Source organism: Pseudoalteromonas sp. T1lg10 (assembly GCF_002964545.1).
In the GTDB taxonomy this organism is placed as follows: Bacteria; Pseudomonadota; Gammaproteobacteria; order Enterobacterales; family Alteromonadaceae; genus Pseudoalteromonas.
The window spans coordinates 1-461,373 of sequence record NZ_PQBV01000004.1 but is presented as its reverse complement, the minus strand read 5'-3'; the positions used below and the strand labels follow the sequence as shown (position 1 = coordinate 461,373).

Annotated in this window: 410 protein-coding genes, 4 tRNA genes, 1 other RNA gene, 10 pseudogenes and 2 riboswitches (1 of these 427 only partly in view); of the genes and pseudogenes, 182 read left to right on the top strand and 243 right to left on the bottom strand. The window is 49.8% G+C overall.

Translation table 11 applies throughout. The annotated features are described in order from the left end of the window. Both guaA and guaB read right to left on the bottom strand, forming a co-directional pair. Window positions 1-497 carry the start of a glutamine-hydrolyzing GMP synthase gene (gene guaA, locus C2M17_RS04485; protein WP_105199654.1) on the bottom strand. The gene continues 1,081 nt to the left of window position 1, outside the view, so only the first 497 of its 1,578 coding nucleotides appear in the window; the start codon lies at window positions 495-497; its stop codon lies beyond the left edge, outside the window. A 111-nt stretch (window positions 498-608) separates the two neighbouring features. Next, a complete protein-coding gene (gene guaB, locus C2M17_RS04480; RefSeq protein WP_105199653.1) occupies window positions 609-2,078 on the bottom strand; it encodes an IMP dehydrogenase in 1,470 nt (489 codons plus the stop codon). A gap of 134 nt (window positions 2,079-2,212) precedes the next feature. Here guaB and xseA point away from each other — a divergent pair. Then, window positions 2,213-3,570: pseudogene (xseA, locus tag C2M17_RS04475) on the top strand (exodeoxyribonuclease VII large subunit). On the opposite strand, the gene C2M17_RS04470 reads toward xseA, so the two are convergent. From C2M17_RS04470 to C2M17_RS04460, 3 genes are all read right to left on the bottom strand, one after another. After that, window positions 3,533-4,243, bottom strand: a complete 711-nt coding sequence (locus C2M17_RS04470; RefSeq protein ID WP_105199652.1) for a hypothetical protein — start codon at window positions 4,241-4,243, stop codon at window positions 3,533-3,535. The pseudogene xseA and the gene C2M17_RS04470 overlap by 38 nt on opposite strands. 20 nt (window positions 4,244-4,263) lie before the next feature. Then, complete coding sequence (gene cysE / locus C2M17_RS04465; protein ID WP_105199651.1) at window positions 4,264-5,079, bottom strand: serine O-acetyltransferase; 816 nt, start codon at window positions 5,077-5,079, stop codon at window positions 4,264-4,266. Between the two features lie 107 nt (window positions 5,080-5,186). Next, on the bottom strand, window positions 5,187-6,209 hold the full coding sequence (locus C2M17_RS04460) for an AraC family transcriptional regulator (RefSeq protein WP_158683974.1): 1,023 nt from the start codon (window positions 6,207-6,209) through the stop codon (window positions 5,187-5,189). A 164-nt stretch (window positions 6,210-6,373) separates the two neighbouring features. Here C2M17_RS04460 and C2M17_RS04455 point away from each other — a divergent pair, with 164 nt between their 5' ends. Both C2M17_RS04455 and C2M17_RS04450 read left to right on the top strand, forming a co-directional pair. Further along, window positions 6,374-6,694: a DUF962 domain-containing protein gene (locus C2M17_RS04455; protein ID WP_105199649.1), complete on the top strand. Its 321-nt coding sequence runs from the start codon at window positions 6,374-6,376 to the stop codon at window positions 6,692-6,694. 25 nt (window positions 6,695-6,719) lie between these two features. Beyond that, a complete protein-coding gene (locus C2M17_RS04450) occupies window positions 6,720-7,463 on the top strand; it encodes a class II aldolase/adducin family protein (protein ID WP_105199648.1) in 744 nt (247 codons plus the stop codon). 76 nt (window positions 7,464-7,539) lie between these two features. On the opposite strand, the gene C2M17_RS04445 is transcribed toward C2M17_RS04450, so the two are convergent. The 3 genes from C2M17_RS04445 to C2M17_RS04435 form a co-directional block, all read right to left on the bottom strand. Further along, window positions 7,540-9,105, bottom strand: a complete 1,566-nt coding sequence (locus tag C2M17_RS04445; RefSeq protein WP_105199647.1) for an AMP-binding protein — start codon at window positions 9,103-9,105, stop codon at window positions 7,540-7,542. A gap of 24 nt (window positions 9,106-9,129) precedes the next feature. Further along, window positions 9,130-9,636, bottom strand: a complete 507-nt coding sequence (locus C2M17_RS04440; protein WP_105199646.1) for a 2,4'-dihydroxyacetophenone dioxygenase family protein — start codon at window positions 9,634-9,636, stop codon at window positions 9,130-9,132. A 78-nt stretch (window positions 9,637-9,714) separates the two neighbouring features. Then, complete coding sequence (locus C2M17_RS04435) at window positions 9,715-10,782, bottom strand: zinc-binding dehydrogenase (RefSeq protein ID WP_105199645.1); 1,068 nt, start codon at window positions 10,780-10,782, stop codon at window positions 9,715-9,717. 171 nt (window positions 10,783-10,953) lie between these two features. Between C2M17_RS04435 and C2M17_RS04430 the strand changes: the two genes are divergently transcribed. The 5 genes from C2M17_RS04430 to C2M17_RS04410 all read left to right on the top strand — a co-directional run bounded on the left by C2M17_RS04430 (window position 10,954) and on the right by C2M17_RS04410 (window position 18,785). Then, a complete protein-coding gene (locus C2M17_RS04430) occupies window positions 10,954-11,970 on the top strand; it encodes an AraC family transcriptional regulator (RefSeq protein ID WP_105199644.1) in 1,017 nt (338 codons plus the stop codon). Window positions 11,971-12,231: 261 nt separating this feature from the next. Continuing rightward, window positions 12,232-15,981, top strand: coding sequence for a S8 family serine peptidase (locus tag C2M17_RS04425; protein WP_105199643.1), 3,750 nt, complete (start codon window positions 12,232-12,234; stop codon window positions 15,979-15,981). 158 nt (window positions 15,982-16,139) lie between these two features. Continuing rightward, the gene (locus C2M17_RS04420) at window positions 16,140-16,856 is read left to right on the top strand and encodes an HNH endonuclease family protein (protein ID WP_105199642.1); all 717 of its coding nucleotides are present in this window, start codon (window positions 16,140-16,142) and stop codon (window positions 16,854-16,856) included. A gap of 269 nt (window positions 16,857-17,125) precedes the next feature. Further along, complete coding sequence (locus tag C2M17_RS04415) at window positions 17,126-17,815, top strand: phage tail protein (RefSeq protein ID WP_105199641.1); 690 nt, start codon at window positions 17,126-17,128, stop codon at window positions 17,813-17,815. 250 nt (window positions 17,816-18,065) lie between these two features. Then, window positions 18,066-18,785 carry a tetratricopeptide repeat protein gene (locus C2M17_RS04410; RefSeq protein WP_199775992.1) on the top strand — a complete coding sequence of 240 codons (720 nt, stop codon included), beginning with the start codon at window positions 18,066-18,068 and terminating at the stop codon, window positions 18,783-18,785. 71 nt (window positions 18,786-18,856) lie between these two features. On the opposite strand, the gene C2M17_RS04405 is transcribed toward C2M17_RS04410, so the two are convergent. Both C2M17_RS04405 and C2M17_RS04400 read right to left on the bottom strand, forming a co-directional pair. After that, window positions 18,857-19,468 carry a LysE family translocator gene (locus C2M17_RS04405; RefSeq protein ID WP_105199639.1) on the bottom strand — a complete coding sequence of 204 codons (612 nt, stop codon included), beginning with the start codon at window positions 19,466-19,468 and terminating at the stop codon, window positions 18,857-18,859. Between the two features lie 452 nt (window positions 19,469-19,920). Then, window positions 19,921-20,005, bottom strand: a tRNA-Leu gene (locus C2M17_RS04400). 292 nt (window positions 20,006-20,297) lie between these two features. On the opposite strand from C2M17_RS04400, the gene C2M17_RS04390 reads away from it, so the two are divergent. Next, window positions 20,298-20,798 (top strand): RDD family protein, encoded by a 501-nt coding sequence (locus tag C2M17_RS04390; protein WP_105199637.1) that lies wholly within the window; start codon window positions 20,298-20,300, stop codon window positions 20,796-20,798. Between the two features lie 565 nt (window positions 20,799-21,363). On the opposite strand, the gene lptG is transcribed toward C2M17_RS04390, so the two are convergent. Continuing rightward, window positions 21,364-22,428 (bottom strand): LPS export ABC transporter permease LptG, encoded by a 1,065-nt coding sequence (gene lptG, locus C2M17_RS04385; RefSeq protein WP_105199636.1) that lies wholly within the window; start codon window positions 22,426-22,428, stop codon window positions 21,364-21,366. Then, window positions 22,425-23,538: pseudogene (gene lptF, locus C2M17_RS04380) on the bottom strand (LPS export ABC transporter permease LptF). The gene lptG and the pseudogene lptF overlap by 4 nt, the downstream one beginning before the upstream one ends. A gap of 247 nt (window positions 23,539-23,785) precedes the next feature. Between lptF and pepA the strand changes: the two are divergent. From pepA to C2M17_RS04360, 4 genes are all read left to right on the top strand, one after another. Then, window positions 23,786-25,300: a leucyl aminopeptidase gene (gene pepA / locus C2M17_RS04375; protein WP_105199635.1), complete on the top strand. Its 1,515-nt coding sequence runs from the start codon at window positions 23,786-23,788 to the stop codon at window positions 25,298-25,300. A gap of 116 nt (window positions 25,301-25,416) precedes the next feature. Next, window positions 25,417-25,851 carry a DNA polymerase III subunit chi gene (locus C2M17_RS04370; protein WP_105199768.1) on the top strand — a complete coding sequence of 145 codons (435 nt, stop codon included), beginning with the start codon at window positions 25,417-25,419 and terminating at the stop codon, window positions 25,849-25,851. A 23-nt stretch (window positions 25,852-25,874) separates the two neighbouring features. Continuing rightward, window positions 25,875-28,721: a valine--tRNA ligase gene (locus C2M17_RS04365; RefSeq protein ID WP_105199634.1), complete on the top strand. Its 2,847-nt coding sequence runs from the start codon at window positions 25,875-25,877 to the stop codon at window positions 28,719-28,721. A 205-nt stretch (window positions 28,722-28,926) separates the two neighbouring features. Continuing rightward, window positions 28,927-30,255, top strand: a complete 1,329-nt coding sequence (locus tag C2M17_RS04360) for a mechanosensitive ion channel family protein (RefSeq protein WP_105199767.1) — start codon at window positions 28,927-28,929, stop codon at window positions 30,253-30,255. Window positions 30,256-30,279: 24 nt separating this feature from the next. Here C2M17_RS04360 and C2M17_RS04355 read toward each other — a convergent pair whose 3' ends face one another. The 5 genes from C2M17_RS04355 to C2M17_RS04330 form a co-directional block, all read right to left on the bottom strand. Beyond that, a complete protein-coding gene (locus C2M17_RS04355; protein WP_158683973.1) occupies window positions 30,280-31,077 on the bottom strand; it encodes a hypothetical protein in 798 nt (265 codons plus the stop codon). A 115-nt stretch (window positions 31,078-31,192) separates the two neighbouring features. Then, window positions 31,193-31,513 carry a hypothetical protein gene (locus tag C2M17_RS04350; protein WP_105199632.1) on the bottom strand — a complete coding sequence of 107 codons (321 nt, stop codon included), beginning with the start codon at window positions 31,511-31,513 and terminating at the stop codon, window positions 31,193-31,195. Between the two features lie 135 nt (window positions 31,514-31,648). Next, window positions 31,649-32,908, bottom strand: coding sequence for an outer membrane protein transport protein (locus C2M17_RS04345; protein WP_105199631.1), 1,260 nt, complete (start codon window positions 32,906-32,908; stop codon window positions 31,649-31,651). An 836-nt stretch (window positions 32,909-33,744) separates the two neighbouring features. Continuing rightward, complete coding sequence (rraB, locus tag C2M17_RS04335) at window positions 33,745-34,080, bottom strand: ribonuclease E inhibitor RraB (protein WP_105199630.1); 336 nt, start codon at window positions 34,078-34,080, stop codon at window positions 33,745-33,747. Then, window positions 34,081-34,785, bottom strand: a complete 705-nt coding sequence (locus tag C2M17_RS04330) for a 1-acylglycerol-3-phosphate O-acyltransferase (protein ID WP_105199766.1) — start codon at window positions 34,783-34,785, stop codon at window positions 34,081-34,083. 316 nt (window positions 34,786-35,101) lie between these two features. Here C2M17_RS04330 and katG point away from each other — a divergent pair. Then, window positions 35,102-37,263 (top strand): annotated as a pseudogene (katG, locus tag C2M17_RS04325) (catalase/peroxidase HPI). Window positions 37,264-37,345: 82 nt separating this feature from the next. Here katG and C2M17_RS04320 read toward each other — a convergent pair. From C2M17_RS04320 to nudF, 8 genes are all read right to left on the bottom strand, one after another. After that, window positions 37,346-38,068 (bottom strand): NYN domain-containing protein, encoded by a 723-nt coding sequence (locus tag C2M17_RS04320; protein WP_105199629.1) that lies wholly within the window; start codon window positions 38,066-38,068, stop codon window positions 37,346-37,348. A gap of 198 nt (window positions 38,069-38,266) precedes the next feature. Beyond that, window positions 38,267-40,564 carry a DNA topoisomerase IV subunit A gene (parC, locus tag C2M17_RS04315; RefSeq protein ID WP_105199628.1) on the bottom strand — a complete coding sequence of 766 codons (2,298 nt, stop codon included), beginning with the start codon at window positions 40,562-40,564 and terminating at the stop codon, window positions 38,267-38,269. Window positions 40,565-40,580: 16 nt separating this feature from the next. Next, complete coding sequence (locus tag C2M17_RS04310; protein ID WP_105199627.1) at window positions 40,581-41,675, bottom strand: PQQ-dependent sugar dehydrogenase; 1,095 nt, start codon at window positions 41,673-41,675, stop codon at window positions 40,581-40,583. Between the two features lie 84 nt (window positions 41,676-41,759). After that, a complete protein-coding gene (parE, locus tag C2M17_RS04305) occupies window positions 41,760-43,655 on the bottom strand; it encodes a DNA topoisomerase IV subunit B (RefSeq protein WP_105199626.1) in 1,896 nt (631 codons plus the stop codon). A 19-nt stretch (window positions 43,656-43,674) separates the two neighbouring features. Then, window positions 43,675-44,244: a YqiA/YcfP family alpha/beta fold hydrolase gene (locus C2M17_RS04300; protein ID WP_105199625.1), complete on the bottom strand. Its 570-nt coding sequence runs from the start codon at window positions 44,242-44,244 to the stop codon at window positions 43,675-43,677. Then, entirely contained in the window at window positions 44,229-45,005 is a 777-nt protein-coding gene (locus C2M17_RS04295; RefSeq protein WP_105199624.1) for a metallophosphoesterase, read from the bottom strand. The genes C2M17_RS04300 and C2M17_RS04295 overlap by 16 nt, the downstream gene beginning before the upstream one ends. Continuing rightward, entirely contained in the window at window positions 44,992-45,447 is a 456-nt protein-coding gene (locus tag C2M17_RS04290; protein ID WP_105199623.1) for a DUF1249 domain-containing protein, read from the bottom strand. The genes C2M17_RS04295 and C2M17_RS04290 overlap by 14 nt, the downstream gene beginning before the upstream one ends. Next, a complete protein-coding gene (gene nudF / locus C2M17_RS04285; RefSeq protein WP_105199622.1) occupies window positions 45,444-46,067 on the bottom strand; it encodes an ADP-ribose diphosphatase in 624 nt (207 codons plus the stop codon). Before nudF ends, C2M17_RS04290 begins: the two co-directional genes overlap by 4 nt. A gap of 183 nt (window positions 46,068-46,250) precedes the next feature. On the opposite strand from nudF, the gene tolC reads away from it, so the two are divergent. After that, window positions 46,251-47,612, top strand: coding sequence for an outer membrane channel protein TolC (gene tolC, locus C2M17_RS04280; protein WP_105199621.1), 1,362 nt, complete (start codon window positions 46,251-46,253; stop codon window positions 47,610-47,612). Between the two features lie 90 nt (window positions 47,613-47,702). Further along, window positions 47,703-48,629 carry an LpxL/LpxP family Kdo(2)-lipid IV(A) lauroyl/palmitoleoyl acyltransferase gene (lpxL, locus tag C2M17_RS04275; protein ID WP_105199620.1) on the top strand — a complete coding sequence of 309 codons (927 nt, stop codon included), beginning with the start codon at window positions 47,703-47,705 and terminating at the stop codon, window positions 48,627-48,629. 129 nt (window positions 48,630-48,758) lie between these two features. Here the strand turns inward: lpxL and glnE are convergent, their stop codons facing one another. Beyond that, the gene (glnE, locus tag C2M17_RS04270) at window positions 48,759-51,602 is read right to left on the bottom strand and encodes a bifunctional [glutamate--ammonia ligase]-adenylyl-L-tyrosine phosphorylase/[glutamate--ammonia-ligase] adenylyltransferase (protein ID WP_105199619.1); all 2,844 of its coding nucleotides are present in this window, start codon (window positions 51,600-51,602) and stop codon (window positions 48,759-48,761) included. 71 nt (window positions 51,603-51,673) lie between these two features. Between glnE and C2M17_RS04265 the strand changes: the two genes are divergently transcribed. From C2M17_RS04265 to ruvX, 6 genes are read left to right on the top strand one after another with little or no spacing between them, the layout of a single operon-like run. Further along, on the top strand, window positions 51,674-52,564 hold the full coding sequence (locus C2M17_RS04265) for a DUF350 domain-containing protein (protein WP_105199618.1): 891 nt from the start codon (window positions 51,674-51,676) through the stop codon (window positions 52,562-52,564). 15 nt (window positions 52,565-52,579) lie between these two features. After that, window positions 52,580-53,002 carry a hypothetical protein gene (locus C2M17_RS04260; protein WP_105199617.1) on the top strand — a complete coding sequence of 141 codons (423 nt, stop codon included), beginning with the start codon at window positions 52,580-52,582 and terminating at the stop codon, window positions 53,000-53,002. Between the two features lie 37 nt (window positions 53,003-53,039). Continuing rightward, window positions 53,040-53,774, top strand: a complete 735-nt coding sequence (gene rsmE, locus C2M17_RS04255) for a 16S rRNA (uracil(1498)-N(3))-methyltransferase (protein WP_105199616.1) — start codon at window positions 53,040-53,042, stop codon at window positions 53,772-53,774. A 56-nt stretch (window positions 53,775-53,830) separates the two neighbouring features. Continuing rightward, window positions 53,831-54,784, top strand: coding sequence for a glutathione synthase (gshB, locus tag C2M17_RS04250; protein WP_105199615.1), 954 nt, complete (start codon window positions 53,831-53,833; stop codon window positions 54,782-54,784). Window positions 54,785-54,797: 13 nt separating this feature from the next. Continuing rightward, window positions 54,798-55,355 (top strand): YqgE/AlgH family protein, encoded by a 558-nt coding sequence (locus C2M17_RS04245; RefSeq protein WP_105199614.1) that lies wholly within the window; start codon window positions 54,798-54,800, stop codon window positions 55,353-55,355. Continuing rightward, window positions 55,352-55,801, top strand: a complete 450-nt coding sequence (gene ruvX / locus C2M17_RS04240; protein ID WP_105199613.1) for a Holliday junction resolvase RuvX — start codon at window positions 55,352-55,354, stop codon at window positions 55,799-55,801. The genes C2M17_RS04245 and ruvX overlap by 4 nt, the downstream gene beginning before the upstream one ends. Before the next feature lie 137 nt (window positions 55,802-55,938). On the opposite strand, the gene C2M17_RS04235 is transcribed toward ruvX, so the two are convergent. Then, window positions 55,939-57,075 (bottom strand): PilT/PilU family type 4a pilus ATPase, encoded by a 1,137-nt coding sequence (locus tag C2M17_RS04235; RefSeq protein ID WP_105199612.1) that lies wholly within the window; start codon window positions 57,073-57,075, stop codon window positions 55,939-55,941. A gap of 14 nt (window positions 57,076-57,089) precedes the next feature. Continuing rightward, window positions 57,090-58,142, bottom strand: a complete 1,053-nt coding sequence (locus tag C2M17_RS04230) for a type IV pilus twitching motility protein PilT (RefSeq protein WP_105199611.1) — start codon at window positions 58,140-58,142, stop codon at window positions 57,090-57,092. A 31-nt stretch (window positions 58,143-58,173) separates the two neighbouring features. Here C2M17_RS04230 and C2M17_RS04225 point away from each other — a divergent pair, with 31 nt between their 5' ends. The 8 genes from C2M17_RS04225 to C2M17_RS04190 all read left to right on the top strand — a co-directional run bounded on the left by C2M17_RS04225 (window position 58,174) and on the right by C2M17_RS04190 (window position 65,033). After that, window positions 58,174-58,863: a YggS family pyridoxal phosphate-dependent enzyme gene (locus C2M17_RS04225; protein ID WP_105199610.1), complete on the top strand. Its 690-nt coding sequence runs from the start codon at window positions 58,174-58,176 to the stop codon at window positions 58,861-58,863. Window positions 58,864-58,907: 44 nt separating this feature from the next. Next, complete coding sequence (proC, locus tag C2M17_RS04220) at window positions 58,908-59,729, top strand: pyrroline-5-carboxylate reductase (protein WP_105199609.1); 822 nt, start codon at window positions 58,908-58,910, stop codon at window positions 59,727-59,729. A 21-nt stretch (window positions 59,730-59,750) separates the two neighbouring features. After that, window positions 59,751-60,284, top strand: a complete 534-nt coding sequence (locus C2M17_RS04215; protein WP_105199608.1) for a YggT family protein — start codon at window positions 59,751-59,753, stop codon at window positions 60,282-60,284. Between the two features lie 87 nt (window positions 60,285-60,371). Continuing rightward, window positions 60,372-60,809, top strand: a complete 438-nt coding sequence (locus tag C2M17_RS04210; RefSeq protein WP_105199607.1) for a DUF4426 domain-containing protein — start codon at window positions 60,372-60,374, stop codon at window positions 60,807-60,809. Between the two features lie 10 nt (window positions 60,810-60,819). Further along, window positions 60,820-61,404 (top strand): RdgB/HAM1 family non-canonical purine NTP pyrophosphatase, encoded by a 585-nt coding sequence (gene rdgB, locus C2M17_RS04205; protein WP_105199606.1) that lies wholly within the window; start codon window positions 60,820-60,822, stop codon window positions 61,402-61,404. 3 nt (window positions 61,405-61,407) lie between these two features. After that, the gene (gene hemW, locus C2M17_RS04200) at window positions 61,408-62,544 is read left to right on the top strand and encodes a radical SAM family heme chaperone HemW (protein ID WP_105199605.1); all 1,137 of its coding nucleotides are present in this window, start codon (window positions 61,408-61,410) and stop codon (window positions 62,542-62,544) included. A gap of 23 nt (window positions 62,545-62,567) precedes the next feature. After that, window positions 62,568-63,092: a DsrE family protein gene (locus C2M17_RS04195; protein WP_105199604.1), complete on the top strand. Its 525-nt coding sequence runs from the start codon at window positions 62,568-62,570 to the stop codon at window positions 63,090-63,092. Between the two features lie 99 nt (window positions 63,093-63,191). After that, on the top strand, window positions 63,192-65,033 hold the full coding sequence (locus C2M17_RS04190) for a DUF885 domain-containing protein (protein ID WP_105199603.1): 1,842 nt from the start codon (window positions 63,192-63,194) through the stop codon (window positions 65,031-65,033). A gap of 50 nt (window positions 65,034-65,083) precedes the next feature. On the opposite strand, the gene C2M17_RS04185 is transcribed toward C2M17_RS04190, so the two are convergent. Both C2M17_RS04185 and C2M17_RS04180 read right to left on the bottom strand, forming a co-directional pair. Continuing rightward, window positions 65,084-66,139 (bottom strand): PepSY-associated TM helix domain-containing protein, encoded by a 1,056-nt coding sequence (locus C2M17_RS04185; protein ID WP_105199602.1) that lies wholly within the window; start codon window positions 66,137-66,139, stop codon window positions 65,084-65,086. 238 nt (window positions 66,140-66,377) lie between these two features. After that, window positions 66,378-66,929, bottom strand: coding sequence for a cytochrome P460 family protein (locus tag C2M17_RS04180; RefSeq protein ID WP_105199601.1), 552 nt, complete (start codon window positions 66,927-66,929; stop codon window positions 66,378-66,380). A gap of 357 nt (window positions 66,930-67,286) precedes the next feature. Between C2M17_RS04180 and C2M17_RS04175 the strand changes: the two genes are divergently transcribed. Further along, entirely contained in the window at window positions 67,287-67,637 is a 351-nt protein-coding gene (locus C2M17_RS04175) for a hypothetical protein (protein WP_105199600.1), read from the top strand. Window positions 67,638-67,800: 163 nt separating this feature from the next. Further along, complete coding sequence (locus C2M17_RS04170) at window positions 67,801-68,040, top strand: hypothetical protein (protein WP_105199599.1); 240 nt, start codon at window positions 67,801-67,803, stop codon at window positions 68,038-68,040. Window positions 68,041-68,380: 340 nt separating this feature from the next. Here C2M17_RS04170 and C2M17_RS04165 read toward each other — a convergent pair whose 3' ends face one another. Continuing rightward, window positions 68,381-69,097, bottom strand: coding sequence for an SIMPL domain-containing protein (locus tag C2M17_RS04165; protein WP_105199598.1), 717 nt, complete (start codon window positions 69,095-69,097; stop codon window positions 68,381-68,383). A gap of 68 nt (window positions 69,098-69,165) precedes the next feature. Between C2M17_RS04165 and C2M17_RS04160 the strand changes: the two genes are divergently transcribed. Continuing rightward, window positions 69,166-71,853, top strand: a complete 2,688-nt coding sequence (locus C2M17_RS04160; RefSeq protein WP_105199597.1) for a bifunctional acetate--CoA ligase family protein/GNAT family N-acetyltransferase — start codon at window positions 69,166-69,168, stop codon at window positions 71,851-71,853. Next, window positions 71,846-72,799 (top strand): ion transporter, encoded by a 954-nt coding sequence (locus C2M17_RS04155; RefSeq protein ID WP_199775991.1) that lies wholly within the window; start codon window positions 71,846-71,848, stop codon window positions 72,797-72,799. The genes C2M17_RS04160 and C2M17_RS04155 overlap by 8 nt, the downstream gene beginning before the upstream one ends. Here the strand turns inward: C2M17_RS04155 and C2M17_RS04150 are convergent. The 3 genes from C2M17_RS04150 to C2M17_RS04140 are packed head-to-tail and all read right to left on the bottom strand — an operon-like array spanning window position 72,759 to window position 77,894. Then, window positions 72,759-77,267, bottom strand: coding sequence for an EAL domain-containing protein (locus tag C2M17_RS04150; protein WP_158683972.1), 4,509 nt, complete (start codon window positions 77,265-77,267; stop codon window positions 72,759-72,761). The two genes, C2M17_RS04155 and C2M17_RS04150, sit on opposite strands and share 41 nt — an antisense overlap. Next, window positions 77,260-77,688, bottom strand: a complete 429-nt coding sequence (locus tag C2M17_RS04145) for a GNAT family N-acetyltransferase (RefSeq protein WP_105199595.1) — start codon at window positions 77,686-77,688, stop codon at window positions 77,260-77,262. The genes C2M17_RS04150 and C2M17_RS04145 overlap by 8 nt, the downstream gene beginning before the upstream one ends. Next, window positions 77,685-77,894 carry a DUF3283 family protein gene (locus tag C2M17_RS04140; RefSeq protein ID WP_105199594.1) on the bottom strand — a complete coding sequence of 70 codons (210 nt, stop codon included), beginning with the start codon at window positions 77,892-77,894 and terminating at the stop codon, window positions 77,685-77,687. The genes C2M17_RS04145 and C2M17_RS04140 overlap by 4 nt, the downstream gene beginning before the upstream one ends. Window positions 77,895-78,122: 228 nt before the next feature. Between C2M17_RS04140 and C2M17_RS04135 the strand changes: the two genes are divergently transcribed. Next, on the top strand, window positions 78,123-78,833 hold the full coding sequence (locus C2M17_RS04135) for a substrate-binding periplasmic protein (RefSeq protein WP_105199593.1): 711 nt from the start codon (window positions 78,123-78,125) through the stop codon (window positions 78,831-78,833). On the opposite strand, the gene C2M17_RS04130 is transcribed toward C2M17_RS04135, so the two are convergent. From C2M17_RS04130 to zntR, 4 genes are all read right to left on the bottom strand, one after another. Continuing rightward, a complete protein-coding gene (locus C2M17_RS04130) occupies window positions 78,828-79,073 on the bottom strand; it encodes a DUF1289 domain-containing protein (protein WP_105199592.1) in 246 nt (81 codons plus the stop codon). The two genes, C2M17_RS04135 and C2M17_RS04130, sit on opposite strands and share 6 nt — an antisense overlap. Window positions 79,074-79,139: 66 nt before the next feature. Next, window positions 79,140-80,258 carry a 1-acyl-sn-glycerol-3-phosphate acyltransferase gene (locus tag C2M17_RS04125; protein WP_105199591.1) on the bottom strand — a complete coding sequence of 373 codons (1,119 nt, stop codon included), beginning with the start codon at window positions 80,256-80,258 and terminating at the stop codon, window positions 79,140-79,142. Between the two features lie 99 nt (window positions 80,259-80,357). After that, complete coding sequence (locus C2M17_RS04120; protein ID WP_105199590.1) at window positions 80,358-81,533, bottom strand: SO_0444 family Cu/Zn efflux transporter; 1,176 nt, start codon at window positions 81,531-81,533, stop codon at window positions 80,358-80,360. After that, window positions 81,517-81,930: a Zn(2+)-responsive transcriptional regulator gene (gene zntR / locus C2M17_RS04115; RefSeq protein ID WP_105199589.1), complete on the bottom strand. Its 414-nt coding sequence runs from the start codon at window positions 81,928-81,930 to the stop codon at window positions 81,517-81,519. Before zntR ends, C2M17_RS04120 begins: the two co-directional genes overlap by 17 nt. Window positions 81,931-82,066: 136 nt before the next feature. Between zntR and C2M17_RS04110 the strand changes: the two genes are divergently transcribed. Beyond that, a complete protein-coding gene (locus C2M17_RS04110; protein ID WP_105199588.1) occupies window positions 82,067-83,011 on the top strand; it encodes a D-2-hydroxyacid dehydrogenase in 945 nt (314 codons plus the stop codon). Window positions 83,012-83,147: 136 nt separating this feature from the next. Further along, window positions 83,148-83,525 (top strand): DUF3192 domain-containing protein, encoded by a 378-nt coding sequence (locus tag C2M17_RS04105; RefSeq protein ID WP_105199587.1) that lies wholly within the window; start codon window positions 83,148-83,150, stop codon window positions 83,523-83,525. 42 nt (window positions 83,526-83,567) lie between these two features. On the opposite strand, the gene C2M17_RS04100 is transcribed toward C2M17_RS04105, so the two are convergent. The 3 genes from C2M17_RS04100 to C2M17_RS15835 all read right to left on the bottom strand — a co-directional run bounded on the left by C2M17_RS04100 (window position 83,568) and on the right by C2M17_RS15835 (window position 86,440). Continuing rightward, window positions 83,568-84,470 (bottom strand): diguanylate cyclase, encoded by a 903-nt coding sequence (locus C2M17_RS04100; protein ID WP_105199586.1) that lies wholly within the window; start codon window positions 84,468-84,470, stop codon window positions 83,568-83,570. Between the two features lie 288 nt (window positions 84,471-84,758). Then, window positions 84,759-86,159, bottom strand: coding sequence for a PhoH family protein (locus tag C2M17_RS04095; RefSeq protein ID WP_105199585.1), 1,401 nt, complete (start codon window positions 86,157-86,159; stop codon window positions 84,759-84,761). A gap of 113 nt (window positions 86,160-86,272) precedes the next feature. After that, window positions 86,273-86,440, bottom strand: coding sequence for a hypothetical protein (locus C2M17_RS15835; RefSeq protein WP_158677920.1), 168 nt, complete (start codon window positions 86,438-86,440; stop codon window positions 86,273-86,275). Window positions 86,441-86,481: 41 nt separating this feature from the next. On the opposite strand from C2M17_RS15835, the gene rapA reads away from it, so the two are divergent. Together rapA and rluA are read left to right on the top strand one after the other, a co-directional pair. Further along, window positions 86,482-89,373 (top strand): RNA polymerase-associated protein RapA, encoded by a 2,892-nt coding sequence (gene rapA, locus C2M17_RS04090; RefSeq protein WP_105199584.1) that lies wholly within the window; start codon window positions 86,482-86,484, stop codon window positions 89,371-89,373. Window positions 89,374-89,415: 42 nt separating this feature from the next. Continuing rightward, a complete protein-coding gene (rluA, locus tag C2M17_RS04085; RefSeq protein WP_105199764.1) occupies window positions 89,416-90,069 on the top strand; it encodes a bifunctional tRNA pseudouridine(32) synthase/23S rRNA pseudouridine(746) synthase RluA in 654 nt (217 codons plus the stop codon). A gap of 63 nt (window positions 90,070-90,132) precedes the next feature. On the opposite strand, the gene djlA is transcribed toward rluA, so the two are convergent. Beyond that, a complete protein-coding gene (djlA, locus tag C2M17_RS04080; RefSeq protein ID WP_105199583.1) occupies window positions 90,133-90,969 on the bottom strand; it encodes a co-chaperone DjlA in 837 nt (278 codons plus the stop codon). A gap of 207 nt (window positions 90,970-91,176) precedes the next feature. Here djlA and lptD point away from each other — a divergent pair, with 207 nt between their 5' ends. The 8 genes from lptD (at window position 91,177) to C2M17_RS04040 (ending at window position 100,533) form a co-directional block, all read left to right on the top strand. After that, window positions 91,177-93,495, top strand: coding sequence for an LPS assembly protein LptD (gene lptD, locus C2M17_RS04075; protein ID WP_233997911.1), 2,319 nt, complete (start codon window positions 91,177-91,179; stop codon window positions 93,493-93,495). Window positions 93,496-93,508: 13 nt separating this feature from the next. Continuing rightward, the gene (gene surA / locus C2M17_RS04070; protein WP_105199582.1) at window positions 93,509-94,801 is read left to right on the top strand and encodes a peptidylprolyl isomerase SurA; all 1,293 of its coding nucleotides are present in this window, start codon (window positions 93,509-93,511) and stop codon (window positions 94,799-94,801) included. Between the two features lie 5 nt (window positions 94,802-94,806). Then, entirely contained in the window at window positions 94,807-95,799 is a 993-nt protein-coding gene (gene pdxA / locus C2M17_RS04065; protein WP_105199581.1) for a 4-hydroxythreonine-4-phosphate dehydrogenase PdxA, read from the top strand. Then, the gene (gene rsmA, locus C2M17_RS04060) at window positions 95,796-96,602 is read left to right on the top strand and encodes a 16S rRNA (adenine(1518)-N(6)/adenine(1519)-N(6))-dimethyltransferase RsmA (RefSeq protein ID WP_105199580.1); all 807 of its coding nucleotides are present in this window, start codon (window positions 95,796-95,798) and stop codon (window positions 96,600-96,602) included. The genes pdxA and rsmA overlap by 4 nt, the downstream gene beginning before the upstream one ends. Continuing rightward, on the top strand, window positions 96,586-96,975 hold the full coding sequence (gene apaG / locus C2M17_RS04055; protein WP_105199579.1) for a Co2+/Mg2+ efflux protein ApaG: 390 nt from the start codon (window positions 96,586-96,588) through the stop codon (window positions 96,973-96,975). The genes rsmA and apaG overlap by 17 nt, the downstream gene beginning before the upstream one ends. Before the next feature lie 3 nt (window positions 96,976-96,978). Next, complete coding sequence (locus tag C2M17_RS04050) at window positions 96,979-97,788, top strand: symmetrical bis(5'-nucleosyl)-tetraphosphatase (protein ID WP_105199578.1); 810 nt, start codon at window positions 96,979-96,981, stop codon at window positions 97,786-97,788. A gap of 107 nt (window positions 97,789-97,895) precedes the next feature. Next, window positions 97,896-99,545, top strand: a complete 1,650-nt coding sequence (locus C2M17_RS04045) for an amidohydrolase (RefSeq protein WP_105199577.1) — start codon at window positions 97,896-97,898, stop codon at window positions 99,543-99,545. A gap of 337 nt (window positions 99,546-99,882) precedes the next feature. Beyond that, window positions 99,883-100,533, top strand: a complete 651-nt coding sequence (locus C2M17_RS04040) for a Crp/Fnr family transcriptional regulator (protein ID WP_105199576.1) — start codon at window positions 99,883-99,885, stop codon at window positions 100,531-100,533. A gap of 118 nt (window positions 100,534-100,651) precedes the next feature. On the opposite strand, the pseudogene C2M17_RS04035 reads toward C2M17_RS04040, so the two are convergent. The 8 genes and pseudogenes from C2M17_RS04035 to rplU form a co-directional block, all read right to left on the bottom strand. Then, window positions 100,652-101,211, bottom strand: a pseudogene (locus tag C2M17_RS04035) (phosphoribosyltransferase). Window positions 101,212-101,330: 119 nt separating this feature from the next. Further along, complete coding sequence (locus C2M17_RS04030; RefSeq protein ID WP_105199575.1) at window positions 101,331-102,581, bottom strand: uracil-xanthine permease family protein; 1,251 nt, start codon at window positions 102,579-102,581, stop codon at window positions 101,331-101,333. Further along, complete coding sequence (upp, locus tag C2M17_RS04025; protein WP_105199574.1) at window positions 102,581-103,210, bottom strand: uracil phosphoribosyltransferase; 630 nt, start codon at window positions 103,208-103,210, stop codon at window positions 102,581-102,583. The genes C2M17_RS04030 and upp overlap by 1 nt, the downstream gene beginning before the upstream one ends. 154 nt (window positions 103,211-103,364) lie before the next feature. Continuing rightward, complete coding sequence (locus C2M17_RS04020) at window positions 103,365-103,712, bottom strand: DUF3718 domain-containing protein (RefSeq protein ID WP_105199762.1); 348 nt, start codon at window positions 103,710-103,712, stop codon at window positions 103,365-103,367. A 103-nt stretch (window positions 103,713-103,815) separates the two neighbouring features. After that, window positions 103,816-104,307, bottom strand: a complete 492-nt coding sequence (gene folA / locus C2M17_RS04015; protein WP_442792596.1) for a type 3 dihydrofolate reductase — start codon at window positions 104,305-104,307, stop codon at window positions 103,816-103,818. Between the two features lie 57 nt (window positions 104,308-104,364). Continuing rightward, the gene (cgtA, locus tag C2M17_RS04010; protein ID WP_105199573.1) at window positions 104,365-105,537 is read right to left on the bottom strand and encodes an Obg family GTPase CgtA; all 1,173 of its coding nucleotides are present in this window, start codon (window positions 105,535-105,537) and stop codon (window positions 104,365-104,367) included. A gap of 163 nt (window positions 105,538-105,700) precedes the next feature. Continuing rightward, window positions 105,701-105,958 (bottom strand): 50S ribosomal protein L27, encoded by a 258-nt coding sequence (gene rpmA / locus C2M17_RS04005; RefSeq protein WP_105199572.1) that lies wholly within the window; start codon window positions 105,956-105,958, stop codon window positions 105,701-105,703. A 17-nt stretch (window positions 105,959-105,975) separates the two neighbouring features. Then, window positions 105,976-106,287 (bottom strand): 50S ribosomal protein L21, encoded by a 312-nt coding sequence (gene rplU / locus C2M17_RS04000; protein WP_105199571.1) that lies wholly within the window; start codon window positions 106,285-106,287, stop codon window positions 105,976-105,978. 343 nt (window positions 106,288-106,630) lie between these two features. Here rplU and ispB point away from each other — a divergent pair, with 343 nt between their 5' ends. Further along, window positions 106,631-107,602, top strand: a complete 972-nt coding sequence (ispB, locus tag C2M17_RS03995) for an octaprenyl diphosphate synthase (RefSeq protein WP_105199570.1) — start codon at window positions 106,631-106,633, stop codon at window positions 107,600-107,602. Between the two features lie 75 nt (window positions 107,603-107,677). Here ispB and rpoH read toward each other — a convergent pair whose 3' ends face one another. The 4 genes from rpoH to ftsY form a co-directional block, all read right to left on the bottom strand. After that, a complete protein-coding gene (gene rpoH, locus C2M17_RS03990; protein WP_105199569.1) occupies window positions 107,678-108,541 on the bottom strand; it encodes an RNA polymerase sigma factor RpoH in 864 nt (287 codons plus the stop codon). Window positions 108,542-108,835: 294 nt separating this feature from the next. Then, the gene (gene ftsX, locus C2M17_RS03985; RefSeq protein WP_105199568.1) at window positions 108,836-109,822 is read right to left on the bottom strand and encodes a permease-like cell division protein FtsX; all 987 of its coding nucleotides are present in this window, start codon (window positions 109,820-109,822) and stop codon (window positions 108,836-108,838) included. Next, complete coding sequence (ftsE, locus tag C2M17_RS03980) at window positions 109,819-110,499, bottom strand: cell division ATP-binding protein FtsE (protein WP_105199567.1); 681 nt, start codon at window positions 110,497-110,499, stop codon at window positions 109,819-109,821. The genes ftsX and ftsE overlap by 4 nt, the downstream gene beginning before the upstream one ends. Before the next feature lie 42 nt (window positions 110,500-110,541). Then, window positions 110,542-112,290, bottom strand: coding sequence for a signal recognition particle-docking protein FtsY (ftsY, locus tag C2M17_RS03975; RefSeq protein ID WP_105199566.1), 1,749 nt, complete (start codon window positions 112,288-112,290; stop codon window positions 110,542-110,544). 178 nt (window positions 112,291-112,468) lie between these two features. Here ftsY and rsmD point away from each other — a divergent pair, with 178 nt between their 5' ends. Further along, entirely contained in the window at window positions 112,469-113,080 is a 612-nt protein-coding gene (gene rsmD / locus C2M17_RS03970) for a 16S rRNA (guanine(966)-N(2))-methyltransferase RsmD (RefSeq protein ID WP_105199565.1), read from the top strand. A gap of 25 nt (window positions 113,081-113,105) precedes the next feature. Here rsmD and C2M17_RS03965 read toward each other — a convergent pair whose 3' ends face one another. From C2M17_RS03965 to C2M17_RS03955, 3 genes are read right to left on the bottom strand one after another with little or no spacing between them, the layout of a single operon-like run. Then, window positions 113,106-113,696, bottom strand: coding sequence for a YjaG family protein (locus C2M17_RS03965; protein ID WP_105199564.1), 591 nt, complete (start codon window positions 113,694-113,696; stop codon window positions 113,106-113,108). Then, a complete protein-coding gene (locus tag C2M17_RS03960; protein ID WP_105199563.1) occupies window positions 113,683-114,009 on the bottom strand; it encodes a putative signal transducing protein in 327 nt (108 codons plus the stop codon). The genes C2M17_RS03965 and C2M17_RS03960 overlap by 14 nt, the downstream gene beginning before the upstream one ends. 14 nt (window positions 114,010-114,023) lie before the next feature. Beyond that, the gene (locus C2M17_RS03955) at window positions 114,024-115,469 is read right to left on the bottom strand and encodes a hypothetical protein (protein WP_105199562.1); all 1,446 of its coding nucleotides are present in this window, start codon (window positions 115,467-115,469) and stop codon (window positions 114,024-114,026) included. Between the two features lie 202 nt (window positions 115,470-115,671). On the opposite strand from C2M17_RS03955, the gene C2M17_RS03950 reads away from it, so the two are divergent. The 3 genes from C2M17_RS03950 to C2M17_RS03940 all read left to right on the top strand — a co-directional run bounded on the left by C2M17_RS03950 (window position 115,672) and on the right by C2M17_RS03940 (window position 117,891). Further along, the gene (locus C2M17_RS03950; protein ID WP_105199561.1) at window positions 115,672-116,061 is read left to right on the top strand and encodes a DUF2721 domain-containing protein; all 390 of its coding nucleotides are present in this window, start codon (window positions 115,672-115,674) and stop codon (window positions 116,059-116,061) included. A 237-nt stretch (window positions 116,062-116,298) separates the two neighbouring features. Beyond that, a complete protein-coding gene (locus C2M17_RS03945; protein ID WP_105199560.1) occupies window positions 116,299-117,189 on the top strand; it encodes a LysR family transcriptional regulator in 891 nt (296 codons plus the stop codon). An 81-nt stretch (window positions 117,190-117,270) separates the two neighbouring features. After that, window positions 117,271-117,891 carry a 2OG-Fe(II) oxygenase gene (locus tag C2M17_RS03940; protein ID WP_105199559.1) on the top strand — a complete coding sequence of 207 codons (621 nt, stop codon included), beginning with the start codon at window positions 117,271-117,273 and terminating at the stop codon, window positions 117,889-117,891. 41 nt (window positions 117,892-117,932) lie between these two features. Here C2M17_RS03940 and ubiA read toward each other — a convergent pair whose 3' ends face one another. The 8 genes from ubiA to C2M17_RS03900 all read right to left on the bottom strand — a co-directional run bounded on the left by ubiA (window position 117,933) and on the right by C2M17_RS03900 (window position 124,876). After that, window positions 117,933-118,808 (bottom strand): 4-hydroxybenzoate octaprenyltransferase, encoded by an 876-nt coding sequence (ubiA, locus tag C2M17_RS03935; RefSeq protein ID WP_105199558.1) that lies wholly within the window; start codon window positions 118,806-118,808, stop codon window positions 117,933-117,935. Continuing rightward, the gene (locus tag C2M17_RS03930; RefSeq protein ID WP_105199557.1) at window positions 118,805-119,371 is read right to left on the bottom strand and encodes a chorismate--pyruvate lyase family protein; all 567 of its coding nucleotides are present in this window, start codon (window positions 119,369-119,371) and stop codon (window positions 118,805-118,807) included. Before C2M17_RS03930 ends, ubiA begins: the two co-directional genes overlap by 4 nt. A gap of 263 nt (window positions 119,372-119,634) precedes the next feature. Beyond that, window positions 119,635-120,459: a rhomboid family intramembrane serine protease GlpG gene (glpG, locus tag C2M17_RS03925; RefSeq protein WP_105199556.1), complete on the bottom strand. Its 825-nt coding sequence runs from the start codon at window positions 120,457-120,459 to the stop codon at window positions 119,635-119,637. Beyond that, the gene (gene glpE / locus C2M17_RS03920; protein ID WP_105188307.1) at window positions 120,456-120,773 is read right to left on the bottom strand and encodes a thiosulfate sulfurtransferase GlpE; all 318 of its coding nucleotides are present in this window, start codon (window positions 120,771-120,773) and stop codon (window positions 120,456-120,458) included. Before glpE ends, glpG begins: the two co-directional genes overlap by 4 nt. Before the next feature lie 58 nt (window positions 120,774-120,831). Next, window positions 120,832-121,857 (bottom strand): L-threonine 3-dehydrogenase, encoded by a 1,026-nt coding sequence (tdh, locus tag C2M17_RS03915; RefSeq protein ID WP_105199555.1) that lies wholly within the window; start codon window positions 121,855-121,857, stop codon window positions 120,832-120,834. Between the two features lie 11 nt (window positions 121,858-121,868). After that, window positions 121,869-123,065 (bottom strand): glycine C-acetyltransferase, encoded by a 1,197-nt coding sequence (locus tag C2M17_RS03910; RefSeq protein WP_105199554.1) that lies wholly within the window; start codon window positions 123,063-123,065, stop codon window positions 121,869-121,871. 162 nt (window positions 123,066-123,227) lie between these two features. Continuing rightward, window positions 123,228-123,779 carry a D-glycero-beta-D-manno-heptose 1,7-bisphosphate 7-phosphatase gene (gmhB, locus tag C2M17_RS03905; protein WP_105199553.1) on the bottom strand — a complete coding sequence of 184 codons (552 nt, stop codon included), beginning with the start codon at window positions 123,777-123,779 and terminating at the stop codon, window positions 123,228-123,230. Further along, window positions 123,776-124,876, bottom strand: coding sequence for a glycosyltransferase family 9 protein (locus C2M17_RS03900; protein ID WP_105199552.1), 1,101 nt, complete (start codon window positions 124,874-124,876; stop codon window positions 123,776-123,778). Before C2M17_RS03900 ends, gmhB begins: the two co-directional genes overlap by 4 nt. 76 nt (window positions 124,877-124,952) lie before the next feature. On the opposite strand from C2M17_RS03900, the gene C2M17_RS03895 reads away from it, so the two are divergent. Beyond that, window positions 124,953-125,675 carry a 3-deoxy-D-manno-octulosonic acid kinase gene (locus C2M17_RS03895; protein WP_105199760.1) on the top strand — a complete coding sequence of 241 codons (723 nt, stop codon included), beginning with the start codon at window positions 124,953-124,955 and terminating at the stop codon, window positions 125,673-125,675. A gap of 29 nt (window positions 125,676-125,704) precedes the next feature. Here C2M17_RS03895 and hldE read toward each other — a convergent pair whose 3' ends face one another. Together hldE and C2M17_RS03885 are read right to left on the bottom strand one after the other, a co-directional pair. After that, entirely contained in the window at window positions 125,705-127,144 is a 1,440-nt protein-coding gene (gene hldE, locus C2M17_RS03890) for a bifunctional D-glycero-beta-D-manno-heptose-7-phosphate kinase/D-glycero-beta-D-manno-heptose 1-phosphate adenylyltransferase HldE (protein ID WP_105199551.1), read from the bottom strand. A gap of 2 nt (window positions 127,145-127,146) precedes the next feature. Continuing rightward, complete coding sequence (locus C2M17_RS03885) at window positions 127,147-127,731, bottom strand: D-sedoheptulose-7-phosphate isomerase (protein WP_105199550.1); 585 nt, start codon at window positions 127,729-127,731, stop codon at window positions 127,147-127,149. Between the two features lie 238 nt (window positions 127,732-127,969). On the opposite strand from C2M17_RS03885, the gene C2M17_RS03880 reads away from it, so the two are divergent. Beyond that, entirely contained in the window at window positions 127,970-129,055 is a 1,086-nt protein-coding gene (locus C2M17_RS03880; RefSeq protein WP_105199549.1) for a glycosyltransferase family 9 protein, read from the top strand. Between the two features lie 23 nt (window positions 129,056-129,078). Here C2M17_RS03880 and C2M17_RS03875 read toward each other — a convergent pair whose 3' ends face one another. Beyond that, window positions 129,079-130,506, bottom strand: coding sequence for a capsule assembly Wzi family protein (locus C2M17_RS03875; RefSeq protein ID WP_105199548.1), 1,428 nt, complete (start codon window positions 130,504-130,506; stop codon window positions 129,079-129,081). Window positions 130,507-130,640: 134 nt separating this feature from the next. On the opposite strand from C2M17_RS03875, the gene waaA reads away from it, so the two are divergent. The 3 genes from waaA (at window position 130,641) to C2M17_RS03860 (ending at window position 133,788) form a co-directional block, all read left to right on the top strand. Further along, window positions 130,641-131,915 (top strand): lipid IV(A) 3-deoxy-D-manno-octulosonic acid transferase, encoded by a 1,275-nt coding sequence (gene waaA / locus C2M17_RS03870; RefSeq protein WP_267894402.1) that lies wholly within the window; start codon window positions 130,641-130,643, stop codon window positions 131,913-131,915. Next, window positions 131,908-132,456: a DUF1415 domain-containing protein gene (locus C2M17_RS03865; RefSeq protein ID WP_105199546.1), complete on the top strand. Its 549-nt coding sequence runs from the start codon at window positions 131,908-131,910 to the stop codon at window positions 132,454-132,456. The genes waaA and C2M17_RS03865 overlap by 8 nt, the downstream gene beginning before the upstream one ends. A 678-nt stretch (window positions 132,457-133,134) precedes the next feature. Then, the gene (locus C2M17_RS03860) at window positions 133,135-133,788 is read left to right on the top strand and encodes a uracil-DNA glycosylase family protein (RefSeq protein ID WP_105199545.1); all 654 of its coding nucleotides are present in this window, start codon (window positions 133,135-133,137) and stop codon (window positions 133,786-133,788) included. 576 nt (window positions 133,789-134,364) lie between these two features. Here C2M17_RS03860 and C2M17_RS03855 read toward each other — a convergent pair. From C2M17_RS03855 to proB (C2M17_RS03840), 4 genes are all read right to left on the bottom strand, one after another. Further along, on the bottom strand, window positions 134,365-135,066 hold the full coding sequence (locus C2M17_RS03855) for a DUF3581 family protein (protein ID WP_105199544.1): 702 nt from the start codon (window positions 135,064-135,066) through the stop codon (window positions 134,365-134,367). Between the two features lie 144 nt (window positions 135,067-135,210). Beyond that, complete coding sequence (gene gltX / locus C2M17_RS03850; RefSeq protein WP_105199543.1) at window positions 135,211-136,701, bottom strand: glutamate--tRNA ligase; 1,491 nt, start codon at window positions 136,699-136,701, stop codon at window positions 135,211-135,213. Between the two features lie 141 nt (window positions 136,702-136,842). Next, a complete protein-coding gene (locus C2M17_RS03845) occupies window positions 136,843-137,202 on the bottom strand; it encodes a glutaredoxin family protein (RefSeq protein ID WP_105199542.1) in 360 nt (119 codons plus the stop codon). Between the two features lie 359 nt (window positions 137,203-137,561). Beyond that, window positions 137,562-138,653, bottom strand: coding sequence for a glutamate 5-kinase (proB, locus tag C2M17_RS03840; RefSeq protein ID WP_442792595.1), 1,092 nt, complete (start codon window positions 138,651-138,653; stop codon window positions 137,562-137,564). A 134-nt stretch (window positions 138,654-138,787) separates the two neighbouring features. Between proB (C2M17_RS03840) and C2M17_RS03835 the strand changes: the two genes are divergently transcribed. Further along, window positions 138,788-139,732 carry a DMT family transporter gene (locus C2M17_RS03835; protein ID WP_105199540.1) on the top strand — a complete coding sequence of 315 codons (945 nt, stop codon included), beginning with the start codon at window positions 138,788-138,790 and terminating at the stop codon, window positions 139,730-139,732. On the opposite strand, the gene C2M17_RS03830 is transcribed toward C2M17_RS03835, so the two are convergent. From C2M17_RS03830 to murI, 4 genes are all read right to left on the bottom strand, one after another. Beyond that, window positions 139,636-140,253 carry a class GN sortase gene (locus C2M17_RS03830; RefSeq protein ID WP_105199539.1) on the bottom strand — a complete coding sequence of 206 codons (618 nt, stop codon included), beginning with the start codon at window positions 140,251-140,253 and terminating at the stop codon, window positions 139,636-139,638. The genes C2M17_RS03835 and C2M17_RS03830 overlap by 97 nt on opposite strands. After that, the gene (locus tag C2M17_RS03825) at window positions 140,246-142,243 is read right to left on the bottom strand and encodes a marine proteobacterial sortase target protein (RefSeq protein WP_325050658.1); all 1,998 of its coding nucleotides are present in this window, start codon (window positions 142,241-142,243) and stop codon (window positions 140,246-140,248) included. Before C2M17_RS03825 ends, C2M17_RS03830 begins: the two co-directional genes overlap by 8 nt. A 64-nt stretch (window positions 142,244-142,307) precedes the next feature. Continuing rightward, a complete protein-coding gene (gene pdsO, locus C2M17_RS03820; protein ID WP_105199537.1) occupies window positions 142,308-143,024 on the bottom strand; it encodes a sortase-associated OmpA-like protein PdsO in 717 nt (238 codons plus the stop codon). Window positions 143,025-143,298: 274 nt separating this feature from the next. After that, complete coding sequence (murI, locus tag C2M17_RS03815; RefSeq protein WP_199775990.1) at window positions 143,299-144,129, bottom strand: glutamate racemase; 831 nt, start codon at window positions 144,127-144,129, stop codon at window positions 143,299-143,301. A gap of 244 nt (window positions 144,130-144,373) precedes the next feature. Between murI and C2M17_RS03810 the strand changes: the two genes are divergently transcribed. Beyond that, window positions 144,374-144,928 (top strand): hypothetical protein, encoded by a 555-nt coding sequence (locus C2M17_RS03810; protein ID WP_105199535.1) that lies wholly within the window; start codon window positions 144,374-144,376, stop codon window positions 144,926-144,928. 73 nt (window positions 144,929-145,001) lie between these two features. On the opposite strand, the gene C2M17_RS03805 is transcribed toward C2M17_RS03810, so the two are convergent. Then, a complete protein-coding gene (locus C2M17_RS03805) occupies window positions 145,002-146,186 on the bottom strand; it encodes an NAD(P)/FAD-dependent oxidoreductase (protein WP_105199534.1) in 1,185 nt (394 codons plus the stop codon). A gap of 352 nt (window positions 146,187-146,538) precedes the next feature. On the opposite strand from C2M17_RS03805, the gene C2M17_RS03800 reads away from it, so the two are divergent. Then, window positions 146,539-148,656 (top strand): S8 family peptidase, encoded by a 2,118-nt coding sequence (locus C2M17_RS03800; RefSeq protein WP_199775989.1) that lies wholly within the window; start codon window positions 146,539-146,541, stop codon window positions 148,654-148,656. Window positions 148,657-148,724: 68 nt separating this feature from the next. On the opposite strand, the gene C2M17_RS03795 is transcribed toward C2M17_RS03800, so the two are convergent. The 3 genes from C2M17_RS03795 to prlC form a co-directional block, all read right to left on the bottom strand. After that, window positions 148,725-149,198 carry a peroxiredoxin gene (locus C2M17_RS03795; protein WP_105188331.1) on the bottom strand — a complete coding sequence of 158 codons (474 nt, stop codon included), beginning with the start codon at window positions 149,196-149,198 and terminating at the stop codon, window positions 148,725-148,727. Window positions 149,199-149,426: 228 nt separating this feature from the next. Beyond that, the gene (locus C2M17_RS03790) at window positions 149,427-150,188 is read right to left on the bottom strand and encodes a class I SAM-dependent methyltransferase (protein WP_105199532.1); all 762 of its coding nucleotides are present in this window, start codon (window positions 150,186-150,188) and stop codon (window positions 149,427-149,429) included. A 130-nt stretch (window positions 150,189-150,318) separates the two neighbouring features. Beyond that, window positions 150,319-152,358, bottom strand: coding sequence for an oligopeptidase A (gene prlC, locus C2M17_RS03785; RefSeq protein WP_105199531.1), 2,040 nt, complete (start codon window positions 152,356-152,358; stop codon window positions 150,319-150,321). Between the two features lie 136 nt (window positions 152,359-152,494). On the opposite strand from prlC, the gene gorA reads away from it, so the two are divergent. Further along, a complete protein-coding gene (gorA, locus tag C2M17_RS03780) occupies window positions 152,495-153,856 on the top strand; it encodes a glutathione-disulfide reductase (protein WP_105199530.1) in 1,362 nt (453 codons plus the stop codon). An 87-nt stretch (window positions 153,857-153,943) separates the two neighbouring features. Here gorA and C2M17_RS03775 read toward each other — a convergent pair whose 3' ends face one another. Next, complete coding sequence (locus C2M17_RS03775) at window positions 153,944-154,486, bottom strand: TetR/AcrR family transcriptional regulator (protein ID WP_233997917.1); 543 nt, start codon at window positions 154,484-154,486, stop codon at window positions 153,944-153,946. A 221-nt stretch (window positions 154,487-154,707) separates the two neighbouring features. Between C2M17_RS03775 and C2M17_RS03770 the strand changes: the two genes are divergently transcribed. The 10 genes from C2M17_RS03770 to C2M17_RS03725 all read left to right on the top strand — a co-directional run bounded on the left by C2M17_RS03770 (window position 154,708) and on the right by C2M17_RS03725 (window position 162,771). Next, window positions 154,708-155,994 (top strand): cation:proton antiporter, encoded by a 1,287-nt coding sequence (locus C2M17_RS03770; RefSeq protein WP_105199528.1) that lies wholly within the window; start codon window positions 154,708-154,710, stop codon window positions 155,992-155,994. Between the two features lie 188 nt (window positions 155,995-156,182). Further along, window positions 156,183-156,608 carry a DoxX family protein gene (locus C2M17_RS03765; protein ID WP_105199527.1) on the top strand — a complete coding sequence of 142 codons (426 nt, stop codon included), beginning with the start codon at window positions 156,183-156,185 and terminating at the stop codon, window positions 156,606-156,608. Between the two features lie 122 nt (window positions 156,609-156,730). Then, window positions 156,731-157,603: a LysR family transcriptional regulator gene (locus tag C2M17_RS03760; protein ID WP_105199526.1), complete on the top strand. Its 873-nt coding sequence runs from the start codon at window positions 156,731-156,733 to the stop codon at window positions 157,601-157,603. A gap of 117 nt (window positions 157,604-157,720) precedes the next feature. Beyond that, entirely contained in the window at window positions 157,721-158,404 is a 684-nt protein-coding gene (locus C2M17_RS03755; RefSeq protein ID WP_105199525.1) for a pirin family protein, read from the top strand. Then, window positions 158,404-159,144 carry a sulfite exporter TauE/SafE family protein gene (locus C2M17_RS03750; protein WP_105199524.1) on the top strand — a complete coding sequence of 247 codons (741 nt, stop codon included), beginning with the start codon at window positions 158,404-158,406 and terminating at the stop codon, window positions 159,142-159,144. Before C2M17_RS03755 ends, C2M17_RS03750 begins: the two co-directional genes overlap by 1 nt. 109 nt (window positions 159,145-159,253) lie before the next feature. Further along, window positions 159,254-159,817, top strand: a complete 564-nt coding sequence (locus C2M17_RS03745) for an NADPH-dependent FMN reductase (RefSeq protein WP_105188342.1) — start codon at window positions 159,254-159,256, stop codon at window positions 159,815-159,817. A 39-nt stretch (window positions 159,818-159,856) separates the two neighbouring features. Then, on the top strand, window positions 159,857-160,252 hold the full coding sequence (locus C2M17_RS03740) for an OsmC family protein (protein WP_105199523.1): 396 nt from the start codon (window positions 159,857-159,859) through the stop codon (window positions 160,250-160,252). Window positions 160,253-160,260: 8 nt separating this feature from the next. Next, window positions 160,261-161,184: a pirin family protein gene (locus tag C2M17_RS03735; protein ID WP_105199522.1), complete on the top strand. Its 924-nt coding sequence runs from the start codon at window positions 160,261-160,263 to the stop codon at window positions 161,182-161,184. A 94-nt stretch (window positions 161,185-161,278) separates the two neighbouring features. Further along, window positions 161,279-161,716, top strand: a complete 438-nt coding sequence (locus C2M17_RS03730) for an acyl-CoA thioesterase (protein WP_105199521.1) — start codon at window positions 161,279-161,281, stop codon at window positions 161,714-161,716. Between the two features lie 2 nt (window positions 161,717-161,718). Beyond that, complete coding sequence (locus tag C2M17_RS03725) at window positions 161,719-162,771, top strand: aldo/keto reductase (protein ID WP_105199520.1); 1,053 nt, start codon at window positions 161,719-161,721, stop codon at window positions 162,769-162,771. Between the two features lie 62 nt (window positions 162,772-162,833). Here C2M17_RS03725 and C2M17_RS03720 read toward each other — a convergent pair whose 3' ends face one another. The 3 genes from C2M17_RS03720 to C2M17_RS03710 all read right to left on the bottom strand — a co-directional run bounded on the left by C2M17_RS03720 (window position 162,834) and on the right by C2M17_RS03710 (window position 166,267). Further along, entirely contained in the window at window positions 162,834-163,451 is a 618-nt protein-coding gene (locus C2M17_RS03720) for a LysE family translocator (RefSeq protein ID WP_105199519.1), read from the bottom strand. Further along, on the bottom strand, window positions 163,451-165,595 hold the full coding sequence (locus C2M17_RS03715) for an exonuclease domain-containing protein (protein ID WP_105199518.1): 2,145 nt from the start codon (window positions 165,593-165,595) through the stop codon (window positions 163,451-163,453). Before C2M17_RS03715 ends, C2M17_RS03720 begins: the two co-directional genes overlap by 1 nt. 78 nt (window positions 165,596-165,673) lie before the next feature. Next, entirely contained in the window at window positions 165,674-166,267 is a 594-nt protein-coding gene (locus C2M17_RS03710) for a fumarylacetoacetate hydrolase family protein (RefSeq protein WP_105199517.1), read from the bottom strand. A 172-nt stretch (window positions 166,268-166,439) separates the two neighbouring features. Here C2M17_RS03710 and C2M17_RS16115 point away from each other — a divergent pair, with 172 nt between their 5' ends. Beyond that, the gene (locus C2M17_RS16115; protein ID WP_267894399.1) at window positions 166,440-166,568 is read left to right on the top strand and encodes a hypothetical protein; all 129 of its coding nucleotides are present in this window, start codon (window positions 166,440-166,442) and stop codon (window positions 166,566-166,568) included. A gap of 142 nt (window positions 166,569-166,710) precedes the next feature. Here the strand turns inward: C2M17_RS16115 and pepB are convergent. Beyond that, a pseudogene (gene pepB, locus C2M17_RS03700) lies at window positions 166,711-168,007 on the bottom strand (aminopeptidase PepB). 78 nt (window positions 168,008-168,085) lie between these two features. Between pepB and sfsA the strand changes: the two are divergent. Beyond that, window positions 168,086-168,808, top strand: a complete 723-nt coding sequence (gene sfsA, locus C2M17_RS03695) for a DNA/RNA nuclease SfsA (RefSeq protein WP_105199516.1) — start codon at window positions 168,086-168,088, stop codon at window positions 168,806-168,808. A gap of 90 nt (window positions 168,809-168,898) precedes the next feature. Here sfsA and C2M17_RS03690 read toward each other — a convergent pair whose 3' ends face one another. Beyond that, on the bottom strand, window positions 168,899-171,445 hold the full coding sequence (locus C2M17_RS03690; RefSeq protein ID WP_105199759.1) for a penicillin acylase family protein: 2,547 nt from the start codon (window positions 171,443-171,445) through the stop codon (window positions 168,899-168,901). Window positions 171,446-171,613: 168 nt separating this feature from the next. On the opposite strand from C2M17_RS03690, the gene C2M17_RS03685 reads away from it, so the two are divergent. The 8 genes from C2M17_RS03685 (at window position 171,614) to C2M17_RS03650 (ending at window position 178,164) form a co-directional block, all read left to right on the top strand. Beyond that, window positions 171,614-172,672 carry an AraC family transcriptional regulator gene (locus tag C2M17_RS03685; RefSeq protein ID WP_105199515.1) on the top strand — a complete coding sequence of 353 codons (1,059 nt, stop codon included), beginning with the start codon at window positions 171,614-171,616 and terminating at the stop codon, window positions 172,670-172,672. A 141-nt stretch (window positions 172,673-172,813) separates the two neighbouring features. Beyond that, window positions 172,814-173,257, top strand: coding sequence for an RNA polymerase-binding protein DksA (gene dksA, locus C2M17_RS03680; protein WP_105199514.1), 444 nt, complete (start codon window positions 172,814-172,816; stop codon window positions 173,255-173,257). Window positions 173,258-173,263: 6 nt separating this feature from the next. Further along, complete coding sequence (gluQRS, locus tag C2M17_RS03675) at window positions 173,264-174,199, top strand: tRNA glutamyl-Q(34) synthetase GluQRS (RefSeq protein WP_105199513.1); 936 nt, start codon at window positions 173,264-173,266, stop codon at window positions 174,197-174,199. 216 nt (window positions 174,200-174,415) lie between these two features. After that, the gene (pcnB, locus tag C2M17_RS03670; protein ID WP_105199758.1) at window positions 174,416-175,741 is read left to right on the top strand and encodes a polynucleotide adenylyltransferase PcnB; all 1,326 of its coding nucleotides are present in this window, start codon (window positions 174,416-174,418) and stop codon (window positions 175,739-175,741) included. Next, the gene (gene folK, locus C2M17_RS03665; protein WP_105199512.1) at window positions 175,738-176,226 is read left to right on the top strand and encodes a 2-amino-4-hydroxy-6-hydroxymethyldihydropteridine diphosphokinase; all 489 of its coding nucleotides are present in this window, start codon (window positions 175,738-175,740) and stop codon (window positions 176,224-176,226) included. The genes pcnB and folK (C2M17_RS03665) overlap by 4 nt, the downstream gene beginning before the upstream one ends. Before the next feature lie 9 nt (window positions 176,227-176,235). Further along, a complete protein-coding gene (gene panB / locus C2M17_RS03660) occupies window positions 176,236-177,030 on the top strand; it encodes a 3-methyl-2-oxobutanoate hydroxymethyltransferase (protein WP_105199511.1) in 795 nt (264 codons plus the stop codon). A gap of 13 nt (window positions 177,031-177,043) precedes the next feature. Continuing rightward, entirely contained in the window at window positions 177,044-177,895 is an 852-nt protein-coding gene (gene panC / locus C2M17_RS03655; protein ID WP_105199510.1) for a pantoate--beta-alanine ligase, read from the top strand. A gap of 26 nt (window positions 177,896-177,921) precedes the next feature. Continuing rightward, window positions 177,922-178,164, top strand: coding sequence for a hypothetical protein (locus C2M17_RS03650; RefSeq protein ID WP_105199509.1), 243 nt, complete (start codon window positions 177,922-177,924; stop codon window positions 178,162-178,164). Between the two features lie 43 nt (window positions 178,165-178,207). Here the strand turns inward: C2M17_RS03650 and C2M17_RS03645 are convergent, their stop codons facing one another. Then, window positions 178,208-178,603: an HIT domain-containing protein gene (locus C2M17_RS03645; RefSeq protein WP_105199508.1), complete on the bottom strand. Its 396-nt coding sequence runs from the start codon at window positions 178,601-178,603 to the stop codon at window positions 178,208-178,210. Window positions 178,604-178,711: 108 nt separating this feature from the next. Here C2M17_RS03645 and C2M17_RS03640 point away from each other — a divergent pair, with 108 nt between their 5' ends. Then, window positions 178,712-180,943, top strand: a complete 2,232-nt coding sequence (locus C2M17_RS03640; RefSeq protein WP_105199507.1) for a S9 family peptidase — start codon at window positions 178,712-178,714, stop codon at window positions 180,941-180,943. A 244-nt stretch (window positions 180,944-181,187) separates the two neighbouring features. Here the strand turns inward: C2M17_RS03640 and C2M17_RS03635 are convergent, their stop codons facing one another. From C2M17_RS03635 to C2M17_RS03620, 4 genes and pseudogenes are all read right to left on the bottom strand, one after another. After that, a complete protein-coding gene (locus tag C2M17_RS03635) occupies window positions 181,188-182,729 on the bottom strand; it encodes a M17 family metallopeptidase (protein WP_105199506.1) in 1,542 nt (513 codons plus the stop codon). Between the two features lie 115 nt (window positions 182,730-182,844). Next, entirely contained in the window at window positions 182,845-184,530 is a 1,686-nt protein-coding gene (locus C2M17_RS03630; RefSeq protein WP_105199505.1) for a carbon starvation CstA family protein, read from the bottom strand. A 108-nt stretch (window positions 184,531-184,638) separates the two neighbouring features. Next, window positions 184,639-185,693: pseudogene (gene dinB, locus C2M17_RS03625) on the bottom strand (DNA polymerase IV). A 173-nt stretch (window positions 185,694-185,866) separates the two neighbouring features. Then, complete coding sequence (locus tag C2M17_RS03620; RefSeq protein WP_105199503.1) at window positions 185,867-186,532, bottom strand: hypothetical protein; 666 nt, start codon at window positions 186,530-186,532, stop codon at window positions 185,867-185,869. Window positions 186,533-186,877: 345 nt separating this feature from the next. Here C2M17_RS03620 and C2M17_RS03615 point away from each other — a divergent pair, with 345 nt between their 5' ends. Further along, window positions 186,878-188,200 carry a hypothetical protein gene (locus C2M17_RS03615; protein ID WP_105199502.1) on the top strand — a complete coding sequence of 441 codons (1,323 nt, stop codon included), beginning with the start codon at window positions 186,878-186,880 and terminating at the stop codon, window positions 188,198-188,200. Here the strand turns inward: C2M17_RS03615 and C2M17_RS15905 are convergent. Both C2M17_RS15905 and C2M17_RS03610 read right to left on the bottom strand, forming a co-directional pair. After that, on the bottom strand, window positions 188,197-188,367 hold the full coding sequence (locus C2M17_RS15905; protein WP_199774390.1) for a hypothetical protein: 171 nt from the start codon (window positions 188,365-188,367) through the stop codon (window positions 188,197-188,199). The two genes, C2M17_RS03615 and C2M17_RS15905, sit on opposite strands and share 4 nt — an antisense overlap. A gap of 158 nt (window positions 188,368-188,525) precedes the next feature. Beyond that, window positions 188,526-189,302 (bottom strand): DUF2982 domain-containing protein, encoded by a 777-nt coding sequence (locus C2M17_RS03610; protein ID WP_105199501.1) that lies wholly within the window; start codon window positions 189,300-189,302, stop codon window positions 188,526-188,528. A 382-nt stretch (window positions 189,303-189,684) separates the two neighbouring features. Between C2M17_RS03610 and C2M17_RS03605 the strand changes: the two genes are divergently transcribed. The 4 genes from C2M17_RS03605 (at window position 189,685) to C2M17_RS03590 (ending at window position 195,438) form a co-directional block, all read left to right on the top strand. Next, the gene (locus C2M17_RS03605; RefSeq protein ID WP_105199500.1) at window positions 189,685-190,749 is read left to right on the top strand and encodes an efflux RND transporter periplasmic adaptor subunit; all 1,065 of its coding nucleotides are present in this window, start codon (window positions 189,685-189,687) and stop codon (window positions 190,747-190,749) included. Beyond that, complete coding sequence (locus C2M17_RS03600; protein WP_105199499.1) at window positions 190,746-193,844, top strand: efflux RND transporter permease subunit; 3,099 nt, start codon at window positions 190,746-190,748, stop codon at window positions 193,842-193,844. The genes C2M17_RS03605 and C2M17_RS03600 overlap by 4 nt, the downstream gene beginning before the upstream one ends. Before the next feature lie 93 nt (window positions 193,845-193,937). Next, window positions 193,938-194,468 (top strand): peptide-methionine (S)-S-oxide reductase MsrA, encoded by a 531-nt coding sequence (msrA, locus tag C2M17_RS03595; protein ID WP_105199498.1) that lies wholly within the window; start codon window positions 193,938-193,940, stop codon window positions 194,466-194,468. A gap of 523 nt (window positions 194,469-194,991) precedes the next feature. Then, on the top strand, window positions 194,992-195,438 hold the full coding sequence (locus tag C2M17_RS03590) for a hypothetical protein (protein WP_105199497.1): 447 nt from the start codon (window positions 194,992-194,994) through the stop codon (window positions 195,436-195,438). 847 nt (window positions 195,439-196,285) lie between these two features. Here C2M17_RS03590 and C2M17_RS03585 read toward each other — a convergent pair. Together C2M17_RS03585 and C2M17_RS03580 are read right to left on the bottom strand one after the other, a co-directional pair. Next, the gene (locus C2M17_RS03585; RefSeq protein ID WP_105199496.1) at window positions 196,286-198,130 is read right to left on the bottom strand and encodes a TonB-dependent receptor domain-containing protein; all 1,845 of its coding nucleotides are present in this window, start codon (window positions 198,128-198,130) and stop codon (window positions 196,286-196,288) included. Between the two features lie 41 nt (window positions 198,131-198,171). After that, window positions 198,172-198,327: riboswitch (cobalamin riboswitch) on the bottom strand. 81 nt (window positions 198,328-198,408) lie between these two features. After that, a complete protein-coding gene (locus tag C2M17_RS03580; RefSeq protein ID WP_105199495.1) occupies window positions 198,409-198,891 on the bottom strand; it encodes a YajQ family cyclic di-GMP-binding protein in 483 nt (160 codons plus the stop codon). 130 nt (window positions 198,892-199,021) lie between these two features. On the opposite strand from C2M17_RS03580, the pseudogene C2M17_RS15900 reads away from it, so the two are divergent. Both C2M17_RS15900 and C2M17_RS03570 read left to right on the top strand, forming a co-directional pair. After that, window positions 199,022-199,374 (top strand): annotated as a pseudogene (locus C2M17_RS15900) (VanZ family protein). Then, complete coding sequence (locus C2M17_RS03570; RefSeq protein WP_105199494.1) at window positions 199,353-200,273, top strand: ketopantoate reductase family protein; 921 nt, start codon at window positions 199,353-199,355, stop codon at window positions 200,271-200,273. Before C2M17_RS15900 ends, C2M17_RS03570 begins: the two are co-directional and overlap by 22 nt. Here the strand turns inward: C2M17_RS03570 and thiI are convergent. Together thiI and C2M17_RS03560 are read right to left on the bottom strand one after the other, a co-directional pair. Beyond that, window positions 200,254-201,711 carry a tRNA uracil 4-sulfurtransferase ThiI gene (gene thiI / locus C2M17_RS03565; RefSeq protein WP_105199493.1) on the bottom strand — a complete coding sequence of 486 codons (1,458 nt, stop codon included), beginning with the start codon at window positions 201,709-201,711 and terminating at the stop codon, window positions 200,254-200,256. The genes C2M17_RS03570 and thiI overlap by 20 nt on opposite strands. A 149-nt stretch (window positions 201,712-201,860) precedes the next feature. After that, window positions 201,861-202,502, bottom strand: a complete 642-nt coding sequence (locus C2M17_RS03560) for a TetR/AcrR family transcriptional regulator (protein ID WP_105199492.1) — start codon at window positions 202,500-202,502, stop codon at window positions 201,861-201,863. A gap of 150 nt (window positions 202,503-202,652) precedes the next feature. Here C2M17_RS03560 and coaD point away from each other — a divergent pair, with 150 nt between their 5' ends. Then, window positions 202,653-203,135, top strand: coding sequence for a pantetheine-phosphate adenylyltransferase (gene coaD, locus C2M17_RS03555; protein ID WP_105199491.1), 483 nt, complete (start codon window positions 202,653-202,655; stop codon window positions 203,133-203,135). Beyond that, a complete protein-coding gene (locus C2M17_RS03550; RefSeq protein WP_105199490.1) occupies window positions 203,132-204,529 on the top strand; it encodes a capsule assembly Wzi family protein in 1,398 nt (465 codons plus the stop codon). Before coaD ends, C2M17_RS03550 begins: the two co-directional genes overlap by 4 nt. Here the strand turns inward: C2M17_RS03550 and C2M17_RS03545 are convergent. The 7 genes from C2M17_RS03545 to argC all read right to left on the bottom strand — a co-directional run bounded on the left by C2M17_RS03545 (window position 204,494) and on the right by argC (window position 212,052). Then, complete coding sequence (locus C2M17_RS03545) at window positions 204,494-205,000, bottom strand: hypothetical protein (protein ID WP_105199489.1); 507 nt, start codon at window positions 204,998-205,000, stop codon at window positions 204,494-204,496. The genes C2M17_RS03550 and C2M17_RS03545 overlap by 36 nt on opposite strands. 438 nt (window positions 205,001-205,438) lie before the next feature. Next, on the bottom strand, window positions 205,439-205,969 hold the full coding sequence (locus C2M17_RS03540; protein WP_105199488.1) for a hypothetical protein: 531 nt from the start codon (window positions 205,967-205,969) through the stop codon (window positions 205,439-205,441). Window positions 205,970-206,248: 279 nt separating this feature from the next. Further along, entirely contained in the window at window positions 206,249-208,114 is a 1,866-nt protein-coding gene (gene argH / locus C2M17_RS03535) for an argininosuccinate lyase (protein WP_105199487.1), read from the bottom strand. 14 nt (window positions 208,115-208,128) lie between these two features. Then, window positions 208,129-209,328 (bottom strand): argininosuccinate synthase, encoded by a 1,200-nt coding sequence (locus C2M17_RS03530; protein ID WP_105199486.1) that lies wholly within the window; start codon window positions 209,326-209,328, stop codon window positions 208,129-208,131. Between the two features lie 9 nt (window positions 209,329-209,337). Further along, window positions 209,338-210,255 (bottom strand): ornithine carbamoyltransferase, encoded by a 918-nt coding sequence (locus tag C2M17_RS03525; protein ID WP_105199485.1) that lies wholly within the window; start codon window positions 210,253-210,255, stop codon window positions 209,338-209,340. An 8-nt stretch (window positions 210,256-210,263) separates the two neighbouring features. Then, window positions 210,264-211,034 (bottom strand): acetylglutamate kinase, encoded by a 771-nt coding sequence (gene argB, locus C2M17_RS03520; RefSeq protein ID WP_105199484.1) that lies wholly within the window; start codon window positions 211,032-211,034, stop codon window positions 210,264-210,266. Between the two features lie 10 nt (window positions 211,035-211,044). Next, a complete protein-coding gene (gene argC / locus C2M17_RS03515; protein ID WP_105199483.1) occupies window positions 211,045-212,052 on the bottom strand; it encodes an N-acetyl-gamma-glutamyl-phosphate reductase in 1,008 nt (335 codons plus the stop codon). 226 nt (window positions 212,053-212,278) lie between these two features. On the opposite strand from argC, the gene argE reads away from it, so the two are divergent. Continuing rightward, window positions 212,279-213,424, top strand: coding sequence for an acetylornithine deacetylase (gene argE / locus C2M17_RS03510; protein ID WP_105199482.1), 1,146 nt, complete (start codon window positions 212,279-212,281; stop codon window positions 213,422-213,424). Between the two features lie 64 nt (window positions 213,425-213,488). Here the strand turns inward: argE and C2M17_RS03505 are convergent, their stop codons facing one another. From C2M17_RS03505 to C2M17_RS03445, 13 genes are all read right to left on the bottom strand, one after another. Next, on the bottom strand, window positions 213,489-214,457 hold the full coding sequence (locus tag C2M17_RS03505) for a PstS family phosphate ABC transporter substrate-binding protein (protein WP_105199481.1): 969 nt from the start codon (window positions 214,455-214,457) through the stop codon (window positions 213,489-213,491). An 87-nt stretch (window positions 214,458-214,544) separates the two neighbouring features. After that, complete coding sequence (gene phoR / locus C2M17_RS03500; protein ID WP_105199480.1) at window positions 214,545-215,876, bottom strand: phosphate regulon sensor histidine kinase PhoR; 1,332 nt, start codon at window positions 215,874-215,876, stop codon at window positions 214,545-214,547. Between the two features lie 67 nt (window positions 215,877-215,943). Next, complete coding sequence (gene phoB, locus C2M17_RS03495) at window positions 215,944-216,633, bottom strand: phosphate regulon transcriptional regulator PhoB (protein WP_105199479.1); 690 nt, start codon at window positions 216,631-216,633, stop codon at window positions 215,944-215,946. Between the two features lie 436 nt (window positions 216,634-217,069). Then, window positions 217,070-218,134 carry a class II fructose-bisphosphate aldolase gene (fba, locus tag C2M17_RS03490; protein WP_105199478.1) on the bottom strand — a complete coding sequence of 355 codons (1,065 nt, stop codon included), beginning with the start codon at window positions 218,132-218,134 and terminating at the stop codon, window positions 217,070-217,072. 136 nt (window positions 218,135-218,270) lie between these two features. Beyond that, window positions 218,271-219,449, bottom strand: a complete 1,179-nt coding sequence (locus C2M17_RS03485) for a phosphoglycerate kinase (RefSeq protein ID WP_105199477.1) — start codon at window positions 219,447-219,449, stop codon at window positions 218,271-218,273. Window positions 219,450-219,490: 41 nt separating this feature from the next. Next, window positions 219,491-220,501, bottom strand: coding sequence for an erythrose-4-phosphate dehydrogenase (gene epd, locus C2M17_RS03480; protein ID WP_105199476.1), 1,011 nt, complete (start codon window positions 220,499-220,501; stop codon window positions 219,491-219,493). Between the two features lie 151 nt (window positions 220,502-220,652). Continuing rightward, a complete protein-coding gene (ampE, locus tag C2M17_RS03475) occupies window positions 220,653-221,501 on the bottom strand; it encodes a beta-lactamase regulator AmpE (RefSeq protein WP_105199475.1) in 849 nt (282 codons plus the stop codon). Window positions 221,502-221,519: 18 nt separating this feature from the next. After that, window positions 221,520-222,092 (bottom strand): 1,6-anhydro-N-acetylmuramyl-L-alanine amidase AmpD, encoded by a 573-nt coding sequence (ampD, locus tag C2M17_RS03470; protein WP_105199474.1) that lies wholly within the window; start codon window positions 222,090-222,092, stop codon window positions 221,520-221,522. 35 nt (window positions 222,093-222,127) lie between these two features. Further along, window positions 222,128-222,385, bottom strand: coding sequence for a hypothetical protein (locus C2M17_RS03465; protein WP_105199473.1), 258 nt, complete (start codon window positions 222,383-222,385; stop codon window positions 222,128-222,130). A 104-nt stretch (window positions 222,386-222,489) separates the two neighbouring features. Continuing rightward, on the bottom strand, window positions 222,490-223,500 hold the full coding sequence (gene gpsA, locus C2M17_RS03460; protein WP_105199472.1) for an NAD(P)H-dependent glycerol-3-phosphate dehydrogenase: 1,011 nt from the start codon (window positions 223,498-223,500) through the stop codon (window positions 222,490-222,492). A 3-nt stretch (window positions 223,501-223,503) separates the two neighbouring features. After that, on the bottom strand, window positions 223,504-223,986 hold the full coding sequence (gene secB / locus C2M17_RS03455) for a protein-export chaperone SecB (protein WP_105199471.1): 483 nt from the start codon (window positions 223,984-223,986) through the stop codon (window positions 223,504-223,506). Between the two features lie 67 nt (window positions 223,987-224,053). Further along, window positions 224,054-224,311, bottom strand: coding sequence for a glutaredoxin 3 (gene grxC, locus C2M17_RS03450; protein ID WP_105199470.1), 258 nt, complete (start codon window positions 224,309-224,311; stop codon window positions 224,054-224,056). A gap of 19 nt (window positions 224,312-224,330) precedes the next feature. Next, complete coding sequence (locus C2M17_RS03445; RefSeq protein WP_105199469.1) at window positions 224,331-224,762, bottom strand: rhodanese-like domain-containing protein; 432 nt, start codon at window positions 224,760-224,762, stop codon at window positions 224,331-224,333. A 149-nt stretch (window positions 224,763-224,911) separates the two neighbouring features. Here C2M17_RS03445 and gpmM point away from each other — a divergent pair, with 149 nt between their 5' ends. The 4 genes from gpmM to C2M17_RS03425 all read left to right on the top strand — a co-directional run bounded on the left by gpmM (window position 224,912) and on the right by C2M17_RS03425 (window position 229,717). Then, the gene (gpmM, locus tag C2M17_RS03440) at window positions 224,912-226,447 is read left to right on the top strand and encodes a 2,3-bisphosphoglycerate-independent phosphoglycerate mutase (RefSeq protein WP_105199468.1); all 1,536 of its coding nucleotides are present in this window, start codon (window positions 224,912-224,914) and stop codon (window positions 226,445-226,447) included. Between the two features lie 9 nt (window positions 226,448-226,456). After that, window positions 226,457-227,611 (top strand): murein hydrolase activator EnvC family protein, encoded by a 1,155-nt coding sequence (locus C2M17_RS03435; protein WP_105199467.1) that lies wholly within the window; start codon window positions 226,457-226,459, stop codon window positions 227,609-227,611. 32 nt (window positions 227,612-227,643) lie between these two features. Continuing rightward, a complete protein-coding gene (locus tag C2M17_RS03430; RefSeq protein ID WP_105199466.1) occupies window positions 227,644-228,846 on the top strand; it encodes a S41 family peptidase in 1,203 nt (400 codons plus the stop codon). Between the two features lie 100 nt (window positions 228,847-228,946). Then, the gene (locus C2M17_RS03425; RefSeq protein WP_233997907.1) at window positions 228,947-229,717 is read left to right on the top strand and encodes a divergent polysaccharide deacetylase family protein; all 771 of its coding nucleotides are present in this window, start codon (window positions 228,947-228,949) and stop codon (window positions 229,715-229,717) included. 74 nt (window positions 229,718-229,791) lie between these two features. Here C2M17_RS03425 and tkt read toward each other — a convergent pair whose 3' ends face one another. Continuing rightward, a complete protein-coding gene (tkt, locus tag C2M17_RS03420; RefSeq protein WP_105199465.1) occupies window positions 229,792-231,783 on the bottom strand; it encodes a transketolase in 1,992 nt (663 codons plus the stop codon). A gap of 346 nt (window positions 231,784-232,129) precedes the next feature. On the opposite strand from tkt, the gene metK reads away from it, so the two are divergent. Beyond that, entirely contained in the window at window positions 232,130-233,281 is a 1,152-nt protein-coding gene (metK, locus tag C2M17_RS03415; protein ID WP_105188405.1) for a methionine adenosyltransferase, read from the top strand. Between the two features lie 52 nt (window positions 233,282-233,333). On the opposite strand, the gene C2M17_RS03410 is transcribed toward metK, so the two are convergent. Then, the gene (locus C2M17_RS03410; RefSeq protein WP_158683686.1) at window positions 233,334-233,999 is read right to left on the bottom strand and encodes an START domain-containing protein; all 666 of its coding nucleotides are present in this window, start codon (window positions 233,997-233,999) and stop codon (window positions 233,334-233,336) included. Continuing rightward, window positions 233,959-235,482, bottom strand: a complete 1,524-nt coding sequence (locus tag C2M17_RS03405) for a CYTH and CHAD domain-containing protein (RefSeq protein ID WP_105199463.1) — start codon at window positions 235,480-235,482, stop codon at window positions 233,959-233,961. Before C2M17_RS03405 ends, C2M17_RS03410 begins: the two co-directional genes overlap by 41 nt. A 200-nt stretch (window positions 235,483-235,682) precedes the next feature. Here C2M17_RS03405 and C2M17_RS03400 point away from each other — a divergent pair, with 200 nt between their 5' ends. Further along, window positions 235,683-236,273 (top strand): TIGR04211 family SH3 domain-containing protein, encoded by a 591-nt coding sequence (locus tag C2M17_RS03400; RefSeq protein ID WP_105199462.1) that lies wholly within the window; start codon window positions 235,683-235,685, stop codon window positions 236,271-236,273. 68 nt (window positions 236,274-236,341) lie between these two features. Here the strand turns inward: C2M17_RS03400 and C2M17_RS03395 are convergent, their stop codons facing one another. Further along, window positions 236,342-236,824, bottom strand: a complete 483-nt coding sequence (locus tag C2M17_RS03395; protein ID WP_105199461.1) for a winged helix-turn-helix transcriptional regulator — start codon at window positions 236,822-236,824, stop codon at window positions 236,342-236,344. A gap of 284 nt (window positions 236,825-237,108) precedes the next feature. Between C2M17_RS03395 and putA the strand changes: the two genes are divergently transcribed. Further along, window positions 237,109-240,912, top strand: coding sequence for a bifunctional proline dehydrogenase/L-glutamate gamma-semialdehyde dehydrogenase PutA (gene putA / locus C2M17_RS03390; RefSeq protein WP_105199460.1), 3,804 nt, complete (start codon window positions 237,109-237,111; stop codon window positions 240,910-240,912). Between the two features lie 85 nt (window positions 240,913-240,997). Here the strand turns inward: putA and C2M17_RS03385 are convergent, their stop codons facing one another. After that, window positions 240,998-242,065, bottom strand: coding sequence for a general secretion pathway protein GspB (locus tag C2M17_RS03385; RefSeq protein ID WP_105199459.1), 1,068 nt, complete (start codon window positions 242,063-242,065; stop codon window positions 240,998-241,000). A 9-nt stretch (window positions 242,066-242,074) separates the two neighbouring features. Continuing rightward, complete coding sequence (locus tag C2M17_RS03380; protein ID WP_105199756.1) at window positions 242,075-242,998, bottom strand: ExeA family protein; 924 nt, start codon at window positions 242,996-242,998, stop codon at window positions 242,075-242,077. A gap of 165 nt (window positions 242,999-243,163) precedes the next feature. On the opposite strand from C2M17_RS03380, the gene C2M17_RS03375 reads away from it, so the two are divergent. Beyond that, window positions 243,164-244,270, top strand: coding sequence for a tRNA nucleotidyltransferase (locus C2M17_RS03375; protein WP_105199458.1), 1,107 nt, complete (start codon window positions 243,164-243,166; stop codon window positions 244,268-244,270). A gap of 55 nt (window positions 244,271-244,325) precedes the next feature. Here C2M17_RS03375 and C2M17_RS03370 read toward each other — a convergent pair whose 3' ends face one another. From C2M17_RS03370 to folB, 3 genes are read right to left on the bottom strand one after another with little or no spacing between them, the layout of a single operon-like run. After that, window positions 244,326-245,129, bottom strand: coding sequence for an undecaprenyl-diphosphate phosphatase (locus C2M17_RS03370; RefSeq protein ID WP_105199457.1), 804 nt, complete (start codon window positions 245,127-245,129; stop codon window positions 244,326-244,328). Continuing rightward, a complete protein-coding gene (gene folK / locus C2M17_RS03365; protein WP_105199456.1) occupies window positions 245,126-245,608 on the bottom strand; it encodes a 2-amino-4-hydroxy-6-hydroxymethyldihydropteridine diphosphokinase in 483 nt (160 codons plus the stop codon). The genes C2M17_RS03370 and folK (C2M17_RS03365) overlap by 4 nt, the downstream gene beginning before the upstream one ends. A 2-nt stretch (window positions 245,609-245,610) precedes the next feature. Beyond that, window positions 245,611-245,964, bottom strand: coding sequence for a dihydroneopterin aldolase (gene folB / locus C2M17_RS03360; RefSeq protein WP_105199455.1), 354 nt, complete (start codon window positions 245,962-245,964; stop codon window positions 245,611-245,613). Window positions 245,965-246,136: 172 nt separating this feature from the next. On the opposite strand from folB, the gene plsY reads away from it, so the two are divergent. Continuing rightward, window positions 246,137-246,748, top strand: coding sequence for a glycerol-3-phosphate 1-O-acyltransferase PlsY (gene plsY / locus C2M17_RS03355; protein WP_158677900.1), 612 nt, complete (start codon window positions 246,137-246,139; stop codon window positions 246,746-246,748). A gap of 21 nt (window positions 246,749-246,769) precedes the next feature. Here the strand turns inward: plsY and tsaD are convergent, their stop codons facing one another. Next, window positions 246,770-247,786 (bottom strand): tRNA (adenosine(37)-N6)-threonylcarbamoyltransferase complex transferase subunit TsaD, encoded by a 1,017-nt coding sequence (gene tsaD / locus C2M17_RS03350; protein WP_105199453.1) that lies wholly within the window; start codon window positions 247,784-247,786, stop codon window positions 246,770-246,772. Window positions 247,787-247,982: 196 nt separating this feature from the next. On the opposite strand from tsaD, the gene rpsU reads away from it, so the two are divergent. The 12 genes from rpsU to C2M17_RS03290 all read left to right on the top strand — a co-directional run bounded on the left by rpsU (window position 247,983) and on the right by C2M17_RS03290 (window position 260,459). Next, window positions 247,983-248,198 carry a 30S ribosomal protein S21 gene (rpsU, locus tag C2M17_RS03345; RefSeq protein WP_105188416.1) on the top strand — a complete coding sequence of 72 codons (216 nt, stop codon included), beginning with the start codon at window positions 247,983-247,985 and terminating at the stop codon, window positions 248,196-248,198. A gap of 21 nt (window positions 248,199-248,219) precedes the next feature. Beyond that, window positions 248,220-248,666 (top strand): GatB/YqeY domain-containing protein, encoded by a 447-nt coding sequence (locus tag C2M17_RS03340; protein WP_105199452.1) that lies wholly within the window; start codon window positions 248,220-248,222, stop codon window positions 248,664-248,666. Between the two features lie 148 nt (window positions 248,667-248,814). Further along, window positions 248,815-250,587, top strand: a complete 1,773-nt coding sequence (gene dnaG, locus C2M17_RS03335) for a DNA primase (RefSeq protein ID WP_105199451.1) — start codon at window positions 248,815-248,817, stop codon at window positions 250,585-250,587. Between the two features lie 124 nt (window positions 250,588-250,711). Then, window positions 250,712-252,559, top strand: coding sequence for an RNA polymerase sigma factor RpoD (gene rpoD, locus C2M17_RS03330; protein WP_105199450.1), 1,848 nt, complete (start codon window positions 250,712-250,714; stop codon window positions 252,557-252,559). 86 nt (window positions 252,560-252,645) lie between these two features. Beyond that, the gene (gene prmA, locus C2M17_RS03325; protein WP_105199449.1) at window positions 252,646-253,524 is read left to right on the top strand and encodes a 50S ribosomal protein L11 methyltransferase; all 879 of its coding nucleotides are present in this window, start codon (window positions 252,646-252,648) and stop codon (window positions 253,522-253,524) included. 276 nt (window positions 253,525-253,800) lie between these two features. Continuing rightward, a complete protein-coding gene (dusB, locus tag C2M17_RS03320) occupies window positions 253,801-254,766 on the top strand; it encodes a tRNA dihydrouridine synthase DusB (protein WP_105199448.1) in 966 nt (321 codons plus the stop codon). Window positions 254,767-254,792: 26 nt separating this feature from the next. Next, entirely contained in the window at window positions 254,793-255,083 is a 291-nt protein-coding gene (gene fis, locus C2M17_RS03315) for a DNA-binding transcriptional regulator Fis (RefSeq protein ID WP_010374122.1), read from the top strand. Between the two features lie 229 nt (window positions 255,084-255,312). After that, window positions 255,313-256,899: a bifunctional phosphoribosylaminoimidazolecarboxamide formyltransferase/IMP cyclohydrolase gene (gene purH, locus C2M17_RS03310; RefSeq protein WP_105199447.1), complete on the top strand. Its 1,587-nt coding sequence runs from the start codon at window positions 255,313-255,315 to the stop codon at window positions 256,897-256,899. A gap of 106 nt (window positions 256,900-257,005) precedes the next feature. After that, window positions 257,006-257,827, top strand: a complete 822-nt coding sequence (locus C2M17_RS03305) for a class I SAM-dependent methyltransferase (RefSeq protein ID WP_105199446.1) — start codon at window positions 257,006-257,008, stop codon at window positions 257,825-257,827. A gap of 12 nt (window positions 257,828-257,839) precedes the next feature. Further along, entirely contained in the window at window positions 257,840-259,123 is a 1,284-nt protein-coding gene (gene purD / locus C2M17_RS03300) for a phosphoribosylamine--glycine ligase (RefSeq protein ID WP_105199445.1), read from the top strand. A 154-nt stretch (window positions 259,124-259,277) separates the two neighbouring features. After that, a complete protein-coding gene (locus C2M17_RS03295) occupies window positions 259,278-260,108 on the top strand; it encodes a DUF2797 domain-containing protein (protein ID WP_105199444.1) in 831 nt (276 codons plus the stop codon). 75 nt (window positions 260,109-260,183) lie between these two features. After that, window positions 260,184-260,459 (top strand): hypothetical protein, encoded by a 276-nt coding sequence (locus C2M17_RS03290; protein ID WP_105199443.1) that lies wholly within the window; start codon window positions 260,184-260,186, stop codon window positions 260,457-260,459. A gap of 15 nt (window positions 260,460-260,474) precedes the next feature. On the opposite strand, the gene C2M17_RS03285 is transcribed toward C2M17_RS03290, so the two are convergent. The 5 genes and pseudogenes from C2M17_RS03285 to C2M17_RS03265 form a co-directional block, all read right to left on the bottom strand. Continuing rightward, window positions 260,475-261,407, bottom strand: coding sequence for a histone deacetylase family protein (locus C2M17_RS03285; RefSeq protein WP_105199442.1), 933 nt, complete (start codon window positions 261,405-261,407; stop codon window positions 260,475-260,477). Between the two features lie 98 nt (window positions 261,408-261,505). Further along, window positions 261,506-263,053, bottom strand: coding sequence for a serine hydrolase (locus C2M17_RS03280; RefSeq protein ID WP_105199441.1), 1,548 nt, complete (start codon window positions 263,051-263,053; stop codon window positions 261,506-261,508). A 60-nt stretch (window positions 263,054-263,113) separates the two neighbouring features. Next, window positions 263,114-263,626: a gamma-glutamylcyclotransferase family protein gene (locus C2M17_RS03275; protein WP_105199440.1), complete on the bottom strand. Its 513-nt coding sequence runs from the start codon at window positions 263,624-263,626 to the stop codon at window positions 263,114-263,116. Beyond that, window positions 263,623-264,249: a LysE family transporter gene (locus tag C2M17_RS03270; protein ID WP_105199439.1), complete on the bottom strand. Its 627-nt coding sequence runs from the start codon at window positions 264,247-264,249 to the stop codon at window positions 263,623-263,625. The genes C2M17_RS03275 and C2M17_RS03270 overlap by 4 nt, the downstream gene beginning before the upstream one ends. Continuing rightward, window positions 264,246-265,024 (bottom strand): annotated as a pseudogene (locus tag C2M17_RS03265) (hypothetical protein). The gene C2M17_RS03270 and the pseudogene C2M17_RS03265 overlap by 4 nt, the downstream one beginning before the upstream one ends. A gap of 270 nt (window positions 265,025-265,294) precedes the next feature. Between C2M17_RS03265 and C2M17_RS03260 the strand changes: the two are divergent. Beyond that, window positions 265,295-265,624 (top strand): 5-carboxymethyl-2-hydroxymuconate Delta-isomerase, encoded by a 330-nt coding sequence (locus C2M17_RS03260; RefSeq protein WP_105199755.1) that lies wholly within the window; start codon window positions 265,295-265,297, stop codon window positions 265,622-265,624. Here C2M17_RS03260 and C2M17_RS03255 read toward each other — a convergent pair. Together C2M17_RS03255 and C2M17_RS03250 are read right to left on the bottom strand one after the other, a co-directional pair. Beyond that, entirely contained in the window at window positions 265,621-266,559 is a 939-nt protein-coding gene (locus C2M17_RS03255) for an amidohydrolase family protein (protein ID WP_105199438.1), read from the bottom strand. The two genes, C2M17_RS03260 and C2M17_RS03255, sit on opposite strands and share 4 nt — an antisense overlap. Further along, on the bottom strand, window positions 266,537-267,265 hold the full coding sequence (locus tag C2M17_RS03250) for an SDR family NAD(P)-dependent oxidoreductase (RefSeq protein WP_105199437.1): 729 nt from the start codon (window positions 267,263-267,265) through the stop codon (window positions 266,537-266,539). Before C2M17_RS03250 ends, C2M17_RS03255 begins: the two co-directional genes overlap by 23 nt. Window positions 267,266-267,339: 74 nt before the next feature. Here C2M17_RS03250 and C2M17_RS03245 point away from each other — a divergent pair, with 74 nt between their 5' ends. Then, window positions 267,340-267,732, top strand: coding sequence for an acyl-CoA thioesterase (locus C2M17_RS03245; protein ID WP_105199436.1), 393 nt, complete (start codon window positions 267,340-267,342; stop codon window positions 267,730-267,732). A 3-nt stretch (window positions 267,733-267,735) separates the two neighbouring features. Here C2M17_RS03245 and C2M17_RS03240 read toward each other — a convergent pair whose 3' ends face one another. Continuing rightward, window positions 267,736-268,149: an META domain-containing protein gene (locus C2M17_RS03240; protein WP_158677898.1), complete on the bottom strand. Its 414-nt coding sequence runs from the start codon at window positions 268,147-268,149 to the stop codon at window positions 267,736-267,738. A 177-nt stretch (window positions 268,150-268,326) separates the two neighbouring features. Between C2M17_RS03240 and C2M17_RS03235 the strand changes: the two genes are divergently transcribed. Beyond that, entirely contained in the window at window positions 268,327-269,895 is a 1,569-nt protein-coding gene (locus C2M17_RS03235) for a S41 family peptidase (RefSeq protein ID WP_233997906.1), read from the top strand. Continuing rightward, on the top strand, window positions 269,895-270,266 hold the full coding sequence (locus C2M17_RS03230; RefSeq protein ID WP_105199433.1) for a hypothetical protein: 372 nt from the start codon (window positions 269,895-269,897) through the stop codon (window positions 270,264-270,266). Before C2M17_RS03235 ends, C2M17_RS03230 begins: the two co-directional genes overlap by 1 nt. A 52-nt stretch (window positions 270,267-270,318) precedes the next feature. On the opposite strand, the gene C2M17_RS03225 is transcribed toward C2M17_RS03230, so the two are convergent. The 4 genes from C2M17_RS03225 to C2M17_RS03210 form a co-directional block, all read right to left on the bottom strand. After that, entirely contained in the window at window positions 270,319-271,494 is a 1,176-nt protein-coding gene (locus tag C2M17_RS03225) for a mandelate racemase/muconate lactonizing enzyme family protein (protein WP_105199432.1), read from the bottom strand. A gap of 12 nt (window positions 271,495-271,506) precedes the next feature. Continuing rightward, on the bottom strand, window positions 271,507-272,274 hold the full coding sequence (locus C2M17_RS03220; protein ID WP_105199754.1) for a class II aldolase/adducin family protein: 768 nt from the start codon (window positions 272,272-272,274) through the stop codon (window positions 271,507-271,509). Between the two features lie 131 nt (window positions 272,275-272,405). Next, complete coding sequence (locus C2M17_RS03215; RefSeq protein WP_442792501.1) at window positions 272,406-272,705, bottom strand: c-type cytochrome; 300 nt, start codon at window positions 272,703-272,705, stop codon at window positions 272,406-272,408. Window positions 272,706-272,865: 160 nt separating this feature from the next. After that, window positions 272,866-273,408, bottom strand: coding sequence for a DUF2058 domain-containing protein (locus C2M17_RS03210; protein WP_105199430.1), 543 nt, complete (start codon window positions 273,406-273,408; stop codon window positions 272,866-272,868). A 166-nt stretch (window positions 273,409-273,574) separates the two neighbouring features. On the opposite strand from C2M17_RS03210, the gene C2M17_RS03205 reads away from it, so the two are divergent. Then, a complete protein-coding gene (locus tag C2M17_RS03205) occupies window positions 273,575-274,717 on the top strand; it encodes an MFS transporter (protein WP_105199429.1) in 1,143 nt (380 codons plus the stop codon). On the opposite strand, the gene C2M17_RS03200 is transcribed toward C2M17_RS03205, so the two are convergent. Further along, complete coding sequence (locus tag C2M17_RS03200) at window positions 274,663-275,208, bottom strand: prolyl-tRNA synthetase associated domain-containing protein (RefSeq protein WP_105199428.1); 546 nt, start codon at window positions 275,206-275,208, stop codon at window positions 274,663-274,665. The genes C2M17_RS03205 and C2M17_RS03200 overlap by 55 nt on opposite strands. Next, on the bottom strand, window positions 275,208-275,600 hold the full coding sequence (locus C2M17_RS03195) for a hypothetical protein (protein ID WP_105199427.1): 393 nt from the start codon (window positions 275,598-275,600) through the stop codon (window positions 275,208-275,210). The genes C2M17_RS03200 and C2M17_RS03195 overlap by 1 nt, the downstream gene beginning before the upstream one ends. A gap of 153 nt (window positions 275,601-275,753) precedes the next feature. Between C2M17_RS03195 and C2M17_RS03190 the strand changes: the two genes are divergently transcribed. From C2M17_RS03190 to C2M17_RS03180, 3 genes are all read left to right on the top strand, one after another. Next, window positions 275,754-275,829 (top strand) — tRNA-Ala (locus tag C2M17_RS03190). Window positions 275,830-276,123: 294 nt separating this feature from the next. After that, a complete protein-coding gene (locus tag C2M17_RS03185; protein WP_105199426.1) occupies window positions 276,124-276,987 on the top strand; it encodes a DMT family transporter in 864 nt (287 codons plus the stop codon). After that, window positions 276,984-277,703, top strand: coding sequence for a glycerophosphodiester phosphodiesterase (locus C2M17_RS03180; RefSeq protein ID WP_105199425.1), 720 nt, complete (start codon window positions 276,984-276,986; stop codon window positions 277,701-277,703). The genes C2M17_RS03185 and C2M17_RS03180 overlap by 4 nt, the downstream gene beginning before the upstream one ends. A 91-nt stretch (window positions 277,704-277,794) precedes the next feature. On the opposite strand, the gene C2M17_RS03175 is transcribed toward C2M17_RS03180, so the two are convergent. Then, a complete protein-coding gene (locus C2M17_RS03175) occupies window positions 277,795-279,042 on the bottom strand; it encodes a glutamate-5-semialdehyde dehydrogenase (RefSeq protein WP_105199424.1) in 1,248 nt (415 codons plus the stop codon). Next, window positions 279,039-280,145 (bottom strand): glutamate 5-kinase, encoded by a 1,107-nt coding sequence (gene proB, locus C2M17_RS03170; RefSeq protein ID WP_105199423.1) that lies wholly within the window; start codon window positions 280,143-280,145, stop codon window positions 279,039-279,041. The genes C2M17_RS03175 and proB (C2M17_RS03170) overlap by 4 nt, the downstream gene beginning before the upstream one ends. A 550-nt stretch (window positions 280,146-280,695) precedes the next feature. Here proB (C2M17_RS03170) and C2M17_RS03165 point away from each other — a divergent pair. Next, window positions 280,696-282,549, top strand: a complete 1,854-nt coding sequence (locus C2M17_RS03165) for a cation:proton antiporter (RefSeq protein ID WP_105199422.1) — start codon at window positions 280,696-280,698, stop codon at window positions 282,547-282,549. A gap of 78 nt (window positions 282,550-282,627) precedes the next feature. On the opposite strand, the gene rpmG is transcribed toward C2M17_RS03165, so the two are convergent. The 3 genes from rpmG to radC form a co-directional block, all read right to left on the bottom strand. Continuing rightward, on the bottom strand, window positions 282,628-282,783 hold the full coding sequence (rpmG, locus tag C2M17_RS03160) for a 50S ribosomal protein L33 (RefSeq protein WP_005493124.1): 156 nt from the start codon (window positions 282,781-282,783) through the stop codon (window positions 282,628-282,630). Window positions 282,784-282,795: 12 nt separating this feature from the next. Next, window positions 282,796-283,032 carry a 50S ribosomal protein L28 gene (gene rpmB, locus C2M17_RS03155; protein WP_105199421.1) on the bottom strand — a complete coding sequence of 79 codons (237 nt, stop codon included), beginning with the start codon at window positions 283,030-283,032 and terminating at the stop codon, window positions 282,796-282,798. A gap of 326 nt (window positions 283,033-283,358) precedes the next feature. Continuing rightward, window positions 283,359-284,033 carry a RadC family protein gene (gene radC, locus C2M17_RS03150; protein WP_105199420.1) on the bottom strand — a complete coding sequence of 225 codons (675 nt, stop codon included), beginning with the start codon at window positions 284,031-284,033 and terminating at the stop codon, window positions 283,359-283,361. 117 nt (window positions 284,034-284,150) lie between these two features. On the opposite strand from radC, the gene coaBC reads away from it, so the two are divergent. Both coaBC and slmA read left to right on the top strand, forming a co-directional pair. Continuing rightward, window positions 284,151-285,338: a bifunctional phosphopantothenoylcysteine decarboxylase/phosphopantothenate--cysteine ligase CoaBC gene (coaBC, locus tag C2M17_RS03145; RefSeq protein WP_442792592.1), complete on the top strand. Its 1,188-nt coding sequence runs from the start codon at window positions 284,151-284,153 to the stop codon at window positions 285,336-285,338. Window positions 285,339-285,433: 95 nt separating this feature from the next. Then, window positions 285,434-286,021 carry a nucleoid occlusion factor SlmA gene (gene slmA, locus C2M17_RS03140; RefSeq protein ID WP_105199418.1) on the top strand — a complete coding sequence of 196 codons (588 nt, stop codon included), beginning with the start codon at window positions 285,434-285,436 and terminating at the stop codon, window positions 286,019-286,021. Between the two features lie 81 nt (window positions 286,022-286,102). On the opposite strand, the gene zapE is transcribed toward slmA, so the two are convergent. Beyond that, window positions 286,103-287,236 carry a cell division protein ZapE gene (gene zapE, locus C2M17_RS03135; RefSeq protein ID WP_233997905.1) on the bottom strand — a complete coding sequence of 378 codons (1,134 nt, stop codon included), beginning with the start codon at window positions 287,234-287,236 and terminating at the stop codon, window positions 286,103-286,105. Between the two features lie 54 nt (window positions 287,237-287,290). Here zapE and rsuA point away from each other — a divergent pair, with 54 nt between their 5' ends. After that, window positions 287,291-287,989 carry a 16S rRNA pseudouridine(516) synthase RsuA gene (rsuA, locus tag C2M17_RS03130; RefSeq protein ID WP_105199417.1) on the top strand — a complete coding sequence of 233 codons (699 nt, stop codon included), beginning with the start codon at window positions 287,291-287,293 and terminating at the stop codon, window positions 287,987-287,989. Window positions 287,990-288,077: 88 nt separating this feature from the next. After that, window positions 288,078-289,442 (top strand): MBL fold metallo-hydrolase RNA specificity domain-containing protein, encoded by a 1,365-nt coding sequence (locus C2M17_RS03125; protein ID WP_105199416.1) that lies wholly within the window; start codon window positions 288,078-288,080, stop codon window positions 289,440-289,442. 79 nt (window positions 289,443-289,521) lie between these two features. Here the strand turns inward: C2M17_RS03125 and galE are convergent, their stop codons facing one another. From galE to C2M17_RS03015, 21 genes are all read right to left on the bottom strand, one after another. Further along, the gene (gene galE / locus C2M17_RS03120; RefSeq protein WP_105199415.1) at window positions 289,522-290,535 is read right to left on the bottom strand and encodes a UDP-glucose 4-epimerase GalE; all 1,014 of its coding nucleotides are present in this window, start codon (window positions 290,533-290,535) and stop codon (window positions 289,522-289,524) included. Window positions 290,536-290,553: 18 nt separating this feature from the next. Then, window positions 290,554-291,555 (bottom strand): NAD-dependent epimerase, encoded by a 1,002-nt coding sequence (locus C2M17_RS03115; protein WP_105199414.1) that lies wholly within the window; start codon window positions 291,553-291,555, stop codon window positions 290,554-290,556. A gap of 11 nt (window positions 291,556-291,566) precedes the next feature. Beyond that, the gene (locus C2M17_RS03110; protein WP_105199413.1) at window positions 291,567-292,733 is read right to left on the bottom strand and encodes a nucleotide sugar dehydrogenase; all 1,167 of its coding nucleotides are present in this window, start codon (window positions 292,731-292,733) and stop codon (window positions 291,567-291,569) included. Between the two features lie 152 nt (window positions 292,734-292,885). Next, window positions 292,886-293,761 carry a UTP--glucose-1-phosphate uridylyltransferase GalU gene (gene galU / locus C2M17_RS03105; protein WP_105199412.1) on the bottom strand — a complete coding sequence of 292 codons (876 nt, stop codon included), beginning with the start codon at window positions 293,759-293,761 and terminating at the stop codon, window positions 292,886-292,888. A 184-nt stretch (window positions 293,762-293,945) separates the two neighbouring features. Next, complete coding sequence (gene wecA / locus C2M17_RS03100) at window positions 293,946-295,040, bottom strand: UDP-N-acetylglucosamine--undecaprenyl-phosphate N-acetylglucosaminephosphotransferase (RefSeq protein ID WP_199775988.1); 1,095 nt, start codon at window positions 295,038-295,040, stop codon at window positions 293,946-293,948. 71 nt (window positions 295,041-295,111) lie between these two features. Next, a complete protein-coding gene (locus C2M17_RS03095; RefSeq protein ID WP_105199411.1) occupies window positions 295,112-296,338 on the bottom strand; it encodes a glycosyltransferase family 4 protein in 1,227 nt (408 codons plus the stop codon). 1 nt (window position 296,339) lies between these two features. Continuing rightward, complete coding sequence (locus C2M17_RS03090; RefSeq protein WP_105199410.1) at window positions 296,340-297,626, bottom strand: heparinase II/III family protein; 1,287 nt, start codon at window positions 297,624-297,626, stop codon at window positions 296,340-296,342. Window positions 297,627-298,017: 391 nt separating this feature from the next. After that, the gene (locus C2M17_RS03085) at window positions 298,018-300,129 is read right to left on the bottom strand and encodes a bi-domain-containing oxidoreductase (RefSeq protein ID WP_105199409.1); all 2,112 of its coding nucleotides are present in this window, start codon (window positions 300,127-300,129) and stop codon (window positions 298,018-298,020) included. Next, a complete protein-coding gene (locus C2M17_RS03080; protein ID WP_158683970.1) occupies window positions 300,129-301,265 on the bottom strand; it encodes a Gfo/Idh/MocA family protein in 1,137 nt (378 codons plus the stop codon). Before C2M17_RS03080 ends, C2M17_RS03085 begins: the two co-directional genes overlap by 1 nt. Before the next feature lies 1 nt (window position 301,266). After that, the gene (locus C2M17_RS03075) at window positions 301,267-302,376 is read right to left on the bottom strand and encodes a glycosyltransferase (RefSeq protein WP_105199407.1); all 1,110 of its coding nucleotides are present in this window, start codon (window positions 302,374-302,376) and stop codon (window positions 301,267-301,269) included. A gap of 3 nt (window positions 302,377-302,379) precedes the next feature. After that, on the bottom strand, window positions 302,380-303,789 hold the full coding sequence (locus C2M17_RS03070; RefSeq protein ID WP_267894401.1) for a heparinase II/III domain-containing protein: 1,410 nt from the start codon (window positions 303,787-303,789) through the stop codon (window positions 302,380-302,382). Window positions 303,790-304,139: 350 nt separating this feature from the next. Next, a complete protein-coding gene (locus tag C2M17_RS03060; RefSeq protein WP_105199404.1) occupies window positions 304,140-305,207 on the bottom strand; it encodes a hypothetical protein in 1,068 nt (355 codons plus the stop codon). Next, window positions 305,197-306,156: a glycosyltransferase gene (locus C2M17_RS03055; RefSeq protein ID WP_158683968.1), complete on the bottom strand. Its 960-nt coding sequence runs from the start codon at window positions 306,154-306,156 to the stop codon at window positions 305,197-305,199. The genes C2M17_RS03060 and C2M17_RS03055 overlap by 11 nt, the downstream gene beginning before the upstream one ends. After that, the gene (locus C2M17_RS03050) at window positions 306,143-307,336 is read right to left on the bottom strand and encodes a hypothetical protein (RefSeq protein ID WP_105199402.1); all 1,194 of its coding nucleotides are present in this window, start codon (window positions 307,334-307,336) and stop codon (window positions 306,143-306,145) included. The genes C2M17_RS03055 and C2M17_RS03050 overlap by 14 nt, the downstream gene beginning before the upstream one ends. Beyond that, window positions 307,326-308,144, bottom strand: coding sequence for a polysaccharide pyruvyl transferase family protein (locus C2M17_RS03045; RefSeq protein WP_158683967.1), 819 nt, complete (start codon window positions 308,142-308,144; stop codon window positions 307,326-307,328). Before C2M17_RS03045 ends, C2M17_RS03050 begins: the two co-directional genes overlap by 11 nt. Window positions 308,145-308,149: 5 nt before the next feature. After that, window positions 308,150-309,409, bottom strand: coding sequence for a UDP-N-acetyl-D-mannosamine dehydrogenase (wecC, locus tag C2M17_RS03040; RefSeq protein ID WP_105199400.1), 1,260 nt, complete (start codon window positions 309,407-309,409; stop codon window positions 308,150-308,152). Between the two features lie 31 nt (window positions 309,410-309,440). Further along, entirely contained in the window at window positions 309,441-310,556 is a 1,116-nt protein-coding gene (wecB, locus tag C2M17_RS03035) for a non-hydrolyzing UDP-N-acetylglucosamine 2-epimerase (protein WP_105199399.1), read from the bottom strand. A gap of 2 nt (window positions 310,557-310,558) precedes the next feature. Beyond that, a complete protein-coding gene (locus C2M17_RS03030; protein WP_105199398.1) occupies window positions 310,559-311,503 on the bottom strand; it encodes a Wzz/FepE/Etk N-terminal domain-containing protein in 945 nt (314 codons plus the stop codon). A gap of 12 nt (window positions 311,504-311,515) precedes the next feature. Continuing rightward, window positions 311,516-314,206, bottom strand: a complete 2,691-nt coding sequence (locus C2M17_RS03025) for an SLBB domain-containing protein (RefSeq protein WP_105199397.1) — start codon at window positions 314,204-314,206, stop codon at window positions 311,516-311,518. A gap of 103 nt (window positions 314,207-314,309) precedes the next feature. Next, the gene (locus C2M17_RS03020; RefSeq protein ID WP_105199396.1) at window positions 314,310-315,086 is read right to left on the bottom strand and encodes a DUF481 domain-containing protein; all 777 of its coding nucleotides are present in this window, start codon (window positions 315,084-315,086) and stop codon (window positions 314,310-314,312) included. 19 nt (window positions 315,087-315,105) lie between these two features. Then, window positions 315,106-315,927 (bottom strand): mechanosensitive ion channel domain-containing protein, encoded by an 822-nt coding sequence (locus tag C2M17_RS03015; RefSeq protein WP_105199395.1) that lies wholly within the window; start codon window positions 315,925-315,927, stop codon window positions 315,106-315,108. Window positions 315,928-316,218: 291 nt separating this feature from the next. On the opposite strand from C2M17_RS03015, the gene C2M17_RS03010 reads away from it, so the two are divergent. Then, a tRNA-His gene (locus C2M17_RS03010) sits at window positions 316,219-316,294 on the top strand. 129 nt (window positions 316,295-316,423) lie between these two features. On the opposite strand, the gene epmA is transcribed toward C2M17_RS03010, so the two are convergent. Continuing rightward, window positions 316,424-317,404: an elongation factor P--(R)-beta-lysine ligase gene (gene epmA, locus C2M17_RS03005; protein ID WP_105199394.1), complete on the bottom strand. Its 981-nt coding sequence runs from the start codon at window positions 317,402-317,404 to the stop codon at window positions 316,424-316,426. A 124-nt stretch (window positions 317,405-317,528) separates the two neighbouring features. Then, the gene (gene efp / locus C2M17_RS03000) at window positions 317,529-318,095 is read right to left on the bottom strand and encodes an elongation factor P (RefSeq protein ID WP_105199393.1); all 567 of its coding nucleotides are present in this window, start codon (window positions 318,093-318,095) and stop codon (window positions 317,529-317,531) included. Between the two features lie 40 nt (window positions 318,096-318,135). On the opposite strand from efp, the gene epmB reads away from it, so the two are divergent. Together epmB and C2M17_RS02990 are read left to right on the top strand one after the other, a co-directional pair. Then, window positions 318,136-319,152 carry an EF-P beta-lysylation protein EpmB gene (gene epmB / locus C2M17_RS02995; protein WP_105199392.1) on the top strand — a complete coding sequence of 339 codons (1,017 nt, stop codon included), beginning with the start codon at window positions 318,136-318,138 and terminating at the stop codon, window positions 319,150-319,152. A gap of 259 nt (window positions 319,153-319,411) precedes the next feature. Then, on the top strand, window positions 319,412-319,705 hold the full coding sequence (locus tag C2M17_RS02990) for a prephenate dehydrogenase (protein WP_105199391.1): 294 nt from the start codon (window positions 319,412-319,414) through the stop codon (window positions 319,703-319,705). A 109-nt stretch (window positions 319,706-319,814) separates the two neighbouring features. Here C2M17_RS02990 and C2M17_RS02985 read toward each other — a convergent pair whose 3' ends face one another. From C2M17_RS02985 to C2M17_RS02970, 4 genes are all read right to left on the bottom strand, one after another. Beyond that, on the bottom strand, window positions 319,815-320,327 hold the full coding sequence (locus tag C2M17_RS02985; protein WP_105199390.1) for a DUF3016 domain-containing protein: 513 nt from the start codon (window positions 320,325-320,327) through the stop codon (window positions 319,815-319,817). A 751-nt stretch (window positions 320,328-321,078) separates the two neighbouring features. Then, a complete protein-coding gene (groL, locus tag C2M17_RS02980) occupies window positions 321,079-322,722 on the bottom strand; it encodes a chaperonin GroEL (RefSeq protein ID WP_105199389.1) in 1,644 nt (547 codons plus the stop codon). Window positions 322,723-322,781: 59 nt separating this feature from the next. Next, on the bottom strand, window positions 322,782-323,069 hold the full coding sequence (locus C2M17_RS02975; RefSeq protein ID WP_105199388.1) for a co-chaperone GroES: 288 nt from the start codon (window positions 323,067-323,069) through the stop codon (window positions 322,782-322,784). 110 nt (window positions 323,070-323,179) lie between these two features. Continuing rightward, window positions 323,180-323,674: an FxsA family protein gene (locus C2M17_RS02970; protein ID WP_105199387.1), complete on the bottom strand. Its 495-nt coding sequence runs from the start codon at window positions 323,672-323,674 to the stop codon at window positions 323,180-323,182. A 139-nt stretch (window positions 323,675-323,813) separates the two neighbouring features. Between C2M17_RS02970 and cutA the strand changes: the two genes are divergently transcribed. From cutA to C2M17_RS02940, 6 genes are all read left to right on the top strand, one after another. Further along, window positions 323,814-324,134, top strand: coding sequence for a divalent-cation tolerance protein CutA (gene cutA / locus C2M17_RS02965; protein WP_105199386.1), 321 nt, complete (start codon window positions 323,814-323,816; stop codon window positions 324,132-324,134). Window positions 324,135-324,145: 11 nt separating this feature from the next. Next, window positions 324,146-325,963: a protein-disulfide reductase DsbD gene (locus tag C2M17_RS02960; protein ID WP_105199751.1), complete on the top strand. Its 1,818-nt coding sequence runs from the start codon at window positions 324,146-324,148 to the stop codon at window positions 325,961-325,963. 237 nt (window positions 325,964-326,200) lie between these two features. Next, the gene (gene aroQ / locus C2M17_RS02955; protein ID WP_105199385.1) at window positions 326,201-326,653 is read left to right on the top strand and encodes a type II 3-dehydroquinate dehydratase; all 453 of its coding nucleotides are present in this window, start codon (window positions 326,201-326,203) and stop codon (window positions 326,651-326,653) included. Window positions 326,654-326,678: 25 nt separating this feature from the next. After that, window positions 326,679-327,134 (top strand): acetyl-CoA carboxylase biotin carboxyl carrier protein, encoded by a 456-nt coding sequence (gene accB / locus C2M17_RS02950; RefSeq protein WP_105199384.1) that lies wholly within the window; start codon window positions 326,679-326,681, stop codon window positions 327,132-327,134. A 27-nt stretch (window positions 327,135-327,161) separates the two neighbouring features. Continuing rightward, window positions 327,162-328,502, top strand: coding sequence for an acetyl-CoA carboxylase biotin carboxylase subunit (accC, locus tag C2M17_RS02945; protein ID WP_105199383.1), 1,341 nt, complete (start codon window positions 327,162-327,164; stop codon window positions 328,500-328,502). A 386-nt stretch (window positions 328,503-328,888) separates the two neighbouring features. Next, a tRNA-Ile gene (locus C2M17_RS02940) sits at window positions 328,889-328,965 on the top strand. Window positions 328,966-329,088: 123 nt separating this feature from the next. On the opposite strand, the gene C2M17_RS02935 is transcribed toward C2M17_RS02940, so the two are convergent. Next, on the bottom strand, window positions 329,089-329,553 hold the full coding sequence (locus tag C2M17_RS02935; protein WP_105199382.1) for a thioredoxin: 465 nt from the start codon (window positions 329,551-329,553) through the stop codon (window positions 329,089-329,091). Between the two features lie 156 nt (window positions 329,554-329,709). On the opposite strand from C2M17_RS02935, the gene C2M17_RS02930 reads away from it, so the two are divergent. The 3 genes from C2M17_RS02930 (at window position 329,710) to yjjG (ending at window position 331,896) form a co-directional block, all read left to right on the top strand. After that, window positions 329,710-330,402 carry an HDOD domain-containing protein gene (locus C2M17_RS02930; protein ID WP_105199381.1) on the top strand — a complete coding sequence of 231 codons (693 nt, stop codon included), beginning with the start codon at window positions 329,710-329,712 and terminating at the stop codon, window positions 330,400-330,402. Between the two features lie 258 nt (window positions 330,403-330,660). Continuing rightward, window positions 330,661-331,215 carry an inosine/xanthosine triphosphatase gene (gene yjjX, locus C2M17_RS02925; protein WP_105199380.1) on the top strand — a complete coding sequence of 185 codons (555 nt, stop codon included), beginning with the start codon at window positions 330,661-330,663 and terminating at the stop codon, window positions 331,213-331,215. Between the two features lie 3 nt (window positions 331,216-331,218). Beyond that, window positions 331,219-331,896, top strand: coding sequence for a pyrimidine 5'-nucleotidase (yjjG, locus tag C2M17_RS02920; protein ID WP_105199379.1), 678 nt, complete (start codon window positions 331,219-331,221; stop codon window positions 331,894-331,896). A gap of 64 nt (window positions 331,897-331,960) precedes the next feature. Here the strand turns inward: yjjG and nagP are convergent, their stop codons facing one another. The 6 genes from nagP to secA form a co-directional block, all read right to left on the bottom strand. Continuing rightward, window positions 331,961-333,268, bottom strand: a complete 1,308-nt coding sequence (gene nagP / locus C2M17_RS02915) for an N-acetylglucosamine MFS transporter NagP (RefSeq protein ID WP_105199378.1) — start codon at window positions 333,266-333,268, stop codon at window positions 331,961-331,963. A 163-nt stretch (window positions 333,269-333,431) separates the two neighbouring features. Next, window positions 333,432-336,071 carry a family 20 glycosylhydrolase gene (locus C2M17_RS02910; RefSeq protein WP_199775987.1) on the bottom strand — a complete coding sequence of 880 codons (2,640 nt, stop codon included), beginning with the start codon at window positions 336,069-336,071 and terminating at the stop codon, window positions 333,432-333,434. 416 nt (window positions 336,072-336,487) lie between these two features. Beyond that, window positions 336,488-338,200 (bottom strand): gamma-glutamyltransferase, encoded by a 1,713-nt coding sequence (gene ggt / locus C2M17_RS02905; protein ID WP_442792594.1) that lies wholly within the window; start codon window positions 338,198-338,200, stop codon window positions 336,488-336,490. A 180-nt stretch (window positions 338,201-338,380) separates the two neighbouring features. After that, on the bottom strand, window positions 338,381-340,468 hold the full coding sequence (locus tag C2M17_RS02900; RefSeq protein ID WP_105199376.1) for a M13 family metallopeptidase: 2,088 nt from the start codon (window positions 340,466-340,468) through the stop codon (window positions 338,381-338,383). Between the two features lie 94 nt (window positions 340,469-340,562). Next, window positions 340,563-340,952: an 8-oxo-dGTP diphosphatase MutT gene (gene mutT, locus C2M17_RS02895; protein ID WP_105199375.1), complete on the bottom strand. Its 390-nt coding sequence runs from the start codon at window positions 340,950-340,952 to the stop codon at window positions 340,563-340,565. A gap of 56 nt (window positions 340,953-341,008) precedes the next feature. After that, window positions 341,009-343,711: a preprotein translocase subunit SecA gene (secA, locus tag C2M17_RS02890; RefSeq protein WP_105199374.1), complete on the bottom strand. Its 2,703-nt coding sequence runs from the start codon at window positions 343,709-343,711 to the stop codon at window positions 341,009-341,011. Window positions 343,712-344,147: 436 nt separating this feature from the next. Between secA and C2M17_RS02885 the strand changes: the two genes are divergently transcribed. Further along, window positions 344,148-344,654 carry a DUF721 domain-containing protein gene (locus C2M17_RS02885; RefSeq protein WP_105199749.1) on the top strand — a complete coding sequence of 169 codons (507 nt, stop codon included), beginning with the start codon at window positions 344,148-344,150 and terminating at the stop codon, window positions 344,652-344,654. A 44-nt stretch (window positions 344,655-344,698) separates the two neighbouring features. Here the strand turns inward: C2M17_RS02885 and lpxC are convergent, their stop codons facing one another. The 18 genes and pseudogenes from lpxC to C2M17_RS02795 form a co-directional block, all read right to left on the bottom strand. After that, window positions 344,699-345,610, bottom strand: coding sequence for a UDP-3-O-acyl-N-acetylglucosamine deacetylase (lpxC, locus tag C2M17_RS02880; RefSeq protein WP_105199373.1), 912 nt, complete (start codon window positions 345,608-345,610; stop codon window positions 344,699-344,701). Between the two features lie 86 nt (window positions 345,611-345,696). Then, window positions 345,697-346,965, bottom strand: coding sequence for a cell division protein FtsZ (gene ftsZ, locus C2M17_RS02875; protein WP_105199372.1), 1,269 nt, complete (start codon window positions 346,963-346,965; stop codon window positions 345,697-345,699). A gap of 22 nt (window positions 346,966-346,987) precedes the next feature. Then, complete coding sequence (gene ftsA, locus C2M17_RS02870) at window positions 346,988-348,217, bottom strand: cell division protein FtsA (protein ID WP_105199371.1); 1,230 nt, start codon at window positions 348,215-348,217, stop codon at window positions 346,988-346,990. Then, on the bottom strand, window positions 348,214-348,993 hold the full coding sequence (locus C2M17_RS02865) for a cell division protein FtsQ/DivIB (protein ID WP_105199370.1): 780 nt from the start codon (window positions 348,991-348,993) through the stop codon (window positions 348,214-348,216). Before C2M17_RS02865 ends, ftsA begins: the two co-directional genes overlap by 4 nt. Further along, window positions 348,994-349,905, bottom strand: coding sequence for a D-alanine--D-alanine ligase (locus tag C2M17_RS02860; protein ID WP_105199369.1), 912 nt, complete (start codon window positions 349,903-349,905; stop codon window positions 348,994-348,996). Then, the gene (murC, locus tag C2M17_RS02855; protein ID WP_105199368.1) at window positions 349,902-351,374 is read right to left on the bottom strand and encodes a UDP-N-acetylmuramate--L-alanine ligase; all 1,473 of its coding nucleotides are present in this window, start codon (window positions 351,372-351,374) and stop codon (window positions 349,902-349,904) included. Before murC ends, C2M17_RS02860 begins: the two co-directional genes overlap by 4 nt. After that, window positions 351,374-352,429, bottom strand: coding sequence for an undecaprenyldiphospho-muramoylpentapeptide beta-N-acetylglucosaminyltransferase (gene murG / locus C2M17_RS02850; RefSeq protein WP_105199367.1), 1,056 nt, complete (start codon window positions 352,427-352,429; stop codon window positions 351,374-351,376). Before murG ends, murC begins: the two co-directional genes overlap by 1 nt. Continuing rightward, window positions 352,426-353,646, bottom strand: coding sequence for a cell division protein FtsW (gene ftsW / locus C2M17_RS02845; protein ID WP_105199366.1), 1,221 nt, complete (start codon window positions 353,644-353,646; stop codon window positions 352,426-352,428). The genes murG and ftsW overlap by 4 nt, the downstream gene beginning before the upstream one ends. Then, window positions 353,643-354,977: a UDP-N-acetylmuramoyl-L-alanine--D-glutamate ligase gene (gene murD / locus C2M17_RS02840; protein ID WP_105199365.1), complete on the bottom strand. Its 1,335-nt coding sequence runs from the start codon at window positions 354,975-354,977 to the stop codon at window positions 353,643-353,645. The genes ftsW and murD overlap by 4 nt, the downstream gene beginning before the upstream one ends. Further along, window positions 354,978-356,060 (bottom strand): phospho-N-acetylmuramoyl-pentapeptide-transferase, encoded by a 1,083-nt coding sequence (gene mraY, locus C2M17_RS02835; protein WP_105199364.1) that lies wholly within the window; start codon window positions 356,058-356,060, stop codon window positions 354,978-354,980. Continuing rightward, window positions 356,060-357,445 (bottom strand): UDP-N-acetylmuramoyl-tripeptide--D-alanyl-D-alanine ligase, encoded by a 1,386-nt coding sequence (locus C2M17_RS02830; RefSeq protein ID WP_105199363.1) that lies wholly within the window; start codon window positions 357,443-357,445, stop codon window positions 356,060-356,062. The genes mraY and C2M17_RS02830 overlap by 1 nt, the downstream gene beginning before the upstream one ends. Beyond that, entirely contained in the window at window positions 357,442-358,911 is a 1,470-nt protein-coding gene (gene murE, locus C2M17_RS02825) for a UDP-N-acetylmuramoyl-L-alanyl-D-glutamate--2,6-diaminopimelate ligase (RefSeq protein ID WP_105199362.1), read from the bottom strand. Before murE ends, C2M17_RS02830 begins: the two co-directional genes overlap by 4 nt. Then, the gene (locus C2M17_RS02820) at window positions 358,904-360,727 is read right to left on the bottom strand and encodes a peptidoglycan D,D-transpeptidase FtsI family protein (RefSeq protein WP_105199361.1); all 1,824 of its coding nucleotides are present in this window, start codon (window positions 360,725-360,727) and stop codon (window positions 358,904-358,906) included. The genes murE and C2M17_RS02820 overlap by 8 nt, the downstream gene beginning before the upstream one ends. Further along, window positions 360,724-361,050: a cell division protein FtsL gene (ftsL, locus tag C2M17_RS02815; protein ID WP_105188517.1), complete on the bottom strand. Its 327-nt coding sequence runs from the start codon at window positions 361,048-361,050 to the stop codon at window positions 360,724-360,726. The genes C2M17_RS02820 and ftsL overlap by 4 nt, the downstream gene beginning before the upstream one ends. Beyond that, complete coding sequence (gene rsmH, locus C2M17_RS02810; protein ID WP_105199360.1) at window positions 361,047-361,985, bottom strand: 16S rRNA (cytosine(1402)-N(4))-methyltransferase RsmH; 939 nt, start codon at window positions 361,983-361,985, stop codon at window positions 361,047-361,049. The genes ftsL and rsmH overlap by 4 nt, the downstream gene beginning before the upstream one ends. Before the next feature lie 23 nt (window positions 361,986-362,008). Further along, window positions 362,009-362,467, bottom strand: a complete 459-nt coding sequence (gene mraZ, locus C2M17_RS02805) for a division/cell wall cluster transcriptional repressor MraZ (RefSeq protein WP_105199359.1) — start codon at window positions 362,465-362,467, stop codon at window positions 362,009-362,011. Between the two features lie 499 nt (window positions 362,468-362,966). Then, window positions 362,967-363,946: pseudogene (locus C2M17_RS02800) on the bottom strand (glutathione S-transferase family protein). A 9-nt stretch (window positions 363,947-363,955) separates the two neighbouring features. Then, on the bottom strand, window positions 363,956-364,789 hold the full coding sequence (locus C2M17_RS02795; RefSeq protein WP_105199358.1) for a pirin family protein: 834 nt from the start codon (window positions 364,787-364,789) through the stop codon (window positions 363,956-363,958). A gap of 285 nt (window positions 364,790-365,074) precedes the next feature. On the opposite strand from C2M17_RS02795, the gene C2M17_RS02790 reads away from it, so the two are divergent. The 3 genes from C2M17_RS02790 (at window position 365,075) to C2M17_RS02780 (ending at window position 368,324) form a co-directional block, all read left to right on the top strand. Further along, window positions 365,075-365,647 carry a TetR/AcrR family transcriptional regulator gene (locus C2M17_RS02790; protein ID WP_105199357.1) on the top strand — a complete coding sequence of 191 codons (573 nt, stop codon included), beginning with the start codon at window positions 365,075-365,077 and terminating at the stop codon, window positions 365,645-365,647. A gap of 138 nt (window positions 365,648-365,785) precedes the next feature. Further along, on the top strand, window positions 365,786-366,766 hold the full coding sequence (locus tag C2M17_RS02785; protein WP_105199356.1) for a DUF2860 family protein: 981 nt from the start codon (window positions 365,786-365,788) through the stop codon (window positions 366,764-366,766). A 154-nt stretch (window positions 366,767-366,920) separates the two neighbouring features. Continuing rightward, a complete protein-coding gene (locus C2M17_RS02780; protein ID WP_105199355.1) occupies window positions 366,921-368,324 on the top strand; it encodes an MBL fold metallo-hydrolase RNA specificity domain-containing protein in 1,404 nt (467 codons plus the stop codon). Between the two features lie 69 nt (window positions 368,325-368,393). On the opposite strand, the gene rnpB is transcribed toward C2M17_RS02780, so the two are convergent. Both rnpB and rsmI read right to left on the bottom strand, forming a co-directional pair. Next, window positions 368,394-368,750, bottom strand: an RNA gene (gene rnpB, locus C2M17_RS02775) — RNase P RNA component class A. A gap of 40 nt (window positions 368,751-368,790) precedes the next feature. Beyond that, entirely contained in the window at window positions 368,791-369,660 is an 870-nt protein-coding gene (rsmI, locus tag C2M17_RS02770; protein WP_105199354.1) for a 16S rRNA (cytidine(1402)-2'-O)-methyltransferase, read from the bottom strand. A 66-nt stretch (window positions 369,661-369,726) separates the two neighbouring features. Here rsmI and C2M17_RS02765 point away from each other — a divergent pair, with 66 nt between their 5' ends. Genes C2M17_RS02765 through dolP form a run of 4 tightly spaced genes read left to right on the top strand, consistent with a single transcriptional unit; the run spans window position 369,727 to window position 373,165 of the window. Next, window positions 369,727-371,667, top strand: a complete 1,941-nt coding sequence (locus C2M17_RS02765) for a penicillin-binding protein activator (protein WP_158683966.1) — start codon at window positions 369,727-369,729, stop codon at window positions 371,665-371,667. After that, window positions 371,633-372,004: a YraN family protein gene (locus C2M17_RS02760; protein WP_105199352.1), complete on the top strand. Its 372-nt coding sequence runs from the start codon at window positions 371,633-371,635 to the stop codon at window positions 372,002-372,004. The genes C2M17_RS02765 and C2M17_RS02760 overlap by 35 nt, the downstream gene beginning before the upstream one ends. Further along, window positions 372,005-372,595, top strand: a complete 591-nt coding sequence (locus C2M17_RS02755) for an SIS domain-containing protein (RefSeq protein ID WP_105199351.1) — start codon at window positions 372,005-372,007, stop codon at window positions 372,593-372,595. Beyond that, window positions 372,596-373,165 carry a division/outer membrane stress-associated lipid-binding lipoprotein gene (dolP, locus tag C2M17_RS02750; protein WP_105199350.1) on the top strand — a complete coding sequence of 190 codons (570 nt, stop codon included), beginning with the start codon at window positions 372,596-372,598 and terminating at the stop codon, window positions 373,163-373,165. A 122-nt stretch (window positions 373,166-373,287) separates the two neighbouring features. Here the strand turns inward: dolP and C2M17_RS02745 are convergent, their stop codons facing one another. Genes C2M17_RS02745 through C2M17_RS02725 form a run of 5 tightly spaced genes read right to left on the bottom strand, consistent with a single transcriptional unit; the run spans window position 373,288 to window position 378,181 of the window. After that, a complete protein-coding gene (locus tag C2M17_RS02745) occupies window positions 373,288-375,432 on the bottom strand; it encodes a type IV pilus secretin PilQ (protein WP_105199349.1) in 2,145 nt (714 codons plus the stop codon). Further along, a complete protein-coding gene (locus C2M17_RS02740; protein WP_105199348.1) occupies window positions 375,416-375,952 on the bottom strand; it encodes a pilus assembly protein PilP in 537 nt (178 codons plus the stop codon). Before C2M17_RS02740 ends, C2M17_RS02745 begins: the two co-directional genes overlap by 17 nt. After that, complete coding sequence (locus C2M17_RS02735; protein ID WP_105199347.1) at window positions 375,952-376,551, bottom strand: type 4a pilus biogenesis protein PilO; 600 nt, start codon at window positions 376,549-376,551, stop codon at window positions 375,952-375,954. The genes C2M17_RS02740 and C2M17_RS02735 overlap by 1 nt, the downstream gene beginning before the upstream one ends. Next, window positions 376,548-377,114: a PilN domain-containing protein gene (locus C2M17_RS02730; protein WP_105199346.1), complete on the bottom strand. Its 567-nt coding sequence runs from the start codon at window positions 377,112-377,114 to the stop codon at window positions 376,548-376,550. Before C2M17_RS02730 ends, C2M17_RS02735 begins: the two co-directional genes overlap by 4 nt. Continuing rightward, window positions 377,102-378,181 (bottom strand): pilus assembly protein PilM, encoded by a 1,080-nt coding sequence (locus tag C2M17_RS02725; RefSeq protein WP_105199345.1) that lies wholly within the window; start codon window positions 378,179-378,181, stop codon window positions 377,102-377,104. The genes C2M17_RS02730 and C2M17_RS02725 overlap by 13 nt, the downstream gene beginning before the upstream one ends. A 134-nt stretch (window positions 378,182-378,315) precedes the next feature. On the opposite strand from C2M17_RS02725, the gene C2M17_RS02720 reads away from it, so the two are divergent. After that, the gene (locus C2M17_RS02720) at window positions 378,316-380,901 is read left to right on the top strand and encodes a penicillin-binding protein 1A (RefSeq protein ID WP_105199344.1); all 2,586 of its coding nucleotides are present in this window, start codon (window positions 378,316-378,318) and stop codon (window positions 380,899-380,901) included. 58 nt (window positions 380,902-380,959) lie between these two features. Here the strand turns inward: C2M17_RS02720 and metL are convergent, their stop codons facing one another. Together metL and metB are read right to left on the bottom strand one after the other, a co-directional pair. Continuing rightward, window positions 380,960-383,305: a bifunctional aspartate kinase/homoserine dehydrogenase II gene (gene metL, locus C2M17_RS02715; RefSeq protein WP_105199343.1), complete on the bottom strand. Its 2,346-nt coding sequence runs from the start codon at window positions 383,303-383,305 to the stop codon at window positions 380,960-380,962. A gap of 15 nt (window positions 383,306-383,320) precedes the next feature. Beyond that, entirely contained in the window at window positions 383,321-384,481 is a 1,161-nt protein-coding gene (gene metB / locus C2M17_RS02710; RefSeq protein WP_105199342.1) for a cystathionine gamma-synthase, read from the bottom strand. Between the two features lie 177 nt (window positions 384,482-384,658). Here metB and metJ point away from each other — a divergent pair, with 177 nt between their 5' ends. Then, on the top strand, window positions 384,659-384,979 hold the full coding sequence (gene metJ, locus C2M17_RS02705; RefSeq protein ID WP_105199341.1) for a met regulon transcriptional regulator MetJ: 321 nt from the start codon (window positions 384,659-384,661) through the stop codon (window positions 384,977-384,979). 63 nt (window positions 384,980-385,042) lie between these two features. Here metJ and C2M17_RS02700 read toward each other — a convergent pair whose 3' ends face one another. Together C2M17_RS02700 and rpmE are read right to left on the bottom strand one after the other, a co-directional pair. Beyond that, complete coding sequence (locus C2M17_RS02700) at window positions 385,043-386,290, bottom strand: malic enzyme-like NAD(P)-binding protein (protein WP_105199340.1); 1,248 nt, start codon at window positions 386,288-386,290, stop codon at window positions 385,043-385,045. A 607-nt stretch (window positions 386,291-386,897) separates the two neighbouring features. Beyond that, a complete protein-coding gene (rpmE, locus tag C2M17_RS02695; protein WP_105188542.1) occupies window positions 386,898-387,113 on the bottom strand; it encodes a 50S ribosomal protein L31 in 216 nt (71 codons plus the stop codon). 193 nt (window positions 387,114-387,306) lie between these two features. Between rpmE and priA the strand changes: the two genes are divergently transcribed. The 5 genes from priA (at window position 387,307) to C2M17_RS02670 (ending at window position 392,687) form a co-directional block, all read left to right on the top strand. Further along, window positions 387,307-389,559 carry a primosomal protein N' gene (priA, locus tag C2M17_RS02690; RefSeq protein WP_105199339.1) on the top strand — a complete coding sequence of 751 codons (2,253 nt, stop codon included), beginning with the start codon at window positions 387,307-387,309 and terminating at the stop codon, window positions 389,557-389,559. 19 nt (window positions 389,560-389,578) lie between these two features. Next, window positions 389,579-390,112 carry an SPOR domain-containing protein gene (locus C2M17_RS02685; RefSeq protein ID WP_105199338.1) on the top strand — a complete coding sequence of 178 codons (534 nt, stop codon included), beginning with the start codon at window positions 389,579-389,581 and terminating at the stop codon, window positions 390,110-390,112. Between the two features lie 297 nt (window positions 390,113-390,409). Beyond that, window positions 390,410-390,928, top strand: a complete 519-nt coding sequence (hslV, locus tag C2M17_RS02680) for an ATP-dependent protease subunit HslV (RefSeq protein WP_105199337.1) — start codon at window positions 390,410-390,412, stop codon at window positions 390,926-390,928. 13 nt (window positions 390,929-390,941) lie between these two features. Beyond that, a complete protein-coding gene (gene hslU, locus C2M17_RS02675; RefSeq protein ID WP_105199336.1) occupies window positions 390,942-392,270 on the top strand; it encodes an HslU--HslV peptidase ATPase subunit in 1,329 nt (442 codons plus the stop codon). 42 nt (window positions 392,271-392,312) lie between these two features. Further along, on the top strand, window positions 392,313-392,687 hold the full coding sequence (locus C2M17_RS02670; RefSeq protein WP_105199335.1) for a gamma-butyrobetaine hydroxylase-like domain-containing protein: 375 nt from the start codon (window positions 392,313-392,315) through the stop codon (window positions 392,685-392,687). Between the two features lie 97 nt (window positions 392,688-392,784). On the opposite strand, the gene C2M17_RS02665 is transcribed toward C2M17_RS02670, so the two are convergent. Both C2M17_RS02665 and C2M17_RS02660 read right to left on the bottom strand, forming a co-directional pair. Continuing rightward, window positions 392,785-393,813: an MJ1255/VC2487 family glycosyltransferase gene (locus tag C2M17_RS02665; protein ID WP_105199334.1), complete on the bottom strand. Its 1,029-nt coding sequence runs from the start codon at window positions 393,811-393,813 to the stop codon at window positions 392,785-392,787. Further along, window positions 393,810-394,334 (bottom strand): phosphatase PAP2 family protein, encoded by a 525-nt coding sequence (locus C2M17_RS02660; RefSeq protein ID WP_105199333.1) that lies wholly within the window; start codon window positions 394,332-394,334, stop codon window positions 393,810-393,812. The genes C2M17_RS02665 and C2M17_RS02660 overlap by 4 nt, the downstream gene beginning before the upstream one ends. Before the next feature lie 181 nt (window positions 394,335-394,515). On the opposite strand from C2M17_RS02660, the gene rraA reads away from it, so the two are divergent. Genes rraA through C2M17_RS16155 form a run of 3 tightly spaced genes read left to right on the top strand, consistent with a single transcriptional unit; the run spans window position 394,516 to window position 396,096 of the window. Beyond that, the gene (rraA, locus tag C2M17_RS02655) at window positions 394,516-395,037 is read left to right on the top strand and encodes a ribonuclease E activity regulator RraA (protein WP_105199332.1); all 522 of its coding nucleotides are present in this window, start codon (window positions 394,516-394,518) and stop codon (window positions 395,035-395,037) included. Window positions 395,038-395,044: 7 nt separating this feature from the next. Then, window positions 395,045-395,866, top strand: a complete 822-nt coding sequence (locus C2M17_RS02650) for an arginase family protein (protein WP_325050652.1) — start codon at window positions 395,045-395,047, stop codon at window positions 395,864-395,866. A 44-nt stretch (window positions 395,867-395,910) separates the two neighbouring features. Then, the gene (locus C2M17_RS16155) at window positions 395,911-396,096 is read left to right on the top strand and encodes a hypothetical protein (protein WP_325050651.1); all 186 of its coding nucleotides are present in this window, start codon (window positions 395,911-395,913) and stop codon (window positions 396,094-396,096) included. A gap of 27 nt (window positions 396,097-396,123) precedes the next feature. Here the strand turns inward: C2M17_RS16155 and C2M17_RS02645 are convergent, their stop codons facing one another. The 3 genes from C2M17_RS02645 to C2M17_RS02635 all read right to left on the bottom strand — a co-directional run bounded on the left by C2M17_RS02645 (window position 396,124) and on the right by C2M17_RS02635 (window position 400,080). Continuing rightward, on the bottom strand, window positions 396,124-397,854 hold the full coding sequence (locus tag C2M17_RS02645; protein WP_105199331.1) for an EAL domain-containing protein: 1,731 nt from the start codon (window positions 397,852-397,854) through the stop codon (window positions 396,124-396,126). A 64-nt stretch (window positions 397,855-397,918) separates the two neighbouring features. Continuing rightward, window positions 397,919-399,145: an imidazolonepropionase gene (hutI, locus tag C2M17_RS02640; RefSeq protein ID WP_105199330.1), complete on the bottom strand. Its 1,227-nt coding sequence runs from the start codon at window positions 399,143-399,145 to the stop codon at window positions 397,919-397,921. Between the two features lie 173 nt (window positions 399,146-399,318). Beyond that, complete coding sequence (locus C2M17_RS02635; protein ID WP_105199329.1) at window positions 399,319-400,080, bottom strand: NADP-binding protein; 762 nt, start codon at window positions 400,078-400,080, stop codon at window positions 399,319-399,321. Between the two features lie 445 nt (window positions 400,081-400,525). Here C2M17_RS02635 and hemN point away from each other — a divergent pair, with 445 nt between their 5' ends. Then, window positions 400,526-401,896, top strand: coding sequence for an oxygen-independent coproporphyrinogen III oxidase (hemN, locus tag C2M17_RS02625; RefSeq protein ID WP_105199327.1), 1,371 nt, complete (start codon window positions 400,526-400,528; stop codon window positions 401,894-401,896). A 73-nt stretch (window positions 401,897-401,969) separates the two neighbouring features. Here the strand turns inward: hemN and C2M17_RS02620 are convergent, their stop codons facing one another. The 4 genes from C2M17_RS02620 to C2M17_RS02605 form a co-directional block, all read right to left on the bottom strand. Continuing rightward, window positions 401,970-402,470: a DUF2489 domain-containing protein gene (locus tag C2M17_RS02620; protein WP_105199326.1), complete on the bottom strand. Its 501-nt coding sequence runs from the start codon at window positions 402,468-402,470 to the stop codon at window positions 401,970-401,972. Next, the gene (yihI, locus tag C2M17_RS02615) at window positions 402,467-403,042 is read right to left on the bottom strand and encodes a Der GTPase-activating protein YihI (RefSeq protein WP_105199325.1); all 576 of its coding nucleotides are present in this window, start codon (window positions 403,040-403,042) and stop codon (window positions 402,467-402,469) included. The genes C2M17_RS02620 and yihI overlap by 4 nt, the downstream gene beginning before the upstream one ends. Before the next feature lie 8 nt (window positions 403,043-403,050). Next, window positions 403,051-403,707: a class I SAM-dependent methyltransferase gene (locus C2M17_RS02610; RefSeq protein WP_105199324.1), complete on the bottom strand. Its 657-nt coding sequence runs from the start codon at window positions 403,705-403,707 to the stop codon at window positions 403,051-403,053. 539 nt (window positions 403,708-404,246) lie between these two features. Then, entirely contained in the window at window positions 404,247-404,879 is a 633-nt protein-coding gene (locus C2M17_RS02605; protein WP_105199323.1) for a c-type cytochrome, read from the bottom strand. A 255-nt stretch (window positions 404,880-405,134) separates the two neighbouring features. On the opposite strand from C2M17_RS02605, the gene yihA reads away from it, so the two are divergent. Beyond that, window positions 405,135-405,782: a ribosome biogenesis GTP-binding protein YihA/YsxC gene (yihA, locus tag C2M17_RS02600; protein WP_105199322.1), complete on the top strand. Its 648-nt coding sequence runs from the start codon at window positions 405,135-405,137 to the stop codon at window positions 405,780-405,782. Here yihA and C2M17_RS02595 read toward each other — a convergent pair. The 3 genes from C2M17_RS02595 to polA form a co-directional block, all read right to left on the bottom strand. Continuing rightward, window positions 405,740-406,297: a DUF1285 domain-containing protein gene (locus C2M17_RS02595; protein WP_105199321.1), complete on the bottom strand. Its 558-nt coding sequence runs from the start codon at window positions 406,295-406,297 to the stop codon at window positions 405,740-405,742. The two genes, yihA and C2M17_RS02595, sit on opposite strands and share 43 nt — an antisense overlap. After that, entirely contained in the window at window positions 406,284-406,871 is a 588-nt protein-coding gene (locus C2M17_RS02590; RefSeq protein ID WP_105199320.1) for a YceI family protein, read from the bottom strand. Before C2M17_RS02590 ends, C2M17_RS02595 begins: the two co-directional genes overlap by 14 nt. A 462-nt stretch (window positions 406,872-407,333) precedes the next feature. After that, window positions 407,334-410,066: a DNA polymerase I gene (polA, locus tag C2M17_RS02585; RefSeq protein ID WP_105199319.1), complete on the bottom strand. Its 2,733-nt coding sequence runs from the start codon at window positions 410,064-410,066 to the stop codon at window positions 407,334-407,336. A gap of 579 nt (window positions 410,067-410,645) precedes the next feature. Between polA and elbB the strand changes: the two genes are divergently transcribed. The 3 genes from elbB (at window position 410,646) to C2M17_RS02570 (ending at window position 414,558) form a co-directional block, all read left to right on the top strand. After that, window positions 410,646-411,296: an isoprenoid biosynthesis glyoxalase ElbB gene (elbB, locus tag C2M17_RS02580; protein ID WP_105199318.1), complete on the top strand. Its 651-nt coding sequence runs from the start codon at window positions 410,646-410,648 to the stop codon at window positions 411,294-411,296. A gap of 177 nt (window positions 411,297-411,473) precedes the next feature. Continuing rightward, the gene (locus C2M17_RS02575) at window positions 411,474-411,866 is read left to right on the top strand and encodes a c-type cytochrome (protein WP_105199317.1); all 393 of its coding nucleotides are present in this window, start codon (window positions 411,474-411,476) and stop codon (window positions 411,864-411,866) included. A 124-nt stretch (window positions 411,867-411,990) separates the two neighbouring features. Then, window positions 411,991-414,558: a diguanylate cyclase domain-containing protein gene (locus C2M17_RS02570; protein WP_105199316.1), complete on the top strand. Its 2,568-nt coding sequence runs from the start codon at window positions 411,991-411,993 to the stop codon at window positions 414,556-414,558. Here the strand turns inward: C2M17_RS02570 and rep are convergent. Then, a complete protein-coding gene (rep, locus tag C2M17_RS02565) occupies window positions 414,530-416,542 on the bottom strand; it encodes a DNA helicase Rep (protein WP_105199315.1) in 2,013 nt (670 codons plus the stop codon). The genes C2M17_RS02570 and rep overlap by 29 nt on opposite strands. Before the next feature lie 123 nt (window positions 416,543-416,665). Between rep and ubiK the strand changes: the two genes are divergently transcribed. The 4 genes from ubiK to C2M17_RS02540 all read left to right on the top strand — a co-directional run bounded on the left by ubiK (window position 416,666) and on the right by C2M17_RS02540 (window position 418,858). Beyond that, window positions 416,666-416,938 carry a ubiquinone biosynthesis accessory factor UbiK gene (gene ubiK / locus C2M17_RS02560; RefSeq protein WP_105199314.1) on the top strand — a complete coding sequence of 91 codons (273 nt, stop codon included), beginning with the start codon at window positions 416,666-416,668 and terminating at the stop codon, window positions 416,936-416,938. A gap of 353 nt (window positions 416,939-417,291) precedes the next feature. Next, entirely contained in the window at window positions 417,292-417,546 is a 255-nt protein-coding gene (locus C2M17_RS02555) for a hypothetical protein (protein ID WP_105199748.1), read from the top strand. Window positions 417,547-417,689: 143 nt separating this feature from the next. Next, complete coding sequence (locus tag C2M17_RS02550) at window positions 417,690-417,899, top strand: hypothetical protein (protein ID WP_105199313.1); 210 nt, start codon at window positions 417,690-417,692, stop codon at window positions 417,897-417,899. A gap of 296 nt (window positions 417,900-418,195) precedes the next feature. Beyond that, window positions 418,196-418,858: a Bax inhibitor-1 family protein gene (locus tag C2M17_RS02540; protein WP_105199747.1), complete on the top strand. Its 663-nt coding sequence runs from the start codon at window positions 418,196-418,198 to the stop codon at window positions 418,856-418,858. Between the two features lie 44 nt (window positions 418,859-418,902). On the opposite strand, the gene can is transcribed toward C2M17_RS02540, so the two are convergent. From can to ilvG, 8 genes and pseudogenes are all read right to left on the bottom strand, one after another. Then, complete coding sequence (gene can / locus C2M17_RS02535; protein ID WP_105199311.1) at window positions 418,903-419,571, bottom strand: carbonate dehydratase; 669 nt, start codon at window positions 419,569-419,571, stop codon at window positions 418,903-418,905. An 8-nt stretch (window positions 419,572-419,579) separates the two neighbouring features. Then, window positions 419,580-420,773 carry a methyltransferase gene (locus C2M17_RS02530; RefSeq protein WP_105199310.1) on the bottom strand — a complete coding sequence of 398 codons (1,194 nt, stop codon included), beginning with the start codon at window positions 420,771-420,773 and terminating at the stop codon, window positions 419,580-419,582. 67 nt (window positions 420,774-420,840) lie between these two features. Then, window positions 420,841-421,914: an ABC transporter substrate-binding protein gene (locus C2M17_RS02525; RefSeq protein ID WP_233997903.1), complete on the bottom strand. Its 1,074-nt coding sequence runs from the start codon at window positions 421,912-421,914 to the stop codon at window positions 420,841-420,843. Window positions 421,915-421,944: 30 nt separating this feature from the next. Then, on the bottom strand, window positions 421,945-423,501 hold the full coding sequence (gene ilvA / locus C2M17_RS02520) for a threonine ammonia-lyase, biosynthetic (RefSeq protein WP_105199309.1): 1,557 nt from the start codon (window positions 423,499-423,501) through the stop codon (window positions 421,945-421,947). Continuing rightward, on the bottom strand, window positions 423,501-425,357 hold the full coding sequence (gene ilvD / locus C2M17_RS02515; RefSeq protein WP_105199308.1) for a dihydroxy-acid dehydratase: 1,857 nt from the start codon (window positions 425,355-425,357) through the stop codon (window positions 423,501-423,503). The genes ilvA and ilvD overlap by 1 nt, the downstream gene beginning before the upstream one ends. Window positions 425,358-425,442: 85 nt before the next feature. After that, window positions 425,443-426,367, bottom strand: a pseudogene (locus C2M17_RS02510) (branched-chain amino acid transaminase). Between the two features lie 50 nt (window positions 426,368-426,417). Further along, window positions 426,418-426,660, bottom strand: a complete 243-nt coding sequence (ilvM, locus tag C2M17_RS02505; RefSeq protein WP_105199307.1) for an acetolactate synthase 2 small subunit — start codon at window positions 426,658-426,660, stop codon at window positions 426,418-426,420. Further along, the gene (ilvG, locus tag C2M17_RS02500) at window positions 426,657-428,318 is read right to left on the bottom strand and encodes an acetolactate synthase 2 catalytic subunit (RefSeq protein WP_105199306.1); all 1,662 of its coding nucleotides are present in this window, start codon (window positions 428,316-428,318) and stop codon (window positions 426,657-426,659) included. The genes ilvM and ilvG overlap by 4 nt, the downstream gene beginning before the upstream one ends. Window positions 428,319-428,811: 493 nt before the next feature. On the opposite strand from ilvG, the gene C2M17_RS02495 reads away from it, so the two are divergent. The 6 genes from C2M17_RS02495 to C2M17_RS02470 all read left to right on the top strand — a co-directional run bounded on the left by C2M17_RS02495 (window position 428,812) and on the right by C2M17_RS02470 (window position 435,560). Beyond that, on the top strand, window positions 428,812-429,687 hold the full coding sequence (locus C2M17_RS02495) for a TraB/GumN family protein (RefSeq protein ID WP_105199305.1): 876 nt from the start codon (window positions 428,812-428,814) through the stop codon (window positions 429,685-429,687). Window positions 429,688-429,818: 131 nt separating this feature from the next. After that, a riboswitch (Lysine riboswitch) is annotated at window positions 429,819-430,009 on the top strand. Window positions 430,010-430,137: 128 nt separating this feature from the next. After that, on the top strand, window positions 430,138-431,034 hold the full coding sequence (gene dapA, locus C2M17_RS02490) for a 4-hydroxy-tetrahydrodipicolinate synthase (protein WP_105199304.1): 897 nt from the start codon (window positions 430,138-430,140) through the stop codon (window positions 431,032-431,034). A gap of 7 nt (window positions 431,035-431,041) precedes the next feature. Further along, window positions 431,042-431,782 (top strand): 2,3,4,5-tetrahydropyridine-2,6-dicarboxylate N-succinyltransferase, encoded by a 741-nt coding sequence (locus C2M17_RS02485; RefSeq protein WP_105199303.1) that lies wholly within the window; start codon window positions 431,042-431,044, stop codon window positions 431,780-431,782. Further along, window positions 431,782-432,987 carry a PLP-dependent decarboxylase gene (locus C2M17_RS02480; RefSeq protein ID WP_105199302.1) on the top strand — a complete coding sequence of 402 codons (1,206 nt, stop codon included), beginning with the start codon at window positions 431,782-431,784 and terminating at the stop codon, window positions 432,985-432,987. The genes C2M17_RS02485 and C2M17_RS02480 overlap by 1 nt, the downstream gene beginning before the upstream one ends. 4 nt (window positions 432,988-432,991) lie before the next feature. Beyond that, window positions 432,992-434,104: a succinylglutamate desuccinylase/aspartoacylase family protein gene (locus tag C2M17_RS02475; protein ID WP_105199301.1), complete on the top strand. Its 1,113-nt coding sequence runs from the start codon at window positions 432,992-432,994 to the stop codon at window positions 434,102-434,104. A gap of 415 nt (window positions 434,105-434,519) precedes the next feature. After that, window positions 434,520-435,560 (top strand): phospholipase A, encoded by a 1,041-nt coding sequence (locus C2M17_RS02470; protein ID WP_105199300.1) that lies wholly within the window; start codon window positions 434,520-434,522, stop codon window positions 435,558-435,560. Between the two features lie 77 nt (window positions 435,561-435,637). Here C2M17_RS02470 and C2M17_RS02465 read toward each other — a convergent pair whose 3' ends face one another. Then, window positions 435,638-436,534, bottom strand: a complete 897-nt coding sequence (locus tag C2M17_RS02465; RefSeq protein ID WP_105199299.1) for a bifunctional GNAT family N-acetyltransferase/hotdog fold thioesterase — start codon at window positions 436,532-436,534, stop codon at window positions 435,638-435,640. 132 nt (window positions 436,535-436,666) lie between these two features. Between C2M17_RS02465 and C2M17_RS02460 the strand changes: the two genes are divergently transcribed. Next, window positions 436,667-437,356, top strand: coding sequence for a spermidine synthase (locus C2M17_RS02460; protein WP_105199298.1), 690 nt, complete (start codon window positions 436,667-436,669; stop codon window positions 437,354-437,356). On the opposite strand, the gene dtd is transcribed toward C2M17_RS02460, so the two are convergent. Genes dtd through C2M17_RS02445 form a run of 3 tightly spaced genes read right to left on the bottom strand, consistent with a single transcriptional unit; the run spans window position 437,353 to window position 439,609 of the window. Further along, window positions 437,353-437,790 (bottom strand): D-aminoacyl-tRNA deacylase, encoded by a 438-nt coding sequence (gene dtd / locus C2M17_RS02455; protein WP_105199297.1) that lies wholly within the window; start codon window positions 437,788-437,790, stop codon window positions 437,353-437,355. The two genes, C2M17_RS02460 and dtd, sit on opposite strands and share 4 nt — an antisense overlap. Then, window positions 437,790-438,713, bottom strand: a complete 924-nt coding sequence (locus C2M17_RS02450; protein WP_105199296.1) for an alpha/beta fold hydrolase — start codon at window positions 438,711-438,713, stop codon at window positions 437,790-437,792. Before C2M17_RS02450 ends, dtd begins: the two co-directional genes overlap by 1 nt. A gap of 2 nt (window positions 438,714-438,715) precedes the next feature. Then, a complete protein-coding gene (locus C2M17_RS02445; protein ID WP_105199295.1) occupies window positions 438,716-439,609 on the bottom strand; it encodes a virulence factor BrkB family protein in 894 nt (297 codons plus the stop codon). An 86-nt stretch (window positions 439,610-439,695) separates the two neighbouring features. On the opposite strand from C2M17_RS02445, the gene C2M17_RS02440 reads away from it, so the two are divergent. Beyond that, on the top strand, window positions 439,696-440,337 hold the full coding sequence (locus C2M17_RS02440; RefSeq protein WP_105199294.1) for a DUF2959 domain-containing protein: 642 nt from the start codon (window positions 439,696-439,698) through the stop codon (window positions 440,335-440,337). Between the two features lie 124 nt (window positions 440,338-440,461). On the opposite strand, the gene C2M17_RS02435 is transcribed toward C2M17_RS02440, so the two are convergent. After that, window positions 440,462-442,819, bottom strand: coding sequence for a nitric-oxide reductase large subunit (locus tag C2M17_RS02435; protein ID WP_105199293.1), 2,358 nt, complete (start codon window positions 442,817-442,819; stop codon window positions 440,462-440,464). 244 nt (window positions 442,820-443,063) lie between these two features. On the opposite strand from C2M17_RS02435, the gene C2M17_RS02430 reads away from it, so the two are divergent. Together C2M17_RS02430 and C2M17_RS02425 are read left to right on the top strand one after the other, a co-directional pair. Next, window positions 443,064-443,516, top strand: a complete 453-nt coding sequence (locus C2M17_RS02430) for an Rrf2 family transcriptional regulator (RefSeq protein WP_105199292.1) — start codon at window positions 443,064-443,066, stop codon at window positions 443,514-443,516. Window positions 443,517-443,536: 20 nt separating this feature from the next. Next, a complete protein-coding gene (locus C2M17_RS02425) occupies window positions 443,537-444,754 on the top strand; it encodes an NnrS family protein (protein ID WP_199775986.1) in 1,218 nt (405 codons plus the stop codon). A 40-nt stretch (window positions 444,755-444,794) separates the two neighbouring features. Here the strand turns inward: C2M17_RS02425 and C2M17_RS02420 are convergent, their stop codons facing one another. After that, window positions 444,795-445,517, bottom strand: a complete 723-nt coding sequence (locus C2M17_RS02420; RefSeq protein ID WP_105199291.1) for a helix-turn-helix domain-containing protein — start codon at window positions 445,515-445,517, stop codon at window positions 444,795-444,797. Window positions 445,518-445,714: 197 nt separating this feature from the next. Next, a complete protein-coding gene (typA, locus tag C2M17_RS02415) occupies window positions 445,715-447,541 on the bottom strand; it encodes a translational GTPase TypA (protein WP_105199290.1) in 1,827 nt (608 codons plus the stop codon). A 486-nt stretch (window positions 447,542-448,027) separates the two neighbouring features. Here typA and glnA point away from each other — a divergent pair, with 486 nt between their 5' ends. From glnA to ntrC, 4 genes are all read left to right on the top strand, one after another. Further along, window positions 448,028-449,434: a glutamate--ammonia ligase gene (gene glnA / locus C2M17_RS02410; protein ID WP_105199289.1), complete on the top strand. Its 1,407-nt coding sequence runs from the start codon at window positions 448,028-448,030 to the stop codon at window positions 449,432-449,434. A gap of 162 nt (window positions 449,435-449,596) precedes the next feature. Continuing rightward, window positions 449,597-450,130, top strand: a complete 534-nt coding sequence (locus C2M17_RS02405) for a DUF4124 domain-containing protein (RefSeq protein WP_158677991.1) — start codon at window positions 449,597-449,599, stop codon at window positions 450,128-450,130. A gap of 87 nt (window positions 450,131-450,217) precedes the next feature. Then, complete coding sequence (gene glnL, locus C2M17_RS02400; RefSeq protein ID WP_105199287.1) at window positions 450,218-451,270, top strand: nitrogen regulation protein NR(II); 1,053 nt, start codon at window positions 450,218-450,220, stop codon at window positions 451,268-451,270. Between the two features lie 18 nt (window positions 451,271-451,288). Next, window positions 451,289-452,680 (top strand): nitrogen regulation protein NR(I), encoded by a 1,392-nt coding sequence (gene ntrC, locus C2M17_RS02395; RefSeq protein WP_105199286.1) that lies wholly within the window; start codon window positions 451,289-451,291, stop codon window positions 452,678-452,680. 83 nt (window positions 452,681-452,763) lie between these two features. On the opposite strand, the gene C2M17_RS02390 is transcribed toward ntrC, so the two are convergent. Then, window positions 452,764-453,144 carry a YacL family protein gene (locus C2M17_RS02390; protein ID WP_105199285.1) on the bottom strand — a complete coding sequence of 127 codons (381 nt, stop codon included), beginning with the start codon at window positions 453,142-453,144 and terminating at the stop codon, window positions 452,764-452,766. 91 nt (window positions 453,145-453,235) lie between these two features. On the opposite strand from C2M17_RS02390, the gene C2M17_RS02385 reads away from it, so the two are divergent. Then, window positions 453,236-454,183, top strand: a complete 948-nt coding sequence (locus C2M17_RS02385) for an AEC family transporter (RefSeq protein WP_233997902.1) — start codon at window positions 453,236-453,238, stop codon at window positions 454,181-454,183. 44 nt (window positions 454,184-454,227) lie between these two features. Here C2M17_RS02385 and C2M17_RS02380 read toward each other — a convergent pair whose 3' ends face one another. Continuing rightward, window positions 454,228-454,452, bottom strand: coding sequence for a hypothetical protein (locus C2M17_RS02380; protein ID WP_105199284.1), 225 nt, complete (start codon window positions 454,450-454,452; stop codon window positions 454,228-454,230). Window positions 454,453-454,677: 225 nt separating this feature from the next. Between C2M17_RS02380 and C2M17_RS02375 the strand changes: the two genes are divergently transcribed. Together C2M17_RS02375 and C2M17_RS02370 are read left to right on the top strand one after the other, a co-directional pair. Further along, on the top strand, window positions 454,678-455,988 hold the full coding sequence (locus C2M17_RS02375; protein WP_105199283.1) for a short-chain fatty acid transporter: 1,311 nt from the start codon (window positions 454,678-454,680) through the stop codon (window positions 455,986-455,988). Between the two features lie 221 nt (window positions 455,989-456,209). Then, the gene (locus C2M17_RS02370) at window positions 456,210-456,923 is read left to right on the top strand and encodes a response regulator transcription factor (RefSeq protein ID WP_105199282.1); all 714 of its coding nucleotides are present in this window, start codon (window positions 456,210-456,212) and stop codon (window positions 456,921-456,923) included. A gap of 4 nt (window positions 456,924-456,927) precedes the next feature. Here C2M17_RS02370 and C2M17_RS02365 read toward each other — a convergent pair whose 3' ends face one another. The 3 genes from C2M17_RS02365 to C2M17_RS02355 form a co-directional block, all read right to left on the bottom strand. Further along, entirely contained in the window at window positions 456,928-458,604 is a 1,677-nt protein-coding gene (locus C2M17_RS02365; RefSeq protein ID WP_105199281.1) for a sel1 repeat family protein, read from the bottom strand. A gap of 63 nt (window positions 458,605-458,667) precedes the next feature. Continuing rightward, the gene (locus C2M17_RS02360) at window positions 458,668-460,173 is read right to left on the bottom strand and encodes a YifB family Mg chelatase-like AAA ATPase (RefSeq protein WP_105199280.1); all 1,506 of its coding nucleotides are present in this window, start codon (window positions 460,171-460,173) and stop codon (window positions 458,668-458,670) included. Window positions 460,174-460,208: 35 nt separating this feature from the next. After that, on the bottom strand, window positions 460,209-460,823 hold the full coding sequence (locus C2M17_RS02355) for a trimeric intracellular cation channel family protein (protein WP_105199279.1): 615 nt from the start codon (window positions 460,821-460,823) through the stop codon (window positions 460,209-460,211). Window positions 460,824-461,373: the final 550 nt, after the last annotated feature.

Below are 461,373 nucleotides of genomic sequence, written 5' to 3'. Positions count from 1 at the left end.
GCATGCGGACAAGTATCTGTTTTAGCGGTAGTCGCGAACTGAGGTGGAATTGACTCAACCTTGTCACCGTGGCTCATCCACACATCCAGCAGACCCGCGCCGTTTTCACCCAGGTGATCTTCAATGGCGTCGAATAATGGACAGTTACCCACTTTTTCAACTTGCGCGTAACCGAACTCTTTCTTATCAGAGCCGTGTACCTTACCGCCCAGCTGCATGGCCATGGTTTGCATGCCGTAACATACACCAAGAACCGGCACACCCGCTTCAAATACGTACTCAGGCGCGCGAGGGCTGCCTTGCTCTACCGTTGACTCTGGGCCACCAGATAGAATGATACCTTGTGGGTTAAATTCACGGATTTGCTCTTCCGTTACATCCCATGCCCATAGCTCACAGTAAATACCAATTTCACGCACACGACGGGCGATTAATTGCGTGTACTGTGAACCAAAGTCTAGGATCAATATACGGGAGTCATGGATATCTTTGCTCATTGCGATCTCATCTAAATTAAATGAAATTGGATTAACGCTAATGCTTTTTCGTTAATCAGAAATTAGTAAGGGCTAGCAACTTGCTAGCCCTGTTTTCGTCTAAAGTGGCAATTAGCCTAGACGATAGTTTGGCGCTTCTTTGGTGATTTGCACATCATGTACGTGTGATTCACCCATACCTGCGGCAGTAACACGTACAAAGTGCGGCTTAGTATTTAGTTCTGCAATCGTTGCACAGCCTGTTAGACCCATGGCACTGCGAATACCGCCCACTTGCTGGTGAATAATATTAGCGATTGGGCCTTTATATGCTACACGACCTTCAATACCTTCTGGTACAAGCTTTTCTTCTGATTTAGCATCTTGGAAGTAACGGTCTGATGAACCTTCTTTTTGGTTCATTGCACCTAAGCTACCCATACCACGGTATGACTTATAGTAACGGCCTTGATAAAGTTCAACTTCACCTGGTGCTTCTTCTGTACCCGCTAGCATTGAGCCCACCATTACCAATGACGCGCCAGCAACAAGTGCTTTAGCAATATCACCAGAGAAACGGATACCACCGTCGGCGATTACCGGAATATCACGGCCTTGTAAGCCTTCAACAGCATCTGAAATCGCGGTAATTTGTGGTACACCACAACCAGTTACGATACGAGTCGTACAGATAGAGCCTGGGCCAATACCTACTTTAACGGCATTTGCACCGGCATCAGCTAATGCAACCGCACCTTCAGCCGTTGCTACGTTACCGGCAACGATTTGTAAATCAGGGAAGGCTTCGCGCGTTGCTTTAACGCGGTCGATAACGCCTTGTGAATGGCCATGCGAGGTATCGATAAGTAAAATATCAACGCCCGCTTCAACCAATGCAGCGATACGCTCATCGGTACCTGCGCCAACACCAACAGCAGCACCCACACGTAAACGGCCTTGCTCGTCTTTACATGCGTTTGGCTTATCTTGTGCTTTTTGGTAATCCTTAACCGTGATCATGCCTTTGAGTTTAAAGTCATCATTTACAACTAAGATTTTTTCGATACGGTGCTCGTGCATAAGACCTAGAATAGTTTCGCGGTCCGCACCTTCTTTTACCGTTACCAGCTGGTCTTTTTTCGTCATTACTGTCGAAATTGGCTGGTCTAGTTTGGTTTCAAAACGCATATCACGGCTTGTTACTATACCAACTAGGTTGTTATCGGTATCAACAACAGGGAAACCTGAGAAACCTTTATCGTGTGCTAACTCTAAGGCACCTGCGATAGTCAGATCAGCAGTGACAGTAACAGGGTGAGAAACTATGCCCGCTTCGTAAGTTTTTACCTTACGAACATTCGCTGCTTGCTCAGCGATGGTCATATTTTTGTGGATAAAGCCAAGACCACCTTCTTGTGCTAACGCAATCGCTAAACGCGCTTCGGTAACTGTGTCCATAGACGCAGAAACGATTGGCAAATTCAGTTCGATTGTTTTGGTTAGACGAGTTTTAAGGTTTGCTGTATGTGGTAATACAGTTGAATGACCTGGTACTAATAGTACGTCATCAAAGGTTAAAGCTTCTTTAGCGATCCTAAGCATTGGCAACTTCTCACGAATTGGTGATTGGGTGGAGTTGCGGCGGCATTTTATCAGCGATGTACGCACGAGTAAAATAAAATTTGCGCTTTATTTATGATAAACTGCCCCAAGTTTCCCCCAGGCGCTTTATCACTATGTATTCACAATCAAATTCTGCCGCTAACCAGGGCGTTTATACTGTGTCTCGACTCAATCGCGAGATCCGTACCATTTTGGAACGTGGCTTTGCCTCGATTGTGCTTAGTGGTGAAATTTCCAACTTTGTCGCCCCCGCCTCAGGGCATTGGTACTTCTCGCTAAAAGACGATAAATCTCAGGTGCGCGCGGCCATGTGGCGCGGTAATAATCGCTACGCCAAATTCCGCCCCAAAGACGGCGACCAGGTGCAGGTACAAGCCAGAGTATCCCTGTACGAACCCCGTGGCGACTATCAGGTTATTGTCGAACAGATGGAAGCCGCCGGCGAAGGCGCCTTAAAACAAGAATTCGAGGCACTGAAAATGCGCCTTGCGGCACAAGGTCTGTTTAGCTCGGCACATAAAAAACCTTTACCCAGCACGATTAACAAGGTCGGGGTGATCACCTCCTCGACCGGTGCCGCCATCAAAGACATCTTAACCGTGTTACAACGTCGGGCACCGCAATTAGAGGTGGTGATTTATCCCTGTCGGTGCAAGGCGACACCGCCCATCAGGGGATAATCGACAAGCTGCAACTGGCCAATGCCCGTAATGAAGTGGATGTACTGATCGTCGGTCGCGGCGGCGGCAGCCTGGAAGATCTCTGGTGCTTTAATAACGAGCAGCTCGCCCATGCCATCTTTAACAGCCAGTTACCTGTGATCAGCGCCGTCGGCCATGAAATCGACACCACCATCAGCGACTTTGTTGCCGATATTCGCGCCGCCACGCCTTCGGCAGCGGCGGAGCTGGTGAGCCCGGACAGCAATCAGCTCAAGCAAGCCATACAGCATCAAAAGCAGCGCCTTTACAGCGCCTGGCGTCATCAGTTGCATGAGCGCTCACAGCTATTGCAACGACTGCAAAGCCGCTTAGCGCAGCAGCATCCGGCCAATCAATTAATGCAACAGCAGCAACGCTTGGATGAACTGCAAATGCGCCTGCACCATGCCATGGAAGGACGCTTAAGCCACCAGCAGAGGCAGTTAAATCAGCTTAATATGCGCATGCAACGCGCCAACCCGGGTACTCAGGTGGCGGCGGCGAAATACCAGTTGCAGCAGTTGTCTACGCGCTTGGTGGCGGTGCAAAAAGAGCAGCTCTATCAGGCTCAGTCTCAGCTTGCGCAATTGGCGGCCAGACTCGATAGCATCAGCCCGCTGGCGGTATTAGCCCGGGGCTATAGCATAACCAAAAGTGAACAAGGGATTGTGAAGTCGGTGCATCAGGTGCAACCACAGCAGCAATTAACGACCGTGGTTGCCGACGGGGAAATTATGACTCAGGTGGTTTGCGTTCAACCCAAAAGCTGAGGGAGCCATCTGAGCTCACCGCACTGGTGCGCTGAAATTGGCGCCACCATGGCTGCTTATCTAGGCGTGATTGAATTTGTCGCCAATCGGTACGCGGATCATGCTCGGCGCCATCCAAAACGGAAAACTCAATACGACACACGGTACTTTTACATTGCACCTTGTCTAGGGCGATCTTATCGCCAAAACCTTCACTGTAAACAAAATCACTGGTTTGGGTTTCCGTCAGATAGGCCCAGCTTTCATCACGGACTTCCTGAGCAAACAACTCTTGTAGCTGAGATTCCATTTTCTCCGGCCCTTTTAAGGCGCGCTGTAACATTTTTATTTCCTGGCGCGCCTGAGCCAGTTGTTGCTCCAACTGCTCCGTCTCTTCCGGGATTTTGCTCGCATTTTCCGACTCTGTGCTTGCAGCTTCGCCAGTAGGCGGCTCACCGAGAAACAGATCTTCCTGAACTGGTTCTTCAGCACTCATCTCGGCCTTGTTTATCATCTCACTTTGACCCTGTTGAATTACAGGCGCTGGAGCAGGAAGCAAGCCAGCCTGAGCTACTAGGCTATTGGGGGTTGTTGCGGTGAGCTGTTGTTCGGTGTCGGAAAACAGCATATAGCCGCATCCCAGACCCACAAAAAAGGCCGCTGAAACGGCCATAACCAATTGATTCTTTACCATACTTTCCCTGCTGTTCAGTTTTAGAGCATGGCACTAGTATGGGATTTATTTTCCGGTTCGTCATCCAAAAAGTTTTGGTTCATGGACTCGGCCGGACAAGGACAATCCGGACGACCCACCACTTTAGCAGGTACGCCAACCGCTGTGGTGTGCGCAGGCACTGGGCTAAGCACCACAGAACCGGCACCGATACGGGCACCCTCGCCCACTTCGATATTACCCAGCACCTTGGCCCCGGCACCAATTAATACGCCGGCGCGGATTTTCGGGTGACGGTCGCCCGACTCATTCCCCGTACCACCTAAGGTCACAGACTGCAAAATAGACACATTGTCTTCAATCACAGCGGTTTCACCCACCACAATACCTGTGGCATGGTCAAACATGATGCCATGACCTACCTTACAGGCCGGGTGAATATCCACGCCAAACACTTCCGAGCTGCGGCTTTGAATAAAGCGCGCCAACTCTTTGCGGCCTTGGCGCCATAAGCAATGAGCTAAACGGTGCGCCTGAATGGCATGAAAGCCCTTAAGGTTTAAAATCACCATCAGGTAGGTGTCCACCGCCGGGTCGCGATCGCGCACCGCTTTAATGTCGTGGGCCACATGGGTCAACATGGCATCGCATTCAACAAAGGCCTGATCAAACAGCTCGCGGATGGTAAAGGCAGAGACCACGGCATCGGCCAGCTTGTTGGCAACAATAAAACTGAGCGCCGAGCCCAAACAATCATGATTAAGCACGCAAGAATAAACGTGGGATGCCAACAAGGGCTCTTTGGTAACGACTTGATTCGCTTCTTCTCTTAATTGCTGCCAGATCTCATGACGCATGGCGGTTTCCTAGTATTGACTAACTACTTAATTCTATAAGTGTAACGGATCTGGCGGCAAACGCGCTATCCCCGAAATCGGCGGGCTGGTTATTAGATATAACTAAATTATTCATTCAGTGCTTTCTCGCCGTAGATTATTTCCTCTTTGGGGGCATACAAAAAACGTTTTTCACTACGATACTCACTCGGTGAGACGGCAAACCAGCGCTTAAAGGCATGATGAAAGGCACTGAGCTCGCTGTAACCGCACAGGTAGGCTATTTCACTGAGGCTAAGGTTTGACTCCCGTAGCAGAGCACAGCTTTTTTCTTGGCGCAGGGCATCGAGCAAGGTGCGATAGCTGGTGTCTTCTGCGCTCAGGCGCCGCTGCAGCGTTTTCTCACTCATGCTCAACATCTGCGCCATGCTTCTACAGCTCAACTCGCCACTGGCCAGTTGCTGCTCTAATAGGAGTATCAACACCTGGCTGATGGCCTTGTGTTTTTCGGCCACTATGCCTTGTTGCAGCTGGGCGTGTACTACTTGGGCATTGGCCTGAAAATGTATCTCATGGTGAGGCGCACCGTATTCGATGGCACAATTAAAATACTGCTTGAGCTCCTCACAGGGTTCGCGGCGCTGCACGCAGACGAGGTTCGGCCGCCACTGCTTACCGGCCACGGTACGGGCTATTTTGACACAAAACGCCATTGCTGCCTCATAACTCTGCGTGCCGATAGCACAGGTACTGGAGGCAAAGTGAAAGCGTAGCAGAGCCTGCCCCGTTTGCTGCTCGATAAGCTGGGCATTAGTGGTGTCGCCTATCAGCTTTTGATAACGCAGGATCAGTTTATAAGCGCTTAGAACACAGTCTTGTTTTAATAAGGCCAAACCGATCACAGGAATTGCCCGCACATTCATGCCTCCACCGACGGCGATGCCGAGATTCAGCTGCTCACCGCGCTGCTCAATGGCCATTTGCGCCGCGTGCCACAAGATGCTGACATTACTTTGGGGATAGCGACTCTCCTTTACCGTAAGCGAGTCAAGGGCAATATTGGCCTCATTAAACAAGGGGGTTATGGGCAAGCCATGCCACTTGAAGGTTTCGGCCATGGCACTGACCCACCAGGATGAAATTGTTCGCATCGCCTGACCTAAAAAATCAAATATAAGACCCACAATAGCAAGCGCAGAGCGAAATTCCAGCATATTGTTAATGGGCGTGCTTAATTAGGTGCAACCCTCTTAACGGTTAACTATAAAAATAATGACTAAGGCACGCCGGTTATCAACTCAACAGGAGGACACCCATGGGTCATGTCTCTGATAAAGAAGGCTTTAGCAGCTTTAAGGAGTTTTATCCTTATTATCTGCAAGAGCATAAAAACAAGGTATGCCGACGCCTGCATGTGCTTGGCAGCACCTTAGTACTGGCGGTCTTGGCGGCAGCCATCATTAGCGGCCAGTATGTGTGGCTGTGGTCCTTGCCGATTATCGGCTATGGCTTTGCCTGGGTTGGCCATTTCTTTTTTGAAAAAAATAAACCGGCCACCTTCACCTACCCGTTTTACAGCTTTCTTGGCGACTGGGTTATGTTTAAAGACATCATCACCCGCAAGGTTCCTTGGTAAAGGTCCCTGGTAATAAGGAATAACAATGAAAGAACAGGTTTCACCACAAGAATGGCAAGCGCGAGTTGAACTCGCCGCGGCCTATAGATTGATCGCCCACTTTGGCTGGGACGATTTAATTTTCACCCATATCTCCATGCGCGTGCCCGGCACCGAGGATCAATTCTTAATTAATCCCTATGGCATGATGTTTCATGAGATCACCGCCTCATCGCTGATCCGCGTCGATCAGCAGTGCAACAAGTTGCATCACAGTGACTACCCAGTGAACCCCGCTGGCTTTACCATCCACAGCTGCATCCATGAAGCCCGCGATGACGCCCACTGTATTATTCACACCCATACCGCCAATGGCGTGGCCGTGTCGGCCAGCAAGCACGGACTCTTACCCATTTCGCAGCAGGCGGTGGTGGTGCACAGCGGCCTGAGCTATCACGACTATGAGGGTATCGCCCTGAACCCGGAGGAAAAAGAGCGCCTGGTTGCAGACTTGCAAGGCAATAACTTTCTGATCCTACGTAACCATGGTCTGCTAACGACGGGTAGCACCGTGGCGGACGCCTTCTTGTTTATGTATGCACTGGAGTCGGCTTGTGCCATACAGGCGCGCACCAACCAAGACCCTGAGCAGCTGATCCATGTACCTCAGCCGATTATCGATGGGATCCAGGGACAGACCCAGGCGGTCACTAAAGGCCTGGGCGGCGCCCTGGCCTGGCCGGCACTATTACGCCTGCTCGATGCCAATAACCCAGGCTATGATAGTTAGCCATTAGCCAGGCCTTAAATAATCGTTAATAAAAAAGCCCCATTGTTTGGGGCTTTTTTATGGGTTTGGCTGACTATTAAGCCTCGTCTCTTAACTCCCGACGGAGGATTTTGCCCACGGTGGATTTAGGCAGCTCTTCGAGAATATGTATATGCTTGGGTACCTTGTAGTTGGTAAGCTGCTCGCGACAAAACGCTTGCAACTCCTGCTCGTCGACATCTTGCTTTATGGTGATAAAGGCATGCACAGCTTCGCCGGTGCGCTCATCGGCCTTGCCGATCACCGCCGCCTCAAACACCGCCGGGTGACTTACCAGCACATCCTCAACCTCGTTCGGGTAGACATTAAAGCCGGACACGATGATCATGTCTTTGAGACGATCAACCACCTTTATGGCGCCGTTAGCCAGACGAATACCGACATCACCGGTTTTAAAGTAACCGTCGGCGATTAGCGCCTTGGCTGTTTCCTCGGGGCGATTCCAGTAGCCCTTCATAACCTGAGGGCCACGCACCACAATTTGCCCGCTTTCGCCGTCGGCCACCGCCTTGTCATTCTCATCCCAAAGCTCCACCTCGGTATCACGCAGCGGCAAACCGACCGTGCCGATTTGCTCATTGCCTGGTTGATTCAGGGTGACCACGGGAGAGGTTTCCGAAAGGCCATAGCCCTCGGAGATGCTGCAACCCGTCACCTTGGCCCAGGCACTGGCGGCGGTTGTGGTCAAGGCGGCGCCACCTGATAAGGTTAAGCGCAAACTGGAAAAATCCAGTTGTGTGAATTCCTTGGTCGCACATAAACCCACAAACAAGGTGTTTATGCCGGCAAAGCAGGTAAAGCGAAAAGGTTTAATAGCTTTAACAAAGGCATCCAAATCACGTGGATTGGGGATCAGCACGGAATGATTGCCCGAGGCGGTATTAATTAAAATGCTCAGGGTAAAGGCATAGATATGATAAAGCGGCAAAGGACAGATAAAGATCTCGCTGGTATCATCATACCTGTCACCAAAGGCTTCCTTGGTTTGCAAAGAATTGGCAATCAGATTTTTATGCGTTAACTGGGCCCCTTTCGACACCCCGGTGGTACCGCCGGTGTACTGCAGCACCGCCACATCATCCAGCTGCGCACTGGAGCGGGGATAGTCTTGACCCTGTCCTTGCGCCAGCGCCTGATGCCAGGTTACACAGTGTTCGGCTACCGGGTCACTGCTGTCAAGCAATAGATCTGCGGCGCCTGTGCTGATCACCTGCTCAATTTGCGTCTCGGCCAAAATGATATCCAGTTTGGGATACAGATCGCTCAGGATCACCAGGGCCTTGGCTCCGGAGTCATTAAATTGATGCAGCATTTCCCTGGGTGTGTACAAGGGGTTGGTGTTGACCACCACTAAACCCAGTTTAAATGCGGCATAAACCACAATGGGGTATTGGTTCACATTAGGTAATTGAATGGCAATGCGATCCCCGGCTCGCAGTCCTTGACCATAAAAATAGCCAGCCAATTGCTCTGCCAGTGCATCCACCTGAGCAAAGGAGAGAGTTTTCCCCACGCTGGTAAAGGCGTCCTTATCGCCATAAGTCTGGCAAGCGGACGAAATAAATTGATCTAGGTTTTGATACTCATGTAGTTGTGCAAGCATAGGTTTCCTCGCTTTTTATTCTTTTTATTTGTCGGAAAAATCATAGCTTGCTTTTGGCTTGATGTATCTAGGTACTATGCCCTGCTCTTTAGCCGCCGCCAACATGGCCTGCTCTATCCAGCCCGCATCCATAATGTTGACGTAGTTACCGTCGGCATCGAAATTGATATTCGCGCCCTGCACCACCATAAAGGTGTCGGTTACCCCCTCATTACTCGCCGGAGTATGAAAGGTATGAATGGAACCACCGGGTTCAAACAGGTAGCTACCGGCCACTTGCTTATCGTCCGGGTATTCCAGGTAGTGCCAGCAGCCGCTCATGGTATAAAGATGAACGATGCCGGTGTGAAAGTGCTTGGGTAAGGTTACATTGGGTTCAAACTGTACCCGCAATACCCAAAGCCCGTTTTCTACATCCAACACCAAAGGATATAGATGCACCCCAGGGAGCGCATTCTTAACGATTTGCTGCTCTTCGGTGTGCACACATAACAGGTGCTCTAGATGATTAACCATATCTGGTAAGGCCATAGTGTGTTCCTCTTGCTTGTTGCTGTGCCTTAAAGGCTTATTATTATTGTGAGTTAGGGGCAGCGAACTGCCCAATTTTTAATCTTGGTGAAAAGGGGTCAATGCACCTTGGCGACCGGGTTCAAGGATCACCTTAATGTGGTCATTGGGCTTTAACAGGGTGTTAAAAGCCTCGGCAATGCCGTCCATGCCGACCGTTGCCGTACACATTTTTTCCCAGGCGATATCGCCACTGGCGAGCATTTGCAACGCGGTGGCAAATTCCTCAACCGAGTAGTAATAAGAGAATTTAATGTCCATTTCTTTGACCGTGGCATAACCAAAGTTCACTTGCGTCATAGCTGTGTGTACGCCGGTAATGACCAGGGTAGAATTTGCGGGCGCGCGCTCGATAAAACCGTTGATCAGCTGGTGAATGCCCACACACTCAAAAATCACCACACGACGACCCTGAGCCAGTTCACTGGTAAATTTCACTTCATCGTCCTGACTGGGGTCAATGGTGTGCAAAGCGCCGAATTGCTCGGCAACGGCACGTTTGCTGGCCTGAAGATCAGATGCAACTATCTCTTTCACACCCAGGTGTTTCAACGCCGCAATGGTGGCCAAACCTATGGTGCCGCAGCCTGCGACCAGGGCCACACAATCGCGGTCGATATCGGCGCGATTAACCGCATGTACGCCCACCGCTAAGGGCTCGGTAATGGTGACGGCCAAAGAGCTTAAGTGCGCTGGCACTTCCAGAAGCAGCTCGGCATCAACGATAAAATATTCTGAATAGGCGCCATTGATACCCGGCGTCACCCCGACACCGGCACCACCCTGGGTAAGCAAGATTGGCGCGCAGGTTACTCGGGTACCGGGCGCAAAACGCGGTGATGTCTGTGGGCCATAACTCACCACTTCAGCACAAAACTCATGCCCTAGCATGATCGGCGCGGAGCTCGGCAGATCCTCCGGCAAGGCGCCCATCTTTTTGTAAATCTCGAACACTTCTTCGCCGTGGCGAGCAATGTGCAAATCTGAGCCGCAAATACCGCAGGCCAGACTTTTAACTAATACCTGCCCAACCCCTGGTGCGGGAATATCCACGTCAATGTTGCTAATTTGGCCGTTTTGTACTGCCACTGCTGCCATCTTACTCATAGAAGTGTCCTCATTTGACGTTAAATTGATTCGCCCTCTTTTTACGCTGGATGAAATAGGCAAGAGGAGACTTTAGATAGTAGTTACAAATCCAGGAGGATATCTTGACAAAATGCGACATGGTGATGACATAATAAGACATATAAATGACTTCATTGCCGCGGTGACCCCATGCCCTATTATGCCCGCATCGGCTCTCTCACCGGCTACCCAGAGCTGGTAGAGCGCCTTGGTGGTGACCCTTGGGACTTGCTGTCACAGGTATGCATCTTGCCAAGGCAGTTTACCGATCCGGATCTAATGATCCCCTACAAGCAAATTGCCGAGCTCCTGGAAATGACCGCCGCGCAATTGCAGCTCCCCTATTTCGGCGCCCAATTAGGGCAAGAGCAGGGCTTAGCAACGCTGGGGTTAATCGGTGCCTACATAGTGCAAAAGCCAACCCTGCTGCAAGCCTTGGAATGCGGCGCCAAGTATGCCCAACGCCATGCTCAGGGGGTCAACCTGACCTTGGGTGCACCAAGTGCTGCTCAGTGCGAGCTGGCCGTTAGTTTGCAAATCAACCACCACCAGCAATACACACAAATCTGTTTGTTAACCCTGAGCCTGATACTCAGCGTGCTCAGAGACATGCTTGGCGATAACTGGCAGCCCCATCATATTGGCTTTAAACAACATCTCCCACTGGCCGCCACATTAGCCCTGGAGCAGCTGCTCGGTTGTCCGGTGCAAGGAGGTTGTCGCAAAGACAGTATTGTTTTCAATGCAGATATTCTAAGCCAACCGCCACTGCAGCAGGCCAACCTGCTAGCCGAAATCGTTGACAATCAATTTCAGAGCTTTCAGCTGAATCAGCATCTCGATTATGTGGTGCTGACCCGTCATGCCATTAATATGTTGCTGCCCACCGGCGATTGCAGCAAGGAAAGCATAGCCAAAAGCCTGGACCTGCATCCGAAAAAGTTAGAGCGCCTGTTGAGTGAACAACTCACTTCCTACCGAGACCTGTTGGAACAAGTACGCAAGGATGTGGCCCAACAGGTTCTGACAAGCCAGCGCCCAGACCTCACTAACTTGGCGCTAAACCTAGGTTATTCGGAGTTTTCGGCGTTTAGCCGCAGTTTTAAAACCTGGTTTGGTATGTCGCCGACGCATTATTTGCAAACAATCAACAATAGTAAAAAATAAACATCAAGCACCTGCGACCCGCTAACAACCAAGGCTAGGTCAAAAAAATTAACTTTCTGTTTTTATTTAAAAACAAACTTAGAATCCGGAGAAAACGGACAAAATGACACACAAAAGGTACAAAAACGTACATTAAATGAATTGCAACAAAACCCCTCCAGCCGGTAACTTTTTGGCAACAAGATGAGGTTGTCGACAACACTTTTCACCTGAAACTAGCTGCTCGATTGACCATGTGTATTACCAAAGTAGGAACTAGTCATGACTCGACTTTTCAATAAATCCCGCCTAGCAACCTTAATGATGCTAGCCATGGGAGGCACAGCCCAAGCAGCCACCGAGCTTTCCCCTGCAGAGTTGCAATTTACCCTGATCACCGGCGAAAAGGTCAGCGCCGTTGTAAAACCGGATGGTCAGCTAGGCGGTATTCGCCTGCACGATGAAAATGGTCAAGAGCAGTTAACCAGCGTGTTTCGCAGAGGCGACAGCCAGTATGTGTTAACCGCCAAGTCACAAAATTTGGTTGATAACCACGGCGTTGACTTAGAGCTGTTTAACATCACTAAGTTACATCAGTCCGGCTACGATGATGCCTCAACCGATAAACTACCCGTGATTGTCGAATACACAGACGGCACCCTTGCGGGCAGCGTTACACCCACCACCTTTGAAGGTGTGTCACTGACCGGTGAGCTGGAAATCATCGACAGCGCCGCCTTTGCCATTAGCAAAGACAAGGCTGCACAAGTTTGGCAAAGCTTCAGCGGCGACAGCCGTATCAAAGGCGTCTGGCTTGACGCCATGGTGCAAGCACATAAAACTTCACAAGGCAGCGCCACCCTTACGCCTACCGTGCCACTAACCGGCGCCTATGGCCCGCTGGCGGCACAATACACTGGTGCCGGCGTGAAAGTAGCCGTACTCGATACAGGTTATGACACCAGCCATGCCGATCTTGTTGGCAAGGTAATCGCCGAGCGTGATTTTATTTGGCCTTTCACCAAGGTTGATGATCTAAACGGTCACGGCACCCATACCGCCAGCACCATTGCCGGCACGGGTGCCGAGTCAAATGGTCTGTGGGCGGGTGTATCTCCCGGTGCGGATCTGATTGTTGGTAAAGTATTGAGCGACGCCGGTGGCGGCTCAACGTTCGGTATCCTTAATGGTATGATCTGGGCCGTGGAAGAAGGCGCCCAGGTTGTAAATATGTCCCTTGGCGGCAGCGGCACCAGCTGTGCTGGCCCGCTTGTGGATATGGTTGAAGCTCTTAGCGACCAAGCCCTATTCGTTATTTCCGCCGGTAACAGTTTCTCTCGTGAAACCGTGGGCGTACCTGGCTGTGCGCCAAGTGCATTGACCGTAGGTGCCCTGGATCGTGAAAACAACACAGCGTCATTCTCATCACGTGGTCCGTCGCCGGATGGTCACTCGTCAAAACCTGATATTGCCTCTCAGGGTGTAGATGTTGTTGCTGCCGCCTCGGGTGGTACCGGTGCCACCGCGTATAAAGCCCTTTCTGGTACTTCGATGTCGGCTCCTCACGTTGCCGGTGGTGCGGCCATCGTCATGCAGGCTCGTCCTGACTTATCGCCACAAGAAGTAAAACAAATTCTGACCTCTTCAGCCGTTGAATCCGATGCCCATGTGCTTGAGCAAGGCGCGGGTCCTATGGATATCAACCGTGCCGTTGCCCAGGCGGTGATCTCAGCACCAAACCAAGAGTTAGGTCTGTTCCGCCATGGCGATGGTTCAAGCTATACAGAGACACAGGTCACACTAGAGAACCTATCATCAGAAGAAATCACCCTGAAACTAAGCCTGGATTTAATCGGTGAAGACGGTATCACCAAGTTGCCCGCTACCTTTGCCGGCCTGGGTGAAAAAGAAATCACCATCGCCGCCAATAAAACCGCGCAACTACCGGTGTGGGTTAACCCCGAAATTGCCCTGCGCGACGGTGCATACGGCGCTATTACGGGTAAGATCATTGGTAAAACGGTAGGAACAGACGATGAGCAGGTCATTGTGCCTATCTCATTCTGGATTGACCAACCACAAGTGACACTAGATCTAAATGTGACCGACCGTCGTGGTATGCCGGCTTCATCACCTTCTAAGGTCTATTTAATCAACGAAGAAGACGACTGGGGTCGCTATGTACAGCTTAACAATGGCCATGCCAGTGTGAGCGTACCAAGCGGTGACTACACTGTGGTTGCCCATATCATGACCTATGATAACGACAGCACCACTGCGGGTTTAGTTGAGTCGGCCACCATGATGGCGGATCTTGATGCCAAGCTGACCACAGATCGCCAGCTTCAGTTTGATGCCCGCGATGCCCGAGAAGTAACCTTTAAGGCGAGTAAACCATTAGCGACTCAAGGCTTCTCATTTGGCTTCACCTATGCCCTGGACGACAGTAAAAACGCCAAGCTGGCCGCTTATGATCTAGCCCCGGATTACGTCAACAACATGTACGCCTGGTCACAAGGCCATGACAGCCGCTTCCGCTCATTTGTTACCACCCGAGCAGTCGCACCAGAGACCGAGGTACGCACCCAAGGTGGCGTGGTATTGGACTATGTAAACCAGGGTGAGGCCTTGTCATTCCACGGTGAAGGCAGCGCCGAAGTGGTTGCCGTAGGCGAAGGCGACTACAGCACCGATTGGAGTCAATTTGACCTCGAAGGCAAAATTGCCCTTATCTCTCACCCATACTATGTGACCTCTTACATGGTGCGTAACGCCATGAATGCCGGCGCCATTGGTGTTATTCACTATCGTGGCGGAAGCCATGGTCGTTACAAGGGTAATATCAGCGGTACCCCGCGCGTACCTGTGATTAATATCAGCGCCGAGCAAGGTGAGCTATTAGCCGCAGAAGTGGAAGCGGGTAACAACCGCATCAGCTGGTCGGGTATTGCCGCCGAACGCACACCCTATGCCTATTCGATTAACCACATTACCGATGGTGCGATCGAGTCTGGTCAAATCGTGTTGCAAGAACAAAAGATGAGAAAGGTCACCGCCCAATATCATTCACAGAATGACGAGCGTCCGGCCTGGACAGATGTTATGGCCATGACCAATAGCACCGGCGAATTCTACTCAACCGGTAGCCCGCAAATGATCATGCTGCCAATTGAGCGTGAAGAGTATTACAGCGCCACAACTAAGAATGCCTGGACCAATATCGTTATGCCAAGCAGCCGTTTAGGCTCAAATGGCGGTTACTTTGATGGCCCTCGTGTAATGACAGAAGGTGAAGAGCAGACTAGCTGGTTTAAAGGTCCGCGTACCGGTGCCCTACTAACCAACGGCTCGGCAATGGTGGCCCGTCAGACCAACCTGCTTTACTTCCGCTTCGCCACCTTTGGTGATGGCGCAGGTCACGATGGTACCTCAGGTTTCAATGGCAGCTCGGCGGTTGGCGTCAAGCTAGACGGTCAATCGGTTTTCCCAACCAACGGTATGCTTGAAGTACCACACAGCAATGCCGAAGTTGAACTGACTACCCAGTACTATGCCCGTGGCGTAGGTGAGCGCTCACCTGTTAAGGATAACCTAGGCTCATTCTTCCGTGGCGTATACAGCTTCAATACTCACAGTGAGACCCAGGGTCGCCAGGCGGTATTGATGCCGACCTATGATATCCCGGTGGATATTGAAAACAGTGTGCCTGCGGGTGAAGCGTTTAATATCGCCTTGGGCGCCAAACTTGACTCGGCAGAAACTGCCTCGCTAAGCGAAGTAAGCGTGCAATACGCTTTTGGCGAGCACTGTTTACCGGAAGGTGTATCGGCGTTCAGCTACTGCCCTGTATCAACTCTGCTACCAGAAAGCGCATGGCAACAGGCCGAGGTATCAATGCTTGATGGTCAATGGACTGCAACCCTGCCAAACAATGGTGCCGCCGGCGAATTCGTTCACCTACGTGTGCAAATGACCGATGCATCTGGCAGCACGGCGTCACAAACCATGATGCGTGTGTACATGCTTGATTAATCCCTTTGTTGGTTCACAACCACAAACCACCTTGCTCTAGTAGCAAGGTGGTTTTTTTTGCTTTAAGGCGGCGCTCTCAACCCCGTTTTGAGTGGTGACTTAACACTGAAAATACTTTATTGTGCAGGCAAGAATTTTTTGACTCTACAAGCAGTTATATGAGCCAAACAGCAGTAACCACGACCTTATTTGCGATCATCCTGTTATTCACTCTCCCCGCCTGCCAGGCAAAAACGGTAAAAATGTCGAAAAGCGGCATTTGCCATACTCCGGACTCGGCTCATTACCAACGCACCACAAGCTTCACAGCCTATACCGATTTATCCAGCTGCCTTGATGCCGGCGGTCGTTTACCAAAAGGCTATGCGCAAGACAATAGCGACCCCCAGGCCAGTGGCGAGTACAACCGCGATGACTGGGCTCATTGGCTGGATGAAGATAACGACTGCCAGGACACCCGCGCCGAGGTGCTGATTGCCCAATCCCAAGCTCAAGTAAGCTTTAATGATCAAAAACAGTGCCGAGTCACATCCGGTGCCTGGGCAGATCCCTACTCGGGCAAACTATTTACCAATGACGACGATTTAGATATCGACCATATAGTGCCGCTTAAATTTGCCAGCGAGCACGGCGGTGCTCATTGGAGCCGCAGTGAAAAGGCGCGCTTTGCCAACGACCTGGATAACCTGCTGGCCGTCGATGACAGCCTCAATCGTTCCAAAGGCGCCAAAGGACCAACAGAGTGGATGCCACCCAAGCATGAATATCGCTGTGAATATCTAAAGCGCTTTAATGCCGTGATGACCAAGTACCGTCTAAGCTACACCGCACAGGAGCAACGCACTCTAACGAAAATGCGCAGTGCGTGTAGCTAGTAGGAATCACCACAGCCTAAATTTAGGACTCTGTAATACCTGCAAATTCAATCACGACGTCCATGATGTCGCAGCAACGGACAAACCATCGGCCATTGTTGAAAAAATCGAGATAATCAAAGTCCCAATTTCAAACTTAACCTATACTGAGAAAGTTAAACATTGACCAATGAGTGCATGGTTACTGTTTAACTTTTTAATTTGCTCATAGCGCTAGCAGTAATGCGTTGATTTTGCTTCCCCACCCTTTTTAATAAGGGAATCGGTTTATGAAAAAATTCACCACTAAGCTGCTAGTTACCGCCAGTGCAATACCAGCGTTGATGTTTGCTTCTAGTGCTTCAGCCTGCGCCGGCGACGGCACACAGCTCCTTGGCAGTATGTGTGCATTCGCAGGAAACTTTGCGCCGCGTGGATACAGTTTGGCCCATGGCCAGCTTTTAGCCATCTCACAATACACCGCGCTATTCTCAATTGTAGGAACAACCTATGGCGGAGACGGACGTTCAACCTTTGGCCGGCCCGACTCCCGCGGTCGCGCCCTCATCGGCTGGGGAAATGGGCCTGGTCTGAGCAATTATCAGATAGGCGCTCGTGGAGGGGCAGAATCGGTCACCCTTTCTGAAGCGCAACTGCCTTCTCACTCTCATGCGGCGAATACTATGGTGTCTGGTGACATAGACATTGATGGGGTAGTAAGCCTTCATGCGTTTAGTGGCAAAGCTGGTGCGAAAAGCCCGGCGGGCAACACTCTTGGCGAAGGGAAATACGCGACCGACGCGCCGGATGTGATGATGAACACGGATTCCATTTCTTTTAGTTTGGTGGCGCAAAATAACCTGACTGCTTCGACTGAGGTCGAGAGCGCAGGCGGCGGTCAAGCTCATGAAAATCGCATGCCCTATATCGCCGTAACCTGGGTCATTGCGGTTCAGGGCATTTTTCCATCGAGAAATTAACTCAATGCACAACACATCAAATGGGAGCCAGTTGCGACTTGCTTTGCTCGTATGTAGTCTGGCTTACCCATCTCTCACCTGTGCTGAAAATCCAGATGATTTACTGACAAAAGGTTATGAAGCTCTCGCGCGCAAGGACTATACACAGTCGTTTGAGATATTTTCTCAGCTGGTAGAGGAAAACTCACCACAGGCGTACTTCACATCAGCCTTATTCTATAAACACGGCTGGGGGGAAGTAGAGCAAGACTTGAGCAAAGCATGCGAGCAATTTTTATTTGCCGCTAAAAATGACATACCCGTAGCGCAGCAGGAATACGGCTATTGTGTGATGCAAAACCAGGGGGCAGGAGCCAATGAAAAACCCGGCGATTGGTTTAAGCGCGCCTATGAGAGTGGTGTCTATGAAGCCGCCTGTGATCTGGGTCGTTTATACCTGGGTACAGCCTGGCAAGAACGAAACCTGCCTTTGGCAATACAATGGTGTCAGCAAGCAGCCGAGCGAAACGCGGTTAAGGCTCAGGTGACCTTGGCAGACATCTACCTATCGAACTCAGAGGTCTTCAATTTAGAACAAGCCGAATTTTGGTATACCCAAGCCCTCAATATCGGTTCCGGGGAGGCTGCTTATAAGCTTGCGACCCTTTATCTGCAAATTATCGCTCAGCAACAAGGCGACGAATCCGCCGCCAATAAAGCGCTTTATTTAATGGAAATTGCTTCATCTCGTTACATCGAAAGAGCCTATGCTCCAACCGCTAAAATGTACTGGAAGAAGTTGCAAACTAGCGATGAATCGAGCTCTGAACTTTTGGCTAAAAGCTACCTATGGGCCAAAGCGGCACATCAGATTAATCCAACCAAGGCGACAAAACGTTTGCTCAGGGAAGTCGAAAATGAGTTACCGCCGCAGTGGAAAGGGAAACTAGATACGCAAGTTGAAGAGTTTATTACAGAAAATAAGCTGTAGCTGCAGCTAATAAGTTACAAGCCAGTACCCTAGACAAGCGTATTAGAACTTAAAAGGCTAGCCTGCTCCTGTTAGGCCAGCTGTTCTACTATTTCCTTGAGCACAGGTACAACCGACAACACCAACAACCCCGACATTGTGTAATTGAAAACTGCTCTGCTTTTGGGGCTATTCAGTACATTTTTTAACAAGGAACCAAACATCATCCAAACACCCACACAAGGAAACGAAACAACAAAAAATGTTGTCGCTATAATTAGATTCTGACTAAAAAAGCTCTCTCCAACCGTTGTAAAAGCCGCGATTGCGCCGGTAGCAACAACCCAGGCTTTTGCATTTACCCATTGAAACAAAGCGCCTTTCATAAAGGTAAATGGCTTGCTTTGCGCACCTGAATTAACTTCACCAGCAGAGCGGGCAATGAGATAGGCAAGATACAATAGGTAAAGGACACCGATACATTTAATAAGGAAATGCAGATTAGGAAACATTTCAAACAACTGCGAAAAGCCCAAACCCACAAGTAACAGCATCAGGGTGAAGCCAACACAAATACCGGCCATTAAGGGCAAGCTCTTCCTCACACCAAAATTTAATCCTGATGTCATCACCATAATATTATTGGGCCCAGGCGTCACAGAAGACGAAACTGCGAACAAAACAACGGCAAAAAAGTAATCCACCTGCTCATCCTCATTAAGTTCCTCATAAAACGTCGGTGAGGAAGGTTAAAAATCAACCGCGCTATCAATTGCTAGCCGGATACCAGGAAAACATCGAAGCGCAGCTAGTATCCTGCCGAGATAGACACAATAGCTGGGCAAAAACATTCCGCTTTATCGCCTTAAACGACAGCAATATCAAGAGACTGCACTTGTGCACGAGCACCCAGTATTTATACAAAGAGATGACCCACAGGTCTCTAATACCTTGGTAGTCTAAATATCAATAACGACCCAGTTAAAGATATAAAAGGCGAACTGATAGCCTGCGATAAACTAGAAAACGAAAAAGGAATCTGTGGCAAAAAATCGTCACAGTTGCAGGAAAATGAGCTTGAAATTGGAGACCAGAAGGTAATTTACGAACCCCAGAAAAGAAAAAACCCCAGCCATTCGGCTAGGGTCTGTAAAAGTGGTACCAGTGGGCGGACTTGAACCGCCACGCCCGAAGGCAACGGATTTTGAATCCGTCATGTCTACCAATTCCATCACACTGGCATCTTTTTTCTTTGACCTTCTCTGCGAGAAGATAAAGAAAAACCACTTCAGAGCAAAGGCTTTGTTTATCTGCCTCCATCTCTATGCCCAGCATTATACAAAGAATGATAAGCGCGGCAAGCGTTTTATGTTATTAATGTGTCAACTGCCGAATATTCAACCAAAGCGGGCTTTTTGCGTATCTTTCATCTGAATTTAACGGCCTAGTCCTACCCGCCAAACCGGGAAAGCGTCGCCTTTGCAATCCCCCTTTGTTACACTGTCGCCGATTTTGTTTGCGAGAAATATCATAATGTCATTGAATTCTGCGCCTGCGGGCATTGGTCGCCGTCTTGCTTCACTTATTTATGACGGCTTAGTGGTTATTGCCTTCGCCATGCTGACTACCGTGGTCTTTTTATTATTGGTACAAGGCGGTGTATCCCTGGGCTGGATTGCCATGGGCGAGGCCGAAGATGTGGCCGCGCTGATCCAAGAAAATACTGTGCTTTATGTTATTCGCGATATTCTCCTGGTGCTGGTGAGCATTAGCTTTTTTGGTTATTTCTGGAGTAAAAGCGGACAAACCATAGGCATGCGTGCCTGGCGCTTACAAGTACGTCGTTTAGATGGTTCTTTACCTACATTTTGGCAAGGTGCATGGCGCAGCTTAACCGCCCTGCTCGGCCTGGGTAACCTGCTGGTTTTAGTGGATTTTAAGAATAAACGCGCATTGCAGGATTACCTCTCAGGTTGTGAGGTTGTAACCCTATCGAAAGAAGATAATAAAAAGGTCTATCGCGCCCTGGATTAAAACTTATTATTTCAGAGCGGACATCAGCGCCGCTCAAATGTAGGTCGGGATTTTATCCCGACAAATGGGCATCATTGGCACCTTGTCGGCGCAAAGCACCGACCTACAAATAGTGTATTATTGGCACCTTGACGGCGCAACGCGCCGGCCTGTAACGGCTCTTTCATTCAATCTAAACGCTTTCTGATCGCGGCGCTCGTTGTGTAGCATAGCAGCGCTATGTAACACCAATTCACTTAAATAGCTAATCATTCTAGCGGGCTAAATATCATGCTCACTGTGTTGGAATTTTTCTATGTAGAATAACTACATAAGAAAAATTCCGCCTTGTGATCATCTCATTTATCCAGCGCTATATCTGATCACATACTTAACAGAATTGGTATAAACAGCGAGCAACAAAGAGCAGGATGCGTTTAGGCAGAATCAGCCAAAATAATTAAGCGTGACGAGCGTGACGAGCGCGGCAAGTACAAGGCAAAAATGGTCAAAATGCCGCAGTTTACATAGAGTAAATGAGGACATTGAGACCATTTTTAACACCATAATTGTGAGCGCAGTAGCTTTAATTGCGGCGTTTGAGTAGATAACTGGCAAAAATGATAAACAGCAGGCTCGGCAGTACCGCACCGATAAAGGCTGGGATCTGATAAACAGATACTATCGGCCCAAAAATGCGGTCGGTGAGGTGGAACACGATACCCGTGATCACCCCCATAACGATGCGCGCGCCCATGGTCACGGTACGCAGCGGCCCAAAAATAAACGACAGTGCCACCAGTAACATCACCCCAAGCGCCACCGGTTGCATAATCTTGCGCCACAAGGCGAGTTCATAGGTGCTGGTATCCTGATCATTTTGCTTTAGATACTGCAAATAAGACCAAAGGCCGGTAAAAGACAGGGTTTCCGGCTTCACCGACACCACGCCCAGCTTCTCTGAAGTCAGCTGCGAGGCATAAAAGTATTCGTCCTGAGACTGCTCGCTAATTTGCTGCTCCGACATATGCAGGGTTCTTACATCACGCAGCATCCAACCGCCGTCACGGCTGAAACCATTGGCCGCAAAGGTTACCTGCTGCAATTGCAGTTCCTTATCAAAATGATACATGCGAATGCCGTTTAGCTGGCCTTGTTGATCAACGTCCTCAATATTTATAAAGACATCGCCATCTTTGGCCCAGACCCCTTGTTGGGCGCTGAAAACTTCCCCCCCGAATATGGCTTGTGAACGCAGCTGCTTAGCGGTTTGCTCCGCCTTGGGCACGCCCCACTCGGCCATGGCCATCATAAGTAGGGCCATCACTATGGCGGTTTTCATTACCGAACCAATTACTTGCAGACGCGACATACCGGCAGCCTGCATCACCACCAATTCGCTGTTAGATGCAAGTGCACCTAAACCCGTCAAGCCGCCGATCAGTGCCGCCATGGGGAAGAAAACCACCACATCACCGGGAATGCTGTACAGGGTGTAGAGCATGGCGTCTATGATGTCATAACTGCCCCGCCCCACCGACTTCAATTGTTCGATAAACTTGATCAGGGTGCTAATACCCACCAAGACCAGCAAGGCAAACCCTGTGGTTTGTAATATGCTGCGCCCTAGATACCAGTCTAATGTTTTCATGCTGTGGCACCTCTGCGCTTAAAGCTGGCGCGCAGCCAGGCACCCAGGGGGCGTCCTTTAATAATCAAAAATGCACCTATAAATAAAGCACTTAAATGCACCCACCATAATCCTGCGGAGACCGGGATCTTGCCGTCTTCAAGGGCAAACTTGGCGGCATTAAGCAAGATAAAGTAACCCAGATATAAGGCGATGGCGGGCACCAACTTGGCAAACTTACCCTGGCGTGGATTAACCACACTGAGCGGCACCGCAATTAAGGTCAGCAACGGAATAGATAAGGGAATGGCCAAGCGCCACTGGAATTGCGACACAGCCTCATTGCTATCTTGTTTTAATAATTCAGAGGTGGGCACGGCTTCCAGCTTACGTCGCTTATGCTCTATGGCCTGGTCGCGAATTTGCACCTGATAACTGTCAAATTCGGTGCGTTGTAAATCAAGCCCCTGATCTTTTAATTCCACCCGTTGGCCTTGGCTTAAGATAAGCTGCTGTTCGCCCATTTTCATGCTCTTCTACCTGACCCATATCGGCGTAAACGATCAAGGATTTTTGCACATCTTCACCGCGCAGCAACTGGGCCACAAAAACGCGATTAAGCACCCGACCACCGTTATCTATGTTATGGATAAAAACCACGGCTTTTTCGTTACCGGTTTCCTGGAAGCGCCCGGCACGTAAAGCAGACAAACCGGCTTCAGCCTCGGCTCGCTCTTTCAACTGATACTCTTTTTCACTGGCCCAGGGCGCCAGATAAAGGGTCATGGCCCCGGCTAAGATGGCCAGCACGGTACTGGAGATTAAGGTCACCCGCACCACATACCATTCGCTGACGCCACAGGCCTTTAAAACCGTCATTTCGCTGTCGGCATACACTCGGCTATAAGCGAGAATAATACCTAGGAATATACTTAGAGGGAGAATCAAGGAAGCCAGTTGCGGCAACTTTAAGGCAACCACAGAAAGCACCAGTTTTGCTGGAATACTACCCTCAGAGGCATCGCCTAAAATGACAACGAATTTTTGACTCACAAATATCGTCATGAGGGTAACAAAAACAGCCACCTGCGACTTCAAAACTTCTGCGGTTAAGTATCTAAAAATCAGCAATGTGCGCCCCTAAAAACGTCGTGTTTCACTGGCATAGTGGGAAAATTTGAGTAAACTAGTTATTTTAGTCACTTTATTATATGTCAAGCGGATCAAATATCCTACCTAAGGCATGTAATTGTCTACACTTTAGTTTAGTGGATTGAGTAAAACGTAAATAGTTCACTGGCATATTATAAGTACTTACTCGGCCTGTTGCTGAACAACACGCCAGAAGTACCGATTATTCCTCTAATTAGGAGTCACAATGGAATTTAGCGTAAAGAGTGGAAGTCCAGAGAAACAGCGCAGTGCCTGTATCGTGGTGGGTGTTTATGAACCACGCCGATTATCACCCATAGGTGAGCAGCTGGACCAGATCAGCGAAGGCTATATTTCGAATCTTTTGCGTCGCGGCGACCTTGAAGGCAAGCCAGGCCAAACCCTGCTACTGCACCATGTACCTAACGTTTTAAGTGAGCGCGTACTTCTGGTTGGCTGTGGTAAAGAACGCGAACTTGATGACAAACAATACAAACAAATCATCTCCAAAACCATCAACACCCTGAACGAAACCGGGGCGATGGAAGCCGTTTGTTTCTTAACCGAGCAGCATGTTAAGGGCCGCGATACCTATTGGAAAGTGCGCCAGGCGGTAGAAACTACCCAGGATTGCCTGTACACCTTCAACGAATTAAAAAGCAAAAAGAGCGACCCGCGTCGACCGCTACGTAAAATCGTCTTCAACGTGCCAACTCGTCGCGAGTTGACCATAGGCGAAAGCGCCATCGAACATGGTCTGGCCATCGCTTCCGGTGCCAAACTATGTAAAGACGTGGCCAATATGCCGCCAAATATCTGTAATCCGCGTTATTTAGGTGAACAAGCCAAGTCGCTGGAAACCGAGTTCGACAAGGTTACGGTGAATCTGGTTGGCGAGAAAGAAATGGAAGAGCTGGGCATGCACTCATACCTGGCCGTAGGTCGCGGCAGCGCCAATGAATCTGTGATGTCGGTGATCCACTACAACGGTGGTGTTGAAGATGCGGCGCCTATCGTGCTTGTGGGTAAAGGCCTGACCTTCGACTCGGGCGGTATTTCTATCAAGCCGGGCGAAGGCATGGATGAAATGAAATACGATATGGGCGGCGCCGCCGGTGTTATCGGCACCATGCGCTCTATCGCCGAGATGAATCTACCCATTAATGTGATTGGCGTATTAGCCGGCTGTGAAAACATGCCGGGCAGCAATGCCTATCGCCCGGGTGACATTCTTACTACCATGTCGGGGCAAACCGTTGAGGTACTTAACACAGACGCCGAAGGCCGTTTGGTACTGTGTGACGCGCTGACCTATGTTGAAGCCTTCGACCCAGACACGGTTATCGATGTGGCCACCCTAACAGGCGCTTGTATTATCGCCTTAGGTGCCCATGCTACCGGTATGCTGTCAAACCACAACCCGCTGGCCCATGACCTGCTTAAAGCCGGTGAGCAAAGTGGCGACCGCGCTTGGCAGTTGCCATTGTGGGATGACTACCACGAGCAGCTGGACAGCCCATTTGCCGATTTCACCAACCTGGGTGGTCGTGCAGCCGGTACCATCACGGCGGCGTGTTTCTTGTCTAAATTCACCAAGAAATACAACTGGGCTCACCTGGATATCGCCGGTACGGCCTGGCGTAGTGGCGGCAAAAATAAGGGCGCAACCGGTCGTCCTGTGCCTATGCTGACCCAGTATTTGATTAATCGCGCTGGCGTTTCAGAAAACCCGCAAGATTAATCTTCCCGATTAATCAGCCTTAGTACTGTTAAGCCCCTTTTATAGGGGCTTATTCATTGATGCAAACTGCCGATTGTGGCAAAATTGGCGCATTAACGAGCCGCGTAGAGGACGCAATGCACGCGTTATTTTACCTGCTAGAAAATACCGATGAGCCGGACCATGACGTGCCGGCTCATTTTGATCTTGGTGCCCGCCTCGCAGCGGAGCAATACCGCCAGGGCAAAAGGGTATTTATTTTTGTTGATAACCGTGACGATGCGCACCTTATCGACCAACATTTATGGGCGTTTGACGCCGATAGTTTTGTGCCCCACAACCTTCAAGGCGAAGGCTCTCGTGGCGGCGCCGCCGTAGAAATTGGACAAACACCGCCGGTTGCCAAGCGCACTGTGCTAATTAATTTAGCCTCCACGGTGCCCGATTTTATACGCCGCTTCGACACCATTTTAGATTTTGTGCCCGCCGATGAGCGACGCAAACAAATGGCACGAGCAAAATACAAGCAGCTTCGCGATATTGGCGCGCAGCTAAGCACACAAAAAGTTTAGATAGAATTTAAAGGTCCTGGGCAATGGATAAAACCTACAATCCGCAAGATATTGAACAATCCCTCTATCAAGAGTGGGAAGAAAACGGCTACTTCAAACCAAGTGGCGAAGGCGATGCATACTCAATCATGATCCCACCACCGAACGTCACAGGTAGCCTGCATATGGGCCACGCGTTCCAAGACACCATCATGGATACCCTTATTCGCTTTAAGCGCATGCAGGGCAACAACACCCTATGGCAGGTAGGTACCGACCATGCCGGTATAGCCACGCAAATGGTTGTAGAGCGCAAGCTGGCCGCGGAAGAAGGTAAAACTCGCCATGACCTGGGCCGTGACGCCTTTATCGACAAGATCTGGGAATGGAAAGAGCAATCAGGTGGCACCATCACCAAGCAACTGCGTCGCCTTGGCGCCTCTGTTGATTGGGACCGTGAGCGTTTCACCATGGACGACGGTCTGTCGGAAGCGGTTAAAGAAGTTTTCGTTCGCTTGTACAAGGACGACCTGATCTACCGTGGTAAGCGCCTGGTTAACTGGGACCCGAAACTACACACCGCCATCTCTGACCTAGAAGTAGAGAACAAAGACAAGCAAGGCCATATGTGGAACCTGCGCTACCCGCTGGCGGATGGCGTTAAAACCCAAGATGGTAAAGACTATATCGTTGTTGCAACAACCCGTCCTGAAACCATGCTGGGCGACACAGGTGTTGCAGTAAACCCGGATGACGAGCGCTACCAGGACCTTATCGGTAAAGAAATTCTGCTTCCTATCGTCAACCGTCGCATTCCTATCGTTGCCGACGAGCACGCCGATATGGAAAAAGGCACGGGCTGTGTAAAAATCACCCCGGCACACGACTTCAACGATAACGAAGTGGGCAAGCGTCATCAGTTGCCTATGATCAACGTATTCGACAAGGATGCGGCGATTCTTAGCGAAGGTGAAACCTTCACCTTCGACGGCAAGCCTCTTGAGCTGGATGCACCTCTTCCAGAGCGTTTCCACGGCCTTGACCGTTTCGATGCCCGCACCAAGGTTGTTGAAGAGTTTGAGCAAGCCGGTCTGCTTGAAAAAATCGACGACCACAGCCTGACCGTACCTTACGGTGACCGCTCGGGCGTGATCATCGAGCCACTGCTTACAGACCAATGGTATGTGCGCGTTGCGCCTCTTGCTGAGCCTGCGATCAAAGCGGTTGAAGACGGCGATATCCAATTCGTTCCTAAGCAATACGAGAACATGTACTTCGCCTGGATGCGCGATATTCAAGACTGGTGTATCTCACGTCAGCTTTGGTGGGGTCACCGTATCCCGGCATGGTATGACAGCGAAGGTAACGTCTATGTTGGCCGTGATGAAGCAGAAGTGCGCCGCGACAACAACTTGAGCAATGACGTAACACTGACTCAAGACGATGACGTACTTGATACCTGGTTCTCATCGGCGCTATGGACCTTCTCGACACTGGGCTGGCCGAATAACCTTGAAGATCTAAAAGTATTCCACCCGTCTAATGTCCTGGTTACCGGCTTCGACATCATCTTCTTCTGGGTTGCGCGTATGATCATGATGACCATGCACTTCATCAAAGACGAAGACGGTAAAGCGCAAGTGCCATTTAAAACAGTTTACGTGACCGGTCTTATCCGTGATGAGAACGGCGACAAGATGTCAAAATCAAAAGGTAACGTGCTTGACCCGTTAGACATGATCGACGGTATCGATCTTGAAAGTCTGGTTACCAAGCGTACCGGCAACATGATGCAGCCGCAGCTGGCACAGAAGATTGAGGAAAACACCCGTAAGACATTCGCCGATGGCATTGAGCCGCACGGTACGGATGCGCTGCGCTTCACTCTGGCGGCCATGGCTTCAACCGGCCGTGATATCAACTGGGACATGAACCGTCTTGAGGGTTACCGTAACTTCTGTAACAAGCTTTGGAACGCCAGCCGTTACGTGCTGATGAATACCGAAGAGCAGGATTGTGGCTTTAACGATGCTGAGCGCGAATACTCGCTGGCGGATCGTTGGATCCAGGGTCAGTTCCAGCAAACGGTGAAAACCTTCACCGAGCACCTGGATAACTATCGTTTTGACCTAGCTGCCAATACCATCTATGAGTTCACTTGGAACCAGTTCTGTGACTGGTACTTAGAACTTACCAAGCCGGTATTATTCAAGGGTAACGAAGTACAGCAACGTGGTACGCGTCATACGCTGATCACCGTACTTGAAGGCCTGCTGCGCCTGATGCACCCATTGATGCCTTACATCACAGAAACCATCTGGAAGCGTGTAGCGCCAATCGCGGGTATGGAAGCCAATACCATCATGCTGCAAGCCTTCCCGCAGTTTGATGAGAGCAAGGTAGATGCAACGGCCATGGCCGACCTGGAGTGGCTGAAGCAATTCATCGTTGCCATTCGTAACATCCGCGGTGAGATGGACATCAGCCCAAGCAAGCCGCTGAATGTTCTACTTGCTCATGCAGGTGATGAAGATATTCGCCGTCTTGAGCAAAACCGTAATTTCTTAAGCTCGCTGGCGAAGCTTGAAGAAGTAACCGTACTTGCAAACGCCGATGAAGCTCCAGCCTGTGCCACGGCACTTGTTGGCCAACTTGAGATCATGATCCCTATGGCGGGTCTGATTGATGTTGACGCCGAGCTTGCCCGTATCGCCAAGCAGCTTGAAAAGGCGCAAAAAGGCTTAGAACAGGTTGAGAAAAAGCTAGCGAACGAGAAGTTCGTCAGCAACGCGCCTGAAGCGGTACTGGACAAAGAAAAGTCGAAACTGGCCGAGTACAGTGAAGCAAAAGCCAAACTGCTTGAGCAAAAAGCGAAAATCGAAAGCTTGTAATTGGCCTTTTGGTTAAGCCGAAAAACGCGAGCCCAGCTCGCGTTTTTTTATGGGCGAAGAAAAAGCTATTTCGCTTCTTGTTTTTTATTTTTACGGTTTGTCATTTTAGAGCTGAATTATTGGCTTATAGTTACTATCAAAGTGCATTGATTGATAAAGTAAAATAAATATGGCGGCAACAAAAGATACTGCGAACATCTTGAACATGACGACCGAGCCCCTGACTCAGACAATGAATGAGTATTTTGTTGTCGCACAGGACGCGCTCACCAGCACGGGTTTCCTGATCCAGTTATCTATAGTTCTAACCATCTATTTGTGCTCCTTTCTCATCGCCGCCAAGCTCCGCAGAAAGGTCACGCCCGTAAAAGAGCCCTCGGCAAGCCCAAGCCATGCATTGGAATTTGTAGTTAATAAACTACTGGCGGTGGTCTTTCCCATGCTCGCCATTTCATTTCTAACGCTGTCCTTACTCCTAGGGGAGCAATATGAGATTGATACCTGGTTAATCAATGCAGTGTTAATTATCGCCGTGCTGCTGTTTTTAAACACTGTTATTCGCGCCGTAGTAGACGGCGAACATATTGCCGCCTTTATGCGCTGGGTGGTGCTCCCCCTGGTGTTCCTGCATCTGGTAGGGATACTCCCGCATATTATCGCCGTGCTGGAAACAATCGCCATTACAGTAGGTAATGTTGAGGTGTCTTTTTATGGCATAGGCCGGGTATTGGTGTTTGGCGTGATCCTGTTTTGGCTCGGCAAGGCCTTTAGAATGACGGGCAAGAAGCTGATACGTAATCAAAAAAAGTTGGATGTCACCACCAAGGAAGTCTTCACCAAGGTGTTTGAAGTCGCCCTCTTCTGTGTTGGTTTTCTGCTGCTGCTCAACATTATGGGTATCAACCTTACGGCACTTGCGGTATTCGGGGGCGCCTTGGGTGTGGGCCTGGGGTTGGGCCTGCAAACGATTGCCTCAAATTTCATTTCCGGCATTATTATCCTGGTGGATCGCTCATTAACCATAGGCGACTTTATAGAACTAGAAGACGGCAGCAAGGGGTTTGTACGCGAGTTTCGCATGCGTTATACGGTGTTAGAAACCTATGACGGCAAAGACATACTGGTGCCCAATGAAAAGTTTATCAATTCCCTGATGACCAACTGGACCCACAAGGACCCCAAGCAGCGCTACCGCATTGATTTTAGTGTCGCCTATAAAACCGATATCAGGGCCATGTGCGAGATAATCAAAGAAGCCGTTGCCGAGCACCCTCAGGTTATCAGCGGCGAGGATATCCCCTTTGAAGAGCGTCCCGATTGTGAAATCGACTCATTCGGAGATTTTGGTGTGAATATGTTCGTCGAGTTCTGGATGTTCGGCATAGATGACGGCAAAAACCGTGTCGGTGGTGACCTGCTGCTGATCGTCTTTGAAACACTGCGAGAGCACAATATCGAGATCCCATTTCCACAAAGAGAAGTGCGCATACTCGACGACAACGCGCCGTCGATAAGAAATACAACGCCGAAATAAAGTACGTGCTGTGAGAACTTAATTTTACCTTATCACTCCTTGGGTGTTTCCAGGTAAAAACATAACGCGGCTTTCATATTGACCGTTTTCTTGCATCAATTGTTGAATAAATAAATTTCCGATCAAAGAGTTATCTGCGGAGAAGAAATCTTTGCTGAATCCATTCCAAGATTCATCTTCCGAGTAGGTGACACTAAAAGCACATATTGAATCACTGCATGCAATGTCACTGCTGTTGATACCTGGATAATTTGCTTGGTTGCTGTAGAGGCTCTCATTGAGCTTTTGTTCTGCGAGGTAACTTTCTGGTTTGTTTTTATTTAGAGATAGTTTCTCCAAAAAAGTAGGGAAATCATTTGCTCTCAAAACCCAGGATATTTGTTGCGCCTTAGCATTACCTGTATTTTTATCGAAAATATGCTCTTGAATATCTAGACCTGGAATCAGAATGCATTGATTTTCAGGCGATAATTCTTCACATAATTCTTTTTTTATATCCGCAGGCTTATGACTCTGTGCAGTTTCTTTGTGACGAGTTTCGACAGTTGAGTCAGCTTGCGTATTATCCGTTAAGACGCTGGATTTTGATTGCTCATTTTTGATATCAATAGCTGTGCTGGGGCTTTCTAATAATGCAGGCTCTGATGACCTCTGGCCCAGAACATAAGCGCCAAATAAAGCTAACATCAAGGCTAAAATAACTAAATTTTTTATCATTTTTATTTCCCTAATAAAGCTCAAAAATGAGCCTTCCTTTTTATCTTCTTGACTGGATTTTTTATTCTTACATTTAATTATGCGGAAATTGAATTGTTCTAACACATCCCCACAACAATCTACATTAAATCGCAGTACATTTCCCCATGGCATTAACTTTTTGTATCGGCACAAAAAAACGCGAGCCTAAGCTCGCGTTCTTGTTATCCCATCTAAAATCTTAGTGACCTAGGATTGAAACAATTTCTCGGGTATTTTTAATTAAGCGAATAATGCGGTTATCCACTTCAATTGAAATAACACCATCATGGCCATGGGTATCGATCACTCGACCACGGCGATAAATATCATAATCAAGAATGTCACCCTGGCGATATTTTTTGTGCCAACCCGGAGGCAATGAGCCGCCATTATCGACTTTCTTTTGCAGACCAGGTGGTAGAGAGCCTTTGCCTTTACCCTTGTCATGATGTTCTTTGGCGTTCGCCATTCCCGTCACTAGGCTAAGGCCGATTACGGCAACACATAAGTAGGTCTTCATACCAATATCCCTTTTATTTTTTTTTAGCCTAACAATGTTTAATGAACAGACCATGAAGCGCCAAGCCAGAAGAACGGCTCCCATAAAAAAAGCCAAGCAAATGCTTGGCTTTTCGTATCAGAGTTTCAACAAGGCTTAGAAGCTGTAGTTGTACTGAGCACCGAATAGGTAGGCATTACCTTCGGATTCAAAGCCCCATTGCTGACCAAGCGAATCGCTCTCAACAAAGTCCTGTTTCTTACCACGGATAATGCTGGCGCCCAAGTCAACACTTGAAGCTTCATCCAGCTGCCACTCGGCGCCGAATGAGAACCAGAAACGGTCTGTATCCGGGATAGAAATAGACAGGTGCTGTTGTGATACAGGTGACTCGTCAAAGGCTAAACCGGCACGCAATTTCCACTGCTCATTTAGCTGGTAATCGCCACCTACAGAAACACGAATTGAATCGGAGAAGTCTTCCTGCTTAGCAAACACAGGCTGATCAATGCCTGGTACAAAGGCTTCCAGCTTGTCGAAGCTGCTCCAGCCGGTCCATACCATACTGTAGTGCAGGCCGTATTCTTCGGTTAGTTGGTGTGAACCGGATAACTCGGCGATCGCCGGCAAAGTTAGCTCTAGTGAGCCAGGTAGGCTCTGCCCTGCTAAAGCACCAGGATAACCAATTGGCAACTGATTGCTATATTCGCCGTCAAAGGTCAAGTCGGTTTCGCTACGGTAATGGAAACCTAAGCGGTTATTTTCATCCAGGCTGTAAGCCACACCCAGGTTCCAACCAAAACCTGTGTCATCACCCTCAAGGTGCGCCGCTTCAAGGCTGGCATAATCGCCAGCAACATTTCCCGCGGTACGCTTAACCTTAGCATCGGCATAAATATGGTTGACGCCCAGGGCCAGGGTCCAGGCCTCATCAAGCTGATAAGCAACTGATACATTGGTGTTAATGGTCACGATTTCGGTTTCACCGGCAATTTGACCGGCGGCATAATCTTCAGCAAACTCGGTAGACAGGCCGAAGTTTGAGAATACGCCAAAGCCCAAGCTAACCTTCTCGTTCAGCGGCATAGTAAAGTAGCCCGCCGGGATCACTGCGCTTGGAGCGATACTGCTGTCATCAAGTACATCGGCGTCAAGGCCATTGTTGGTGCTTTCACCTTCAAGGCTTACGTCCGGCTTTACATACATGGCGGCAATGCTTAGCTGCGCCTTATCGAACTGCGACATAAGCGCTGGGTTGCGAGCAACCACAGAAGCGTCATCTGCAACCGCCGCTTCACCGGCGTAGGCACGGCCCAGGCCTGATACATTCTGCTCTGCCAACTGGAAGGCAGCGGCAAAAGATTCAGTTGATAATAGCGCCAATGATGCCGCTAAAAGGGTCTTTTTAAATTGCATACTTCATTCTCATTGTTATTTATTTAACCGGCACACAGTACATTATTCAATGATAAAAATCTGTTAATTATGGTTAACAACGCGTAATTTAGGTGCGTAATTGAGCATTTTTGCAACCAAATTAACACTGGTATGTCCTCACAAATACCACTTGATAACAATTCTCATTTGTATTGACTAAATAAACCAAGGGGTTACACTGATGCCATGATCAATTTCCCGAGCTGACTATGCCTTACGTTATTGCCCTTATCGGCGCGGCCTTTTTATTATGCACCATCGGCGTCTATGCCTTTTTATGCGCCAGTTATTGTGCTTGCACGCTCCACGGACAAAGCGATAACCCCATAGGCAGGTATTGGCTGCTAGCCATGCTGAGTCAGCTAGCTAGTTTAGGGTGTTGTGTCCTGGCTCTACATAGCCACTTAGGATCTCTGTTGTGGTTTTCTCTGGTCGCCTGTTGCTTAGCTGGCGCCTGGCTTAGGGTTAAGCTGAAAACTCGACTGAGTGCGCGGATAAAAGCCCAAGTTAAGGCCATTTATACGCCAAGGACTTCTGAAGTTTATAGAAAAGAATTGGCACAAGGACATCGGCTGATGTTATAGGCGAGGTGTAGGTCGATGCTCTGCGTCGACAAAATGAGGTGATGTGCCCTTTTGTCGGGATAAACCCCGACCTACAACGGCCTGTAGGTCGGTGCTCTGCGCCGACAAGGAGAGATGATGTGCCCTTTTGTCGGCTGTAGGTCGATGCTCTGCGTCGACAAATTTAACCAATTTTATTCCTTTGTCGGCCTAAAGGCCGACCTACAATAGAGAAAAGTGGCTAAACCACCTTTACTCTTGGAAGTAGGTGCCCCAGCCATCGTATTCGACCTGGTTTTGCTCGGCGATGGCCGCCAGCTTATCTACGTCTTCCATGATAGCATCTGTGTTAAGTTCACACTCAACCACTACATCAAAGCCCCAAATGGTACCGCCTTCTTCAAGTTCCAGCTCAGCCGGCTCTTCTACATCATAACCCAGTTTAAAGGCGGCCAAGGCGGCATTCTCCAGCGAGGCAAAGTCTTCACACACAAAGTGGTGCTCAACTTCATACAGGAGTTCAGGGTTGGAGCCGTCTTCAAGTAGAGACTCAACAATTTCTTCGCTTATTTCGCGCCAGTTTTCCATTTAGTTTCTCTCATTTAATTGTGTCAGCGTTTCGTTCATCACCTCATGGAAGTGATCGGCATATTGGCGAACACTCATGGATGCGTCTAACAGCTGTGGTGCTAACATTTTGATGTAGATAGTACCATTATCCCAGCGGTTTAACTTAATACATTTATGGGTATCACTCATCACCACGGGGATCACAGGAATATTGGCATTGGCGGCGGTATGAAAAGCGCCAGTTTTAAAGGGCAGCAGGCCACGACCATAGCTGCGTGTGCCTTCGGGAAACATCCACAGAGACAAACCGCCCTTTTTAAGCTTTTCCGTAGTCTTAGTAATGGTCGCCATGGCTTTTTTACGGTTACCACGGTCGATAAGGATATTGCCCGAGAGCCAGTACAGCTGACCAAAGAAGGGGATCCACTTGAGGCTCTTTTTACCCAAGCTTACCGTATTGCGCTGCAAAGCCCCCGGCAAGAAGAAAATATCATAGTTATTTTGATGGTTGGCGATATACACAGCCGGCTCGCCACTGATGATGGACTCGTCTTTTTCGATCACTAGTTTAACGCCAAATATACGTGACATCGACGCATACCAACTACCTATCACCCGCACGTTATCACCATGAAACGGACGCACCAGGCACAACAAAAAACCTGCAATAAAACTACAAGGAATAAATACAGCAATCACCAACAAGCGTAACAATGCCAGCACAATTAACTCCAACTTTCGAGATTGGCCGGCATTATACATAGGCTGATTTATTTTAGCGAACACTTGTACGCCGCTTTTTATTATCTCGCTGCAGCCAATATACCCAGGGCCCATATTACCTTAGCGCCTTTGTAAACATAGCACAGGCCGGCCCTGGTCGCTGCCTATACATGACTGCTTAGGTTGCAGTTTTTATTGGTTAATATCCCACCTTTAGCACCTCAATTGGCTACACTTGAGTAATTACACTTTCTTGCTTCATCTATGACCGCTGTTGGATGTTGTCCAGATTTTGATTACTAAAAAGGAACCCAAAATGACTAAGTGTCCCGTAATGCACGGCGGTCTGACCCATAACGCCGAGGCCAACACAGCTTGGTGGCCAACTACCCTCAATCTCGACATACTTCACCAGCACGATGGTAAATCCAACCCCTATGGCAAGGACTTCGACTACGGCGCAGAGTTTTTAAAGCTGGATCTCGAAGCGGTCAAGCAAGACCTTAAAGCCCTTATGGTCCATAGCCAGCCTTGGTGGCCGGCAGATTGGGGACATTATGGCGGCTTGATGATCCGCATGGCCTGGCATGCGGCTGGCACTTACCGCATTGCCGATGGCCGTGGCGGCGCCGGCACAGGCAATCAACGCTTTGCCCCACTTAATTCCTGGCCGGATAACACCAACCTCGACAAGGCCCGGCGTCTGCTCTGGCCTATTAAGAGAAATACGGCAACCGTTTATCCTGGGCCGACTTGATCATTCTTGCCGGCAATATGGCCTATGAGTCCATGGGCTTAAAAACCTTTGGTTTTGCCGGCGGTCGCGAAGATATCTGGCACCCGGAAAAAGACGTCTATTGGGGCGCAGAAAAGGAATGGCTGGCGCCAAGTGATGCACGCTACCAAGATGTTGCTCAGCCCGAGACCATGGAAAACCCCTTAGCGGCGGTACAAATGGGGCTTATCTATGTCAATCCCGAAGGGGTCAACGGCCAGCCGGATCCGCTGAAAACCGCGGCACAAGTGCGTGAAACCTTCGCCCGCATGGCCATGAATGATGAAGAAACCGCGGCGCTTACCGTAGGTGGCCACACCGTAGGTAAGGCGCATGGTAACGGCGATGCCAACCAATTAGGGCCCGAGCCCGAAGCCGCCGATATCAGCGAACAAGGACTAGGTTGGAATAACCATACTCAGCGCGGTATCGGTGCCGATACGGTCACCTCGGGCTTGGAAGGCGCCTGGACCAGCCACCCTACCCGTTGGGACAACGGCTATTGTTATTTGCTGTTGAACTATGAGTGGGAGTCGAAAAAAAGCCCGGCCGGCGCCTGGCAGTGGGAACCTATCAATATTAAAGAAGAAGACAAACCCGTCGATGCCGAAGACCCCAGCATTCGCCACAACCCGATTATGACAGACGCGGATATGGCGATGAAGATGGACCCCAGTTATCGTCAGATCATTGAGCGCTTCGCCAAGGACTTTGACTACTTCAGCCAGGTTTTCGCTCGCGCCTGGTTTAAGCTAACACACAGGGATCTCGGCCCCAAAGCCCGTTATTTAGGCGCCGATGTGCCCCATGAGGATCTGATCTGGCAAGATCCCATCCCCGCGGTGAATTACATTCTTAGCAATCATGAAATAGATGAGCTTAAGGTCAAGCTGCTCGATTGTGGTATCAGTCACAGCGACTTGATCACCACCGCCTGGGACAGCGCCCGCACCTATCGCGGCTCAGACCATCGCGGCGGCGCCAACGGTGCCCGCATTCGCTTAGCACCACAAAAGCATTGGCCGGGCAACGAGCCGGCACGCCTTGAGCGTGTTCTAGAAGCACTGGAAAAATTACAAAAAGAGCTGAGTAAACCCATCAGTCTGGCTGATTTAATCGTGCTTGGCGGCTGTGCAGCGGTGGAGCAAGCAGCCCATGCCGCTGGCGTTGCCACCAGCGTGCCCTTCTCGCCGGGTCGCGGCGATGCAAGTATTGAAATGACGGACGTAGAGTCCTTTGCGCCCTTAGAGCCCATAGCCGATGGCTTTCGCAACTGGTTAAAACAGGACTATGCGGTGTCCGCCGAGGAGCTGCTGCTCGACCGTGCCCAACTTATGGGCCTGACGGCACCACAAATGACGGCGCTGGTCGGCGGTATGCGCGTACTCGGCGCCAACTACGGCGGCAGCGAACATGGCGTCTTTACCAGCAGCGTGGGCGTTTTAAGCAATGACTTCTTTGTTCACCTCACCGATATGGCCTATCGTTGGCAGCCGCGCAGCGACGGCCTTTACGATCTGGTTGACCGCGAAACCGAGGTAGCCAAATGGACGGCGACCCGGGTCGATTTGATCTTTGGCTCCAACTCGGTGCTGCGCGCCTACGCGGAGTTTTACGCTCAGGACGATAACAAACACCGCTTTGTGCACGATTTTATCAAGGCCTGGTGCCAGGTAATGGATGCAGACCGCTTTGATTTGTGAGGTGTTTGCTTAGGCTTTTGTATAGGCATAAAAAGAGGGTCTAGAGAGTGAGGCCCTCTTCTTACCTAAGTGGCTAGCAAGATTATCTGCTTAAACTAGCTTTGGTTATTAGCTTGAACTCTAGACCTGCAGACTTTCTACTTCTTGTTTCATAACGATTTGGAAAATAATCAAAAAAATCAGAAAGTTTTCCTAAAGAGTAGTTTCTGGGGTCAAAGTCTGGTTTTAGCCGTTTTATATAACTACCAACTTCGCCAAGTTTTGCCCAACCTGACTCGTCCCGATAATTTTGCCAAGCGTGGTGCATTAATTGCCAAAGCTCTTTATCAACTTCGTTATTTATAGGTTTTTTCTGAGACTTAAGAACGGTATCAGGCTCTAAGTTTTCTATGCTGACAAAATCATCACAAGCATTTTTAAATGAGATTGGTGTGGTTGACTTCCCCACTCCAATAACTTGGATTTCAGCCTCTCTCAAACGCGTTGCTAAACTTGTAAAATCACTATCACTGGAGACTAAAGCAAAAGCGTCAAAGCGATCGCTATACAACAAGTCCATCGCATCGATAATCATTAACGCATCCGTAGAATTCTTACCTGTTGTATATGAAAACTGCTGTCTGGGCTGAATCGCCAATTCATTTAGAGGTTTCTTCCAGTTTTTAAGCTGGTCGCTAGAAAAGTCTCCAAAGGCTCTTTTCACGACAATTTGCCCATAGCTTGATAGCTCATTGATCACCAAGTTAAGTTTGCAATGTTGAGTATTTTCAGAGTCTATTAAAACGGCAATTCTCTTATTTTCCATAACGATAAATGAAATCCTTTCTACTACTAGATAACAAAAACTCGTTCCAATATATGCCTCAATAATAAAGAACTCAAGCCATGTTAATTATATTAATGAGGACAAAACAAACCATTTACCGGTTCATATCATGAAACACCTTAAAGAATTCAGGATAATAAATATCGCCAATAAAAAAGAGGGCTACTGCCCTCTTTTTTATTCTTCCGTGGCTTCCACCACTTCCGGCTCTGTTGTATTGCCTGTGAGCTCTATTTCACAGCCATCTACTCTTTGTAAACCTCGGGGCAGTTTATTACCTCGGCGGCCTCGCTCACCATGATAGTGCTCTAAATCGCTTGGTTTTAGCGTCAGCTTGCGCTTACCGGCGAGCAGGGTCACGCTAGCCCCCTCGGGCACCACGGCCAGCAATTTCACAAATTCCTCACGGGCCTGTACCTTGGCGCTTGGGATGGAAATAATCTTATTGCCCTTACCCTTGGCCAGCTTAGGAAGATCCCTTAGTGGGAACAACAGCATGCGACCCTCGCTGGATATCGCCATACAATAGTCGCTGGCAATATTGCCGACGGCTATAGGCTGCAGCAGTAAACCACCTTTAGGAATGCTTACCAGGGCCTTACCGTTTTTGTTTTTACTGACCAGATCGTTAAATTCGGCGACAAAACCATAACCGGCATCGCTGGCCATCAGCAGCATCTGCTCGTTATCGGCCATGACAGCATGCTCAAGAGTTGCCCCTGCGGCAATATTAAAGCGCCCGGTCATGGGCTCACCCTGACTGCGCGCGGACGGCAGACTGTGGGCGTCAGTGGCAAAGGCGCGACCGCTGGAGTCAAGGAACACCGCGGGCTGGTTACTCCTGCCCTTGGCGCTGGCCTTAAATTTATCGCCGGAGCGATAACTCAAGCCTTCGGCATCTACATCATGGCCCTTGGCCACACGGGCCCAGCCTTTTTCAGAAAGCACCACGGTTACCGACTCGGAAGGAATAAGATCCTTCTCGCTCAGCGCCTTGGCTTCTTCACGCTCAACCACGGGCGAGCGACGTTCGTCACCGTACAGCTCTGCCGCTTCCTGAATTTCTTTTTTCATCAGCGTCGACATGCGGCGCTCCGAGCCCAAGGTCAGCTCTAATTTGTCACGCTCTTTGGCCAGCTCATCCTGCTCACCACGGATTTTCATTTCTTCTAGCTTGGCCAAATGACGAAGTTTTAAGTCTAAAATGGCTTCGGCTTGCGTTTCCGTTAACGCAAAACGCTCCATTAATACCGGCTTAGGCTCATCCTCGTTACGGATAATGGCGATCACTTCATCAATATTGAGGAAGGCAATCATCAAACCTTCAAGTATATGCAGACGCGCCAAGACCTTATCGAGGCGATACTGAAGACGGCGACGCACGGTATCACGGCGGAACTCTAGCCACTCAGCCAAGATGCTGCGCAAGTCTTTAACCTGAGGACGACCATCCAGGCCTATCATATTGAGGTTAACGCGATAGTTTTTCTCAAGATCCGTGGTCGCGAACAGATGCGCCATCAGCGGCTCGACCTTGATGCGATTCGAACGCGGCACCACGACTATGCGGGTCGGGTTTTCATGATCCGACTCGTCGCGTAAATCCGCCACCATGGGCAGCTTTTTCGCCGTCATCTGATTGGCGATTTGCTCCAACACCTTGGCACCCGAACACTGATGCGGCAGCGCGGTGATCACTACCTCGCCTTGCTCCACATGGTACTTGGCACGCATTTTTAGCGAACCACGACCTGTGGTGTACATCTTCTCGATGTCCGCTTGCGGGGTAATAATTTCCGCTTCGGTGGGATAATCCGGCGCCTTCACCAGCTGTAACAGCTCGGCTAATTCGGCTTTTGGTTTATCAAGCAATAGACAACAGGCCTCAGCCAACTCACGCACATTATGAGGGGGAATATCCGTGGCCATACCAACGGCGATACCTGTCACCCCGTTCAATAGAATGTGCGGTAAACGAGCCGGTAACACCTGGGGCTCTTTCATGGTGCCGTCAAAGTTCGGCGTCCAGTCTACCGTGCCCTGGCCTAGCTCTTTAAGCAGCACCTCGGAGAATTTAGACAAACGCGCTTCGGTATAACGCATGGCGGCGAAGGACTTGGGATCGTCCGCTGCACCCCAGTTACCCTGACCATCTACCAGTGGGTAGCGGTAAGAAAACGGCTGTGCCATCAATACCATGGCTTCATAACAGGCGCTATCACCATGAGGGTGATACTTACCTAAAACGTCACCCACGGTACGGGCAGATTTCTTATATTTTGCCGCCGCAGACAAGCCCAGTTCGCTCATCGCATAAACGATACGGCGCTGTACCGGCTTCAGGCCATCGCCAATATGCGGCAAGGCACGGTCCATGATCACGTACATGGAATAGTTAAGGTAAGCGTCTTCGGTAAAACGCCCCATAGTAAGCTGCTCTATGCCTTGTTGTGACAAGGTCGTTGTTTGTGTCATTGCTCGTTATCCAAACTTACTTTTTATTATATTGCACACGGTAGATGGCATTGGCGTAATCGTCGGAGACCAGCAGGCTGCCATCGGGCATTTGCACCATGGCCACCGGGCGACCATAGGTTTGCTCATTTTCCATAAAGCCGGTGATAAATGGCGTATATCCGGTCACCTTATCACCCTCAATAGTGGCGACCATCACTCGGTAACCCGCTTTTTTACTGCGATTCCACGAGCCGTGCTCGGCCACAAATAACTGGTTTTTAAATTTGGCCGGGAACTGCTCACCGGTGTAGAAATGAATGCCCAACGGCGCCACATGGGCACCCAAATTAAGGGCCGGCTGCACATAATCGCTCATGTTTTTGCCCTTGCCGAATTCAGGATCGGCAATGGTGCCACCGTGAAAATACGGGAAGCCAAAATGTTGTCCGGGCTCGGTGAGCACATTGATCTCACAGGGCGGGATATCATCGCCCATCATGTCGCGGCCATTGTCACTAAACCAGAGGTTACCGGTTGTCGGGTGGTAATCAAAACCCACCGAATTACGTACGCCCTTGGCGATGGTGGTCACTTCTTTGCTCTTTAAGTCCAGCGAATAAAGCAAACCAAATTCCGGGTCTTCGGCGCAGACATTACAAGGCACACCAACCGGAATGATTAAATCACCCTGGGGGGAAAAGCGAATAAATTTCCAGCCATGATGGCGTTTATTGGGAAGCTGGTCGAATACCACTTCCATTTCGGCCTTATCCAGCTTGGTGTCTATGTCTTTAAAGCGCACGATGCGCTCCACTTCGGCGACATATAAATCGCCGTCCTTAAAGGCAATGCCTGAAGGTAAATTCAAGCCCTTGGCTATCAATACCTGGCGCTCCGCCCGACCATCTTTATCCGCATCGATTAACGCGTGTACCTTGCCGGCTTTGCGCGAGCCCGCATAGACGATGCCGCTATCTGATAACGCCAGCTGACGGGCATTATCTACGTTTAAGGCATATGGCTTGATACTAAAGCCTTCGGGGAGCGATAGGCGCTCGGTAATGTCCGTGGCCTGGGCACTGCTCACAAAGGCCAAACCCATTAGCGTGCTTAAAATTTTCTTACCCATGGAAACCTCTCTCTGTTTATTGGCGCCGCAGCACGGCGCCCAGATTGCTGTTATCTACAGTTAAACTTCTTACTGTTCGACTTTTTACAGTTCTACTTCGGCCTTGTCGCCATGGTTTTCCAACCACTGGCGGCGATCGCCTGAGCGCTTTTTCGCCAACAGCATGTCCATTACTTCTTCGGTCTGCTCCGGCTCGTCCAAGGTTAACTGCACCAAGCGACGGGTATTGGGATCCATGGTTGTTTCACGAAGTTGCAACGGGTTCATTTCACCCAAACCTTTAAAGCGCTGCACGTTCACCTTGCCGCGCTTTTTCTCTGCTTCGATACGATCCAGGATCCCGGTTTTTTCATCTTCATCAAGGGCATAGAAGACCTCTTTACCCACATCAATTCGATACAGCGGTGGCATGGCCACATACACATGGCCCTGGCGCACCAGAGATGGGAAATGCTTTACAAACAGCGCACACAGCAAGGTGGCGATATGCAGTCCGTCGGAGTCCGCATCGGCCAAAATACACACCTTGCCATAGCGCAGCGAGCTTAAGTCTTCACTGTCTGGATCTATACCCAGAGCTACGGAAATATCATGCACCTCTTGGGATGCCAGTATCTGTCCCGACTCCACTTCCCAGGTGTTCAGTATCTTACCGCGCAGCGGCATGATCGCCTGAAAGTCTCTATCACGAGCCTGTTTAGCGGAGCCGCCCGCCGAGTCACCTTCCACTAGGAAGATCTCGGTGCGCTCTATCTCGCTGCTGCTACAGTCGGTGAGCTTACCCGGTAATGCCGGTCCCTGGGTGACCTTTTTACGCACCACTTTTTTCGCCGCGCGCATACGGCGCTGGGCATTACTGATGCATAGCTCGGCCAAGAGCTCGGCCACGTCTGTATGTTCGTTCAACCACAGGCTAAAGGAGTCTTTTACCACGCCGGAAACAAAGGCCGCACATTGGCGCGACGATAGTTTTTCTTTGGTTTGCCCAGCAAATTGTGGGTCCTGCATCTTAACCGACAACACGTAGGAACACTTATCCCAGATATCTTCCGGAGTTAGGCGTACGCCTCGTGGTAAAAGGTTACGAAACTCACAAAACTCGCGCATGGCCTCAAGCAGACCCTGGCGCAAACCATTAACATGAGTACCGCCCTGAGCGGTGGGGATCAGGTTTACATAACTTTCGGTAATAGACTCACCGCCTTCCGGCAGCCAGAGCAAGGCCCAGTCTACCCCTTCTGTATTACCGCTGAATTCGCCGGTAAAGGGCTGTTGTGGCAGGGTTTCATAGCCCTTTGTGGCGTCCTTGATATAGTCCTGAAGGCCGGCCTCGTAGAACCACTCTTGAGTTTCCTTGGTTTGCTTATTAATAAAGCGAATGCGCAGACCCGGGCACAGTACCGCCTTGGCCTTAAGCACATGGTTTAATTTGGTCAGTGAGAAGTTGGCCGAGTCGAAATAAGAGGCGTCGGGCCAAAAGCGCACTGAAGTGCCGGTATTGCGCTTACCCACTGTGCCCGTCACTTGCAGGTCTTGTACCTTATCACCATTGGCAAAGGCAATATCATACACCTGGCCATCGCGGCGCACCGTGACTTCAACTCGGGTCGATAAGGCGTTCACCACGGAAATACCCACACCGTGCAAACCACCGGAGAACTGGTAGTTTTTATTGGAGAATTTACCACCGGCGTGCAACTTGGTGAGGATCAGCTCAACCCCGGGGATCCCTTCTTCCGGGTGAATATCAACCGGCATACCCCGGCCATCATCGATAACCTCAAGGGAATTATCTTCATGGAGGATCACATCCACCTTACTGGCATGGCCGGCCAGGGCTTCATCGACACTGTTGTCGATCACTTCTTGGCCCAGGTGATTAGGACGGGTGGTATCTGTATACATGCCCGGACGGCGTTTTACCGGATCCAGACCATTTAATACTTCAATTGCTTCGGCGTTATAGTTCTGCTGGCTCATATTTTTATTCGTTAACAGCCTATGTGGTTAGGGTGATATTTAAGAATCGCGTAATGGCGCCAAAATAGCGCTCAAATCCTACAAAGCGGTGCTCGCCGCCGGGTTCAACAACCTGTTGGCAGGCTTGGTAGTAGTCTACGGCCTGCCTATAGGGTAACACTTCATCACCTTGTTGTTGTAACAAAAACAATAGCTCGGGGGAAGTTAATTGCTCTAAATAAAGTTCGTCCAGCGCGTGTAAGTGTGTTTTATCCAACTGGTAGTGATAATCCTGATAAGGATTGTATTGCGGCCCTAAATACTCACTAAACCGACGCGCCGGGTGCACCGCAGGATTGACCACCACCGCAGGCAAGCCATGAGTTTGCGATAAGTAGGTGGCATAAAAGCCGCCCAAGGAGCTGCCAATTAAGGCGGTGTCTTGATCAAGATGCTCTTCAAGCTGAGCGATGGCAGTTCTTGGGTCGTGACTTAAACGTGGCACCAGATATTGTCCGGACCAGGTCGCCAGATATTCGCCTAATTGCATCGCCTTTTGCGACAGCTCCGAGCTATTGAAGCCATGGATATAGATTAATTTGCTAGCCATACTACCTGAGTCTTAAGTAATCCATCCTGCGCCACCCGCAGACGGCGATAGGCCGGGCCCATGCTTTGTTGCTGCCAGTCCTGGGTGTGCTTGGTAAATTGAATCGACGTGGCCGGTGTGCCGTATATGGTCACCCCTTCATAAACGCGCTCATACTCGTTATGGGCATGGCCGTGCAACAGGGCCTGAACCTGAGGATACTCGCTGAGTAACTCCAACAGTTGAGCGCCATTTTCCAGGATATGTTTGTCGATATAACCGCGCACCGGCAAGGGATGATGGTGACCGATTAAAATATGCGGGGCGTCGCTCTCGGCCAGCGTTTCTTTAATCTCTTGCAGGTGCGACTTGCTCACCCACCCCGCTGGCGTGGTGCCCTTGGTATTGATCAAAAGCAGTTGGGCGTAAGGGTGATTTATACGCTTACAGGCCTGGATTTGCCCTTGGCTTATGGTGTGCAAATGGGTTAATTCATCGTGATTGCCGGGCACCCAGAATACCGGGCAGGTCAGTGGGCTCTGTGCCACCAGTTCGGCAAACAATTGATACGACTCAGGCGTGTGGTCCTGAGTAAGGTCGCCACCAAAGACCACAAAATCAAATTCCTCTTCGGCCATGGCCGCCAGGGTTTTCGTCAGATGCTCGGCGCAATTGACATTAAAGTATTCACCGTTTTTATCGGCAAACACATGGCTGTCGGTAAAGTGACCGAAATGCAGCGGCTTGGCCGCGCTGATAAGATGTTCTTTAAACCAGATCACTGCCACAATCCCAATCCAATACCGCTTCGCCGTGCGAAATACAAAATGTCAGCCAGTCGTGTAAAAACGCATTGACCTGATACTTTTCATCTTTTTGATGCATGTTTGCATTGGGGTAGCCATAGGTCGGCTTAATGCGGCTGTGGTAATCCGGGTGCACCACTTCGGCCACCCGGGCATCGTGATAGATGCGCACATTCATCGGCGGCGTAAACATACCGGCGATAGCGCCACGCACCTGAGTAATACAAATATCCGTGGTGTACTTAGCCGTCTGCTCTATGTCCACTTGGTAGCGCTCATGACGAATATCCAACAAGCGCGACGCACCCCGGCTTTGCTGCTCGGGGAGTATACGCAGCACATTGGCATAATTGCGCTCACATAGAGTGAGATACTTGGGTAATGATTGTATATACCCGGCTTTTCTTTGTACCGTCACGGTTTATTCCACTGCTCTAATATACGTTGCTCATTCAGTGCCAGCCATTGCAGGCTGATCACGGTCGCGGCGTTATCTATTTCACCACTGCTTAAGCGGGCCAGGGCGTCATCCAGGTCCAACACATGCACCTTGATATCTTCGCCCTCATGATCCAAACCGAAAATTCCGCCGGCTTCACTAAGATCTGTTTGCGCCAAATATAAATACAGGCGCTCGCTGGTGCCTCCTGGGCTGGATAAATACGAGAGCATAAATTCCAGTTCGCCAAGCTCCAGTCCGGCTTCTTCCTGTGCTTCTTTGCGCACCACGGCTTGATAATCTTCGCTGCCATCGGCCATGCCGGCAATACATTCGAGTAACCAGGGGCTGTCTTTACTGTTCATGGCGGCGATACGGATCTGCTCAACCAATAGCACCTGACGACTGCGGGGATCATAGGGTAAGACCGCCACCGCATGACCCCGTTCAAATATTTCCCGCTCTATGGTATCGCTGCGACCGCCGGCAAAGAGGGCATGGTTAAATCGGTACTTATCCACTTTAAAGAAGCCATCGAAGACTCTTTCGGTGCTTTCAATCTGCACGTCCTGGTTTTTAAAACTACTGATTTTATTCATATAAAACAGACCGATTACGTTAAGTCACAAAAACAAGAATAAACGATACCGTTTACCCTTCCTCAAAATATAAATTCTGTTACACTTAAGCATATATTATTTACGCTTTTGCTTTTCAATATCGTGCCCAAACACGATAACATGCAGATAATTCGCAATATATTCCTAAGGACTGTACTGATAATGAAAAAGACACTGTTAACGACATTGCTAGCGCTTAGCTTTAGCTCTTACAGTCATGCTGAAGACCTGCTCCAGGTTTATCAAATTGCTCTTGAAAATGATCCCGTGGTTCTTAAAGCCAAGGCCAATGCCGAAGCGCAACAGCATAACACAGACCGTGCCTTAAGCGCCTTGTTGCCGCAAGTCGACTTCTCTATGGGCTACAGCAAGACCGACAGTGACGGTTACGATATCGACACAGATTCGGGCCAGTTAATGTCTCTTGATACCGAGCGCGATACTTTTTCTCGTCAGATCAGCCTTAACCAAGCCATTTTCAATTTGAATGCATGGCGTTCATTGGATATCGCCGACAAGCAAGCGCTGCAACAGCAAACCGTTTACGACCTGGCACAACAAGCCCTGATCGTGCGTGTATCGCAAGGCTACTTTAATGTGCTTAGCGCCATCGATACCCTTGAGTTTGTGCAAGCGGAAAAACGCGCCATTGAGCGTCAGTTAGAGCAAACCAAGCAACGTTTTGCCGTGGGTCTTACGGCTATTACCGATGTCCACGAAGCACAGGCACAGTTTGATAACTCGGTAGCCCGTGAAATCGTCGCCACCAATGATGTGGAAACAGCCCGTGAGCAACTGCGTGAAATCACAGGTAAATACCATGCCAAGTTGGATACGCTAGACACAGAGACCTTCTCGACCGTAAAGCCAACCAAGCAAAACATCGATTTCGTTGAGCTGGCCAAGCAAAACAACTTAGAGTTACAAGTGTCTAAGGCCACAGTTGATATCGCCAAGCAGCAGATCGATCTGGCGCAAGCCGGTCACTATCCAACACTGTTTTTGAACGCGTCTTACGGCGATTCATTAACCGATACTGAGATCAACACCATGGGCACCACCTTTAACCGTGATCATGTGCCCCGTGAAGATCAAACCACCGTTGGCCTAAGCTTTAACTTACCGCTTTACTCGGGTGGTGCCACAGTTGCATCAACCAAGCAAGCGCGTTCTCTGTACGTGGCCGCCAGCGAAGACCTAGAAGCGACACTACGTGCCGTAACCCGCTCGACTATTACCTCATATAATCAGGTAGTATCGGATATCGCCACCTACAAGGCCCTTGAGCAAGCGGTGATCTCGGCGGAAAGTGCGTTGCAAGCAACCGAAGCCGGTTTCGAAGTAGGTACGCGTACCATAGTCGACGTACTGGTAAGCACCCAGAACCTTTACAACGCCAAGCGTAACCTGGCCAACGTGCGTTATCGCTATGTGGTATCAACCCTGGCGCTGAAACAAGCGGCAGGTACCTTGACGGCGCAAGACTTAGAAGCCATCAATCAGGGCTTAAAAGCACAAAACTAAGCCAATAAACAAAGCCAGCCTCAGCGCTGGCTTTGTTTTATCAATTTAACGTATACTGAGCGCCATTCGTCATGATAAATATCAACGCTTGTGGTTAATAAAACATCCTTCCAACTGGCTTTTTTTGCCCCAAAATACTGGCCTAGCTGGCTATCCGTTTTCTTACTTTATACCCTCAGTTGGTTACCCCAATCCTGGCAACTGGCATTAGGACGCGCACTCGGCCGCCTGGTTTATCGCTTGATGAAAAAACGCCGCAAAATCGCCGAAGTAAACATCGCTCTGTGCTACCCGGAGCTAAACACCGAGCAACGAGCCAAGCTGGTGCTTAAAAACATGGAAAACACCGGTATGGCCATATTTGAAAGCGCCATGGCCTGGTGGTGGCCAGATTGGCGGATCAAGCGCGTGTTCGGCTCTGTCACTGGGTTAGAACATGTTGATACCGCCCAGCAGCAAGGTAAAGGGGTATTATTATTGGTGCCGCACATGCTGCACCTAGAAATGGCTTCACGCATCATGGGTGTAAAACGTCGAGGCATTGGCTTTTATCGTCCTCATAACAACGCCCTGATGGATTACTTCACCACCAAGGGCCGTTTGCGTTCCAACGAATATCTGGTGGGCAAACGTGACGTGAAAAGCCTGCTCAAGGCGCTCAAGGATAGAAAGTTCTGTTACTACCTGCCGGACCAGGATTATGGCCGCAAGCGCAGCGTCTTTGCACCATTTTTTGCCGTACCCGATGCAGCCAGCACCACGGGGACGCTGATTTTCGCCTCCAGCCGCTATTGTCAAACGCTCAGCATCAGCACTCGCCGTGACGACCAAGGTAAATATCATTTAGCTGTACAACCTGCGCTTGAGAATTTTCCAAGCGGCGATGAGGTGGCCGATGTCACAGCGGTCAATCAACGTATGGAAGAGGCTATTAATAAAGCGCCTGAGCAGTATATGTGGCTGCATAGACGCTTTAAGACGCGACCTGATGAGAACGCGCCCTCATATTACCGCTAACGATTAAACATAAGCTTCGCGTCGATGACACCCTTAAGCCAACTTGCATCGGGTAGGCAGAGTCATCGACAACGACTTTGGCGGCTATAGACGGGCAAGTGCTTTAAAACAATTGCCCGCTAAGCCAGACTAGTCAACTAAGGACGATGAAAACAAGGCCGCCCACACATCACAGACGCTGGTTATTTCCTGTTGCACGTCCGCCTTGGCCACCAGCTTATCCTGGTTACGCAAACTCAATACATGATAAAGACCGCGGTAATGGCAATAGGCATGGATCAGCTGCTGCGCCTCACCTTCGCTAATGCAATCATAGGCCGCGGCGATTTCTAAAATGCGGATATTATCCGAGTAGGTCACCAGCTGCGGATGCTCGGCGGCATAAGCCAGCACCAGATACTGGGTAATAAACTCTATGTCCGTCATGCCGCCATGACCTTGCTTGAGGTCGAACAAGAGCTCGTTATCCCGACTCAGATGCTGGCGCATTTTCTCACGCATCTGCTGTACATCTTGTTGTAATTGCACCCGCTCTCGGCTCTGCGTCAGTATGCTGTGGCGTATTTCATCAAAGCGCGTCGCCAAATCCTGACTGCCATAAATCACCCGCGCGCGCACCAGAGCCTGATGCTCCCAGGTCCAGGCCTGAGTCTGCTGATAATGCAAAAAGCTTTCAATATTAATGGCCAGCAGGCCAGATGAGCCCTCGGGGCGTAAACGGGTATCCAGCTCATACAAGATACCGGAGCTGGTGCGGGTATTGAACAAATGCATTAGTCGCTGCGCCAGCTTTAAATAAAACTGGCGGGAGGAGATCTGCTTATCGCCATCGGTATTGGAGTCGCCATCATGATTATGGACAAACACCAGATCGAGATCCGAGTCATAACCCAGCTCTAAGCCGCCAGCCTTGCCATAGGCGATGACCGCAAAATCCTTGTGCTCATCGTCCGTGCCCTCGGGACGACCAAAACGCGCCACCATTTGCTGCCAGGCCAGGTTCACCGCCTGCTCAACTATGGCCTGCGCTAAGGCGGTCAGGTGATCGCTCACCTTCATTAACGGCAATACCCCTGTGGCATCGGCGGCGGCAATGCGCAGCTGCTGGGTTTGTTTAAACTGGCGCAGGGCTTCCATTTGCAGCTCAAGGTCCTGCTCATCAATCCGCAGGAAATATTGGCGGATCTCATTGGCATAGGCATCCAAGGGCAAAGGCTTGTAGAGCTCTGCCGGGTCGATCAGTTCATCGAGCAAAATAGGATGATGAGCAATTTGCTCCCCTATCCAACGACTGTGGGCACATAAACGCACCAATTGCTGCAGGGCACCTGGGTTTTCCAATAAAAGTTCTAAATAGGTGGTACGCGACATGATCTTATCGAGCACATTAGCGACCAAGGCGAATACCTCGCCGCTGGCGCTGATTTTTTGTAGCTGCGCCAAAACCTGAGGCATCAGCTTGTCTAAGGTATCCCGGCCGCGCTTGCCGATAGGCTGCTTGCTGACCCGCTCACGAAAATGCTGCAAAGGCGCCTGCCAGCTCGCCCTTTGATCCGAGTCTAGAATAACATCGCTGAGCGCCTCAATATCGCCGTGCTCCCAGGCCAATACATACCCGCTGTCCACTGTGGCACTGGGTTCCTGCTCAAACCCTATGACCTGCTCAAATTCAGTGCGAATGCGAACCATGGCGGCGTCAATCAGTGCCCGAGCCCCCTGCTCATCGGGCTGCTCTAGCAAATAGCTTAAGCGCAGCCAATCCTGATCGTTATCCGGCAACTGCTGGGTTTGTTGATCGGCAAAGGCTTGTAAATATTGCTCCACCCGGCGCAATAAGGCGTAGTCGTGCCAAAGCTGCTGATATTGGTCATCGTTGAATACCGTCAATGCGGTGAGCGCCTTAAGCGCCTGATGCAGCCCCGGAGTTTGCAATTGTCGCTCGCGGCCACCGCGAATCAGCTGCAGCGCCTGCACTACGAACTCCACCTCGCGAATACCACCGGCGCCGAGCTTAATATTGTCGACCAAACCCTTACGCCTTACCTCCTGAGCAATAAGCGATTTCATCTTACGCAGCGACTCAATCACAGAAAAATCGATATAACGACGATAAACAAAGGGTCGCAGCAAGGTATAAAATTCCTGATGGTAGGCGTTTGCGCTGCCGATCAGACGGCCCTTAAGCATGGCGTAGCGCTCCCACTCACGGCCCTGCTCCTGATAATAATCTTCCATGGCAACAAAGCTCATCACCAAGGGGCCACTGTCACCAAAGGGGCGCAGGCGCATATCGACACGAAACACGCGGCCATCGGCGGTGTGCTGATCCAGCGCCGCAATCACCTTTTGCGCCACCTTGGTATAAAACACCTGAGCTTCTACGCTGCGACGTCCGCCCTGAGTCGGTACCGAGCGCGGATAGGTGAAGATCAAATCGATATCTGAAGAATAATTAAGCTCAAAGCCCCCTAGCTTGCCCATACCTAAAATCATCATAGGCAGGCGCTCGCCCTGCTCATCCAGCGGCTCACCATTGAGCCTGGCCACCTGCGCATAGGCCCAGCTATTAGCGGCATCGATTAACTTATCACTCAACTCGGATACATAACGCATGGAGTCGGCAATATCGTTCTTACACACCAAATCGAGGTAGGCTACATGCAACCAATATTGCTGTCGGTACAAACGCAAGCGGCGCTGCGCTTGGGCATCATCAAACTCTTCCAAGGGCTCGCTAAAAACCTCGGGGGCCGGATAGGACGCTTGTTGTTCGGGAGCGAGCAGCCACTGACCCCAGTGCGGATGGGCGCTGAGCACCTTAAAGGCAAAGTCGCTGAGCGCCAGTAATTGCACCAAGGGCGACCGCAGGGGCGCCTGCTGAGGCGTCTCGGTTTCCTGCTGGTTATATATCTCTTGATAGCGACTTTCACCAAGTTGTTGTAATAGTGAGGGAATAGTTATGGCTGCTGGCATGAAATAGCTCTCTTTTAAGTTACGGCCAAGCGTACTAGGAATGAAGTCAAAGTTACTCTAATGTTGTCAGTATGACGTATTTTACCTTGTCAAACGAGTCCCTCTACACTTTTGCAATTTGCTTTGTGGCCATTGCCTTAGTGCTGTTTCTGCTGCGTATCTACACCCAGGTCAAGGCGCGACAAACCCTCAGTGAAGAGCTTGCCCAGCGCGATAACTTCGCCCTCGGCATCAGTTACGCCAGTTATTTGCTTTCTCTGGTGCTGGTCATAGGTTATCTACTCGACGACTTCTCCCTCGCCGTAATGAAGCAATCACCCTGGAAAGTGCCTTTTTTATTGCTGTTGATGATGCTGTTTATCAAGGTAGGTCAGGCCATACATCGCAAATGGATATTGAATCGTTTTAACGAAGAAAAGGCGATTTTAAAGCAAAACGTCTGTGCCGCCATGGTCGACTCCGGCATGTTGCTAGGCAACAGCATAGTAGTTATTGGATTAGTTAACTGGTCGCAAACCAATAGCCTATACTCTTTGCTAGTGGTGTCAGTCAGCTTTTTAATGTTGCAGTGCATGTTTGCCTTAGACAGCAAAATACGCGAGGCGCGCTTTGCTAAATTTAACCAGGGCGCATCACTGCAGAATAACTTTAACCTGGAAAACACCTCTATCGGCATCCGCTATGCGGGCAAGTCACTGGGTATGGCTCTGGCCATCTATGCCGGGCTTGCCAGTGCGACTTACCACAGCGGCAAGATGGTAGAAAACGTTTTTACATTGGCAGTACACTGTGGTCTGATGTGGATACTGGTTATGGCGATGTCACGGGTAGTACTTTTAATCGTGCTCTATCGCGTCAATACCGGTGTAGAAGTTGATCATCAGGATAATGTCGGCATAGCCGCGGTTGAGTTTTCGGTGCATTGCGCCATGGGCTATTTACTGATTCAATTTTTTGCATAGGGCATAAGGGCTCCCATGAACTTAAGCAATTTTCTCCTACTCGACGGTGATCCCCTGCTTAGTAATGCTTTTTGCACTCGAGTTGACAGTTCACAAGTGATTGTCGCCGGCGCCAATACCCGCCACATGGTTAAGCTTATGTTTGACCAACAGGCCAAGGATTATTGCTACTGTGATTTTACCAATGAAATCAGCGTTGCCGAGTTATCCAGTTACCTGTCGCGACATCATAAGATTGCCGGTGTGCTTATTTTTGCCGAGGTCTATAAGAGCGCCAACGACACCTTTAAATGGATAATTGATTCCCTGCATCCCAAGCGCTATCTGATCGAACAACATGACCAACATTACCACCTTAAACCTCTAGACACTCCCTTTCGCCACAACCACTTAAGCTGCAATCAGGACCCAGATTCACTTGCGCATTTAGGCGACTAGTTTAGACTGTCGCAAAACCCCCCTTTAGAGCATTCATATGAGAGTTCCGCATATTTATGAACCGGCATCCCTAGAACAAGGCATAGAGCTCGACCTAGGTGATGACGCCGCCGGACATATTGGCCGCGTGCTGCGCATGCAAAGCGGCGACCAGATCAGCCTGTTTAACGGTGAGGGAGGCGAGTATTTATGTGAAATTCTGATCGCCAGTAAAAAACAGCTTCGTGTCAAGGTGCTTGAATTCAATGACTTCGAGTGCGAATCACCCTTGGCGATTCACCTTGGTCAGGTGATCTCCCGTGGCGATAAGATGGATTTCACCATTCAGAAATCCGTAGAGCTGGGAGTCAGCGAAATTACCCCCTTATTTAGCGAGCGCTGCGGGGTAAAATTGGCAGCGGACAGACTGGCTAAAAAGCATCAGCAATGGCAGAAAATAGCCATCGCCGCGGCGGAGCAATGTGGTCGCAACCGCATTACCACCATACATGAGCCCATGGCTTTAGAGCAATGGCTGCAACAAAGCACCAAAGCCACTAAACTTACCTTACACCCCCGCGCCGAGCACAGCATTAAAACCTTGGCCGCACCCAGCGCAGGCGTGCGCTTTTTAGTTGGTCCGGAAGGTGGTTTCAGCGATGAAGAAATCGCCTCAAGCCACAATAATGGTTTTATCGATATCCGACTTGGCCCTCGGGTACTGCGTACGGAAACGGCGGCATTAACCGTACTCAGCGCGTTGCAGTTGGAATTTGGCGACCTCGGCAATTGATTTTGTCCGCCGCCAACCCCATTACATAATTAGAATTTTTTTAAGCGAGCATAGCAATGGCAATAAAACTGGGCATTATCAGCGACCCTATTTCTGGATTTAACATTAAAAAAGACACCGGCTTTGCGATGATGATGGAAGCGCATAAGCGAGGTTATGAGCTGTATTATATTGAAATGGACGACCTGTTTTTACGCCAGGGCCGTGCCTATGCTCATGCCGCCAAAGCTGCAGTGTTCGATAATCCTGAAAAGTGGTACGAATTGCAGCCCCAGGCCGATATTGCCCTAGGCGAGCTGGATATCATCTTGATGCGCAAGGATCCGCCGTTTGATACCGAGTACGTTTATGCCACCTATATTTTAGAGCGTGCCGAGCTAGAAGGCGCCTTGGTGGTGAATAAGCCACAAAGCCTGCGTGATGCCAACGAAAAGCTCTACACCGCCTGGTTTAGCGAGTTTACCCCGGATACCCTGGTAACCCGCTCGGCCAAGCAAATTCGCCACTTCCTTGGCGAGCATGGAGATATCATTCTAAAGCCTTTGGATGGCATGGGCGGCGCTTCTATTTTCCGCGTCAAACATGATGATGCCAATATCGGGGTGATCATCGAGACCTTGACCGAGCACGGCAGTCGCTATGCCATGGCACAAAATTATATCCCAGCGATCAAAGACGGCGATAAGCGCGTATTGGTAGTTGATGGTGAGGTGATCCCTTATTGTTTGGCCCGTATTCCGCAAAAAGGCGAAACGCGAGGCAACCTGGCCGCCGGTGGTCGTGGTGAGGTACGCCCGCTTAGCGATGATGAGCGTCGCATTGCCGAAGCCCTGGCACCAACTCTAAAAGCCAAGGGGTTGCTGTTTGTTGGTTTGGACATTATCGGCGATAAACTTACCGAAGTGAATGTCACCGCTCCGACTTGTGTGAAAGAAATCGAGGGCGAAACCGGTATATCTATTACAGGGCAGTTTTTTGATGCGTTGGAGCGTAAGCTCACGCCAGCTTAATTAAGGTACGCCTATGCAATCATTAACGAACCACTTTTTGATAGCCATGCCGTCGATGCAAGATCCCTTCTTCAAGCACGCGGTGGCCTACATTTGCGAGCACAATGATGATGGTGCCATGGGTTTGGTGATCAACCAGCCCATAGATGTGACCGTGGGCGAGTTGCTCGACAAGGTCGAGATAGATAACGACAAAAGCAGCCAGGCAGCAGGTCATCAAGTTTTTGCTGGCGGGCCGGTAAAAACTGACCGTGGTTTTGTACTGCACACCCCAAAACCCGGCTATGCTTCGTCGCAGGAGTTAAGCTCAGAAATCATGATCACCACCTCCAAGGATGTGCTTGCCAGCCTGACCACCAGCGATGCACCACAGGACTTTATAATCACCCTGGGCTATGCCGGTTGGGATGAAGGTCAGCTGGAAAAAGAGCTGCTGGAGAATACCTGGTTGATCATAGAGGCTGACCCGCAGATCATCTTTAATACTCCCATTAATGAGCGCTGGCACAAGGCCCTGGCTTTGGTGGGCATAGATGCAGACAAACTAAGCCTTGAGGCCGGACACGCATGAGTAACAGCAGTAAAGCGCCACAGGGACAACGCAGCGTGATGGGTTTTGACTTTGGCACCAAAAGCATAGGCGTGGCCATTGGCCAGGAGCTTACCGGTACCGCCAATGCCCTGCGCGCTATCAAGGCCCGTGACGGCATTCCCAACTGGGATGATATTCGCGCCCTGGTCAACGAATGGCAACCGGATTTACTGGTGGTGGGTCTGCCATTGAATATGGATGGCACAGAGCAAGACCTGACCCACCGCGCCCGCAAGTTTGCCAATCGCCTGCATAACCAAACTGGTTTACAGGTCGACACCCAGGACGAGCGCCTGACCACGGCAGCGGCCAAGGAGCATTTATTTGCCTCTGGCGGCTATCGCAACCTACGCAAGGATAATATCGACAACGCCTCGGCGGTGTTGATCCTCGAAAGTTATTTTTCCGCCGCCTACGGCGAATAAAGCCTTGTAGGTCGGGCTTGTAGCCCGACAATAGATTTACGACACATTTTGTCGGCCTGCAGGCCGACCTACAACGGATACAATAAGGGCGACCATGCGGTCGCCCTTAATTATTTATGCAGGTTTTTATGCCTGATTTAAAACTTATCGTCGTCGCTGCTTAAGCCGTCAACGGTCACACCTTGCAAGAAGCCGGCGCCCTGTTGGTCATTACTACGCAACTTGATCATCAAACGCAGATCGTTTGGCGAGTCCGCATGGTGTAGCGCATCGGCATAATTGATGCGTTTTTCCTGATAGTGGTTGAATAACGCCTGGTCGAAGGTCTGCATACCGATTTGCGTCGACTTGGCCATCACCTCTTTAATCGAGCCGATTTCACCTTTTTTGATAAGCTCGGCCACCATGGGTGAATTCAGCAACACCTCGATTGCCGCCACACGGCCATTGCCATCTGTGGTGGGGATCAACTGCTGGGCGATAATGGCGCGTAAGTTCAAGGCCAGGTCGTATTTCAGCTTCTCGTGCTTTTCTTTTGGCACCAGGTGCATAATACGGTCGATGGCTTGGTTAGCATTGTTGGCGTGCAGGGTTGCCACACACAAGTGACCTGTTTCGGCAAAGGCAAGGGCATATTCCATGGTCTCTTGCGAGCGAATCTCACCGATAAGGATCACATCCGGGGCCTGACGCAGGGAGCTTTTCAGCGCCGCTTCAAAGCTTTCCGTATCCAGACCCACCTCACGCTGAGTAATGATACTCTTATTATGTTCATGGACGAATTCAATCGGGTCCTCTATGGTCAGAATGTGACCCTTTTGATTGCGGTTACGATAACCTAACAGTGCCGCCATTGACGTCGACTTACCTGTACCCGTACCACCAACAAACAACACCAGACCCCGTTTCTTCATGATCACATCGGTTAATACCGATGGTAGGCCGAGGTCTTCCGCATTAGGAATAACCGTGTTAATGCGACGAATAACCATACCCGCCTGATCGCGCTGCCAAAATGCCGATACCCGGAAGCGGCCTTCTTCGGTGGCGATGGCGAAGTTACATTCTTTGGTGCTATGGAATTCATTGATCTGCTTGTCGGTCATGGCCGACTCAACCAGAGTCAGGGCCTCTTCATCGTTCAATACATGCTCGTCTAGCGGCGTAAGCTCACCATTGACCTTGGCGCTCACTGGTAAACCACTAGAAACAAATACGTCCGACGCCTCCAGGGCGACCATCTTATGCAGATGATGTGATAATGACTGTAACATTGTTGATTTCTATCCTACATACGGCCCGATAAACCGAACTGGGTTTTATCATGGGCTTTAGCTTTAGCTGCTTGAGTACTGATCAGGCCACGGTTCAATAATTCGTGTAAACACTGATCCATGGTTTGCATGCCGTGGGCGGCACCGGTTTGTATGGATGAATACATCTGCGCAATCTTATCTTCACGAATAAGGTTACGAATCGCCGGAATGCCTATCATGATCTCATGGGCGGCAATACGGCCACCGGAAACTTTTTTCAGCAGGGTTTGCGAGATAACCGCACGCAATGATTCCGAAAGCATAGAACGCACCATGTCTTTCTCTTCACCGGGGAATACGTCGATAATACGGTCTATGGTTTTTGGCGCCGAGGTGGTGTGCAGGGTGCCGAATACCAGGTGACCGGTTTCCGCCGCAGTCATTGCCAGACGAATGGTTTCCAAGTCCCGTAACTCACCCACCAGAATTACGTCGGGGTCTTCACGCAATGCACTACGCAGTGCGGCGTTAAAGCTATGGGTATCGCGGTGTACTTCCCGTTGGTTGATCAAGCATTGCTTATTTTGGTGTACAAATTCGATCGGGTCTTCAATGGTCAGAATATGATCGTGACGGTTGCTGTTGATGTAATCGATCATCGCCGCCAGGGTAGTTGATTTACCCGAACCTGTCGGCCCTGTCACCAGTACCAAACCACGCGGGTTGTCCGAGATAGTTTTGAAAATCTCCGGTGCACCTAAGTCTTCCAGGGTGAGAACTTCGTTCGGGATGGTACGAAACACAGCCGCAGGACCACGGTTGGTATTAAAGGCATTAACACGAAAACGCGCAAGATTCGGCACTTCAAACGAAAAATCCACTTCCAGCTTTTCTTCGTATTCTTTGCGCTGTTTATCGTTCATAATGTCATAGACGAGCCCACTAACTTCTTTTGCTTCCAGCACGGGAATATTAATGCGGCGCACGTCACCATCGACACGGATCATAGGTGACACACCAGCAGAAAGGTGTAAATCCGAGGCCTTGTGTTGCACACTAAAGGCCAGTAATTCGGTAATATCCATAAATAGGACTCCACAACCAACTGATAACTTTATGGTTACAATAGCAGAACGACTCGATGCCGCCTATGACAGAATAGCTCATGCGGCAAAAAAAAGCGGCCGTGATTATAATGACATCACTTTAATCGCCGTTTCTAAGAAAAAACCCTTAGAAGATATTCTAGCGGCTTTTGAGCATGGTCACAGAGAATTTGCAGAATCTTATGTGCAAGAAGGGGTTGAGAAGGTTCGCCAGCTTAGTGAATATAAGAATATAGTATGGCACTTTATCGGCCCGATTCAGAGCAACAAAAGTAAGGCCATCGCCGAACACTTTAGCTGGGTGCAAAGTATCGACCGAGAAAAGATAGCAAAGCGTCTTAACGAGCAACGTCCTAGTAACATGAAACCTCTGCAGGTGTTAATTCAAGTTAACATAGACGAAGACCCCAATAAATCCGGTTGCTTGCTTGATGAAGTACCGGCTCTGGCTGCCTTAATCGAGAACTGCAAACAGTTAAATTTGCGCGGTTTGATGGCCATTCCGGCACAGACACCAGACTTTGACGCACAATTACAATCTTTTAAGCAATTAAGTGCTTGCTTTGATAGACTAAAGGACCAATATCCACAGCTCGACACCCTGTCTATGGGCATGAGTGGCGACATGGATGCGGCAATCGCCGCCGGCTCCACCATGGTGCGCATTGGCACCGCCATTTTTGGCGAACGTGAGCAATAGCACTTAGGCGCCGAACATCGAATAACACAAGATTTGAGGTCTATATGTCACAGCAAACCATCGCGTTTATCGGTACTGGAAACATGAGTTACGCCATCATTGGCGGCATGGTGAAAAATGGCTTTGCCAAAGAGCAGATCATTGCCACCAATCGTAATCAGGAAAAACTCGCGAAGGTGGCCGCGGACTTTGGTGTACGCACCACCGCCGATAATATTGAAGCCCTGCAACAGGCCGACATCATAGTTTTGTCGGTTAAACCCCAGATGATGGCCGAGTTGGCACAAAGCTTTATTGCCGCTGGGGTCGACTTCAGCGACAAGGTCTTTATTTCCGTTGCCGCCGGTATCACGGTGAAACGTCTGCAGGAAATGCTGAGCCACCCGGTAAAAATGGTGCGCTGCATGCCAAACACGCCTTCGCTGCTTGGTCGTGGCGTCAGCGGTCTGTATGCCGAAGGCACCAGCGACGATGAGAACCAGTTTATTGAAGCCGTGTTTAAAAGCACAGGCCTGGTGGTCTGGGTCGATAAAGAAGAGCAAATCAATGACATCATAGCCGTCACCGGCTCGTCACCGGCCTATTTCTTCTTGTTTATGGAAGCCATTGAACAAAAAGCGATTGAGCTGGGCTTTAATGCCGAGCAAGCACGCGCCCTGGTACAGCAAACCGCTCTGGGTGCGGCGGAGATGGCTCTGTCGCAAACGGATATCAGCATCGCCCAGTTACGCGCCAATGTAACGTCCAAAGGCGGCACCACCCACGCTGCGGTGGAGCACCTTAAGGCGCATGGCTTAATTGAAAACGTCTCCGGCGCCATGGATGCATGCATTGCCCGCGCCCAGGAGATGGAACAAGAAATTTAATTTTTTATTAAGGCTGAACGCATGAACTCAGTGCATTTTTTAGTTGGCATCCTGTTTGATTTATTCCTTATGGTGGTGCTTCTGCGCTTTTGGCTGCAGGCGGCACGCGCGGACTTTTACAACCCGCTCAGCCAGTTTGTGGTGAAAGCCACCAGCTTTGCCGTGAATCCGCTGCGCAAGGTGATCCCCGGCTTTGCCGGTTTAGACATTGCTTCCCTGGTACTGGCCTTTATCGTCGCCTTTGCCAAGGTAGCCACCCTCTTGCTGATGTTTGGCGAAGGCTGGAATACCAGCTTGGTGCTGATGGGCGGTGTGTTCACCCTTATCCGCGAGGCCTTGCAGCTGCTGTTCTGGGTGTTGATCATTCGCGCCATCCTAAGCTGGGTGAGCCAGGGCTATAATCCTATCGAAGCCATCTTCCATCAGTTGACCGAGCCCATGCTACGGCCGATAAGAAAGGTGATCCCTCCCATCGGCGGCTTAGACCTGTCGATCCTGGTGCTGATCATCGGCTTACAATTTTTGCAGTTCTTATTAATGGATTTAACCCGTTAATCATGTCTCGGGCGGCACTAGTTCGCCCGATTTCTGATACACTTACTGAGTAGACCTTACAGTACTCACAACACAGGAGTGGCAGCTATGAAAGCCCTGCTATACAGCCTAATTTTAAGCCTTCTGTGCATGGCACCAAGCTATGCGGCGCAAAACGAAGTTCAAGGCGGTCAGTTTAAAAACCTTGGCCATTGGCAAGTTCACTATATTGCCTTTCCCTCAACCACTATTACGCCTCAGGTAGCCCGCAGCTATAACTTAGAGCGCGCCGGCGACCGAGCCCTGATTAATATTTCCGTGCTCAAGAACGACAAGCCGCAAACCGTGGCCATTTCCGGTGTGGCGAAAAACCTGCTGGGACAAAGCGAGGAACTTGAATTCCAGGAAATCAAAGAAGGCGACAGCGTTTACTATATCGCCCAGATGCGTTTTGAAGATGAAGAAACCTACCGCTTTGAAATTACCCTGACTCAGGGTACGACAGTGGAAGTGCTGCGCTTTCATCAAAAGCTATACAAAGATTAAGAGAGAACAGATGACAACTTGGGTGCTTGCCACCGGCAACAAGGGTAAGGTTGCCGAGCTCAGCGCGCTATTAAGCGACTTACATATCACCATAAAGCCACAAAGCGACTTTGACGTTAGTGATGTAGCCGAGACAGGCACCACCTTCGTGGAAAACGCCATTATCAAAGCCCGTCACGCCAGTGCGCAAACGGGCTTGCCGGCCATTGCCGACGACTCGGGCCTAATTGTCGATGCCCTCGATGGCGCCCCCGGCGTCTACAGTGCCCGCTATGGTGGCCCAGGTGCCAGCGACGGTGATAATATCGATAAACTGTTGCTGGATATGCAGGGGCTAACAAAGCGCAGTGCGCGCTTTTGCTGCGTGCTGGTGTTAATGCGCCACAAAGACGACCCATTGCCGCTGATCTGTCAGGCTACCTGGGAAGGCGAGATCACCGAACAGCGCAGTGGTTTTGAAGGCTTTGGTTATGATCCCGTGTTTAAGGTCAAAGGCCTGAATAAAACCAGTGCCGAGCTGACCAAGGCCGAGAAAAACGCCATTAGCCATCGCGGCCAGGCATTACAGCTGCTACTTGCTCAATTGCAGGGTTAACGCGTGACCCTGCCTCCATTAAGTCTATACATACATATTCCCTGGTGCGTACAAAAATGCCCTTACTGCGACTTTAATAGTCACGGTCAAAAAGGACAGCAGATCCCCGAACAGGAATATGTGCAGCACCTGCTTGACGACTTGCGCACCGATGCCCCCCTTGCGGCCGGACGCCCTATTCACAGTATTTTTATCGGTGGCGGTACTCCGAGCCTGTTATCGGGTGAGGCGCTGCAAACCCTGCTCGATGGCGTGCGTAAACTTACGCCGCTGGCCGACAATGCAGAAATCACCCTGGAAGCCAACCCGGGCACCGTGGAGTTCGGACGCTTTGCCGACTATGTTAAGGCCGGTGTGAATCGTATTTCCATCGGCGTGCAGTCCATGCAGCAGGATAAGCTCAAGGCCCTGGGGCGCATCCACAGTGCCGATGAAGCCAAGCGTGCGGCCGAACAGGCCCATCAGGTGGGGCTGCGCAGCTTCAACCTTGATTTAATGCATGGCCTGCCTGGGCAGAGCATAGACGATGCCCTTGGCGACTTACGTCAGGTGATCGCCTTAAATCCGCCGCATATATCCTGGTATCAGTTGACCATAGAGCCCAATACCCAGTTTTATTCCAAGCCGCCGACTCTGCCCGAAGACGACACCCTGTGGCAGATACAGGAGTTGGGCCAGGACCTGTTGCGCGAGGCTGGTTATCAGCAGTATGAAATATCTGGTTACGCAAAACCTGGCCATCAATGCCAACACAACTTGAATTATTGGCGGTTTGGCGATTATATAGGCATAGGTTGTGGCGCCCATGGCAAAATAACCACACCCGATGGCGACATAGTGCGCACCGAGAAGGTGAAGCACCCGCGCGGTTATATGGATCTTACCAAGCCCTATTTATATAAGCAGTGGTCCGTTACCGACGACGAGCGACCCTTTGAGTTTATGATGAACCGTTTGCGTTTGGCTGAGCCCTGCCCCCTTGCAGAGTTCCAACAATACACGGGGTTAGACCTAAGCCAGATTGAAGCTCAGTTACAAGCGGCGCAGCAGCAAGGCTTGCTCAGTCGTGACAGCACCCATATTCGGGTGACCGAGCGCGGCCATAGGTATCTCAATGAGCTGCTGGAAATGTTCGTTTAATAACAATAACTAGGATTTGGACAATGAAATTAACAGGTTTGCTTTTAGCTATTTTTTTATTGAGCCCTTGGGCTTACGGTGAACAAGCAAACCCTGTTATTCAAGACTTTGGTTACTTTTATCAGGTACCAGAGCATGCCACCATAGCTGCGGATACCCGCTTTAAAATCGCCTTCGATGTGGCCCCTGCGGCCAAGGCCGGCGAGCAAAATAACCATATCAATTCTCTGGCGCGCTTTATTAATATGCATGTGGCGCACGGGGTTAAACCAGAAAACATTGAATTAGCCCTGGTTGTTCATGGTGGCGCCTCGGTCGATGTGCTGAGCAATAAATTCTATAAAGAGCGATTCGGGGTGGATAACAAAAATCAGGCCCTGATCAGACAATTACTGGATAACAACACCCAGGTCTTTGTGTGCGGTCAGTCTGCAACCCATTATAAAATCAGTGCAGAGCAGTTGGTCCCCGGTGTACAAATGGCGCTTTCCGCCATGACCGCCCATGCGCAACTGCAGCAGCAAGGCTACACATTAAATCCATTTTAAAACCGCTCCGATAGGAGCCTTAAAACAACAAGATTATTTTAACTTTCGCGGGGCATCTGCCTTCGCACAACAACAAGTGAAAGGATAGGTAAAATAACTATGCGCAAGCTAACACTTATCGCCGCAGCCATCAGCGCCACACTGCTGGCCGGTTGCCAAAACACACAAAACACCAGCACACCGGCCGCAACGCCAGCGCCGGTACAAGAGATTGCTCAAAGCGAAGTCGAAAAAGCCAACGCTTTTTTTGAAGAAGTCTTTAACCGCAACATCATGCGCAGCCCTACATTCCAAACTTATATGGGTATTAAAAAAGACTATGATAAGTGGGATGACGAAAGCGAAGAGCGCGCCCTAGAAGACCTGGCTCTGGCCAAGGCAGATCTGGAAATGCTGAAAACCATCGACCGCAGCAAGCTCGACGCCACTACACAGGTGAGCTACGACCTGATGCAGCAAAACCTTGAAGAAGGCATTAATGATTTCCAATGGCGCTACCACACCTACCCGGTAAACCAGATGTATGGTACCCACTCCATGGTGGCGGCGTTTTTAATTAATCAGCACAGCATTGCCAATGTAGAAGAAGCAAAGGCGTATATCGCCCGTTTAAACGGCGTGCCTAAGCTGTTTGCCCAGTTGGAAGAAAACCTAGAAACCCGTGCCAGCAAGGGTATTATTGCGCCTAAGTTCGTGTTCCCCCATGTGATTGAAGCGAGCCAAAACATCATTACCGGCGCGCCGTTTGGTGGCGAGCAGGACTCAACCCTGCTGGCCGACTTTAAACGCAAAATCGAAAAGCTAGAGATCGATACAGAGCAAAAGCAAGCCCTTATCGCCGAGGCCACCGAAGCCCTTAAGGTCTCGGTTAAGCCGGCCTACGCCAGCCTTATCGGTTACTTGCAGCAGCTTGAAAAGCGTGCCGATGAGCGCGACGGCGCCTGGAAGTTCCCTGACGGTAAAACCTTCTATAACACCATGCTTGAGCGCACCACCACCACCGACCTAACGGCAGATGAAATTCATGCCATTGGCCTTGCCGAGGTGCAGCGTATCCATGATGAAATGCGTGCCATCAAGGAAAAGGTCGGTTTCGAGGGCGATCTCAAAGCCTTTATGGAATTTATGAAAACCGACAAGCAGTTCTACTATCCGGATACCCAAGAAGGCCGCGATGCTTACTTGGCCGAAGCGGTACGCGTAATCGATGATATGAAGAGTCGTTTAGACGAGCTGTTTATCGTGAAGCCTAAGGCAGATTTAACCGTGAAGGCGGTAGAAGCTTTCCGTGAAAAGTCTGCGGGTAAAGCCTTCTATCAGCAGCCTGCGCCGGATGGCTCACGCCCGGGCGTTTACTATGCCAACCTGTACGATATGGAAGCCATGCCGACCTATCAATTGGAAGCCCTGGCGTATCACGAAGGGATCCCAGGTCACCATATGCAAATCGCCATTGCCCAAGAGCTTGAAGGCGTACCTAGTTTCCGTAAGTTTGGCCGCTTCACCGCCTACACCGAGGGCTGGGGACTGTACTCTGAGCTACTGCCAAAAGAAATGGGCCTATACCAAGACCCCTACTCGGACTTTGGTCGCCTGGCCATGGAACTATGGCGCGCCTGTCGCCTGGTTGTTGATACAGGTATCCACGCCAAACGTTGGACGCGTCAGCAAGGCATCGATTTCTACGTAAACAACACACCGAATGCCACCTCGGATGCGGTGAAAATGGTTGAGCGTCATATCGTAATGCCATCACAAGCCACAGCCTACAAGGTCGGCATGCTGAAGATCGTTGAGCTGCGTGAAGAAGCGAAAAAGGCTCTGGGTGACAAGTTCGATATTCGTCAGTTCCACGACGTGGTATTGAAAAACGGCCCGGTACCGTTAAACCTGCTTGAAGAAATGGTGGCCGAATGGGTTGCTAAGAAGCAAGCCGCCTAATCTTACTAATGAGATTGGAATGAAAAAACGCCGGTCAGTGACCGGCGTTTTTATTTTCGTCCCCGCCACATCACCAGCCCGGAAACCACAAAGAATACCGGTAATAGGCTCAGCAACAACCAGAGCACCTGCACTATGGGCCCGGCAAAATCACCGATATGAAACTTGTATTTAAAATTCCATACCTGAGTAGGCAGATTGGCGGCGGCGCCATCGAAACTATTAATCACTTGCGCGCTGTAAGGGTTCACCCAGACCCAGGAATAGGCATGGCTTTCTCCGGGTTGTTTGAGGCGCAGCGCCAAAGGCTTTTCCGGGCTTTTGGGGAAATAAATGCGAAACAAGGTAGCCTCAGGAAACACGGCCAAGCCCTTTTCAAACGCCTCTTGGAAGTGCGTTTGCGTCATGGGGGTAATGTCATCAACCTGAGGGCGGGATTCAACCTGCCCCGGCAGCACGGCGTTGACCACGGCCTGTGTCGGCGCCTTCCAGTTAAAGGCAATGCCGGAAAAGGCGATAAGTAGCAAGGGCAAGCAGGTATACACGCCGAGCACATGGTGCACCTGGCGGTTGATCACCCGGGCCTTGGCGCGTCGGTTTATCTTCAGACGTTTTAAGCGTTGCTTGGGCTTGGCCCAGAGATAAAAACCGACCAAGAGCACCAGCATAAAGCCCAGCGCCATGGTTGACACCCAGTTGCGCAGCGGCATTTTGCCCTCACCGTCGCGCCATAATAACCAGCGATGCAAACCCATGGTAAAGCCGTACAAGGTGTCGTAATAAGCGTAGTTATGCAGCACCTCACCCGTGCTTGGCTCCAGGCTCGCATAACTGTCATCGGCCAGCCTTGCCTGCCAGGCCCAGCGGCTATCTTCTTCTATACTGATAAACTCTATCTTTTGCCCGCTCTGCTCCTGTACTTTTTGATACAGGGTATCCAGATCCAAGGGCGCCTCAGATGTGGCGCGCTGCCACAGCTCAGGATTCACCGCCAGTTGGATATCCTTGGCATAGATCAAAAGCGCCCCGGTGAGTGACATCAGCACTAAAAAAACGCTGATCACCAGCGCCAGGGTCAAATGAATTTTTCGTGCTACGCGTTTCAAACTGCAATTCCATTGGCTAACAACCCGGTCATTTTAAATGATAATAGGTATCATTACTATAGAAGAGGAAGTTTATTCTGCCTCCGGCCCTGATGCGAACACGAATAGGTTTGACCTTAAAAGCTAGTAAGGATTCTGCACAGAGGCTTGAGTTAGGGTGAAGGCCTGATCAACAAAGGCTTGTTCCAAAACCATAGCAATTTTCGGTTCAAGCCATTACTTGGGCGTTAGAATATAACTACTTTTTCAATACGGGATAGCCTTGGGTATACACCCAGTCAGTATCCTTGGCTGGCATATGACAACTTAAGCAGTCATTTTTGTAGTTGGTGGCTACATTTTTCGTCGGATTATCAGGTTTAAATAATGCCCACCCCCAACCGTCTCCCCACAAGGGGTTGTCCGCAAACCTGTTTTTACCGTCCTTGACCATCACAAACCATTGTTTGATCTGTCCACTCTCGTAACTGACGCCTTGGCCGGTCGTAAAATCACCGCTCTCGGCCACCCTTAACTCTTTAATAATCACCGCCCCGTCGGGAAACTCGCCGGTGTTGCGATAGTGCTCTAACGTGCCCTCGCTGGCATAAACGCCGTGAAAGCCGCTGGCATCACCGCTGGGTACCAACCAAGAGCCAAGGTGGGTGGTTGAGGTTCTAAAATCGGTCGCTAAAGTAATATTTCCTTTTTTATCAACAAATTCTTTAGGTAGATCCTTTGCTAAAGCGCCATAGGGCAGGCCTGCGATAAGCCCACTCAACAATATTATTTTCACTTGGTTAAGTTTCATATTGCTCTCCTATTGTTAATCTCTAAGGATAGTTAAAGGTTAAAATATAACCATGCAATATCATTCATACAGGCCTGTTTGAAAGCTTGCATTAGACCTTCTCAAAAAGCTTGCTTCAAAGGTTAGATCTGGTCGGTTCACCGACGTCAAGACAGAGGAAACACAAGGCTTTCGGCTAATCCTCGCCATCTTTAAAGTACGCTTATGAAAAAGTCTTAGCTGGCAAAAACTTGAACGATTTGTTATCAATATATGTGGAAACGAACGGGGAAAGGTGCATGCTGACTAATGCCGGCGTTGCCACTACCAAATTATGACAAGCTGTTTTTTACCTCACACTAGGATAGGGAAATTAAAATGAAAATTAACACGAGTTTGTTAGCGCTATCTCTATTGGCTTCTGCCTCGGGCTTCGCTGCAGAGACTTACCAGGTTACTACTTCAGTCTATACAAATGGTGAATTGGTTGCTTCGCCTGTTGTGCTAGTGGAAGCGGACAAAGCGACTTCAATGACCATTGGCGAGAACTTTAGCTACAATTTGACGGTAAAGCCGAACCAAGATGAAACGGCAGATGTTATTACGGCACTTACCCTTGAGAATGACACCCTCACCCCATCGTTCACGGTTGCCTATGGCAAAGAAGCCAGTATAGAAATTGGCACTCAAAAACTGACAATCTTGGTGAGTAGAGTTGACAACCAATAGCCGTCACCAAAAACGCGCCGGCTGGGCGCCCAACCCAGGATAAGTGGCATCAATAGGTACTAAATTGGGGAATGGTCAACCTAGAAAAGAAAGGTTTCTGGCCATTAGTGGTTCAAAAATTAACTATGCACATTAATACGTTAAAAAAACATGGAATAAGAATATGGAAATTATGGCATTTATCGGAATTGTAATATTTCTCATAGGTGGAATAGGTTTTCTAATAGCTGCGTTTAAAACCAATATCCTTTGGGGATTGGCGTGTCTATTTATCTCACCCGTTTCGATAATATATTTAATTTTGCACTGGTCAGAAGCTAAGAACCCATTCTTTCTTCAGCTTGCTGGACTTGCAGTCGTTCTTTTTTCTGGCTCTATGGGAGCGGATATAGCGTTAAATTAGAACTTCCCCGTTAATTTACTCCAAGCTCACAGGTATCGAACCTCCCGTTTAGATTCGCGCTTTCGATCTCAGATTTTGTTGTGGAGTGTGTCATTAAGAGTGAGGCACGATGCCGAGCTAGATTTATCAGCACAGGGATGTGCTGTTAAATCGCCTCAATGACTAAACGAAACGTTTAACAAAACGCTGAGTTCGCAAGCATAAGCGAATCACGGGCGCCTTGGGTTCCAAGGGGCGGTTGGCGCAAACCGCCCTTTGGTTGCCGTCGCCAACGCGACATGAACTAACCTCTGTGCAAGGAATTCACCCTTGAAGGTGACCTCTTGTCAGCGTCCTAACATTAGTCCACCAAATAATACTCAACCGTACTCACTACCCTCACCTTCTTCAGGTGCGGCGAGCTTGAATCTCGGTCGCTGATACTAAACTGTCCCTGACGCGCCGATTTAATTTTGCCGAGCGTCGAGTCCGAGTCGCGGGCAAATTTAACCGCCACTTCGCGGGCGTTGCGGGTGGCCTGCTCTATCATCTGCGGCTTAATATCGTTTAAGCCGGTAAACAGGTATTCAATACGGTTGGTGTAACGGTCACCGCCTATGGCGATACCCTGCTTAGCCAGTTCGCTGATCTGACTGCTGGCATGGCGTACCTTGTTAGGATCTTGGCTGTACACCGACATATTGGCGCTAACCAGGTAGCGTAGGCCGACCTGCTCGGGTCCGTATTGCTGCGCTTTTTTATCAACTACTGTGACCTGCCCCAGGGAGATTTCCTCGTCACTAAAACCGTGCAGCTTTAAAAATGCCACCACGGCGTTTTGTTTTTGCTCCACCGCACCGGTAACCTGCTCTAGTTGCTCACCGGCTTCGGTGAAAACTATGGGCCAAATGGCAGTGTCCGCCTGTACCTGCTGCTCGGCTAATCCCTTCACCGCCACGGTGCGATCCATAGCCTTAAACTCTATGATGGCATTGCTGAGCAAGATGCCGATAGAGGCCAACCCCAAGGCTAGAAGAAAAGCAGGTAAAATATTGATGTGCGTTATACTTTTGTGCATTGATGCTTCCTTTTTGCAACAAGTATGAGACTATATTTCGGTATCCAGTGTACCAAAATGAGTAAGCTATGAGCGTAAAACGCATTAGTCAGTTCTTCAACCCTAAATCCATAGCTGTTGTCGGCGCCTCGAACAATCCCATGCGCCCGGGCTACATTGTGATGCGCAACCTGCTGCAAGGCGGCTTTAACGGTCCAATAATGCCGGTCACACCAAAATACGAGGCGGTACACGGGGTGCTGGCCTATGCCGATATTGCATCGCTGCCTCAACCACCCGATATTGCCATCATTTGTACCAATAAAGCCACCTTATTACCACTTATCAGCGATCTCGCCAAACAGGGCTGTCGTAATGTTATCGTAGTCGCGGCGGGCCTCAGTGACGAGCAAAAAACCGGATTACAACAACATTGTAAAGCTCAGCATGTGAATTTAATGGGTCCCAACTGTTTGGGTTTGATGATCCCCCATCTTGGCGTCAATGCCAGTTTTTCCCATACAGTGACCCGCCCCGGCAAGGTTGCCTTTATTTCACAATCGGCGGCGGTGTGCTCAACCATTTTGGACTGGGCACAACATAAGGATATTGGCTTTTCTTACTTTATTTCCGTGGGCGACTGCCTGGATATCGACTTTGGCGAACTACTGGACTTTCTCGGCCGCGACGCCCGCACCAAGGCTGTGCTCTTATACATAGATAATCTAAAAGATATTCGCGGCTTCATTTCCGCAGCTAGAGCCGCCGCCTTTAGTAAACCCGTGATCGTGATTAAAACCGGACGCACCGATGCCGGTGCCCAGGCCGCATCTGCGCACACCGGCGGGGCCAGCGGCTGCGATGCGGTGTACGATGCCCTGATCCAGCGCGCCGGTATGCTTAGGGTAAATGATTTACGCGAGCTCTTTGCGGCGACGCAAACACTGGCGCTGCATCCAAAATTACTCAAGGTAGAACCCCTGTGCATACTTACCAATGGCGGCGGTCCGGCAGTAATGGCAGTCGACAGCCTGGTACAAAGCTCCGGTAAGCTCTGTGAGCTTAGCGAGGCCACCTTAGAGGCATTAAACAAGGTGATCCCCCAGGCGGACAGTACTCACAATCCGGTGGATATATTTGGTGACTCAGACCCAATGCGTTATCAGCAGGCGCTGAAGATTCTGCTCGAGGCCAAGGAAGTGGAAAACCTGCTGATTATTCACACCCCGTCGGCGTTAGCGCCAAGCGCCGATTATGCCCGTATTATAGTCGACACCCTGGCGCAAATAGACGCTCGCAAGCGCCCCTTTGTAATGACCAATTTTATGGGTGAAGACGCCGCCTATGAGGCCAGGCGCATTTGTGCCCAAGGTGGCATTCCCACCTATCGCACCCCAGAAGGTGCGGTTGGTGCCTATATGCATTTGATCAATTACCGCCGTAACCAAAAACACCTGACGCAAACCCCAGAGTCCATTGTTGATGAGCTGGATATTCAGGTCGAAGAAGCGCAGGCAGAGATCAGCGCCCATCTGGACCGCAACGTGCACTATCTCAGCACCCATCAGGCGGCGCCGCTACTGGCTTATTACGGCATAGACACAGTGACTACCCACATTGCCACCACACCCAGTGAGGCTGCGGAAGTCGCCGCTGAATGCGGTTTCCCCGTGGTGCTTAAACTGATAAGCCCGGATATCGCCAGTAAATCCGAGGTCGGCGGTGTGGTGCTTAATCTCAGCGATGAGCATGAGGTCGAGCAAGCGGCGTTTGCCATTTTACTGCGCATTAATCAGGTCTACCCCGAGGCCCGTATCGACGGCTTTGCCATTCAGCCCATGGCGCCACGTGCCGGGGCCCATGAGCTGCGTATCGCCATCAAAACCGACCCACAATTTGGCCCGGTGATCTTACTTGGCGAGGCCGGCAGTGCCCTTGATTATTCCCAGGCTGCGGTGGCCCTGCCGCCGCTGAATATGAATCTGGCCAAGTACTTAATTGCCAATGCCCTGGATAAGGGCGTGCTTAAAGAGCGCACCTTGCCGGAGAAGGTCGACAAGTATCGCTTATGCGCCCTGCTCACCCGGGTTTCGCAGTTAATCGTCGATCAGCCGGATATCCACAGCCTGGAGCTGAACCCCTTGCTGGCCACCCAGAGTCAATTTTTAGTGCTCGATGCAAGCATAGGTATCAGCCGTTATAAGCGTCTTGCCCATCGTAAGCGCCTGGCCATTCGTCCCTATCCCAAGGAGCTGGAACGCTGGGTCACCCTAAAAGACGGCTCCGAGGCGCTGTTGCGTCCCATTCGTCCCGAGGATGAGCAGGCTCACCGCCGTTTCGACGAGTCACTTACTAAAGAAGACAGATACCGGCGCTTTTTTGGCGAAATGCCGCACTTTAGCCATGAGCAATTGGCCAAGATGACGCAGATCGACTATGACAGAGAAATGGCCTTTATCGTCACCCGTAAACAGCGCGGTGAAAATGTCACCTTAGGCGTGTCCCGGGTGCTAATGGACCCGGACAACCTGGTCGGGGAATTTGCCATAGTCGTTGGCTCACAAGCCCAAGGGCTGGGTTTGGGGCGCATTCTCCTTGGTGCCGCCGTAGACTATTGCCAGCAACAGGGCGTTGGTAGTATCGAGGGCATGACCCTGTGGGAGAACACGGGTATGATAGAGTTAGCGCGTAAGTTAGGGTTTACTATCAGTCGTGACTTTGAAGAAGGCACTATTCATATGCGCCGCGAACTCAATAAAAGAATAGAAGATGATTAAAAAAATAAGAACCACGCTGGCCGATGTGTTTGAAGCACGCGGCAAATCGAAGCGCTATGGTTATGCCTTCGATGCCTTTTTAATGACCTTAATTTTTGCCAATGTGCTCGCCATAGTGATGGAGTCTGTGCCCAGCATGGCACACGAACATACGCGCTTTTTTTTCTACTTTGAATTGATTTCGGTACTTATTTTCACCGTTGAATACCTGGCTCGAGTGTGGGCCAGCGTCGATTTAAACCGTTTTGCCGACAGCTCACTAAGCCCAACAAAAAGGCGCCTGCGCTATCTCATATCGCCCATGGCGGTGATCGACCTAATCGCTATTTTGCCCTCATTATTAATGTTCCTGGTGCCTTTCGATCTGCGTTTCTTAAGGGTGCTGAGGTTATTGCGAATTTTCAAGCTCACCCGCTATTCCCGCGCCATGCAGCTGATGCTGAACACCATACAGGAAGAGGCCAGCTCTTTACTGGCGGCATTCTTTATTATGACGGTGATCCTGATTATTGCCGCCAGCGGCATTTATTTGCTCGAACACGATGTGCAACCGGATAAATTCGGCTCCATTCCCGCCGCCATGTGGTGGGCTATTATCACTTTAACCACAGTGGGTTACGGCGATACCGTACCTGTCACCCTGATGGGGAAAATCTTCGGCGGCATTATTACCATCCTCAGCATGGGCATGGTTGCCATCCCTACCGGTATTCTGGCTTCAAGCTTTTCCGAGCAGTTGCGCAAGCGCCGTAGAGCCTACAGTGAAATGGTGCATCAGCTGATGGAAGACGGCATTATCTGCCATCCAGAGCGGGTAAAACTGAATGAACTGCGCCTTGAGCTCGGCTTAAGCGTGCAAGAGGCGGCGCACCTGGAAGAGCAAGTGCGCGATCAGCACCCCTTGCTTAAGCGCTTTTGTCCCCAGTGTGGCCATCATTTGGAATAATACAGGCCTTAGCGAGTAAATCGGCCACCCCATCACCATGACAGGGCTGCGCTAACGCGTCGCCCTGCATCAGGGTGCAACCTAGGTTTAACAACTGACGCTGCTGTTTATCATCGGCCACGCCCATGGCGAGCACCTCAATGTTCATGGCGGCGAAAATAGGCATATAACGGCTGACCTTGTTATAGGCTTTATAGTCCACACACAACAAGGCGCTGAGCTCGGCGCCCAACTTCACCTGTTGAAATAACTCGTCGCCCAGCTCGGGCACGCAAAATTCGTCCACCGTCTTAATATGCAAAGACAAACACATGCCTGATACCACCAGCTTTTGCAGCACTTGCCTGGCGTCGGCGTCGAGGCGCTGCCAGTCATGCACCGAAATCTCTAATACCAAACAGCTGATGGGGAAATCATAGCTGTGCAGCAAGTGAACAATATCGCCCATGCTACCGGGTTGGCTGAATTCACGCCCCTTGATAGCTAAAGACAAGTGCAACAGTGGTTGTTGTCTATGCCAGAGGCGACATTCAAGCACCGCCCGCTCTAAGGTTTGCAATAGGAGTTTTGACCACAACCGGGTTTGACGGATATGGGGGTAATATTCCTGCGGTGCCAATAGCTGCTCATCATGTTGCCAATAGGGCAAGACCTCAAAGCCTTGTAATTCGGCATCCTGCATGGCGTAAATGCCCTGATAGTGATTTATAAACTGGCACTGATCGGCGGCAAGAATTAAGGCTTGCTCTGTGGCCAGACTACGCTGCACCTGAGCATTAATGTCTGGCTGGAAGAAGTGAAACTGGTTGCGACCGCTGCGTTTAGCCTGATACAGCGCCAATTCGGCGCCTTTAAGCAAAGCTTCGCCCTGCTGTCCATCTTCGGGGAAGAGCGCCACACCTATACTGGCGTTGGCGGCGCCGAGTGTGCCATGACAGGGGCGCATCAGCACCTCCTGTACCTTACGACACACCGCCAGCACCTGCTCCAGCGCATCTATATCTTCAAGTAACAGAGCAAATTGCTCAGCCTCGATGCGCCCTAAACTGTCTTGCGAGCGCACTGCCCTTTGCAGGCGATAAACCAGACTCAGCAGTTGCTGCTCAGCCGCTTGCTCCTCGAAGCCAACCACAACCGGCAAGGGCACATTGATAAGCAGCAATGCACAGCCGCGGTTATCCCGTTGTGCCTGCTCCAGTGCGTGTTCAACCCTATCCATAAACAAGGGACGATTAGGAAAGCCGGTAAGGCTGTCGTAGTGCGCCTGCTGTTGTTGGGTCTCCAGGCTATGCTTGGCTTCACTGATATCTGTGAGCATCACTATATAGCTGGTGCTGTGCTGCTCGCTGTCGGCGACCGCACTCATCTTCAGCAGCACGGGAACCTGCTTACCGGTTTTAAGCACTACCTGCTCTTCGCATTGGTAATGCTCCCCCACACGTAAGCCTTTCAAAATACGCAGATAGTTAATGCGCACATTTTTCGACAGCCCCAGATTCAGACGTCGTGAGGATGGGCTACTGGTGGGGTAATCAAAATTTTCCCGCAACGCCTGATTGGTGGCAACGATGCGCAGCTTGGAGTCAAAAATAATCAGCCAGTCGCTGGCCTGCTCAAAGGCGGCACCAAACATGCGTGCATTTTCTTCTAACACCAGCTCCCGAGTCATATTGGTATAGGTGCCCGCTACCTGAACCGGATGGGTGCCTTCCCATTGCATCACCTTGCCAAAGTCTTTATACCAACGCCATTGCCCACTGCTGTGGCGCAGGCGATAGACGCAGTTAAAGTAACCCTTATCGGTGGATAAAAATTCCAGCCATTCGATGCGGAATTTTTGTCTTTCATTCGGGTGAATTAACGCCAGATATTGATCCAGCTGACAATGCTCATAGCTATAGCCCAGCTCCTCACGCAACCGTGGCTGATAAATTTTGCTCTCATGCTGATGCCAGTCCCATACCCCGGAGTGACTGCCTTCGAGCGCCAATTTCAGGCGCGCCGCCGACTCTTTGCTTTGTTTATGCGCCGCCATCAGCATCTTTTGAATGCGATTGCGACGATACATCCACATGGCTATCAGGCTGGCGATAATAATCACATACAGGGTGATAAAACTAGGCGAGCTCCACGGCGGGTAGGCAACGCTAATACTCAATCGTGCTGGCTCGGTCGACTCGCCGGTAAAGGGGTCCCGCGCCCACACCTGAAGCAGATGCTCCCCAGGATTTAGCTTGGGGAAGACCACGCGATTATTATCCCGGGTAAAGCTTTTCTGGCTGCCATCGAGCTGATACTCGAAAATAACCCTGTCCTGATAATTAAAGGCCATGGCGCTGAAGGTGATCTCTAAGCCGACATCATCATGGTCAAGGTGAACCTGGGTCAAAGGCCCCATGGTTGGCAGCTCAAGCGCGCGGTACATCAGCTCTGCCGAGGTAAAATTAACCCCTTGCAACAAGGCCCGTTGCGGTATATTGCGCTGCGGATAAAACAAGGTCGCGCCTTTAACCGAACCAAATGCCAGGCGGCCGTCATCACGACGACTGACCGAGCCCAGGTTAAATTCATTGGTGGCCAGGCCTTCCAGATTAGTGAACTGAAAAAAGTGCTCATTTTGTGGGTTAAAGCGCCATAAGCCCTTATGACTACTCATCCACACCATACCCATATCATCGAGCACCAGATCATACATAAGGTTACCCGGACCGCGGCGCTGTAAATCTATGTGTTTAATAAAATTAAAGTTGCTGGCGTTTAAGGCCACCAGACCATGATTGGAAAACGACAGCCACAGGATATTATTGTTATCCACCACATAACCATTAAGGTTGATGGCCAAACTGCCATGGGATTGCGGCACCCGATAAAGCATTTGCAGGGTTTGCGTTTGGGCATTGAAACGCAGCAGCTGACCGCCGGAGAAAAACAAGGGTTGCAGAGGGTTATCCGCTAACGGAGCGCTGAACCCCAAGGCCAAAAACGGATCATGCTTGTCCAGGTCACCACCCAAAGGATGTACCTGCTGTGATCCCAGATCAAAATAGAAGAACCCCTGATTCTGATTGACTCCGTATAACCGGCCATCCTGGGTCAAATACAGGCCATGTAAATAGCCCTCAAGGTAGGCCTGATCTTCTTGCTTCCTGGCCTGCAGCTTAGTTAACTCCTCGGTGTCCTGGTTATAGCTAAATAAACCACGGGTGGTATTCATCAGCAACTGCCGACGATAAGGGATCAGGGTGTAAATGCTAAAGACATTGTCGAGTTCATCGCTGAGGTAACTTTTAAACTTCACCTCACTTTGCATTGTCGCCAGGTTGACCTGGGTTAAACCGTTATGAGTGCCTAAATACAGGGTGTCGCCACTTTGTACCGAGCTCCAGATATTATGATGGGACAAACCATCACCACCGAGATTATCGGCTGTGATATTTTGAAACTCAAAGCGCTTGTTGGGAAGAAAAAAGGCGCCATCGCTTTTGGTGCCCAGCCACAGATCGCCCAGCTCTGTTTCCACTATTTTGATCACACTGGGGTCGGAAAGACTGTAAGGGCTGTCGCTCAGCCTTTGGTGCTTGCGCAAGCGGTTAGCCTGCCACTCATACTCAAACAAGCCCTTATCCGTGGCCAACATCAGCATCCCCCCGCCAAGGGGTTTTATTTGCCAGATATTCAACTCCGACAAAAGCGTCGTACTTTGAAATGGCCGCTGCGGCTGGGCAAACAGGGCATCTAAATCGCTGATATCGGTGACATACAAGCCCTTTACCGTGCCTATCAATAACTTGCTCTGCTCGACCAGGGCGAATGATTTTACATTGTCTCTGTGTATACCACTGCTGCCCGGCGGCAAATGTTGCAGCGGGCGCACCTGCTGGCTCTTGAGATCATAAACAAAGGCACCGTGCGTGGTGCCGATAAACACATAGTGCTGGTATTGAAAAAACACCCGCACCAGAGCGTTGTTTTCGCCGCTGCCCACCTTAAATAAGCTGGTAATGGCACCGCTTTGCGGGTCGAGCATGGCAACATCGCCGCCACGGCCAAGCAGCATCTTATTATCGTCGAGGGAATGCATGGAAAACACTGCGGTGGCAAAGTCGGGGTCTAATTCCTTCGGCGGTGCCACTACCCTTTCCAGCACCCCTTTGCCGTTATGATAACGATAAAGGCCATTAAGAATGGATGAAGTCCAAATTTGCCCTTGTTTATCCATATGCAGGGCATCGATCATGGCGTCGTCAAGCTCGCCCTTTTCATCGCTGATAATTTTTACTTGATAGCCGTCGTATTTATTTAAACCGCTTTCGGTGGCCAGCCACAGGTAGCCCTGGTGATCGATAAGCATATTACCGACATAGCTTTGCGACAGCCCCTCACTGGGCGACAAACGCTGCACCTTGGCGCTGACGCTCGCGGTGACGACCAAAAACAAGCTCAATAATACCAACCAGTAATTACGCATCTGCCACTCCCTGATAGCAATAGGCCAACACATCACGACCCTGATTACGATAACTTTGCAAGCGCGACGCCAGGTGTTCGGGCAAAGTAGCAACCGCGGCGAAACCCAGCTGTTCATAAAAGGGGCGCAGATGCTGATAGATAAAACTATAGATGGGACCAGGTAATTCGGCACAGACCTGACGTATTAAAGTGGCGGCCAAACCTTGACGACGATAATCTGCCTCTACAAACACGCCACATAAAAAATGTTGTTGTTCAAGAACACTGACTCTGGCTGCCGCCACTATGTCATTGTCGCAACGCACCACCCAAATTTGGTCTTGCTTATTGGCACGACCTCGGGCGCCGACCCTATCATAAAATTTGTTCACCAAGGGGGTGGCAAGGGCGGGTACGCGTTGCGCCACTGGGGGGGTCATCGCGATGCGCTCATCATCGCTAAGAAATGTTCAAACTGCTGCTTTAAGTAGCCTTGCTCCGAAATCGGACGCATATTGATGGCTTCATAAACCTTATCCCGGGCATTTTTGCCACGGATAATTTGATACGCCCAAAACGAGGCTTCATAGTCCAATTGAATTCGGTACTTCTCTTCTCGCGGAAGACGGCAAAGATTGACACTCATCGCTGCAACACTATTTAATAACTGACGGAGCCTATACTATAACAGATAGCACCCAGGGTGTATGGGGCGGCCGCTAAGCTAGGGCTAGTATTTCTACTCCAGGTTACCTAAAATAGAAAAAATCATCACATAAATTTAACAATGTGATTAATAAAATAATGATACTCACTGCTTCCTGATCCCGCTAATTTTTTCTTCAAGGTCGTAGTGTTACGCCAGCAGGTATTTATGCAAAACATCTTTGCCTTGGTGCTGCCGCGATTGCTGCTAGTGGCTCTATTTTGCGCCCTAGGCAATGCCCATGGGGCAAACAACAGCACTAAGATGACCTTTAACAGACCGATGGACACCGCCCAGGCGCGCTTTGTCATCGAACTGATGTCACAGGCTTATAGTCAGCTCGGCTATGAGCTGGAGATCATTGACTTCGATCACCCTCAGGCCTTGGCCGCTGCAGATGAGGGGGAGCTAGACGGTCAGCTAGGACGCATCGCCAATATAGAAACCCGCTATGAGAACCTGGTGCGGGTAAACTTCCCCTTGTTTAAGTTTGAGCTTTTTATGCTCACCCGTTGTCATTACTGCAGCCTACAGGAGCTCGCTCGGGTTGCCATCCGCAATGGTTACCCGGTCACCGAGCAATACCTGCATAGCAATAATTTCAATGGCCAAATTATTAAATTGGAAAGCGTGGCGGCGCAGCTGAACCTCTTGGCCCAGCGCCAGGTTGAAGCCGTGGTGCTGCTTGATTTCCACCTCAAGCAAGGCTACCGAAATCGCGCCGAGCAGCCTTTTACCCGCCATCATCTGCAAAACTACTACAGCTATCATTACCTGCATAAGCGCCATGAGGATAAAATTCCCAAGCTTTTAGCGGTATTGCAGGAGTTAGAGGCAAGTGGGGTGGTGGCGCAGCTGCGCAAAAAGCACGGCTTATAAGTCGAGCTCGCCCTGCTCCATGGATGGCGGTTGCTGGCCTTGTTCCTGTTGGCGCGCTAAGAAACGCTTATAACGCTGTTGACACAGCAAATTGACATGACGCTTTTGCTCATCGCTGAGCTGATTCCAATGAAACCGCTCTTCTCGCGACCGATAACAACCAAGACAATAGCCGCGACTATTGACCTGGCAGATCCCCTTACAGGGGCTATCGATGGAGAATATTTCAAGCTGTTGCATAGGCACTTCAAAGCATAAACCCTATTTCTAACGTTAATGCCTGAGGCGTCTAATTACCAGTGAAAGTTAGCCAAGGTTATCCATTTCTTCTTTGCGTAAAACCGGCTTGGCGTAAATGGCGGTAACCAGGTCGCGCAAATGCTCTGGGATGGCTTCCATACGCTGGGCAAAGGCCTTCACATCTTCGGATTCTGAGTCAACCACGGCATTGGCATGCTTGGCGGCAATGTAGTTGCCCGGATGCAAATAGAAAGACTCGACAATCTGCTTATCTATGGTTTTCGCCAAATCTTCCGGAGTGCTGCAGTCGTTGCTAATGGGCTGACCAAAGGCCAGATGTACATGACCCTTATCGCTGGTAAAGCCCTCGACTATGCTTTCGATGTCTTCACCTGCCGACTTTACATACTCACCATGGTGCTTTTTATGATACAGCTCCTTGGCCTTCGACAGGGCGCAGGGTTCGTACTGATACGAGATAGAAACCGGCACGATTTTTAGCTCGCGCACATATTCGGCAAAATCTTTCTTTTGCTTGCGGCCATTTAGCTGCAGCATTTTCAACAGTGCCGGATCGGTTTGGTCGAAACCGTCTTTGGTGCGCCCTTCACGCTGGGCAATCCAAATGCTGTGCCCCTCGGTCAAGGAGTCGTAAATATAGGCCGACAGCTGAGTCAGCGCCTTAAGCATTTCTTTCGGTGCCTTGGCCGAACGCTTAACAATAAAGCTCTTGTTCAAGCGCATTAGCTCAGTGATATAAGGAATTTGCAGCAGGTTATCGCCAATGGCGATACGTACCGTATTCATATCGTGCTGGTGCAAGCCAAAGTTCACCAAGGCTGGATCAAGAACGATATCGCGGTGGTTGGAGATAAACAAATAGGCCTGATTTTTATCCAGCTTATCAAGGCCGGAGAAGGTCACCTTGGACGTGGTGTTATTTACTATCTGCTCAAGATAGTGCACCACTTCAAGCTGCACTTGCTGCACCGAGTTAACCTGTCCCCATTTGCGCTGTAGCTGCTGGCGCACCAGAGGCCGCGAAATAAGACGTATTGATGCCAACCAAGCAGGCAAATTATGCTTAGCAATAAGGTCGACAAAGGCATTATCGGCCACCAGCCGAGCCACGGACGCCGCCACTTCATCATCGTTGTAAGGTCTTATATCTGCATACTTATCCACGGTGCTCACCTTTTAACTGCAGGCAAAAAAACGGCGCTCATTGTATCGCGCCCTTTATTTATTCGCTAAGTTTATCAACTCTTACCAGTGAGAGATAGCCTACCTACGGCTGAATTTTAGCCACAGCAAGCGCATTAGCAACAGCGCCAGAATAACCGCCGAGCCTTGCTCCAACCAAGGCGGTAACACCTCATGATGCTGGCCACCGAGCGGCGTGACATTAAATCCGAATTCACCAACCAGGTAATCGGTGAGCACGCCAAACAGCAAGGCCACACCTATTACCCCGGTTAGATAGGCAGCAACCGCACGGCGCCCCAGCTCCTTGCCCACTACACCTAGGGTAGCAATATTGGTCGCTGGTCCCGCCAGCATAAAGACCAGTACAGCCCCGGGTGACACTCCGGCCAATAACAAGCCGGCGGCAATGGGGGTAGAGGCCGTGGCACAGATATACATGGGGATGCTGACAAGCACCATCACAGTCATGGCCAAAATACCACTGCCCCATTGGCTTAAATAGGAGGTAGGTACATAGGTTTGCACCACAGCCGCAAAAAACAGACCTATCATCAACCATAAGGCGGTATCGCTTAAAAGCTTGGTGGCACTAAAGTGCAGCGCTTGCTGTAACTTGCTAAAAGCGGATGACTGAGCTTGCGGTGTTGACTGTGACGCCTTTTTATCGGTACTACAGCAACTGGATGTTGCCTGTGTGACCTGAGTTTGAGGGGCGCAACAACCGCCGCTTTGCTCATCGAGCTGAACCTCGGAGGCACAACAACTCGATGGGCCCTCAACTGCAGACACCTTATCATTAGAGCCGCAGCACGCACCTTGCTTGGGTGTAGAGCTTGCAGTGACGCTTGGCTCCAAACTGCCCTCGCGCCCCACCAGCAAACCGGCGGTAATGGCGCTGCAAACGGCGGCTATGGGTCTTATCACCGCCATAAAGGGACCCAATAAGGCATAGGAAACGGAGACGGAATCAATCCCGGTTTCCGGCGTCGACACTAAAAATGACGTTGTCGCACTTTTTGACGCACCCGCTCGTCTTAAGCCGACCGCCGCCGGGATCACGCCGCAGGAGCACAAAGGCATGGGCGCACCGATAAGCGCCGCCTTCACCGTGGTCCAGAGGCCTTCTTTACCCAGGTGACGATTGAGAAAGTGCGTCGGCAAATACACATTGATGATTCCGGCAATCAACAACCCCAGCATCAGCCAAGGTGCCGACAACACAAACAATTGCCAAAAATTACTGATTAAGTCCATCTATGTCCTCCAGTGCGGTCAGAATCGAACAATGTTGCGCCGGGGCGCTACTGCCGCAGCATTGCTCGGCCAGTTGCGACAGCGAAGCATGAAAGCGCTGTAACTCGGCGATCCGCTGTGCCACCAAATCACGCTTTTTCAGAGTCAGATCTTTCACTTCCTGACAGCTGTGCTCGGCCTTTTCAAAGTTTATCTTTAACAGCTCGGCAATTTCTTCCAGGCTAAAGCCGACATCCTTGGCTCGACGAATAAAATGCAATTGTGCCATGTGCTTACCCCCATATTGACGATAGCCACTGGCGCTGCGCTGAGGCGCGCTCAATAGTCCTTGCTGCTCGTAATAACGCAGTGCATCCGTACTCATGTCCACCTGTTTGGCCAATTCACCTATACGCATCTGCACTCCTCCCCCTCAAACTCTTTGCTTAGCAGGCATTATAAACCTTAGAGTTAACACTAAGGTCAAGGATTAATTTTGCGCTCAACGTCGGTCCATGAAAGACTAGCGCCAATAGCCTATTTGGAGAGCACAAATGAACATCGTCATGTTAGACGCCGACACCTTAGGAGCAAACTCACTGGCACCAATTGCCACCTTAGGAGAATTTCATCGCCACCCCCTGACATCAGCAGAAGATGTAGTGACGCGCTGCGCCGACGCCGATGTAGTGATCACCAACAAGGTGCAACTTGGCGCCGAGCAGCTTAAGGCCTTGCCTAAGCTGAAACTTATCTGTGTTGCCGCCACCGGCACCAATAACATAGATATCGCTGCCGCTAAGGAGCATGGCATTGCTGTGTGTAATGTTGCCGGCTATTCCACCGCCAGCGTAGTGCAGCATACCTTTACCTTGATCTCCTTACTGCTTAATAACCTGCATAGGTATATAGATGACTGTCGCCAAGGCGCCTGGCAACAAAGCGAGATGTTTTGCCGCCTTGATTATGAGATCGCCGAGCTGGCGGGTAAAAAACTTGCCATTATCGGCCATGGTGAGCTCGGCCAGGCCCTGGCCAAGGTAGCCCATGCCTTTGATATGCAGGTGCTTATTGCCGAACGTCGCGGCCAAGCCCCGCGCCCCGGGCGCATCGCTTTTGAACAAGCGCTGGCGCAGGCGGATATCGTCAGCATTCACTGCCCACTTAACGCCGAGACAGAGCAGTTAATAAATCGCGATACCCTGGCCTTAATGCAACCGACAGCCGTCTTAGTCAACACCGCCCGCGGCCCCATTATCAACGAAGCAGATCTGGCCACAGCCCTGGCCGATGGTACCCTAGGCGGCGCAGCCTTAGATGTGCTCAGTGAAGAGCCGGCCAACCCTGAAAATCCTTTGGTTCGCTATCAGGGTGACAACCTGCTGCTCACACCGCATATAGCCTGGGCATCAAAACAGGCCAGAGACAGGCTGATCCACCAGCTGGCCTTAAATATTCGCGCCTATGCCAATGGTGAAGTTCGCAATCGGGTTGGCTAAATTCGCCAACTCTTTTGAAATAACACCAACCAGCTTAAAAGAATAATGTGTAACCAATTGAAAAATATAAAGTAAAATTTTTGGCATTGAACTTGATTATTCAATGCCAACTAGATAACAAAAATTGGATAAAACAATGAAAAAAGCACTTCTTTGCGCCCTTGTCGCCCTGCCTCTACTTGGTGGTTGTATCGTTTCGGTGAATGACGGTGAAGCCGACGCCCATTGGTCATCAAGCGACTGGCAAAAACAACAGCGCCAAAATCGCGACTATATTGCCCACCTTGAGCTAGGGAACAGCGCTGCTGTGATCAAAGAAACCCTGGGCACACCGGATTTCAGTGAGTCCTTTGCTCATCAGGGTGAAGAGTATCAGGTGCTGTTTTATGCCACGCAAAGCGTTAAGTCCGATGGCAAAATCAGCAAAAATGAATGTACACCCTTGGTATTTAAGGCTGGTCGTTTGGTGAGTATTGGTGATAGCGCCTATCAGGCACTGGTCGGTAAACTATAAAGATAAAAAAGCCGCGTGGATTAAAGCCCACGCGGCTTTTTTTTAGCCGTAGAAAGCGGCGCTATTACGCCCGTCTTGCTTGGCCTGATACATGCCCCTGTCGGCATTTTCAATCAAGGCCATTTCACAGTTGTCGTCGTTGTCGCCATTAAAGGTGGTGGCGCCAATGCTGATGGTGATGTGCTCAGCAATGGGTGAGTCTATATGGGGAATATTAAGCTCGCGGATCACCCTGCATAGCTTATTGGCCAAAGCCATGGCTGTGTCTTCTTCACTGCCGGGCAAAACCGCAACAAACTCTTCACCACCATAACGGGCGATAAAATCGCTGCCGCGTTGACAATTATTGACCAGGGCCGAAGCCACTTTTTTCAAACATTCATCACCCTGCTGATGCCCGTAGCAGTCGTTGTAACGCTTAAAGTAATCGATATCTATCAATAGCACAGACAAAGGCAATCCGGCGCGCACACTGCGGCGCCATTCACGAGCAAAATGTTCGTCGAAATAACGACGATTGGGAATTTCCGTTAAGCCATCTATGCTCGCCAGCATTTCCAACAGATCATTTTTTTGTTTAATGGTCAGCTGATTCTTCACTCGGGCACGAACAATGGCGCTGCCAAAAGGCTTGCTAATATAGTCCATGGCGCCAAGCTCAAGGCCCTTGGCTTCATCGCCACTGGAGTCACTGGCGGAGATAATAATGACGGGAATGGGCTGAGTTTTATCATCATGTTTGAGCTGTTTTAGCGCCTCGTAACCATCCATACCCGGGAGCATGATATCAAGTAAGATCAAATCGGCACTGTTGTCCTCAAGCCAAGCAAACATGGCCTCGGCATCATTGACACAATGCACCTGGTATTGAGGGGTGAGGGTTTTGGTTAAAATCGCTTGGTTTAATTCATCACCGTCGACAATGAGAATTTTTGCTGACTTCATGAGCCTTCCTGTTTGCTTCACCTTGCCCAGCAATCCGTCCCTTACAGGCCTGTCGCTGAGCTATATTTGTTATTTATTTAGCGCACCTTTGTTACCAGTTTAGACCCGGTTAGCGAGCTTTACTTGGTATTTTTACGGTAGTTTTTGTTACCAAGGTGGTTTTCTTTTACCTAATCTAGCATGCCACAGGTCATCAGGCATGGCTCTGCTCTGGAGCTAACCATACCTGATCAGCGGGCAAAAGCAATGCGTACAGCGCCTATAATAAACGCTGTACTGCATTGTTCGCTATAGATTTTCTTCCGCAAAGGAAGCTAAGCGACTACGCACCACGCCATTAAGGTTGATAGTAGCGCTGCCCTCAAAGTGCTTAAAGCGCTCTACTATATAGGTTAAGCCCGAGGTCAGCGGTGTTAAATAGCTGCTGTCGATTTGCGCCAGGTTACCAGAGCAAATCAGCTTAGTACCCGCACCACAGCGGGTGATAATGGTTTTGAGCTGAGAAGCCGTTAAGTTCTGACTTTCATCCAAGAGCACCACGGCATTTTGAATACTGCGTCCGCGCATAAAGTTGACCGACTTGAACTGGATATTGGCCTTTTCCATAATATAGTTACGGCTGGAAATAGGGTTTTCATCGCTCTTATGTAACACCTCCAAAGAATCTGTGATCGCCGCCAACCAAGGCGCCATCTTTTCTTCTTCGGTACCCGGTAGGAAACCGATAGACTCGGCAATTTCCGGAGTGTTTCGGGTGACAATCAGCTTATCGTACACACCTTTTTCGATGATCATTTCCAGTGCGCAGGCCAAGGCTAGAATGGTTTTACCGCAACCCGCCGGGCCGGTCAGCAGCACTAACTCAACGTCCGGGTCGAGCAAAGCATCCATGGCCATGCCCTGATAGATATTTTTCGGCTTTACGCCCCAAGCATTGCGCGACATCAGGCGCTCCACGCCGAGATCCTTTAAGGTGATATGGGTATCGTTGTATTCCACCACCCGGGCGGCAAAGTGACCGGTTTCGTCAAGCAGATATTCATTGGCAAACACATCCGGCACCAACTCGCGCGCGACATGATGCAGGGCATCACGTCCTTGCTGTTCGGTTTCACACTCGCCAACCTGCTGCCAAAAATCTCCTTGCACTTTTTTATAACCCGAGGTTAAAAGTGCCACGTCATCAATCAGCTGGTCGGTGCGATAGTCCTCAACATAATGCAGCCCGGCGCCCTTAGCCTTTAAGCGCATATTGATGTCCTTGGTGACCAGCACCACCTTGGCATCGCTGTATTGTTTTTGCAGATACACGGCACAGTTGATAATGCGATGGTCGTTTTCATTGCCCGGCAAGCCGGAAATACTGTCAGCAAACAGGTGATCATTGACTATGATCAGCTTGCCGCGCGGCAGCTCCGACGAACGTTTATCTTCCGGCAATAACACCCCTTTAAGCATTTGCTCTGGGGTCGCATCACGTAACACTTCATCGAGGGCTCGAATGGCAACGCGGGCATCGCGACTGACATCCCGTTTACGGTCCTTTATATGGTCTAGCTCTTCGAGTACCGTCATCGGAATGACGACGTCGTGTTCTTGGAAACAGAGGAATGCAAGGGGGTCGTGAAGTAATACGTTGGTGTCGAGCACATACATTTTACTGCTTTTTACGAGGCGGTCTTTGTCCATAGCGCGTTCCTAATTTGTCTTTATTATATCTGCACCTTTACAGCTACACTAACAAGGTGGTTATGCCTTAAGGGCATACTTCAAGTTTAGTCTATGGTTATAAAAAGACGCTTTTATGACGGCAAAAAAGTACAGAAAAAGTGGTGTTTTACATTTGCAAAAAGCGCCTTCTTTTGCTGCTGTACATATTCTAAACAAGCACCAAAATATTTATCAGTTTTCAGGTGATAATCACCAAGTTGCGCGCTAATATAGCCGCCTTTTTTTGCTTGGGCCGCCATGGCCCCAGCCCAGATAACCCAAAGTCGAGATTGAGCACGTAATGAATTTTTCCTTAGGTCAACGTTGGATCAGTGATACCGAGTCGGATTTAGGATTAGGTACCGTAGTTGCATTGGAAGGACGCCAAGTTAACATCTTATTCCCCGCCAGCGGCGAAAGCCGAGTGTATGCCCAGGCCGAAGCGCCGGTGACCCGAGTGCTATTTAATCCCGGCGATGTGATCCGCAGTGCCGATGAGTGGGAGCTCACGGTCAGCGAAGTGACAGAGCAAGATGGCCTGTATACCTATAAGGGCACGCGCCTTGATAATGAAGAGCCGACCGAGCTCAAGGAAACCTTTCTCGACCATTTTATTAAGTTCAATAAGCCGCAGGACCGCCTTTTTGCCGGCCAAATCGACCGTTTCGACCGCTATACCCTGCGTTACAACACCTGGCAGCACAGGTTTCACCGCGACCAATCGCCGCTGAAGGGCCTTATCGGCCAGCGCGCCAGTCTGATTGAACACCAGTTGCACATTGCCCGCGAAGTCGGCCAACGTTTCGCCCCGCGTGTTTTACTGAGCGATGAGGTGGGTCTGGGCAAAACCATAGAAGCGGGGATGATCTTACATCAGCAATTGCTAACCGGTCGTGCCGCCCGTGTGCTTATCGTAGTACCAGAAAACCTACAACACCAGTGGTTGGTGGAAATGCTGCGCCGCTTTAATCTGAAATTTGCCATTTTCGACGAAGAGCGCTGTGCCGAGGCCTTTGCCGACAGCGCCAATGTGTTTGAAACCGAGCAACTGGTACTGACCAGCCTGGAGTTTCTAACCAAGAAAAAACGCTGGTTCGAACAAGCTACCCTAGCCGACTGGGATCTGCTGGTGGTTGACGAAGCGCACCACCTCAGCTGGTCGGTGGACAAGCCAAGTACAGAGTACCTGCGCATTGAAGAGCTTAGCCAGGACATCGCCGGTCTTATCTTGCTAACCGCGACCCCGGATCAACTTGGCCACCAAAGCCACTTTGCCCGTTTGAAATTACTCGACCCGGATCGTTTCTATGACTATGACGCCTTTGTTGAGCAGGAGCGCCATTATCAGGAGATAGCCGATGCCGCCAACAGCATTTTGCAGGAGCAGGCACTAAGTGCCGAGCAACAACAAGTACTTGTTAACCTGCTTGGCAGCCAAGGGGAAGCCCTGCTGGCACAATTTAGTGCCGGTGACACCCAGGCTAAGGAACATATACTAGAGCAGCTGCTGGACAGACACGGTACCGGACGCATCTTGTTCCGCAACAGCCGCAGTGGCATCAGTGGTTACCCGCAGCGCCTTCTGCACAGCTATCCCATGGCCATGCCGAGCCAGTATAAAACGGCCATGAATGTAATGGGCAGCCTGGGCAATGGTGGTCCCATCGAGCTTAGCGCCATTCGCGCTCTGTTCCCGGAAAAAATCTTCCAGGAATTCGAAGGCGAAAATGCCAGCTGGACTCAGTTTGACCCGCGCGTGCAATGGCTTATAGACACCCTGAACAGCAACAAGCCTCAAAAGATGCTGGTGATCTGTGCCAAGGCAGAAACCGCACTCAGCCTGGAGCAGGCTTTGCGCGAGCGCGAAGGTATTAAAGCGGCGGTGTTCCATGAAGGTATGAGCATTATCGAGCGCGACCGCGCGGCCGCCTTCTTCGCCGATATTGAAGACAGTGCTCAGGTGTTGATCTGCTCTGAGATCGGCTCAGAGGGACGTAACTTCCAGTTTGCCCATCATTTGGCACTGTTCGACCTGCCGCTTAACCCGGACTTGCTGGAGCAACGTATCGGTCGTCTTGATCGTATCGGCCAAACCCAGGACATTAAAATTCATGTGCCCTACTTTGAAAACAGCGCCCAGCACACCCTACTGCGCTGGTATCACGAAGGCTTAAACGCCTTTGAGCACACCTCCACCACAGGCCATATGCTTAACCAGGAATTTGGTGATGAGTTACTTCAATTGCTTGCTCATAACAGCTATCAGGACGAGGTTCTGGGCGAGCTGGTTGGACGCGTCAGTTCGCGCTATGGTGAGCTAAAGACACAAATGGAGTCCGGTCGCGATCGCCTGTTGGAGCTGCATTCCAGCGGCCAGGGTAAGTCCGAGCACCTGGTAGAAGATATCAAGGTGGTTGATGACAGCTTTGAACTACCGACCTATATGATCAACCTGTTCGATACCTGGGGCGTGAACCAAGAAGACAGGGGCGAAAACAGCATAGTGCTGAAACCCTCGGAGCATATGCTGGGCGCCAACTTCCCAAGTCTCAGGGATGAAGGCATGAGCATCACCTTTGACCGGGATACCGCTTTGGCGCAGGAAGATCTGCACTTTATCAGCTGGGATCACCCCATGGTCGAAGGCGCAATGGAAATGATCTGTGACGATGATTTCGGTACCGCGTCTGTGGCCCTGTTGAAAAACAAGAAACTGCCGGCGGGCACCTATTTTGTCGAGCTGATTTATATTGCCGAAGCCATGGCTCCGAAATCACTGCAATTGGGGCGCTACCTGCCACCGACTCCGGTGCGTGTACTGCTTGATAAAGGCGGTAATAACCTGGCGGAAAATGTCGCCTTTGATGCCTTTAACCAACAGCTTAATGCGGTTGGCCGCCAAACCGCCTCGAAACTGGTGAATGCCCTGCAAAGCGCCATTCATCCGCTTATTGAGCAAGGTAATACCTTGGCGCAAACGCAAATGGAGCAATTGCGTGAGACGGCGAAAACCGCCATGCATCAGGCCGTTGATAGCGAACTGGAGCGCCTAACCAGCCTCAAGGAGATCAACCCCAATATCCGTGATGAAGAGCTGAAACATTTTCAGCGCAGCCGCGCCGAAATGGACGACTACATAGATAAAGCCAAGGTGAAACTCGACGCCATTCGCTTAATCGTTGTCAGCCACTAGGCATTTCATTAAAATGACCGGCCTTACGCTATGAGGCCGGTCATGCTTTTAAACTACAATCCCCCACGTTTTCCCTATCTGCAGATCATCTATCAAGATGACGACCTGCTGATCCTTGATAAGCCCAGCGGCCTGCTGACGGTGCCGGGAAAAGACCCAAAACATGCCGATAGCCTAATTCGTCGCGCCAATATCGTATTTCCAACCGCTAAAATCGTACATAGATTGGATATGGCCACCTCGGGCGTGATCTGTCTGGCACTGAACAAAGAAGCGCACCGCAATCTCAGCATGCAGTTTCAGGACAGACAAACCGCTAAGGAATATATCGCCATAGTCGATGGCCATCTTAAGGATGCTACGGGCTCAGTGGACCTGCCGCTGATCTGCGATTGGCCGAATCGTCCCAAGCAAATGGTAGATATGGAAAAGGGCAAGCCGTCGCTGACCCATTATGAGGTGCTTGAACATGGCGATAACAATACCCGAGTGCGTCTGACCCCGATCACAGGTCGCAGCCACCAGCTGAGGGTACATATGCTGTCCCTGGGTCATGTGATCTTGGGCGACCGTCTCTATGCATACCCTGAAGCCAAAGACCGTGCACCGCGTTTGCAATTACATGCCCACTGGCTGACCCTAAATCATCCCAGCAGCGGCGAAAGCATGACCTTTACCGCGCCCTGCCCGTTTTAACGAGCCACCAATATAATTTAACCCTTACGGCCCGAGTGCTGAAGCTCGGGGATAGGCGGTTTATTAAGCCGCCTTTTTTAGGTATTCGTAGGCCGCCTGAATATCCTGACTCTTCTTTTGTGCCAAGCGCATCATATGCTCAGGGAGACCTTGAGAGACCAGCTTATCCGGATGGTGCTGTGCCATCAGTTTGCGGTAGGCTTTTTTGACCGTGGAGGGATCGGCGCCTTCTTCCAAGCCCAAGATATGCAGCGCCTGAGCGCGGCTCATGCCACTACTGGCGCCGCCGGAAGCGCGCTGCTGCTGATGTTGCTGATGAAATTTTTGCTGTTGCTGGCGAAACGCAAATTCGGCCTGATAGCGTTTAAGGATAAAACTAAAATGGGTTTTGCTAACGCCAAGCCCCTTGGCGACCTGCTCGAGTAAGGTTTTTTCCTGTGCCGCCAGGTGGCCATCGCTAAAGGCCATTTGAATCTGAATCTCTAAAAACAATTGGATGAGATCGAAACGCCCGGCAAAGTGCTCACGAAACTCACGCAAGGTAGCGTTCATGGCAAAACCATCCGCTTTACCAGTGTTAAAGGCCAATTGGGCTTCGCGTTTGTCCTCACCGGTCAGGCCCATTTCTTCCATAAAAGCGGTGGCGGCACGAATATGCAATTCATTTACTCGACCATTGGATTTGGCGATATGCCCCATCACCGCAAAGCAACTGGAGAAAAACAACGCCTGGCGCTCAGACACTTCGTCGTTATTAAAGAAACCACGCAAGCCGCCGGCATTATCGAAATTCTGTTTCAGGCTTTTGTCGAATAGGTGGCCAATAAACAGACCCAAAAATAAGCCAAAAAACCGGCCAAACATAAAGCCAAAAAAGGCACCGAGCACCTTACCCCACATTAGCGCTAACCCTTGTTATTTGAAAATGCCCCCACATAGTGACGAAAAATCATCGAACTAACAAGCACAAGGGCGTATCTATTAAGCTGAATATAAGCCAGAAAAATGACGTATTTGTGGGTACTTGGCAGATGTAATTAGCCAAAAATTGCTTTATTATGTCATGCTTATTTCTAGTACTTTTGGCAACTAAGCTAAGGTGAGTCAATGAATAAATTATGGGGCATGATAGCAATAGCCCTATATGGAACCCAAGCCAGCGTCGCACTAGCAGCTGTGGAACAGGCGACGGATGCCAAGGTACCCGCTCCCGAAGGTGAAGCCTTTATCGCGCCAGCACCAGAGCCTGGGGAAATACCCCATTGTTTTGCTGCGGTTCGTCCAGCACCCTGGCAGGCGCCCGATTTACCCTTTGGGGTAATAGAAATCGTTGCCGATGATGTCGAATTAATAGGCCAGGCCAGCGCCCAGTTTGATGGCGACGTAGATATCAGCAGTAGCACCATGACCCTTAACGCCCGCTCGGCGTTAATTGATAAGCAGCAGGGTCTGCTCAATGCGCAAGGTCCACTCACCTATCGCGATGGTGTCGCCATAATTACCAGCCGTGGCTTAAATGCCAGCCTGGATGACTCTAATATCAAGTTGTTGGCAGCCGACTACCAGTTGACCGAACAACAAGGCCGTGGTGGCGCCGAACAATTAGAGGTTTCGCAAGAAGCGCTGACCCTAAGCAATGCCAGCTTCACCACCTGCCCGGTGGATGATGAAACCTGGTCAATCAATGCCGATAAAATTATTTTGTCGCAGCAAAAGGGCTGGGGTGAAACCCATGGGGCGACGCTAAAAATCTACAATACCCCGGTCTTGTATTTACCCTATTTCACCTTCCCTATTAATGATCAGCGCAAAACCGGCTTTCTAGCGCCGCGATTATCGAGCTCGAATCGTTATGGTGTGGAAACCATTACCCCTTATTACATTAACCTGGCGCCGAATTACGACCTGACTTTGACGCCCCGTTATATGTCGAAAAAGGGTTTGCAGCTGCAATCGGAATTTCGTTATCTCACCGAGACCAGCCAGGGCATGCTTGGTCTGGAATATCTGGACTCGGATAAAACCGAGCGCGAGCTGGGTAATCGCTATATCTATCATTGGCAGCAGCAAAGCTACTTCAACGACCAGTGGCGTGCCGGAGTTGATATCACTAACGTCAGTGACGATAACTATCTCACAGACTTAGGCTCCAACTACGCCAGCAAAACAGATACTCACCTGGCGCGTTCCGGTATTCTGACTCATTTGGGAGAGCGCTGGCGCACCGATATCCAGATTCAGGATTATGAAGTACTGGGCGATCACTTAGAGTCTTATACCGCCCTGCCGCGCATTGGCTTTAGCCAGACTCAGGCCTATCAATTGGGTTGGTTTGACGCCAGCATCAATGGCGAGATCAGCCATTTCCGCAACAGCACCCGAATAATAGACGAGGCAACACGTCTGCATATAGAGCCCAAGCTGAGCTTTAGCGAAGACCGTTATGCCTGGTCCTTCTTGTCTGAATTCAGCCTCTTGCATACCTATTATGATCAGCAAGGGGACTTGGCCGGCACCGACTTTGAGGAAACCGTGCATCGTACCTTGCCCAAGGTGCGCCTGTATAGCCAGCTGAATTTTGAACGCGACACCAGCTTGTTCGTTGATAACGGCATTCAGACATTAGAGCCGCAAATTCAGTATCTCTATACTCCGAACAAGGATCAGAACAATATCGGCCTGTTCGACACCACCAAGCTGCAGGATGACTTTTTCGGCCTGTTCCGCGACCGTCGCTTTTCCGGCGTTGACCGCATTGCGGCTGCGAACCAGATAACCTTAGGTGCCACTACCCGAGTGTTCGATGGTAAAAATGAAGAGGTGTTTAACTTAAGCGCCGGTCAAATCTTCTATTTGTCGGACTCCGCCAAACCCACAGCTCAGGATTTTGCCGATGACACCAGCTACGACTCCCTGTTTGCCAGTGAAGCCATGTGGCACTGGCATCGCCGTTGGTATCTATCCGGTGGCATCCAATACGACATTGATGGCAGTCAAATGATTCAATCGCACCTGATCTTAGACTATAAGGGTGACGACAATGAACTGATGCAATTGAACCATCGCTATGCAAACGATGTCTCAGGGAATACAATTGAGCAAGTCGGCATGTTTACCAGTGTGCCCATCGACGATAATTGGCAATTCGTTGCCAGCTACCACCGCGATCTCGACGCCGGACGTAGCATCGAGGTATACACTGGAGTACAGTACGAGTCCTGTTGTTGGGCGGTGCAGGTTACCGGACACAGACAAATCGAAACAGACTTGAATCAAAGTATTAACCAAGAGCAAGCGGTCTTCGACTCGGGGATCGGCATCAAATTTGTCCTTAAGGGACTCGGAGGCAAAAGCAGTTATGATGCGCAAGAAATACTTAAAGAAGGCATTTTTGGCTACCGTCGCCCCTACTTCCTTACTAAATAAAGCAATAACAACTATGAATTTTAGAAGTTTTTTAGCAACCAGTATTCTCGCCCTCGGCCTCAGCCAAGGTGCTATAGCCAAACCACAGCTGATCGATCAGGTGGTCGGCACAGTCAATGAAGGGGTCATTTTACAAAGTGAAGTTGACGCCATTATCAACCGTGTTAAAAGCCAGGCTAAAACCAGTGGCCAGGAGCTGCCAAGCGACGATGCGCTGCGCGTACAAGCCATTGAACGTTTGATTGACCAAACTCTGCTGCTGCAACTTGGCGAGCGCATGGGTATGGAAATTTCCGACGGTCAGCTTGATCAAACCCTAGCCAATATGGCTCGCGAGCAAGGCGGCACCATAGCCGATATGCGCGCTTCTATCGAAGCCTCAGGAGAGAGCTTCCAACAGTTCCGTGAAGATATGCGTAAAGAAATCACCACGCAACAGGTGATGCGTGCCAATGTTGACCGCCGTATTTATATCAGCTTGCAAGAAATTGAAAACTTGTTGAAAATCATGGATCAACAAGGTGGTAATGCGGAAGAGTATGACATCGGCCATATCCTGATCGACATTCCCAGCGGCGCCACCGCCGAAGACATTGCCAGCGCCCAGGAGCGTGCTACCAAGGTTATCGATATGCTTAACGATGGCCAGGAATTCAAGCGCATCGCCATCGCCTCATCAAGCGGCTCAAAAGCTCTTGAAGGTGGTCAGTTAGGTTGGATGGGCACCAACGAAATGCCATCACTGTTTGCAGAAGCGGTGAAGGGCAAGAAGAAAGACGATATCATAGGTCCACTGCGCAGTGGCGCCGGTTTCCATATCATCAAGGTACAAGACGTACGCGGCCGCCAGGTTGTGGAAACCGTTGAGGTTCGCTCGCGTCACATCCTGTTAAAGCCATCGATTATCCTGAGCGAAGAAAAAGCCCGCTCTATGCTGGCCGGTTTTGTTGAAGACCTGCGCGCCGGTGAGGCTGACTTTGCTGCACTAGCCAAAGAATACTCGGAAGATCCAGGCTCAGCACTTAAGGGCGGTGAGTACGACTGGACCGATCCAACCACCTATGTTCCGGCTTTCCGCGACACCCTGATGGCATTGGATAAGAACGAGATCAGTGAACCATTCCGCTCTACTTTCGGCTGGCATATAGTGCAACTGCTAGATAAGCGCGTTGCCGATAAAACCGACCTGGCCAAGAAAAACCGTGCCCAACAATTGCTGTACAACCGTAAATTCAAAGAAGAAAGCTTTGCTTTCCAACAGGAAATTCGCGAACAAGCACATATTGATATTTTCGTAGAGGAATAAGGGCCATGACGTTGCGTATCGCTATCACCCCAGGTGAACCGGCCGGCGTGGGTCCTGACTTACTGATTGCCTTAGTGCAACAGGAGTGGGACGCGCAATTGGTTGCCATTGCCGATGCGCAATTGCTACAACAGCGGGCCGCTACCCTGGGCCTGCCGCTGACCCTGATCCCCTTTGACGAACAGGCACAGGCGCAGCCAACCGCCGCCGGCACTCTGTTTTATCATCAGGTGGACTTACCGGTGGAAGCTATCCCTGGTCAGTTGGATGAGCAAAATGGCGAGTATGTGCTCGACACCCTGCGCATTGCCTGTGAAAAAAATATGGATGGCACCTTCGACGCCGTGGTCACAGGCCCGGTGCATAAGGGCATTATCAATAAGGCTGGCATTTCCTTTAGCGGTCATACCGAATACTTCGCCCAGCAATCCAACACCCCGGATGTGGTGATGATGCTGGCCACCGAAGGTCTACGAGTGGCCTTAGTGACCACACATATTCCCCTGGCCTATGTGTCCAAAGCCATTACCCCAGAGCGTCTGGCCAAGGTCATTGGCATTTTAGATCACGATTTGCGCACCAAGTTCGCCATCGAACAGCCGCGTATTTTAGTTTGTGGTTTAAACCCGCACGCCGGTGAAGGCGGACATTTGGGGCGCGAAGAAATCGAGGTCATGACCCCTACCCTTGAGGCCCTTAATAACCAAGGCATGCACCTGATTGGCCCACTGCCCGCAGATACCCTGTTTCAGGATAAATATCTCAATGAAGCGGATGCAGTACTGGCTATGTATCACGATCAGGGGCTACCTGTGTTAAAATATAAGGGTTTTGGAAATTCAGTAAATATCACCCTTGGCCTTCCCTTTATTCGGACCTCCGTCGATCATGGTACAGCCCTTGATCTGGCGGCCAGCGGCCAAGCAGATGCCGGCAGTTTCCGCGTCGCCTTGAGCGAAGCAATAAAACTGGCGAGCAAAAAAGCGCAGAGACAATGACAGATAAAGTACACTTAGGGCACCGAGCGAGAAAACGCTTCGGGCAAAACTTCCTCAATGATGACACCATTATTGATAAAATCGTAACCGCTATCGACCCACGTGTGGGCGATAATCTGGTGGAGATAGGCCCTGGTCTGGGCGCGATCACCGAGCCGGTCACCGAGCTGACCGACCACCTTACGGTAGTTGAACTTGATAAAGACCTGGCCGAGCGCCTTATTCATCACCCCTTTATGGCACCGAAATTGACAGTGCATCAGGGTGATGCAATGAAGTTCGATTTTTCGAGCTTGCTTAAAGGTGACAAGAAGCTCAAGATTTTCGGCAACCTGCCATACAATGTATCTACCCCTTTGTTATTCCACTTATTTGAATACGTGGATGACGTTGAACACATGCACTTTATGCTGCAAAAAGAAGTAGTTAACCGCATGGTTGCATCACCGGGCAGCAAAGCATTTGGTCGCTTAAGCGTGATGACTCAATACTACTGCCATGCGATTCCAGTGATTGAGGTGCCACCAACCTGCTTCAAGCCAGCTCCTAAAGTTGACTCTGCGGTAGTAAGACTGGTGCCAAAAAATCCAGAACAACGCACCGCAAAAAGCACCAAGCTGCTTAATACCGTGTGTTTGGAAGCCTTTAATCAGCGTCGTAAAACCTTACGCAACAGCCTGGCTAACCTGCTTGATGCCGAGCAGCTAGAAGCCTTGGGCGTAGACCCGACTGTGCGCGCGGAAAGTTTAACACTACAGCAGTTTATCGATATCGCGAATTGGCTATATGACAACCAGCAGTAACTCAGAGTCGGCCATTAAAGTCATGGTGGAGACCTTCTATGTCGAGGGTCAATCCGAGCCTGAGCATGACAAATATGTGTTTGCCTACAATATCACCATCAAAAACCACAGCCTGAGCAGCGCCCAGCTGCTTAGTCGCTACTGGCTGATCACCGATGCCAATGGCAAGGAAGTAGAGGTCGAAGGCGATGGCGTAGTCGGCGAGCAACCGACCATAGGTCCGGGCGAAAGCTATAGCTACACCAGCGGCGCCGTATTAGACACGCCGGTAGGCACCATGCAGGGCTATTATGTGATGCGCAGTGAGTTCGGCAACGAATTCCAGGCGCCTATCGATGTGTTCCGTCTTAGTTGCCCGAATATTCTGCACTAAGCCATGGCTCAGTATGCAGTTGGCGACATCCAGGGTTGCTATCAGGAATTAGATGCGCTGCTTAAGCGCATCGACTTCAACCCCAGTAAAGATCACCTCTATTGCGTTGGCGATATAGTCGCTCGAGGCCCGGACTCCCTCGCCTGTCTGCGACGCCTGCACACTATGGAGCATGCCGTTAGCATTACCTTGGGTAATCACGACCTGCACCTGCTTGCCACCCTAGCCTTGGGAAAAGAAGCCAACCCAAAGGATAAGCTTGCAGCCCTGTTAACGGCACCGGATTGTCCTCAGCTGCTTGCCTTCTTACAGCGCCAACCTTTGGCCATCTGGCTGGAAAAGCGCCGTATGCTGATAAGCCATGCTGGCCTGTCGCCGCAGTGGTCGCTGAGCCAGGCGCTGCAACAAGCCCGTGTTGCCGAGCAATGCTACCAAGGTGAAGACGCCGCCTACTATTTTGCGCGCATGTATCAAAACGCACCAAGCCAATGGCATGAGGCACAAAGCAAGGTGGAGAAGTTTATCTACACCATCAATGCCTTTACCCGCATGCGTTTCGTTGACAAGCAAGGCGCGCTGAATCTCAGCGACAAGGGTGCACCGAATCAAAATGGCTCGCTTATTCCTTGGTTTAACCACCCTAATCGCGGCCAGGAGGACTTTGATATTGTCTTTGGTCACTGGGCGGCGCTCGAAGGCCATACCGGCATAGACCATATTCACGCCTTGGACACTGGCTGTGTCTGGGGTGGCAGCATGACGGCTATGAATCTGAAAACTAAAAACAAAGTATCTATCCCCGCCCACCTTTGAAACACAGCCTGTCAGGCTCTGTGCTACTTTTTTCCACACATCGCCTTTGTTGTCGCATTGGATATTTATTTGCTACAGTCATTTCTCTGCCAAGGAGGAAAATATCCATGAAAAACAAGCTTATTGCGCTAATGATGACGCTGGCGCCCCTCAGTACTCTGGCCAGCACTACAGTGCTGTACAACGCCAAGGGTTATACCCCAACTCAGGATGGTGAGCTCACCCGCTTTAGTACCCTGGCAATTAAAGATGGTCGTGTACTTAATCACGGCGATCAGCAGCTCGCCAAAAGCTATCCCGATGCCAAGCGCATAGACGCCCAAGGCAAAGTGCTGCTGCCTGGGTTAATCGATGCCCATGGCCATGTTATTGGCCTAGGCCAAAACCTGATGCGCTTGGATTTACGCGATACCCAGTCGGTGGAACACATTGGTGAGAAGCTAAAAGCCTTTGCGGCGCAATCAAAGCAAGAATGGATTATCGGCCGTGGCTGGAACCAGGAGAACTGGCCAACAAAACGCTTTGCCACGGCGGCAGACTTGGATAAATATGTCAGCGACCGCCCTGTGGTACTGACGCGCATCGACGGTCATGCCATCTGGGTTAATACCAAGGCCATGGAGCTTGCGGGCTTTAAGGGCTCGGAGCAAAATCCGGAAGGCGGCGAAATCATACGTAACAGCCAGGGACAAGCAACCGGGGTGTTTATTGATAAGGCGGAAAACCTGATCAATGCCCATATTCCCAAGGCCGATTTCCAGGCTCTCTCCACCGCCCTGGATAAGGCTGGTGCTCATTTACTCAGCCTGGGTATTACCAGCACCCATGACGCTGGCATAAGCAAAGACACCTGGCAGCTTTATCACCAGCGTGCCGAACAAAAGAACCTGCCGCTGCGCATCTATGCCATGCTCAGTGCCGCCGACCCTCAGCTGTTAAGCATGCTTAAGGCTGGCAAAATCGACGATGCCAACGACATGCTCTCCATTCGCAGTGTTAAGGTCTACGCCGATGGCGCTTTAGGCTCCCGCGGTGCCGCCCTGCTTGATGAATATGCGGATCGCAAGGGGCATCACGGCCTGATGCTGGAAAGCCAGGCGCAGTTAGAAGAAATCTTTAAAACCTGTTTTACCCATGGTTTTGCGGCGCACACCCATGCCATAGGCGATCGCGCCAACCGCGATGTGCTCAATGCCTATGAAAACGTGTTTAAAAGCACTGGCGGCAAATTACTACGCAATCGCATCGAGCATGCGCAAATTGTTGCGCCAAGCGACATCCCTCGCTTTAAGGAGCTGGCAATCATTCCCTCTATGCAGCCAGTACATGCCACCTCGGATATGCATATGGCCGAATTGCGCCTAAACGAGCAGCAACTAAGTGGCGCCTATGCCTGGCAAACGTTTTTAGCCCAGGGCTCTAAGGTCGCCGCTGGTTCGGATTTCCCGGTGGAGCTGGCAAACCCCTTCCATGGTCTGTACAGCGCTATTACTCGTCAGGATCATAACGGCCAACCGCAAGAAGGCTGGCGCCCACAGGAACTATTAACCCGAGAGCAGGCACTGCGCGCCTTCACCTTGGATGCAGCCTATAGTGCCCAACAGGAATTTAAACTGGGTAGTTTGGAAAAAGGTAAATGGGCCGACTTTATACTGATCGACACAGATATTATGACTGCCCCGGTGCAGGACATTTGGCAGACTCAGGTATTAGAAACCTGGCTTGGCGGTGAAAAGCGATACAGCCGACAAGATTAAAGCAACAGGGTTTTAAACATCGCTGATAGTGGAAGAAGTGACAAGTAGCCTAGAGGCAAATTAGCCTAAATATTCTCACGCCATTTGTCCTCTTCTTCGCTTTACGTTAGCATTAGAAATCGCTGTGAGAGCAAGGATTCGCATGCACCACAGGGCGATTACAGAGGATAAAAAGGTCAATTTGCACACGGGTAATAAACCGACAGTTAACACGGGAACCGTTATGCTAAGGAACAACCCGATTTAAACGTGCAAATTGACATAAAAGTAGCTAGACCTTAATGCTAGCGTCATACGGTTGTAACAAAAAGGACAATTGTCCCAGCAGGCTTTAAGAATGTTTCAGTATCATTTTTCGACGGATCTCGTTGAGCAACTTCTAAATTATGCCGGTACTTATTACCAGCAGGAGAAAAAAGAAGTCTTACTGCATCAGGACCAACCGCTACAAAAGCTAGTCTTGGTGCGCAGTGGTACTGTGTCTTTTAGTTATGATGTGGGCAATGGCCGCCGCTTGTTGCTAGGCCAGCTTGATTGTAACAACACCTTGATCGGCGAAATCGAAGCCTTGAATAACCAGCCCTGCATTTATACCGTTACCTGCTTTAGCGATGTCAGTTACAACCTGATTGAACTAAAGCACTGGCGCCAGGTGCTTTTGGCCAACCCGCAACTCAGCCTCTATACGGCGCAAACCATTGCCGCCAAATTTCAGGAAAACCAAAAGGTTAACCTGGATAAGCTGTTGCTGCCCCTAAGTTATAATATCGCCAAGGATTGCCTGATGCGGGCTCAGAATACCAATCCCACGCTGCTGCGTGCCTACCCGACGGTGAGCGCCGAGGCGGAGCGTTTCGCCACCACAGAGCGTGCCTATCGCCGGGTGGTAACCGAGCTGGTCGATAAGGGCCTGATAGTACGTTCAAAGGAAGGCTTACAGGCCATCGATATTCCGGCTCTCTCGGCCTTTGTCGATAGCTTTATCTAATAGCAATTCACTTAAATAGCTAATCATTCTAGCGGGCTAAATATCATGTTCACATACTTAACAGAATTGGTATAAGCATAAAAAAAGCAGCCTAGGCTGCTTTTTATTTCACTGTCTATTACACAAACAGGTCTTTAATGTTGGCAAGGTCGGATTTACCTTCTTGCAACTCTTCTGGCGTCAATCCCGACAACTCGTGCGGGAACACCAACCACTCGTCCGAGTCATGGATGTAATAATCCGGCTTCATCGGCACCTTGGTATTCTTCGGCTTGTAATAAGGACAAGCAACGCGAATATCTTGAGGCAGGTTTAAACGCATCAGTTCAGCCAGCTTTTCTTTTAGCGCATAGATGCTGCGGCCCGAGTCGAATACATCATCAACGATCAACAAGGAGTTATCGGCATTGGCATTTTCGATAATGTAATGCAAGCCGTGTACCTTGATCTCTTTCGACTGCTTGCCGATACCATAGTATGACGAAGTACGTCTGAGATATGATCTGTGTCTATGCCCTTGTAGTCATAGTACTCTTGCACGGCGATACCTATAGGTGCGCCGCCACGCCAAATACCAATGATGAAATCGGGTCGAAAGCCATCTTCATAGACTTGTGCTGCAACGCGGAACGAATCTTCCAGCAACTGTTGCGCGGTAATATAACGCTTATCTGACATAGGAGTGCCCCTAATAATTAAATGGCGATAGTGCCAGCATATTGCACTCTGCCGCCATGATCTTGAAAGACTAAAGGCGGCAGATTCTAACGTATTTATGGAACAAATGCTCTAGGGGATTACCCTTGGCCTTCATTTTGTTCCGTATCGGGCTGATGCTCGGGTAACAACAGATTAAGCACTATGCCAAAGATGGCACAGAGGCTTACCCCTTGCAGGGCAAATTCGTTGCCGCCGATCTGCATGCCGCCGATACCAAACACCAAGATCAAGGCGATGATCACCAGGTTGCGCGGTGCGCTCACATCCAAATCCGCCTTCATCAGGGTTTTTAAACCTACCACGGCAATGGAGCCGAACAGCAAGATCATAATGCCGCCCATTACGGGCACGGGAATGGTCTGTAAACCGGCGCCCATCTTGCCGATAAAAGCCAATACCACGGCGATTATGGCGGTCCAGGTCATCACCCTTGGATTAAAGTTTTTCGTCAGCATCACAGCACCTGTCACTTCCGAATAGGTGGTATTCGGTGGTCCGCCAACACTGGCCGCCAAGGTGGTGGCTACGCCATCACCCATTAAGGTGCGATGTAAACCAGGCTTTTTCAAAAAGTCCTTACCGGTGACATTGCTGATCGCCATCATGTCACCAATATGCTCAATGGCCGGCGCCACGGCGACCGGGATCATAAAAGCAATAGCCTGCCACTTGAATTCCGGTGCGCTAAACGCAGGTGCTGCAAGCCAGCTGGCTTGTTGTACCGCGCTAAAGTCGACCACGCCAAATGCCAGGGCACACAGATACCCGGTCAAAACCCCAGCCAAAATAGGCACCAAACGCCAAATACCACCGCCGAATACGGAAACGACCAAGGTAGCAACGAGCGCCGACATGGAGATCCACACCGCATCATGGTAGGCAACCAGCTGTGCCGTGCCATCGCCGCTTTTACCCATGGCCATATTTACCGCCACCGGCGCCAAGGCCAGACCTATCACCATGATCACAGGGCCCACCACCACAGGCGGCAACACCTTATGCAGCATATCCGTGCCTTTTAAGCGCACCATCAAGGCCAACAGCATATAAGCGCCACCGGCGGCCATCAGCGCGCCCATGGTAGCCGCACTGCCATAGAGCTGATTACAGGCAATAATAGGAGCGATAAAAGCAAAGGATGAAGCCAGGAACACAGGCACCTGGCCACGGGTGATCCATTGAAATGCCAAGGTGCCAAGGCCAGCGGTAAAGAGCGCAACATTGGCATCCAGCCCTGTTAACAAGGGCACTAAAACCAGGGCTCCAAAGGCGACAAACAGCATTTGCGCGCCGGTTAGCATGGTTTTAGGAGATAGAAATGCGCTCATTAAACGGTACCGAAGATCTTATCGCCGGCATCGCCCAATCCTGGCACTATGTATCCTTTTTCATTTAGGTGGCTATCCAGTGACGCGGTGTAAATATCCACATCCGGATGCGCTGCTAGGGTTTTGTCTATGCCTTCCGGCGCGGCTACCAATACGATCACCTTGATCTGGGTACAACCTGCTTTTTTTAGCATATCCAGGGTCGCTATCATAGAACCACCGGTGGCCAGCATAGGATCGATAACCAGGCTTAAACGCTCATCAATATTACCTACCAGCTTTTCAAAGTAAGGAACTGGCTCCAGCGTTTCTTCGTTACGCTCAAGGCCAACAACGCTGACCTTGGCGCCCGGGATCAAGTGCATAACACCGTCAAGCATCCCTAGGCCGGCACGTAAAATTGGCACTACGGTAATCTTCTTCCCTTTAATACTTTTTACGGTTAGCTCATTTCCCTGCCAACCTGTGATTGTGGTATCCGCCAGCTCAAGTGTTTTCGTTGCTTCATAGGTAAGTAGCGTACCTACTTCCGAAGCCAGCTCGCGAAAGCTCTTAGTGCTGATGCCTTGCTGACGCATTAAACCAAGTTTGTGTTGTACTAAAGGGTGATCAATTACGTGAATTGCCATAGAAAGACCTAGTTGGAAAAATTTGCGCTATTTTAACCAGTATAGGGCCTGAACTGAATTAGATTTAAAATCAAAAACAAAAAAACCACGATAATAATCGTGGTTTTTGAGCTTTTTAGCGATTTTTACATCACTAACACGAAGGCAATGGGTGTTATAGACCTGCGTGTTCTTTTAGCACGGCGATAAGTGGCGAGTCACCATAGCCATTGCTTGTTGCCCAGTTAAGATCGGCACCATCTTCAAGTACGCTTTTAGGCAAGCTCTTGATAATGTATTCACCCGTATCTACTGCCTGACTGGCCACCGCATGGCGCACCAGGTTATTGCCGCCACATTGCACGCTTTCACTGATATCGCGCAGCTTAACACGCGCACTGAGCAAGGTTTTACGCAGGCGATGTTTATCATTGGCGGCTATGTATTCACAGATGCTCACGGCGAGACTATCGTTGGCACTAACGGGCGCACTATAGAATAACGGAGTGGCCAATATAACCATTGCGATAGCCCCAGATAAAAGTTTAATTTGCTGCATTATTAACACTTTTCTATCACAAATAAGACAAATAGTTTACCAATCGAGACCTGTTTTAGCAAACGGCTCACTCTGCTTTACGCAGTGTGACAAACTCGTAATCGTGTGGATTCGCCTCATCCTTAACATGTTGCTCGCGGGCGATACAGCGCCAAGGGCCCACAGCTTCATAGTCCGGAAAGCAGGTGTCGCCGGCCACATCCAAATCAATAAAGGTTAAATACAGGGTATGGCACAGTGGTAAACATTGGCTGTAGATATTACCGCCGCCGATAATCATCACCTCTTCAACCCCTTCTACCAGGCTTAGCGCCTGTTCAACCGAAGTTGCCGTTTCGGCGCCGGCAAATTGATAGTCGCCACTGCGGCTGATCACTATATTTCGGCGTCCGGGCAGGGCTCGACCGATGGACTCCAGGGTTTTGCGGCCCATAATCACGGGTTTGCCTAGAGTCACTTGTTTAAAATGCTTTAAATCGGCGGGTAAATGCCAGGGCATGTCATTGTCTTTGCCTATCACCCTATTATGGGCCATCGCCGCTATCATGGAGATTTTCACTGCTGATTCCTTTACTTCACTCATAAAAAAGGGCGCAAGCGCCCTTTAGGTAATCAATTAACGTTCGTAGATAACTTCGACATCATAGTCGTCGTCATCCCAATCGTCCCAATCATCATCGTCATTATCGTTCACTTTATTTTTGGTTGCATGACGGTGATAAGTGTCCCACTTAAACTCGACTTCTTCTGTCTCTTGTTGCTGCTGCTCGAACTTATCTTTCGGCATAGACTCAAGCAACTGCATGATATCCTGACACAGTTCCTGCGTATTTAGTTTACTCGCGGCACTGATTTTATAGATATCCTGCTCAACACCCATCTCTTCGGCGATACGGGCGCAAGTTTCTTCAACTTCATCTTCCGGTAGCAGATCGATCTTATTGAAGACCAACCAACGTGGTTTATCGGCCAGTTTAGGGCTGTACTGATGCAGTTCATTGATAATGGCAAAGGCATTATCAACCGGATCAGAACCATCGATCGGCAGCACATCGATAACATGTAACAACACACGACAACGCTCTAGGTGCTTTAAGAAGCGAATACCCAAGCCGGCACCATCGGATGCACCTTCGATAAGACCCGGGATATCGGCAATTACAAATGATTGACCCGAAGCCGGACGCACCACACCTAGGTTTGGCACCAAGGTGGTAAACGGATAATCGGCAACCTTAGGTTTAGCCGCCGATACGCTGCGAATAAAGGTCGACTTACCGGCATTGGGTAGGCCTAACAAGCCCACATCGGCAAGCAGCATAAGCTCCAGCTTAAGGTTACGCACCTCTCCCGGTGTGCCTAAGGTCTTCTGACGAGGCGCACGGTTGGTACTGGACTTAAAGCGGGTATTACCTAAGCCGTGGAAACCGCCCTTAGCAACGATCAACTTCTGCCCATGCTTGGTTAGATCGCCCAGGGATTCTTCGGTATCAACGTCGGTTACTCGGGTACCAACTGGCACCTTTAAGATTAGATCTGTGCCCTTCTTACCGGTACAGTTACGGCTTTGACCATTGGTACCGCGTTCGGCGCGATGGAAGCGCTCGAATTGGTAGTCAATCAGGGTATTGAGGTTCTCATCGGCCTCAAGGTAGACACTGCCGCCGTCACCGCCATCGCCGCCATCCGGGCCGCCATCGGGTACGTATTTTTCGCGGCGAAAGGAGACTACGCCACTGCCGCCGTCGCCAGCTTCTGCGCGGATTTCGACTTCATCAACAAATTTCATGATTTTTCACTTAGCGGATCTGCGATTGAATGTTTCTATTATATCAATTGCTTTTGATTAATGCTCATTAACAATAGGCTTAGATAAGAGAACCTGGCCTTATTTGCAATTGAAAACAAAAAACCCCGCAAGAGCGGGGTTTTTCAGTAAGTCTGTAAGCTGATTATTCAGCTACGATGCTCACGTATTTACGGCCTAGTGGACCTTTTTGTTCAAACTGAACTTTACCATTTGCAGTTGCAAATAGAGTGTGGTCTTTACCCATGCCTACGTTTGAGCCAGCGTGGAACTTAGTACCACGTTGACGAACAATGATGTTACCCGCTAGTACAGATTCACCACCGAAACGCTTAACACCTAGGCGTTTGCTTTCTGAATCACGACCGTTACGAGTACTACCAGCTGCCTTCTTATGTGCCATCTTTCTGTACCTCTAAATTAAGCGCTAATGCCAGTGATTTTAACTTCAGTGAACCACTGACGGTGGCCCATCTGCTTACGAGAATGCTTACGACGTCTAAATTTAACAATCTTCACTTTCTCGCCACGACCGTGAGAAACAACCTCAGCTGTAACTTTACCACCGTTTACGAACGGGGTACCGATCTCGATTTTCTCACCATTAGCAACTAAAAGTACTGTGTCAAATTCAACTGCTGCACCAGTTTCAACGTCTAGCTTCTCTAGACGAATCGTTTGACCTTCAGTCACACGGTGCTGTTTACCACCACTTTGGAAAACCGCGTACATAATTAACTCCGTCTGTGCGCCCTCAAATCGACGCAACTAAATATTCTTCAATAGGGCGCGAAGTCTACGCTAAAACACCCTTCTTGACAAGCGTCTTTTTCAATAAATTATTTGAAAAAATGGCGCCGATGAGGACATGAAAAAAATTTTCCCTATTCTATCTTTTTTTACTCGCTTGCCAAGCGTATTAGGCACTTTTTAAGCAATTAATTTGCCTTTATTGATTTTTTTGCTACTGGGCCAAGAAAAACTTCCCTTTATGGGGAAAGTGTCGAGCTGAAGCTAAAATTAATGTACAATTCTCGGCGCATTTCCCCGGACAAACGATGTGGCACGGAGTTAAATGGATATAAAGGCTATCCAGACGCTTATCGCTGACGATATGAACAGCGTCAACCAGTTAATATATGCGCAGATGCAATCAGATGTTGCTCTGGTCAATCAACTTGGCCTCTATATAGTCAACAGCGGTGGCAAGCGAGTCAGACCTATGCTGGCTTTGTTGGCGGCACGCGCACTGGGCTATCAGGGTGATAAACACATCACCTTAGCAACCATAGTGGAGTTTATTCACACCGCAACCCTATTGCATGACGACGTGGTCGACGAATCGGCGCTACGCCGCGGCGAACCAACGGCCAATGCCGAGTTTGGCAATGCCGCCAGCGTCTTAGTAGGCGACTTTATCTATACCCGCTCATTCCAGTTGATGGTTGGCCTAGGTCAAATGCGGATCATGGATATCCTCGCCGATGCCACCAATGTCATCGCCGAAGGGGAAGTACTGCAGTTGATGAACTGCAACGACCCGGATACCACAGAAAAGAGCTATATGCAGGTGATCTACTCAAAAACAGCCAAGCTGTTCGAGGCTGCGACTCAGTTAGCCGCGGTGATCACAGAGCAAGACTCTCAGGTGGAAGAAGCCATGCGCCTGTATGGTATGCACCTGGGCACGGCTTTCCAATTAGTAGACGATGTGCTGGATTACAGCGCCGATGCCGAAACTCTAGGTAAAAACATAGGTGACGACCTTGCCGAAGGTAAGCCGACACTCCCGCTTATCTATGCCATGTCCAAAGCCGAGCCAGCTCAGGTTGAACAAATTCGTACCGCCATAGAGCAAGGCAACGGTCTGGAGTACCTAGACGACATTCTTGCCACCCTGGCACAAACTCAGGCCCTGGAATTCACCATGGAGCGCGCCCAGCAAGAAGCGGATAAGGCCATTGCCGCACTCGAGTTTTTACCCGCCAGTGCCTTTAAAGACGCCTTGGTGGCACTCGCTAATATCGCGGTTAAACGGGATCACTAAATATAAATAGCGGTGAACAGAGCGCACAAAAAAGGCCAGCATTTGCTGGCCTTTTTTGTTACTGTATTGAGCACATTATGCCATGGCATTTTGTAGCTTCTTCATCGCGCTTTTCTCAAGCTGACGAACACGCTCTGCAGAAACCTGATACTTTTCAGCCAGCTCTTGCAAAGTCGCCTTTTCATCCGCTAACCAACGCGACGACACTATATCCTGTGAACGCTCATCCAGAGTTTTCAACGCTGAGAACAGTCGTGTATGTGACTGCTCCTGCCACTGCTCCTGCTCCACCGACTCGGCTAAATCTGAGCTGTTGTCGGTCAGGTACTGAACCGGCGAGTAGGTTTGGCCAACGCTGTTATCGTCTTCATCGTTGGTCAAGTCAAAGCCCATATCCTGGCCGCTCATACGCGACTCCATCTCACGGACTTCTTTTTCACTCACGCCCAGCTCATTAGCAACCGTGGTCACTTCTTCTTGGTTGAACCAACCAAGACGTTTCTTATTCTTACGCAGGTTAAAGAACAATTTGCGCTGTGCTTTAGTGGTAGCCACCTTAACGATACGCCAGTTCTTTAATACATATTCGTGAATTTCGGCCTTAATCCAATGCACGGCAAATGATACCAAGCGTACGCCAACCGTTGGGTCGAAACGTTTTACCGCCTTCATCAGACCAATATTGCCTTCTTGAATCAGATCCGCCTGCGGCAAACCGTAGCCACTGTAACTTTTAGCAATATGAGCCACAAAACGCAGATGCGACATGATCAACTGCTTAGCAGCACTTAGGTCACCCTCATCCTGAAGCCTGGTTGCCAAACGGCGTTCTTCCTCGGCCTCGAGCATGGGAATGGTGCTAACAGCCTGCAAATATCCTTCGATGCTCGCGCTTTGTTGGCTTACCGGTAATGCAAGTGCATTTAAATTTGTGCTCATTATTCACCTCGGATGATAAATCTTCATCTAAATTTAGCACTCTTTTAGCGAGAGTGCTAAAACATTGTAACCTTTGACCGCACGCTTATCAAGAAGTTCTCAAAGATCAGAAATAACAAGATAACTAACTGTTTTTATTGGTAAAAACCGATAATTTAGCGACTTTGAAATATGACAATTTGATAACAGCTTAAGTTCTAACGAGAAAAACCTAGCGTGTTGGCAGTGAACATTGAGTGAACTTTAGCAGTCGTTAGCCGGCTTAACAACCATGGCTAACGACTACAGGAGTGATTAAACCTTATCCGGTTCGATTTCTTTAATATAGCGGCGTACCGACAGGTAGGAGCCGCTAAAGCCAAGGACCACGGCCAGGCCAATAAGGGTAATAAACTCATCGGCGCTGAGTCCTTGCAATATAAAGCTGGATTGATAGATGCCGGTCACCTGCGCCACTGCCGACTCCAACCACCACATCATTAACAGGTTACAGATCAGCGCCACAAAACCACCTATGACCCCATACCAGATACCGGTCCATAAAAAGGGTGCCTGGATAAAGCCATTCGTTGCACCGACCAGCTTCATTACCTGAATTTCGCTGCGTTTATCCATAATAGACAGGCGTATGGTGTTGCCTATGATCAAGATCACCGAGGTCAGCAATAACATGGCTATGGTGATCACGCTTTCCTTAAGCAGATTTAAAATGGAATTAAGTCTTTCCAACCACTCTATGTCCAGCTTACCAAAGTCGACTTCGCGCTCCTGCTGCAACTTATTTAGCAGAGCTTTTGCCGCCTGCGGCTGGCGATGTCGTTCTGTGGGGGTAACCAAGACCACATCGGGAAGCGGATTGGCATCGAGATAATCCAGGGCATTGGCAAAACCCGATACCTGTTTAAACTCATCCAGAGCCTGGGTCTTGCTGATATAGCGTACTTCTTCCACTTCACTGAATAACGCCAGGCGCTTTACCAGGGTTTGCACCTGTTGCGCCGACATATCCTGCTTCACAAACAAGGATATTTCCGCGGCATTCTCAAAGCCACTGCTAACTTTTTGCACATTTTTTACCACCAGGTATAAGGTGGAGGGCAAGGTCAGACTTAGACCCAGCACCAAGATGGTCATCATGGATGCCGCCGGTGTCCGCCACATTTCACCCAGGCTCTGTACGCCTTGGCGAATAGTATTAAAGAGGCCAAAATACCAACGGGTAAAAAAGGAGTGGCCCTTGCGCTGATACTCGGTTTTGCGGCCTTTAAACAATAAACTCATAATGCCGCCTCCGGCGCTAAGGGATCGTTCAGCAGGCGACCGTTTTTCAGCGTTAGGCTACGGTACTTCATGCGCGCGATAAGACCGAGATCATGGGTGGCTATCAGCACCGAGGTGCCGTGCTTATTAAAGTCTTCAAAGAGTTTAAGGATTTCCATGGAGAGTTCCGGATCCAGGTTCCCGGTCGGCTCATCGGCCAGCAAGATGGGCGGTGAATTCACTATTGCACGGGCAATACCCACTCGCTGCTGCTCACCACCTGATAAGGTCAGAGGGTTACAACGGGCCTTATCCCCTAACCCTACTTTTTCCAGTGCCGCCGACACCCGCTTTTCAATTTGTTTGCGATGCGCACCTTCAATCACCAATGGCAAGGCGACGTTATCAAACACTGAATATCTGTCTAATAAACGGTGATTCTGGAAAATAATGCCGATATCCCGGCGCACATAAGGGACTTGGCTTTGCTTAATGGCACCAAGATCAACGCCGTTAATGGCCACGCTGCCCACTGAGGGGCGCTCCATCAGGCTGATCAGCTTTAACAAGGTGCTTTTGCCGGCACCACTGTGACCGGTTAAAAAGGCAAGCTCTCCCTTCTTTATATGAAAGCTCACCTTCTCAAGGGCTAAGTGGCCGCCGGGATAGGTTTTACTCACATCTTGGAATTTTATCATTATTATTATGTCCCAATTTGTACTAGCAGCGATCGCTAGCTGTTATTGCTCACCGCTAAAGAGTGCCTCAATAAAGTCATTGCTGTTAAAGGTACGAAGGTCGTCGATGCCCTCGCCCACACCTATATAACGAATCGGTGTTTTAAACTGATCGGCAATAGCGAAGATCACCCCACCCTTGGCGGTGCCGTCCAGCTTGGTCAGCGTAATACCGGTTAGGCCCACCGCCTGGTCAAATAGCTTCACCTGACTGATGGCATTTTGGCCCGTACCCGCATCTATGGTCAACATCACTTCATGAGGTGCATCGGCATCGATTTTCTTCATTACACGAGCAATTTTTTCCAGCTCTTGCATCAAGTTATCTTTATTCTGCAAGCGTCCGGCGGTATCGGCGATAAGCACATCAATATTACGGGCCTTAGCGGCCTGGAAGGCATCGAAGACCACAGAGGCACTGTCGGCACCCGTGTGCTGGGCAATCACTGGAATTTCATTGCGCTCACCCCACACCTGCAACTGCTCAACGGCGGCGGCACGGAAGGTATCACCGGCGGCCAGCATCACGGATTTACCCTGCTGCTGATACTGTTTTGCCAGCTTGCCTATGGTGGTGGTTTTACCCACGCCATTGACACCCACCATAAGGATCACAAAGGGGCCGTCTTTCTTATCTAGATCTAGAGGTTGTTCGGCGCTGGCCAGCATATCGGCCATTTCCTGCTTCAATAATTCATACAGGGCGTCACCGTCTTTAAGCTGTTTACGGTCAGCGGCATCGGTCAGGTTATCAATCAGTTTAACCGTGGTATCCACACCCACATCCGCAGTAAGCAGCTGGGTTTCCAGCTCTTCAAACAGCTCGTCATCGATTTTTTTACCGGCGAATAAGGACGCAAAGCCAGAGCCGATATTCGACTTGGTTTTTAATAGGCCTTTTTTCAGACGAGAGAAAAAGCCCGTCTTTTTCGGCTCTTCAGCCTCTTGCTCTGCGGCTTCTTTTTCCGCTTGCTCTTTGGCAAGGCGCTCTTGTTCTTCTTGCTCTTTAGCTAGTTGGGCTTCCTCTGCTAAGCGGACTTCCTCTTCACGCTCTTGGGCTAAACGAGCCTCTTCTGCTAATCGTTCCTGCTCGGCTAGCTGCTCGGCTTGTGCGCGGGCAGCTTCTTCCGCAGCGAGACGTTCCTGTTCTGCTTGCTCTTGAGCCGCTTGCTCGGCAGCCAAACGCTCCTGTTCTGCTTGCTCTTGAGCCGCTTGCTCAGCAGCCAGACGCTCCTGCTCTGCTTTTTCTTGAGCCGCTTGCTCGGCAGCTAGACGTACCTGCTCTGCTTGCTCTTGAGCCGCTTGCTCAGCAGCCAAACGCTCTTGCTCTGCTTTTTCTTGAGCCGCTTGCTCGGCAGCTAGACGTACCTGCTCTGCTTGCTCGCGGGCTGCTTGCTCAGCAGCCAGACGTTCCTGCTCTGCTTGCTCGCGGGCCGCTTGTTCGGCAGCCAGACGCTCCTGCTCTGCTTGCTCTTGAGCCGCTTGTTCAGCAGCCAGACGTTCTTGCTCTGCTTGCTCGCGGGCCGCTTGTTCGGCAGCCAGACGTTCTTGCTCTGCTTGCTCTTGAGCCGCTTGCTCAGCAGCCAGACGTTCCTGCTCGGCTAGCTGCTCGGCCTTTTCACGGGCTTCCTCGGCAAGCTGTTCGGCTTGCTCTTCGGCTAGACGCTGTTGCTCTAGCTCTTGTTCCTGTTGTTCTTGCTTATCTTTGTTGCCTAAACCGAACCAAGACAGAAACTTACTTTTTTTAGCCATAATCTGAAACCGTACACTCAATATTAAGGTGGGCCATGGGTCTGAAAACGCAGGTATTCCCCCGCCGATATCGACCACCCAAACTCGGGCCGCTGTTGCTAGCGACAAATATTATTTATAATTGCGCGTTATATTATCATTTTCCCAGCATATGGAAAAAGCATAAGTGAGTAAAAGCATGATCGGCCGACGAAAAACGGTAAAAAACAGCCCTAAAAACCACTCTGGTGCCGGACAAATCCGCATTATTGGTGGTCAGCATAGAGGGCGAAAGCTACCGGTTCATGACGTTCTCGGCTTAAGACCAACAACGGATCGCCTCAAAGAAACCATTTTTAACTGGTTAATGATGGATGTACGTGATGCTAGTGTATTGGACTGCTTTGCCGGGGCCGGAAGCCTGAGCTTTGAAGCCCTGTCACGCTTTGCCAGCGATGCGACCTTGCTTGAACTCGACGCCAAAGCGGCAAAACAACTGGAAGAAAATGCGCAACTGCTGAAACTGACCAATGCCGAGATAATACGCGGCGATGCCATGGCATTTTTACAGTGCCCAGCCAGCCGCCAGTTCGATCTTGTATTTGTCGACCCGCCCTTTAACCGCAATCTAAGCACGCCATGTTGCGCTACCCTGGAACAACAAAATTGGCTAAGCGATCAGGCACTTATTTATGTCGAAGTGGAAAGTGATAATCAGGACTTTTGCGCTCCTGCCAACTGGCAGTTGCTAAAGGAAAAGCAGGCCGGACAGGTTTGGTGCCGGCTTTATCAAAGAGTAACGCAGGCCTAGCAAGGGCCAAGCCTGCAAAATAGCCTTATATCTCTACGCCAATATTGGTCTGGCCATCGGCAACGGCCAATTGGCGCAGCGCCTTGGCGCTGTCTTTATCGAGTCGCACCATGGCGGCAACAAAGTCGATTAACTCGCCTAGCACCTCGATTTCATATTCCATCAACGGATGCTGATTCACATCCTGCGCACTGTAAGGCTGCTCATCGAGTTCAAATTGATATTCGATAAGGCGGGCAACGGTTCCCTGCGCTATTTTACAAACGCTCACATACTCGTGCTCGTCCTTACTCTGCAAGCCCTGCAACAAGGTCAGCAAGGCGGTGGCGGCATCTATGGCCGGGTATACGCCAAACACATCGAAGTCATTTACCTCGGGCACATTTGGCTCTACCTTTTCAATCAGTTTTTCTATGCTGATCTTACTCTTAGGCAGCAGGATCTTTTCCCAGCATAAGGCCAGAGCATTGCGCAATACCTCGGGCTCACCAAACTCAAGAGCCTCACTAAAGAGCGTATAATTTGGCAACATGCGTTCTAACAAGGCCGCCGCTAGGGCCGCCTTTTGCACCGTATTCAACTCACGAATACGCTGAAAGTTATTAGGCTTCTTCATTTTTATCTTTCATACAGGACCAGCACAAATCGAAACTAGCGGGATTCCACTGCCGACAGAACTGGCACTGCCATTTCGCTGCTGATGTTTTTGATTGGCGGTATTCTAGCAAGATTTCTTGAGCTGCGGGCAGTTTTATATCGTATACCCAGACACTGACGGTGGTTTCGGCGAAGGGGATCTCGCCGAGCGCCCCTTGCAGGGCTTCACCTTTAAGCAGGCATTGAATGCCAGCATGCTCTAGCATGCCTTTGACAATATTGGCCTCGACGCTGTGCTCAGCGTCAAAGGCCAGTACCCATTTAAAGCTCATTATTGCGAGCCGATTTAGGCATCGCTTTGCAGCTGCTTCTGGGCGTAATCGAACTTAAGTTTATATTCCATCATTTTTTCTTGCGCCTGCTCAAGCTCATCTTTTAATTCAAGATGCTCAGAGCGCAGGCTGTCAAATGCCTGACGCGCTTGTTTCGAATCATTGTCGATACGCGAGCGCAGACTTTCATTGCGCTGTTGCTCATCGCGATGACGCGAACCCAGGTTTTCTACCTGAATTTTTAGCTGCTCAATTTCCTGGTTTTCCTGAGCACTGCGATCTTGCATCTGTTCGAGCTCAGCACTAATGGCGTTTTTCTCTTCATCAAGTGCCTGATTTTGCTCTTCAAGCTCGGCTAAGCGCTGCTGCAGTTCGGCATGCTGTTGCTGCCACTGCTCTTGCTCCTGTTTCAGTAAGCTGTGCTGTTGCTTAGCTTGCTCTTTTAGCGCTTGCTCATGCAGCTGCTCTTGCTCTTGCAGTTGCTGCTGTAAATCTTCGATGGCGGCTAGCTGCTCACTAAGGCTGGCAATTTCTTGCTGTGCTTGCTCATATTGCTGCTCAGATTCTTGCTGCTGCGCTTGGAACTCGGCCAGCTGCTGAGTCAACTGCTCATTAGCCGCTCTTTGCTCAGCCAATTGCTCCTGTTCGGCATTAAGCTCATTGCGTAGCTCTTCGCCCAGGTTCTTTAAGCGCTGCACCATCACCTGCTGGTTTTCACCTTCTTCGGTTGATTCATTCAACTGCTCCGATAGATCCGAAAGCTGTTGGTTTTGACGACTAACCAGTTGTTCGTAATGAGCAAGCTGTTCTGAAATGGCTTCGTTTTCTTTCTGCAATTCAACAAGCTGCTGTGCCGCTTCCTCACTGCCCTGTTGTTGCTCGGCCATTTCCTTGAGCTTTTCTTGCCAAGCGATATTGCTTTGACGCTGGCTTTCTAACGCTTGTTTTAATGTTTGATTATCTTTTTCAAAAGCTGCTTTTTGCTCTCTTAAGGTGGCTACCGCGTTAAGTAACTCTTCACGCTCACCTTGAGAATTATAGTTATCGCTTTCAAGCTCGGTTAATTTATGCTTAAGCGCCGCCAGCTCATGTTGTTTTTGTTTTAGCTGCACATGCTCATCGGCATACTGAGCGTTTTCTTGTTGCGCTTCTAGTAATTGACGATTCTGCGTTGCATAACGCTCTTTTAAAGCTGCAAGCTCACCGCGTGCTTCTTCGAGTTGCTCGGCATCACCGGCATCGGTGTTATTACCCAATTGCGCGGCAACCAAAGCTATACTCAGCTGTTGACTTAGTTGTGCGGCGAATTGGTGCAGTGGTTGATTGTCTGATGAGTCAGCCAGGGCGTTATTTAATTGCTCCGGCTCAACGTTAAATAAATCTGCACAGCGCAGTGTGAACTCCTGTGCCAATTTATCTGGCGCCTCTTTTTGTTGAGGCTTACCATTGTTGATAGCCATGTTTCCCCCTTAACTAGATGCAGGTATTGTTTTTATCACTTAAACCGAACATCTATTCGCATATATATGCTTGATTAAACTTGTCTAATGCCTTAGTTTCTAAGACCGATAGCAAAATTGTTAATATTAAGCCTGTTATTTGTAAAAAAGTCTAGCCTATAGTTAACATTCCACTATTATAAACTCCAATAATGGAAAAAAGATGACATTAACCACGCCAGCACTACTTTTTCCTGCTATTTCCCTACTACTTTTAGCTTACACAAACCGCTTTTTAGTGCTGGCTCAATTGATCCGTGAACTTAATGCTCGTGAGGGTGAAAACATCCGCCCTTTTGTGGTTCAGCAAATCGATAATTTAAAGAAGCGAATTCGCCTTATCCGTACCATGCAGGTGTGGGGTGTTGTTTCTTTTTTATTATGTACTTTGGCAATGTTTGCGCTATTTGTACAGGTTAATTTGGTCGGCACTATTTTATTTGGTATCAGTTTAGTAGCCTTGATGATTTCCCTGCTAACTTCCTTGTATGAAATACATATTTCCTGTGATGCCATTGCCATTGAGCTCGAATCTATAGGACAAAAAAAATAATCCTTTATCATTAAAACCAGTCATTACTTTAGCCAGCAGAAAAGGCGTACAACATCAGGTAAATATAGGCCAAAACAGAGTATAAAATTATATTTTTAGGAGCGCTTATTCAGGTTTCTAATACAAGCGAAAAAACGACTTTTTAGCGGTCCCCCTATTTATTTGGGGTACAATGTACTAATATTGGATTCGGCTACAAAGCAAAGACCTAATATACTTACTTTAAGGGATTTAAAAGTGAGATTTGAACAATTAAAGCAGTTTTTAGCACTCGGCTCGTTACGCCATTTTCGTCAGGCCGCAGAACAAACCAATATCAGTACTTCAGCATTAACCCGCAGTATTCAAACACTCGAACAAGAAGTGGGTCATCAACTGGTTAAACGTTCTACCCGTTCGGTAATATTGACCGAGCAAGGGGAAGTGTTCCTGCATTTTTGCAGACGTACTTTGGACGAATACAGTCAAGTAATTCAACGCTTAGATCATAGCCAGGGGAAACGCGATAACCTCTTAGTGGTAGGTTACACAAACTCCGCCAGCACCATAGTGCCCGTTTCCTGCGGTCAATTTATGGCCAGGCATCCAGAGATCAAAATTGAGATGCAGCTGCAAGAAAGCGATGCGCTTTACTCCATGCTCAAGCGCGGCGAAATAGATATTTATGTCAGCGAAGAAGATCAAGACAACAACACCATAGATCTCCACCTGCCCGATCAACTGCTGCTCTTTGCCCGTCAGGATCACCCTCTGGCCAACCAGGAATGTATTACTCTGGACGACCTGGCTCCCTATCCATTGTTCGGTTGTTTTTCACAGAGCCTGCATGTGCAAAGCATGATAGCCGAAGCGGCACAGCTGCTGAACAAGGGCGATGATATTCGTCTTGGTAGCCTGAGCGAAATCATTAGCTGCGTAAACAACAACCGCAACATAGCTATTGCCGCCATTGAGCATGCAAAGACCCTAAGCGCTCACCCAGAACTGATACAACTTCGCTCCAACAGCAACTCCACTGCGGCTCGCTTTGTGGTCAAAACCCAGCAGACATCGCAGCCCCATAGCCATCTTGATGAGCTGCTGACAGTCATTACACAAACGGCCAATGCGCTGGGGTTAGAAGCTTAAAAGTAATACCGTTGATAAAGTTCTCACTGCTTTTCTTTTTCAGCGGTATACTTAGCCACCATTAATTACCCTGTCCCACATGTGAATACAGAATTGTTGTTTGAACGTGTCCTTGATGATGTCCATCAGCAAGGCTACGCCATTATTGAGCAAGCCCTGTGCCCAGATCTCACCGCACAACTTTACGCAACCGCACAAGCCCAGCTGTCAGCATTTTCTCCAGCCGCTATAGGCCGCCAGGACGAGCAGCAACTAAATACTGAGGTGAGAAAGGACAAGACCTTGTGGTTTAGCGGCAGCTGCGCTGCAGAGCGCGATTATTTGGCTGTCATGGAGGCGTTGCGTTTAACCGTAAACAGGCACTTCTATTTAGGTTTATTCGACTATGAATGTCACTTTGCCTATTACCAAGCTGGGGATTTCTATAAAAAACACTATGATGCTTTTAAGGGACGTTCAAACCGGGTGTTAACTACGGTTTTCTATCTGAATACCCCAGCTCAGGGCGGCGAGCTGGTGATTTATAAACCCCGCTCCAAGGAAATAGCGGAGCGAGTGGCGCCTAAGGCCGGCACCTTGGTAGTATTTGAAAGCGAACGCTTTATGCATGAGGTTTTGCCAGCGCAACAACCACGCTTTTCCATCGCTGGCTGGTTTAGGAAAAATAACTCCATTGCCGGGGTGATCGACCCGCCGCGCTAAGCCAAAAATTGCACGAGATGCGCCCATCATAGGGCGCATGGCTAGTACAAACTCGCCACCAGGCCGATAAAGATGGCCATGCCCACATAATGATTATTTAAAAACGCTGCAAAGCAGGCATCGCGGTCACGTTGGCGACTTAAATACAGCTGACGCATTAACAGTAACGCCGCAACCAAAAGCCCAAGCCAATAAGGCCAGGTCAACTCGGCCGAGCTACCTATATACACAAGTATGGCCATAAACAGGGTATTAAGAAGCGCCACCATGGCTAAATCAAAGCGGCCAAAAAGAACCGCCGTGGACTTAATGCCAATTTTTACATCATCGTCCCTATCCACCATGGCGTAAAGGGTATCGTAGGCAACAGTCCATACTAGATTGGCAATAAACAACAGCCAGGCCTGCATAGGCACGGTTTCCATCGTTGCCATATAGGCCATAGGAATCGCCCAGCTAAAGGCCGCGCCCAACACCACCTGAGGCAAATGGGTATAGCGCTTCATAAAGGGATAGCAGGCTGCCAGAGCCAAGGCTGCAAAAGACAGGACTAGGGTCTGCCAATTGAGCAATAAAACCAAGACAAAAGCCAGCAGGATAAGCAAGACGAATAAACTTAGCGCCTCACCAGCACTGACCTTGCCTGCGGCCAGTGGTCGAGCCTGCGTACGTGCTACGGCGCCGTCTACCTTGCGATCGGCAAAGTCATTGATCACACAGCCGGCGCTGCGCATCACAAACACTCCGGCGGAAAAAATCACTATCAGCTCAATGGCCGGCCAGGTCGCATCACCGGCTGCCAACCACAAAGCCCAGAGCGTTGGCCATAGCAACAACAAGGTGCCTATGGGCTTGTCGGTGCGCATAAGCTGCTTATAGTAAGGCCAGTGCGCCCACTGCAATGCTGCTAACTTCATAGGTAGGCATAAGCTCCAGGTAAAAATACCTCACACACCATAATCTGCTGCCCGGTTAGGTTAAAGCGGCTGCGACGCCCCCATAACGGCTGGTTTGGCAAATTAAAGGATTGGGTCAACGCCAGAAGATCAGCATTAGCGCTAAAGTCAGCGACCTGTAATTGTTGACGGGATAATTGAGGGTCCTGAAAAATCACCTCACCCAAGGGCGTAGCGCCCAGATGAGTCAAATCCACACCCTGCTCTGCGTGCTCATAGCAGGGGATCCAGCTTTGGGCATACACCATAGGGCGATTATCACAAAACAAGATAACTTCACGCACACGCACCTGCTGGGTATCGCAGGTAAATATATCGCCTTGGTAAGCAGCAGCATCCACAAGACGCTCGCTCAGCACCTCAACGGCAAACTGCTCGGAAAATGATTTCAGCCGCCGGGTAAGCGAATTTGGCTCGACCAACCAGTCAAGCAATTGCGCGGATAAGGAGACGCGCTCAACATCTTGCCATTGCGCCTGCAGCGAAAGGGGATAAGTAGGCAAAGGACCACTCGAATAAATCAAAAAAACACCGCAGGATCATACCACCGCTGAGGCAAGGGCTAAAGAGATGTGTTTGCCGCTGTGCTGTTACATTTTGCTTATCCGCAAAACTACGAGCACCTAAGGTAGCGCTAGAGGAGTTAATTATAGCGATCGCGCCTTATGCATTTTGCAATTAACAAGGTGTTTTAGCAGGATTAATTATTCACATTGGCGGGTACTAAGAGAGCCTAAAAAATGCTTAGAATGCGTTAAGGTTCTGCTCCAACAAGTAAAAAAGCGACCTAGGTCGCTTTTTTACTATTACCACTGAATGCCATAAACACAGCTATCAGCATGCCGCTAAGCAGGCCTCCCAAGTGCGCCCAATTGGCCATGGGCATAAAGAAGGTATCGGTAAAACCAAAGGCCAGCCACAGCAATAAAAAGCCTATCATACCCTTGGTCATCATCGGCTTGGTCTTCGCCAACAAGGGGTAAATCCAGCAAAAGCCGACCTGGGCATACACCACACCGGAGAGGCCGCCAAAATTAGGCCCCACCATTAAATACTGCGCCCAGCTGCTCACCAAGGAGCCAAGAATAAACACACTTACCAGCGTCAGTTTTGAGGTTTGTCGCTCAATAGCGGGCCCCAAAGTCAGCCACCATAACACATTGAAAATAATGTGAAGCGCGGAAAAGTGGACGATAGAGGGCGTCAACCAGGACAAGGGCTGCACCGGGTTAAACTGCAGCAGCGGGAAAATCTCGGTAAACTGACCCAACAAAAATAAGGCATAGATGAGTATGCTAAGAATACTCACGCCTTTAACCAGCAGGCTTAACTGGTTAAAACGCTGTAGCAGGTTCAGCTTAGTGCCGCCGTAAACCAGGCCCGAGTCGGTACGGCCACTTTGCCAGGCCGCATCCGCATAACGGGGGTGCTCTGGCTGTGCCTGAAATTCTTGCCATAACGGCTGAACCTGATGGAAATGCTCTGGGGCAACGCCAATGATCACATGGCCCTGCTCGCCTTGTCGTAGTGCACCCACAAAGCCCTTAGTGCCGATATAATCGACAAAGCCTTGTGCCGCGCGCACATTATTGGTGCTGCCTAGTTCAATCATTTTTCAACCAGTTCCGGGAATTGAGTAGCCCAGGCCGAGAAACCGCCGTCCATAGTGTATACATCATCAAAGCCCTGCTCGGCCAGATAACCAGCCGCACCTTGTGAGCTAATACCGTGATAGCAAACAACAATAATGGGCTGGTCATACTCTTTGTGGAGCATAAACTCCCCAATATTACTGTTGCTTAGGTGTTCGGCCTTAGGAATATGTCCGGCCGCGAACGAGTTAGGATCGCGAATATCCGCAATCACCACATTTTCATCATTTAACAGGGCTTGGGTCTGCGCCACTGAAATATGTTTATACGCCATAGTGCTATAAATACTCTTCTAAAACAAAAGGCGGCCTAAGCCGCCTTATTTCTGTGCATTATGCCCAGTCTAGGATGACTTTACCAGACTGGCCGCCAAGCATGGTATCAAAGCCTTCCTGGAAGTCATCGATACTAAACTCATGGGTGATAATGGGTGAGATATCCAGACCAGATTGGATCAGGCTGGCCATCTTGTACCAGGTTTCGAACATTTCTCGACCGTAAATACCCTTGATGATCAAGCCCTTGAAAATAACCTGGTTCCAATCAACGGCCATATCCGAAGGTGGAATACCCAGCATGGCAATTTTACCGCCATGGTTCATGTTATTAAGCATGGAGTTGAATGCCACAGGCACACCCGACATTTCCAGGCCCACGTCGAAGCCTTCGGTCATGCCCAGCTCTTTCATCACGTCTTCAAGTTTTTCCTGGCTTACGTTAACGGTGCGGGTAGCACCCATTTTTTTAGCCAGATCAAGACGATATTCATTGATATCGGTAATAACTACATTGCGGGCACCTACGTGCTTAGCAACCGCAGCGGCCATAATACCGATAGGGCCAGCACCTGTGATCAGCACGTCTTCACCAACCAGGTCGAATGACAGCGCCGTGTGCACCGCATTACCGAACGGGTCGAAGATAGACGCCAGCTCATCTGAGATATTGTCTGGAATTTTAAACGCATTGAATGCAGGAATAACCAGATATTCAGCGAAGCTGCCTTCACGGTTTACGCCCACGCCTATAGTGTTGCGGCACAGGTGTACACGACCGGCGCGACAGTTACGGCAGTGGCCACAGGTAATATGGCCTTCACCAGATACACGGTCGCCAATATTAAAACCGCGTACTTCCTGGCCCATGTCCACTACTTCGCCCACATACTCATGGCCCACAACCATGGGCACAGGAATGGTATTTTGCGCCCATTCATCCCAGTTGTAGATATGAACATCGGTACCACAGATGGCGGTTTTACGAATTTTGATCAGTAGATCATTATGACCTACTTCCGGCTTAGGAGCATCCGTCATCCAGATGCCTTTTTCTGCCTTAAGTTTTGATAATGCTTTCATCAACGCGCTCCTTAAATAACGCCCAACTCTTTACCGATACGGGTAAAGGCCGCAATCGCTTTGTCCAGCTGCTCTTTGGTGTGGGCAGCGGAGATTTGCGTACGAATACGCGCCTGACCTTTAGGTACCACAGGGAACGAGAAGCCAGTGACATAAATGCCTTCGGCCAATAGTTTATCCGCCATGGCGCCGGCTAGCTTGGCGTCGCCCAGCATCACAGGAATAATGGCATGGTCTTTACCGGCACAGGTAAAGCCGGCGGCTTCCATTTGCTCACGGAAGTAAGCGGCGTTTGACCACAAGGTATCGCGCAGCTCTTTGCCGTCGGCCAGCATGTCTAATACCTTGATTGACGCGGTCACAATTGACGGTGCCAAAGAGTTTGAGAACAAGTATGGACGCGAACGCTGACGCAACCACTCAACAATTTCTTTCTTACCCGAAGTATAGCCGCCCGAAGCGCCGCCCAGGGCCTTACCCAGGGTACCCGTGATAATATCAACACGGTCCATTACGCCACAGTATTCCGGCGTACCACGGCCATTTTCACCCACAAAACCAACGGCGTGTGAGTCATCCACCATCACCAAGGCATCGTATTTGTCGGCCAGGTCACAAACGGCTTTAAGATTACAGATCACGCCGTCCATTGAGAACACGCCATCGGTGGCGATCAGCTTGGTTTTAGCACCCGCTTCGTCGGCAGCGATCAATTGTTGCTCGAGATCCGCCATATCGTTATTGACATAACGGAAACGCTTGGCTTTACACAGACGCACACCGTCGATGATAGAAGCGTGGTTTAATGAATCCGAGATAATAGCGTCGTCGGCACCAAGAATGGTTTCGAATAGGCCGGCATTGGCGTCAAAACACGAAGAGTACAAAATCGTGTCTTCGGTTTGTAAAAACTCGCTGATTTTCGCTTCAAGAGTTTTATGAATGTCCTGCGTACCACAGATAAAGCGCACAGAAGCCACACCAAAACCGTGGTCGCTTAAACCTTGCTGCGCTGCCTTAATTAGTTCTGGGTGGTTAGCTAAACCTAAGTAGTTGTTAGCACAGAAGTTAATAACCTTGTCGCCACTGGCTACTTGAATTTCGGCTTGCTGTTGTGAGGTGATAATACGCTCACTTTTGTACAGACCATCGGCTTTCACTTGCTCGATTTGTGCTTGCAGCTGGCTATAAAACGCAGAAGCTCTCATAAATTTCTCCAATACTTGAACCGACTCCCTTGGCTAGGTCGGTTCAGCGGTTAATAAATATTTGCGGGTATTGTAAAAGGTTTGCGGCACAATTGCATCGTTTGTCGTTCATCACGGCACCTATAATCATGCATGGAACGAGAATAAATACCCAGGCTGTATCTAAGCTTTTATCAGAGCGGGTACTTCGGCAAGGGAATCACAGACCAGATCGGCATCCGCCAACGCCTGCTCGGCAAATTCCTGGCCGCTGCGCACCAGTACCTTGGTGCCTACGCCGCAGCTTTTAGCCGCCAACATATCACCATGTTTGTCACCAACCATGATGCATTGGCCTGGGTCTAAATCAAAGGCTTCTATGCCCTGTTGCAACATGCCGGGCTCGGGTTTACGACAGTCGCAGTCAACGCCGTAGTCGCCTTGACCCTTGGTTGGGTGGTGGGGGCAATAATAAATGGCATCAAGCTGTACACCATGCTCGGCGAATTGTGCCTTCATCCAGTCGCTCAGCTCGGCAAATTGTGTCTCGCTGTAATAACCCCGACCAATGCCCGACTGATTAGTGACCACGATTAAACGATAGCCCATATTCTGAAATGCGAGACAGGCGCCAAACACGCCATCGATAAATTCAAAGTCTTCGGCCTTATGGACATAGGCATGATCGACATTGATCACCCCATCCCTATCTAAAAATACCGCTTTATTACTCATAGTCGGTGCTCTCGTACTAACTTATCGAACATGGCAATCACATCATCCACGGCAATGCGGTCCATCAGCTCACCCTTGGCGCGTACGCCCCAGGGCAGCTCACTGGCCGGCTTACCGTATTGCTCTTGCACCGCCTGGTTGTACACCTCAACCACATAATCCTGATACAAATAGGGTCCGGTGCGTTTGGGGTTGGAATGGGCGTAAAGACCGATCACCGCCGTACCCTGAGTCACGGCCATGTGTGCCGGGCCGGTATCCGGTGCCAACACCAGGGTCGCCAAGCCCAACACACAGGTTAATTCTTTTAGGCTGGTTTTACCCACCAGGTTGAGCACCGGCTGCTGACAATGGGCAATGATCTGATCGGCAAGCTGCTGCTCCATGGCCGTGGGCCCGCCACTAATGGCAACACGGAATCCCTGTGCCATAGCATGCTCGGCCACCGCGGCATAACGCTCCGGCAACCAGTTGCGCTCGGCCTTACTCGCTGCTGGGCTTATCACCAGCAGGGGTTCACCATCGTCGCCCACCAGCTTCATGGCGTTTTGCTTGTCGGTGTCGCTGAGCGGCATTTGCCAATGAGGGGTAAAGTCGGTCACACCCAGTTGCTCGGCAAACTGCATAAAGCCTTCTAATACATGGGGCTGCTCTTTGGCGGCAATACGACGGTTGATAAACCAGCTATGCAATTCTTTTGAGCGCGCCTTATCGAAGCCGATTTTGACCTTGGCGCGAATACAGCGGCTCGCCAATCCGGCGCGAAAGGCCACCTGCATATTTAGCAACACATCGAATTCTCGCCCGTTAAGCTGCTCCCGCAGGGTTTTAAAGGCTTGGCGCCCCTGTTTTTTATCGAACACCACAAATTCAACGCCGGGCACCCCCTCGAGCAACATGGCCTCGACCTTACCTATCACCCAGGTGATTTTGGCTTGGGGATGTACCCGTTGAATGGCTTGTACGGCGGCCACCGCGTGACAAACATCACCGATGGCAGATAAACGAAGAATACAGATAGATTGCACGGAATTGAGTTGCAAAACGAGCGTCCTAAAGCAAAAGTCTGAGCAAATGTTAAAGCAACGCCAGCGCATTGCAAGTTCAATAGTGAGTTTATCGTTGCGGCAAAAAAAGCTACACTGGCAAGCACCTGCAGCCAATGTGTTTATTATGCAACTGACTCCCCTAGCCCCGAACAAAACCCTGTTTACCGCAAATGCCAATGTTGGCGAGATCACCGAACTATGGTTTTCTCCTGAACACTGGTTGGCCGAGGATAAGGTGTACGCACAAAAAACCGGACGTGCCACCGCCTACTTTTTTGCCGAGGGCGATTTACGCGCCGTGCTCCGTCATTATTGGCGCGGTGGTCTGATAGGTAAGGTTTTGCAGGATCAGTACCTCTATACCGGCATAAAGAACACCCGGGTGTACCGCGAATTTGACCTGATGTGCGACCTGTATCAGCAAGGCCTGCCCGTGGTTGAGCCCATTGCCGCCCTGGTTAAGCGCTCCGGTCTGATTTACCGCGGCGACATCATTACCCGCGCCTTAGAAGGGGCACAAAGTCTGTGTGAGCGCCTGCAAGCCGGTTCCTTAAACGAGCACACCTTAGAGCGCATAGGCCAAACCTTGGCTCGCTTCCATAACGCCGGGGTCTATCACGCCGATTTGAATATCAATAATATTCTCTTTGATGGCGAAGATAATGTGTATGTCATTGATTTTGATAGGGGGGAGGTACGCCAGCCAGATGAACAATGGCAGCAGCAGAATATGGCCAGATTAGCGCGCAGTTTTGCCAAAGAAGCCGGTCGACAAAGCACCTTTCACTGGCAGGAAAAAGACTGGCTGTGTTTAATGGCTGCCTATCAGCAAGCACTTACCTACTGATAGGGCCTGCTGATAGGATAAACGGCGAATTAAGTGCGGATTTTGCTGATCACGTTGGACGTTGAGCAGCCGTTTAGAAACTCCAGCACCTCAACCTGACCGCCGTGACGCAGTACATGCTCGGCACCTGCTATCTCTTCCACCTTGTAATCCCCGCCTTTAACGAGAATATCCGGGCTCACCTGCTCAATCAGCTTGGCCGGGGTATCATTTTCTTCCACCTTACCGAAGGGGATCACCCAGTCCACCGAGGCTAACGCACTCAGCACCATGGCACGCTCTTCAAGCGGATTGATAGGACGCTCCGGGCCCTTTAAGCGGGCAATGGAATCATCGGTATTTAACCCGACTACCAAGCGGTCGCCCATGGCCTTAGCCTGGGCCAGATAACGCACATGGCCGGCATGAAGAATATCGAAACAACCGTTAGTGAAAACGATTTTCTCACCATTTTGCTTGGCAAATTCAATATGCTGCAACACGGACTCAAAGGGCGCCTGATAATGCTCGCCATTTTCGCGCAGGTATTGTCCCAGCTTACGGCTGAGCTCTTCCGGCGAAACGGTAGCGGCACCGAGTTTGCTTACCGCAATACCAGCGGCAATATTGGCCAGCTCCACCGCATCCGCAGGCGCCATGCCGGCACCTAGCATCACGGTCAGGGTAGCGATCACAGTATCACCGGCACCGGTAACATCACTGACCTCACGCACCTGGGCGGCAAAGTCGTGCTTTTCGGTGGCGCTGATCAGCGACATGCCCTGCTCGGAGCGGGTCAACAACATGGCACCTATGCCGGCCTCGCGAATAAGTGCACGGGCACTAGCGGTCAATGCCTGCTCATCGCTGCTGTCACCGCCGGCTAGCCTAAATTCATTGAGGTTTGGGGTGATATAATCGGCACCACGATACAGGCTTAGCTGTGGCGATTTAGGGTCAACCAACACGGTTTTGCCGGCATCCTTAGCAACGCGGATCATGGCCTCAATCAGGGTCAGTGACCCCTTGTTGTAGTCGGAGAAAAGTACAAAGTCGTAGTCGTCCACTACGCGCTCAAGACGCTGTAGCAACAATTGTGAATGTTCTTTATTGAATTGCTCTTCCTGATCCAGACGCACCACCTGCTGATGACGGCTGATCACCCGCATTTTCGCTATGGTCGGCAGCTCCACTACCTGCACCAGCTGCGAGTCGATATGTTCCTGAGCCAAAATGCGCTGCAGGGTTTGTCCGCTTTCGTCATCACCGATCAGACCCAGTAAGGCCACCTGGCCATCAAGTCGGGCAATATTTTTGGCGACGTTGGCTGCACCACCGGCCTTGTCTTCAAGGCGGTTTATCTTAACAACAGGTACCGGCGCCTCAGGTGAGATGCGTCCGGAGTCACCGTGCCAGTAGCGGTCAAGCATGACATCGCCAACCACCAACACCTTGGCTTTATTTAGATTTTTAAGTAATCCCAGATCCATGCTTACTCCGCTACCAGCAAATCAAGCGCTTCACACAGCCAGTGGCCGATAAACATATGCGCCTCTTGAATGCGGGCGGTTTCATCGTTGGCTATGATGATGGGCAGCTTAGCGATGTTTTTTACCTCACCACCGTCACGGCCGGTTAAAGCCACGGTATAAGCACCGATTTCATTGGCGGCTTTGAGTGCCAGATTGATATTGGCACTGGTGCCCGAAGTCGTCAGGCCGATCACCAAGTCTTCTGGCTTACACAGAGCCTGCACCTGACGTTCAAAAACGGTATCGAAATGATAGTCGTTAGAGTGAGCGGTGAGGATCGAGGTATCCGTGGTCAGGGCTATCGACGCCAAGGGGCCGCGCTCTTTTTTATAGCGCACCACAAATTCAGCGGCCAGATGCTGGGCATCGGCGGCGCTGCCACCATTACCAAACCAAACCACCTTACCACCGGCTTGCAATGCCTGATGACAGGCTGCCAGTAATTCGGTTGCTTGCTGTTGATAGGTATCCATAACATCAAAAAGTGCGCGATGGCGGGCAAGGCTATCCAGGTAGGTAGCCGCTAGGGTGTCGGTATTGACCATTTTCGATCCTCATTCATGAGTTTTAACGGCATTATTCCAAAGAGTATTTAGAATTGCACGTTTTTGTCTGAGATTGGCAGCCGCAGCCTGTAATAGACAAGCATACTCGGCAGAGCCTACACGCGGAATTTAGTTAATAAAGCTTAACTGTTAACTTAAATGCCACAATTGGGCACTGCCATTGCCTCCTAGGCTTTGTTATTATTAGCCGGCATTAAACTAAATCAGGCAATATTAGGTGACTAAGCACGGAAGTAATCCCTTAATCGGCGCAACCCAATTAAAAAATGCCAAGCGCATACTCTATATGAGCCATTTGGCACTGGGTGATTACGTCTATCAAGGGGTGTTTTTACAACAGCTGGCCGCCACCTATCCGCATTTAGAAATTGATATTTGGTTTGATGACTGCCGCGAGCAACAAAAAAGCTGGCATGGCGGGCGCAATCAAATTCTCGGCCAATGGTTAGAGAGCGAGTCCCATATCGGCCATATCTACCCCAATCCAGACTCAGAGCAGCAGCGTCAACAGCAAATACAAGATGCACAGCAGCGCAATTATGATCTGGTATTTTTTATCGCCACCACACGCAGCGAACGTTTCTGCCATTATGCCCGCCTGATTGCCGGTGACCGCTGTGCCGTTGGCGCCTACGCCCTGAGCGCCCTGCAACGCTGGCAACACAAAGAGACCATTGCTGCTCTCGATGCCGGTATCAAGGTCAGAAAAAGCACCCGTTTCGATCATATTAGCGATTTTTACCGCCATCACTTTCACGCCCTGGTTGCCATGGACGCCCCAAACCAGGCATTTCAACACCTGCAGGTGCCCAAGCCTTATCTGGATGCGTTGCAACAAAGCGATGAGCTAAATAATTTCGTGTTTATCAATCATCTGTCGACCACTGAAAAGCGCGATTGGCAATTGGCCCAAGTGTTTGAATGCATAACCAACTTGCACCAAAAACAGCCGACATTGCGCTTTGTGATCAACGCCCCCAATGAGCAATTGGCGCAGTTGCAGCAAGAAGTGCAAGACAACGAGCAACTTAAAGGCATCGACATCAGTACCTTTAGCGCTAAACAGCATTTTTATGAATTGCCGGCGATGATCAGCCGCGCTCGTCTGGTGATCAGTGTGGAAACGGCGATCATGCACCTGGCCGCCAGCTTAAACGTGCCGGCGCTGGCGTTGATCCGTGCCAAAGCACACCAATGGCGCCCCTTAGGGCCGGGAGAAATTTTGGTGGGCGGTAAGCGCGTCGACAGCATCAGCGCGCAAACCGTAACCGATAAGGCCCTGGCGCTACTCGCCAAGGCCTAAGGTCTGCTTATCTGTACTGTTTTTTACCAGTACAGGGAGACAGAGGCGTGACCGTAGCTCTCGTCAAACACGTCGTTGCCATAGGTCACCTGAGTTTCCACTCGATACCCATCAATCATGCTGCTATTGAGTAACTGCAGCTCCTGAGCACCGCTGTACTGGGCAGAATCATTATCCTGCAGGGTCAGCTTAAGCTGCCACAAAGAGTCCATATCCTGCTGATAATCCAGCACCAGGGCATGCACTTCGGCAGGAACACCATCACCAAAGATACGTCTGTCGCCGGCATAATGACCGAACACGAAGCCATCGTTGGTGTTACCAAACTTATACAAGCCATTGGTATACCAAGATGTTTTCCACTTGTTGTATTCGTAACGCAGGGCCACATCCGAGGTTAACTGAGGCAGGTAGGCACCAAAGGAGGTGACCTGATTGCCCAGGCTAAAGTTACTGCCGCCTTGCGTGTCTTCACCGCCGTACTCAAAATAGATTTCCGTGGGCATTCCCCAATCGAAATAGAAGGTCGAGGTTACCGAGGCCAATTGGTCGCCCAGTTCAGTTTCTCTTTCTTCTTCGCTGTAGCTGTTATCGCTGCCGGCGGGGTCGAAGAAGGCATCAAGCACATCGCCAAAGTCCACCTCACGAGGGCCACCACCGAATTGCATAATACGGTTAAAACCCAGTTTCCAACCGCTTACCGGCTCAAGACTGATGTGGGTACCGGCAACACGCGGTTTACCATCGTGCCACTCGCCCTGATAGCGGATACCCTCTTTAACCTCTTCCAGCTCGGTGTAAAAGAGCTCAAAATCAAAATTCCACCAGTTATGTGCCGGCGCTACCATGCCCAAGGAAATCGAAGGCGAGGCCTTGGCATTGGTCGAGATCATCTGGGCACTGGTTTTAAATGGTGAGAACCAATGCTCCTTGTAACCAATATTAAGCTGCAGATCTTCACCGGCAATAGCCACAAAGGTGTTATAAGGCACCAGGTCGCCGGCTTCGGCGCGGAACTCTAGGCCCACTTGCATCAACATCAAGTCGTTCGGGCGCCAAATGCCCTCGAACATCACCTGGCCCCACTCGTCCGTGGTTAAACCCCTTTGATTGGCCAAAGGCGTGGTCTGGTCGTGCTCGTAACGCAAGGTCACACCGGCACGGGTGATATTGTCTTCGCCGCGATAACGGATAAGCTTGGCATTGATGGAACTAAATAGAGCCGGGTTTTGCTCTTTTAGCTGGGCTAAGGCCTTATCTATATCGCTAAAGCGATACGGCTTACTCATGGGCGTGCCTGTGGTTTGCACAAACATGCGATCCAATTGCTGCTCTAAATTTACGTCGTAGCCGATTGGCAAATATGCCGTAGGTTTGGCCGCGGCCGCACCACTGAATGCCAATAGCAGAGCTGCACCAGCCACAGAGGTGGCGAACTTATGTCCTTTCATGCGATTTCCTAGCGCCTTAAAATAATGGCGAAAATACTATCAAATTCATGGCCATTACTCAGCTGTTAAATTGTAAAGTTTTGGCACTGGGGAGAACTCGGGTTACACTAAGGCTTTGCAATTTCAGGCCAGTTATTCTTTTGTTTGCGCGCTTTTTATATTCCCTTATCCTGCTAATTCTTATGCCCTTGGCCTGCTTTTATCTGTATGTATTACGCGGGCGTAAAAACCCGGGCTACAGGCAAGACTTTAGCGAACGCTTTGGCTTTACCAAGGCCAGCGGCGACATCATCCTGCATTGCGCCTCGGTGGGCGAAGTACTGGCCACATTACCATTAATCAAGGCGTTGCTTGCCGACAAACATCAATACCGCTTGGTGCTGACCACCAACACCCCCACCGGACGCGAGCAAATAAACCAATTGCTGGCCAAAGACATTGCCGCCGCCCGAGTGCAGGTCTGTTACCTGCCCTTTGATTTACCCCTGTCACAGCGCCGCTTTATTCGCCGCTCCGGGGCGCGCCTGCTGGCGGTGATTGAAACCGAGCTGTGGCCAAATATGTTGCATCAGGCAAAACGAAACGGACTCAAGACCTTGATTATCAACGCCCGACTCTCGGCCAAATCGGCCAAGGGCTATGCCCGGGTTGCCCCGCTCACGCGCAGTATTTTGAGCGATATCGACAGGCTTGCCTGCCACCATCAGGCCGATGGCGAACGCTTTATCAACCTAGGTTTGGATAAAGATAGGCTTGGGGTGACCGGTTCAATCAAGTTCGATATCGGCGTCAGCGAACAACAAGCAGAGCAGGCCAAACAGCTTAAGGCCAGCTTGGGACAAGCGCCAATCTGGATAGCGGGCTCTACGCACCCGGGCGAGCCGGAATTGTTACTTTTTGCCCATGAGCAAGTGAGAAAAAGTTACCCCGATGCCTTACTGATTATCGCCCCACGGCATCCAGAACAATTCGACAAGGTCGCCGAGTTACTCACTGCTCAAGGCATAAGCTTTTCCCGTCGCAGCCAGGGTGAACATCAAGGTGAGGCCGTGCTGCTGGCCGACACCCTGGGGGAGCTCGGCATGCTCTACGGCGCCGCCGATGTCGCCTTTATTGGTGGCAGCCTGATTGAGCGCGGTGGCCATAATCCGCTCGAGGCCTGCGCCCATGGCATACCAGTGCTAAGTGGCCTACATACCTTTAACTTTAACCATGTTTATCCTGCCTTGATTGACCAAGACGGCGCCCTCTGGGTTGATGAGCACAACCTAGTCGAGACCCTAAACAGCCTGTTTAGCGAGCCGCAAAAGTGTGCCGAGATGGGTGCCAGTGGCCTTAAGGTCGTTCAGCAAAATCAGGGCGCTATTAACAAAACCCTGGCGCTAATCGAGGAGCAAATCAATGCATAAATGTGAAGCGGCCATGCGCCAATGGGTGAGCTCGGTCATAGTCAAATACAACTTCTGCCCCTTTGCCCGCCAGGAAGTGGAAAATAACGCCATTCGCTATTATCTAAGCGAGGCCACCGAGCTCGAAGAGGCGGTGCTCGACACCTTAGAGCAATGCCGAGAGCTGGATAATCACCCCGAAATAGAAACCACCTTGGTATGCTTTACCCAGGGCTTTAGCGACTTCGACCAGTTCTTAGATTTGATCGATTTAGCCAATGCGCTGTTAGTCGCCCAGGGCTTTGAAGGCACCTATCAACTCGCCCACTTTCACCCCGAGTATGTGTTCGCCGATGCCGATGAGGACGACGCCGCCAATTACACCAACCGCGCCCCCGCTCCCTGCTTGCATATTATCCGCGAAGAAAGCATGGAACAGGCCCTGGCCAACTATGACGAACCAGAGAGCATCCCCGAGCACAATATGCGTTTGGCGCGCCGCAAAGGCGCGGACTTTTGGCAAGCGCTACTTGAGAAGTGTGGGCACAAATCTGTGCGGTAAGATTTTGTAGGTCGGTGCTTCGCGCCGACACCTGTTTTCAAATTTAGATCTTGTCGCGGTGGGCGATGAGTGACCGAAGCACCGCTTCGCAGCACTCAGAGGTGGAGGCATGGATGCCGTAACTTCGTCACGAACAGGAACCCTGTTTCAAGGATGAATTACTTGCACACACTTTTAAATCCCCCCGTACCCCAACATTGCATTATTTCCTCAACGCGCTACGAGAAATGAACGTAACCAACATGCACAGGACAGTCCCCCTCCTCGTAGAACTCGTCGCCTTCAAGCGGCGGGAGTGAAATTATTCACTCCCTTGTTTCCGCTTTCAGCCATTTCCTGAGCATGTTTTCGCCCGCAGTCCCCCTCCTCACAGAGCTCGTCACCTTCAAGCGGCGAGAGTGAAACTGTTCACTCTCTTATTTCCGCTTTCAGCCCCGCGGGCGATTACTCTTCTCGCACCCCATTTCGGATGCAATGTAAGGGGATTAGGCTGATACACCGAGTTTCAAAGATAGAAATTGCTTATGCTGAATCAAAAGTGCCAAAACGACAAAAAGCCAAGGCTGGCAAAAACTTGAGTGATTTGTTATCAATAGGGGATTAAACAAGTAGGGAAACTTGTGAGCAGACTAATGACAAAGCTTTCCCCTTTTATCTGCTACCTTTCTAGGAACCATCATGCAACCTATAGACTATCAAAGCGTATTAACCCTTCTTGAAAGTACCTTCACGAAACAAATTTCCTGTGATAGCCCTACCAACTTACTATGCTTGAAAGCTAGTGAAAATTACATTAAAGCAGACATTAAGGTAATGATCTTTGGGCAAGAAACTAACGATTGGGAATGTCAATTTCCACACATAGGAGGCTTACCTCACTTGCTAAATGTATACGATAATTTTTTCAATAATGGAAAATGCTTTAGTTACGGCGGACAATTTTGGAATGGTTTTTCTAAAATACAAAGTCGCCTAAGAGACGAGTTCTCTACCGAATCTAAAAGCGTTGGTTTTATATGGAACAATGTGATTAAAATTGGGCGATGTGGGGAAGCTGGGGCTCCATCTAAGGCTGTGTTAGACTGGCAAAAAATCACGCAGAATCTAATTAGGAAAGAACTTGAACGCTACAAACCAGACATAGTCATCTTTTTATCGGGGCCAAATTATGACAAGCATATTGCGAATATATTTAATGATGTATCTTTCTCTAAAGTTAGTAAGCGTTCAGATAGACAGTTAGCAAAAGTTTCATCGCCTCAATTGCCTATAAAAACAATAAGGACATACCACCCTGGCTATTTATGGCGAAGAGGGTTTTATTCATTTTAGACGACTTAGTCAATTTCATAAAGAGCTAACAAGCATTAAAATCTGAGGCCTTTAAAGAGAGCCTTCATTTCCAAGTCAAGTAAGTCTTTTTAGATACTCCAAACTCACAGGTATCGATCTTCCCGTTTAGATTCGCGCTGGAGAAATCAGATTTTGTTGTGGAGTGTGCTTGAGACAACGGAGCATGGATGCGCAGTTAGGTTTACCGAGGTAGGACACCTCGTTAAACCGCGTTTGAAGCTAAACGGAGCGTCTAACAAAACGCTGAGTTCGTATGCATCAGCGAATCACGGGCGCCTTGGGGTTCCAAGGGGCGGTTGGCGCAAACCGCCCTTTGGTTGCCGTCGTCAACGCGACAAGATCTTAATTTGAAGGACGTAGTGGAGAAACGACAAGCAATTCATCCCTGAAGCAGCATTATTGCCCTTTGTCGGCGCAAAGCACCGACCTACAAAAAAGCGCTTGTTGGCGCCCCAAAAAAACAAAAAAGGCCGATGAATAAACATCAGCCCTTTAACAACGCATTAGTCGGCGTCTCGACGAACCAAAAGCGCCCTGTCGGCGCCCCGACCCGAATTACGCTGGTTTCAGCGCTGCCTTCTTCTCGTTATATCCACGGATCAACTCATCCACGGTATCCTGACAGTATTCGCGAATACCCGAGACCAGCATGTGCTTCTCACCACGGCCAATTACTTCGCCATTTTCAATCAGGTCAAAGCGCAAGATGATCTTGCCGCGCTTGCCTTCATAGCTGAACTCGTGCTCTCCTTCGCGCAGCTCGGGAGCGTGAGCATCAAGGGTGTCCATATGAATGCTCATGGACTCATAGATGATCATCGGGCGCGCCGGGTTAATCATTACTCCTTGCTTACCCATCAGCGGGATCACCACGTGTGGGAAGGCCTTACCCGAGAATTCCACATAGTTCTTGATCAGCGCGTTGGTCAGGGTCTTACAGGCACTGTTAGCGCCTTCACGAGCCACGCTCAAATAGCATTTTTCGCCATCTTTAATATCGAACTGGTCGCTGCCCTCTGGCATGCCCAGTTTAACGCCTTCATCCACCATGTTGGCGAAGGTGAAGCGCATCTGCTCATTAATTCCGTACTTATCAAGCACCACTGAAAACAGCAGATCCCCTGGCACACAGAATTTTTTCGCTTCAACATCGTGAAGTGGATTGAAATCATCGGCCACGGCTTTGGCAAAACGACTGCCCTGTTCACGGGTAATACACACGTGGGTGCCAAAATCTTGATAATACTGCTCTAACATAGCTGCTCTACTTGAGTACAAAAAAACTGCGGCAGTGTAACAAAATTTACGCACTGAGAGGTCGTATCTGTTGCTTTTTCCTTTAAAAAGGCACAAAAAAGGCCGCTTTGCGGAGCAAGGCAGCCTTTTTTATTAGTTTTCGGCTTAGTTAAAGTCGCGGTAGGCTTTTTCCAGCGCTTTCGCCTGCTTTTTCGACACACCAAGGTGCTCTAAAGCCAAACGAAGGCGAGCACGGGACATATCCGAGCCCAGGATCTCCATAGCATCTAGCACGGAAGTTGACGACTTCTTGCCGGTAATTGCCACGAAAATAGGCTCTAGGAAGTCTTTAATCTTCAGCTCGTGGAAGGTAGCAACCTTTTTAGCAATAGCGAAGATTTCTGGTTTTTCCCAATGGCGCAGCGTTTCCAACTCCCAGATAAAGAATTGCAATGCCTGACGCACCACACCTTCCTCTACCTTGCCGTCGGTTAACAGCGCCGGATCATAGTGCGGCATACCGGCAACAAAGTGCCCGGCCAGGTCAACCAGATCAGAAAGCGTATCGATACGGGCTTTCGCTTCCGGCAAAATGCGGCGCAGCATGTCGCCATTGTATTTCCAGTCAACGAAGCGCTGAATTAGTTGCTCGTCGCTGAAGTCTTCACGTAACCAGGTACCATTCAGCCATTTCAGCTTCTCGATATCGAATACCGGGCCGCCCAAAGAAACGCGCTTCATATCGAAGTGCTCGATCATCTCCGCCAGGGTGAACTTTTCACGCTCGTCCGGCATCGACCAACCCATGCGGCCCAGGTAGTTAAGCACAGCTTCCGGCAAGAAGCCCATTTCTTTGTAGTAGTTGATAGAGGTCGGGTTCTTACGCTTAGACAACTTAGACTTATCCGGGTTACGCAGCAGCGGCAAGTGACCCAGTACCGGCGCTTGCCAGCCGAAGTCTTCGTATAGCTTAAGCAGTTTTGGCGCCGAGTTGATCCACTCTTCACCACGGAAGATGTGGCTGATCTGCATATGGTGGTCGTCCACCACATTGGCTAGGAAGTAAGTCGGGAAGCCGTCTTGCTTCAGCAGCACCTGCATATCAACGTTTTCCCACGGGATCTCAATCTCACCGCGCAGGTAGTCGTCAAATTTAAAGCTGCCTTCGGCAGGGATCTTCATACGGATAACGTAGGGTTTGCCCGCTTCCAGGTTTGCCTTCACTTCGTCGTCGCTTAGCAACAAGCCACGGCCATCGTATTTAGGACGCAGGCCCTCGGCCATTTGCTGCTCACGCATTTCGTCCAGCTCTTCGGCGGTGGCGAAACAGTAAAACGCCTTGCCGTCTTCAACCAGCTGGTGCGCGTATTTTTTATATAGATCAGAGCGCTCAGACTGACGATAGGGGCCGAACTCGCCGCCCACATCCGGACCATGATCCCACTGCAAACCAAGCCACTGCAGGCTGTCCATAATGGCTTGTTCCGACTCCGGTGTACTGCGCACCTGATCCGTATCTTCGATACGTAAAACAAACTCACCGCCTTGCTGCTTGGCAAAACAATAGTTAAATAGGGCGATATAGGCAGTGCCTAGGTGCGGATCACCGGTCGGTGACGGGGCAACACGGGTACGAACAGTCGTGCTCTGGGTCATGCTAGCGTCTCTTTCAATTAGCAACTAAAAATTTGCTGCAAATGCTAGCACAATGGCGGGTAATTTCGTAGAGGAAAACGCAGCGACAGGACACCTGAGTGCGAGAAATTTCAGCACCCAGGGTAGAGGTAAACCTTGAAATTAAGCGGCGATCTTATCCAGATAGGCGACGATATCCGAAGATTCGTACATCCACTGCACCTGACCGTCTTCTTCAATGCGCAAACAAGGTACTTTCACCTTGCCGCCCTGCTCCGCCAGCTCCTGACGGTAGGCGTTGTCGCCTTTGGCATCGCGGGTTTCAATGTTCAGGCCGTTGCGCTTAATAGAGCGGCGCACCTTTACGCAAAACGGACAGGCATGGAACTGATACAGTGCCATATTGGCGGTCTGCGTATCCAGTTGCTGCTGCGCTTGCGGGTCGCGCTTTTTGCTGCGCGGGGTAAAGACAAAATTAAAGAATAAAATAATGCGGCCTAACAACCAGCGAATGACTTTCATAACAACTCTCATCACGACAAAATCAAAGGCGCGAGTGTATCACGCGGTTAAAATTGCGCCAAGGGAAGCACGCTCCCCTAGGGTCTGTTTATCTTTGCGGTTTACTTTATGTTCAATCTAAACGCATTCTGATCACGACGCTCGTTATGATGCATAGCATTCTATGTTCATAGCGAGTAACACAGAGCAGGATGCGTTTAGATGAACCCGTAGGGCAGCGTTTGTAGCGCATTTCTACTGTGTTGTTACATGTTTATGTAGAATAACTACACCACACATGTGCCGCCTTGTATAAATTCACTACAAACTGCTGCAGAAACAAACAACAACGGTCAACAGACCCTAGCTACTAACAGAAGCTAATCCCGAAAACTGACAAAGTCATCGCGGTGGATCAGCATGGCGCCATTGTCATAGCCCAGTACCTGCGCCTTAGACAGCTCCGGGTTCGCCAGCAGCTGCTGCAACTCCTCACTGTGATAACGGGCCACACCCTTACCCACACTGCAGCCCTGACTGTCGAATACCTGCACCAGATCGCCGCGGCTAAACTCGCCGGCAAAACGAGCGATACCAACAATCAGCAAACTGGCGCCTTGTTGTCTGAGCGCCTTCGCCGCGCCATCATCCACATAAATGGCTGCCTTGCTGATGGGGCCGGCCAACAGCCAACGTTTGCGGGTGTCTTTAGGTGCCGTCAAGCTGACAAAGCGGGTGCCCAGCTGCTGAGTTAAACAGTTGCTGATCACGTCCTCGCCGTGACCGGCACTGATGATCACATCGACCCCGGCATGGCGGGCAATGCTCGCCGCCTCTATCTTGGTGGCCATGCCGCCGGTGCCCACCGCCGTACCACTGCCACCGGCCAATGCCTTAATGGAGTCATCGATATGACGAATTTCCGGGATCAACTCGGCATCCGGGTTGGTGCGCGGATCGGCGCTAAAAAGCCCGGGTTGATCGGTGAGCAGCAAGAGTTTATCGGCATCCGCCAATACCGCCACGCGGGCCGAAAGATTGTCGTTATCGCCCACCTTGATCTGCGCCGTCGCCACCGCATCGTTTTCATTGATAATGGGCACCGCGCCCTCTTTTAACAACGCCATTAAGGTATCGCGGGCATTGAGATAGCGTTCACGATCATCGAGATCGGCGCGGGTTAACAGCAACTGCCCGACCGGCACATTATAAAGAGCAAACAGGGTTTGCCAGGTGTGTACTAACTGGCTTTGGCCTATGGCCGCCAGCATCTGCTTTTGTGCCAGGGTTTCATTACCGGCGCTGCGCCCCAGTAATTCACGCCCTGCGGCCACGGCGCCGCTGGATACCAGCACGATACGGTTGCCGGCCTTTTGCAGCTGCACGCATTGGCGCACCAACTCCACCATGTGCGCCCTGTCCAGTCCCTGGCCGTTATTGGTAAGCACACTGGTGCCTAATTTGATCACTATGGTTTGCACCGTGTTTAGCCCTGCTGATAATTAAAAGAAGTTCATTTTTACCCCATGCTTGGGCGATTAAACAAGTTAAATTAATTCAACTATGCTAGCATCGCCGCACATTTTCACCACACTAGTTATCTCTTATGCCAGCGAGCCTTTGCCTGATCATTGCCACCTTTTTATGGGGAAGCTCTTTTATCTCTTTAAAGTATGCGGTGGGAGTTTATGACCCGACTGTGGTGATTTTTTTGCGCATGCTCACCACCCTGGCGGTGTGTCTGTGTTTATGGCGTTTTGTAAAACGCTTTGAATACCAAAGTGGTGACTGGAAATACCTGCTGGGCATGAGTCTGGCCGAGCCCTGTTTATACTTTTTATTCGAGGGCCACGCCATGGAATATACCTCGGCGTCTCAGGCTGGAGTGATAGTCTCCTGTTTACCGCTGATCGTCGCATTCTTGGCCTTTTTTATGCTCAAAGAGCACATTAGCCGCGCCATTATCGTCGGCTTTACCCTGTGCATTGGCGGCAGTGTGCTGCTGACTATGGTCTCGCCAAGCTCAGAGCAGGCGCCTAACCCCTTGTTGGGTAACACCCTGGAATTCCTGGCCATGGTCTGCGCCGCCTTTTACACCGTGAGCGTAAAACGCCTGTGCAGCCGCTATGCGCCGCTTACGCTTATTGCCTTGCAGGGTCTGGCCGGCTCGATTTTCTTTGCGCCCTTTTTACTCTTTGTGGAAATGCCGCAGCAACACGACCCGGTGGCCTTTGCCCATATTCTTTACCTGGGCACCTTTGTTACCCTGGGCGGCTACGGCATGTATAACTATGCCATCAGCAAGGTATCCGTGCTGACCGCGGCGGCCTACTCAAACCTTATCCCCATCTTCACCCTGCTGCTGTCGGCCATAGTGCTGAGCGAGATCCTGACCCTGTGGCAATGGCTCAGCATAGCCGTAGTTTTTATCGGGGTGATGATAAGCCAGCGCCATCAGGCATTGGTGGTCGACCTCGACGAAGAGGATATCAGCGAGGCCGATACCAGCAAACGCAACTCGGTCCCGGCTACCGGCGAGTTAAAGGGATAACAGGTCACCAGATGCAGGCCGCTGGCTGCGGCGGCCTGAGTATCGCTTTGATGCACCACCTGTTTGCTGGCGATGCGATAACTCAGGGTGCGACCATCGCGCAGCGTCAGGCTTAATTCATCGCCCACCTGCACATGGCGTAAAAACGCGAAGTGAGTGTCGTTATGGGCGGCAATCACACTGGCGCCCTCACCTCCAAGCGGGCCAAAGGCCTCATCATGAGTTGGTGCAAACGCGAGATTACGGCCGCTGCTGCCGGCCAGCACAAAACGCTCCAGCGCCAAATGGGGCACAGTCAACTTAGCCACCACATGGGTGTCGGCATAATACCAGGGCGGAATATTGGCTCCGGGCGCTGCCAGGCTTTGCTGCCAGGCCCGCTCAATCAACCATTGCGCCAACCAGGCCTTGCTCTGCATGTAGGCGCCCTGAGCAAAAAAGCTTGCCCCCAACGCAAACAGGGCAATGGCGCCGTAGCGCCAATAACTTGCCCGGGCCGCTACTCGCTTTCCCTTAGCCATGAGCCTGTCTCCGCTCTCGTCTCAACCAGGCGGCCGTGCTTAACATCAAGAATACGCCCAAGAATAAGTGCCACTGGGATTGCCCGTCGGTTTGCGCAAAGCGTTGCACCCGCTGGCCGCTGGCGACGTTATTGGCCACCTGCTCCTTATGCTGTGCCACGGTCGATGTGGCCACCTCTTCGACGGCAATAAAGGCGGTAAAGGGGCTGAGCAACTGGTGTTTGAGGGCCAAATCCAGCACCTTCGGACGCACCGCTTCGGCCGGGTTATAAAGCAACAGCGAGGCAATTTGCTGACGCGCCCACAAGCGGGCAATGGCTTCGCTGTGCGGGTAGGTTTGACCGACCTCATGCATGGGCATGGTTAAGCGCAGCGGTCCATGCTGGGTGTTGGCGTCGATATAAATATCCTGTTGCTGTGGTGCCAGCTTGATCGCCACCATCAGCGGCTCACCAAAGTAGAGATCCGGTAGCGGCTGCGGCCAATAGGACAATTCCTTAGCGCGCGCCGCACTTAGGCGTACATCACGCAGAGCCGGGTTTTGCAGCCGCTCAAACAGGCTCTGCATCTGGGTTTTTACCTCGCTGCCATCGCTGATAAAGGTATAGCTGCCGCGGCCAACATGGGCGGCACGGCGCATAAAGTAGCCATTGGGGGCACTGCCTATGCCAACGGTAAACAGCCGATTATCGCCAAGTTGACCCTGCACCATCTCAAACAGGGCTTGCTCGTTGCCGACGCTGCCGTCGGTTAAAAATACCACCTGACGCACATAGCTTGGATGCGTTTTGCCATCGAGGGCCAAGTCCAGCGCCTGCGCCATTTCTGTGCCGCCATCGGCCTGCAATTGATAGACAAAACGCTCGGCATCGGCGCGGTTAAAGGCATTGGCCGCCACCGCCTGAGGGCGGAATAAGCGCGCACTGCTGTCGAAGTCGATAATGTTAAAACTGTCGTTTTCATCCAGGTTATCAAGGGCATAGAAAAGAGCCTGCTTGGCCGCATCCATGGAGCTGCCGTGCATGGAGCCGGAGCTGTCGATCACAAAGATAAGCTCACGGGCCAGGCGCTGCTGGGCGCTAAACTGGTCGCTTGGCGGCAACAGCATCAGCAGTCCATAGTCGCCGCTTTGCGCCGTTTGTCGAAAGAAGGCCGCCTGCGCCTGCTGACTCGGCGACACCTTGGCACGCAGCACAAAATCGCGATTCATGGCATCGTCACGTAATTGCACCCGGTAACGGCCAAAGTCCGGATTACTCACCTGAGCTTGGTAGTGAGGCGTGCGGATCTGCTCCAGCTGCAAACCAAAATCTATCTCTATATCCAATTGCAACAAAGGCTCGCGCGAGCCGTCGATAAAGTCCTGCTGCTGCGCGAGTTGCTCAACAAATTTAGGCGCCAGCCAGCCCTGCCCGCCATTATTGGTGGCGTTTGCAGTGGCTCGTAATTCATCCAGGGCATAACTACGAGGATGATAGCGCGGTGTAAAGGTCATCGGCAGGCGCACGCTGAGCTCGGCATCGCGAAAACGGATCATTTCCTGATAACTCAGAGTGATTTCCACCCGCTCTCCCGGGCCAAGATTGGCAACCCGCGAGGAAAACATATTGGCGCGCTGCTGCTTTACCAAGGCCGCCCGCTTACCGGCGCGCTGAGCTGCGCGATATTGACGCTCAGCCTGCTGCTTCTCGGCAATTTTACCCACTATGGTGCGCTCGCCGACCTTCATGGTCATAGCATGCACCGCGCTTTCGCTTGGCAGTGGAAACAGGTACTGGGCGTTGACTGCAAAGGGGTGGCGGTTCACAAACACCTGGGTCACCTGCACCTGGTTGATCAGCCCGGTGATCTGCATGGACGCTCGGGTACTCAAAAGGACGCCGGGCGCCACATTCGCACCTTGAACATCGCTAAATTGCAGTTTTGCCTGGCCGTCGGAGAAGGCACTGGCATTGGCGGGGGTAAAGAAAATTAGGGATAAAAGGCTCACAGCGAGGGCTGTGAGCACTTTGTTAGGACAACTCAACATAATTTGGTCCTCGGGTTGCGGTGGCTTAGTTTTTCGCCATGCGGTTTTGCTGCGCACCGCGGGCCGTCAAGGTTACGCGACGATCAAAGAAGTTCGTTTCATATTCGTTACCATTGGCGACAATTTTCCGCTCACCTCGCCCTTCGGCGAACAGCTGAGTGGCGGCCACGCCTTGCTTTACCAGGTATTGCTGCACCGCATCGGCACGGCGCTGAGACAGGTCTAGATTCGCTTGCTCATCCCCTTGCACATCGGCATAGCCATTAAGGTTAAGGTTTAAGTCCGGCTTGCGCTTAAGGATCTGCGCAAGGTGATCCAGCTGCTCGGCAAAGTGGGGTTCGATGTGCGCCGAGCCGGAGCGAAACTGCACCGTCATGGCTAAAAGGTTGTCGATACGGGCTTGCTCTAAACGATTTTGCTCATCTTCCAGGGCGTTGATTTGCGCAGTCAGCGCGCGGTTTTGCTGCAAAGTACTGTGCAACTGTTGCTCCGTGTCCTGGTATTGGCTCAGCTGCACTTGCTGTGACTTGATGGTGCTGTGCGCCGCTTCCTTTTCGCCGATAATGCCGCCGATAAAGGCTCCGGCAAAGGCACCGATTGGGCCGCCAACAATGGCCCCTACCGTGGCACCGGCGCCCAGACCCCAGGCGGTTTCCGTGGCCAGCTCTTTTTGCTCTTTTGCCATCGCTGGCGCCGCTACCAAAGTTGATACTAATGCAGTTACTAAAATGTGTTTTTTCATCGTCGTCATCCTTCAATTCTTAATGGGTTGGGGCAAGAACAGAAGTGGTTGCTTCCTCGCCTTGCTTGGTAGTTATTAAAACAAGGCACAGTGGCAACAAAGGGGCGCAAAAATGGAAAAACAGAGGGCAATTATGGCAACAAAGTGGCAAGCCTGAGCGCCAACTTAACAGGCTTTAAAACAAGGAGTTAAAGCATAGAAAGAAGTTGTAGGTCGGGCTTTCAGCCCGACAAAAGAGCAACATTGGTTAAATTTGTCGACGCAAAGCATCGACCTACAAGGCTAAAGCCTCGCCCAAAGTACCAAGCGACAAGGTGCAAACACCCGGCCACAGCACTTGCAACTGGGTGCTAAAGCGCTGACTGTCGCCACTGGTGAGCAAACGTACTCGACCCGGCGTTGCGCTGGGCTCCGTTCCTAACTGCGTTCCTAACTGATAGCTTGGCGTTAAACGGCGCTGCAATTGCAAGGCCACCGCCTGCTCGGTGGTGATCAGGCTGACACCTTTGGGCAGGATGCGTCTTAGCAAGGGGGCAATAAAGGCGTAATGAGTGCAGCCCAAGACCAGCACATCCACCCCCTGGCTCAGTAGAGGCTCACAATAACGGCGCAATAGTGCCTCCGTGTGATCACCGTCGAGGTGCAGGGCTTCTATGGTCGCCGCCAATTCGGGACAAGGTTGAAAAACAATGCGCCCCAGGTCTTCGGCCTGTTGCCGGCACAGGCGCTGAAAGCTCTGCGACGCTATGGTACTGGGGGTGGCCAGCACGCCAATAACGCCACTTTTGCTTTGCTGCAATGCGGGTTTCACGCCGGGCTCGACGCCAACTATAGGTAAGGAGTAATGCGCCCGCAGTGAGCCAATGGCCGCCATGGTGGCGGTATTACAGGCCACCACCACCGCCTTGGCGCCCTGGGTCGCCATATAGTCGACTATGGCATGGCAGCGCCCGCGTATTTCGTCCTGCGTTTTACTGCCATAGGGCATAAAGCCAGAGTCGGCGATATAAAGCAGGTCTTCGCTCGGCAGCAATTGATGCACCGCCTGGGCCACGGCAAGGCCGCCGACGCCGGAGTCAAAAATACCTATCGCTTGCTTATTCATGGACGAGTTACGCATTATCTGGAGGGTAAACCTTTGGATGGCAAATTTTAGGGCCTTTGACGGTCAAAGCCAAGTCCAATCACGGCATCACCCTCTTTCCTCTCGCACGCCTTCGGCAGAACCTTCGGTATAACCTTGCCTAAATGCCAATAGCTGCTAAAAATTAATGCTTACTGCGCGTAAATTCAAAGAGTAATACGCATTCCATTTTCATAATCAAACACCGCATCAGGGAGAGTCCCCAATGAGTAAGGATGTATATATCACGGTTCGTATTAATGATAAGTGTCAGCCCATAGACCGCGGCGACACCTATGAAGACCCATTGGATGAGGTATTGCAGCGACTGCAATTGGGGGAAGTCACGGGTGCCGGCACCCAGCTAAATGCAGAAAACCAGATTGAATATTGTGAGCTTGACGTCTTGGTCAGCGGCGATATCGACCAGGCCCAGCGCGCCATTATCGACACTCTGGAGGGGATCGGTTTGCCCAAGGGCTCCAAGCTGTTTATTGACCGCGACGAATTTGCCATCGGCAATCATGAGGTGCTGGCCCTGCATTTCGATAACCTCACCTTGCCCGAGACCATTTACGAGCAACACGATATCAACGATGTGCTCGCCGAGGTTGAAACCCTGCTGGCCCACAGCGGCAAACGCAATTGCCACAGCAGCACCCATCACGAAACCATCGTCTACTATGGCGGCCCCTGCTTTACCACCATGGAGCAGCGCATCCTCGACTATGTGCGCCAACATCCGCTGTGCCAAAACGGCAGGATCACCCAGGCGGCGTAAGTAGCTAGGATTGAATTAAAAAGGGTGACGCTTAGGTCACCCTTTTTATTAATCTTGTCTTTTGTGGGAAAGCCTAACAATACTGCCCGCAGGCGAAGCCGCAGCTCCACGCATATTGAAAGTTGTAGCCGCCGAGCCAGCCGGTGACGTCGGTGACTTCACCGATAAAGTACAGGCCCAGGGCTTTTTTCGCTTCAAAGGTTTTTGAGCTGAGCTCATCGGTATCCACGCCGCCTAATGTCACTTCGGCAGTGCGATAGCCTTCGGTGCCATTGGGTTTGATTTGCCAGTTATGCAGGTAGTCATGCAACGCGGCAATTTGGCCGTGAGTCAGCTGATTGATGTTGGCATCTGGGATGGCTTTGGTATCGTGTAGCATTTCCACAAAGCGTTTAGGTAAAATAGTCGCCAAGGCATTTTTCAATGACTTTTGTGCGCTTTGCTGGCGTTGTTGTTCTAACCATTCGGTGATGTTTAGCGCAGGAAGTAAGTTAATACTCACTGCCTGTCCTGCGCGCCAAAATGAGCTGATTTGCAAAATTGCAGGACCCGATAAGCCGCGGTGAGTAAAGAGAATATTCTCGCGAAATTGGGTGCCACATTCACTTGTCACCAGGCAATCGACGCTGATCCCCGAGAGGCCATCAAAACGGTCTTTATCATGCTGGTGCAGAGTAAATGGCACCAAGGCAGCCATGGTAGGCAACACCTTTAAGCCGAACTGCTCGGCAATTTTATAACCGATTGGCGTGGCGCCGAGTTTTGGCATGGTGAGGCCACCGGATGCCACCACCAGGGATTCACATTCATAGGTGTGCGTGCCTGTGTTGACTATGTAGCCTTGCTCGGTTTTTTCCACACTGATGACTTCGCTGCGCAATTGAACGCTTACGCCCGCCCATTCACATTCGGTCATAAGAATATCGACTATGTCTTGGGCGCTGTTATCACAGAACAATTGGCCGAGGGTTTTGTGGTGGTATTGCAGGCCGTGGCGGTCGACCAGGTCGATAAAGTCGCGCTGGGTGTAACGGCTCAAGCAAGATTTTACGAAGTGCGGGTTGGCACAGAGGTAATTTTCGGGGCTGGCATTTTCGTTGGTAAAGTTACAACGACCACCGCCGCTGATCAGGATCTTACGGCCTGGCTTTTTGCCCATATCGACCACCACTACATCGCGGCCACGGTAACCCGCTTGCGCTGCACACATTAAACCCGCAGCACCGGCACCAATAATCACCACATCTTTTTTAATCACAGCATCACCCCTAGAAAAACCGCCGCTATTCTACCAAGCCAGGGCCGACAAAGATATTTGCTAATTAAAGACTAGCCTGGCTGCGCGATAAAAAAACGCCTAAATGCCTCGGTCTAAATTGCAGCCAAGGCAACAATAGAGCAAGAATCAACCAGCAAAAACCAATACAAAAGAACCAATAAAATCAGAAATAAAGATACTAACAGATTAATTTTAAACGTATATACGGCCAGATATAACAACAAGTACCCTTTTTATATCCAAAAGTTATTGCAAAAATATTAACAAATAATTTACCATCCTCTGCGAAGTGTACCATTTGGGTACAAACTAAAAATAAATGGGGACTCTTATGACAACTAGAAAAACACTCCTCGCGCTAGCAATCCCGATGGCTCTTAGCTCATCGGCCCTCTACGCGAATGACATTCAAGAAGTGACGGCGCCGCAACAGGCAACACTGACACAAACTCAGGCCAAGCTAAAAGGCCAATCGCCATTAACCACGCGCTTTATCATCAAGTACAAAGACAACGCCGAGCTAGGCGCCAGTGCTGCGACCATGCCGGGTAATGGCAAGGCCCGCGCGAAAAAGTTTGTTGATGGCTTTAAAACCAATCGTGGCCAGGCTCGCGCTCAATACGTGCGAGAAATGGCCCTGCAGAACCACCACGTGATCCGTACAGATAAGAAATTATCGGCGCAAGAAGCACAGCAGTTCATGCAAGACATGGTTGCCAGCGGCGAAGTGGAATACATCGAAATCGACCAGATGTTAAAGCCGTTCGCTACACCGAACGACCCGCGCTACGGCGATCAGTGGCACTACTATGAAGCGGCTGCTGGCATTAACGCACCAGCGGCATGGGACTTTGCAACCGGTGCTGGTGTAACCGTGGCCGTGCTTGATACGGGTTACCGCCCACACGCCGACTTAAACGCCAATATCCTCCCTGGTTATGACATGATCTCCGACACCTTCGTTGCCAACGATGGCGGCGGTCGTGATAGCGATGCTAAAGACCCAGGTGATGCGGTAACTGCGAACGAATGTGGTTACAGCCATAATGCCAGCAGCTCTAGCTGGCACGGCACTCACGTAGCGGGTACGGTAGCGGCCGTTGCCAACAACGGCGAAGGGGTAACCGGTGTTGCCTATGACGCCAAAGTTGTGCCGGTTCGTGTACTGGGTAAATGTGGTGGTTTAACATCTGATATCGCCGATGCCATCGTATGGGCCTCAGGTGGTTCGGTATCGGGCGTACCGGCCAACGCTAACCCTGCCGATGTGATCAACATGAGTCTAGGTGGCAGTGGTTCATGTAGCTCTACTACACAAAACGCCATCAACCAGGCACGTGCCAACGGCACCGCGATTGTTATCGCCGCCGGTAACGACAACGACAACTCGGCAAACTACAACCCGGGTAACTGTAGCGGCGTAATCAACGTGGCCTCGGTTGGCCGTAACGGTGGTCGAGCCTACTACTCAAACTATGGTTCAAACATCGATGTGGCGGCACCGGGTGGCGCACAAAGCTTCGCTAACGACCCTGAAGGTATCTTGTCTACCCATAACTCGGGCTCAACCTCACCTTCAAGCGACAGCTACCACTACTCGCAAGGCACCTCTATGGCGGCACCTCACGTAGCGGGTGTGGCTGCACTTATCAAACAAGCCAAACCCACGGCGACACCGGATGAAATCGAAAGCATCCTGAAGTCGACCACCAAGGGCTTTAGCGCAACCTGTACCAGCTGTGGTACCGGTATCGTTGATGCGGCGGCTGCGGTTGCTCAGGCAAGCGGCGGTACAACGCCACCACCAAGCGGTGGTAATGAGCTGACACCAGGCACGGCAGAAACTGGTTTAAGCGGCGCAGCCGGCTCTGAAACAACTTACACCATGACGGTACCTTCGGGCGCCACTAACGTAACCTTCACCACCAGCGGTGGCAGCGGCGACCTAGACATGTATGTTAAGGCGGGCAGCGCTCCAACCACATCAAGCTATGATTGCCGACCTTACCAAAACGGTAACAACGAAACCTGTAGCATCGACAACCCAACGGCGGGCACCTACTACGTGATGCTGCGCGGTTACAGCGCCTACAGCAATGCATCGCTATTGGGTGAGCTAACCACCTCAGGTGGCGGCACGGGCACTGGCGGTGGCGGTACCGTAGCCGATATTTCAGCATCTGCGGGTCAGTGGAAACACTACACATTAGAAGTGCCTGCGGGCATGAGCACCTTGGATGTAAATATCTCCGGTGGTACAGGTGATGCCGACCTATTTGTTCGCTTTGGCGCACAGCCTACGGCAAGCAGCTATGACTGTCGTCCTTATAAAGGAGGCAACAACGAAAGCTGTAGCTTTAGCAACCCACAAGCGGGTACCTGGCATATTAGCCTTAATGCTTACCAGACCTTCTCTGGTGTGACATTAAACGCGCAATATAACCCTTAGGATATTCTCCTACCCAGCAAAAAGGCCGCGTGATGCGGCCTTTTTTATGCAAGCAAAACTAACCCTTATTAAAGGTTCGCCAGTACATGCTCGGCTTTAGATACTTCAAACTGCTTGTCTTCTTCCACAAACAGCTGGGTAACCACGCCATTGTCTACCACCATGGCATAGCGTGTTGAACGCACGCCACCGAAGTCACCGGTGTCTTTATCCAGCCCCAGGGCCTTGGTAAAGCTGGCATCGCCATCGGCCAACATGCGAATACGATCGGCATTCTGGCTCTCGCCCCAGGCCTTCATAACAAAGGCATCGTTCACCGACACACACATGACTTCGTCAACGCCTTTTGCAGTAAACTCTTCGCGCAGCACAACAAAGCCTGGCAAATGCGCCGCCGAGCAGGTCGGTGTAAAAGCGCCGGGTACGGCAAACAGTACCACTTTTTTATTGGCGAACAACTCGTCGGTAGTGAAATGGTTCAGCCCCTGCTCGCCTAGTTGTGTCAGGCTTGCGGCTGGAATTTTTTGACCTTGGGCAATCATAATGACTTCCTTTTTGGTTATAGAATCAGGGTATATCTTGGGCCATTCTTACGCTTTTAAACCCAGACTAAGACGAATTTGCTGCAAGCTTTACCGGGTGGCTGTTGCGTAAATATAGAGACGCGTCTGCTTATCTCTTAGATCAATATTAATGCACGCAGAATATTAAGTCTTTATGGCAAGAGAATGAAAAAACAAAACCCGGATATTCCCGGGTCTGTGAAGTCGTTATTTCATGGCCGCATTCACGTACACATCGAAACGGTTTTTCTTGGTCTTGATCTGAGTGCTGGGGGTGCGTTCGTTTAAAAACGGCGCATAATCCGGGCGTTTAACCACCACCCTTTTGCTCGCCAGTTGCAGCGCCGGCGTCAGCAGATCATCGGCATCGCCGTCATCCCCCACCAGGGATTGGAACACCCGCATTTCCTTTTTGACCAAAGCGGATTTTTCCCGATGCGGGAACATAGGATCAAGATACACCACATCAACTTCCCCCTCGGAAAGGGGTTGCTTCTCTAACAGCACATGGCTGCTGCCATGATGCAGGTGCATGCGCTCCTTCATCCAGGGGCCGATTTCCGCATCCAGGTAGGCGCGTTCCAGGCCATCATACAGCAAGGCCGCAACCACTGGGTGGCGTTCAAAAAGGGTGACCTTGCAGCCGAGCGAAGCCAGTACAAAAGCATCACGGCCAAGTCCGGCGGTGGCGTCGAGCACATGGGGCGTGGCGCCCTTATTCAGGCCGACGGCCTTGGCAATGGCCTGGCCTTTGCCGCCACCAAACTTACGGCGGTGAGCCGCGGCACCTTCGACAAAGTCGACACGAATGGGCGTGAGCTTGGGCTCGTCACGCTTGCATAAGGCCAATCCCAACTCATCGTATTGCAGGTAAAATTGCTCATCGAGTGGACATTCATCCAACTTAAAGCGCTGGCTTAGGGTATCGCAATAGGCTTGCGCGGTATCGATACGGCAATAGATGTGCACGACTTTCTCCGTGGAAATGGCTGTTGTGGGAGTATGATATCAGGATTTTTAGCCGCACCGATCACTTAAATACAGTGAAAAGTGCGGCTAAATATTTGGCTACGCCATTGGCAATGCTTTCGGCATAGCCTTAAGCGGCAATGCCACTATGACGCAGCAGGGCATCCACGCTTGGCGCACGGCCACGGAAACGCTCAAACAACACCGCCGGCTCTTCCGAGCCACCCTGCTCAAGGATATGGGTTAAGAAGGCACGGCCGGTGTCGGCGTTAAAGATCCCTTCTTCCTCAAATTTAGAGAAGGCATCGGCCGAGAGCACTTCCGCCCATTTGTAAGAGTAATAACCGGCGCTGTAGCCACCCGCAAAAATGTGGCTAAAGCTATGCTGGAAACGATTAAAGCTTGGCGCCTTAACGACCGACACCTGCTCACGCACGCGATCGAGAATGGCCTGGATTTCACTGCCCTTGCTGGGGTCGTAATCCGCATGAATATGAAAATCAAACAAGGAGAACTCAAGCTGACGCACCATCTGCATCGCCGACTGGTAGTTCTTCGCCGCCAATAGCTTATCCAACAGCTCCTTCGGCAAAGGCTCATGAGTTTCATAATGGCCCGAGATAAAGGCCAGCGCCTCCTGCTCGTAACACCAGTTTTCTAAAAACTGACTTGGCAGCTCCACCGCATCCCAGGCGACACCGTTAATGCCGGCAACGGCGGCGGCATCTACCTGAGTCAGCATATGGTGCAGACCATGGCCAAACTCATGGAACAGAGTGACCACTTCGTCATGGGTAAACAGCGCCGGCTTATCGCCCACCGGACGGTTAAAATTACACACTAAGTAGGCCACCGGAGTTTGCAATTGTCCGCCTAAACGCACCTTGCGGCCCATGCAGTCGTCCATCCAGGCGCCGCCACGTTTGTGCTCACGGGCATAGAGGTCGAGGTAGAAGCGACCACGCAGGGTATCGCTGCTGTCGTAAATCTCGAAAAAGCGTACGTCTTTATGATAAGTATCAAATTCTTTTTGCTCTTCAACACGAATGGCAAACAGCTTTTCAACGGTTTTAAACAAGCCGCTCAGAACCCTGTCTTCGGGGAAATAAGGACGCAACTGCTCGTCGCTGATGGCATATTTTTCCTGCTTTAGCTTCTCGCTGTAATAGGCATAATCCCAGGCTTCCAGCGCCGTTACACCGTGCGTTTGCTCGGCATAGGTGCGCAGCTCCTCTAAGTCTTGCTGCGCCTGCGGTTTAGACTTGGCGGCCAGGTCATTTAAGAAGCCAAATACCTGCTCCGTTGAGTCAGCCATCTTGGTTGCCAGTGACTTTTGGGCATAATTCTCAAAGCCTAACAACTGCGCCAGTTCATGACGTAGTTTCAGCTCTTCATCCATAATGGCACTGTTGTCATATTCGCCGGCGTTAGGGCCCTGATCCGAGGCGCGGGTAACAAAGACGGTGTAGGCTTCTTCACGTAGTTCGCGGTTATCCGCATAGGTCATGATCGGCAGGTACGAGGGAATATCCAGGGTAAACAACCAGCCTTCTAATTCTTTGCTTTGGGCGGTGTGTGCCGCCAGGTCTTTTGCCGACTCGGGCAAACCGGCCAGCTCACTCTCATCGGTGATATGCTTTTGCCAGGCCAAGGTGGCATCCATTACATTATTGCCAAACTTGGCGCTCAGCTCACTCAGGCGACTGACGATTTCGCCATAGCGCTTTTTATCTTCGTCATTCAAAGCAATGCCCGAGAGTTTAAAGTCGCGCAGGGCGTTATCTATGACCTTCTTTTGCGCCTTGCTTAGGCGAGTGTATTCATCGCTGTTGGCCAGTGCCGTATAGGCATCGAACAGACCCTGATGTTGACCCACAAAGGTGCTGTATTCGCTCAACAGTGGCAATACCGCGTCGTACGCTTCGCGCAGCTCAGGGGTGTTTACCACCGAGTGCATATGGGAGACAGGTGAAAACAATCGGCCCAGTTTGTCATCGGCCTCTTCCAGAGGCATCACCAGGCCTTGCCAGGTAAAATCCTGTGCTTCAAGAACCTGGGCTATGGTGTCTTTACATTCTTTGATGCCATGTTCGACGGCCGGTTGCACATGCTCGGGCTTAATTTTTGAAAACGGCGGCAAGCCTTCGAGGGCGATCAAGGGGTTAGTCATAACTGAGTCTCATAATACGATTAATACCTACATTCTTGGGGCAATACAGCAAAATACAAGTGCAGATCAGCGCCTTCATTTCTGCTATGGTATGGCAAACCAAATATGACAGTAAAAGTTCATAGGAATAAACAACATGTCTCAACACTTTGATTATATTTGCATCGGTGGCGGCAGTGGTGGTATCGCCTCGGCTAACCGTGCCGCCATGCGCGGTGCCAAGGTGGCCCTGATTGAAGCCACTCACCTGGGCGGCACCTGCGTAAACGTAGGTTGCGTACCGAAAAAAGTAATGTGGCACGGCGCCCAAATTGCCGAAGCCATTAAACTCTACGCACCGGATTATGGCTTTGATGTTGAGCTAAAAGACTTTAACTGGCAAAAACTGGTAGAAAGCCGCGAGGCCTATATCGGCCGCATCCACCAGGGCTATAACAAATACCTGGCCAGCAATGGCGTTACCGTGATCAATGGCTTTGCCAAGTTTGTCGATAACAAAACCGTAGAAGTGAACGGCGAGCACTACAGCGCCGACCATATTCTTGTGGCCGTCGGTGGTCGCCCGACCATTCCTAATATCCCCGGCGCCGAGTATGGCATCGACTCTAACGGCTTCTTTGAATTAAACGAGCAGCCAAAACGCGTTGCGGTCGTGGGCGCCGGCTATATCGCCGTAGAAATTGCCGGTGTATTAAGTAGCTTGGGCACAGAGACTCACCTCTTTGTTCGTCGCCATTCGCCGCTGCGCACCTTTGATGGCATGCTGGTTGACACCCTGGTCGAGGTAATGAAAAAAGAAGGCCCGACCCTGCACACCGAGTGCTCACCGAAAGAAGTGGTTAAAGAAGCGGATGGCAGCCTGAGTCTGCACTTCGAAAATGGTCACAGCCAGAATGTCGACCAGGTGATCTGGGCCATTGGCCGCACGCCGACCACGGATGCCATTAATATTGCCGCGGCGGGTGTGGAAGTGACCGAGTCTGGTTATGTGAAAGTCGATGAATATCAAAACACCACGGCCGAAGGCGTGTATGCGGTGGGCGATATTATCGAAGGCGGCATCGAGCTGACGCCGGTGGCGGTTAAGGCCGGCCGTATTCTTTCCGAGCGCCTGTTTAATGACGAGCTGCCGAATGATATGAAGATGGACTATAACCTGGTTCCTACCGTGGTCTTTAGCCACCCGCCCATCGGCACCATAGGTCTTAGCGAAGAGCAAGCCATTGCCGAGCACGGTGAGGAAAATATCAAGGTGTACACCTCAAACTTTGCCGCCATGTATACCGCCGTGACCCAGCACCGTCAGCCCTGTGCCATGAAGTTGGTATGCCTGGGCAAGGAAGAGAAGATAATCGGCCTGCACGGCATCGGCTTTGCCGTGGACGAGATGATCCAGGGCTTTGCCGTGGCGATGAAGATGGGCGCAACCAAGGCCGACTTTGATGCGGTGGTGGCGATACACCCAACAGGCTCTGAAGAATTTGTTACCATGAGATAAGAGTGCGTGAACAATTCACCTAAAAAAAGGGCCACTAGGCCCTTTTTTTATCTTAAGAAATCTTTCCTGCCCCAGCCACCATTCCCCTTAACCTCGTTCCTTTTCCGCCAGATAACTCCCCAGCACTAAACGCAGTTCATTTACCGTTGCCTCGACGCTGCTCGGCTCGAGCAAATATGCTTGCTGCATGGTACCGGCGGTGATGTTCTGGACCATAATCGCCAGAAATTGACTGTCTTGTGGCGATAAATCCGGGTTACGCAAGGCCACTATCTTGGTCATAAAGAGAATAAATTCGGAGTTTTTATGAGGCTGACGCACTTCTTGCACAACCGGTAAATAATCGCCGTGCTGCCACACATAATTGGCAAAGGGCAGCAACAACTTATCAACCAGCTCATAGGGAGACAGGGTTAACCACAGCTGATCATCCACCTCTTCCAGGGTACGCACAATATCGCCGATAGACTCTTCGTGTCGCTCGAACAAGGCCTTGAGTACCGCATCCCGGTCGGAGAAGAAATGATAAAGGGAGCCGATAGAGGTGTGTGCCATTTTCGCCAGGTTTTGCATGGTCAAGTTTGCCAATCCATCCGCTTCAATTATTTTGGCGGCGGCATCTAGTAACATTTGCACACGGCGAAATCCCCTTTCCTGCTGGGGAGTGCGTGGGGCTGTGCTTTTAGCATTCGAATTTGTCATAGACTCTTTTACTGACTTGGGTCCTGCTGGACATTAAAAACATTTGAGCACAACCAGGCGATGAAAAACAAGAAAATTAGATGACACCTTCTAGTTTTAAAACTAGAATACCCCCTCTATTTTATTACTCTAGTTGCGAGCAATGCGTTATGAGTATCTGGTACCTACTTTGCCTGCTGTCGACCTTGGCAGTATTAATCGCCTTCAGTAACCAGTTTCTGGTGAAAACTCAGCCCACCATTGCCATCACGGCAGGCTCCTTGTTGATGTCGATGTTGCTTATTCTTGCCGGTAAGGTCTTTGGCACCGAAGCCACACAGGAACTCTTTAACTTGGTTGCCGAAATAGATTTTAAGCAATTTCTACTGGATGGCGTCCTGGGGGTGTTACTCTTTGCCGGAGCGCTGGAAATTGACCTTAGGGTGATGAAAAAGCAACGCAAAGAAATAGCCGTTCTGGTGCTGTTTTCAACCCTGGTCTCTACCTTTATCGTGGCTTATCTCAGCTATCAGTTACTGGGCTTTATGGGTTGGCCCGTGCCCTTTATCTACTGCTTGCTTTTTGGGGCGCTGATCAGCCCAACCGACCCCATCGCCGTGCTGGCCATCATCAAGCAGATGAAGGCGCCGGAAAATATTTCCATTCAGGTAGAAGGCGAGTCGCTGTTTAATGACGGTGTCGGCCTGGTGCTGTTTACCACCATTTTAGCCGTGGCCTTGTCGGGCACCGCGCCGACCGCAGCCGGGGTTGCCCACCTGTTTTTGGTCGACGCTATTGGCGGCATCGCCTTTGGCCTGGTGCTCGCCTTCGTCTCCCATGTACTGATCATAAAAAGTCGTGAAGCCAATATTCGCCTGCTGCTCACCATCTGTATTCCCACCGCCGGCTTTGCCACCGCAAATCTGCTCGGAATATCCGGGGCCTTAGCCATGGTGGTCAGTGGTATCTTTATTGGTAATGTAACCCGAGGAAAAGCGGCGACCATGTCGCGCTACACCAGCGTTCGCAATGTTCGTAACTTCTGGCATGCCATCGAGGGCGCCCTAAATGCGCTCTTGTTCCTCTTGATTGGCCTGCTGCTGGTCACCCTGCCCTTTACCTGGGAAGAAATAAGCATAGGCTTACTCATGATACCCATTGTCTTGCTGGCGCGTTTTATCAGTGTGTCGCTGCCCTACCTCGCTTTTCGCCGTTTCCGCCAGTACGACGTCAACGCGGTGCGCATTCTCACCTGGGGTGGTTTGCGAGGCGGACTTGCGTTGGCGATGGCGGCCTCCATTCCCGCGGGCCAGGCCATAATTAATGGCACGGATATTAAAACCCTGTTGGTGACCTTAACCTACGTGGTGGTGATCTTCTCCATTATTGTTCAGGCGTCCACCATTCGCCCTCTTATCGAAGGCAGTATCCGCGCCTCGGCAAACAAGGATTCCTGAACCCAGGCACACAGTTCAGGGTTAATCTTGGCTCACCCAGATTAGCCCTGCTCTAGCCCGGCAAACGCCGCCCCAGCAACCATTCGTTTTTTTAGAATGGTAAGCGCTAATTTTACTAATTTTCGTTCTTATAAATTGAGTCTATTATTTCCTTATCGCAACACAGAGACCTAATTAAGGAAACGAAGATGAACTTACACACACTTATTAACAGCAACGAGACTCTCAACAACGTCAGTGCCCTATTCGCGCGCTTTGGTTTAACCGCACTCTTTGTGCTTACCGGCTTAAGTAAAATTGAATTCTACGATGCCACGGCCCAGTACATGGCCTCGGTTGGCGTCCCCGGCATGTTACTGCCGCTGGTTATTTTATTGGAGGTCGTTGGCGGCATCATGATTATTGCCGGCCTGCTGACTCGCTTAACCGCCTTGGCCTTTGCACTCTTTAGTGTGGTGAGCGCCCTGCTGTTCCACTTTCAGCTTGACGACCAAACGCAGTTTTTAATGTTCTATAAGAACATCGCCATTGCCGGTGGCTTCCTTGCCCTAGCGGCCTCGGGAGCGGGCAAATACAGCCTGGATGCGCTGCTAAGTCGCCGTCAGGCCAAATAACCGCAAACGAATCAACGGCCCGCACCCTGCGGGCCTTTTTGCCGCTTATCAGCCGGGTGAGACCTTTCTTTTTACCCAGCGCATGTTAGGGTTAGGCTATGATTAATCGTCCTTTTTAGCTCATGCTCAGGATCACCTTAGAACAGTGGCGGATGTTTCGCGCCGTCGTCGAATCTGGCGGCTTTAACCAGGCCGCACAGAGCGTGCACAAAAGCCAATCAAGCGTACACAGTGCGGTCGCAAAAATTGAGGCCGCCTTCGGCGTTAAGCTCTTTCATATAGAGGGGCGGCGCACCGTACTCACCGACGCCGGAAAAATGCTGCTCAGACGCGCCGAATATTTGTTGGAAGAAGCGGCCAAGGTCGAAGCCATAGGCCACACCTTGGGCGACGGCATAGAGTCGCGTCTGCGTATCGCCGTCGACCAAACCCTGCCACAGCATCTTCTCTATGCCGTGCTCGAAGCCACCAGCAGCCAGTATCCGTTATTACGCATTGAGTTGTTTGAGTCCATTTTGACCGGCGCCTTGGAGTTAGTGCAAAACGATCAGGTAGAACTGGCTGTTTCCCCCTACTCTGGCGATGGCTTTAGCGAGCAGCTTTGCAGCATCGACTTTATCGCCGTGGCGCACCCGCGGCATGCACTGCATCATCTGGGTCGAGCGCTGACCCGTGAAGATTTAAAAGCCCACCGCCAAATAGTTATTCGCGACTCAGCCCTTCAGGGGAAACAAGATGCCGGCTGGCTGGGTGCCGATCAGCGTTGGACGGTTAGCCAGATCAACACCTCCATCGACATGATAGGCAATGGCCTGGGCTTTGCGTGGTTACCCAAGCATGCCATTACCCATGCCCTTGCCGATGGCACCTTAAAACCCCTGCCGTTAAGTAGCGGCGCACAGCGCACCCATCCGCTGTATCTCTTGTTTAAAGACGGCGATAACCTGGGGCCGGCGGCACGGACTTTTATCGGCGAGTTACGCAGCCGGGTATAAATCGCAGGCCCAACAAGCGTTCGCTTAAAACGAACGATATGTGCTTTTTATACTCATTTTAATCTCTTTAGCGGGATATTAGACTGGCTTCAACACCTCAAGTTTGGAGCACATCTTATGAAATATTTTCGCAAAGCCACTGAACGCGGAACGGTTGATCTCGGTTGGCTAAAAAGCCAACATAGCTTTTCATTTGGCCATTATTACGACCCCGCCCATATGGGCATCTCGGCGCTCAGGGTGATTAACGAAGACAGGGTTCAGCCAGGGCAAGGCTTCGACACCCATGGCCATCGCGATATGGAAATTATCTCCTATGTGATCAGTGGAGCCTTGAAGCATAAGGACAGCCAGGGCAATGAATTTATTGTTCCTGCTGGAGAAGTGCAGCGTATGAGTGCCGGCAGCGGCATTATGCACAGTGAATATAACGCTTCGGACAGTGAACCGGTGCACTTTTTACAAATTTGGATCCAGCCAAAATTCCGTGGCATTACACCCAGCTATGAGCAGATGCAAGTTCATCAGCACGGTGCAATGACGCCACTGGTGACGCCGACCGGGGAGCCGGGCACCCTGAGCATAAATCAGGATGCACGCATCTCGCGGCTGCAGCTAAAACCGGGAGCGCAATACAAGTTGACTAGCGCCGGTACGGGTTATTTGCACCTGGTTAGTGGCCACGCCCACAGCCAGGAGTTGGCCTTAAATGCCGGCGATGCCTTTGCAACAGAGAAGGATGAAACAGTGACTATTTATGCCGATTCGGCCCTTGAAGCGCTTTGGTTTGAGTTGCCCTAATGACGCTCACCACGCTTCTCGTTATCGCCGCAGTGGTGATGCTCACCGGCATTTCCAAATCGGGATTTGCCGGCGCCCTGGGTGTTTTTGCCGTCCCCTTACTACTGCTGGTGATGCCCGCCCTTGATGCCATCGCCTTGATGTTGCCGATTCTCATCATTGCCGATGTCTTTAGCTTAAAAAGCTATTGGCGCCAATGGCAAAACGAGCTGATCCGCCTGCTGCTGCCCGGCGTTGTTGTCGGGGTCTTGATAGCGCAATGGCTGATTCAAATTATTCCCGCCGCCTGGCTCAGTGCCGCCATCGCCACCCTGAGCCTGCTGTTTGCCCTGCGCAGCTTATTTTTTGCCAAGATACGTTACGGCTTTTTGGCAAGCGATTGGGGCGGACGCGTTATGGCTACCTTATCCGGACTGGCCAGCACCTTGGTCCATGCCGGCGGACCGCCGTTGATCATTTACTTCACCGCCAAGGCTCTGGCCCCGCGCCAGTATGTGGCCACCGCGGCGGCGCTATTTGCACTGATGAATGGCGTTAAACTCGCGGCCTTTAGCGCCCAGGGACTGCTCACCCTGGATCTGCTGTTCAGCGCCTTAGCCTTTGCGCCATTAGCCCTGCTAGGCAATTGGTTGGGAGTGAAAATTCAGCAAAAGTTCAATCCCCAGCATTTTTTACGGGTGATGAACTGGCTCTTGCTGCTGTTGGCTTTAGTCCTCTATGCCAAGCTCATGCTTAGCTAGGGGAGCGCAAGACTTCCCCCCCGTCTGCCGCTGGGCGCGCCAAACTTTTTACTCATTCTCGTGTGCATCCACCATACTGATAGTTTGTAACCTTCACAGGAGCAAAGCCATGGCCCTGAATCTTCACGTCATTATTTGCAGCGTCCGACCCGGCAGAGTCGGCCCATCCGTCGCCAACTGGTTTTACGAGTTTGCCAAGGAGCAAAGCAACTTTGATGTTTCCCTGGTGGATATTGCCGCCTTTAACCTGCCCATGTACGACGAACCCAAGCATCCGCGCCTGCAGGAATACCAGCATGAACATACCAAGGCCTGGTCGCGCAGTGTGGCCCGGGCCGATGCCTATGTGTTCGTGCTGCCCGAATACAACTTTTGCCCACCCTCGTCCTTCACCAACGCTCTGGATTATGTTTATAACGAATGGAATTACAAACCCTGTGGCTTCGTCAGTTATGGCGGCGTCTCCGGCGGCTTGCGTTCAACCCAGGTAGCCAAACAGTTAGTGACCACCTTAAAGATGATGCCCATGATGGAGAGCGTAATGGTACAAATGCCCTGGAACCTGCTCGATGAGGATAAACATTTTGTTGCCAATGAACACCACACCGCCTCCGGCAAATCCCTGTTAGAAGAGCTGGAAAAATGGGCCAAAGCGCTAAAAACCATGCGCTGAACTCCGGGCTATTTCCATCACCGAACGAGGAGCCAGACCATGAGCATCAAACTCACTAAAACGGCCGACGGTCAATATCGCCAGCAAGTACAAATCGGCCCACATCGGCTCTTTGCCGATGCCCGTATCGATACCCAGAGCGACAGCGCGCCGGATCCCCATGATATTTACGACTCGGCCCTGGCAGCATGTAAAGCCATTACCCTGCTTATGTATGCACAGAGAGCGGGGATCCCATTAACGGATGTGGCCGTTGACATCACCCGGGATGCCAGTGAGGAACGCCAGGGACGCTACCAGTTGCACCTAGACCTTATGCTGGGCGGTGAGCTGGATGCGGCGCAGCGGGAGAAGCTGGCGCAAATAGCCGATAAATGCCCAATCCATAAACTTATGACCCAGGTAGAAACCATCATCACCACGGACTGTAAATAGGAACCCATATGAGCAATCTAACCAATGACACCCGCAATGACTGTGAGCTAATGGACGCCTGCGGCGCGGTGAAAATGGTGTTAAAGCCCAAGGACACAGATCTGGGCGGTTTTTCCGTGCGTCGTTTGTTACCAACGGCGCAATTAAAAATGATAGGCCCGTGGATCTTTTTCGATCATATGGGCCCGGCCAGCTTTGCCCCTGGCCCAGGCATCAATGTTCGCCCCCATCCCCATATCGGCATTGCCACCGTCACTTATTTGTTTGCAGGTGAGATCCTTCATCGCGATTCTTTGGCCAGTGTGCAGCCCATTAAGCCGGGGGATATCAACCTGATGGTCAGCGGCAGCGGCATAGTCCACTCCGAGCGCGAGCGCCCCGAGGCAACCGCTCACGCACGCAACCTTAACGGCCTGCAACTCTGGCTTGCCCTGCCTAAGGAGCAAGAAGAAATGGATCCGGCCTTCTATCACTACCCGGCCAGCAGCGTGCCCCTGGTCAATATTGATGGCGTGCCTGTGCGAGTCATGATGGGCAGCGCCTATGGCGTCGAGTCGCCAGTGCACACCTTTTCCAATACCCTGTATTTGGAAGCCGTGCTTAAACCCGGCGAGTCATTAACCCTGCCACCATGCGCGGATCTCGGCCTGTATGTGGTGCGCGGTCATTTAAAAGCGAAAGACACCGACATCCCCGAGCACTGCATGGCGGTGTTTTCCGATACCCATGACATAAGCGCTGGCGTTACGGTCACCGCCAGCCAAGACTCGCGCATCGCCCTTATCGGCGGCGAGCCGCTGGGCAAACGTTTTATCGATTGGAATTTTGTTTCCAGTCGCAAGGAGCGCATTGAGCAGGCCAAGGACGACTGGCAAAACGGGCGCTTTGCCAAGGTTCCCGACGATGAGCAGGAGTTTATTCCGCTGCCCTAACGAGCATGTGATGTTGCCACTTATCGCCATCCCCTTTCTTTTTTTACCGGCTTGACGCATGCTAGGCCGAGTAAAAACTCTAAGGAGCCGAGAGATGTCCAATCAAGATGCATTTTTAGAACGTTTTCCCAAGGCCTGCGAAATCAAGGTGGCCTGGGGTGATATGGATGCGCTGCAGCATGTAAATAACACCCTCTACTTCAAATACTTTGAAATTGCCCGTATCGATTTTTTAAATCAGGCCGGCATACTTGAACACCTTGCCGCTGAGCAGGTCGGCCCTGTCCTGGCCGACAATTACGCCAAATATAAGCGCCCGGTGACCTTTCCCGACACCCTGCTGATCGGCGTCAGTATCAGTGACATAGGCAACAGCAGCTTTACCACCCACTACAGCGTGTTTTCCAGTGCGCAGCAATGCGTAGTGACCGAAGGTCAGGCAAAGTTGGTGATGTTTGACTTCAAAACAATGCAAAAAGCGCCATTGAATGATAGCTTGTTATCATTCCTGCACTTAAACCTAAAGGGCTAATCATGGACTATGCAAAGCTCGGCCGCAGCGGCTTAAAGGTATCACGCGTCTGTCTTGGTACCATGACCTGGGGCAAACAAAACACTCAAAGCGATGCCGATGAGCAACTCAATTATGCGCTTGCTCAAGGCGTTAATTTTATCGACACCGCCGAAATGTATGCCGTGCCACCGAGTCCCGATACCTATGGTAAGACCGAAACCATTATCGGCGACTGGCTCTCTCGTCATCAAGAAAAACGCAAGGAGCTGGTGCTGGCGACCAAGATAGCCGGCAACGGCTTAAGCTGGGTCCGCGGTGGCGGCGACATCAACAAAGAAGCGGTGATAACAGCCGTCGACCAATCCCTTAAGCGTTTGCAGACCGACTATATCGATCTTTTCCAGTTGCACTGGCCTAATCGCACTTCACCGCATTTTGCCAAGCAATGGCCGGGCATGGTGGATATCAAGAGCGTGGATAAAAGCACCGAGCGCGCGCAAATGCATGCCATTTTAGAGGGTTTAGATACTTGTGTTCGCGCCGGTAAAATCCGCCATTGCGGACTTTCCAACGAAACCCCCTGGGGGCTGAGCCAGTACCTGGACCTCGCCAAGCAGTATTCGCTGCCGGCCATGGTGTCGATGCAAAACGAGTTTAGCCTGGTGCATGGCAAGGATTGGCCTTATTTAATCGAGCAGTGCCATCATGAAGACGTAGCCTACCTGCCCTGGTCACCACTGGCCGGCGGTATGCTTAGCGGCAAGTATCTAGGTGGTGCGCGCCCGGCAGGGTCACGCTGGACCATAGCCCAGCGCAATGGCCTGTTTCGCGATACCGAGCAAGGCCAGCAAGCGGTGGCCCGCTATCAGGAAATTGCCAAGCAGCAAGGGATCACTGCGGCGCAGCTGGCACTGGCCTGGTGTAACCAGGTGCAGGGCGTCACTTCGACCATTATCGGCGCCACCAGCATGGCCCAACTGCAGGAAAATATTGACGCCTTTGCGCTTACCCTCGACGAGGAGACCTTGGCGCAAATCGATGCGGTATTTAGGGAGTATCCGGCGCCCTACTAGTGCTGACAAAAGCCCCCTAGCGACATAAAAAAGGCTTGCAACACGCAAGCCTTTTTTAACTCTTAGAGCCATTGACGCAGCAACACGGTCAGCGCCAATAAGGTAAAGGCCACGGCCAGTAATTTATTGATAATTAACTGGTTGCGCTCCAGCCAGGGATAGAAACGCGGGTGACTGCAAAGCATGGCCACCACACAATACCAGAGCGCATCGATAACGGTCGGCGTTGCCACCATCACCGCCTGCTGTTGCCATTGCATCGGCTCGGCGGGAATAAAGGGCGAAAACAGGGCGACAAAGAAAATCGCCAACTTGGGGTTTAAAAAGGCAATGGCAAAGCCGTCTTGAATGGCACCGCGACGCTTGCTGCCCGCTGCTTCTATCTTAAGTTTGGTAGCCCCACTGCGCCAGCTGTTAAAGGCCAGATACAACAAATACAGGGCGCCGGCATAGATCAGGATCTGATACAACAAGGGCACCTGTTGCTGCAAGGTTCCCAGACCTAAAATGGCTAGCAGCGCATACACACCCACACCGAAACCGTGACTTAGGGCGCAGGCAATACCGCCGGAGCGACCACTTTGCAGGCAGTGTTTTAAAACCACGGCCAGACTAGGACCCGGAGACATGGCCCCCATTAAACAAATGCCCACCAAGGCCAGCCAATTTGTTAACTCCATTATTTTTGCCTTTGTTCTTGTATTAATTCAAATAATTGTACCGTGGCCAGGGTGTCATTGATAGCGCGGTGATGCCCTTGTAAATCAATCCCCAACTCCTTGCACAGCTTACCCAGGGAATAAGAGGCATATCCCGGCAGGTGCTTGCGTGCCAAGCGCACGGTGCACAGCTTAGGTAGGATCAGGTTTTTGTCGGTACGGGCAAACTCGGCGCGTAAAAAGCCATAGTCAAAATTGACATTATGGGCGACAAAAATGGCCCCTTGTAAAAACTGCCACAGCGACGGGGCAATCTGCGCAAAGGTCGGGGCATCGGCCACCATGGCATTGTCTATGCCGGTCAGCTCGGTAATGTAGCGCGGAATATGGCGCTCGGGGTTGATCAGTGAATGCCAGCGCGCAACCTCCTCGCCGTTCACCAACTTGACCGCGGCGACTTCGGTCACCCTGTGGCTATTCTTTTGCCCTCCCGTGGTTTCAATATCCACCACCACATAGGGCTGCTCCGGGTTGACCTGCCAGCTTACGCTTTGCACTTGTACCTCGAACCCGGCTCGCTGCAACTGACGTATGGCGAGCAGCTGATTGCGGCGCAGGCTATCGCCCGGTGCCTTTATCTCTTCAAAGCGCAGCTTGCCTTGCGCTATCACCATCAGATCCGGGTAGCCGTCTTTGGCATTGATGAAGTCCTTGGCCATCACGGTTAATTGCGCATAAATGGCCGACAGCGAGGCATGTTCAATCAGAAGCAACAAGGGATCAAGCAAGTTTTCATGCCAGCGAATAAAGGCATTAGGCTGCTGATAATGCCGGGTAGCATTGGCGGTAATATGATGCACCAGCTTGGACTTGGTATCACAGTGTGCAAACAGCGCCGCGATATTGTCCCGGTACATGTGATAGAAACGCCCGTCGCGCAAACTGCTTGGAAATACATCAAACTCGGTGCACACGCCGCCCTGGGCGCTGGTAAAGAGCTCATCCCAAAAACACAGGGCAAAGAGATGAAGCCACAATTGGTTCTCGCAATGCAGCGCCTCGCTACCCTGTTGCCGATATAAATCGATGACACCCTGCTCTACGTGGTGAGAATAGGCCTCGTCTATGGCCAAAGGCTCGCCATGGCGCAATAAATCGGTCAAGGTGCTGGTGCGCTTGCCCTGAAATTTAAGGGCATAAAAGTCCTGGGCAAAAAACAACACCTGCTCGCAGCTGGGATCCTCGATTAAGGCCAACAACCGAGCCTCGACCCAATCTTTGTCACCGCGCTTATAGCGCTGGCGCACCACCAGCTCCACCGCCTGAGGGTGTTCGCTCTCGACCAGCAAATCCAAGGCTAATTGCTCATCACACACCCCCAGGGCCAACAGCTTCTTACCCAGCACATACAAGGACTCATGGCGATAACGCGTCGCCAGCGCTCCCTGTGCCAGCGGCGCCTGGGTTAAGCCAGACGCCAAGACCAGCAACTGGGGTTCTTCCTCCAGGGCTTTCGCCTGAGCGCGCACCTCACCGTAAAAAAACGCACTTTTAGCCTCATCGAGCTGGTTAAAGCGAGCCCCAATCTCCCCCTTGTTGGTGCGGCGAATACCCAGATCGCGCAATGAAAACTGTGTCATCGAGCTATTGATACGACCAAAGAAAACAAACAAGAGGTAGTGCAGCACCGAATTATAACTGTGCACTAAATAGCTTAAAAAAAGCTGGCTGTGACGCACATGACCAAAGCACAGGGTTTGCTGGCAATACGCCAGCCACATCGGCTTTTTCGCGGAGAGGGCAATGCCGGGCAGCTCAAGCTCCTTGCACAGGTTGATCAGCTCCAGCTTAGTAAGGGATTCTAGCCAGGCGGCAAACTCATGCTCCTGCACATGGCGCACCCACTGCCGACGCTTAAGCAGCGCCAACGCCAGCGGCACATGGTCGATTTCCTCGTAATGTAGGCTGCTTTGCTCAACAAAGTCGGACTTGCGATTGTACATGCGCACCAGCACACACTGAGCATGCTCGGGCAGGCTCAGAAATTCATTGATATAGCCGCGCTCGGCATCCGCGCACAGATGCCAGGCATGTTGCTGATGATAATTGAGAAACTCTTTAAAATGCGCCAGGTAATAGCGTGGCGGTAGGACTTTCTTTTCCATGCAAGCACACAGTTAGATAAAACTAACCGTGAGATTACCACTGTTTATTTATACAGTAAACTTTTGAATTCTAAGACCCTAAAGCGCTTGCCATTGTTTTGTAACCAGGACCTGCTCGTCAAGTAACACCTGTCCCTCGAATACCTGCCCCGTGCGCACCTGCCCCACTCCTTTAGGTGTCCCCGTTAACAACCAATCACCATCTTGCAAGTGCTGCCAATTGGCCAACTCATCAATGGCCGTTTGCACCGGATACAACATCTGCCTGGTCTGGCCCTGCTGCACAAGTTCGCCGTCGATATACAAACGCAACGACAGCCTGGCGATGTCCGCCTCATCGATGGCAGCAAAGTCACTTGCCAGCACGGCACCATCGAAACTTTTTGCTCGCTCCCAGGGCAACCCCTTGGCTTTTAATTCAACTTGCAGCGCCCGCTTGGTGAGATCCAAAGCAAAGGCCACGGCAACGGGGCGATTGTTTTTGATGACAAAACACAGCTCCCCTTCATAATGCAGAGCCTCATTTTGATGCTGCGACAGCAACACATCGGCAAGCACCGAGGGCGGCTTGTTGAAAATCACCATGGCATCGGGCATGGCATTATCCAGCTCCTTGATATGCTCGACATAGTTACGGCCTATACAGGTGATTTTTCCGGGTTTTGTTGCCATATTTTTATCTCGTTTTGGATTTTTCCTCAGTGTATGGCGCTGCTTGCACCATCGCAAGCACCTGAGCTCGGCCGCACACATTTTTGCAATCGACGCGACTACTGCGCTGGATCAAACCCATAAAGTCGGTTTTTTGGTTAACTAACTGTAGGAGCAGACTCGGGAGAAACTCATGCCCAGGCTTTCCACCTTAACCCTACTCAAGGTTATTATTGTTTTTGGCGTACTGCTGATCATCGGCGGTCATACCTTGCTGGTGACGGACTCGTTTCGTGTTATTTTGGCATTTACAGCTTTATGATTGGCGCTGTCTGTATTGCGGTGGGCTTGATCATGTCTTTGCCGACTAAGATCTATCTGACCATCTTGTTGATGCGCAATGAGGGCAAGGAGAGTAAATTTAAGTGAGGTAACGACTCACTGAGCCGCTACCTCTGGGTCGATTACGACTTTTCTTGTAGTGTGCGAGCTACGGTACGCATACCCAAGGTGGTTGCACCGGCAGACCATAGGCTGGTTGGGCTGTTTTGGAAGGCCGCTGCCAGATCCATATGCACCCATCCCTTGCCTTCGTCACGAACAAAGCGTGATAAGAAACCAGCCGCGTTAGAGGCGCCACCAAAGCCACCGCCTTTTTGCGGACGACTGTTTGCTGTGTCGGCATAAGGTGACGGACAGTTGTTCTGGTGGAATTTCTCCAACGGCAGTGGCCAGGCGCCTTCGAACTCTTCCTTAGCGAAGCTTTCAACGTCACGCACCATGTCTTTATCCAAACCGAATAACGCATTGTATTCCTGACCTACCGCAACCAAGGCTGCACCGGTTAGGGTTGCCGCGTTGATAATAGTAGCGGCGCCCGTTTCGCTAGCAGCCAATCAGGCCGTCGGCCAATACCAAACGACCTTCGGCATCGGTATTAACGATTTCAACAGTGGTGCCATTTTTGTAGGTAAGAATGTCGCCCAGCTTGTAGGCATGGCCCGAGATCAGGTTCTCGGCACAGCATAGGAACAGCTTTACACGCTTGTCCAGACCGCGATTAATCGCCAGTGCCAGACCCGCTGTCACAGTAGCTGCACCGCCCATATCGCACTTCATGGTCAGCATGCCTTCACTTGGCTTGATTGAATAGCCGCCGGAATCGAAGGTGATACCCTTACCCACAAGCGCCGAGGCCACTGGGGCGTTATCATCGCCAGTTGGGTTAAAGTCGAGCTCAAGCAAAACAGGTGGGCGCTCACTGCCACGACCTACCTCGTAGATACCAATCCACTGCTGCTCTTTTAACGCTTCGCCCTTGATGATTTGGTAGCTTACGTGCTCAGGAGCCAAAGACTGGATAAACTCACCGGCTTTCTCGGCCAGGCTTTCCGGGTAGATATCTTCGGCGGTGCCGTTGATCATCTGACGCATCCAAATAGCCGACTGCTTAAGCGCCGCCAGCTCTTTTAAATCACTTTGCTCATTATCAACGAATTCAACGCCATCTAGTACTTTAGGGCTCACAAAACCTTGATAGAAAGCCCACTGGCTCTCTGTGCACCAGGCATCACCGGTTAAGGTGACCGCTTTTACGCCTTGGTTGGCAACGGCGCGACCGGCCTTTTGCACATTCACCAGGGTATCGGTTTCGCTTAGGTGCACGATTGCACCTTGCTCATTGAAAGACAGGTTTGCCGCCTCACCCCAATGACCTGGGGCAGCCTGCTCGCTTAGTTGTACTAAAAATTGTTGACTCATAGGGGTCCTCTTGGACTGGGATTACAATTACCAGCAGTTTACACTAGGGCCATGCAGTTCTAAAGCGAAGTACGATTAATGTTATTTCAACCGCCTCTTCAAACCGCCACCCTGTTAAAACGCTACAAGCGTTTTTTAGTGGATTTACACCATCCCAACGGCCATGAATTTACCGTGCACTGCGCCAATACCGGCAAGATGACCGGCTGCGCCGAACCCGGTGTAACCGCCTACTACTCCACCAGCGATAACGCCAAACGCAAATATGCGCATTCCTTGGAGCTCTCCAGCAATCAAGCCGGCGACTTGATCTGCGTAAACACCGCCGTGGCCAACAAGGTGGCCATCGAAGCCATTGAACAAGGCGTGATTACAGAGCTGCAAGGATACAATGAGCTGCTGAGCGAAGTGAAATACGGCGATGAAAACAGCCGTATCGATATTTTGCTGCGCGATGCCAACAAAGCCGATTGCTATATCGAAGTGAAGTCGGTGACCTTACTGGAAGAAAACGGCCAGGGTTACTTCCCCGATGCGCAAACCCTGCGCGGGCAAAAACACCTACGCGAGCTGATGGCGATGAAGGCGCAAGGCCATAGAGCGGTACTCTTGTTTGCGGTATTGCATACGGGTATTGAAGGCGTGAGCGCAGCGGCACATATCGACCCTAAGTATGCACAATTGCTTGAAGAAGCGGTGACGGCCGGTGTCGAAGTGCTGGCGTATAAGGCGGAGATCAGCGCCGAGAAAGTGGTTTTAACCCAAGCCCTGCCTTTTGCCCGAGGCCCCTGGCCTATTTGAAATTAAAAAAACGGCTTACCTCAGGTAGACCGTTTTAGTTGGGAAAGCGGGAACCGACGCACGTACCGGTTCCCTCTGATGTTGCTTTAATTACTCGCTGGGCTTGGCGTAACTCAGCGACATTTCGGCTATCAGGTTGTTGGTAATATCCCCTTCACTGAAATACAGCGGCCGTAATGCCGCACTCTGTGAGTAATAACGACTTTGGTCGTCGAAGTGATCCGAGTCCGAGTGCGAGCTTTGCGACATGGTCAACAACCCCTTGGCCACCGGACCATTGTCGGTAAAGTTCATCACAAACATCCAGCTCGAACCATAGTTAACCGGGTAACCATCGGCACTTAAACCCGAAGCCAAGGGCTGTCCCGTAATGGCATCCGGCAAGCGGTCAAAGATCTTATAGGGAATGACCGTCGAGTTCGACAGCGCCCGGCGGTCAAAACGGAAGACATTAAAGCCCCCTTCCACATGCATAGGCCCAGCCCACGGCAGCTTTTCACCCGAGCCCATACCACCGGCCAGGGTTTTCTCGACAAATTGCAGTTCGCCCAAAGTCGCATCAAGGGCAAAGCCATTGTCGGTCACGTTCAAGACCGCATGGGCCAAAGCCTGCAATGCCGAACCGTCGAGCTTCAAGGTGTTAGGTGTATTGGCCGCATCGGTCACAGAAAAGTTATCAAACAGGTGTACTTGCGGGTCAAACAAGTGCGCAAATTCTCGGATAAGCGCCGCGCCCTTGGTATCGAGGTTCATCTTGCCATCGAAATCAGCCAACAGGGCGCAGGCCGCACTGAGGTCAACATCGCGACCACCAACCGAGACGGGCGCGCTGCCTTGTGCCTGGCATTGCTTAACCAGCGCCGGGAGCACAAGATCATAAAGATAAATATCATTACCGAGCAGCGCCTGCTCCAGCTCTGCAAGAGAGAATTTGCCATCGGCGCCACCGCCTTCGCGCAATAACTTTAAGCCCATACGAGTGCGCAGAGACTGTGGGTACTGTACCTCGCCGTATTGCGCCGCATAGCCCAACAAAGGCTCGGCCGGGTTGGTAAGCCAAAAGCTGTCGTTGGAGTTTTGCACATAGTCGGTGCGCTCTAGCTTGGGCGCATGTTCGTATGCAACCACGCCGCTCGATTCAAACAAGGAGGTGTCGCCCGGAACCAGATCAAAACCGGTTTGTTGGCGCAGCGCCACCAGTTGTGGTTCTAAACGCATGGCCAGATTGGCGGTATCCCCGACCTGTAACACGGTAGAGTCATCGATATAAAACACATTGCCTTCTTTATCCGAGGCCATGGTGTTATTGAAGGAAACACCATCGAATTCTTGAAATGCCTTTTTCATATCATCGAGGGAATGAGCCGCGTTCATGCGCGACCAAAAGCCAACCACGTCCATATTGAATTCGTTGGCATCCTTGATGGTAAAGGCATTGCTGTCGCTCCACCCCAGACCAAAGGCCGCCGGCGTCTCTATCATCAGGCCCTGATGCGAGTAGTAATACTCTTTATTCAGGGTAATAAACTGGCCCGGCCCTACCGCCACATCGACACTGATGTTTTTGCTGGTTATAGGCATGGGTTCGCCGTCCAGGGTGTAGGTCAGGCGATCGCCCTCGCTTAGCGCCAACTGATAAATAATAAAGTGGCGCGCGGTGGAGAAGGTATGGGTCCAGGCCACATTCTCGTTAAAGCCGATATTGATCACCCCGGGCATGCCCTGCAAACTGCCGCCCATGACATTCAGTGACTCGGGAATGGTGAGGTGTGATTGCCAAAAGCGTAAGTTCCCCTGGTGCGGGAAGTGCGGGTTAGCTAGCAGGCCGCCCTTACCGTTTTCCATTTTATCCTTACCCAGACCCCAGCCATTAGAACCTAAATGTTCATACTTTTTCTGCAGCTGCAAGGTACTGGTTTTGCTATTGAGCTCCTTGGCAAAGGCCTGAGCCTGGACACCCGCCTGGGTCATTACCGGCAGATATTCGTCGCCATCGCCGGGATTGGCGAAAAAGGCCAGATCGAGGAAGTTAGCAGAGCTGGCCAGTTGCACCGTGGCCATGGCATAGGCCAGCATGTCTTCTTTAGTTATAGTCACGGCCCAGGGCTGACCTGCGCACTCCGGCGCCAAATTGGCGACACCAGTATCGGCCACATATTTATTGAAACCGGCCACGAACCCTTGGTAATGCGCACGGCTTTGTTCGTCCAGTTCCATATAATGGGCCTGCGCATAGTCATTGACGCCCAGGGCCTTGTATCCGAAGTCGGAAATAAGATGTTCGCTATCACCACTGCCAGGCACCTTATCCGGACCAAAGTAAAGACTGCGATGACCTCGCACCTTAACGATTTGATCCATCATGATGCAGGCATTGTCCTTGGCATACGCATAGCCGCTGCCAAAGGCCAAACTTTCGATATTGTCCGCTTTTATATGCGGCACCCCGTACGTGGTCCAACGGATATCCGCTTCCAGCACACCATCGTCATCAAACAACACCAAGGGTTTGGGCTGGGGGCTGGGTTGTACGGGCTCGGGGGTGGTGACAACTTGTGCATCGTCGTTATCGTCTGAGCCGCAGGCACTGAGGGTCAGCGCCGTCAGCAAGGCCACCAGTACGGGGTTAAGTTGCATCTTCATAAAGCGTCCTTTTTGTTATTCTTAACTTTCTATTCAACATCGCTCACTTATCCACCTTGCCCTAAGTGCCCTACTAAATCTTGACGTTTAACGCCAAATATTGACTTTGGGCGCCACCTGCTCCAGTTTTAAAAGTATAAAAAAATAATAAATTGGGTTCCTATGCGCGCTTCCTATGTGAGTTATCAATTGCTTCGCTCATTGGTGTTATTCCTTGAGAGTAAGGGCTTAAGTCGTACTGCCTGTCTCACTCAGCTTGGGTGTAGCGAACAGGAACTACACGCGCACAACAGCGCCTTTAGCCTCAACCACTATCAGCGGCTGATGCGCTGGGCCCATAAACAATTAAATTGCCCCTACATAGGCTTGTCTTTTGGCGCCCAATTCGATCTCGATCGCTGGGGTGTGCTGGGTCATTTAGCCAGCGTGAGTCCGGATTTACGCCGCGTTATCGACTATGGCCGCCGCTTTCATCCCCTGGTTCGGCACACCCAAAGTCTCACCCTACATCAGCAGCCCAAGACTCTGACTTTAGACCTCGGACCAACTCAAGACGGCTGCTACTATGTAATTGATGAACTCTTTGCCAGCTGGCTTAGTTTTGCCCGCACCTATATGGTCGATGCCGAAACCCTGGCGCCGTTGCAAATTCAGCTAATGCGTGCCGCTCCTCAGGATCTCAAAGAGCGCCGTATCTACGACAATCTCTTTCGCTGTCCGCTGCAGTTTGAGGCACCCAGCAACACACTCAGCATACCCAGGGAGCTGATTAACCGACCACTCAAACAGCCGGATAAAACCTTGGAGCAAGTCTTACTGCATCAGGCGCAACAACAGCTAAATAGTCATTACAGTTTGAGCGATGCGGTTAAATTGCATATCAATGCCCACCTGCCGGAGATCATGCGCATAGAGCAACTGGCCGCCCTTTTTGGGCTACCGGCACGCTCCCTGCAACGACAATTGGCCCGGCAAGATACCAGCTACGCCAAATTGCTTGATGAGTGCCGCCAGCACCTGGCCTTACAGCTGTTCGAGTCCGGCTACAGCGCCCTTGAGGTAACTAATAAACTGGGGTTTTCCGAGCAAAGTGCGCTGCAACGGGCATTTAAACGCTGGTTTTACCTCTCCCCTAAACGTTTTTTTTTACATCAGCACACCCTTGAAATAAACTCAGATGGCCCAATATCAAGGCGAATTAAAAAATCAGCACCCGGCTGAAGGCTCGCCTGAAGGCAAGAGCCGCAGCCAAGCCAAGGCAAGGTACTAAAATAAAAAGTGTTTGCTAAGGGGGTGGTATTTTGCTATTTATAGCCGCCGGTATTTACCGGGGACTTGGTATTAAGGATTTAGGAGATAGTTATGCCAGAGCAGCGTAAATTAGGTTTGATCGCTCAGGCGGGTTTAGAGCCGTATCAGGAACAGCCAGGCGAAGAGTACATGAATGAAAAGCAACGTGCTCACTTTCGCAAAATTCTGGAAACGTGGCGTAACGATCTAAGAAATGAAGTTGATCGCACTAAAACGCACATGCAAGATGAAGCTGCGAACTTCCCTGATCCGGTCGACCGTGCAGCCCAAGAAGAAGAGTTCTCATTAGAGCTGCGTACTCGTGACCGCGAGCGTAAACTGATTAAGAAAATCGAAAAAACCCTAAACCTGATCGACGAAGACGATTTTGGTTATTGTGAATCGTGCGGTATCGAAATCGGTATCCGCCGTCTTGAAGCACGCCCTACGGCCGACCTGTGTGTTGACTGTAAAGCATTGGCGGAAATCAAAGAGAAACAATCGGGTCGCGGTTAATACACCATGACCCATTTGGATGGGGATCAGGGCGCCACAGCCTATGTCGGCCGCTTTGCCCCTTCCCCTTCAGGCCCACTGCATTTTGGTTCATTGGTTGCCGCCCTCGGCAGCTACCTTGACGCACACGCGCATCAAGGACAGTGGCTAGTTCGTATTGAAGATATAGACACCCCCCGTGTGCGCCCCGGCGCCGACAGCGATATTCTCCACACCTTAGAAGCCTATGGCCTGCACTGGCATGGCGAAGTGATCTGGCAAAGCCAACGATTAAAACGTTATGCCGAGGTAAGCGAGCAGCTGACACAACAAGGCCTGGTCTATGCGTGCCAATGCACTCGCAAAGAAATTAAAGCCTTGGGTGGCATCTATAACGGCCATTGCCGCAACTTAGCATTAAGTGGTGAGCACCTGGCGCTGCGCCTCAAGCAAGAGCAGCCCATGTATCATTATCTGGATGCACTGCAAGGTTGGGTTGATATTACCGCCGCTGAGGCCGAAGAAGACTACATAATTAAACGCCGCGATGGCTTGTTCGCCTATCAACTCGTGGTGGTCATCGATGATATCGACCAGGGCATAACCCATGTGGTGCGCGGCGCCGACTTGCTTATTCCCACGGCCCGACAAATCGGCTTGTTTCAGCAGTTAGGGCACAAAGCGCCAGAGTATCTGCATCTGCCACTGGCGGTGGCCAGCCCGGGCTTTAAACTGTCAAAACAAAACTACGCCCCGGCCATAGACAGGCAGAACCCGCAACCCGCCTTGGTAGATGCACTGCACTTTCTTGGCTTTGCGCCGCCACCGGAATTGCTCAGCTACCCGGTTGCCGATATTCTTGATTGGGCGCATCAAGCATATCAACGCCAGGCCTTGCGCCGCGCTCTGGAAGTCCAAGTCAGCGAAGACGCCAATGGCAAGACCCTAATTCAGCAGCTATAACCAGTGCCATGGGCTTGGCGCTGCGATTTTTATCCGCGCTCGCTTAATTTTTCTGCCGTGCTGGTATATTATAAGCCACTTTCACAATCGCCATAACTGTAGCCTAGGAGAGCGATTATCATTTCTAAACTGTTTCAGCTATGCCGGCAGGTGTTGTCAGCTAAAGACGCAAGTGATGCCGAGCATGGGCAAATCACCACCTTAAACGAGCCGGTGATCATTCCTCGAAGTGAGCACGGAATTTCCCGTAGCCAGTTTAGCCCCAACGCCCTGAAGGTGTTGTACCGCCTAAAAGACGGCGGTTATGAGGCGTATCTGGTTGGTGGCTGTGTGCGCGATCTCCTGTTAGGCCTACAACCGAAAGACTTCGACGTGGTCACTAATGCCACTCCGGAGCAGGTCAAAAAACTGTTCCGCAACTGTCGCTTAATCGGCCGTCGTTTTCGTCTGGCTCATATCGTTTTTGGTCGCGAAGTTATCGAAGTAGCCACCATGCGTGGCCACCACGGTGGTGACGGCGGCGGTAAAAACAATATCAGCCACGCCTCGGAACACGGTCAGTTATTGCGCGACAATGTTTATGGCACCATAGATGAAGACGCAGAACGCCGCGACTTCACCATTAATGCGCTCTATTACTCGATTAAAGATTTTTGCATTTACGATTATGCCAATGGCGTTAAAGCCATTAAAAATCGTCGCATTGAGCTAATTGGTGATCCGGAAACCCGCTACCGCGAAGACCCAGTGCGTATGCTGCGCGCCATCCGCTTTGCCACCAAGCTGGATATGTCTATTTCTCCAGCCACGGCCAAGCCAATCAAGGAACTGGCGGACTTGCTTTCCAATATTCCGCCGGCACGTTTGTTCGAAGAATGCTTAAAGCTGTTTTTGAGCGGCAAGGCCGAGGCCAATTTTAAGGCCCTGCGTGAATTTGGTTTGTTTAAACATCTGTTCCCGGCTTTGGATAAGATCCTTGATGCCAATCCGGACTCGATGCAAGAACGCTTTATTACCCAGATGTTTATCAATACCGATGCGCGCATCAATAATGATAAAAAGGTCACCCCGGCATTTATCTTTGCGGCCTTGCTATGGTTCCCGCTGCTGCAACGTTGTCAGGAACTGATGCAGCGTGAACAACTGCCTCATTTCGATGCCTTGGCGGCGGCCATGAATCAGGTATTAAGCGAAAGCGCCCAACAGGTTGCTGTGCCAAAACGCTTTACCCTGGGTGCCCGCGATATCTGGCATATTCAACATCGCTTTGATAAGCGTGGCGGCCAACGTGCCTATCGCTTAAGCCAGCAGCCGCGCTTTAAGGCCGCCTATGACTTTATGCTCTTGTTGGTCGACAGCGGACAGGACGACTTAAAAGAACTCTGTGACTGGTGGACCGCCTACCTGAACGCCGACGTGAACGGCCAGAAGATGATGGTAAAATCACTCGGTGGCACCACCCGAGGCAGTGGTCGCCCCCGTAGACGTCGCAGTGGCGGCTCAAAGCGCAAAGGCGATAAGGCCGCGGGCGAGTCATCATGAGTTATCACACCGTGTACCTGGGGCTGGGAGCCAATCTCAATGATCCCATCGCGCAGTTGCAACAGGCGGTCAATGCCTTAACGCAGCTGCCCGGCACCCGGGCGCACCGCTGCTCGGCATTTTATGCCAGCAAGCCCATGGGCCCGCAAGACCAGCCCGATTATGTGAATGCGGTGATGGAGCTGCAATGTGAGCTCGCCCCGCATGAACTGCTCGACGCCACTCAGGCCATTGAATTAAACCTCGGCCGCGTTCGTAAGGCCGAGCGCTGGGGGCCACGCACCCTGGACATAGATATACTGCTGTTCGGCGACCAAAGCATAGACGATGAACGTTTAACCGTGCCCCATTACGGCATGAAGGTGCGTGAATTTGTACTCTACCCCCTGTGTGAACTGGCGCCGGAACTCGAGTTGCCCGATGGCAGCTCGGTACGCAGCCTGACAACACAAGTGCCTCGCAATGGCCTAGAACAACTCCAATAAGGAAAGCTAATGGCGAAGATCTCTGTATCCACCTTGCTCAAAAAGAAGCAAGCCGGTGAAAAAATCACTTCTTTAACCGCCTATGACGCCAGTTTTGCCAAGCTGTTTGCCGACAATGGCGTTGATGCCGTGCTGGTAGGCGACTCTCTGGGCATGGTACTGCAAGGCGGCGACGACACTCTGGCGGTCACCATTGATGATATTGCCTATCACACCAAGTGCGTGCGCGCCGGCAGCCGAGAGCTTTTCGTTATTGCCGACATGCCCTTTATGACCTATAACAATGTCGAGCAGAGCTGTGCCAACGCTGCAACGCTAATGCGTGCCGGTGCCAACATGGTAAAACTCGAAGGCGGTCAGTGGCTGCACGACAGCATTCGCGCCCTGACTCAACAAGGTGTGCCTGTTTGTGGTCACCTCGGCTTAACGCCGCAGTCAGTGCATGTTTTTGGCGGCTTTAAAATTCAGGGGCGCGATAAAGAGCAGGCCGATAAAATGATTGCCGACGCCCGGGCTCTCGAAGCAGCAGGCGCTCAGCTGCTGGTACTTGAGTGTATTCCCAGCGTACTTGCCAAAGCCATTACCGAAGCGGTCAGCATTCCGACTATCGGCATAGGTGCAGGTAAAGACACGGATGGTCAGATTTTAGTAATGCATGATCTTGTGGGTATTTCTGCCGGTTATATCCCCAAGTTCTCAAAAAACTTCCTGGCGGAAACCGGCAATATGCCGGCGGCGGTGAAGAAGTATTGTGACGATGTAAAAAGTGGCGCCTTCCCAGGGCCTGACCACGAGTTCAATTAAGCGAAATTAGTGCATGCAAACAACCAGCGAAATCCGTTCTCTTCGTAGTCAGGTAAAGGCCTGGCGCCAGGCGGGGCTAAGCGTCGCCTTTGTACCTACCATGGGCAACCTTCATGAAGGCCATTTTTCCTTGGTCGATAAAGCCAAGACCCTGGCCGACAAGGTGGTGGTCAGCATCTTTGTTAACCCCATGCAATTTGGTGCCAATGAAGACCTGGATGCCTATCCGCGTACCCTACAGCAAGACCAACAGGGCCTTAGCGAGCGCGGTGCCGATTATCTGTTTACGCCCACGGTAGAGACCATCTACCCCAATGGCCTGGGCAGCCAAAGCTATGTCGATGTCCCCGAAGTATCCATGGGTTACTGTGGCGGCTCGCGCCCTGGCCACTTCCGCGGTGTAGCCACAGTGGTGACCAAGTTGTTTAACCTGGTACAACCGGATTTTGCCTGTTTTGGCGAGAAAGACTTTCAACAGTTGCAAGTGATCAAAACCATGGTGCGCGACCTTTCCATGCCAGTGGAAGTGGTGGGTGTACCAACCAAGCGTGACGTCAGCGGCCTGGCCCTAAGCTCGCGTAATGGTTATCTGAGCGACGAGCAAAAGCAGCAGGCTACAGTACTGTTTTCAACCCTGAACTGGGTCAAAGAGCAGATCGAGGACGGCATCAAAGACTTTGCCGATCTGGAGCAGCGCGCCAAGGAGCGTATCGCTGGCACAGGCCTGGTTGTTGATTACTTCAATATTGCCGAGCGCAATACCTTGCGTCGCGCCGAGCAGCAGGACGGTGAGCTGGTTATTTTAGCCGCCGCTTTTGTTGGTAAAGTAAGACTTATCGACAATTTGCCGCTAGACTGCAAGTAGAATAGAAGAATAAACAAGGTGATAGGATGAACAAAGCGATAACTTCTGCGGCTTTTGCGGGCGCACTAATGCTGGTACTGGGTGGCTGTCAAAACGGTGTTAACAACCCTGAGCTCAATCAATGTGCGCAACAAAACTTCCAATGTGAGAACAGCTGTAATAACAGCAGCATAGATGAAAGCATGACCAATCAGGTTTGTGTGGCACAGTGCCAGGAAATGTATAACCGCTGTAAGGAGCAGGCCGAGAAGCTCGGCGACGTGAAGTAACTCTATCCCTTGATACGGCATCCATTGGATGCCGTTTTTCGTTTTAAGGCAGTTGCAAGGCCTGCTTTAGCTCGGCAATTTGCTGTTCGCTGTATGGCTGACTCGGATGCAGTCCCCACACCGGCTTAGGCCAGGCGATATCACCGCGATAACGGGCAATATGATGAATATGCAACTGTGGCACCATGTTGCCCAGCGCCGCTATATTGAGTTTGTCCGGGTTAAACACCGACTTTAGCAACTGACTCAACCGCGCCGACTCCTGCATCAGCATAAGCTGCTCCTGCTCCGTTAGGTCGATGATCTCCGTCACCCCTTCTTTGCGCGGCACCAGGATAAACCAGGGATACTGACTGTCATTCATCAGCAACAGCTTACACAAAGGCCAGTCGGCCAGTTCAATACAGTCTTTTTGTAATTCGGGCGCCAAAGAAAACATATCTACTCCTCTTGATATAGCCATCGGCTGCGTTTGGTGGCAATAAGTTGCGCTGCCCAGGGTGCATGAGTACCATCGGGCATAGGATTACAACAATAAGGTTTACCCGTGTCTAAAACAACCAAATACTTATCTCTGGCGCTAGCCAGTGGCTTGGCGTGCAGTGCCGCCAGCGCCAAAGAGCTTAGCCTGGAGCGTATCTTCGACGACCCTAACCTTGCCGGCACGGCGCCAGTGCAATTAAAGTTTTCTCCCGATGGCAGCCGCGTGACCTATTTGCAGGGCAAAAAAGACGACTACAACCGCTACGATTTATGGGAATACAACCTCAAAGACAACAGCAATCGCCTGTTAGTTGATTCCCAGGCGCTGTTTTCCGGCCCGGAAACCCTGTCCGATGAAGAAAAGGCACGCCGTGAGCGCCAGCGTATTTTTGGCCGCGGTATTTTAGAATACACCTGGTCGAAAGACGGCCAGGCGCTGTTGTTCCCGCTCAATGGCGATCTTTACTACTACCAGTTGGCCACAGGCAAAAGCCGTAAGCTGACCGATACCGAAGCCTTTGAAACCGATGCCCGCTTCTCACCCAAGGGCAATTATGTGTCCTTTATTCGTGAGCAAAACCTGTATGCTCTGGCACTGGACAGTGGCAAAGAAGTCCAGCTAACCAAGGACGGCGGCGGCGTAATCAAAAACGGCATGGCCGAGTTTGTGGCCCAGGAAGAAATGAGCCGCATGACAGGCTACTGGTGGGCCGGTGATGAAAGCAAGATTGCCTTTACCCGCATCGATGAAACGCCGGTTGCCGAGGCGATCCGTAACGAAATCTATGCCGAAGAAGTAAAGCTGTTCAATCAGCGCTACCCCTTTACCGGCACCGACAATGTTGAAATTGAGCTGGGTGTTGTCAGCCTTAACGACCAGCAAATCGACTGGGTTGACCTGGGTGAAGAAAAAGACATTTATATTGCCCGTGCCGACTGGTTAAAAGACAGCAAGACCCTGGCCTATCAGTGGCAAGACCGTGCTCAGCACAATCTGGAACTGCGTTTTTATAACAGCGAAACGAAAACACAAAAAGTAGCGCTTACAGAAACCAGCGAGACCTGGATCAACCTGCACTTCGACCTTAATTTCTTAAAAGACAAGCAACACTTTGTCTGGGCCTCGGAGCGCGATGGCTTCAAGCACCTGTATCTGTACAAAAACGATGGCACCTTGGTACGCCAGATCACCTCGGGTGAGTGGATTGTTGAAGCCATTAAAGGCATCGATGAGAAAAAGGGCCTGATTTACTTTGCCGGTCGCAAAGACACCCCACTTGAAAGCCACCTCTACAGCACGCCGCTGTTTGAGCAAGGCGAGATCAGCCGGATCACCGAAAGCGGTGAATACCACAATGTGGTGATGGCGGACGATCAGCAAACCTTTATCGACAGCGCTTCTGCGGTTAATCGCCCTCCTTATGTGGCGCTGCGCAAAGCCAATGGCGACTTTATTACCTGGCTGGAGCAAAACGAGCTAAACAAGATGCACCCGCTTACGCCTTATCTGAGCGACCTGGTGGAGCCGGAATACGGCACCATTGAGGCGGAAGATGGGCAAATTATGCACTATCGTCTGTTCAAGCCACGCAAGTTGAACAAAAAGCAAAAGCACCCTGTGATGGTGAATGTTTACGGCGGCCCGCATGCCCAGCGCGTGACCAACAGCTGGCGCAGTAAGAACCTGTATTTCCAATACATGGTGCAACAGGGTTATGTGGTCTTCCAGCTTGATAACCGTGGCTCGTATAACCGCGGCAAACGCTTTGAAGATGTGATCTACAAGCACCTGGGTGAGGCCGAAGTGCGTGATCAAATCAAGGGCGTCGAATTCTTACGTACCCTGGATTACGTCGACCCGGAACGTATCGGTATTTATGGCCATAGCTACGGCGGCTATATGGCGCTGATGACCATGTTTAAAGCCGGTGACTACTTCAAGGCCGGTGTTTCCGGTGCACCTGTGACCGACTGGGCCCTGTACGACACCCACTACACGGAGCGCTACCTGAGCCACCCGAAAACCAATGCCAAGGGTTATGAGCAAAGCGCTGTGTTCCCCTATGTGGATGGTCTCAAAGGCCCACTGATGATTTATCACGGTATGGCCGATGACAACGTGCTGTTCACTCATGCCACCAAGCTGTTTAAACAGTTGCAGGATAAGGCCCTGCCGTTTGAAATGATGACCTACCCGGGCTCAAAACACAGCTTGCGCGGTAAAAAGGTGCAAACCCACCTGCATCAAACCATTACCGACTTCTTCAACCGTCACTTCGACATGGAAGAAAAATAATCGAGTTTAAACGTAAAAAGGCTGGGAATTCCCAGCCTTTTTTATGTCTGTAGGTCGGGGTGAACCCCGACAATAGAGCGTCATTCTTTCTTTGTCGGCGCAGAGCACCGACCTACAAGCTTGCAAGGCTAAAGCCTCGCTCACAGCACCGACTCACAACCTCATCTTAAAAACGTCACGGGCGAAACAAGTGCTAGGCAATATTTAACACCGCAATTGTGAGCCAAGTAGTTTTTAACCGCTATTAACGGCAGTACTTGGCGAACAATGCCGCCACGGTCGGTGCCGTCGGCTTACCATGCTGCCAGTCGCCGCCTTCAACGCCGCTGCCAGCAATATCCATATGCACATAAGGCAATGGCTGATCGCTATCCAGGCCGTGCTTATCCAAGCCCGACACTATGGCGAGGAAGGCCATAGGAAACTGGTGACCACGAGCGGTAACCGCCGACGGGGCATTGTTGCTGGAAAGCAGATCGTCGGCCTGAGTGCGCGGCTGCACAAAGTCATAGTCTTCACGACGCGAACGAGACACCTCGGCACAATCGGCCCATAAATCGCCATGCTCAACCAGCTGCTGCGATACCTTGGCGGCGCGTGCCGGACCATTTTCAACATAAGCGCTGTAAGGACCTACCGCACGGGCGGCATGGCCGGTTAGCGTAGCCACGGTGAAAATCTCCGGATTCACTTCGTTTTTCGCCAGGTCTTTGGCTTCGCTTAACAGATCACCCATGGCCAGACGCCCTTCGGCATCCGTGTTACCTATGCGTACACGCACGCCTTCACGGCCGGTGATGATCTCATCGGGAACGAAACAATCAGAGCCGATGGAGTTACGCACCACGGCCAGGTAAGCTATAACCTTAACGCCTTTAGGCTGCGCTTCGGCCACCGCCTTCATAAAACCAGCTACCGATGCGGCACCGCCCTTATCACGGCTCATACCGGCCATAAAACCGCCCACCTTCAGATCGGCACCACCTGTGTCATAGACCAGGCCTTTACCCACGAAGATAAGGGTACGTTCAACGTCGCCCTCTGGCACATAGGCCAGTTTCACCACGCGCGGATGATGGCGCTCGACCGCGTAAGAGGCGCGGGCTACCGTGCTCAGCAGAGGGTAATCCTTGTCTATAGTGGCGATATCGCTGATCACCTCGGTGGTTACCTTAGTATTTTTAAATAGCTCCACACAGTAATCGGCAAAACGCGGTGGTGCCATGCGCTCAGGCTCGGTACCGCACAGGTCACGGGCGGCATACTGACCGGCGGCAACGGCATTCATCTGCTTCAGCTGCTCGTCATCGGCGCCAACAACGCCTATGGCTTGAATTGGAGAGATGGCTTCGCCGTGATACTCACGCGCTTCAAGAGGCTGCCATAGCGCCTGATTAGCACCCAAAAAGGCCACTTCGCTGGCAAACTCATACCCAGCTAGCTCGCTGATACCAGACACATACAAGGCAGGCTTTGCGGCACCGGCCTGCTTCGCCAGCTCAATACCGGCCTTGGCGGCGGCAAATACGCGGCGAACATCATCATAGTCACGAGTCAAAGGCCCGGTCGGAGCAATAATAAGACGCTGGCCCGGTGCCGCTTCAGATACCAAAAGCGTACATTGCTTACCAATGCGGCTGTCTACGGCACTACTTTGACGCACTTGGTCAAGGTAAGGCTGAGGTACTGAGTCCAGATTGGCACTGATAATGATAAGCGCATCGAACTGGCCTTGGGCGTTTGCGGCATCAAGACCGGCGCAGGCGATAGCGTGGGCATAAGACATAAAAAAAGGTCCTAAATTTAAACAAAGGACCTTTATTATCGGTGATTTAGCGCCCCTTTACTACCGAGTGCAAGGCTTAGCAGCTCGGCCTGTAAAGGAGCTTGGCAAGCTTAGCTTACGACGAGGCTTTATTTGCCCGTTCATCGCGCCTGTGGGTGACTATGACCGACCAGGCTTCAAGCATAACCAGCACACTGACCACCAGCACTATGGCATCCAGGCTGACCAGCAGCCAGTTGCCCTGCTCATAGTATTCGACCAGTTTAATCAAGCCGGCAAAGAAGGCCATGGTGAGTACAAAGACCATGGGGATCAGGGTATAAATGGCCGGGCGTCCCGCCTTGATCAGCATCACAGAAATCACCAATAGAGTAAGGCTGGCAAGGATCTGGTTGGTTGAACCAAATAAGGGCCAGATGATCATGCCACCGCTGCCCGATGAACCACCGGCGCCAAAGGCCAGCAGCAAACAGCAAGCCACGGCGACCAAGGTGGCAATAATGCCGTTTTTCAGCAGACCAAGGTTATAGATTTCGCCCCACTCCTGAATAATGTAGCGTTGCAGGCGCACCCCAGAGTCCATGGTGGTACCGGCAAAGAGCACCACCATCACAGCCAACAGGGTCGAGGCCACCTCGGTGGAGATCCCCCAGCCGCTTTCGATTAGATTGGCACCGCCGGTAATAAAGGCATTCACGCTACCGGCCCCTAGGTGACTGTAGATCTCATGCCATTCCTCGGGCGACACCGCCAAGGCTACGCCACTGACCGCCACTAAGGTGATCAGCGCCAAACAGCCCTCGCCCACGGCGCCGAGATAACCAACAAAGCGACCATCGGTTTCCTTATCCAGTTGTTTAGAGCTGGTTCCCGAGGAGACGATGCCGTGGAAGCCAGACACGGCACCACAGGCTATGGTCACAAATAACAACGGAATAATACTCGGGGTATCGACCGCGGTTTGGGTGTTAAAGGCCGGCGCCGTGATATCCGGCATGGAAACAAACACCGCACCGTAAAGCAGCACCAGACCCACCAGCAATTGCATGCCGTTGATAAAGTCGCGCGGTTGCAGCAACACCCACACCGGCAGCAAAGAAGCAATGGCGGCATAGATAAAGAGAATGATGATCCAGTTGGCCTTATCGGCCAGACCAAACATTTCCGTAGGCAGCGCCAGTGGCATAGAGCTGCCCATATAGATGGTGGCATAAAGCACCCCCACACCTATGGCGCACAGGGGAATAAGCGGCACCTTACGGTGCAGCAGCTGACCTATGATCAGCGCCACAACTATGGCCGACCAGGCCGGGAACACAGCGTTGGGTTGTGCCACAAAAGAGTTGGCGATCACCACCCCAAATACCGCATTCACCATCAGCAGCACCAGGAACACCACTATCATAAATAATGAGCGGGTACGCTTACCGATCACCGACTCCGACAGCGCGCCCATGGACTTACCCTTATGGCGGGCACTGGCCCACAGGGCGCCCATATCGTGCACCCCGGCGAAGAAGATGGTACCAAATACCACCCAGAGCACCGCCGGCACCCAGCCCCAGTACACGGCGATGGCCGGACCCACTATGGGCGCCGCCCCGGCTACCGAGGTAAAATGGTGCCCCCAAAGAACCACCTTGTTGGTGGGCACATAATCTACACCGTCCTCTAGCTCGTGAGCTGGCGTTACAAACCTGTCATCCATGCGAAATATTTTTTCAGCGATAAACTTGGAATACACCAGCCAGCCAAATAACATGCCGACGATGCCAAGCAAGACAATAACAACCGATTGCATAGTCTTCTCTCTTTGTTTTTGTAGTCATTAAGTATTGCAACGCACGAGCGCGTTTACGCAAAAGCCCAGATTCACCTTATCAGCATAGTGTAAAAATTCACTAGCGCTTTAGTCTAAGATGCTCAGTTGCTGCACATCGGCTTGCTCGCTGTCTATGCCCACGCCTAATCCCAGCAGCCTCACTTCCGGGGTTACGCCCCTTTCATAGGCCTTGGCCAGCAAGGCATTGAATACCTCTATACTCAGGCTGCGACCGCTCTGATCCGCCGTGGTGACATGAAAGTCGGCGAACTTCACCTTAACCGAAAGTTTATTGATGCGCTGGTGTAGCTGCTGCCTGTCCAATCGCATGATGAGTTCTTCGAGCAAGGCAGGCAGGGCTTGCTGGCACTGGGCCAAGGTTATTTTGTTGTATTCGTAAGTGTGTTCCACGCTGAGGGATTTGCGCACCCGCTCGGTGCTCACTGCGCCGATGACCTGACCGGCACATTTTTGATATAAGGAAGCACCGAAATTCCCCAAATGTTGCTGCATCCAGGTCATACCCTTATCCAGCACATCCTGACCTTTAAACAACCCCTGGGCGTGCAGTTTTTCTATGGTGACCTTGCCCACTCCGGGGATTTTTTTAAGGTCTAGCGCCGCTAAAAACGCCGGCACCTGATCCGGGGTGATCACACATTGGCCATTGGGTTTGTTTTCGTCGCTGGCAATTTTGGCAATAAACTTGATGGGTGCTATGCCCGCAGATGCCGTCAGCCCGGTTTCGGCCTGAATTTCCCGCCTGATTCGTTCGGCAATCAAGGTGGCACTGCCCTGGCAAGCCTGAGCGTCGGTGACATCGAGATAAGCCTCGTCCAACGACAGGGGCTCAATCAGCTCGGTGTAACGGCGAAAAATCGTGCGAATCTGCTGCGACACCTCTTTGTACACCTGCATGCGCCCGGGCACTATTACCAGCTCAGGGCAAAGCTGCTTGGCATGATAGTTGGACATGGCCGAACGCACCCCGTATTGGCGGGCGATATAATTGGCGGTGGACAGCACCCCACGACGACTCTTGCCACCAATAGCCAAAGGCACTGTGGCAAGCTTAGGGTTATCGCGCATTTCCACTGCTGAGTTTAAAAGCAATCCATATCGATATGGATAAATTTCTTCATGACCATAAGAGAAGAAGATTGTTTTGCCTATCTTCGCAGATATGAAATTATAAGGCCACAAAATACTGTATAAAATACTGTATGAACTAATGAATAGCGTTACGTTTCAACTAAGATTTTAGGTTGGCATAAAAAAACCGGCCAGGGCCGGTTCTTATACTCGTTGTCTCAGCTTAGAAATGCTTACTAGACTTGGCCCACTTGGCAATATCACTGCCAAGAGTATTTACTGTGTGTGCTAACACAGAGCAAGAGCCCTTAAAGCCACCTAAGAAACCACCGGCCGAATTACGCGTTTTGCTGGTGCTGTCGACCACCTTGCCATCGATCATCAGTTTTGCCGATACCGAGGCCGATTTACGGTGACCAATAAAGGCATTACCACCACTGTACACATTGTCTATGCTCAGTTGCAGTACCTTACCGCTTTGTGGCAATTCCCCTTGAACTTGCTTAATTGCCAGACGCTGCGCCTTGGCATACTTCAGCAAAGAATCTGAAAACTGATTACCCAACTGGTAACACTCGTTTCTAACGTTGTCGGCAATAACATTGGGCTGTGAATAAGGCACATTGGCTAGGATATAGATCACCTCATCACCTTGCGCAGACTTTGGTGCCTTGGCAAGGTTCGCTTTGCTAACCGAGTCCTGTTGAGGTGCTTGAGCAGAAGCTGGCGCAGCAGCCGGGGCTGTATGTGTTGTTGCCTTGCTCGCTTCAGCACTGCTCACTGCGGCATTGTTAGTTTGCAGGTTAGATGGGCTTGCAGTGGTGTTATTATCGGTCGAATTACAGCCGCTTAGGGCTAATGCAGTTAATGCGATAAGTGGATATTTCATGTTAACTCCCTTTATTATTGTTGTAAGCCGGATATTGTTACAGGGATGTAACTAATTGTAAAACCCATCTTATCGATGAAATGAAATTATTCGCGACTCCCTCCTTCCTGATTAGATAATTTTCTTCAGTAACAATGAAGGTAAAACAGGTATTCATATTGGGATTCCCTTCACCTAATTGTTCAAATAACAACCTTCATACATCCATTAGAAAATCGGTGACTCCCGGCACAACTGTTATACTTAATGCAATAGATAATAAGGGTGTGGACACGCCCCTTACACTGGGTATTGTCAGCACCGCCATGGCCAATCATCTTCACGCTTTTGGAAGGAGTGGCAGCTATGTTAAAACGTGTCTTACACTGGGCTTGGGTCGCACTTCTTGTCGCCCTGCCTCTAACTGGATTTACCGCCACATCAACCTGGAAGATTGCCTCGCTGGAATGGCCTCCCTATGCCAGCGAGCATATGGACAATGGCGGCGATGCCATTGCCTCACTGCGCGACCTGCTGGCGCCTCATGATATTGCCATCGAAGTTGATTATCTGCCTTGGGAGCAGGCCCAGCTAAGGGCGGCTGCAGGCGAATACGTCGGCTATTTCCCGGCCTGGCCCTCTGAGGTACGCAGCGGTTTTATGGCTTCTGCACCGCTTGGTTTTTCTCACCTTGGCATACTCGGTAAAAGCGACAACGACCTGGATTATCGCAACCTTATCCACCTGTTTGAGCAATATAAGGTGGGGGTAGTTGCCAGCTATGTGTATCCCACCAACATACAAAATGTACTCGACGCCTACGGAGAAACCCTGCACTACGCCAGCTCGGAGCGGGAATTGGTGAATATGCTCGACAGGGGCAGCGTCGATTTAATCCTGGCAAGCCCGGAAGTTGTAGGTCACTTCTCGCCAAGCAAACGGGCAAAAAAACTCAAAATGGTCACCCAGTTTGCCGATATCCCCCTAGTGTTGGCACTTAAACAAAACGACACCAATCGCGCTCGCAAGGACTTCTTGGATGACCTGCTCCAGCGTCACCTGCATAGCAATACCGCCTTTACCCGGCCAACGCATCTGGTTGGCACCTATATCAATACCCCAGGCGTTGAGCCCTTTATCCATTTTATTGAACAGATCTACGCCGAGCTTGGCATCAGTTTAAAACTGGAGGCGGTTCCGGCTCGCCGTGGTTTGGTACTGCTCAATGCCGGACTGAGTGATCTTGATGTAGTGCGAGTAGCGGCCAACATGGCCAGGTTTAAGAATGTGCGTGTGGTTGAGCCCACGCTGGCACTTGGAGAGCACATTTTGTTGTGTGACAAGGCGGTCCCTTGTAATTTGGCGGCCTTGAATAAGCCGAGCAACAAAATACTGGTGACTCGGGGAGCCTTAGAGTCCCTGACCAACTTTGATATCAAGGCCAAGCTGATGTTTAACGAAAAGCTCAGGCGTACGCCCGAATTGTTAAAACGCTATGAATTTGAATATGCGATATTTTCTACTGTGTTTGGTGATGGCCAGCAATACGCGAATGACTTTAATATCTTGCCGTTGCGGCGGTTTCGCCTTAATCATGTGGTTAATCGCCGGCTCGACCCCTTGGTCCCCGAGCTACAAAGGACGATTCAGGCCAAGTTAGACGACTTTACCCCCAACAGTGTGCATTAAGACTTGTTTTGCTTTTTCTTGGTGCGTTTAAACAGGCCTAACCAAAATGCGCCTTCTAAAAATGCGCCGACGATCAATAAGGCCAACACTCCTTTTTCGGCGCCTATGGCATAACAAATCAGTGCCAGCGGCAAGGCCCATAGCCAAAGGTATTTACGTACACTCATCGCCCAATCCCTATCTAGTTGATGGTCTTAGGCTATCTAACTTAGCGATATTGAACAAGAATTGTGCAACATAAAAGTGTAAGCATGTATTACCAGGAGAGGTTGCTGAGTTACCCTGATGTTCGTATGGGCCTCACCGTTAACAACCAGCTCCCCTTCTAGTCACTACCACTGGCCGCAGACAGCTCCTGCCGCAACCGGGACACGGTAAGCTCCGGGTCTTGTTGCCAACGGTGTAACATATAACTGAAAGTCCAAATATCCCGGTCTAATGCCGCCGCTGGCAGCAGGAGATGGTATCCGGTCAATAGCTTTAGGTTGTTCATCCTATTCGCAAACATGGCCAATAACCCAGTATATTTGCAGCCAGCCTCGCTCACATAGTCGGTGTCTTCCACCAGCCAGTGCGGTGGACATTCCTTGCCATCCTGGCAATAAGCCTTGATCGCCTGCATCAAAAAGTGGCGCTGCTCTACCAGCAAACGCCCGGCCAGACGCGGCGACAACCGCTGTAAGAATTTGTCTTCATCACGCAGGCAAATGCCTATCACATTGAGATCTAACACTTCGCCCTGGCGGTGCACCTGCACCACCCCGACCCGGGCCAGATTACTCACAGCCAACTGCCAGCAACCGTATTTATGGTTATAACTGAGCTTATCCTTATCGAGATAAATGCTGTAAAAGGGCTCGCGTAATTTCAAAAAGCCCACCAGCACGCCGACTAAGGAGGCGCTGAGAATAAAGATCTCCGCCAGCAAGACCTCTCCGGGGCGAAACTTGATCACCGCCACCAGCACAAGTAATACACCAGCGCTGATCAGCAAGGTTTGCGCACCATAACGTGCCCCCTGGGCTCTTATCTTGGCGCCCTGATAGCAATTATTTTCCCCCCTGCGCTCACCTTGATGTTGTGGCGAAGAATTGTGCGTCATAACTCGCCCCTACTTCTATACTCTACCTTGAGTGTAGATAATACCAATTCACTTAAATAGCTAATCATTCTAGCGGGCTAAATATCGTGCTAACCGCGTTGGAATTTTTCTTTGTAGCATAACTACATAAGAAAAACTCCGCCTTGTTATCACATCATTTATCCAGCGCTATATATGATCACATACTTAACAGAATTGGTATAAAGATGCGCGGCAATGGCTAGTTGCCTTTGTTGTTCTTGTTTTGTGAACAAAAACTGTAATTTTTCATCACAAAATCGTTATTTTCGGTTAACACACAAAAATACAGGATTGGCGGTCTATGTGTATGCCGACAAATTCGTAAACTATCTTCGGGCTAAAACAACAAAAGGCATCATCAATGAACCACAGTAAACACTCGGGCAAGGCACTGTTTCCCGTTTTTATTATTATCTTTTTAGGGCTGTGCGTTTATTTGTACCTACCTAATGGCCAATCGCAACAAAATACCATGCAAATGCAAGCAACCAAGGTGCAGGTGCATACCGTCGAGCAACAACAGCGCGCCGTTAGCGTTGATGGCATCGGCAGCAGCCGTGCCAACCAGGCTATTTTTATTAAAAGCGCCCAGAGCGACTATGTGGATGATATCTACTTTGACGATGGCGATCTGGTTAAGGCAGAGCAACTGCTGGTGCAATTACGCGACACCGAAGAAAAGCTTAGAGTAAAAGAATTAGAAGCCAATCTCTCCGAGGTAGAACGCCAATTAAACCGCCTCACCGAGCTGGCCCGCTCGCAAGCCGCCGCCAAGTCTTTACTGGAAGAGCAAAGAGCCAAATTTGAAGCCACTCAGGCGCAACTTGAGGCTGCAAAAACTAAGCTGGCAGAAATGCAGGTGCGCGCTCCTTTTGCCGGCACCCTGGGCAAACGCATGATTTCTAAAGGCGCCTTTGTCTCCAATAGCACGGAAATTACCACCTTGGATGACCTCAGCGTGATCAAGGTCGACTTTAATGTGCCGGAAAAATACCTGGCGCAACTGCGTGTCGGCATGTCGGTGAGCGCCCGCAGCGACGCCTACCCGGCGCGCACCTTTAACGGCAAGGTCACCCATGTGAGCTCGCGTGTCGATATGAACACCCGCAGCGTGCCCATTAGTGCCAGTTTTACCAATAACGAAGCCCTGCTACGTCCGGGCATGTTACTCAATACGACCCTGGAGCTTAAAACCTACGAGGCCCTGCTGGTGCCGGAAAAAGCCATTATCCCGCGTCAGGACAAGCATTTTGTGTTTCAGGTAGTAGACGGCATAGCCCAAGAAGTGGAAGTGAAGGTAGATAAACGCTACGACGGCTGGGTTGGCATCAGCTCAGGTCTGCAAGCGGGCGCCCAGGTAGTGACCGAAGGCGTGATTAAAATTCGCTCCGGCTCGCCTGTGAATGCACAGGAGAGTGAACAGTGAAGATCACAGATACCGCGGTAAAACGCCCCGTCTTCGCCATAGTAATCAACCTGCTGTTGCTTACCTTTGGTTTAGTGGCCTTCTCGCTGTTGCCACTGCGTGAATACCCAGACATAGAAAGCCCCATTGTCAGTGTCAGTACCAGCTACACAGGTGCTTCGTCGGAGATTATTGAAACCAAGATCACCCAGGTAATCGAAAACCGTATTTCCGGTATCGAGGGTATTAAAAGCATCACCTCGTCGAGCCGTAATGGCCGCTCCAATATCACCATAGAATTTAATATCGACCGTGATATCGATGCCGCCGCCAACGATGTGCGCGAGCGCGTTTCCCGCGCTTTAGACAGCCTGCCGGATCAGGTGCGTCCACCGGAAGTGTCTAAGTCTGACTCGGATGAAAGCCCCATCGCCTGGTTTGTGCTTAACAGCGGCACCATGGATACTCTGCAACTTTCAGACTATGCCCAGCGTTATATCGTCGACCGTCTGGCGGTGGTGGACGGCGTGTCCAATGTCCGCGTTGGTGGTCAGCGCCAGTACGCCATGAAAATCTGGCTTAACCGCCAGGCCATGGCCGCCCGAGGCATTACCGCCGCCGATATCGAGCGCGTACTGCGCGCCGAAAACGTTGAGCTTCCGGCCGGTGAAATCGAGTCGAAAGACCGCGACTTCTCGGTACGTACAGCCCGTAGTTACCTCGACCCGAAGGATTTTCGCAACCTTGTGGTGGCCCGTGGCGAAGGCGGTTATCTGGTACGCCTTAACGAAGTAGCCGATGTACAACTGGAAGCTGCGGACGAAGAAAGTATGTTCCGTGGTAACGGCCGCAATATGATAGGCCTGGGGATAGTTAAACAGGCCAAGGCCAACACCCTGACCGTGGTGGAAAACGCCCGTAAAGAGATTGAAAACATTAAGCGTAACCTGCCTCCTGGCACTACCATAGAAGACAGCTACGACTCCTCCATCTTTATCAAGGAATCGATCAACGAGGTATATCGTACCCTGGCCATTTCCATGGGTCTGGTGGTGTTAGTCATCTTCCTATTCCTTGGCAATATTCGCGCTACCCTGATCCCGGCGGTGACGGTACCTGTAGCGCTGATCGGCAGCTTTATGTTCCTGCTGGCCATGGGTTACTCCATAAACTTGCTTACCCTGTTGGCATTGGTTCTGGCCATCGGCCTGGTGGTGGATGACACCATAGTTATGCTGGAAAACATTCACCGTCGTATCGAGCTTGGTGAGCCACGACTGCTTGCCGCCTATCGCGGTGCCCGCGAGGTGGGCTTTGCTATTGTCGCCACCACGCTCGTGCTTATAGCGGTATTTGTGCCCCTGGTCTTTATGGACGGTCGCATTGGCGCCCTGTTCACGGAATTTGCCATGGCGGTCAGTGCCGCGGTGTTTTTCTCCAGCGTAACCGCACTGACCCTCTCCCCGGCACTGTGCTCCAAGGTGCTTAAACAAAGCGCCAACTCGGGACGCTTTAGCCAGTGGATGGACCGTCAGTTTGCTCGCTTAGAAAATGCCTACGAGCGCACCCTGGCCGGCAACATTCGCCGCTCCGGCATGCTCACCATCATGTTGTTGCTGGCAGGTGCTGCCTGTTACGGCCTGTTCCAGAAAATTCCTTCGGAATTAACGCCTAAAGAAGACCGCGGCACCTTCTTCGTGATGATGAATGGCCCTGAAGGCGCCAGTTACGAAAACAACGCCGAAAACATGGCAAAAATTGAAGAGCGCCTGCTGCCTTATGTGGAGTCCGGCGAGCTTAACCGCGTACTGGTGCGTGTACCCGGCTGGGGCGGTCAAGGCGGCGTGGCCATTATCGGCATGGCCGACTGGGACGAGCGTAAGCGCGATACCTGGTCGGTAATGGGCGAGATCAGTGGCAAGATGCGTGAAGTGACCGATGTACGTGCCTTTGCCATTATGCGCCGCGGCATAGGCGGTGGCGGCTCGTCGCGCCCCATCGAGTTTGTACTGCAAGGCAATGATTATGACGAACTGGCTGACTGGCGCGATCGCATCATAGCCCGTGCCCAGCAAAACCCGGGGCTAGTGCGTATCGACCATGATTATAAAGAAACCTTCCCGCAATTTTTGGTGAGCATAGATAAAAACAAGGCCGCCGATTTAGGGGTTTCGGTGTCGGATATAGGCCGCACCTTGGAAACCATGCTCGGCCAGCGCCGTGTTACCACCTTTATCGACCGTGGTGAAGAGTACGACGTGATCTTAAAGGGTGAGAAACAAGACTTTGCCAGCCCACAGGACGTGTCGAACATCTATGTTAATTCCCGCTCCGGCGAGCTGGTGCCCTTGGACAGTTTAATCACGGTATCCGAAGAGGCCACCGCTTCACAGCTTAACCGCTATAACCGCATGCGTGCCATTACCCTAAGTGCCAACCTAGCCGACGGCTACACCCTGGAAGAAGCGCTGAACTTCCTAAACCAGGTGGCGATGGAAGAAAACGACATAGATGGCGCCATCGACTACAAGGGCGAATCGCAACTCTTCTACGAAGGCGCCTCGGCCATGGTGTATGTCTTTGTTCTGGCGCTGACGGTTACCTTCCTAGTGTTAGCGGCGCAGTTTGAAAGCTTTGTGCACCCCTTTGTGATCATGCTGACCGTGCCTTTGGGCATAGCCGGCTCGCTGTTTGGACTGTATGTCACAGGGCTCACCCTGAATATCTACAGCCAGATAGGGATAGTTATGCTGATTGGTCTGAGCGCGAAGAACGGTATCCTGATAGTGGAATTCGCCAACCAGTTGCGCGATAAGGGCATGGAGTTTAGTGCCGCCTTGTTGCAAGCCTCCAAGCAACGCTTGCGCCCTATTATTATGACCTCACTGACCACGGTCATGAGCTCAGTCCCTCTGGTACTGGCCAGTGGTCCAGGGGCGGAGAGCCGCATGGTAATAGGTGTGGTGATCTTCACCGGTGTTACCGTGGCCACCTTACTGACCCTGTTTGTGGTGCCCAGTGCCTATTATGCCCTGGCGCGTAAAACCCAATCGCCGGAGTTCCTGCAGCACCGCCTCAACAAGCAGGTGCAACAGCATCCGCTGCAGGAAGAGTAATCCCTAAAAAGGCAGAGCAATCTGCCTTTTTGCTATTATTAGCACCTAATCGCGCTACACTTGAACTAGGTATTGCAAACAGGACAAAACGCAATGAGTGAGCTACGCACGGCCACCTTAGGTGGTGGCTGCTTTTGGTGTATCGACGCCGCCTTTAGGCGGGTCAAAGGCGTGCAGCAGGTTACTTCCGGCTACAGCGGCGGCCATGTTGAACACCCCACCTATCATCAAATTTGTGCCGAAGACACAGGCCACGCCGAGGTGGTGCAGCTCGTCTATGACGAGCAAAAGGTTGACTACCCCACGCTATTAAAGATGTTTTTCGCCCTGCACGACCCCACCACCTTAAACCGTCAGGGCAATGATATAGGCCCCCAGTATCGCAGCGTGATCTTCTATCATGGCGACCAGCAAAAACACCAGGCCGAGCTGGTTATGGAGCGTCTGCAAGAGCACCTGGACGATGCCATAGTCACCGAGCTTCTTCCGGCCAAGGAGTTTTACCCTGCCGAAAGCTATCATCAGGATTACTTTAGCGCCAACCCACGACAGCCGTATTGCAATCTGCTTATTGCTCCGAAAATAGCCAAATTTGAGAAGGAATTTGATGCATATTTGGTGTAAGGGTCTGAGGTAAGGCGCGAGCCTTACAAACCCGTTTTGACCTAACACGGAGGCACTGTTTTCCCTATAACCCTCGATGGATAGAATAAGTTTTAGTTTTCATAGTATCGATCTTGTCGCGTTGGCGACGACAACTTAGAGGAAATGCTTGTCCATTTCCTCTAAGGACTCCTAGGACACCCCAGCATTTGCTTTATTCTTCGCTTGTCGGTGTTGCCTACGCACCCGGCGAAACTCGGCTATCCCTGCCTCGATTCGCCTAACTTGACCATCCCAGGTCAAGTTGTACTACCAACTCCACCAAGCTCAGCACAAATGCACGGGGAATATGCTGAAACATCGCATTTCACATTAAGTCTCGCTCAAGCTGTTAGGTGCGGAAGATAAAAAGCCTGTGCTAGCAAAAACCTAGGGGATTTGTTATCAATAGATAAATAAACGAGTAGGGAAATTTGCAAGCAAACGAATGCAAAGCTTTCCATTTATTAAGTTGTTATATGCAATGAAGCTTTGAGGTATAAAATTGGAGTTACTTGGATTATTTAAAGACTATGTATTTGCGATAATTCTAGCCTTGGTACTAGCTTATGTTGCATATCAGCAAATGGTAATAAATCGAGATAAATTGCGGCTAGATTTATACAACAAAAGGTTCGATGTCTACACCACAACTTTGAAGTTCTACCAAGAATTAATTTCTGATGGGGTTTCAAGCGAAACTCACAAATCATTTATTGAGCAAAAAGAGGCTGCAAAATTCCTTTTCTCTCAAAACCCTTCAATTTACCTACTGTTAGATGAGCTCCATGAAAAATCCTTCAAAGTTAAAGCGTACAAAGAAAACAAAGAGTTCAAGAATTCACCTGAGCTTTATGCTGAGTTAGTAAAGGAATCTAACAACGTCGTCACCTGGAGCAACCACGCAATTAAAGAGCTAAGTAAGAAGTTAGAACCATATTTAAATATGTAAATTGCGTAAAACAATACGTTCAAGAGAGATTCGTTAACGAGGTGGTATAAATAACTCGTTCTGTTTTTTATCTTCTCAACTACCAACTCAATACTAACAGGTATCGATCTTCCCGTTTGGATTCGCGCTGGAGAAATCGGCTTTTGTTGTGGAGCGTGCTTGAGACAACGGAGCATGGATGCGAAGTTAGGTTTACCGAGGTAGGACACCTCGTTAAACCGTGTCGAAGCTAAGCGGAACGCTTAACAAAAAACCGAGTTCGCAAGCAATAGCGAATCACGGGTTCGCGGAGTTTCCAAAGAGGGAGTCGAATCACTCCCTCTTTGGTTGTAGTCGCCAACGCGACAAGATCTATCAGTTAAAGCAAATGTCGGCGGCCCAATACAATTGTCAGGTTGAAACCTGACCTACAGGTACCAATCTCCCCGTTTAGATTCGCGCTGGAGAAATCGGCTTTTGTTGTGGAGCGTGGAGTTGATAGCGAGGCACGATGCCGAGCTAGATTTATCAGTACATGGATGTGCTGTTAAATCGTATCAGGGACTAAGCGGAGCGCTTAACAAAAAACCGAGTTCGTAAGCATTAGCGAATCACGGGTTCGCGGGGTTTCCAAAGAGGGGCGACGAGTGACCGAAGCATCGCTTCGCAGCGCGAGGAGGTGGAGGCATGGATGCCGACAGGACTGCAGCTTCAGGGACGAATTACTTGTAGCCAAGTTAATTTGTCCCTCTTCGGTCGCTCGTCGCCAACGCGACAAGATCTATCAGTTACCGCTACTGTCGGCGGCTCGACAAAAGATATCGGTTAGAACCGCTGTCGACGGCCCGACTCCGAAGACACTCACCCGTTACAGCGATAAACTCACCCCTGCATATACCTTGCGCTCGGCGCCGATATATTCAGAAGTAACGGCACCCGTGGTCCAGTCCGTGGCGGCAACATTGGTGACGTATTCCTTATCGGTCAGGTTTTCAATGGCAAAATCGAAGCTGATATTGTCCACCAGCTGATAACGCGCATTCACATTAAGCAAGGTGTAGCTTGGCAAATGAGTACGGTAATAGCTTACGCGATCCGAGCGGTACTGCAGCTGGGCGCCCACATACCACTTATCAAATTCCTTCCCCAGACCCCAGTTAAAGGTGCGCTTGGCACGCAATACCAGGTCTTCACCTGTGTTGTCGTCCTGGGCATCCACATAGCTGAAGTTCAGCGTATGGTTAATGCCAAACCAGTCCTCAACTTCGGCGCTCAACTCAACGCCTTCAAAACTGGCTTTATTGATGTTTTCCGGGCCATTAAAGCCCCAGTCGATAAGGTTATCGAAGGTATTTTTATACACAGCCACATCGTACTGGCCGCCGGCGACATTCAGGCGCAGGCCAAGTTCGGCATTGGTCGACTCTTCCGGCTGCAAGTCTGGGTTAGCACCCCAAATTGAGCTGGCATCGTTAAAGGTCGGGGCCTTAAAGCCTGTGCCGTAGCTGGCGCGTAAGGTAGCGATATCGGCGAAAGGGACGCCAAGTGCCAGATTATAGGTCGACTCGCCACCAAACTCGCTGTGATCGTCGTTACGTACCACGGCATTGGTGCTAAAGGCGTCATGAAGATAGTAGGCCCCCACATACACACCCTTGTTGCTCTGTGTTTCGTTGACAAAACCGGACTGCGGTTGACCCTCAAGGGCGTAGGCATTGATGGAATCGCCCACATCCTCATAGTAATAATCCAGACCCGAGCTGATAGTCAGGGCGTCATTTAGGGCGATATTTAGCTGATAACCCAGCTCGTCACGCTCGGTAATGTACTGATTGGCCTTATAACCCGGGTACGGGTTTTTCAGGGTGTTGAAGTTGTCATCCTTCACCAAGGCGGTTTTTAAGGTATGGGCATAACGGCCGTGGGCTTTTTGCCAGCCCAGTTGCAGATGGTAGTTTTCAAACTTACTGAAATCACTGCTGGTGCCGTCATACTCTACTTCCGCATCGCTGTATTGACCAACAAACTCCAGCTTACCTAAGGTATCAAAGTCATAACTCAAGCGAGCACCGATATTTTGGTTTTCATAACCGTCGCGATCCGGGTCTTGGCCTGTGGTCACATTATAGCCATCGGTTTGTTCATAACCCAGGTTAATAGCGCCCTTAAAAGCACCTTGGGTCAAGGCATAGGCACCTTGAACATTCACATAGTTATCGCTGCCGCTCGATACCGACAGAGTTTTGCTGTCGCCATTGCGGGTGATGATGTTGATCACCCCGGCCAGAGCATCTGAGCCGTACCAGGCTGCACGGGCACCACGGATTATTTCCACCCGCTCTATGCTGTTAAGCGGCAGGGTTTCCAAGGCCTTGTAGCCTAGGCTTGCGGAGCCAACGCGGACACCGTCAACAACTACCAGAGAGTGACGACTGGCAGCACCGCGAATAAATAAGCTGCTGGTTTGCCCTTGACCGCCGCTGCGGACAATATCGATCCCGGCATAGTTGGAAAGCAATGCGGGCAAGTCGCGCACAGCGGTACGTTCAATATCATCACGGGTGATCACATTAACGCTGGCGAGCACCTGCTCAAGCGGCTGTTCAAACTTGTTGGCCGTGACCGTGATATGTTCGATTGTCTGTGACTGAGCCGCCACAGATGCAGAAAAAAGTGCCGCCAAAGACAACGCCACAGGGGTTTTGCTATACATGTAGATCCCTTAACCCGCGCCCACCGCACAGGATTATTCTTGGTTAGATAAGCGTTATGGCCGGTCTCCGGACTGATTGGCGAGTGCCAAAATCACCGTTGCGGGGGCAGCGTAGGATTCACACCTACTTCCCGATTATCCCTGAGCACATTCCCACTAGGCGAGATCTGCAAGGCACCATAACAAGGCGGTGTTATTGTGCGTAGTAAGGAGGGGAAAGTCAATGGACGTCTATACATCCATTGACGAAATAATTACAAGCCTAGAATTGGGCTGTTTTAGTCGCGGAAGTTTTTGAACTGGAACGGCTGGCCTAGATCGGCTCCGCGCACGACTTGCATGGCGGCCTGAAGGTCGTCGCGCTTTTTACCCGTTACGCGAACTTCTTCGCCTTGGATAGCGGCTTGCACCTTGATCTTGCTGTCTTTAATGGCTTTTACCAGCTTTTTGGCCACTTCTTTGGAGATGCCCTGCTTCATAACCACCTTGCGGGTCACGTATTTACCATGCAGGTCGGCTTTTTGAATCTCAAAGCTGTTCACATCAAGACCACGCTTAGATGCTTTGCTGGCGAAAATATCAAACAGCTGCATGACTTGTTGCTCGGCTTCGGCAGTCAGTTCTATTTGCTCGTTATCAAGCTCAATTTTGGCGTCAACACCACGAAAATCAAAACGCGTTTCCAATTCACGCTTGGCATTCTCAACGGCATTTTTGGCTTCGCTCATATCAATTTCAGAGACGATATCAAATGAAGGCATGGGGCTCTCCTAAACTTAAATTTTTGTGATTATACCCTGAGATTTACAATTTTGTGCGCTAGTACACGGTGAATTCAGTTTTTAGTTTGTTATACTGCCTGCGTTTTCACCAGATTTTAAGGTAGTAATAGTGACGCGCCGTGTCTATAAGGGTTTGTTTTTAATTAGCCTTGTTGTATTTACTTTGCTGTTTACTAAAGAAGTTAAAGGCGCGGCAGTAAACCTGTTTCCGCATATTGATAAGGTCGCCCATTTTGGTATTTTCTTTATCCTCGCCTTTATTATGGATAAAGCCTTTAAAATTCCCTTTATCATCCAAGTCATTCTGCTTTGTCTCTACGGTGCCGCTATCGAATGGATGCAAGGTGTACTGCCCCATCGTCAGGCCTCTGTCGCCGACTTTATCGCCGTGCCTGCGGTGCCGCCAGCTACTTTGTTCTGCATTATATTTGGCAAACACAATGGCAAAAAAAGAACAGTTAACGCCAGTGTATATCCTAGGCCCGGGCGCTCTGGGCCTGGCCTTTGCCAAGCTTTTTAGTGATCACCGCCCAGTCACGCTATTGACTAAGACTCACCACCCACACCAGTATCAATATACTTATCAAGCACATAGCGAGCACTTACAGGTGCAGTGTATCCCCTCTCCCTCAGGGGAGCAGGCGCCACAACAACAAATAGGCGAGCTGTGGCTTTTTACCAAGGCGCATCAGGTTCTTGAGGCGCTTACCCCACTGCTGCCGGCATTAAAAAGTGATGCAAAAATAGTTATCAGCCATAACGGCATGAGTGATTTAAGAGCGCTAAATCAACTTCTGGGGCCAAATCAGTCACTGTATTTTATGCTTACGCAACAAGCGGCCTATAAACCAGCGGCGGATAAAGTGGTGCATGTAAGCCAAGGTCTAAGCACACTTGGCGCCGCCAACAAGGCTGCTGAAAAATCTTTAGCGCGCCAGTTACCCCTGTGGCAACAACAAATACCGAACCTGCTTGGTTGCGATAATATTCACCACGCCCGCTGGCAGAAACTGCTGGTTAATTTAGCTATTAATCCGGTGGCCACCTGGCGACAGCAGCGCAATGGCGCCCTGCGTGCACCCGAGTACGCCAGCGATATTATGGCGCTGGTGCATGAAGCCATCACTGTAGCCAAGGCTCAGGGCTTGGATTTTTCGTTAGTTCAGGCGCTTAATTTGGCCTATAAGGTGATGGCGCAGACAGCGGAGAACCGCTGTTCCATGCTGCAAGACAAGCTGTTGGGAAGGGAAACGGAAATAGACGCCATGTGCGGCTATGTATATAAAACGGCGCAGCAATTAGGCTTGGCTGCGCCGGTTAATCAGCTTTATTATCAGCGTATTAAGGGCGATACACCTTAACGGTTTTAAAGCCATTTTCATGCAGGATCAGCGCCTGCAACTGGCTCATCACGCCCTTGGCACAGTAAAGGTAATATTCCTTATCCTGTGGCAAGTCGCCGAACTTGGTGGCTAGACGGAAAAACGGCAGGTGTACTACCTCAATGCCATCAAGCTCAAGTGGGTTGGCATCTTCTTCCTCAGGTGAACGAATATCGACCACCACGGCATCTGCAGGCAACTGAGATACGGACTCAGCTTCTTTCACCTCTTCCTTGGCCTGGGTTTCAATATCGCGCACGTCCATAATGGTGGCATTGGCGACAACCGTATCAAGTATCTCAAAGTCGAAGTTTTGCTCTTGTTTTTCAATCACATCAAGCTTGGCTTTAACCGTAGGCTTGCGTGAAATCACACCACAGTATTCGGGCATGGCTTCGGCCATTTCCGCCGTGCCTATGGCACGGGCGATATCGATGATCTCCTGCTTATCATGCTGAATAAGCGGACGCAGGATCAGGGTATCGGTTACACGGTCAATCACGCTCAGGTTAGCCAGGGTTTGGCTTGAAACCTGACCTATGCTTTCCCCGGTTACCAGAGCTTGAACACCCAGCTTTTCGGCCACCTGACTGCCGGCGCGCATCATCATGCGTTTAAGCACCACACCCATTTGCGAGTCTTCGATATTTTCCAAGATTTCAGCCACCACGGGCTCAAAATCCACGGTAATAAACTTCACCTTATGGGTAGAGCTAAAACGTGACCAGATATAATGGCTGGCTTGCTTTACACCGATTTCGTGAGCCGCACCACCTAGGTTAAAGAACAGGAAGTGAGTACGGGCACCTTTGCGGATCATTTGGTAGCTGGCCACTCCCGAGTCGAAGCCGCCGGACATCAGCGACAACACGTCTTCTTGCGTTGGCAACGGGAAGCCACCCATGCCCTTGTGGGCGTGAGTTACTATGTAAGCGCGCTGGTCCTTGATTTCAATCTTAACCGTTACTTCCGGGCGACTCAGTTTTACCCTAGCCCCTTCAACGTGCTGGTTTAAGCCGCCGCCTACATATCGCTCCACATCGGTAGAGGTAAAGTCATGCTGACCCTGGCGCTTACAGCGCACGCAGAAGGTTTTACCGGCGATTTGGTCGGCAAGTAACAGCTGGGCCTGCTGATAGATATCATCCAGGGTGGTAAATTCCACCTCGGTGACCTCGTTAAACAGCACGATACCGGGAATACGACCCAGGGCGTCCGCCATCTCGGCACGCACCGCATCATCAGCGCTCAGCGATTCTACCGTGAGGTTATCCCAGTTGTTGCGCACCTTTACCTGCTCATCAATGCGACGCATCATGATCTTAATGTTGTTTTCCAAAACCTTGGTAAAACGCTTGCGAACAGACTTACTCTTGATCGCAATCTCTGGGTGCAACTTAACAATAAACTTGATCATGACTTACTCGTAGCGGCTCAATATCGGCCAACGGCTAACGGGGAAAATGCCCATTTCCGCGACCCTGGATTCAAAGCGCGCGATTATAGCAAAACCACGCGCTTACGGAAATAATAGCGAAGATGTTACGCAAATGCGGCCTTGCGCCGCTAGAGGTTATCCTGACGCTGCTGATAGGTTTGCTTTAATGCCGCTAATTGTTCACGGCCGGCATCGGTCGCAAAGGCAGAAAACAGGGTAATAACCTTGAGCAGGCCCTGATAAATATCGCCGCGATTAAGCTCGCCACTTTGGCGTCTGGCCTTGATATAGGGCGTCCAAAAGCTCACCGTCAGTTTCAACATATGGGTCAGCTCAGCCGCATCTTCATCGGCAATGGCAATAATACCCTTGCTGTTAAGCACCAGAACTATGTCTTTTACCTGCTCAAACAAGCGTTGTTGAAATTGAATATAGTCGGCCTTTAATTCCGCATCGCGGGCGAGAATGTCGGTCATATTGTCGTAGAAGAAATGGAAGTTCCACATCAGCTCGAACAAGGCATCAAAATAATGGGTTAACTGACTCAGGACTTCGACATCGTCTTGTAGCGGCTTGAACTGAGTGTCCAGGTGCTGACGATAAAGCACAAAAATATGCCTTAAAATATCTTCTTTATTTTTAAAGTGATAGTAAAGATTACCCGGGCTTATGCCCAAATGGGCGGCGATATGATTGGTGGTGATGGCGCGTTCACCGTGGCGATTAAACAATTCAATGCTCGCCTGAATAATGCGTTCCTTAGTACTCATGTTTACTTCTACCCAGCTTTTTATCCTTAGCAGTATAAACAATCTTGGCTTGGCTGAACAATGACTCCTTATTTGTCGCCGATTTGGGGCTGGCAACATGGGCAAAGATTGTTAAAATGCGCCCAGCACCTTAAAAGAATGAGAACGATAATGAAGGTAACCGCACTCTATCCTGGCACCTTTGATCCTTTGACCAATGGCCATTTGGATCTGATTGAACGCGCAGCAAAAATGTTTGACAGCGTGATAGTGGCAATCGCCCACAACCCGAACAAAAAACCCTGTTTTAGCCTAGATGAAAGAGTCGACCTGGCACAAAAAATCGTTGCCCATTTAGATAATGTTAAGGTTATTGGTTTTACCGGCCTGCTAGCGGATTTGGCCAAAACCCAGAACGCTAATGTGTTGGTACGGGGTATTCGCGCCGTATCCGATTTCGAATACGAGTTTCAGCTCGCCAATATGAATCGCAGATTGAACCCCGACTTAGAAAGCGTGTTTCTTACCCCAGCAGAGGAAAATACCTTTATTTCCTCAACCCTAGTCAAGGAAGTCGCATTGCATGGCGGCAATGTATCAGAATTTGTTGCCCCCGAAGTGGCGGCGGCATTAAAGGAAAAATTATCAAAATGACCCTATCTCGCTGTGCGCTAGCTCTTAGCGCCCTGTTTTGTGCTGCCCAGGTGCAGGCAAGTCCCTGGATTGAACCCGACTCGGCGCTGCTACGCAGCTCCATTGATATGCTGATAAATCAAGGCGTGATCAAGCGCCCCGTTAATACTTATCCGCTGATGTGGAAAGGCATTGCCGGCGATTTACAAAGCGTGTCGATACAGGATTTAACGCCGCAGGCGCAATTTGCCTATCAACATGTACAACATGCGCTTAAATACGCCCAGCAAGGCACGGTTTCCCGAGTGCGTGTCTTTACCAATTCTGAGCCGCACACAATTCAGGGCTTTGGCCCGCGCAATCAGGCTAAAAGCGGTATTGAATCCAGTGGCAGCCTCACGGGTAAAACCGCCAGCGCCAAGGTCAGCGTCACCTATCGTGACGACAGCAACGACGGCGAATATGTTAATTATGATGGCAGTTACGTCGCCGCCCTGTTGGGCAATTGGTCCGTAAGCGCCGAGAAAATTAACCACTGGTGGGGACCCGGACAGGAAAATGCCCTGGCGCTGTCAAACAATGCCCAGGCCATGACAGGCGTGCGCCTGACTCGCCACGATACCAATTATTATGGCCCAAGCTGGCTGGCCTTTATCGGTCCCTGGAACTTCACCGCCCTAGCCGCTAAGCAGCAAAGTCAGGTGAGTAAAATTGATGAAGAAAAAGTCGAAGACGGCGACTTTTGGGGCTGGCGTTTAAGCGCAACTCCTATTCAAGGTCTTGAGCTTGGCCTAAGTCAAACCAAGACTGAATGGTTACACTATCCCGAGTCTATTGGCGACCAAGTTATTGATGAGCTCGCCGATGAGCAAAAGCTCAGTAGCCTGGATATTAAATACTCCACCTTGCTTGGCACACTGCCTCTGTCCATCTATGGCGAATATGCCGGTCATATCGAATCGGCTCTGATAGCCGAAGACGGTGCCCTGACCTTAGGAGCGCAAACCCATTATGGCACGGAGCAGGCACTGCTTAGCGGTTATATCGAATACACGGATACCGGCAGCGAGTGTGTGTCGCAGTTACCCGAGTACAACTGTAACTATGGCAATCTGGACATAGCCCAAGGCTACCAGCATAGAGAGCAGAACCTGGGACCGGCCATAGGAGCGGACGCCGAAGCGCTGACGCTGGGCGCCACTTATCATCGTATTGGCGGCTATGGTGCGCATTTAAAGCTTGGTCGCATCGAAAAGGAGTATCTGGATACGGATATTTCTCGCCTTGAGATCGGCTATCAGCAAGGCGTATTAGGCGCTTTGGTCAATATCACCGGCCACCTATGGCGAGAGTCGAACGACCCTGACTCCGATACCCACTCAGCCGTGAGCCTGGCGCTGGAATACCGTTTTTAACAAACGGCCAGCGCGGCACAGGCCGAGAAAGTCCCGGTTAACCACCAGCACTATTATCATCAAGGCATCATTCAAATTGATGCCTAACGAATACAGAGTCCACAGCCACCAGGGTTCGTAGTTACCCGCTACGCCCAGATCTAAATACATTGCTATATGCAAAATTGCATTGAGCACCAAGCCCACAGCACAATAATATAAGGCAGGAATTTTCTCCCGCTTTCTTTGCACCACAAACAAAGCGACCAAGGTCAACAAATCGGCACTAGCCCAGAAGGGATATACGTAAGTCACATCAATAACAGAAGTGATGAAATAAGAAAGGTTAATGGTCAGGCAGAGCCATAAGGGCGAGCGCGCGCGATAACTAACCTCGGAGTAACTGACAAGGTTAAACAGCAGCGCCATCATAAACCCCCAATTTACGAAGGTACTTAGTAGCTGAGCTAATTCTCCACTGGCAAAAAACATCTAATCCAGGCCTTTATTTTAATTATTATCTCGCCCTACATAGGCTTTTAGCCCCAGCCCAAACGATAAGATCTGATATCACACAACTTAAGAAGTCTAAGACTCTAGTCGCTGCATTCGAGTTGGATGCACAAATCAAAGGGTTGAGAAATATAACACCTTATTAACAGAACAACTAGAAACACCGCATCGATTATTGCGAATACCTCAAGCATAAGTGGTAGCAAGGCTATTAAATATCAATTTATAAGTTGTTGGGGGCAGGAACAGTGTCAACCGTATTGATTATGGATTATCCCTATAAATCAGGGCATTACATTTTTTGTTATGTCTTCATTGCGAGAATATCTTTTAATGGAAGAGTCATTGTGATGATTCTCGCTGATAACGAATTAGAGCAATGGTGCACTCTATTGCATCTCAAAGGTTCGAGGGAATTTATTTAGAAGTGACGATTTTTTGGCTTGAAACTTGTCTTTTCACATAGTCTTTAAGCGTAATAAAACCAAGAATATCTCGATCAACGATTAGCGCAACTATCATTAACAAGTCTGATAAGTTTATGCCTATAGAGTAAAATCCCCACAACCACCATTTTTCTCGATTGTCTAACACCACAATATCCAAATGCATCAGTAGGAGTAGGATTGAGTTAAATATCAAGCCCGCTACGGCATAGATAACTCCAGGAGAAGGCTTGGCTTTTTTAAAGAAAAACACAGGCAAGATAACAAGCAAAGTGACTAGATCGTAAATAAGCCAGGTTTTGTACACTTCTGAACCGCTAAAAACGCTATTAAAGTGATCACTCGTAAAATAAGACGAAAACATGACGATGCTAACAAAAAGAAGTTTAAAATCTTCCTTAGCCTTAAAAGCTATTAGCATTAAATTGAAAAACATAGCCATCAGAAAGCCCCAAACCACGAAGCCTCCCATAAAAATAACTAAGCTTTTTTCAAAGAACATCCGTCATCTCACTCTTAGTTCTCTTTCTTCGGTGGACCGAGAACCACATCAGCACCACAGCGCTGGATATTAGCTTCGCTTAGGATTAGCGCACTAGTTGAGCAAGTCACTGTATCAGATTGCTGTGCCTAAACGCTAGTGGTTTGCGTTGTATGCTTTTGAATTTTCTGGTGTAATTTTTTAAACTCAGATTTGAACTTGTGTGCTGGTATTAACTGATTTAGCGATTGATATAGTGAGAGAGGAACGCGCGCCAAAGCTGGCAGCGCGTTCTAAATTTTAAGCAATTAGCTTACAAGGTATCTCGCCTATGGGAACATGCTGGAGGTAGAAGTCCATGGCCACCTCATCGCAATTCGCCTTGCGCAGACAAAGTTCACAGTCTTTCATTACCTTCTCAGGTAAGCTGTCCTTACTGCTTTGCTCGAATCCAAGTTTAGCGAAGAAGTTGGGGACACGAGTTAAGACTATCACCCTTTTCAGCGCCAATTTTTTGGCTTTTACAAGCAAGTGATCCACCAGCATACGCCCCTGTCCTTTGACGCCACAATCCGGATTGACTCCCAGCGAGCGAATCTCCGCCAAGCCGGTATCATAGATATAAAGCGAAGCACAGCCGGTGACCTTACCATTGACCTCGGTAACGGCAAATTCATTGATCGAGTGCACCATATCGCTTTTGGCACGCGGCAAATTTTCACCGACCTTGGCCCAATACTGGATCAGCTCGCTAATGGCTTCGACATCATGCAAGTTGGCGTCACGCACGGTAATAGTGTGCTGTTGCTGTGCATGCTTAATGGCATGGGCAACCTGCTGCGGCGAGGTACCGCCCAAGGCCTTACGTGCCTGCAGGCACGCATCCAATTCAAGTACCGGATACACATCTTCTTCGATAACACTGCTCACCGCCTGGAATTGCTCAAGGGTAAGCTGTTCCAGGTTTTTACCCTCGCCTATGGCGACCTGTACCAATTGACCGACGATATGATGTCCTTCACGGAAAGGGATCCCCTTAGCAACCAGGTAGTCCGCCAGCTCGGTAGCATTGGCATGGCCGCCTTGGGCCGCTGCTCTGGTTCTCTCACCATTGACCTTAATGCCGTTGATGCAGGACTGCGCCATATGCAAACAGGCCAACCAGGTTGGCAGCGCATCAAACAGGCCTTCCTTGTCCTCTTGCATGTCCTTGTTATAGGCCAAGGGCAAAGATTTAAGTGTCATCATCATGGCACTCATGGCGCCAAAAACCCGTCCGGTTTTACCACGGATAAGCTCCAGGGCATCGGGGTTTTTCTTTTGCGGCATCAAGGACGAGCCGGACGTGACGTTATCCGCCAGCTCCACAAAACCCGCCTCACCTGAGTTATAGAAGATCAAATCTTCAGCAAAACGCGACAGATGCAGCATGGAAATCGACGCCGTGCTTAACAGTTCAACCACAAAGTCCCTGTCCGACACTGCATCCAAACTATTGCGCGTTGCCTGAGCAAAGCCAAGATCCTGAGCCAACAACTCACGGTCGATGGCATAAGCAGTACCGGCTAAAGCACCGCTGCCCAGTGGACATTGATCCATACGCTTAACCGCATCTTGTAGACGGCTGGCATCACGCTCAAGCATTTCCACATAGGCCATACACCAGTGGCTAAAGAGCACCGGCTGGGCCCGTTGCAAATGGGTATAGCCAGGTAGAACCGTACCGAACTCGCGCTCGGCTAAGGCCAGCAGCGACTGCTTGGTGGCAATAAGGGCATCGGCAATGGTGCTCGCGGTTTGCTTACACCAGAGGCGGAAGTCGGTGGCCACCTGATCATTCCGGCTACGTCCGGTGTGCAACTTCTTACCCAGGTCGCCTACCTTATTGATCAGCGCCGCCTCAACATGCGAGTGAATATCTTCTTCGCCGCTGAGGGCAACACTATCTGGGTTTGCCTGAACCTCTTCAAGCAGTTCATACAATGCCGCCACCAAACGCTGGTGCTCGTCATCGGTTAACACGTTAACGCGGTTTAACGCCCCCGCCCATGCCACAGAGCCGATAATGTCTTGCTCCGCCATCACATAATCAAACGGCAAAGAATCGTTAAACTGTTTAAATGCTTCATCCGGACCCGATGAAAACCGTCCGCCCCAAAGTGCCATTGCCTTCTCCTACCTTACTTCTTCAACGCCGCTATTCTGCTTGATAGCGAGAACAAGCGAATAAAGCCTTCGGCGTGTGATTGGTCATATACATCATCGGCGCCAAAGGTAGCGAAATCTTCGCTGTATAGGCTGTTTGGTGATTTCTTCTGCACCGCCACAACCTGACCTTTATACATTTTCAACACCACTTCACCACTGGCAAACTCGGCAAATGCCTCGGCCGCTGCCAGAATGCTGTCTTTTAATGGCGTAAACCAACGGCCGTCATAGACCAGGTGTGCAAACTCACCGCCCAGGGTTTCTTTCCACTTACGACTGGCCTTATCCAGAACCAGTTCGTCAATGGCCTGCAGCGCCGCCATCATTACTGTGCCTCCCGGAGTTTCGTAACAACCGCGCGACTTCATACCCACCAGACGGTTTTCGACGATATCGACACGGCCAACACCATGAGGCGACGCCAGTTCATTCAGCTTCACCAGACACTGATACGGGCTGAGTTGCTCGCCATTTACGGCAACGATCTCGCCTTTTTCGACGCTGATGCTGACCATTTCTGGCTTATCTGGTGCTTGCTCTGGTGAATTGGTCCAGGTCCATACCTGATCGCTTGGCTGACACCAAGGGTCTTCCAACTCGCCGCCTTCATGAGAAATATGCCAGGCATTGGCGTCACGGCTGTAAATCTTGGTCGCTGATGCGGCACAAGGAATATTGCGCTCGGCCAGGTAATCGAGCAGGGATTCACGGCTGGAAAGATCCCACTCACGCCAAGGGGCGATCACTTTAAGATCCGGCGCCAGGGCGGCAAAACAAGATTCGAAACGCACCTGATCATTACCCTTACCGGTACAACCGTGCGACAAGGCATCGGCGCCAACCTTACGGGCTACTTCAACCTGGGCCTTGGCAATAATAGGACGAGCCATAGAGGTGCCAAGCAGATAGGTGCCTTCATAAATAGAGCCGGTTTTCAATGTTGGGTAGATATAATCGGCAACCATTTCTTCTTTAAGGTCAACGATATGGCACTCGGAAGCACCCGAGGCAATGGCCTTTTCTTCCACCCCTGCAAGCTCTTCTGCGCCCTGGCCCACATCGGCCACAAAGGCAACCACTTCACAGCCGTAGTTTTCTTTTAACCAAGGCACAATCGCCGAGGTGTCCAAACCACCCGAGTAGGCCAATACAACTTTTTTAATAGTGCTCATCTCAAGTCCTTAAAAATTTGGGTTTAATAATGTAACTAACAGGGCGTTTTGTGCATGCATGCGGTTTTCCGCCTGTTGAATAATCTTAGAATAGTCGCTGTCCATCACTTCGGAAGTAATTTCAAACTCACGATGCGCGGGCTGACAATGCAAAACCGTTTGTGCTCCGGTCATATCTAGCAGCTGTTTGTTAAGCTGATATGGCATATATTTTTCTTTTACCTGATCAAGTGGGGTGTTATCGCCCATGGAGACCCAGGTATCGGCATACAGAGCATTGGCGCCCGCAGCCGCTTCCACTCTGTCACTGACCAGGATAGAGGCGCCCTTGCTGGCGGCGATCTGCTCCGCCTGCTTCACAATCTGCGCATCCGGGCTGCTACCTTTAGGGCATACGGCGACAAAGTCGGTGCCCAGGGTGGCCGCCAGCAACATCAGGGAGTGGGTGACATTGTTGCCTTCACCTAAATAGGCCAGCTTAAGTTGACTGACATCGCCATACACTTCCTGCAGCGTCAAAAAGTCGGCTAGTGCCTGACAAGGGTGGTAAAGGTCACACAAAGAGTTCACCACTGGCTTGGAAGAAAACTCGCTCAGCTCTTCAAGCGTTTTATGCTGGTTAACCCGAGCCACAATGGCATCGGCCCAGGTGCTGATATTCAAGGCAAAGTCTTTCACCGACTCCCGCGAACCCATGGCACCGTTTTGCTGGTCAAGATACACCGCATGGCCGCCGAGTTTGTTAATGCCAATATCAAAGCTCAGCCTTGTACGCAGGCTCTGCTTTTCAAATAAAGTGACGATAGACTTGCCAGCCAGTGCCTGAGCATAGTCCTGGGGGTGCGCCTTCATTTTTTGCGCCAGGGATAAAAGCGTTAAAATCTTTTTTTCGTCCAGCTCAAGGCCGGTAATAAAATCTTGTTTCATGGTGTTATCTACATACTAATTTGGGTGCCAACATGCTCTCCTTGGAGCAATGCAATAAGGTTTTCTGGCTTTTGCCAGCTGGAGATATACACACCACGTCGTAAATGCTGGGCAGCAAGAAGGCTGGTCTTTACTTTGACCTCCATCCCGCCCGAGATAACTCCTTGTGCTATCAGGTCTTCGATTTGTGCTTTATCTAGTTGATGCAGGGCTTGACCTTGTTGGTCCAGCACGGCTTCCACATCCGTCATAAAAATAAGTTCGGCGCCAAGTAGCTTGGCGATGGCCGCCGCTGCTTCATCGGCGTTAACATTGTACCAGTGTCCTTGCTCATCAAAACCGATAGAGCTCACTAACGCCAAGCGTCCGGCTTCAATAAGCAGGGGTAAAATAGAGTCCGCAGTGGGGATACACTCACCGACCTGGCCCAGTGCCTTTAGCTTTTGCTCGGCATTAATACCCGCCTCAAACAGGCTCAAGCCCACTGGCTGTAACTTGTTTTTCAGCGCTGCACCGAGTAATTGCTTGTTCGCACAACCGGCCAGGGCGCCGACGATATAAGGCATTTGCTCCACCGGGCTAATGCGTAAGCCCTGATGTTTGGCGGTAGCAAAACCTGCGTCTTGCAGCCAGCTGTCAACAAGAGCACCGCCGCCATGGACAACCACGAAATTCGCCTGTTGCTGCGAGCCCAAAGCCACAAAGAGCGCATCAAGCGCCGCGGGATTATTTAATACCGCACCACCGAGTTTGATTACCCAAGTTTTCTTAGTAGTCATCATGTGTTCCTCATACCAAACCGGTGTTAATGGCCAGGCCCGCATTCAGGTTCATACACTGCAGTGCTTGACCCGAGGCGCCTTTCAGTAGGTTGTCTATGGCGGCGCTGACAATCAGCTGCTGCCCTTTTACATGCCAACCAAGGTCGACATAGGGTTGATTTTCTATGCCCTTAATGGAGGCCACCTGATTGGCGCCCAACAGGCGAATTAGAGGTTCGTCGGCCAGTACCTGGTAGGCACTGCTGACATCATCCAGGGTCACACCGGCATTTAAGGTGGCGTAAATAGTGGCCAAAATGCCGCGTTTAAAATTACCCAGATGCGGCGTAAAGAGCACAGGATGCTGCAAAGACTGCTCGATTTCCGGTGTATGACGATGGTTAAACAAACCATAAGGAGCCAAAGAGACTTCACAGAAGTGGGTGCCGATAGCGGCTTTGCGCCCGGCTCCTGTTACCCCGGATACCGCATTGATGATCACCTGCTGATCGCCAGCCAACAAGCCAGCCTGCTGCAAAGGTTTAAGGGCATTTAAACTGGCGGTCGGGTAACAACCAGCCACAGCCACCAGCCGCGCGGTCTTAAGCGCTTCGCTGTGCCATTCCGCCAGACCATACACGGCCTGCGCTAACAGCTCGGGATGTTGATGGGTGAAACCATAGAATTCTTCATACAAATGGGCATCGGCAAGACGAAAGCCACCGGATAGATCAAACACTTTCAGGCCATGGGCAAGAAACTGAGGAGCTAGATCTACACTGACTTTATGATCTGTACACAGACACACAGCGTCGGCCTGCGCAGCTATGCTGGCAATCGCATTATCGTCCATGCCTTGCAGCGGCAGATCCACTATGCCCTTATGCTCTGGATACAGGGCACTTAAGGGCTTATGAAGATCCGCACTGCCGGCCGAAACATAACAGCCAACAAGTTCAAAGTGAGGATGTGTTGCGACTAATTTGGCTAGCTCTGCACCGCTGTAGCCACTCGCGCCAATAATTACAATATTCATTAATAACACTCAAAATCAGACAGTAAGTAACGGGCGAGACGCCCGACGAAAAAAATCGAGTACACAAGGGAGATATGTGTACTCGAACTATCGTCGTGACGTTATGCTAAAGAGGTAGTGAAACATTAAACCAAACCAATATTTATGCTTAAAATGTGAATTGATATTCACTATAAAGACATTTATATTGTTATGCAATCTTTGTGAATAAATATTTGGAATTTATATGTCGAACCCAGACTTTCTGACGCGCTACCAGCAGCTTATCGCCGCCCCCTCGATAAGCTCCCTCGATCCTGCGCTTAGCCAGAGTAACCGTGGCGTTATTGAACTGCTGGCAACCTGGTGCGAGTCCCTGGGTTTTCACTGTGAAGTTATTGAACTGCAAAGCGCCCCCGGGAAATACAATCTGCTGGCCAAACGCGGCAGCGGCGCCGGTGGTTTAATGCTGGCCGGGCATACGGATACCGTGCCCTTCGACCAAGGCCGCTGGCAGCGGGATCCCTTTAAGCTTATAGCCGAAGACAACAAGCTCTATGGCTTAGGCAGTATTGATATGAAAGGTTTCTTTGCTTTTGTGCTCAATGCTATTGCCGAGCTCGATAGCAGCAAGCAACAACGCCCCTTATTGTTGTTGGCCACCGCCGATGAAGAAACCACCATGGCCGGAGCTCAAGAGGTGGCCCGTTATCCGGACCTTAAACCCGAGCGCTGTATTATCGGCGAGCCCACCGACATGGTGCCGGTATTTACTCATAAGGGGCATATGACCTCGGCGATTCGCATTGTTGGTAAAAGCGGCCACAGCTCAGATCCAGAACGCGGCATAAATGCCATTGAAGTGATGCATTTGGTGATTCAAAACCTGCTGAAGTTAAAAGAAGAGTTAAAGAATAAATATTCAGTTACCGATTTTGCTATTCCCTACCCAACCCTGAACCTGGGTCATATCCATGGTGGCGATAATGCCAATCGCATTTGTGGCTGCTGTGAATTACAACTGGATATGCGCCCACTGCCCGGGCTTAGCATCGCCGAGCTGCAGGCCATGCTGCTTGATGCTACCAAGGATATCAATGCTCGCTATCCAGGCTCTGTGGAGGTTTGGGATATGCACGAGCCCATTCCAGCCTTCGCCGGCACCAAGGACAGCGCCCTGGTAAAACTGGCAGAAAAGCTTTCGCAACAGCAGGCGGTGGCGGTTAACTACTGCACCGAAGCGCCCTTTATCCAACAGCTGGGCTGTGAAACCATAGTCATGGGGCCGGGATCTATCGAGCAGGCGCATCAGCCTAATGAATATTTGGCCATGGAGCGTATCGCCCCTTCACAGCAGATCATAAAAGAGCTTATCTATCAAAGCTGCTGGTAAACAGGCATAAAAAAAGCCCCTCTATGTGAGGGGCTTTGTTATCTAATCAACAAGATTCAAAGGATTACATCAAGCCTAGCTTTTTAAGCTCAGCTTCAACCATTGTATTAGAAAGTGGCACATAACCGTCTTTCTCAACAATTGTTTGACCTGTTTGTGAAAGTACCATTTTAATAAACTCAGCTTCGATAGGCGCAAGCGGTTTATTTGGATGCTTGTTCACGTAAACGTATAGGAAACGTGATAGTGGGTACTTACCAGTAGCAACATTCTCTAGAGTTGCATCTACGAACTTGTCGCCTTTCTTCGCTAGAGGTACGGTACGAACACCAGAAGTTTTGTAACCGATACCAGAGTAACCGATAGCGTTAACTGATGATGAGATTGACTGTACTACAGAAGCAGAACCTGGTTGCTCGTTTACGTTGTTACGGAAGTCACCTTTACAAAGTGCTTTTTTCTTGAAGTAACCGTAAGTACCAGATACCGAGTTACGACCGTAAAGCTGGATGTCTTTAGCAGCCCAGTCGCCCTCTAGGCCGATATCGCCCCAACGGTTAACTTCTTCTGCTGCACCACATTTACGAGTAGATGAGAAAATAGCATCTACCTGGTCGATACGTAGACCTTCAATTGGGTTGTCCTTGTGTACGAATACAGCTAGAGCATCAATCGCTACGCGGATTTCAGTAGGCTTGTAACCGTGACGCTTTTCGAAAGCTTCGATTTCTTTCGACTTCATCTTACGGCTCATAGGGCCAAAGTTCGCTGTGCCTTCAGTCAATGCCGGTGGCGCAGTAGATGAACCAGCCGCTTGGATCTGGATATTTACGTTAGGGTAAATACGCTTATATTCTTCTGCCCAGAAAGTCATCATGTTGGCTAAGGTATCAGAACCTACTGATGAAAAGTTACCAGAGATGCCGCTTGTTTTTTCATATTCTGCGATAGCTTGATCTGTGGCCATCGCCTGACCTGCAGTTAGGGCACTAACAGCAACGCCCATTGCAGCAACTAAGTTTTTAAATTTCATTGGGTTCTCCAATTTATCGTCCCATGTTTCAACTGTGACCATTGTGCAGTGACAAAATGACAGTTAGATTACTCGAAAATGACAATTTTATGACTTTGCCGAAAGTGCTGAATTTGGATTATTGGTCACTATCCAGCTCGGCGCGAAAGTAAACCAAAAACACGAGCCCTCGCCCACTGTGCTTTCTATGTGCAACTGAGAATCGTGGCGCGAAAGCACATGCTTGGTAATAGCCAGACCCAGGCCTGAACCGCCGGTTTTGCGGCTGCGAGCCTTATCAACGCGATAAAAACGTTCGGTCAAACGATTAAGATGCTCAGGTGCTATGCCCTCGCCGTTGTCGTTAACGCTAAAGTGGGCAGAACCATCCTTACGCTGCCAGCGCACGGTGATTTCACCGCCTTCCGGGGTGTAATGCACGGCATTGAAAACCAAGTTCGAAAACGCACTGCGTAATTCATCGGCGGCACCGAGAATATCGAGATCTGCATCCACCTCAAAGATCAACTTGTGCTGTTTGTCCTGATTGAGCGACTGCGCCTCGGTATGAATAATTTCCAGCATCTGTGGTACATGCACCGGCTTATCATTGTCATGTTTACGCGCCCCTTCGATGCGGGACAAAGACAACAGCTGATTGACCAGAGAGTCCATGCGTTGACACTGCTCTATCATGGTGCCATGCGCCTTATTCCACATCGCTGGCGGTGGCATATTATCGCTATCCATCATTTCCAGATAACCGGTTACCACGGTCAGCGGCGTACGTAGCTCATGGGAAACGTTGGCGACAAAGTCTTTGCGCATCTGCTCAAGCTGTTTTAAACGGGTAATATCGCGCACCACCATCATGATCTGCGACTGAGCATAAGGCATCACCCGGAACTCCAGCACCTGCTCACCATTGTGGGCTATGTCCAGCTCCAGGGCTTCCTCATAGTCGCCATCGGCCATATAGCTGCTGAATTTAGGGTGGCGGATCAGGTTGTCGATGCGCTGGCCATGATCGGTAGGCCATTGCAGTCCTAATAATCGCAGCGCCAATTGGTTACACCAGCCTATGCTGAGATCTCGCTGCAGCACGATAACCGCATCGGGCACAGCTTCCGCACCCTCGCGAAAACGGCGAATTAAGTCGGCCAGTTCATTGCGCTTTTTGCGATTGCGTTGCTGCAGATGGTAGATCCCTTCGAAGACCTGCTCCCAGGCCCCCTCTCCCTCGGGGGGATTAAAGCTACGCTGGTTTATCAACCAGTCGCTGAGACGATACAGTTGGCGATAATGCCACAACAAGAGGGTAAAGGCGCCGAGGAAGAGAAGCAAAAAAGGCGCGCCTACAAGCACGCCTATCAGCACCAATGGTAAAAAATACATAAACAAACGCTTGGTTAGGGTTCGTTTATTAACTACTCGATACATAAAATATCTCTGCTTTATGCCTGGCTAGGCATAAACCCACTCATCCATGAAAGTAATTGATGGCAGGCTAAACCTTACTTGAAAAACGATAACCGGCGCCACGTACGGTCTGTACTAAACGATCATGACCCTTAGGTGAGATGGCTTTACGTAAGCGACGAATATGCACATCCACTGTTCTGTCTTCCACATACACGTTTGTGCCCCACACATGATCCAGTAACTGTTCGCGACTGTACACGCGCTCAGGATGGGTCATAAAGAAGTGCAATAAACGGAACTCGGTAGGACCCATATCCAATTCACTGCCCTGCGAGGTAACGCGGTGTGAAATAGGATCCAGACGTAGGCCATGTACCTCAATGGCCTCTTCCAAAGAAGTAGGCGCCACGCGGCGGATCACGGCTTTAATACGTGCCATTAACTCTTTTGGTGAGAACGGCTTGGTTACATAATCGTCGGCACCAACCTCAAGACCACGAACCTTGTCTTCTTCTTCACCACGAGCGGTCAGCATTATAATGGGGATCTGACGGGTATGCTCATTTTGCTTAAACTTTTTGGCAATTTGAATACCACTGCCACCGGGAAGCATCCAATCCAGTAGCACCATATCTGGGTAAGGCTCAACCATGGCCGCTATCGCAGAGTCGTAATCTTCAGCTTCGATAGCCTGAAAACCATTCTGTTCTAATACAAACACCAGCATCTCGCGGATGGGTGCTTCATCATCAACAACAAGAACTTTACGTGACATTCCATTTATCTCTAATCAGTTTTATTGGACTGATGTCATTATTATGACTTTTTGTGACAGTTTTATGAAAGACTACACCCATAACGGGGATCTCGCAAAAATCCTTTTGATCCGCAGGGATCAGCGTTTTACTAAGCGACCTTGGCAGGATCAGATTTGTACTAAGCAGGCCATAAGGGATCAATATTTTACTAATTGATCCCGGCCGGGATCAGTTTTATACCAAGTATGGCTAAGCCCTCTTTAACTAACCGACTGATAATTGTTCACTTCTTAATCAGGGTTTGCGGCCCTTAGCGGGCAATAGGTAAGATATTGATCCGAAAACATCGTTGGGTTGATAAAAACCTGATCCCAAAGATCGATTCTTGATAAAAGACTGATCCAAAAAAGCCCCGTGAAATACGAGGCTTTTTATCGGGCTAAGTCGCTAAAATTATTTAACTTTAGGGCTTAACTCACCGCTTAGGTAACGCAGGTGCATGTCATCAAGCGAGATAGGCTTGATCTTGCTTGCCTGACCGGCAGTACCGAAGGCTTCATAACGCGCTACACAGATCTCTGTCATCGCCTTAGTTGCTTCAGCAAGGAACTTACGAGGATCGAAGTTCGCAGGGTTCTGCGCCAGGTGACGACGAACGGCACCGGTTGACGCCAAACGTAGATCCGTGTCGATGTTTACCTTACGTACACCGTGCTTGATACCTTCAACGATCTGCTCTACCGGCACACCGTAAGTTTCAGGGATTTCACCGCCGAACTCGTTGATCACAGCTAGCCACTCTTGTGGTACCGATGACGAACCGTGCATTACCAGGTGCGTATCAGGAATACGGCTGTGGATTTCTTTGATGCGATCGATAGCAAGAATATCGCCCGTTGGTGGACGAGTAAACTTGTAGGCACCGTGCGAAGTACCACAGGCGATTGCCAGGGCATCAACACCGGTTTTAGCAACGAAGTCCGCCGCTTCTTCTGGGTCTGTAAGTAGCTGATCGTGAGATAGTTTACCTACCGCACCGATACCATCTTCTTCACCCGCTTCACCGGTTTCAAGTGAACCTAGAACACCTAGCTCACCCTCAACAGAAACACCACAAGCGTGGGCCATTTCTACTGTGCGACGAGTTACGTCTACGTTGTACTCATAAGATGAAGGCGTTTTACCATCGTCAAGCAATGAGCCATCCATCATGACCGATGAGAAGCCAAGCTGGATAGAACGCTGACATACCGCCGGTGAAGTACCGTGGTCTTGGTGCATTACTACCGGGATGTGTGGCCACTCTTCGATTGCCGCCAAAATCATATGACGAATAAAAGGGGCACCTGCGTATGCACGCGCGCCGGCAGAACCTTGCACAATAACCGGGCTGTTTGTTTTGTCGGCCGCTTCCATGATGGCACGCATTTGCTCTTGGTTATTTACATTGAAGGCTGGTACGCCGTAACCAAATTCCGCCGCATGGTCGAGAAGTTGACGCATACTGATCAAAGCCATTTCGCTTATCTCCAATTTTTGATAGCACCAGACTATCGGGTTTTTTGAACGGGATGATGTTTGAATTATTTCAAACAAGAGCCTATTGGCTCCAAACACAAGGCCGGCAAAAGTGAGAGGCCGGCCTTATAGTATTTTATTGCTTTGCTCGCTCTTCTAGCATAGCAACCGCAGGTAGTTTTTTCCCTTCCAGGAACTCCAAGAAGGCACCACCACCGGTAGAGATGTATGAAATCTTATCAGCCACATGATATTTATCAATGGCAGCTAGGGTGTCACCACCACCGGCAATCGAGAAGGCATCCGACTCGGCAATCGCTTTAGCTATGCTTTGTGTGCCGTTACCAAATTGGTCAAACTCGAATACGCCAACCGGGCCATTCCATACGATAGTGCCGGCTTTAGCAATAATCTCACCAAGCTCTTTCGCCGTATCTGGGCCAATATCGAAGATCATGTCTTCGTCGGTTACTTCCTGCACGTCTTTAAGCTGGGCTACCGCCGACTCAGAGAATTCGCTACCAACAACCACATCAACAGGCACCGGAATGTCGCCGCCGTTAGCACGGGCTTTCTCGGTTAGCTTTTGCGCTTCGCCGATAAGATCCTGCTCGTATAAAGACTTACCTACCGGGTGACCGGCCGCTGCGATAAAGGTGTTGGCAATACCGCCACCAGTTACCAGTTGGTCAACCACGTTTGATAGTGAATCAAGCACGGTTAGCTTGGTTGATACCTTAGAGCCACCAACAATGGCAACCAAAGGACGTCTTGGGTTATCAAGGGCTTTGCCTAGCGCGTCTAGTTCCGCAGCAAGCAAAGGACCGGCACAGGCTACAGGAGCATGCATGCCGACACCATGAGTTGAAGCCTGAGCGCGGTGCGCGGTACCGAAGGCATCCATTACGTATACGTCACACAAGGCGGCTAGTTGCTTCGCCAGCGCTTCGTCGTTGGCTTTTTCGCCCGGATTAAAACGCACGTTCTCGAATACCACAACTTCGTTGTCAGCAACTTCTACGCCGTTTAGATAATCTTTCGCTAAACGTACATCTTGTGACAGCTTGTCGTTCAGGTAATCAACCACAGGAGCCAGTGAGAATGCATCGTCATATTGACCTTCGGTAGGACGGCCCAGGTGCGACATAATCATCACCTTAGCGCCCTTGTCTAACGCCAATTGAATGGTCGGCAAGGCAGCACGCAAACGCGCATCAGAACTTACCTTACCATCTTTAATAGGCACGTTTAGATCTTCACGGATCAATACTCGTTTGCCTGCTAAATCTAAATCCGCCATCTTAATGACCGACATTCTCATCTCCTTAGTTATACGTTTTATACAAAGTTAGATGCTTATTGTTGCATCCACGCAGCCGAGGTATCGAGCATTCGATGAGCGAACCCCCACTCGTTGTCACACCATACTAATAGTTTTATCAAACGTTTATGACTAACCCGTGTCTGTGTACCGTCGATGATACAAGAATGTGCATCATGATTAAAATCGACCGACACCAGAGGTTCTTCGGTATAGTCTAAAATGCCCGCAAGGCGCCCGTGTACCGCCTTGGCAATGGCCTGGTTAACATCACTGAGCGAAACATCGCTGTTGACGGTTACGCTCAGGTCCATGGCGGTCACATTAATGGTTGGCACGCGCACAGCAATGGCCTCAAAGCGGCCATGGAATTTAGGTAAAATGCGCTCTATGCCACGCGCTAATTTAGTATCCACCGGAATTATAGACTGACTTGCGGCACGGGTGCGGCGCAAATCATCAGGATAAGCATCGATGACCTGCTGATCGTGCATGGAAGCATGTATGGTGGTAATGGCACCAGACTCGATACCAAAGGCATCGTCAAGCACCTGGATCACAGGGACAATACAGTTGGTGGTGCAGGAACCATTGGAAACAATTGTCTGCTGAGCGTTTAATTCGTGGTCGTTAATGCCAAAGACTATGGTGGCATCAACATCGGCATCGGCGGGCTGCGAAAACAGCACCTTTTTGGCGCCGGCCTGCAAATGTTTTTGCGCATCTAGGCGAGAGTGGTACACCCCGGTACACTCAAGTACGATATCAACCTCGTGCTCTTGCCAAGGCAAGGCGCTGGCATCTTGCTCACAGTACAAGGCAATGCTGTCGCCATCAACGATCAAGGCCTGCTCGCCTAGCTCCACGGGAAAGGCAAAACGCCCATGGGCGGTATCATATTTGAGTAAATGAGCTATACCTTCTGGCTTGGCTAACTCGTTGATTGCAACAATTTCAAATTCGTTGCGGCGTCCGCTCTCATATAAAGCACGTAAAATATTACGGCCGATGCGGCCAAAGCCATTAATTGCCAGCTTAATTGCCATAACTACAGACTACCGCCTTGAAAAGTTGCCTATATGCAGGTCTTAAAAGAATGGCCGCTATTGTAATAGACATGGGGCTCAAGTGTAAGGGGGGAGTATAAATAAAAACCGCCGAGCCCCCTAGGTAGGAGGCCCAAGCTTAGCATGGGTTCTAAGACAAACCACCGAACAGAGTAAGTAAGGCGATAAGGGCTAAGAAGAAGAGTACATTACGCTTAACCAAACGCATCATGCATTGGGCTTCAATGGTGCAGCCATAATGTTCTATTTCAATTTGTTCCGCGGCCAAGGCAGTTTCTGTGATCACCTGACGGTTTGACACCGAAAAATCAAGCACGTGGCGCAGCCAGCACTGAGTGCCCTTGGAAAAGTTACCTATCACCAGGTAGCCTAGGCTGGCCACCCGCGCCACCGGCCACTCAAGCCAGTAGATAATCTTGCCCAGAGCCTGATGCCAGGGTGACAATTCATGTTCGGTTTCTTCACTGAAATCGAGGAAACTGCGCACCAAAGAATAAAACAAGGCGCCCGCCGCACCTAAAAATACAAACCAAAAAATAACCGTACAATAAAAACGAAAGTTTACCCAAGCCAGGGTTTGCGCAAAGGTTTCGCCCCCTTCTTCATCTTCGGTGCGTTTTTGTCCCATTTGCAAGGCATAGAGGGTGGCGGCTTCGCCGTCATCCCGAGTCAGGGCGTTCAAATACCCTTTGTAATAGCCGCGCAGGGTGGCACAACCAAAGCAGGTCAAAACCACAGTGGTATTAATAAGCAGTTGCCACAGAACAAAGTCACTGAGATTAGCGAGCGCAAAAACCAACAGACTGGGGAGCAATAACCAGAGGATCATCCCGGCTTCTTTGCCTAGGCCGCTAAAGCGTTTTAACAGCGTCAAACTTTGCCCTTGATACCAGTGGGCATAGGTGGCGATTTGCCAGGTTTTAGAGCGCGCTCCGAGGCGTTCGGCAATAAGCGCAAAAATTATGGCGATCAGGGTCATAGTGGCAAATAAATTAACTTAGATTTCCTTTAGTCTATCGCAATTACTGGTAAATGTAAGGTCAAAAAAGTATGTCCAATCAAACGCTTCCCCCGGATCAGTTTTACGACCTGGGGCAATATCACTGTGCCCGACAATGCGCTCACGGGTGATCTCTGGGTAGCGTTCCATGATGGCCAGGGTCAGTTGCGCCAGGCTCTGATATTGAGCTTGAGTGTACTCACTGCGGTCTGTGCCTTCGAGCTCAATCCCTATGCTGAAATCGTTACAGCGCTCGCGCCCGGCAAATTGTGATAACCCGGCATGCCAGGCGCGCTCACTGAAGGGCACGTATTGGCGTACTAGGCCTTCGCGGTCAATTAAGCAATGGGCTGACACCCGAACCCCTTGCAATGAACTAAAGCTAGGATGAGCATCGCAATCGAGGCACCCGGCAAACAAATCATCGATATAAGGGGTGCCGTAGTGCCCCTCGGGCAAGGAAATGCAGTGGATCACCAGCAGTGAAACTTCCTGCTGTGGTCGCACATCGAAATGCGGGCAGGAATACTGCTGCGCGCCGGCGTAAATCCCTTGATCATTAATTGCCATAAGCTCTCCCATCACTTTGCCGTCATGGTAAAAGCCTAGGACTGATGGCGCAAGGGCACTTCGGGATAAAAGTCACATTCACCCTGAGCGTCGATAGCCACGAGTTCATGGTTGCGGTGCAATACCGCCAACCGGGGTGGCGGACAATAGGTGCGCACAAAATCCAGCTCGTAACCTAATTTTGTCAGGCTGTACACCTTGTCAACCTGCTCACCTGTCAGCCTGGCGTAATGTTGGTTGAAAGTCCTTTTGCCGTGGCGGCGCTCAGTGTCCACCTGCTTTGTTGATGCCATGATATCCACCCTTTAGGTGTTCTCCGGATCTTATAGCTTAGAGCATAAAAAAAGCACGGGCAAAAACCGTGCTTTTTTGTGACTGACAGAGCTTGCTCACAAGCTTACTCGGCGCGCTGTTCGCGCCCCAGTAGTGCCATGGCGGCCTCTTTCACGTCTTTGTTTTCATACAGCACCTTATAGATTTGCTCGGTGATCGGCATCTCTATACCACTGCGTTTAGCCAGCATATAGACTTCTTTGGTGTTTCTGTAGCCTTCAACCACCTGGCCAATCTGTTGCTGCGCCGCTTCCACGTCCAGTCCCTGCCCCAAGGCTAAGCCAAAACGGCGGTTACGCGACTGGTTATCGGTGCAGGTGAGGATCAAATCACCCAGTCCGGCCATCCCCATAAAGGTTTCTGACTTGGCGCCTAGGGCACAGCCCAGGCGACACAATTCCGCCAAACCTCGGGTGATAAGCGCGGTACGGGCATTGGCGCCAAAGCCAAAACCATCTGAGATACCAGCGCCTATGGCGATAACGTTCTTAACCGCACCACCGAGTTGAATACCAATAAAGTCATTATTGCGATACACCCTAAATGAGCGGCCGCAATGAAGCAGACTAGATAAGCGCTCACAGAAGCTGTCGCTGGTCGCCGACACCGAAATTGCTGTCGGTAGTCCCGCCGCCATTTCTTTGGCAAAGGTCGGGCCCGACAATACCGCCAGTTCCACCTTATCGCCCAGTTTTTGCGTCGCCACATCCTGTAATAAGCGCCCAGTTTCCGGCTCTAAGCCCTTGGTTGCCCACGCCACCTTGGCATCGCTGCGCAACATGGGTGCAATCGTTTCCAATAGCCCGGCAAAAGCATGGCTCGGCACCACCACTAAAATGATGTCGCTGCTTTGTACCGCTTTTTCTAGCGAGCTTTCCAGGGTCAGGGTTTCGGGAAAAGGAATATCGCCGAGGTACTGTTCGTTTTTGCGTTCGCGAGCGAGCTTTTCTACTTGCTCGGCATCGCGACCCCATAAGGTTACCGGGTGGCCGTTACGGGCGAAACAAATAGCAAGGGCGGTGCCATACGACCCCGCCCCCAGAACAGTTACAGCTGAAGGTGCTGTTGTGCTCATAACTTATGCGTCAGCTTGCTGTGCTTGCTCTGCAGCGCGTTGCTGCATGTATTGGGCAAATAGCGCGTCAAAGTTAACCGGAGCCAGGTTCAACTGCGGGAAAGTACCACGGTTAACCAGGTTAGATACGGCTTCACGAGCGTAAGGGAAAAGTACGTTCGGGCAGAAAGCACCTAGCATATGCGCCGTTTGTAACTCTTCTAGTTCACCGATAGTGAAGATACCAGCCTGTTGGATTTCGCATAGGAAAGCCGTTTCTTCGCCGATAGTCGCGGTTACTGTTAGTGCCAGCACTACTTCGTAGATGCCGTTTTCTAGCTTGTTTGAACGCGTATCTATGTCTAGTTTAACTTCCGGCTTCCACTCTTTTTGGAAAATAGCCGGCGAGTTTGGCGTCTCGAAAGACACATCTTTAGTGTAAATACGTTGAATTGAGAATTGCGCTTGTTGTTGCTCTTGTGCTGCGCCTTGATTTTGCTCTTCCATTGTCGTTCCTTTCAATCTGTTGGTGGTAACGAGCCACAGTCGCTGCGGCCCGATACCTAATAAGTTGTTATACGTTAAGTAACGCGTTTAATTCGCCACGAGCTTCGAGTGCCATCATATCGTCGCAGCCACCTATGTGCTGGTCGCCGATAAAGATTTGCGGCACGGTGTAACCACCATTGGCACGCTTGATCATTTCATCGCGTAGCTCAGGCTGAAGGCCGATATCATACTCGGTATAAGTTACACCTTTTTTATCCAGCAATGCCTTGGCACGCTGACAAAAGGGACAATAATCTTTGCTGTATAAAACTACATCGCTCATAACTTGCTCTTACTATTAATTAGCGGCCCGATACCTGAGGTAGACCGGCACTTTGCCAAGACTGCATACCACCAGAAAGGATAAAGACACTCTCAAACCCGGCTTTACCTAGGTTGTTGGCAATACCCGAGGCCGTCATACCCGTAGCGCATACCAATATAATGGGTTGGCTTTTATGCTTTTCAAGCTCTGCAAAGTCACTTTGTTTCGCTTTTTCCGCGCTTAGGTGAACGGCATTGGCAATACGCCCCGCCGTAAAATCTTTCTGGGCGCGAATATCAACCACTACAGCGTTTTCACGATTCACTAACAAGGTGAGTTGTTGTGGATTGATCTGCTTAATGGCCGAAAACTTACTTTTAAACCATCCCGAAATAAGCATAAACACGATAACCAACCAGATAATGCTTAAAATCGGATGATTACCGATAAATTCTATGTATTGTTCCATACGTTTTACTTTGTTAATTCAAACCTTGAGGGCGGCACAAGTATACACATTTGCCTTGCACTTACCAATTAGTGAGATATTTTCTACTGCGATATTGTGCAAAAAACGGTAGGATATTAACAGCACGTGCACATTACCCAGGAGATACAATGACACAGCCCAAAAAGCCGCTCGTTTTGATGATTCTAGACGGATGGGGTTATCGTGAAGAAAGCGAAAGTAACGCCATTTTAGCCGCTAACACCCCGGTTTTAGACAAACTTTGGCAACAATGCCCACATACGTTAATTTCCGGTTCCGGTATGGACGTAGGTCTTCCCGATGGGCAAATGGGTAACTCCGAAGTGGGTCATGTGAATCTCGGTGCCGGTCGCGTTGTGTACCAGGACTTTACCCGTATCACCAAGGCTATTGAAGATGGCACCTTTGCCACTAACCCTGCCCTGGTTAACGCCATTGATGCTGCCGTAAATGCAGGCAAGGCAGTACACCTAATGGGCCTGATGAGCCCAGGCGGCGTACACAGCCATGAAGACCATATTATTGCCGCCATCGAGCTTGCAGCTGAGCGCGGCGCACAAGAAATTTATGTTCATGCCTTCTTAGATGGCCGCGATACGCCGCCACGCAGCGCCGAAGCCACTTTGAAGAATATCGACGCCGCCTTTGCGCGCGTAGGTAAAGGCCGTATTGCCAGCCTGATCGGCCGCTACTATTCCATGGACCGAGACAACCGTTGGGAGCGCATCGAAAGCGCCTACGACCTGATGGTCTTGGGCGAAGCCGAATATCACGCCGCCGATGCCGTAAGCGGATTACAGGCCGCCTATGAGCGCGGTGAAAACGACGAATTCGTAAAAGCGACCGTGATTGGCGAGACCGCCGCCACCATTAATGATGGCGATGCAGTGTTGTTTATGAACTTCCGCGCCGACCGTGCCCGTCAAATGACCCGCACCTTTGTCGATGCCGACTTTAAGGGTTTCAACAAAAAGAAAACGCCACAACTGGCCGCCTTTGTCATGCTTACCGAATATGCTGCGGATATCGATGCGCCTGTGGCCTTCCCGCCTGAGCCGCTTAACAATGTACTCGGTGAATGGCTGGCCAAACATAATAAAACTCAGCTGCGTATTTCCGAAACGGAAAAATATGCACACGTTACCTTCTTCTTCAGTGGTGGTCGCGAGCAGGAATTTGCAGGTGAGAGTCGCGAGCTTATTCCTTCTCCGGATGTAGCCACCTATGACTTACAACCGGAAATGAACTCTGAGCTTCTGACCGACAAGCTGGTTGAAGCCATTCACAGCGGCAAGTATGACGTGATCATCTGTAACTACCCTAATGGCGACATGGTGGGTCACTCGGGTGTATTCGAAGCGGCTGTGAAGGCCTGTGAAGCGGTTGACCATTGTATTGGCCGCGTGCTTGAAGCCCTTGAGCAAAGCGGTGGCGAAGCACTGATCACCGCCGACCATGGTAATGCCGAGCAGATGCAAAATGCACAAACCGGTCAGGCCCATACCGCCCACACCAGTGAGCCGGTGCCCTTTATCTATATCGGTCGCGATGCCGAGCCGGTAGCGGGTAAAACCTTGAGCGACGTGGCGCCAACCATGTTGCATCTACTAGGCATGGAGCAGCCTGCGGAAATGACAGGCTCGCCAATCATGCTGCTGCGTTAATCATTGCATATGTTTAGGTTTATCCACCTAGGCTCGCAAACAAGAGTGTCGCTGCTAAGCGCGGCGCTCTTGTCCTTGTGTGCCCTGCCCGCCAGCAGCAATGAAAACCGCACCAAGCAAGACTTAACCGAGGTTCAGCAGGAGATAAAGAAAAACCAGAATAACCTCTCAAGCCAGAAACAATCTCTGGGCTCGCTGCAACAGCAATTAAAAAAATCAGAGAAGGCCATTGCCAACAACGCCAAAAAGTTAAGAGAACTCGATGGCCAAATAAATACCAACCGCCAGCAACACAACGAATTACAAACGCAGGCGCAAGAATTAGAACAGCACAGAAAAACCTTAGACACAGCTTTGGCGGCGCAGCTTAAAAGCGCCTACATGGTCGGCGGTCACGATTACTCCAAGTTGTTACTCAATCAGCAAAACACCGCAAAATTAGAACGCACCATCAGTTATTACGATTACCTCAATAAGGCGCGTTTAGAACAACTTGATGAGCTTAGAGAAACCCTAGAAGAAATAGAACAAAACCAATTGGCGCTGGCGCAAAACCGCGAACAGCTTGAGCAACTGCGGAGCCAGGAAGAAGAGCAAAGACAGCAATTATTGGCCGCCAAGACCGAGCGTCAGTCTCAGGTAAAGGCGCTGCAAGGCGAATTGAATCAACTGCAAAGCTCCATCGCTTACCTCAAAGACAACGAACAAACCCTGATCACCACCCTAGAAGAGCTTGAAGACTCCAAGGCTCGTCAGGTGGCTATGCTTGGCCTGGCCAGCAGCAAGGGCAAACTGGCCTGGCCGACACGAGGGCCGTTAAAACACCGTTTTGGCACCCGCAAACGCCCTGGCTTTAATTGGAAAGGCGTGGTGATCGATGCTAAAGAAGGCAGCAATATTAATAGCATCGAAGACGGTCAGGTGGTATTTGCCGACTGGCTTAAGGGCTTTGGCTGGGTCATGGTGGTTGATCACGGCAAAGGTTATATGAGTCTTTACGGTCACGCCCAAGCCCTGCTTAAGGAAGTGGGCGATCAGGTTTACCAAGGCGAAGCAATAGCCCTGGTTGGTCAGAGCGGCGGCCAGGTTGATCCTGGTCTATACTTCGAGATACGTCACAAAGGACGTGCCGTTAATCCAACCACTTGGTGCAGGTCCTCATAATTGAATAGCGGCTGCGCCACAAGGGGCAGCCTATGTTTGCATATAACGCACTCATTTTTAGGCACTTTTTAAACTGGTGCCTAGCCATAGCGCTAAGCATTTGCAGTGCTTCAGCAGCGGCGCAGGAAAGCCAGCTCGAAGAAGTTTTATTTCATATAAACCACTTTTATGTCGAGGAAGTGGACCGTGCCAAGCTGGATCAACATGTGCTGAGCAGCCTGCTTAGCGAGCTTGACCCCTACAGCGAATACCTGGATGAGCAGGAATTAAAACGCCTGTTTGATGTTACCAATGGCGAATATAAGGGCCTGGGGATCGAGGTCGAAAAACGCCAGGATCATGTGGTCATCGTCTCGGCACTGCCCAATTCTCCGGCTCAGGCTGCCGGCTTATTAGGCGGTGATATTTTATTGGCTATCAACAATGTAGCTGTGATAGATAAGTCCCTGGAAGATGTCTCCAAGCTGATCAACAGCCGCGAAAATGGTGAAGTGACTTTGGCCATTGCCCGTGCAGGCCATTCACAACGACTCGATTTTCACCTCACCCGCCAACCCATACATATAGAAAGCGTAAACAGCGAGCTGCAAGCCAATCGCACCGGATACCTGCGCATCAACAGCTTTAATAACCACAGTTTTCATGATGTCGCCCGCCATATTACCAAGATGCAGCAGCAAAGCGGCACGGCACTCAAAGGCCTGCTCATTGATTTGCGCGATAATCCGGGCGGCACCTTCGACAGTGCCATCAATATCGCCGACCTGTTTCTCTCCACCGGCACCATAGTCTCGACCCGAGGACGCTTTATCGAAGCCAATCAAAGGTTTGATGCCCAGCCGGGGGATATCTTAGAAGGCGCGCCCATAGTGGTGTTGATCAACCAAGGTTCGGCGTCGGCGGCAGAAATTGTAGCCGGTGCCTTAAAAGACAACCACAGAGCCAAGGTGGTGGGAACCCGCTCTTACGGCAAGGGTTCGGTGCAATCGCTTATCCCATTAGGCGATGGTCGCAGCGCCTTAAAACTGACTACTGCTAAATACTATACGCCGGCCGGTATCTCTATCGAGGGAACTGGGATCACCCCGGATGTCGCTATTTTGCAACCAGACCTTTCCCAATCAAATAAAGAGGTTATAATCAATTTAGCGGCTGGAAAAAGCGCCAATAGTAATTTGACTGCATTATTGGACACGCAGTTAATAAAAGCCCAGCAACTGCTAGAAGAATATTAAAAAATAATAATAGTGAGCCAGTGCGCAAAACATTGGCTCGAATAAAACCAATAGCATTAATGCCTTGGTTAATAACATCAACAGAAGAATAAATATTACTGTGCACATACTAAAATGGATTGCTGTGGTTGTGCTCTTGGCTTGTCTGCTGGCAAGTCCATCGGTACAAGCAAAACAGGTGGCCATCGTTATCGACGATATTGGTTATCAACGTAATGATTTGTCCGCCTTAAACATACCTGGACAGCTTACGTTTGCCATCTTGCCCTTCACTCCCTATGCCGCGCGGTTTGCGACTCAAGCCAATGAGCAACAAAAAGAAATTATGCTTCATGCGCCCATGCAATCGCTCAATGATCTAGCCCTTGGACCCGGCGCCCTGACCATGAATATGCCCAAGGAAGACTTTCAAAGCCGTTTACGCGAGGCGTTAAATAGCCTGCCAAATATTAAAGGGGTGAACAATCATATGGGCTCGCTCTTAACGCAGCAAAACATGCCGATGAACTGGACCATGGAAGTGCTGAAGGAGCAGGACCTGTATTTTCTCGACAGCAAAACCACCCCGCACTCCAAAGCACAAAGTATTGCCACCCTTTATGGCGTCGAGAACATAGCGCGACATGTATTTTTAGATAATATCACCAGTGAAAAACAGCTACGTTTTCGCTTTGATCAGCTCAAGCGCATCGCCAAACGACATGATTATGCGGTGGCCATTGCCCACCCTTACCCGGAAACCTTTGCCTTTTTGCAAAGTGCCCTAGATGAGCTGAAAGCGGAAGGCATTGAGTTGGTGCCCCTGTCACAGCTGGTACAAGAGCGCACCTTACGTTTGGCTCAAGCTAAAAGCACCAAGACCAGCGAATAACAATAGCTCGTTTTTCTAAGGACATAAAAAAACCGCGCCATGCGCGGTTTTTTCTTATGTCTTTAAACAAGCGATTAGAATTGGCTGTTGGCCGCTGCTACCACATTGTCCACGGTGAAACCGAACAGCTTGAACAGCTCATCCGCCGGCGCCGACTCACCAAAGGTAGTCATGCCGATCACCTTGCCGTTAAGGCCTACATACTTGTACCAGAAGTCGGCAATACCAGCTTCAACGGCAACTCGACGAGTCACAGCAGCCGGTAGTACAGATTCTTTATAAGCCGCATCTTGCTCATCGAATAGATCCGTTGACGGCATAGAGACCACACGTACCTGTTTGCCTTGAGCACGTAATTCAGCGGCTGCATCCATGGTCAGTTGAACTTCTGAACCGGTAGCGATCAGGATCACTTCAGGGTTGCCGTCACAGCTTAGTACATAGCCGCCTTTCTTAACGTTGGCCAACTGCTCTGCAGTACGCGCTTGCTGCGCCAGACCCTGACGGGTAAATACCAGTGACGTTGGACCGTCTTTACGCTCGATAGCTTGTTGCCAGGCGATGGCCGACTCAACCTGATCACAAGGACGCCAGTTAACTAGGTTAGGGGTATAACGCAAGCTCGCCATTTGCTCTACTGGCTGGTGCGTTGGACCGTCTTCACCCAGACCGATTGAGTCATGGGTATAAACGAAGATGCTTGGCGTTTTCATCAGCGCCGCCATACGTACCGCGTTACGGGCATATTCCATAAACATCAGGAAGGTAGCACCGTAAGGGATAAAGCCCTTGTGCAACGCAATACCGTTCATGATCGCCGACATACCGAACTCACGCACACCGTAGAAGATGTAGTTACCGTTGGCATCATCGCTGGTCAAGCCTTTAGAACCACTCCAAAGCGTTAGGTTTGAGCCGGCCAGGTCCGCAGAACCACCCATAAACTCAGGCAGCATAGGGCCAAAGGCATTCAGGGCATTTTGTGATGCTTTACGCGTTGCCGGGTTATCCGGGTTTGCTTGTAACTGCTCGATATAGGCTTGTGATTTTTCCGCCCAATCCGCAGGTAGTTCATTGTTTTGACGACGCTCAAATTCCGCCGCTAGTTCAGGAAACTCAGCTTTATAAGCAGCGAACTTGTCTTTCCAGTTTTGTTCTTTTTGCTGACCCGCTTCTTTAGCATCCCACTGGCTGTAAACCTCTTGTGGAATTACGAAAGCGTCATGGCTCCAGCCCAGGAATTCACGTGCAGCTTTGATTTCTTCATCACCTAGAGGCGCGCCGTGACAGTCATGGCTGCCCGATTTATTCGGTGAGCCGTAACCGATAACGGTTTTACAACAGATAAGGGTTGGCTTGTCGCCATTAGCACGACCTTCTTCGATGGCCGCACGAATCGCTTCGCTGTCGTGACCATCAACGCCACGAACTACGTGCCAGCCGTATGCTTCGAAACGAGCAGGCGTATCATCGCTGAACCAGCCTTCTACTTCACCGTCGATTGAAATGCCGTTGTCATCCCAAAACGCGATCAACTTACCAAGACCTAAAGTGCCGGCCAATGAACAGGCTTCGTGAGAGATACCTTCCATCAAGCAGCCATCACCCAAGAAGGTGTAAGTGTAGTGATCAACGATATCGTGACCTTCGCGGTTAAATTGCGCAGCCAGGGCTTTCTCGGCGATAGCCATACCCACGGCATTGGTAATACCTTGGCCTAGTGGGCCGGTAGTGGTTTCTACGCCCGGCGCATAACCATACTCAGGGTGACCCGGTGTTTTTGAATGCAATTGACGGAAGTTTTTGATTTCTTCCATAGGCAGGTCATAGCCGCTTAGGTGTAACAGCGAATAAATCAGCATTGAACCGTGGCCATTGGACAGGATAAATCGGTCGCGATCAGCCCAATCAGGATTCGTTGGGTTGTGCTTCAAATAGTCGCGCCAAAGGACTTCGGCGATATCGGCCATGCCCATAGGGGCACCCGGGTGACCTGATTTAGCTTGTTGAACGGCGTCCATAGACAAGACGCGAATGGCGTTAGCGAGTTCTTTGCGAGATGGCATGAATTCTCCTACCTTTATATGTATTTGCGCTGGAAGATTCGCCTTTGCTCAAGCTAGCGAAGGCAAAATAGGTGCCCATTTTTACTTATTCATACGCCCCCTGCAAATAAAACTTGCGGCCAAAGTGAGCGACTTTAGAATTACTCATCAACTAGAGTAATTACTTCAGCTGATTTCGGGCAGTTGGCGAGTTTGGCGAGTGAAAAGAAGTATTTTGGACGTCTAGGCGTAAAATTGCTATGCAAGGTGTGATCATTTAGCTAGAATATGCGCCTTATTTTATGCTGCGCTGCGCCCAGAGGTTGGTGACGAGTTTGGGAAGCGCGAGACTTGTGAGAAGAAGCCAATGGCAAAACATTTATTTACTTCTGAGTCAGTATCTGAGGGACACCCGGATAAAATCGCTGACCAAATTTCAGATGCGGTATTAGATGCTATTTTGGAGCAAGACCCGCACGCCCGTGTCGCTTGTGAAACCTATGTAAAGACCGGCATGGTTATGGTTGGCGGTGAGATCACCACCAGCGCTTGGGTTGATATCGAAGAGCTTACGCGTAAAACAGTACGTGAAATTGGCTACACCCACTCAGACATGGGTTTCGATGCCGATTCATGTGCCATCCTAAACACCATTGGTAAACAGTCTCCTGACATCAACCAAGGTGTTGACCGTGCTCGCCCTGAAGATCAAGGCGCCGGTGACCAGGGTCTAATGTTCGGTTACGCGTGTAACGAAACAGACGTATTGATGCCTGCTCCTATTACCTATTCACACCGCCTGGTACAGCGTCAAGCGCACGTACGTAAAAACGGCGAGCTTCCTTGGCTTCGTCCGGATGCAAAGTCTCAGGTAACTTTTGCTTATGAAAATGGCAAAGCAGTTGGTATCGACGCAGTTGTACTATCAACGCAGCACTGTGACACCATTTCACAGGACGCTTTAGTAGAAGCCGTGATGGAAACCATCATCAAACCAACGCTTCCGGCTGAGCTTATCACTTCAGCGACTAAGTTCTTTATCAACCCAACAGGCCGTTTCGTAATCGGTGGCCCTATGGGTGACTGTGGTCTGACTGGTCGTAAGATCATCGTTGATACATACGGTGGTATGGCTCGTCACGGTGGTGGTGCCTTCTCTGGTAAGGATCCATCAAAGGTTGACCGTTCAGCAGCCTACGCAGCTCGTTATGTTGCTAAGAACATTGTTGCTGCCGGTCTTGCAGATCGTTGTGAAATCCAAGTTTCTTACGCTATCGGTGTGGCCGAGCCTACCTCTATCAGCGTTGAAACCTTCGGCACAGGTAAACTAGACGAAGAGCACCTAATTGCACTTATCCGCAAGCACTTCGACCTACGTCCTTACGGCCTGATCCAGATGCTTGACCTTGAGCGTCCTATTTATCAGCCTACCGCTGCTTACGGTCACTTCGGTCGCGACGAATTCCCATGGGAAGCGACAGACAAAGTAGAAGCATTAAAAGCAGACGCAGGTTTTTAAGACTGCAATAGCTTAGAAAAAAGCGCTCATTGAGCGCTTTTTTTATGCCTGTCTAAAAGGAGGAGCAATCGCCCTCTTGCAATGGCAAGGGTGACATGACCTGGGTCTTAGGCAGCACTCGGCGTAAATTCATTAGCGTCTTATACACGCTTTTTAACGACACCTTATTACTGAGCCAGGTAGGAATGGCGCCACCGGGGTCGGCCTCGACCTGATATTCCAACACCAAACCATCTGTTCGTGACGTTAGTACCCACAGCGCTTCTAATTCCTTTATCCTTACTCTTCCCTTGCCCACATCCCTATCCGGGTCAACACTGCGAATTAATAATCGCGAACTTTGTTCGTCGAGGGCTTCATAGCAGGACTCGGTATACAGCTCCCTGTCGGCCACCGGCCAGGGCGAATTCAGGTGAGTAAAAACCAGGGTGCGATTGGCGCTGGGACTGTCTAGCAGATTGACCCGCTTAACGCCCTCAAGCCAATCGGACGCATGCTCGGTATCGTGCAACAGGCTGATAAATTGCGCCTTAGTGGCCTTAGCAACAAACAACTTGGCCTTAATAGCATAGTGACCTTGCGCCGTTTGATAATACTGCACCTGGTATTGCTGCGAGTGCTTCCAGGTGCGCCAATTTTCTTGCGCGGCAAAGGCATATGCTTGCGCGCTAAAGAGGCTAATCGCGCCAATAAGGCTGAATATTACGGGTCGCTTCACGACTTTGCTCCATGGCACCGAGTAGACTGTCCGTTTTCTGTGCGAGCCAGGCCTGGATTTTTGCCAGCTCTTCGCTGTCCTTGCCCTGACATAACTGGCCAAGATAATTAAGGGTAAACAGTTCGAAGGTGCCGTGGATGATATCCAGCCAGGGAGCACGGAAATTCATCCGTGCGTTTTCATCGAACAAGGCCCCTAAACAGCACCCGCTCAATAAGTTACGCTCAAGACGGTGTTTTAGGCTTAAGTATTCATCACTCGACAACTGCGAGTCATTGTCGACCAAGGCGCGCATTTCATGCCAGTCAAACTCCAGCAAGTGAGCAGCAATATCATGGATATTTTTCTCCGCCGCCTGGAACTGAGACTGCCCCCATGACTGTCGCCAGCCGCGCTCGGTCAGCCAAATGGTCAGATCCAGCAGCAAGAGGTTATAGCGCTTGCTGGTAAAGACCTTTTGCACTTCGTCTATGCTCGGCTGAACCGCTTTTAAATCTTCAATCACCTGCGCCAGCTCTGGCGCCGCATTGATTTTTTTGTAGTAGGCGTGCTTTTTCGAGGTAAAGGTTTTCAGTTGGATGGCGGTTTCCACCCAGCTTAATTCGCTTAGTAGCCACTTCAGTTCCGAGCGCAAACGCTCTGTGTCCTGCTTTTCAACGATGTCGCTAAACAACCACAGGCTGTGACGAATAAGGCTGACACCATCGGTAATACGCTTCAGGGTTTTTAAGCTCGGCTTTTGGAAATAGCACTCTTCGTGCTTTTGCACAAAGGTAATGCCATGGTTTAAACACTTCTCCAGCGCCCGCTCCTGCGAGTCGGCGTTGCTCAGTGCAACCATATCGATTTCCTTGCTCGCCACCAGCGGTTGGTCATCGGCCAAGCGATAACCGCGCGCCGCCTTTGAGTAGAGTCCCATGCGCAGCGGCAGGTTTTCGATCAGCTTTTCCGCCAGGGAAAAGAGCTCGCTGCGCTCGCCTTTAACCAGCTCGATTTCCAATTCGCAAATAGTCTCAACGCTGGCATTAGCGGCCACCTCTCCTTTATCCAACACCACTTCAATCAAGGTGCCGGCTTGAGTCTCTAACAGCCAGGTACGGCGAATAAAGTTAGTGCTAAACAGTGGATATAAATTGTCGGCAATGGCTTCAACCTGCACCCCGTGCGGCCAAATACTGGCGTCGAATTGACTGAGCTCGGGGCGGTTGCCTTCGATGGGCAAATTATACTCTGGACGCTGATGCAGCCCCCCGACATTCTCGCCGGCAAGCTTAATGGTTTGCTCGCATTGACCATCGCTGCAGCGCGTGCGCAAACCTATATCCAGGGCCCGTAATTCACGGCTGGGAGTATCAAAATAGGCATTTTGCAGATTACGCGAAGGCTTGTTGGTAACGGTTTTTGCAAACTGTGTGATAAGTGCTGGAATCGACGGGATGACCGCCTCAGAAACTAAAAATTTCAGCTCTATTTCAGTGTCCATACGTTCTAGAAGACCAATGAAATTGACAAGAAGACAACATAAACAAAGCCGTCAATGAATGCAAACTTTTTGCATTCATTTCCCAGTAATTTAAGCCCTTAGCCGCGGGGTTGGGTTACAAAATCGGCCTTGCCATTCGCCACGCCAGCCAATAATATGCCCCAATCAACATCTTATTTACGTAAACAAGGTTTAGTTGCATGCTAAAACACCTGTGTGTTGCGCTGCTTTTTATTTCCAGCGCACTAATCACCAAAATGGCCATTGCCGCCCCCAGCACCGCTTATATCAGTGATGATCTCTATATTTTCATGCACTCGGGGGCAGGTAAAAACTACCGCATTATCGGCTCAGTAAACGCTGGCACCGAAATCAAGCTGGTTACCGGCACTGAAAATAACGGCTTTTTTGAGGTTGTTGACGACAAAGAACGCCAAGGCTGGGTAGAAAGCAAGTTTATTAATCAGGAGCAGAGCCTCAAGGTTAAACACGAGAACCTTGCGGAAGAGCTGGCCAGCACCCAGCAAAAACTACGTGATGTGCAGGCACAGGTGCCACAGCTGCAAAGCATGAACAGCGATTTGAGCACACAAACCGAGCAGTTGCAGGCCCAGCTTGATCAAGCCATTGCCGAACGCGATGCCATTCAAACCAAACAGCAGAATCTGCGGGCAAAAGAAAAGCGCCAGTTACTGACCTATGGCGGTGCCATTGCCTTTATCGGTTTATTCTTAGGTATTATTTTGACCATCTTTCTGTCGCGCCGAAAGCGCTACGATGGTTGGGCGTAAACTCACTTTTACATGAGTTACCAAAAAAAGAGCGCCTAGGCGCTCTTTTTTGTAGCAAAGGGAAGCTGTTATAAGTCGATACGCAGACCGGTATCTTCTTTCACCTTTTCAATCACCATATAGGTATGGTGCGTGCCCACCCCGGGTATATCGACCAGATCACCAAGCACCTGACGGTACTCGTTCATATCACTTACACGCACCTTGAGCAGGTAATCATAGCCCCCGGCCACCATATCGCACTCCACCACTTGCGGGGTTTTAACTATGTGCTCTTTAAATGTTTTAAACACAGAGGTGTTAGAAGTGACCAGTGACACCTGTACATGGGCCAAGAGGCTCTGGTTGAGCTTCTGCTCACTGAGCTTAGCAAAATAGCCTTCGATAAAACCCTCAGCTTCAAGGCGTTTAACCCTGTCCAAGCATGGGCTTGGACTCAGGTTTACCTGTTTAGCCAGGTTTACATTGGAGATGCGACCATTTTTTTGCAGCTCATCAAGGATGGCTAAATCGATCCTATCTAGGACACGAGACTTGGCTATTAGAGACATAACAGAATTTTATACGGGCAAGCTACAAATATACCCTGTAAATTATCGTAATTGCCAAAATTAAACCAGCATATTCTGCGGTATTTTCTTTAGAATGCCCGCGAATGTGTAGTCATTAAGAGCACAATCTTAACCACATACTGAATATCCACGTAGGTAAAAATCTACACTCTCGCAGTTAGAACCTACAATGTAGTAATTGTCGTAACCGAGGCCCCACCATCCCACCTTATGGTGTTGGGTACAGTTGCTATGTTTAGACTCCGTTATTTTGAGGGTTGCTTATGTTATTTGAAGGCAATTTGATTACAGAATGCCCCATCCGCCAGAAGATCCGTGACTTCTATCGCATTGACGAAAATGAAGTAATTGATCACATTCTTCCATTGGCTGAAGTAGGTGTTACGGCACGAAGCCGCGCTTGGGAGCGCGCCCGTCAAATGGTATTGAATATCCGTAAAGACCAAGATGGTCAAAGCGGTGTTGACGCGCTATTAAACGAATTCTCTCTGTCCAGTGAAGAAGGCGTGGTGTTAATGTGTTTGGCCGAAGCGCTACTGCGCGTGCCAGATAAAGCAACACAAGAACAACTTATTCGCGACAAACTAGCCAAGGGCGACTGGAGCTCACACTTAGGTGCAAGTGACTCACTGTTTGTAAATGCATCTTCTTGGGGCCTATTAGTAACCGGTAAAATGGTTAACTACAGTGACAAGAATAAAGAAGACCAGTTCGGCCTGCTAAAACGTACCGTAGGTCGCCTGGGTGAGCCGGTTATTCGTAAGTCTGTAAACTTCGCCATGAAGATCATGGGTAAGCAGTTCGTTATGGGTCAAACCATTGACGAAGCGATTGAGCGTGCTGCAGAAGCTGAAAGCAAGGGTTACGTTTACTCTTACGACATGCTAGGTGAAGGCGCACGCACCATGCGTGATGCTGAGCGTTACTACAACAGCTACGTTATGGCGATTCATGCCATAGGTAAAGCGGCCAATGGCCGTGGCCCGGTGAAAAGCCCTGGTATCTCGGTAAAACTTTCGGCTATCCACCCGCGCTATGAGTTCACTCACCGTGACCGCGTCATGGAAGAGATTGTACCTAAGCTAAAAGACCTGGCACTACTTGCCAAGCAATACGACATCGGCCTGACCGTTGATGCCGAAGAAGCAGACCGTCTTGATATCTCACTAGACATTATCGAAGCCGTATTCAGCGACGCCGAGCTTGGCGACTGGCAAGGTTTTGGTCTGGCGGTTCAGGCTTACCAAAAACGTGCAATTTTCGTTATTGAATGGCTAACCAACCTGGCTCGCCGCGTTGGCCGCAAGCTAATGGTGCGTTTGGTTAAAGGTGCCTACTGGGATACCGAAATCAAAACCACACAGCAAGATGGTTTAAGCCACTTCCCGGTATTTACTCGTAAAGCGACCACAGACGTATCTTACAAAGCCTGTGCCATTAAATTAATGGATGCACGCGATGCGATTTACCCACAGTTTGCAACGCACAATGCCTACACGGCTGCAACCATTCTGGAAGTGGCCAAGGGTGACAACCAGGGCTTTGAATTCCAGCGTCTGCACGGCATGGGTGAGTCACTGTTCGATCAGGTTGTAACTCAAGAAAAGATTCAGTGTCGTGTGTATGCGCCTGTTGGTCAACACGAAGACCTGCTTGCTTACTTGGTACGTCGCCTGCTTGAAAACGGTGCTAACTCATCGTTTGTTAACGCCATCGTTGATACCACTAAGCCTGTTGAAGAGTTACTGCCGGATCCGGTAGAAACCCTGCAAGGTCTGCGTAACAAGTACAACAAGCAAATTAAGCTACCGATTGAGCTTTATGGTGACGAGCGTCCAAACTCAAAGGGTATGGACTTAACCGACATCAATGTGATCACCCCACTAAAAGCCAATATGGATGCCTGGTTTGCCGAGCACCTTATCTCGGAAGAGCAAGTTGCTGAAGGTAACCTGGCGGTACGCAACCCTGCGAACCACAAAGAGATTATCGGTCAGCACCGCCTACACACAGGCGATGAGATGCAAACCCTGCTGGCAAACGCAGAAAATGCCTTTACCTCTTGGTCGGCAACGCCTGTTAAAGAGCGTGCGGATCTATTACGTCGCATCGCAGATATCCTAGAGCGTCATAATGACGAACTAGTGGCTCTTTGTATTAAAGAAGCCGGTAAGATCACTCAAGATGGTATCGATGAAGTACGTGAAGCGGTGGATTTCTGTCGTTACTATGCCGCACGTGCGGAAGAGTTATCACAGGACGAGCGTTTTGAAGCCCGCGGTGTAGTACTGTGCATCAGCCCGTGGAACTTCCCACTTGCCATCTTCCTAGGTCAGGTTGTAGCTGCCATTGTGACCGGTAACACGGTCATCGCCAAGCCAGCAGAGCAAACCAGTCTTATCGCATTACGCGCCATCGAGCTAATGCAATATGTAGGTCTGCCTGAGCACGTGGTGCAGCCGGTTATCGCTCGCGGTAGCGAAGTAGGTAAGCACATAGTGCCTGATGAGCGCATTCAAGCAGTGATGTTCACCGGTTCAACGGAAACAGGTACGCTTATTTCACAAACTCTGGCCGCTCGTAACGACATCCAGGTTCCGCTTATCGCTGAAACCGGTGGTCAGAACTGTATGATCGTGGACTCTACCGCTCTGCCTGAGCAGGTAGTAGACGATGTGGTTAAGTCTGGCTTCCAAAGTGCCGGTCAACGCTGTTCTGCACTGCGCGTATTGTTCCTACAAGACGACGTAGCCGACGGCATTATCGAGATGCTTAAAGGTGCTATGGCCGAGCTTCACATTGGCGATCCGGCTTACTTGTCTACGGATATAGGTCCGGTAATCGACGAAAAAGCACTGAAAGCGCTGACCGCTCACGTTGAATACCTAAAAGGCAATGGCACCTTACATTATCAATGTGATATCCCTGACAACAGCGAAAATGGTGCCTTCTTCTTTGCACCGCGCCTGTATGAAATCAAAGACTTGTCTGTGCTTAAGCGCGAAGTATTTGGTCCTATCGTGCATATCGTTCGCTTTAAAGCGGGTGAACTTGATAACGTGATTGATCAAATCAATAACACGGGTTACGGCCTGACTATGGGTGTTCACTCACGTATTGAAGAGCGTTGCGAGTACGTTGCCCGTCAATCTCGTGCCGGTAACGTCTACGTTAACCGTAATATGATCGGTGCTATCGTTGGTGTGCAGCCGTTCGGTGGTCGTGGTCTTTCTGGTACCGGTCCTAAAGCAGGTGGTCCTAACTACCTACTTCGCCTGGTTAAAGAGAAAGCCTCTCCAGAGAACGTGCAGATGACCAACTTACCAGCGGATGAAGCGGATCAACACCACTACTCGGGTGCTGCTGAAAAGGTAGAAGCACTGATGAGTGCCTCAATGCGCGATGAGAAGATCTGGCGTGCAACGGCGCTGAATGACCGTGTATCGGCACTTCGTCAGCTATTGGCGAAAGTGGCTACGGTTGAGATCATCGACGAACTAGCCGATGACCTGGCAAAAACTCTGAGCGATGCGCGTACTCAGCTTAACCGCATTGAAAAGCGTATGAAGCGTCCTAAGGTATTGCCTGGGCCAACGGGTGAATCAAACATCCTGTATCTTGAGCCGCGCGGCTGTGTGGTTTGTTACGCAGATAAGAGTACCTCGTTCAACTTCTGGGCGATTTCGATTATCACTGCGCTGGCAGCGGGTAACACGGTTATCACAGTTGCCTCTGAGCTATTCTATGAAGAAGCTCTGGCGTTCCGCGATAAGTTCATCGCGACCGGTGTAGCCGAGGGCGTATTACAGGTGGCTAAGCCGAACCAGCTACAAGCTATTTTGGCACACTCTCACCTTGCCGGTGCGGTTGTTGCTGCACGCTCGTCTCGCTTGGGCTACTTCGCACAGCAGTTAGCAAACCGTAAGGGTGCTATCCTGCCGGTGATCAGTGCCGAGTACTACGATACCCTGATCAACCGTCTATTGACGGAAAAGACCATCAGTATCGATACCACGGCATCCGGTGGTAACACCTCATTGATGACCCTGGTAGAAGACGAAGAATAAGTCGTAAGCTACTGAAAAAGGCGCCAATTGGCGCCTTTTTTATTACTCTCTCAACGTCTAAACGCCGATAAACCTATGCCTCTTATTAAGGCCAGTCTTGCATTGCCTCAAGGGAAAACTCATAGTTATCAATGCTTAAAATTGTCTGCTCCGGGGTGATCTCCACAACCCGTATGCGACCCACATTGTCACCCTCATACAGCTCATAACCATTGAGTTTAATCCAACGTCTATCCTGCGCGGTGGCATAAATATGGGCTTGATAGACCAAGGATGGAATGCGGCTCTGAATCGCCTCCGGCAATAATTCGATGGGCTCTACCATGGCGCTGCTGCGCGATGCGGTAGTGACGGAATCATCATTCTGCATGCCTGCGGTAGCGGCTACGGCATCGGCAAAGGCACGTTTTAAGTCGCTGGAAACTCCTTGTAACTCAGCATCGTTATAACTGGGTGTCGAAGAGTAACCCTGCTGAGGTTGCTGATAAGCATTGTTGCCCTGCTCCATTGGCTTACCCACCACCTTATATTGACTGCTATCAACCGGCTGCGCCCCAGGATTAAAGGTTTGCGGATATTGGCCAGCATTGGCCATCATAGGATTACCATAAGCGGGAACCCATTGCATATAGGTGCCAGGGCCATAGGCCTGGGGCATTTGTCCCATCACATAAACGGGCACCATTTGTTGATAAGGCTGGGCAAATTGCACCGGCACCTGAAGGGCATTCAAGTTAACCTGCCCCTGAGGTAGCCCCTGCGCTACGGATTGACCAACCTGCTGGCCTGTCACTTGATTCTGCGGATTATTAACTGGCTGTGCTTGATTTGTAGCCAGCTCGGCATTCACCTGAGCCGGTGAAGCAGTTTGGGTGGCGGTCACGTTTACCTTGGTAGACTGCTGCTCCTGTGCTTGCATCTGCGCTTGCATCTGGGCCTTGGCCTGTACTAACAATTCATTGCTATTATCCTGCCACCATTTACCGGCGAAATAGCCCACCACCAGAACCACGGCAATCACCACCAGGGCGACTAGGCCCCAGCTTAGGCGGCGATAAAAGTCTAACGCCTCTTGCTGCGATGTATCGGGCTCAGATTCTAGGGCACTCGATTGATTTTGTGATTGTTTTAATGCGTCTAATAACAGCGACATAGTAGAGCCCTAAATAAAGTAAGATAAGCCAATGCCCACGGCGAACAGCATCATAACCCCGCCCAGGGTAAAAACAAAACGTTTGCCTCGGCTCTCTGTGCCGTTATTTTTTTGACTCGGTAAGGTTTCCGGCAAGGCTTCTTTGGCCGCCTGAGTCACTAATTTTTTGCTGACCTGATTAACCTGGGCCGAATAGGCACCGAGTAAGGCGCGTTCGCATAAGAGGTTAATCAATCGCGGGATACCGCCAGTCAGTTGGTGAATTTGCTTTACCGCAGCACGATCAAAGAGGATCTGCCTGCCACCGGCAATTTTTAAGCGGTGCTTAACGTACGCATCGACCTGGGCCAGCGTCAGTGGCAACAGGTGATAGCGGGCGGTAATACGCTGTGCAAGCTGGCGCAGCTCATTGCGACGCAGTAAGGCCTGCAATTCCGGCTGGCCAACCAAAATAATCTGCAACAGCTTTTTATGGTTGGTTTCTAAGTTGGTAAGTAAACGCAGCTGTTCCAATACCTGAGGCGCCAAATGCTGTGCCTCATCGATGATCAGCATGGTATGACGACCATTAACATGGTTGCTTAGCAAACGCCCCTTAATGCGGTCGGTCAGCGTCTTCAAGGTGGCGTTTTGGTGATCATACTCGATCTCCAGCTCATCGCAGATACTCGCCAACAATTCCAACTCGGACAAGGTGGGATTAAGAATAAAGGCCACCTGGGTCGAATCTGGTACCTGCTCAAGCATGCACCGGGTTACCGTGGTTTTGCCGGTGCCCACCTCGCCGGTTAGCAACACAAAGCCGCCGGACTCACCCAACCCATGCGTCAGGTGTGCCAAGGCTTCATTATGGCGTTCACTGAGATAAAGGTACTCGGGGTTCGGGGCGATGGAAAAGGGTTTTTCGGTTAAGCCAAAGTAATCTAGATACACAAATAGGTCCTTAGTTTTTGCCACAGGCCTTACCCGGAAAACTTCCCTGGTAGGCACTAAGCGCTGCGGTTTAATTAAATTATCACTCGCACTTCTTATAATGGCAAAAAAACCGCCATGATAAAACTCTGTTACAATCATCTTTTTAGCCGCTCGGGAAAACGGATGCAAACATATTTAGTCGGTGGCGCGGTACGCGACCAGTTATTAGGGCGAGTCATCAAAGAGCGCGACTACGTGGTAGTGGGCGCGACTATAGAAGAAATGAAGCGACTTGGTTACACCCAGGTTGGCAAGGATTTCCCGGTATTTTTGCATCCACGCAGCAAGGAAGAATACGCCCTGGCGCGTACCGAGCGCAAACAAGGCCAGGGTTACACCGGCTTTATTTGCGACTTTAATCCGGATATTACCCTAGAGCAGGATTTAGAACGCCGCGACCTGACCGTCAACGCCATAGCCCAAGGTGAAGATGGCCAGCTTATCGACCCTTTTTATGGCCAGGACGACATTGAAAAACGTTTGTTGCGCCATGTTAGCGCCGCCTTTAGCGAAGACCCTTTGCGGGTATTACGCGTAGCCCGCTTCCGCGCCCGCTATCACTATCTCGGCTTTCATATAGCCGAAGAAACTCTGGCCCTGATGCGCGACATAGCCCATAGCGGTGAGCTTCAGGCACTGACCCCGGAACGTGTTTGGATGGAATGGCAAAAGGCTCTGGATGACGGTTATATTCATATCTTTATCGATGCTCTGGCTAAGTGCGATGCCCTGAGCGTACTCTGCCCCGAATTAGCAAACATATGGGCGAATGAAAAGCAGGGCCTGGAAGCGAAAATCGACTATGGCCGCAGCCATGATTACACCCCACCTTGTCAGTTTGCACAGGTGATGCAAGCGCTCGATACCAAGGCGCGCCAGACGTTTTATCAGCACTACCGGGTGCCAAAGCAATATATGGAGATCAGCGAAGCGCTGGCCAAGCATGGCGCCCTGCTCAGCCAAGAGAACTGGCAGGCCAAGGAACTGGTGACGCTTTTTAATGAGTTGGATATTTGGCGTCGCCCACAACGACTGGACGATTTGGTACAGGCGTATACGTGTGCCCAGCTCGGTGATTTTAGCCGCCACCCCCTATTGCTTAAGGCTGCCGAGGCGGCGCAGCAGGTGAACGCGCAAACCTATATTGGTCAGGGTATAGAAGGGGCTGCCATTAAAACGGCACTGGCCCAGGGGCGACTTGAAGCTATTGAAAACGTCTTGACCCCATGAAAGTAGGGGCCAAGTTTATTTCTCACTTTACGAGAAGATAAGAGAAAAGCGCGGGCTATTGATAAAGCAAAAACGCCAGTAAGCCGAAGCCCAGAAGTAAGCGGTAAATCACAAAGGGGAACATGCCCATGCGCTCGATAAACTTAAGGAATAAGAAGATACAGGCATAAGCGGCCATAAAGGATAAACCGGCGCCAAGGATCAGAGCTTGCCAGTCTACCGCTTGCTCACCCGTGGCCAGCTCTATAGTTTTAATAAGCCCCATGCCGCCAATCACGGGCACAGACAGCAAAAACGAAAAACGCGCCGCACTTTCCTTAGTCAAACCTAAAAACAAACCTGCCGTCATGGTGATACCCGAACGTGAAGTACCGGGAATAAGCGCAACGGCCTGGGCACAGCCGATCAGCAAGGCCGATTTCCAATTCAGTTGATAGATGTTCTTTGTTTGTTTGGCCTTAATATCCGCCAGCCATAGCACTAGGCCAAAAAAGATAGTGGTAATGGCGATCACTATGGCCGCGCGTAGATGCTGCTCAATCAGATCTTCAAAGAGCTTGCCGGCCAGGCCTGCAGGAATGGTTGCCAATAAGATATACCAGCCCAGTTTGCTGTCGTCGGTGGCGCCCTGAGAACCGAAGGATTTAAACCAGGCCACCAGGATATCGCCTATTTCCCTGCGAAAATAAATCATCACCGCCATTAAGGAGCCGACATGCACGGCCACATCAAAGGCCAGACCCTGATCCTGCCAGCCCAACAGCTGCGAAGGTAAAATCAGGTGGGCGGAGCTCGAAATGGGGAGAAATTCTGTCAGTCCTTGAATCACTGCCAATACAACAATAGCGAGAATACTCATTCGATAGTGACCTTCCATAGGTTTTGTTTTGATTTATCATAATCTTGCCAGAGTGTGGCAATGGTGGTTTGAGTAACCGGGTGCACCAGCTCTGGGGCCAGTTCAAACAAGGGCCAGAGCACAAAGGCATTTTTGGTGATCTCATCACGGGGCAACTGCGCCGGAGAGTCACAGATCACGTCATCATAAAACAACAGATCCAGATCCAGAGTACGGGGGCTAAACTTTTTATCGTCGGGGGTGCGGCCGTTATCACGCTCAATCTGCTTGAGCAGGCTACAGACCTGAGCCAGGCTCATATCCGTGTCGGCCCCAGCCACAGAATTATAAAAATTACTGCCGTTAAAACCCACGGCTTCGCTTTCATACACATTGGAGTGTTGCAGTACGCCGAAATGTTGGCGCAGCGCACTTAACCCATTCAGAAGGTTTTCGCGCTTATTGATATTGGAGCCTAGGCTAATATAAATGCGGGCCATAACTAGTTTTTACTACGTACGATTTTAACGCCAACGGTTTGCGCCGCTGGCACCGCAGCGGGCTTGCTGACGGTAATGGCCACCTTGGGCGTGTTGAATTCATTAAGAATAAGCGCCGCCAATTGCTCTACCAGAGTCTCCAGCAATTCCACCGGTTTTGCCAAGCAATGCTCGGTGACGCGCTGACTGACCAAGGCATAGTCTATAGTATAAGAGAGATCGTCACTCTGGGCGGCCTGGCGTAAATCGCAGTCCATTTCGATATCGAAATAAAGGCTTTGTTTACTTTCTTTCTCAAAGTCGTACACTCCAATAATGGTGTCCACTCTAAGCTGTGATATATAGACTTTGTCCATGTTTGAAGCTCCAATGTCAGCTGGTCGGATACCCAAAAAGGATTAGAATAAGTACCCTGACCTGGCGTAACCGCGATTTACCTCGCTGCGCCCGGCATGAAATAGCTCGGCGCACACTTATAATGAGCGGCGATAATAGCTTAAAACGTACAATTAAAAAATAAGGATGACAGTGTTAGCGGCGTTAATGTGCATTTTTGCCTACCTTCTCGGTTCGGTCTCTTCGGCAGTACTGATCTGCCACCTTTTTGCGCTGCCCGATCCTCGCCAAGCCGGCTCGAAAAACCCCGGCGCCACCAACGTCTTGCGCATTGGCGGTAAGCTTCCCGCGATCCTGGTACTGGTATTCGATATTCTCAAAGGCACCATCCCGGTGTGGAGCGCCTATTTTATGGGCATAGATCCTATTCACCTGGGACTGGTCGCCGTGGCCGCCTGCTTAGGGCATATCTATCCGCTGTTTTTCGGTTTTAAGGGCGGCAAGGCCGTGGCCACAGCCTTTGGCGCCTTATTACCCATAGGTTTATCCCTTGGCGGCTTGCTGATCCTCACCTGGGCCTGCGTTGTCGCCCTGACCCGCTATTCATCCCTGGCCGCCTTGGTAACCGTTTCCCTGGCTCCCTTATATACTTGGTGGATTAAACCCTTGTACACTGAGCCAGTGCTGTTTTTAACCGTGCTGATCATCTTTCGCCATCGCACCAACATGGTACGCTTGCTCAAGGGCAAAGAGCCTAAGGTAGGGAAAAAGAAAGAAAAAGAAGAGGTAGCGCCAGAGAAATAATCGCCGGCGCTTTAGGACCTACTAGCGAATGCTAGGCAGGGTATCTATAGGCCAGCGAGGCTGAACTCGGGTATCCAAGGTAGCCGTTTGCCCCGCTTTAAGACGCTGCATCCCCGCATAGGCGATCATCGCGCCGTTATCCGTACAAAATGCCGGACGCGGATAAAATACTTCACCCTGCATGCCCTGCATCACCTGCTCTAATTGCTCACGCAAATAGGTATTGGCACTTACACCACCGGCAATAACCAAACGCTTGATACCGGTTTCCTTAAGGGCGCGCTTACACTTGATAGCCAGGGTGTCGATCACCGCGGTTTGGAAAGCATGAGCAATGTCCGCCTTGGTTTGCAGATCGTCGCCTTCACTGCGAATGGTATTGGCGGCAAAGGTTTTCAAACCACTGAAGCTAAAGTCCAGACCCGGCCTGTCGGTCATGGGACGGGGGAATTTAAAACGATCCGGGGTGCCCTGCTCGGCCAGTTTCGCCAACAAAGGGCCGCCTGGGTAATCCAGGCCCAGTAATTTAGCGGTTTTATCGAAGGCCTCACCGGCGGCATCATCCACCGACTCACCTAATACTTCGTACTCGCCAATGGCGCTTACCTTGACCAGCAAGGTATGGCCGCCAGAAACCAGCAAGGCCACGAATGGAAATTCGGGTACCTTTTCTTCCAGCATAGGCGCAAGCAAGTGACCTTCCATATGGTGTACGGCCACGGTGGGCAGCTTCCAGCCATAAGCCAGGGATCGGGCGATCGACGATCCTACCAAGAGCGCACCTACCAGGCCCGGGCCAGCTGTATAGGCCACGCCATCGAGATCCTCAGGACCACAGTTCGCCTCGGCAAAGGCCGCTTCAATCAGGGGCAGAGTCTTACGCACATGATCTCGCGACGCCAGCTCAGGCACCACACCACCGTAGTCGGCGTGCATTTTTACTTGGCTATAGAGTTGGTGGGCCAACAAACCTTGTTCGTCATCATAGATGGCGATCCCGGTCTCGTCACAGGATGATTCAATCCCCAAAATGCGCAATGTCTGTCTCCTCGCAGGGCGATGTGGCTGATAAGGCCGCATATTCTACTCCCTTGCTGCAATTTTACCAGTATTGTGATATTTATTCTTTACACACCGGGGTAACTCGGATTACAATGCCGCACCATTTTTGAACCACATGATCATTATTTGATCGAATGAGTGCAGCTCATTAAGTTAGGTAGGTGAGATTTTAATGCCAGTAATTAAAGTAAGAGAAAACGAGCCGTTTGACGTAGCCCTACGCCGCTTCAAGCGTTCATGTGAAAAAGCAGGTATCCTTTCAGAAGTTCGTCGTCGCGAGCACTATGAAAAGCCAACCGCTGCGCGTAAGCGTAAAAAAGCGGCTGCTGTTAAGCGTCACATGAAAAAGCTTTCTCGCGAAAACGCACGTCGCGTTAAATTATACTAATCACTGTCCGGTCTTGTTGTCATGAGTCTATTAGATTCGTTAAAAGATGCACAAAAAGACGCGATGCGTGCCAAGGATAAATTACGCCTTGGTGCTATTCGTTCAGTACTCGCTGCGGTTAAACAGCGTGAGATCGACGAGCAAATCACGTTAAACGAAGCCGATATTACGTCGGTTGTGGTTAAACTAGTGAAGCAACGCCGCGATTCTTATACTCAGTATAAGGATGCCGGTCGCGACGATCTTGCCGATGTAGAAGCAGCGGAAATGAGTGTTTTGGAAGAGTTTCTACCAAAGCAGCTGAGCGAAGATGAAATCAGTCAACTGATTGATAAAGCCATCGCCGATACTGGTGCACAAGGCATGCAGGACATGGGTAAAGTGATGGGCGTAATTAAGAGTCAAGCTGAAGGCCGTGCCGATATGGGCAAACTCTCAGGCCTTATTAAACAGCGTCTTAACGCCTAATTCGCGAAAGCAAATTCAAGCAAACCGAGCCTAGTGCTCGGTTTCTTCGTTTTTAGAGTCTGTAAAAATCAAGGCGTAAATTTATAACCCCTTTTCCTATCGCCCTTGATATACTAGTGTGATTCTCTTTTCTTCTTAGGTGTTGCGAATGGCAGGTAAGATCCCCCGACAATTTATCGACGATCTTTTAGCGCGTACCGACATAGTCGAGTTGATCGACTCGCGCGTAAACCTGAAAAAAGCAGGCAAGGATTACCAGGCTTGCTGCCCATTTCACAATGAAAAGAGCCCATCCTTCACCGTTTCTCAGGATAAACAGTTTTATCACTGCTTTGGCTGCGGTGCCAACGGCAACGCCATCAGCTTTGTAATGGAGTACGACAAACTCGACTTTGTTGACGCCATCGAAGAGCTGGCCAGCCTGTTGCACCTGGAAGTTCCCAGAGAGCAAGGCAACCCCAACCAAAGCGATCGTCCGCCGGTCTCCCAGGAGCAAAAGCGATCCGACTACGATTTAATGGAGCAAACCGCGCGCTATTATCAGCAGCAACTGCGCCATCATGCCAATGCCCAACTGGTGATTGACTACCTTAAAGGCCGAGGCTTAAGCGGACAAACGGTAAAAGACTTCGGTATCGGCTATGCACCCAGCGAATGGGAAGCCCTGTGCCAAACCTTGGGGAAAAATCCGAAACAAAAGCAACAGCTGATCGAGCTCAAGCTGGCAACGCAAAAAGACAATGGCCGCACCTTTGATTTCTTTCGCGATCGTCTTATGTTTCCTATTCGCGATCGTCGTGGTCGTGTTATCGCCTTTGGCGGACGCATTATGGGCCAGGACGATAATGGTCCTAAATACCTGAACTCGCCGGAAACCAGAATCTTCCATAAGGGTTTTGAGTTATATGGCTTTTATGAAGCCAAACAGGCCCATAAAAAGCTTGAGCAACTACTGATTGTTGAAGGCTATATGGATGTGGTGGCGCTGGCGGAGCACGATATTAAATACGCGGTAGCGGCCCTGGGTACGGCGACCACCAACGAACATATGCAGATGCTGCTACGGGCAACCGACAAGGTCGTGTGTTGCTACGATGGCGACCGCGCCGGTCGTGATGCCGCCTGGCGAGCCTTAGAAAATGCTCTGCCCCATTTAAAAGACGGTAAGGCACTGAAGTTTGTATTTCTGCCCGATGGCGAAGACCCGGATTCCTTGGTGCAGCAAGAGGGCAAGGCTGCGTTTGAACAACGCCTGGTCGATGCCAGAGATTTTAGCGACGTTTTCTTTAGCCGTTTGAGTGACGACATAGATCTTACTCAGGATGCCGGCAAAGCCAAACTGCTGAGCCTGGCTCTGCCTCTGATTGAGAAGATCCCCAGTGAATTCTATCAGGAAAACCTGCTGGAGCGTCTGGCCCGCTTTATCGGTCGCACCCGAGAGCAACTTAATGCCAAGCTTAAAACTCCGCGCCAACAGCACAGGGTGGAAAGTCAGTTTAAGATGACGCCGATGCGCACCGCCATCGCCCTTATGCTGCAGCACCCGCAACTGGCGGCCAGCGTTGACTATATGCCAGAGCTGGCCAGCCTCGGCCTGCCCGGTCTGGAATTATTTTTGACCATACAAAAGCATTGTCTCGATAACCCAGGAGCGCGCACCGCGCACCTGCTGGAACACTACCGCGATCGCCCGGAATACGGCGCTTTGACCAAGCTAGCCGCTTGGCCTCACCAAATAAACGATGAGGTGTTGGAACCTCATTTCCAACAAACGGTCAAATTCATTGAAGATCAGTGTTTAAATCACCGTTTAGAGTCCTTATTAATAAAGGACAAGACTCAAGGTCTAAGCGTGACAGAGCGGCGTGAATACGCCCTGCTGACTCAAGCACTTAAAGGCAGTGAAGTGCTCGAAAGCTAGCCAGAAATTTCACGGTCTGTTATACTACGCTATTCACCGCGTCAAACCGGCTTGGGGCACCCAGCTTAGGTACTTAAGCTGACGCCTGTTGTATTAATTTATCAGGGTGGAAGAGCAAATCTCTATGGATCCAACTCCTCAGTCACAACTAAAACTTCTGATTCAGAAAGGTAAAGAGCAAGGTTATCTGACATTCGCTGAAGTGAATGATCACCTTCCACAAGACATCATAGATTCGGATCAGGTCGAAGATATCATTAGCATGATCAATGACATGGGTATCAAGGTTTGCGAAAGCGCACCAGATGCTGATGAATTGATGATGGCCGAGACCACCACCGATGAGGATGCGGCAGAAGCTGCCGCTGCGGCACTTGCCACCGTAGAAAAAGAAATCGGCCGTACCACGGATCCGGTGCGCATGTATATGCGCGAAATGGGCACAGTCGAGCTTTTAACGCGCGAAGGTGAGATCGATATCGCCAAGCGTATCGAAGAAGGTATCAACCAGGTACAGATTTCTGTAGCCGAATATCCGGAAGCCATTTCTCACCTGCTTGAGCAATGGGATATGTTCGAAGCGGAAGAGATCCGCCTGAGCGACATTATTACTGGCTTTTTCGATCCTAATGAAGAAGATACACAGATCTCAGCCACCCATATCGGTTCAGAACTAAGTGACGATGACTTAGATGACGAAGACGACGATGGCGATGACAGCGACGACGATAGCTCGGAAGAAGAAACGGATAACGGTCCAGATCCGGAAGAAGCACGTATCCACTTCGAAAATCTACGTACCCTGTACAACGGTGCTCGTGTAATTTTCGAAGAAAAAGGTCGCTCACACCCGGATGCGAAAGCAGCTATTGTTGAGATCGGTGAGCTATTCCGCACCTTTAAACTAGTGCCTAAGCAATTCGACCGCATGGTTAATAACATGCGCGATATGATGGATAAAGTGCGTGTACAAGAGCGCATCATCATGAAGCAGGCGGTACAGGTTGCGAAGATGCCGAAGAAAACCTTCGTTAAGCACTTTGCTAACAATGAAACCGACAGCGCCTGGCTAGACCTTGAAATCGCAGCCGGTGAAAACTACTCAACTATGCTGGCAGAATTGAAGCCAGAAATTGAGCGCTGCATCAATAAGCTTAAGCATATTGAGCAAAGCACAGGTTTATCAATCGAGCGTATTAAAGACATCAACCGTCGCATGAGTATCGGTGAAGCGAAAGCCCGCCGTGCCAAGAAAGAGATGGTTGAAGCCAACTTACGTCTTGTAATTTCAATCGCCAAAAAATACACCAACCGTGGTCTGCAGTTCTTGGATCTAATCCAGGAAGGTAACATAGGCCTGATGAAGGCGGTTGATAAGTTTGAATACCGTCGTGGTTACAAGTTCTCGACTTACGCGACTTGGTGGATCCGTCAGGCTATCACGCGTTCAATCGCTGACCAAGCCCGTACCATACGTATTCCGGTACACATGATTGAGACCATCAACAAGCTAAACCGTATTTCTCGCCAAATGTTGCAGGAAATGGGTCGTGAACCGAATCCGGAAGAACTTGCCGAGCGCATGATGATGCCGGAAGATAAGATCCGCAAGGTACTGAAAATTGCCAAAGAGCCGATCTCGATGGAAACCCCAATCGGTGACGATGAAGATTCGCATCTTGGTGACTTCATTGAGGATACCACCATTGAATCGCCAATCGACTCGGCGACCATGGAAAGCCTCAAGGGTGCAACCCACGAAGTGCTTGCTGGCCTAACTGCTCGTGAAGCGAAAGTACTACGTATGCGTTTTGGTATCGATATGAACACCGACCACACCTTGGAAGAGGTAGGTAAACAGTTCGACGTAACCCGTGAGCGTATCCGTCAGATCGAAGCCAAGGCTCTGCGCAAATTGCGTCACCCTTCACGCTCTGATCTACTGAAAAGCTTCCTAGACGCGAACAAATAACAGGCGTCTTATTAAAGCATTACAAAGGCCGCTTTTTAGCGGCCTTTGCGTATCATTTACAATATTCATCCAACATGGGGACTAACATGGCTTGGATTCAAATTCGCATTCGTGCCACCGAATCAACGGCGGACGCAATCAGTGACCATCTTATGGATGTCGGCTGTCCATCGGTCACCTTTATGGACACCAAAGACACACCCATCTTCGAACCGCAACCAGGCGAAGTAAGATACTGGGCAGAAACCACAGTGATCGGCCTGTTTGAAGCCACACATGATATGCAGGCGGTGGTCGACTACCTTAAGGTTCAGCCCGAGCTACAAGAGCAGTTCCACTACAAAATAGAACAGCTGGAAGATAAAGATTGGGAACGGGAATGGATGAAAAATTTCCAGCCGATTCAGTTTGGCGAACGCCTATGGATTTGCCCAAGCTGGTTAGATGTTCCGGATCCCTCTGCGGTCAACGTCATGCTCGACCCGGGTCTGGCCTTCGGTACCGGCACGCATGCCACTACGGCCTTGTGTTTACGTTGGCTTGAGAGCCTGGATTTAAGCGGTAAAACCGTGGTCGACTTCGGCTGTGGTTCAGGCATTTTAGGTATCGCCGCCATTAAACTTGGCGCCGCACGCGTTATAGGTATAGATATCGATCAGCAAGCACTCGATGCCAGTATCGATAATGCCGAGCGCAATGGCGTTGCCGACCAGCTTGAAGTTTACCTTCCGGAGAATCAGCCGAGCTTTGAAGCCGATGTGGTCGTTGCCAATATTCTTGCCCAGCCGCTACGCGAGTTAAACGAGGTGATTCTTGGCCTGTTGAAATCAGGAGGCGAGCTTGCTCTTTCCGGAGTACTTGAAGAACAAGCCGAATCCGTGGCCGCTTGCTACGAGCATCAAGCGACTCTAGATCCCATAGCCCAGGAAGGTGAATGGGTGCGGATCAGCGGGATTAAAAAGTAACCGCTTTTGATCCTACCCTGCACAGTGAACAAAAGTCCCTGTGCAGGCCATTTCTCACTCTTTTTACACTGTTTACGCTCCATCAACACCCCGCCATATAAGCCCTGTCAAGCCGGTGTTCATAAAACAGGCAAAAACCTTATTGCCCTCACTCGTTATAAAATGTCAATACAAAAAGTTTAAAAAAAAAGCACTTTTGTTCAATTTCTAGCCTTTGATTTTGCCTCAAAAAACCGTAAACTTAGCGCCCCTTGAAACGAGGTAAATTGTAACGCTGTGCAAATTGGTCCTTACCAGTTAGAAAACAATTTGATGGTTGCACCGATGGCGGGGATCACAGATCGCCCCTTTCGGCAGTTGTGTCGTCGCTTAGGCGCCGGACTGGCCGTCTCTGAAATGTTGTCTTGCAATCCCAAGGTATGGCAAACCGCCAAATCCATGGGACGTATGGATCATAGCGGCGAATCGGGTATTCGCTCCGTGCAAATTGCGGGGGCTGACCCTGAGCTAATGGCGCAAGCGGCGCAGTTTAACGTTTCCAACGGCGCGCAGATCATAGATATAAATATGGGCTGCCCTGCCAAAAAAGTGAATAAAAAGCTCGCAGGCTCTGCCTTGTTGCAGTATCCGGACTTAGTCGAAGCCATAGTGAAAGCTGTGGTGGAAGCGGTAGATGTGCCCGTCACATTAAAAATCCGTACCGGCTGGGATGTGGACAACCGCAACGGCGTCGAGATTGCAGCGATTGCTGAACACAATGGTATTCAGTCATTAGCCGTACATGGGCGTACTCGCGCCTGTATGTACAAAGGCTATGCCGAATACGACACGATCAAAGCGATCAAGAGTTCAGTGTCGATTCCTGTGGTTGCCAACGGTGATATCAGCTCACCGCAAAAGGCGAAACAGGTATTAGAGTATACGGGCGCAGATGCCATCATGATTGGACGAGCCGCTCAAGGTCGCCCCTGGATTTTCCGGGAAATTGACCATTATTTAAAAACTGGAGAAATACTCCCGCCCCCGGCCATTACCGAGGTGCGCAGTATTCTGATGGAGCATTTAATCAATCTCCATCAATTCTACGGTGAGGCCATGGGGCCGCGGATTGCTCGAAAGCATGTTGGATGGTATTTGCAAGCCCACGACGAAGACCGTCAGTTTAGGCGAGTATTTAATGCGCTAGAAACACCTGAGACTCAGGTGGATGCACTGAATGAATACTTTGAAACTTATTGCTAATCCAGAAAGAAAGAGACAATACAACGATGTTTGAACAAAATGTGACTTCTCCTTTTATTACTAACGCTCACGTTCAGTCACAAGAGAAACCACAGCCTCTTCGCGACGCTGTTAAAAAAGCTGTTCACCACTACCTTAAGCAGCTTAACGGCCAGGACGTACAAGACGTTTATGAACTTGTTCTTTCTGAGCTGGAAGCGCCGCTTCTAGAAGAAGTAATGACCTATACACGCGGTAACCAAACCCGTGCAGCCATCTTACTGGGTATCAACCGTGGTACTTTACGTAAGAAGCTGAAAAAGTACGGCATGAACTAATTTATTCGCAGCCTTGAGCTGCACCGAAAAGCACCCTAGGGTGCTTTTTTATTTTCGCCCATACGCGAAAATGACCGATGCGTCGGTCACTGTGTTATACAAAAACATCATCATTGTTTAAAATAGGGTTTCTAAGCAAACCCCTTGTCTAACCCCTAGGTCGAATTCACCAATAACTGGTGCCACCTAAGACAAGATTATCTACTCAACTGAGGTAACAAAAACTACCATGGATACACATCGTCCAATTCGTCGCGCGCTCCTGAGCGTATCTGATAAAACGGGTATCGTTGACTTCGCTCGTGAGCTAGCCGCTCAAGGCGTCGAAATTCTTTCTACCGGTGGCACCTGCAAGCTACTTGCAGACAACGGCATCAAGGTAACTGAAGTATCTGATCACACCGGTCACCCTGAGATCATGGATGGCCGCGTTAAAACATTGCATCCAAAAATTCACGGCGGCATCCTAGCCCGTCGCGGCCAAGACGAAGGCGTTATGGCTGAAAACAACATAGATGCAATCGACATGGTAGTTGTAAACCTATACCCATTCGCACAAACGGTCGCAAAAGAAGACTGCTCGCTTGAAGACGCGATTGAGAACATAGATATCGGTGGCCCAACCATGGTTCGTGCCGCGGCTAAAAACCACAAAGACGTGACCATTATCGTTAATGCCGCCGACTACGGCCGCGTTATCGACGAAATGAAGGCCAATGAAGGTTCTACCTCACACGCCACCCGTTTTGACCTGGCCATTGCCGCATTCGAGCATACGGCTCAGTACGACGGCATGATCGCCAACTACTTCGGTAAAATGGTGCCTGACTACACCGAAGAAGCGGCAACCGATACTAAGTTCCCACGCACCATCAACATGCAGTTCACCAAGAAGCAAGACATGCGCTACGGTGAGAACTCGCACCAGGATGCAGCCTTCTATGTTGAAAACGACATTGAAGAAGCCTCGGTTGCCACGGCTAAGCAAATTCAAGGTAAGGCGCTGTCTTACAACAATATCGCCGACACCGATGCAGCCCTTGAGTGCGTAAAAGAATTCGATGCGCCGGCCTGTGTTATTGTTAAGCACGCAAACCCTTGTGGTGTGTCTGTAGGTGAAAACATCCTTGAAGCCTATGACCGTGCCTTTAAAACCGACCCAACATCGGCATTTGGTGGCATTATCGCCTTCAACCGTGAATTGGATGCGGATACCGCAGAAGCCATCATCGCCCGTCAGTTCGTAGAAGTGATCATCGCCCCTAGCATCAGCGAAGAAGCGGCACAAATCGTCTCTGCTAAACAAAACGTGCGCCTACTTGAGTGTGGTCAATGGCAAGCGCAAACCACAGGTGTTGATATCAAGCGCGTAAACGGCGGTATCCTGGTACAAGACCGTGACCAAGGCATGGTTTCCATGGGCGACCTTAAAGTGGTTTCTAAGCGTCAACCGACCGAGCAAGAACTGAAAGATCTTATGTTCTGCTGGAAAGTAGCCAAGTTTGTTAAATCAAACGCCATCGTATACGCCAAAGACGGCATGACTATCGGTGTGGGCGCCGGCCAGATGAGCCGCGTATACTCGGCGAAAATCGCCGGTATTAAAGCCGCCGATGAAAACCTTGAGGTTAAAGGTTCGGTTATGGCTTCTGATGCCTTCTTCCCATTCCGTGACGGTATCGATGCTGCGGCCGAAGCAGGCATTACTGCGGTAATTCAGCCGGGTGGTTCAATGCGTGATGAAGAAGTGATTGCTGCCGCTGACGAAGCTGGCATGGCAATGGTCTTCACCGGTATGCGCCATTTCCGCCACTAAGAAACTCACCGCCAGGGCCATTTAGGCTCTGGCGTGTTTTCGTAGACTATTCAAATCAATCTGCTATTTTGTGTTAACACATAATAAATGTCACAAGGATTCGATTATGAAATTTGGCTTTAAAACCGCGCTAACCGCGGCCATCGCGCTTTCACTAAGCGCCTGCGTAAGCACCAGCACCAGTGAACAACTGACTGAAGCCAGCCAAGGCGAGCTAAGAAGTGCACAAGCACAAGCCAGAGATCAATATCGTCACCCGGTAGAAACTCTGACCTTTTTCGGCATCGAGCCGAATATGACAGTGGTTGAAGTCTCTCCAGGCGGTGGTTGGTACACGGATATTCTCGCTCCTTTACTTAAAGACGAAGGCACCTTGTATGCCGCCCACTTCCCGGCCGACTCGGACGTGAAGTATTACCAGCGCTCATTGGCTGGCTTTAAGGAAAAGATGGCCAATACTCGTGCCTATTCCGACATCCGACTCACCGAGTTCTACCCCGGCACCCACCATAATATCGCCCCGGAAGGCAGTGCCGATATGGTGCTGACATTCCGTAATCTGCATAACTGGTATATGAATGCCGACGAGCAAGGTGTTAAAGATGCCATGCGCGCCTTTTATACCGCCCTTAAACCCGGTGGCGTACTAGGTATAGTGGATCACCGTTTGCCGGAAACCCGTGATAGCGGTAAGGCCAAACGTTCGGGTTATGTTAAAGAGAGCTGGGTGATTGCGCTGGCACAAGAAGCTGGATTTGAACTGGTTGCGAAAAGTGAAATCAATGCCAATCCGAAAGACTTCGCCAACCATCCAAAAGGCGTGTGGACATTGCCACCAAGCCTGAGCTTGGGTGAAGAAGATCGCGCTAAATACGAAGCGATCGGCGAAAGTGACCGGATGACGCTGAAATTCATCAAACCCCTATAGGATTTATAAGCCATGAATGTACTAGTCATTGGCAGTGGCGGCCGCGAACACGCACTTGCGTTTAAGGCCGCTCAATCAAACAAAGTAGAAAAAGTATTTGTTGCTCCGGGTAACGCCGGCACCGCACTTGAGCCAAAGTTAGAAAATGTGGCCATTGGTGTTGAAGATATTGATGCACTTATCACGTTCGCGAAAGAAAATAACGTTGAACTGACTATTGTTGGCCCTGAAGCACCGCTGGTTATTGGTGTTGTTGATGCTTTCCGCGAGCAAGGCCTGGCAATTTTCGGCCCAACGCAAGGTGCGGCGCAACTTGAAGGCTCTAAGTCCTTCACTAAGGACTTCTTGGCACGCCACGATATCCCCACTGCGTTTTACAAAACCTTTGAGCAAATTGAGCCAGCGCTTGAGTACATCAAAGAGCAAGGCGCTCCTATCGTAGTTAAGGCCGATGGCCTGGCGGCAGGTAAAGGCGTGATCGTGGCCATGACCGAAGCGGAAGCGGAAGAAGCGGTACGCGATATGCTAGCCGGTAATGCCTTTGGTGAAGCCGGTAGCCGCGTGGTTATCGAAGAGTTCCTTGAGGGTGAAGAAGCCTCTTTCATCGTTATGGTCGACGGTAAGAATGTATTGCCATTTGCTACCAGTCAGGATCATAAGCGCGCCTACAACGGCGATCAGGGCCCTAATACCGGTGGTATGGGTGCCTACTCTCCGGCGCCTGTGGTAACTGCGGAAATTCATGAGCGCATCATGAATGAAGTGATCAACCCGACCGTTGCTGGCATGGCCGCGGAAGGTCACCCTTACACGGGTTTCCTATACGCCGGTCTTATGATTGCTGCAGACGGCACGCCTAAGGTAATTGAGTACAACTGCCGCTTTGGCGACCCTGAAACTCAGCCTATAATGCTGCGTCTACAGTCGGACTTGGTTGAGCTGATTGAAGCCGCTAACCGTGAAGAGCTGGATAAGACAGACATTCAGTTCGACCCGCGTGCAGCGGTAGGTGTCGTTCTTGCAGCCAAAGGCTACCCAGGCTCCTACCCTAAAGGCGACGCCATCTCGGGCCTACTTGTTGAGTACCCGGAAGGTGAGAAAGTCTTCCACGCCGGTACCAAGCAAGACGGTGACAAGGTAGTGACCGCAGGTGGTCGCGTACTCTGTGCCACCGCTCTAGGTGAAACCGTGACCGCGGCACAACAACGTGCCTACGAGCTGGTAAAAGCCATAGATTGGGACGGCGTTGAGTACCGTACCGATATCGCTTATCGCGCCATTGCTCGCGAAAGCTAGTCAGGCCACAAGGCCCATTGAGAAAGCGAAGCTCCGGCTTCGCTTTTTTATTGCCTGAAGTTTATCCGCCCAATCGCTGCAAACCCAGCTAGCCGAAGACAGTGCCGCGGTGGTCTGATACCATAAGCCCATACTTTTGCCATTGGGACGCAATATGCAAGGCACACTAAAGAAAATGAAAACCCAGCTCGGTGATGAGCACAACCCGGCGGTGCAATACCAGCTTCCCGTTGGCGACGAACTATTACCGCTAAATGAGCTGATAGGCAAAACCCTGACCCTGACCTACAGCGGTAACATCTTTTGTTCCAGCTGCGGCAAGAAAACCAAAAAGAGCTACTCTCAGGGCCATTGCTTTGTCTGTATGCGTAAGCTTGCCAGCTGTGATATGTGCATTATGAAGCCGGAAACCTGCCACTATGATCAGGGCACCTGTCGCGAGCCGCTGTGGGGCGAAGAAAACTGCATGATCCCCCACTATGTGTATCTGGCAAACACCTCTGGACTAAAGGTGGGCATTACCCGTCATACCCAGATCCCAACCCGTTGGATAGATCAGGGCGCCACGGCGGCCTTGCCTATTATCAGGGTGCAGACTCGTCTGCAATCCGGCCTGGTGGAAGTCGCCCTGGCGGAGTTTATTGCCGATAAAACCAATTGGCGCAATATGCTCAAGGGCACTCAGGTTGAAGTGGACTTGCTTGCCGCCCGCGATGAACTCTTGCCGCAGATCCAGGCTAAACTGGATGAACTGGCCGAACTGTTTGGCGCCACCGCGGTGGAAGTGCTGGACGAAAAAGTGGTCGAGATCAACTACCCAGTGGACACCTACCCAAGCAAAATCAGCTCCTTTAATTTTGATAAAGAGCCCAAGGTCAGCGGTGTGCTGCTCGGCATCAAGGGGCAATACCTGATCTTTGATACCGGCGTAATCAACATTCGTAAGTTTGGAGCTTATGAGGTTGAGGTAGACTATAGCGCCTAGCAAATTCGGCGCTGCTGCTTGTAACCTAAAGATACTAATGAGTACCGGCCTTATCCTGCTGACCTAGGACAAAATATGCCCAACTTAGATTTTCCGGTACTGGCCGTTGAGTCAGACTTTATCACCCTGTGCAGCGATGCCAGTGAGCTTAAGGCCGCGGATAACGGCCACCTGCTCTTTGTCCTCGATAGCCGTCATCACTACTTTGATGCCGAGGGCCAGCCCATTGATCGTCAATGGTCGCTACTGTGTACCGCCCTGCAAGATTATTTAAGCGCCGAGGGACACTGCTGTGTGGCTAAGTTACAGCTTCAGGATGAGAGTCAGATCTGGCCTTTGCTCAACGACTAAATGGGTAACGGGCTGCTATTGCCCTTCATAGGCCGCCAGTTGCCCACGCAGATAATGCTCAACACCGCGGGCCAGGGCCGATAAATGGTAGCCCCCTTCTAAAAATGACACTATGCCCAGCACCCCATGGGCCTTGGCAAATTCGCCGAGGCGCTGACTAAACCAGGCATAATCCTGCTCGACAAATTTGAGTGCCGACATATCGTCTTCCAGATGCCCGTCAAAGCCAGCAGATACAAATATCAATTGTGGAGCAAAATGGGTCAAGGCCGGTAACCATTGGCTTTCAACCAGACGGCGTAAGTCATTACCATCGCTGGCCGGTGGTAGGGGTGATTGGATCAGGTTGGCTCTGTCGACCGGCTCGGGGTTGGGATAAAGAGGATTTTGAAACAAGGAGCACAGCAAGACATTGCGCTCATCGGCAAAAATGCTTTGGGTGCCATCGCCGTGGTGCACGTCTATATCCAAAATGGCTATACGCTGTATCCCTTGCTGCTGCGCATAACGCACGGCGATAGCGAGATTGTTATAAACGCAGAAACCGGCGCTGTGCTCTCGGCTGGCATGGTGACCGGGCGGGCGCACCGCACAAAAGCCAGCATCTATGTTTCCCGCTAACACCTCATCCACGGCCGTTAAACCGGCACCAACAGCACGCTCTATAGCCTGCAGTGACTCGGGGCACAAGCGCGTATCACCATCGAGATCCGCATAGCCAAGATCCGGAATACGTTGCTCCACTAAGGACACCAACTGCTCGGAATGGACACTAAGAAAGTCCTGACGATCGGCCTTGCGCGCCTGTAATTGTGCTAGCTCTAAATCTAAGCCACTGGCAAGCAGGCGGTCTTGAATTACATCCAGGCGAGCGGGCGAGTCTGGATGATCGCTGCCCATTTGGTGGCGGCGACAGGCGGGGTGAGTGATAACGGCGATACGGGACATAAGCTGGCTGCATTAAACACTTTAATCAAGAGCTTAACAAAGTCGCAGTGCCTTGACCCTGCGACTTTGGTGTTAGCTTGTATGCTTTCAGGACTGGCCTACTTCTTCGGACGTAAATCCAGGTTGCGGAAATCGAAGCTGAAATCTGTGACCTCGGTGGAAACGGCATGCATCCTGGCGCTGCTTACCTTATTCTGCTCATTCAGGGTAAAGTGGATAAAGGCATCCGCTTCGAGCATGGGCTCATCCCACTTAACAATAAAGCTGTTGCCACTGTGATGCTGCAGTTCGCCCTTTAAGCGCTTGGTGTGGGTAAAATCAATACGCAGCTTGCCATCAAGTTGCTCGATAACCACGTCGCCATACCAGGCATCATGAAGCGTGCCGGTATAGTAGATAGGCGGTAAGGCGCTTTGATAATCTTCGACTAAACCCGGCTTGGCATTGGCGTAGGCCTGCTCCTTGTTTTTAAAATGACGCTCGGCAAAACGCTCAACATAATCTTGATCCTCAAGCTCCAGCGCCTGCTCAAAGATTTCTTCGGTCACCGCCGAAAGCGCCGCAAAGGCCTGCTGATTCGACAGCACCACTACACCGAGCTTTTTCTCCGGCAGCAGAGAAACCTGCGACACCATGCCAAGAATACCGCCGCCGTGGCCGACGCGTTTATAGCCATGGTAATCAACAATAGACCAGCCTAAGCCGTAGCCACTGAACTGTTGTCTGGTCGCCGTAAAGGCCGCTTTAGAAACGGCGCGATTAATATGCGGCTGCCACATTTGCTCTTGCTGCTTGGCGCTAAACAGGGTCTCGCCATTGGCCATAACCCCGGCGTTAAGCTGGGTATTCAACCACAGACTCATTTCCTTCACGTTCGAGGCAATGGCACCGGCACCACGGAAGTCTTCAAGATAATTGACGAAGAAGGGGTTCAGCTTGCCGTTAAAGGGAATATGGCCGGTGGCATAGTTATTATTGTCTTCAGCGATACGGGAAAAACCGGCGCGTGACTGCTCCATGCCCAAAGGCATTAGCATCTTTTGCTCGATAAAGTCCTGCCAACTCATGCCGCTGACACGGGCGACCACCTCACCGGCGGTGACAAACATCAGGTTATTGTAGGCATAGGTACTGCGGAAACTGGACTGAGGCTTAAGATACTGCAGGCTCTGGATGATATCGTCCACCGATTTATCCGTGTCCGGCCAAATCATCAGATCGCCCTGCCCCAATCCCAGACCACTGCGATGGCTAAGCAGATCGCGAATGGTCATCTCCCGCGTGGCGTACGCGTCATACAGGCGAAACTCCGGAAGATGGTCAATGACCTTGTCATCCCAGTTTAACTTGCCTTGATCCACCAGCATGGCCAAGGCCGCACTGGTAAAGGCCTTGGTATTTGAAGCTATCCCAAACAGGGTGTCGGCGGTTACCGGCTCCTTGGTATCGAGGTGACGCACACCAAAACCCTTGGCATAAACGATTTCACCCTCGGCGACCACGGCGACGGCCATACCGGGCACATCGAAACGGGCCATGGATTGCTCAATGGCAGCGGTAATTTTTTGTTCTTCCAGCTTGGCTTGCGCCGGGCTATTCAACCCCAGCAGCACAGCGCTGCACAGCAGCAGCGTTTTAAATTTCATTGTTATTATTCCTTTTGAGTTACTTCTGAATCCTGATCTTCCAGCAGCGCCCATTTCGCCCTAACAGTCACCCTTCTGGGGCTGGCCGGCGTGGATCTGCATCTCCCTCAGGTGCCGCTCGCGATTGAGATCTTCAATACTGGCTTGGCGGGCGATTTCAGCAATATAGTGCTGTGGCAAGCTCGCCTCTTGGGCACCGCGATACACATGCTGGACATACCAATCGAACGGCAAGGCCACCCGATCTAGGGTATTGGCGATATAACAATAGGCTCGGACCTGCTCTTGCTGGTCGACTAAGGTCACCTCAATATGCGCGACGTCATAACGCGGCCCCTCGATTTTATGCAGGTATTCCTGCTGCTCAACATCGAGTATCCACACCACGCCATACACGCTGGCACCAGTTTCACGGTGAATGGTGCACTTTCCCGAGCCGTCGAGGCTAAGCATATCGAAGCTTAGACGATAGTCGGGTAAATGGGCCACCCCGACGCGCCGAGCATTGGGCAAGCGCTCGCCAAGACGATGCGCCGACATATTGGAGCCGAAAGCAAAATAATATTGTGTCATAACAACACCACCTGAATCGCTAATACTATTAACACCACGCCGATGGCGCGGTCAAACCAGAACCCCTTGGCATTAAAAAAGCCCCGAACCCGCTGCTTAGAAAGCAACAGCGACAACAGAGAAAACCAGGCCCAGGTTGCCAAGGCCATATAGAGACCATAGCCTAATTGCACCATTTTTGGCGTTTGTACCGATACTACCAGGGTAAAGAGCGAGAGAAAAAACAAGGTCGCCTTGGGGTTCAGGGCATTGGTTAAAAAGCCGCGGCGAAAGGCCACCAGCAAGTTCTGATGCAGCTGCGGTTGCGGCTGGGCCTGCTCAGACTCACCCGCCGCAGGCTTACTACGCAGCGCCTGCACGCCTAAATAACCAAGGTAGAGAGCGGCCAAGTATTTCAGCACCATAAACAAGGTCGGCGCCTGAGAGATCAATAAGGCAACACCGAGCAAACAATAAAAGATATGCACCAGAATCCCGGCGCCCACCCCGGCACTGGTAGCCAAACCATTAGCGCGACCATAACTGACGCTGTGTTTAAGTACCACGGCAAAGTCCGGGCCTGGGCTGGCAACGGCAAAAAAGTGGGCAATGGCTATGGCGGCGAACTCGGGCCAATAACTCATGCCTGCTCCTTGGTGAGCAGAGAGAGCAACAAGGGATCGGCACTGGTTTGTCCTAAGGCGCGCAATGTTTTTGTCGCCTTTTTAAAATAGCTGCGCAGGTGCCCTTTTAGATGCGCCGCCCCTTTGTCTATGCCCTTAATATGACAAAACAGCGCCAATAGAAACACCTGTTGCTGCTCGGACAGCTCACTGGAGCGATTGGCATAGGGGTTATAACACTTGCCGCAACCGCCGCGGAATTGATACACGGTGTTACTCAGCATCACGCCAAAACCAAAGAAGCTGGCCACCACCTCTGTGGCGGCATCCAGGTATTGTTCACCACCAGGAGGCAAGTGACCGCCCTGATAAATCATGACCCGCGCCATACCCTGCGCAAAGCTGGCAATCAGATCCTGTGGCTGATTGATCTGTTGCGGGTTGTATGAGAGTTGTACCTGGCCATCACTACTCAGTAATTGAGCCTCTGGGCCGCGTAAACAATTCGCAAACTCCATACGCGGGAAGCGCTGCGGCTGACTCAGCTCAGGTGCGACCAACACCAGGGGCCATTTTTCAAGACCAGCGTACGTTTTACCTGGGTAAAAACCTGTTCCGCCATTTGCGCCACGCTATGGCTCTGACCGGCAAAAAACGCGTTGGTGGGCAGGACCAATTGGCTTTGCTGGCGAAAATAATCACCATCAAAGTGTTCATAGGCCCATAAAAAGGTATCCAGCAGCCATTGCTGCTCTTGCTCTTCAAGTAAAGGCGAAGGTTTTAACCAGCTTAACATAGTCATTTTTATTGCAACTTAGGTTCTTACCGCCAAGCATACCAATTCAAATAGAAAATAACAGCCGGGTGCGACGACACACGCTCGGTGAACAAGGCACCAAGACTTGGCTCTATAGGCTTTGCGCAGAGGAACTGGCATTTTTCTAAAAATGTGCTAAACCAGATATACCAATTACATTAAAAAGTGCTCGTTAGATTGAGCATGGTTTTAATAAAATTGGTCTTTTTACTCACTGGCGCTACTTATGTAATGTTAACGAGTGTGACCATGCCCCATATCATCATAGAACATTCCGAAGACCTGCCGGTGTTACCACAAGTATTAGTGGACAAGGTGCACCAGGCCACCTATGCCAGCGGCCTATTCGAACTAGCCACCATTAAGACGCGTGCCATTGCCTACCAACATTATGAATTGGGGGATGGTAAGGACGGCTTTATCCATATATGCGCCTACATTATGGCTGGGCGCACTCGCGAGCAAAAGCAGCAACTGAGCAGCCAACTGCTGGAGTGCCTTAGCACCTACTGCCGCCGTTCAGATTGTTTAAGCGTGGATGTGCGTGATTTAGATCCAGAGATCTATCTGAAGTGCTAAGCGTCGGGAGTCCGTGTCTCGGTACCATATAGACGCTGCGCATTGTCGCAGGCTAAAGAGCTAAAATGGGGTAAATCCATGGCTTGATAGTCCAGCCACAGCTGCTGATAGCTGGTTTTAAATAAGCATAAGGGGAAATTGCTGGCGAGCATTACCCGCTGGTAGCCCAAGTGCGATACGGCCGTGTGGATCACCTTTTGCTGCCAGTTTATATCGCCATCCGGGTGAGTAATTTCCCAGCCGCAACACTTAAGATAAATATTGTCGCACCCTGCGCACAAGCTTAAACCCTCCAACCAGGTATCCCAGGTAGCAGGGGTCACCAAGCCGGCATGATTGATCACTATATTCAGCCTTGGATTGGCCTTGGCATGGGCCACCACAGCGGCCGCTAGCTCGGGCTCACACAGACTAAACTGGGCCTCAAAAAGCAAGCCCTGCTCACAAAGCAAGGTAAGATTTTTACCTACATTAGGGCTTAACAGGCGCTCTCCATCAAGGTCTTCGGTGATATCGCGAATTCCGCGTAACAAGGGGAATTTTAACCGCTGCAAAGAAGCGGCGAACTGCTCAGGTGCTTGGTCTATGGCCGCATAACTGATTGCCGGGCCTCTAAAGCCCAGCTCTTGCAGCCAGTCCAGCTCTTTGGCTGGGTGTTGATTGTCAAACCCCGCCTCAATATGGGCAACGCCCTGTAAGGTCAGGCCCTCACTTAGGTGTAAGTCAGCCATGGAAAAGTCACGCTGAATGCACTGCTTTTGCGGCCAAAACGGCGGCCCTTGCTGCTTAAGCCAATAATAATCCCCACGGCCATAAGCGAAAAAATGCACATGGGGATCAAACACGGGCGTAGTCATGGACTTAGCCATGGGTGTTGCCAAAGGCTTCTCCATTAAGGCTGCCACGGACTCATTACTGCGCCGTATAACCACCATCAATCACCTGCAGGGAGCCGGTGATAAAGCTGGCTTCTTCGCTGACCAAAAAGGCTACCAGATTAGCCACATCTTCTGGCTGCCCTAAGCGACCAAGAGGCTGCAGTGCCGACTCCTCGGCCACCACTGTATCCTTATCGGCACCTGTATTGGCGCAGAAGTTGTCGATTGCACTGTGGAACAATGGCGTTTCTATGGTACCCGGACACACGGCATTGGCACGAATGCCAAACTCGGCATAATCCAGCGCTGTGGTTTTCGTCATCGAGGCCAGTGCCGCCTTCGACAGGTTATAGGCGAAGGAATTGCGTTTACCCACCAAGGCCTGATCGGAAGAAATATACACAATAGAACCTCGTTTGGCCTCACGCATCAAGGGCAACACGGATTGCGTCGCGGCAAAGGCACCCTTGATGTTCAGGGCAATCACTTCATCGAGCATGGCCTCAGAGGTTTGCTCAATATTGGCACTGCGGTGAATACCGGCGTTGCAGACCAAGACATCCACACGCTCTTCGCGCTCACAGATGTCGGCGATCACCCGCTGCACACTGGCCACATCGCGCACATCACAATGGCGATACTCGCCTATATCGGAAGTGACAATATCCAAGTTGTAAACTTTATATCCCTGGTTTGCTAACTTTTCTACAATGGCCAGACCAATTCCCTTGCTGCCACCCGTTACAATAGCGACTTCACTCATATTCATTTACGCCTTGATGTACATATCAGCTAATACTAGCATCAGCGCTAAATAAAAATATAGGATTAAAAATAATGACATTTCGTCTTGATATGAAAGTGCGTGACTACGAATGCGATTTGCAAGGGATAGTTAATAACAGCGTGTACTTCAACTACTTGGAACATGCCCGCCATGAGTACCTGTTAGAGCAGGATGTTGACTTTGTGGCTTTGGCCAAAGAGGGTATCAACCTGGTGGTAGTGCGCAGCGAAATGGATTATAAGGCTTCCTTGGTACCCGGCGATAAGTTTTATATTGGCGTTGAGATGGTGCGCGAAAGCCGCCTTAAGTTTGCCTTTATTCAGAATATTTACCGCGCCAGCGACGACAGACTGGTGCTTAAAGCCAAAGTTATCGGCACCTCGGTCAATGCCGAAGGACGTCCCTTCTTGCCAGCGCAGTTAGAGCGTTTATTTGCGGCCTAGGACTCAGGTTCCAGGCGCAACACCAACGACAAAGGTAAGGGTATGAGCCCCTGTTAAGGTCAGGGTCTCTTTATCCATCTGTAGCAGTGGCGATGACTTTAGGGTGCTTAGCAAGGCACTTTCATTGCGCTGCACTTCCCCCTCACAGACCCTGTAAGTCATGCCCAGATTAGTGACCTGCAACCTTTGTTCTTCCACCTTGCTGCTGGCGAAAAAGTGATTGCAACCGGTGTGGCCGTTTAACTGCAGTGCGTCGATAAAACCCACATAGGTATTATCGGTTTTTACCGCTTGCCCATCTATGCTGGTTAAATACCAGTGTTGAAATTTGAGTGCATCGGCTGTGCGCTGATCTTGTGCGGCACAAGCCGTTAATCCGGTTATTAACACCATCGCCAATATTAAATTCTTTCTCACCCTTGTGACCTTGAACTCACAGCTGCTAATGCCCTCAATGCTAAAGCAAAGACAGTAAATTTGCACCGATAACGACTTAATAAAGTGCCATAAAACTTAACTTTTAACTTCCTTTTTACACCCACATACGCTTTAGTATAGAGTTAGTAACAGAGCACCTAAAAAATGGATTTCGACATGACGACCCAGCTTATAAAACCTTTACTTATTAGCGCCCTGAGCGCTTCGCTTCTGGCCTGTGGTGGTGGTAGCACAGATGACAATGGTGGCGACACCCCATCCAGTTGGACCCAAGGCGTTTTTGCGCCGTCTAGTCAGTTCAAAGGACAATGCAGCGCCATCAACGAGAAAAACTGGCTGCGTTCTTGGAGCAATGAAACCTATTTATGGTATGACGAAATCATCGACCGAAACCCGGCTTCCGTTGCCGGAGTTATCGACTACTTTAATACCTTAAAGACCAATGCCACCACCGCCTCCGGCGCGGCTAAGGATAACTTTCACTTCAGCTTGCCCACCGACGAATACCAGAAAATGCAGGAAAGCGGCGCCGTGATGGGCTATGGCTTTAATTTCAAGTTAATTCGCAGTGCACCACCTCGCGAAGTGGTGGTTAGCTACACCGACCCTGATACCCCTGCAAGTGCAGCAGGAGTGAGACGCGGCTGGGAAATCATTGCCGTAAATGGCGTCGATATGATCAACAGCGACGACGTAGAGACGCTCAATAGTGCCCTATTCCCAAGTGTTAAGGGCGTACAAAACACCTTTACCTTTAAATTGGTCGGTTCAAACGAGGAGCGCAACATCACCCTGACCACAGGTGAATTTATCCAAGATCCTGTGATGAATGTGAGCACCATAGCCACCAACAGTGGTAATGTCGGTTATGTTCAGTTTAACGATCACAATGCCCCGGCGGAGCGCCAATTGTATGATGCCTTTAATCAGTTGGCAGGAAGCAACATTAGCGATCTGGTAATCGATATGCGCTATAACGGCGGCGGCTATTTAAACATGGCGGCGCAGCTGGGTTATATGGTCGCGGGGCCATATAATACAGACGGCCTTATTTTTGAAAAAACCATTTTCAATGACAAATATCCAAACACCAACCCGGTGACCGGCAGAGCGCTCACGCCCATCCCCTTTATTGATGAGTACCTGGCTTTCGATCCCGACTCAGGGATCCGCAAGGGCACCAAGTTGCCAAGCCTCAACCTGGATCGCGTTTTTGTCCTGTCATCCAGCAGTACCTGTTCGGCCAGTGAGGCGCTGATCAACGGCTTAAACGGCATCCCTGCCGCGCGCGGTTTTAAAGTTATCCTCATTGGCGGTAATACCTGTGGTAAGCCCTACGGCTTTTACCCCACTGATAACTGTGACACCACCTTCTTCACCATTCAGTTTACCGGCGTAAACCATGCCGGCTTTGGTGAGTACTCTGATGGTTTTGCTCCAGAAAACACACCGAACGTCGAACTGGCCCCCGTCTATGTAGAAGGATGTGCGGTGGCCGATGACTTCACCCACCTCTTGGGTGATCAAAACGAAGCCATGCTGGCAGCGGCGTTAAACTATCGCACCACAGGCTTTTGCCCGGCCCCCACTACGGCAGCAGGCTTAAAAGGTTATGCGGTGCAAAGCACTGTTTCAGAGGTGGGACTGAGTATTAGCGACAACCGCTGGCAAACCCAGTTGAAAAACAACCGCGTAGTAACCCCCTTACCCAAGGAGCTTAACTAATGCGTAAGTTTTGGTCTCACAGCCTGCTGGCGGCGCTCACACTGGCCACCAGCAGTGGCTGTAACAGTACGGTGAATCAGGACGACTTGCGCCCGGCGCTGCTGAGCGAACCAAACCAGCAAGAGGTTGCAACCCTGGTTGCCCAGGCCCTTAACATCAAGGAAGTGAAGGTGCGCGAAGACGTGTTTATGCAAAAAAGCTCATTGGTGCTGGAGTCACCACCCTTTAGCGATGCGCAGGGTAATCCCTTAATAGGCAAGCAACTGGAAATGCCACAGCGCTTTATGCTGCTCACCGATGGTCAGTTGTGCTACTTGCAGCACCTTAATAGCGAGCAGATATTGCCCGCCCCGACCCTGACTTGTCGTTAAGAAAAAAGCGCCGGCTAATGTCGGCGCTTTTTTCTTACCCATTTATTAATATCTATTTTATCTCTACCCGAGCCGAGCGCATCACCACCTCATCATTTAGCTCGATACCTATACCCGGCTCTTCACTGACCTTAAACTTGCCGTTGACCGGTTGCGGGTCTTGAATACACAACTCGCGGTTCCATTTTTTAATGGCATAGGTGTGGTGTTCATGGATTAAGAAGTTGGGGATCGCCGTCTCCAGGTGCAATGACGCCGCGGTCGCTACCGGGCCGCCGCAGACATGAGCCTGAATACGCACGTCGAAAATATCGGCGTAATCACACACCTTTTTGGTTTCGGTAAAACCACCACACAGACCGATATCCGGCTGTAATACGTCGATACTCTGATCTTCCAGATAAGGGCGTACGCCCCAACGGTTATACAAGCGCTCGCCACCGGCAATGGGCACGGCAACCTTGTCGGCCACCTTGGCATGCAAGGAATGATTCAAGTAATTCACCGGCTCTTCGTAATACATGCAGTCGAATTCCTCGGCAATTTCACCGATTTGAATCGCAGACGTAGCACCGGGCAGGCTATGACATTCAAAAATAATATCTACCTCATCGCCCACGGCTTCGCGGATTGCCTGCATACGAGCGCGATACAGCTTCATTTCCGCGCGGGAAATTATCTTGGTGCGATCATAATAGGTGTTGCCGTGCTTATCGTATTGAATGGGATCCACCTTCACCGCATCATAGCCTTCGGCTATGGCCTTAAGTGCTGCCTCGGCATATTCTTGCGGCTGCACCAGGGCTTTAAACTCGCTGTCCCAGTCAAACTGCAGTTGCGACGCATAGGTACGCAGCTCATCGTTTACCTTACCACCGAGCAGCTGATACACAGGTAAGCCCAAGGCCTTGCCCTTGATATCCCAAAGCGCCGTATCTATGGCGCTCATGGCTGCATAGACTACCGGGCCGCCGCCCAAGCCCCAGAAGCTCTCACGCAACATGCGCGACCACAGTAGCTCAGTTTGAAACGGGTCGTGACCGATCAAGAAGGCCTCGGCCATTTCCTTAATCATGGCCGCCGCAGCGCTGTGGCCTAGATCATAAGCTAGACCAGCCTCACCAACACCACTGATCCCTTCATCGGTGTGAATACGAACAAAAACGGGTGTCCACGCCGGACGGTCTGGGCAGTGAATGTCGAAAACTTCAACGCGATTAACTTTCATATTCTTTCCTTCTTACTCGGCAAAACCCAGGTCTAAACGATACGCTTTACGTAACATTGCAGGCCATGCTAACTGCCCGCCAGTACTGCCGCTGTGTACCACATTGGCTTGATGATAACTGTTGTCGATAATGGCTTGCGGCACCCGAATCGGGTTCTGCTTCATGCTTTGCATCGCCACCTGAATTTCGCAGGCACGTTGCAAGTCATAAAAACGCATAAAAGCATCACCCACCGTAGGGCCGACGGTTAAGCCGCCATGATTCACCAGCAGCATATGGTTGGTGGTGCCTAAATCACGCTGCAAACGCGCCTTTTCATCCTCGTTCACCGCCAACCCTTCATAGTCGTGATACGACAAGGATGGCAGGGAGAACATAGAATGTTGTGAATAAGGCTGAAGCCCACCTTCAACGCTGGCCACGGCAATGGTTTCCTTGGTGTGCAGATGGATCACGCAATGGGCATCGTCACGCACTTCATGAATGGCGCTGTGAATGGTGAAACCGGCAGGGTTAATCTCATGCGGGGTATCATCTAAGATCTCGCCGTTAAGATTTACCTTCACCAGATTCGAGGCGGTCACCTCATCAAAACTCAGCCCAAAGGCATTAACCAGATACTCGTCGGTGCCAGCAATACGCGCCGACATATGAGTGTAAATCAGATCGCCCCAACGCATATGGTCAACCAAGCGGTAACAGGCCGCCAGGTCGACGCGCAGGCGCCATTCTTGTTCGCTGACCTTATCTTTAAGGTTTAATTTAGGTAACTGGGGGATCAGGGTCATGCACTACTCCGCACAATTTATAGATGGATAGAAGTCTAAACACTTATCAACTGCCATTCAACAAAAAACCACCGCAGAGTAAAACTCATACGGTGGTTTTTTATCTAAATTTGTACCTGACGTTATTTAACGCCAGCAAGGTACTCGGCAATCGCAGCAAATTCTTCGTCAGAAACGGTCGCTACCATGGCTTTCATCGCCATTGACATGCCGTTGGCACGAGCGCCAGACTTGATGTCTTTCATTTGCGCCACTAGGTATTCTTTGTTCTGGCCAGCCAGCTTAGGATAAAGCGGCATAATTGGCGCGTTGCCGTCGGCACCATGACAGGTGTGACAGTTTTTCTCTGTGTATAACGCCTTGCCGTCTGCCGCTTGCGCATTCATCGCCATTGCAGAAACAGCAATCGCACCGGCTCCCATAAGTACTTTAGTGAACTTTTTCATAATATTTACTCTTATAATTGACGGTAAAATTTGGGGAGGTTCCCCCCCCACTAGCAATGAGTGTAGACCCTTGTTCTTTACTGTAGCAACTAAGAATTAACAGACGCTGAGCATCCGGCAATCAAAAAATGGCGCATTACCACATCAGATCATCAGGAACTTCGTAGCCTGCATAAGGATCGTCCTCATCGACATCTTTATCATCGCTTTCAACATGGAAAACAATATATTTTTCATCTACTTCAGCGATTTTACGCGCAGGTTCATCCTGCAATACATAAAATTTTCCTTCCAGCACACAAATGGCCAAGCGACCATTGGCCAGGGCTTTTTGCGTTTGTGCATTCACCTCAATTTCCTTCACCTTGTTTTCATAGGTGAAGTTAAAGGTCAGTGGACCGCGAATTTCGTCCTGGTTGTGATGCTCTAAAATCTGCTTCACACGGGCTACCTGTTCACGCTCTTTGAGCTCTTCCTGGCGTTGCTCATTAAGTTGTGTCGCTTTTTCCTGCTGCGCCTTTTTGGTTTGCTCGATATGCTTTTGCAAATCGCTTTGATCGCTCGTGGCACCTTTTTTCTTCTTTTTCTTTTGCGCTTTGCGCTTTTCTGTTTTTGCCACCTTGGCCTTGTGCTCGGTGGTTAAGCCTGCTTTTAGCAGTTGATCTTGTAAAGAACCCATAATTGTCACTTTCAACAAACTAACTTAATAAGGTTATTTTACCCATCCTTTGACGAAATGACAGTAGCATGGCCGAACTGATGCCACTTTGATTAATCGCAAGCTTTATCCCTCTCTTTGAGGCTATGATACACTCCCTCGCGCCTGGTCTCTGACGTCCGTTATTATGCCCTATTGGTTGTTGCTCTGTTGCTCTGTGGTGATATTTTTTGTGCTGTATGCGGTGCAGCCTCTGCTTGCGCTTTTTGCCCAGCAATATCAGGTCAGCCCCGCCAGTGCCGGGTCGCTAATGACCTTAACCATGCTTCCCTTAGCCATAGCCCCTTTGTTTTATGGCGTTTTTCTCAATCGTCGTAACCTCTATCGGGTGCTGCAAATTGTGATGCTGGTGCTTGCCTTTAGCAATGCCCTAGTACCCCTGTGCACCGAGTTTTGGCAGTTACAATCCCTGCGCCTGTTACAAGGCCTGGCACTACCCGCCGCCCTCACGGCCATGACCGCCAGCATAGCTTTGCGCTTTAAAGGGGAAGATATCAACACCAAAATGAGTGGCTATATCGGCAGTACCATTGCCGGCGGCTTTTTAGGTCGCGCCCTAGCGGCGGGTTTTGCCGAATACCTGAGCTGGCAGAGCTTCTTTTGGCTAAATTCCTTACTCTTGCTCTTGTTGGCTTTACTGATTCGCGCCAAGACCGAGCCCGTCTATCAGGCCCACACGCCTTGGCGGGGGAATATCAAGGCGCTGGCCACAACGCGCATTATCAGCCTCTATGGGGCGGTGTTTTGCATGTTCTTTTGCTTTGCCGCACTGCTGAATTACCTGCCCTTTATTCTGCGCAGCACCTATGCCATGAGCAGCACCAAAAATATTGGCTTAGTCTATAGCGGCTATTTACTTGGCGCCTTAGCGACCTTGATCACCCCCTATCTGCACAGGCGCTTTAGGAATGTGTTTGCCTTGCTCGGCGGCGTATTTATATTCTATTGTGCCACCATAGTACTGATGTTCTATCAGCACCTGAGCGTGTTCCTTATCGCCTTTACCTGCTTCTGCGCCGCCATGTTTATTATTCATGCCAGTGCCGCACCGCTGGTGAATCGCCTCAGTAGCGCCAGTGCCAGCCTGACCAATGGTGTCTATGTGTCGTTTTATTACAGCGGCGGCGCCCTGGGCTCATTTTTACCCGGGCTGCTTTATCAGGAATATGGCGAGTATGCATTTTTGACCTGTATTTTGCTTGTCTGCTTAATGGGTTATGGCTTGATAGTGCTGCCGCAACGCTTAGCCACGGGCAACACCAAGGGCTGACGCTGCCAGTGCTTAAACAAACTGTTGAGCCCGGCCTTGGGCATCAGCCAGGTTTGCTCATTATCGAAGGGGTGACAATGGTACAAGGTTTCGTCTTGGTTAATGTTTTGGGAATCATCCCAAATAGCCGCATCCAGCCATAACTCCACCTCCTGCTGAGGGTCGTTCATCAGGGCCAGCATGGATACACAACCGGGGCGCACACCCAGATAGCGCAGTAAGCGATCATCGGAAGCAAAACCTAAACGAGACACCTGCTGCGCCTTCGACAGCGCCTTAAGATCCACCAGCGCATCATGGGCGGTGATCAGCAAAAAGTGACGACGGCCGTAATTGTCGCGCAAAAACAGGTTTTTCAAACGCACGCCGGGTCGGTGCAGGGCTATTTCATCGGCGGCACTGGCGGTGGCCAGCGGCGGATGGGTGATCTTTTCACAATCGATATTCAGTTGCGACAACAGCGCAGCCAACTCTTCTATACTTGCCGCCATTACAAACAAACGCCACGCAACTGCACGCTAAAGTCGCGCCAGAGAACCTGGTTTATCTCATAGGCATCGGGGCAATAATCGCGCTCTTTTAACTCTTTTTTCAGCGCCGCTGCTGCTTCATCTTCAAGTTGTAACTTAAGCACCCTAGATTCATCAAAATGCTCGCGTTCGATATAAGTTTTCATTTGCTTGCGACTGATGGGCTTGTTGAGATCCAAGGCGGCACGCTTACTGGCTTTAACCGTCATCACATAGGCAAAAATCTTGCGCCCCTGATCATCAAGCTTGGCGTAAAAATCCTGACTATGAATTTCATATTGACGCTCATCCGGGGCGGACGAGCAGCCCAGTAACAAGGCGGTAAATAATAAAAGGGACAGAGCGCTTTTCATAACTTCGACTGTTGTTCTTATACTTATCCGCTACTGTAACAAAGCCCGCACACATTTGGTCAATTTATCGCAGTTTTTTCTGTTCCCATGCTTGACCAGCATCTAATAATTTATAAAATGATCAGCATTCCTTCGGGAGTCCACCTAAGAAGTGGGGCTATAGCTCAGCTGGGAGAGCGCCTGCCTTGCACGCAGGAGGTCAGCAGTTCGATCCTGCTTAGCTCCACCACTTTCTTTCTATATCTAATTTATTGGTTAGCATCCCTGCGACCACCCAGCTCGGTATCCTTACCTCGCGTTCAAAACTAAAAAAGCAGTGCTTTTTTCGGGCGTTTTTCACCCTGCTTAGCTCCACCACTTTCTTTCTAAATAGACTTTTGTGTTAGCCTGGCACCCAAGCCCATCCCTAGCTAATTATCCCCCTAGATTAGCCCTTGGTCGCATTTACACGAAAATGCCCGACTCCTTCATTTCTCTGCCTTAATTGCCATGATATGCTGACAAAAAATTCAGCCTTGCCGTTATGAATCCCCATAAACAAAGCCTTATTTATCTGCACGTTGCCGTACTCTTATTTGGCGGCACCGCCCTGTTTGCCAAGTTGATCAATCTCTCGGCCTTAGACATCACCGTCTATCGCACCGCGGTGGCCGCAGCCGTCCTGGCCTTGCTGCTTGGTTTTCAGGGTCAGCGTATACGTTTAAGCAGCCGTAAAGATTATGCTATTGCCATTGGGCTAGGCATGATAGTTGGCATACATTGGGTCACTTACTTTGCCGGCATGCAGCTGGCGGGGATCACCATAGGCATAATCGCGTTTTTCAGTTATCCGGTACTGACCGTCTTAATAGAACCCCTGTTTCATCGTCAATGGCCAAAAGCCAAGGATATAGTCAGCGCCCTGGTGGTCAGCCTAGGAATTTACCTCTTGGTGCCCGAAGCGAATTTAGGCAACGATGTCACTTTGGGGATAGTTACCGGGGTGTTTTCGGCGCTGTGCTTTGCCCTGCGCAATATTTTCCAAAAGCGTTATTTCACCCATTACAGTGGCCCGCAAACCATGTTTTACCAAACCCTGGTTGCGGCGCTGATGCTGTGCGCTTTTGTCGAGGTGCCGGTGACGGACATCCCCGAGCGTGACATTACCCTCTTGCTCCTAGTAGCCATTGTATTTACCGCCGCGCCCCATGCCTTATTTGCAGCTTCTCTGCGAGGGCTCAGCGCCACCACCGCCGGGCTTATCTCTTGTTTACAGCCCTTGTACGCAACCATTTTGGCGTTTATGCTGCTGCAAGAGCGTCCCGATACGGCGACGTTAATCGGCGGTCTGATGATAGTCAGCGCTGCCCTTTTTGAAACCTGGTCAGTCTCGAGGCAACCAAAATGAAGGTTTTTGCACACCGCGGAGCCAGCGGCAACCACCCGGAAAACACCGAAATCGCCATTAACTCGGCGTTAGACATAGGTGTCGATGGCATTGAATTAGATCTGCAAAGCTGTTTGGATGACTACGTTATCATCCACGACTCCTGGTTGGACAGAACCACCTCGGGGCAAGGCAAGGTTAATGCCACCGCCTTTGCCGATATTAGGCGGGTGGATGCCGGAAATGGACAAAAGGTGCCGGGCTTACAAGATGTGATTGACTGGGTAGGCAATAAGACCCTGCTGAACCTGGAGTTAAAACACACCTTTTCCCTCGATAAGCTGGTCAGCACCTTGGAGCACAATGTCGACCAAGGCCGACTCAACCGCGATCAACTTATTGTTTCTTCTTTTGATCACCACCAACTGCAATGGTTGAAGCAACATCTGCCCTGGGTCAAAATTGGCGCATTAACATCGTCTATTCCCCTAGGCTATGCGGAATTTGCTCAGCGTCTTAATGCCTATAGCCTGCACTTGGATAAAAACTTTGTTAATCATCAGTTTGTCGCCGATGCAAAGGCGCGGGGGCTGGAGGTCTATGCCTACACGGTAGATAAAGACGAAGATATTTTAACCATGCAGGCACTGGGGGTAGATGGCGTCTTTACCAACTTCCCATGCAATACCAAGAAAGTCTTGGCACAGCATGGAGAAAACCAAGCAGGCATGGCTTAAAGCGCTTTGTCAGCTAAGCTTTGTCAGCCGAGTCGCAACATGCATAAAAAAAGCCGCTATCAAGCGGCTTCTTATTTAAGAGGAATCCTTATTAGTCACGCACCTGACCAATACCATTGACCAGGTATTTTTCCGTGGTAAGGGATTCCAGCCCCATAGGACCGTAAGCATGCAATTTGGTAGTGGCAATACCAATTTCGGCACCTAAGCCTAACTGTGAACCATCTGAGAAGCGTGATGATGCATTCACCATAACCACAGACGCATCCACACTGCGTTGGAACAGCGCCGCCGTTTGCTCATTTTGGGTGCAGATCACCTCGGTATGAAAGCTGCCAAAACGATCTATATGGGCCACCGCGGCGTTAAAGTCTTCTACCATGCACACGGCAATTTCTAAGTCCAGGTATTCCTCACCGAACTCGTCTTCACCTATCACCTTGGCGCCATCAAAGTACTGTGCCGCCTGGCTGTCGGCGTTAATACGCACGCCTTTTTCGGCCAAGGCCTTGGCAGCCATAGGTAAAAATTGCGGGGCAATAGCCTGATGCACCACTAGGCCTTCCAGGGCATTACATACCCCAGTGCGCTGCGTTTTACCGTTCAACAGCAGATTTAGGGCAATATCCAAATCTGCGTCCTTATCCACATAAAGGTGACATACGCCCTTAAAGTGCTGGATCACCGGAATGGTGCTGTTTTCGGTGACAAAGTTAATCAGGCCTTCACCACCGCGAGGAATAATAAGGTCAATGGTCTCGCGCTGGCGCATCAGCTCCATCAGCAGACCACGGTCTGGATCTGGGATCACCGAGATCAGCGCCGTTGGTAAATTATGCTGCTCTAATACCTGATGCAGCACCTCGGCGATGGCCATGCTTGAGGCCAGTGCCTCTTTACCACCACGTAAAATTACCGCGTTACCTGATTTAAAACACAAGGCACCGGCATCGGCGGTGACGTTCGGGCGCGCCTCATAAATCATGCAGATCACCCCAAGCGGCACCCGCATCTTGGTAATTTTGATGCCATTGGGACGCTCGCCTAACGAGCGTAATTGGCCCACAGGATCGTCAAGCTCGGCAATGGTTTCAATACCAACGGCCATATCTTCGATACGGTCATCGGTCAGGGTCAGACGGTCAACCATGGCCGCGGCCAGGTTATTGTCACGGGCCTGGGCAAGGTCTTGTTCATTGCGCGTTTTAATCTGCTCTTTATTGTCGCGCAGCGCCTTGGCCATATCGCGCAATACGGTATTTTTACTCTCGGTATCAAGCAAGGCCAGTACTTTGGCGGCCTTGGCTGCTTGGGCGGAAATATCCTTAACTAAACTCATGATTTCTCCAATACTGCGATGTCTTCATCTGAAATAATCGGGCCGATTGAATCTTGCACCTCATCGCTGAATTCTGTGCTTTCGTTCTCGGCTATAAAGTTCAGCAAACAACTGCTGTAGTTAGCCCTGGCCTTGGCCAGCTTAGTGCCATCGTCGCTGCGCACTAAAATGGTGTCGCCAACCGCAAACTCGCCCCGCACCTCAACTATCTCATGGGGATTAAGCTGTTCGCTATTTTTATCCAGAGGCTCGGTAAAACTCCCTTCAACCACAAGTTCACCCTGCTCGCTGGCGGTGTGTGTGCGCCAGTGAATCGCTTCTTGCATCGGCTTTTCATACGGCATAAAGATAGTGCCCGGATTCTCCCCCTCAAGTAAACGATTAAAAGTTTGTTCCTTAAAACCATTTAGAATAAAGGTGGTGATCCCGTGCGAAGTTGCCTTCTCTGCCGCTTCAATTTTGGTTTTCATGCCTCCTGTGCCCACGGCACTGGTAGCACAGCCGGCCATAGCATAAATCGAATCGTCGATCTTGCTTATCTCGGGCAACAACACAGCATCACTGTGTAAATTCGGGTTTTTATCGAATAAGCCATCGACGTCAGAGCAAATCATCAGGGCATCCGCATCGGCGGCGGCCGCAACCATGGCGGACAGGTTATCGTTGTCGCCCACCCTAAGATCGTCCGTGGTCACAGTGTCGTTCTCATTAATAATAGGCAGCACACCGTGATCAAGCAGGGTAAAGATGGTTTCACGAATACTTTTATAGCGCTCACGGTCACGCAAGTCACCATGAGTCAGTAAGATTTGCGCCGAAGGAAAATCGAAAAATCGGTCCCAGGCTGCCATCATCTCAGTTTGTCCCGCCGCGGCCATGGCTTTTTTCATCGCCACTGAGCGCGCTTTATCGGCCGGAAACAGGTGTGAGCCGGCGGCTACCGAGCCGGAGGAGACCAAGATCACCTCAATGCCTTGCGCCCGACAACGAACAATAAACTGCGCAATGCTGAGCAGATAGCGGGAGCTGCAACCATTTTGCTCCGGCGCAATTAAGGCACTGCCCACTTTAAGTACGATACGTTGCCATTTAAACGTTTGCATGTGCTTCACATCCTTACCAACAGGGTTTTAGGTGATAAACCAACTCATAGCCTCGCCTATCGCCGTGGCGATATCACGAAGAAAAAAGGGCCTAATTTAAACAATAAAAAAGCCGCTATGGAGCGGGCCGTGAGTAACTAGGGTTGGCCAGCACAGCGACTGACGCATAAGGCTTAGCCACAACCCAAGGGAGTTAAGAAAAAGCACTAACAGTTGTGGTTTGCTTGGCTCCATAAAGCACAAAACCACAATTAATTAGCACTCTAATATTTTATGTACGAAGGTTATTATGCGGATCTGTCACTAAATATCAAGGATAACGGGGCAATAAAGAACATAAAGCCTATTTATATTACGTAGCACCATCACCTTGCAATGAAAGGGTAGAATTTAAAACAGAAACAAAAACGTTAGACCTGATACCAATTTCCACTCAAACGATAAACAGCTGAAAAGGCTCAGCTGAAGGTTAGGATTTTGCCGAGCGACATTGTCATCGATGCTCACTTACCTCATACTTAAATTTCACGGATAGATTAAAAGGGTTTTTATGTCAGCTGTTTATATTGCAGGAATTGCGCTATGCAGCGTTATTGCACAGTGGCTCGCCTGGGCCTTTCGCGTTCCCGCGATTTTATTCCTCCTTCTTACCGGTCTTCTACTCGGACCTGCCACTTCCTTACTCAAACCCGATGAGCTATTGGGTGAACTGCTTTTCCCCGTGGTCTCCTTATCGGTGGCGGTGATCCTGTTCGAAGGCGCATTAACCCTGCACTTTCGAGAGCTAAAAGGCATAGGCAAAGTAGTACGAAACCTGTGCTCTGTGGGCATGCTGGTGACCTTTGCGGTGATCAGCACCAGCGCTTACTTACTGCTTGAGCTGGACTGGCGGGTGGCCGCGGTACTGGGTGCCGTATTAGTGGTAACCGGGCCGACCGTGATTGCGCCGCTGCTCAATGCCATGCGCCCAACCCAGGATATTGACCGAGTGCTGCGCTGGGAAGGCATAGTGATTGATCCCATTGGCGCCTTATTTGCTGTCTTGGTGTTTGAGGCCGTAATGCTGGTTGGTCAAAGCGATGTATTTAGCCATACTTTGGGCGCCCTGGTGACCACCTTAGGCGTTGGCTTCTCACTTGGCGCCGCCGCAGGTTGGATCACCACTCAGCTTATTCGTCGTGAATGGCTGCCCTACGATCTACATAAATTCTTTACCCTTGCTTTGGTGCTGATCAGCTTCACTGTATCCAATCATCTCAGTCATGAGTCGGGCCTGCTGGCAGTGACAGTATTTGGGATCTGGTTGGCAAATCAGGATGACTTGGAAATAGACTCGGTGCTGGAGTTTAAAGAAGACTTATCCATGATCCTTATCTCCACCCTGTTTATTCTCTTGGCGGCGCGCCTGCAGATCGAAGATTTAATGGCTCTGGATGCGCAGGTGTTTTTCTTCCTCGCCATAGTGCTGTTTGTAGCGCGTCCTTTGAATATCTTGCTTTCCACCTATGGCAGCGACTTGCCGATAAAGTCCCGTATTATGTTGGCCTGGATAGCACCACGAGGCATAGTCGCCGCAGCCGTGGGCTCGGTATTCGCCCTCAGTATGGCCGAAGCCGGTATCCTCGATGCCGATAAAATGGTGCCGCTGATCTTTACCGTGATCATAGTGACAGTCGTGCTTAACAGTCTCAGTGCCGTACCCTTAGCAAAACTGCTGGAAGTGCGCCAACCGGCGCCATCAACCCTGCTGTTTATTGGTGCCAACCATGTTTCTCGCGCCATTGCCCGTGGCTTAAAAGATCAGGACATAGATGTGCATCTCTCCGATCCGGCCTGGGAAAACTGCAAAATGGCACGCATGGATGGCCTGCCCTGCTACTACGGCAACCCGCAATCCGAGCATGCCGAGCGTTACCTCCCTCTTGGCAACCTCAATAAGGTATTGGCCCTGTCGCCAAACCGCCATCACAATGCCTTGGGTATTCAATACTTTAGCCATTTACTGGGGGAGAATAAGGTGTTCTCTCTAAAGTCTTCGCAAAACCACGCCAAAGCCAATAAAGACAGTGCCACCTTCTTATCACGGCAGATCCTCTTTGGCGATAATGGCTCCTACGCCAAGCTCAGCAGCCTGATAGCCAAGGGCGGCAAGGTCAGTGCAACACGCTTAAGTGAAGAATTTGACTGGCAGCAATACCAGGAATTTAATGCCGAGGCCATTCCCTTATTTATTATTGGTGCCGAGAAATCTGTGCGTATCATTACCGAGGATATGGAGCGACCGCCGGAGCAAGGGGAGAAAATTGTCGCGTTGCAGCCGCCGAAAATGTCGCTGATCAAAGATGCTCAACAAAACGGTTCAAGCAAAAATCCGCAGTTGCAGGCAACGAAGAATCCGAATTAAAGGAATAAAAATCAGATAACAAAAAACCCGACATAAAGTCGGGTTTTTTAGCATATGCTGTAAAAGCTAAGAATCAAATTACTTGATTTTCGCTTCTTTGAAGATCACGTGCTTACGAACTTTAGGATCGTATTTTTTGATCTCCATTTTTTCAGGCATGTTACGCTTGTTTTTGTCGGTAGTGTAGAAGTAACCAGTACCGGCAGTTGAAACTAGACGAATCTTATCGCGCATGACTTAGGTTCCTTAAACTTTTTCGCCGCGAGCACGGACTTCTGCTAGAACCGCGTCGATGCCTTTCTTATCGATAATACGCATACCTTTAGTAGTAGTACGTAGTGATACAAAGCGTTTTTCGCTTTCAACCCAAAAACGGTGAGTTTGTAGGTTAGGTAGGAAACGACGCTTAGTCGCATTGCGCGCGTGTGAGCGGTGATTACCTACCACTGGGCGCTTACCTGTAACTTGACAGACTTTAGACATGTCTATTTATCTCCAATAACTTCGCTCGAGCTTAATTTTCCCTTATGGCCTTTTTGTATACTGCCCCGGGATAAATCGAAGGGCGCTCTTTATACAGCATAGACAGGCAAAGATCAAGAAACCTGATCTCAGAATCAGCTCATGTATGAATTTTGATAGCGGCCAATTATAGAGATCTAGGCGGCAAAGGGAAAGCAAAAACTGCATTTAAATTGCACTAAAGGCGTTTATTTTTGCGCTTTACTCTGAGCACCATCTAAACGCCTTCTGCTCGCGGTGTGAACTAACTACATACTCTGAAACGAACAACAAATAACGGAAAGCGTTTAGAGCAGTCCCTGCTCGGCAAAAGACACGCATTGACTGCCGCCTACAACCAGGTGATCCAGCACCCGAATATCCACCAGCGCCAACCCCTGAGTAAGTTTATGGGTGATCAGTTTATCCGCCTGGCTGGGCTCGGCCACGCCGCTGGGATGATTATGAGCCAAGATAACCGCTGCCGCATTGTGCTTCAGTGCCGCCTTTACCACCTCGCGCGGATAGACGGACGCTGCATCTATGGTGCCCTGAAACAAGACTTCCCTGGTGATTAAGCGGTGCTGCGCATCTAAAAACAGCACTAAAAACTGCTCCCGCTGCTGAGTTTTTAGCTCAAGCAGCAAAAAATCACGCACCGCCTGCGGCGAATCAAACAAGGTGTCGCGCTCTAAGGCGCTGAGCAAATGTCGTCTTGCCAACTCGATGGCCGCCTGTAATTGCACATACTTAGCCGTGCCCATACCGCGCCAGCGGCAAAAATCATCATGCTCGGCGCTCAACAAGGGCGACAGTCCCTGGCTATGGCTTAACACCTGCTGCGCCAGCTCCACGGCATTGGCGCCGGGCACACCGGTACGAAAGAAAATGGCCAGTAATTCGGCATCGGATAAGCTGTGAGCGCCGCTGGCAAGCAGCTTCTCGCGCGGCCTTTGCGCTTGGGGGATGTCGGTGATACGCATAAGCACTCCTTGCTTTGCTAATTGCTAAACTATAGTGCAAGGGGCCGACATCTGGTATCTTTTACCCCAGTTTGGGGCGTTATACCCGTTTAAATATCAACTGAATTATTGTTCGCTATGCAAAACAAAAAAGTGGTCCTTGGGATCAGCGGCGGCATTGCCGCCTACAAATGTGCCGAATTAACACGTCGCCTTAAAGAGCGCGGTTGTGAGGTTAAAGTGGTGATGACCGACAGTGCCAAACACTTTATCACGCCCCTGACCATGCAGGCGGTATCCGGTGAAATGGTGTCGGACTCCCTGCTCGACCCTCAAGCCGAAGCGGCCATGGGCCATATCGAATTTGCCAAATGGGCGGATCTGATTTTAGTTGCCCCGGCAACGGCGAACATAATTGCCAAAATGGCTGCCGGCATTGCCGATGATCTCCTCACCACCTTGTTGCTGGCCACGGATGCCGAGGTCGCTATCGCCCCGGCGATGAATCAACAAATGTATGCCCACCCAGCCACCAAAGCGAATTTAACCACCTTGGCTCAACGCGGTGTCGCCATTTGGGGCCCGGGCAGCGGCGAGCAGGCCTGTGGCGATGTGGGTGCCGGACGTATGCTGGAGCCGATGGAATTGGTAGAGCTTATCTGCACACCCGCGCACGAGCAGGTGTTGGCGGGCAAAACCGTCACCATCACCGCCGGACCAACCCGCGAGGCGCTCGATCCGGTGCGTTATATTACCAATCATAGTTCGGGGAAAATGGGCTATGCCCTGGCCGAAGCGGCACTGGCTCTGGGCGCTAAGGTGAATTTGATCTCCGGCCCGGTGAGCCTGACGCCACCGGCACAATGCCAAGTGTATGGTGTTCAAAGCGCACTGGAGATGCACCAACAAGCATTGGCCTTAGCGCCGCAGTCGGATATTTTTATCGGCTGTGCCGCGGTGGCGGATTATCGTGCCGCCGATATCGCCGAACAAAAAATGAAGAAACAAGGGGAGGAGCTGACCCTGACTTTGGTGAAAAACCCGGACATTATTGCCGACGTGGCCGCCTTAACCAAACAGCGTCCGTTTACCGTTGGCTTTGCCGCCGAAACTCAGGATGTTGCCACTTATGCCAAAGGCAAATTGCGCAATAAAAACCTGGATATGATCTGTGCCAACGACGTGGCAAAACAGGGACAAGGCTTTAACAGCGACAGCAACGCCCTGACCTTGTTTAGCGCCGACAGCGAACTAAGCCTGCCATTAACCGACAAGCATAAGTTAGCGCTCACTGTCATGGAAAATATTGCTGCAAAGTTGATTTAAAGCATGTAAAAAACTGGAAAGGGATTTCAGAAAGCATTAAGATGGCGTTCATAATAAAGGTCAAAGACCACTAAAGAGCTTTAAAAAGGAACGCCATGGCTGCCACACGCCGCACTAATCGCAAAGAGCAGATTCTCCAATCACTAGCGCAAATGTTAGAGACTAGCCCGGGTCAACGTATTACCACCGCCAAGCTGGCAGCTGAGGTGGGGGTATCGGAAGCGGCGCTGTATCGTCACTTTCCAAGCAAGGCACGTATGTTCGAAGGCTTAATCGAGTTTATCGAAGACACCTTGCTCTCACGCATCAACATCATTTTAGAAAACGAAAAAGAAACGCAAAGCCGCGTGTATAACATGCTGATGCTGGTGTTGGCTTTTGCCGAGAAGAATCCGGGCATCACCCGTATCCTGACCGGCGACGCCCTGCAAGGGGAAAATGAGCGTCTGCGCGAGCGCATCCAAAGCCTGTTTGAAAAGCTGGAAACCCAGTTTAAGCAAGTTCTACGTGAACGTAAGCTGCGCGAAGGTAAGGCTTTTGCCAGCGACGAAGCCACCCTGGCCAACCTGTTCCTTGCCTATGTGGAAGGCAAGATGAACCAGTTTGTGCGCTCTAACTTTACCGCCAAGCCCAGTGCTCAGTTTGAGAAGCAGTGGCAAGAGCTGCAAAAGATCTGGTTGTAGCTCCCCCCTCGCACCTTATAGGTCGGTGCTTTGCGCCGACATATCAAAAAATGGTGTATCTTTGTCGGGGTGAACCCCGACCTACAGGGGTAATGGCCAGCGCTGCATCTCGATCAAACGCGACTGGGTACGGGCAAATTCAAACGCCAAACGCTCGCCCTGGTATAAATGCGTCAGCTCTCCTTGAGCGGCAATGACAATCAATTTCCCCGTATCGTAAAACTCGTCCACCAGCGCGATAAACCTTCTTGCCTCATCATCAAACAGAGCATGGCTGATCTGCTCCCGCTCACGAATGTAGCCCTCTTCAATGCCTTGAGCGGTAAAGTGTTGTACTTTCTCCACGCCCATCAAAGGTACCTTATCCACGTAGAGCACATCGAAACGCTGGGCGAGAAACATATAATCGGCACTGGAGCGCCCCAACCCACATAGCTCAAGGAAATCGATACAGGCGGCGCGCTCACCTATGGCTTGAAAAAGCACGGCCCTATGGTGGATCAATAAGGCTTGGCTGTGGGCAGCTTGTTTTTGCTCCTTGCTAAAACGCTGCAACAGGCGCTCCGGCTGATACTCGATAAAATGCTGAAAGCCGTTAAACCCGTACAGACGATAATCTTGCTCTCCGCTAACATCACAGACCTGACAATGAGCTTCAATTAAGGCAATTGTCGGCTCAAAACGGGCGCGCTGCAGGCCATTGCGGTATAACTCACGGGGCTGGCTGTTACTGGTTGCCACCAGTACCACACCTTCAGCAAACAAGGCCTCGAACAAACGCGCCATGATCATGGCATCACCGATATCGCTGACAAAGAATTCATCAAAGCAGAGCAAGCGTGTCTGCGACGCATAGTCCTTGGCAAGTTGTCGCATGGGATTTTTAGTCCCTTGCAGTGCCCGCAAACGCTCATGCACCCAGGCCATAAAGTGATGAAAGTGTAGGCGCTGTTTATTTGCTATCGCTATCTGCTCATAAAATAAGTCCATCAGCATGGACTTGCCCCGCCCTACCGGACCATGTAAATAAAGTCCGTGCATAAGGCGTTTGCGCTGCCTGAAAAAGCGATTGGATGCTTGGTCTGCCTCCAAAGCCGACGCCAGCTTTGCCAGCGCCTTGATCGCACGCAACTGCACGGGATCGGCGAGGATCTCTTTATTGCCAATAAGCTGGCTGTATTGGTCGAGGATTTTACTCAAGGTGGCTGTTTTCACTATGCGGCATGGGCTATACTCGCGCCATTGTAACCAAGTTTAAGCCCGTCCCCAATGAAGTTCCCCTGCCGATTAGACAAGTTTATTAGCAACCTGGCGGAAATTCCGCGCACTCACGCCAAAGCCGCCATTAAGAAAAAGCGTGTCACCGTCAACGGAGAAGTCACTAGGAAGCTTGATCAAGCAGTGACTGAACAAGATGAAATTATGCTCGATGGTGAGGTTCTCACCTATCAAGGGATACGCTACTTTATGCTCAATAAGCCGGAAGGTTATGTGTGCGCCAATAGCGATGAGCTCCACGCCACTGTGTTTGAACTGCTTGATGAGCCCAACCTGAGCGAGTTGCATATCGCCGGACGCTTAGACATAGACACCACGGGTCTGGTGTTGATCAGCAATGATGGTCAGTGGAGCCACCAGATCACCAGCCCGAAAAAGCAAAAATTCAAAACCTATCTGGTCGAGCTGGCTGAGCCGCTTTCAGAGCAAGCGGTTAGTGAACTTGAGCAAGGTGTGCAGCTTCATGGTGAGCGCGACCTCACCCTGCCGGCCAAGGTGGAGGTGTTGGCGCCGTACCAAATTCGCCTGCATATAGTCGAAGGCAAATACCATCAGGTTAAACGCATGCTGGCCGCGGTTGGTAATAAGGTGGTGACCTTGCACCGCGAAGCCATTGCCGGCATTGAGCTTGACCCGGATCTCGCCCCGGGTGAGTATCGCCTCCTGAGCGAAGAGGAAATCGCACTCTAGCGCTAAGTGTCCTCAGGAAAAGTCCATTGCACTGGTGTGCGGTTCACCTATAGTAATAGGTATGTACCGATTAAGCCTATGAGTAGCAATGGAAATCATTCACCACGGAGCGGTAAATGGCGTGACCGGCTCTTGCCACCAGTTGAAGGTGAGCGAGAGCGAGTCCTTATTGGTCGACTGCGGCCTGTTTCAAGGGCTTGAAGCGCGCCAGGAGCTCGGCATCGAATTTGATATCAGCACGGTGCGGGCACTACTAGTAACCCACTGCCATATCGACCATGTGGGTCGTATCCCCTACCTGCTTGCCGCTGGTTTCACCGGGCCGATTTACGCCTCCGAAGCCACTGCTGCCCTGCTTCCCCTCGTCATAGAAGATGCTCTCAAACTTGGCGTCACAGAAGATGAGCAACTGGTTGCCACCTGCCTGCGCCTTATTCGCCAGCAACTGGTACCCATCGCCTTTAAACAATGGCAGGCACTGAAGTACTTTAAGACACCAGTTCGCTTTCGCCTACAACGGGCCGGACATATTCTCGGCTCCGCCTATATCGAAGTCGATGTGGGCCAAGGAAAGCAAGCGCAACGAATGGTGTTTTCCGGAGACTTAGGCGCACCTCACACGCCCTTGCTGCCAGCGCCTAAACCACCCTACAAGGCCGACACCCTGGTGATTGAGTCCACCTATGGCGATACCCTGCATCAGGGGCGTAAAAACCGCAGTAAACGACTTAAGGAAGTGATTGAAAAGGCGGTACGCGATAACGGCGTGGTGCTTATTCCCGCCTTTAGCATAGGCCGAACTCAGGAGCTGCTGTATGAGCTGGAGCAGATCATCCACAGTGCCCCAAGACGCTCTTTTTGGCGGGACATTGAGGTGATTATCGACTCCCCCATGGCCGCCAATTTCACCAGCGAATATAGACACTTTAAATCGCTCTGGGATAAAGAAGCCAAGGCACGTGTGGCCAAGGGCCGCCATCCTCTTAACTTTGAACATTTGTATACCCTGGATAGCCACCAGGAGCATGTACAAACTCTGAGTTATCTTAAGCAGAGGCAAAAACCGGCAATTGTGATTGCCGCCAGTGGCATGTGCAGCGGCGGGCGCATAGTGAATTACCTGGAAGCTTTTTTAGGAGATCCCCGTACCGATGTGATCTTTGTCGGCTATCAGGGCCAGGGAACTCCCGGACGTGATATTCAAAAATACGGCCAGCGCGGTGGTTATGTGGTGTTAAATAAGCAAAGGATCGATATTAAGGCGCAGATACACACCATTAGCGGTTACAGCGCCCATGCGGATCAGGCCAATTTAGTGCGATTTGTTAGCGGCATGACGAAGAAGCCCGAGCATATCAAAATAGTGCATGGAGATACAGAGGCAAAGCAAGCGCTGGCGGATAAACTAAAAGAAAGCCTCAAAGGCGAAGTGAAGATAGAAATCGCGACCTAAGGCGTTGTAGGTCGGCCTTTAGGCCGACAAATATGCACATAGTTAGCTTTGTCGGCGCAGAGCACCGACCTACAGGTTATTACTCATAACCATTGGGGTTTTGGCTTTGCCAGCGCCAGGCGTCTTGCATCATTTGCATTAAGCCTCGCTCTGCCTGCCATCCCAGCTCATTCAAAGCTTTTTGCGCACTGGCATAACAGGTGGCGATATCGCCATCACGACGCGGGGCAATTTGATAGGGTACGGGTTTATCCGCCGCCTGCTCAAAGGCCTGCACCATTTCCAATACCGAGTAACCGTTGCCGGTTCCCAGGTTATAAATATGCACGCCGCTGTGTTCAGCAAGCCAGTCCAGAGCTTTAAGGTGACCCAAGGCCAGGTCGACAACATGAATGTAATCGCGCACTCCGGTACCGTCTTTGGTAGGGTAATCATCCCCAAATACCGCCAGCTTCTCCAGCTTACCTACGGCTACCTGTGAGATATAAGGCAAGAGGTTATTGGGAATGCCATTGGGGTCTTCACCAATTTGCCCACAGTGGTGGGCACCAACCGGGTTAAAGTAGCGCAAAATAGCAAAGCGCCAACGAGGGTCGGACTTGGCTACATCTTCTAAAATCTGCTCCACCATCAGTTTGGAGGTGCCATAAGGGTTGGTGGTGCCGCCTACCGGAGCGTTTTCATCTATGGGCAAGGTTTGCGGGTCGCCATAAACCGTGGCGGATGAGCTAAATACCAAAGAGAACACTCCGGCATCTCGCATCGCTTCAATCAGGGTAAGCGACCCCTGAACATTATTTTGGTAATACATCACCGGCTTGCTCACCGACTCGCCCACAGCCTTAAGGCCGGCAAAATGGACCACGGCGGTGATATGATGCTCGCTAAACACCTTATCCAAGGCCGTTTTATCGCGAATATCGCCCTGAACAAAGGTCACCGACTTACCAGTAAGCGACTCGACGCGACGCAGCGACTCTTGCGAGCTGTTGCATAGGTTGTCGAACACCAGCACTTCACTGCCCTGATCGAGCAGCTCAAGTACCGTGTGTGAGCCGATATAGCCAGCTCCTCCGGTGACCAAGATAGCCATACCTTTCCCTGCTTTAAATTAGGCGTAAAAGCCTTTGTACCATTTAACCAACTGCTTCACCCCGGAGGTAACATCGACCTGTGGACGATAACCGGTCGCAGCAAAAAGGTCTTCGGTATCGGCATAGGTTTTATACACATCGCCCGGCTGCATTTCGCGGAATTTTTTCACCGCTTCGATACCCAGCTCGTCTTCAATGGCCTTTATAAAGTCCATCAAATTAATCGGGCTGCCATGGCCGATATTGTAAACCTTGTAAGGAGCAGAGCTAGTGGCCGGTGAGCCAGACTCAACCTTCCATTCTAGGTTCGGCTCGGGCACCACATCGGCAATACGCACCACACCTTCGACAATATCGTCGATATAGGTGAAGTCGCGCCACATATCACCGTGGTTATTCACGTCTATGGTTTCGCCGTTGAGGATTTTCTTGGTAAAAATATAAGGCGCCATATCCGGGCGACCCCAGGGGCCATACACGGTAAAGAAGCGCAGCCCGGTAGTTGGCAAGCCATATAAATGAGAATAGCTATGAGCCATTACTTCGTTGGACTTTTTGGTGGCCGCATAGAGTGAAACCGGGTGGTCAACGGAATCACTGGTAGAAAAAGGCGTGGTTTCATTTAAACCATAGACAGAGCTGGATGAGGCATAGACTAAGTGCCCAATCCGGTTATGACGGCAGGCTTCCAATATATTGAGGTGACCGACCAGGTTACTTTCAGCGTAGGCATGAGGGTTATCAATGGAATAACGCACACCGGCCTGCGCCGCCAAGTGAATAACGCGGTCAAACTTTTCCTGCTCGAACAGTTGCGCCAGCGCCTGCTGCTGAACAAGATCCAACTCAACAAAAGTAAAACGTTCGTGCTTTATGTGCTCAAGGCGCGCCGTTTTTAGGGCAACATCATAATAATCATTGAGGTTATCTATACCAACAACTTCATGGCCCTGTGCCAATAGCTTGTCACTGACCGCGGCGCCTATAAAACCCGCGGCGCCCGTTACTAAATACTTCATAGCTAACCTTATTAATCACTGCCAAACAGGTCGCGAGTGTACACCTTATCCGCGACATCACTCAATTCATCGGTCATCCGATTGGAGATTATGACATCAGAGCACTGTTTGAGTTCCTCAAGCGAGGTAGTGACCTTAGAATGGAAAAAGGTATCCGACTCGAGTGTAGGCTCATATATCAGCACTTCGATACCCTTGGCCTTAATACGCTTCATTACGCCTTGAATTGCCGACGCCCTAAAATTGTCCGAGCCAGCCTTCATCACCAGACGATACACACCCACAACCTTAGGTGCGCGTTTAATGATTGAGTCGGCGATAAAATCCTTACGGGTAGTATTGGCATCAACTATGGCGCGGATCATATTGTTAGGCACATCCTTATAGTTGGCCAGCAACTGCTTGGTATCTTTTGGTAGGCAGTAACCACCGTAACCAAATGAAGGGTTATTATAATGGCTGCCGATACGCGGGTCCAAGCCCACCCCTTCAATTACCTGACGGGCATCCAAACCGTGCGACTCGGCATAGCTGTCTAGCTCATTAAAATAGGCTACACGCATTGCTAGATAAGTGTTGGAGAACAGCTTAATGGCTTCGGCTTCGGTGGAATTTGTCAGTAATACATCCACGTCGGGCTTTTCTGCACCTTGCTGTAACAAGGCCGCAAACTTCGCTGCGCGCTCACTTTGCTCACCAACAATAATACGCGATGGATATAGGTTATCGTGTAGCGCCTTGCCCTCACGCAGAAACTCAGGCGAGAACAGAATATTATCGACGCCAAACCTTTCCTTGATACTTTTGGTGTAACCTACTGGCACGGTTGATTTGATAACAATCAGCGCCGAGGGGTTGATGTGCAGCACATCCTCAATCACCTTTTCCACGGTTTGAGTGTTAAAGTAATTGGTCTCTGGGTCATAGTCGGTGGGCGTGGCTATCACTACGAACTCAGCCCCTTGCAGTGCCATTTCTTTATCCGTGGTGGCGACCAGGTTGAGCGGCTTATTTTGCAAAAAGTGGCTTATTTCGTTATCGACTATGGGGGATTCTTGCTTATTCAGCAGGTTAACTTTTTTACTGTCGATATCCAGGGCAACCACTTCATTGTGTTGCGCCAAAAGCACTGCATTAGACAGACCGACGTAGCCGGTACCAACTATAGTAATTTTCATAACAATCTTCTGCGAAAACTAGGTTCAAAAATAATTTCGTATTAGGTAAACACTATCGTATAGATATGAATGTTAGATTAAGTTCTGCGAAGGGAAGCTTATCAGGTATAAGCTATCTAAGCTGGCTGTAAGCTTAGCCTACAGCCCATGCCTTAGAGGCTTTTTAGATGCGCGGTAAACGCATCACCTAAATCTGGGTGCTGCTGTGCGTAACGTACAAACGCCTTGAGATAACCCAGCTTATCGCCGCAATCATGAGATATACCGCTCATGCGAAACGCCTCAACCGGCTCTTGTTCAATAAGCATATCGATGGCGTCTGTCAGTTGAATTTCTCCACCTGCGCCAATGGGCGTTTTCTTCAATAACGGCCAGATATTATGAGATAGCACATAGCGACCTACCACGGCCAGGTTTGAAGGCGCTTCTTCCACCTTAGGCTTTTCCACCATGTGTTTAATTACTGCGCTTTCACCTGGCTCAATTTGCGCACCATTTATATCAGCTATACCGTATTTGCTTACGTCCTGCGTAGCTACCGCCTCAAGCATGATTTGGCTGGTCTGAGTGTCTTTAAAGCGTTTGATCATGGCGGCCAGGTTTTCACTGCTTTGATCGGCGCTAAATTCATCGAGGATTACATCCGGTAAAATCACCGCAAAGGGATTATCGCCGACGATTGGTCTGGCACACATAATGGCATGGCCCAAACCTTTTGCTTCACCCTGACGCACATGCATAACAGTCACATCTTCTGGGCAAATAGAGCGCACCTCATCAAGCAACTGGCGTTTAACCCGCTTCTCTAGGGTAGCTTCTAACTCAAAGCTGGTATCAAAATGATTTTCAATGGCATTTTTAGAAGAGTGCGTTACCAGCACTATCTCTTTAATGCCCGCACGCACGCACTCGCTCACTATATATTGAATCAGCGGCTTATCGACCAAGGGGAGCATTTCTTTTGGTATGGCTTTGGTCGCCGGCAACATGCGCGTACCAAGGCCGGCTACAGGGATAACAGCTTTCATATGATTTTTACGTAAGTATTTGAGCAACCTTGATAGCTAGCATACAAACTCGCTACCAAGATTACTATGACAAGTTTATTAACGTTTAATTTTAACGATATCCGCCGTCGGCGATTGCTGTTTTTGTCGCTCCAGCCAAACGAGATCGCAAATGCCGTCTGCAGGATTAAAGGCAGTAGGCGCTTTATTTCCTATTTTTTTTAATGCGCGCGATATTTCTCTTTCGCTGTAAAATGTGAATCCACTTCAAGAGCTTCCAAATATGCATTATGGCGTAATTATAAACGGCAAATAGCGCCAAGAAACCAAAAAACATGATACTTTCAGCTACCTGATAGTAGTCACAAACGACACCAACCGCAGCGAGAATAATAGAGACACTACAAATAACGGCAAGCGCCCCTCTTGAGGTCAAACCCGCGCGCATAAAAATATGATGAAGGTGATCCCTATCAGGTTTAAATGGAGACTGGCCCTTCTTAATACGTCTGAAGACTATAGCCACCATATCCATCAAAGGAACAGCGATAATCCACAATGCCGTTATAGGACGAAATGAAGGATTTTCTCCTTGCGTGCCTAGAGTCAACATCCAAATCACGCTCAATCCGATAAACATTGAGCCAGCATCACCCATAAATATTTTACGCGCTTTGCCTGGGAGCAGGGATAAGTTAAAAAGCAGAAAAGGAATTACTGAAAAAGCAATAATGACAGGCAGCATGGCCTGGTTACTGTCACCGCTCATATAGAACAAAATAGCTATGGCAGTGAAAGAGTTAAGCGCCAAACTTCCCGCCAAACCATCAATACCATCTGTCATATTGAAGGCGTTTATAGCAGCTATCACTGCAATTATTGTAAAGACAGTACCAACAACACCTAAGTCAATATTGCCAAAGTAGAACAAATCACCGAGATTGTGAATGTAGTGACCTGCCCCATAAACAAGGATGCCACCTATCAGTACTTGCGCAACAATACGCGTACTTACTGGCAAGTCTTGTTTATCATCAAGCATACCCAGAAAAACAATAAGAGCAGCAGATAGCAGGAAAAGCCGAACGGTAGCATCGGTAGGAAAAGCAATAAGTGCAGCGGTTAATGTCCCCAAAAAAATAGCGATCCCGCCAATTAAAGGAACTGCTCCTTCATGGTGTTTGCGTGCGTTAGGTAAGTCTACAAGACCTACTTTTATGGCTATAGGCTTTAAGATAGGTATAACAATTAGTGTTGTCAGAAGCGCAACAAAAAATTCCACTCCAAAATCTCCATTCATCCCCTGTTTCCCTCAGAGTGAGTTAATCCGTAATCAGCGGAACATTATAACCTTTGACTAAGCTATTACAATTAACCTGTGTGCTTTTTAGTAGCAAATATGTAACCCAACATCTTATTTGCCAACACCCTTCGGTCATATTGTTTTGCTGCATTTATACTTTTTTGTGCATATTCAGTAACTCCATGGGCTTTAATTGACCGAATAGCTGCCGCTAGTTCATTAGAGTTTTCAGGAGGTGAAACAATACCACAGTCAGCGCTGTTAATTATTTCGGTCGCCTCTCCTAAAGGCGCTGAAATGATAATCGGCAACCCCATTCCCATCGACTCAAATATCTTCGATGGAATCACCGTTTCAAATAAGGGCGTATCTTTTAAGTGCACCAAAGACACATCACACAAACTCCACAAAGCTGGCATTTTCTCTTTGGGCTGCCGAGGAATCATGACAATATTTGTAAGGCCTGACTCAGACACTAGCTTTTCAATTCGGGGTCTGTCGGCGCCCCCACCAGCAAAGATAATGCGAATATCATCATCATCTCGTAGTAAAGAAGCCGCCTCTACGATCTTGTCTAACGCATGCGCCAAACCGTGAGTTCCAATATACCCAGCAACAAACTTACCTTCGAGGTTATATTTTGATGCGAATTCACTATTCTTACACTCGGTTGGTTGATACATAGAAAGATCAACACCATTGAGCACCACCTCTATTTTATTTCCATCAACCCCTCGCTCAATTAGCTCCTCCTTGAAGCTGTGAGTCACCGAAATAATTAAATCAGCCTGGCGGTATAAAAACATCTCTATTCTTTCGAGTGTGCTTATAATCTTGCTTTTTTTCATAGCGCCCACCGCAGTGATAGAAGCAGGCCAAATATCTCGCAACTCAAATATAAAGGGGACACGTTTTAGCTTGGCTAAAGCCCAGGCAGAGATAACAGTAAAAAATTGAGGGGAGGTACCAATCACAACGTCTACTTTCTTACTAAACAGACCAAATAAAAAGCTACTCAGCATGAAAGACACAAAGTCCAAGGTGCGTTTCAAAAAGCCCTCATTGGCAGTGATATAAGTTTTAACTCGCCATGCCTCAATACCATCTATCGTTTCTTTGGATATCCATTTGTTTTTATAGCCATCGAATACCCTGCCTTCTGGAAAGTTAGGTGCACAGGTTATCACTGTAACCTTATGCCCTTTCTTTACCCATTCTCGGGCGTGCTCGTAGGTTCGAGTTGCTGGAGCGTTACCTTCAGGAGGAAAGTTATCTGTTAAAAAAAGAATGTGCATACTACTTGGTAGTCCATGTGAAATTGATCATATTTTGAGTGCCAGCAAAGTAAAGCTCTAGGCACTTATTAGCTTCAGTTACGCCAAAGTTTGGATGCCATGTGCTATCCACAAGCTTTGCTTTTAGGGCGGCTAAATTTGCCTGCATTTGAAAGTGTTCACCTACAACTACCAACTCTTCATTTTGGATTCTAACTTTAAGGCTGGGATGAAGGTAGAAGCGCGCTACAGCTTGAGTAAATTTGCCCTCCAACACATCATTAACTTTAAGGGTATTGCCACTCAGAGTTAATGTACGACTATGTAACGGACCTCGTATAATTTTCTTATAACCATTATGCACTGCATGTAAAACAACATGATCTCCTGATACCAGCGCATCACGCTTAATTACGCGAGCACGCTTTGCAACTCGAAAACCACTCCATACTTGAGAAGAGTCTACTTTGTCCACCTCAACGGTATTATGCGAAACAGTTTTACGCTCGATTAAACGCCTCTCTCCCAAACCATACTGTGAAGTACCTGTGTTTACGAAAACTCGCTCTTTGCCAATTGACAGTTCAAATGACAACGTGTCGGCGTGAGCATGGCCTGGGATATAATCAGGGCCTACATCCGCGGCATCGAATTGCAATTTGTTACCACTATGACTTGCCACCATATAACCGCTAGCTTTTAAATCAACTACTTGGGTTTTCTTAGTATCAAATTGTGAAATGGCAAAACCGAGCTTTAACGCATACTCCTCAATACGCGCCATTACTGGCGCAATACCGTCAACAGAATCATTAAAAAAGCTAACACCGCCATCGGTATGCGCCATAAAATGCATAAAGCCGATCATCTTTTGCGTGTATTCTCTAATTAAATTCACTAGCTCATTTGGCACACAATCAGGATACGCATTAACAAGGTTGTACATATCCAGCATATCTACCAATATTAAGGAATGATACATAGGTGAGAGTTCAAAGTTTGCACCATCCTCCAGAATTTGTTCTGGAATTTCCTTAAATAAGCCCTTTATAGCAGTATTTATCCAGAGTTTATTCTTGAAGACCACACCAGCAAACAGCAGCGCTTTTAAATTCACAAAATAATGATTACCTAATAAATGCTTCTCTAAATCATTTGATAGATAACTAGCTTGTGAGTAGAGACTCTCAAAGTGGGCAGCTTCTAACGGAAGCCCGGCTTGCCATGCTTTTATTATGTTAGGTATACGAAGCGAAATTGGTAAGGCTCCCAGCCATTCCCAAAACCAATTGGATTTCGTTCCATCCACTTATTTAAAAGCTCAAGATGAAAAGCCTGTTTTTGAAACGCACTTGAGGTCAATAAGTCTTCGAAATAATGTAAGTTGTATACCCATAACTTACTAGGTGACTCATCATTCCAATCACTTGGGAAATTTAGCTTTTTGGTATGATTTAAAAAGGTAGCTTCATTGTCACATGTTATTTTTTCATCATATAAAGGAACATGGATCCAGGCATCACTGCGAACTGGAGTCTGATAGGTAAATGAATCCGTCACTTTGGGCTTGACGAATTTACGATAAATACGGAAATAAAACTGAGGCCACTTCAAATATTTAAGAGTGTGGAAGAGTAATAAAAACTTTTTCATAAGTACAAAGGGGGCTAGGCCCCCTTAAACAATCTACTTGATTAATGTTAAGAGCGGAGTTGCTCGGCAATATCCACAGAAATGCGTGCCACTTCAAAGATTTCATCTTGAGGAATCGGGCTAGCCCCCCCCTGCTTCACTGCGTCCATGAACGCCTGAGAGCAATTTGCCTGGCCCTTATCCTGAGACCAGAGGTTCATTTTGCTAAAGCCCTTCCAGCCAAAACCAGTTAGCTTACGGAAGTTGTCAAGCTGAAGAACTCCGTCATCACAGAACACTTCCACACGTTCTTTAGGGAAGGCTTTGCCACCATTTGCAAAGTAATGGATAGAGCCTACAGAGCCATCTTCAAAGGTGAGCGTGATAATAGCCTTGTCTTCGGTAACTTCAACGTAATCATTGTCACCCATTTTAACCGCGTTAAATGACGTAATCTTAGAGCCAGCTAAAAAGCGCATCAGATCGATATAATGACAGGCTTCACCGATAATACGACCACCACCCACACTGGGGTCTTGCGTCCAGTGCTCCATAGGAATTTCACCAGCATTCATAGTCATAATGAAAGTCTTAGGGGCAGCTTTTTTATCAAGTAGCTCTTTCATTTTTTGTATTTGTGGTGCGAAACGACGATTGTAGCCCACCATTACAATGGTATTGGCCGTCTTTTGCGCAGCTTCAATGGCATCAATTTCACTGTGATTTAGTGCTAACGGCTTTTCTACAAAAACGTGTTTACCATTTTCTAATGCCGCGATTGCCTGAGGTGCATGTAAGTTATGTTGTGTAGCAATTACTACCGTATCGGTGTTTGCATCAAGAGCTTGCTCCATATCGGTTGAGGCACTAGCAAAGCCATTCTTTTTACCGTGATGAACAGCACTAATTCCGCCACTGGTTACGATTGAAGTAAGATTTGCACCGGCCTCTTTAAATGCAGGAATTAAAACGCGTGATGCGTAGTTACCGCCACCAAGAAACGCAACATTCCCATTTGATGCCTCAAAGTTTCTATTTTCGTTCAGTACAACCGTAGCTTTTGTAAGGTTTTCTTCATTTGATTTACTGTAATCTAAAACGATACCAAGTGAAGAGCGGTCATCTAGCTTCTCATATGCTGCTTTCGCATCATCAATTGAGAAGCGATGGCTAACCAGTGGTTTAACGTCAATAGCCCCTGCAGCCATTAAATCAAGAATTGCTTCAAAGTTACGTTGCTCTGTCCAGCGAACAAAAGCAAAGGGATAATCTTTTCCTTTATCTTCATACTCCTCATCATAGCGCCCAGGGCCATATGAGCATGATACTTGGAAAGTTAGTTCTTTCTCATAGAAGTCAGCTCGACTCAGTTCTAGACCCACTACACCGACTAATACAATTCTGCCTCGCTTTCGACACATTGTCGCGGCCTGGTGCATGATGTCATTGCTCTTTGAACTAGCGGTTATTAACACTGCATCGACCCCTCTACCACGAGAGAATGCGTCGGCAGCTACTAGTGCATCTTCACTCTTTGACAAGTCGACAACTTCAGCACCGAATTGTTTGGCAAGCTCACATTTTGCAGTGTCGAAATCAATACCCAGAACACGACAGCCATTTGCTTTTAATATTTGAACAGCTAGAAGACCAATTAAACCAAGACCTGTAACAACTACTGTTTCACCCAATGTAGGTTTGATTAAGCGAATGCCTTGCATTGCGATAGCACCCAGAACAGTAAAGGAAGCTGACTCATCGTCAACACTTTCAGGTATTGCTGCTACTAGGTTTTTAGGTACTCGCACAACTTCAGCATGGTTGCCATTAGATACAACGCGAGCCCCTTTTTCGAAGCCTGTATCACTACCATCTAAAACAGTACCGACATTGCAATAACCAAGTGGTAAAGGTTGATCAAGTTTTGACTTCACTGCGTCATAGGTAGCTGATAGGCCGTCGGTTTTAACCTTATCTAACACCATTTTTACTTTATCTGGCTGTGAGCGTGCTTTTTCAACCCATCCTGCCTTACCAAAATCCACCAACATCCGTTCTGTGCCGATTGAGACAAGTGTTTTCGTTGTTTTGATATTCACATTACCACGTTTTACCTTTGGATATGGGATCTCATTAAGCTGCATTTCGCCGTTTTTCAGGTCTTGAAATATCTGTCTCATTACAATTTATTCTCACAAATAATTACTGAATTGGTATCCAAAGCTTCTTTAATTTTCAGTACAAAAAGCGCGCTACCTCTCACATAGTCAAGGGACTCACCCGATATATTGTTCTTATGGGCATTGTAAGAGTGGGCAATATTCGCACAGTGGCCATGATCTCGGTGACGTAATTTTTTTAATTGTTTTCTGTCTATTATATCTAGGCTCAGATCTTCGAAATCTCTTAATGAAGCGAGTAAGTCCCCCTTATGTACATTCAAATACTCACGAACCCCCTCAAAAGTATGTCCTTTTGCAGAGAATGTAAGTGCTGCTTGAGAACCATCAGCAAATGTGACGGTGACAGCGAAGTTTGACTTAGCCTCTGTTGCTACGGCAGGACTAATAGTACAAGGGAACGCATTTTCAATACCAACTAGGTGAAGACACAAATCAGACCAATGACAAAGGTTTCCCATCACTCGACCACCCTCTGCCTCAGAGAAATACCAGTGGCCATCATCTATCTCATGGCCAGCAATAAACCAGTTCATCATTATACTGCCCGGCTGCTTTTCAACCTCTTCCATCAGTACCTTGAACAATTTGCTTTTCGGTCTGTTAAAGCCAAGAAAAACTCTCGAATTTGGGTTAACAAGCATTGCCTTTTCTAGGCGTACAAGTTGTTCATAATTAACAACATGCGGCTTCTCTATATGCACATCTTTACCATACTCTAGAGCTAAAATTGCATACTCAGCATGGCTAGCGTGGTTTGAAGCTATGTAAACAACCCTAACGTCAGGATCATTTAATATTTCTTCATAATTCGTTGTTGCTTTATAAACTTTGTATTCTTTAGCTAAAGATAAAGATTTTGAACTATCAGTATCTAGTGTATATTTTATTTTGCCCTGTGTTTTTTTCGAAACATAATGGGCTATTGTAGAAAAAGCAAAGTTACCACAACCAACAATTGCTACATCGCCATCAGTATTTCCCTTTTCATTTACCCACTCATTATCAAATGACTGTTTCGATTGCATATGATATTGAGAACGAACCTTTTTAAAAGTGCGCTCTAAACCATACATGCCAACATATCGGGTAACTTTCTTTATCTTAAATAATAAAGGTTCTTTAGTGTAATCCATTTTAATTCTCAATTTTCTTAAAAACAGCGACTGTACTTTCTTTGACCGACTCCCAACTGTATTCGATCTCAAAAAGCTCTCTAGCCTTTTTACAAGCGCATATATACGCGTCATAATCAGAAACTAGCGCTAAGATTTTCTTGTGTAACTCTCGAACGTCGCCATAATTAGTGACTATACCACAGGACATACTTTGGATGGGTTTTGATACTAATGCTTCATTATTGATAATTACAGGTCTTGATACAGCCAATGACTCGGCTAGTTTATTTGGCGCAGCGTAAATATTAATAATTCGATGTGGGCTGTAGTGAGCGAAGACAAAATCACAGTCCCTCGTAAGAGAAAGGACCTGTTCATGATCTAAAAAGCCATAATATCTACAATTCCTCTTTGACTCAAATTTACCTACTAATTCTTTGCTCCCTTCTCCAGCCACGTGCAGCTCTATGCGCGGTTCTAGATCTGCCAGTTCCAAAAGCGTATCTATACCTCGCCCTCCATCAAGCCAACCTGCAAAAACGAGCTTTATCTTATCCCCCTCAAAACCAGCATGGGCTGAAGCACCTGGGTCAACAGGGGTGTTTCTCACAACATGTATTTTAGACCTACAAAATTTAGGTAAAGCATCAGCTCTAAACCGCTCGGGAACCATGGTAGCAGATGCAAATCTGACAATCAGTCCCTCAAAAACATTTAACAGCTGGTTAACCGGCTTAGGAAGCGGATACCTTTGACCGAAGTTATCATGGATGTTGTATAGAGTTGATACCTTATTAAAAAGTCGGTAGAAAAAAACCGCGAAAAAGGACTCTACATCAGAAAAGTGTATAACATCGGGCTTTTTATCCTTAAGTAATTTAAATGCCCCTCTATTGTATGACACTACGCCTTTCAAATAGGTCATCAATCCAGCGCCATTAAGCATTGGATAGAACTTACCCACCCGCTCTACTTCAAGACCATCCCATAAATCAGTATTTGCTAAGTTTTGCTCTCTATGAGCGCCGATGAAAAGTCCTTTATAGCCAAGTTCTTTAGCAACATGCGCGACGCGCTTAACCCTAGGAATTGGCTTGCTGGATGTACGCAAGAAGATAATTTTTTTCATATTTTATTCCCAAAAAAACTTGTATTCCATTCGCTCAGTAGTTTTAAAGCTTAGCTCGACTGCATCGGCTTTATGGCCATACTCTTCGTACCAATCTATTAGCCTCTTTTCATATGAAGAAGCAGACTCTATCTTCAACTGTTCATGAGCATCTACAGATATGAAAAAGCGCGAAACCAAAGTAGACACATCACCTAAAACTTCTTCTGATATTATTAATGCATCGTCAGTCAACCGAAACTTCCTACGATGTCGTAAATGGTCACATACAACTTCGCAATCGAGAGTATCGCCATCATACTCATAAGCTGCATCGAATGAATCTTTATCAACTGTATTGAAGATAGAACCTGTTTTAAATCCAGCTCTATAGCCTTCGTAAGTAGAGATACAATTATGCATACCTGCTGCCACATATTTGTCGCGAACATCTGAGGAAAGAGTATAAGGTGCAGCCCCACCCTCGATGAAAATATCCTTGTTTCCCTTAAATAGCCAAAATGAAAGGAAATCATCATGATCATGAGGCGCTCTCTCGGAAAGCCCTAACTTGCCAACGCGAACAATCAATTTGACTTCGCCTTTGGAAAGAACAAAGTATGGTTCCATGTAACCATCCCGAACAATCTCTGGTTTAGAGAACTCTTGAGAAAATAGCGGAGAAATGGAGTCATAGAAAAGGTGATGTATACTCTCAGCACTGCTTTTTGCTTCAGTTGTATAGAGGGAAGTGGAACGAGAAGATTGTCCAAAATTAAAAATCAAACCACTATCTGAGTCTCCAAAAACAGGGAGTTTCCCCTCACTAGAACAGATAGATAACAAAGCTATTTTAGCTTTTTTTAAAGTTGCTTCTATCTCCAAGTGCCTACCATTTAATTCTTTTAATAAAAGATAACCCAGCAAGGACACATCAAGGCACAGCCGATGATATACCGTGGCATGCTCAATGTGAAAGCCATCACAATTAAACTGATTTTCAATAATCTTATTAAAATTTTCACTGTCATATTTTTCACCTTGTAAGATACAAGACAAAATTACACCTACCTCAGTGAACAAATAGTGATTACCAGGAACATCACTAATTTCTGGAAAGCGCTTTAAAAAATGAGAATGTTGGGCAAAAAGTATGTAAAAGTTTTTTTTCTCGCTAGCGTTGAGGGTCGGCAATATTAACCGATAACAATAGTATAAATTTATAAGTCTAATGGCGACTTCCATCGAGCTTATCCAATTCACTCCCTTTAGATAAGGGTTGCTAGTAACCCAATGATTTAGATTGTTGATTATAAAGCTCTTTTCAACTCTGTTATATTGAACAAGAATCGAGGCCTCGAGAAGCCATTGAAGTCGGCTCTTTTCCCATGGGATTTTTACATCACATTTAGAATCGCGTTTTATAAAGTCTATCTTGAATGACCTCTGAGAGGAGCTCCATTCAAAGCCATGTATGCAATCCTTATTTAAAATTACCTCCTGAAATTACATTGACAGAACCATACCCGAGACATTGATACGCCCCTTTTTTTAAATTCATAACTCTACTTTGGATAAAGTCTAAATCTTCGGACTTCACGCCCTTCAATTCAAAAAAGATATCACCAGAACTTTTTATCGATATCAATTTGAAGTAGCGGTTAATTTCAAACGACAAAAAGAAATCTATTTTAGATAAGATAATTTTATAAAGCTCTATTTTCATTTTCTGAAAAATAAATGACGGGGTTGACTGAGCAACCCTAAGACCTATGTATTTTATTCTATTTAAATCCACCACCACTCCTAGAGAACTCTCTTTTATGAAGACTGTAAAAAATAAAGAAAATCACACCCACTATAAAAACAAGCTTGGTTCTTGGGACAAAAAAACCTAAAGTATAACCATAGAAAATACTTAAGTTCAGCCCCCCTAAAAAAAGCAAGAAAAAAAGCTTATCTACTAAAAACCTATTTACCACGAATAGAAAATAAAGTAAAAAAGGAACGAAAAAGTAAACCAAAGCAGAATAAAACTCAAACGAACCCGCTGATATAAAAGGGAAAGAAAAGTCGTAGATCAAAACTTTCGAGGCTCCGGTAAGAAGCTCAATGAAGCGATATATAACCTCGATTACACTACCATTCCCAAACTTATAAAGTCTAAGAATCAACATTGAGAAAGATATAGAGAAAATCATGAAAAAAATAGAGTAACGAAAATTTCTAGTTTTAACATAAAAAACAAAGGGAGATAATATTATCACGTAGAAACTTCGCAATGAAAAAACCAAGAAAAAGAAAACCAAAAATGAAAAGTACCGCTTATTAGAGAGTTGAAACAAGCTTTGAAGCACAAAAGAAATAAGCAGTAAATCTCTCATAAAGCCAGAAGACAAGTCAATTACAGGTGGTAGCAAGCAAAAACAAGAACTCATTAATTTCGAAATGCGATCACCAAGAAGGTGAAATGAAATATTTTTTATAGTAAAAACAAAATAGAGATAAGACAAAAAGCCAATTATAAAAAGTACCTTCCACTCACCTGTAAATATAAACACACTGGACACAAAAAAACCGTACAAATTAAGATTAGCAATCCCCTCAATTGAACTTAACTTTGAGATAGATTCACTTCTAAAAATCAACCAGGTTAAGTACTTAATTTCATCATTGTAAAGAACCAAATCTTCATCTATCTGACCATAGTTAAAACCATCACTTAAATCGAAACTAATAGCAAAGTTGTTTTGCTCAGCTAATTTAAACTTATGTAACGTCAAAGAAGTTGACAAAAAAAGTCCAAACGTCAGGGAAAGCGCAAAAATTAAATCAACAACTTTAACTTTCATATTTTTCCAATATACGTTTTGCTTTATTGTATAGGTCACATTGGTCATCCACATCGTAGAGGATCGTTCCGTTATATCTTATACAAACATTAGACGCGATAGCTGGACAGCCTAAAAACACACTTTCAGCTACACTAATTCCAAACCCATCTGTGATAGTTGGTCTTATGAATAGTGATATCTTCCTAAACAGGGGCCACATCTCAATTTGACCACTGAAAATATAAACAAGATCACTTGGAATATTATTAATTTCTAGCAACTGCTTAATGTATTGATTCGAATCTGAATCCAAATCAGGAATAACTATTAATAATCTGGCATTGATCCCACTACGTAGTAAACGGCTTTGAGTTTTGACAGCAACGTCAAAACCATAAAGATCTCTACCATCGTAGAACTTAAGTTTGTAACCGCTAACTAAAATAACATTCTCATTAGTAATGAACTGGAGTAGATCTCTTGGATAGCTATGCAGTATTTCGTGTTCTCGCTCAAGGCAAGGAGGAATGAACGAATTACTTACAAAAACACCGCTCTTACATTGGACACCATTTATCTGGTACGAATCTTTTATAGTTTGGCTGACGACAAATATCGCACTGACCTTTCTAAGCAAGCCTTTAATAATCCAACAAGCAAGCTTATTCCTAGAAAACAACCTGTTATTATGATCAGTTAAAATCACATCGCCATCATAAAACAAAAAAACCAAAAACAAATACTTCAACGTTATCACATTTAAATGAACAACATCATTCTTACATTTAAAAAGCCTAATGATAAGCCTAAAATACTGAAAAAAACTACCACTTACAGTATTAAATACTTCTGATTTTGTGTACTTTGCCAATCGCTCAATAAAAACTGAAACACCACCAATAGGTGGCGGTAACGGGCCTATAATTAAAGGCTTATTAAACTTATTAAGATAATCAAGCAGCTCCACGAATATACCTCAAGTACTGAATTATTTTTATTACAAGATTAGAAATATTAGCTAACAAGTTTGCTATAGCTGCCCCCATAAGGCCTAAACTGGGAACCAAAACCAAACTAACAATAGAACCTACAATAAGCATTATTACGGCAGAGTACGTATTGAGTATTTGCATATTTTTACCTACAAAATACATAGCCAATACCTTTGTTATGCTTAATATAAGAAGGCTATAAATCATTAAGGATAGCGGCCCTGAGATAGCACTATACTCATCTCCTAGATAAGCTAATAATAAATCAACTCCTAAAACCTCAAAGAAGAGCAATATAAAAAAAGCACTTAACATTGATAAAATCAAGACCTTGAGCAATGAGCGCTCGTCACCTCCCGCTACAAACCTATTAAAAAAAACGGCTACGATGGATGTCGTCAGTATAGTAAGTGATTCAACAACAGAGATACTCAATGAATAGAAGCCAACATTAGCGACACTCATAAAAAATGCAATTATAATAAGATCTATTCTATATATCAAAAAGGCAATGCCATTATTTATGTAAGATTGAAAACCAAAAAAAATCAACTCCTTATTTAATCCGGTAAATCTCCTAATAAAAAAACCTGCGTTTAGATACAAAATAAAATTAAACAAAAAATAAGAGAGTAGCGCAATAGAAAAAAAACCAAATACGCTCACATCAAAAAATAGGCTATAAAGAAAAGTAAAAGAGACTAAGGAAAAAGAATGACCAAAAGATATAAAAGAGTATCTTTTAAACATTCCCTTGCCATAATAAGCTCCCTGGAATAAGTTATAGAGCAGCTTCCCTAAAGAAGTCAGCACCAACAAGGCAATCAATTTAAAACTTAAAAGCTCTCCAGCCCATAGATAAAGAACCCCTCCCCCAACCACACATACAGGAAGAAAAATAATTACCTGATGATATATTGAATCACATATTAAATATTTATCGCCACCTTTGACCAAGAAATAGTTGAGACTTATAGGGAGCCCAAAACTTGCGAAAACAACTATTAAGTTGACTGATAATAATAATATTGCGTAGATTCCATTCTCATTTACTCCCAATGTTTTTGCTACAAATAAGCTCAAAAAGGCAGTAGATGAAACTAAACCTATTTTACTCAAGAGAACAGATATAATCTTGATTAAATCACTTTTCATAAAAAGGGCTAGACTTTAACAAAAAATCAAGATTTATATTGATGTCTTTTTTAAATGCGTATTTACTTAACGAAAATACGTCATCTGAATCATTAACTCTTATAGCTTCCTCATTAATTAACCCCAATGTCTGGTAGTGATCTTGGAATTTAAAATCCCCCCCTATCACGTTTTCAGAAAGTTTAATCCACTTCGTCTTTATTCCATAAGCTTCAGGAACAATAAGCCCGTGTAAAGATGAGGATAAAATTATTTCGCATTGCATGATTTCATCAATTACTGTTAAAGGGTTTGAGTTGATGAGATTAATCACTTTAACACCACTGGAGGCTATACACTTTTTTATAAAGCTTGTTGAGTAGTCCACATAGTGGGGGATAACACCTATTTTATACTTTTTTTCTATTTTAGGTTTGTAATACCGGCTTATCAATAATGCAGGATCACCAAAAACGGCGGGGGGCTCAATACCTAGAGATAAATACTTTTCGGCTGTTTTTATCCCCCTCACTGCACATATTTTATATGGAGCCTCTCTAATTTCAGTATGCTCAGAAATAAAGCCACTCCCCCAAATGATCGCATTTTTATTAGCTCTACCACAGATAGAACCTATTGCTGATATATATTTTTTGTTGTAGTATAGGGGGTTAACATGAAGAATTTTTTTACTTGTAATATACTGCGCTAGTACTGGGTTTAATATATCCCCAAAATTATTTTCTCTTACCCAGTCTATTCTATGGTTGTTTTTATATAGGAAGTCTTCGGCTCTATATATGGTATTTTTTAGGTACTTTTTCATCATGAATACTACCATATTCCCTTCATGTCTATCATAAAGTTAAAGTTCGGCTTCTGCTTAGCTTTAAACTCTTTATGGTCTACCAGAAGTATGGCGATGTCTGCTTCAGCCTCTGCTTGCTCAATGCTAACTAATTCAAACGCCTCATTATTAAGCGAGTGAATATTTGGCTCCACAGCTACTACACGACCCTTATGCATGGAGGCAAGCTTTTGAGTTATACTCATAGCAGGGCTTTCTCGTAAATCATCAATATCAGGTTTAAACGCTAAACCGAAACATGCAATCGTTACATCTTCAATACTTTTTTCTGGATTTTCCTGCAAGAAGTCAGCAATCGCAATTTTAACTTTATCAATAACCCAATCAGGCTTGCCGTCATTAACCTGACGCGCTGTGTGGATAATTTTTGCTTCTTCTGGTGTTTTACTCACGATAAACCAAGGGTCAACTGCGATACAGTGCCCACCTACACCAGGTCCTGGCTGCAAGATATTGATACGAGGGTGGCGATTGGCAAGAGAAATCAGCTCCCACACGTTAATATCCAGCTTGTCACAAATGATGGATAGCTCGTTAGCAAAGGCAATTTGTACGTCACGGCATGAATTTTCCGTTAGCTTTGCCATTTCAGCGGTGCGAGCATTAGTAACTACGCACTCACCTTCTACAAAAGTTTTGTACAGCTCAATTGCTCGCTCAGAGCATTTTACTGTCATGCCACCAATTACGCGGTCATTCTCTACCAATTCACGTACTACATGGCCTGGTAGCACTCGTTCAGGGCAATGAGCAATGTTGATGTCAGCATTCATGTCTGCAGTTTGAGGGAAAGTAAGATCAGAGCGAGCTTCGGCTAACCACTCAGCCATTTGTTCAGTCGCTCCAACCGGTGATGTTGATTCTAAAATAACCAAATCACCTTTTTTCAACACCGGCGCAATGGCTTTTGCAGCTGCTTCAATATAGCTAAGATCTGGCTCAGGGACTGTACTGCTAGAATCTTTAAATGGTGTAGGCACCGCAATTAAAAACGCATCCGCAGCCTCAGGCACTGTCACAGCTTTTAAATAACCTTCAGTTACAGCGGCATGCACTATCATATCTAGTTCAGGCTCAACAATATGTATCTCACCGCGATTTATCGTATCTACAGCATGCTGATTTACATCTACTCCAACTACTTTTTTCTTTCGTGAAGCAAACATCGCTGCAGTAGGCAAACCAATGTAACCAAGGCCTACAACTGAAACTGTATTAAATGACATAGAATTCCCTAATTTTTAATCTTATAACTCTTTATTTGGCTAATGCATCGCAAATGCGCTGACAAGCTTTACCATCGCCATATGGATTATGAGCAAAACTCATTTGTTCATAGGCGCTTTTGTTTGTCAGTAATGTATTGAGTGACTCGATAATCGTCTTTTTATCAGTACCAACTAATTTCACTGTGCCAGCACTTACTGCTTCCGGGCGCTCTGTGGTATCACGCATAACGAGCACAGGCTTACCCAAACTAGGCGCCTCTTCTTGAATACCGCCCGAGTCCGTTAAAATAATATGTGCACGATTCATTAAATACACAAACGGTAAATATTGTTGGGGCTCAATTAACTTAATGTTATCTACGCCAGCTAGAATACGGTTAACGGGCTCCTGAACATTAGGGTTTAAATGTACAGGGTAAACTATTTGTACATCAGGATGTGCTGTTGCTACTTCTACCAAGGCTTCACAAATACGCTCAAAACCGCCACCAAAACTCTCACGACGATGCCCTGTAACCAAAACGAGTTTTTTATTCGCATCTAAAAATGGGAACTTAGCCTGTAAAGTTGTTTGCAAGTCTATGTTTGATTCAAGCTTGTCTTTTACCATCAATAACGCATCAATTACCGTATTCCCGGTAATATGAATTGCCTCACTTGAGTAGTTTTCCGCTAGTAAATTATCTTTACTTGTTTGCGTGGGTGCAAAATGAAACTTAGTCAGCGCCCCAGTTAGCTTGCGGTTAGCTTCTTCTGGCCATGGACTATAAATATTGCCAGTGCGCAGGCCAGCTTCAACGTGTCCTACAGCAATTTGCTCGTAATAGGCAGTCAAACTGGCCGCAAATGTAGTTGCTGTATCACCATGAACTAATACAACATCGGGCTTAAACTCTTTAAGAACTGGTGTAAGTTCGAGCAAGATACGGCTGGTTACCTCAGGTAAAGTTTGACCAGCTTTCATTAGGTTCAAGTCATAGTCCGGAGTAATTTCGAATAACTCCAAAACTTGATCCAGCATTTCGCGATGCTGTGCAGTTACACATACTCTAGCATCAAAGCGCTCATCTTCTGTCAAGGCATGCACTAAAGGCGCCATTTTGATTGCTTCTGGGCGAGTCCCAAATACCGTTAATACTTTCATCTTCAATCCTTTTTAATAAAATGACGCACTAGTACGATGAGAGATGCCAGCATGCCACCTAGCATGACTCCTAATATGCAAATAAGTGCTCTTTTAGGCTCAGACTTTAACTCTGCTACTACAGCGGAGTCTATTGTTTTTAAAGCATACTCAGCATGAACGCTTGCCAGCATTTTTGTTTGCTGCTGCTGTTCGATTAGTTGATAAAATACCTTCTGCATATCAGCAACCGACGTTTCTTGCAGCGCACTAGTTAAGTACTCAATGCTATTCTCAGCATCCGCAATGTCATTTGCTCGCATTGTATTGTTAATTTGGGCGATTAGTTTATCAGTCAGTTCCTTGGCGATTATTGGTGAATAATGCTTAACGCCAACTTTCACTAACCCAGTTTCTTTGTCTTGAGATACAGATAAAAACTCTTTAGTGAACTTTTCATGCACTTCTAGTAAAGATGGCTCTGGCTTTTTAGGAGCTTTGACTTCACGCACCCACGCAGACTTCTCAACGTCATAGATTTCTGGATAAAACAAAACTTTGTTATTTGCTTGGTCCCAGCCATTGGCAGCCATAATTAAGGGCTTCAGGTCATGCTTAGTCACAAACTCGCCAATAAATGAGCGGCTTTTTAAAAGTTCTAGCGCAATTGTGGTTTTGTCAGCACTACCACCACCTAGGCTTACACCAGCAAGTGAAGCTAGCCCACCGAATTGACCAGCTAACGCCGATAAACCACCACTTTGACTATCTTCAGCGGGAGCTAAAAGTGCCTCGCTTTTGTATATGTTTGGCAGGCTCAATGCGTACACGACTGATATAACAGCTGCGATTATAGTTGTGCCGATAATGATCCACTTGCCTTGCCACAGTGCTAAGAACAACTCTTTTAAGTCGATCTCATCATCTGCAAAAGTGGCTTGTGGCATCTGAATATTTTGGTTATTCATTACTACTATTCCTTAAAGACCGCTAATAGCCGCAACGCCTACACCTAGCTGGTAGAAGATCTGCGTGGCTGTGCTCCAAAGGGTAAGGTTATCCATGTGCGCTGTATCCATAGGCACCACTATGGTATCTCCTGGCTCCAATTGCTTACTGGTATTAACGGCAAACCAGCCTTTGCTTTCGGGGATATAGACAGAGCCGTTAGCTTTAATGACGTAGATGCGCTCTTCATCGGCTCGTGCCTTGGTGCCGCCGCTAAGACGGATATAGGCATCCACATCTATATTGGCATTATAAAGGTGAGATGTCGCATAGTTTACCTCGCCAATTACACTAATTGAGTCGCGTTTAGAGGGGATATAGAGCGCATCACCATCTTGCAGTACAAGTTGTTGCTTATCGGCCAGAATATCATCCAAGCTGATAACTAAACGCCCTAGCGTAGGCATCTGCGATAAGTCAACTATCAAGCTAGTCATTTCATCATAAGAAAGGTTGACGCTATTCATTGATTGCTCGAAGCTTTTGGACGCCAGATCGCGACGTAACTCATTTGTTAAACGCTCAATTTGAGCACGCTCTTGCTCTTGAATGGTTTTACGCGTAAAGACCGCTGCATCTATTGCTGCGAAATCAGAGAAACCACCCGCACGTTCAATCACGTCTTTCATGGTTTCACCACGACGAATGGTGTATTGCCCTGGGAAAACAACCTCACCTTCTAGGGTAACCTTAATATTCTCCTGCCAATTTGGAATGGTTAGAATATTAAGACTGTCCTTACTATGTAAAAGTGGGTTTTCCTCTAAAGTGCCCTCTAAGGCTCCTTGAAGGTTAAAGGTGATATGCTCAATATCATCATTTGTGCCGGTTTTAGAGCGTGTGATTTCAGCCTTGTCTAGGTATGCTGACTCGGTTAGGCCACCACCGGCGGTAATTAATTCGATAACAGCCATATTATTGGCCAGCGGATATACGCCAGGGAAGCGAACATTACCATTTACTTCTACCAGCTTGATGCGCTCACCGGCACCGGCTTGTAACTGTAACTTTTTAATAACCTTATCAAGCAGTTGATTACGGCTAAAGGTTGCGTATTCAATTTCCTCTTCTTCTTCTTCATTTGAGCGCGCAGCAATAAGATCGGTGAGCTTTTGCTTACCTTTTAGCTCTGTCTCTACTTCTTCACTAAAGAGTGGCTTTTTCGCGCCTACGAATTCTTCGAACTGACGTTGTTCAAACAGGTGCCACAATTTTACCTTTTTCTGTAATTCCTGCTCTTCTTCCGTTAACGCCAACTGCTTTAACGCATCTTGTTCTTCTTCTTTTGACTCAAAACGGCTAAAGACTATGACCTTATCGCGCGGGTTTAGTATCAGATTATGAGCAAGATCGCCTGCAACTGCCTTAGCTAGGCTGAATTGATACACATCGATATTGCCATATACATCCACTTCTCGAAGCAGAATTGCATAATTCAAGTCGGCCTGCGGCAATAGCGCACCACGGATTGAACCTATGATATCGCCAATACGCTTGCCCTGATGCCAAGAGTATTCACCCGGGCGCGTAACGGCCCCGATTACAGTCACCGCTTGGTTATAGGCACTGCTGGCTTCGCTAACACGTACCACGTCTCCGTCTCGTGGAGTATAGCCGGCACTTCCTTTAGAGAAATCAAAGGAAAGAATTTGCTTATAGTCGCCTTGGCCAGCGCGCTCTACCGTAACTTTTTCCCTGTAGGCATTGGCCTTCATTCCGCCCGCCATAGCTAGTAAGTCAGCCGTACTTTCACCTTTTTTCAGCTCGAAAATGGCCGGACGCTTTACGGCACCAGCAACGCTAACCTGAGCACCAACAGGGGGAATAAACACTACATCACCTGGTTTTAGGATGATGTCGTTACTGCTATCGCCTTTAATAAGCAGGTCATACAGATCGAAACGGTTAACAACCTTACCGCCGCGCTTAATCTCGATATTACGTAAAGAGGCGATCTCACTTACACCACCGCTGGCAAACAGCGCGTGAGTTACTGTGCTTAGTGAAGACAAGGTATAACTGCCTGGCTTATATGCTTCACCTACTACGAGTACACGAATGCTGCGCAGTTGGCCAAGTGAAACAAAGGCTTTTACGCCTATCATCTCGTTACTGACCTTTTCGCTTACCAGGGCTTTTAATTCTTTGAAGGTCATGCCAGCTACATGCACTGGGGCCAGTTTAGGAATGCTTAAACGACCAGAACGATCGATGCTCGCGTCTACCGTAGCCGACTCTTTACCATACAGGGAAATTTGTACTTGGTCGCCAGGACGTACTATATAGTCATCAGGCACTGGGGCGCTTTCGCTCGGCATAAAGCTGGTTGGCTCACCGGCAAAGATGTCATAGCCAAATGGTTCTAGCTCTTCTTTCTTTGGCTTAAACTTTTCTTCTGGTGTTTGCAGCTCGGCTTTTTCATCATAAACACTGCGCGCGCCAATGGTGCTTTGCGCTTCTTGGTTGTCTGCACTCGATTTAGAAGAACCGCCAATTATTGAATCAAGATCAACACCGTATTGCCTTGCTAAGGCCTCTTGCTGAGCTCGGGGTAGCTTTTTAAACTGCTCTATTTGCGCGGGTGAAGGTGTAAGCGCTTGAGCGATAGTTGCGTAAAACAGTATAAAAATGGCGGAAAAGGCGCCGAGGTAGGTCTTAAACATTTTTCCCTGCATGTTTGACTCTCAAAAAGATGGCATATCATACACGACAAAACCCACGAAAAAAATGCGTGATAAGCAATTTTAACGTGGGTTTTAAGTGAACTTAGAAGTTATAAACTAAGGTCAATGCCGTTTCTGTATCGGTATTATCTTTGTCATCAGCAACATCAGAGTTGTGAACGACATTGAAACCAACCTTCATTTGTAACGAACCATTGATTTTGGTTAACAATGCAGTTTCAGAGCGGGTTTTGGTGTTGGTATCACCATATTCCACTGCCAAAAGCTGAGTAAACTTAGCGCCTTCAGAGATCTGCCAGGTATAATCAGCTTTGGCTAGCGCGATCACTTCACCTTCCCATTCATCGGCAAGCGACTGACCGTTGTCATCAACTTCGGTGCTGTCATCCGGGTATCTAAAATACTTATAACCAGGACCAAATTCGGCATTTAATACCATGGTTTCATTGTCGATTAGGCGTAAACCATAACCGCCCGAAATCACAGCTTCCTCACGATAGGCACCAAAGTAATCGCTCAGATATGAGCCATAGATGAATAAGTGCGCATTCTTCTCGTTTAATTTGTAATTACCCTGTGCAGAACCAAAGTACTTTTCATTGGTGCGCTCGGTAATTTTAGTGCCGTCGTCCTGCTCAACTTCATCTTCTTTGTACAAGCCGCTTAATTTGTACTCGTTATTCCACTTTTCTAAATTGTGTTTAACGGTTAGCGCGCCTTTAAAGGTCGTTGTTTCGGTGTTACCACTGGTGATAATGGCACCTAGTTCGGCGTTTGCTTCCCAGGTTTTTTTCTCTTCTGCAACAACATTAGTTGCAGCACAAGCTGCAACTAATAGAGATAGGTACTTCAATTTCATGTTAGCGATATTCCCCTGATTATTCGCCAGTTTTATGTAAGTGCACATCCATTTGTGGGTATGGAATGCCAACATCATTAGCGTCTAGTTCTATCTTAATATTTTCCATTAGATCGAAATAAGTTGGCCAGTAATCTGCTGTGTTCACCCAAGGACGAACAACGAAGTTAACGCTTGAATCGGCCAACTCGCTCACAGCCACTGTATAGGCTGGGTCTTTCAAAATACGGCTCTCGGCATCAAGTACCGACTTTAATACGCTTTTCGCTTTTTTCAGATCCGCGTCGTAGCTTACACCAATTACCAAGTCGATTCGACGAGTCTGTTCGCGAGAATAATTCACGATAGGACCAGACATAATGGCTGAGTTAGGCATTACGATGATTTTGTTATCTGGCGTATTTAGCTCAGTTGAGAAAATTTCAATCTTGCGTACCGAACCGGCTTTACCACCCGCTTCGATGTAGTCGCCTGATTTGAACGGACGAAGGATGATAATAAGCACGCCTGAAGCGAAGTTTGATAGCGAGCCTTGTAGCGCTAAACCAACCGCTAAGCCAGCGGCACCTAAAATAGCGATAAAGGATGTTGTTTCAATACCAACCTGAGACAAAGCCATCAGTATGGTACCAACAAAAACCAGCGCATAAATAATGCTGCCGCAGAATGAACCTACAGCCTTATCGACATTACGCTTTGCAAATGCTTTTTGAGTTAAGTTGCTACACCATTTAGCAATGCGCATACCAACAAAGAAGACAACGAGTGCAAGTACAAATTGTACCGCATAGTGTATTAGTAGATCCGAGTTTTCAGAGATCCAGTTAGTTACAGTTTCCATTAGCGCTCCTATCATCCGCTTTTTGTTTGATACAACGATGAAATTAAACAACTTCGTTGTACCTAATCCGTAATTATCTCAAAACTTTCTTATAAACCGCAACCCAACATTGCTGCGGCTCACCTAATAATAAAAGCAAGTGGTGCTTTTTGCCTATTTTTTATCTAGTTACGCACCTTTAGTGATTAAATTTAAAGCAAACGGAAAAAACTCGCCAATTTACTCTTCACAAGCTCAATTAAACTATGTATTATGCGCGCCACACATCGAGAGGTGTGTAATTTCTTTATGGCGGCTGTAGCTCAGTTGGTAGAGCCCTGGATTGTGATTCCGGTTGTCGCGAGTTCAAGTCTCGTCAGTCGCCCCATCTCCCCCTTATTTTTTAAATCTCCATTTGATTACCTAAGTAGATACCTTCTAAGCTGAAGCTCTATTCGAAGCCACACTGCGTTTAAAAAATGCCGACCACCCGGCCGACACCCATACTCTATAGCGACTAAGCTCGATCAACATCGAAACTTAAGACTTCCTTGATATGCTGTTTGTTACACGCCAGCATCACCAGGCGATCTATTCCTAATGCCACGCCGGCACAGGCTGGTAAGCCAGCTTCTAATGCACCCAACAGATGCTCATCCATATCCACTTGCTTCAAACCGCGCTCTAGGCGTTTTTTGTTATCCTTTTCAAAACGCTGTCGCTGTTCGCTGGCATCGGTTAATTCATAAAAGCCGTTGGCCAGCTCCAGATTCTGATAGTACAGCTCGAAGCGACCGGCAACGCGCGGGTCTTGCTCATTAAGCCGCGCCAGTGCGGCTTGGGATGCAGGAAAGTGATACACAAAACAGGGGCGCTCTTGCCCTATCTGCGGCTCAATCACCATACAGAAAAGTAACTGCAGCAAAGTATCTGCATCTCGCTCCGTAGCGGCAATGTTTCCAAAGCCCTGTGCAGTGGCCACCTGTTGTAGCTCTTCTAGGGTAATGGTTAATGGATCTATGGCCAGCACCTGAAGAAACGCCTGCTGATAACTGATACGCTCGGCGCGCTCGGTATCGAGCACCAGTTGCATCAGCTCGTCGATTTCATCCATCAGTGCAAACTCATCAAACCCAGGGCGATACCACTCGAGCATGGTAAATTCGGGGTTATGATGGCGACCATTTTCTTCGTTACGAAACGCCTTGCAAATTTGGTAAATAGCGCCGCTCCCGGCCGCTAGTAGACGCTTCATGGCGTATTCCGGCGAGGTTTGCAGATACAGGGGTAAACCTTGGGCATAGCCTTGACCGACAAATTCGGTGGCAAAGCCTTGCAAATGCTCATCGGTCACGCTCGCCTGGGACAAAGATGGCGTGTCCACCTCCAACACCTGACGCTCAAAAAAGAATTCGCGAATGGCCCGTAAAATAGCGGCGCGCTGCCTCAGTGTTTCAATACTCGCACTCGGTTGCCACAAAACATCTTGCTGACTCATTCGTTCTTTCCTCACTTTGCAAAACTGAGACATAAAAAATCCCAGCGCGGCTAGCCGGGCTGGGCTTATCCCTAAGGGCGGTCCCTAAGGGCTCGTCCCGAAGGGATTGTAACGCTAAAAGCGTTTATTTTACACGGCTTACGTATTCGCCAGAGCGCGTATCAACCTTGATCACTTCACCGATTTGGATGAACAAAGGAACGCGAACTACCGCACCCGTGTTAAGGGTTGCAGGCTTGCCACCGGTACCGGCTGTGTCACCTTTTAGGCCCGGATCCGTTTCCGTTACTTCCAGCTCAACAAAGTTAGGTGGAGTCACAGCAATCGGGTTACCGTTCCATAGGGTGATGGTGCATGAGTCGTTTTCAACTAACCATTTCACGTTGTCGCCAACCGCTTTTTCGTCTGCGGCGATCTGCTCAAAGGTGTCGTTGTTCATGAAGTGCCAGAATTCACCGTCGGTGTACAGATACGCCAGATCGGTATCCATTACATCGGCCCCTTCAACCGTCTCACCTGATTTAAAGGTTTTTTCTAAAACCTTACCAGAGATCAGCTTACGTACTTTTACACGGTTAAACGCTTGACCTTTACCAGGCTTAACAACCTCATTTTCAAGGATGCTGCAAGGCTCGCCGTCCATCATAAATTTAAGGCCACCCTTGAACTCGTTGGTGCTATAATTCGCCATCTTGTCCTCTAATACAATTTCTCGAGTAATTAACCTGTCAATGATACAAAGAATCGAAGTAAATTTGCATAAAAACTGGCAAAAAGAATTGGCCGAGGTGGTTACTCGTCCAGAAGAGCTGCTCTCATTACTCGAATTACCCGAAGCCGACTTTCTTCCCGACAACGAGGCGAGAAGCCTGTTTAACCTGCGCGTGCCACGCCCCTTTATTGCCAAAATGCAAAAGGGCGATCCCCGTGACCCCTTGTTATTACAGGTTTTACCGCGCCGACAAGAGTTTCAACAGGCCCCCGGCTACAGCACAGATCCACTTGAAGAGCAGGACAATACACAACCCGGTTTACTGCATAAATATCGCTCCCGGGTACTCTTGGTATTTAAATCTGCCTGCGCCATTAATTGCCGCTATTGTTTTCGTCGCCATTTTCCCTACGCAGATAATCAGCTTAATCGCTCCGCTTTGGAGGAAAAGCTAGCGTATATCGCCGCTCATGATGAAGTGAATGAAGTGATCCTAAGCGGCGGCGACCCATTAATGGCCAAGGACGAGCATATCGCCTGGTTTGTCGCGCAATTAGAGGCCTTGCCCAATATTAGGCGCCTGCGCATTCACTCCCGTTTACCGGTGACCATTCCCGCCCGTGTCACTGAGAAGTTGTGCGAGATATTCGCCAACACCCGATTGCAGGTAGTCTTTGTGCACCATATTAATCACGGCAATGAAATAGATGCGCACTTCGCTAAGGCCTGCACTCAGCTTAAAGCCGCTGGCGTGACCCAGTTAAATCAGGCTGTGCTGCTAAAAGAAGTGAATGACAATATCGAGGCGCAGGTTACGCTCAGCGAACGTTTATTCGAGGCCGGTATTCTTCCTTATTACCTGCATCAGCTCGACAAGGTGCAAGGCGCCGCCCATTTTGAAGTTAGCGATGCCGAAGCTAAGGCGCTGATGGCGCAAATGCTCAGCGCCCTACCTGGCTTCTTAGTACCCAAGCTGGTAAGAGAAATAGGTGGCGAGCACAGCAAGACACCGATAGATCTTCATCTAGAGCCCTAACCAATTGTAGATCTGAGCTTCGCGCCGACAAAAGGAGAGTTATGCGCATTTTTGTCGGGGTGTAGGTCGGTGCTACGCGCCGACATTTCAAGCAATGGTGCAAAGGCCATAGCAGGAAATGCGCTCGCCGATATATTCATAGCCCTTACCTGACTTTTTAACCGAATCCACGTACCATATCAGCCAAATGTGTTAGCTCTTTAGCTAATGCGTTTAGATTAAACGTAAAGTAAACCGCAAAGAGAAACAGATCCGGAATATGAACTCGATTATTGAAAAGCTTAATGAAAACCTTAAACTCGCCTACCGACAGGCGCTCGACGCGGATCAAAAGTTAGATCAATTGCAAAAAGACGGCCATGGTAAATTCCAAGCTTTGTTTAATGAAGACGCGGGCTTCTCCTTCGCCGCCAAACGGTTCAAGCCGTATGTTCTTGATGTAGCTGCCGATATTGAAGCGCTAAGCGAGGCACAAGAGCTGGACGAAGCCCTGTTGAAAAAAGCCGTGCTTAAGCTGCAAAACCTGCTTGCTCTGCTATCGACCTTTAAATAGTTCGGCCTTTGCCGCCAAGGATGGCGGTAGTAGAGCATGCAAGAGCCCATTGCCGACAAGGTAAGCGTACTATGCCTTTTGTCGGGATGAACCCCGACCTACAACCTAACTAGCGATAAACCTTTTTCGGCTCTATTCCTAGCTCAGGGTACAGGGTATCCGTAAACCAGGAGCTGAGCAGGCGGAAATCATAGTAAAACTCGTCATCGCCACGTATCGAGCGTATATGATCCATATAGGCCATATCTTTAATGTCTACATCGCCGCTACTTAAAACCTTGCCGTCTTTATCAAGCAGTTGGTAGCTAAATTCTATGCGCGGAAAATAAATAGGCTTCATCACCCGAAACTCGTTCATGCCGTGGCGCACTTCACCAGCCAAATCCAAATCGGTTATTTCGACATTAAACACGCTACCCTCGGGTAAGTTTTGCGCCTCAAAATTAAAGTGCTTGTCAAAATTTTTCATCAAGCGCTCGTGAAAAGGCTTTTTCACATCGTTGCCGGGACGGGCATCCGCGTAGTCATTTAAATCCTGCCACTTAATTTTGGCCTCACCGGCATAGGTCACCGCCGATGCAGCCATGGCCATTAAGGCCACTAATACTGTACGTACTTTCATAATGCTCTCCGTTTAAGTCTGCTATACCAATTCTGTTAAGTATGTGATCAGATATAGCGCTGGATAAATGATGTGATAACAAGGCGGAATGTTTCTTATGTAGTTATTCTACATAGAAAAATTTCAACGCAGTTAGCACGATATTTAGCCCGCTAGAATGATTAGCTATTTAAGTGAATTGGTATTTAATATAGACCCGTTCACATGGATTTAGATCACAAATCAATCAACAAGTTCGTTACCAAACGTAATCATCCATTATGGTTTGTACCCTGTCTTTACCCTAATAGTAAAGATCTACCTTCTGAGGAAGGGGGCATTGTCAGCATAACCCTAGGGTTACGCCTTACCTCGCCTTCCTAGGCTGTTATCTGGTCTCATCCATGAGCCCCTCGTTCATTCTTTTTGAGCGACGAAAAAGAATGAACCAAGAAAACGTCGCCCCGACATCACACTCTTTCCTCAAAGTGAAAATTGAAATGTACGCAACCACTATGTACGGCACTTCCCTGTCCCGGACATAGCTTTGCAAACGTCCACGTTTGCTAATTACTCTTCAATTTTTTCTTTTCGGGTGTGATGAAGGGGGGATATAACGTCTGAAACACTGCAAATACCGGCTAAGGCCAGCAGTCAATAGGCAAACCTAAATGGATAACAACCTCCTATTGATGTAAGTGGTTGAGGGGCTGAAAATGAAAAAACCCAGCCAAAGCTGGGTTTTTATGAAACTGGATGTTCGGGGGGATGATTACATCATGCCGCCCATGCCACCCATTCCGCCCATGCCGCCCATATCTGGAGCAGCTTCATCTTTAGGAATTTCAGCAACCATGGCTTCTGTGGTGATCATTAGACCAGCAACTGACGCGGCGAACTGTAGTGCAGAGCGCGTTACCTTAGTTGGATCTAGGATACCCATTTCGATCATGTCGTTGTATTCGCCGTTTGCAGCGTTGTAACCATAGTTACCGTCGCCTGCTTTAACTGCGTTAACAACTACTGACGCTTCGTCACCAGCGTTAGAAACGATTTGACGAAGTGGTGCTTCCATGGCACGAAGTGCAACATTGATACCGTGGTTCTGGTCATCGTTGTCCGCTGTCAGTGAAGCAATCTTTGAAGCAACACGTACTAGCGCAACACCACCACCAGGTACTACACCTTCTTCAACCGCGGCGCGAGTTGCGTGAAGCGCATCTTCTACGCGGTCTTTCTTCTCTTTCATTTCAACTTCAGTTGCTGCGCCAACTTTGATTACTGCAACACCGCCGGCTAGTTTAGCCATACGCTCTTGTAGCTTCTCTTTGTCGTAGTCTGAAGTCGCTTCTTCGATTTGCGCCTTGATCTGACCTACGCGTCCGTCGATAGCAACTTGCTCGCCAGCACCATCGATGATGGTTGTGTCGTCTTTAGTGATCACAACGCGCTTAGCAGTACCTAGGTCTTCCAGGGTCGCTTTCTCAAGCTCAAGACCGATTTCTTCAGAAATCACAGTACCGTTAGTCAGGATAGCGATGTCTTGCAGCATGGCTTTACGACGGTCGCCGAAACCAGGTGCTTTAACCGCAGCAACTTTAACGATGCCACGCATGTTGTTCACTACTAGTGTTGCCAGTGCTTCACCTTCAAGGTCTTCGGCAACGATAAGAAGAGGCTTGCTAGTCTTAGCAACGGCTTCAAGAGTTGGAAGTAGTTCACGGATGTTAGAGATTTTCTTATCAACAAGAAGAATATGCGGGTTATCTAGCTCAACCTGGCCTTTCTCTGGGTTGTTGATGAAGTAAGGAGACAGGTAACCACGGTCGAACTGCATGCCTTCTACAACGTCTAATTCATTTTGTAGTGACTGGCCTTCTTCAACAGTGATAACGCCCGATTCGCGGCCTACTTTTTCCATTGCTTCAGCAATGATGTCACCGATTTCTGAATCAGAGTTTGCTGAAATAGTACCTACCTGAGCGATTGCTTTGGTGTCTGCACAAGGTACTGAAAGAGCTTTAAGTTCTTCAACGGCTGCGATTACCGCTTTATCGATACCGCGCTTAAGATCCATTGGGTTCATGCCCGCAGCAACGGCTTTAAGGCCTTCGTTGACGATGGCTTGCGCAAGAACGGTTGCAGTAGTGGTACCGTCACCGGCGGCGTCATTGGCTTTAGAAGCAACTTCTTTCACCATTTGTGCGCCCATGTTCTCGAACTTGTCTTCTAATTCGATTTCTTTTGCTACCGATACACCGTCTTTAGTGATAACTGGTGCGCCGAATGACTTGTCTAAAACAACGTTACGGCCTTTAGGACCTAAAGTAACTTTTACCGCATCTGCTAATACGTTTACGCCCTTAAGCATTTTTGCGCGAGCGTCATTTGCAAAACGAACTTCTTTTGCTGCCATTATTCTTTCCTCTAAATTCTGTTTAATCCGGGTATTAATACAACACTAGGGAGGCTAATTTAGCCTACGATACCGAGAATGTTGTCTTCACGCATGATCAGGTATTCCTGGCCTTCGATCTTCTCTGTTTTTTCAACATAAGAGCCGAATAGCACTGTGTCACCCGCTTTTACTTCTAACGCGCGTACTTCGCCGTTATCCAATACACGGCCATTGCCCACTGCAATTACTTCACCACGTGAAGATTTCTCTGCGGCAGAACCGGTAAGCACGATGCCGCCAGCAGACTTGGTTTCTTCTTCTAGACGCTTAACGATCACGCGATCATGTAAAGGACGAATGTTCATTTGTTTAGTTCTCCTAACAGTTTCTGAACAACTACAGAAAATCTTAAAATTTGATTGTGTACTTTTATGGGGGTGAGCAAATTAAAACCCAAGAGTAAAAGTTAAAAATTTTACTCTTTACGTTCAAATTCACCTTCAATTGTGGTGTTTGAGTGGCCGCGCTCTGAGTGTACTGAATGCTGCTCTGAGCTGTGATGGCTTGAACGCGAACTATGATAATGTGCGCTGAAGCCACCACCTTGAGTCATATGCACCTGCGCTTGTGAGGCAAAGGCAGCCGACATGCGTTTACGCACCGCCGGAGTTAACAATAGAAAACCGAACACATCGGTCACAATACCCGGTGTTAATAATAAAACTCCGGCGATAATCACGCAGATACCGGTAAACATTTGCTCTGCCGGCATTTGTCCCTGTGCCATTTGCAGCTGAGCATCACGCATAGCACCCATGCCTTGTTGCTTCACTAATTTTGCACCTAGGATGGCGGTCACCACTATCAGGGCTATGGTCGCAAAGCCACCAATAACGTCACTTACCTGAATTAGCAGGGCAATTTCTATGATGGGGATAATGATAAAAAGTAGGAATAATGCTCTAAACATACTGAGTCTCGTTTAATTCAATGAAATAAATGTGCGGCTGACAAGGTCACTTTTCAAGTCTTCTGCCGAGCTTCTATAGGTTTTAACCTTGCTATCGGCTAGTATGGGGTTAGAAAAAGAACGTATAAAAAGGTTCATTATGACTACCCATTATCGGCTGATATTTACTACCTGCGCTAACAAACAAGAGGCGCGGGCCATGGCAGAACAACTGGTGCAGTTAAAGTTGGCGGCGTGTGTGAACATCCTTCCAGAAGTAGAGTCTATCTACATGTGGCAAGATGAGGTGACCAGCGCTACCGAAACCAAACTGCTGATCAAAACAAAATCCGAGAAGATGAACCAAGTGATTCAAACCATTAAAAAATTACACAGCTACGAGGTACCTGAGATTCAGGTAATCGATGTAACAACGGGAAATTTGGCCTACTTCAATTGGATGGACGAGGTACTTAATTAATGCAATTGCTCATGCGTATCTGGCTGATCATATTTACCCTTGCCTTTAGTGCTGGCTCCTGGGCCAATAACTCGGTGCTTGATAGTTTACTCAAGACCCAAGCAACCACCTTTTTACCCGTTGACCAGGCCTTTAAGCTGGACTTTGATCAACAAGGTGAAACCCTGCTTATCAATTGGGATATAGAGCCTGGCTACTACCTCTATAAGCATAAGTTAGAGTTTGTCGGCAAAGGCGCGACCGTGACGCCCCCCGCCCAGTTGCCCGGCGGTGAAATGATTGAAGACGAGTTTTTCGGTCGCACCGAAGTCTATTTTAATGCCGTAAGCTTTAGCTTAAAGGTCAGCAATATTTCCGACGGTGCCTTGGTAAAAATGCGCTATCAAGGCTGTGCGGAAGCCGGGCTTTGCTACCCGCCCGAGGTTATAGAAATTCCACTTTCCCTGGTCGGCGGTGCAGCTCCAGCAACGACCGGGGCTGTGACCGATGCCCTTATGGCGCAAGGCACACCCGAGACTAAAGCAAAAGATAACGGCAGCAAAAGCAACAACAAAGGTGAGCAATCACTAACCGAGCGTTTGGCCAGTCAAAGCCTGTTCACCAACTTGGTGTTCTTTTTTGTGGTCGGTATTGGCCTGGCCTTTACCCCCTGCGTCTTCCCCATGTTCCCTATTCTGTCCAGTCTTATCGCCGGACAAAAGCACCTCTCGACCCGCAAGGCCTTTAGCCTGTCCTTCGTCTATGTACAGGGTATGGCCATTACTTATGCGCTGCTGGGGTTAGTGGTTGCCTACTTTGGCGGCCATATTCAGGGTTATCTGCAACACCCTTATGTACTGATCAGCTTTAGCCTGCTGTTTGTATTGCTGGCACTGTCTATGTTCGGTTTTTACGAAATTCGCCTGCCACAGGGCATGATGGAGCGTTTAACCAAGGTCAGCAACAAGCAACAGGGCGGTAATTATGCCGGGGTTTTCCTGATGGGCGTGCTGTCGGGTCTTATCGCCTCGCCTTGTACGACCGCACCGCTTTCCGCGGCCTTACTTTATGTGGCGCAAAGCGGCGACTATATGATTGGCGCCCTCACCCTGTATGCCTTAAGCCTGGGCATGGGTCTGCCGCTGCTATTACTTGGTACCTCGGGAGGTAAACTTCTGCCTAAGGCCGGTGGCTGGATGGAGCAGGTAAAAACCCTGTTCGGCTTCTTGATGTTATTCGTGCCCTTGATTCTGCTTGAGCGCATTTTGCCGTTCGAGGTGATTTTACTTATGGCCGGTATATTAAGTATAGCTACCGCCATCTACCTGCATTATTGGCAAAGTGGCCAAACTCAGGGCCGAGGCAAAACCATTCTTTGGGCCATGGCCATGACCTTGTTTATTAGCGGTTTAATGCTGGTTAAAAACTATGTGTGGCCACCGACTGTGGTTAAGCAGGTTCAAGTACAGCAACAAGCCGACAGTGGCGAGTTCGTTCATGTTGCCGACCTAACTGAGCTCAATGAGCTGCTGGCCAACACAGAAGGCCTGGTTATGGTCGACCTTTATGCCGATTGGTGTGTGGCCTGTAAGGAGTTTGAGCACTACACCTTCCCCAAGGAGCAGGTGCAACAGCAGTTTAAGCACTTTACCCTAGTGCAAATCGATTTAACCGACACCAATGACAGCTCCATTGAGCTGATGGAAGCATTTACCGTGTTCGGCTTACCTAGCATCTTGTTCTTTAACCAAGATGGTAAAGAACTTCCGGAATTACGGGTCACCGGCTTTATGGGTGCCGACGACTTTGCCGCGCATCTACAAAAAGTACGCGATCAGGCAGGAAGCTAACCAAGCCTAAATAAAGCAAAGTGTCATTTAGGGCACTTTGCTCCTTTCTTTTGCCAGCTCTGCAAATTTAACCTCCAAGGTGATTAGACCAGTATTTTGCTGCTATTTTCCTCGAACTCACTATAATAGTTCGCTAAAGTGAGAAAAATTTGCTATTTGCAACTTTTACCCTTAAGTTTACTACTGATATTTGTACAAACGCTTATAACTCACAAGTTAAAGGATTTTAGTCGCATTATGACTGCAAAGTTTAAGATTTTAGTTATCAACGGCCCAAATTTAAATATGCTGGGTCGTCGTGAGCCGGATAAGTACGGTTCCAAGACATTGGTACAAATTACCGATGAACTAAATGATGCAGCCGCGGCACTCAATGTTGAACTAGAGCACTTTCAAAGTAATAGCGAAGCGGCCCTGATTGAGCGTATACATGATGCCTGGCAGCAAGTTGATAGCATTATTATTAACCCTGCCGCATTTTCGCACACCAGTGTCGCCCTGCGTGACGCCTTACTAAGCGTTGCCATTCCTTTCTTTGAGGTACACCTGAGCAACATTCATCAACGGGAAGCCTTTCGCCACCACTCTTATTTTTCCGATGTGGCGCAAGGTGTTATCTGTGGTTTTGGTGCAATGGGCTATCACTTCGCGCTGCAAGCAGCGGTTAGCCGGTTGCAAGATTCGAATTAAAAACTAACTAATAGGCGGGTTTTTCATGGACATTCGCAAAATTAAAAAATTAATCGAGCTTGTTGAAGAAACAGGTATTGCTGAGCTAGAAATCACCGAAGGTGAAGAGTCGGTACGTATTAACCGTCACAGCCCAGCTCCAGTAGCTATGCCACAACATTACACAGCTGCAGCCCCTATGGCCGCTCCTGCTCCAGCAGCAGCTCCTGCCGCTGAAGCACCAGCCGCAGCACCAGCACAACCTGCTGGCCATCAGGTTAAATCACCTATGGTAGGTACTTTCTACTCTGCTTCTTCACCTGAAGCGGCTGCATACGTAGAAGTAGGCACAAAAGTAAGCGTAGGCGACACCCTGTGTATCGTTGAAGCGATGAAGATGATGAACCAGATCGAAGCGGACAAAGCCGGTACGGTTAAAGCTATCCTGGTTGAAAATGGCGAGCCAGTTGAGTTCGATCAACCACTTTTCATCATCGAATAATCGCGTCCCCCAAACAAGGCATCAACTATGTTAGATAAAGTTGTTATCGCAAACCGAGGTGAAATTGCACTTCGCGTATTGCGCGCCTGTAAAGAGCTAGGTATTAAAACGGTAGCGGTTCACTCAACCGCGGACCGCGACTTAAAACACGTGCTCCTTGCAGATGAGACTATTTGTATCGGTAAGCCGGCCGCCAGCGAAAGCTACCTGGACATTCCTCGTATTATCGCCGCCGCCGAAGTAACCGACGCGGTAGCCATTCACCCTGGCTACGGTTTCCTTTCTGAAAACGCGGATTTTGCCGACCAAGTCGAGCAAAGTGGCTTTATCTTTATCGGTCCAAAAGGCGACACCATTCGCCTTATGGGTGATAAGGTATCGGCTATCGAAGCCATGCGTAAAGCCGGCGTACCTTGCGTACCGGGTTCAGACGGCCCGCTAACGGAAGATAACGAGCGCAATATGCAAATCGCTAAGCGTATCGGTTATCCGGTGATCATCAAGGCCGCAGGTGGCGGTGGTGGTCGTGGTATGCGTGTGGTTCGCAGCGAGAAAGAGCTTGTAAACTCGATCGCCCTGACTCAGCAAGAAGCCAAGCAGTTCTTTGGTAATGGCATGGTTTACATGGAAAAATTCCTTGAAAACCCACGTCATATCGAAGTTCAGGTACTGGCCGATGGTCAAGGCAATGCAATCCACCTGGGTGAGCGTGACTGTTCAATGCAGCGTCGTCACCAAAAGGTTGTGGAAGAAGCGCCAGCACCGGGTATTACCGCGGAAATGCGTAAGTACATCGGTGACCGCTGTACCCGTGCCTGTATCGAAATCGGCTACCGTGGTGCCGGTACATTCGAATTCCTATATGAAAACGGCGAGTTCTATTTCATCGAAATGAACACCCGTATTCAGGTAGAGCACCCTGTAACTGAGATGGTAACCGGTATTGACTTGATCAAAGAGCAGCTAAAAATTGCTGCCGGTCAGCCACTGTCTATCACTCAGGACGATGTTGTGATCCGTGGTCACGCCATCGAGTGCCGTATCAATGCGGAAGACCCGAAAACCTTTATTCCTTCACCGGGTAAAATCACCCGCTTCCACCCTGCCGGTGGTCTAGGAATTCGTTGGGACAGCCACATTTATGCGGATTACACTGTACCGCCACATTACGATTCGATGATTGGTAAGCTGATCTGTTACGGTGAAAACCGTGATATAGCCATTGCTCGCGCGCGCAACGCGCTCAATGAGCTGGTGATCGACGGCATCAAGACCAACACCGAACTGCACAAGATTATTTTAGCGGACGAGAACTTCCAAAATGGTGGCACCAACATCCACTATCTAGAGAAGAAACTAGGTCTGTAAATTAAATTGTTAAGCAAAGCCAAAGCCGACATGATGTCGGCTTTTTTTGTATTGAGCCTTTGAAAACAATGGTGAGTGGCTGATAGGCCAATAAGTAAGCAGTTGATTTCTACAAACTTAAATAATCCCCTTCCAGCTAGTGACAAGGCCTGGAAAAGTTTTTATACTGCTCGGCGCTTACTTGAGGATATCTCCTATCCTGTAAAAACAAGATAAGCATCAAGAATACAAAATGGCCCTATAGCTTAGGTGATAAACGTAAGCCAAAGGCTTTGAGAAGTGACTAAACATCACTTCGAAAGAGAAGAACGCGAGGTCGTGGATGACCGAGCTGAGTGCAGATCATCATGGACGTGTATACTCCGACTGCACCAACAACATAAAATGGCCCTATAGCTCAGTTGGTTAGAGCGCACGACTCATAATCGTTAGGTCCCTGGTTCGAGTCCAGGTGGGGCCACCATTTTTCCTATTTCCCTTGTAAATCATTCCCTGAAATAACCGAACTTTTGTGTCTTTGGCATACAAAAAGCTTAGTTAGCTTTTGTTCCAACTAAGCCTTATAGCTTAAAACCACTTCGATAAACTAATTAAAATCAGTGAGCGCCTCGGCCAGTGAGCCCTCAGGTTTTTCAACCACTCGCACTAGTTCTGTGTCGCCATCGAGGACGATAAAGGTGGGGGTGTATTTAAGCGCAAATTGCTCGGCCAAGCCCCTGTCATCTTTTTTACTGTAATCCACGGCCACCAGCTCAAGCTGGGCGAGTTCAACCTTGCTTAGTGCCAGTAGCTTTAATAAGCGCGGCACTTCACGCTCGCTGTCGTGACACCAGGTGCCGAATAGCACCAATAAGGACTTACCCGTTAGCTTGTGCATCTGCGCCAGCTCGTCATCGCTTGGAGCAAAATCATCGTAGGCGGTGGCAAAGGTTTTATATTCACTCAATAAGCTGGCGCTATCAATCACGCCGATATAGGGCTTATCGTCGGCGCAGGCCGCTGTCGTCGACAAGGCCATAATTAAGAAACAAAGTTTAAAAAAAGTTCGCATAGTTATTAATTCTTAGAGTAAATACCTACGCCATTATGACCTTGTTACCAAGCCTTGTCTTGCCTTATCGAAAGCTGACTCACGAAGCGCTGGCGCCAGTTCAGCTAGCGACAAAGGGGAAATCGACTAAACTTAACATGGTGGTGCGGGGGTTCTATGCTGGGCATAAATGACGATGTTTTTTCACAATTAGAGACGGGCTATAAGCTACCCGTTAGGCCTGCGGCGCTGAATGAATTGCAGGCAGAGCTAAACCGGAGCGATCCCAGCCTGAATAAGGTCAGTGAATTGATCACCGCCGATGTCGCCCTGGCAGCCTTGGTGTTACGCCTTATAAACTTGCCCGAACTCATGTCCGAACTGGAAATCACGGATGTAAAACAGGCGGTTAAATTACTGGGACTCAATACCATTAGTCACCTCACCTCCGGCTATTTGGTTAAGCAGGTTTTTCCTCAGCCTAGTTGCTGTATCTCCTTAGACAGGTTTTGGGATAGTGCCACCGAGATATCGCGGCTGTGCTTGTATCTGGCTCAAGGACAAAAGCACGGTGTCGCTCTCGATAATATACAAACCCTAGGCCTGTTTCATGATATCGGCATTCCGGTTATGGCCATGAATTTTCCTGACTATGTGCAGGTTCTTAGCGCCGCCGATGATAACTGTCAGGCCTCGCTTACCGCACTGGAAGACCAACGTTATCCCTGTAACCACGCCATGCTCGGCTTTTATATGGCGAATTCCTGGCATTTGCCCAGCTCCCTGTGCAGCATAGTGTTGCACCTCATGATCTACACTTTCTGGATGAGCCGCATAGCGAAGAAGAAAAGCTGTACTACGCTATTTTGAAGGTCGCCGAGAATATCGCTCATGTGCATAAACGGCATCGTGATATCAATCATTGGCGCCAGCTTGAGGCAAAAGTATTTTCAACCTTAGACTGGCAGCAAAGCGACTACAAACATTGCCTAGAGAATGGCCAGAACCTGCTGCTCCTTGGTGCCCATTAAAGAGTCCTTCGACCTTAACCTCAGACTTCCCTTGGGCCTGTGTGCCCGTCCCTGCGGCCATGATACAATGGCCAAAAGCACCTAAAAGGACAAGGAAATGGCCATAAGTTCCGCAGCAAAACAACTTAAGTTGATCGTCGGCTCCAAAAACCCGGTTAAAGTAAATGCCGCAAAAGCCACGCTTGCCACCTACTTTCCCGATTACCATATCGACTGCCTAGGTGTCGACGCCCCTTCCGGGGTGGCCGATCAGCCCCTTGGTGAACCAGATACCCTACAAGGTGCCGAAAACCGCGTGCGTTATTGCCAGGAGCATTATCAGGGGGATTTCTATATGGCCATGGAAGGAGGCGCCGCCCGCTTCGACTATGGTGCCGCCACCTTCGCCTATGTGGTGATCGCCGATAATCATCAATTGAGCGTTGGCCGTAGCTGCAACCTCCCTTTACCTGAATCGCTGTTCGAAAAGTTACAACAGGGCCAGGAACTTGGCGATGTCATGGATGCAGCCTTTAATACCACCAATATCAAGCAGCAGGGCGGCGCCATTGGCCTGCTTACCCGCGGCCATGCCACCCGCCAGAGCACCTATCAACAGGCGCTTACCTTGGCCATGGCGCCCTTTAATCACCCCGAACTATTTTCGAGTTAAGTCATGCGTTATCCCTGGATATTATTTGATGCCGATGAAACCCTGTTTCATTTCGATGCCTTTGCCGGCTTACAGGCCATGTTCGCCAAACTCAATGTTGCCTTTAGCGAGCAGGACTACCGCACCTTTGAGCAGATCAATAAGCCGCTGTGGGTGCAATATCAGAATAACGAGATCAGTGCCAAACAATTGCAGGAGAGACGCTTTATGTCCTGGGCCGAGCGCTTGGATATCTCGCCCCAGCAATTAAACTTGTGGTTTATGGAGGCCATGGCGCAAATATGCCAGCCACTGCCAGGCGCTATCGAGCTGTTAAACGCCCTTCAGGGCAAGGCTCGACTGGGGATCATTACCAATGGCTTTACCGAGCTGCAAAGCGCCCGCCTGGAGCAAACGGGTTTAAAGGGCACCTTTGAGTGGTTGGTGATCTCCGAGCAGGTGGGCTATGCCAAGCCGCATATGGCGGTGTTTGAGCACGCCTTTGAGTTGATGGGTAATCCGCCGAAAAACGAGATCCTTATGGTCGGCGATACCCTGGAGTCGGATATTCAGGGTGGTATCAATGCCGGTATCGACACCTGTTGGCTCAATCGCTTGGAAAAATTAGCGCCCGCGCATTTAACCCCGACCTATGAGGTTAAGTCCTTGTGCCAACTGCGCACCCTGCTATTAGACTCTTAACCATAAAAAATGCCAGCATACGCTGGCATTAACACGGGATGGTTGCCACTAATCTAGATTCCGATCACTTCCAGGAAGTCATCTTATGGCCTTTGATAGCATAGAAAAGAATGAACAGATAACAAGGTAACATGACTAAATAAGCGCTCTGCTGTCCCTGAGCACCGCCATCGCTACCGCTTGCCAAGCCCCAGAATAACGGGCCGAATGCACCACCGGCTATACCCATAATTAAAAGCCCTGAACCTACACTGGTCAGCTTACCCAATCCAGAGAGCGCCAATGGCCACACCGCTGGCCAGACAATGGCATTGGCAAAACCAAGCACGGCGATCAGCAATAGAGGATCAGGCAGTGCTACGCCGCCAAAAGGCACCAACAGAGCGTTGGCAATCATAGTCGATTGCGCATCGCCAAGGACAATGGCCAAGGTAAGCACACAGCCCAAGATCGCCGAGATAGTCAGCGCCATTTGTTGTGACAGCACTCGTGGGATCAAGAGGATACCCAGAGCATAACCCAGCACCATACAGACCATGGTATAGGAGGTCATCACACTGTATTTCTCAACGCCCAACGCCAGGGCAAAGGTGCCTATGGTGTCGCCGGCAATGACCTCAACGGCCACATACACGAACAAAGCAAGTACACCTAAGGCCAGATTAGGACGAGCCAAGGCGGCTTTCACCATGCCCTTTTCATGGGCTTGGGTGTCGTCATCGATTAGCTCAGGCAGGGGTGAGAATTTAACGGCCAGCGCCAACACACCGATAAACATGGCCATACCGATGTAAGGGAAGATCAGGCTGTTGGCCATTTGGTCAATTTCTTCCTGGCTTAAGTCCTTGCCCACTAAGCCGGTAAAGTTACTTAGGATCAGCGCGGTAAAGACCATGGGGGCAAGTACACCGGCACTTTTATTTAAGATACCCATAACACTGACGCGTGCGGCCGCCGACTCTTCCGGGCCAATACGCACCACATATGGGTTAACCGCGGTTTGCAACAAGGTTTGGCCTATACCCATCACCAGTTGCGCAAACAAAAACAGCGCAAACACCTGGGTTTTGGCCGCCGGCACATATAAAAAACCGGCCAGCATCATCACCGCCATACCCAATGCCATGCCATTCTTATAGCCAATCTTCTTGATGATGATCGCTGAAGGCACCGCGGTAAAGGTCACGGCGATATAGAAGGAGAATAAAATAAGTGAGGCCTGTAGGGGCGTTAAATCCAGGATTTGCTTTAGATAAGGCATCAATGAACCATTGAGCCAGGTCGCAAACCCGAGGATAAAGAACAGGGTGGCAACAATAGCCATAGGCACAAAGTTGCTTTGTTTTTTGGTTGTAGACACTGTTGCTTCCATAACACTTTCTCGTTGTCGAATTGTTTACCTTTAAGGCGCTTGCACTGCTTGAGCAAACGGCCATTAAAAGCGCTATTTATTATTATTTTTTAGTCGTAAAAATGATCAGTTCAGAATACCAATTAATTGATACTTTTGGCAGCACTGACATGCTCTCTTGTCTTTACTGCACGAACACCGACGTGGTGCGACTCACCTGCTCTTGCACTCGAGTACGAAACAAGACCTCACCACCCTCAGTCAGCGTAAGCGGCTGTTGATAAAGCTGCCAGCTAACGCCCTTATCCAGGCTGTATTCTATCGCCAAGCCGGCAAAAGCACTGTTGGCCACCACGCGCCCCTCACTCAACTTAGCACCGGGCACAGGCAAATGCAGCGCTATGCCGTCGCGGTCCAGCTTGGCCAACTCTTTGTGCGCCAAGGTAGCAGCAAACTCCTGCCAATCTTGCTCACGTGCGCCCGCATTCACTTGCTCTCCTTCCCAAGGGGCCTTGCTCCAAGCGCGCTCGGCCACGGCCAGCATACGTGGGAACACCATGGCCAGCAGCTGATCCTCGGTACGTATGGTTTCTGACCACACCTGACCCTGCATGCCGAGAATATTCTCCGGCTGTTGCAAAGCAGGCATGGGCCTTCCCACCAGGGCTTCAAGGTTGTCTATAGCGGCGCCGGTGCGGGTAAAGTCGGCATTGGCGTAAACGTTATCCGGCATATAGGCAAAGACCTTTTTGGTATCGGTATAGCGAGTCGCCCAGTAATAGCCGCGCTCCTCGGGATGCGGCTCATAGGGATGGTCAAAATACAAATGCGTCCCATGAGAGAGCACCACCTGATAGCCGTCATTGGCCAGGCGATAGGCCCTGTCGGCCACGCCCCACTCCCAAATATTATCCCAGGCATTGGTAAAGAAGGTTTTGTTCGCGTATTCATCGCGATTAAAAGAGTTTACCTTGTCGTACATAATGCCGTCTTCCCAGATCCCCGGCGCAATACCGCGTTTATGCAATAAGTCGGCCACGCGCTTGGTAAAATACGGCTTTAAATCAGCAACCCCGGCTACGCCATTATTAGGCTCGGCAAAAAGCGCCTGGCAGGCGGGAGAGCCCACCCAGGAGCCCGCGCCGACCTCATCGCCACCGATATGCAAATAGTTCAGCTTGGTGCCGGCCTCGCGGTACATCTGCTGTAATTCATAGGTGACCTTGTCGATAAAGGCATAGGTGGAGTCCATGCACACATTCATCGAGTTATCCGTGTAATTCTGCACCGTAATATAGCTGGAGCTGTCCTTGGGATCGGTCAGCAGGTATTGGGTCGCCTTTGATAAATCCGCGCCTGAAAACTCCTGGCCCCCGCTTTTTGGGGTGAGCAGCGAGTTGCTGGCCACGGCTTCAGCCTGCGCTTTCAGTTTACGGTAACGCGCCTCCATGGCCTTAATGGAAGCACGAGCATGACCTGGGCCCTCAATTTCCGGAATGATATCGATATGGCTAGCCTTGGCAAAGCGCAGTAATTCAATAAAGTCGGCGCGGCTCAAATAGCCATTGCCCGAGCCTGATTTAAAGGGCCCGGTACCCAGCTGAGTCAGCAAGCAGCGGTTTTCAGCCAGATCAAAGCAGCGGTAGGCGCCGACCTCGGTCAGCTCTTCCAATCCGGGGATCTGCAAACGCCAACCCTCATCTTCCGAGAAATGCCAGTGCAAGCGATTCATCTTGTATCGCGCCATTTGCTCGACCAGCTTAAACATGGCCTCTTTACCATGGAAGTTACGACCATTGTCATAATGCATGCCCCGCCATGGATAGCGTGGCGCATCGCTTATCTCCACATTGGCCAGGGTTGGACTGCCCGTTGCCGGCAATAAGGCCAACAGGCTTTGCATGCCATAAAAGGCGCCGGCATTGTCGGCTCCGATAATGCGAATATGCTCGCCATCTATCTCCAGGCGATAGCCCTCTTTGTTACCGATTTTGCTATCAACACCTATGCTGATCACCTTCTTGTTGGGCGCGTCGATATGATCGGCCTGCGCCGCAAGGGTTAGTTGGTACTTCTTCTCTAAATCACTCTGAAACAAGGCCACTTCCGCCTGCAATTGTCCGGCATAACGAATTTGCCAGGCATCGGAAAGGGTGGTTTTGCCGCGATTAATCTCAAGCTCCTGGGGCTTAGGAACTATGCGCCTTTGCACCTGCTCGTCTTTCACGCTCAAGGGGCTGCTATTAAGCTCATAGCGCAGCTCGGCGGTCATTAAGGGGGTGAGATCTTGAGGCTGATTATAGCGACGTAGCTGTTGCTCCTGAGTAAAAGGAGCAACAAAATTGCCAAAGTCTTCGCTGTTGGTATTGGCAAAAATGGCTGGCTCGGTATTGTGACCCACCATAAAGGCCCGGGGCATAAAGTCGCTGTAGGCAACTACCCAGACCGCCGCCTCAAAAGGAATTTCTAATTGTTCACCGGCCGCCAGGCCGTTGAAGCTGGCCGTTGGACTCAGGCGATGCAAATCGCCATTCACATGCTCAATACGCAGGCCCTGGCTGATACCCTCATTAATTTTTCGCACACTGTGCAGGTAAATCTGCCAGGGTTGCTCGCCGGCAGGCAAGCTGACTCCAGAGCGGTTAGTAAGCCTAATGCTGCCAAGAAAGCTCTTATCCTCATTATGGAAGTTGCTGTTTACCGCAAACATGAACTCGGTGTTTGTGGCAAACGCGTTTATTTGCTCCTGGCTTAGCTTTTCCTGGGCATGGGCCTGTGCAGCCAAGGGCATCATTAACGCCGCAATAAGGCTCGCTTTGAACATGCTTACTCCTGGTCCTGGACCTTAGATTCTGATTGTCGCGTGTTAGCATCATATAAAATATAAAATGACAGCGCTATCATTTGTGTTAAATAATCGTCAATTAATGTATAAAAGGCGGCCGTAGCCGCCCTGAAAATCTGGCTTTCATTCATAGGGTCTGTTTATCTTTGCGGTTTACTTTATGTTCAATCTAAACGCATTCTGATCACGACGCTCGTTATGCTGCATAGTCATTCTATGTACATAGCGAGCAACACAGAGCAGGATGCGTTTAGATGAACCCGTAGGGCAGCGCTTGTAGTGCATTTCTACTGTGTTGTTACATGCTTATGTAGAATAACTACACCACACATGTGCCGCCTTGTATAAATACACTACAAGCTGCTGCAGAAACGAACAACAAAGGTCAACAGACCCTAGTAACCGGCGGCTTGGCCATCCTTTCTGGATTCGGAAGCGCCATAATAAACGCCGCTTTGCGGGTCTTTAAGAATCGCCTGATAGCCACCATAGGGGCCCACGGCTTCTTGCAGGGTATGACCTTTTTTCATTAATTCACGGCGCGTTTCCATGCTAAAACCGGACTCCAAGGACACCACACCACCGTCGGTCATGATCTCATCGGTGGGCTGAGTTGAGCCCGAGTGCAGAATACGCGGCGCATCCCCCGCCTCTTGCAGATTCATACCAAAATCAATCATATTGATCAGGATCTGCGCATGCATTTGTGGCTGCGTCGCGCCGCCCATCACCCCGTAGCTCATATAAGGTTTGCTGTCTTTGGTGACAAACGCCGGGATAATGGTATGAAAGGGGCGCTTACCGGGCTCATATTGATTGAAGTGCCCCTCTTTAAGGGAGAACAACTCACCACGGTTTTGCAGCACAAAGCCGAGTTTTTCCGGGGTCATGCCCGAGCCCATACCGCGGTAATTACTTTGGATCAGCGACACCATGTTGCCGTACTTATCCGCCGTGGTCAGATAGATGGTATCTCCTTCAACCGGGCCCGCATGGTCACGCTTGGCCGCCTTATTGGGGTCGATGAGTTTGCGACGCTCGGCGGCATATTCCTTGGAAATCAAACGCTGCACCGGAATATCGTTAAAGGCAGGATCGGCGTAGTACTTGGCCCTATCGGCAAAGGCGAGCTTTTTGGCCTCAACAAAGGTGTGAATATACTCGGGGCTGTCAAAGCCCATGGCGGCAAGATCATAGTCTTCGAGAATATTCAGGATCTGCTGGGCGGCGATACCCTGGCCATTGGGCGGTAACTCCCACAGGGTGTGTCCGCGATAGGTGGTGGCCACAGGCTCAACCCACTCGCTGGTGTGGGCCGCCAGGTCTTGATAGCGTATATAGCCGCCATTTTCCTGCATATAACGGTCGATTTCCTTGGCGATATCGCCCTTGTAAAAGGCATCGCGACCACCTTCTGCCAGTTGCTTGTAGGTGTTGGCCAGCGCCGGGTTTTTAAATATCTCCCCCTTTTTCGGCATCGCGCCGTCGGCCATAAAGACCTCTTTAAAACCCGGATATTCGCCCCGAGCACCGACACTACGCTGCATGTAATAGGCGATCAACTCGCTGACGGGAAAGCCCTTTTCGGCATACTCGATGCTGGGCTTTAAAATTTGCGCCATGGGCAGTGAGCCAAACTTTTCGTGTAACTCAAACCAACCATCAACGGCACCGGGAACTGACACCGGCAGCGGTCCATAGGCAGGGATCTTCCCCTCGTCCTTGGTTATTTTCTTAAGCTCTTCAAAGCTCAAACCAAGCGGTGAGCGACCCGAGGCATTCAAGCCATGCAGCTTGCCGTCCTCGGCGGAATAAACAATGGCAAAGAGATCACCGCCAATACCACAGCCGGTAGGCTCAACCAAACCCAGCATGGCATTAGCGGCTATGGCCGCATCGATGGCATTACCGCCCTGGCGCAAGATATTCAGCGCAACCTGGGTGGCTAAAGGCTGAGAGGTGGCGGCCATGGCCTCGCTGGCAATGACTTCGGAGCGGGTGGCAAATTCCTTGCCGGTAATGCGGTCGTGGGCAAGCGTGGCTGAAGGTGCCAGTAGACTTAGCGAAATCCCTGCTAGAAAAAAACCTCGTTTTATTCGCTTCATAATTCTCTACTCTTTGCTTTTATTTATTAGATAACAAAGTTAGTAGATAAATAACGACCAAGGCAATGGGTTTGCGTTAACGGGGGAAACAAGTGCGATAAAAAACAAAGGCGCCGCCCCATTATCCTTGCCCTTATTTGGCGAGGAGAACAAGACTGGCGCCTTGGCTGTAATTAGCCGAACTTACCAGATCTTAACGCGATCTTCCGGCTTAATGTACATTTCGTCGGTCTCTTTCACGTCGAATGCCTTATAGAACTCAGGCATATTTGGTAGCACACCGATAACACGGTAGTGACTTGGTGAGTGCGAGTCCGTCATCAAGCGGTTGCGCAGCTCTTCATCACGGTACTTACGACGCCAGATCTGGGCCCAACCCATAAAGAAGCGTTGATCGCCGGTGTAACCGTCCAGAACCGGGGCTTCTTCGCCACCCAGTGATAACTGGTAGGCTTTATAGGCTACGGTTAGGCCGCCTAGGTCACCGATGTTCTCGCCCAGCGTCAGCTGGCCGTTCACTTTGGCGTCTTCAAACGGTGCATATTCGTTGTACTGCGATACCAGTTGCTGACCACGCTCCTGGAACTGCGCCAAATCTTGCTCGCTCCACCAGTTACGCAGGTTACCGTCACCATCGTATTTTGAACCCTGATCATCGAAGCCATGACCTAGCTCGTGGCCAATTACCGCACCGATGGCGCCGTAGTTCACCGCGTCGTCCGCTTCCAGGTTAAAGAATGGCGGTTGCAGGATGGCCGCAGGGAACACGATTTCGTTGTTCACCGGGTTGTAGTAAGCATTCACCGTTTGCGGTGTCATAAACCACTCACTGCGATCCACCGGCTTGCCCAGCTTGTTACGCATATCATCGTATGCCCACTCACTGTGACGAATAAAGTTACCCGCCAGGTCGTCCGCTTTGACCTCTAGCGCCGAGTAGTCTTTCCACTTGTCTGGGTAACCAATCTTAGGCGTGAACTTGTTCAGCTTCTCTTTGGCTGCCACTTTGGTTTCGGCACTCATCCACTCAAGACCGTCGATGGCTTGGTCGAAACCCTTGATCAGGTTGGCAACCAACTCTTCCATGCGTGCTTTTGCTTCAGGTGGGAAGTTATCTTTAACGTACACCTTACCAAGCAGCTCACCCAGTACCGAGTTGGCTGAGTCTACCGCTTTTTTCCAACGCGGTTGCTGCTCTTCAACGCCACGTAAGGTGGTGCTGTAGAAAGCAAATTTACGGTCAACAAATTCCTTGCTTAGCTCATCGGCGTAGTTGCTAACAAAATGGAATGTTAGGTAATTCCGCCAAGTAGCCAGGTCGGTTTGCTCATAGATACCACCTAGCTTTTCAAAATAAGAAGGCTGACGTACAACTAAATCTTCGGTGTTGATTTTTGATTGCTTTAAGAACTGGGCAAAGTCGAATGCACCGGTTAGCTCATTGGCTTCGGCAACCGTCATCTTGTTGTATGACTTGGTGGCATCGCGGCTTTCTACTCGGCTCCACTGCGCCGTAGCCAGCTCGGTTTCAAGAGCAAGAATACCCTTTGCCGCTTGGTCTGCGTTTTCAACGCCGGCCTTGGTTAGCATGTCCGTGATATAAGCCAGGTATTGCGTGCGGATGGTAGAGAACTTCTCGTCATCTTTAAGGTAGTAATCACGATCCGGTAAACCTAAGCCCGACTGAGACACATAAAGGGCATACTGGCTTGAGTTCTTGGCATCGTTATTGACATACCAAGCAAACGGCGTGGTGCCGCCCTGAATGCGCAGGTCCGCCATCAGCGATACAAGCGCTGCTTTATCGGCAACCGCGGCAATCTTATCCAGGTAAGGCTTCAGCGGTGCGATGCCCTTTTCTTCCAGGGCATCGGTATTCATATAGCTGCTGTAGAAGGCGCCCAGCTTTTGCTCGTCGCTGCCCGGTGCCGCCTTGGTATTTTTAGCCGCCGCTTCGATCACTTCTTTTAATGCCGCTTGCGACTGATCATAAAGGGCGGTGAAAGAGCCATAGTTAGACTTATCGCCCGGAATTTCGGTGCGCTCTAACCATTTACCATTGATGTGGTAGTAAAAATCATCTTGCGCGCGCACTGCGGTGTCGATGTTTTCCAGCTCAACGCCAGAGCTAAGTTGTTGCACTTGTTTTGTTTGTTCTGCAGCAACGCTTTGCGCCTGAGTTTCGGTCTTCGCACTTTGTGCTTGCTCACTACAACCGGTAAGTCCTAGTGCCAGCGCCGTTGCGGCCGCTGCTAAGGTTACTTTAAACATATTGTTATCCCATTTTTAATTATGAAAGAGGTGATCCCCAACTAGCCCATATTAAACCTATGGGCGCAGAGCGAGAAACCCAGTTTGTAACAATTTATGAACATAGTTTTTCTAGGATGGCCTGGTTTGCTTTGGGGAAGGCATAACGGTGTAAATCGTTGAGTGCCACCCACTCCCCTTGCTGGCCTTCCGCACCATGAGGCTCACCACTAAAGTCGCTGACCTTATGGATATCCAGGCGCACCTGCTTATCGCCATAGTCATGCTCAATCAGCATAAAGGAGTCGCTGCTGTGCACCTCAATGGCGACTTCTTCCAACAGCTCTCTGGCCAAGGCCGCCGTGGTGGTTTCACCGGCTTCGATTTTACCGCCTGGAAACTCCCACAAGCCGCCTTGGTGTTTGTAGTCCGGGCGCTTACATATGTAGGTTTGCGCGCCGCGAAGAATAATGCCTACGGCAACATTGACCACTTTCTGACTCATTAACTGCTCCATAAAAAAAGCGGCATAGGCCGCTTTTTATTTAACTAAGAGAATGCTTAGCTTAGTTTGCCACAGCATTGTTTGTATTTCATACCCGAGCCACATGGACAAGGCGAATTACGACCCACCTTAGGCTCGACGCGCGCCGATACCGGAGCAGGCGCTTCACCACCAACCTGCTCGGCTTCAGCGTGTTGATACTGACGCGGCGCTTCTTCAGACTTGCGATGTTGTTCTTCAACTCGTTCAACATCTTCCTCGGCACGTACCTGAACCTTGCTTAGGATGTTTACTACATCTGTTTTCAGGTTCTCTAGCATGGCTGAGAATAGCTCGAATGATTCACGCTTATATTCTTGCTTCGGATTCTTCTGCGCATAACCACGTAGGTGGATACCCTGACGCAGGTGATCCATGGCAGCCAGGTGATCTTTCCAATGCTGATCCAAGCTTTGCAGCATAACCGCTTTTTCGAACTGGCGAAGCACCTGTGGACCCACCATTTCTTCTTTTGCTTTATATGCGTTAGTTGCTTCTTCGACGATGCGCTCACGCAGTTTTTCTTCAAACAACTTGTTGTCTTCGGCAAGCCATTGCTGGATAGGCAAATCAAGCAGATAGTCTGCCTTCAAGCGATCTTCCAAAGCAGGCACGTCCCACATTTCCGCCAGCGATTGCGGTGGAATATACTGATCGATTACGCCGTTAATCACGTCGTTGCGAATAGCATCTATGGTTTCTGAGATATCCCCCTCTTCCAGCAGCTCGTTACGCTGAGCGTATACCACGCGGCGCTGGTCGTTGGCCACATCATCGTATTCAAGCAACTGCTTACGAATATCGAAGTTACGGGCTTCCACCTTACGCTGGGCGTTTTCAATGGCACGGTTAACCCAAGGGTGCTCGATGGCTTCGCCACGTTGCATGCCTAGTTTACGCATCATGTTAGTCATGCGCTCACCGGCGAAGATACGCATGAGGGCATCTTCCATCGACAGATAGAAGCGGCTTGAACCGGCATCACCCTGACGACCCGAACGACCACGTAGCTGGTTATCGATACGACGAGACTCGTGACGCTCGGTACCGATAATGTGCAGACCACCGGCAGCGATGACATCGTCATGACGCTTTTTCCATTGCTCTTTAATTTTTGCGATTTGCTCTTCACTTGGATTATCAAGCTTTTCGGCTTCGCTCTGCCAGTTACCGCCTAGCATGATATCGGTACCACGACCGGCCATGTTGGTGGCGATAGTCACTTTACCCGGTAGACCCGCATCGGCAACGATGTCGGCTTCCTGAGCGTGGAACTTGGCATTCAATACGTTGTGCTGAATTTTCTCTTTACGCAGGAACTGCGACAGGTATTCCGAGCTTTCGATTGAAATAGTACCCACTAGCACCGGCTGACCGCGCTCTTGGCAGTCTTTAATGTCGGCCAAGATCGCTTCGTATTTTTCTTCCTGAGTCAGGTAAACCAGGTCGGCACGATCATCACGGATCATCGGCTTGTTGGTTGGAATAACAACCGTGTCTAGACCGTAGATAGACTGGAATTCGAACGCTTCGGTGTCCGCCGTACCTGTCATACCGGCTAGCTTGTCGTAAATACGGAAGTAGTTCTGGAAGGTGATTGAAGCCAGAGTTTGGTTTTCATTCTGGATCTTCACGCCTTCCTTGGCTTCTACCGCCTGGTGCAGGCCTTCAGACCAACGACGGCCTTCCATGGTACGACCCGTGTGTTCATCAACAATGATGATTTCATTGTCTTTAACCACGTAATCGACGTCTTTTTGATACAGTTTGTGCGCACGTAATGCAGCGTACACATGGCTAAGCAGGGTAATGTTACCCGCCGAGTACAGTGAGTCGCCCTCTTCAATCAAGCCGCGCTCGGTAAGAAGCTCTTCAACCTTGATCTGACCGCGCTCGGTAAGGTGAACCTGCTTGCCTTTTTCGTCTATGGTGTAATCACCGTCGCCTTCAACGCCTTCCTCATCTTCTTTTTCCTGCTGTACCAGCTCAGGAACTATCTTGTTGATTTGCGTGTAAAGCTCAGATGAATCTTCCGCAGGACCGGAAATAATCAGCGGCGTACGGGCCTCATCGATAAGGATTGAGTCAACCTCATCCACCACCGCGAAGTTAAGCGGACGCTGCACGCGCTCATCAATACTGAACGCCATGTTGTCGCGCAGGTAGTCAAAGCCAAATTCGTTGTTGGTACCATAGGTAATGTCGGCGCTATAGGCGTCTTTTTTCTGCATTGGCATCATGCCAGGCACATTACAGCCCACGGTTAAGCCCAGGAATTCAAACAGCGGACGGTTGGTTTCGGCGTCACGCTTGGCCAGGTAATCGTTCACGGTAATTACGTGTACGCCCTTACCCGATAGACCATTAAGGTAGGCTGGTAGGGTTGCGGTCAGGGTTTTACCTTCACCGGTACGCATCTCAGCGATACGGCCTTGGTGCAACACCATGCCGCCTATCATCTGCACATCGAAGTGGCGCATGCCATACACACGCTTTGATGCTTCGCGTACCACCGCGAAGGCTTCTGGTAAGAGGTCATCTAAACTTGTGCCGTTGTCATAACGCTCACGAAATTCAGCGGTTTTTGCTTTTAGTTCTTCATCGCTGAGTGATTCTAGTTGGCCTTCTAAGGCATTGATTAGCGCGACCGTTTTACGTAAGTTTTTAATTGTGCGGTCATTGCGACTACCAAAGATTTTGGTAAATATTTTCGTGATCATGATTTAACCGTTACATTCTCATCTGCGTTAAGCGCTCTGGTTCATCCCCTGGGGTTACCCTTTGGGACACTGCCAAGTCACTTGCGAACTTCGTTTATCCAATTTATACCGCACTCAAGTTACATAAGAGCGACTATTGTGGAGCTATTGAGTGTGACTGCTTGAGCGGTGTACTTTTGAGCGACATCATAACAAACTCAATGAATTGCAGCACCTAATAATACCAATTCCATTAGCACTTCCGGTAACTTGCCTTTACAGCAGAAAGCCTATTAAAAACTAATGGCATTGGTATTATCGCTGGCCTATCATAACGTTCAGAGAAATCTTTGCAAACTTAGCAATATAAAGTGGGTCTAAAGTACAGCAATAGAGACTCAAGCATTGCAATAGAAGTGGTGACGATTCAGTCAAATTCAAGAGGTGGATGCCGTTTATGGCAAAAGATCGCTATGCGCCAAAACAACTTAACGAAGTGCTGGGGCAATTAAACCCGCGGTTCGGCTCGCGCATCGCCAACTATGGCGCCAAAACTCAGGAGCTGGCCTCGCAACAGCAGACTCTGCACCAAGCGGTGGGAGAAAACCTGGCGAAGAAATGCCGGGTAGCCAATATTCGCGACGGCGCCCTGATCATCGAGGCCCATAGCGCCACGGTGGCAATGAAGCTGAACTATATCAAGATGGATATTCTCTCGGCCTTTCGCCAGCAGGGCTTGGTGGATTTATGCCAGGTGAAAATAGTCACCTCTCCCAATGCGGCGCAGCGCGCACCTTTGGCGCAGGCACAAACGCAAGCTAAAAAGGCCAGCCAGGAACCCAGTAACAAGCGCGCCATGAGCGAGCAAACGGCTCACAATTTAGAATTGCTTGCCGAGCATGCACCACCCTCGCTACAACAAAAATTAATGCGCTTGGCGCAACACGGCAGACAAAAAAAATGACGCTCTAAAGCGTCATTTTTTTCGATAATTTTCTATCTGCAGGCTTAAGCCGTATGCAGTGCCAGAGCCGGAGCTGGCATGGTCACTGATTCTTCAAATGTTGCCCACTCCCATGCCGACTCGGTCGCCATGATTTTGCGCAGCAATTTGTTGTTCAGGTCATGACCCGACTTATAAGCGGTAAGCTTACCGAGAATGTTGTGGCCGGTCATAAACATGTCGCCCACACAGTCCAAGATCTTGTGCTTAACGAACTCGTCCGCATAACGTAAGCCGTTTGGATTTAACACCTTAAACTCGTCAAGAACAACGGCATTATCCATGCTGCCACCTAGAGCCAGGTTATTGGCATGCATATACTCGATGTCTTTCATAAAGCCGAAGGTACGGGCACGACTGATCTCTTCGATAAAGTTCTGTGCCGTAATATCCAGGGCAATGCGCTGGCGACTGTCGTTAATAGCCGGGTGATCAAAGGCGATTTCGAAGTCGATATGAAAACCATCATAAGGTTCGATCTCGGCCCACTTATCACCCTCTTCTACGCGTACCTTTTCTTTGATACGAATAAAACGCTTGGCTACATTCTGCTCGGCGATACCGCCTTTTTGTAGCAGATAAATGAATGGCAAGGCACTGCCATCCATAATAGGTACTTCACCGCTATCAAGCTCAACAATCAGGTTGTCGATGCCTAATGCGGCTACCGCAGCAATCAGGTGCTCGGTAGTAGATAAGCGAACGCCATCTTTATTAGTTAAACAGGTACACAATTGCGTATCGCCCACCGCTTCCGGGGTCGTTTCGAAATCCACAACCGGATCAAGGTCCACGCGACGAAATACTATCCCAGTATTCGCGCTCGCTGGTCGGAGAGTTAAGGAAACCTTCTCACCCTTGTGGAGACCAACACCCGTGGCTTTGACTACTTCTGCAATCGTACGCTGTTTGATCATAGGCTTTCGCTCACTTACTAAACTAAAATTAGACGGCGGATTCTACCACACATCGCACCAGTTAACAAATTAGTTTGTTTTTTAAACTAGTCTGCTTGCTTACGCAGAAACGCCGGGATATCGAAATAATCACCCGATTCTTCCTGCTTCTTCGGTGCAGCGCTGGCCTTGCTCTCTTGGCTAGTCACTACACTTGCCTGACTCGTGGTCGCACTATTACTGCTAAACGATGGCTCATCTACCGGCTTTGACTCTTCAAAGCTGGTTTGAGTTCCTTGGGTAGCAAAGCTTGGCACGAACATAGAAGTGCTTTGTGTGCTCTGCGTTCCTTGGGCGTTCACATCAGAACCCACGGCGCGCTTAAAGCCGTTATCTACAACACCGAACTGAGGACGACGATCACCACCTAGACCGGTTGCTACTACGGTTACGCGCAGCTCATCGCTCATTTCCATATCGATGGCAGTACCCACAACCACGGTGGCATTCTCAGAAGCCAGGGCCTTAACATGGTTACCGACGATCTCGAACTCTTCGATAGACAGGTCCATACCCGCGGTAATATTAACCAGGATACCCTTGGCACCGGTTAGATCCACGTCTTCAAGCAGTGGGCTTGAAATGGCTGCTTCCGCCGCTTCTTGTGCACGGTCTGGGCCAGATGCCGAAGCGGAACCCATCATTGCCGTACCCATGGCCGACATAACAGTACGTACGTCGGCGAAGTCGACGTTAATAAGGCCAGCGCGAGTAATTAGCTCGGCAATGCCTTGTACCGCACCGTAAAGTACGTCATTGGCTTTGGCGAAGGCATCAAGCAGGGTCGTGCCCTTACCCAATACTTTCAATAACTTATTGTTAGGAATGGTGATCAGTGAATCAACGATTTCCGCCAGTTCATTAATGCCGTGATCCGCTGCTGCAGCGCGCTTTTTACCTTCGAAATCGAACGGACGCGTTACTACCGCTACGGTCAAAATACCCAGCTCTTTGGCAATGCGAGCCACAACTGGCGCCGCACCTGTGCCCGTACCACCGCCCATACCGGCAGCGATAAAGACCATATCCGCACCTTGCAGGGCGCTTTTAATGGTTTCCGCATCTTCCTCGGCACTCTTCTTACCGATTTCCGGGTTGGCTCCGGCACCTAGACCTGAAGTGATCTGTGTACCTAGTTGCACCGTGACATCAGCCGATGACTTACGTAGTGCCTGCGCATCGGTATTGGCGGTGATAAATTTCACGCCTTCGATGTGCTGCTGCACCATGTGTTCTACGGCATTACCGCCGCCGCCACCAACACCTATTACCTTGATAACAGCTTCTTCGCTGTGCTCTTCCATCATATCAAACATAGTTTACTCTCCGACTTGAGTACTAAAACTCACCTTGGAACCATTTAGTAATACGGCCCCACCAGTTACCCTCGTCTGCTTTCGCTTTTGTTGCGTTGATCGACTGCATGGTCCGACCATATTGTAACAAACCTACGGCGGTTGCAAATGAGGGATCGCTTACATAATCAGTTAATCCCGTTATCCCTAGTGGACTACCGATACGTACCGGCATTTGGAAGATGTCTTCTGCCACTTCCAAAGCACCGGTCATCTTTGCACTGCCGCCGGTAACAACCAATCCAGCAGCAATTTGATCTTCAAAACCGGAGCGACGAATTTCTTCTAGCGCCAGTTCAAATAATTCTCTAAAGCGCGGCTCAACCACCTCGGATAAGGTGTGGCGCGACATAATACGCGAAGGACGTCCGCCCACGCTAGGTACTTCAATTTGTTCTTCATTACTGGCCATTTGGCTGCTGGCACAGGCGTACTGCACCTTAATGGCTTCGGCATGAGAAATAGGCGTACGGAAAATCTTGGCGATATCGCCGGTTACCTGGTTACCCGCAACCGGGATCACCGCAGAATGACGTAAAGCGCCATTGATATAGATGGTGATATCCATAGTGCCACCACCTATATCCAGTACCGCCACGCCCAGCTCTTTTTCGTCTTCGGTCAATACCGAATAGCAAGACGCCAGGGCATTGAAGATCAGCTGATCAACCTGCAAGCCACAACGCTCGACACATTTTTCAATGTTCTTCGCCATGTCGTTGGAACAGGTGATGATATGGGCCTTGGCTTCCATACGCACACCGCTCATGCCCAGTGGGTTCTTAATGCCCTCTTGCATGTCGATGCTGTATTCTTGCGGTAAGGCATGGAGCATTTTGCGCTCCGCGGAAATAGGCACGGAACGAGCAATGTGGATGACGTTGTCTATGTCTTCATCGGTCACTTCGGTGTTGTTAATTGCCACCACACCGGTTTCGTTCTGACATTGAATATGCTTACCGGAAATGCCCAGATACACGGAGCTAATGCGGCAGTCGGCCATCAGCTCGGCTTCGTCTATGGCGCGACGAATCGACTCGGAAACCAGGTTCAAGTCATTCACGCCACCCTTATCCATACCATGGGATACCTGGCGGCCTACACCAACAATGCTGAGTTTGTTGTCATCGGTGATCTCACCGACCGTAGCCACCACTTTCGAGGTGCCCACATCCAAACCGATAACAAGGTTACGTTCTACTGACTTGGTCATACCTTACTCTTTTGTTCTTCTTCCGTTACTGCCAGCGGCTTAAATTGCACCGCAAGCCCGGTATCATATCGCAAATCAACGACATCTACCTGTACATCTTGACGTTTTTTCAAGTGTGGGTAGACATCAATAAATCTTTGTACGCGTTTTGCTTTATCATCACGCCCTAAATTAAGGCGAATGCCGTTATCTAACCATAATTGCCAGGCGAAACGCTCCGACAGCGCCAGGCTGGATAATTTCAAACCGTTTACCGCAAACAACTCTTCAAAACGATTAAAGGTCTGCCAGGCTTCCAATTCGCTGCCTTCGGGGCCGAACAAGCTAGGCAAGGAGTCCTTTATGCCCTCCTGCGGCGCGGTGAATACCTGCCCCTTGCTATTAAGCAGTTGGTCGTCATTCCACAGCGCTACCGCCTGATGCTCCACCACGTACACCTGCAGGGTATCCGGCCATTGCTTGCGCACCGAGGCGCTGGCAACCCAAGGTAAATCGGTGACTAACTCCTGCACCTGCTTTACATCGAGCTCAAAAAAGCTGTCCAAATCCGCCTGTTTAATGGCGTCGATAATGGCGCGCTCGGCGGTATACTTGGGCTCACCCAACACCTGCAGCTGCTTAAGCTGGGCGTCCTTATCGCGAACCAGCCAGTCGGAGAAGTTGAAGGTCAACTTCAACACCATAAACACCACCAGCAGAAAAAAGCTCAAGCCAAACAGCAGTGACCAATTGGTTCCCTGTTTTAGTCCGCTCAGCTTTTCCCTTAATGTCGCCATTTACAGAGTTTGCTCCAAAATCTTCACTACCAGTGCGGTGAAATCTACGCCCGTGGCCTTGGCCGCCATAGGCACCAAGGATTTCTCCGTCATTCCGGGTACCGTATTGACTTCAAGCAGATAGAACTCACCGTCGGCGCCTTGCATGGCATCAACACGTCCCCAGCCCTTAGCGCCCACAAGCGAAAAGGCCTGCTCCGCCATCTCTTGCAACTGCGCCGTTTGCGCTTCGCTTAGATCCGCCGGGCAATAATATTCCGTGGTGCTTGATTGGTACTTGGCCTGATAGTCATAGAAACCGCTCGGCGTACGCATTTCAATCACAGGCAAGGCCTTATCACTCAAGATAGACACGGTAAATTCGCGGCCGCTTAGCCACTGCTCTACCAAGACCTCGTCGTCAAACTTAAAGGCGGCTTCCAGGGCTTGCGCCAGCTCTTCAGCATTGTTGGCCTCGGCCATGCCGATACTCGAACCTTCGTGCGAAGGTTTTACCATCACATGGCCCAGCTGCGCCATAATCTCTGCACAATCAAAGCCTTGGCTTTGCGACACTACTTTATAAGGAGCGGTGCGCAGGCCAGCCACCTGAAACAGGTGCTTACAGCGGATTTTATCCATCGCCAGGGCCGAGCCCAGTACGCTTGAACCTGTGTAGGGCAAGCCCATAAATTCCAATGCCCCTTGCAGGGTGCCATCTTCACCGCCGCGACCATGCAGGGCGATAAAGACACGGTCAAAACCCTCTTGCGCAAGCTCGTGCAGAGGGCGCTCAGCCGGGTCAAACTGGTGTGCATCGACACCAGCCTCAACCAAAGCCGCGTGCACGGCTGCGCCTGATTTAAGCGATACTTCGCGCTCGGCAGATGACCCACCTAGTAAAACTGCTACTTTGCCAAATGCCTGACTCATGAGGATACCTGCTGTAACTTTTCAATCTGTAATTCGGTTGCGGCCAGCTTTTTCACCAACTGACCTATGTTGCCCGCACCTTGGGTGATCACCAGATCATCATCGGCCAAGGTGGTGGCTAATACGCTTGCTAACTCGTTGTTATCCGCCACATGCAAGGGCTCCTTACCGCGCTGGCGCAGACTGCGGCACAGGCTTTTCGAGTCGGCACCGACAATCGGCTCTTCACCGGCGGCATAGACATCAAGCAAAATAAGCTGGTCGACGTCGCCCAAGACCTTAACGAAGTCTTCGTACAGGTCGCGGGTGCGGCTATAACGGTGCGGCTGATAAATCATCACCAGGCGCTTTTGTGGCCAGCCATCGCGGGCGGCCTTAATGGTGGCGGCAACTTCGCTGGGATGGTGACCATAATCATCCACCAGCATCACCTTACCACGCTCATTGGTAAACTCGCCGTAGTGCTGGAAGCGACGGCCTATGCCTTCGAACTTCTCCAGCGCTTGTAAAATCGCGGTGTCACCTATGCCTTCATCTTTGGCAACGGCAATGGCCGCGGTGGCATTCAGGGCATTGTGCCTACCCGGCATATTCAGGGTCACCTCTAGGCGCTCACCCTGCTTCGAAGTCACGGTAAAGGAGCAGGTGCTGGCATCCTGGCTGAAATCCGCCATACGATAGTCCGCATCTTCATGCTCACCATAGGTGATCACCTGACGGGAAAAGCGCGGGATCAGCTCACGAGCCACAGGTGAGTCGATACAGACCACGGCCAAACCATAAAACGGCAGGTTGTGAATAAACTCCACATAGGTGTCCTTCATCTTCTCCAGACTGCCCTCATAGGTGTCCATATGATCTTCTTCGATATTAGTGATCACAGACACCATGGGCTGCAGGTGCAAGAAGGAGGCATCACTTTCATCCGCTTCGGCAATTAAGAAACGACTCGAACCCACTCGGGCATTACTGCCGGCGCTATTAAGCAAACCGCCGATAATAAAGGTGGGATCCAGCTTAGCCTCGGCAAAAATACTGGCAACCAAACTGGTTGTCGTGGTTTTACCATGGGTGCCGGCAATGGCAATACCATGGCGAAAACGCATCAGCTCGGCCAACATCTCCGCGCGACGCACAATAGGAATACGGGCGTTGCGGGCGGCGATGATCTCTGGGTTCTGTTCATTGATGGCGGTAGAAACCACCACTACGGAGGCGTCTTTTACATTATTCTGATCATGGCCGATAAACACCTCGGCACCGGCTTTAATCAAACGCTCCGTCATCGCACTTTGGGCGATATCCGAGCCGGTAATACGATAGCCTTCGTAGGCGAGAACTTCGGCAATACCACCCATACCGGCACCACCTATGCCGACAAAATGAATGGTTTCAACACGGCGCATCGCCGGTCTTTGCCCTTGTTGTTGCGTGCCCTGCTGTTGGGCTGTGCCTGTTGTTACTGTCATTAACTATACTGCTCACATTGTTTTGCAACCGCTGCGGTCGCATCGAGTTTGGCCAGCGCCTTAGCGCGCTTACCCATCTCGGTAATTAATTGGGGCTGCTGAAAATACGGCGCTAGCGCCTCAACCACGGCGGTTTGATAAAAATCGCCTTGCTGCATACACAAGGCTGCATCGCCACCCACCAAATACTGGGCATTGGCGGTTTGATGGTCGTCCACGGCATGTGGAAATGGCACAAACAGGGCCATGCGTCCGGCCGCAGCTACTTCGCTCACGGTCAAAGCACCGGCGCGACAAATAACCAGGTCAGCCCAGGCATAGGCGGCATCCATATCGTCGATAAAGTCGCTCACCTTGGCCTCAAGCTGTTGCGCCTGATATTGCTCCTGCACCTTACTGGAGCGGCCCTTGCCGGTTTGGTGCCACACAGCTAATTCATGCTTTGTCGCCAGTTCGGCAAACACCGTTGGCAAGATGTCATTTAACACCTGTGCTCCCAACGAGCCACCCACCACCAGAATATTGATTGGCGAGCTGACCTCAACCGGGGCAATATTCATCAGCGACTGACGTACCGGGTTACCCACCACCTGAAAATCACTTTGTGGCAGAGCACCGGGAAACGCACCCAAACAGCTGTTAGCCAGCTTGGCCAAAAGCTTGTTGCTCATGCCGGCCACAGCATTTTGCTCATGGATCACTAGGGGGATCCCTAAGCTTTTCGCCGCCAGGCCCACAGGCCCAGTAACATAGCCACCCATGGCCAACACCGCCGCAGGGCGACGTTGCTTTAAAATCTTACGCGCCGCAAAAAAGGCCTTGATGATCATCAAGGGCGCTTGGAAGAGACGTTTTAAGCCATTGCCACGCACGCCCTGAGCACGAATAAAATCGATTTCTATGCCGTGCTTAGGCACCACATCCGCTTCCATTCTGTCGTCCGTGCCAATCCAAGAGACCTGCCAATCCTGCTCGCGCAGGTATTGGGCCACGGCGATGCCGGGAAAAATATGTCCGCCTGTGCCACCGGCAACCACTACCAGGGATTTATTCATACTGCCTCCTGTACTGCTGCGGGGCTAGGTACAACACGACGATGACCCCGGCCGTGACCTCTGGAGGTCGCCTGCTTGGTCGCCATCTTGGTTTCAAAGTCGATACGGAATAACACCCCGGCGGCAATGGCCATCACCAACAAGCTGGAGCCACCGTAAGAGATAAAGGGTAAGGTCAGTCCCTTGGTGGGTAAGATCCCGGCGCTGGCGCCGACATTAACCATGGACTGGAACGCAAACCAAATACCGATTCCCAGAGCTAAATAGCCCTCATATTCTTTATTGGCCTTAAGCGCACGCTGACCAATAAGCAAGGCTCTAAATACCAAGGTGCCCAGTAGCACCAGGACGGTAAACACACCGACAAAACCCAGCTCTTCGGCCACCACGGCAAAAATAAAGTCGTTATGGGCGTGTGGCATATATTGAAGCTTCTGCACGCTGTTACCCAGGCCCTGACCAAACCAGCCACCCTGACCGTAGGCCATCAGCGACTGTACTAATTGATAACCTTTACCAAAGGGGTCGTCCCAAGGCTCTAAAAAGCCCACAACACGGGCCCAACGATAGGGTTCAAATACGATTAGGGCGATCACCAGACCTATACCAGAAAGCATCAGGACAAAGAACTGCCACAACTTGGCACCGGCCAGAAACAGCAGGCCAACCGTGGTCACAAACATTACTACTACGGTACCAAGATCCGGCTGCAATAGAATCAAACCTGCGTACAGAACAAAGACGCTAATGGGCTTCACAAAGCCTTTAATATTCTCCTGCACCTCGTCGCGCTTACGTACCAGGTAACCTGCGAGGTAACTAAAGAAGAACAGCTTGGCCACTTCCGAGGCCTGAATATTGATGGGACCTAGTGGGATCCAGCGCTTCGAACCATTGATTTCACTACCCAAGACCAATACCGCAACCAAGAGGCCTAGGCCTACAAACAAGAGATAAGTATTGGCTACCTTCCACCACTGCATTTTCAAACTGGTTGCCAGGGTAAACAAGAACAGTGCCATCCCCATAAACACCGCCTGGCGCACCATAATATGATACGGATTGTCGAACAGGCGCTCGCCTTCAGGCATGGAGGCGCTGGTTACCATAACGAACCCCACGCCTACCAAACACAGCAGGGTATAAAGCAAGGGCACATCGTATAGCTGACCCGAGGGCTTCAGATGCAGTAGATCTTTAATGCGATCCCAGCTCATGCCTCCCCCTCTTGCACTTGTTGTGCAAAGTCGTTACCGCGCACCATGTAATTGGCATACATGTCCAGGCTGGCACAGGCTGGCGCCAGTAAAACTATGTCGCCATCGCGGGCGCAGGCCTTGGCGCAACGTACCGCTTCGGCCATGTCACCGACCTGGTGACTACCGGGCTTGAGTGCGGCAATGGCAGCGCCATCTTTACCCAGGCAAATCAGCTCAGCAACCTGATTTAAAAGCGGCTCTTGCAGAGGCGTTAAATCGGCGCCTTTGGCATCGCCACCGGCAATTAAAATCAAGCGTCCCGGTTCATCGGCAAAGCCGTTAATCGCGGCTATGGTGGCCCCCACGTTGGTGGCCTTGGAATCGTTGAAGTAGCGCACCCCGTTTAGGGTATCTACATACTGACAGCGGTGATCTAAACCTGGGAATTCCTGCAGCGCCCGCTCATACACACCGGCGTCAAAGGCAAAGGAATGACACATGGCCATTACAGCCAACACATTCAAACGGTTGTGACTGCCTGGCAGTAAGCTGCTGGCGCAGGGCAAAATGGGCTGCTGACGAAAGGCAAAGTAGGCTTGACCTTGGTGCATCATAATATGGTAGTCGCCCTGCTCTAGCCCAAAGCTGATACGTTCGGCGTTATTGCTCTGCAGCGGCGCCGTGTCGGCGTCTTCACTATTGAAAACGGCCAGCTCACAGCCCTGATAGATACGCTGTTTGGCATCGATATAGCCGCCCATATCCTCGTATCTATCCATATGATCTTCACACAGATTCAAAATACAGGCGCTTTTGGCCGCCAGGCTGGAGGTGGTCTCCAGCTGGAAGCTAGATAATTCTAAAACATAGGCATCGGCGTCCAGGGCCAGTAAATCCAGCACCGCGGTGCCGATATTACCGCCCAAGCCTATATGCAGGCCGCCGCGCTCAAGTACCTTGGCGAGCAAGGAAACCACGGTTGACTTGCCGTTTGAGCCGGTTACCGCCAGCACAGGCTTGGTATTGATGCGGGCAAACAACTCGACATCACCTATCACTTCTACGCCGGCGGCAATGGCTTGCTGCACATCGGGGGTGGCTAATGCCAGTCCAGGGCCGATCAAGATTAAGTCGAAGGATGTCAGGTCGGCTTCTGCTAAGGGGCCAAAACGCTGCTCCAGATGCGGCACATGAGAGTCTAACCACAACTGAGTAGGCACCTGCTGACGCGAGTCGACAAGCACTGGCGCCAATTTATGAGCATGCAAAAAACGCACTGTGCCCAGACCGGAAACCCCCAGCCCAAGCACCGCGATACGTTTATTTTTAAGCGTCTTTAAATAGCCCATTTACCTGATCTTCAATGTTGCCAATCCAGCAAGTACCAGCACGATGGAAATAATCCAAAAGCGCACGATCACGCGCGGCTCCGGCCAGCCCTTTAATTCATAATGATGGTGAATAGGTGCCATGCGGAAAATCCGCTCGCCCCGTAACTTGTATGAGCCCACCTGCAGGATCACAGACACAGCCTCCATCACGAAGACCCCGCCCATAATCACTAGCACCAGTTCCTGACGCACCAGCACGGCAATAATGCCAAGCGCACCGCCCAGAGCCAATGAGCCCACATCGCCCATAAAGACCTGCGCCGGGTAGGTGTTAAACCACAAGAAGCCCAGGCCGGCACCAACGATGGCGGTACAGACCACAACCAACTCACTGGTCAGTGGCAAATGTGGCAGGTGCAGATAGCTTGAGAAATTCGCATGCCCCGTCACATAGGCCATGATCGCCAGCGCCGACGCCACTAAAATGGTTGGCACTATGGCCAGGCCATCAAGACCATCGGTAAGGTTTACGGCATTGGACGTACCCACCACCACAAAATAGGTCATGATGATGTAGAAAAGCCCAAGCTGTGGCATCACATCCTTAAAGAAGGGCACGATCAATGCGGTTTCCGCCGCCTGTTGCGAGCTAGCATACAGGGCAAAGGCTACGATCAGGGCAATCACCGACTGCCAGAAGTATTTCCATTTGGCAATCAGACCCTTAGGGTCTTTGCGTATGACTTTACGATAATCATCGATAAAGCCGACAACGCCCAGAGAGCCAATCACAAACAAGGTGGCCCACACATATTTATTGCTTAAGTCGGCCCATAACAGGGTGCTGACAAAAATGGCGCCCAGAATAAGCAAACCACCCATGGTAGGGGTACCCGACTTGCTTAAATGAGACTGAGGACCGTCGTCACGTACGGTTTGACCAATCTGCATGCGCTGCAAGGCGGCGATCAGCTTAGGGCCAAAATACAAAGACAGCATCAGCGCCGTCAGAATTCCTAAGATGGCTCTGAGCGTTAAATAAGAAAATACATTAAACCCGCTGTAAAACTGGGTTAGGTATTCAGCCAGCCACACTAACATTACTTCTCTCCCTCGCCGGCTAACTGTTTGCCATGCGCCACTAAATCTTCCACTAAAAGCTCCATGCGAGAACTGCGCGATCCCTTCACGACTACCGTTATTTTTTGTTGTGTCTGTCGTAAGTCCTTCAGCATTTGCTCAAGAAGTTGGTCGCGCCCAGAAAAGTGGCGTCCGGCTTGTTCATAGACATCACTGGCGTAACGGCTTAATACGCCCAGAGAATAGACGGCTTCAATGCCCTTTTGCTTGGCATATTCACCTACTTGTTGATGGTATTGTCGTGCACCTTCGCCGAGTTCATTCATATCGCCGAGGGCCAATACCCGGAAACCTGGAACCTGAGCCAATAAATCAATGGCCGCTTGTACCGATCTCACGTTGGCATTGTAAGTATCATCAATGACTGTAAGCTGACTTGTTACCTCGATAATGTTCACTCGTCCTTTGACCTGCGCCATATTGGCAAGGCCGCTGGCCACATCAGCCAGGCTGCAGCCCAGGCTGCTGGTTAATGCCGCGGCGATAAGCACATTAGTAACATTGTGCTGACCCGGCATGGCCAGAGTCACGGCAACACGCTCATCCTTATTGCAAAGCATAAAGGAAGCACGAGCCAGGGCATCCAGGGTCACCTCTTCGGCCCACACATCCAGATGCTCTTTAGTTGAAAACTGTTTTACCTGGCGGGTACCCAGACCATCGAGCCATTGTTGTTTAAACTCGCTGTCGGCATTGATCACCGCCACGCCATCCTCGGCCAAACCAGAGAAGATTTCGCCCTTGGCGGTGGCCACCCCCTGCAGGGAGCCAAATCCTTCGAGGTGCGCTTCGGCCACATTACAGACCACGGCCACGTCCGGCTTGGTCAACGCCGTGGTATAAGCGATTTCGCCAAGGTGATTAGCACCGAGTTCAATCACAGCATATTGATGTTGTGGCTCAAGGCGTAACAAGGTCAGTGGCACGCCAATATCGTTATTGAAGTTACCCTTGGTGGCCAGCACCGGGCCTTTTTGCGCCAAAATGGCGGCACACATTTCTTTAACCGTGGTTTTACCCACGCTGCCAGTGATAGCGATGGTTTTCGGGGCTACCTCGGCTTTGACAGCGGCGCCTATCTGTCCAAGGGCTATACGAGTGTCGGACACCACCAGCTGAGGCAAGTGAGTTTCTACCGGGTGCGCTACGATCACCGCCACCGCGCCTTGGCGCTCGGCAACATCGATAAAGTTGTGGCCATCAAAGTTAGGGCCTTGCAGCGCTAAAAACACCTCGCCGTCGCATAAGGTGCGGGTATCTGTATTGATATTGCTCAGGCTGCTGTTGCTACCCTGATAGCTAATACCTAAGGTCTTGGCTAGCCAATCTAAGTCCATACTGATCATGATGTTGCTCCTTGTGCCAATAACTGCTGCACCAGGGTGCGATCACAAAACGGCAATACCTGATCGCCGATAATCTGGTAATCCTCATGGCCCTTACCGGCGATAAGCACTATATCGCCTGGCTGCGCCTGAGTAATGGCCAAGGCAATGGCCTTGGCGCGGTCAATTTCATACTGCACATCGACGTTAGCGCTAAAACCGGCGCAGATATCATCGAGGATGGCTTGCGGGTCTTCACTGCGCGGATTGTCACTGGTGACCACAATACGGTCGGCGTACTTTTGCGCCGCCTTGGCCATCAAGGGACGCTTGCCCTTGTCGCGGTCGCCACCACAGCCGAATACGCAGGTGACTTTACCATGGGCATGCTGATGCAGCGCCTGCAGGGCCAACTCGATGGCATCCGGGGTATGCGCATAATCGACCACGCAGGTCAGGCCATTAGCGGCGCTATAGGCCTGCATACGACCAGCAATAGGTTGCAGCTGCTTGCACGCCGCCAACAACTGCTCCAAGGGGTAACCCAGCCCCAGCAAGGTGGCCAACGCGGCCCCCAGGTTATAGAGGTTAAACTCGCCAAACAGAGGTAAGGTGACTTCGCCCTCGCCCCAACTGCTGTCGATATGCGCCTTTAAGCCATGAGGCAGGAATTCCACCTTACTGAAATACAGGTAACGGCCATGGGTTGGCGGCAGCGTTTTACGGCCATACACCACCAACTCGGGGAAGTCGTATTTTTCCAGCCAGGTTTGTGCCACCGCATCGTCCTGATTGAGCACTACCAGCTCGGCATCGCAATCGCGCATCAGGATCAGCTTGGCATCGCCGTAGCTTTGCATATCGCCATGATAGTCCAGGTGGTCGCGAGATAGGTTAGTAAACACCGCGGCCTTAAAACGGCTGTTGGCAACTCGGCCCTGGATCAGGCCATGAGACGATACCTCCATCGCCACCAGCTGTTTTTGCTGCTCTTTTAGCTGAGCAAAAATCTGTTGTAACTCAACGCTAGACGGCGTGGTATTAGCCAGCTCGTTAAGATTATCCAGCTCACCCCAGCCCAAGGTACCGATAATGGCACTGGGGCGTTGGCAATGCTGTGCCAGAGTAGCGATCATCGCCGTGGTCGAGGACTTACCATTGGTGCCGGTCACCCCGACCAAATCAAAGGCGTGACTGGGCTGACCATAAAAGCTCGCCGCCAGCTCGCTCAAACGCAGACTGAGACGTTCAATAACGATAATGCGCTCATCGTCGCAATTAAGTTCACAGCGACTGTCGGCAATCACCGCACTGGCACCCTGGGCGAGCGCTTGCTCGGCAAACTGACCACCGTCGAGTTGATGACCTTTGATGGCCACAAACACATCGCCACGTTGAACGCGGCGACTATCTAATTGTAATTCGTTAACCAAGCCTATCTCGGTATCGATTCCCCAAGGGGCGAGTACTTCGCGAAGATTACGCATCTCCACCTCCCTTTACTGCTAGGTTGGCTACCGGTTCTAAATCGGGCGCCACGTTAAGGATACGCAGCGCATTGGAAATTATTTCGGCAAAGGCCGGACCCGCGGTGGCACCGCCATAATACACATCGCCACCGGGTTCATTGACCATAACCACTACGGCCAGGCGCGGGTCACTTACCGGACCGACGCCGGCAAAATAGCCGACATATTCGTCGCCGTAACCACCGGCGACCGCTTTCTTAGAAGTACCTGTCTTCGCTGCGACGCGATAACCATCGACCTTCACCTTGTTCGCTGTGCCGCCTTTCTCAAATACGCTTTCCATCATTTCGACAACGGCTTTGGCGTCTTGTTCTTGAAAAACGCGCTCTCCGGGTAAGGGTTCTTCTTGTTTTAATATGGTCAGTGGACGTGAAATGCCGCCGGCACCCAAGGTCGCATAAAAACGCGCCAACTGGGCCGTGCTTACCGAGATGGCATATCCGAACGACAAGGTGGCAATTTCAAAATCAGACCAACGACGGTTGGGATAAAACAAACCACTGCTCTCACCTACCATGCCAGTGCCGGTATCGCTGCCGAAGCCTACGCGCTCGAACAAGCCGACAAAGTAGTCTTTAGGCAGGTCTTGTGAGATCTTCGCCACACCCATGTTACTTGAAACCTTAAGGATCTCGCGCAGCGACATCTCGCCACGGTTACGGGTGTCTTGTACCAGACTGCCACCGACGCGCATCCAACCCGGGTAGGTGTCTATGGTGTCGTTGGCGTCAATATTGCCATAATCCAAACCGGCCAGGATAGTCAGTGGCTTAATGGTTGAACCCGGCTCAAATAAATCGGTAATGGCGCGGTTACGACGTTTGTGCGGCGCCGCATCTTCCAAATTATTGGGGTTAAATGAAGGACTGTTAACCATGGCGAGGATCTCGCCGGTTTTAACATCCACCACCATGGCGGAACCTGATGTGGCCTTGTAGGTCAACACCGCAGATTTAAGCGCTTTGTAAGCAATAACCTGGATACGCTGGTCGATAGACAGCTGAATATCTTCCGGTTCCACGCGCTGACGCTCGTCCAGAACGGCAACTTCGCGGCCACGAGCATCTTTACGAATAGTGCGGCGCCCTTCTGTGCCGGTCAGCGCTTCGTCATAGAGCTTTTCAATACCTTCGATGCCCTGACCGTCGATATTGGTAAAACCAAGCACATGGGCGGTGACTTCACCGGCGGGATAATAGCGTTTGGACTCGTCAAGCAGGTGCACGCCCGGTAGATTCAACTCATTGATATAGTTGGCCACAGCGGGTGTTACCTGACGTTTTAAATAGATAAAGCGACGGTCTTTATCGCCGATTAAGCGGGTGTCGACATTGGAGCGCTCTAAGCGCAGCACATCGGCCAGCTCACGCCAGCGCATATCTTGCTTGTAAAAGGCGGCTTTAAGATCGGCCAGATGCTCGGGACGGTCGAGAATATCCTGCGGATCTTCCCCTTGCTTTTTCGCGCGCTTAACCACCTTGCTTTGTAGATACTTGTCGATGGCTTTAGGGTCGGCATAAACGCTGACCACGGGCACACTTACCGCCAGCTCTTTGCCCTGACGGTCGAAGATCATGCCGCGCTGCACATGGAGCTTTTCTACCCGCACGGTGCGCTTGGCATTTTCGCTGCGCGCCTTATCCGGCTCGATCACCTGCAAATAGGCGGCGCGGGCCACCAAAGTCACAAAAACCAGCAGCACAGCAGCGCATACCAGCACAAAGCGCCAGGTAATTAAATTGTTTGCATTGCTTTTGCGTTTCGCTGCTCTCATGGCACTATCACCACTTCTTCATCTTCGCTGGTTGGTCTTTTCATATTCAGCTGCTCGGTGGCAATTTGCTCTATCCGTGCATGCTGAGAATAAAATTCTTCTTCTACCAATAAATAACGCCAATTTAGGTCAAGCTCGTCACGTTCTTGCAGCAGCTTGTCTTGAGCAATCAGCTGCGCCCGTGATAAGTGCGTTACCTGGACTATGGCTAACGCACTGAACAGAATAGAAAAAAGCAGCCCCAACGTTAGCTTGTTGTCAATCAATCCCCGTATTATCTCGACGAAGAGGTTTGGTTGGCGTTTTACTGGTTGTTGGCTCATCCCAATCTCTCGGCTACACGAAGGACGGAGCTGCGCGCACGGCTATTGCGAGCGATCTCTTCATCGCTCGGCTTAATGGCTTTGCCTACTGCCTTTAACGTCAGTTCTTTATTTAATTGTGCATCGGTTAATGGCAGACCTCTAGGCACAGCCTCTCCCTTGCTCTGCTTCTTGATAAATTGTTTTACGATTCGGTCTTCCAACGAATGGAAGGAAATTACCACCAGGCGACCACCGGGCTTAAGCACCGACAAGGATGCCTGCAGCGCGGTTTGAATCTCTTCCAGTTCGCTGTTGATATAAATTCGAATGGCCTGGAAGGTACGTGTCGCCGGGTGCTTGTGTTTGTCTTTCACCGGCACCGCCTCGTCAATTAACTGCGCCAATTGCGCCGTGGAGTTAATCTCGGTGTGTGCTCTGGTTTCGATGATTTTAGTGGCGATGCGACGGGCGAATTTCTCTTCGCCGTACTTTTTAAACACAAACACCATGTCTTCTAATTCGGCCTCGGCCAACCATTGGGCGGCACTGCGCCCCTGACTTGGGTCCATGCGCATATCCAGCGGGCCGTCTTTCATAAAGCTGAAGCCGCGTCCGGCATCATCCAGCTGCGGCGAAGAAACGCCGATATCCAGCAGGATACCGTCGACCTGACCTGTGATCCCAGCCGCCTCGGCGACCTCATCAAGACGCGAAAAGCGACTATGGGCAATGCTAAAACGAGGATCATCGGCAAAGCGCTTGGCGGCGGCAATGGCCGTAGGGTCCTGATCTATGGCCTGCAAGCGGCCCTTTTCTCCCAAACGGGCAAGAATCTCGCTGGAGTGGCCGCCACGGCCAAAGGTACCATCGATGTAAATGCCGTCTGGCTTAATCGCTAAGGCATCAATGGTTTCCGTCATCAGTACGGAGATGTGTTGAAATTCTTCGCTCATGCGTGTGCTCGCGCCCTATAGAGTTAGAATGAAAAATCGCCTAGATCTTCATCCTGATCAAAATCTTGTTCTAATTCGATGGCAATATCTTTGGCCATCCGCTCTTGCCACAACGTCTCATCCCAGATTTCAAACTTGTTCGATTGCCCTACCAAAACGATTTTCTTATCGAGCTTTGCATAATCGCGCAAATGCGGCGCCAGCAACACACGGCCATGCTTATCAAGCTGATAATCCATGGCGTTACCCAGCACCAAGCGCTGCATGCGTTTGGCCCGTTCTTTCATATTCGAGAGGGCGGCGAGACGCTGTTCAACGATTTGCCATTCACTGAGGGAGTAGAGCAACAAACAGGGGTCGCCAATATTGATGGTGCATATAATTTCGCCGCCATTATCCGCAAGCAGCTGATTACGATACTTGGTTGGTATCGCAAACCGGCCCTTGTCATCAAGGCTGAGTGTGCTTGTGCCGCGAAACATGAGTTAAAAATGCCGTCCGTTTGTTGCTTGTTATTGTTTGCGGGTTATAGATCCATAAAGATCCACTTATACCCACAATTTCCCACTGAACTACAGTCTAGGGCTTGACAAGGCTTTTTGTCAAGCAATGAAAGTGTGGAAAATGGCGTCTAACCCTAGATAAAATGCGGCTTTAAGGGAAGTCCCTGAATTAGGTGGAAAAAAGTGGAGCGGATGATTAGAGAGGCATCTTTCGTTCACTTTTTATTCAAGTTTGACACCAAAAAGTTCAGGCTGTCCGCCCTCTAGCGCGGATAAAAGCTAGGTATTTTGTATTAACAATTGCGCGTTTAAAAGACAAAAAACGGCTGTTGTTAGCCGCCATTTCTGCCCTCAAAGTGCCTTTATAAGGGACGGAATTGAATGTAAATAATTTTACTCTCACTGGAGCAAGCGGATAAAAAACAGGCAAGAAAATGTCGCGCCGGACAGTTCCGACACGACATAGGTTATCACACGCCTAAGCGAAAAAGCGGCGGTTATGAGGGCGGGTAAAGTCTAGTCTGGGTCCCTTAGGCACCACGCGTGTAGGGTTAATTTGGCCATGGCTAAAATAATAATGACGCTTTATATGGTTGAAGTCTGTAGTGCGGCCACACCCGGGTGCTGATACAGCTCACGCACATATTGAGATAAGTTCGGATAACTCTCTATGCTGCGCAGATTGCACTTAAAGTGGCCGAAGTACACGGCATCAAAGCGGATCAAGGTGGTAAATAAACGCCAGTCCGCCTCGGTGAGCCTATTGCCCACCAAGTAGCGCAGTTTACTCAAGCGCAGCTCTAGGTGGTCGAGGGCCTTAAACAAAGCATCAAAGGCTTGCTCATAGGCTCGCTGCGTGGTTGCAAACCCAGCACGATACACGCCATTATTGATATTTTCGTAAACAAAGGCGTTGATCTCGTCTATTTCACTGCGCAACTCTTGCGGATAAAAATCCTGTTCGTCCCCGGTCAGGGCGTTAAACGCCGAATTAAACATACGTATGATTTCTGCCGATTCATTGCTGACGATGCGGTTGGTTTGTTTGTCCCACAGCACGGGCACGGTCACCCGACCGCTATAATCGGCTTTATTACGCGTGTAGATCTGGTGCATAAACTCACTGGCAAACAAGGCATCGCCGCTGCTGCCCTCTCCTTGATTGAAGGTCCAACCGTTTGAGAGCATATCCGGGCTGACCACGGACACATCTATGTAGTTCTCTAGGCCCTTAAGTTTGCGAAATATCAGGGTGCGATGGGCCCAGGGGCAAGCCAGAGATACATATAAATGATAGCGCCCCTTTTGTGCCTTAAACCCCGCCTCGCCGCTTGGGCCCGCTTCACCTTCGGCCGTGACCCAGTTACGCAACTGAGCCGCTTCACGGTTAAATTCACCCTGACTTGATTCGGTGTCATACCATTGATCGCGCCATTGACCTTGAACTAATAATCCCATGCTGCTCTCCTATTCAATTGTGCCAAAACGACCGGCCTGATAATCACGCACCGCTTGCATTAACTCTTCTTGCGTGGTCATCACGAAGGGCCCCATATGGGCGATCGGCTGCTTCAAAGGTTCACCGGCCAAGATCAAAGCGCCGCCTCCGTGCTCCGAGCTAAGAGCAATGTCACTGCCCGGCTCAAGGATCAAGAGATCACCCGCCTTATATTGGCCCTGCGCCAAGCTGCCCGTATGGATATAGACCATCACCTTTGACTGATGTAGCGGCGCTAAATCCAGCCGCCCACCGGGTTGCAACTCCACATCGGCCAACGCCGCATCAGCCGCCAGATTAATAAGCGGCGACTCGGCAATTTGCTCTGCGACTTGCCAGCTACCACCAAGTGCACGCAAGCGGGCACCAGTGCCATTTTCAATGACCGGCAAGGGTGTAGAGGTAGAATCCTGGTAGCGAGGCGGACGCATTTTCTCGGCACTCGGCATATTGATCCAGATTTGAAAACCATGCAGGCCCTCACTTTCGGCCAAGGGCATTTCACTGTGTATGACCCCACGACCCGTACTCATCCACTGCACATCGCCACTGCGAATGGCCTTTTGATTACCAAGGTGATCCCTGTGCTCAAAGCCGCCTTTTATCAGATAGGTAAAGGTTTCGATACCACGGTGGGGATGCGGTGGAAAGCCACCCATATAGTCTTTTCTGTCGTCGGACTTAAGCTCATCTAACATAAGAAACGGGTCAAGATAACGCCCATCAAAACCGGCCACGCGGCGAATATTAACGCCGTCACCATCCTGTGTCGGCAAGGCCTGTAATACTTTTAAAACCTTCATTGAGTCTCTCCAAAGTTCTGTTACAGCCAGTTTAGTGTGCGTTTTTACTAAATGTAATGCGGGAAATCAGCATGGAGGATGCTAATTTTTAGCATTCAAATTTAGCAGCCGCACAGGCAAGAGTAATCAGTTGTAACTGCCCCGCTCAAAGCGGCTCACCAGGTTAAAAAGCGTGCCCACAATTGACAATTTGTAACCTAAGTTTGCCATACCCGCGTCGGCCGTTGACAGGCCAAGACCCTAAGGCTGATAATCCCCTCGCCTTAAGTGAACGTTCGTTTTGTTATGAGATTAAAAGACGATAATAAAAAGCAAGCCATCTATCGCGCCGCCATGAGCGTGGTTACCGAGCAAGGGCTCGCCGGTGCATCCATGTCGAAAATTGGCCGGGCGGCCGGCGTATCGGCATCAACCTTATATGTTTATTTCGAAAATAAGGAAGACATGCTGAACAAGCTGTATGTGATGCTCAAGGAAGAATCGGCAAATGCCTATTTCGGCGACGTGAATAGCGACACCTCGGTAAAGAGCGTTTTTTGCCAATATATTCGCAATATGTTTGCTTTTTTTATCGCTAATCCCATTATGTTTTCTTTTCAGGAGCAATTTAAAAATTCGCCCAATGTCAGTGCCCAGGCCCGTGCACGGGGCCTAGAGTGCGATGCACCATTACATGAGCTTTACACCCGGGCCGTAACTGAAGGATTGGTAGTCAGTTACCCGAAACCGGTTGTGCATGCACTGACCATAGCCCCCATCACCTACCTGCTCCAGGCTCATCTGAACCGGGAAATCGAAGTGGATGCGCAATTGCTCGAGGCGACGGTCGATATGGCATGGCGGGCGGTTAGCCGCTAACTCTCTTTAGAGCCAAATACACAAGCAGGTAATACACACCTGTTTTTTTACACCCTTTAAAAGAACGAACGTTCGATTAAATAAATTAAATTGCTTACCCAGTCATTGAAAAGTTTTTAACCGTGGAGACACAAAAGTATGAAGATTCAATATTTAGCACCTATCGCCTTTCTAGCCAGTGGCAGTGCCTTCGCCGATTTAGGTGAGGCGGGCTGGAGTGGCGACGTATCCTTTATGGCCAGTGCCCGCAGCCACAAAAGTAACCTCTACAGCGGTGATGATGAGGTCAAAAATGGCACCTTGAATAGCAAGGGCAACAAAGAAGACGACGTAGTTGCCTTCCCTATCGGGTCGGTCAAATACACCTTTGGCGATACCAATAACCAGCAATTTTTTATTAACGGCGAAACCCGTGATGGTGTGCGCACCGGGTTATTCTCCGTTGCCCTGGGTTACCGCGTGGAAGTGGGCGAGAAATCCACCCTAGCTGTGGCTCTGATCCCCAATGTGATCGCCGATGAAGTATGGCGCGACCCCTATATGACCGACGAGCGCCGCCACGACACAGATATGGGTGATGACGCGGTGCGCATTACTTATAACAACATTCTCGATACCAACTTTTACGCCCAATTAACCGGCTTTAACCGCGAGGTAGACGATGAGGATTCGGGCCTCAACAGCTACTCGGCGTTTCAAGACCAGCTAGAGCGTGAAGGCGACGGTTACTACCTCGAAGCCGGTTATGTGTTTGATCTAGGCCCACAGTCAAAATTCAAACTAGGCGCCAACTATAACGATTTCGATGCCGATGGCGATGCCATGTCTCTGGACGGTTACGGCGTAGAGCTAACCTACACCGCGGTATTCGGTAATCACTCTTTGGCCCTGTCGGCGCGCTACCGCAGTACGGAAAACGATGAAATGAACCCCATTTTCAATCAGGTACAAGAAGACGATCGTTACTCGGCCATCCTGGCTTACAGCTACGACAAAATTGAGGGCTGGGACAATTGGTCAATTGTCGCCTCCGGTGGTACACGTCGCACCGACTCAAATATTGAGTTTTACGATGAAACCGAAAACTTTGCCGCCATGGGTCTGCGCTACCGTTTTTAAAGCTAAGAGCGATGCACAAGGAAGTGATTTAAAGCGAGCTAGATGCTCGCTTTTTTCATTTTTATAGCGCCAAAACCTAAGGCCCGGCTCACACTTAGTCATTTTCCTCACTAAACTCATACTAGAAAAGCGAGTTATTTTGTGAGTTTATTTTATGGCTAAAATTACATTTCATGGCGCGGCGCAAGAAGTAACAGGCTCATGTCATCTGCTCTCCACACCGGCTCTTGGTGAAGTGTTACTCGATTGCGGCATGTTGCAAGGCATGAGAGGCAAACATAAGGTATCCAAAAAGCAGTTTAACTTTAATCCCAGGAGCATAGATGCGGTTATTTTATCCCATGCCCATTTAGACCATTCCGGCCGTTTACCCTCTTTAGTTCATGATGGCTTTGAAGGCCCCATCTATTGCACCGAAGCAACCTCACAGTTACTCCCTGTGATGCTTTTAGACGCCCTGGGTCTGTATGAAAACGATCTGATGCGGGAAAACCGCAGGTTAATGCGAAAGGGCAAGCCCGAAATTGAGCCTCTGTATTCTAAAGCCGACGTATTAAAGGTGTTCGATTTACTTAAGCCCATCGCTTATAAAGAAAAGAAACAATTGGGGGATGGGGCCTTACTGTGCTTCTACGATGCCGGACATATTCTCGGCTCGGCCATTGTGGAATTAAAATTCGATGATGAGGGTCTACAAAAAACCTTGGTTTTCTCTGGGGATTTAGGCAACAAGGACACCCTGCTGATGAATGATCCCACCTTGCTTGAACATGCCGATATAGTTCTTATGGAAGGCACCTATGGCGATCGGGAGCATAAGTCACTCGGCGATACCCTAACCCAGTTTAAAGAGGTATTACACCAAGCGTTTGAAAATGGCGGTAATGTGATGATCCCAGCCTTTGCCGTGGGCCGTACCCAGGAGCTATTGCTGTATCTGGGTAAATTGCAGATGGCCGGTGAGCTGGATAACTGGCAAATCTTTTTAGACAGCCCCATGGCGATAGAGGTCACGCAAATTTACGATCAGTGGCTGCCTACCTTGGATTGTGAAGGGGTTAAACCCTTATGCACGGGGGAGCAAACCCTGTTAAAAAACTTTCTTTCCACCCTGCATTTAATGGTGAGCGCCGAAGACTCCATGTCCATTAATAAGATCAGCAAGGGCGCGCTTATTATTGCTGGCAGCGGCATGTGTACCGGCGGGCGTATTACCCACCACTTTAAGCACCGTATTTGGGACAGTCGCAACACCTTAATTTTTGTTGGTTTTCAGGCTTACGGTACGCTCGGGCGCATACTGGTTGAAGGTGCGCAGCACATTAAACTCTTTGGTGACGATTTTATTGTGAAGGCCAATGTAGAAACCCTGGGCGGTTTTTCAGCCCACGCCGGACAAAGGGAACTGATTAACTGGGTTGCCAATTTTAAAAGCTTTCCCAAGGTGGTGTTGGTCCATGGCGAACCGGATGCCCTCACGGCTTTGTCAGAAAAACTGCTACACGAACACAATATTAAAGCCGAGATACCCATTTTAGGGCAAAGCATCGAGTTTTAATGGGGTTGTAATTTGTAGAACTAAGGTGAGATCCCAAAAGCCGCCTGAATAATCAGGCGGCCATGGAATTTGATGAGTCAGCCTGTAAGCCGGGTTCTGTCGTGGATAATCATTCGTCTAGACCTTGGATCGCTCCAAGGTTCAAGCAACCTACCCGGTTCCGATGTGGGCCACACCATAAGGAACCCTATTTGGTCTTGCTCCGGGTGGAGTTTACCCTGCTGCCAACTGTTACCAGCGGCCCGGTGCGCTCTTACCGCACCCTTTCACCCTTACCGGTCCCGAAGGACTTAGGCGGTCTTCTCTCTGCTGCACTTGTCGTAGGCTTGCGCCCCCCAGCCGTTAGCTGGCACCCTGCCCTGTGGAGCCCGGACTTTCCTCCCCCTGATCATTTTCGTCACAGGCAGCGATTATCTAGCCGACTCGGGCGCTATTATACCTATTTACGCCTAACTAGCCAGCACGATCACTCCTGCTCCAGCATGCTTTTATAGAGGGCATTTTTCTTAAGGCCAAAATAATCGGCGGCAACGCCACAGGCTTTTTTAAGCGGCATATCCGCTTTTAAAAGTTCGATAAGGCGAATGGCCTCAGGGTCAATATCTGTTTTGTCCGCAACCTTGCCCGGCAGCATAAGCACTATCTCCCCTTTTTGACGAGCCGGATCTTCTTCTAAGAAGGCGATCAGCTCAACCACAGTGCCACTGAAAAAGGTTTCAAAGCTTTTGGTCAGCTCCTTGGCCAGTACAACCTGCTGTTGCTCACCGAGAGCCTGCTGTAAATCGTCCAAGCTGGCCATAATCCTGTGTGTGCTTTCATACATTATGCTAGTGATACCCGTGCTATGAGCCTGCTCATAGAACTCTTGGCGAGCCTTGCTTTTGGCCGGTAAAAAACCAACGAACTGGAATTTATCCGTGGGTAATCCAGAGCAGCTTACCGCGGCAATGGCGGCGCAGGCACCTGGAATAGGCGTGACCCGAGCACCACTGGTGCGACACAGACTCACTAGGGCATAGCCTGGATCGCTAATAAGCGGCGTGCCGGCATCGCTGACCAAGGCGACATTCAGCCCCTCTTCAAGCCACTGCAGAATTTGCTGTGCTTTTTGCTTTTCATTATGGTCGTGCAGAGCCATGGTGCGCTTACTGATCCCCAAGTGCGATAACAGCTTAGCGGTATGACGGGTGTCTTCAGCCGCGATTAAGTCGACCTCGGCTAGGGTTTTGATTGCACGCTGGCTGATATCATCTAAATTACCTATGGGCGTGGCAACTATGTATAAGGTGCCGGCGTTTGTGTGGGGATGATGGGTTGAAATATCCGCATTGGACATTGAGCTCTCCTGCATCAGTCAGTAAGATAAGCGAATCACACTATGGCCAATTGGAACACAAAGACTGTGCGACTCAAATCGATTGCTGGTTTAGTGCTATTGTCAGGCTTATCCGCCTGTAGCACAACACAAAAGCCCCAAGAAAATATAAATACCACGACAAATATCATCGCCCCGGCCGAACCCGAGGTTTTGTCGGCTCAGCAGCTCTATAGTCAGGCGCTGGAATTAAAGGGTGACCAGCAGCGATTTAAACTGGTGGCAGCACAGAAGCAAGCCCTTGCCGAGCAAGATTGGCAAACCTTACAGGATGTCAGCGATACCCTGCTAAAGAAGCATCCACGCTGGCATACACAAGCCTTACTGGTCCGTGCCTATGCGCAAATAAAACTAGGCAATCCGAATAACGCCTTACGCGACAGTGCCTCGGTGCAAGCTCAGCTCAGCACCCCAGAGCATTTTTATTGGCATCAATTGGTGCAGGGGGCAACCTACGCCTATATGCGTTTAAATAATCAGGCCGTGCCTTTTTTGCTACGCGCTTCGGAAAGTGCCGACCGTTACGGTATTGATGACGCCGAAGTTAACCCGCTGCTGTGGCAAAGCCTGCAAGGACTTACCACTGAACAACTGCAAGGCTTTAACAACGGCTCCAGTATCCAGCAAGGCTGGATACAGCTGGCGCTTATTAAACAGCTTTATCTTGGCCAACCGGTGGAATTACACAGCGCTTCCAATAATTGGCAGCGTCGTAATCCAGATCACCCAGCCAGCTTTGCCCTGGATGAGAAAGTTGCCCAGCTAATGCAGGTCGAACCTTATAAAGTTGCCAACCTTGGCGTTTTTCTTCCTCTAAGTGGTGGTAACCGCACCCTGGGTGAAGCGGTTAAAAACGGCGTGATTGCAGCGTTGGACAAGCATAAGTTTAATGATGTGTATTTTATTGATGCCAATCTTAGCAACGAAGAAATTCAAGCGGCCATCAGTGCTAATAATATCGACTTTGCCATAGGCCCGCTGTTAAAGGGCAATATCAATCGCTTTGAACAACAGGCGCTGCTCGAAGGCATTCCCAGCATCTACCTAAACCGCAGCGATTACCTGCGCCAGTCATCGCAGCACTTTTATTTTGCCTTGGCGCCGGAGCACGAGCTGGATCAAGCCCTGCAACACTTTATGGCTCAAGGCTTTAAAAAGCCGCTGATTTTGGCCAGCAATGATCGCTCGGGCACGCGTTTAAGTGAATATTTCAGCACTCAATGGCTGCGTTATAACGAGCAGGCTCCCTTGGTGGGCTTGTTCGATGACAATAAAGCCATGGAGCAGGTGATAAGCGATATCCTTGAAGTTGGCCAAAGTGAGGCCCGCATCGAGCTTATTGAAAGCCTGTTTAAGCAAAAGGTGGAAAGCGAAACCCGCTCACGCCGTGATATCGACGTGATCTACCTGCTTGCCGATGCCACACAAACACGCTTATTAAAACCTTATTTAGATGTCAATGTCAGCACCTTTGTCGATCGCATTCCCCTGTATGCCAGCTCTAAGAGTCATAGCACGCAAATAGACAGCAGCGACAAGCGCGACCTGAACGGCTTATACTTTACCGAACTGCCCTGGATGCTGCCGACGACTGGCGTAAATAATATGACCAACCGTCAGCTTAAAGAAACTGTGCAAGGGCTGTGGCCAAATCAGGCCGATATAGAGCAACGCCTGTTTGCCATGGGCTATGATGCTATCACTGTTATTCCAGAGCTGCGCCAGTTAAGCATGCTACCGGGTAAAAGCCTGCCAGGATTAACAGGACAATTAAGCGTAAACAGCGAGGGCGAGGTGGTACGTCACCTGGCTTGGGCTCATTATCAGTCGCGGCAAATCGCCCCGGTGAATCTTGAGCATATCAGCCCAACGCCACTGTTAAGGCAAGAGTTAAAGCAGGACCCAGAGCAACAGCCGCAAGAGGAATCAAGCGATGTTTTGGCTACCGAAGGAATGGCGCAACACTAGAGCAAAAGGACAACACTACGAGCTGCTGGCCGAGGACTATTTAAAAAAGCAGGGCCTGACGCCGGTCGCTCGTAATTATAATTGTCGCTACGGCGAGTTAGACCTGATCATGAAAGAAGGGCTAACCTGGGTGTTTGTCGAGGTTAAGTTTCGCCGCCAAGCTGGGTTTGGTGGTGCACTCAATGCCTTAACGGAGCAAAAAAAGCAGCGACTAAGGCGCACCATAGCCCATTATGTACAAAAGCATAACTTGGCGCACTGTATACTCCGCGCCGACTATGTGGCCATTGAAGGCCAGTCGGCACCCCAATTTCACTGGATAAAAAACGTACTATAAATGCAGGAACAAATTAAAGAGCTTTTTACCGAAAGCATCCAAGCGCAAATTGCCGCCGGAGAGGTATTACCCGGAGTTTTGGAATCGGCGTCACTTAGCATTGCCCAAGCACTGATCAATGGCAATAAACTGCTTTGCTGTGGCGCTTCCAGCTGCCATATGCTAAGCGATCATTTTGCCGCCTTGCTGGTAAACTTTTTCGAAACAGAACGCCCTTGTTTGCCAGCCATTTCCTTATCACCACAGGCATTAAACCTAAGCTCACAACCCAGTAATAACCGCAGCCGGGATATTTTTGCTAGGCAGATACGAGCGCTGGGTGAGCAAGGTGACCTGCTACTGGTACTCGCCATTAACGGTAATGAAAAAGCGGTGATCAGCGCCGTGGAAGCCGCCTTAACCAAGGATATGACGGTGATCGCCTTAGTTGGCGATGATGGAGGCGAATTAGCCGGATTACTGAGCGCCAATGACGTGGAAATTCGCATCCCCGCCAAGCGTCCAAGTCGTATTTTAGAATCACACCTTGTCAATCTGCACTGCCTTAGTGAGCTTGTTGACATGACGCTGTTTCCTCAGGGAGAAAACTAAATGAATAATAAGAGTCTTATCGCCGTTCTCGTTGGCACCTTATTGCTGCAAGGCTGTGCCGCCGCCGTAGTCGCCGGTACTGCAGGTGCAGTCACCGCTGCTAATGATCGCCGCACCATAGGCAGCCAGATAGACGATAACAATATAGAAATTAAAGCCACTTTAGCCATCAAGGAGCGCATCGGCCAACGAGATGATGCCAATGTCACAGTGGTAAGCTATAACGGCATCGTCTTGCTACTCGGCCAGGTGCCCAGCGAGCAGATGAAGTCACAGGCCCAAAGTGCCGCCGAGGATGCCGATGGCTTACGTCGCCTTCATAACCAGTTGCGCCTAGGCTCACCGACCAGCATCAGTACACAAAGCCACGACGCCTGGCTCACCTCTAAGGTGAAAACTCAGCTCTTAGCGGCAGACGATGTCAGTGGTAACAATATTAAGGTGGTCACGGAAAATGCTGAGGTCTTCTTAATGGGCCTAGTTAGCAAAACCGAAGCCGAACGTGCGGTGCAAATTGCCCGCAATATCTCCGGTGTTGAGCGCGTGATCAAGGTGTTCGAGTACATCTAATAGCCTCTAAAATATTCGCCATATTAAAGGCCACTGCAAAGTGGCCTTTTTCATGTCTAACGCTTTATAGCAGGCATAAAAAAAGCCACTCTGATGAGTGGCTTTTTACTAAGCTGTGAGGTTTACAGCGTACTCTCTACCATGATCTTCGGCGTTACGAAGATAAGCAGTTCACGCTTCTCGTTACGCTCACTGGTTGAGCGGAACAGGGCGCCTAGGTAAGGAACGTCGCCCAGTAGCGGTACCTTACGAGCTGAGTTGATGATCTGCTGCTGGTAAATACCACCTAGCACCACGGTTTGACCGTTTTCAACCAGCACCTGAGTCTCGATACGTTGAGTATCGATAGCTACCGCCGGACCCGTTGCCGTGTCTACGGTGTCGCCTCGGGTATCCTGAGTGATTGCCAGGTCAAGGATTACCTTGTTATCAGGCGTGATATGCGGAGTAACCTCCAGGCTTAGCACTGCCTTTTTAAAGGTAACCGTAGTTGCGCCACTTGAAGCCGACTGCACATATGGGATTTCAGTACCCTGCTCGATGCGCGCCTTTTTCTGGTTTGCTGTAGTGATACGCGGGCTGGCGATGATCTCACCCTTGTTCTCTTGCTCTAGGGCTGATAGCTCTAGGTCAATCAATTGGCCATTTGCTAACTTAGCCACGTGCATACCAATGCTACCCGCAGGGTTGATAACTGGTAGGTTAACATTGAGTCGGTCGCCGACGCTTGGAGTGCCATTTCTAGCTATGGCGTCAGCACCAATCAGATTACCAGAAAGACCGGTTAAAGTGCCTGTTGCGTTATCTGGTGCTCCTGGCGTAGTACCATTTAACCAGCCGCCATTACTATCACTGAAGCCCCAACGAATGCCCAGGTCTTCTTGGATATTATCGCGTACCGTTACCATACGTGATTCGATAACCACCTGCTTAACCGCTACATCCAGGGTCTCAACCATACGACGCACGTTTTCGATGCTCTTAGCCGTATCCTTGATTAATAAGGTGTTGGTACGGGCATCAACCGACACGCTACCACGGTTAGAAAGAATGCTGTTTACATCGGTTTGCAGTAGGTCAGCAAATTCCTGTGCCTTGGCATAGTTAAGCTGAATATACTCGCTGTATAGCGGCTCCAGGTCTTCAACCTGTTGCTTGGCTTTTAACTCTTTCGCTTCACGAGCAGCCAATTCTTCGGTTGGAGCAACCATCAGAATCGAACCTTCCATGCGCTTATCCAGGCCTTTTACTCGTAGTACGATATCAAGGGCCTGGTCCCAAGGAACACCGTCTAAACGTAGGGTGATATTACCTGAAACCGAATCGCTCACTACCAGGTTAAAACCATTGTAGTCGGCGATGATCTGCAATACCGCACGGATAGAGATATCTTGGAAGTTCAATGACATAGGACGACCTTGGTAGTCTTTGCCATTGCCAAGGAAGCTGCGCTTCGACTCATCTTTTTCCAAGGTAATGGTAAAGATGTTGTCAAGTTGCTGATAGTTGTAATCGAATGCGTCTGTGGTGTCGATTTCGATGCGGCTGTTAGAACCTTCTTTAAAGGTTTCTACCATGCTCACCACGGTACCGAAGTCCATAACATCCAATTGATACAGCAGGTCGTCAATGATATCCGTATTGTGGAATTCAACAACTACCTTGCCCGCTTGTTCTTGTACGTCGATAGCGGCCATGTTTTCTTGTAAGAATACCAATACGCGCGCTTCACCCTTTTCGCCGCGACGGAAATCCAAGGCTTGAATACGGTTGATGTAGTTAGCACCTTCGTTTTCTTCAGCAATGGTTTGCGATGCGTCTTGTACTGGGTTATCGGAAACGTGTAGATAGAACAGGTTTTTATCGATACGCGTCTGATAAATCTTCAAGCGATCCAGGAATACAGTTACCTTAAAGCCGTCATTAACGAACTCGCTGGTTACCTTCTCTACGCCGGCCTTATTGATCAGTACTTCTTCAAGGCTTTGCTCATAATCAGCCTCATCAAAGAAAAGCTCAATACGCGCTGGCTCACTGAAGACCTGAATTTGCGGTTCGATATAGATTTCTTCATCGAATACAAACTCGACCTCAGTTTCACCTTCCAGCAATGGGTTATAACGAACGTCGTACAACAAGGGTACGGCGGTCGCAAAACTCGACATAAACAGGGTAGCTACTGCGAGTACCAAAGAATAGATACGATTCATTTTGAATGCGTTATTTTGCATTGTGCTGTTACCTTGATTTTTATGAACTGGAATCATCACCTGCCTCCAACATTTCTAGCTTGGTCAGGCGTTCTTTCCAACATCCTGCTCCATCAGGGATTAACTCTAATAATTCTATGTAGTTATTGCGTACCTGAGTCACTTTGCCGTGATACAAGCCAACGTAATTGCCTTTTGAAATACGGTGCAATGTTGCGTCCGATGCCTTGACCAGAGCCCAAGTTGCAGGCCCTGAACCGAGTGTGCCTTTCATCGACAGGTTATCTAAAGGATAACGCTCCAAAGGCTCTTTCTTACGCTGTGGATCCGGGTGTAAACAGTTTTGCACCTGGATCAACTTATCCTGAATCAGCTCAGGTTTTGGCGCCACAAACGGGCTACGTAAGTCTGATGCGCTGTAGGCAAAATGCTCAAACTGGGCAATTTCAGGAATTGGCTCCACCTTGGGCTGCGTACTGGCTTTTACTCGGTTGATAAACTCTCTTTGCTCGGTCGTGTCATCAAAACACCCACTCACTAACAGTGTTAACGAGGCGACTGCGAGGAGTTTTTTCATTATTCATCCCCCTCATAACGGTAAGTCTTAGCGACCACGCTAAACACTAGCTGGTCATCACCTGTAGCTTCGATGTCAAAGTCGTGCAAGCTGATAATACGTGGTAGCTGCGCTACCTTACCTACGAATTCACCAAACTCGTGGTAGCTTCCTTCAACCTCAATCTTGATGGGTAGCTCGGTGTAGAATTCTTTTTTAATCTCCGGCAACCAACCAATTTTAACAAAGGTCAGGCCGCTGGTTGTACCTACATAAGAAAGGTCATCCAGTAATCCAGGAGTTTCATTCGAAGTCGGCAGCTTTTTCAATAGCTGGGAGAATTTCTCTTCCATCTCTTGCATCTGCTGTTTGTAAAGCTCCAAACGACTGGCTTTGGAATACTTCACTCGGTAGCTGTCGCGCAATTCAACTTCTTTCTTTTGCACGCTTTCATAGCCACCAATTTTTTCTTCCACCAGTAGTTTATAGCTAAAGAACAAGACTAAACCGGCGGCTAATAGACAGACCAAACCCTTTACCAAGGCTGGCCATTCGCCTATGTTATCGAGCTCCAGCTCACCCCACTCGATATCACTAAAGGCTTTAAAACCTGAACTCATTGTTGCACCTCGCCAATCTCACCGAAGGACTTCACACTGAATTGCATATTGAAATCACTCAACAAACGAGCTTCTTCTTCCCCGGCAACAATGCCTCGTAGGGATGCTCTTTCTAGTAGGTATGAGCCTTCAACTTGACGAATCATGGTTGATAAGCGGTTATTAGACTCACTCTTACCCGATATCTGAATTGCATCACCGCGACGTTCTAAGGTCGTAAAGTAAACGCCGGAAGGAACGATTTTCGCCACTTCATCCATAATGCGGGTACCTAGGTTACGGTTACTCTGTAGCTCTTCAATCAGGCGCATACGCTGTTGCAAGCTTTCTTTTTTCTTATCCAGCTCACGAATTTCGGCGATACGCTGATCCAGCACTTGAATTTCCCGTACTAAAAAGTTGTTACGCACATTCTGACCATCGATCATGGCGCCGTAGACTTGGCTAAGCGCAAACATGGAAGCAAAGGCAATCACAATCACCGCCACCAAGATGGTGACGAAATTTTGCTGCGCTTCCTTTCGTGCGGCTTCACGCCAAGGCAATAAATTTATATGTGGCATGCTGAGAAGCTCCTCAATGCAAGACCCGTGGCGACGGCGAATTGGGCCTTATGCTTGTTGATCAGCTCCTGATCAACGCGCGAACCAATTTCCATATGGGCAAAGGGGTCAACAACAACGGTATGAATACCCAATTCATCGACAAGCAATCTATCCAGGCCATCGATCATGGTCGTACCGCCAGACAAGACAATGTAATCCACTTGTTCTTTACCACTGGTGGTCAAAAACATTTGCACCGCGCGACGAACCTGCTGCAACAAAGAAGTTTGGAACGGAGCCAATACCTCAAAGGTGTAGTTAGGCGGTAAGTCGCCCGTGCATTTAGCACGTTCGGCTTCATCAAAGTTTTTGTTGTAGTAGGAGACTATGGTGTTGGTGTATTGCTCACCACCAAATACCTGGTCACGGGTATAGATGGTCTCACCTTTTTGCACCACGCTGACCAAGGTCATCATCGCACCGATATCCACCAAAGCCACCACCTTGTCTTTGGCATCTTCTGGTAATGCCCCGTAGGCCACATCCAGACTCCTGCTCAAAGCATAGGTTTCCACATCAACCACCTTGGGTGTGAAACCACCGGCCTCAACCGCTCCGGAACGCGCTTCCACGCTTTCCGTACGCGCTGCCGATAGCAACACATTGACCTTTGACGGGTCGGCTTCGTTGATGTCGAGCTTTTCGAAATCAATGCTGACCTCATCCAGGGGATAAGGGATTAAGCTATCCGCCTCGATTTCGATCTGCGATTCCAGTTCAGCATCACTTAATGACACGTCCATAAAGATCACCTTGGTAATCACCGTCTGACCAGACACAGCAACAACGGCATGACTGACAGACTTTGGAATGCGTCTTCTGAGTTTTGCGATTACGCGGCCAATCGCCTCAATATCTTGTATGTTACGTTCGGCCATAGCCCCTTTAGGCATAGGTTCGATCGCAACAGCATCGAGACGATAACCCTGATCCTGCTGTGTTAATAACACTGCTTTAACAGAGTGTGAGCCGATGTCGATGCCCACCATGGCGGGCACTGACTTTTTGAGAAGTCGATTTAACATAAGAGCAACGTGAAACCTTTTTTTATAATTATAATAGACTTATAAATTATTGATGAAAAAATTTTATTCACTTTCTAATCAAGATATACTAGCAACCTCTGCGCTCAATTGGGAGTCCAAATAGGGAATTATCCGTGAAAATATTCAAAAAATTTTTACAAATCCTTTGCATATGTGGCCTCCTGGGCTGTATTACTCTGGTTGCTTTATACCTTTACGTGAAGCCTGACATCCCCAGCGTAGCGGTATTAAAAGATGTAAAGTTACAAACACCAATGCAAGTTTTTACGCGGGATGGCAAACTGATCAACCAGTTTGGTGAGAAGCGGCGAATCCCTGTAAAAATCAACGACGTCCCGGAACCACTCCGAAAAGCATTCCTGGCTACCGAAGATAATCGTTTTTATGAACACTACGGTATCGACCCTATAGGTATAGTACGTAGTGCTTTAGTACTAATATCCACCGGCGAAAAGCGCCAGGGAGCCAGTACTATTACAATGCAATTGGCTCGAAACTTCTTTTTAACTCGCGAAAAAGCATATATTCGAAAAGTTAAAGAAATATTTATCGCCATTCACATTGAACAATTATTAAGCAAAGATGAAATTTTCGAGCTTTATCTTAATAAAATAGAATTAGGAAACCGCGCTTTTGGTATTGGTGCGGCAGCCCAAGTTTATTATGGTAAGTCGCTCGATGAATTAACTCTAGCACAAATGGCGATGATTGCAGGTTTACCTAAAGCACCTTCGGCATTAAACCCAATTCGTAATCCAGAACGAGCAAAAGCACGCCGTAATGTGGTCCTCTCACGCATGTTGGATGAAGGTTATATCAGCACTTCTGAATATCAGGAAGCAACAAGTGCTCCGATCACTGCCACCTTCCATGGTGCCGAGATAGAACTCTATGCGCCTTATATTTCCGAAATGGCCCGTGCAGAGCTGGTTGCCATGTACGGCACCGAGCAGGCTTATAATTCCGGCATCAAGGTATATACCTCGGTAGAATCGACCATGCAGGCGGCGGCACAAACCGCGTTAAGGGATAACCTTTATGCCTATGATATGCGACACGGTTATCGCGGCCCTGTTGCTTACCTGTGGCAAAGTGACAGTGAAGAAGCTGTTGCCGAACAAGAGTTAGTGCAATACCTAAAAGGGGTGAATACACAGGCCGATCTTCATGCTGGTGTCGTCATGTCTGTTGAAGAGCAGGCTATAACGGTACTGAACAAAGACAGTGAACGCCTCACCATAGATTGGGAAGGTCTGAAATGGGCACGTACCTATATCACTCAGTCACGCCAGAGCTTTGCCCCTAAGACCGCCGCCGATATCTTGAACCCTGGGGCGCAAATTTGGTATCGCTTCGATAAAAATGACCAGCCTTTACTGGCACAAATTCCCGATGCGTCCAGCGCCTTGGTATCTATCGACCCTAAAGATGGCCGCATCAAAGCCATAGTTGGCGGCTACAGTTTTGAACAAAGCCAGTACAACCGCGCCGTACAGGCCAAGCGTCAGGTCGGTTCAAATATCAAACCCTTTATTTATTCCGCGGCACTGGAGCATGGCTATTCACTGGCAACCATAATCAATGATGCGCCAATCAACCATTGGGATAAAAGTCAGGGGGTTGCCTGGCGTCCAAAAAACAGCCCGGAAAAATATGTAGGCCCAATTCGCGTACGTCGCGCCCTGGCTCAATCTAAAAACGTGGTCTCGGTACGTCTGATCCGCGGTGTAGGTGTCGACACCACAGCCGATCACCTGCTTAAATTCGGCTTTAAGGACGAAGATATTCCACATAATGAAACCCTGGCCCTGGGTAGCGCCTCGTTAACACCGCTGGAATTAGCACGTGGTATGAGCGCCTTCGCCAATGGCGGTCACTTGGTGGAACCCTACTTTATTAGCTCCATAGTCACCAGCGAAGATGAAGTGCTTTATCAGGCCCAGCCTTTGCTTGCCTGTAGCAATGAACAAAGACGCAAAAATGAAGTGTTGGCCGAGTTTGCCGAGCTTGAAAAATTGATCGCTGAGGAAACCAACACAGATACACAATTAGCAATCGACCCGCAAATCGATGAACTAGAGCAACAGCAAGAGCAAACCATGCCTAGCTGTGCGCCACGGGTGATCTCAGAGCAGAATGCCTTTTTGATTGCCGATGCCATGAATAGCGCCATTTGGGGTGGCGGCAGTTGGCAGCATGGCACCGGCTGGAACGGCACGGGTTGGCGTGCCACCGATTTAAAACGTCGTGATTTATCAGGTAAAACCGGTACCACCAACAACTCGGTAGATACCTGGTTTAGCGGCTTCAATGCCAATGTTATGACCACAATTTGGGTTGGCTTCGATAACCCGGGTAACCCATTAGGGCGAACCAGCTACAACAATAATCTCGACCGCGGTCAGATTTTTGGTGCCGAGTCCGGCGCCAAGACTTCACAACCGGGCTGGATCGACTTTATGCGTGTGGCCCTAGAAGATCAGCCCTATGCGGCGATTGAGCCACCCGAAGGCTTAGAGTCGGTACGTATCGACTTAAAGACCGGACTGCTGAGCCATAACAATGATCATACCAGCCGCTTCGAGTACTTTATTAAAGGCACGGCACCGACCCGTTACGCGGAAAAGGCTCCGCCCGTGCTATTTGAAACTCAAACATCAGGCGATAAACCCCTGCCCTCTGAGGATGAATTGTTCTAACCCAAAAATAAAAAAGCCAGCAAATGCTGGCTTTTTTATTTCTCAACCTGAGTTGGCGTTAGCTTAACTTACTAGCAAGCCAATATAGATCTGAGTGTACTCCCGCGGCGGTCACTTCCTTGCCTGCTCCCGGCCCTTGAATAACCAAGGCATTATCCTGGTACCAGTTGCTGTTAACGACAAAGATATTGTCACCTGGCTGCAAACCCGCCAAAGGATTGCTTGTCGGCACTGCCACCAGTCCTACCTTGACCTCGACTTTCCCCTGTTCAATACGCAAATCGGCGTTGTAGCGCAGAACCTTCTGCTCCGCTGCCGCTTGCTGCGCCCGCGTCGCCACAAATTCATCGAGCACATCTAAGTTAGTCTGACACTCCTGCCAACTGCCAGCGGCCAGCTGAGTTGGCATTAAGGCGCTAAGCTCAATATCATCCAGTTCCAGCTCTAAGCCCAGTTCACGGGCGAGTATCAATAGCTTACGCTGTACATCGCGGCCTGATAAGTCTTCACGAGGATCCGGCTCGGTAAAGCCAAGCTCCTGCGCCTTAAGCAAGAGCTGAGAAAAAGACTCGCTGCCATCATATTGGCTGCACAGCCAGGACAAGGTGCCGGAAAAAACGCCCTGTACTCGGGTCACCCGGTCGCCACTATTTTGCAGATCAGCCAGGGCAAAGTTAATGGGTAATCCCGCGCCAACGCTAGTGTTATAACGCCACTGCAAATTACGCTGAGCCAGATCCTGCTTCAAACTCTGATACCAGGAAAAGGGAGCGGTACCGGCATATTTATTGGCGCTGATCAAATGGCAATCGGCCTTGGCAAATTGCGGATAAAGCTGACTAAAGGCCTCACTGGCGGTGATATCGATCACCACCTTATGTTCATAGTCTAGCTGCGCCAGACGCGATAACAGTTCATCCTTAGTATAGGGCTGAGCACCTTGCTCCCAGGCTGTTTGCCATTGCTCGGTATCTAGACCGCAAGGGTCAAAAAGCAGGGTTTCACTGCGCACTAAGGCCACCACCCTGACATCAATATGCTGACGTAAGCGCGCCAATTGCTGGGCAAATTGCGCCACGAATACCTCACCAACATTACCCAAACCTGCCACCACCACGGCCAACTGCCGCTGAGCGCCAAGCAAACGCTGATGTAAATAGCTCAAGCTATCGGCACCGATTTCTTCATCGGTTAACTGTAAGCAGTAACCTTCACCCACATGCGTAAAACGGCCATTTAGATTAAGCTCTCTCAAACCCTGCTCTACCTGCTGCTGGCATTTTTCCAGCTCTCGCTGCGGTGCAACCAGGGCGAAGCCGTTAACATTGGACTCCAGCAATTGGGCACGCTCACCAAAGTGATGCAATAACTCGGCACTGTGCTGCTGCGGTACCACCAGATGCCACACACCTTTCACATCACAGTCGATAAGGCTGATCTGTAGTTGACGCCGTAGCAGCTCCAGCTCACCCTGCTCTAAGTGATCAAGCTTAATAACGTCTTGCTGCGCCAAGGTGGTAATAAAGTGCTTATGCTTACACCCCCCCTCGCGCACCACTTCGGTACCTAGGGCATCGCTATCATAAGAGCTGCGCACCGCCAGTTTGATATTGGTGCCATGCAGGGGAGACAAGGTCTTGGCATGTAAAACCGGGTTACCCAGCGCCGCCAATAATTGCGCTTGGGCGCGGCAGATTTTATGGTACTTCTGCGCGCTTGCAACCTTTCTCGGGTCGGTGCTAAACACCCCTTGAGTATCCGTCCAGATACAGACCTCATCGACATCCATATAACGGGCAAATAAAGTGGCACTGTAATCACTGCCATTGCGTCCCAAGGTCACCGTCTGACCTCTTTGATCGGCGGCAATAAAGCCGGTGATCACATTAATCTTATCCGCGCCAATAAGGCGCTGACATTGTTGCTCATTCACACGATGCAACAACTGCCCTTGTTGAGCGCAGAGTAGTTGGCGTGCATCTAACGCCTGTGCCTCTGCGCCGAGTTGCTGCAAATAGCTGGATAACAAACGCGCCGACCAGAGTTCACCATGAGCCAGCAGCGCTGCCTCTTGCAAGTTTCCTTGCTCAAATCCTAGCCATACATGCGTTAATTCTTGTTCCAGCTGAGTTAACACCTGAGCTTTGCGCTCGCCGCTTAACAGCTCCTGGATCAGCTCCTGCTGGTGATTGCGCAACAGGCTTATCACATCCATACCGCTATGCTGATCTTGCTGCTCGAATGTCTGCCAGAGCTTAACCAGGGTGTCCGTGGTTTTACCGGCGGCAGACACCACCACTATGTCACCGACCTGACTATGAGCGAGAACAATATTAGCAACCGCATGATAACGCGCCGCACGGCTTAGGCTAGAGCCACCAAATTTATGTACTACCTTGGCCATTTTATCTGCTCCAGCCTAGCTCTGATGAAGTTGTGCAAAAGCACGTTCAAGGTCGGCGATCAAATCTTCCTGATCTTCAATGCCCACAGAAATACGAATAAGGGTGTCACCCACGCCCGCCGCTAAGCGTGCTTCCTTGTCCATGCCCGCATGAGTCATGGTCGCCGGATGACAAATTAGGCTTTCAACACCACCCAAGGACTCGGCCAGGGTAAATTGCTGCACTGAGGTAAGGAACTTGGCGCTGTCTTTTAGTTCGCCTTTGATATCAAAGCTCACCATGCCGCCAAAACCACTTTGCTGCGCTTTAGCTAATTGGTGCTGTGGGTGACTTGCCAAACCAGGATAGTAAACCTTTTCTACCTCAGGGTGTTGCTGCAGGTATTCGGCGATAGCCTGGGCGTTTTCCTCATGCTGACGCAAACGCACTTTCAGAGTACGTAACCCGCGCAGAATCAGGTAACTGTCAAAAGGCGCACCGGTAATACCAATATTATTGGCCCACCAGGCCAGCTCTTCGCCAAGCTCAGGAGTTTTACAAACCACAGCGCCACCGACCACATCCGAGTGGCCGTTGATATACTTGGTTGTTGAATGCACCACGATATCGCAGCCCAGCGCCAATGGGTTTTGCAGCGCAGGTGACAAGAAGGTGTTATCCGCTGCCACCAAAGCACCCACTTGAGCTGCGGCCGCGCATACGGCCTTAATATCGGTCAGGCGCAATATTGGGTTACTAGGGGTTTCAATCCATACCAATTTAGGTTTGGCATCGATAAGCTGCTGATAACACTCGGCAGTGGTGAAGTCCACCACCTTCACTTTTAATAAACCGCGCTTGGCCAAGGAGGTAAATAATCGGTAGCTGCCGCCATAACAATCATGGGGGATCACAAGGGTATCTGCGGGCGTCAGCAACTGTGTTACCAGGTGCACCGCCGCCATGCCGGTAGCGGTAATGATGCCACGGGCGCCGCCTTCAAGCTCGGCCAAAGCCTCTGCGAGAATATCGCGATTGGGATTACCGCTGCGGCCATAGTCGTACTGACGTTTGGTATCAAAATCGGCAAAAGAATAGGTAGTGGATAAATAAATTGGGGGCACAACTGCACCATGATGTTGGTCGGCTTCAATGCCGTGGCGCACCGCTATGGTTTGTTTACTTAACTTAGGCATAGTGCCTCCAATCAGAAATGGATGTTTAGACGTCCAAAAGGTTAAAATATCCAAATATAGAAGTCAAAACATTTATACGTCTAAATAGCTATATGAGGAATATTTGACTATCCTTTCCAACACGATAGAATTTCGCCCTTATTGATGCCTAAGTGACCAAAGAACAAGACGCAAATTATGGCCAAGTGGAATGGTGAGTATATTCACCCTTATGCGGAACACGGTAAGAAAGCCCAACAGGTAAAAAAAATTACCGTTTCAATCCCGCTCAACGTTTTAAAAGTATTAACAGATGAACGCACTCGACGCCAGGTGAACAACCTGCGTCATGCCACCAACAGTGAATTGCTCTGCGAAGCATTTTTACATGCTTTTACCGGACAACCGCTGCCTGGCGATGAAGACTTACGTAAGGATAATCCGGAGAAGGTGCCGCAAGAAGTGCGTAAGATCATGGCGGAAATGGGCTTAGAGATCCCAGAGATCGGTGATGATTGATTTTCCAAACACATAAAAAAAGCCCCAAGCAAAACTTGGGGCTTTTTTTTGGCGACAAGGAAATTACTTATCGCTCATATAATCCTCTGGCAGCTCGATTTGCGCTACACCAGTTGCCACTGCGGCTTCGGCTACCGCCTTAGCAACGCGAGGCAATAAACGCGGATCCATTGGCTTAGGAATAATGTACTGCGGGCCAAACTCCAGCTCGGTCACACCCGATGCGGTCAATACCTCTTGTGGTACCGGCTCTTTAGCTATGCTACGAATAGCTTCAACAGCGGCAATCTTCATTTCATCGTTAATAGCCGTGGCGCGCACATCCAGGGCGCCGCGGAAGATAAACGGGAAGCACAGAACGTTATTTACCTGGTTTGGATAATCAGAGCGACCGGTTGCCATGATCAAATCTTGACGGGCAGCGTGCGCCACTTCTGGCTTAATTTCAGGATCTGGGTTTGAACAGGCAAATACAACTGGCTTGTCGGCCATCAGCTTTAACTCGTCCGCAGAAAGTAGATCTGGACCAGATACACCCACGAATACATCGGCATCGGCGATCACGTCTTGCAGAGTGCGTTTATCCGTGTTGTTTGCGAACATTTGCTTATATTCGTTCAGGTCGTCACGACGAGTGTGGATCACACCTTTACGGTCAAGCATATAGATGTGCTCGCGCTGGGCGCCACATTTAATCAACAGCTCCATACAGGCCACAGCCGCTGCACCAGCACCTAAACAAACGATCAAGGCATCGTTGATATCTTTACCCTGAATCTCAAGAGCATTAAGCATGCCCGCCGCAGTTACAATGGCGGTACCATGTTGGTCATCGTGGAATACAGGTATATTACAACGCTCGATCAGCGCTTTTTCAATTTCAAAACACTCAGGAGCTTTGATATCTTCAAGGTTAATACCGCCAAAGGTATCGGCAATATTTTCAACCGTGTTGATAAAGTCTTCCGTGGTGCGGTGTTTAACTTCGATATCGATTGAATCAAGGCCGGCAAAGCGCTTGAACAATAAGGCTTTACCTTCCATTACAGGTTTTGATGCCAACGGACCTAAATTACCCAAGCCTAAAATTGCCGTGCCGTTAGAAATAACCGCAACCATATTGCCTTTAGCAGTGTATTTATAGGCATTGTTGGCATCGGCGGCAATTTCGCGCACCGGCTCAGCTACACCTGGGCTGTAAGCCAAAGCTAGGTCATTGACCGTTTCCGCACTTTTTGTCAGCTCAACGCTGATTTTGCCTGGAACGGGATAAGCGTGATAATCAAGAGCTTGTTGACGAAAGTCTGACATGAAAAAGTATCCTGCTAGAAATATTGGTGAGAGTTCAGGTATCAGGCAACAATACTGCTTTTCCGGCTATATTCCAAGTAATATCAGGTCTATCCTGTTACGCGAAATTAAGCGGTTTTAGCATCATTATCCCGGTTAATTATTTTAATTTCCCCTAGCATGAGCGATATTCCCATGCCTTTTTTGGGTCAAAAAAAGCAATAAAAACTGCGTTAATCATAATTAAAGATATAAAAAATGCAATTTATATAACGATAGCGAATAAAAACACAAAAAATGCAACGGTTTAACTGGATTTACCCACACATCTGCATGTTCATGCTTTTTAGATGCATTATCGCTGCTTTTCATTAATACCTTTACAAAGAATAAATGCAAAATGGCTTATATCAATACTGGGAATGGACCAGAGTAATTGTGTTAATCAAGCGATCAGAGAGCAAACAGGATAGGATACCAATTCACTTACTTCTAGCGGGCTAAATATCATGCTCACGGCGTTGGAATTTTTCTATGTAGAAGACAGAATTGGTATTGGATAGCTGCCGTAAAAAGTAAGAGGCACAAAAAAAGCACCCTAGGGTGCTTTTTTCTAATAAGCAATGAATTACTTCTTGCTGCTAAGCGCACCGAAACGCTTATTGAAGCGGTCAACACGACCACCTGTGTCAAGAATCTTCTGCTTACCAGTGTAGAAAGGGTGACACTCTGAACATACGTCAAGGTGAATGTCTTTACACAAAGTTGAACGAGTTTCGAACTTGTTGCCACAAGAGCACGTTGCATTGATTGCTTCGTACTTAGGGTGGATACCTTCTTTCATGGGGATTACCTCTAAATAGGCCGTATCGCTCTCCAAACCCGAAGTTCGGCACCATACGCGTTAGTTTCAATGTGCCAAGACCAATAATATTCGCTCAGCACCCTTAAGGCCGCGTATTTTATTGAACTCCTGTTTAATGTTCAAGCATTAATTGCCGCTATTCACCTTGCCATGAATTTAGTACATTAACAGCATGTCTGATGCTGTGAGTTCACCCTTGTCGTCTTTACCAAGCGCCCTACAAACCGACCTATTGCCAACTCAGGAAGAATGCTATGTGGAAGTGGCAATCAAGGTGCCTCTGCACCGCAGTTTTGACTACCTGGTCGACCCCAAGCTGGCGGCAAGCCTTGAACCCGGTATGCGGGTTTCTGTGCCCTTTGCTAACCGCCAGGTGACAGCCTTGGTTTTGGCTCGTAAGGCCAGAACTGAACTACCCAAAGACAAGGTTAAGGCGGTGCTTGAGGTGCTTGATAGCGCCCCTATTATCGACGCCACTCATTTACAATTGCTGAAGTTTACCGCCCGTTATTATCACTATCCCCTGGGTGAGACTATTTTTACCGCTCTTCCTAAGGCGCTGCGCCAGGGCGACGACATAGATAAAACCAGCATTAACTATATTCAGCTTACCGAAAAGGGCCGCGCCTTACCCACCCTAAGGGCGAAAAAACAACAGTCGCTGATGTCGCAGTTAGCACAGTCCGGTAAATCGCCGGTAACCGAGGTAAAAGCCCTGGGCTTTACCAAAGCCACTATCGATGCCCTAGTTAGTAAAGACCTGGCCGAGATAAGCATCGAATTTTCCAGTCATTGGCGGGACAATGAAATAAAGGTAGCAAGCAAGCCACGACTTAACGCCGAGCAAGCGGTGGCCTGCAGCGCCATCAATCAAAGCTCGGGCTTTACCAGCTTTTTACTCGAGGGCGTCACCGGCAGCGGAAAAACCGAAGTCTACCTGCAATGCCTGGAAGAAGTGATAAAACAGGGGAAACAAGCGCTGGTACTGGTGCCGGAAATCGGCCTGACGCCGCAAACGGTTAACCGTTTTCGCCGCCGCTTCCCCGACACCCCGATTATGCTCTGGCACTCGGCGCTGACCGATAATGAGCGCCTGCAAACCTGGCGCTTTTGCCAAAAAGGCAGCTGCGCCATAGTCATAGGTACCCGCTCGGCCATTTTTATGCCGTTTTTATCCTTGGGCATGATCATAGTCGATGAGGAGCACGACGCCTCATTCAAACAACAAGACAGCCTGCGTTACCATGCCCGCGATCTGAGCGCCTATCGCGCCCAACAACATAATATTCCGCTGGTTTTAGGCAGTGCCACACCGGCGTTGGAAACCCTTCACCGGGCAATTGAGGGCAAATACCATTTGTTGTCATTAACCCAGCGCGCCCAAACCAGCAGCGATAACCACTTTGAGCTTATCGATATCAAGGGCCAATATCTACAGGCGGGTTTAAGCCATGCCAGCCTGGCCTATATGCAAAAAGAGCTAAGCCGCCAAAAGCAGGTCATGGTGTTTCTAAACCGCCGCGGCTTTTCACCTTCGCTTATCTGTCACGAATGTGGCTGGCTTAGCGACTGCCCCCGTTGCAGCACCAGCGCCACCTATCATAAATCCATGCGCCGACTGGTCTGCCACCACTGTGGCGAACAAACGGCGCCACCAATGCAATGCCCGGACTGCGGCAGCACACAGATACACCCGGTAGGCCTGGGCACGGAGCAACTGGAAGAAGCCTTAACGACCCAGTTCCCTGACATTGCCATCAGCCGCATAGACAGGGACTCAACCCGTAAGAAAGGCAGTTTGGAAGAAGAGCTCGAACGTATCAACCAAGGCGGCGCCCGTATTTTAGTGGGCACGCAAATGCTCGCCAAGGGTCACCACTTTGCCGATGTCAGCCTGGTGATTATTCTCGATGTCGATGCCGGACTGCATTCCTGCGATTTTCGCGCCACCGAACATCTGGCACAGTTGCTTACCCAAGTGGCCGGGCGTGCGGGTCGAAGCGGTGAGCCGGGCACAGTCTTATTGCAAACCCACTTTCCCGAGCATCCGCTATTGCAGGATCTGGTTAATAACGGTTATCAACATTTTGCCCGCTACGCCCTGCAGGAACGACAGGAAACTGAGCTGCCACCTTACAGTCATTTGGCCTTATTACGCGCCGAAGCCCACGATTTATCGCTAGTACTTCGTTTTTTAACGGATTTAGTTCCCGCAACCCGCATCCCTAAGATACAATTATTGGGACCGATCCCCGCCCCCATGGAGCGCGTAGCTGGTAAATTTAGATACCAGCTGCATATTCAGGGTGCCGATCGAGGCGCATTACACGCCTTTGTGGCGCAACTTATCGATTACCTAGGTTCGCATAAGCTGGCACAAAAGGTGCGCTGGAACTTAGACATTGACCCTATAGATATGATGTAAAGAGAAGCAACACACAGGTATGGCTCAACACGACTACATAAATCGCAAAAGACCCCAGCGCGGTGCTAAGAAAAAAGCACCGCCGAAAAGGAAGCTGCCTATCTTGCTAATTATCGCCGCCATTATTTTATTCGCGGGCTTTGGTTATGGCCTGTGGTATATCAAGAATAATGCCGACCCACAAGCCGTGGAACAGGTAAAGCAACCGCCCAAGCAAGAGCCGAAAGCCGTTATAAACAAACCGGAAACACCGGAGTTTATCAATGAGATAAAGCAGGCCGAGATAGAGGTTGAGGTCAAAGAAGTTGAGCAAAAAGGCCCTTACGTTATGCAGTGCGGCTCATTTAGAACCTATGCTCAGGCGGAAACCTTAAAAGCGAAAATTGCCTTCACCGGCTTGGTCGCCGAAATCCGTCATACCGAAGGCACTAACGGTGTCTGGTATAAAGTACGCTTAGGCCCATACGCCACCAAGCGCGGTGCCGAGAGTGATAAAAACAAACTAAAACGCCAAGCCAAAATCATGGGCTGTGGCATCTGGCTGTGGCAATAAGTCTCAGCCCCCAGCAAAAACACAGCCAATCTGCGGGGTTTTCGCCTTATACCAATTCTGTTTAGTATGTGAGCAGATATAGCGCTGGATAAATGATGTGATAACAAGGCGGAATTTTTCTTATGTAGTTATGCGTACATAGAAAAATTCCAACGCCGTGAGCATGATATTTAGCCCGCTAGAATGCTTAGCTATTTAAGTGAATTGGTATTATACCTTGAAATCCCCGAACCTCGCCCATACTTCCTCGCTATTAGACTCAGCAAAGCCCAGTTTGATTTGGGGCAAAGGATTCACATGACTACGATAGTTTCTGTACGCCGCGAAGGCAAAGTCGTTATTGGCGGCGACGGCCAGGTTTCCCTTGGCAACACGGTAATGAAGGGTAACGCCCGCAAGGTACGCCGCTTGTTTAACGGCAAGGTGATCGCCGGTTTTGCCGGTGGCACAGCAGACGCCTTCACCCTGTTTGAGCGTTTTGAAGCCAAGCTGGAAATGTATCAGGGAAATTTGACCAAGGCAGCGGTGGAAATGGCCAAAGACTGGCGCAGCGACCGTGCTCTCAGACGCCTTGAAGCCCTGTTGGCGGTAGCCGATGAAACAGCCTCACTCATCATTACCGGTAATGGCGACGTGGTACAACCCGAGCACGACCTTATCGCCATCGGCAGCGGCGGCAACTTTGCCCAAGCCGCAGCTATTGCACTGTTAGAGAATACCGAGCTATCAGCACGAGAAATCGTTGAAAAGAGCCTTAAGATAGCCGGTGATATTTGCGTATTCACTAACAACTTCCAAACCATTGAAGAATTGTAATTAAGGAGCAGCCATGTCAGCCATGACTCCCAGAGAAATCGTCCATGAACTTGATCAGCACATTATTGGTCAAGCTAATGCCAAAAAGGCCGTCGCCATCGCCCTTAGAAACCGCTGGCGCCGCATGCAGCTTGATGAAGCCCTGCGCCAGGAAGTGACCCCAAAAAACATCCTGATGATAGGTCCAACCGGTGTGGGTAAAACAGAAATTGCCCGCCGTTTGGCCAAGCTTGCCAATGCTCCTTTCTTAAAGGTTGAAGCCACTAAATTCACCGAAGTGGGCTATGTTGGTAAGGAAGTTGAGACGATTATTCGCGATTTGGTCGAAATTGCCTTTAAAATGGTTCGCGACCAACAGGCTAAGAAGCACAGCTTCCGCGCCGAAGAAGCGGCCGAAGAGCGCATTCTTGATACCCTGTTACCACCGGCAAAAGACAGCTGGGGTGAAACACAGCCAAGCGAGAACAACTCAACGCGCCAAGCATTCCGTAAAAAGCTGCGCGAAGGCCAGCTGGATGACAAAGAAATTGAGATCGATATTGCCGAGCAAGGTGCCAACGTTGAGATCATGGCGCCTCCAGGCATGGAAGAGATGACCAATCAGCTACAGAGCATGTTCCAAAACATGTCTGGCGGCAAAACCAAAAAGCGCAAGCTGAAGATCAAGGAAGCCTTTAAGCTCCTGGTTGAAGAAGAAGCGGCGAAGTTGGTAAACCTGGAAGATGTGAAAGAGCTGGCCATTGATGCAGTTGAGCAAAACGGCATCGTCTTCCTAGACGAAATCGACAAGATCTGTAAACGTGGTGAGAGCAGTGGTCCGGATGTAAGCCGTGAAGGCGTACAGCGCGATCTGCTACCTCTTATCGAGGGCTCTACGGTGAGCACCAAGTACGGCATGGTAAAAACCGACCATATCCTGTTTATTGCATCGGGTGCATTCCAAATGGCCAGACCGTCGGATCTGATCCCCGAGCTACAAGGTCGTCTGCCGATTCGTGTCGAGCTTGACGCTCTAAGTGCGAACGACTTTAAACGCATTCTCACCGAGCCTCATGCGTCATTAACGGAGCAACAAATCGCCCTGTTAAACACCGAAGAGGTGAGCGTTGAATTTACCGAGGATGCCATTGAAAGCATTGCTCAGGCCGCGTGGCAGGTCAATGAGAAGACCGAGAACATAGGTGCCCGTCGCCTGCATACTGTGATGGAGCGCCTGATGGAGGAGATCTCCTTCGAGGCCAGTGATAAAGCCGGTACAACCCTAATCGTGGATGGCGATTACGTTAACCAGCATCTGGGTAATCTGGTTCAGGATGAAGACTTAAGTCGCTTTATTCTATAAGCGCAGGGGCCTTGCGCCCCTTCTTTGTTTTAAGGGAACAGTATGCTGGTCAAGACGTTACATTATCATCGCCGTACCAAGGTATTGGATATTCATTTTGATAATGGCGAGCAGGTAAGTCTAAGCGCCGAGTTTTTGCGCGTGCACTCGCCCTCTGCCGAGGTGCAGGGGCATCACCAGGGGCCACCAAAGCTGGTAACCAATAAAAAGGCGGTGGCTATCGGTGAAATTGAGGCCATTGGCCACTATGCGGTACGCCTGCACTTTGATGATGGCCACCAAAGTGGGCTCTATAGCTTTGGTTACCTTGCCGAGCTTTGCAGCCATGCCGAGCAACTCTGGCAAACCTACCTTGAGCGCTTAAAAGCGGCCAATGCCCAGCGCGATGCCAGCATTGCTATTCGCGTCACTCCCTAAGTGAAAGGCGCGATACACAAGCATTAAAAAAGCCGCATCTGCGGCTTTTTTGTGTTCAGTGAAGAGCAGTAACAAAACTAGTTCGAGCAATAAAGAGCTAGAGCACGCCCTGCCAGAGTTGCTGATTCAGCCTTTGCCTATCCTGCCATTGTCCCGCCATCAGCCAGGAAATAAGTGGCGCCGGATCATGAGGGAAGTTAATGCGCTCTTTTTTATCCATATTAAGCCAATCATCGAGGGCGTCCTGATCCAGAAAATGCATCACATGGGCGCGTTCCATATTTTGCAGAGTCAAGGCATTCGAGTGCTGTTCAAACTGACCGTTAAGAGGTTTCAACAGCAGTTTTTTACCTAGGGTCAGGGCTTCGCTCGACAATTCAAAGCCGGCATTAGCAATAACACCACTGGCACTGGCCAGATCCCGTAAAAAACCCAGCCTGGACGGTTTACGTAAATGGATATGGGCCTCGGATCTATCTTCCGCTTTGGGGTGGTAGCAATAAAACTCCTTGCCCGGGAAGTCCTTGAGATAGGCAATAACCTCATCGAGATCTTCAAAGGGTAGATAAACCAACACCTTGTTATCCACATATTCGCTGTCGACCGGCCCGGCATGCTCAATAAAAGGCGGAATAATGGAGTCATCAAAAGGCTGCCAGTGCACGCCCAGGTAAACATCGGCGGGCGCAAAGTTACGTATCATGGCCTTAGTAAGTATGTTGTCGCCGGTCACAGGCACACTGTTCGAGAGAAACGCGGCCTGATGACTCATGCCCACCACGGGTACCTTTTGGCGCTTGGCGGCCCAGGCAGTAACAGGCTCGAAGTCGTTCATCACCAAATCATACTGCTTAAGGTTTAGCTCGCGTATATCTTTAATTAGCTCGCACACCTTGGCATTTTTCAGCGTTTTTAAACCATTTACACGGCCACGTTCGGTAACAAAGGTTAAGCCTTGACGGGCCTGGAAAGAGCCAAACTCCTGCATATCAAAATATTGGTCGCGACTGCGCCCGGAAAACAAATAATCTACTTCCACACCAGCCTTGGCAAATGCCTTTGCCATCACCCGAGCGCGGGTGGTATGGCCATTCCCTGTGCCTTGTACGCCATAAAGAATCTTCATAAAATCCCTGTGATAAGTAATGCAAATACGGCGCAGCCGTACCCAAGTAACGAGCCTAAAACTATGTCTAACGGGTAATGCACCCCGAGAAACACCCGCGAGCAGGCCACCAGTGTCGCCCAAGCATATAAATAGGGTGCAAGCTGCGGATAAAAATGACCAACAATCACCGCAAATACCCAGGCCCCGGCACTGTGCCCCGAGGGCAGACTAAATTTATCACTGGGACGAATATGGGCATAACGGGTTAACACATCACAGGGACGGACACGCTGGAACAGGTTTTTGGTGAAAAAGTAGATAGGCCGCTCAATGGCATAACCAAGCAGCAAGACCAGCAGCAAGGTAATTTGCTCCGGCGTGCTGTAAATCAACAAATAAAGTCCAAACAAAGCATACAAGATGCCGTCACCGGATCGCGACATCAAACGAATGCCATGATGCTGCCAACGCCGGTACCTAGCTCGAAACAACACCTTAAATAACGCCCGATCAAAACGATCCAATTGCGCAAGTATCATGCTCTTTCGCCTGAAATATGTTCATAGCTTTGAATATAGTCAGCAAAAATAACAGATACATGACGTTTTTTAGACAGTAATATGTCTAACTTTTTTGTTGCTCTTTATAGGTCAATACCTTAGCTTGCTAAGCCCCATAACCTAGGTATACTTGAGACAACAAAGTCTCTAGGAGAGTCCGATGGAATATAGTACCTCTGAACTGTGTGATCACTTTGCTGATGTAGTCGATGTACTCGAACCTATGTTCATTAATTTTGGTGGCCGCGGCGCCTTTTGCGGGCGTATTCGCACCATCAAGTGTTTTGAAAGTAACCAGCTTATTCGCGAAGTTTTGCAACAAGACGGTACCAATTCGGTACTCTTAGTCGATGGCGGTGGTTCAACCCGTCGCGCCCTAATCGACATAGAACTGGCGGAACTTGCGGTGGAAAACAATTGGGAAGGGATCATTGTCTATGGTGCCGTGCGTCATGTCGATGAGCTCGAAGAATTAGAGCTGGGCATTCAAGCCATTGCCTCCATTCCCGTGGCCGCCGATAACCTCGCCCCTGGTGAAGAAGGCGTTCCGGTTAATTTCGCCGGCGTTTCCTTCTATGAAGATGATTATCTCTACGCCGATAGCACAGGTATTATTATCTCCGCCGAAGAGCTTGAACTCGAATATGTCGAGGACGATGAGCTTATTGGCCTAAACGATTAATGCCGCTATGGAATATGCAGTTAATATCTATGACGAACAGAGCATTGCCGATTTAGTCGCCGCCCGCAGCGCCGAGCAGCGAGTATTTCAGAGCATTGCCCTGCTCGATACCGAGGTGGAATTTAGCCAGGCGCTAAAAGACGCCAAAGATTTCGGTATTCGCTATGTCGTTGTCGGCATTCCCGAAGACATAGGCCCCCGGGCGAATCTCGGCAAAGGCGGCGCAGACCAAGGTTTTCGTGCCTTTTTGTCGAAGTTCCTCAATATTCCGGTTAATGAATTTACTCCGGTACAGGATGTCTTACTACTCGGTGAGGTCGATTGTGCCGATCTGCAACAGCAAAGTCAGGCTCTCGATAACGGTAATGCCGACGATTTGGCGAAGTTACGCACCTTATGCGGCGAACTGGACCAGCGTATCGAGCCGGTTATTACCGCCATTTTCGAGGCTGGGCTGACGCCCATAGTTATTGGCGGTGGCCATAACAATTGCTACCCACTGCTGGCGGCCAGCGCCAAGCATTACAATACAGCTGTTAATGCCATAAACCTTGATCCACACGGCGATTTCCGCGCCCTTGAAGGTCGCCATAGCGGCAATGGTTTCCACTACGCGGCGGCAGAAGGTTACCTTAAGCACTATCATGTGGTGGCGCTGGATCAGCAAAAGAATAATGCTGCCATCCTAGCGGCTATGGCGCAGCATCAAAGCACCTACACCAGCTATCACAGCCTTAAGGTGTTGGCACAAACCTCGATTGTGGAAAGTGTTAATGACGCTCTGGACAGCTTTACCCACCAGGCACCATTGGCCATAGGCTGGATATAGATGCCATTACTTTGGCACCGGCCAGCGCCTTAAATTATCGTGGTATGTCTTTGAATGATGCCGAGCAATATGTTTATAACGCCACCTGCGACAGCGATGTGGCCTATTTGCATTTATGTGAAGCGGCGCCGAGCCAGGACCCTAATGGCCTTAGCGCCGGCTTTAATGCCGCAGGGCAACTGCTTAGCGCTTTAGTGATCGCCTTTTTACGCGCTCGCTACCACAGCTAAGAGCCTGAGCTAAGCACTTGAGCGCCTCTACCAGCTAGGGGCGCTTTGCTGTTCCACTTTTTGCTGCCATTGACGTGTCCAGCTCAATAAGCCATCTGCCGGCAAGGGGTGGGTAAACACATAACCCTGAGCCCCTTGCACATTAAACTCTTTTACATAGCTTAACTGCGTCGTTGTGCCAACACCCTGACAAATCACTTGGGCATTTAGGTGGCGGTGCATATCGATTAAGCCGTTTAACAGCGCTTTGTTGTTACTGGTGTAGTCGACATCAGCTGTCAGACTTGGGTCAACTTTAACGTATTCGAGATTGATCTTCGGCAACTTGGCCAAGAACAACGGTGTTTCACCCATGCCATCCAGACACAAGTGGATCCCCTTCTGATGCAAACGGGTCAATAACGCCAAGCCGCGCTTATCCAGAGACATAAGCACCGTCAGCGGACATTCGATAATTAAATCTCCCGCCTTTAGCCTGTGCTCACGCAGAATGCGGCCGGCAAACTCAACAAACTCATCGTGCAGTATTTCTTCACCGAAGAGATTGACGCTCACCGGCATGCCCAAGCCTTCCATCTTCAGTCCCTTAGCCATTTCGGCGGCACGCTCAAGCACATGGAAGGCCAGCTTATAACCTCGGCCCACGGCACGTAAATCGCGGATAAAGTCTTTCGCTTCAACCATGCCACGCTCCGGATGCTGCCAGCGCAGCAGTAATTCAGCATAAAGGGGCTTATTCCCTTCTAGACCAATCACCGGTTGGAAATACAAAGAGAAGTCTCGCTCAAAGTCTACCGCGCTCAGCAAGCGTAGTTGCTGCTGATGAGCGGCAGCCTGCTGCTCAAGGGAGTCATGATAATGGCAAATACGTTGCTGTGGATGAAATTCGATGGCCCTGTAGCCCTGCTGTAGTAAATCATCCAACGAAGTGTCACCGGCCATACCGGTACTTAGGGCGATATGTGGCTTAAGCTCCACCACCCCGTGACGAGAATTAAAGGGTTTTTGCAGCACCGCTGCTATGTCTTCGGCTAGACGCTCATGGCAATGACTGTCCGGACTGATATCTATCACCAGGCCATAACACAGAGGCGCGACCTGAAAAACTTCAATGGCAAACTGCTCTCGCAGCTGCAGATTCAAAACGCTTGGCTGCGCTGCCACCTTATTAATACGCGCCAGACTTTGCATCAAAACCAGTTCGGCAAACTCCTGACCTAGTGAGCGATTTAACTGCTCATAGCCTTCTACCTGTAATAGCAAGAGGGCAACCTGATGATTATTCTTTTGGCGCCACAGGTTGTATTGAGTAACCGCCTGGCCCCAGGAAATAACGGGCAGGCTGCGGGCATTTAGTTCATTATGCTGAGCCTTTAACAGCTGTTCATCATCGTTGCCTTCCAGTTCCATAAAGGCCATAACTTGCAATATCAAAGGCAGGATGCACAGCCAGGAAAAATGCAATGGCCACACCAGATTGAGTGTAACAACCAGTAATTGCAGGGCCACTAGTGCGCCCCGCACCTGCAGTATTTGAGGTGCTTGATGGCGGTAAAACCACCACCAACGTGCGGCAAAGACTAAAATTAAAATACCGCTGGCGACATGCCATTGACCACCGACATAGGCCAATCCCGCAAGCGAATAGCACATCGCACTGATGCCGTCTTTACGTTCGCTGATCAACACCAGGCTGATCAATAAGGCCATTATAAATAAGCCACAAATAAAGGCACCAAGATGAATACTGGTTATCATAAGTTTTTATTATCACTGTGTGAGTGGCCGAGATCCCGGCCACTTAGGATTTAGTCACTTATGATTAAAAAGCCTTACTTAATACCCCCTGAATCCAAAGCTTTTTCAACGGATTTGTACCGAATTCATAACTTAATTGCGATGGGTGTTCAATATCCCATAAGGCGATGTCGGCACGCATATTAGCAGCCAACTGACCACGGTCATTCAGACCCAGAGCCTTAGCAGCATATCGCGTTACTCCGAGCAGGCTTTGCCCTGGCGTTAAGCGGAACAGGGTGCAGGCCATATTCATCATTAATTGCAGCGAACACAGGGGCGAAGTGCCCGGGTTGAAATCGGTAGCAATGGCAATAGGCACCTCATAGCGCTGCAATAGCTCGATAGGTGGGTACTTGGTTTCACGCAGGTAGTAAAAGGCCCCAGGCAACAGCACGGCAACCATGTCTGCGTCCTTCATCGCCTTCACACCGGCTTCATCCAGGTGCTCCAGGTGATCCGCCGACAATGCCTGATAACGCGCGGCCAAGGCCGTGCCATGCATGTTAGATAACTGCTCGGCGTGTAGCTTTACATTAAAGCCCAGCTCTTTGGCACGTTTAAATACGCGCTCGGTCTGTGCCTGATTAAAACCGACATTTTCACAAAATACGTCAACCGCGGTGGCTAGTTTTTGCTGCGCTACCGCCGGCAGCATCTGCTCGCATACCAGGTCGATATAACCATCGGCATCGCCCTTGTACTCAGGTGGCAAAGCATGAGCACCCAAGAAAGTGCTTTCGATATGCACTGGGTGGTGCTCCTGAAGCAGCGCAGCCACTTCCAGCAACTTAATCTCGCTGGCCAAATCCAGACCATAACCCGACTTGGTTTCCACCGTGGTAACACCCTCACGCATAAGTGCATCAAGACGCTGCTTGGCTTTGGTAAAAAGCTCTTGTGGCTCGGCCGCACGCGTGGCGCGTACCGTGGTGGCAATACCGCCGCCTTGTTGAGCGATGCTTTCGTAGCTTTCGCCCTGCAGACGACGCTCAAACTCCTGAGAGCGATTTCCACCGAAGATAATATGGGTGTGACAGTCAACCAAGCCAGGCGTCAACCAGGCACCGCCAGCGGAGTACACGGGTAACGACAGCAGATCCACTTGTGGCATCTCAGCCATGGGGCCCACCCAAGCGATCTTATCGCCGCTTAGCAATACGGCGCCGTTTTCGATAATACCGTAGTCATCATTTTCTGATGCAACCATGGTCGCGATATTGGCATCAATAATAACCTGATCAATTTGCATGCGGTTCTCCAAAATTAGCCCTACTTGTATAGACAAGAAAATATGCGCCATGTTACACAGCGCCCGTGGGCAGCGCAAAATTTATAGGCGCGACATAAAACCTGCGTTTGCCGAGACTGTTAAGTTAATTGTGCAATTATCTTTGCACTTGCCTTTGCGCTTTGCTGCGCACCTTAGATATCGCGGCTGTAGGTAAAGCCAAGGGCTTGGATGGCGTTGCCATTTATCACTCGCGCCACCGCCTTTTCGGCGCTAAATTGTGGCATTTCACTTCCCAAACGCTGGCAATGCCCACGGTAGTAATCCTGTTTTGATGGGTGGCTTGGGTGTACCAGATTATAAATAGGCTGCGCTTGTGGATAGTGTTGAATCAAGGTCAGAATGCCGGCTATTACATCATCGCGATGCACCATATTGACTACATCCTCAGCATGGGAGGATAAGGTTTTACCGGCAACAAAGCGGCCGGGCTCCCGCTGCGGCCCAACCAGGCCACCTAAACGCAAGACCTTGGCACCGCATGCCAACGCAACTTGTTCCGCCTCGCTCAGACCTTGCTGACGCGCTGTTTCCAGCGTTAACGCACTGTGCTCATCATACTGGCCATTTTGTTGATCATAAATCCCGGTACTGGAGCACAACACAAAGCCTTTGCCCTTAAGTTCTTGAGAGAGGGCCAAGGCCTGTTTCAGGCTTTGCTGATAATTACTGGGTTGGCGTCGGGCGCCAGGGCTCATGGCGCATACCCAATAAGCATCGGTGAGCGAGACATTGTGCACCAGGGTGCCGTCATCTTGCAGTGCAAACTGGCGATCATGGGCTTGGAGCCCCTGCTCTCTGTGTGTAGCCTCTACCTGCCAGCCCTGAGCCAGCGCAGTTTGTGCCAAGGCCTCACCGAGCCAACCGGCGCCGATTATCACTAGTTTCTTATCCATTTATTGCCACCATTTGCTGCAGAACCCAAGTCGTACAGCATATCTGAATAGGGTTTATGCACATCATACTATTGCCGCCACAAAGCAAACAAGAGCCCCAATTATTGCTGCAGATCAACAAGCAGCCAGGGACTTTTATTTACACTGCCTAGGGTCTGTTGACCTTTGTTGTTTGTTTCTGCAGCAGTCTGTAGTGAATTTATACAAGGCGGCACCTGTGTGGTGTAGTTATTCTACATAAACATGTAACAACACAGTAGAAATGCGCTACAAACGCTGTCCTGCGGGTTCATCTAAACGCATCCTGCTCTGTGTTACTCGCTATGAATATAGAATGACTATGCATCATAACGAGCGTCGTGATCAGAATGCGTTTAGATTGAACATAAAGTAAACCGCAAAGATAAACAGACCCAATTATCATTAACCAAAGTGGATATGCGTCGTGATCAAACAAGTGCAATGGCAAAGCCAGCTAATCAACAAATACAATGTCTCCGGGCCAAGATACACCTCTTACCCAACGGCCTTACAGTTGCAGCCCGGGGCCAATACGCAAACCCTGGTGCAAGCCTTACAGCGATGCCCCAGCGGCGGATTATCCCTGTATATTCATATCCCCTTCTGTCATCAGCTGTGCTACTACTGCGGCTGCAACAAGGTAGTTACCCGCCATCAGCATAAAGCCGATTTGTATCTGGATTATCTGGGTAAAGAAATGGCCCTGCTGAGCGAGCATTGTCGCCACTTAAACGTACAGCAACTGCATTTAGGCGGTGGTACACCTACCTTCCTAGACACAGCGCAGATGGCACGTTTAATGGCCATGCTTGACCAGCACTTTCAGTTCGCCCAAGATGGCGAGCGCAGCATAGAGGTTGACCCCAGAGATTTGCCTCTGGAACGCATCGATGAATTGCAGCAGCTGGGCTTTAACCGCATCTCATTCGGCGTCCAGGACTTTAATGATGAGGTACAACTGGCGGTCAACCGCCCGCAATGTGCCAGTGAGGTCGAGGCCTTGGTGCGCCGCGCTAAAGAAGTGGGCTTTAATTCGGTTAATGTGGATATGATCTATGGCCTGCCGCTGCAAACGCCCGAATCCTTTGCCGTCTCCATTGAGCGCCTATTGGATATAGGTCCGGATCGGGTATCGGTATTTAACTATGCGCACCTGCCGGACCTTTTCGCCGCACAGCGTAAGATCAAAGACGCCGATCTGCCCGATGCCACGGCCAAACTCACCATGTTTAAACAAACTCTGGAGCGCATGATAGCGGCAGATTATCAATTTATCGGCATGGACCACTTTGCCAAGAAGGACGATGAGCTCGCCATAGCCCAGCGCGAAGGACATCTTCATCGTAATTTCCAGGGTTACACCTTGGGTGGCGATCTGCCCTTACTCGGCCTTGGGGTGTCGGCCATTTCGCAATTACACGGACATATCATCCAAAACCAAAAAGAGCTGAAAAGCTACTATGGGGCTTTAGAGCAAAACCAGCTCAGCGCCTGCAAGGAAATCCACTTAAGTGCAGAAGACGAGCTAAGGGCGGCGGTAATCAAGCAGCTTATTTGCCACTTCGAGCTCGATATAGCGGCATTTTCAAAGCGCTATGACTTCGATTTTAAACAGCATTTTGCCGCTGAATTAGCACAGCTACAGGGCTTTATCGACGACGGTATGCTCACTATCGAGGACGATATCATAAGCATTAACGCCTCTGGCGTACTCTTTATTCGCATCATCTGCATGTGTTTCGATGCTTACCTGCAAAACCAGCTCAATCAGCAGCGCTTCTCGCGGGTGATCTGAAAACGCTAGACAGCAAAAAGCCGCCAAGAGGCGGCTTTTTTGTGAACATGCTTGCCATGTATGGCACAAATAGCTACATAAATACGTGTTTGCTATTTGGGTCTGCATCAAAATGCATGACCAGCTTTTCGCTGTCGGCCAGGATCTGCTCTTCAAGCTCCTGCTCTTTACGCCAGCGGGCACTGTCCTGCTTAAAAATTTCCTTTTTCGAGTACTTCTTACGGGCCTCATGAGTCGGCAAGTCTTTCACCGCCTCATACATGGCAAACACACCCGGATATTCCTCTTCCAGGTTAGCTTCCTGCGCCTTGCTGTGTTGGCTCATCAACACCCATACTCGCAAGCAACCCTCTGAGTATTCGCACTGCCCCTCTTTCATCGCCTTGGCGATCAGGTTAATGCTATCGCTCAGTTTGGCGTTACGGGCGGCACGTTTTTTTGCGTATTCGGCCTGTTGTTTTGCCAAGCGCTGATTTTGCTCACGCACCTGCCACAATAAGCGACCGGCATAAAAAGCCAGAGCGGCAATGATCAAGGCGCCAAAAATTAGAGCTATGATCCAGGGGCCACTCATTTTTCGTCCTCGTCATCAAGCCATTCATTGGCCAGAGAGTCATTCATATAGTCATCAAGCAAGTCTTCATCATCCTCGAAGTCGTCATCATCCAAACCGAGGATTTCACATAGCTGCTGATGGCGCTCAACCTTGGCATTAAAGTACTTAGCATCTTTACCTTGCAGGATCTCGCCATTGTCGTGACGGTCGATCAAGGCCAACAGACGCTCATCGGACTCTAACTGCTCCAATTCTTGTTCAGGCGTCAACTCCGGCTCTTTGTAGGTGCTAAGTACCGCTTGTGGTTTCAGATCTTTACGTACCTGCGGCTTTTGCGGTTGCGCCGTTGTGACCTCAGGGGTCAGGCTTACCGGCTTTTTACTGCCAACGCGATTATCACCGCTGGCACTGCCCTTGGCCTCTGTGGTTTCCACCTTCAGTAGCTGGGAGTTACGGTTACCCGCCTGGGCACCCTTGGTCTTTTTCTTGGCGCGCAGCTCTTTTAGCGCACGAAGCTCTCTTAATTTGTCTTTACTTAAGCGCGCAGTGCCATTATTAATGACTTTGCGTGACTTTTTCTTTCTGGTCATAGCATTCTCTAGCTTGCGGGCTTTGTTAAAAAGATGACATCGGCCGCGATAAATTCAAGGGTTAATCCAAAACGCTCAGCAATATAAGCAAAGGTTTCTTTGCTATAAAAGGCAATGTGCGTTGGATCATTTTTGTAATGCCAGGTAGCAAAGCGTTGTACATCGATCACCAATTTTGTCATTAACGCTAACGTCCCACCTGGGCGTAATAATTCTAGCCACAAGTGCAACTGCTGCTGCGGTTGTGCTAGGTGCTCGATCACTTCGGTACTACAAACGAAGTCATAGCGAGCCTGTAATACCTCTTGTTGAGGCTGGTAGTACAGATCATATAAGGCCACTGTGTGCCCCTGCTCTCGCAGCATGCTTGCCAATAGTGGCGCCGGGCCACAGCCAAAATCCAAACCTGAACTGGCCGTCGACAAACGCTCATTTAAGGGCGTAAAGATCCGTGTCAGAAAGCGGCGATAACCTTCATCATTGAGGTCATTCTCGTGCTGATCATAAATGGCTTTCTCATCCGCTGCGCTGAGGTGCTGAGGTGCAGCCACAAACACTAAGGCGCAACTGGCACATTGCCAATAGTCGCGTACTTTATCTTGATGATAATGGCTGATTTGCGCACTGTTGCACAAGGGGCAGGAGATCGCTTTCATGGTGCGCATTGTAACAGGACAAATAAAAAGGCGGTAGAGCAAAACTCTACCGCCGGATAACTCGAGCGCCAACTACTAATTGGACACTTCTCCCTTCGACTTTTATCAGTCTGTATTTATTATTTTTATTATTATTACTTTCCGTATTGTTGTTATTTTTCTTCCGTGTGGTGTTTTATTTTTCTCGGTCTTCCTAACGCTTTCTACTTCTTCCTTGTGGTGCATCTATTGATGCTCCCCTAGCGCACTAGCTTGTCGCGCTTCCTATGCTCTGATCCCTGTTGTAATTCTTTGTTGCGACAGCAGATAATTTACTGACTCATAAATTAGTTACAACTAATTTATAACTTTTTTATTAAAAAACACTAATTCAGTTATAGCTAACACTAGCTTTTTCATTAGGTTAGCATCACCAGAACATTAAATTTGAGTAATAGCTTACATGCATATATGGTCAATGTCCTACAAGAAAGTAGGAAATATCCCTAGGTTAGACTACCCACAAAAAAAGCAGCTAATGCTGCTTTTTTTAAATACTTAACTAATGCTTAGTGAAGGCCACCAAGATATTTAGAAAGTACTTCAATATCTTTGTCCGTTAGCTTCATAGCGATATCACGCATCATGCCGTTGTGGTCATTACCACGAACGCCGCTGCGGAATTTTTCTAACTGGCTCTTGATGTACTCAGGATGCTGGAATGACACCTTAGGGAAACCTGCTAGTGAGGTACCGTTACCACGAGGACCATGACAAGCTGCACAAGCTGGAATACCACGCTCGGCATCACCGGCCTTGTAAAGCTGTTGACCAACGGCCACTACGTCTTCAGGAGTCGAGCCTTCAGACATATGTAAAGATGAGAAGTAAGCAGCCAAGTCTTTCATGTCCTGATCGCTTAGCGGCATAGCCATACCGCTCATAACAGGATCCATACGACCCTCTTTGCCCCCAGAGGTCATGCCTACTTTGAATTCTTTCAATTGCTTGTAGATGTACTCGGCATGCTGACCCGCAATCTTGGGGTACATAGTGACAGGCGCGTTACCATCTGGGCCGTGACAAGCAGCACAAGTTGCCGATTTGTCTTTACCAGCGTTAATATCGCCATCGAATGCTGCCGCGTTGTTTGCACTCAACACACCAACCAGCATAGTTAAAGATAAAACTAATTTCTTCATGGTAAATTCTCTGTTCCAGACCCTGTATTCAAATACAATCGTTTCGATGCAATGGCATTATTCTACACGATAAAAATTTCTCTGGCACGTTTTCTACCCATATTAAACTTATAAAAAGCGGGGTTTTAAGGAAAAAAAGTGATGCAAACCAGATTTAAATCAATTTATCCTGCGCTTGTAGAGCCTTTAGGTTCACCCCAATCTGATATAAAATAGCCTTTAGATCAGTTTCGAGCCCCCACTTCAGGAGTCAATGTGGCAAAATCACGTGTCAATTACACCCAAGCGCAATTCATTACCAGCGCTCCGGATATCACTAAGTTACCGGAAGATACTGGTATTGAAATCGCTTTTGCTGGGCGTTCTAACGCAGGTAAATCTAGCTCGCTCAATACCCTGACCGAGCAAAAATTGGCGCGTACCAGTAAAACTCCCGGCCGTACTCAGTTAATCAATGCCTTTGCCTTAGGCGAAGATCAGCGTTTGATCGACTTGCCCGGTTATGGTTTTGCCAAGGTACCGCTGGAAATGAAAAAGAAGTGGCAAAAATCTTTGGGTGAATACCTGCAAAAACGCCAAAGCCTTAAGGGCCTGGTGGTACTGATGGATATTCGCCACCCGTTAAAAGATTTGGACAGACAGCTTATTGAGTGGGCCAGCGGCAGCGGTATTCCGGTGTTGGCACTGCTTACCAAGGCCGATAAATTCAAACAAGGCAAGCGCAACTCAGAAGTACTTAAGGTACGCCGAGAGCTTGCCGAGGTGTCTGAATTAATCAAGGTGCATGCCTTTTCATCCCTTAAAGGCACAGGCCTGAACGAACTACAAAAACAGCTCGACGAGTGGTTTTTGGGCCCGGTTCAGGTTAATCCGCCGAGCGAAAACGAAGCCGCTCCGGAATAAAGCATAAACTCCTGCTGCGTGGTCTCAATCAATTCCTGAGCCCACGCATAAAATACCGCCCGCGAAATCTTCGCCTCGACATTATGAGGCAACTGCAAATAAGGCACTTCCTGGCCTTGTGCATCCTGATGCAACACCAAGGGATGCGTTTCTCCAACAATAAATTCACGGCCTATATTATCGCGGCAAATCAGCAGCGGATGATGTGTGTCATGCTCGGGCAACTCTTGCAGGCGCCAATCAACAATCAACAAAGGCGCATCGGCTACGCTGATGGCCATTTTCTCAACCGGCGTTTTTAAGTAATACTGACCCTGCTCACGACACAGCACCTTGGCAAAAAGTTGCACCAGGGGCAAACGCTTAATCGCACTGCCTTGATGGTGCCAAATGCCGTCGGCGCTGATATGAATATCAATGGCGCCGCAATGCTGCGGCTGCCACTGCTCCATCGGCGCGCTTTGCTGTTCGATCAAGCGCGACAAGGAAGCTAAGGGGTCGTTATTTTGACTCATTCAGGGTCAGCACAAAGGAGACCGGCACGGCGCGGGTAATGGATTTCAACCCGGCCACTTTTTGCAACTCGTCAATGCCCGAGGTCAGGGCAAAATCAGCAGGCTTTACCAATACAGGTGCCATTGAACTTACCTGGATATTATTGTTTTTATCCAAGCTGGCCAGCAGGTCGATATTAACGGTTTGCGTTTTCCCATGCAGGCTGACGGTCGCATCCAGGTTGGCTTGCGCGCTACCTTGTTGCTTAAGCTCGGCCAAAAGCGCTTTAACATCCGCCTGCAAAGTTAATGCAGGAAATTCTACGGTGTTAAATAACATCTTCTGCATGCGTTCGTTGCGAATAGGGATCTGCGTTTCCACGCTGGCCAGGTCGATAGTTAAATTAAACTGACCGGCGTCGCTCAACACCCCGGAAATCTGCTTAAAGTAATGATTTTCTGCTATTTGGTTATTCTTAACGGAAACAAAATTCACACGGCTTTGGTCATTGGCCACCTGCCAATCAGCATGAGCCTGAGCACCAGCAAATAGAGCAGTGGTAACCAAAAGTGTACGAGTAATAGAATTAAACATAACGCAGTTCCTTAATTAGCGGGATTGACCTAGGGTAAGTTGGATCCTAGAACTAGAGTGTAATTGAGATAACGGCGAAAGTTAATATAGGAAGAAAAAGCCGGCTTACCAAATAGCAAGCCGGATATAGCAATCTGGGGAGAAGCTATCAATACGCTGTACCATCGCTAAGCGAGTGGCACATCATCAACAGGATGTCCTACAGGATGAGGACGCGCGGACTTTAACAAATCACCCCCCATAAATAAACGCCCCAGCAGCCATTACATGCATATTTAATTCCGTATAAACCAAAAAAAACCAAATATTATATAATTTTACAAAAGGTTAACTATTGGAAAGTTTTTTCAATTAATTTGCACAGATACCCGGCCACAGCCGATTAAGTGAGGTTAAGTGAGGTTAAGTGGGCGGACAGAGGCAGAAAGAATAAGGGGAGCCTCTGCTCCCCTTTGATTTTAATTAATGTGCTTGTTGCCAGTTATCACCGCTGTCGGCTTCGGCAATCAAGGGCACATCCAGCTTGGCAGCGGCGGCCATTAGGTTACAGATCTGCTCGGTGTAGGCCGGCACATCCTGCTCCTTGATTTCAAACACCAGTTCATCGTGTACCTGCATCAGTATCTTAATGCTGTCCTTGGGTTGTTCTTTTACCCACTGATGCACGCTGATCATGGCTTTTTTTATGATATCGGCGGCGGTTCCCTGCATAGGCGCATTAATTGCGGCACGCTCAGCGGCCTTACGACGCGCTCCGTTACGGGCATTGATCTCAGGCAGATGCAGACGACGACCAAAGAGGGTTTCCACATAGCCTTTTTCGGCGGCGCTTTCGCGGGTGCGCTCCATGTACTCTAAAACGCCGGGGAAGCGTTCAAAGTACTTATCCATATAATGCTGAGCTTCGTGGCGCGGAATATCCAACTGACGGGCTAAACCAAATGCCGACATACCGTAGATCAAACCGAAGTTAACGGCCTTGGCCTTACGACGCATATCGCTGGTCACCTCATCAAGCGGCACGGAGAAAACCTCGCTGGCGGTGGCGCTGTGCACATCCAGCCCCTCGGCAAAGGCACTAAGCAGACCCTTATCCTGAGACAGGTGCGCCATAATGCGCAGCTCTATTTGCGAGTAGTCGGCAGCGACTATCTTATAACCTGGGCTGGCGACAAAGGCTTCACGGATACGTCGACCTTCTTCCGAACGAATAGGAATATTTTGCAAGTTAGGGTCCGTCGAGCTTAAACGCCCTGTGGCCGTAACTGCTTGGTGATACGAGGTATGCACCCGCTTAGTTTTCTCATTGACCATCAGCGGCAGCTTATCCGTGTAGGTGGACTTAAGCTTAGATAAACCGCGATGTTCGATGATCACTTTAGGCAACGGATAATCGTGCGCCAACTCCTGCAACACCTCTTCGGCGGTTGACGGCGCGCCCTTCGGGGTTTTCTTAATAATCGGCAGCTCAAGCTTTTCGAATAAGATGGCCTGGAGCTGCTTGGGTGAGCCAAGGTTAAACTCCTCACCGGCCATATCATAGGCTTCTTTTTCCAGCTCTTGTAAACGCTCACCTAAGCGCTGAGAGTGCTGAGCCAGCATCTGCGAGTCGATCACCACGCCGGTGCGCTCTATATCGGAAAGCACTTCAACCAAGGGCAATTCAATATCGCAGAACACCGATTTTAAGTTGTCGTCGGCGGCGACCTTAGGCCATAAATGCTGGTGCAAGCGCAGGGTAATATCTGCGTCTTCGGCGGCATAAGGGGCGGCATTCTCCAACTCGATTTGATTAAAGGTCAGCTGCTTTTTACCCTTGCCGGCAATGTCTTCAAAGCTGATATTCTTGTGGCCCAGATATTTTAGCGCCAGCGAGTCCATATCATGGCGGGTGCCGACGCTGTTAAATACATAAGACTCAAGCATGGTATCGAAGGCGATGCCGTTAAATTCAATGCCGGCATTGGCTAGTATGCTCTTATCATATTTAAGATTTTGCCCGACCTTGGGCTTATTTTTGTCGCTTAGGATAGGTCCCAGCTTGGCCAGGATCAGTTCTAACGGCAGTTGCTCCGGCGCTCCCGGATAGTCATGGCTGATGGGTAAATAGGCAGCCTCACCCACTTCCACGGCAAAGCTCATACCCACAAGCTGCGCCTGCATATAGTCCACACTTGTGGTTTCGGTATCAAAGGCGATCAGCTCGGCATCTTGTAACTTCTTCACCCAGGTATCCAGCTGCGCTTCGGTCAAGATGGTTTCATAATGGGCGTCTGCTTTTGGTACTTCCTGCACCTCGGTAGGAGCGTCCAGGTGAGTGTCTGTGTCCGTGCCCTTATCCAGCAATTCACCAAGCCAACGGCGGAATTCACATTCGCCATAAAGCCTAATCAGTGCATCCGTATCCGGTGCAAGCAACTTAAGCTGCTCTAAGTCTTCTTCCACCTCCACATCAAGCTTGATGGTCGCCAGCTCGTAGCTCAATGGCAGTTGGCCAACGGCATTACGTAACTTTTCACCAATTTTGCCTTTGATCTCATCGGCGTGCTCAATAACCCCTTGCAGGGAGTCGAATTGATCCAACCACTTCACCGCGGTTTTCGGACCACAACCTTCAACACCCGGAATGTTATCAACCTTATCTCCCATCAGCGCCAGGTAATCGATAATGCGCTCAGGGCCAACACCGAACTTCTCTTTCACCGAGTCGGGATCGGAAATACTGTTGGTCATGGTGTTGATCAGGGTGACATGCTCGTTCACCAACTGCGCCATGTCTTTATCACCGGTTGAGATCAACACGTGGCGTTTTTGTTCGCTGGCGATGCGCGCATAGGTGCCGATAACATCATCGGCCTCTACACCTTCAATGCTGATCAGCGGAAAACCCATGGCACGGATAATATCGTGCAAGGGGGCAATCTGGCTGCGAAGATCATCTGGCATAGGCGGACGATGCGCCTTGTATTCGCTGTACATATCGTTGCGGAAGGTTTTGCCCTTGGCATCAAACACCACCACCATGTGCGATGGGTCGTATTGCTTCACCAGACTTTTCAGCATATTCACCACACCATAGATGGCACCTGTGGCTTCGCCTTTGGAGTTGGTTAAATGCGGTGGCGCATGATAGGCACGAAATAAATAGGAGGAACCGTCAACTAAGATAAGCGGATTTTCAGGGATTTGCGCCATTTTTCAGCACTCAATTAGGGTAATTGCTAATGGCTAAAGGATGCCATAAGGCGACTAAGAAAACGAGCAGCAAAATGGTGCAAACCGTCTTTACGCTGAGTTTTAAGATCTGATCTTGGCCTATTTATTATCTATATGCTGGCCGCCCCCCTAAATGATCGGGGCAAAGCCGCTTAGCAAGCGCCTGAGAAATGCACTATTAGGGCGCAGTTGCACCATGATAAGCTGTGGATAACTTTGTAGATAAAAAGCACGAGAAAATATCCGAAGTCATAAAACTGACATCAGATTAAATTTAACTTTTTGTTTTTTAACGAAAAAAAGAAGAAACTCCGTATCTTATTTTCTTATTATTTTTTATATCCATTGTGGAAACCGGTTATTTGTGGGTCGTTTTTAGAGTAACCCTTCTAAATAACCAGCTAAGCATTCTAGCATAATGGATCAAAGATCCCAGCGATCCTTTATAACTTTTTTCTCATAAGCTATCGTTCATAAAGCATAAATGAGCATTGACGGGAGCTGGCTTAGCTGGCTACCTTACTGTTTTAGTTATTTTTCAGTTAGGAATTCAAAGTTATGACCAAGGTAGCGATCATCCTTAGCGGCTGTGGTGTATTTGATGGGGCCGAAATTCATGAGTCGGTATTAACCCTGCTTTATCTCGATCAAGCCGGAGCCCAGTACCAGTGCTTTGCTCCCAATATCAACCAACATCATGTGCTTAACCACCTAACCGGCGAAGAGCAAGCGCAAACCCGTAACGTGCTTGAAGAAGCGGCGCGTATTGCCCGCGGTGAGATCCTGGATCTAAAAGAACTGAATGTCGATGACTACGATGCCCTTGTGGTGCCCGGCGGCTTTGGCGCCGCAAAAAATCTCTGCGACTTCGCCTTAAAAGGCGTAAACAGCAGCCTTAATAGCGATGTTGAGCGTGTATGTAAGGCCTTCGCCGAACAGCATAAACCCGCCGCCTACTTATGCATTGCCCCGGCGCTTATCGCCAACATCTACCCCCAGGGTACCAAGGCGACCATAGGTAATGATGCCGATACTGCCGCCGCCCTAACGGCACTCGGCGCCGAACATGTAGCATGCAGTGTTGATAACATAGTGGTTGATGAGCAGGCCAAGGTGGTGTCCACCCCGGCCTATATGTTGGCGGGATCCATTAAAGAAGCGGCCAGCGGCATTGAAAAGGCAATCAACAAGTTGCTTAGCCTGATTTAATCACTGAGCAAAAAACAAGCAATGGCAAGTTAAAATTTGCGCTAAAGCATAAAATGCCTACTTTTTAACACATTAATAAAGGCTAGGCATTTTATAAATTGTTTGGCGAGGTTATACTTTGCCGATATTTCGTCACCCGGTCACTTTGACCGTTAGCATCCGAATGAGCAAAGAAACATGAAGAAACTATCTGCCGCATTGTTATTGTTATCCACCGCTGTATACGCACAGCCTCAAGACAACGCTATGACCGAAGAAGCGATCAAGAAACGTCTTCAGCCTATTGGCGAGGTTTACCTAGCTGGTCAAACTGCTGCCGTTGATACCGCACCTGCCGGTCCGCGCAGTGGTGAACAAGTGTATCAGGCTTCATGTTTCGCGTGTCACGGCTCGGGCGCACTAGGTGCACCGAAAACAGCGGCCGATTGGGAGCCTCGTCTAGCTAAGGGTGCCGACACTCTGCTTAACCATGCCATCAACGGTTTTAACGCCATGCCACCTCGCGGTACTTGCATGGATTGTTCTGATGATGAGATCCAAGCCGCTATCGATTTTATGACTAAGCAGTAAGCGCTTAGCACCTAACATCTTGTTTAAAGGGAGGCTTTGCCTCCCTTTTTGTTATCTGACTTCCTTGACCTAGGTTACAAAAGGTGAAATATTCAACGGTTAAGATTTGGTCAAAAACCTAGTGATGCGTTCAGTGGATGAGTGTTCAGTAAATAAGTTGCGCAAGCAAAACAAGCGCCTAAAGGAACTGCTGCAAAAATATAAGCATCAGCATCATTTGCAGTATGCACTTATTGGCCTATCCGAGCAGGCTAGCACTCATCCGGATCTTAATTCCTTTTACCCAGCCATTCGGCAGCTCCTGGCCGATTATGTTCCCAGTAAGAACTTCTATGTGGTGTTGCAAAACCCCATTTCAGGGTTACTTGAGCTCTCCTATTTTGTCGATCAAAAAGATGCTCCGTCGCATCCCGAACTTACCGAGCAGCATTTTGAGCAAAGCCTCACCGGCTATGTTTTTCGCTCCCAGGCTACGGCGTACTTTAATCGTGCCACCATGGCAGCGGCGGCGGCAGAAGGTAAATTTAACTTACATGGCACCCGCTCCGAGCATTGGTTAGGTGTGCCCATATATCAAGACACCCAGGTGATTGGTGTCATGGTGTCGCAAAGTTACGAGCAAGAGCTTGGCTATAGCAAGGAACAAATAGAGCTATTCGAGGTGATTGCCCTGTATCTGGCCACCGCCATAGAGCGGGTAAAAAAGCGCGAGCTCTTAGAACGTCAAGTGGAGCAGCGCACCCTGGCGCTCACTCAAAGCAATCACGCCCTCAATGAAGAAATAGCCCAGCGTAAAAAAGCACTGGAGCGCCAACAAACCCTGTTTCAAATTGCCGAGCTGGCCACACAGGCGATCAATATAGATGATGTGTATTACCAGGTGCATCAAATAATGAAGAGCATCACCTACGCCCAAAACCTCTATATCGCCCTCTATGATAATGACAAAAACTGGCTGACCTTTCCCTACGCCGTCGATGAAAGCGACCCTGATTTTAGCCCTCGCTCCTTTGCCAAAGGCTACAGTGAGTTAGTGCTTACCAGTAAAAAATGCCAGTTGATCAGCCGTGAACGTGGCGATCAACTCTGTAAGCAAGGCCTGGTTGAACCCACCCGCGCTCTCACCAGCACAGGGCGCTGCACCAGCTGGCTGGGTGCACCACTAAAAACCGCGCAGGGAGTTATTGGCTTGATCGTCTGTCAGGCCTACAACAATAAATATGAGTTTGTGCAAGAAGATGTTGAGCTGATCGCCTATGTTTCCAATCAGATTGCCAATGTTTTGCAAAACCAGCTATCGCAACAGGCCTTAAGGCTAAGTCACCAGCAATTGGAGCTGCGCGTGGCCGAAAAAACCAAGGAGTTGCGCCAGGCTAATATCCATCTGCAATTGCAAATAGACGAACGCCGTAAAATAGAGCAGCAGCTGTATCATGACGCTCATCATGATGCCCTCACCAGACTGCCCAATCGCAGCCTCTTTATCGCCCAGCTCGAACGCACCATGGCGCATTCTCAGCACCTACCCGAGCAGAATTTTGCCGTGCTTTTTATCGATCTCGATAAGTTTAAAGAGATCAATGATCAACTCGGGCACCAGTTTGGCGATCAATTCCTGATAGCCGTGGCCACCAAACTAAAGCAATGCGTACGTGAGCACGATTTGATCGCCCGTTTGGGCGGCGATGAATTTGTTGTCTTACTGTCGCGCTTGCAAGACAGACAGCAGGCTGAGGATGTAGCCAAGCGTATTATCGCGGTGATGCAACAGCCTTTTTGCTATCAAGGCAGCTGTATTCAGGGTGGCGCCAGTATCGGCATTACCTATAGCGATGCCGGGTATAGCGATATAGATGAGGTGATCCGCGACGCCGATGCCGCCATGTATTATGCCAAACAAAGTGGTAAAGGGCGCTTTGAGTTTTATCATCCCCTGCTCAATTACGCCGAGGTGCAAGCGCACGGCCAAAGCGAACACCATTTAATGGACTTACACACCCATTTTCAAAGCAGTCAGGTGCTTGATGCCGAGCAGCAGCCAATTTGCCAGTTGCTCAGCGCCTACGGCGAACATCCGGTGCTCGGCAGCACCAGTTTTGAGCAACTTAAGCGCTTTAGCAGCGACAGCTATATGCTCGCCAAGGTAGAACTCAAGTTACTGCAATATGGTTTTGCCGAGCATAATAACCAGGGCTTAACCCTGCTTAAGTGCTCAACGGTGTTACTTGAAGATGAGCATTTCAAGAGTTTGTATTCTTGGATCAGTCAACTCGATAATATCGAGCATTTATGCCTGTTGTTTGATGAGCCGGAATTGAGTTGTGCCAGTGCCAAGCAACTGCACAATCTTGATGCTTTAAGCCAAAGCGGTGTGTATATCGGCCTGAATAACTTTGCCCAGGAGGGCTGCGAGCTTGGGTTGCTGGCGCAATTCCCCTATTACTGCGTGTTACTGAGCAACAACTTTAGTCGCCGCCTGTTACCAGAGCCAAACTATGCGCTTATGCTGCAAGGCATACTGGCGCTGACCAAAGAGGCGAACTGTAAACTGATGACAAAAAGCCCGGACTCTCAGGCCGAGCGCGATAAACTGGAGCGCCTGGGCATTGAATACTTTATCGGCCAACGTTCACCACTGACACAGCAAAGGCCGTTAAGTCAGTTTACTTCTTTAACATCGCCCGTAAGTTAGCGACCCGCGCCTGCCCTTGCTGCATACGCTGCTCCTGGTTTTGCGGCGGCTTTCGCGCCTCAAAGGCAAGATCCTGCTGCGGCAATTCCTCAACAAAGCGACTGATCTCCGGGGTGATCACCTCACCGAATTGGCGACGATTTTTGGCATAGGTCATCACCAATTCCTGCTGCGCTCGGGTAATACCCACATAGGCTAAGCGGCGTTCTTCTTCAACATTATCCTCATCGATACTGCTTTGATGCGGCAATAAGCCCTCTTCCATGCCCACCATAAACACATAAGGGAACTCCAACCCCTTGGAGGCATGCAGGGTCAGCAATTGCACCGCATCGCTGTCGTCCTCTTCCTCGTTACGCTCCATCATATCGCGCAGCGCCAGCTTGGTGACCACCTCGGGCAAGGTTAAAGGCTCATTATCGGCATCGCCGGTAAGCATATCTGTGATCCAGCGATACAGCTCGGAGACGTTCTTCATACGCATCTCGGCGGCCTTGGCACTGGTCGAGGTTTCGTACAAATAGGCTTCGTAGTTTATCTGGCGCACCAGATCCTTGACCGCCTCCAGGGTGTCGCTGCGCTGGGCATTATCGGCCAGCTCCACCACCCAGCGGGCAAAGCCCATCAAGGCATTAAAGCCACGCCCCTGTAAACGCCCAGCCAGTTCGGGCTCAAAACAAGCGGCAAACAAGCTAATGTGCTTTTCATTGGCCAAGCTACCCAACTTTTCCAAGGTCACCGGGCCGATTTCCCGTTTCGGTGTATTGACGATACGCAAAAACGCATTGTCATCATCCTGATTCACCAGCAGGCGCAGATAGGCCATCATGTCCTTGATTTCCGCACGGGCGAAAAACGACATGCCGCCGCTGATCTTGTAGGGAATACGGTTGCTCATCAGCGCCTTTTCAAATAACCGGGCCTGGTGGTTACCGCGATACAGGATGGCGTAATCCTTGTAATTAGTGCGCTTGGTAAACTTATGGGAGATGATCTCTGCCACCACCCGCTCTGCCTCATGCTCCTCATCCCGGGTGGCGATAACCTTGATCTCCTCGCCATAATTGAGCTCACTAAAGAGTTTTTTATCAAAGACATGAGGGTTATTGGCGATCAGTATATTGGCCGCCTTAAGGATACGTCCGGCACTGCGGTAGTTTTGTTCCAGCTTGATCAGACGCAAGCCAGGAAAGTCCTTACTGAGCAGCACCAGGTTTTGTGGTTTGGCACCACGCCAGGAATAAATGGATTGGTCGTCGTCGCCTACCACGGTAAAGCGAGCGCGCTGCCCCACCAAGAGTTTTACCAACTGATATTGGCTGGTGTTAGTATCCTGATATTCATCCACCAGCAGATAACGAAACCGGTTTTGCCAGCGCTCACGCACCTCGGCATTGGACCCCAGCAACAGGGTTGGGATCATAATGAGATCGTCAAAGTCCATGGCGTTATAGGCGCGCAACTGGGTTTGATAGCGGGCATAGAGCTGAGCAAACAGCGCCTTTTGCGGCTCTCGCGCCATGGCAATGGCCTGCGGCGGCAGGATCAGCTCGTTTTTCCAATCGCCAATCTGCATTTTCAGCAGATTGAGTAAATCTTTATCCCCTTGCAATTCATCGGCGGTCAGCTCATTAAGCAGCTGATTGGTATCCTGATCATCAAACAGGGAAAAGCCCGCCTTAAAGCCTAAGGTCTTCAGCTCTTTTTTAATGATCTCCAAACCCAAGGTATGAAAGGTCGATACCCACAAACCCTTGGCCTCTTGCTTGCCCAAGGTTTGCGCCACCCGCTCACGCATTTCCCGCGCCGCCTTGTTGGTAAAGGTCACCGCAGCAATATTTCGCGCCTGATACTGACAGTTTTGCACCAGGTGGGCGATTTTATTGGTAATAACCCGGGTTTTACCCGAGCCGGCGCCGGCCAACACCAGGCAGGGTCCGCTAATGTACTTTACCGCTTCATTTTGCTGGGGATTGAGCTTCATAAACACTAATTTAAATCACATGGGACCGGCTATTTTAGCCTATCTGGGAGCGCGATACAGCCATGATAGGCAGGGCTTGGGAAATTAGTTACACTTAGGGCAGATAAAGATAGGAGCCAGAACATGATTAACCCGAGCAAAATTGAAGAAATCGCCCGCCAAATAGGCAGCAACATGCCCAAGGGCATGCGCGATATCGCCGAGAATTTTGAGAACAAAACCAAGCAGGTACTGCAAAACAAACTGGCGGAAATGGACTTTGTCAGCCGCGAAGAATTCGATATTCAAAGCCAGGTGCTGGTGCGCACGCGCGAAAAACTAACCGCACTGGAAGAGAAAGTAGTGGCGCTTGAAGCCATGCTGGCAGCACAAGCGAAAGACGCTGACGCAGAGTAAACTTTCTCTAGCTTTCGTGGTACACCAACCACTGATGCCGTTGTTAATATCTTGGCGCGGTTGCGACGACACCTTAGGGGCGGTTTACGCCCCCCTAAAAACCCCAAGACGCCCCAACATTGCATGATTACCTCAACGCGCTACGAGAAATGAACGTAACCAACATGCCCAGGACGTCCATAAATTGTTCCCTTCAACCTAGTTTCTTTCACTTTCCATCTGATTTAACATGAATTTTTACTTTCATTAGTGAAACCCCATTTGTTTAATGCTCCTACCTTACAAGGTAGGCAAGCTTGCAAGGTCTCATTAATACCCTGTTATACGATTTGCAAGTAAGGATGAAACTGAGAATGAAGTTTATTGAATTAGAAGTAAAAACTGCATTTATCGTGCATGGATTTGATGAGAATAACAAAGAAATAATTGAGAACATTTCGGATGAAGTGTTTGTAAAAAAACTTATATCAATTGATAGAATTCAATCAATAAGTGAAGAGTATGTTTTGGTTACTTCATCACATAGTCGAGTGATGTATTGGGAATATAATTGCTCTATGGTCGAGTTAACTAAAAAATTAAAATCTGCTGGATTATTAATCGCATAACAAACCGTTCAAGGGGACTGCCAACGCCTGGCGGTTTTTGTGCAAATCGGCACTTGTGATTACGGTTTGTTATTTTGAGTTCAGTGTTTTACGTTGTCAGCCCCTTAACCGGGCGTTATACATCTTAATAGATGAGAAATTAGATGAAAAAATATAGCCTTAAAACATTATCCATTTTTATCACGCTAGGATTGCTCGCCTCTTGCTCAAGTGTAAAAGAAGCGGGAAGAGATTTTGGCGGTGCTGTCAAAGAAGTGACAACAGAAATTGGTCATGCTTCAAGGGATGCAGCAAAAGCTATTAAGAAAGAGACGAAAAAAGTAGTCTCAGAAATTAATAATAATGAAGAATGATTAGCATAATGTCTTATCAAAACACTCCGAAACTAACAGGTATCGGTCTTCCCGTTTAGATTCGGGGAGTTTCCAAGGGGCGGTTGGCGCAAACCGCCCTTTGGTTATCGTCGCCAACGCGACAAACTCTTTCGGAGCAGAACCCCACTCACAGTTATCACCAATAATCTTACATATTGATTTATTACCGTTTTTAATAGATTTCCCCGCCATCTATTTATAGACTGCCCGCTCTCCATAGAGTGGCACAGCCAATAAAGCCACCAGCTTCTTAAATGCAAAAGGAAACCACATTTATGCTCGAGTCTGATGTTTTTAAAAGACGAGTCACCAGTAGCCAAGAAATCAGCCCGGCGCTTTATAACCTGACAATAGGGCTCTGTTTACTCTGGGGTTTTTCCGTAAACTGGTTTTTGGTCGTTAATATCGACCCGCAAACCCTGTGGGCCATCAACCCTTGGATCTTCTTTATCGGCTATTTTGCCTCCTGCCTTGTCGGGGTCTGGCTTTTTAACGAGTCGAAAAAACCAATAGTCAGCTTTATCGGCTATAACCTGGTGGTTGTGCCCTTTGGCTTAATCGTCAACATGGTGGTGGCGCAATACAATGAGGTTCTGGTTGTTGAGGCGATTCGCCTTACCGCCGGCGTTACCCTGATTATGATGCTGCTGGGCTCTATGTATCCCAAGTTTTTTCAACGCATTGCCGGGGCTCTCAGCATTGCCCTGCTGGCGGTAATAGTAGTCGAGCTATTCCAGATATTTGTCCTGGGGATACATCATGAGTGGATCGATTGGGCCGTTGCGGTGATTTTTTGTGGCTATATCGGCTACGACTGGGGCCGGGCGAACCAAATACCTAAGACTCTGGATAATGCGGTAGACAGCGCCGCGGCTCTGTATATGGATATTATTAACCTGTTTTTACGCATCCTCCGCATTCTAGGGAGAAAGCAGTAACAAAAAAGGGAAGCACTTGGCTTCCCTTTTTCATCTTACCGAGGTTAGTCGGTCAGCTCGCCACGAACGCGCTTAGCTACGTTCTCCAGCGCTTCCTTATAGCTGTCGCCCAGCTCCTGCTGGCAACGAGCCACAGAATTCATATCGTGCAGGCGGCCATTTTCCAGGCTATACACCCAGCCATGTACCGTAAGTTCCTGGCCACGGGCCCAGGCGTCTTGCACTATATTGGTACGACATACATTACGTACCTGCTCGATAACATTCAGCTCGATTAGGCGGGCAAGACGCTCCTGCTCCGGTGCCTGCTCAAGTAGCTCAAGGTGACGCTCTTTAATATCGCCTACATGGCGTAACCAGTTGTCGATCAAGCCAAATTTTGCTTCATCCAGAACCGCTTTAATACCGCCACAACCATAGTGGCCCACCACCATGATGTGTTTCACCTTAAGCACCTCAACGGCATACTGCATGACCGACAAACAGTTATGGTCGGTGTGCACTACTACGTTAGCCACGTTGCGGTGTACGAACAGCTCGCCCGGCATTAGGTCAACGATCTGGTTGGCCGGTACGCGCGAGTCCGAACAGCCAATCCATAAATACTCAGGATTCTGTTGCTCTGAGAGTTTCTTAAAGAACTCAGGATCTTGTTCGGTAGTACGCTTAGCCCACTGCTTATTGTTTTCAAAAAGATGACTTAAGTTTTTCACAACAACTCTCAATTTAATTTCGCTTCTATAAAGATATTTCTGGGTGTCAGTGACGATTCACAGAACTCGAAAATATCCACCCGGTAATTTGCTTGCTGCAAATATAAAGCACGATCGAGCACGAGCCAAACCTCAATTGCCCGACGAAACAGATGTCTTACCAGTTCAATACGGTCGGTCATATGCTTTCGATCAGCACCCAAGGCCAAATAATGCGGGTAATTCAAGCCCTCTGGCAGGGTTAGCCCTTTCTGCTGTGCCGCCCACTGGCAAAAGTCTTTAAACTCACCGCTAAACACCAGCTTACCCACAGAAGGCACTGGGGTATACTCGTTGCGTTTAAATACATCGCGCACCAATTGATCAAAGCCAAGACGCCACTGCACCTCGGTTTGGCGCAGCCGCTGCACCCGCTGCCCGGCGGTCACTGTTTGCTGCAGGGCTAACTTTAAGTCACTGCTATAAAAGCTGTTTTGGCTGGCTTTGGCGGCACTGCTCATGGCCTGATAATGATCACCGTCGATAAACAAATGATAGCAGCAAGGAGAAATAGACAAACGCTGGGTGCCCAAACGGCTGGCCTGGCGCATAAGTTCCTGATGCAAACCACCGCAGGCATGCAGGGCCACTGCATGATCACACTGCTGCAAGTAGCTCTGGCAATCGTCCTCAAGCACATTGGCGACATTAAAACGTATCGGCAAGGCAAAGCGCTGCGCCAACTCTTCTCCCTGAGCGCAGAGCTGTGGTTGAATTTCGACACTCTGTACGCCAATACCGTATTGATGCGCCAACAAACGCCCTAAATGGCCCTTGCCCGCACACCATTCCAATACGGTTTTGGTATTTTCTTGGGGTTGTAAATGAGCGACAAAGGCCTGAAGCTGAGTCAGCTTTCTGCCCTTAATGCCATTACTTAACCAAAAGGGTAAGGTCGGCTGCTCGGCCGCGCCTTGACGCAGCGGCAGAGCACTTAGTTTATCCAGCTGTGCCAGCTCGGGAATATAGGATTGAAAAAAACGCTGCAACTGCTTAGGGTCGGCTTCAAGCTCAGCCACCTGCTCATCGCTTAAGCCATCAAGCACCCGGGCCAGCTCGGGCCAAGGGTATTGGCCACAGGAAAAGGCTACACACTGCCAGTAACGGCGAGTTTGATATAAGAGGTGATCCAGCGCTTCAAAGTGCGCAAGCAAGGCAGGCATAAGGGTACGGCGGTTAACAATTTGCCGGCGATTATAGCAAAGTAAGTGCCGGTACGCCGCAGTAATTCTATGCCTTCTTGGAGTGCCGAGCGCAGAAAAATAAATGAAGATAGGCAGGCACCGCCACCATCATCATCACCAGAGCCAGCACCATCATCCAGGATAAATTCATCGGTGAGTGCGGCGGCGATGGCTGATAAATAAAGCCATCAAAATGCTTCGCCAGCTTATCCGACTCTAAATGGTAGAGCTCAGTGATCACCCGCCAACGGGCATCCGACATAGCCCCTATGGAATTCCCCGACTGCATGATCAAGGGCTTGAGCTGATCCGCCTCAAATGCCAATTGTTCCAAGGACTTATTGGGAGCGTAATGTTGCTGCGTAAGGGCAATGGCATGGTCGAGATTCAGTAATGCATAGCGCCAGCCGCGCATACTCGCTTGATGAAAGCGTTCAACCACCTCGGGGGAGTGGGAAATCAGGTGTTTCGAGGTAAAAAGCACATCGCCATATACATTCAGGCCATAACGTTTTGGGCACACCAAACGATAGTCTATGCCCAACTGGCTTAATTGATAGGGTTCATTGGTGACATACACCTGCATGGCGTCAATTTCTTGCGCCAGCCAGGCATCTAAATTGGACTTGCCAAGATGCTCTACCACCTCAACATCAACCTGGCGATGATCCAACAAGCTCATTAGCTCGGCATCTTCGCCCTTGGTCAGCAAACTGATACGCTGGCCTTGAAAGTCTTCGGGATTAAAAATGCCAGAGTCTTTACGCACCAGCCAGCAATAGGCTGAAGACTGCAATAAGGCCGCCAGTGCCACCACCGGCTTGCCTTCCAACCTTTGCTTGATAATGCCCGAGTGAGTCACTCCGAAATGAGCCTTGCCACTGAGCACCTTGGCCATGGTATCAGTGTCCGTTGGCGACGCCGGTACTATATTGACTTCTAAACCCACATCGCGGTAATAGCCCAGCTCCTTGGCAACATAATATCCGGCAAACTGAAACTGATGCTGCCACTTAAGCTGTAAGGTTACGTTTGTGGAGGAGTCAGCCCAAGCCCATGGCATGGTGCACAGCAGCAAGAAGCAAACACAGTAGCTAGCGAATACGGTGGCTTTGTTCACGATTCATCCCTGATTACGTTAACTACTCCACTATAAGCAAGCTTCGCTGATATTGCCAGTTGCGCCACCTTGGCGATGGGCTAAAAACTGGCGATAACAAGGATTTTGCGTTTCATCTATGTATTGATAGCCCAAACGCTGCAAATGCTGGTTAAAGGCCCCCTGCTCCACCTCGGGCACCTCAAATGCCGCCAGTACATTGCCGGTGGCAGCACCATGGTTGCGGTAATGAAACAGGCTTATATTCCATTTACTGCCCAGGGTATCCAAAAAGCGCGCTAAGGCGCCAGGATATTCAGGGAACTCGAAGCGCAACAAACGCTCTTCAAGCTGATCGCTGGGCTTGCCGCCGACCATATAACGCACATGCAGCTTAGCCAGCTCGTTCTCCGACATATCAACATAGTCGTAACCTTGCTGATCAAGGGCTGACAGCAGCTCTTGCAGTTCACTGGCGCCTTGGCGCAGACCGATACCCACAAAGATTTGTGCCTCGCCCGGACCGGCATACCGGTAGTTGAACTCGGTGATAGCACGGCCACCCAAGGACTGACAAAAACGCTTAAAACTGCCCTTTTCTTCCTTAATGGTGACCGCCAGCAGGGCCTCATTTTTCTCACCCAGCGCGGTGCGCTCGGCGACATGGCGTAAACGGTCAAAGTTGAGATTGGCACCGGAAAGCACAGCCGCCAGCTTAAGCCCCTTCACACCCGTGCTCTGCACCCATTTTTTCAAACCGGCCAGCGCCAAGGCGCCGGAAGGCTCGGCCACGGCGCGGGTGCCAACAAAAATATCCTGTACCGCTGCACAAATTTCATCGCCGCTGACGGTGACGACTTCATCGCAAAACTGCTGCGCCAACCTAAAGGTTTCGGTGCCGATGATCTTCACCGCCACACCGTCGGCAAAGCTGCCGACGCGCTCCAGTTCCACCGGCTTACCGGCGGCCATGGCCGCTTGCAAGCAGGCACTTTCTTCGGCTTCAACGCCGATAACGCGAATGTCCGGGCGCAAAGACTTGATATAGACCGCCATGCCGGCGAGTAGACCGCCGCCGCCGACCGGCACAAACACAGCATCCAGCTCGGGCAACTGCTGCATCAGTTCGCGGGCTATGGTGCCCTGGCCGACGATCACATCCGGGTCATCAAAGGGGGGCACAAACACCGCCCCCTGACGCTCGGCAAGCGCCAGCGCATAAGCCTTGGCGGCATCGAAATGATGACCATGAAGTATCACCTCGGCACCAAAATTACGCACCGCATCCACCTTGATCTGCGGCGTGGTCAAGGGCATCACGATAGTGGCCTGATGACCCAGCTCGGTGGCACTTAGCGCCACCCCCTGGGCATGGTTGCCCGCCGAGGCGGTAACCACCTTAGAACCCTTGGGTAACTTGCTCAGCTTGTTATAGGCACCGCGCAATTTAAAGGAATATACGGGTTGCTGATCTTCCCGTTTAAGCCAGATTTTTGAACCCAGCCTGGCTTCCAAGGCACTGAGTTCACTGACTTCGGTCACCTTGACCAGGGGCTCCATATTGGCCTGTATGATGGCGCGAAAATAATCGAGTTCGGTGGCCGCCATCAGCTTAACTCCTCAAGCTTCTGCAGATCACGCACCGCGCCCTTATCGGCACTGGTGGCAAGCAAGGCATAGGCTTTAAGAGCCGGGGTCACCACACGCTCACGAGCAAGCGGCTTATAGGCCTGCTTACCACGAGCCTCTTGCTGGGCGCGCCGCTCTGCAAGCTGCTCTTCGCTCAGCGCCAGGTTGATGCCACGGTTGGGGATATCTATCACCACCTGGTCACCATCTTCCACCAGGGCAATGGCACCGCCGCTGGCCGCCTCTGGCGAGACGTGGCCGATGGATAAGCCTGAGGTGCCGCCGGAAAAGCGGCCATCTGTGATCAGTGCACAGTCTTTATCTAGGGCCATGGACTTAAGATAACTGGTGGGGTAAAGCATTTCCTGCATACCCGGGCCACCTTTAGGGCCTTCGTAGCGAATGATCACCACGTCGCCCTTTTGTACCTTGCCCTCAAGAATACCATCGACGGCATCATCCTGAGATTCATAAACCCGGGCGGTACCGGTAAATACCAGCATGTCCTCGGCAACGCCGGCACTTTTTACGATACAGCCGTTTGGCGCCAGGTTACCGTAGAGCACGGCCAAACCGCCGTCCTGACTAAAGGCATGTTCAACACTGCGGATACAGCCCTGCTGGCGATCCAGATCTAACTCGTTCCAGCGATAATCCTGACTCATAGCCTTAGTGGTACGAATGCCTGCCGGGCCGGCACGATAGAAGGTTTGCGCCTGAGTATTGTTCGAGTCAGTAGCATCGAAACGGGCGATCACTTCGGCCAAACTCTTGCCTGCCACATGACCTACGGATAAATCGAGCTTATCGGCCTTGGCCAGCTCATTGAGTATGGCCATGATGCCACCGGCACGGTGCACATCTTCAATATGGTATTGCTGCGTGGCCGGTGCCACTTTGCAAAGAAATGGCGTGCTGCGGGACAGTCTGTCTATGTCCGTCATATCAAAGTCAACACCGGCTTCTTGCGCCGCGGCCAGTAGGTGCAACACAGTATTAGAGGAACCGCCCATGGCGATGTCCAGGGTCATGGCATTCATAAAGGCCGCCTGATTAGCGATATTGCGCGGCAGTACAGACGCATCATCATCACCATAAAAACGGTTACATAAATCGACGATACGCTGACCCGCTTCCACATAAAGCTGCATACGATCCTTGTGGGTCGCAAGCGTGGTGCCATTACCAGGCAGAGCCAGACCTAAGGCTTCGAGCAAGCAGTTCATGGAGTTGGCGGTAAACATGCCGGAGCAGGAACCACAGGTAGGGCAGGCGGAGCGCTCAACCTGCTCCGAGTCTTCATCGCTAACCGTAGGATCGGCGCCCTTGACCATGGCATCCACCAAATCCAGCTTGATATCTATATTGGCCAAACGGGTTTTACCCGCTTCCATGGGGCCGCCGGAGACAAAGATCACCGGAATATTTAAACGCAGCGCGGCCAGCATCATGCCCGGGGTGATCTTATCGCAGTTAGATATACACACCATGGCATCGGCACAGTGGGCATTGACCATGTATTCCACCGAGTCGGCAATGAGGTCACGCGAGGGCAGCGAATAGAGCATGCCGCCATGGCCCATGGCGATGCCGTCGTCTATGGCTATGGTATTAAACTCACGAGGTACGCCGCCGGCGTCGCGAATGGTCTGCGCCATCAGATCACTGAGCTGGTTAAGATGCACGTGTCCGGGCACAAATTGCGTGTAGGAGTTGACCACAGCGATTATTGGTTTTTTAAAGTCGCTGTCGGTCATCCCGGTTGCTCGCCACAGGGCACGGGCGCCCGCTCTTTTACGTCCTTCGGTTGTTGTTGCACTGCGTAATTTAGCCATGGTTACCTCGATATTTTTTGCGATTCACTGAATCGGCTTTCCTCATTCCCAAAAATTCGGCAACGCCCATGCGCTGCCCTCATTATTAGTCGTTTACGTATTCCAACCAGCCGCGAGGGTCTGGGCTTTGTCCTTTAACCAAAGCAAAATATGCTGCTTGTAGCTCTTCGGTGATAGGGCCTCGCGCGCCTTGACCAACGGGGATCTGATCCACGCTGCGCACCGGAACGATTTCTGCCGCTGTGCCTGTCATAAAAAACTCATCGGCCAGATATAAGGCTTCACGAGCAATTGCCTCTTCGCGCACCTCAAAACCACGCTCTTTAGCCAGCGGTCATTATGGTGTCGCGCGTCAGGCCAGGCAGGATACAGGCTGTGGTCGGCGGGGTATAAAGCACACCCTTTTTGATCACGAAGAGGTTTTCACCAGCACCTTCACTCAGCAAGCCATTGGTGTCCAAGGCGATGCCTTCAACATAACCGTTACGCTTGGCTTCACCCGAGATAAGCTGTGATGACAAGTAGTTACCACCTGCTTTAGCGGCGGTTGGCATGGTATTCGGAGCCAGACGGTTCCAAGAAGAAATACACACATCCACGCCCTGCGCCAAAGAGTCTTCGCCCAGATAGGCACCCCATTGCATCGCCGCAACGGTGACATCGGCAACACGGGATTTAGGGTTGATCCCCAGGCCCACATGACCCAAAAATGCAAACGGACGCAAGTAAGCATCGCTAAAGCCATTTTGCTTTACCGCATCCTTACAGGCCTGGGTGAGTTGCTCTAAGGTAAAGGGAATTTCCATACGGTAGATCTTGGCCGAATCATAAAGACGCTTAAGGTGATCGGTTAAACGGAAAATTGCCGGACCGTTTGGCGTGTCATAGGCGCGAACACCTTCAAATACCGAGCTGCCATAGTGCAGCGCATGGCTTAATACGTGCGTCGTTGCTTGCTGATAGGGGATCATTTCGCCGTTATGCCAAATCAGTTCAGAGCTTTGTGTCATGTGTTGTACCTTCTTTAAAATTCAATTCTCGCGTTGCCAATGGACGCGGACTAACTTGCTTGTTGCTGTAGCTGTGCCGTGGTGACACTGTGCACATCTACTAATTTATTGAGCTGCTGTGTTAAAAGATAGATAGGTTTATCGCTATCTACCGTGATATTGACCGCAAATTGATCTTGGTCACAGGCCAATTCCAGGGCGGTCAGTTTAAAACCACGGTGACGAGCCACTCGCAGGAAACGCTCCACGGCCACGGTTTGATTCGCTAAGTTTAGGGTTAAACGGTGTTTCATGGTTTTTTCTCGCTATTGGCTTGGGTCATCATTTGGTCATTGGCGGCACCCGGTGGAACCAGGGGCCAAACATTGTCTTTATCGTCTATGCATACATGCAGTAAATACGGGCCCTTACTGCTGAGCATGGCATCTAACGCTTCATCTACCTGCTCCTGATGGGTGATGCACTGTCCATCGATACCGAATACTCGCGCCAAAGCGACAAAATCCGGGTTATCCGAAAGATTAGTTTCACTGTAGCGCTCGGCGAAAAATAACTGCTGCCACTGGCGTACCATGCCAAGACGCTGGTTATCTATCACCACAATTTTCACATCCAAATTATTGCGGCGTATAGTGGCCAGCTCTTGGATATTCATCATGATTGAGCCATCGCCGGATACCGTCAGCACCATATCGTTCGGGCGCGCTATTTTGGCGCCTATGGCCGCCGGCAGGCCAAAGCCCATGGTGCCAGCACCGCCACTGCTTAAGTGATTGCTGGGGTGAGAGAACTGCATATGCTGGGCCACCCACATCTGATGCTGACCCACATCACAACAAACCACCGCATCGGCACTTAAGCGCTGTGACAGTTTGTTCAAGAAGGCTGGGGCGTAAACCGTTTCGCCAGGATAGTCATAGCGCCACGCATGCTGCTGTGCCAAGGCGGTGATATGCGCGCACCAATTCGGCTCGGTGACAAAACAGTGCAGCTGCGGCAAAGAGGCTTTTAAATCAGCCACCAAAGAGGCGGCGGCAGGCTTGCGTTTACCCACCTCGGCGGCATCTATATCCAGGTGAATAACCTGGGCATTGGGGGCAAATTTAGTCAGGTTACCGGTCACCCGGTCGTCGAAGCGTGCGCCGATACACAACAATAGATCGCATTGCTGCACCGCCAGGTTGGCTGCTTCACCGCCGTGCATGCCTAGCATGCCAAGGTTCAGTTCATAGTCTGGTGTCACACTGCCCAGGGCTTTTAGCGTTTGTACCGCCGGCATCTGGGTTTTATACAAAAACTGCATCAGTTGGGCTTGCGCATCCGCGGCCTGAACGCCGCCACCGATATACGCGACCGGGCGCTGGCATTCGCTGAGTAGCTGATTGGCCTTGTTCACCTGTTCCTGACACGGCTGCTGTCGCGCCTCGCTATCGGCCAGCCAGGGCTGATATCGAGCTTCACCCATTTGGATATCTTTGGGGATATCCACCAGCACAGGGCCGGGGCGACCACTTTGAGCAAGATGAATGGCCTGTTGCAGTATGGGCGCCAAATCTTCGCTGCGCTCTACCATAAAGCTGTGTTTGGTGCAGGACAGCGACATGCCCAAAACGTCCACCTCTTGGAAGGCATCGGAGCCGATGGCGGCGGTGGGAACCTGACCTGTGATCGCCAACAGAGGCACAGAGTCCATCATGGCGTCGGCTAAAGCGGTGATCAAATTGGTTGCGCCCGGGCCACTAGTGGCCATACAAACTCCCAACTTGCCACTGCTACGGGCGTAGCCTACTGCGGCAAAACCGGCACCTTGCTCGTGACGAGTAAGATAGTGAGTTACCTGAGATTCATACAAGGCGTCATAAATGGGCATGATGGCTCCGCCTGGGTAACCAAATACCTCATTTATTCCTTCCCTTGCCAATATCTCTACTACTAATTCTGCGCCGGTCATTGTTCCTCATTCCTCAATGTGTTGGCCCTGAAACGAAAAAGCCCCCCGAACTTTTCAGTGCGGGGGGCCTTAAGCGTGTTAATTTTTTAACGCACTACGAAGCCCCCGCGGTAATAATAATCACCACGGTGTTAATCACTAGGACTAGGCTTGATAGCAGGTTAAGCATAAATTAATTCGTTCTAAGTCTAATTAAAAAATCTAATGGACGGCTGGGCCGTCGCTCTTTTTCTATTAGTACCGCGAGCACCCGCGCAAGTCAACTACAAAAACAATGCAAAATCCCAAGAAAATAAGATTGAGAAGCATAAAAAATCCCTTAAACAACCTGAAATTTAAACCTATTAACCTCACAGCCCTCAACTGCATATAACTTACCTTCACTTACCGATAGCACTAGCTGATTAATTTCTCGCAATTATTTTTCGGTCAATGGGTTTTATGAGTTAACTCGGGTTACACTCAGAGGCGACTCTAGTTTAAGGATGACACGATGAAAAAATTAACTGCATTTTGGCTCTTTTGCCTGTTTATTATTTTTACCCAGCCCGCTTTCGCCGAACTGACACCGGCTTTGTGGCAGGTGGAAAAGCAGGGAAAAACCTCGTACTTATTCGGCACAGTACATGTTGGCGACACCAGCATGAAGGGCCTGCCACAAAAGATAGAAAAAGCCATAAGCAACAGCGATGCTGTGGTGGTGGAAGTTGATTTAACTGCCCTGTCTGCGGTGCAAATTCAACAGCGCTCCATGCCGTTTTTAATGCTGCAAAATGGCCGTACTCTGGACTCGGAGCTAAGCCCGCAAAGCTACCAGAAGCTGGACCAATACTTTGGCGAAAAAAATATTAATATCAAGATGTTTTCCTCGTTAAAACCCTGGGCCGTGCTACTGACAATGATGCAGATTGAGCTGCAAAATGCCGGTTATTCAGACGAATTCGGCATAGATAAGCAAGTACTGGCCAGCGCCAAACAAAAAAACAAGGCCATTATCGAGCTGGAATCTCTCGAACAACAACTGGAAATGTTTACCGTACTAGAAGAGCATTCGGACCTCATGGTTGCCGATACCTTCCGCCAGCTCAATCAATTTGATGAGAGTTTTTTACGTCTGATCAACGGCTGGAAAAAGGGCGAAACATCCGTGCTCACCGAGGCCTATGAACAGTCCTTTGACGACTCCGAATATGGCCAGCTTAATGAACATGTACTCTTAATTGAGCGCAACCATAAGTGGATAAAAAAATTGGAAAAAACACTGCAGGAGCAATCATTATTTATCGCCGTTGGCGCCCTGCATCTGGGTGAAGAAAACGGCTTAATCAAGCTGCTACAGGCACAAGGTTTTAAGGTCTCGCGCATCTAATTTCAAACCCATGCGCGCCAAACAACATGGGGAGGCGTGAAAATTTGTGTCGCCATGGGCGTTGACAGCGTGGCATGGAAAGTGTTTGAATAAAAAAGCACCCTATTGATTCGGCCATTTAGATGGCCGCAAGGGCTAGAAGAGGTGCGTCATCCAGGTAGTTATGATGAGGAGAGCAAACTCCAACGACTCATAATGAGGGGGATGTACGCCGAGAGGTGAGGTAAATTGCTTAATACTCCCTCGGGCGCTTGGGTTGAATCCCGGCGACTGTCACCAATAGCACACATTGCTATATATTTGGTGGAGAGCTTCTGGTCTTAACATAACAGGCCGGCAGGCTTTGTTACGTCTAAGCCCATTCGCTCTTCGAATTTAACCTGTTCGAGTCGGCGAATGCGGAAACCACTTCCCTTTGTTGCTCTCGAACTCGCACTAAGTTCGGATGAGATGACAACTACTCAATCGTTATCACACACTGTGCTGTGGACAGCACTGATCACCCCGCTGCTTGAAGATGGCAGCATAGATTTTGACGCCCTAAGCGCGCTGGCACAAGAACAAGCGGCAGCCGGTAATGGCGTGCTGATCCTGGGCTCTACTGGCGAAGCCCTGGCCCTGGATGTGGCCGAGCAACAAGCCGTGGTGCAACACATTTGCGCCCTGGAACTAAACACCCCGATTATGGTCGGTGTAGGTGGCTACAACCTTGAAGCACAGCGCCAATGGCTGGCCTTCTGTAATGACTACCCGATAGACGCTTATTTGCTTGGCGCTCCCTTGTATGCCAAGCCCGGTCCGGTAGGACAAGAGCTCTGGTTTCGCGCTCTGCTTGATGCCAGCAAACACCCCTGCATGCTTTACAACGTCCCCGGCCGCGCCGCGGTCAGCCTGGACCCACAGGTACTCGGCAAGTTGCAAGATCACCCGCGCTGCTGGGCACTGAAAGAAGCCAGCGGCAGCATCGACTGCTTTGAGCAATATCGTCTTGCGGCACCGCAACTGGCTATTTTTAGCGGCGACGATGCATTGATCCCCTATTACGCTCAGGCCGGCGCCGCCGGTTTGGTCTCGGTTGCTGCCAACGTGTGGCCGCAAGCAACGCACCGTTTTGTGCAGTTAAGCCTGCAAGGGCAAAGCCACAATGCCTTTTTGCATTGGCGCGAGGCGGTGGCGGCGCTCTTTCATGTCAGCAACCCTATTCCGACAAAGTGCTTGTTACACGCCCTTGGGCGCATCAATACGCCAACTCTGCGCGCCCCGTTAACTCATGCGGAGCTAAGCGATTTACAACCACTTTTACGCGTACACGACAGCATCACATCTTGGCATTCAACACAGGTTTAATATTTTCATGAGCTGGTTAGAACTTCTTAATAATTTAGAAACGGGCGCCGTTCGCGCCGCATCACAAGACGAAAATGGTCAATGGCAGGCCAATATCGAGGTTAAGCAAGGCATTCTTGAAGCCTTTAAAAACGGCACCAATACCGAATTCCCCGGCGGTTTTGTCGATAAAGACAACCTGGCACCGCGCGGTTTTAGCGCCGAAGACAATGTTCGCATGGTACCGGGCGGTACCTCGGTGCGTCGCGGCGCCTATGTGGCCCCTGGCACCATCATAATGCCACCGGCCTATGTCAATATTGGCGCCTTTGTCGATGAAGGCACCATGGTCGACAGCCATGCGCTTGTGGGCTCTTGTGCTCAGGTGGGTAAAAATGTGCACCTTAGCGCCGCGGTGCAACTCGGTGGCGTATTAGAGCCTATCGGTGCCAGCCCTGTGGTGATCGAAGACGACGCCTTTATTGGCGCCGGCTGCGTTATCGTTGAAGGCGTGGTCGTGAAAAAAGGCGCAGTACTGGCGCCGGGTGTGCGCCTAAGTGCCACCATTCCGGTGTACGACTGTGTCAATGAGCGCCAGCTCAACAAGGGGGAACCCATCCCGGAAAACGCCATAGTGATCCCGGGCTCACGTCCAAGCTCAAGCGCCTGGGGGCGTGAACAAGGCCTGTCGATGAGTTGTGCCCTAATCGTGAAATACCGCGATGAGCAAAGCGATGCATCACTCGCGCTGGAAGAGGTATTACGCTAATGCTTCCTGTCGGTACCGAATTGCAAACGCACCTTGAGTGCATCGCCCAAGAGCAGATGGAGCCATGCTTTGTCTACGATCTTGACGCCTTACGCCAGCACCTGGATAAGCTGATGGCCCAAGACGTGGTCAAGCTCTGGTATGCGGTAAAGGCCAACCCCTTGTCGCGTATTATCCGCACCCTGGCCAAAGCGGGCTTTCAGTTTGACGTGGCCAGCAGTGGCGAATTGCATCAGGTACTGGCACAACAAATTAACCCGGAGCAGGTGTTGAATACCGGCCCGGCGAAATCAAAGCGACAAATCGATGAGTTTATCGCCCTTGGCGTGCGCACCTTTGTGGCGGAAAGCCTTAATCAGGTGCGCTGGCTAAACCAAGCGGCACAGACGCATAAGGTACAGCTTAAGCTGCTACTGCGGGTGCAATTGCGCTGGCCCAAGGGTGAAAAAAACCCCTTGGGCGGTGATACCCTCACCCCTTTTGGTCTCGACCCGCAGCAGTGGTACGGTCTGTATCTAGCGGACTATCCGGCACTGACCTGTATCGGCGTGCATATTTTCCAATGGGGCAATATGCTTAGCGCCGACAAGCTATTACATCTGTGGCAACAAATGCTACCGCCACTTCAGGCCCTAAGTGAGCAGCTTGGCTTTGCCATGCAGGTGCTGGACTTAGGCGGTGGTCTGGGCGTGCCCTATGACGACGAAAGTGAGCCCCTGGCCTGGCAGGATGTACTGACGGCGCTTGAGCAAATCAAGCGCGAAAGCGGCGTGCAGGAACTATGGATGGAGCTAGGTCGTTATGCGGTGGCCGAATGTGGCTATTACCTCAATCCCGTAGTCGAGCAAAAGGAAAACTATGGCGAGCAGCAGTTAATTGTCAGCGGTGGCATCAATCACGTACTGCGCCCTGCAGTGGCCGGCCAGGCTTTCCCTTGCGCCCTATTGCGAACAAGTACAGCGCCGACCCGGGCCTTCAATATTCACGGTCCCTTATGTACGGCATTGGATTCTTTGGGCACGCACATGCTCCCCGAAGATATTAACGAGCAAGACTGGCTGGTATTTTTTCAGGCCGGCGCCTATGGCTTTACCGAGAGTATGCCGTTTTTCCTCTGCCACCCGCTGGCGGCCGAGTATGTAATAGCCGACGGCAATTTGCACCTTTTGCGCGAAAGCGCTGCGCCCAGTAGTTATTTGAGATAGTCGCATGAACAAAATTGAGCAACAAAATATTCAGGTTGGTGAAATCGCCAATGGTTTACCCCTGACCATTCCCGTGTACCGCCTAAAAGGCGATGGCAGTGGCAAGAGCGTCTATATTCAGGCCAATATGCATGGCGCCGAGGTACAGGGTAATGCGGTTATTTATCAGCTGCTTGAGCAACTTAAAAACTTAGGGTTACGGGGCGATATCACCCTGGTGCCTTATGCCAACCCCATCGGCTGTAACCAAAAGTCGGGGGAATTTACCCTAGGTCGTTTCGACCCCATTACCGGCGTAAACTGGAACCGCTTATATCATTACAATACCGAGCTGGTAAGGCGTTTTGCCGAGCAAAGCGACGGCCTGTCCGATCAAGAATTGCGGGACGCCTTTAAAGCGGCCTTGGTTGAGGAAGTGGAGCAGCGTTTAAACGGCCCCCAGCATGCCTTAACTACCGGTAAGCGTATTGCCCTGAATCTACAACGCCTAGCGCATCAGGCGGATATAGTACTCGACCTGCACACAGGTCCTATTTCCGCCAAGCACCTGTATTGCCCCGAGTATGCCCGTGCCAGCGCCCGTTATTTTAATATTGAGCACGTGCTCTTGATCCCCAATGAATTCGACGGCGCCATGGATGAAGCGGCATTTTGCCCCTGGTGGCAGCTGCAAACCCAGCTAAAACGTCAGGACCGCGACTTCGAAGTACCAGTAGAAGCCTACACGGTGGAGCTGGGCTCACAGGAGCGCATTGATTTGACCGAAGCCTTGGACGATGCACAAAGCATACTAAGCTATTTGAATTATCAGGGCGTGTTTGTGGATGCGGCCTATCAGCCTAAAACCATGCAGCGCCACGCCTGTTATCTGAAAGACTATGTGGCCTATTATGCGCCCATGGGCGGGATGATCGAATATCTGGCAGGGTTGGGCGAGCACCTGAAGGCGGGTGATGCCTTTGCCCGCATTCTTCGAATGGAGCGCTATTTAAGTGAAGAGCCACTTCATACCCTGCGTTTCGACCAGGATGCCATCGCTATTTTGCACTTTGCCTCGGCCAGTGTGAATCAGGGCACCGAACTCTACAAATTCTTTACTAATACCTTCGAGTTATAGGGTCTGTTGACCTTTGCTGTTTGTTTCTGCAGCAGTTTGTAGCGAATTTATACAAGGCGGTACATGTGTGGTGTAGTTGTTCTACATGAACATGTAACAACACAGTAGAAATACGCTGCAAGCGCTGCCCTATGGGTTCATCTAAACGCATCCTGCTCTGTGTTGCTCGCTATGTACATAGAATGACTATGCAGCATAACGAGCGTCGTGATCAGAATGCGTTTAGATTGAACATAAAGAAAACCGCAAAGATAAACAGACCCAACCGATTGCGTGAGAGTCAGTGAGAGGTACTCACTGCTAATGGGCGGCCTAGCCGCCCATTTTTTCAGCCTAAATTCACGCAAGTGCTGCGAAAGTATCGCACTAACAGTATAATTCCTTGTACCTTATACAATTAAATAACAGGTAAGTTATGGATTGGCGCTATCTTATTGCCGGTTTAGCCACGAGCACACAGCTCTGGGCCGCTCAACCGGAAGCTGAAGAAAAAAGTTACCAGCAAGAAGAACTCAATATCGTTAAGCAATGTATTCTCAATGAAGCCATTGCCGGAGATGGCGAGCAAACTCTCGCCCAGTTGCGAGAAAAATGCACTGCACTTGAGGTAAGCAAACAACTCAGCGCCATAGATAAACGCAAGGCTCGCGAGCAGGTGACGGAAAAAAACCGTAACGTGATAACCCCGCACAATCGAAACTATATTTTGCCCGTCACCTATATCAAGCATCCCAACGAGGAGCCCTTTGGTGCTGATCTTGAAAACCTCTCCACAAATGACGAGGGCGAAAACCTAGATAACGTCGAAATTAAATACCAACTTTCGCTTAAAGTTCCAGTTTTCGACGATTTTAGCGACAAGGATCAGGCCGTTTATTTCGCCGTCACCCTGCAATCGTACTGGCAGTTTTATAACGACGATATTTCCTCGCCGTTTCGCGAGACCAACTATGAGCCGGAAATTTTCTGGATTAACTACCTGGATGAAGAAAACGTCTGGTGGGGCGATGAGCTTGCCGTAGCTTTGGGGATTTCTCACCAGTCTAACGGCCGTAGCCAGCCTTACTCGCGCTCCTGGAACCGCGTCTATGCCAACTTTATTTGGGAACAAAACGGCTATGTATTTAGCTTCAAGCCCTGGTACCGCCTTCCCGAAGACGAAAAAGACGATCCGATGGAAGCCAAGGGCGATGATAACCCGGATATTCACAAGTACATGGGTTACTTTGAGTTTCGCGGAGTGCGCCGCTTTGAAGACCACGAGGTCAGCTTTATGCTGCGCAATAACCTAAACTCGGACAACCGTGGTGCCTTACAGCTTGATTGGTCCTTCCCGCTTTGGGGCCGCCTGCGTGGCTATGCCCAATACTTCAACGGTTATGGCGAAAGCATGATCGACTATAACGCCGATATCGAACGCTTTGGCGTGGGTATCCTGTTGACTGACTTGCTGTAAAAAGCAGCCATTATCATTAAAAAAGCCAGCATTATGCTGGCTTTTTTGTCGATATTATCGAGTTAACGAGGTAAAGGCTATTTCGCTATAACAACAAAGCGCCCTTCAAACTCGCCAACCAGGGTGTCGCCATCATAAATCTTCACCGGTACCTTATAACTGGCTTTACCATCACTTTCCAGCTGCTCAAAGCAACCTTCACATACCTGTTGATCTACATGCGCTCTGGGCAGTGACTTAATTGGCTTGAGGTATTTAATATTGGCGTCGGCTAAAACAATGTCGCCCTCTTTACCTGCCTCTCTCAAGGCAAGATAAGTGGCCCCCCATCCAGCCAGGGTTGCCATGGAATACACTGAACCGGCAAACATGGTGTTGTGCACATTGATATTGGCATCCAGATCGGCCACCACACTAAACTGCCAATCCGTGTAGGATTCCACCTTAATGCCCATCTTATCGCTGATGGGGATGGATTCACGCCAGGTATTTTGCAGCACCTGAGTCCAGTCCGGGTGACGGAACCAACCGGGCTCGCTGGGGCGTTGCTTAACCATGCGCCAATGCTGCACATCGCCAAAAGCCAAATGCGCTTTTTCTTTTAATTCATAGCCATGACGCCTATAGAATTCAAGTGCTCGCTCGCGGGCAAAGAGCACCAACTCATCGGCATTTTGCGTCCAGGCAATCTTCTCTAATTCATGTAATAAACGGCTGCCTAAATGCTGGCCTCGGTGCTCTTCAGCCACCGCCATATAGCGCACCTGAGCCTGCTGGCCATTGTTAAAATGTAATCGGGCGACGGCAAGCACCTCACCTTCTTTATTTTTAATAAAGCGATGTTCTGATTCCTGCTCTAAATCATCCTGCTCACTGCCACGAGGCTGATCCCAAGGCGCTCGTAAAACCTGCCAGCGCAGTTGGTAATACGCCTGCCAATCATCACTACTTTGTGGGGTGGTTACCTGGAACATACTTCCTCCAATCACTTTTTTGCCATCCACCTTACAAGATTTAACGCTTAGGGCAAATAACACTAAAGCACAACTAGCCAAACAAGCGTAAATGATTATGCACGGCTAACAGTATGGGTCTATGCTGAGCTAATGAAAGCTGCACTTATACACAATGATGCCGCATCCAGGCACTTTATTACCAATTGCGCCCACCTGGGGCATTTACTTTATTGGTATCGCCAAGGGGGCACCCGCCTTGAGGTGCGACAACAGCAAGAGTTTCGCTGGCTGTTGCTCAATCACACCCTGCAATCCGTCATTGTCGCCAATCAACCACAAAGATTACTGCTCCCCCATCTGCATATCCTGGCCCAATACTGGCAAACCCTTAAAAAGCCGCAAAGGGTGCTGGAGCTGGGCCTCGGCGGCGGCGCCATTCGTAATTACCTGCAATACTCTTATCCCGAGGCCGAGCTGGTGTCGGTGGAGCATAATGCCCAGGTGATCCACTGCTACAAACGCTTTTTTAGTGCCGGGCAAAGCGACAACCTCTGCTGCCTTGATGCCGAGCAAGCGCTTAACCGCTGCGGTCGTTTTGATTGGTTGATCTTGGATTTATTTAGTGAGCTGGATGCGCCGATGTTTTTATTCCAGCAGCGCTTTTACGAGCTTTTGAGTGCAGCATTGGCGCCGCACGGATATGTTTTTATTAACTTTCTAGCCCATCATCACAGCCAGTTAACACGCTTAGAACAGCTGCTTGCAGCCACCTTTGGCAAGGCGGCAAAAGTTATTACTGTGCCCGGCTACGCCAATCATTTGCTCTTTATCAGTCGCTAAACCGTTAGGTTAAAAGTGACCGGACCATCATTGGTTAAACTCACCTGCATATCTGCCGCAAACTGGCCGGTGGCTACGCTGATCCCTTGCTCCTGCGCCTTGGCGACAAAATATTCATACAGGTGGGTAGCCTGATCTGGAGTTGCGGCACTGGAAAAACTCGGGCGCATGCCCTTTTTCGTATCCGCTGCCAGGGTAAATTGCGACACTACCATAAGCTGGCCGCCTATATCCTTAAGGCTGAGGTTCATCTTGCCCTGCTCATCGGTGAAAATCCGGTAATTGCTGACCTTGTGCAGCAACTTATCCGCCTGGGCTTCGTCATCGGCTTTCTCTACCCCAAGCAACAATAAAATGCCCTGGCCTATTTCCCCGACTAGCTTGCCTTCCACTTCCACTTTGGCGCCACTTACACGCTGAATTAATCCTTGCACTAAGACCTCTTTAACTGCAGATACAAATGGTCGGTCGCCCGACATAGAGCCTGACAATATACCTCATTTTCGAGAGTGCAACCAAGCTCGGCGACTATCTGCAATTGGGCCTGAAGCGCATTTGCCAAACGCTGTGCCTGGGCAAAGGAGCAGCGTAAATCATAACGGCCATGAACCATATAAGTTGGCATCTTGTTGAGGCTGTAAGCCCCTTTCAGCAACTGCTCTTCCGCTAAGAAAAAGCGGTTCACCCGATAGTGCAGATGCAATTTTGTCAGCTGCAGATGATTATCATGCTCCATGGTTTGCCGCCCCAATTGCTGCTGCCAGGCTCCCCAAGCTTTGGCGGCTTCTATTTGAACCAGCTCATTGGCATCGAAAAGGCGTTGATAGTAGTCATCTACCAACTCGTCCGGGGCAAGCAGTATTGGATTAAAGAGGTGATACTGCTGCGGATAAAATTGTGCCGCCGCCCCAGATGAGCCCAAGCTCCATGCACAATCCTCGCGGGTACCTAATAAGCTCGCCCATAACAATAACGCGGACACCTGATGAGGATGCGCTAAGGCAAAGCTCAGCGCCAACATGGCGCCAAAACCTTCACCGGCAAGAATTACACGGCTTAAACCGAAATGCTCACGTATTAGCTCCAGATCGGCAATCAATAAATCAAGATTGTTGTGCTCGCAGGTATGCGGGGTGGAGTTACCACCGCCGCGCTGGCTGTAGAGAAAGATACGATAATGACGGGGATTAAAATAGGCACAAGGAGCGCGATTAAGGCCTGCACCGGGGCCATCATGGCAGACAAACACAGGAAAACCGTCGCGATTACCATGCTCTTCAATTTCGAGTTGGTGGCCATGAGCCACGGCAAGATGATAAACCTGCCGCGGCGCGTCTATAGGATAGCTGAACGCCATGCTCACTCCTTGCGAGCGGCAACCTCCTCGGCAACGATATCGTCAATGGGTGGCCGACTCACACTAATACATACGGTAAATTCCGCGCCCAGCAAGACCACAATCCACGACAGATAAACCCAGACAAACAAAATAGGCACGGTAGCCAAGGCGCCATATATCAGTTCGTACGAGGGAAAATGACTGATATACAGTGCAAAGCCTTTCTTAGTCAGCTCAAACAGCAGCGCCGCAAAAATAGCGCCGGGGATCGCCGCCCTAAAGGGAACGCGGGTGTTAGGTACTAGAGTATAGAGCATTATAAAGCCCGCGGTGGACATCACATAAGGCAGCGACTTAATCACAAAGCCGCTGAACCCGGGGATCCCTTCATCGGCAAAGGACACCAGAGACACTATATAAGACGTCGCGCCTATGCTTAGACCAAGCAGCACGGGGCCAAGGCTGAGCACCATCCAATAAACGGCGAAGGAAATCATCGCCGGGCGCTTTTTCTTAATGCGCCAGATACGGTTTAAGGTGGCATCTATATTGCGAATCAAAAACAGCGCCACAACCGCCAAAAAGCTTATCCCCACCGCGGTCATCTTATTGGCATTACCAGTAAAGGCACCTATATGCTCTTTGATCACATCCGTAGAGGTAGGCACCATGTTAGTGAAGATAAAGTTTTCGATATTAATACGTATGTCTTCAAAGCCGGGAAAGGCGGAAAAAATAGCCACACCCACCGCGATTAAAGGCACCAGGGATAATAAGGTAACATAAGCCAGGTAGCCGGCATTCACGGCGATCTGGTCTTCACCACACCGGGTAAAAAAGTAGCGCCACCAGCGCGGCTGAGCTTTAACCCAAATTGCCAAGGTTGTTTTTATTTTGTCACTATCCCACTTCATTACGAACTCAAAGAAGAAAATCTTTTGCTTATCATAGCAATCAGCCACATAATTTACAGTATCAAGTTTAGAGACAGGACACTCAAATGCTCAAAAAAATAGCCCTAGCGACGGCTTTTCTCTCCCTTAGCGCATGCCAATCTGCCTACTATTCGGCCATGGAATCCGTAGGCGTACACAAGCGCGATATTCTTGTCGACCGGGTTGAAGAAACCAAGGAATCGCAACAAGAGTCTCAAGAAGAGTTTCAGTCCGCCCTTGAGCGCCTAAGCACCCTGATCAACTTTGACGGTGGCGATTTGCAAGACGCCTATGAGCAACTGAACGATGATTATGAGGCAAGTTTGGCGGCCGCTGAAGAGGTCAGCACCAATATCGATAAGGTTGAAGATGTGGCCGAAGCCTTGTTTGAGGAATGGGCCGACGAACTCGAAGAATACAAAAGTGCGTCTTTAAAACGCGAAAGCACGAAAAAGCTGCGCGCCACTGAGCGTCAGTTTGCCCAGTTGCTGCGCTCCATGCGTGCCAGCGAAGCAAAAATGCAGCCGGTGCTGGAATCGCTGCAAGACAATGTGCTTTATCTGAAGCATAACCTGAATGCTCAGGCCATTGCCGCCATCAAGGGCGAATTTGCCAACCTGCAGCGCGATATCAAGGTGCTAATAGATGATATGAACCGCTCTATCGCCGACTCTAACCGCTTTATCGAGCAAATGAACCAGGGTTAAGCCTGATACTAATTCACTTAAATAGCGAATCATTCTAGCGGGCTAAATGTTGTGCTCACATACTTAACAGAATTGGTATTAAAAAAAGGAGTCTTACGACTCCTTTTTTACTTTTATCGGCTAATTAGCTTGCGCTTTCACTGGTTTGACCGCAGCCACCGCAACATGAATCCTTCTCACTTTCTTGCAGTTCTGCGCCCGCGAAGGCCGGGGAAGCTCCCCCTACAGTCACAGGCAAGGCTTCATCCTTATCTAGGCCAAAGACCCCTTTAACCACCTGCCAGGTAACCGCAACGGCACCAATAATGAATACCACATCGCCAATGGTACGGATCCAACGCAATGCCACCAAGACATCGCTTTGTAATAATGCCTCTGAGCGGGCATACCACAGACCTTGAGAAGCGCTAGCATAAAATTGAATTAAGCCCACAGGCAGTAAACTGGTAAACAACATTAGAGCAAGGCCTGTATTCATCCACCAGAATGACGTTTTCATCAGCTTTTCATCAAACTGCATGCTTGGGCGGATATAGCGCAGTACCAACAGGGTAAAGCCCAGAGCAAGGAAACCATACACGCCAAATAGTGCTGCATGAGCATGCGTTGCCGTAGTGTTTAAGCCCTGCACATAGTACAAGGAAATAGGCGGATTGATGGCAAAGCCCAGCACGCCCGCGCCCAACATATTCCAAAATGCCACGGCAATGAAGAACATCAAGGGCCACTTTACGTTTGCCATCCAAGGGCTACGTTCTTTCAGCTTGTACTGCTCCCACGCCTCATGACCTAGCACTATCAAGGGCACTACTTCCAGCGCACTAAAGGTTGCACCAACCGCCATCACAGGTGTGGTTGTGCCTGAGAAATACAAGTGGTGGAATGTACCGGGCACGCCTCCAAGCATAAAGAGCGATGCAGACGCCAAAGAAGCTATTGTTGCAGAGCGCTTAGAAACCAAGCCCATGCTGTGGAAGATAAAGGCCAATGCCGCAGTTGCGAACACCTCAAAGAAGCCTTCAACCCAAAGGTGGACAATCCACCAGCGCCAGTACTCCATTACCGAGATATGGGTGCGTTCACCATAGAAGAAACCGGCACCATAGAATAAGCCAATAGCCACTACCGAGGCGCAGAATAAAGCCAACAGGTTTTTATCACCTTCTTGCTTAAACACAGGAAGAATCGCTCGCAACATCAGTACCAGCCAAAAGACTATGCCGGTAAATTTACCTATCTGCCATAAGCGACCCAGATCTACAAACTCATAACCCTGATGCCCTAACCAGAAGTTTAAATGCGCAGGCATAATTTGTGCGATAGCCAGGTAGTTACCAACAAATGAGCCAACGACAACGACCACTAAGGCCCAGAATAAGATATCTACCCCCAGCTTTTGGTATTTGGGGTCACGCCCACCATTGATAATGGGAGCGAGGAAAAGACCGGCAGCCAAAAACCCGGTTGCTATCCAAAACAGTGCTGCTTGAATATGCCATGTACGCACTAGGCTGTATGGGAACCATTGTGATGTTTCAATGCCATAAAAGCCCTGCCCTTCGACCGTGTAGTGTGCCGTAAAGCCACCCAGTAAGACCTGGAAAGTAAATAAGGACACCACCAGAAATAGATACTTACCCAAAGCTTTTTGCGATGCTGTTAGGGAAAATGATGCTATGGGGTCTTGCTTAGGCGGAGTCGGTGCTTCTTCATCTTTATGCAGGAAGGACCAGGCCCAAACGAGCGCACCAACACCGGCGATCAGCAAGATAACGCTAACAATCGACCACACCAGGTTTTCCGCAGTGGGTTCATTATCGATCAGCGGCTCATGAGGCCAGTTATTGGTATAAGTAGACGAACCATCGGGGCGCTCTGTGGCCGCAGCCCAAGCCGTCCAAAAGAAGAACTCGGTGAGTTTTTCGCGACGCTCTGCACTGGGCAAAGTGTTTTCTTTCATCGCATGATGTTTACGGGTTTGCTGTAATAACGGGTCGCCACCGAACAGCGCATGGTAATAAGCCGCCGTTTGCTCAATGGCAGCCAGGCGACGGGAAGACAGAGTGACCGTACCCGTATTTTGATCATAGGTATTGGTCCTGTACTCTTTTTTAAGTGCCCAGAGTAAAGGCTGTTGTAGCTCTTCAGACAGGTCATCAAAGCTTACTCCATGCGCCTCTTGAGCAGCAATATCCAGCCACTGGACGAGTTCACGATGCAGCCAATCGGCGGTCCAATCTGGCGCCTGATAGGCACCATGCCCCCAAATTGAGCCGAGTTGCATCCCCCCAACCGACTGCCAGGCCGTCTGCCCATCTAAAATCGCATCCTTAGAGGTGTAAACCTGACCATCCTGACTAACAAACTGCTCGGCAATAGGCGGCGCAACACGATAAACCTCACGACCAAAATAGCCGAGAATGGCGAAAGTAACGGCGAGCACCCCAAGCAGCGTCCACCACAGTTTTTTATATTCTCTCATCGTCTTTCTTCCTTAAACCCTAGTGAATAAGGTCTTGTTTTCAAAGTTAATTCGGTTAGCGAATAAAAGAGCTGCAACCCTGGGTATAGGGTCGACGGGCCAACTCAGATAAGCTTCCAACGGAACCTCAATAACATGCATTCAAAATGAATCTTAAGGAAGTTTACACATCACAACCAAAGATGTAAAATAAATACATGTTTAAATATCATCAAAGGCGCTTTGACGCTAAGGTCTTTCGTTAATGAATATCACCCGCTTTACCGATTATTCGCTGCGCACCCTGATCTATGCAGCCTTGCATCAGGACGAGACGGTCACCATACAGGCGGTGGCCGATAAGTATCAGATCTCCAAAAACCACCTGATGAAGGTGGTGCAGGTGCTGAGTAATAAGGATTACCTCACTGCCACCCGAGGTAAAAATGGCGGTATTCGCCTAAGCCGCGAGCCGGCGCAAATCAATATAGGCGAACTGGTGCGCCTGCATGAGCAGGACTCGACCCTGGTAGAGTGTTTTGGTGCAGATAATCACTGCGTGATCTCTCCCGCCTGCCAGCTTAAGGGGATTTTGGCGCAGGCCATGGAGTGCTTTTTTGCCCATTTAGATAATTTCACCTTGGCCGATTTGGTGAATTCGAACACGGATTCAGAGCTCAAACAGTTACTACAGATAAGCGAACCATCTAAATTTTGAGATAACAAAGAGAGGACGTCATGGCGGTGTTACTACCCAGTGGACAAATTGCAGAACCCGATGAAAAGGCCCGTGGTTGGGCCTTTATGCGCTTAGCGTTTCGACCGCTATTTTGGCTTGGCGCCCTGTTTGGCATGCTCAGCATAATCACCTGGAGCCTTACCTATACGGGTCACCTAGCGTTTTCACCTTATGGCGGCGGCTATTTCTGGCATACCCATGAAATGCTGTTTGGCTTTGCCGTGGCCATTATGTCGGGCTTTTTATTGACCGCGGTGCAGAATTGGACCGGAGTGCCCAGCATTAAGGGCAAGCCCTTGGCGGCCCTGGTGTTACTCTGGTTAAGTGCGCGAATACTGATGGCCCTGCCCGGTTCATGGGTCCCCAGCGCCCTAGTGATTGCCGTGGATATCGCCTTTCTACCCGCCGCGGCACTGTGTTTTGCCTTACCCATTATCAAGGCTCAGCTAGTGCGCAACCTGTTTTTTGTGCCCCTGTTACTAATGATGGCAGCTCTTAACCTGTTAATGCACTTATCCCAGCTTCATTGGGTAGCGCTTAACTTTATTACCCTCAGCCATACCATGGTGTTAATGGTGGCCTTGGTAATGGTGATTATCGGTGGTCGGGTATTCCCCATGTTTACCGCTAATGGCACACAAACTCCAAAAGTAGACAATATCCTGTGGCTGGATAAGGCCGCTATCATCTCGGTATTGGTGTGCGCTTTGCTGACCCTGATCAACAGCGAACAAGGTATTGCACTGCAAGGTATGGCCTTTATCGCTGCGGCCTTGATTAACTTTGTGCGCGCCTGGCGCTGGCGAATCTGGGTTACCTTTGGGACCGCCTTAGTATGGCCGCTGCATCTCAGCTACTGGGCCATTTGTATTGGCCTGTTGATGCTGGGGCTGATGAGACTGGAAGTATTAAGCAACCCTTCTTTGGCCTATCATGCCATTACCGTTGGCGGCATGGGATTAATGATATTGGCTATGATATCTCGGGTGTCTCTCGGTCATACCGGACGCATGATCAAGGTAGGCTGGGTGATCAATAGCGCCTTTATCGCCCTGTTTAGCGCCTTTGTGGTCCGGGTGTTTGCGCCCCTGGTGAGTGACCAGTATCAAAGCCTGATCTTGGTGTCTGCGCTCTTGTGGACCCTTGCCTACCTGATTTATATCATCGCCTATGCCCCCGTGGTATTTAAGCCCCGCGTGGATGGCCGCGATGGTTAAGCATGGCATAAACAAGACGGCGTCAATACGCCGTCTCTGCCTAACGCTTTTTCCTTCGCCCATTTAAGATAGAGGTTATGGTCAGCATCACGCCGCTGACAAAAGCAAACACAGCGATAAAGGTCAACACACCGTTTATCGTCCTTGGGTGTTCAATCACGGTACTATGGAAAAACACCCGTCTTCCACCATCAACCTGCTCTTCAAATTTTATCCCTAGCATATCAAAACTGTATCTATAGGTTTTATCGGCTCGCAGAGACATTTCCTTTCGCTTTTTATCCACTTCTACGTGGTCTTGCTCATCAGGTATTAAATGGCGCCACCTTGAAAAAACATCGTCCGGCTCAGAGTCTTTTATAACCCCTTGCGACTCGTAAACGATTTGTCGCTCCGGGAACAGTAAGGCATTGTGGGCGCAATAAAAAAGTGCGCAGCCTAATGCAACCAGGGCGATGGCCCAAATCTGTATCTGTGCTCGGCGGCGCTGTATCGCACTTTGCTGCTGTTGCAGATATTGCTTGGTTTGGGTGATTTGGTTCAGCTGCCCGAGGTCTATGTCTTCACCCCACTGCGCCATAAATTGCTCCAAGGTAAGATTGAATGCACTTAATAAGCGTTCAAAAATATCTTGAGAAGGGGTCGATTTATCATTTTCAATTTTGGATAAATAGCTTTGCTCAATGCCTACCTTGACCGCCAGCTCGGGCTGGCTTAATTGATACTGCTGACGCAAATTTTTTATTGCAGTTCCTAAACTCATTGCTGCTCTCCATGTTAATAGTCAGCTCAAGTCTTTCTAATTCCTTAAAGAATAAGAACATGAATAGTGATGAATACTCAAGAATATTCAATGGGCTACACAAGCATCTAGAAATTAACTGACGTTTGCGGCGACAACTTTTCAAGGCGCACAAAAAAGCCCGCATCAATGTGCGGGCTTTTCATTATTCGCTGTAATTAGCTTTTTTTGCTTTCGCGTGAAGCGCGCTTACGTTCGTTTTCCGTTAGGAAACGCTTACGAATACGAATGCTTTCAGGCGTTACTTCTACTAATTCGTCATCATCGATGAACTCAAGCGCTTGCTCTAGCGTCATCTTGATAGGCGGCACAAGTGTTTGTGCTTCGTCAGTACCTGATGCACGAACGTTGGTTAACTGCTTACCTTTAAGGGCGTTAACAGTTAGGTCATTGTCACGGCTGTGAATACCGATAACCATACCTTCATACACTTCAACACCATGACCGATAAATAGTTTACCGCGCTCTTGTAGGTTGAATAGTGCGTTAGTTAACGCTTTACCTTGCGCGTTAGCAATCAATACACCGTTTTTACGTTGACCAATCTTACCGCCTTTATGAGGACCGTAGTGATCGAATGTGTGATACATCAGACCTGAACCAGACGTCAACGTCATAAAGTCGGTTTGGAAACCGATTAGACCACGGCTAGGAACTATAAAGTCCATACGAATACGGCCTTTACCATCTGGAGACATGTCGGTCATTTCCGCTTTACGCAGACCAAGTTGTTCCATGATTGAGCCTTGGTGCTCGTCTTCACAGTCGATTGTTACTGTTTCATACGGTTCTTCAAGAACACCATCCACTTCGCGAAGGATTACTTCAGGACGTGAAACTGCAAGCTCGTAACCTTCACGACGCATATTTTCAATCAATACGCCTAAGTGAAGTTCACCACGACCTGATACACGGAAGCTATCAGGGTTGTCAGTGTCTTCTACACGCAGTGCTACGTTGTGAACAAGCTCAGCGTCAAGACGCTCGCGGATATTACGTGAAGTCACGTATTTACCTTCTTGGCCAGCAAACGGTGAAGTGTTTACTGAGAAGGTCATGGTTACTGTTGGCTCGTCAACGCTTAACGGAGGAAGCGCTTCAACATTGTTTACGTCACAGATAGTGTCTGAGATTTTCAGCTCACCAAGACCTGTGATAGCTATGATATCGCCCGCAGTTGCTTCTTGCGCTTCGTGACGATCTAGACCCAAGTAAGTCAATACCTGGCCAACTTTACCGTTGCGTGTTTTACCGTCAGCACCGATAACAGTGACTTGCTGGTTCACTTTAACGGTACCGCGCTTGATACGACCAACACCGATTACGCCTACGTATGAGTTGTAATCAAGCTGAGAGATCTGCATCTGCAATGGACCTTCAGGATCAGCATCCGGCGCTTCAACTTCGTTAACGATCGCTTGGAACATAGGTTCCATGTTGTCTGAAGGCTCATCTAAATCTAATGTTGCCCAACCGTTGATAGCTGACGCGTAGATTACTTTGAAGTCTAGCTGTTCGTCAGTTGCACCTAGGTTATCGAATAGATCGAATACTTGGTCCATAACCCAATCAGGACGAGCACCTGGCTTGTCGATTTTGTTGATAACAACGATTGGCTTCAAACCCTGTGCGAACGCTTTCTGCGTAACGAAACGCGTTTGCGGCATAGGACCTTCTTGAGCATCTACAAGAAGAAGTACTGAATCAGCCATCGATAGAACGCGCTCTACTTCACCACCGAAGTCGGCGTGTCCTGGAGTATCTACGATGTTGATGTGGTAATCGTTCCAGTTGATTGCCGTATTTTTAGCTAAGATGGTAATTCCACGCTCTTTTTCAATGTCGTTAGAATCCATCACTCGCTCTTCGTTACCACCGCGAGTTTGCAGTGTGCCCGATTGCTCAAGCAATTTATCAACCAGAGTCGTTTTACCATGGTCAACGTGCGCGATGATCGCGATATTTCTTAACTTTTCGATGCTCATATATCTACTTAAGAGGCAAGCCTCATTGTTCCTAGAGGATCCACGCTCGGCAAACAACTACCTGCGTTGGGTTTAAAAGGGCGCGTATTATCCCTTATAACGTCACTAGATGAAAGTTTATCCAACATTATTTTTCTGTGACTGTGACCTAATTGTCATAACGCACCGTTAGTGTGGATAAAAATCAACCACAGAAAAATCTTAGCAGGTATTTTTCAGCTAACCTATTGCACCTTGCACAAGGTAAGCGCTTTAATCTAAAGCAAGCCTTGAGCGGGCCATAAACCATGGCTTAAAAAAGGGCAAAACAAATGCACCAAAGCAAGGCAAATGCGCACCAAAAGGGTGCATAATAGCTTTATTGAAATAACACGTTTAATTAAAACCCTTTACAAACATACAGTTAAATAGTTGGCACGATTTAAGCTTATGAGTGCACAATTGCAGTAACATGCAGCACACAAAATATTCCTAGTTGGAGGACACATGTCACATACGGTTTTAACTTTTATTAAAGAAAATGACGTTAAGTTCGTAGATTTACGCTTTACCGATACCAAGGGTAAAGAGCAGCACCTTTCTATCCCACATCACCAAGCAAACGAAGACTTCTTCGAAGAAGGTAAGATGTTCGATGGTTCTTCAATCGCTGGTTGGAAAGGCATTAATGAATCTGACATGGTACTTCTACCAGACGTAAACAGCGCCAAGCTTGACCCGTTTGCTGAAGAAACCACACTGATTGTACGTTGTGACGTAGTTGAGCCTTCAACACTACAAGGTTATGAGCGTGACCCTCGCTCTGTTGCTAAGCGCGCCGAAGAGTACATGCGCTCTACTGGTATCGCCGACACAGTTCTATTCGGTCCAGAGCCTGAGTTCTTCCTATTTGACGATGTTAAGTACAAAACCGATATGTCTGGTTCTATGTACAAGATCGATGCCGAAGAAGCGTCTTGGAACTCAGACCGCGACTATGAAGGCGGTAACACTGGCCACCGTCCTGGCGTAAAAGGCGGTTACTTCCCGGTTGCGCCTGTTGATTCATCACAGGATTGGCGTAGTGCAACCTGCTTGGTACTAGAAGAGCTAGGCCATGTAGTAGAAGCACACCACCACGAAGTAGCCACTGCCGGTCAAAACGAGATCGCCACTCGCTTTAATACCATGGTTACCAAAGCCGATGAAATCCAAGAGATGAAGTATGTTATCCACAACATGGCTCACCTTTATGGTAAAACGGCTACCTTTATGCCTAAGCCTCTAGTTGGCGACAACGGCTCAGGTATGCACTGTCACCAATCACTAGCTAAAGACGGTAAAAACCTTTTCGCAGGTGACAAGTACGGCGGTCTTTCTGAAGAAGCGCTTTACTACATCGGTGGTATCATCAAGCACGCTAAAGCGATCAATGCCTTCACCAACCCGGCAACTAACTCTTACAAGCGTCTAGTTCCTGGCTTCGAAGCTCCGGTAATGCTTGCTTACTCGGCACGTAACCGCTCTGCATCAATCCGTATTCCAGTGGTTCCTTCAGAGAAAGGTCGTCGTATCGAAGTACGCTTCCCTGACCCTGCGGCTAACCCATACCTGGCGTTTGCAGCTCAGCTTATGGCTGGTCTTGACGGCATTAAGAACAAGATCCACCCTGGCGATGCCATGGACAAGGATCTATACGACCTACCTGCGGAAGAAGCGGCTGAAATCCCAACTGTTGCCTCTTCACTAGACGAAGCCCTTGCTTGTCTTGATGCAGACCGTGAGTTCTTAACTCAAGGTGGCGTATTCACTAATGACCTAATCGACGCCTATATCGCGCTAAAGGCCAAAGAAGTTGAAAAGCTAAACATGACAACTCACCCAGTTGAGTTCGAAATGTACTACAGCGTATAAAACAGATAATGACAATTTAGTTATATCATGTGTGTTCTCAAAGCCTGCTCTGCGGGCTTTTTTTATGGAAAAAATACAACCTTTGGACTAAAGTTAATACCTAGCCAGTAACTTGGCTTATTTTGCTAACTATAAGAATAACAACCATAAATAGGATTTAACGTGAACACAAGGCTGTATATTTTAAGTATGGTCGTGCTGCTAACTATTTTTAGTACAGCATGGGCCGCACCGAGCAAAGACATCTACGTGTACAAGGATGAGAATGGCGTATTGGTATTTTCTGACACCCCGCGCAAGGGAGCAGAAAAAGTCACCCTTAACGCTCCGGTAATGAATATGCCCAGCATCGATACCAGTGTTCTCGATGAAGTCGATGATGAACTGGAGCAAGTCAAATTTAGCATAACTATCACCTCACCGACGCAAGAAGAAACCATTCGCGACAACACCGGCTCAGTGCATATCAGTGGGCAGGTGAAACCAAGATTTTTACAAGGACATAGCGTACAGCTGTTTATGGACGGCCAAGCCTATGGCGAACCACAAAGCTCCAGCCTGTTTGCCCTGCGCGATATTGATCGCGGCGAGCACAGCCTGGTTTTAAAACTACTCAATAGCGAGGGCGAAGTATTGGCCAGCTCCAAGGCCATCACCTTCTTTATGCATCGCCGCTCGATGATCACCGGCCCTTAATTGCAATGCAGCTAAGGAAATGGCTGCGCACAGCCTAATAAACCTGCTAAGATAGTTGCACCATACTGGTGCAACTTATTACTAAAGATGAAACTTCACGGCGATTTCTTCCAGCAGATGTGGGAAAACCTGCACACTGCCATACTTATTTTAGATAAAAATTTTAATCTGGTTTACGCCAACACCAGTTGCACCGAGCTGCTTGGACAAGGCTTAAAACGCATTCAAGGCCAGCCCTTCGAATCCCTATTTAACTATCACTCGGTAGAGCTTGAGCGCATCGCCAACTACACCCTCAAGCAAGGAGTGGATTGCCACCAGCACAGGGCTGACGTGGTGTTCGTAGATACCCGCCATGCCAACCTGGCGCTCAATAGCCGCCGCATCAACTACCAGGGTGAGGTATTTTTACTGCTTGAAATCCGCCAAACGGATGAAGAAATCCGCCTCGATCAAGCCTCCAACCAAATGCATCAACACCAAGCGGCTAGAACCCTGATCCGTAATTTAGCGCACGAAATTAAAAATCCACTCGGTGGAATTCGCGGAGCGGCGCAATTATTGCAGTATGAGGTTGATCAGCAGGAACGCGATGAGTGTGCACAGCTAATTATTCACGAGGCGGATAGATTAAGGCAATTGGTCGACAGGCTGCTGGGGCCAAACCAGCGCTTACAAAAACAGGCGACCAATATCCATCAAACCCTGGAGAATGTATTAAAGCTCTGCATGCTGGATAACAATAAAAATATCGACCTGATTAAAGACTATGACCCGAGTATTCCGGATGTTGTGGTCGATGGCGATAAAATCCAGCAGGTCCTCCTTAACATAGTGCGCAATGCCATGCAGGCGCTCAGTGCAGGAGGCGAAATTAAAGTATCAACCCGGGTACGCTATCATGTGCGTCGCTACGATACGACACTCAAAAAAGCCCTGCAGATCAAAATTTGTGATAATGGCCCAGGCATAGCGCCGGAGGTAAAGGAAACCCTGTTTTATCCCATGATCACCAATAAAGAAGGTGGTTCGGGACTAGGGTTGTCGATCGCACAAACCTTGATCGATCAGCATCAAGGCTTTATCGAGTGCGACAGCTGGCCGGGCCATACTGAGTTTACACTGTACTTGCCACTGTAAGCGGCTAAGAGGGCTATGATGAAATCTGTTTGGTTGGTAGATGATGACGCATCGATTCGCTTTGTGCTGCAAAAGGCGCTGACGCGCAGCGGTTATGATGTAGAAAGTTTTGATAACGCCCAAGATGTGTTAACCGCCCTGACCTTTTCACAACCGGCGGTCTTACTCTCGGATGTGCGCATGCCTGGAATGGACGGCATGGCCTTGTTAGAGCAGATCAGCGAAGAAAATCCCAATCTGCCAGTGATCATCATGACCGCCCATTCGGATCTGGACTCGGCGGTACAGGCCTTTCAAAAAGGGGCCTTTGAATACCTGGCCAAACCCTTTGATTTAGAAGAAGCGGTAAGCGTGGTTGATCGCGCCGTACGTGCCCACACGCAAAAAAAGGCCAAAAAAGTCACCAAGGAGCAAAAGCGCTCTGTGATTATCGGCGAAGCACCGGCCATGCAGGAGGTGTTTCGTGCCATAGGTAAGCTTAGCGCCTCAAGCATGAGCGTATTGATCAATGGTGAGTCTGGTACGGGTAAAGAGCTGGTCGCCAGCGCCCTGCACCAACATAGCCCACGTAAGGATAACCCCTTTATCGCCCTGAACATGGCTGCCATTCCCAAGGACTTGGTGGAGTCTGAGCTCTTTGGCCATGAAAAAGGCGCTTTCACCGGCGCCGACAGCGTGCGCAAGGGTCGCTTTGAGCAAGCCAATGGCGGCACCCTGTTCCTCGATGAAATCGGCGATATGCCCCTGGATGTACAAACCCGCTTATTACGGGTGCTGGCCGACGGTGAATTTTATCGTGTTGGCGGTCACCACAGCCTCAAGGTGGATGTGCGTATTATCGCCGCCACCCACCAGGATTTAGAGCGCCTGGCACAACAGGGCAAATTCCGCGAAGATTTATTCCACCGTTTAAATGTGGTGCGCTTAAAGCTGCCACCTCTGCGTGAGCGCACCGAAGACATAGAGCAGTTAGCCGAGTACTTCCTTAATAAAAGCGCCCAAGAATTAAAGGTGCCCAGTAAGACCTTAAGCCCACAGGCCTGTGAGCAAATGAAGCTGTTCAATTGGCCGGGCAATGTCAGGCAACTGGAAAATACCTGTCGCTGGTTGACAGTGATGGCGCCGGGGGAATATATAGGCGCAGAAGATTTGCCGCCCGAGCTCAGTGCCAGCATAGAACAAGAAGCAGATTCTGACTGGCTCGATCTATTCCAGCAGTGGCTCAATAACGAGTTTAAACAGGGTAAGGACAATGTCTGGCCCGATATTCAGGCACAGCTGGAAACGCGGCTGATCAAATCCGCCCTGGCCAGTTGTGGCGGCCATAAACAAGAAGCAGCGTTGCGTATTGGTTGGGGACGCAACACCTTGACGCGTAAGTTAAAAGAACGAAATATCAGTACATCTTGATGATAAGGCCATTTGAAACGTGCCATCTTTAAACGGCACGAGCAAGTGCATGGCCAAACTCAGCGGCGCTAATTGCAGCGGCGCTAGCGAAACCCCTGCCACGCCTGCATAAGGGCGAGCAGGTCTTCAACGCCACAGGCGGCAACTAATTCAGATTCATCCAGCACTAGCTCATCCGCGGCATAGGCGTCAAGGTCATCCTCATCGTGATGCAAGCCGTGACTTTCAAAGAGCACCTCGCCATGGGCTATCACCACCCGCATTTCTTTGCCTTGAATTACCAGTTCTTGCGAGCCATTGACCGAACTTCTTGGCGAATCCTGGTTTAGCGCCTGCTGAAAACGCTGCAACAGCTCATCATTGTCATATAACTCATCGTTAAACCAGCGCGCGACTAAGCGGTGCTCATCACTTAGCTTTACACGCTTACCCCATAAGGGATCAGAATATAGCTGATATTCCATGGTATTTTTGCCCTTGCAAATAAGGCGCGCATCATACCAACAAGCATAGCTTACTGCCTAGGGAATTAGTTGCTCCGCCGAGCCTATGAGCATGATAAAATCCCCTTATGTACCGCCATCAAAAATGACCATGTTCGATACCTTTGCCATTATTTTCCCACTGATTTTTATCGCTGGCGTAGGCTTTGCCTGTGCCAAGCTGCGCTTTCTAAATGGTGAACAGCTCTCGGGGATCAGTCGCTTTACCTTTTACATCAGCATTCCGGTATTTCTGTTTATTAATATGGCGCAGGCCCAACTGGGCAGCGTGGTTAGCCTGGAGCTGATGCTGAGCTTTTATATTCCGGTGGTGCTGATGTTTGGCCTGATGCTGATCTTGTATAGATACTATAGTGGCGATTGGTCACAGGGAGCGGTATTGGCACTGGGTGCCAGCTATTCCAACACTGTCTTAATAGGCCTGCCCATTGCCATTCAGGCGCTTGGCAAAGACATAGCGGCCACGGTTTTTGTGCTGATCACCTTCCACAGTGCCCTGCTATTTTTACTCACCTATGCATTTTCGGGTCGCTCACAAAGGGTAAGCTGGCTCACCACGGTGCGCCAGCTGCTTTTAAACCCGGTGATCTTGGCCATTACTTTAGGTTTGCTGTTCAACCTTAGCGGTTTGGCCCTGCCCGAGCCAATGGAAAATGGTTTAGCGCTACTGGCTGAGCCGGCCATAGCCGGAGCTCTGTTTGTATTAGGAGCCAATTTACATCATTACCAAATTCGCCCCGGGCTGCACCTGGCTTTAGGCCTGTCTGCCAGCAAGCTATTCTTGCTACCCGCCCTGGTGTGGTTATTTGCCAGCCAGGTCTTTGCCTTGCCACAGCAACAACTGCTACTTGTGGTGCTGCTCAGTGCTTCACCCTTAGGTGTAAATGCCTATTTAGTTGCCAAACAACTTGATACCCGCAGCGAAGTATTGGCTAGCGCAGTGGTGTTAAGCACCTTGCTAAGTGTTGTCAGTTTCTTCTTTTGGCTCACCCTGATATAAAAAGACATAAAAAAAAGCGTGCCTTAAGCACGCTTTTTTCCGATTCAATCGTAAGAACGATATTTGGCGGCGTCGATAATGGCCCAAACATAGACGATTGCGGCAATAATGCCGGGCACTATCAGCCACCATAGAGCGGCGCCACCGAAGAAGAAGATGGCAAATAATAAGGCCGCTAGAATACGCCCCTGTACCAATTGCCCCAGTCCCGGGAAGAATACGTTACATAGAGCGGCGATTACATTACCACCTGAACCTTGTCCTGACATATAAGCCTCGTTAGTCAATTACAATTCTTTAATTACCATAACCAATTACAATATTCAGGCCAACTTTTTATACTTATTTTTCAATCAGTTAAATCCTTGCCATTTTTGTAATCTCATTAACTTTAGCCTATCATGCTAAAGTTTAGTCTTTTTAACATTACCCTATCTATGTTAAGAGAGTAATAGTTAAGACAATAATAATTAATACCAAATAGTTACAGACCTATGCTAGCCAAAATTGCCAAACCCATAGCCAAACTGACCGACAAATACATGCCCGACCCGCTGCTGATCGTCATGCTGCTCACCCTAGTGAGCTTTGCGCTCGCGTTAATAAGCAGTGATCACTCGCCCTTGGCCTTGGTGCAAATGTGGGGCGGCGGCATCAGCAACCTCTTCACCTTTGCCATGCAGATGCTGCTGGTCTTGGTATGCGGCTACCTGCTGGCAACCACTCCCAGTGTCGAGCGCGGTTTAAACTTTGTCGCTCGGCGCCTTAATACGCCAGGCAAGGCGGTGGTCGTTACTAACTTGGTCGCCCTCTTAGCAAGCTGGCTGAACTGGGGCTTTGGTCTGGTGGTCGGCGCCCTGTTTGCCAAGGCGGTGGCGCGCTTTTGTCGCGTTGACTACCGGGTGCTGGTAGCCAGTGCCTATTCCGGATTTATTATTTGGCATGGCGGCTTATCCGGTTCGATCCCCCTGACCATTGCCACACCGGGACACTTTGCCGAACAGCAAATCGGTCTGATAGACACCTCGCAAACCCTGTTCTCGACACTGAATTTGGCACTGGTGATTGGCCTAGCCATCATTTTGCCCCTGCTTAATTACTGGCTGCTACCCAAGGCGCAGGACGCCGTCTATGTCGATACAGAGCAACTGCAGGGAGATAAGGAAACGTCACAGCAAAATGCGGCGGGCAATGCCTTAGAGCAGGCACGCTGGCCTACCGCAACCTTAGGTTTGCTGGGTCTGATTTATTTGGGCAGCAGCTTTTATACGGGTGCACAGGGCTTAAACCTCAACACCATTATCGCCTTGTTTCTGTTTTTTGCCCTGCTATTGCAACCCAACACCAGCGCGCTTATTAGCCAACTCAATAATGCGGTGCGCAGCGGCAGCGGCATTGTCATTCAATTTCCATTTTACGCCGGCTTGATGGCGCTGATGAGCCAAAGCGGCTTGGCCAAAGACATCTCTGAGCTGTTTATCGCCCTGTCCGATAGTACGACCCTGCCGATATGGAGTTTTCTTAGCGCCGGCCTGGTGAATATTTTTGTGCCTTCGGGAGGCGGCCAGTGGGCGGTGCAGGCACCCTTACTACTCCCCGCCGCGCAGGCCCTTGAGGTGCCGGTTTCATCTGTGGCCTTAGCGGTAGCCTGGGGCGACGCCTGGACTAACCTGATCCAGCCATTTTGGGCCATTCCTGTTCTGGCAATTGCCGGCTTAAAGGCCAAAGACATTATGGGTTTTTGTCTGATCCAGCTGCTGGTCAGTGGCCTGTATATCATCTTGCTGTTAGCCCTGCTCGCTTAAGTTTTCGCCTCAAAGGAGGATTAATAGCCGGGGCTAAAAACCGCCGTGAGCAATATAATGGTGGAGCAATTTAAGGGGCATACTCCTTGTCTTGATCTGATTAATCCAGCAAACACGGGCCTCGGCTTTATCGTAAATAGTTGGCAGTGGGCCCATTACATTATAAAGTTGGAGCCAAGACTGCCGCCTACTTAGGTCAATAATACGCTAGGTAAAACCATATGCCCGTTCATGTGTTACTTGTTGAAGACGATGAGCTACTCGTTAAGCGCATCGAAAATCATTTTGCCAATACCGAGTTTTGCATCCAGGTCGATAGTACAGGGGCGCAAGCATTGGCTTTGGCGCAAGCATCACAGGGCGACTCCCAACATGCCATCGAATTGGCCATAGTCGATATCGTCTTACCCGCAAAGGATGGCCTCACCTTAGCCCGGGAGCTAAGCACCCTTACCGAGATCGGCGTGATCATGCTTTCAAGCCGGGACTCGCAGTCGGATCGCATCGCCGGTCTGGCACAAGGAGCCGATGACTATATCTGCAAGCCCGTTGACTTACTTGAACTCGAATTGCGTATGCGCGCCGTATATAAGCGCCTGCATGGCGCAGCTAGCCAGGTCAGTGACAGCACCGAATATATCGAATATGCAGACTTTAAACTGCACCCGGATAATCGCACCCTGATCACCGCCAAAAACGAAGAACTGCGGCTTACCGAGGCAGAACACAAGGTATTGATTTGCTTAATTGCCAATGCGGGTAAAGCCACATCGCGGGAGAAGGTGTCAGAGGAAATTGGTCAGCCAGACTGGAGCCCCACGGATCGCACCGTGGATGTACTGATCGGGCGCCTGCGTAAAAAGCTGGGAGATGAAAAAGAGCAAAAGCGCATTGTCACGGTACGCGGCAAAGGCTATATGCTCTCTTCAAGTTAAGGCTTTAAAACAGAATGTTACCCTGCTGGTAGGCCGCGAGCGACTGCAGGAAGGGCGTCGGCTCAAAGGCCTGTTCATTGGCTTCATTCACCGCCTGTTGCTGGTAATCAACCGCCTCTTCAAAGTTGCCCAGCTTGGCATGTGCCGCTGCCAGATAAGCATAGGCAAGGGGATGATCATTCTCATCCGCTACTTCTTCGGCCAGCTCTATGGCCTTTTCCAGCTCACTGCCATTATCGGAATAGCGTACATACCAACCGGCTAACTTACGCTTAGCGATCAGGCTGCCATGCGCCGCCGCTTTTTCTAACCAATGCTTAGCCTGCTCTGCATAAACAGCAGAACCATCGGCTTTGGTCATCAGGCATTTGCCCAACTGTAATTGCGCCCGGCTATGATCTTGTTTCGCCGCCAGTGTCAGTAGACGCAGATTGCAGTTCACCCCAAGTTGAAACAGGGTATCGCTGTGGCCTCCCATAGCTGCCTTATGCTGCCAATAACGCCATTGCTGTTCTTCTTCTTTGTTACTCAGCGGCTTAATCTCAACATGGGCAGTTATTTGGTCATTCAAATACGCTGAATTCGCGACCTGATTATTATAGAAAAACTGCACCCGGTACCAATTTTGGTCTTTTAGCTCTCCATCAGCGGCACTTAGCTGCCACTGCTTCATAAGGGTTTCGGATTTTTTGCGTAAGACCCTGGGAATATTCACCTGCTCATACGGCTGCCAATGAGCCACCTTACCCTCGGCATCCAGATTAACCAGGTAAGAAAAGGTAAAGTAAGTAGTCTCTAACTTTTCCTGCTTGGTAAATTCTGGCTGAGTAATGCTGCTAAAACTTATTTGTGGCGCAACAACAGGTATGGCCTTCACGCCACCGTCGATAGCATGATATTGAGGCTGGTCATCCAGCACTTTTAATACCTTGGCTAATTCGGCCTGGGCATTCACATCATCTCTTTTAGCCTGCTGTAATAACTGCTGTGCCCTGGCCTTAAGCTTGTGACTCATTTCACTGTCTTGGGCACCGGCGAAAACACCGCGAATAATGGCATTATGGAACTTTTTATCGGCGGCAACAAAACGAGTTTGGCGTAATTTTTCGGCAATGCTTTGGCCGAACTCGGGAGCCGGATAGGAATTCAGCAAGAGCAGATCCCGCGGCACGCCGTTTTCATCTATATCAAATAGATAGCTGGCCAGCCCCGGCACACCATCGCTTTGCAGAGAATCGGGGTAAGCGGTAGCTGGGTTAGCGATTTTCTCCCGGGTCGGATTATAAGTAAGCGTACGACTCAACTCATAATTGATACTTTGAGTTCCTAGCTTGCCATAGCGAGCGATAAGCTCGTCGGCCAAGTGTTTAGCCTGTGCTAACTGGGATTTGTCTAGGCGGCGAGCCACAGACTTTCTCGCCTGCTCGGCCATTTTAAAGCCATTATCCATGGCCACAGAAAAGTAACCGTAGGCCTTGATGGGATCGGCCTTCACTCCTTGTCCGCGTAAGTACTGCACTGCAAGATTAAACTGACTGCGGCCATCGCCAAGTTCGGCGGTTTGCTCAAATAAGGTAAAGGCTTTTTGGTATTGCTGATCAAGATAAAAAGTCATGGCATCGCTAGCATTTGCCAAGCAAAGTTGAGGTAATAACGCGGCCGCAAAAATCCACTTTTTCATTGAACACTCCAATTTGGCTAGTTCAACAATGTTAACAGCTGGTAAATATTGGCGCAATGGCAATTACCCCAGAGCTGCCACCATGCGCTCAAAAGCGCGATAACTTAAAGCCTCTTTAATGCAGGCTTGGGAAATTTCCTGCTCGCCGGCGAGGTCGGCTATAGTTCGCGCCACCTTGATAATACGTTGATGAGAGCGAGGCGACAGCTTGAAGCGTTCACTGGCGGCACCAAGATAGTCCCGACACATGGCAGTTAACGCACAGTGAGTCTGCAGCTCTTGCACCGACAGCAAGGCATTAGCCTTGCCTTGGCGTTGCTGCTGCCTGTGCCAGGCGGCGATCACCCGGGTACGAATGGTCGCGCTGTCTTCCTCTGCTTGCGAGGAGAGCAACTGGGCACTGGGAATGCGGAGCAATTCAATTTGCAGGTCGATACGGTCAATAAAGGGGCCGGAAATACGCGCCAGATAGCGCATCACCTGATCAGGCGTTGCCCGCTTATCGCTATAATGCCCGGTAGGGCTGGGGTTCAGTGCAGCAATTAGCTGAAAACGTGCGGGAAAATCCACCTGCTGAGCGGCTCGTGAGATAGTGACCTTACCGGTTTCCATCGGCTCTCTTAGACTATCAATCACTTTACGTTCAAATTCGGGTAGCTCATCTAAAAACAAGACACCATTATGAGCCAAGGAAATTTCACCCGGCTTAGGTTTAGAGGAACCGCCAACCAGAGCTACCGCCGAGCAGGTATGATGAGGGCTGCGAAAAGGACGCTGCAGCCATTGGCTGGCATCGATAGGCTTTCCCGAGACTGAATATACTGCGGCGGTCTCCAAGGCCTGTTGCGTGGACATCTGCGGCAATATGGTCGCAAACCTCTGTGCCAACATGGACTTACCTGTACCGGGAGGACCACTAAACAACACATTATGGCCACCTGCGGCAGCGATTTCTAACACCCGCTTTGCCATGGGCTGACCCTTGACCTCACTAAAATCGACACTCGCGGGTGTGATCTTTTGCTCAATGGGCAAAGGAGTCAACAAGTCCAGCTCTTGCTGCCCGGAAAGATCGTGCCAGAGCTGCTGTAATGAATGAGCACACTTAACCCGAGCTGTGTCGATTAATGCTGCCTCACCTTGATTCTCTGCACTTAGATAGACCAGGCGATTAACCTTGTTGGCAGCCATAACCGAGGGGATCACCCCACGAATGGGGCGCAATTGTCCATCAAGGCCAAGCTCGGCCAGCAACTCAATCTGAGTAAGATTGGCAAACTTAAGCTGCTCCGAAGCAATGAGTATACCCACGGCAATGGCAAGATCGTAACGCCCTCCCTCCTTGGGTAGATCGGCGGGAGCCAGGTTGACGACTATACGTTGGTTGGGAAAGATAAAATGGCTATTCTCTATGGCACTGCGCACCCTGTCCTTGGCTTCCTTCACCGAGGTTTCGGGTAAACCAACGATATTGAAATTGGGCAGGCCGGAGCCGAGATACACTTCAACACGCACCTCAATGGCTTCGATGCCGATTTGTTCACGAGTATATACTTGCGCTAAAGACACATCCCTGTCTCCTTGCCTGACTAGTTAATCTAAGTCTAGCTAGGATATCGGAAAACGTATAAACCCAGATTCCAACGAATGGCAATAAGGCGCACCAGCAAGGTAGCGATACCACCGAGCCACATGGCCAACTCAGGATTGGTTCCCAGGTGCAGAAGCAATATATATAAACCGGCCCCGACAACGCAGGCGATGGCGTACAAGGGACCTTTTAACAACATGGGCACCTCTCGCGCCAAAACATCGCGAATAACGCCACCAAAACACCCTGTCAGTACAGCCATGATCACGGCCGTCATTGCCGGCACCCCAAGTTCCAGCGCCTTTTGAGCCCCCATAATGGCAAAAAAGGCGATCCCCAGAGCATCGGCGAGTTGCAAGCAGTAGTGAGGAAAGTTTGGTTTATAGTTAAGCCACATTATGGTGATAAAAACCGTGGCTAATATGGTGATAAAGTAACTGGTGTCATACACCCAGAATATCGGCACGTCTAAAAGCATATCGCGCAGTGTCCCGCCTCCAATGGCGGTTACAGCGGCCAGGACGATCACGCCAAATCCATCCATATTTTTTTCATGAGCCAAGAGTGTGCCGGAAATAGCAAAAACGGCTACACCTAAGAGATCAAACCAATGATAAAGCTCATACATAGTCGTTGCTCATGAAGAAAAACTCTTTGTAACATAAGCGTAAAAGTACTGGCAACCATGATGAGACCAGGCTATTCGGGATTTGCGTTGTAGCTCGGGGTTTACCGCCAAGAATTGTAGGTTGGCCTTTAGGCCAACATTAAACAATGCAGGAGCATCTTGCCGATAACCGCGACAAGGAGGGCGGTAGTAGAGCAATGTGCAGATCCATGCCGCAATGTCGGCCTAAAAGGCCGACCTACAAACGCAAAAAACCCGCTGCATTGCTGCAACGGGTTTCTTTAAATAAGGCGCTGGTTCGCTACTTCGTAGCGACTACTTTACTCCGGGCTATCCTGCCCTCCGCCCTACGGGCCGCCTTCGGCGTTCAAAAATGTTCCCGACATTTTTGTCACCTGTTCAAGTAGAACATCACGTCTTTAAAACGAAAAAACCCAGCACTAGGCTGGGTTCTTCGTTTAATAAGGCCCTGACGATGTTCTACTTTCACATGGCAAATGCCACACTATCATCGACGCTGTTTCGTTTCACTACTGAGTTCGGCATGGGG

Bases quoted from the DNA above. Each gene is read 5' to 3' on its own strand.
- guaB (WP_105199653.1), bottom strand. From the start codon at position 2,078: ATGCTTAGGATCGCTAAAGAAGCTTTAACCTTTGATGACGTACTATTA.
- C2M17_RS04470 (WP_105199652.1), bottom strand. From the start codon at position 4,243: ATGGTAAAGAATCAATTGGTTATGGCCGTTTCAGCGGCCTTTTTTGTG.
- cysE (WP_105199651.1), bottom strand. From the start codon at position 5,079: ATGCGTCATGAGATCTGGCAGCAATTAAGAGAAGAAGCGAATCAAGTC.
- C2M17_RS04460 (WP_158683974.1), bottom strand. From the start codon at position 6,209: ATGCGAACAATTTCATCCTGGTGGGTCAGTGCCATGGCCGAAACCTTC.
- C2M17_RS04455 (WP_105199649.1), top strand. From the start codon at position 6,374: ATGGGTCATGTCTCTGATAAAGAAGGCTTTAGCAGCTTTAAGGAGTTT.
- C2M17_RS04450 (WP_105199648.1), top strand. From the start codon at position 6,720: ATGAAAGAACAGGTTTCACCACAAGAATGGCAAGCGCGAGTTGAACTC.
- C2M17_RS04445 (WP_105199647.1), bottom strand. From the start codon at position 9,105: ATGCTTGCACAACTACATGAGTATCAAAACCTAGATCAATTTATTTCG.
- C2M17_RS04440 (WP_105199646.1), bottom strand. From the start codon at position 9,636: ATGGCCTTACCAGATATGGTTAATCATCTAGAGCACCTGTTATGTGTG.
- C2M17_RS04435 (WP_105199645.1), bottom strand. From the start codon at position 10,782: ATGAGTAAGATGGCAGCAGTGGCAGTACAAAACGGCCAAATTAGCAAC.
- C2M17_RS04430 (WP_105199644.1), top strand. From the start codon at position 10,954: ATGCCCTATTATGCCCGCATCGGCTCTCTCACCGGCTACCCAGAGCTG.
- C2M17_RS04425 (WP_105199643.1), top strand. From the start codon at position 12,232: ATGACTCGACTTTTCAATAAATCCCGCCTAGCAACCTTAATGATGCTA.
- C2M17_RS04420 (WP_105199642.1), top strand. From the start codon at position 16,140: ATGAGCCAAACAGCAGTAACCACGACCTTATTTGCGATCATCCTGTTA.
- C2M17_RS04415 (WP_105199641.1), top strand. From the start codon at position 17,126: ATGAAAAAATTCACCACTAAGCTGCTAGTTACCGCCAGTGCAATACCA.
- C2M17_RS04390 (WP_105199637.1), top strand. From the start codon at position 20,298: ATGTCATTGAATTCTGCGCCTGCGGGCATTGGTCGCCGTCTTGCTTCA.
- lptG (WP_105199636.1), bottom strand. From the start codon at position 22,428: ATGAAAACATTAGACTGGTATCTAGGGCGCAGCATATTACAAACCACA.
- pepA (WP_105199635.1), top strand. From the start codon at position 23,786: ATGGAATTTAGCGTAAAGAGTGGAAGTCCAGAGAAACAGCGCAGTGCC.
- C2M17_RS04370 (WP_105199768.1), top strand. From the start codon at position 25,417: ATGCACGCGTTATTTTACCTGCTAGAAAATACCGATGAGCCGGACCAT.
- C2M17_RS04365 (WP_105199634.1), top strand. From the start codon at position 25,875: ATGGATAAAACCTACAATCCGCAAGATATTGAACAATCCCTCTATCAA.
- C2M17_RS04360 (WP_105199767.1), top strand. From the start codon at position 28,927: ATGACGACCGAGCCCCTGACTCAGACAATGAATGAGTATTTTGTTGTC.
- C2M17_RS04350 (WP_105199632.1), bottom strand. From the start codon at position 31,513: ATGAAGACCTACTTATGTGTTGCCGTAATCGGCCTTAGCCTAGTGACG.
- C2M17_RS04345 (WP_105199631.1), bottom strand. From the start codon at position 32,908: ATGCAATTTAAAAAGACCCTTTTAGCGGCATCATTGGCGCTATTATCA.
- rraB (WP_105199630.1), bottom strand. From the start codon at position 34,080: ATGGAAAACTGGCGCGAAATAAGCGAAGAAATTGTTGAGTCTCTACTT.
- C2M17_RS04320 (WP_105199629.1), bottom strand. From the start codon at position 38,068: ATGGAAAATAAGAGAATTGCCGTTTTAATAGACTCTGAAAATACTCAA.
- parC (WP_105199628.1), bottom strand. From the start codon at position 40,564: ATGACACAAACAACGACCTTGTCACAACAAGGCATAGAGCAGCTTACT.
- C2M17_RS04310 (WP_105199627.1), bottom strand. From the start codon at position 41,675: ATGGGTAAGAAAATTTTAAGCACGCTAATGGGTTTGGCCTTTGTGAGC.
- parE (WP_105199626.1), bottom strand. From the start codon at position 43,655: ATGAGCCAGCAGAACTATAACGCCGAAGCAATTGAAGTATTAAATGGT.
- C2M17_RS04300 (WP_105199625.1), bottom strand. From the start codon at position 44,244: ATGGCTAGCAAATTAATCTATATCCATGGCTTCAATAGCTCGGAGCTG.
- nudF (WP_105199622.1), bottom strand. From the start codon at position 46,067: ATGAATAAAATCAGTAGTTTTAAAAACCAGGACGTGCAGATTGAAAGC.
- tolC (WP_105199621.1), top strand. From the start codon at position 46,251: ATGAAAAAGACACTGTTAACGACATTGCTAGCGCTTAGCTTTAGCTCT.
- glnE (WP_105199619.1), bottom strand. From the start codon at position 51,602: ATGCCAGCAGCCATAACTATTCCCTCACTATTACAACAACTTGGTGAA.
- C2M17_RS04265 (WP_105199618.1), top strand. From the start codon at position 51,674: ATGACGTATTTTACCTTGTCAAACGAGTCCCTCTACACTTTTGCAATT.
- C2M17_RS04260 (WP_105199617.1), top strand. From the start codon at position 52,580: ATGAACTTAAGCAATTTTCTCCTACTCGACGGTGATCCCCTGCTTAGT.
- rsmE (WP_105199616.1), top strand. From the start codon at position 53,040: ATGAGAGTTCCGCATATTTATGAACCGGCATCCCTAGAACAAGGCATA.
- gshB (WP_105199615.1), top strand. From the start codon at position 53,831: ATGGCAATAAAACTGGGCATTATCAGCGACCCTATTTCTGGATTTAAC.
- C2M17_RS04245 (WP_105199614.1), top strand. From the start codon at position 54,798: ATGCAATCATTAACGAACCACTTTTTGATAGCCATGCCGTCGATGCAA.
- ruvX (WP_105199613.1), top strand. From the start codon at position 55,352: ATGAGTAACAGCAGTAAAGCGCCACAGGGACAACGCAGCGTGATGGGT.
- C2M17_RS04235 (WP_105199612.1), bottom strand. From the start codon at position 57,075: ATGTTACAGTCATTATCACATCATCTGCATAAGATGGTCGCCCTGGAG.
- C2M17_RS04230 (WP_105199611.1), bottom strand. From the start codon at position 58,142: ATGGATATTACCGAATTACTGGCCTTTAGTGTGCAACACAAGGCCTCG.
- C2M17_RS04225 (WP_105199610.1), top strand. From the start codon at position 58,174: ATGGTTACAATAGCAGAACGACTCGATGCCGCCTATGACAGAATAGCT.
- proC (WP_105199609.1), top strand. From the start codon at position 58,908: ATGTCACAGCAAACCATCGCGTTTATCGGTACTGGAAACATGAGTTAC.
- C2M17_RS04215 (WP_105199608.1), top strand. From the start codon at position 59,751: ATGAACTCAGTGCATTTTTTAGTTGGCATCCTGTTTGATTTATTCCTT.
- C2M17_RS04210 (WP_105199607.1), top strand. From the start codon at position 60,372: ATGAAAGCCCTGCTATACAGCCTAATTTTAAGCCTTCTGTGCATGGCA.
- rdgB (WP_105199606.1), top strand. From the start codon at position 60,820: ATGACAACTTGGGTGCTTGCCACCGGCAACAAGGGTAAGGTTGCCGAG.
- C2M17_RS04195 (WP_105199604.1), top strand. From the start codon at position 62,568: ATGAAATTAACAGGTTTGCTTTTAGCTATTTTTTTATTGAGCCCTTGG.
- C2M17_RS04190 (WP_105199603.1), top strand. From the start codon at position 63,192: ATGCGCAAGCTAACACTTATCGCCGCAGCCATCAGCGCCACACTGCTG.
- C2M17_RS04180 (WP_105199601.1), bottom strand. From the start codon at position 66,929: ATGAAACTTAACCAAGTGAAAATAATATTGTTGAGTGGGCTTATCGCA.
- C2M17_RS04175 (WP_105199600.1), top strand. From the start codon at position 67,287: ATGAAAATTAACACGAGTTTGTTAGCGCTATCTCTATTGGCTTCTGCC.
- C2M17_RS04170 (WP_105199599.1), top strand. From the start codon at position 67,801: ATGGAAATTATGGCATTTATCGGAATTGTAATATTTCTCATAGGTGGA.
- C2M17_RS04165 (WP_105199598.1), bottom strand. From the start codon at position 69,097: ATGCACAAAAGTATAACGCACATCAATATTTTACCTGCTTTTCTTCTA.
- C2M17_RS04160 (WP_105199597.1), top strand. From the start codon at position 69,166: ATGAGCGTAAAACGCATTAGTCAGTTCTTCAACCCTAAATCCATAGCT.
- C2M17_RS04155 (WP_199775991.1), top strand. From the start codon at position 71,846: ATGATTAAAAAAATAAGAACCACGCTGGCCGATGTGTTTGAAGCACGC.
- C2M17_RS04150 (WP_158683972.1), bottom strand. From the start codon at position 77,267: ATGCGTAATTACTGGTTGGTATTATTGAGCTTGTTTTTGGTCGTCACC.
- C2M17_RS04145 (WP_105199595.1), bottom strand. From the start codon at position 77,688: ATGACCCCCCCAGTGGCGCAACGCGTACCCGCCCTTGCCACCCCCTTG.
- C2M17_RS04140 (WP_105199594.1), bottom strand. From the start codon at position 77,894: ATGAGTGTCAATCTTTGCCGTCTTCCGCGAGAAGAGAAGTACCGAATT.
- C2M17_RS04135 (WP_105199593.1), top strand. From the start codon at position 78,123: ATGCAAAACATCTTTGCCTTGGTGCTGCCGCGATTGCTGCTAGTGGCT.
- C2M17_RS04130 (WP_105199592.1), bottom strand. From the start codon at position 79,073: ATGCAACAGCTTGAAATATTCTCCATCGATAGCCCCTGTAAGGGGATC.
- C2M17_RS04120 (WP_105199590.1), bottom strand. From the start codon at position 81,533: ATGGACTTAATCAGTAATTTTTGGCAATTGTTTGTGTTGTCGGCACCT.
- zntR (WP_105199589.1), bottom strand. From the start codon at position 81,930: ATGCGTATAGGTGAATTGGCCAAACAGGTGGACATGAGTACGGATGCA.
- C2M17_RS04110 (WP_105199588.1), top strand. From the start codon at position 82,067: ATGAACATCGTCATGTTAGACGCCGACACCTTAGGAGCAAACTCACTG.
- C2M17_RS04105 (WP_105199587.1), top strand. From the start codon at position 83,148: ATGAAAAAAGCACTTCTTTGCGCCCTTGTCGCCCTGCCTCTACTTGGT.
- C2M17_RS04100 (WP_105199586.1), bottom strand. From the start codon at position 84,470: ATGAAGTCAGCAAAAATTCTCATTGTCGACGGTGATGAATTAAACCAA.
- C2M17_RS04095 (WP_105199585.1), bottom strand. From the start codon at position 86,159: ATGGACAAAGACCGCCTCGTAAAAAGCAGTAAAATGTATGTGCTCGAC.
- C2M17_RS15835 (WP_158677920.1), bottom strand. From the start codon at position 86,440: ATGGCGGCCCAAGCAAAAAAAGGCGGCTATATTAGCGCGCAACTTGGT.
- rapA (WP_105199584.1), top strand. From the start codon at position 86,482: ATGAATTTTTCCTTAGGTCAACGTTGGATCAGTGATACCGAGTCGGAT.
- rluA (WP_105199764.1), top strand. From the start codon at position 89,416: ATGCTTTTAAACTACAATCCCCCACGTTTTCCCTATCTGCAGATCATC.
- djlA (WP_105199583.1), bottom strand. From the start codon at position 90,969: ATGTGGGGTAAGGTGCTCGGTGCCTTTTTTGGCTTTATGTTTGGCCGG.
- lptD (WP_233997911.1), top strand. From the start codon at position 91,177: ATGAATAAATTATGGGGCATGATAGCAATAGCCCTATATGGAACCCAA.
- surA (WP_105199582.1), top strand. From the start codon at position 93,509: ATGAATTTTAGAAGTTTTTTAGCAACCAGTATTCTCGCCCTCGGCCTC.
- pdxA (WP_105199581.1), top strand. From the start codon at position 94,807: ATGACGTTGCGTATCGCTATCACCCCAGGTGAACCGGCCGGCGTGGGT.
- rsmA (WP_105199580.1), top strand. From the start codon at position 95,796: ATGACAGATAAAGTACACTTAGGGCACCGAGCGAGAAAACGCTTCGGG.
- apaG (WP_105199579.1), top strand. From the start codon at position 96,586: ATGACAACCAGCAGTAACTCAGAGTCGGCCATTAAAGTCATGGTGGAG.
- C2M17_RS04050 (WP_105199578.1), top strand. From the start codon at position 96,979: ATGGCTCAGTATGCAGTTGGCGACATCCAGGGTTGCTATCAGGAATTA.
- C2M17_RS04045 (WP_105199577.1), top strand. From the start codon at position 97,896: ATGAAAAACAAGCTTATTGCGCTAATGATGACGCTGGCGCCCCTCAGT.
- C2M17_RS04040 (WP_105199576.1), top strand. From the start codon at position 99,883: ATGTTTCAGTATCATTTTTCGACGGATCTCGTTGAGCAACTTCTAAAT.
- C2M17_RS04030 (WP_105199575.1), bottom strand. From the start codon at position 102,581: ATGAGCGCATTTCTATCTCCTAAAACCATGCTAACCGGCGCGCAAATG.
- upp (WP_105199574.1), bottom strand. From the start codon at position 103,210: ATGGCAATTCACGTAATTGATCACCCTTTAGTACAACACAAACTTGGT.
- C2M17_RS04020 (WP_105199762.1), bottom strand. From the start codon at position 103,712: ATGGTTATATTGGCCACTCCGTTATTCTATAGTGCGCCCGTTAGTGCC.
- cgtA (WP_105199573.1), bottom strand. From the start codon at position 105,537: ATGAAATTTGTTGATGAAGTCGAAATCCGCGCAGAAGCTGGCGACGGC.
- rpmA (WP_105199572.1), bottom strand. From the start codon at position 105,958: ATGGCACATAAGAAGGCAGCTGGTAGTACTCGTAACGGTCGTGATTCA.
- rplU (WP_105199571.1), bottom strand. From the start codon at position 106,287: ATGTACGCGGTTTTCCAAAGTGGTGGTAAACAGCACCGTGTGACTGAA.
- ispB (WP_105199570.1), top strand. From the start codon at position 106,631: ATGGATATAAAGGCTATCCAGACGCTTATCGCTGACGATATGAACAGC.
- rpoH (WP_105199569.1), bottom strand. From the start codon at position 108,541: ATGAGCACAAATTTAAATGCACTTGCATTACCGGTAAGCCAACAAAGC.
- ftsX (WP_105199568.1), bottom strand. From the start codon at position 109,822: ATGAGTTTATTGTTTAAAGGCCGCAAAACCGAGTATCAGCGCAAGGGC.
- ftsE (WP_105199567.1), bottom strand. From the start codon at position 110,499: ATGATAAAATTCCAAGATGTGAGTAAAACCTATCCCGGCGGCCACTTA.
- ftsY (WP_105199566.1), bottom strand. From the start codon at position 112,290: ATGGCTAAAAAAAGTAAGTTTCTGTCTTGGTTCGGTTTAGGCAACAAA.
- rsmD (WP_105199565.1), top strand. From the start codon at position 112,469: ATGATCGGCCGACGAAAAACGGTAAAAAACAGCCCTAAAAACCACTCT.
- C2M17_RS03965 (WP_105199564.1), bottom strand. From the start codon at position 113,696: ATGAAGAAGCCTAATAACTTTCAGCGTATTCGTGAGTTGAATACGGTG.
- C2M17_RS03960 (WP_105199563.1), bottom strand. From the start codon at position 114,009: ATGAGCTTTAAATGGGTACTGGCCTTTGACGCTGAGCACAGCGTCGAG.
- C2M17_RS03955 (WP_105199562.1), bottom strand. From the start codon at position 115,469: ATGGCTATCAACAATGGTAAGCCTCAACAAAAAGAGGCGCCAGATAAA.
- C2M17_RS03950 (WP_105199561.1), top strand. From the start codon at position 115,672: ATGACATTAACCACGCCAGCACTACTTTTTCCTGCTATTTCCCTACTA.
- ubiA (WP_105199558.1), bottom strand. From the start codon at position 118,808: ATGAAGTTAGCAGCATTGCAGTGGGCGCACTGGCCTTACTATAAGCAG.
- glpG (WP_105199556.1), bottom strand. From the start codon at position 120,459: ATGATTGAACTAGGCAGCACCAATAATGTGCGCGCGGCACAAGGCTTT.
- glpE (WP_105188307.1), bottom strand. From the start codon at position 120,773: ATGGCGTATAAACATATTTCAGTGGCGCAGACCCAAGCCCTGTTAAAT.
- tdh (WP_105199555.1), bottom strand. From the start codon at position 121,857: ATGAAAGCATTATCAAAACTTAAGGCAGAAAAAGGCATCTGGATGACG.
- C2M17_RS03910 (WP_105199554.1), bottom strand. From the start codon at position 123,065: ATGAGAGCTTCTGCGTTTTATAGCCAGCTGCAAGCACAAATCGAGCAA.
- gmhB (WP_105199553.1), bottom strand. From the start codon at position 123,779: ATGAGTAATAAAGCGGTATTTTTAGATAGGGATGGGGTGATCAATGTC.
- C2M17_RS03900 (WP_105199552.1), bottom strand. From the start codon at position 124,876: ATGCGCTGGCGTTGCTTTAACATTTGCTCAGACTTTTGCTTTAGGACG.
- C2M17_RS03895 (WP_105199760.1), top strand. From the start codon at position 124,953: ATGCAACTGACTCCCCTAGCCCCGAACAAAACCCTGTTTACCGCAAAT.
- hldE (WP_105199551.1), bottom strand. From the start codon at position 127,144: ATGGATCTGGGATTACTTAAAAATCTAAATAAAGCCAAGGTGTTGGTG.
- C2M17_RS03885 (WP_105199550.1), bottom strand. From the start codon at position 127,731: ATGGTCAATACCGACACCCTAGCGGCTACCTACCTGGATAGCCTTGCC.
- C2M17_RS03875 (WP_105199548.1), bottom strand. From the start codon at position 130,506: ATGAAAGGACATAAGTTCGCCACCTCTGTGGCTGGTGCAGCTCTGCTA.
- C2M17_RS03865 (WP_105199546.1), top strand. From the start codon at position 131,908: ATGCATAAATGTGAAGCGGCCATGCGCCAATGGGTGAGCTCGGTCATA.
- C2M17_RS03860 (WP_105199545.1), top strand. From the start codon at position 133,135: ATGCAACCTATAGACTATCAAAGCGTATTAACCCTTCTTGAAAGTACC.
- C2M17_RS03855 (WP_105199544.1), bottom strand. From the start codon at position 135,066: ATGTTAGAGCAGTATTATCAAGATTTTGGCACCCACGTGTGTATTACC.
- gltX (WP_105199543.1), bottom strand. From the start codon at position 136,701: ATGACCCAGAGCACGACTGTTCGTACCCGTGTTGCCCCGTCACCGACC.
- C2M17_RS03845 (WP_105199542.1), bottom strand. From the start codon at position 137,202: ATGAAAGTCATTCGCTGGTTGTTAGGCCGCATTATTTTATTCTTTAAT.
- C2M17_RS03835 (WP_105199540.1), top strand. From the start codon at position 138,788: ATGCCAGCGAGCCTTTGCCTGATCATTGCCACCTTTTTATGGGGAAGC.
- C2M17_RS03830 (WP_105199539.1), bottom strand. From the start codon at position 140,253: ATGGCTAAGGGAAAGCGAGTAGCGGCCCGGGCAAGTTATTGGCGCTAC.
- pdsO (WP_105199537.1), bottom strand. From the start codon at position 143,024: ATGAAAAAACACATTTTAGTAACTGCATTAGTATCAACTTTGGTAGCG.
- murI (WP_199775990.1), bottom strand. From the start codon at position 144,129: ATGAATAAGCAAGCGATAGGTATTTTTGACTCCGGCGTCGGCGGCCTT.
- C2M17_RS03810 (WP_105199535.1), top strand. From the start codon at position 144,374: ATGAGTAAGGATGTATATATCACGGTTCGTATTAATGATAAGTGTCAG.
- C2M17_RS03800 (WP_199775989.1), top strand. From the start codon at position 146,539: ATGACAACTAGAAAAACACTCCTCGCGCTAGCAATCCCGATGGCTCTT.
- C2M17_RS03795 (WP_105188331.1), bottom strand. From the start codon at position 149,198: ATGATTGCCCAAGGTCAAAAAATTCCAGCCGCAAGCCTGACACAACTA.
- prlC (WP_105199531.1), bottom strand. From the start codon at position 152,358: ATGACTAACCCCTTGATCGCCCTCGAAGGCTTGCCGCCGTTTTCAAAA.
- gorA (WP_105199530.1), top strand. From the start codon at position 152,495: ATGTCTCAACACTTTGATTATATTTGCATCGGTGGCGGCAGTGGTGGT.
- C2M17_RS03775 (WP_233997917.1), bottom strand. From the start codon at position 154,486: ATGTTACTAGATGCCGCCGCCAAAATAATTGAAGCGGATGGATTGGCA.
- C2M17_RS03770 (WP_105199528.1), top strand. From the start codon at position 154,708: ATGAGTATCTGGTACCTACTTTGCCTGCTGTCGACCTTGGCAGTATTA.
- C2M17_RS03765 (WP_105199527.1), top strand. From the start codon at position 156,183: ATGAACTTACACACACTTATTAACAGCAACGAGACTCTCAACAACGTC.
- C2M17_RS03760 (WP_105199526.1), top strand. From the start codon at position 156,731: ATGCTCAGGATCACCTTAGAACAGTGGCGGATGTTTCGCGCCGTCGTC.
- C2M17_RS03755 (WP_105199525.1), top strand. From the start codon at position 157,721: ATGAAATATTTTCGCAAAGCCACTGAACGCGGAACGGTTGATCTCGGT.
- C2M17_RS03750 (WP_105199524.1), top strand. From the start codon at position 158,404: ATGACGCTCACCACGCTTCTCGTTATCGCCGCAGTGGTGATGCTCACC.
- C2M17_RS03745 (WP_105188342.1), top strand. From the start codon at position 159,254: ATGGCCCTGAATCTTCACGTCATTATTTGCAGCGTCCGACCCGGCAGA.
- C2M17_RS03740 (WP_105199523.1), top strand. From the start codon at position 159,857: ATGAGCATCAAACTCACTAAAACGGCCGACGGTCAATATCGCCAGCAA.
- C2M17_RS03735 (WP_105199522.1), top strand. From the start codon at position 160,261: ATGAGCAATCTAACCAATGACACCCGCAATGACTGTGAGCTAATGGAC.
- C2M17_RS03730 (WP_105199521.1), top strand. From the start codon at position 161,279: ATGTCCAATCAAGATGCATTTTTAGAACGTTTTCCCAAGGCCTGCGAA.
- C2M17_RS03725 (WP_105199520.1), top strand. From the start codon at position 161,719: ATGGACTATGCAAAGCTCGGCCGCAGCGGCTTAAAGGTATCACGCGTC.
- C2M17_RS03720 (WP_105199519.1), bottom strand. From the start codon at position 163,451: ATGGAGTTAACAAATTGGCTGGCCTTGGTGGGCATTTGTTTAATGGGG.
- C2M17_RS03715 (WP_105199518.1), bottom strand. From the start codon at position 165,595: ATGGAAAAGAAAGTCCTACCGCCACGCTATTACCTGGCGCATTTTAAA.
- C2M17_RS03710 (WP_105199517.1), bottom strand. From the start codon at position 166,267: ATGGCAACAAAACCCGGAAAAATCACCTGTATAGGCCGTAACTATGTC.
- C2M17_RS16115 (WP_267894399.1), top strand. From the start codon at position 166,440: ATGCCCAGGCTTTCCACCTTAACCCTACTCAAGGTTATTATTGTTTTT.
- sfsA (WP_105199516.1), top strand. From the start codon at position 168,086: ATGTTATTTCAACCGCCTCTTCAAACCGCCACCCTGTTAAAACGCTAC.
- C2M17_RS03690 (WP_105199759.1), bottom strand. From the start codon at position 171,445: ATGCAACTTAACCCCGTACTGGTGGCCTTGCTGACGGCGCTGACCCTC.
- C2M17_RS03685 (WP_105199515.1), top strand. From the start codon at position 171,614: ATGCGCGCTTCCTATGTGAGTTATCAATTGCTTCGCTCATTGGTGTTA.
- dksA (WP_105199514.1), top strand. From the start codon at position 172,814: ATGCCAGAGCAGCGTAAATTAGGTTTGATCGCTCAGGCGGGTTTAGAG.
- gluQRS (WP_105199513.1), top strand. From the start codon at position 173,264: ATGACCCATTTGGATGGGGATCAGGGCGCCACAGCCTATGTCGGCCGC.
- folK (WP_105199512.1), top strand. From the start codon at position 175,738: ATGAGTTATCACACCGTGTACCTGGGGCTGGGAGCCAATCTCAATGAT.
- panB (WP_105199511.1), top strand. From the start codon at position 176,236: ATGGCGAAGATCTCTGTATCCACCTTGCTCAAAAAGAAGCAAGCCGGT.
- panC (WP_105199510.1), top strand. From the start codon at position 177,044: ATGCAAACAACCAGCGAAATCCGTTCTCTTCGTAGTCAGGTAAAGGCC.
- C2M17_RS03650 (WP_105199509.1), top strand. From the start codon at position 177,922: ATGAACAAAGCGATAACTTCTGCGGCTTTTGCGGGCGCACTAATGCTG.
- C2M17_RS03645 (WP_105199508.1), bottom strand. From the start codon at position 178,603: ATGTTTTCTTTGGCGCCCGAATTACAAAAAGACTGTATTGAACTGGCC.
- C2M17_RS03635 (WP_105199506.1), bottom strand. From the start codon at position 182,729: ATGTCTTATGCCCACGCTATCGCCTGCGCCGGTCTTGATGCCGCAAAC.
- C2M17_RS03630 (WP_105199505.1), bottom strand. From the start codon at position 184,530: ATGCAATCGGTTGTTATTGTCTTGCTTGGCATCGTCGGCATGTTATTT.
- C2M17_RS03620 (WP_105199503.1), bottom strand. From the start codon at position 186,532: ATGAAATATCCACTTATCGCATTAACTGCATTAGCCCTAAGCGGCTGT.
- C2M17_RS03615 (WP_105199502.1), top strand. From the start codon at position 186,878: ATGTTAAAACGTGTCTTACACTGGGCTTGGGTCGCACTTCTTGTCGCC.
- C2M17_RS15905 (WP_199774390.1), bottom strand. From the start codon at position 188,367: ATGAGTGTACGTAAATACCTTTGGCTATGGGCCTTGCCGCTGGCACTG.
- C2M17_RS03610 (WP_105199501.1), bottom strand. From the start codon at position 189,302: ATGACGCACAATTCTTCGCCACAACATCAAGGTGAGCGCAGGGGGGAA.
- C2M17_RS03605 (WP_105199500.1), top strand. From the start codon at position 189,685: ATGAACCACAGTAAACACTCGGGCAAGGCACTGTTTCCCGTTTTTATT.
- msrA (WP_105199498.1), top strand. From the start codon at position 193,938: ATGAGTGAGCTACGCACGGCCACCTTAGGTGGTGGCTGCTTTTGGTGT.
- C2M17_RS03585 (WP_105199496.1), bottom strand. From the start codon at position 198,130: ATGTATAGCAAAACCCCTGTGGCGTTGTCTTTGGCGGCACTTTTTTCT.
- C2M17_RS03580 (WP_105199495.1), bottom strand. From the start codon at position 198,891: ATGCCTTCATTTGATATCGTCTCTGAAATTGATATGAGCGAAGCCAAA.
- C2M17_RS03570 (WP_105199494.1), top strand. From the start codon at position 199,353: ATGGCAAAAAAAGAACAGTTAACGCCAGTGTATATCCTAGGCCCGGGC.
- thiI (WP_105199493.1), bottom strand. From the start codon at position 201,711: ATGATCAAGTTTATTGTTAAGTTGCACCCAGAGATTGCGATCAAGAGT.
- C2M17_RS03560 (WP_105199492.1), bottom strand. From the start codon at position 202,502: ATGAGTACTAAGGAACGCATTATTCAGGCGAGCATTGAATTGTTTAAT.
- coaD (WP_105199491.1), top strand. From the start codon at position 202,653: ATGAAGGTAACCGCACTCTATCCTGGCACCTTTGATCCTTTGACCAAT.
- C2M17_RS03550 (WP_105199490.1), top strand. From the start codon at position 203,132: ATGACCCTATCTCGCTGTGCGCTAGCTCTTAGCGCCCTGTTTTGTGCT.
- C2M17_RS03545 (WP_105199489.1), bottom strand. From the start codon at position 205,000: ATGTTTTTTGCCAGTGGAGAATTAGCTCAGCTACTAAGTACCTTCGTA.
- C2M17_RS03540 (WP_105199488.1), bottom strand. From the start codon at position 205,969: ATGTTCTTTGAAAAAAGCTTAGTTATTTTTATGGGAGGCTTCGTGGTT.
- argH (WP_105199487.1), bottom strand. From the start codon at position 208,114: ATGGCACTTTGGGGCGGACGGTTTTCATCGGGTCCGGATGAAGCATTT.
- C2M17_RS03530 (WP_105199486.1), bottom strand. From the start codon at position 209,328: ATGAGCACTATTAAAAAAGTTGTATTGGCCTACTCGGGTGGTTTGGAC.
- C2M17_RS03525 (WP_105199485.1), bottom strand. From the start codon at position 210,255: ATGAAACAAGATTTTATTACCGGCCTTGAGCTGGACGAAAAAAAGATT.
- argB (WP_105199484.1), bottom strand. From the start codon at position 211,034: ATGACTACTAAGAAAACTTGGGTAATCAAACTCGGTGGTGCGGTATTA.
- argC (WP_105199483.1), bottom strand. From the start codon at position 212,052: ATGAATATTGTAATTATTGGCGCGAGTGGCTACAGCGGTGCAGAGCTA.
- argE (WP_105199482.1), top strand. From the start codon at position 212,279: ATGTCGAACCCAGACTTTCTGACGCGCTACCAGCAGCTTATCGCCGCC.
- C2M17_RS03505 (WP_105199481.1), bottom strand. From the start codon at position 214,457: ATGAAATTTAAAAACTTAGTTGCTGCAATGGGCGTTGCTGTTAGTGCC.
- phoR (WP_105199480.1), bottom strand. From the start codon at position 215,876: ATGTATCGAGTAGTTAATAAACGAACCCTAACCAAGCGTTTGTTTATG.
- phoB (WP_105199479.1), bottom strand. From the start codon at position 216,633: ATGTCACGTAAAGTTCTTGTTGTTGATGATGAAGCACCCATCCGCGAG.
- fba (WP_105199478.1), bottom strand. From the start codon at position 218,134: ATGGCTTTGATCAGTATGCGTCAACTTCTCGACCATGCGGCGGAATTT.
- C2M17_RS03485 (WP_105199477.1), bottom strand. From the start codon at position 219,449: ATGTCGGTCATTAAGATGGCGGATTTAGATTTAGCAGGCAAACGAGTA.
- epd (WP_105199476.1), bottom strand. From the start codon at position 220,501: ATGGCAATTAAGCTGGCAATTAATGGCTTTGGCCGCATCGGCCGTAAT.
- ampE (WP_105199475.1), bottom strand. From the start codon at position 221,501: ATGACCCTGATCGCCATAATTTTTGCGCTTATTGCCGAACGCCTCGGA.
- ampD (WP_105199474.1), bottom strand. From the start codon at position 222,092: ATGGCAATTAATGATCAAGGGATTTACGCCGGCGCGCAGCAGTATTCC.
- C2M17_RS03465 (WP_105199473.1), bottom strand. From the start codon at position 222,385: ATGGCATCAACAAAGCAGGTGGACACTGAGCGCCGCCACGGCAAAAGG.
- gpsA (WP_105199472.1), bottom strand. From the start codon at position 223,500: ATGAGCACAACAGCACCTTCAGCTGTAACTGTTCTGGGGGCGGGGTCG.
- secB (WP_105199471.1), bottom strand. From the start codon at position 223,986: ATGGAAGAGCAAAATCAAGGCGCAGCACAAGAGCAACAACAAGCGCAA.
- grxC (WP_105199470.1), bottom strand. From the start codon at position 224,311: ATGAGCGATGTAGTTTTATACAGCAAAGATTATTGTCCCTTTTGTCAG.
- C2M17_RS03445 (WP_105199469.1), bottom strand. From the start codon at position 224,762: ATGGAACAATACATAGAATTTATCGGTAATCATCCGATTTTAAGCATT.
- gpmM (WP_105199468.1), top strand. From the start codon at position 224,912: ATGACACAGCCCAAAAAGCCGCTCGTTTTGATGATTCTAGACGGATGG.
- C2M17_RS03435 (WP_105199467.1), top strand. From the start codon at position 226,457: ATGTTTAGGTTTATCCACCTAGGCTCGCAAACAAGAGTGTCGCTGCTA.
- C2M17_RS03430 (WP_105199466.1), top strand. From the start codon at position 227,644: ATGTTTGCATATAACGCACTCATTTTTAGGCACTTTTTAAACTGGTGC.
- tkt (WP_105199465.1), bottom strand. From the start codon at position 231,783: ATGCCATCTCGCAAAGAACTCGCTAACGCCATTCGCGTCTTGTCTATG.
- metK (WP_105188405.1), top strand. From the start codon at position 232,130: ATGGCAAAACATTTATTTACTTCTGAGTCAGTATCTGAGGGACACCCG.
- C2M17_RS03405 (WP_105199463.1), bottom strand. From the start codon at position 235,482: ATGGACACTGAAATAGAGCTGAAATTTTTAGTTTCTGAGGCGGTCATC.
- C2M17_RS03400 (WP_105199462.1), top strand. From the start codon at position 235,683: ATGCTAAAACACCTGTGTGTTGCGCTGCTTTTTATTTCCAGCGCACTA.
- C2M17_RS03395 (WP_105199461.1), bottom strand. From the start codon at position 236,824: ATGTCTCTAATAGCCAAGTCTCGTGTCCTAGATAGGATCGATTTAGCC.
- putA (WP_105199460.1), top strand. From the start codon at position 237,109: ATGTTATTTGAAGGCAATTTGATTACAGAATGCCCCATCCGCCAGAAG.
- C2M17_RS03385 (WP_105199459.1), bottom strand. From the start codon at position 242,065: ATGTCGCTGTTATTAGACGCATTAAAACAATCACAAAATCAATCGAGT.
- C2M17_RS03375 (WP_105199458.1), top strand. From the start codon at position 243,164: ATGCAAACATATTTAGTCGGTGGCGCGGTACGCGACCAGTTATTAGGG.
- C2M17_RS03370 (WP_105199457.1), bottom strand. From the start codon at position 245,129: ATGAGTATTCTCGCTATTGTTGTATTGGCAGTGATTCAAGGACTGACA.
- folK (WP_105199456.1), bottom strand. From the start codon at position 245,608: ATGGCCCGCATTTATATTAGCCTAGGCTCCAATATCAATAAGCGCGAA.
- folB (WP_105199455.1), bottom strand. From the start codon at position 245,964: ATGGACAAAGTCTATATATCACAGCTTAGAGTGGACACCATTATTGGA.
- rpsU (WP_105188416.1), top strand. From the start codon at position 247,983: ATGCCAGTAATTAAAGTAAGAGAAAACGAGCCGTTTGACGTAGCCCTA.
- C2M17_RS03340 (WP_105199452.1), top strand. From the start codon at position 248,220: ATGAGTCTATTAGATTCGTTAAAAGATGCACAAAAAGACGCGATGCGT.
- dnaG (WP_105199451.1), top strand. From the start codon at position 248,815: ATGGCAGGTAAGATCCCCCGACAATTTATCGACGATCTTTTAGCGCGT.
- rpoD (WP_105199450.1), top strand. From the start codon at position 250,712: ATGGATCCAACTCCTCAGTCACAACTAAAACTTCTGATTCAGAAAGGT.
- prmA (WP_105199449.1), top strand. From the start codon at position 252,646: ATGGCTTGGATTCAAATTCGCATTCGTGCCACCGAATCAACGGCGGAC.
- fis (WP_010374122.1), top strand. From the start codon at position 254,793: ATGTTTGAACAAAATGTGACTTCTCCTTTTATTACTAACGCTCACGTT.
- purH (WP_105199447.1), top strand. From the start codon at position 255,313: ATGGATACACATCGTCCAATTCGTCGCGCGCTCCTGAGCGTATCTGAT.
- C2M17_RS03305 (WP_105199446.1), top strand. From the start codon at position 257,006: ATGAAATTTGGCTTTAAAACCGCGCTAACCGCGGCCATCGCGCTTTCA.
- purD (WP_105199445.1), top strand. From the start codon at position 257,840: ATGAATGTACTAGTCATTGGCAGTGGCGGCCGCGAACACGCACTTGCG.
- C2M17_RS03295 (WP_105199444.1), top strand. From the start codon at position 259,278: ATGCAAGGCACACTAAAGAAAATGAAAACCCAGCTCGGTGATGAGCAC.
- C2M17_RS03290 (WP_105199443.1), top strand. From the start codon at position 260,184: ATGCCCAACTTAGATTTTCCGGTACTGGCCGTTGAGTCAGACTTTATC.
- C2M17_RS03285 (WP_105199442.1), bottom strand. From the start codon at position 261,407: ATGTCCCGTATCGCCGTTATCACTCACCCCGCCTGTCGCCGCCACCAA.
- C2M17_RS03280 (WP_105199441.1), bottom strand. From the start codon at position 263,053: ATGAAATTTAAAACGCTGCTGCTGTGCAGCGCTGTGCTGCTGGGGTTG.
- C2M17_RS03275 (WP_105199440.1), bottom strand. From the start codon at position 263,626: ATGACACAATATTATTTTGCTTTCGGCTCCAATATGTCGGCGCATCGT.
- C2M17_RS03270 (WP_105199439.1), bottom strand. From the start codon at position 264,249: ATGAGTTATTGGCCCGAGTTCGCCGCCATAGCCATTGCCCACTTTTTT.
- C2M17_RS03260 (WP_105199755.1), top strand. From the start codon at position 265,295: ATGCCCCATATCATCATAGAACATTCCGAAGACCTGCCGGTGTTACCA.
- C2M17_RS03255 (WP_105199438.1), bottom strand. From the start codon at position 266,559: ATGGTGGTTATACGGCGCAGTAATGAGTCCGTGGCAGCCTTAATGGAG.
- C2M17_RS03250 (WP_105199437.1), bottom strand. From the start codon at position 267,265: ATGAGTGAAGTCGCTATTGTAACGGGTGGCAGCAAGGGAATTGGTCTG.
- C2M17_RS03245 (WP_105199436.1), top strand. From the start codon at position 267,340: ATGACATTTCGTCTTGATATGAAAGTGCGTGACTACGAATGCGATTTG.
- C2M17_RS03235 (WP_233997906.1), top strand. From the start codon at position 268,327: ATGACGACCCAGCTTATAAAACCTTTACTTATTAGCGCCCTGAGCGCT.
- C2M17_RS03230 (WP_105199433.1), top strand. From the start codon at position 269,895: ATGCGTAAGTTTTGGTCTCACAGCCTGCTGGCGGCGCTCACACTGGCC.
- C2M17_RS03225 (WP_105199432.1), bottom strand. From the start codon at position 271,494: ATGAAAGTTAATCGCGTTGAAGTTTTCGACATTCACTGCCCAGACCGT.
- C2M17_RS03215 (WP_442792501.1), bottom strand. From the start codon at position 272,705: ATGGGAGCCGGTGCGATTGCTGTTTCTGCAATGGCGATGAATGCGCAA.
- C2M17_RS03210 (WP_105199430.1), bottom strand. From the start codon at position 273,408: ATGGGTTCTTTACAAGATCAACTGCTAAAAGCAGGCTTAACCACCGAG.
- C2M17_RS03205 (WP_105199429.1), top strand. From the start codon at position 273,575: ATGCCCTATTGGTTGTTGCTCTGTTGCTCTGTGGTGATATTTTTTGTG.
- C2M17_RS03200 (WP_105199428.1), bottom strand. From the start codon at position 275,208: ATGGCGGCAAGTATAGAAGAGTTGGCTGCGCTGTTGTCGCAACTGAAT.
- C2M17_RS03195 (WP_105199427.1), bottom strand. From the start codon at position 275,600: ATGAAAAGCGCTCTGTCCCTTTTATTATTTACCGCCTTGTTACTGGGC.
- C2M17_RS03185 (WP_105199426.1), top strand. From the start codon at position 276,124: ATGAATCCCCATAAACAAAGCCTTATTTATCTGCACGTTGCCGTACTC.
- C2M17_RS03180 (WP_105199425.1), top strand. From the start codon at position 276,984: ATGAAGGTTTTTGCACACCGCGGAGCCAGCGGCAACCACCCGGAAAAC.
- C2M17_RS03175 (WP_105199424.1), bottom strand. From the start codon at position 279,042: ATGAGTTTAGTTAAGGATATTTCCGCCCAAGCAGCCAAGGCCGCCAAA.
- proB (WP_105199423.1), bottom strand. From the start codon at position 280,145: ATGCAAACGTTTAAATGGCAACGTATCGTACTTAAAGTGGGCAGTGCC.
- C2M17_RS03165 (WP_105199422.1), top strand. From the start codon at position 280,696: ATGTCAGCTGTTTATATTGCAGGAATTGCGCTATGCAGCGTTATTGCA.
- rpmG (WP_005493124.1), bottom strand. From the start codon at position 282,783: ATGCGCGATAAGATTCGTCTAGTTTCAACTGCCGGTACTGGTTACTTC.
- rpmB (WP_105199421.1), bottom strand. From the start codon at position 283,032: ATGTCTAAAGTCTGTCAAGTTACAGGTAAGCGCCCAGTGGTAGGTAAT.
- radC (WP_105199420.1), bottom strand. From the start codon at position 284,033: ATGCGTATCACCGACATCCCCCAAGCGCAAAGGCCGCGCGAGAAGCTG.
- coaBC (WP_442792592.1), top strand. From the start codon at position 284,151: ATGCAAAACAAAAAAGTGGTCCTTGGGATCAGCGGCGGCATTGCCGCC.
- slmA (WP_105199418.1), top strand. From the start codon at position 285,434: ATGGCTGCCACACGCCGCACTAATCGCAAAGAGCAGATTCTCCAATCA.
- rsuA (WP_105199417.1), top strand. From the start codon at position 287,291: ATGAAGTTCCCCTGCCGATTAGACAAGTTTATTAGCAACCTGGCGGAA.
- C2M17_RS03125 (WP_105199416.1), top strand. From the start codon at position 288,078: ATGGAAATCATTCACCACGGAGCGGTAAATGGCGTGACCGGCTCTTGC.
- galE (WP_105199415.1), bottom strand. From the start codon at position 290,535: ATGGCTATCTTGGTCACCGGAGGAGCTGGCTATATCGGCTCACACACG.
- C2M17_RS03115 (WP_105199414.1), bottom strand. From the start codon at position 291,555: ATGAAGTATTTAGTAACGGGCGCCGCGGGTTTTATAGGCGCCGCGGTC.
- C2M17_RS03110 (WP_105199413.1), bottom strand. From the start codon at position 292,733: ATGAAAATTACTATAGTTGGTACCGGCTACGTCGGTCTGTCTAATGCA.
- galU (WP_105199412.1), bottom strand. From the start codon at position 293,761: ATGAAAGCTGTTATCCCTGTAGCCGGCCTTGGTACGCGCATGTTGCCG.
- wecA (WP_199775988.1), bottom strand. From the start codon at position 295,040: ATGAATGGAGATTTTGGAGTGGAATTTTTTGTTGCGCTTCTGACAACA.
- C2M17_RS03095 (WP_105199411.1), bottom strand. From the start codon at position 296,338: ATGCACATTCTTTTTTTAACAGATAACTTTCCTCCTGAAGGTAACGCT.
- C2M17_RS03085 (WP_105199409.1), bottom strand. From the start codon at position 300,129: ATGAGACAGATATTTCAAGACCTGAAAAACGGCGAAATGCAGCTTAAT.
- C2M17_RS03080 (WP_158683970.1), bottom strand. From the start codon at position 301,265: ATGGATTACACTAAAGAACCTTTATTATTTAAGATAAAGAAAGTTACC.
- C2M17_RS03075 (WP_105199407.1), bottom strand. From the start codon at position 302,376: ATGAAAAAAATTATCTTCTTGCGTACATCCAGCAAGCCAATTCCTAGG.
- C2M17_RS03060 (WP_105199404.1), bottom strand. From the start codon at position 305,207: ATGAAAGTTAAAGTTGTTGATTTAATTTTTGCGCTTTCCCTGACGTTT.
- C2M17_RS03050 (WP_105199402.1), bottom strand. From the start codon at position 307,336: ATGAAAAGTGATTTAATCAAGATTATATCTGTTCTCTTGAGTAAAATA.
- C2M17_RS03045 (WP_158683967.1), bottom strand. From the start codon at position 308,144: ATGATGAAAAAGTACCTAAAAAATACCATATATAGAGCCGAAGACTTC.
- wecC (WP_105199400.1), bottom strand. From the start codon at position 309,409: ATGTCATTTAATACAGTTTCAGTTGTAGGCCTTGGTTACATTGGTTTG.
- wecB (WP_105199399.1), bottom strand. From the start codon at position 310,556: ATGAAAGTATTAACGGTATTTGGGACTCGCCCAGAAGCAATCAAAATG.
- C2M17_RS03030 (WP_105199398.1), bottom strand. From the start codon at position 311,503: ATGAATAACCAAAATATTCAGATGCCACAAGCCACTTTTGCAGATGAT.
- C2M17_RS03025 (WP_105199397.1), bottom strand. From the start codon at position 314,206: ATGTTTAAGACCTACCTCGGCGCCTTTTCCGCCATTTTTATACTGTTT.
- C2M17_RS03020 (WP_105199396.1), bottom strand. From the start codon at position 315,086: ATGAAATTGAAGTACCTATCTCTATTAGTTGCAGCTTGTGCTGCAACT.
- C2M17_RS03015 (WP_105199395.1), bottom strand. From the start codon at position 315,927: ATGGAAACTGTAACTAACTGGATCTCTGAAAACTCGGATCTACTAATA.
- epmA (WP_105199394.1), bottom strand. From the start codon at position 317,404: ATGAGTCAGCAAGATGTTTTGTGGCAACCGAGTGCGAGTATTGAAACA.
- efp (WP_105199393.1), bottom strand. From the start codon at position 318,095: ATGGCGAATTATAGCACCAACGAGTTCAAGGGTGGCCTTAAATTTATG.
- epmB (WP_105199392.1), top strand. From the start codon at position 318,136: ATGATACAAAGAATCGAAGTAAATTTGCATAAAAACTGGCAAAAAGAA.
- C2M17_RS02990 (WP_105199391.1), top strand. From the start codon at position 319,412: ATGAACTCGATTATTGAAAAGCTTAATGAAAACCTTAAACTCGCCTAC.
- C2M17_RS02985 (WP_105199390.1), bottom strand. From the start codon at position 320,327: ATGAAAGTACGTACAGTATTAGTGGCCTTAATGGCCATGGCTGCATCG.
- groL (WP_105199389.1), bottom strand. From the start codon at position 322,722: ATGGCAGCAAAAGAAGTTCGTTTTGCAAATGACGCTCGCGCAAAAATG.
- C2M17_RS02975 (WP_105199388.1), bottom strand. From the start codon at position 323,069: ATGAACATTCGTCCTTTACATGATCGCGTGATCGTTAAGCGTCTAGAA.
- C2M17_RS02970 (WP_105199387.1), bottom strand. From the start codon at position 323,674: ATGTTTAGAGCATTATTCCTACTTTTTATCATTATCCCCATCATAGAA.
- cutA (WP_105199386.1), top strand. From the start codon at position 323,814: ATGACTACCCATTATCGGCTGATATTTACTACCTGCGCTAACAAACAA.
- C2M17_RS02960 (WP_105199751.1), top strand. From the start codon at position 324,146: ATGCGTATCTGGCTGATCATATTTACCCTTGCCTTTAGTGCTGGCTCC.
- aroQ (WP_105199385.1), top strand. From the start codon at position 326,201: ATGACTGCAAAGTTTAAGATTTTAGTTATCAACGGCCCAAATTTAAAT.
- accB (WP_105199384.1), top strand. From the start codon at position 326,679: ATGGACATTCGCAAAATTAAAAAATTAATCGAGCTTGTTGAAGAAACA.
- accC (WP_105199383.1), top strand. From the start codon at position 327,162: ATGTTAGATAAAGTTGTTATCGCAAACCGAGGTGAAATTGCACTTCGC.
- C2M17_RS02935 (WP_105199382.1), bottom strand. From the start codon at position 329,553: ATGCGAACTTTTTTTAAACTTTGTTTCTTAATTATGGCCTTGTCGACG.
- C2M17_RS02930 (WP_105199381.1), top strand. From the start codon at position 329,710: ATGCTGGGCATAAATGACGATGTTTTTTCACAATTAGAGACGGGCTAT.
- yjjX (WP_105199380.1), top strand. From the start codon at position 330,661: ATGGCCATAAGTTCCGCAGCAAAACAACTTAAGTTGATCGTCGGCTCC.
- yjjG (WP_105199379.1), top strand. From the start codon at position 331,219: ATGCGTTATCCCTGGATATTATTTGATGCCGATGAAACCCTGTTTCAT.
- nagP (WP_105199378.1), bottom strand. From the start codon at position 333,268: ATGGAAGCAACAGTGTCTACAACCAAAAAACAAAGCAACTTTGTGCCT.
- C2M17_RS02910 (WP_199775987.1), bottom strand. From the start codon at position 336,071: ATGTTCAAAGCGAGCCTTATTGCGGCGTTAATGATGCCCTTGGCTGCA.
- C2M17_RS02900 (WP_105199376.1), bottom strand. From the start codon at position 340,468: ATGTTTAAAGTAACCTTAGCAGCGGCCGCAACGGCGCTGGCACTAGGA.
- mutT (WP_105199375.1), bottom strand. From the start codon at position 340,952: ATGAGTCAGAAAGTGGTCAATGTTGCCGTAGGCATTATTCTTCGCGGC.
- secA (WP_105199374.1), bottom strand. From the start codon at position 343,711: ATGATCACGAAAATATTTACCAAAATCTTTGGTAGTCGCAATGACCGC.
- C2M17_RS02885 (WP_105199749.1), top strand. From the start codon at position 344,148: ATGGCAAAAGATCGCTATGCGCCAAAACAACTTAACGAAGTGCTGGGG.
- lpxC (WP_105199373.1), bottom strand. From the start codon at position 345,610: ATGATCAAACAGCGTACGATTGCAGAAGTAGTCAAAGCCACGGGTGTT.
- ftsZ (WP_105199372.1), bottom strand. From the start codon at position 346,965: ATGTTTGATATGATGGAAGAGCACAGCGAAGAAGCTGTTATCAAGGTA.
- ftsA (WP_105199371.1), bottom strand. From the start codon at position 348,217: ATGACCAAGTCAGTAGAACGTAACCTTGTTATCGGTTTGGATGTGGGC.
- C2M17_RS02865 (WP_105199370.1), bottom strand. From the start codon at position 348,993: ATGGCGACATTAAGGGAAAAGCTGAGCGGACTAAAACAGGGAACCAAT.
- C2M17_RS02860 (WP_105199369.1), bottom strand. From the start codon at position 349,905: ATGAGTCAGGCATTTGGCAAAGTAGCAGTTTTACTAGGTGGGTCATCT.
- murC (WP_105199368.1), bottom strand. From the start codon at position 351,374: ATGACAGTAACAACAGGCACAGCCCAACAGCAGGGCACGCAACAACAA.
- murG (WP_105199367.1), bottom strand. From the start codon at position 352,429: ATGAATAAATCCCTGGTAGTGGTTGCCGGTGGCACAGGCGGACATATT.
- ftsW (WP_105199366.1), bottom strand. From the start codon at position 353,646: ATGAGCTGGGATCGCATTAAAGATCTACTGCATCTGAAGCCCTCGGGT.
- murD (WP_105199365.1), bottom strand. From the start codon at position 354,977: ATGGGCTATTTAAAGACGCTTAAAAATAAACGTATCGCGGTGCTTGGG.
- mraY (WP_105199364.1), bottom strand. From the start codon at position 356,060: ATGTTAGTGTGGCTGGCTGAATACCTAACCCAGTTTTACAGCGGGTTT.
- C2M17_RS02830 (WP_105199363.1), bottom strand. From the start codon at position 357,445: ATGATCAGTATGGACTTAGATTGGCTAGCCAAGACCTTAGGTATTAGC.
- murE (WP_105199362.1), bottom strand. From the start codon at position 358,911: ATGCGTAATCTTCGCGAAGTACTCGCCCCTTGGGGAATCGATACCGAG.
- C2M17_RS02820 (WP_105199361.1), bottom strand. From the start codon at position 360,727: ATGAGAGCAGCGAAACGCAAAAGCAATGCAAACAATTTAATTACCTGG.
- ftsL (WP_105188517.1), bottom strand. From the start codon at position 361,050: ATGAGCCAACAACCAGTAAAACGCCAACCAAACCTCTTCGTCGAGATA.
- rsmH (WP_105199360.1), bottom strand. From the start codon at position 361,985: ATGAGCGAAGAATTTCAACACATCTCCGTACTGATGACGGAAACCATT.
- mraZ (WP_105199359.1), bottom strand. From the start codon at position 362,467: ATGTTTCGCGGCACAAGCACACTCAGCCTTGATGACAAGGGCCGGTTT.
- C2M17_RS02795 (WP_105199358.1), bottom strand. From the start codon at position 364,789: ATGAAGGTTTTAAAAGTATTACAGGCCTTGCCGACACAGGATGGTGAC.
- C2M17_RS02790 (WP_105199357.1), top strand. From the start codon at position 365,075: ATGAGATTAAAAGACGATAATAAAAAGCAAGCCATCTATCGCGCCGCC.
- C2M17_RS02785 (WP_105199356.1), top strand. From the start codon at position 365,786: ATGAAGATTCAATATTTAGCACCTATCGCCTTTCTAGCCAGTGGCAGT.
- C2M17_RS02780 (WP_105199355.1), top strand. From the start codon at position 366,921: ATGGCTAAAATTACATTTCATGGCGCGGCGCAAGAAGTAACAGGCTCA.
- rsmI (WP_105199354.1), bottom strand. From the start codon at position 369,660: ATGTCCAATGCGGATATTTCAACCCATCATCCCCACACAAACGCCGGC.
- C2M17_RS02760 (WP_105199352.1), top strand. From the start codon at position 371,633: ATGTTTTGGCTACCGAAGGAATGGCGCAACACTAGAGCAAAAGGACAA.
- C2M17_RS02755 (WP_105199351.1), top strand. From the start codon at position 372,005: ATGCAGGAACAAATTAAAGAGCTTTTTACCGAAAGCATCCAAGCGCAA.
- dolP (WP_105199350.1), top strand. From the start codon at position 372,596: ATGAATAATAAGAGTCTTATCGCCGTTCTCGTTGGCACCTTATTGCTG.
- C2M17_RS02745 (WP_105199349.1), bottom strand. From the start codon at position 375,432: ATGATTCCAGTTCATAAAAATCAAGGTAACAGCACAATGCAAAATAAC.
- C2M17_RS02740 (WP_105199348.1), bottom strand. From the start codon at position 375,952: ATGAAAAAACTCCTCGCAGTCGCCTCGTTAACACTGTTAGTGAGTGGG.
- C2M17_RS02735 (WP_105199347.1), bottom strand. From the start codon at position 376,551: ATGAGTTCAGGTTTTAAAGCCTTTAGTGATATCGAGTGGGGTGAGCTG.
- C2M17_RS02730 (WP_105199346.1), bottom strand. From the start codon at position 377,114: ATGCCACATATAAATTTATTGCCTTGGCGTGAAGCCGCACGAAAGGAA.
- C2M17_RS02725 (WP_105199345.1), bottom strand. From the start codon at position 378,181: ATGTTAAATCGACTTCTCAAAAAGTCAGTGCCCGCCATGGTGGGCATC.
- metL (WP_105199343.1), bottom strand. From the start codon at position 383,305: ATGGCCAAGGTAGTACATAAATTTGGTGGCTCTAGCCTAAGCCGTGCG.
- metB (WP_105199342.1), bottom strand. From the start codon at position 384,481: ATGCCTAAGTTAAGTAAACAAACCATAGCGGTGCGCCACGGCATTGAA.
- metJ (WP_105199341.1), top strand. From the start codon at position 384,659: ATGGCCAAGTGGAATGGTGAGTATATTCACCCTTATGCGGAACACGGT.
- C2M17_RS02700 (WP_105199340.1), bottom strand. From the start codon at position 386,290: ATGTCAGACTTTCGTCAACAAGCTCTTGATTATCACGCTTATCCCGTT.
- rpmE (WP_105188542.1), bottom strand. From the start codon at position 387,113: ATGAAAGAAGGTATCCACCCTAAGTACGAAGCAATCAATGCAACGTGC.
- priA (WP_105199339.1), top strand. From the start codon at position 387,307: ATGTCTGATGCTGTGAGTTCACCCTTGTCGTCTTTACCAAGCGCCCTA.
- C2M17_RS02685 (WP_105199338.1), top strand. From the start codon at position 389,579: ATGGCTCAACACGACTACATAAATCGCAAAAGACCCCAGCGCGGTGCT.
- hslV (WP_105199337.1), top strand. From the start codon at position 390,410: ATGACTACGATAGTTTCTGTACGCCGCGAAGGCAAAGTCGTTATTGGC.
- hslU (WP_105199336.1), top strand. From the start codon at position 390,942: ATGTCAGCCATGACTCCCAGAGAAATCGTCCATGAACTTGATCAGCAC.
- C2M17_RS02670 (WP_105199335.1), top strand. From the start codon at position 392,313: ATGCTGGTCAAGACGTTACATTATCATCGCCGTACCAAGGTATTGGAT.
- C2M17_RS02665 (WP_105199334.1), bottom strand. From the start codon at position 393,813: ATGAAGATTCTTTATGGCGTACAAGGCACAGGGAATGGCCATACCACC.
- C2M17_RS02660 (WP_105199333.1), bottom strand. From the start codon at position 394,334: ATGATACTTGCGCAATTGGATCGTTTTGATCGGGCGTTATTTAAGGTG.
- rraA (WP_105199332.1), top strand. From the start codon at position 394,516: ATGGAATATAGTACCTCTGAACTGTGTGATCACTTTGCTGATGTAGTC.
- C2M17_RS02650 (WP_325050652.1), top strand. From the start codon at position 395,045: ATGGAATATGCAGTTAATATCTATGACGAACAGAGCATTGCCGATTTA.
- C2M17_RS16155 (WP_325050651.1), top strand. From the start codon at position 395,911: ATGTCTTTGAATGATGCCGAGCAATATGTTTATAACGCCACCTGCGAC.
- C2M17_RS02645 (WP_105199331.1), bottom strand. From the start codon at position 397,854: ATGATAACCAGTATTCATCTTGGTGCCTTTATTTGTGGCTTATTTATA.
- hutI (WP_105199330.1), bottom strand. From the start codon at position 399,145: ATGCAAATTGATCAGGTTATTATTGATGCCAATATCGCGACCATGGTT.
- C2M17_RS02635 (WP_105199329.1), bottom strand. From the start codon at position 400,080: ATGGATAAGAAACTAGTGATAATCGGCGCCGGTTGGCTCGGTGAGGCC.
- C2M17_RS02620 (WP_105199326.1), bottom strand. From the start codon at position 402,470: ATGAGTGGCCCCTGGATCATAGCTCTAATTTTTGGCGCCTTGATCATT.
- yihI (WP_105199325.1), bottom strand. From the start codon at position 403,042: ATGACCAGAAAGAAAAAGTCACGCAAAGTCATTAATAATGGCACTGCG.
- C2M17_RS02610 (WP_105199324.1), bottom strand. From the start codon at position 403,707: ATGCGCACCATGAAAGCGATCTCCTGCCCCTTGTGCAACAGTGCGCAA.
- C2M17_RS02605 (WP_105199323.1), bottom strand. From the start codon at position 404,879: ATGAAGAAATTAGTTTTATCTTTAACTATGCTGGTTGGTGTGTTGAGT.
- C2M17_RS02595 (WP_105199321.1), bottom strand. From the start codon at position 406,297: ATGAGTCAAAATAACGACCCCTTAGCTTCCTTGTCGCGCTTGATCGAA.
- C2M17_RS02590 (WP_105199320.1), bottom strand. From the start codon at position 406,871: ATGTTTAATTCTATTACTCGTACACTTTTGGTTACCACTGCTCTATTT.
- polA (WP_105199319.1), bottom strand. From the start codon at position 410,066: ATGGCGCAAATCCCTGAAAATCCGCTTATCTTAGTTGACGGTTCCTCC.
- elbB (WP_105199318.1), top strand. From the start codon at position 410,646: ATGACCAAGGTAGCGATCATCCTTAGCGGCTGTGGTGTATTTGATGGG.
- C2M17_RS02575 (WP_105199317.1), top strand. From the start codon at position 411,474: ATGAAGAAACTATCTGCCGCATTGTTATTGTTATCCACCGCTGTATAC.
- C2M17_RS02570 (WP_105199316.1), top strand. From the start codon at position 411,991: ATGCGTTCAGTGGATGAGTGTTCAGTAAATAAGTTGCGCAAGCAAAAC.
- rep (WP_105199315.1), bottom strand. From the start codon at position 416,542: ATGAAGCTCAATCCCCAGCAAAATGAAGCGGTAAAGTACATTAGCGGA.
- ubiK (WP_105199314.1), top strand. From the start codon at position 416,666: ATGATTAACCCGAGCAAAATTGAAGAAATCGCCCGCCAAATAGGCAGC.
- C2M17_RS02555 (WP_105199748.1), top strand. From the start codon at position 417,292: ATGAAGTTTATTGAATTAGAAGTAAAAACTGCATTTATCGTGCATGGA.
- C2M17_RS02550 (WP_105199313.1), top strand. From the start codon at position 417,690: ATGAAAAAATATAGCCTTAAAACATTATCCATTTTTATCACGCTAGGA.
- C2M17_RS02540 (WP_105199747.1), top strand. From the start codon at position 418,196: ATGCTCGAGTCTGATGTTTTTAAAAGACGAGTCACCAGTAGCCAAGAA.
- C2M17_RS02530 (WP_105199310.1), bottom strand. From the start codon at position 420,773: ATGCCTGCCTTGCTTGCGCACTTTGAAGCGCTGGATCACCTCTTATAT.
- ilvA (WP_105199309.1), bottom strand. From the start codon at position 423,501: ATGGCGGCCACCGAACTCGATTATTTTCGCGCCATCATACAGGCCAAT.
- ilvD (WP_105199308.1), bottom strand. From the start codon at position 425,357: ATGGCTAAATTACGCAGTGCAACAACAACCGAAGGACGTAAAAGAGCG.
- ilvM (WP_105199307.1), bottom strand. From the start codon at position 426,660: ATGAAACACCGTTTAACCCTAAACTTAGCGAATCAAACCGTGGCCGTG.
- ilvG (WP_105199306.1), bottom strand. From the start codon at position 428,318: ATGACCGGCGCAGAATTAGTAGTAGAGATATTGGCAAGGGAAGGAATA.
- C2M17_RS02495 (WP_105199305.1), top strand. From the start codon at position 428,812: ATGAAAAAATTAACTGCATTTTGGCTCTTTTGCCTGTTTATTATTTTT.
- dapA (WP_105199304.1), top strand. From the start codon at position 430,138: ATGACAACTACTCAATCGTTATCACACACTGTGCTGTGGACAGCACTG.
- C2M17_RS02485 (WP_105199303.1), top strand. From the start codon at position 431,042: ATGAGCTGGTTAGAACTTCTTAATAATTTAGAAACGGGCGCCGTTCGC.
- C2M17_RS02480 (WP_105199302.1), top strand. From the start codon at position 431,782: ATGCTTCCTGTCGGTACCGAATTGCAAACGCACCTTGAGTGCATCGCC.
- C2M17_RS02475 (WP_105199301.1), top strand. From the start codon at position 432,992: ATGAACAAAATTGAGCAACAAAATATTCAGGTTGGTGAAATCGCCAAT.
- C2M17_RS02470 (WP_105199300.1), top strand. From the start codon at position 434,520: ATGGATTGGCGCTATCTTATTGCCGGTTTAGCCACGAGCACACAGCTC.
- C2M17_RS02465 (WP_105199299.1), bottom strand. From the start codon at position 436,534: ATGTTCCAGGTAACCACCCCACAAAGTAGTGATGATTGGCAGGCGTAT.
- C2M17_RS02460 (WP_105199298.1), top strand. From the start codon at position 436,667: ATGAAAGCTGCACTTATACACAATGATGCCGCATCCAGGCACTTTATT.
- C2M17_RS02450 (WP_105199296.1), bottom strand. From the start codon at position 438,713: ATGGCGTTCAGCTATCCTATAGACGCGCCGCGGCAGGTTTATCATCTT.
- C2M17_RS02445 (WP_105199295.1), bottom strand. From the start codon at position 439,609: ATGAAGTGGGATAGTGACAAAATAAAAACAACCTTGGCAATTTGGGTT.
- C2M17_RS02440 (WP_105199294.1), top strand. From the start codon at position 439,696: ATGCTCAAAAAAATAGCCCTAGCGACGGCTTTTCTCTCCCTTAGCGCA.
- C2M17_RS02435 (WP_105199293.1), bottom strand. From the start codon at position 442,819: ATGAGAGAATATAAAAAACTGTGGTGGACGCTGCTTGGGGTGCTCGCC.
- C2M17_RS02430 (WP_105199292.1), top strand. From the start codon at position 443,064: ATGAATATCACCCGCTTTACCGATTATTCGCTGCGCACCCTGATCTAT.
- C2M17_RS02425 (WP_199775986.1), top strand. From the start codon at position 443,537: ATGGCGGTGTTACTACCCAGTGGACAAATTGCAGAACCCGATGAAAAG.
- C2M17_RS02420 (WP_105199291.1), bottom strand. From the start codon at position 445,517: ATGAGTTTAGGAACTGCAATAAAAAATTTGCGTCAGCAGTATCAATTA.
- typA (WP_105199290.1), bottom strand. From the start codon at position 447,541: ATGAGCATCGAAAAGTTAAGAAATATCGCGATCATCGCGCACGTTGAC.
- glnA (WP_105199289.1), top strand. From the start codon at position 448,028: ATGTCACATACGGTTTTAACTTTTATTAAAGAAAATGACGTTAAGTTC.
- glnL (WP_105199287.1), top strand. From the start codon at position 450,218: ATGAAACTTCACGGCGATTTCTTCCAGCAGATGTGGGAAAACCTGCAC.
- ntrC (WP_105199286.1), top strand. From the start codon at position 451,289: ATGAAATCTGTTTGGTTGGTAGATGATGACGCATCGATTCGCTTTGTG.
- C2M17_RS02390 (WP_105199285.1), bottom strand. From the start codon at position 453,144: ATGGAATATCAGCTATATTCTGATCCCTTATGGGGTAAGCGTGTAAAG.
- C2M17_RS02385 (WP_233997902.1), top strand. From the start codon at position 453,236: ATGATAAAATCCCCTTATGTACCGCCATCAAAAATGACCATGTTCGAT.
- C2M17_RS02380 (WP_105199284.1), bottom strand. From the start codon at position 454,452: ATGTCAGGACAAGGTTCAGGTGGTAATGTAATCGCCGCTCTATGTAAC.
- C2M17_RS02375 (WP_105199283.1), top strand. From the start codon at position 454,678: ATGCTAGCCAAAATTGCCAAACCCATAGCCAAACTGACCGACAAATAC.
- C2M17_RS02370 (WP_105199282.1), top strand. From the start codon at position 456,210: ATGCCCGTTCATGTGTTACTTGTTGAAGACGATGAGCTACTCGTTAAG.
- C2M17_RS02365 (WP_105199281.1), bottom strand. From the start codon at position 458,604: ATGAAAAAGTGGATTTTTGCGGCCGCGTTATTACCTCAACTTTGCTTG.
- C2M17_RS02355 (WP_105199279.1), bottom strand. From the start codon at position 460,823: ATGTATGAGCTTTATCATTGGTTTGATCTCTTAGGTGTAGCCGTTTTT.